This window comes from Nocardia flavorosea NBRC 108225, assembly GCF_001613385.1.
Lineage (GTDB): Bacteria > Actinomycetota > Actinomycetes > Mycobacteriales > Mycobacteriaceae > Nocardia > Nocardia flavorosea.
Genome location: NZ_BDCG01000016.1, coordinates 1 through 413910, shown reverse-complemented (window position 1 = coordinate 413910; position 413910 = coordinate 1). Strand labels below are relative to the sequence as shown.

The following is a 413910-nucleotide window of genomic DNA, read 5'->3' as shown; positions in this document are numbered from 1 at the left end:
GGCCAGCGCTCCCGGGTTCGCGGCGGTGCTCTCGGCGAAGACCGACAGCATCGACGGGACGAACGAGGTCGCCGTGACACGCTCTCCGGCGATGACGGAGGCGAGGTAGATCGGGTCGCGGTGCCCGTCGGGTTCGGCGACGACCATCCGGCCGCCGACGGTCAACGGCGCCAACAGCTCCCACAGCGACACATCGAAGGTCGCGGGGGTCTTGAACAGCACCACATCATCGCGGCCGATACCGTATTCGCCCACTATCCAGGCGATCTGGTTGGCGATTGCCGCATGCGATACCGCCACGCCCTTCGGCCGGCCGGTCGAACCGGACGTAAAGATCACGTATGCCGCATTCTCCGGCCGCAGCGGCGCCGACCGATCGGAATCGGTCACGGCCGAGGCGTCGTAACCACTGGTATCGAGCGCGTCCAGGATCAGTACCGGTGCGCCCGCGACCGCCTCCGCCCCGACCGCGTCGAGATCCGCGACGGTCGTCAGCACGCATTCCGGGTCCGCGGTGTCGAGGATGTGCCGAATCCGCTCACCCGGATGGGTCGGGTCCAGCGGCACATACGCGCCGCCCGCGGCGATGACGGCATACATCCCGACCACGAAATCGAGCGACCGGGAGACCAACAGCCCGACCAGCGATTCCGGGCCCACGCCCTGCGCGATCAGGCGGCGGGCCAACCGGTTGACCCGCGCATCCAGCTCGGCATACGTGATCTCGGCACCATCGGAGGTCACCGCCACGCGGTCCGGGAACCGGGCAACCGCCCGCGCGAACCCGTCGAGTGCCAGCGTTTCCGGCACCGGGTACTCGGTGGCGTTCCACTCCGTCAGCACCCGGGTCCGCTCGGCCGGCGCCAGGATCTCCAGCTCGCCGACCGGGATCGAGGGATCCGCGAGGATCTCGGCCAGCAGACGGGTGAACCGGTCGACAAAGCCCTGTGCGGTCGCGTGATCGAACAGATCGGTGGCGTAGGTCAGGAAACCGGTCACCCCCGCGGGATCGCCCGCGGCGTCGTAGCTGTCGCCGACCAGCACATGCAGATCGAACTGTGAAACCTCGGTATCGACCTCGACACCGGAAATCACCAGACCCGGCAGCTCCAGCCGCGATTGCCCCATGTTCTGGAAGGTGAAGCCCACCTGGAACAGCGGATGCCGCGCCTGCGACCGCGCCGGGTTGAGCACCTCCACCAGACGTTCGAACGGCACATCCGCGTGCGCGAACGCCTGCAGATCGACTTCACGCTGGCGGGCCAGCAGATCGGTGAACGCCTCGCCGCGTTCCACCTGTGTCCGGAACACCAGCGTGTTCACGAACATACCGATCAGATCGTCGAGGGCCCGCTCACCACGACCCGCCACCGGGGTACCGATGGTGATGTCATCCGTACCCGACAACCGCGACAGCAGTACCGCGAACGCCGTATGCACCACCATGAACAGGGTCGCGCCACGCTGCTGCGCCAACTGCTGCAAAGCGGCATGGGTTTCGGCGTCGATCGATACCTCGATGCGGCCACCCCGATAGGACTGCACCGCCGGACGTGGACGGTCCGCCGGTAGGTCGAGCTGGTCCGGAATTCCGGCCAGCGCCGACTGCCAGTACCCGAGCTGTTCGGCCGCGACCGATTCGGGATCGTTCTCGTCGCCGAGGAGTTCACGCTGCCAGAGCGCGTAATCGGCGTACTGCACCGGAAGCGGGGCCCAGCCCGGCGTCTCCCCCGCGGTCCGCGCGGAATACGCGATCATCACATCGCGGGTCAACGGCCCCACCGAGGAACCGTCACCGGCGATATGGTGCACCACCATGGCCAGGACGAATTCGTCCGCGGCATCGTCGATCTCGAACAGCGCCACCCGCAGCGGCACCTCGGCCGTCACGTCGAAACCGGCCGACGCCAGCTCGGCCACCGCCGTGACGATCTCCGAACCGGCGACCGGCCGCACCTCGAGCTGCGGTATCGCCTGCCCCACCGGCAGCACCACCTGCACCGGACCGGTTTCGGTCTCCGGATACACGGTCCGCAGCACCTCGTGCCGCAGCACGAGATCGGCAAGCGCTTCCCGCAGGGCATCCACATCGAGCGCACCCGAGAGACGGATGGCGAACGGCAGGTTGTACGCGGCGGAGGCCCGGTCGAAGCGGTTGAGGAACCACATCCGCTGCTGCGCCGACGACAGCGGCACCCGCGCCGGCCGCGGCCCCGCCACGAGCGCCTTACGGGTCCCCGCGCCGGCCTGTTCCTGAATCCGCGCGGCCACCGCGGCCACCGTGGAAGCCTCGAACAACACCCGCACCGGCACCTGCGCGTCCAGCGCCTGCCCGACCCGGGCAGCCACCTGGGTCGCGATCAGCGAGTTACCACCCAACGCGAAGAAATCATCATCCGCGCCGACCCGCTGCACTCCGAGGACATCGGCGAACACACCGGCGACGATCTCCTCGATCGGAGTCGCCGGGGCACGGAACTCACGCGTCTCGAACGTCGGCTCCGGCAGTGCCTTACGATCCAGCTTGCCGGACGTGTTCAGCGGGAATGCCTCGAGTTCGACGACGGCCGCCGGGACCATATAGGTCGGCAGGACATCACGAAGCGTATCCAGCAGGACCCCGGAGACGATTCGTTCTCCCGGCGCCGGCACCACATAGGCGACCAGCTGCTCACCCAGCTGCGAGGCGGCGACCGTGACGACCGCCTGACTGACCTGAGGCTGCGCCAGGAACGCCGACTCGATCTCCCCCAGCTCGATCCGCTGACCACGGAACTTCACCTGGAAATCGGTACGCCCCAAATACTCGAGGACCGGCTCACCATCGACACGCTGCCAGCGCACCAGATCGCCCGTGCGATACATCCGCGCACCCGGATCGAACGGGCTCGCCACGAACCGGTCAGAACTGAGATCCGGACGCGTCACATAGCCGCGAGCCAACTGGTCACCGGCCAAATACAACTCACCCGTGACCCCCTCCGGCACCGGGCGCAATCGCGAATCCAGCACATACACACGGCTGTTCCACTGCGGCACACCGATCGGCACACTGCCGGTCTCGTCACCCGTGGCCTGCCAGTAGGTGATCGACACAGCGGCCTCGGTCGGACCGTACAAGTTGTGCACCGCAGCATCAGAAACCGCATGCATCGCCGTCACCGTCTCCGGCGGCAACGCCTCACCGATCACGAACACATGCTCGAGACTCGGAACCGACCCCGCCGCCGTATGCGCGGCGAAAACAGTCAGCATCGACGGCACGAAATCGGTGACTGTGACCCGCTGTTCGGCAATCACCCGGGCCAGATACTCGGGGTCGCGATGACCATCCGGAGTAGCGACCACCAAGTGCGCACCCGCAGCCAACGGCAGGAAATAACCCCACAGTGAGACGTCGAACGTGGTCGCGGTCTTCTGCAGATAGACGTCACCCGCATCCATCGGGTATTCCGTCAGCATCCACGCGACCTGATTCGCAATCGCCGAATGCGGCACCGCCACACCCTTCGGACGACCCGTCGAACCCGACGTGAAGATCACATACGCGGTATTCGACGGCCGCACCGGCGCAAGCCGATCCACGTCCGTCAACGACGCAGCATCGAAACCACCGGTATCGAGCGTATCCAGCGCCAGCACCGGCACACCCGCGATCTCCACCGGCGTGCCACCATCGGCCACACCGCCATCGGAGCCCGCCGTCACCGCCCGCACGTCGGCAGTGGTGGACAGCAGACACACCGGGTTCGCCGTATCGAGGATGTAACCGATCCGCTCCCCCGGATGCGACGGATCCAACGGCACATACGCACCACCAGCCGCCACCACCGCATACATACCGACCACGAGATCCACCGACCGGGAAACCAGCAACCCGACCAACGACTCCGGACCCACACCCTGCGCGACCAGGTACCGGGCCAAACGATTCACCCGAGCCGAGAACTCGCCATACGACAGACTCGTCCCCTCGAACGACACCGCCACCCGATCCGGGTGCGCCGCCGCCATCCGCTCGAACCCGTCCAGCAGCAGCTGCTCGGGCAGCGCATGCTCGGTCGAGTTCCAGTCGGCCAGCACCTCCATACGTTCGACCGGCGCCAGGATCTCCAGATCGCCCACCGGGACACCCGGGGTCGTCACCACCGCATCCAGCAACCGCATGAACCGATCGGCGAACGATGCGGCGGTCTCGGGGTCGAACAGGTCGCGGGAGAACGACAGTTCACCCTGCATCGGCGAGTTCGTATCCTCGCCCATGCCACGGAAATTGAGCGAAAGGTCGAACTTCTCCAGCCCGATCTCGAAATCGACCGGGGCGACCCGCAGTTCCGGCAGTTCGAAGGTGCGGTCCGGCAGGTTCTCGAACGACAACGCCACCTGGAAGAACGGATGCCGGGCCTGGGAGCGGGTGGGATTGAGCACCTCCACCAGCCGTTCGAACGGCACATCGGCGTGCGCGAACGCCTGCAGGTCCGCATTACGGACCGCAGCGAGCAGTTCGGCGAAACTCATCCCGCCCTGGACCTGAGTCCGCAGGACCAGCGTGTTGACGAACATGCCGACCAGGTTCTCCAGCGCGGCCTCGCCACGGCCGGCGACGGGAGTGCCGACGGCGATATCGGATTCGCCGGTCAGCCGGGCCAGCAGCGCGGCCAGCACACTGTGCACCACCATGAACGGTGAAGCGTTGTGCCGGCGGCCGAGGTCGGCGATCCGGCGCCGCATCTCCGGCTCGATCACGAAGGAATGGGTACCGCCCGCATACGACGACACCGCGGGCCGCGGGCGGTCGGCGGGCAGGGCCAGTTCGTCCGGCAGTCCGGCCAGCTCCTGTTTCCAGTACCGGATCTGATCGGAGATCAGCGATTGCGGATCGTCCTCCGACCCCAGCACTTCCCGCTGCCACAGCGCGTAATCCGCGTACTGCACCGGAAGATTCACCCAGGCCGGCGATTCCCAGCTGATGCGGGCCGCGTAGGCGACCATCACATCCCGCGCCAGCGGGCCCATCGACCAGCCGTCGGCGGAGATATGGTGCACCACCATACCGAGCACGTATTCGGTATCGCTGATTTCGAAAAGCCGCGCATGCAACGGCACTTCGCCGGTGACGTCGAACGCCATCGTCGCCAGATCGATCAGGTGATCAATCAGCTTGTCCTCGCGGATCCGGAACGGGGTCAGGTCCGGAACCACCTGCGCCGCGTCCAGGATCACCTGAACGGGCGTCTGCCCGGTTTCCGGGAACACGGTGCGCAGAGATTCGTGCCGGTCGATCACATCGATGATCGCGACCTGCAGCGCCGCCACATCGAGTTCACCGGACATCCGGATGGCGACCGGGATGTTGTTGACCGCCGATTCGGTGTCGTAGCGGTTGAGGAACCACATCCGCTGCTGGGCCAGTGACAGCGGGATATCGCCGTCGCGGCTGCGGGCGACCAGCGCCTGCCGCGCACCTTCGCCGACATGGGATTCGATCCGCGCCGCGAGCGCCATCACGGTGGACGCTTCGAACAGGGTGCGCACCGGCACCCGGGTGTCCAGGGCGGCGCCGAGCCGCGCCGCGACCTGGGTCGCGATCAGCGAGTTACCACCGAGTTCGAAGAAATCGTCGTCGAGACCGACCCGGTCGACGCCGAGGACCTCGGCGAAAACGTCCGCGACGATCTCCTCGATGGGCGTGACGGGCGCGCGGAACGCCTGGGTCTGGAACTGCGGCACCGGAAGCGCCTTGCGATCCAGCTTCCCGGCCGGAGTAAGCGGGATCTCGTCCAGCACCATGATCGAGGACGGCACCATGTATGCGGGCAAACGATCCTGGATATGCGCCGTCACCGCGGGCACATCGACCGGATCGCCCGGCGCGGCAACGATATACGACACCAGCGTCATCGCGCCGGAGACGTTCTCGTGGCCGATGGTGACAGCGAAATCGACGGCAGGGTACGAGGTCAACGCGGCATCGATCTCGCCGAGTTCGATGCGGAACCCGCGGACCTTCACCTGGAAGTCGTTGCGGCCCACGTATTCGACGGTCAGCGCGCCGGAGCCGTCGCGCCGCCAGCGTACGACGTCACCGGTCCGGTACAGGCGCTCCCCGTCACTACCGAACGGGTCCGCGACGAACCGGCCGGCGGTCAGCGCGGGCCGGGCGTGATACCCGCGGGCCAGCTGGATACCACCGAGATACAGTTCGCCGATAACCCCCTCCGGCACCGGGTCCAGCCCGGTGTCCAGCACCAGCGCCCGCATACCCCGCACCGGGCCACCGATGGTGACCGGTTCGCCGGGCTGCAGCGGACCGCTGATATTGGTGGCGATGGTGGCCTCGGTCGGACCGTAGGCGTTGAACAGCCGGCGCCCCGTGGTGGCCGCCCAGCGGCCCGCGAGATCCGCCGGAATCGCTTCACCGCCGGTGATGACGACGCGCACATCGTCCATCGCGTCGAGATCCAGGGACGCCAGCACCGACGGGGTGAGGAATGCGTGTGTCACCCCGGTCGTCTCGATGAGATCGGCCAGTTCTGCGCCGCCGAACATCATCTGCGGCACGATGACCATGGTGCCGGCCGCGCCGACGGCCAGCAGCAGTTCCAGCACCGAAGCGTCGAACGACGGGGAGGCGAAGGCCAGCGCGCGGGTGGAGGTATCCAGGCCGAACCGCTGCACCTGCTCGGCCGCGAAGTTACGCAGACCGACGTGGGTGACCACGACCCCCTTCGGCAGACCGGTCGAACCGGAGGTGTAGATCATGTACGCCGTGTTCGCGGTGCGCAGCGGCGCCCGCCGATCGGCATCGGTGATCGCATCGGCCGAACTCGCCATGACCTCCGCGGCGAGTTCGGGATCGTCGAGGCTGATCCAGCCGCCGGACAGCTCCGGCAGTTCGGGTAGTTCGTAATCCTCGGTGAGCCCGAAGGCGGCGCCCGAATCGGTGACCATGTGGATGATGCGGTCGGCCGGATAGGCCGGATCCACCGGGACCAGCACCGCACCGGATTTGACGATCGCCCACAGCGCCAGCTGATACCGCCACGAACGACCCAGCGCCAGCGCGACCGAGACCTCCGGCCCGGCCCCGCGCTCGATGAGTACCCGCGCCAGCTGGTTCGACGCGGAATCCAGCTCGGCATAGGTATAGGACTCGTCGTCGGCGACGACCGCGATACCGTCGGGATTGGTGACCGCCGCGGCGGCCAGCAGGCCCGCCAGCGTATCCGGCTGTTCGGCCGGTCCGCCGGCGCAGGCGGTGAGTTCGGCACGCTCGGCCGGATGCAACAGTTCGATGGCGCCGACCCGGGTGTGCGGATCGGCGACGATCACGTCGAGCAACCGCTGCCAGCGGGTAACGAACGAGCGGACCGTGGACTCGTCGAACAAATCGGTGGCATAGGAGAGAACCAGGTCCATACCTGCCGGTTCACCACGGCTGCCACGCTTTTCGGTGACGGTCCAGACGAGGTCGAATTTGGCGATCGCCAGTTCGATCTCCGCGGCGCTGATCGACAGCCCGGGGATCTCCAGATCGGCGTGCGAGATCTCCTGGAACGACAGCATCACCTGCACCAGCGGCTGCCGGGCCTGCGAGCGGGCCGGGTTCAGAACCTCGACCAGCCGCTCGAACGGGACATCGGCGTGCGCGAAGGCGGCGAGGTCGGCTTCGCGGGTGCTGTCGAGGAACTCGGTGAACGGACGGGTGCCGTCCACGTCCGAACGCAACACCAGGGTGTTGACGAACATACCGATCAGATCGTCGAGAGCCTGTTCGCCACGGCCGGCCACCGGCGTGCCGACAGCGATATCACCGGTTCCGGAGAGCCGCGACAGCAACACCGCCAGCGCGGCGTGCAACACCATGAACAACGTCGAACCGTTGCCCCGTGCCAGATCCGAGAGGCGTTCGTGCAATTCGGCATCGATGGCGAAATGGTGTTGCGCACCCCGGAAACCCTGCACCGCAGGCCGCGGCCGATCGATCGGCAGGTCCAGCTGATCGGGGAGTCCCGCCAGTGTTTCCCGCCAGAAGGCGATCTGCCGGGCCGCCATGGAATCCGGATCGTCCTCGCGTCCCAGCAGTTCCCGCTGCCAGACGCTGTAATCCCGATACTGCACCGGCAGCGGCGCCCAGGACGGCTCCACACCCGTCGCGCGCGCCACGTAGGCCGCGGCGACATCGCGGGACAGCGGGCCGAAGGAGAAACCATCGGCCGAAATATGGTGCACCACAATGGCGACCGCATGTTCGGGGGTGCCGTTGGACCGGCCGCCGGCCACCTCGTAGACCCGCACCCGGATGGGCAGTTCCCGGGTCACGTCGAAACCGATGGCGGCGAATTCGGCCAGCGCATCCGGCAGCCGGTCGGCATCGATCCGCTCCACCCGGATACCCAGGTCGACGTCGTCCATCGGCAGGACCAGCTGATAACCGCCGTCCCCGGATTCCGGGAAAATGGTCCGCAGCGACTGCTGCCGTTCGATCACATCGTCGAGGGCCGCGGTGAGCGCCGCGACATCGGCATGACCGCGCAGCCGGATCACGAACGGCAGGTTGTAGGTGGGCGCGGCGGGGTCGAACTGGTTGATGAACCACATCCGCTGCTGCGCCGGCGACAGCGGCACCCGGTCGGGCAGCGACCGGGCCACCAGCGGCGGCCGGGATTCGCGGGACTCACCCGAAGCGGCGATGTCGATACGGGCCGCCAGACCGGCCACGGTGGGAGTTTCGAACAGCGCCCGGACCCCGATGCGGACCCCGAACACGGCGCTGATCCGCGCAACGACCTGGGTCGCGACGAGCGAGTTACCGCCGAGATCGAAGAAGCTGTCGTCGACACCGACCACCTGCTGGCCCAGGATATCGGCGAAAATTCCCGCCACGACGTGTTCGGCCTGCGTACGCGGGGCGCGGAAACCGGCCACGTCGGCGCTGAACACCGGTTCGGGTAGCGCCTTGCGGTCCAGTTTTCCGCTGGTGTTGAGCGGAAGCGCGTCCAGCACCAGGATCGCGGCCGGGACCATATAGGACGGCAGCTTCTCGCCGAGGAAGCGGGTGAGTTCGACCGGTTCGACGGTATGCCCGGGTACGGGTACGACATAGGCGGCCAGCTGCTGACCGGCGGCGGTATCGACCACCAGCACCACGGCCTGGCTCACCGCCGAATGCGCGAGCAGATCGGTTTCGATCTCGCCCAGTTCGATGCGCTGACCGCGGAACTTCACCTGGAAGTCGGTCCGGCCGAGGTATTCGAGCACCCCGTCGGCGCGCCAGCGCACCAGGTCGCCGGTGCGGTACATCCGGTCCCCCGGCGCACCCAGTGGGTCGGCGACGAAACGGTCGGCGCTCAGGTCCGGACGGCCGAGATAGCCGCGGGCCAGCTGCCGGCCCGACAGATACAGCTCACCCGGTGCGCCGACCGCCGCAGGCCGCAGGCGGGCGTCGAGCACCTGGACACCGACATTCCACTCCGGCACACCGATCGGCACCGAGACGGTATCGGCGGCAGTGGCCTCCCAGTACGTCACCGACACCGCGGCCTCGGTGGGGCCGTACAGGTTGTGCAGGCCGGCGCCGGAGATCGCCTTCATCGCCGCGACCGTTTCCGGTGGCAGCGCCTCGCCGATCACGAACACCGCGCGTAGCGATGCGATCTGTCCGGGGTCGGCGTAGGCGGCGAATACCGTCAGCATGGACGGGACGAAATCGGTGACGGTCACCCCGTGCCGGGCAATGGTTTCGGCGACATAGGCCGGATCGCGGTGGCCGTCCGGAGTCGCGACGATCAACGCGGCGCCCGACATCAGCGGCAGGAAATAACCCCACAGCGAGACGTCGAAGGTGGTGGCGGTCTTCTGCAGGTAGACGTCGTCGGCGGTGAAACCGTAGCTGTCCAGCATCCACAGCTGCTGGTTGACGATGGCGTGATGGCTCACCGCGACACCCTTGGGGCGGCCGGTCGAACCCGAGGTATAGATGACGTATGCGGTGTTGTCCGGGCGCAGCGGGGCGAGCCGGTCGGCATCGGTGACCGGCTCGTCGGAGAACCCGGCGGTATCCAGGGTGTCGACCGTCAGCGACCGCACCGATTCGGGCAGGTCCGGCTGATCCGCGGTAACCGTCAGCACACAGACCGGCGTCGCGCTCTCCAGGATGTAGGCGGTGCGCTCCGCCGGATGGTCCGGGTCGATCGGAACGTAGGCGCCGCCCGCGCGCAGTACGGCGTGCATCGCCACGACCAGTTCGACCGAACGGCGCATCCCGAGAGCGACCAGCGATTCCGGGCCCACACCGTCGGCGATCAGATACCGGGCCAGCCGGTTGACCCGCGCACCGAATTCGGCATAGGTCAGACCTGTCCCCTCGAACTCGACCGCGAGGTTGCCCGGGGTACGCGCGATCTGGGCGTCCAGCAACGCGGGCAGCGTGGTATCCGGCACCTCGCGCGCGGCATCGTTCCAGGTCTCCACGGTCGCGACGCGTTCGGCGGCGGTGGTGATCGCGAGCTGCCACACCGGCGCGTCGGCCGCGGCGGCCAGGAACCGTTCGAAGAATTCGAGGAACCGGGTGTGGTGACGGCCGGCCTCTTCCGCGGTGTAGAGGTTGGGGTTGGTTTCGAAGTCGATATGGCTGCGGGTGCCGCCGATCGACTGATAGAAGTTGACGCCCAGATCCTCGATACTGCCGGTGGACAGCACATGCAGGCTGCCGACGCTGTCACCGAGGCGTAGCTCGTCCTGGAACAACATGATGTTGACCCACGGCCCGAAGAATTCCGTGGTCACCACGCCACCGCCGGCGGAATCGCGGCGGATGTCCTCGTGCCGGTAACGCTGATGACGCAACGCCCCGGACACTTCGAGCTGCACCTGGCGGCGCAGATCGGCGATCGTGGTCTCGGCGCCGACGTGCAGCCGCAGCGGGACGATATTCGACGAGACGCCGCCGGAGCGGCGCATGAGCGCGGTGGTGCGCGCGGTGACCGGCAGGCTGAGGATGACATCCTCGGCGCTGTTCCATTGCGCGAGGTAGGCCGCGAACGCGGCGATCAGCTCCTGAGCAGGCGAGGATTCGTAGCGGCGCACCGCTTCGCCGAGCGCGGCGTTCTGGTCGTCGGTGAGCGGCCCCTGGACCACACCGTTGCGGGCGGCCGGGGCGGCCGAACGCCCGGCCAGGCTGGTGCCCTCCTCGAGTCCCGCGACCCGTTCGGCCCAGTACTCCTTATCGGTGCGGAAGCGGTTGCTCTCGCGGTAGGCGATCTCCTGGTCGTACAGGGTGCGCAGCTGCGCGGCCTTGGACGGCGCGGGTTCGGTACCCGCACGGTAGGCCGTGTACAGCTCGGCCATCCGGTTCATCATGTTCATGGCGCCGTAGCCGTCGATCACGATGTGGTGCGCGCGCACATACCAGTACCAGTGGTTTTCGCCCAGGTGCAGGGCCGCGGCACGTATGAGGCGGTCGGTGGTCAGATCCAGTGGGCGGCCGTACTCGTCGCGCATCCATTCCCGGGCGGCGGCGACCGGATCGTCGGCGGTACGCAGGTCCACGTAGCGGACCTCGTCCTCGAGGCTGTGGTCGACGAACTGCAACGGTTCCCCGTCGCGTTCGACGATGCGCAGCAGGCCCGAGCCCAGTTCGTGGGAGGCGTCCAAACTGGCCCGGGTCAGGGTGTCGACATCGAGCTCACCGTGCAGTTCGACGTACTGGGCGATATTGACCGGCACCTGTGGGTCGACATGCTGCGCGTACCAGATACCCAGCTGTGCAGGCGACAGGGGGAACAGATCCCCGTCGGCGGTTGCCGAACCACTGTTCGTACCGTTCCCGCCGTTGTCCAGCCGGTCCAACCGTAACCTCGCTTCCGGAACGCACGCGTGCGCTTCCCGTCACCACCTGGTCGCGACGCGCACCGCCCGTAGCGCGATGTCCGCTGTTCCAGGTCCACTTCTTGTTCGATCAGGCAGAAATGTCCATCGGAAGTATCCGTTTATCGGGCCGAGGACGTTACATCGGACGCCCGGTACCACTGGGCACCCCCAGTGCCGTGGGACACCGTGTACCCGCACCCACGCGCCGACTCCTGACCACCGATCCAATCTACCGTCGTACCGGCGCCACACCAACCGCGTTACGCAGGTGCAGGCCGGGGACCGCGCGATGGGCGCCGGGGTATCCGGGCAGGTCCCGTAGTAGGCACTCGCCACGGACTCGTCCGGGCCTATCCGGTGAGGTGGGCACGGTCACGTGCCGGGTCGTAAAGGTGGGATTGCACACAGGGCGCGCCCGGGTCCAGCGCCCGGCCGACCAGGATCACCGCGGCCTGCCGTAGCCCGGCCGCCTCGACCTGATCGGCGATATCGGCCAGGGTGCCGCGCAACACCATCTGCTCCGGCTGACTGGCCCGGTACACCACCGCGACCGGACAGCCGGGCCCGTAGTACTCGGCCAGCTCCGCCGCCAGCTCCCGGGTGCGGGTGACGGCCAGATGCAGGGCCAGCGTGGCACCGGTCCGGGCGAACCCGGACAGTGCCTCGGAATCGGGCATCGCCGTCGAACGGGCCTGCATCCGGGTCAGCACCACCGACTGCACGACCTCGGGAACCGTCAGCTCCGTGCCCAGCAACGCGGCCGCGGCCGCATAGGCGGGGACTCCCGGGGTGATATCCCACGGCACACCCGCGGCGTCGAGCCGACGCGTCTGCTCGGTGAGGGCGGAATAAAGAGAGGTATCCCCGGAGCACAGGCGGGCCACATCCCGCCCGGCCGCGGTCGCCCGCACCAGATGCCCGGTGATCTCGTCGAGGTCCAGCCGCTGGGTATCGATCAGCTCGGTCCCGGGCGCACAGTGTGCGATCACCTCGGGATCCAGGTAGGTCCCCGGGTACAGGCATACCGGGCACCGCCGCAGCAGCTCCACCGCACGCACGGTCAGTAGATCGGCGGCGCCGGGCCCCGCCCCGATGAAGTGCACGGTCATGGGACGAGCATAGGACCGGCGCCCTCTTCCCCCGAGCCCCCCCGCCCACGCACGCCCGACTTCCGGCGCCACCCGGTCAGGACTCTTTCGACGCCGCGTCCGGTCCGGCGCCGGATCCGGCCGCCCGCAGGACGGTCGGTCCACGGCCACTGCGGTCCGATCCGGTGCGGGCACCGACCGTGCCCGCGCCGGGAGGATCGTCGGTCACCGCGGCGAACAGCAACGCACCCCGGCCGCGTCTCCCCGGTACCGGTTTCGGCAGCAATGATGATTCCGTTGCCACCGGCCCCTGCACCGGGCTCATCACCCGCCGCCACGTACTGAGTGTCGTCGGCGCCATAGCGCGCGCTGCCTGATCGAACACCCCGACGCCACAGAGTCGACCGCGTCGGCGGCCGCGGCGAGCGAGATCCCGAAGAGACGAACGGCGCCCTATCCGACAGACTGCACGGACGGAGAACGTGTGATGGCCGGGGGTACCGCCGAAACGGTTCGCCGCATCCGCGCGGCGAAGGTCCGGGTATTCCGGCGCACCGCCGCGATCAAGGGCTATTCCGTGATCACCGGCGACTGCCTCGGGCGGACGACGCCCGGCTCAGCCGACGGCGTCGAAGAAGGCGATGACCTTTGCCGGCTGTACCCGCACCAGAAGTTCACCGGGTACACCGTTGCGGCGGCCGAACTCGTCGGCTCGGGCCGTACCCATATAACGGCCGCCGATCGCGGTCGCCGTCCGCAGCAGTTCGGCCGGGTCCTCGGACAAGGTGGCCGTGCCCTGGATCTGCACCGCGGCATAGGGCGGCTCCTCGAGGTCCACCACCAGCGCGACCCGGGGGTCACGCTGCAACGCCTTTCCTTTCGCGGTGTTCTTGCCGGTGTTGAACACGATTTCGTCCCCGTCGAGCAGGAACCAGACCGGGGTCACCACCGGACGCCCGTCACCGGCGGTGAACGCCACCTTGGCGGTACGGGTTCCGTAGTTGAGGAATTCGCGCACCTTGGGATCGGAAAGCGAGGCCATGCGGATCAGCCTAGGGCGCCACCTTCGTCCCACGGGCATGTCTCGCGGCGCGGCGAGCCGCTGCCGGCACCGCGATGTCACACCCGGGTTGCCCGCGTCGTCGACCAGGTACCCGCCGGGATACACCGGCCGGAGAGAGATGGTGTGAGATGAACGTCGCTTATTACCTCGTCGGTACGCTGACCGCCCTTTGGGTCGGGTTCTCGGGCTACTCGCTGTTCTCGAAACAGCAGTTCGTCGTCGAACCGCTCGAGCAGTACGGTGTGCCGCGGTCGTGGTGGAACTGGCTGGCCGCGGCCAAGACTGCCGGGGCACTCGGGCTGGTAGCCGGTTTCGCACTGCCCGCGCTCGGCATCGCTGCCGCCGTCGGCCTGATCCTCTACTTCCTCGGCGCCACCGCGACGGCCTTACGCGCACGCTCGTACAAGACTTCGGTCTTCCCGCTGCTGTACCTGCTTCCGGTCGCCGCGACGCTTGCCCTGCAACTCGCTCGGTAACCCTGGCGCGGATGACGAAATCCGGATCGGCCATGTTCCGGACAGGCGCCGATCGTCGCCCGGCGGCATCCGCGTCCGGCTGTACCGGTAAGGCCGGGCCGGCCCCGAATATGGAGGTGGCCGAACCGCGGTGGGTCATCATCCTCCGCGCCGGAGCCGGCGCCGGGTGTGTCCGAGGGCGACGACCGCCGCACTTGTCCGCAGGGGACGAGTGCGGCCGGGAGCCCCGCAGGCTGACCGGTGGCCGTCGCGGACAACCGCTCCCGCTGACCGGACTCCGTACGAACAAACCGCGCCGAATTGCCGATGCGGCGCCCTCATCCGGGCCATACTCCGAATGGCCCTCCGGGTCGGGGCCGCAGCGCGTGAGGAGTGGGCGATGAGCGTGGTCGACGGTGCGGAACAGGCCGACGGGAACTCACCACCGGAGCGGAGCGGGTTGCGGCGGGTGGTCGCCGCGTCCATGGCCGGCACCGTGGTGGAGTGGTACGAGTTCTTCCTCTACGGCACCGCGGCGACGCTGGTGTTCAGCAAGGTCTTCTTCCCGGAATCCGACAGCGAACTCGATGCGATCCTGAAAGCGTTCCTCACCTATGCGGTCGGGTTCGCGGCCCGCCCGCTCGGCGGCATCGTCTTCGGGCATTTCGGCGATAAATACGGCCGCAAGCGCCTTCTGCAGTTCAGCCTGATCCTGGTGGGTGCGGCCACCTTCTTGATGGGCTGCCTGCCCACCTACGGCCAGATCGGCTATCTGGCGCCGACCCTGCTGGTCGTCCTGCGTTTCCTACAGGGTTTCGCGGTCGGCGGGGAATGGGGCGGCGCCGTCCTGCTGGTGGCCGAGCACAGCCCGGACAAGAGTCGCGGTTTCTGGGCGAGCTGGCCACAATCCGGTGTCCCCGGCGGCAATCTGCTGGCGACCGTCGTTCTGCTGGTACTCACCACCGTCCTGTCCGAGGACGATTTCCTGTCCTGGGGCTGGCGGATCGCATTCTGGTTGTCCGCGGTGGTGGTGCTGATCGGCTATTACATCCGCACCAAGGTGACCGATGCACCGATCTTCACCGCGGCGCAGAAGGAAGCCGAACAGGTGAGGACCTCGTCCTTCAGTGCGATCGAGGTTCTGAAGCGGTATCCCCGCGGCGTGCTCACCGCGATGGGCCTGCGTTTCGGCGAGAACATCATGTACTACCTGGTCGTCACCTTCACCATCACTTATCTGAAGGTCCAGCACGATATGGCGACCGACGACATCCTGTGGTGGCTGCTGGCCGCCCACGCCGTGCATTTCGCGGTGATCCCGCTGATCGGCGCACTGACCGACCGGATCGGCCGGCGTCCGGTCTACCTGGCGGGCACGATCGCGGCGGGCCTGTGGGGCTTCATCGCTTTCCCGATGATGGACACCGGCAACGGCTGGATCATCACCGCGGCAATCATCCTCGGCCTCATCGCCCACGGCTTCATGTACGCACCCCAACCGGCGATCATGGCGGAAATGTTCCCGACCCGGATGCGCTATTCCGGCGTATCCCTCGGCTACCAGGTCACCTCGATCGTCGCGGGCTCGCTGGCCCCGGTGATCGCGGTCAAACTCCTGGACACGTTCGACTCCCCGGTCCCGATCGCCATCTACCTGGCTGCGGCCGCCGCGGTGACCGCAGTCGCGGTGCTGGTCGCCCGGGAAACCAAGGGCTTCGACCTGGCCGATGTCGACCGGGCGGACGCGGCCCGCGATACGGCGGCGACGGTCCGGCACTGATCACACCCAGGACTGAAGCCCGGCATATCCGGCCGTGCTTGCGGCCGGATGCCGTGGATTGCGATGCGGTGCCCCACTTCCCATATTTGCCGGTTGCCGCCCAAGGGCATCGACTCGAGAATACCGGACGGTCTTTTCTTGCCGGGGCCGATGAGCAAGTATGTGCCCGTGGATCTTGATCGAATCAGCACCCGAGCTGCTGAACTAGCCGCAGCCTTCGGTGTGCGGGCGCCACTCATCGTGGCAGGGGACGTACCGGCATGGAGCACGCTGGGACTGCGGTATTCCGCCTGGAACTTGCGGCCGGCACTGAAAGCCGGCCCCGGATTCGATCGTCTCCCAGCGGCAGAGCAGGACGGCGCACTCGCGATGATGGTCCTGGCAATAGATTTCCAGCGAACCGGGGCGAACAAGACTGCCCTCATCTACGCGTTGTCCTACATGGCGATCGCCTTGCCACTGATCTATGTTGCCGCCTATCACGAAGTTCCCCGCTCGGTGACCCTGTCGATATTCGGCGGCCTCTACATCCTCGGCTACCTACTGACCTTCGGACTACGGTTCTTCCGCATGATCCATCGCGTCGACCACCGAGTGGCCGAGGTTATGGGGCGACCGGTCGTGGATTTGATGATGGATCACGAAATCCGCAACGCACACTTGATCCCCCGTTCCCGGCGGCTCCTCTTCGCCCTGTACTGCCCAACGAGAGCCCAACGCCTGCGACGCCTCGATGCCGCTTTCGGGCCGCGCCGAATCACCGCCTAGCCGACCGGCTCGAATGTGCTCCGCGGCAGCATCGATCGTCGGATTTCGTGCATGATGCCATCACTTCGACCATCACAACACGCCGCAGGGGCTCGGGAAAGTCCGCCGAAGCTTTCATTGCCGGTCGTTCGTTCGGCCCTTGGCTGAACCCGCGATATTGGTGTTGTGCACCGAACAGACCCACCAGGACCGGTCACGCCGGAGCAGCACCCAGGTACCCCGGTTGGCCAGAGAGAACTTTGCGGTGTGCAGAGTTTGCTCGACGTTGACGATTGCGTGGTCGGGCGTCAGAAGACGTAGGGCAAGCAGCTCGAAATGGGCTTGCGCATCGGGACTGTCATCGAGACGGGCGCTATGGTAATCGTGCAGTTCGTCCCACCCCCGGAAGATTGCCCCCGCCGGCGTGATGAAGACGACGTCTTCGGTGAACACCCGGTCGAACGCCGCCGCATCCTTGGCCTCCAACGCGGATTCCAGTTCCCGGAACAGGCTTTCGATCTCAACGGTCATCGCCGCATCGACACCGGATATTCCGGCCGTCGGCCGAATGCCGACCGAAGCATGCTCGACAGAACTCACTCGGCGCACGTTACCCCCGAAGCTCCGGCCTCCAGATTTCCGGCAACGGCACTGTTGCCGGGGACATACGTCGCAACCTGCATGGAACGGACGTTGCCCCGGCCGAGCCGATAGCGTCCCGGCTCGGCCGCCACGGCCAACGCGATCGAACACAGCAGGTCACGACCACTCTCGACAGTCTGTCCCGCGCGATATGGAGCACCTTCGAAGAATCCGCCCGAGTGGGTAGTATCCTTCTATGTAGACATCTTCTACATAGATCCTTTCTACATTGGAGGCCGGGTGGTTGGTTTCGTCGGACGACAACGCGAACTGGACATGCTCGGCAGTCGACTGCGCCGTGTCACCGAGTCTGCGTCGGGAGTCGCAGTGGCGGTCCGCGGGCGAAGGCAGGTGGGCAAGTCGAGGCTGGTTCAGGAGCTCTGCGACCGGTCCGGGGTGCCGTATCTGTATTTCACCGCAACCAAAGGCGCCGCGCCCACGGAAACCCTCGCGGAGTTGTTGCGCGAACTCCGCGAATCCCCGCTGATCACCGACCCGGAACTGGTGCCCGAACACCTCGGTTCGTGGGCGGACGGATTCCGGGCCATAGCGGGAGCGCTCCCGGAAGGCCCGTCGGTAGTGGTGATCGACGAAGTTCCCTGGCTGGCCGAGCAAGACCAGAGTTTCGACGGTGTCCTACAAACCGCCTGGGACAGGATGTTGTCGCGGCTTCCGGTGCTGTTACTGCTCCTGGGCAGCGACCTGCACATGATGGAACGACTCACGGCCTACGATCGGCCTTTCTACGGCAGAGCAGACAACTTCGTTCTCGGCCCCCTCGACCCGGTGGAGACCGCGGACGCCACCGGACTGGACGCAGCCGACGCGATCGATGCACACCTGATCACCGGCGGCCTACCGGGAATTCTGCGAACTTGGCCGCGCGGCCGGACCCCACTCGAGTTCCTGGAGGGTGAATGCGCAGATCCGGCGGCGCCGCTGTTCAGCGTGTCGGAATCGGCACTGCTGGCCGAGTTCCCGGCGCCGGATCAAACACGCCGCGTGCTGGAATCGGTTGGCGGCGGCGACCGGACTCACGCCAATATCGCGGCAGCGGCCGGTGGCAGCGCCGGGCCCATTGCTTCCGGCAGCCTGTCGCCGATCCTGAGGCGGCTGACCACTGACAAACGAGTGCTCGCTATCGACGAGCCGTTGTCGACCCGGCCCGGTAAGCCGGCCCTGTACCGGGTCGCCGACAGCAATCTCCGGCTGTACCTCGCGGTATTGCGTGCCGCTCAGGATCTTTCCCGCCGGGGACGGTCTGCAGGTGCGTTCCGGCTGATCGAACGACGCTGGTCCACCTGGCGCGGGCGAGCTGTCGAACCGCTGATTCGCGAATCGCTGGAACTGGCCGCGCTCAGCGGCCGCTTGCCGTGGGAGTCCGTTGAAACCGTTGGCGGCTGGTGGAATCGGCGCTTCGATCCCGAGGTAGACCTGGTAGGCGCCGATCGCGGCCCGGTAGCTAATCGGATCGAATTCGTCGGCTCGGTGAAATGGCTGGGTACGCCATTCGATCGGCGCGATCTCGTGACATTGCGAAAATCCGCCGGCGAGGTTCCCGGATACGAGCCGGGCGTAACCGGGCTCGTCGTCGCCAGCAGGTCCGGGATCGCCGCGGATGTAGGAAACGCGGGGGCCGACCTGATTTGGGGCCCGGAGGAGGTCCTTTCCGCCTGGAGGTAGCCCTGGCCGCCCGGCGATGCTCCAGACACGGGACTACGCTCGGGAGGCGCTGCCGATGCATCGGGACTACCGTGACTGCCTGCAAGGCTGGTCAGGACCCAGCCGCTGCTCTGCGACGATTATTGCCTCGCAGGTGGCAGCAATCTCGGCAGCCGACAAATCGATCGGTAAGACCCAGCCGCGATCGCTGGGCCGAGCAATCGTTACAGCACGCACCGACAAATCGAGACATTCCTACGTAGACGGCATTTGGAGTGTGCGGTTCCCGATTTCAGAACCTGCATCCGAGCACACCGGTTGCAGTCACCAGGTCCGCGACCACGTCACCGCCTGCCATGCGCGGTTCTCCTGGAATTCCTGATCGGTCAGATGAGGAATCATCACCACCTCGGCAGCGTGGTCGAGTACGTGCTGTACGGCGACTCGCGCGGCCAGTTCCGGCCGGGCATCCGTGTAAACCGTGTACACCACACGGAGGTCGTGGACGTGCGACAGGCGATCGACATCCCGGCTGTCGCTACCGGGCCGACAAAGCACGACCGTCCGCCTCTGGGCGATCACGGTCGCGCCGCCGAGGCGTACGCTGCCACCGCCTCGTAACGAGGGCAACAGCGATGGGCGGCATGGACATCCATCACCTGAAGTGCATGCGCGTACCCGCGAATCGGGTCCTGAGCACGGCAAGATGCTGTCGAGTTGTGTGCGGGCAAAGCCCGGAGACCAGCAGCCAGGCGACGCAGGATCACCGGGTCGTCGGTAACCCACTTGATACCCGACTGCCACAGCCTGACCGTGGCGGCCATAGCGAGATTGTGCGGAGCCCTGACTGGCAGGGCCGGGCGCCCGGCAGGTACCGGCAGCGGACGATTCGTCGTTGTCATACTTCACCCTCCGATTGACTCGGCGCCGGTTCGTGGCGCTCGTATCGAGCACAACGCCATAGTGAGCAGGCAAGAAAGGTGGCAAGTAGCCAGAACAGGACTTGCCGGACCCGCGTAGTGGGCAAGAATGGATGCATGTCCACCGGCGCCGGCGAAATATCGACCACCGAACGCGAAGTGCCGCCCACCGTTGCCGATCAGTTGGCACGTGAAGACAAGCGGCTCAGGATCAACGCGGGCTCGAGTCAGCGCGAGCTGGCCGCCATGATCTGCTATTCGCGGCAGTATGTCTCGATGACGGAATGGGAGGACGCGGTTCTTCCTTCACAACCACTTATCGCCGCGATCGATGATGCACTCGGCGCCCAAGGCAGATTGATCGCTCTACGTGCCTGGGCTCAGACCGGACGGAGAACCGGGTATGCGCTGGAAGCGGCGAAGGGCTGGCACCCCGAGGAGAATTGGGAGATTCCCGATTCGATCGTCCTCGAAAAGCATCGGCAGGCTGTGAGCGATAGGTCCGACGAATCGAGTGAAGATTTGGTCGACGTCCTGGGCCGGATCCACAAGTTGAGCCGGACCACCGACCCAGAGATCGTCCGGCAGTTGCGGTCCAGAACACGCACGGTAATCGAGGAATACGAAACACTGGACCACACCGAACTCGCACCCGGATTGATCCGGCAGCGCGTCCTTGTCGACAAACTGATCGACGAGTGCAACCATCCACAGCAACGTCGTGAACTGTTTGAAACTGCCGGGCATACTGCTGGCTTGCTGGGGTACATCGCAGTGGGACAAGGAAACTTTTCACTGGCGCGGGCGTATTGCCTCGAGTCATTTCAACTCGGCGAACACGCGGTAGACTGCAATCTCCAGGCGTGGGCATGCGGACTACAGAGCTTCTGCGAGTACTACGCCGGCAACTACGAATCGGGGCTACAGTACGCGCGCAAAGGAATAACCCTTGACCGGTCCGGACCTCAGCGCGCCCGGTTGCTTGTCAATGGTGCCGCCAGAGCTATGGGAAAACTCGGGGAAATTGATGGAGTTCGGCGGGCTGTGGACGACGCCTACGACTTGATGTCCCGCAACAATGTGCCGATCGGAGTTCCGTCCAGCGTAACCCTGGGCAGTTACAGCGCCGCACAAGTTTCCGGAAACGCGGCCACAGCGTACCTGTCTCTGCCGATAACGGACGAGGTAGAAAGGCACGTGAAACTCGCAGCTCCAGAAATGAACACTACTAGTTCACCTTGGGGCAGTACCTTCGTTCGAACTCACAATCGACCGGCTGAGTGGCGTCCCCAGCGCCGAGGCGCTCAATGTCGCACCAGTCCGCGAAGTCCAGAACCTTCGCGAAACCTTGCGCTCGGCAACAGCGTCCGCGTGCCCTGAACTGGAACTCGGCAACCCCAAACCCCACCCTCCGCACATCAGCATCGCTTACGCGAACGCCGACGGCATTCCCGCGAGGGATGCAATGCAGGCCGTCGACCGCGCAAACGAGACTGTCCGCAGAAGTGCAGTGGCGGTTACCGAAGCCCTGCTCGTCCTCCTCCAGCGACGGCAACGCTCGTACAGTTGGCAAGTTATTTCGCGTGTCCCCCTGACACCGGTTCCTCCGGACTTGTGAACCCACTGTTCCCGGCCAGGAGGCCTGGAATAACGATCTCGACGACTGACGAGCCTAGTAATGGTGGCGGCAAGACAGGATGTGGATTACATCGTCCTCGACCCGGTACACCAAACGGTGTTCCTGGGTGATCCGACGCGACCACCAGCCGGCCAGATTGTGAATCAGCGGCTCCGGCTTGCCGATGCCTTCCGCCTGGCCGTTGGCCACGATGTCATCGAACAGCCGGTTGATCTTGCGTGCTGCGGACCGGTCGTTGGCGACCGTCCACACGTAGTCGTTCCAGGCCTCACTAGCGAACTGGAGTTTCACGCCACTCCCGCCGAATCATCGTCATCGGGCACGTCCAAGCATTCGCCGGGGATGAATCCGCCTGCGGCGAACTCTTCCAATCCGCGTTGTAGATGCCGGGCGTTGGCGGGGGTCCCGAGCAGGTGCGCCGTTTCCTTCAGCGCCTCGTATTCACGGAGAGAAACCACGACCGCAGGCTCATGACCGGCGCGAGTCACGACGACCTCTTCGAGATCGTCGGTAGCAGTATCGAGCACCTTTGCCAGGGTTGCGCGAGCTTCGGTGTAAGAAATCTGCCTCATACGTCGACTGTACAGGGTTCATGTACATATCTGCCAGGGTCAGCCAACCCGGCGAGCGCCCCTGAAGCAGTCACTACGCCTGCGTTCCGGCTGCCGCATAGACGGCATCTACGTAGACAGCATCTACATAGATACCTCCTACTTGGAGGAGTGCTGGTCATTGCGATCGGCCCGGGGTCGCTGCGTCGGCACGAGACGGCTGCGAACCGGTTCCGCGACTGGAGGAGGTTCTCGAGCCCGGAAGTGGTCCGCCGCCGACGCAACCTCAGTCCGGCAGCGGGCCAGTGAGCGCGGCCAAGGCCATCGCGCGCAGGAGGGTCCGGCTGCGTCCACGGGCCGCACCGGCGCTGTGTGGCGTGGAGTTGAGCAGGCCGAATACCGCATGCGCCTGGACACGGGCCGTGTCCTCATCCAGCCCTGGGGTCAGACCACACAGCACCCGGACCCAGATCTCCACGTACTGGCGCTGGGTGCGCCGGACCTCCCGGCGCTCCGGCGGCGGGACGTTGTCGAGGTCGCGGTCCTGGATGCGGATGAGTTCGGGTTCGCCGAGTGCGAAGTCGAGGTGGAAATCCACCAGACCTGCCAGGGCTTCGGACGGGTCGGGGGCGGCGGCCGCGACCGCCGTGCCGCCGTCGAGCAGGCGGCGGCTGATGCCGACCAGGAGTTCGACGAGCAGGGCTTCCTTGTTCGGGAAATGCCGGTATACCGCGGGACCGCTGATACCGACCGCCGCGCCGAGATCGTCGAGGCGCATGCCGAGGTAGCCGCGTTCGGCGATCAGCCGGGCGCCGGCGGCCAGCAATTGGTCGCGGCGCTGCTGTTTCAGCTGTTCGCGACGGGTCGGGGTGGCAGAATCGGCGCTGGTCACCCGTACTCCTTCGGCATTCTCTGGACAACTCGGTTAGTCAAGATTAACCTGAAATCCAGTTATCAGCGATTAACTCAGATGGGCAGGATCATGCGATGACCCGCACCGCGAGCCCCGCGACCGCCAACCGGCCGGCAACCGATAACCGGGCCGCCAATCAGGCCCTGGTCGACGAGTTGCACCGCCGCCTCACCGAGACAGCCCTCGGTGGCCCGGAGAAGGCCCGGCAGCGCCATATCGACCGCGGCAAACTCCTGCCACGCGACCGAGTGGATCAACTGCTCGACCCGGGCAGTCCGTTCCTGGAGCTCTCCCCGCTGGCCGCCAACGGGATGTACGGCGACCAATCGCCGGGCGCCGGAATCATCACCGGTATCGGACGGGTGGCGGGCCGCGAATGCGTGATCGTCGCCAACGACGCCACCGTGAAGGGCGGCACCTACTACCCGATCACAGTGAAGAAGCATCTGCGCGCCCAGGAAGTGGCGCTGCACAACAAGCTGCCGTGCGTGTATCTTGTCGACTCCGGCGGCGCCTACCTGCCCGAACAGGACGAGGTGTTCCCGGACCGCGAGCATTTCGGCCGGATCTTCTACAACCAGGCCACCATGAGCGCACAGGAGATCCCGCAGATCGCGGCGGTGATGGGGTCGTGCACCGCGGGCGGCGCCTACGTGCCGGCCATGAGCGACGAAGCGGTGATCGTGCGGGATCAGGGTACGATCTTCCTCGGCGGGCCACCGCTGGTGAAGGCTGCCACGGGTGAGGTGGTGACGGCCGAGGAGCTCGGCGGAGGTGCGTTGCATTCGCGGACCTCGGGGGTCACCGATCACCTGGCCGACGACGACCGGGACGCGTTGCGGATCGTGCGCCGCATCGTCGGCACGCTCGGACCCCGCCCGGAACCGGCGTGGTCGGTGCAGCAGGCCCGCGAACCCGCCGTCCCCGCCGACGACCTGTACGACGTGGTTCCGGTGGATCTGCGTACTCCCTACGATGTCCGCGAGGTCATCCACCGGCTTGTCGACGCGGATACCACCGGCGAATCCGGATTCCACGAATTCAAAGCGGAGTACGGCACCACCCTCGTCACCGGATTCGCCCATATCCATGGGCATCCGGTCGGGATCGTGGCCAACAACGGTGTGCTGTTCGGCGAATCCGCCATGAAGGGCGCGCATTTCATCGAACTCTGCGACAAACGCAAGATCCCGCTGCTGTTCCTGCAGAACATCACCGGTTTCATGGTCGGACGTGATTACGAGGCCTCCGGGATCGCCAAACACGGCGCCAAGATGGTCACCGCGGTGGCGTGTGCGCGGGTGCCGAAGCTGACCGTGGTGATCGGCGGCTCGTACGGCGCCGGGAACTATTCGATGTGCGGGCGGGCCTATTCGCCGCGGTTCCTGTGGATGTGGCCGAATGCCCGGATCTCGGTGATGGGCGGTGAGCAGGCGGCGTCGGTGCTGGCCACCGTGCGCGGCGATCAGCTCGACGGCAACGGTCAACCCTGGAGCGAAGCCGATCAGGGGGCGTTCAAGGAGCCGATCCGGCGCCAGTACGAGGCGCAGGGCAATCCCTACTATTCGACCGCCCGGCTCTGGGACGACGGGGTCATCGACCCCGCCGATACCCGAACCGTGCTCGGACTGGCCCTCTCGGTGTGCGCGCAGGCGCCGCTGGAACCGGTCTCCTACGGCGTTTTCAGGATGTGATGACCGTGCTGAACACCAACCAGCCCCTGCCGTTCGACACCGTACTGGTGGCCAATCGCGGTGAGATCGCCGTCCGCGTCATCCGCACCCTGCGCGCCATGGGATTGCGGTCGGTGGCTGTGTACAGCGACGCCGACGCGCACGCCGCGCATGTTCAGGCCGCGGATACCGCGGTCCGGCTGGGACCGGCCGCGGCCCGCGACAGCTATCTGAACATCGACCGCGTCGTGGATGCCGCCCGCCGCACCGGCGCCGGAGCCGTGCACCCGGGATACGGCTTCCTTTCCGAGAACGCCACTTTCGCGGCCGCACTGGAGGCCGCCGGTATCGTTTTCCTCGGCCCGCCCGCGAAGGCGATCGAGGTCATGGGCGACAAGATCACCGCCAAGACCACGGTGTCCGCCTCGGGTGTGCCGGTGGTCCCGGGCATCGCCGAACCGGGTCTGACGGACGACCAGCTCATCGCCGCCGCCACCGATATCGGCTATCCCGTACTGGTCAAACCGTCCGCGGGCGGCGGCGGCAAGGGGATGCGGCGCGTCGACGACCCCGCCGACCTGCCCGCCGCCCTGGTCAGCGCTCGCCGGGAGGCCGCTTCCGCGTTCGGTGACGAGACCCTGTTCCTGGAGCGGTTCGTCACCCGTCCGCGGCATATCGAAGTGCAGGTCCTGGCCGATACCCACGGCACCGTGCTGCATCTGGGTGAACGGGAGTGCAGTCTGCAGCGCCGGCATCAGAAGGTGATCGAGGAAGCACCTTCACCGTTGCTGGATGCCGAGACCCGCGCCCGGATCGGCGCCGCCGCCTGCGCCACCGCGCGCAGCGTGGACTATGTGGGCGCGGGCACGGTGGAGTTCATCGTCTCCGCCGACCGCCCGGACGAGTTCTTCTTCATGGAGATGAACACCCGCCTGCAGGTGGAACATCCGGTGACCGAACTGGTCACCGGGTTCGATCTGGTGGAATGCCAGGTCCGGATCGCCGCCGGACAGCGGATCCGGCTGGAACAGGACGATATCCGGCTGCACGGCCATGCAATCGAGGCGCGGGTATACGCAGAGGATCCGGGACGCGGTTTCCTGCCGACGGGTGGCACGGTCCTCGATCTGCGGGAACCGGCCGGTTCGGGTGTCCGGATGGATTCCGGGCTCGCGGTGGGCACCGTGGTGGGCAGCGATTACGATCCGATGCTCGCGAAGGTCATCGCCCACGGCCCCGACCGCGCGGCCGCGCTGGCCGCGCTGGATCGGGCGCTCGCCGAGACCGCGGTACTCGGGGTGCGCACCAACACCGATTTCCTGCGTTTCCTGCTGGCCGACCCCGCTGTGGTCGCGGGTCGCCTGGATACCGCGCTCCTGGACCGGCGAGCCGGCGATTTCGCGCCGGATCCGGTCGCCGACGATGTCTTCGCGGCCGCCGCCGTATACCGCTGGCTGCGGCAATGGCCGTCGGAACCGGCCGACCCGTGGTCCTACCCGACCGGGTGGCGGGTAGGGACGGCCGCACCGATCCGGGTCCGGCTGGCCGGCGGCGATCGCACGGTGCACGTCCACCTCACGGGGATCCCGGATTCGGCCGGCCTGCGCGTGGAGGACGCCGAACCGGTATCGGTGACAGCAGAACTGGTTCGGTCGGAGCAGGATTCCGGCGATTCCGTCCGTACCGTCACCCTCACGTTCGACGGCCTGCGGCGCAGCTACCGGGTCGCGGAATCGGACGGCACCCTCTGGGTGGGCGGGCCGGGCGGAGTAGCGGCGGTGCGGGAACTGGCCGAGGATGCGGTCCGGGCCGACGCCGCCGCGGTGCACGATGCCGAGATCCGCAGTCCGATGCCCGGAACCGTGCTCGCGGTCGCCGCAGACAGCGGCGCGACCGTGGCGGCCGGCGACCCGGTCCTGGTCGTCGAGGCGATGAAAATGGAGCATTCGCTCATCGCGCCACTCGCCGGAACCGTCGAGATCCTGGTCGCAGCCGGCGCTTCGGTGCGGCTCGACGAGGTACTCGCCCGGGTCCATGTCGAGCCCGCCGGAGGCGAATCCGCGGGCGCGGTCCCGGGCGCCGGCGACGACCGATCAGCAGGGTCGGCGGCCGCGCCCGATGCCATCGGCTCCACCGGGCCGGGCGGCACAGATACCGCGTCCGCCACGGAGCCCGCATCGAACGCCGGAACAACTGATCCCGCGCATTCCGCCGAATACATCGGTGCCGATCCCGAATGATCCCCCGGGATCGACGACCACAGGGTCGACGCCGGATGGCTCGGCGACCCGGTACCACTCCGAGAACGAAATGAGGCAAAGGTGAGCGATTTCCTGTCCACCGGCACCCTGCCCGACCACTACCGCGACCTCGCGCTGACCGTACGGGATTTCGCGAACCAGGTTGTCGCGCCCGTGGCGGCCAAACACGATGCCGAGCACAGTTTCCCGTACGAGGTCGTCGCGGGGATGGCGAAGATGGGTCTGTTCGGGTTGCCGTTCCCCGAGGAGTACGGCGGGATGGGCGGCGATTATTTCGCGCTGTGCCTGGCCCTCGAAGAACTCGGCAAAATCGACCAGAGCGTCGCCATCACCCTGGAGGCCGGGGTTTCGCTGGGCGCCATGCCGATCTATCGGTTCGGTGACGAGAAGCAGAAGCAGGAATGGCTGCCCCGGCTGGCCAGTGGCGAGAATCTGGGTGCGTTCGGGCTCACCGAACCGGGCGCGGGCAGCGATGCCGGCGGTACCCGCACCACCGCCGTCGAGGACGGTGACAGCTGGATCATCAACGGTAACAAGCAGTTCATCACCAACTCCGGCACCGATATCACCGCCCTGGTGACCGTGACCGCGGTGACCGGGCAGACCGGCGGCAAGAAGGAGATCTCCACCATCCTGGTGCCCGCCGATACCCCCGGTTTCACCGCCGAACCCGCCTACAACAAGGTCGGCTGGAACGCCTCGGACACCCATCCGCTGACGTTCACCGATGTCCGGGTGCCCAAGGAGAACCTGCTCGGCGAACGCGGCCGCGGCTACGCCAACTTCCTGCGCATCCTGGACGAGGGCCGCATTGCCATCGCCGCGCTGTCGGTGGGCGCGGCCCAGGGCTGTGTGGACGAATGCGTACGCTACGCCGGCGAACGCGAGGCGTTCGGCCGGACGATCGGCAGCAACCAGGCGATCGCCTTCACAATCGCCCGGATGGAGGCCCGCGCGCATACCGCCCGCACCGCCTACTACGACGCGGCGGCGCTCATGCTGGCCGGGAAACCTTTCAAGAAGCAAGCTTCCATTGCGAAGCTGGTGGCCAGCGAGGCCGCGATGGACAATGCCCGGGATGCCACCCAGATCTTCGGCGGCTACGGGTTCATGAACGAATACCCGGTGGCCCGCCACTACCGCGACAGCAAGATCCTGGAAATCGGCGAGGGCACCACGGAAGTACAACTGATGCTGATCGGACGGGAGCTCGGGCTGTGAGCAGCGAGGACAAGATCACCAAAAATGTCGAGCACGACACCACCGGCCTGAAAAGGGTCGTACAGTCCGGTCTGTGGTTCGAGGAATTGGAAACCGGTGTGCTCTACGAGCACCGGCCCGGCCGGACCATGACCGAAACCGACAATGTGCTGTTCAGCACCCTGACCATGAACAACCAGGGCCTGCACATCGACAAGGCCTACAGCGACGCCCAGGAACCGTTCCACGAGCGGCTGGTGAACTCGCTGTTCACCCTCGGCACGATGGTCGGGTTGGCGGTCGCGCACCTCACGCAGGGCACCACGGTCGCCAATCTCGGTTTCGAGGAGGTGAAGTTCCCGGCGCCGCTGTTCCACGGCGACACCATCTACGTCGAAACCGTGGTTCTGAAGAAACGCGAATCGAAGAGCCGGCCCGGCCAGGGAGTGGTCACGTTCCGGCATGTGGCGCGCAACCAGCACGGCGCCATCGTGGGTATCGCCGTACGGCACGCCATGATCCGGATGCGCCCGGCGGAGCAGGCGTGAACCCGCGCACCGCCGCGGCCGGTACGCGGAGGAGGAAGGTCCGATGACCGGACCCACCGGCTGGGAGCCCGCCGGCCCGGCATGGCTGTTCTGCCCGGCCGATCGTCCGGAGCGTTACCGCAAGGCCGCCGACGCCGCGGACGTGGTGATCCTCGACCTCGAGGACGGTGTCGCACCGGCCGATAAACCCGCCGCCCGCACGGCACTCACCGAAACCCCGCTCGACCCAGCCACCACCGTGGTGCGGGTCAACCCCGCCGGCACCGCCGACCACGACCTGGACCTGCAGGCCCTGCGCAGCACCGAGTACCGGCTGATCATGCTGCCGAAAGCCGAATCCGCCGAACAGGTGTCCGGTCTCACCGGGTACGAGGTTTTCGCGCTCATCGAATCCCCGGCAGGTGCGCTGGCCATCGAGTCGATAGCCGCCGCACCGAACACCTTGGGCGTGATGTGCGGGGTCGAGGACCTCGTCGCCGCCCTGGGCGGTACCGGCACCCGGCGCCCGGACGGCAGCTACCGGGATGTGGCATTGCATCTGCGCAGCACCGGCCTCCTCGCCGCGAAGGCATACCGGCGGCTCGCCCTGGACATGGTGTACCTGAATATCCGGGACCTCGATGGGTTGCGCACCGAAGCCGAAGACGCGGTGGCCGTGGGTTTCGATATCAAGGTCGCCATCCATCCCTCCCAGATCCCGGTGATCCGCGCGGCCTACGCTCCCTCGGCCGAAGAGATCACCTGGGCCGAGGGCGTACTCGCCGCTGCCCCGAACCACCGCGGCGTCTTCACCTACGAGGGCCGAATGGTGGATTCTCCGCTACTCCGCCACGCCGAGCAGATACTGCAGCGAGCCGTCCACCGGCCTGCCGGAAATCTCGGCTGACCAGCCAACTATGCCCCGCCACGCACAGGACCTCCGGCTCCCCGGCTCGATGAATCATCGGACCGGGCCCGGGGCTTTTCACCGGACTGCCCCGGTCCGTCTCGGTACGGAAGCCGGCAACGACCGGCGTCTGTCACCGATACTCGACCTGCGGCGCCCGGCTGGGCAAGGATTACCGATGAACACAGGAGGTTTCTGCGGTGGAACCACAGTGGATCCCCAGCGCACGTGATATCGCCGGCGCCCGGGTCACGGATTTCGCGCGCTTCGTCGAAACACGGACGGGCACCGAGTTACCGGATTATCACGCCCTGTGGCGTTGGTCGGTGGAAAATATCGCCGATTTCTGGGCGGCGCTCTGGGAGTACTTCGCACTCGGGCCCGTCGCGGGCGAAGTACTGTCCCGGCCCGATATGCCGGGGGCACAATGGTTCCCGGGGACCACCCTGAACTATGTCGACCGGGTGATCGCGCAGGCCCGCACCGACCGGCCGGCGATAGTGCAGGTCACGGAGGGTACCGAGGACCTCACCGAAACCTCCTGGGCCGAACTGCTCGCCGGAGTGGCCGCGTTCGCGCGGACACTGCGTGAACTGGGTGTCCGGCCCGGCGACCGGGTGATCGGCTATCTGCCGAATATCACCGAGACCGTGATCGCCTTCCTGGGCACCGCGGCGGTCGGCGCGGTATGGAGCGCCTGTGGTCAGGACTATTCGGCCAAAGCCGCGCTGGACCGGCTCGGTCAGCTGGAGCCCACGGTTCTGGTCACCGCCGACGGTTACCGCTACGGCGGAAAAGCACACGACAAGAGCGCCGATATCGCCGCGCTGCGCGCCGGGCTGGACACCCTGCGCGCCACCGTCGTGGTCTCCCGGCTGGGGAACGAGATCCCCGACAGCACACCGTGGTCGGCGGCCGCCGATCCGGCCGGGCACACCCTCCCGGAAACCGAAACGGTCGATTTCGCGCACCCCCTGTGGATCGTCTTCTCCTCGGGCACCACCGGGCTCCCCAAGGGAATCGTGCACGGCCACGGCGGGGTAGTGCTGGAGCATCTCAAAGCCGTTGCCCTGCAATCCGATATCGGGCCCGACGACATCTTCCTCTGGTACACCAGCCCGAGCTGGATGATGTGGAATTTCCAGATCGCCGGACTGCTCACCGGCGCCACCATCGTCTGCTACGACGGCAGCCCCGCCCATCCGCGACCCGATACCCTGTGGGAGATCGCGGCCCGCACCGGCACCACGGTGCTCGGCACCAGCCCGGGATACGTTCTGGGCTGTATCAAGGCGGATTCGATCCCCGCGACCGATCACGACCTCTCCGCGCTGCGACTCATCGGAATCACCGGTTCCTCGCTCCCACCGGCCTCCTCGCTGTGGTTGCACGAGAACGCCGGCGGAGTTCCCGTCGCCTCGATCAGCGGCGGCACCGATGTGGTGTCGGCGTTCGCCGGTGGGGTGCGCACGGTCCCGGTATGGCCGGGAGAGCTTTCGGCGCCGTATCTGGGAGTCGCGCTGGATGCCTACGACGAGGCCGGGCAGCCGGTACGCGACGAGGTCGGCGAACTGGTCGTCACGGCGCCCATGCCGTCCATGCCGATCCGGTTCTGGCGCGACCACGACGGCACCCGGTACCACGACGCCTACTTCGACACCTATCCCGGCGTATGGCGCCACGGCGACTGGATCACCCGCACCGGCCACGGCAGCGTGGTGGTGCACGGCCGCTCCGATTCCACCCTCAACCGCCACGGCATCCGCATGGGCAGCGCCGATATCTACCAGGCGGTGGAACGGCTACCCGAGATCAGCGAAGCCCTGGTCATCGGCGCGGAACAGCCCGACGGCGGCTACTGGATGCCACTGTTCGTCGTGCTGGCCCCCGGCGCCGAACTCACCGACGACCTGCGCGACCGGATCAAGGAGGTGATCCGCACCGAGGTCTCCCCGCGCCACGTCCCCGACGAGATCCTGGCCGCTCCCGCCGTCCCGCATACCCGCACCGGTAAGAAACTCGAGGTGCCGATCAAACGCCTGTTCCAGGGCGCCGACCCGGCGCGGGTAGTGGAACGCAGCGCAGTCGACGACCCCGCGCTGCTCGACTGGTACAGCGGTATCCGCCCGCCCGCCGGCCGCTGACCTCACACCCGGCGTGCGGCCTGCGCCGGGCGCGCAGGCCGCACAGATCACGCGCCTGCGCGACAGGACTGCCCGGCGCCGGGACGTCCACGCCGGCCACAGCCCCGAACCGACTCGGTCGCCACCGCCTATGTGCAGAACGCCGGCGCGGCGGCCGCATGGGCGCACCGTCGGCCGAGGGCCCCGGCCGCACGATGTACCTACATCCGATCCCTGTGTGCGCGTCGTACGGCCGGCTCCGAGCGGGTGCAGGGCACCGCGTCGCAAGTCGGTCACGCGCACAAGCGCATGCGCAGATCGGGCCCCGCCTCGGGGCCGCCCGCCCGATCGCGGGCATTGGAGCGCTGCGGGGATCCCGTAACGGCAAAATGCGCCGCCCGGGCCGGTGTGCGAACTAGCCTGATCTGAGCTGGTCCACCACGCAACGCCCGCTCCACCTGTACGTACACAGTCGTTCGGCTCAGGGAGAGGACAGGCACGCTATGAAGGCTCTGCAGCATGTGGCCGTCGGTGCGGAACCGGAGGTCCGCGAAATTCCTACCCCCGAACCCGGCCCCGGCGAAGTATTGCTCCGGGTGACCGCGGCCGGTGTATGCCATTCCGACGATTTCGTCATGAACAACCCGCCGGAGAACTTCGGTATCGAGCTCCCGCTCACCCTCGGGCACGAGGGCGCCGGTGAGGTCGTGGCTGTCGGCGCGGGGGTCCAGGGGATCGACACAGGAACGAATGTCGTGGTCTACGGACCGTGGGGTTGCGGTAACTGCTGGTTCTGCGCGCAGGGCCTGGAGAACTACTGTTCCCGTGCGGCCGAGCTGCGCATTCTCCCGCCCGGCCTGGGCGCGCCGGGGGCCATCGCCGAATATCTGATCGTCGATTCGCCGCGCCACCTGGTGCCGATCGGCGATCTCGACCCGGTGGCCACCGTGCCGCTCACCGACGCCGGTCTCACCCCGTACCACGCGATCAAACGCTCGCTGGGCAAACTGCGGCCGGGCTCGTGGACCGTGGTGATCGGCAGCGGTGGCCTCGGCCATGTCGCCATCCAGCTGCTGCGGCATCTGACTTCCACGCGGGTGATCGCGTTGGATGTCAACGACGAGAAGCTCGAGTTCGCACGGTCGGTGGGCGCCCATGAGGCCGTGCTGTCGGACGCGAACGCCGCCGGGAATGTCCGCAAGATCACCGGCCCGGCCGGTGCGAGCCTGGTACTCGACTTCGTCGGCTTCCAGCCGACCATCGATACGGCGATGGCGGTGGCGGGCGTGGATTCCGATGTGACCATCGTCGGTATCGGTGACGGCAAATCGGGCGCGCGGATCGGCTTCGGCGTCAGCCCGTACGAGGCGACCGCGACCGCGCCGTACTGGGGCGCCCGCGCGGAACTGATCGAGCTCATCGATCTGGCGCACGACGGCGTCCTCGATATCGCGGTAGAACGGTTTTCGCTGGACGAAGCGCCGGAGGCCTACCGCCGGCTCGCCGCCGGAACCCTGCGTGGGCGGGCGGTGATCGTGCCGTAACCACCACCGAGCTGCAACGACCATCGCGTTGGCGACAGGTCACCGCCTGCCGCGAACGCGCCCACCGGCGGTGCGCGGGGCCCGGGCAGGGCGGAATACCTCCCTGACCGGGGGTGCGGGACATGGATGCCGGTCGGCCGACGATAGGATTACGGGATGAGCGTCGACAACAGCCGGGCCCGGCCGTCCACGCCCGCGGTGCGCGTGCGCGGCCGCGACGACCCGGCCGGAGACGGCGCCGACGCCCGCAAAGCCACCGGTGATCTCCCTGCGCGCCCGGTGCGGCGCCGGCCGAAGAACCGGCGAGCGCAGATCGCCGCCGCGGCGGCCAACGCCTTCGGTTCCCTCGGCTACCACGGCGTGAGCATGGAGGATATCGCCGGTGGCCTGGGGATCAGTTCGGCCGCACTGTACCGGCATTACCCGAGCAAGTACGCGCTGTTCCGGGAGGAATCGCTGCGGGTCGGCCGGGCAATGGCCGAATCCGTCCGGTTACCGGCCGACGCCGCGGACCTGCCACCGCACCAGGCGCTGCAACAGGTCCTCGAGGCATTGAGCGCGGTCACCGTCGCCAACCGGGCCAGTGTCGCGCTGGTGCGCTGGGAGGGCCGCTATCTGGAGCCGGCGGACCGGGAGATCCGCGCCGAGCAGCAGAAAGTGGTGCTGGACGCGCTGGAGAGCCGGCTCGCCGCCTATTCCCCGGGCCTGAGCAACGGCGACCGCAAGGTCCTGGCGATATCGCTACTGTCGGCCATTACGAGCATTGCCGATCACCATGCGGCGCTCCCCAGCAAACCTCTTGTCGCCCTGCTGGTTTCGATCTGCACCGGTCTCGCGGATGTCACGCTGCCGCCACCGGTGGATATCGCGCCCACACCGCCGGTGGAAATACCGGAATCGTTCAAACACGAACTGCTGCTGCGCAAAGGCGTGGAACTGTTCCATGCCCGCGGCTATCCCAATGTGAGCGTGGAGGATATCGCCACCGCCGCGGGGCTTTCCGCCGCCTCGGCGGTGTATCGCTTCTATCGCGGCAAGAGCGATCTGCTCACTGCCGCGTTCCGGCGCGCAGCCGAACGGGTATCGAGCGCCATCGGCCCGGCCGTGGCCTCCGCCGCCGGCCCTCGGGAGGCGCTGGATTCGCTGATCGACCAGTACGTCGCGGGTTCGTTCGCCGAACGGGAACTCACCTTCGTGTACTACACCGAGTTCCAGCACGTCCCCGCCGAGGAACGCGCCGCGCTGCGCACGGTCCAGCGGCTCAGCGTGGACGAATGGGCCCGGTTGGTACGCCAGGTCCGGCCCGACCTGTCCGGTCCGCAGGCGCGGTTCCTGGTACATGCCGCCTTCGCCCTGGTCGTCGATCTCGGACGATCCTTCGGCACCGTCCCCATCGCCTCCCAGGAGCGGGTCACGCTACTCCTGCAGACCGTCCTGTACGGCCGGCCGGGCGCACGCTGAACCCGGCCCGCCCGGGCGCGTTCACTGCACCGGTTCGGCCAGCGGTGAGGTCATCTGATCGACCAGCCAGCGGCCGTCGGTTTTCTGCATCCGCATCACCATGGCCAGCTGCCCCGGCGCGGGTTGTCCCTGGGTGCCCAGACTGGTGACGGTCTGCCCGATCACCACCACGACCTCCGCCGAGCCGGCGTCCGCGGTTTTCACCGCGCACTGGATATCTCCGGCGGTCGATACGACTTCGCCCGCCACCAGCGCCTCGCGCAACTCGGTGGTGGTGGTTTCGAATTCCTTTTTCCAGTCGCCGGTGGCGCCGTCCAGGACAGCGGTGAAATACGGTTCCAGGTTCTTCGCGTCGTAGTTGGCCAGCACCGGTGCGTACCGGCACGCCGCCTGCCGGACCTCGTCGTATGCGGCCAGCACCTCGGCCTTGTCCCGCTCTTCGACGTACAGATACCCCGCGACCCCCACCGCGCCGATCAACAGCAGAACCGCCGCAGCCAGCGCCCCCAGCAATACGCGCGACCGCGATCCCGGGGCGGCCCGATCCGGCGCACCGCCGGATCCGCTCGTACGCCGCCCGCCCAGCAGCTTCTTCATCGCTACGGCCTTACCGTGCTCCGGAGCCGATCCGGCCACCACCGAACTGTCTTCCGGGGCCCGGGTGGCGGATTCGGCCGGAGCCGCGCTCGCCACCGCATCGTCGGTGGGTGGCACCGGTTTCGCTTCGTCGTCCGGCTTTCCGGCGGCGGGCTCGGCGGGCTTATCGGTCATTCTCGTCTTCTCCTAACGACCCGGGATGGGGCGGGACAGTTCGTTACCGGTAACTCCCGGCGGCGGACCGGCGGTGTTGTCGGGAACATCCGGCCGCGGTGCATTGGCCGAACCGCGCACCTGCAGGGCCGGGTCGTTGGTGACGCAGTAGTTGTACAGGCGGACCCGGGTATCGGCCACCGGTTCGGTGGGGGCCAGTGGAATGGTGTTGTACTCGCAGGTGGGTCGTGGCCAGATATCGACCAGGGTGTGGAACATTCCGTCGTGTACCGGCACATTCAGCGCCGAGGTCCCCGCCCGCAGCGCCGGGAACAGGGCCGCGATCGCGGGTTGACGCAGTTTCGCGGCCCGGGTGATGGCCACGAAGTTGGTGACCAGATTGGTGATCGGGTCCTGGGTTTCGTCGATGAAACCGCCGAGCGTGGCGAGTTGCCCGGGCGCCAGATCCAGGAGTTGCCGCACCTCCTGGTCGGCGGCGGTCAGCTGCTGGAACAGCGCGCTCGCCGAACCCGTCAGGGTGCCGAGATCGGGTTGCGCGTATTGCGTGGTTTCGGCGATCACCGACAGGTTCTCGATGAGCTGCCGGGTCTGCGGCAGCAGATTCTCCAGTCCCGCCATCGCCCGGCTGATCCCGGAGATCATATTGCGCAACCGGTCCGGCCCACCGGCCAGTGCTTTGTCCAGTTCGTCGACGATCACGGTGAGCCGGTCGGGATTGAGACCGCTGATCATGGCGCTCATATTCGACAGCAGCGAATGCACCGTCACCGGGATATGAGTGCGCTCTACCTCCACCCGGTCACCGTCACGCAGGTAGGGACCGGTATCGGAGTCCGGCCGGAAGTCCAGGTACTGCTCACCTACCGCGGACAGGCGCCCGACCACCACCGTGCCGCCGACCGGAATCCGCACCCCCGAGTCGATTTCGGCGACCGCTTCGATCCCGGTATCGGAAACCCGGACATCGGCCACCCGCCCTACCCGGGTGCCCCGAAAGTTCACATCGTGGTCGGCCAGCAGGCCGCCCGACCCGGCGAGCGCCACGGTCACCCGGTAGGTGCTGTTGGGGAGCAGGTTGATCCGCAGCACTTCCGCGCCGAGGTATCCGCAACCGGCGATCAGCACCACCACCAGACCGATATTCGCGACCCTGATCCGATGCCGGACCAACCAGTTCCACAACGGAATATTCATCGCGGCCCCTCCTGCGGTGCCGGTGCGGGTTGCGGAGGACTGGTCAACCGGCCCTGGATCTTCTGCAATACCTGGGCGAGGCTGCCGATGAAGGCCGGCACATCGGTCCCGTCGGGCAACCGGCTCTTGGTGGGATCGGTGAGCGCGCCGACACTCAAATAGGAGACGCGCGCCGCAACAGCGAGCGTCGGTCCTTCGAAGGACTGTTCCAGCGAGGGATACAAGGCATGTAGCCCGTCCAGCGTCTGTCGCAGGTTGTCGCCCATAGCCGTGAATCCACCCATGAGCCGGCGGATACTGTCGAACAGGCCGATGAATTCGGGGCTGGTGGTATCGGTGAAATCGCCCAGCGCCGACATGGTCACCGAGATCTTCTGGATCAGGGCGGTGATATCGCGGTTGTTCTCCGCGACCAGCCCCAGCAGATCGGGGAAGGCGTCCGCGGCCTGTCCCAATTCCTGTTTCCGCGCGGCCAGTTCACCGGTGAGCAGGTTCACCCCGTGCAGCACACTGTCGATATCGGCGGTCCGCGCGTTCAGAGCGCCCAGCACCTGGGTCATCTCGGTGATCAGATGCGCCAGTTGTGGCGCGCGCCCGGCGAACATCGAATCCATTTCCGCGGTGATCCGGGCGGCCTGATTCAACCCACCGCCGTTGAGCAGCATCGATACCGACACCATGAGCTCTTCCACCGAGGCACCGGCACCGGTGTGGTCGGTATCGATGACATCGCCTTCACCGAGCAGAGCCGCGTTCGGGTCCTCCCGCGGGAGCGTCATGGCGATGAAGACATCGCCGAGCGGGGTGGCCTGCCGCAGTTCGGCGGTGGTCCCGCGCGGCAGCCGAATATCCTCGCGGATCAGCAAGTTCACATCCGCCACGAAATCGGTGGTGGAGATATCGGTGACCACGCCGATATCGGTGCCGCCGATCTTCACATGCGCCCGGTCCGGCAGGTTCAGCGCGTCCTCGAAACGGGCCCGCACGGTGTATCCAGGACCACCGATACCCGGTTCGGGCATCGGTATTTCCTGCACCGTCACCGCACCACACCCCGAAACCACCAGCACCCCCGCCAGCATCAGAGCAATGAGCCCACCCCGTATCGACCTCATTGCGTCATCCCCAGCAGCGCGGCGGTGATCCCGAAGTCGGGACCGAAATCCTGGACCCGGCCGGTACGGCACCCGTCGGCGCGCAGCTGGATCCGTTCACAGAAGGTGGACAGCACCTCGTTGTCCAGCAGCGATTTGTCCAGCAGCGCGTGCACCCGGAACGCCTGGTGTTCGTGGCTCACACCGTTGGCAAGGTTTTCGAAGAACAGCGGGCCTACATCCACCAGTTCGGTGAGTCCGCGGGCGTTGGCGCGCATCTGGGCGGTGATGGTGACGAACCGTTCCAGCGCACCCGCGAGCTGGTCGCGGTTCTGGCCGACCAGGGTCGAGGTGTTGGTGACGAAATCGTTCAACTGCACGAGTACCGCGTGCAGACCCGGCGATTGCTCGCCCATCAACTGCACCAGTTCGGTGAGCCGGGCGCTGAAATCGCGGACGGTCTGGTCGTTCTGGGCGACGACCTGGGTGATCTCGTTCAGTTTGATGATGGTGTTGGCGATCTGGTCCTTGTTGGCGAAGGTGACCTCGAATGCGGCGGACAGATCGTCGAGCGTTTCGCGTAACCGGTCGCCGTTACCTTCGAGCAGCGGGAACAGCACCCGGCTGGCCAATGGCCCGGCCTCGTTGTCGCCTTTGAGCGCGGCGCCGAGCTGGTCGAAGTTCTCCAGGATCCGGTCGAGTTCCACCGGCACCCGGGTGCGTTCCAGTGGGATATGTGCGCCGTCGGTGAGCGTGGGTCCGTCACCGCTGTAGGCCGGAGCGAGTTCGACGTGCCGGTTGGTGATCAGCTGCGGGGAGATCAGCGCGGCCATCGCATCGGCAGGTACCTCGACCTCCTTGTCGAGGGCCATGGTGACCTCGACATAGGTACCGCGCGGGGTCACGGTTTCCACCCGGCCCACCGGAACGCCGAGTACGGCGACCTCGTTACCGGCGTACAGTCCGGCCACGTTCTCGAAATCGGCGCTGACCCGGATATGTTCGCCCAGATATTGTTCCGGTAGCCCGGCGATACTGTCGGGCAGTACCGCACAGCCGGCCGCGCAGAGTCCGGCGATTCCGGCCGCGACCACACGCGCGATCCTCCGCAGCCTCATGTGCCACACCCCTCGACGACCTGCGCGAAGCACAGCCAGTTGTCCGGTAGGAACCAGGGCGCCCACACATCGGCGTAGGGCCCGTTGCCGACCACATTGTTGAACTGGCGCAGGGTGACCGGCATGATCTCGTACAGCCTGTCCAGGTTGTCCTTGTTCTTTTCCAGGCCCTGCGTCATGGTGTCGAGATTCTGGATCAGCGGGCCGAGCTGACCGTTGTTCTCCAGCCCCATATCCCGCAGCAGCCCCGACAGCGCGGCGACGTTGTCCAGCAGCCGTCGCAGCATGTCCTGGCGTACGGCCACCGCGTTGCCGATCGCCTCACCGCGGGTGAGCAGCATGAGCACACTGTTCTGGTTGTCGGCCACCAGCTGCGAGACCTGGTCCATGCTCTTGAGGAGCAGGTCGACCTCGTCACGCCGGGCGTTGATCACCTCGGCCAGCGAGCCGATCGAATCCAGGGCGGTCACGGCGAGTTCCGGTGAATCACCCATCTGCTGGGAGAACACATCCAGGGCTTGCCGCAGTTTGCCGGGGTCGATCCGCTCGATCCGCTCGAACGACGATTTGTAGGCCGGGTCCTGGATCACTTTGGCCAGGTTGTACGGAACGGCCGTATTAGCCAGCCGAATCCGGTTGTCCGGCGATTCCGCGCCCACACCGGGGATCAGTTCGATATGCAACCGGCCGAGAATGGTGGACATCTTGATCGCCGCGCGGGCGTCGACGGCCACCCGGATGTCTCGGCTGATCTTCATCTCGACCTCGACCTTGTCACCGGCCAGCCGCACCGCCCGCACCTCGCCGACCTCGATCCCCGAAACGTCCACCGTGGCACCCGCCCGCATACCCGCGGCCTGCGCGAATTCCGCGACCACGGTCTTGTCGGTGAACCGCAGCTGCGAGACCACACTGGATCCGATGAGCAGCAGTGCCACCGCGGCCGCGGCGATCAACCCCTGCCACAGGAAGCGGTTCTTCGCGAAAGGTATTCGTAACCTCGCCATCAGCGGCACACCTCCGATTGCGAATTGCCGCCGATCTGCGCGAACAGTCCGGGTGGGAACAGCACACCCCACAGCGAGACGTCGAGGTTGCAGATATAGGCGTTGCCGTAGGCGCCGTAACCGGTGAACCGGGCAAGGCCGTTGAGTACGGTCGGCAGTTCGATCGCCGCCTGGTCCAGCGCGGCGCCGTTGAGCAGCAGCAGTTCCACCGCGGTGGTCGCCTCGTCCTGCGCCAGCGCGATATCCGGTTTGACCGTGCTGATCAGGCCGGTCAGCGAATCGGTGGAACGGGCCACCGTATTCACCGAGGCCTTCAGGGTCTCGCCCTCGGCGTAGAGCGCGTCCATCAGGCCTCTGGTCTGGGTTATCAGTGTTTCCAACTCCTGGCTGCGGTTGGCCAGCCCGGCAACGACACTGCTCAGGTTGGTGATCACCGCGCCCAGGATTTCGTCCCGTTCACCGAAGGTGGTGGCCAGTTCCGCGGCCTGGGTGATGAGCGCACTCAGTGAAACCCCGTCGCCCTGCAACGCCTGGACCAGCGTGTCGGACAATGAATTGATCTGATCCGGTTGCAGCACACTGAACAGCGGCTCGAACCCGGACAGCAGCGCCGATACATCGAAGGACGGTTCCGTGCGCTCCACCGGGATATGCGAACCCGGCGCGACCTCCGTACCTTTCTCCTCGCCCGGCAACAGCGCGATATACCGCTGCCCGATCAGGTTCTGGTACCGCACGAGCGCCTTGGTGGTGTCGGTGAGCCGCTGCCGTTCCTCGATCCGCAGCACCAGCCGGGCCTTGTAGTCCGGTTCGAATTCGATCGCATCGACGCGGCCCACCCGCACACCGGCCATTCGCACATCGTCGCCGATACGTACGCCCATCACATCGGTGAAGGTGGCCGAATAGGTTTCGGTCTCCCCCGGCACCGAACGCTGCAGCGTGGACCAGATGGTGTAGGTCAGCACGATCGCGATCACCGCGAAAATACTGAAACCGGCAATTGTCCGCGCCAGGCGCATCAGGCAGCCCCCTCGGAATAGACGTCGATCGTGCCGCCCGCCAGCACCGGTGTGAGCAGCAGCAATTCGGATGTGGTGGGTTGGCGGCCGAGCAGCGCGGCGACGGCGGCGTGCCCACGCAGCTGGGCGATCGGCTGACCGGCCGGCGCCGCCGCGGGCACCGGCTGCCCCGGCGGACCGGGCTCTGCGGGCAGGACCGGTTGGCCGGGCGGACCGGGCTGCCCGGGCAGAGCCGGTGGTACCGGCGGGGCCGGTTGTCCCGCGGGCGCCGGGAGCAGGGGCACCGTGATTCCCGGTATCGCGGGCAAACCGGGCAGTGCCGGCAACCCCGGAATCTGCGGTGGCGCGGGCATCTGTACCGGCGCGGGCGCCGCGGGTAGCTGCGGTTTCGGGCCCGCGCCCGGCAGCCATCCGGGCAGTAGATTCGGCGGGTACTGCTGTACCGGCGCAACCTGCGGCACCGACGAACCACCGCAGCGCGGACCGGCCACCTCCCCGTAGCGGGGGCAGTCCTTCGCGGTGTACTGCTGGAACGGCGTGAACGAGACATCCAGGCTCCAGCGCATCTGCCGTTGCGCGCCCCAGCCGAACGCGCCCGACAGCTTCCCGAGTGCGGCGTTGAGGTTGGCCACCGACGCCGGGATCGCCTCCGGATCCTGTGCCAGCGACCCGAACAGGCTGTCGAGTCCGGGCACCAATTCCTTGGCTGCCTCCGGGTTCCGGGCGAACAGGCTGTTCACCGAGTCCACGGCACCACTGGCGTTGGCGAGCATGGCGATGAGGTTCTCCCGGCGTTCGGTGACGGTGCGCGCGGTGGTCACCGATTCGGAGAGCACGCCCACCAGCTCCGGCGCCGATTCGCTCAGTGCGCTGGTGGCGCGGCCCAGATCGCCCAGTAATTCCCCGACGCCGTCGATAGTGCGCACCTCGGTGACCCAGGTGTCGAGCCGTTCGATCGTCGAGCCCGGGGCGCGTGCCCCCGGGTCGAGCGCTTCGGAGAAGGTCGCCAGTACCCGGCCCAGCTTTTCCGGTTGCATCTTGTCCAGCACGTCGCGCAGCACGGTGAGCGTGGTCTGCAACTGGACCGTGCCCTCGCTGGTGTCCTCGGCGATCTCGGCACCGGTGGCCAGGCGGCCCGGTGTGACTCCATTGTCCACGAGTTCGATACCGGTGACCCCGAACAGGTTGTTCGGAACGACCCGCGCGGTGACATTGTCCGGAATGGTCGGTGCGATCCGGGAGTCCAGATCGATCGCGACGCGCTGCCGTTTCCCGGCGGCCACCACATCCACGGCCGATACCGCCCCGACGACCATGCCGCGGAATTTCACATCCGCGCGCTCCGGTAGTCCGTCCCCGGTACTGGTGAGCACCGCCCGCACCTGGACAGCGTCCTCGAAACGACCCGTGTATCGCAGTCCGAGCAGGCCCAGCAGCACCGCCAGAACGGTCAGCATCACCAGACCCGCCACGGTCATATGCCACGGCCGCGGCCCCCGGCCGCTGTGATCGACGATCATCGCCACCTCACCCCGAAATCCGGAAACCGGGGTCGATACCCCAGATCGCCAGTGTCAAGAACAGATTCGCGAACACCATCACGACGATCACCATCTTGATGGCCTGCCCGGCCGCCACCCCGACGCCTTCGGGACCGCCGGCCGCGAAGAAGCCGTAGTAGCACTGGATGAATGTGGCCAGCAGAACGAACACCACGACCTTGAGCAGCGAGAAGAACAGGTCCGGGCCGAGGAGGAACTGGTAGAAGTAGTGGTCGTAGGTCCCCGCGGAGGTACCGCCCAGCAGCAGCACCGACAGTTTCGTGGCCAGGTACGCCACCGCCAGGCCCACGCTGTAGAGCGGGATGATGGTCAGGGTCGCCGCGATCATCCGGGTGGTCATCAGATACGGCAGCGGGCGGATGGCGATGGATTCCAGCGCGTCGATCTCCTCGGCGATCCGCATGGAACCCAGCTGCGCGGTGAATCGGCAGCCTGCTTGGATCGCGAAGGCGAGGGTGGCAAGAATCGGCGCTAACTCACGGGTGGTCGCGAACCCGGATATGGCACCCGTGAGCGGCCCCATGGTCAGCAGGTTGAGCGCGCTGAACGCCTCCATTCCGACGGTGATTCCGCCGAAGCCGCACAGAATGATCACCACGCCGACGGTGCCGCCGCCCACGACCAGCGATCCGTTGCCCCACCCGACGTCGGCCGTCAGCCGCAGCACTTCCTTGCGATAGTGCTTCAGTACGAACGGTATCGCGATCAGCGCCTGGACAAAGGTGATGCCCTGGTGGCCCAGCCGCCGGTTCGCGTCCACCGGGACCGCCGCCGCGGAGGCCACCATCCGGACCGGTTTGAGCGCCGGCGGCGTATAGGGAGTGCCCACGTCAGATCACCTTCGTCGGGAAGACGGTGTTGTACACCTGCGTGATGATGATGTTGGTGGCGAACAGCATCAGCGCCGACGACACCACCGCCGAGTTCACCGCGTTCGCCACCCCACCGGGCCCGCCTTTGGCGTGCAGGCCGATATCGCAGGCGATGATCGCGGTCAGCACCCCGAAGATCGCCGATTTGACCAGCGCCACCGCCATATCGTTGGCGACCGCGAAGGAGGCGAACGAGCCGATGAACGAACCCGGCGTACCCGATTGGGCGTAGACATTGAACATGTAGGCAGTCGCGAATCCGACGAAGACGATGAACCCGCACAGCAGCATGCTCACCACCACGGCCGCCACCAGCCGTGGCGCCACGAGTCTCCGGACGGGGTTGACCCCCATCACCATCATCGCGTCGATTTCTTCCCGGATGGTGCGCGAGCCGAGGTCGGCGCAGATGGCGGAACCGACCGCGCCCGCGATCATCAGCGAGGTCACCAGCGGGGCGCCCTGGCGGATGATGCCCAGGCCCGCGACCGCGCCGATGAACGTGGTGGCGCCGACCTGGTTGACGAGCGCGCCGATCTGGATGGATACCACGACCGCGATCGGCATGGCGACGAAAATGGTGGGCGCGGCCGACACATTGGCCATGAACCCGCACTGTTTCGCGAATTCGGCGAAGGGGAATCGGCGGGCGGCGAGGGATTTCAGTGTCTCCACGACGGCCTCGCGGCCCAGCGTGACCTGACGCCCGAGGGTTTCCAGGGAGCGCTGGGGGTGGCGTTGCCAGAGGCCCTTCAGATCGTCGAGGGCCTGTTCGAGGTCGGTGCGCTGCTCCGGCGCGTTCTTTCCGGTGGTCACCATGGCAGTTCCGGTCCGGTGGTATCGAGATCACCGCTGAGGTATCGCTGCAGCAGCACGAACCCGGCGCCCAACACGGCGAGACCGGCGGCGAGCACACAGAGCAGGGCGAGCCACAACCCGAGGCGCAGTACCGGATTCACTTTCGTCCGCCCACCGAGGATCTTGACGACGATCACCACGATGTCGATGAGCCATACCAGCGCCATCATCAGGTCATCGTCACGTTCGAGAAGGTGAGCACCGGCCAGCACACGATGGATCCCAGGAAGGAAATGATCACGTCCAGACCGTGCATCTCGCGAAGATGCGAGGTGTGGGTGAGCGTCCAGACGATTCCGATGATTCCGTAGGGGATTCCGAGGATGATGAGGGTGCCGAGGAACTCCGACACCTTCATCTCATAGCTGAATATGCGATCCAGCCGTTTGAGCATGCTGGGCTCCTTCCTTGTCCGGCCGCTACGCGCCCTCCCCACCGGGGAACGTCTGAGACGGTCGGGTCGGAGCGGTATGTTACGCACGATTCACGTGTTCGCGGAAGGTTTTCGCAAAGATTCCTGGTCGCCGACAAGGGCTTGATACCTGTTCTAGGTATGTTTACCAACACGTTCGAGCATGCATAAGTTAGCGACAGTTCCTTCATATCAAGTGACTGTTTGAAGAATATGAAGTAACTTAGGCCACACCGGATCCCTGGGGAAGGACACTCATGACCGCCGCAGCACATCCTCGGCAACCCGACAGCCTGCACGGCCCGCAGCCGGGAGATCAGTTGCCGCTGACCACCGAGCAGACCCGGATCCGGATCAGCGGCACCCATCGCGCCTTCACCGCACGCCCCCTCCAACTCACCGACGCCCTCGACTTCTGGCAGTTCGCCGGCGCCGCCGCGAACGTGATCATGCAGATGGCCAACCCCGGCGTCGGCTACGGCGTCGCCGAAAGCAAGGTGGAATCGGGTTCACTGATGAAACGCCCATGGAAGCGTGCCCGCACCACCACCCAATACCTGGCCGTCGCCATCCTCGGCGACAACGAGGAGAAACAGGCCTTCCGCGAGGCGGTGAACGTGGCCCACCGGCAGGTGCGTTCCGAACCCGGCGCCCCGGTGAAATACAACGCCTTCGATCGCAAGCTACAACTCTGGGTCGCGGCGTGCCTCTACATCGGTTTCGAGGACACCTACCAGTTGCTGGCCGGAAAGATGAACCCCGAACAGAACGAGGCCTTCTACCGCTCCTCGTCCTCCCTGGGCACCACCCTGCAGGTCACCGAGGATATGTGGCCGGCCACCCGCGCCGAGTTCGACGAGTATTGGAACAGGGCCTGCACCGACGCCGTCCTCGACGACTACGTCCGCGCCTATCTCGACGATCTGCTGAACCTCCGGATGATCCACTGGTACCTGCGCATCCCGTTCCGTGGCTTGCTGCGCTTCCTCACCATCGGCTTCCTCGCGCCCTACTTCCGCGAACAGATGCAGGTCGAATGGACCGCCGCCGACCAGCGCCGCTTCGAAAACCTCTTCCTCTTCGTCGGTTTCGTCAACCGCTTCATCCCCCGCTTTCTCCGCCACGGCGGCAGCCACGCCCTCATGGCCGATGTCCGCCGCCGCATCCAGAAACAGAAGAGCCTGATCTGAACTACCCGGCGGCCCACGACCTCGATCGCTTTGCCGTGTGGTCGAGCAGCCAGGCGGTGGTCACGGGATATCCCTCGGCCCCGTACACGCGACGCGACCGGCCGGCCCGTAGGAGGTCGCCCGACTCCGAGACCCGCCAGGTCGCCCGCCCCGTGAGGACCGCCCCTACCACCGGCCTCCCCGCCGAGGTCCGGCCCCGACCGCACACGACGTCACCGTGAACTCCGGGCCCCTCCGGCAGCCACCCTGGTGGTTCGTGGCCGTCTCCGCCTGGACCGAGAGCCCAGGAGCGGATGCAGGAAGGGCTCGGGGCCGAGCGGCCGGCGACGGCCGCGTGATCGCACCGCCGCAGGACCGGGGGGCGCAAGACTCGCCGAGGCGCGGCCGAGGTGAGGACCGGGTGAGTCGTTCGGGCCGATTCACGGTTCGGCGTTGGACAATCTGCGGGTACCGGCACACCCCGGACAAGGGGGTCGGCACGAGATCCACGGTTCCCGATCCGGACGATTCTGCGCAAGCGGGCGCGGCGCAGGAACGAGGTGACGCGGCGTGCAGGAACATGGACCGGCAGTGGGCCGGCGCGAGTTCTTGCGTATATCCGGCGTGTTCGGTGCCGCGCTGGCGGTTCCGGCCCTCACCGGATGTTCCGGCGATGACGATGCGCTGACATTCTTCTTCCAGGCCAACCCCGACGAAGCCGACGGCCGGCAGCGGGTGATCGACGAGTTCGCCCGCCGGTATCCGGAGATCCGGGTGCGAACCCTGCTGTCCGGCCCCGACCCGATGCAGCAGATGCTCACCTTTTGCGCGGGCGGAAAATGCCCGGACGTGCTGATGGCATGGGAGCAGACCTATGCCGGGCTCGCCGATCGCGGTGTCCTGCTGGATCTGAACACCATGCTCGCGCGCGATCCGGTATTCGCCGCCGAACTGGAAGCCGACAGTGTCACGGCGCTATACGACACCTTCGGTTTCAAAGGCGGGCAGTACGCACTGCCGGAGCAGTGGTCGGGGAACTTCCTGTTCTACAACCGGAAACTGTTCGACGACGCCGGCCTCCGCGCGCCCGGACGCTGGGAGGATGCCTGGAATTTCGCCGAATTCCTGGATATCTGCCGGACACTCACCGAACGTGAGCGGTCGGGGCGGGTCGGGCAGTGGGGTTTCGCCGATACCTGGGTGCCCTACTATTCGGCCGGTTTGTTCGCTATCAACAACGGTGCCGAATGGACCAGCCCACGGACTGTACCGGACCGCACAGCCTTCGCCGACGATGCCTTCATCGAGGGCGTCCAGTTCTACGCCGACCTGGCCACCGGGCACAATGTGGCGCCGACTCCGGCGGACCAACAGTCGATCTCGACCATGGATCTGTTCACACAGGGCAAGGCGGCGCTCGCATTGGGCGGGCACTGGCGCTACCAGACCTTTTCGTCCGCCGAGGAGCTCGATTTCGATATCACCGCATTACCGGTGGGCCCGAATGGTCACGGGGCGAGATCGAATATCGGCACCACGGGTTTGGCCATATCCGCCGACAGCCCGCGGAAAGAACAGGCCTGGGAGTTCCTGAAGTTCGCGGCCGGACCGGCCGGGCAGGCCGTGGTGGCCGATTCCGGACTGTTCGTACCGGCCGGGAAATCCGCGGTGCGATCACGCGGGTTCGCCGAAGCACATCGGGATATCGAGAATCTCGGCATTCTCGTCGAGGGACCGGCACGCTCGGCACCGCTTCCGGTCACCGCGGCGTGGGCGCGGATCGATGCCCTGATGGATCGCTATCTGGGGCCGGTGCTCCGCGGCACCAGCCCCGCGGTATCGCTGAAGAACCGACTCGCCCCCGAAGCCGATGAGGTGCTGCGCAACCAATGACCGCCACCGACCAGACCTTCCGTGCGAAACCACCCACGACCGAACCCGCTCCGGCGCGCCGGACTCCGGAACTGGCCGTGCGCCGGGCCCGGGCGGCGCGGTTGTTCATCGCCCCGAACCTACTGGCCGTGCTGGTTTTCCTGCTGTTCCCCTTGGGTTTCTCGCTCTACCTGAGCTTTCAGGAGTGGGACCTGTTCGGCCCGATCCGGTTCACCGGGCTCGCGAACTTCCGCCGGCTGCTCACCGCCGACCCGCTGTTCGCCATCGCCCTGCGCAACACGATCGTCTTCACCCTCGGTACCTTGCTGCCGACCGTGGCGATAAGCCTCGTCGTCGCCGCGGCGCTGAACCGGCGGATCAAGGGGATCACCTTCTTCCGGGCCGTCATGTTCCTGCCGCTGGCGGTGTCGAGTGTGGTGATGGCGGTGATCTGGCGGTTCGTCTTCGATACCAACAACGGGTTGCTCAATACGATGCTCGGCTGGGCCGGGATCGGGCCGGTGCCCTGGCTGGTGGACCCGTGGTGGGCGATGGTCTCGGTCTGCCTGGTCACCACATGGAAGAGCGTGCCGTTCGCGACGGTCGTCCTGCTTGCCGCGATGCAGGGGGTTCCGGACGATCTGTACGAGGCGGCGGAGATCGACGGCGCGGGAGCGGCCCGGCGGTTCGTATCGATCACCGTACCGCTGATCCGGGGGGCGCTGTCGTTCGTCGTGGTGGTCTCGGTCATCAACGCGGTGCAGGCATTCGACCAGATCTACGTGCTCACCGGCGGCCACGGCGGACCGGAAACCGGGACCTACGTTTTCGGCATCATGATCTTCCAGAACGCGTTCGCATTCGGTGACGCCGGCTATGCGTCCGCCATCGCGTGGCTGATCTTCGTGGTGTTGCTGGCCCTCACCGCCGCGCACGTATGGTTCTCCCGCAAGAACGCGACGGAGTCGTGAGGGGGCCGCAGCGGCGGCCCACCCGCGCTTTCGGCCGGGCGGTGGCGCTCTATCTGGTCCTCATCGCGATGGCCTGGTGTGCCCTGCTGCCGATCCTGTGGGCGCTGTCGGGTTCGCTGAAGAAACAGTCCGAGGTCACCACCCCGGCGTTGTTTCCGCGAGATCCGCAGTGGTCGAACTACGGAGCGGTCTTCGAACTCATGCCGTTCGGCCGGATGTTTCTCAACACGATCGTCTACGCGGGATGTGTCACCGCCGGACAGGTCTTCTTCTGTTCGCTGGCCGGGTACGCATTCGCCCGGCTGCACTTCCGCGGCCGGGAGGCTCTGTTCGTGGCCTATCTCGCGACGCTCATGGTCCCGCTCACGGTGACCGTTGTTCCGCAGTTCCTGCTCATCCGCACCTTGGGCTGGGCGGATACGCCCTGGTCGCTGATCGTGCCGGGCCTGTTCGGCAATGCCTTCGGTACCTATCTCATGCGGCAGTTCTTCCGGACGCTGCCCGCCGAACTCGAAGAAGCAGCGGTCCTCGACGGGTGTTCACCGTGGCAGACCTATTGGCGCGTACTGCTGCCCAATGCCAAACCGGCGGTGATGGTGCTGGCGGTACTCACCTGGGTGAACGTCTGGAACGATTTCCTGTGGCCGCTGGTGATGATCCAGCGCGAGGACATCTCCACTGTCACCCTCGGATTGGTATGGATGCAGGGCCAGTACGTGTCGAACTGGCCGGTGCTGATGGCCGCGTCGATACTCATCCTGTTTCCGCTGCTGCTGGTCTACCTGGTTGCGCAGAAGGCGTTCGTCCGCGGTATCACCCTGTCCGGCCTCGGCGGTCGATAGACCGGATCGTCGCAGCACAAGGGGGGTCGCGGAAAGTTCGCTGGGACCTTCCGCACCGGCGCCGTACCTTCCCCGGTGTTCGGCGCCGGGTGCGGATTCCCGGGGGGCCGGATCGCGTTGCCGCACCGAGCCTCCCGGGGGACCAGAGTACTTGCTCGGAGGTGGATAACCGGGGAGATCGGGCCGGGGTGTCGAAAATGGAGACGCAATATTGCGCGGCGCCACTTGATATTTCGCCCCGCCCACCCGGTGAGCTGTATCCCCGACCGATACAGCTCACCTACCAGACCGGTTGCCCCGGCGCAGGCTGTCGAGGTGCGGCGAAAGCCGGTGGCCGCACCTGCGGGCGGGCGGTCCGTAGCCGGGATTCGTGGCCGCGGCGAAATAGGCGATCCGGGCGGCGAGGCACCCGACCGGCGTACCGCACCGGAGGAAAGTACCGTAGCGGAACCGGTCGCGCCACCCGGCGGAGCTGCGTCGTCGCCCGCTGCCCACGGTCCGGCCGGACGGCCGTTAGCGCGACAGTAGCCGGTACGTGTATCGAATGGCGCAGCGTTCGTTCCCGAGACATCCAGTGCGCCCTCGCTTCCGAGACCGGCTCAGCGCAGATGCGCCGTGGCCCGTTCGGCGAGCAGAACCACCGTGGCATGCGGCCCCCGGCTCAGGGGTACCGGCACCACCGAGAGATCGACCACCGACAGCCCCTCCACACCGTGCACCCGGCAGCGCTCGTCGACCACCGCCCGGGGATCGTCGTGTCGGCCCATCCGGCAGGTGCCCGACAGATGCTGAGAGGTTCCGAGGCGTTCGTGCAGCCAGTGATCGGAGATCGCGCCCTCGTCCGCCCCACCGGACCAGTGCGCCGACATCACGTCCAGGATTTTGCCGGCCAGTCCCACCGCAGACCGCAGGCGCGAGCGGTCGGCGGCCGTCGCGAGATACCCCTGTTCGATCAACGGTGGTGTGAACGGATCGGCGCTGGTCAACCTGAGCCGCCCTGAACTGGTCGGCCGCATCAGAGCGACTCCCATCCGGTGCACCCCGGGGGCGAAGGCAACCGTATAAGGGCGGATCTCGATATCGTCGAACCCCAGCACATATTCCAGCGGAACCGCACCGCCCGCAGGCGCCGGATGGCGGTATTCGATACCGATCTCGGGGTGGTCGACCGTCCACCGGCCGACCGGCGCCGGGACGACCACCGGAATCCCCAGCTCGGCGAGCTGGTCGGCGGGACCGATACCGGAACGCAGGAGCAGCGCGGCGGATTCGATCGCGCCGGCGCACAACACCACCCGGTCCGCGTGGATCGTCTCAGGCTTCCCCTCGACCAGGCAATCCGCCCCGACGACCCGGTTCCTCGCGAACCGCAGGCGGATCGCCGGGGTATCGCCCCGCACGATCAGGTTCGGGCGCGACAGCGCGGGCAGGAGATAGGAATGCGCCGGGCCGATACGCCGATGCCGGCCCGACGAATCCGGCGGGCCGATCGTGCACGGCACCGGACCGACGCCCGTATCCGGTCCGCCGGGTATCGAATTCCAGTCGGGTACCTCGCCGAAACCCAGGTCCAGGCAGGTAGCGGCGAATTCCTGGGCCAGCCGGGCGGGCCGGGCGATCCGGCGGACCGGCACCGGTCCCGTTCGGCTGTGCCCGGCGTGGTCGCCGTAGTCCTCGTCGTTCTCGAGCGACCGGAAGAACGGCAGCACTTCCTCGAAATCCCAGGCGAGCGTGCCCGCCTCCCGGCTCCAGGCCGCGAAATCACGTGCCGCGGCCCGGATGAAATAGCAGCCGTTCACCGCGCCCGAACCGCCGATCCCGCGACCCCGCACGATCCGGCCCGCCACTTCCGGAGTGAACGCCACGGGGTAACGCCACAGCCACGGCGCGTCGTCCCCCAGCGGTAGCGCGGCACTGTCGGCGAGTTCGGGCGGGAAATCCGCCACCGACCGGCGTGAGCTACCGGCTTCCACGAGCCGTACGATATGCGCCGGATCCTCGCTGAGCCGCGCGGCCAGCACCGAACCGGCGCTTCCCCCACCGATGATCAGCGTGTCCACCATGGTGCGCGGCCCCCGCTACCGGGGAGGAGCAGTGGGTCTCAGAGCGGCCGGGCTGCCGGCCCGCCACGCACCCAGCCATAGCCCGGTGCCGTACCCGATATCGTCGATCCGCCGGAACGCGATATAACGCAGCGGGTCCAGACCGCCCGGCTCGCGGTGGGTGTACCAGTCGACCGCCCCCTCCGCGAGCGCCAGGGTCAGCGCGGTCTGACGGACCCGGCGGGAGAACAACATCGCCGCAAGGGTTATCGGCCAATAGTGACGGAACATGGCCGAGGACAGCCGCCACAGCCCGGCGAAGAAACCGCGCGCCACATAGATCGCCGCGACCCCCGTCGGGTTGTCCACGCCCGCGAACGCGATCCGCAGCCGGCGCAGCGGCACCAGCAGGGTCAGTACCGCGGCCAGGAGCCCCCAGCGGCTCCGGGTCGCCAGGAAGATCGCCGACAGCGCGGTCCACTTGGGTATCTGCAGCGGCGAAACCTTTCCGGCGTGCCGGCGGCTCAGTGGCGCGGCGCCGGTGCCGTAGAACAGTTTGCGGCGAAACCATTCGCGGAACGAGACCCGGTGGTCGTGCGCCACGTGCGCGGCGGGTTCGTAGCGCAGCCGCCAGCCCGCGCGTTCCAGCCGCCAGCACAGATCGACATCCTCGGCCACCTGCATACTTTCGTCGAATCCGCCCTCGGCCTCGAGAACCGTACGCCGCACGAGCAGCGCCGCACTGGGCACATAGGAGACGACACCGCCGGACTGCACCGCCGATTCCCGCCGGCCCAGGTCCAGCGACGAGCGAGTGTGCTCGTAGCGGGCCAGCGTGGTGGATTCCGGATCCAACGCGACGATCCGCGGGGCGACCAGCGCCACCTGCGGATCGCTGAAATGGCCCAGCATCACCTCGAGCCAGCCGCTACGCGGCACCACATCGGAATCCAGGAAGGCCACGAATTGGGTGGACGCGGCGCGCAGGCCGGTATTGCGCGCAGCCGCCGGACCGCGCCGTTGTTCGTGGCGCAGCACCTTCACCTGGCATCGGCGGCCGTGTTCGTCGGGCACCTGGACCGGCTTGTCGGAACCGTCGTCGACCACGATGACGGTGCGGCCGCTCAAGGTCCCCAGGAGCCGCCGCAGGCCGTCGGGGTTGTTGTGCAGCGGAACGATGACGGTCACGTCCTCGGGTTTCGGCAGCAGCCGCGGCCGGGGATTGGCGACACCGGAATCCAGTAGCCGTCTGGCAACCACCGCCGATTGCGGGCCGGTCACTTCCAGGTAGCCGTCACCGATCATTTCCGCGGCCTCGGGAGCGAGGCGCAGCAAACGAGCGGGTGAGCCACCGATAAGGATGCGTCCCCCCGAGTATGCGCGTACCCGTGGGTCGATCCGCACCCCGAATCCGTCGGGCAGGCGATCATGGCGCATTCCACGGATGGTAACTGCCGATTCGTTACGAGACATCAGCAGTCCGGGAAAAAGTGTTTCGTTCGGGAGAAATTCGCCGAACAACGGTGGACACAGTCATGAGATAGGTCACCGGAGCGATAGCACGAACATAAGAAACCGCCCCGGGCAACGATCCGGCTATCGTCGCCCGGGGCGGGTGTCATCCAATAATTCTCACACGAGCGGGCTCTCGTCACAGGCCCGAGCCGGACGTTTCGCCGGGGGCAGCAACGTCAGCGGAACGGGCCCACCCGAACGCTGCCGGCGCGGAGCGCTCTTGCGCGAATGGTCGACGGCCGGACGCGGGATGATCCGTCCGGTGTCGGCCAGCGCCGCTTCCCCGTAACCCTGAACGCATTCCGGGTCCGGTCCGTCGGCGGGGAGCCCGGTGAAGAACTTCGCCGCCATACAGCCGCCGCGGCAGGAGTCGTAATGCGCGCATTTGGTGCACGCACCTCCACCGCTGGGTTCTCGCAGCTCGTTGAACAGTTCCGAGTCCCGCCACACCGTGGCGAAACCGCCGTCGGTGACGACGTTTCCGGCATGGAACCGTTCGTGGATCGCGAACGGGCAGGCGTAGACGTCGCCGAGCGGATCCACCAGGCACACCACCCGGCCGGCCCCGCACATGTTCAGCCCCGGCAGGGCCTCACCGTATGCGGAGAGGTGGAAGAACGAATCGCCGGTGAGCACACCTTCGCCGTTACGCACCAGCCAGTCGTAGAGAGTCCGCTGCTGTTCCGGCAGCGGATGCAGTTCGTCCCAGACGTCCGCACCGCGACCCGACGGCCGGAGCCGGGTGAGTCGCAGGGTGGCGCCGTAACGATCGGCGATCTCCTTGAACTGATCGAGCTGGTCGATATTGTGCCGCGTGGCGACCACGGACAGTTTCGCGTCCTTGAATCCGGCGTTCGCCAGATTCTCGAGCGCCCGGATCGCCGTATCGTAGGACCCCGGCCCGCGGACCGCGTCGTTCACCTCGGCATCGGCACCGTCCAGCGAGATCTGGACGTCCACATAGTCGCTCGCGGCCAGCCGCTGCGCGACCTCCGGGGTGATTCGCACGCCGTTCGTGGAGAACTTCACGCCCACATCGTGGGAGGTCGCGTAGTCCACCAGTTCCCAGAAATCCGGGCGCACGGTCGGCTCACCACCGCCGATGTTCACGTAGAACACCTGCATCCGCTGGAACTCGTCGATCAGCGCCTTGCACTGCTCGGTGCTGAGTTCGTTCGGATCCCGCCGGCCCGAGGAGGACAGGCAGTGCACGCACGAAAGATTGCATGCGTAGGTGAGTTCCCAGGTGAGACAGATCGGCGCTGCCAGCCCGGATTCGAACCGATCCACCAGCCGGACCGCGGGGTCGGCGGGACCGACACCGGAGAACGGCGCGGACTCGGCGAGCGCGGCCGTTTCCGGTGCCTGCTGGATCATGTCCGATTCGGCCAGGTTTGCCAGTGCCTGCACATACGGATCGGCGGCGGAGTCCCCGATACCGGCGGCGCGGATGGCCGCGCGGGCCGAGGTGTGCCCGGGCAGGGAGCGCACGATCTCGACGATCCGCGGATTTTTCAGGAACGACAGTTTACGGGTCCCGAAGTGGTACAGCAGCGCACCGAAAGGTTCCGGCCGCAACGCCACGCGGGGATGTAACTGCCAGCGGGTTTCCAGATCGAGCATCTCCGGCCCGATCAGTAGACGCCGCACATACCGTCGATGGACACCTCTTCGATCAGGGTCTCCTCGACGATGGGAGCATCCTCGCTCGCCTGGTTCTCGACTGTGCCGATCGGTCCGCGGTGATCGGTTTCTGCCGGTCCGAAGGAACGGTTGTCCGCCATGGCTACCTCCACTGATTGGCGCCTGCGCCGGCCAGGGGCTGCCACGACGCTGCCCCGCGGTACCGCATCAGATACCGCCGGTGAGCGGTGGCACAGTGCCGGCGCTGCGGTCGCCGGATGCGACCGCAGTCACACCATAACGTCATACACTGACAAAAAGAAAGGGTTTTCGAGTAATGTGGACGCTCACGCCGGAACGCGACCTCTAGACTGCGGGGGCAAAAGCAGCTGAACAGAACGTGACGGGCGCGTGCCGCCCAGCATGTAGAGGTGGCAATGGGAGTCGTGCGAATGCAGACGAGTGGGGGCGGGGGCGGTAACGGAAGTACCCTCTCGGAGACGGAGATCGTCGAGGCGGCGCTCCGGGTCGTGCGCGCCGATGGGGTGGAGAAACTATCGATGCGGCGGCTCTCACGCGAGCTCGGCGTCTCCCCCATGGCGCCCTACTACTACGTGGCCGATAAGCGCGAACTACTCGACCTGGTCGCCACGGCCGCGCTCGCCGGGGTCCGCAAACCTCCGCCCGAATCAGGGACCTGGCAGGATCGGTTGATCGATCTCCTCGCCCAGATCGACGAACGCCTGCGCCGCCACCCCGGGCTGGGCGACATTCTCATCGAGCAGATGCTCGGTAAACAGCTCGACCTGATCGCGGCGATCATGGAGATCCTCTACGAGGCCGGCTTCGCGGACCGCAATGTCCTGGCCGGCTACGCAACCATCCACACCTACCTGTTCGGCCGCCGGCGGGTGAACCCCCGCAACCTCGACACCCCGCCCGATGTGGTGATGCCGGAGCGAGTTGCCCGCGCAATGGAATACCTGCCCGATCTGCGCGGCAAATACTCCTACGATTTCGGGGTCGGCGTGCTGGTCGCCGGACTCGAGGGCCAGCTCACTCGACAACAGGCAGCCGACGTAGGCTAAAATTGAAACACGTTCTAGTTTTGCCGTAGGCTGGATGCCGTCGGCTACCAGGTGTCGAGAGGACGAGATGACCACCGTCGAAGTGCCCCATGGCTCACGATCCGTCATACTCCGGGTCGCCCAGGTCATCGCGGAAACCACCGACGCGAGCTCGCTGGTCTTCGAGGTACCGGAGCAGGCCCGGGAAAAGTTCGCCTACCAGCCCGGCCAGTTCCTCACCCTGCGCATCCCCAGCGACCGCACCGGGTCGGTGGCGCGATGCTATTCACTGGCCAGCTCTCCCTTCACCGACGACCTGCCGAAGGTCACCGTGAAGCGGACCGAGGACGGATACGGTTCCAACTGGCTCTGCGACAACATCAAGCCGGGCGACGAACTGGAAGTACTGCCGCCATCGGGCGTATTCACCCCCAAGGACCTCGACGACGACCTGCTGCTCTGCGCCGCCGGCAGCGGTATCACCCCGGTGATGTCGATCCTCAAATCCGCACTCGACCGCGGGACCGGCCGGATCGTGCTCTTCTACGCCAACCGGGATCCCGAATCGGTCATCTTCGCCACCGAACTACGCGAGCTGGCGGAGAAGAACCCGCAGCGGCTGGTCGTCCTGCACTGGCTGGAAACCGTCCAGGGACTGCCCACCGTCGCGGCGCTCGCCGAACTGTTCCGGCCCTACACCGCCTATGCGGCATTCATGTGCGGACCCAAACCGTTCATGGACGGCGTCCACGACGCCCTCGGCCAACTCGGCGTCCCGCGTAACCGCACCCACGCCGAAATCTTCAATTCGCTCGCCGGCGACCCCTTCGCCGACAGCGCCCCCATCGAGATCTCCGAAGAGGAAGCCGCCGACGCGGCCACCGTCGAAGTCGAACTGGACGGCGAGGTACACAACCTCAGCTGGCCGCGGAAACAAACCCTGGTCGACATCATGCTCGACAAGGGTCTCGATGTGCCGTACTCCTGCCAGGAAGGCGAATGCGGCTCCTGCGCCTGCACGGTGCTGGAGGGCAAGGTCGAAATGGAGAACGCCGAGATTCTCGACCCCGAGGACATCGAAAGCGGGTACATCCTGGGCTGCCAGGCACGGCCGGTCACCGACCATTTGCGGATTCAGTTCTGAAATATCGGACGCGGTTCTGCCTTGTGCCGGGGGCACCCCTGGTCTTGGCGTCGGTGGTCGCAGGCTGAGGCCTCGGCAGCACGGAGTTCGACCGAGGCGACCCCGGTGTCGAGGTGGGTCATCCGTGAAGGGGCGGGCTGTGATTTTGGAGCAGCTCCGCTGCTCGAGGGTGAGGCCCTTACGGGCCCGGTTCTTCACTCCTGCGCTGCTCCGCACGGGCCGTGCCGGGCTCGGTGTGCCGGCCCTGAGTCCGAGCCGGTAACCCGCCGCGGCGCGGATCCGGCCCTGAATCTACTTGTACTCACCGGTCACCTGACCGCGGTTCGGGCCCCGGTATCCTGGCCCGCCGATGGTGCTGCTAACCAGCGCCGAGGAGGCGACCGGGTTCGTAGGCGATGGCGCCGGGGGGTAGTTCACCCGGGCGGTCGCTGAGGTAGACGCTTACGGTGCCGTTTCCGCTGCCCGGGCCGCCCAGCTCGTCCATCCGGCGGACGGTTTGCGCGGCGACGGCCTGCGCGCTGTCGAACAGCCGGACGCCCTCGGGAAGTGCGGCGACGATCGTATCCACCACCAGCGGGTAGTGGGTGCAGCCGAGTACGACGCCCTCGACGCCGGCGGGGGTGCGGGCGGCGGCATCGGCGACCGAGGCGCGGATCGCGGCCATATCGCCGCGGTCCACGGCCTCCGCCAAACCGTGGCAGGCCACACCCGTAACCGTCGCGTCGCCACCGAAGCGGGTAATCAGATCGGCCTGGTACGGGCTTGCGGTGGTCGCCGCGGTCGCCCAGACCGCGACCGAGCGGCATACCGCGGCCGCCGGTTTGATCGCCGGTACGGTACCCACCACCGGAACGTTCGGGCCCAGATCCGCGCGGACGTGCTCGAGCGCGGTCACGCTGGCGGTGTTGCACGGCAGCACGACCACTTCCGCCCCCAGCTCCCGCGCGTTACGCGCGGCCGAAACCACCCGGTCGACAACCCACTCCTGTGGTTTCGGGCCCCACGGCGCGCCGTCCGGGTCCAACTGGAGCAGGAGATCCACATCGGGGCGCAGCTTGCGCAGCCACGCCGCGGTGGGCAGCAGCCCGAAACCCGAATCGATGAGCGCGACGATCACATCGAACAGGTTATTGAGTGGCGCCGAGCAGTTCCTCCACCGGGGCGGCCGCGGCGATCGCGGCCCGCATCTTCATCACCCGGCCGGTCATACCGGCGCCCACCACACCGGCCAGCCGGCCGGCGCGGATGTAAAAGGCGAGGAATTTGCGGCCGTCGTCGGCGAGGATGCGGATCTCGTCGGAGGCGCGCGGGGTGCCCAGCGCCTGGATCTTGAGGTCGTACTGGTCGCTCCAGAAGTACGGCACCTGCGGTGCGCTCGGTGGTTCGACCCCCAGCAGCGCGCAGGTCAGCAGTTTGGCCTGCTCACCCGCGTTGGTCCAGTGTTCGATCCGGCGATGCTCGCCGGTCGGAGTGCGCCAGGCCGCGACATCGCCCACCGCCCAGACTCCGGGCACGCTGGTGCGTCCGGCCTCGTCGGCGAACACGCCGCCACCGGCCGTGGGGTCGGCCAGTTCGATCCCGGAATCGGCCAGCCAGTCGGTGACCGGCCGGGATCCGATCCCGGCGACCACCAGTTGCGCCGGTACTTCCGAGCCGTCGGCGAGCCGGGCGCCACGGACTTGCCCGTCCGGATCGGCCAGCAGGGTATCGACACCGATACCGCAGCGCAGATCGACCCCTTCGGCCCTATGCAGCCGGGCCACCAATTCGCCGACTTCCGCGCCGAGCACACCGGCCAGCGGGGCGGACTGCGGTTCCACCAGCACCACCGACAGCCCCTCCGCACGCAGGCTGGCGGCGAGTTCGCAGCCGATGAATCCGGCACCGATGATCAGTGCGTGTTCGGCGGCGCGGGCGCCCGCGCGGATGGCCACGGCATCGTCGTGGCTGCGCAGCACGTGGACGCCGGTGACATCTTCGGTGCCGGGTAGCCGGCGCGGGGTGAGCCCGGTGGCGATCACGAGATGCTCGTACCCCACGACCGAACCGTCGGCCAGCCGCACCTTCTTGGCGGCGGTGTCCACACCGACGGCGGCAGTTTTCAGGCGGAGATCGATATCCTTCTCGCCGTAGAACTCCTCGGGGCGCAACGGGGTCGCGTCGATTTCACCGCGTACGAACTGTTTGGACAGCGGGGGGCGGTCGTAGGGCGCATACGCCTCGTCTCCGATCACCACCAGGTCCCCGGCGTACCCGGCGCGGCGCAGTTCCTCGGCGGTGCGCAGCCCGGCCAGGCCGGCACCGGCTATCACGATCGGCGCGGACATACCGAACTCCCTCCCGCGGCCCGCTCGCGCCGCGCCTGAAACAGGTTCCAGAAAATTGTGTAGCCCACCCTAACTTGGACGGCCCGGTGGAGGCCAGCGACGTCTTGCGCATCGTTTTGCCGCGCAATCGTGTCCATTGCGATATCGACCGGCCACGCTGAGGCAGCTATACCGAGGTCAGGCCCTGTCAACGGACCTGTATCCACTTTCAGGAGGCCATTATGTTCACCGAAAGCCGGACCCAGGATTTCCTGGCCGTCGTACTCGGAGCCTTCACCGCCCTGTCGCCGATCTGGGTCGCCACCAATGATCGGGCCGTCTGGACGATGATCGTGCTCGGAGTGCTCATCGCGCTGACCGGGCTCGCCCAGATGTACCGGCCGTCGATGGCGGCCACGGATTACGCCATGGGCCTGTTCGGCGCGCTGCTGTTCCTCGCGCCCTGGGTCATGGACTACACCGCATACAACGGCGCCGCGTGGACGTCGTGGATCGTGGGGCTCGTCACCGTGGTACTCGCGGTCGCGGCTCTGCCGGCCGTGGCGGGACGAATGCACCGAGCAGCTCCACACCACTGATCCCGCGCCGTAATCGTCTACCCGCCGCAGTGCCGGCGGTGGACGATTACGGTTCCGCCCCCGCTCGCCCAGCCGGAGGATCGCCGTCGTACTCACCCTCGATCCGCCGATTCCGCTGAAGGATTCGCGCAGCCGGCGCACACCACACAGGCAATCCGGCGCAACGCACCAGTCGTTTCACGAATTCACGGAACTCCCCGATTCGACACCACGCATCGTGTCCAGGGGCACCGACTAGGCGCATTTGCGCCATCGACATCCGAGGGAAGTCCCTGCGGGCACGGCGATTCACGTCCGACTCGCTTCGTCACCGAGCCGGTCCGCACCGGTACCGGAACTTCCCGTCGTCGGAGCACGTCAACACGGCATGTCCGGAAAACCGGCGGACCGCAACGGCGGCGGCCACGCGCACGACACCGATGTAATCCTCGTCACCCCGGGCGCTCAGCGGACAGATGAGGGGCTTCGCGCACTAGAACGAAGCCCGCCCCGGTGGGTAAGAATGAGCGCATGGATGCCGAAAATGCCAGCCTCGGAGACGAACGCCGCGCCCGCCCGGAGGAGTACGGGCGCGGGCAGCGCAACTCCGAGTCGAGGGGCTTCGCCGGCTTCGGATCCAACGGATTCGATTCGGCGGAGGGGTCGAACGGCGCCACGAACCGGCCCGAGTCCGTTCCGGACCGCGGTTACACGTGGACCCCCGCACCACTGTCCACCCCGCAGCAGAACCCGCAGAACACCGGCGGTTCAGCGGCTCTCGACCCGTTCGCCGCCTGGAACACCTCGGGTGTTATCGGCGACTCGCCGGGAGTCCAGACGATGAGCCCGTCGGAGCCCGAGCCGAATTCCCGTTTCACCACACCACCGGCCGACGGTCCCCCATATGTACCGGACGACACCCCCGAAACCACGGCCCTGCCCACCCGCTCCACGGCGACGGGCGGGTCACATCAGGCCCCCGGTCAGGCCGATTCCGCGGCGATGCCGCGTATTTCCCAGCCCGGTGAGACAGCGCCCGCACTGGCATCGTCACCGCGCATACCGATGCCCGCGCCGTACCCACCGGATAGGCAGCGCCCCGACGAACCGACCGTGCCGTCCGGCGGCCCGGCCCCGTTGTCGGGTGCGGCAACTGCGCAATTGCCCAGCGCCGAACAGAACGAGGAAGGTATTTCGGGAATGCCGATGCCGCCACCCGGCGACCCCGGGTCCTATCGCCCGGCGCCGACCGAATCCGATTCCTACAGCGGTTCGTCCGCCGATACCGGTTCCCTGCCCAGCTGGCTCAGCTCGATCGGTGACGAGCCGGTACCGCAGGCCCTCGAAAGCGGCGGCCGGCGCCGCAAATCGGCGCTGACCGAACCCGCCGAATCCGACGCCGAACAGTTCAATCCGTTCGAAGACCAGTACCGCCCCGAAGAATCCGGTGCCCGTCCCGGCGACCCCTACGAGCTGCCCGCCGCGACAGCCGATTCCGCCGAGGGGTCCGCACCGGCTCTGTCCGCCCTGCCCACGCGTTCATCGCGCGGCCAGGCCCCCGCACCGGCGAACACCACGGAGGACTCGGGCCCGCCCGCGCTGCCCGCCCGCCGTCTGCCCCGATCCGCGGCCCGGCACGCACCCGCCGAAATCGAGGACGCGCCCGCTCTCCGCAACGGCGAGGCATCCGCCATGGATACCGCCGCGGCGGAATCGTCACGACCGGCTCCGGCGCCGGAGTCGCCGGAAACCGGCACGGCCGGTGAACTTCCGGCCCCACGCCGGATGCCACGGTCCGCGTCCCGTTACAAACCGGACAGCGATCGGCCGGCGGAACCGGAAGCGGATTCCACCGGCTTCCGCACCACGGAGCCGGCAGGCGATATCGATTCCGGTGATCAGGGCAGCGATTCCCCACCGGTAACCGAAGCGCCTCCGCGGCTCGCGCCACCGTCGGGCAGCACTCCCATACTCGATCGTCTGCTCGATCCCGAACCGGTGCACAGCACCGAGTCCGAAGACGATTCCGCGGCCCCGGTCTCCGAGATCCTCTCCCGGATCCTGGAATCAGAACAGGACGCCTCCGGCTCCCGCCATGCCGAACCGAGTGCCCAACCCGAACCCGATACCGGCGAAGTGGCGGCCGATCCGCCGCCCTCTCCACACCGCGGCAGTTCCGCACCGCTGACTCTGGTGCCCGACGAACCCCGCAGCACGCCGGAAGCACTGACCGGCGGCGACGAATCGCGCCCACCGCTGGAAACACGCCGCTCCCGGCGCGCCCGCGAAGCCGCGGAAGCCACACCGCTGCCACCGGCCGACCGACCCGAGCCGATCGCGGCCGAACTCACCACCCCGGCGGTCGCCGAACCGGAGCGCGTTCCCGTACCGGCCGACACATCCCGGCACAGCCGCAGCGAGGAAGGCGCGGATATCGATATCCACCTCATCATGCGTTTGCTCACAGCAAGCGATGATCTCGAAGTACTCGCCGGACAGGCCGAAGCCGGCGAGGTTACGGCGGACGAGGTCGCCCGCGCTGCCCGGGAAGCCCGCTCGGCTGTGCTCTCGGCGGTCACCGCCTGGTACGGCGGGCCCGCCCAGATGGTGAAGTTCGCCAACGCGCTTTTGCAGGCCGCCCGCGAATCCTGAATCGGCGCTGTAAGAACCGATGACGCGGACCGGACCTCGGGTTCGCAGAAGCTCAGCAGGCCTGGTCGATGACCCCCACAGCGGTGAGTACGCGCGATATCCCGTGCAAGATTCTTCAGAGAATCCGGCGGCCGGGCCGGCGGGTCGCGGCGGCCCGGCCGCACCGCGGCCGATCGATATCGGCAACCCGATCGCGGCTACGGCCGTACCTCTGCCGTCGGCCGGCCGGCCGGGCCCGCGGCAGTCCGGAATCTTCGTGCGAGCCGCCGGCATGCGGCTACCAGTTCCGGAGGCCGGACATCGGTGAGATCGGTATCGAAGGTGGCGAGTAGTCCGGCGATCCCGGCCCATGACCACGCACCGACGGTGAGGCGGCAATGGCCGGAATCGAGGTGCTCGACAACCGATCCGCCGGGCGCCCAGCGCGCGACCGTCTCGGCCGGCAGATCGAGCCGGGCACTTCCGGTGCACTCCCAGGCAGCGGGCGTATCGCCGCGGTCGTAACTGGTCATGACCAGGTGGGCGACATCGCCGCCGGGGAGTTCGCGCGGGGTGAACCGGATTCCCGTGGGCGCGTGCAGATGGAGACTGTCGAGGCGGTGCACGCGCCAGGTCTCGTCGGCGTGATCGAACCCGACCAGATACCACCGGCCCGCCCAGACCACCAGGTGATGAGGTTCGATACGCCGGGCCGGCGTGAACCCGGCCGTACCGGGATCCGGGCGGGCGCCGCCGGGACCCAGGGGTTCGGCGAGAAGCACTTCGTGCCGGCGCACGGCACTGCCCGCGACCTGTAACGCCGCTGCCTCGATAGGTGGTGCCGGGAACTCCCAGTAGTTCTGCAATCTGGTGAGCCGCATCGCTTCCACGGCGGCGCGCAGCCGTGCGGGCATGACCTGTTCGAGCGCGTCCAGGGCCCGTGCGGCATCCTCCCCGAGACCCGACACAGTGTGCGGCGCGGTTTGCAGGGCCACCGCGACGGCCGGCGCCTGATCGTTGTCGAACAGCAGGGGTGGCAGTGTATGCCCCGCTCCGAGCCGGTAGCCCCCGGCCGGTCCGCGCAGCGACAGCACCGGGTAGCCGAGCCGGCGCAGGGTGTCGATATCGCGCCGGACGGTCCGCTCACTCACCTCCAGCCGGGCGGCGAGCTCATTCAGCGACCAGCTGCCGCGGGCGGCGAGCAGTGACAGCAGGCGCAGTGCGCGCCGGGAAGTTTCGGCCACACGGGCCAAAGTAGTGGACATTCGGTGTCCACTACCGATGGCACTGTCGGTGCCCAGAAGTAATTCACCACGAGTCCGGGAGACCGATAGTGCGCATCATCATCGTCGGAGGCGGAATCGGCGGCCTGGCATTGGCCGCCGGACTGCGCCGGCACGAATTCGAGGTCTCTGTTTTCGACCGCGATCTCGATATCACGCAGACCGGGGGGTACCACATCACGCTCGACGGCCGGGCACAGGCGGCACTGCAGGAGCTGGTCGCGCCGGAGATTTTCGAACGGCTGCTGGGGTCGTCCTCGGCGTTGCGGTTACGGACCCGCGATGCCTTCTGGGACCGGTACGGCCGGCTGCTGGGTCACGGACCGCGGCTCGACGACAACCCGGGTGTCGATATCGACCGCATCACTCTGCGAACGATTCTGGCCGATGCGGTCGGCGCCGATCTGTACCTGGGGAGGCCGGTCACCGATATCACCCGCACGGCGGGCGCGCCGCAGGCAGTGTTCGCCGATGGATCCACGGCGCCGGGTGATCTGCTGGTGGGCGCGGACGGCGCCCACTCGCTGGTCGCACAGCGCTTGGCCGGCCGTCCGACCAACCATCCGACCGGAATCATCGGCTTTTCCGGCCGCACTGCCGCCGGCGATCTCGGCGCCACCGAGCGGCAGCGGCTCGGGCCGCGCTCGAGCATGGTGCTCGGGCCACGCACCACGGCCCTGTACATAGGTTTCCTCGACCCGGTAGGCAATGCCGTCCTGGACACGCCCCGCCCCCGGGAGGCGATCACGACCGGCCCCACCTACATCTGGGGCGCCATGTTCGCAGAATCCGCCGCAACCGATGCGCTTCGCGCGCTGCACGGTACCGAGTTGCGGTCCGCGCTGCTCACCGCGTTCGATCGCGAAGGCTGGCGGCACGCCGCACTCGAGGTCGTCGAACTCGCAGACCCCGGAAGTATCGGGGCATTCCGCTTCAATGCCGCCTCGACCCGGGCCCGGGATCTCGCCCCGTGGCCCGCCGGCACGGTCACCGCGCTCGGCGATGCGGTCCATGCGACCCCGCCTACCGCAGGTATGGGCGCCGGGGCAGCCATCCGTGATGCCGCGAGCCTGGTCACCGGTCTGCGTGCGGTCGCGGCCGGCACGGTCACCCTGCCTGTCGCGGTGAGCCGGTTCGAGTCGGATATGCGGGTGCGCGGCAGCGAAGTACTACTCGCGGCCATGCGCACCGTGCGTTTGATGCGGGCCACCGGTTCACCGCTCGGCGCAGGCGCCACCACCGCTACGGCCTCGGTTCTGGCGAGGACCCAACTGCTCGGGCGCAGGCGCTTCACTTCCCGATGAGGACAACCGACCGGCGTGGGTGTCCGGAGCTACCGTTCAGGAGTGGCGCCAGAAGCGGTGTCGGCAGCACCATTCGAGGCCGCGCGGTGGCGGATCCCCCGCACCGACCGCTGCACGAGCGTTCGGGAATTTCCCCGAGCCGCCGCGGGTAGTGGCCCGACCGACCGGAAAGTCCGAGTCCGGTTCGTGTCCCCCGGCAACCGGATCACGAGCCGGCGAAGGTCTTCCGGTAGGCGGACGGCGACATCCCCAGCCCACGCCGCATATGGTGGCGCAGATTGTCCGGCGTGCCCAGCCCCGACAGTTCGGCCACGGCCTCGATCGGAAGGTCCGCGGATTCGAGCAGTTCGCGCGCCCGGTCGATCCGGCGATCACGCAGCCAGGCGCCGGGCGAGAGCCCCGTCTCCGCCCGGAACCGGCGGCTGAAGGTGCGCGAACTCATACGCGCGTGTGCGGCCAGCACCGTCACACTGAGCGCCTCGCCCAGGTGGTCCAGGGCCCAGGCGCGGGTGGCGGCGGTGCTGCGCTCGTCGTGGTCGGGCACATGGTGTTCGATGAACTGGGCCTGCCCGCCTTCCCGCCAGGGCGGCACCACACAGTGCCGTGCGACACGATTGGCGACGACCGCGCCGTGATCGCGCCGGATGAGATAGAGGCAGAGGTCGATACCGGCGGCCAGTCCCGCCGAGCTGAGCAGGTCGCCCTCGTCCACGAACAGCACGGTCTCGTCGAGTTCGACCGCCGGGAACAGCCGCCGGAAGTCGTCCGCGTATCGCCAGTGGGTGGTTGCGCGGTACCCGTCGAACAGGCCGGCCGCGGCGAGCACAAAGGCTCCCGTGCAGATGGACACTGTCCGCGCACCGGTGGGCACGGTTTCCAGCGCGGCGGCCACCTCGGCAGTGGATTCTCCGCGGAGCCGCGCCGCCGGATATTTCGTGCCCGGCACGATGACCGTATCGGCGGCGGCGAGCGCATCGGCTCCGGACTCGGCGATGATCGAATAGCCCGAGGTGGTCCGGACGGGACCCGGCCGTAGTGCGCAGGTCACCACCTCGTAGAGCGGGTTACCCACCTCATCGGCGGCCTGGCCGAAGACCAGCGGCGGGATGGTCGCGTCGAATCCGACCACCGGTTCCAGGAGCAGTACCGCCACCACATGCCGGTCCGGCGCGGCGACCCCGGCGCCATTGGCATGATTTTCACGCATATTGTCGATTCTGCCACTGGCTCCGGAATCGCCGGCCACGAATGCTTGATCATCGTGAGGACACCGAGCATTACCGTCGCGATCCGCACCTCGCGGCTGCACTACGCCTGGATCGTCGCCGGCGTGAGTTTCGTGGCCATCCTGGGGGCCGCGGGATTCCGTGCGGTCCCCAGCGTTTTCATGCACCCGCTGCACACCGAATTCGGCTGGTCGCATGCGACCGTCGGCGCCGCCATGTCGATCAACATGGTGCTGTTCGGGGTCACCGCGCCGTTCGCCGCCGCCCTCATGGACAGGTTCGGGGTTCGCCCGATTCTCGCCGGGGCCCTCGTACTGATCGCGACCGGAACCGGCCTGGGTCTTTTCATGACCGCCTCCTGGCAGCTCATCCTGCTGTGGGGCGTACTCGTCGGCCTCGGGACCGGCTCCATCTCCATGGGTTTCGTCGCCACCGTTTCGACCCGCTGGTTCGTTGCCCGCCGTGGCCTGGTCACCGGCGTGCTCACCGCGGCGAGCGCAACCGGTCAGCTGGTTTTCCTGCCCGTGGTCGCCGGTGTCACCGACCGTGTCGGCTGGCGCTGGGCGTCGCTGATCGTCACCTGCGCTGCCCTCGCGGTGATCCCGTTGGTACTGCTGTTCATCCGCGACCGCCCGAGCGATATCGGCACCACCGCCTACGGCGGTTCCGCGGACGCGGATGAAACGCTACCCAACGGCACCTTCGGCGCGGCCGCGAGCGGACTGGTCCAGGGGATGCGCGTGCGGGCTTTCCGGCTGCTCGCCGGAAGTTTCGCGATCTGCGGTATGACGACGAACGGCCTGATCGGCACCCATTTCATTCCCGCGGCGCACGACCACGGTATGCCGACAACCGTCGCCGCCTCCCTGCTGGCGACGGTCGGGATCTTCGACGTGCTCGGAACAGTGTTCTCCGGCTGGCTCACCGACCGGGTGGACGCCCGCATCCTGCTGGTGATCTACTATCTCGGCCGCGGGGTTTCCCTGCTCGCCCTCCCCGCGCTGCTCTCCCCCCACGCCGAACCCAGTATGTGGGTGTTCATCATCTTCTACGGCCTCGACTGGGTCGCCACGGTCCCGCCGACGATCGCCCTCTGCCGCCGCTGGTTCGGCGCAGCCGCACCGATCGTGTTCGGCTGGGTCTTCGCCGCCCACCAACTCGGCGCCGCGGTCGCCGCATTCGGTGCGGGCTACGTCCGCGACGCCGACGGCTCCTACGACCTCGCCTTCCATGTGGCCGCTGGACTGTGCGCCGCGGCCGCGCTCATGTGCGCCGCCATCCGACTGCCGGATCGGTACCTCCCGGCGACGAAGGTGCCGGGATGCGGCGAGGCGCGCGTTCGGGAAGGTGGGGCCGCCTCAGGTGGCGGCCCCACCGCACGTTCAGGTCGGCCGGTACCGCACCGAGATGGTCGCCGGGTGGACTGATTTCGGCGCGCAGCACCGGCACGGGCACGGCTTGCGTCGGCTGAAAACCTCGATACCTCAGCCTGCTCCCGGACTTGGAGATCAACTGATCCAGGCCGTCAGGACACCACAAACTTTCCACTCGCCGTCTTCTTCGACGAGGTCGTAGTAGACGGTCTTGACGGGCACCGAACTGCCTTTTGCCCCGAATTCGAGGGTGAAGGTCCCACGATCGCCGCCCGCCGGTACGTCGACTTCCGTGATCTCCAGTACGGAGAATTCGGTCTCCGGTAGCTCGAGCGGCGGAGATCCCCTTTTTTCGGCCAATTCGAGCTTCCTGACATCCGCTTCGCAGATCAGGGTTTTGTCGACACCGCGGCTGTCCACGAACTGCTGTGCGACAGCACGTGGGTCGCCGTCGGCGCTGTTGCTCTCGGAATCACTGCTGCCGGGTGCCCCCGGGTCGGTGCCCTCGGGCTTGCCGGTGTCACTGTTCCCGGGCTCCGACGGATCCAGAATGCCGCAGACCTTCCAGTCGCCGTCCTCTTCGACGAGGTCGTACTCCACGGTCTGGCTGTGACTCTGCGTACCGACAGTCACGTCCGTCTTGACGGTGAAGGTCCCCTTATCGCTCCCCTCGGGCACATCGACACTGACCAGCTCACTCGTCGCGGCCGCTCCGTCCGGCACCGTGACGGGCTCGGTAGGCCGGGGCGCCGACGCGCCGGCTTCCTCGATCTTCGCGAGATCCGACGCGCAGATAAGCTCCTTGTTCGCACCGTCACCGTCCACGAACTGCTGGGCCACGGCGCGTGGATTCCCGGCCCCGCCGCCACCGGCCAGCAGGAAGTACCCACCGACTCCGAGTCCGGCGACCAGCACGACCACGACGAGCGTCACCAGCACCACGGTCCCGCGGTTCTTGCCCGGCTGTGGTGGGTACGGCCCGCCGGTCTGCGGTGCGTATGGTCCCCCGGGTTGCGGTGGGTACGGCGGCGCCCCATACATGGGCGGCATGCCCTGCGGGGAATACTGTTGAGGGCCTGGCGCATACGGCTGCTGCCCTGGCCCGTACCTCCCCGGCTGTGGCTGCCCACCGAGCGGCTGCGCTGATCCCCCGGGCGGCTGCGGCGGAAATCCACCGAATTGATCGCCGGCGCCCGGATATTGCGGGTTCGTCATCTAACTCGTCCTGCCTTCTTCGGACCCATACCGCCGCCGCTGGAACCGACTGGGCCCTGCCCGGTTTCGCCGCCGCCGCGATGCGGCGTATCCCACTGCCCGGCGCATCACCGACCGGATCTGATCGCCGGTCCCGGTTCGGGATACGCATCGGGGGTGCCAGGACGAATCGGACATTAGCCGCTCACAACCGATTCTGTCGATCCGGCCAACTGCCGGCAGGGGCCACACGTGAACTAGGCAGGACGGCAACTCTCCCCAGACGGGTCGATCTCGCCGAGGTCGGACATGATGTCGAACCCGAGATCGACATCGCATGCTGCCTGCCCGCCACTGATTGGACGGCCTCGATGATCCCCCCCCCCTCTGCGGCACGGTCATACCTTCTGCGAACTTCGAGCAGGGCCGTAGCCCTGCAGGCGTCACGAGGACGCGGTGCGCGGATCCGGGCGGGCGCAGACGACTCGTGTGGCAGCCCGAACGGCACACACCCTCCCCGGCATCATGGCGTTATCGCAGTGACGCCCTCGAGATCACCGAACCTCGCCTTTGTATCCAGCGAAACGACAACGCGACCTGTTTCCGCGGCATGCGCGGCGATGATCAGGTCGTGCGCGCCGCGAGGTCGACCCGATCGGCGTACTTGTGCCAGGAGCTGGGCATGGCGAGTGGCTGTGGCTTCCGCGTACTCGAGGATTTCGAGGTCGGCGAGCAGCAGCGCGAGCCGACGGGAGCGTTGGGCCGCCCGTTCGGCGGTGTCGGCCAGTTCGATCCCGACCCGGAACTCCGCCACCGTCACTGCCGCTATTGCCAGATCATCCTCGTCATAGACCGTACGGTCGATCGTTCCGCGCTCGTAGGCGATCAGCACCCCTGTGTCGAGTATCAGGCGCCGGCCCACGGGTCCTCCATTTCGTCGGACACCATAGCGAGCCCGGCGGCGATATCAGACGCGAAGTCGTCGTCGAACGGTGCTATGTCGGATTCTTCCAGAGCGAGCCGTAACGAACGGCCGGTACTCGTCGCAGGTGGCGTCACGGTGGCCACGGTTCGCCCGTGCCGGACGATACGAATCGTCTCACCGTGCTCAGCACGGCTGAGTACGGCGGAGAAGTTGCGGGAGGCCTCGGCGGCGGACATTGTGGCCATGAATTCAGATTATCTGAATTTCATGGGTCGGGCCAGGTCCGGTCGATCCCCGAACTCGCCGGATATCAGCCGGTCACCTCCTGCGGAATCGGATCGATCGGCCCGGGCGGGAACTGCGGGAAGAGCTGGTATCGCACGTCGGCCCGGCCGGTGGGATTCGCGGTGGGGTCGCCGGGGTTCAGCCACCGGAATGTGATGGTGATCTGCCCCGGAGCGTCGCTGCCGGCAACGCTGATGAATGCCTCGGGATCCTCGGTAGCTGTGCTCCCGTATTTGAAGTGGTCGAAGAGCAGGATATGGCTGGGCGAGCTTCCGGTCGCTCCCTCCGGGTCGACCTGTACCCAGTTCAGTGCGCAGTCGATGGACGAACCGCTTCCCGTCACGTGCCAGGGCACGTCCGGGAACGCTTGCGGTAGCCGGCTGACGGCGTCGTCCACCCGGTCGGCAGGAACGGCGGGACAGGATTCGGGTGTAGCGGGGTTTTCCGGCGCGGCTCCGACGGCGCCGGCACCGGCCGCCGTGGCGGCGAAGGCGAGTGACAGGGCGGCGGCAGCTTTACAGATCACACCGAGCTCCTTCGTTCGACATCGGACACCCATAACATCGGCCGAGAAGTTCGAGCGTTATCGGGGCGCGGCGAGTACCTGTTCCCGGTGAACGGTCGTACCTGCATCATTCCGTGAAACGAAAAACGGCGCCGCTCCCTTCGGAGCGACGCCGTTTCCAGCGATTCAGCGAATCACTTGATGATCTTCGTGACCCGACCGGCGCCGACGGTGCGGCCACCTTCACGGATCGCGAAACGCAGACCCTCGTCCATGGCGACCGGCTGGATCAGCACGACCGACATCTCGGTGTTGTCGCCGGGCATAACCATTTCGGTGCCCTCGGGCAGGGTCACAACGCCCGTCACGTCCGTGGTACGGAAGTAGAACTGCGGACGGTAGTTGTTGAAGAACGGGGTGTGGCGGCCGCCCTCGTCCTTGGACAGGATGTAGGCCTGACCCTCGAACTCGGTGTGCGGGGTGGTGGTGCCCGGCTTGATGACGACCTGGCCGCGCTCCACATCCTCGCGCTTGATGCCACGGATCAGCAGACCCGCGTTGTCACCGGCCTGCGCGGTGTCCAGCATCTTGCGGAACATTTCGATACCGGTGATGGTGGTCTTGGTCTTCTCCGGCTTGATGCCGACGATCTCGACCTCTTCGTTCAGGTTCACCACACCGCGCTCCACACGACCGGTGACGACGGTGCCACGACCGGTGATGGTGAAGACGTCCTCGATCGGCATCAGGAACGGCTTGTCGGTCTCACGCACCGGGTCCGGGATGGACTCGTCGACAGCGCTCATCAGCTCGACGATGGACTCGGCCCACTTCTCGTCGCCCTCCAGCGCCTTCAGGCCGGAAACACGCACGACGGGGGCGTCCTCGTCGAACTCCTGGGAGGCCAGCAGTTCGCGGACCTCCATCTCGACGAGCTCGAGGATTTCCTCGTCGTCGACCATGTCCGACTTGTTCAGCGCGACCAGGATGTAGGGCACGCCGACCTGACGGGCGAGCAGCACGTGCTCACGGGTCTGCGGCATCGGGCCGTCGGTGGCGGCGACCACGAGGATGGCGCCGTCCATCTGGGCCGCACCGGTGATCATGTTCTTGATGTAGTCGGCGTGACCGGGGGCGTCGACGTGCGCGTAGTGACGCTTCTCGGTCTGGTACTCGACATGCGAGATGTTGATCGTGATACCGCGGGCCTTCTCCTCAGGCGCCTTGTCGATCATGTCGAACGCAAAGCTCTCGTTGAGGTCCGGGTACTTGTCCGCCAGCACCTTGGTGATCGCTGCGGTCAGCGTGGTCTTGCCGTGGTCGACGTGACCGATGGTGCCGATGTTGACGTGCGGCTTTGTCCGCTCGAACTTCGCCTTCGCCACTGTGTGGTCCTCCTGGACTTGTTGGTGCTTGCAGTTGCAGCAGTGCGGGGGTCATCCCCACGTACGCGGGGAACTAACGGTTGTACAAACTCCCGGGAGATCCGGGGCGGGCGAGCTACCCGCCCCGGAGGGGTACTTACTCGCCGGTCGCCTTGGCGATGATCTCCTTCGACACGTTGGCCGGAACCTCCGCGTACGAATCGAACACCATGGAGTAGTTCGCCCGGCCCTGGGTCTTCGACCGCAGGTCACCGATGTAGCCGAACATCTCCGAGAGCGGAACCAGCGCCTTGACGACACGGGCACCACTGCGTTCCTCCATGGCCTGGATCTGGCCACGGCGGGAGTTCAGGTCGCCGATCACATCGCCCATGTAGTCCTCGGGCGTGGTGACCTCGACCGCCATCAGCGGTTCGAGGATTACCGGACCGGCCTTGCGGGCCGCTTCCTTGAGGGCCTGCGAGCCGGCGATCTTGAACGCCATCTCCGAGGAGTCGACGTCGTGGTATGCACCGTCGAGCAGGGTCACCTTCAGGTTGACCAGCGGGTAACCGGCGAGCACACCGTACTGCATGGCGTCCTGCGCACCCGCGTCGACCGAAGGGATGTATTCCCTCGGCACGCGGCCGCCGGTGACCTTGTTCTCGAATTCGTAGTGCGCACCGTCCTCGCCGACGAACGGCTCCAGGGCGATGATCACCTTCGCGAACTGACCCGAACCACCCGTCTGCTTCTTATGGGTGAATTCGAGCTTCTCGACCTTCTTGGTGATGGTCTCGCGGTAGGCGACCTGCGGCTTGCCGACGTTCGCCTCGACCTTGAATTCGCGCTTCATCCGATCGACCAGGATGTCGAGGTGCAGCTCGCCCATACCGCCGATAACGGTCTGGCCGGTCTCGTCGTCCAGTTTCACCGTGAAGGTGGGATCCTCTTCGGCGAGCTTCTGGATCGCGGTGCCCAGCTTCTCCTGGTCGGACTTGGTCTTGGGCTCGATGGAGACCTCGATGACCGGGTCCGGGAAGGTCATGGACTCCAGGACGATCTGGTTGTTCGGATCGCACAGGGTGTCACCGGTGGTGGTGTCCTTCAGGCCGATGACCGCGTAGATATGGCCGGTGCTGACCGAGGGAACCGGGTTCTCCTTGTTGGAATGCATCTGGAACAGCTTGCCCAGACGTTCCTTCTTGCCCTTGGTCGCGTTGATGACCTGGGCGCCGGAGTCGACCTTGCCCGAGTAGACGCGGATGTAGGTCAGCTTGCCGAAGAACGGGTGCACGGCGATCTTGAACGCCAGCGCGGCGAACGGCTCGTCGGCACTCGGCTTACGGGTGAGGACCTCGTCCTCGTTGTTGGGGGCATGCCCCTGCACCGACTCGACGTCCAGCGGCGAGGGCAGGTAGTCGATCACGGCGTCGAGCATGGGCTGCACGCCCTTGTTCTTGAACGCCGAACCGCACAGCACCGGGTAGAGCTCGGAGTTGACGGTCATCTTGCGGATGGCGCCCTTGATCTCGTCGATCGTGAGCTCTTCACCGCCGAAGAACTTGTCCAGCAGCGCCTCGTCGGACTCGGCAACGGTCTCCAGCAGTTCCTGCCGGTACTGCTCGGCCTTCTCGACCAGATCGGCCGGGATGTCCTGGAGCTCGTACTTCTCGCCCAGTTTGGTTTCGCCGGTCCAGACCTTGGCCTTCATCTCGACCAGGTCGACGACACCTTCGAAGCTGTCCTCCGCACCGATCGGCAGCTGGATGACCAGCGGCTTGGCACCGAGGCGGTCCTTGATGGTCTGCACGGTGAAGTAGAAATCCGCACCGAGCTTGTCCATCTTGTTGACGAAACAGATCCGCGGCACGTCGTACTTGTCGGCCTGACGCCACACCTGCTCGGACTGCGGTTCCACGCCCTCTTTGCCGTCGAAGACGGCGACGGCGCCATCGAGCACGCGCAGGCTGCGCTCCACCTCGACGGTGAAGTCGACGTGGCCGGGGGTGTCGATGATGTTGATCTGGTTCTGGTTCCAGAAGCAGGTCACCGCCGCGGAGGTGATGGTGATACCACGCTCCTGCTCCTGCTCCATCCAGTCGGTGGTCGACGCACCGTCATGGGTTTCACCGAGCTTGTAGTTCACACCGGTGTAGAAGAGGATGCGTTCGGTCGTAGTGGTTTTACCCGCATCGATGTGGGCCATGATGCCGATGTTGCGGACCTTGTTCAGGTCGGTCAGCACGTCCTGTGCCACGGAATTCTTCCCCGCTCGTAGCTAGTTGGGATTCTCGCCGACGACCTTCCGGTCGCCATATCTGTCAAAGCGGAAGCGGTGCTTCCGTAAGCCTCCCGACCCGAGCGATGGGCCGGACAGACATCACCAGCGGTAGTGCGCGAAGGCCCGGTTGGACTCGGCCATCTTGTGGGTGTCCTCACGGCGCTTCACCGAGGCACCCAGACCGTTGCTGGCATCGAGCAGTTCGTTGGCCAGCCGCTCGACCATGGTCTTCTCACGGCGAGCCCGGGAGAAGTTCACCAGCCAGCGCAGGGCCAGGGTGTTGGCGCGGCCGGGGCGAACCTCGACCGGCACCTGGTAAGTGGCGCCACCGACGCGACGGGGCTTGACCTCGAGCGACGGCTTGACGTTGTCGAGCGCGCGCTTCAGGGTGACAACCGGATCGGTGCCCGTCTTCTCGCGCGCCTGTTCCATCGCGCCGTAGACGATGCGCTCGGCGGTGGACTTCTTCCCGTCGAGCAGGATCTTGTTGACCAGCTGCGTGACCAGCGGCGACCCGTAGACCGGATCGTTGATCAGCGGACGCTTGGGAGCGGGGCCCTTGCGCGGCATATCAGCTCTTCTCCTTCTTGGCGCCGTAACGGCTGCGGGCCTGCTTACGGTTCTTCACACCCTGGGTGTCCAGCGAACCGCGAATGATCTTGTAGCGCACACCGGGAAGGTCCTTCACACGACCACCGCGAACGAGCACCATCGAGTGCTCCTGCAGGTTGTGGCCTTCGCCGGGGATGTAGGCCGTGACCTCGACCGCGCTGGTCAGGCGAACACGCGCGACCTTACGGAGCGCGGAGTTCGGCTTCTTCGGGGTGGTGGTGTACACGCGGGTGCACACGCCACGACGCTGCGGGCTCCCCTTGAGGGCCGCGGTCTTGGTCTTGGCGACCTTGTCGCGGCGACCCTTGCGGACCAGCTGGTTGATGGTTGGCATAGACCGGCTTTCCTTTAATCGGTTCTGGCGGTGTCAGGTCTGTTCATCGAGCTTTCACCCGCACGTCCAACCACGTTTCTCGCGTCCCGAGGTCGGGCGTGTCGCGCGCAGTTCAGGGCCCGAATTACAGGCACGCTGGAATCGTCAGCCGCTCTCGCTGGCCTACGTCTGCGCTCGAACTTGCCCGTATCCTTCCGGGCACAGCCGTCCACTGTACTCGGACGCAGATGACACGGTCAAAACAGGGTGGGAACTCTACCCCTCATCGGGCGATGTTGAGGGTGAGTTCGAGGAGCTTCTTCGCGGCGGCGCAGGGGTCGGCAGTAGCTCCCGGCGACGAATTCACCCACCAGCCGATAACTCCCGAGTCGGCCGCGCTCGCCGTCATCCCGCAGGCGCCGGGATCGTCCGGGCGCCGGATCTCCAGGGCGATCGTGCCCTGCACCGTGGTCTTCGTACTGGTGTAGCCGAGTTTGTCGTTGGTCTCCTGCTCGTTGCGCAGCGACCCGTTCTCGTACCAGTTCAGCGTGAGCATCCCGGAGCCGCCACCGATATCCCACATGCACACCGCGCCGAAGAACGAATCCATGATGTAGGTGTTGCCGCCGAGCGCGTCGATGATCTGCTGGTCGGTGACCACATCGCATTCGCGGAGCAGTTTGTCGATCTGCGCGGTATCGACGGTTTCCCCACCGCCGACCGGCAGGGCCGTACCGTCCACCGTGCTACCGCAGCCGGCGCCGAAGACGGCTGCCACCAGAATCGCCGCCGACGCGGCCAGCGTGCGGATCCGGCCGCGGCCGGGTCGTTCGCGCAACGTCATCGTCTCACTCCAGCCGCTCGATGGTCAGTTCGGCGAGCGCGCGGCTGCGATCACACGGATTACCACCGATATCGGAATAGCTGCCCAGCGCGGTCGACCATTCGAAGAAATCGTCGTCGAGCTGCACCGCCAGATCGCAGATACGGCTGTCCGGGTCCAGCGCCGCGAAACCGGGGCGCCCGCCCACGGTGATAGGTTCCGGTGGCCGGCCGTGCGTGGTGACCCAGGCCTTCTCCCGCTCCAGCGGACTGCCTCGGTAGGAGGCGAACGTTATCGACGCACCACTCAGCCCACCGGACTGCCAGTTACAGCCGACCGCGTTCTTGTACGACTGGGTGATCTGGCCGAGCCCCCCGATATCACGCACCTCGTCGTCGGTGACATGTCCGCATTCCCCCACGAACGGACCCAGCGCGGCTACTTTCGGAGCGGGCCCCCGCGGACCGTCGGCTTCTTCGGAGCCGGTGTCGGAACCGCACCCCGTCAGAGCAAACGCCGCGGTCAACCCGAGGACTATCGCCGACCTGATCCGCATGCTGTGCACAATACCGACGAAACCGCGGGCCCGGCGGCGGCGCAGGTCGCGCATGGATCCTGCGCCGACGCCTACCGGCTCAGCGCAGTGTGACGACGACCTTACCGGTGGCAGCACGGTTTTCCAGCGAGGCGACCGCCTGTGCGGCCTGCTCCAGCGGGAACAGCACAGGCTGCGGGGGCGCGATCTTGCCCGCCTCGAACAGCGGTCCGACCTCGGCCCACTGCTCGGCGAGGTAGCCGGGGTGCGACAGCATCCATTCGCCCCAGCCGGCGCCGACGACCTCGACGTTCTTGAGCAGCAGGCGATTCACCTTGACCGTGGGGATATCACCGCCGGTGAAGCCCACCACCAGCAACCGGCCGCCGCGCGCCAGCGAGCGGATGCTGTCGGTGAAACGGTCGCCACCCACCGGGTCGAGGACGATATCGACACCGCGGTCGCCGGTGAGTTCTTTGACGCTGCCGAGCCAGCCGTCGGTGAGCACCACATCGGTGGCGCCCTGGGCGCGCGCGATTTCGGCTTTCGCCTCGGTGCTGACCACCGCGATCACCCGGCCGGCGCCCAGAGCGGCCGCCATCCGCAGTGTCGAGGTGCCGATACCGCCGGCCGCGCCGTGCACGAGCACGGTTTCACCTTCGGCCAGCCGGCCGCGGTTACGCAGGCAGAAGTGCACGGTCATATCGTTGAAGAGGATTCCGGCGCCCTCTTGAAAGGAGATGTTGTCCGGGAGCTTGAAAACCATTTCGGCAGCGGTGCTGGTCACCTCGGCCATGGCGTTTCCGAGCATGGTCAGGGCGCAGACCCGGTCGCCCGGTTTCACGTGGGCGCCCTCCGGGGCTTCCCGGACCACACCCGCGACCTCACCGCCGACGACGAACGGCATCTCCGGCTTCATCTGATACAGCCCGCGGGTCATCAGCACGTCCGGGAACGCGACCCCGGCCGCGTGCACATCGATGACGACGCCGCCGGGCAGTGGTTCCGGTTCCGGGATGTCGACGATCTCGATCGCTTCGGGCCCGTCGAGTTTGCTGACCTGAGCTGCGCGCATATGCCGACCTCTTTCGTTCGTTCACCCGGCGCCATGAGACGCACATGATGATATGTACCAATTCACCGATCAACCCCAAACTATCGGTCTCGGCAGCGGGAAGTCCATAGCGGTAGTTCAGAGCCCCTCAGGGCCCCGAACCTGCGACGCCGGGGGCGGCACCATGTACTCGGCACCGTAAAGTCTTGACTCAGGAACCAGCAGAAGTACCGCGGCGCGGCCCGCCGCGCGAGGAGCGCAAGTGTCACTCGATCAGCCACTCGCCCCGCTTCCCCAGGAGGGTATGGGGTTCGTTTCGTCGTGGCCGGTGCGAGCCGGTGACGTGGACCCCTACAACCGTGTACGTCTCGACGGTATCGCCCGCTACCTCCAGGACATCGCCTGGGAACACCTCCAGCAATCCATTCTCGAGCAGACCGACCCCAATTGGATAATCCGGCGCACCGTGATCGATGTGATCCGGCCCGTCCGGTGGCCCGACACCGTGCATCTACTGCGCTGGTGTTCGAGTATGTCCACCCGCTGGTCGAATATGCGAGTGCGGATAACCAGCGACCGCGGCGGCCTGATCGAGACCGAGGGGTTCTGGATCAAGATCAATGAGGCCAACAATATGCCGGCCCGGATCAGTGATGCGGGCCTGGCCTACCTGGCGCAGACCACCAATGAACAGCGGCTGCGCTGGCGGCCCTGGCTCACCGATCCCGCTCCCCCGGAATCCGATACCGATCTGCCGTTCCCGCTGCGCGCCACCGATATCGACCAGTACAACCACGTGAACAACGCCTGCTATTGGCAGGCGGTGGAGCAGTATCTGGTGGACTACCCCAAACTGGCCAGCGGCCCGCACCGGGCCGTGATCGAATATGTCGCCCCGGTACTGGCGCGCCAGCACATCGGTGTCCGTAGCCGATATGAACCCGGCGACCGACACGCCCGTCCCACCTTGCGACTGTGGTTCGTGGTCGACGGGGTCACCACCACCATCGTCCGCATAGCGCCGCGGTGATTTCGGCGCCGACTCCGTCGGCGCGGGATTTCGGCCCCCGGTCCGCACAGGGCCTCGCTGAACTCGGCACCGCCGCTGGTTACGTCAGGGGTGGCGAGGTGGATCTTCGATCGTGGCCCAGCACGGACGGTGGCCGCACCGGGACAAGTTTCCACTGCCGCGATGTGGGGCTGCCGAGCCCAGCCGAAGCTCACCGAACCCGATGATCGGCCACATACCCGTGTAGCCGCGGAGCCGCATTCGGCCGGGCATCCCTAGGGACGAAGAACAGGTCGTGCCGCGAACCCCGGTACGGCGAGTACCGGAATCCGCGGCACGGCATTCGGGATTCACTCGATCCGCCGGCGCCGGGCAGACCGGGTCACTCGCCACCTTTGGCGGCCTGGAGCAGGTCGGTGTGAGTGGTGAACTTGACCCGCGGGCGGCCCGCTTCCTTCCCGGCGCCGCGTTCGGCCTGATCGATGGCCTTCCAACCGGCACGGTCCACCAGATCCGGCTGACGTTGCTGTACCAGGGCACGCAGAGCGTCCCGGTCGCCGGTGGGCGCGGCCAGTTTGCCGGACATGAAGTCCGCGATGAGCGCTTCGACGGTTTCCTCGGAGTCGATGCGGTTCGAGCCGATGACACCGCGGGGACCGCGCTTGATCCAGCCGCTGACGTACACGCCGGTGAGCGGGGTGCCGTCGGGACCGGTCACCCGGCCGTGCTCGTTGGGCACCACGGCACGCTTTTCGTCGAACGGCAGATCCGGTACCGGTTCACCGCGGTAGCCGATCGAGCGCAGCACCAGGGAGGCGTCATAGCTGCCGGTGCGGTCGGTGGCGCGGGCATTGAGCACACCGTCCACGTCGACCAGCTCGTTGTGCGCGTACTCGAGCCCTTCCACCTTGCCGCTTCCGCGCACCTCGGTGGGCGAGGCCAGGTATTTGAACACGATCCGCTTGTTACCCTCGGTGGGCTGTTTCGCGGCGTATTCCTCGGCCAGCGTGTACTTCAGCCGCAGCGACGGCTCGACCTCGGGATCGTCGAGCACCGCCTGCGAGGCCGGGTCGAGTTTCAGATCGGCCGGATCGATGACCACGTCGACGCCGGACAGATGCGTGAGCGCCAGGAACTCCGGTGAGGTGTAGGCGGCCTGCAACGGTCCGCGCCGGCCCAGCACGACCACTTCGCGGATATTGCTGTTGCGCAGCGCGGCGAGGGCGTGGTCGGCGATATCGGTCTTGGCGAGCTCGTCCGGGTGCACGGTGAGCACGCGCGCCACATCGAGCGCGACATTGCCGTTTCCGACGATGATCGCCCGCTCCCCGGACAGGTCGAAGGTGCGGTCGGCATAGTCGGGGTGGCCGTTGTACCAGGCCACGAATTCGGTGGCCGAATGGCTGCCGGGCAGCTCCTCGCCCGGGACGCCCATCCGCCGATCGGACGAGGCACCGACCGCGTAGAGAACCGCGTGATGGTGCGCCAGCAATTCCTCGTGACTGATGTGCTCGCCGACCTCGACGTTCAGGTAGTACTGCAGGGTGTCGCGGCGGAACGCCGATTCGAACATGCCGGCCACCGTTTTGGTACCGGGATGATCCGGAGCCACTCCGGCGCGGACCAGGCCCCACGGCGTGGGCAAACGGTCGAACATCTCCACCTGGACATCGCAGCGGCGGAGCAGTTCGTCGGCGGCATAGGCGGCCGCAGGCCCGGCACCGACGATCGCGACCCGCAGCGTCCCGAGTTCTTTGGGCGGACGCACGGGCGTGGCGATCGGATCCAGATTGGATTCCAGGGGGTGCCGCTCGAACCAGGCGGCATTGATATCCCGGTAGCGGGCCAGCGACGCGGTGAGATCGTCTTCGGAGAAGATGGCCTCCACCGGGCACGCGTCGACACAGGCGCCGCAGTCGATGCAGGTGTCGGGGTCGATGTAGAGCATTTCGGTCGTGGCGAATTCCGGCTGGTCCGGAGTCGGGCGGATGCAGTCGACCGGGCACTCGGAAACGCAGCTGGCATCGTTACAACAACGCTGCGTGATTACGTAGGCCATATTTGTGCAGATCCTCGAGACTTATGTGCGGGCTGGTGCCTTCCGGGTCACGGTGGGCAGGGCGAGACAATCGGTGTGGACCGGGGTCACCGGCCCACCTCCATTGTGACGCCGCTTTCAGTTTGCCTCGAGTGTGTTGTCCATCTCCGCACGGAGGGTGCTTACGGTGATCACATGACCCGGACTCTGATCTTGATGCGGCACGGGAAGTCGGCCTACCCGCCCGGAATCGACGACCACGAACGCCCACTGGCGCCGCGTGGCCGGCGCGAAGCCGCGCTGGCCGGCGACTGGCTGCGCGCCACCCAGCCTCCCATTTCGGCGGTCCGCTGCTCCACCGCGACGCGCACCCGGGAGACCCTCGCCGCGACCGCGGTCACCGCACCGGTGGAATTCGATGCCGGAATCTACGAGGCAGCGGCCGATCGGCTGATCGAGATCGTCCAGCTGACCGATCCGGCCGTGTCGACCTTGCTGCTGATCGGGCACTCACCGGGTATGCCGTGGACCGCATGGGACCTGGCGGCCGATCACGATACCGACGACGCCGTGAGCATCGGCCGCAAGTTTCCCACCTCGGCCATGGCGGTACTGCATTTCGATCTCCCGTGGGATCGGATCGGCCCCGGCACGGGCGATCTGGCCACCTTCCACATCCCTCGCTGAGCGAACGCGGCCGATCAGCGCAGGAGTTTGCCGCCGAAGACCGCGCCGACGCCCAGCAGCACCAGCAGCAGGAACGCAGCCCACCCGCCGAGCAGCCACCAGACCAGCCCGAACACCACCACGACCGGTGCCACCGCGATGGCGGTGATCACCGGACTCTCCTTGACCGTGGCCCAGGCCGAACGCGCCCGGATCCGGTCGATTTCCTTAGCCATAAGCCCAGGTTACGTGCCCGGAACCGGACGCGCTGGCGAGCGCGGAATCCGGTTCCGTCCGGCTCGTGCCACGGCCCCGCAGGCTGGGTACGCTGGCCCTCGGGGTCCGGTGGCCGGCCACGCCGCCGGGAGGCGGTAGTCGCAACCGAGAGGAAGTGCGGAGATGACCGGAACAACCGAGGAGAGCACTGTCGTCCGGAACGCGGACAAAGACCGCTACGAGGTGTTCTACGGCGCTGATCTCGCCGGTTTCGCCGAGTACACCGAACGCGGCACGGAAACCGTTTTCACCCACACCGAGGTCGATTCGGCATACGAGGGCAAGGGGCTCGGCAGCAAGCTCGCCGCGTTCGCGATCCGCGACACCGTCGACCGCGGGCACCGGATCCGTCCCGAATGTCCGTTCATCCGAAGCTATCTGGAGCGCCATCCCGAATACGCCGCGCATGTGGTCGGCGTCGACGGTGAGTGATCTCGACCCGCATCCCACCGAAACGCTGTGCGTACCGGTGGCCGGGCCGGGGCCGGTGACCGAACTCTATCCGGCCCGGGAAGTGCCACTGGGCGGGGTGCGCGGCACGTATGTCGAGCGTACTCTCCCGCAGCGGGATCTGCCGACCGTCGGGGCGTGGTGTTTTCTCGACTACTTCGGCGCGCCGACGGTGACCACCACGGATCTGCCGCCCGATATCGACCCGCATCCGCATATCGGCCTGCAGACGGTCACCTGGCCGCTGGAGGGCAGGATCCGGCATCGCGATTCGGTGCATTCGGATGTGCTGATCGAACCGGGCCAGCTGAACCTGATGACCTCCGGCCGCGGAATAGCCCATTCGGAGTACACCGTGCCGGATGCCCCGGCCGGACGCGGACTACAACTGTGGATCGCACTGCCCGATGCACAACGCGATATCGCACCGCATTTCGAACAGCACCGCGATCTGCCCGTGCACCACATTCCGGGCCTACGCGCGACCGTCCTGCTGGGGACACTGGCCGGGGTCACCTCCCCGGCGATGATCTACACGCCGCTGGTCGGCGCGGATATCGAGATCGATCCCGCCACCACGACCACGCTGCGGACGAATCCGGCCTACGAATACGCGGTCCTGGTGGTCGCGGGCGAAGCGACGGTGGCCGGTGTCGAGATGACCGCCGGCCCGCTGCTGTACCTGGGCACCGGGCGCGCCGACTTGGAGTTGTCCAGCGCCGGCGGCGGCCGGTTCGCATTGGTCGGCGGCGAACCGCTGGCCGAGGAACTGGTGATGTGGTGGAATTTCGTCGCCCGCGAACATGCGGAGATCGCCGCGGCCCGCACCGACTGGGAACAGCGCAATACCGCCCGTTTCGGTGCTATCGCCGGTCATCCGCCCGACCAGCGAATCCCCGCACCGCCGCTACCCGGCGGGCAGTTGAAACCCCGCCGCCGGCCGCGCGGCTGAAAAACTCTTCACGCCGCTTGCCTGGAGCCCACTCCAGGTGGCTAGCGTTGGCGTCGTTCGACGAGAGGACGCGGCTCGGCCCCACAGAAAGGGCTCTGGCGCATTATTTTTCCGGACAGAGGGGATTTCAGTGAGTCTTTCCGCACCGACCGGCGACGAGCCCGGCCGGGATATCCCCCGGCATACGATCGGCGCCGCCGCCCGGCACTGCGGGCTGAGCCAGGACACCCTGCGCTGGTACGAGCGCATCGGCCTGCTCTCCCATATCGGCCGCGATCACACCGGTAGACGCCGGTTCAGCGACCGTGATCTGGAATGGCTCACGCTGATCACGCGGCTGCGTACCACCGGGATGTCGGTCGCGGACATGATCCGCTACGCGCAGCTCGTCCGGGCCGGGGAGAGCACCGTCCCGGAACGACTCGCCATGTTCCGTGCCACCCGCGCCGAGGCCCTCGACCGTATCGCCGAACTCCAGCAGACCGTGGCGACCCTGGATTACAAGATCGCGCTCTACGAGGAACACACCGCATCCGCCGCCCGGTCTCCCGACAACGCCGCATCGTGAAGGGATTTCCGCGATTAACCCTTCCCCACGGCTGAAGCCGGGGGATTTCCAGCTCGGACCGCACCACTGACCGCCCCGGAGGGAGGCCCGCAATGTCTTACGTCGTCAGCACCGGCACGGTCGAGTTCTACCGTGGCCGCCAGAATGACAGCGGCAGCGTTCCGGTCGCGGTCTGCGGTGTGCCCACAGTCTTCGCAACTGAAGATCCTTACCTGCAATGCAAGCCGCTGCTTGGCTCTCGCTCCACAGCTTGCACAGGTCATGGTCGTGTACGCGGGCGCAACCTTCACCACCTTCCGCCCCGCCCGCGTGGCACGTTCGATCAGCTCTCGTTTCGCGGCACCGATCGCAGCATCGGCTGCTTTGCGTGCCATCGTGGACCGGGCGAGGAACTTCGGCTTGAAGTCCTCAACCGCGATCACCTGATGATCAGCGACGACGCGGCGAGCCCACACCCGAGCGGCGTGGGTGTTCTGCCGCGCTGCTTTCTTGTGGAGGCGGGCCGCTTCACGCCGAGCCTGCTGGTAGCCGTTGCTCTGCACCTGCCCCTTGGGGCGACGACGGCGAGACATCTTCCGCTGCGCTCGCGCAAGTTCAGCGGCGCATCGACGGCGATGCCCGGCGTAGGGCAGGTCATGAGCGGGGCTGGTGGTGGTCGCCGTAGCGCAGACACCCCAGTCGATACCGATAGCCCCAAACGCTGCGGGCGCCGGCTTGACCTCGCGACGCACGACAAACGAGGCGTACCAGTGACCGAGCGAATCCCGGTAGACGCGAACCGACGACGGCGGAGACGGCAGCACGCGCGACCACACGACCGGGATGCTGACACCTTTCGGCAAGGTCAGCTTGCCGTGAGCGATACCGAACCCGCGCGTCGTGTACTCCAGCGACGGCAGGCAAGTCCTGCGCCGCTTAACGGTCGGCCGGCCTCGCCCTTTCACCTTGAACGAGTGGTCGAGCGCCTGGGCGTAGGTCCACAGTGTTTGCTGCTGGGCAACCTGCGAACCATCACGCAACCACGGAGTGCGGGCGCGCGCCTCGGTGAGCATCTTCGACAGATGCGAGAAGGTGGACGCTTGCCCCGTTCGCTGCTGGTGGACAGCTTCGTTCCACAGGAATCGGCAGCGGTGCCATTCGGTTTCGAGCGCGCGCACCGCTTGTGCGCCGGGGCGCAAGCGGTAGGTGTAGCGCACGACCTCTTCCACACCGAAGATTATATAGCACCGCGCCATATACTTTTGGCATGGACGCGATCCGATCGAACAACAACGTCGTCTACCGCTGCACCTACCACGTCGTCTGGTGTCCGAAATACCGGCGGAGCGTCATCGACGGACGCATCGAAGAACGCCTCCAACAACTCATTCGAGAAGTCTGCGCAGAGCGAGACGCGCACATCGCCGAGCTGGAAACCATGCCCGACCAGGTACACGTGCTCGTCTCATGCGACCCGCAGTTCGGGATCCACCGCCTGGTCAAACAGATCAAGGGCCGCTCTTCCCGCGTCCTGCGAGCCGAGTTCCCCGCTCTCAAGTCCCGCTTACCCACCCTGTGGACCAACTCGTACTTCGTCGCCACCCTCGGCGGCGCAACCCAGGAGGCAGTGAAACACTATGTCGAGAACCAGAAGAACGCTTAGCCCCGACTCCTCCCCCACGGCTGAAGCCGGGGGTTTCCTCGGAGCCCCTTCGATGACCACCCCCGCAACACTGCCGAGCACCCCCATGGGCCCAGAAGGGATCCGGGTCGGTATCCAGGGCCTGGGCTGTATGGGTATGAGCGAGTTCTACGGCCCCACCGACCGCGCCGAAGCCCGCGCGACCCTGGACCGGGCGCTCGAACTCGGCATCACCCTGTTCGATACCGCCGATATCTACGGTTCCGGCGACAACGAAGAGTTCATCGGCGATTTCGTCCGCGCCAATCGGGAACAGGTCGTCCTGGCCACCAAGTTCGCCATCACCCGTAAACCGGACGACCCGCACTACCGCGGCATCGACAACTCACCGGAATACATCCGCGCCGCCGTGGACGCCAGCCTGCGCCGGCTGGGGATCGACACCATCGACCTGTACTACATGCACCGGCGCGATCCCGAAGTACCCATCGAGGAGACCGTCGGCGTGATGGCCGAACTCGTCCGGCAGGGCAAAGTACGCGCGCTCGGGCTTTCCGAAGTCACCGGGGAAGAACTACGCGCCGGTCACGCGGTCCACCCGATCACCGCGGTGCAATCGGAATGGTCGCTGTTCTCCCGGGATGTCGAACGCACCGCGGTACCCGCGGCAGCCGAGCTCGGCGTCACCTTCGTTCCCTACTCGCCGCTCGGCCGGGGTTTCCTCACCGGATCCTTCGCACAGGCCGGCGAACTGAACGACACCGACTTCCGGCGGCATATGCCGCGTTTCACCGGTACCAACGCGACGCACAACGCGGGCCTGCTGGCACCCGTATACGAGATCGCCGAAGAACGGGAACTCACACCCGCACAGGTCGCCCTGGCCTGGGTGCATTCTCGGGCCCAAGAGCACGGGCTACCGATCGTGCCGATTCCGGGCACCCGCCGCCGCACCCGGCTGGCAGAGAACGCCGCGGCGGCCACGGTCGCGCTGACGGCCGCCGAACTGGCCCGGCTGGAACCGATCGCCGAACAGGTCGCCGGACCGCGCTATGCGGATATGTCCTTCACCTCGGCGGGCCGCGAGTAGGGCACTGTCGCGGGACGTTCAGGAGATACCGTCTCCGAGCCATCCAGGCGCTGGGTACCGATAACGCGCAGGAGTTCCAGCTTCTCCGCGGCGTCGGTACCCGGCCGCGGCCGGTAGATCAGCAGTCGCTGGGTGGCGCTGGTGGTGAGCAGGGTTTCACAGTCGAAGGCGATTTCCCCGAGTTCCGGGTGCACGATGCTTTTCACATCGGAAAGCCGCACGCTCACCAGATGCTCGTTCCAGAGCTCTTCGAATTCGGCGCTGGCCGCACGCAGCGCGCCCACGTAATCCAGCACATCGGGGTCTTTCGCGCGGCGCGCCGCGGTGGCGCGCAGATCGGCCACCTGCCGGCGGGATATCCGGTCCACGTCGTCAGGCGGGCAGAATTCGCGGGCCGCCGGATCGGTGAACCACCGCCAGGCGAAGAAACGGTGCCGGCCGGGCAAGGTGGTCTGGTCACCGATCAGCAGGGTGTGCATCCGGTTCTGCACCAGGGTTTCGCCGAGATCGGTGATCACGGCTGCCGGTGTATCGTCCAGTTTCGCCAGGACGTGCATCATGCCCGGTCCCACGTGTTTGTCCGGGCCGCTGCCGCCCGGCGGGGAGTGATCGCACAGGAAGTAGACGTGGTCGCGTTCGTCGCTGGTGTAGCGCAGGGCCCGGGTGAGCGCGGCCAGGACCTGCGTGGACGGCCGCGGACCGCGTGCCTGCTCCAGCCGGGTGTAATAGTCGGTGGAGATTCCGGCGAGCAACGCCACCTCGTCGCGCCGCAACCCCGGCGTCCGCCGGCGCGAACCGGGCGGTAGCCCGACCTCTGCGGGCGTCAGCTGTTCGCGGCGCCGGCGAAGGAAGTCGGCGAGTTCGCTGCGTTCCATACCTCCACTGTCGCGCACCGCGGCGCCCGCAGCCAGGGATCGCCGCTCCCCCGATAAAGCGTCTCTGCCGAGAGCACAAACGCGACACCACAGTGGAACCCATGACGAATACACAGATGCAGATTTCACGGCTGGGTCGTACCGGCCCCACGGTCGGCCGGATCGGATTCGGCGCCATGGGCCTGTCGGGCGTGTACGGGCCCGCCGACGAATCCGAATCGGTGGCGGCCATCCATGCCGCGCTGGATTCCGGGGCCGGGCTCATCGATACCGGCGATTTCTACGGGAGCGGTCACAACGAGATGCTGGTCGGTCGGGCGATCGCCGACCGGCCGCGCGAAGAGGTCACCCTCAGCGTGAAATTCGGTGCACTGATGGGCCCGGGATTCAGCTGGCAGGGGATGGACACACGGCCCGCGGCGGTGAAGAACTTCCTGAGCTACAGCCTGCGCCGGCTAGGCATGGACCATATCGATATCTACCGCCCGGCACGGCTGGATCCCGCGGTGCCGATCGAGGACACCATCGGTGCCATCGCCGAGATGATCGACGCCGGTTACGTCCGGCATATCGGACTGTCCGAGGTGGGCGCCGAAACCTTGCGCCGGGCCGCCGCCGTCCACCCGATCGCCGACCTGCAGATCGAGTATTCGCTGTTCTCCCGCGGTATCGAGGCCGAAATCCTGCCCACCTGCCGCGAACTCGGGATCGGGATCACGGCCTACGGTGTGCTCAGCCGCGGCCTGCTCAGCGATGCGCTGCGCGGCAGAGACACTGCCCTGACCGATTCCCGGGCCGGCAGTCCTCGATTCCAGGGCGAGAACCTCGACGCCAACCTGAAACTCGTCGACACCCTGGCGGGCCTTGCCCAGGAGCGAGGTGTCACCACCGCACAACTCGCCATCGCCTGGGTACTCGGCCGCGGCGACGATATCGTCCCCCTGATCGGCACGCGCAGCGCGCGGCGCTGGGCCGAGTCGATCGGTGCCGCGGCGATATCGCTCACCCCTGCCGAACAGGCCGCGATCGCCGAGGCCGTGCCGGCCGCCGCGGTGGTCGGCAGCCGCTACCCGGAGCCGCTGATGGGGACGCTGGACAGCGAGCGATGAGCCGCTGACATCCGGCCCGGACGGTGAACCAGTGGCCGGCGCGCCACGCGTCCTCGGCTCCGGCGCCGAGGACGCAGCCGCCCATCGGTTACTGCGCCAGGAGGGCGTCGAGGGCCCGGTAGCTGGCGTTGAGCCCTTCGGCCATACCCGATTGCAGCATCCCGTCCCGCTCCTGCGGGGTGTGGAACTGGCTGACGGTGACCACTCGCGTACGCCCGTCGCCGAGATCCTCGAACGTCGCCGCGTCGATGGTGATATGCGCGGGCATACCGTCCCATTCGAAGGACTGCACGATCCGCTCCTGGCGCACGATCTCCCGGAACCGGCCCTCGAATCCGTGGGACTCGCCGTCGGCGCGTTCGACGAAACGCCAGTGTCCACCCACCCGGAACTCCCACCGCTCGATATCGAGCTGATTACCGCGGCCCCACCACTGGGCCAGCTGTTCGATCCGGCTGTAGGCGGCCCAGACGCGTTCGCGCGAGGCGTTGAAAACCCGTTCGATGCGGATCTCGCGGTCCGCGGGAGTGGTGACGACGGCTTCTTCGGTGGCAGTGCTCATTGTTCGTGCTCCGTTCGTTGCAGGAATTCACCGAGACGGTCCATCCGCGCTTCCAGCATCTGCCGGTAGCCCTGCATCCAGGCCACCTCCCGTTCGAATACATCGGGACCGATCCGGCAATACCGGACCCGCCCCTTTTTCTCGGTGACCACCATCCCCGCGCCTTCGAGCAACTGGATGTGCTTCTTGATACCGGTGAGGGTCATCGAGAAGTCCTCGGCCAGTTCACTGACGGTGGCGGGGCCGCGGCCGAGCCGCTCGAGGATGCCCCGCCTGGTGGGGTCCGCGAGCGCCCCGAAGGAGGCGTCCAAAAATTCATACTGAACCATCTAGTTCAGTATTAGCGCCCGGCTCCACGGTGTCAACAAGACACCGCAGAAAAGTTCCACAACCGGCACACCCCGAGGCGTTCACGCAAGGCCACCGGGCTCGACCGGGCCCGGATCAGACCGGACGGCCGGTGGACACCCGGCTGACCCTTCGCTACGTCGGTACCGCAGCGTGAGCGGACGCCCGAACTGCCACCCGCGGCCCCACACCTCACCAGCGGTAGTCGAGGAACTTCCCGTCGAAAGTAATGACCACCCGATCACCGTCCGGGTCCGGCCGACGTGCGAAGTCGACCTTGAAGTTGATCGCGCTCATGATCCCGTCGCCGAACTCCTCGTGGATCAACTCCTTGAGCGCTGGACCGTATACAGAGATCGCTTCCACAAAACGGTAGATCGTCGGGTCGCTCATCAGGGCCGGATCCGCGCCGCGGGCGGGTTGCCGGCTCAGGCTCTCCGCCACCGCGTCGTCCAAGCCCAGCAGATCACAGACCTGACGCGCCTGCTCCGCCGTCATCGGATGCTGCCCGAGCAACGCGGCCGTAGTCCAGACCAGCGGTGCGCCGAGTGCCTCGGCAATAGCAGCCCAGGTCAGCCCGCGCCGGATACGGGCCGCGACAACGAGATCCGCGGCAACGCTCTTGTTCATGATCGGTTCCATAAAGGCCTCCTGATATCGGAATCACCGGAAATATCGAAAGCCTGCCACCGCCGGGCATATCCGCCTGCACCGGTTTCGCATTGTTTACCTCACCGATACATTCCCCCGCCGAAAACGTCGAAGACACAGCTATGCGAAGGGAACCGGCTCCGGTGAGCACCCGGTTACACGGGTGCGCCCGGTTCGATACGACCCGGAAATCCGGGCACCGCACACTTCGCCCACGAGCACTACAAGCGAAGGACCTGACATGTCGTACCTCAAACCGGCGGAATTCGTCGGCGCAATGATCGACGCCGGCGAATCGAAAGCATTCATGTCCACGCGCGATACGGTGATCCGCGCCTTTATGGCGGGCGCGATTCTGGCCCTCGCCGCCGCGTTCGCGGTCACCATCACGGTGCAGACGGGCAACGCGCTCCTCGGCGCAGTCCTGTTCCCGGTCGGCTTCTGCCTGCTGTACCTGCTGGGTTTCGATCTGCTGACCGGTGTATTCACACTGGTCCCGCTGGCCTGGCTGGACAAACGGCCCGGAGTGAACTGGCGTGCGGTACTGCGCAACTGGTCCCTCGTCTTCGTCGGCAATTTCGCCGGCGCGTTCACCGTCGCCGTCATGATGGCCATCATCGTTACCATGGGTTTCTCGATGGACCCGAACGAGGTCGGTCAGCGTCTCGGTGATATCGGCGAATCCCGCACCGTCGGTTACGCCGACCACGGCGCGTCCGGCATGCTCACCCTTTTCATCCGTGGCGTGCTGTGCAATTGGATGGTTTCCACCGGGGTCGTCGCGGCAATGATGTCGACCTCGGTGTCCGGCAAAGTAATCGCCATGTGGATGCCGATCATGCTCTTCTTCTATATGGGTTTCGAGCATTCGATCGTCAATATGTTCCTGTTCCCCTCCGGCCTTCTGCTTGGTGGCGATTTCTCCATCGGCGACTATCTGATCTGGAACGAAATCCCCACGGTGATCGGCAATCTGGTGGGCGGACTGGCCTTCGTCGGCCTCACGCTCTACGCGACCCATGCCCGCACCGCGAACCCCCGGCCCCGCCCGGCTACCGAATCGGTCGCGGAAAACGGTGAAGTACCGGCCGAGAGCACTGCCCGGACTTGACGCAGACTCCGGTCCGCTCCGGAGTTCGAAGCGGGCCGAATCGCCCGTCCCGGACTGGTCAGCTGACGAGTGACCGACCAGCGCAATGCTGTCGAAATCGTCGGCAACGTCCATGCGATGCAGACGGCGATCGATCTCGACGGCCGTCTCGACGAAGAGTTGATCCTGGCCATACATGCCGCACTGATGGCCGGCCCACGATCCCGGTTCCGCCGGGCAATGGCGAACTCAACAGGTATGGATCGGCGGCGATAGTTATGGACCTCACGGGCCCCCTCCGCACCACCGGCACGTTCCGGCTCCGAATCCCGGTATTCGACGCGCCGACCGTCGCCGCGGAACTCGGCACCACACCGTCGAACGCAACGCGGGCCATCGCTCCCCTCGCCGAAGTCGGGATCCTGTCCGAATTCACCGGTAGGCGCTGCAACCGGATGTGGCAGGCCCGGGAGATCCTGGACGTGCTCGACGCATTCGCTGCCCGAGCCGGACGGCGGGGCTTGGGCTGACACTTCGGGACAACCCGGCGGCATAGCCGCTCGTGGTTCCGCTCGGCAAAATCAATGCAATCGGCCCCGCACCGAAACGGTGCGGGGCCGATATGGCTGTTACCGAACGAGCGATTACCGGTAGTCGCTGAACCCGTAGTCGTCCAGCGGAACCGCGGCACCGGTGGTGGCGCCGAAGCCCTCGGGGCTGTAGTAGGTGTCGTCGTAGGACGGCACCGCGTACGCCGCGGCACGGGCCTCTTCGGTCGGCTGGACCTGGATGTTGCGGTACCGGTTGATACCGGTACCGGCCGGGATCAGCTTACCGATGATCACATTCTCCTTGAGGCCGATGAGCCTGTCGGAGCGGCAGTTGATCGCCGCATCCGTGAGGACTCGGGTGGTCTCCTGGAAGGACGCCGCCGACAGCCACGAATCGGTGGCCAGCGACGCCTTGGTGATACCCATCAGCACCGGACGGCCGGCCGCGGGCTCGCCACCCTCGGCGACGACCCGGCGGTTGGACGCCTCGAACTCGGCACGCTCGGTGAGCGAACCGGGCAGGAACTCGGTGGCACCCGAATCGATGATCGTCACCCGGCGCAGCATCTGGCGGACGATGACCTCGATGTGCTTGTCGTGGATCGACACACCCTGCGAGCGGTAGACCTCCTGGACCTCGTGGACCAGGTGGATCTGCACCTGCCGGGGGCCCATCACGCGCAGCACCTCGTGCGGATCCGCCGCGCCTTCCAGCAGCTGCTGGCCGACCTCGACGTGATCGCCGTCGGACAGCAGACGCTCGGAACCGTCGTCGTGCTTGAAGACACGCAGACGCTGACGCTTGGACAGCTTGTCGTATACCACTTCGTCGCCACCGTCATCGGGGATGATGGTGATCTTGTAGAAGCGGTCGTCGTCCTCCAGCCGGATCCGGCCCGAGACCTCGGCGATCGGCGCCTTGCCCTTGGGCACGCGCGCCTCGAACAGCTCCTGCACACGCGGCAGACCACCGGTGATGTCGTCACCCGCGACACCACCCTGGTGGAAGGTACGCATGGTCAGCTGGGTACCGGGCTCACCGATGGACTGGGCGGCGACGATACCGACGGCCTCGCCGATATCGACCAGCTTGCCGGTCGCCATCGAACGGCCGTAGCAGACCGCGCAGACACCGGTACCGGTGCCGCAGGTCAGCACGGAGCGGACCCGGACCTCGGTGATACCGGCTTCCAACAGCGCCTCGATGGCCGGGTCGCCGAGATCGGCGCCCTTGCCCACCACCACGTTGCCGGCGGCATCCACCGCGTCGGACGCAAGCGTCCGGGCGTAGGCGGAGGTCTCCACGTGCGGATCGCGGATCATGGTGCCGTCCGGCTGCTTCTCCGCGATATGCACCACGATGCCGCGCTCGGTGGCGCAGTCGGTTTCGCGCACGATCACGTCCTGCGAGACGTCCACCAGACGACGGGTCAGATAGCCCGAGTCGGCGGTACGCAGCGCGGTATCGGCCAGACCCTTACGAGCACCGTGGGTGTTGATGAAGTACTCGAGAACGGTCAGGCCCTCACGGAACGAGGACTTGATCGGCCGCGGGATGAACTCACCCTTCGGGTTCGTCACCAGGCCCTTCATACCCGCGAGGGTACGGGTCTGGGTGAAGTTACCCGTGGCGCCCGAATCGACGATCGTGATGATCGGGTTATCGGCCGGGTAGTGCGCGCGCAGCGCCTTACCGACCTCTTCGGTCGCTTCCTGCCAGATCTTGACCAGGGCGTTGTTGCGCTCCTGGTGATCGAGCGCACCACGCTGGTACTTCTTCTCGATCTGATCGGACTGCGCCTCGTAGCGCTCCATGATCTCGGCCTTCTCCGGCGGAACGAGCACGTCCGACATGGAGACGGTGACACCCGAACGCGTGGCCCAGTGGAAGCCGGCGTCCTTGAGCTTGTCGACGGTCTGCGCGACCACGATCATCGGGTACCGCTCGGCGAGATCGTTGATGATCGTCGCCTGCCGCTTCTTGGGCATCGGTTCGTTGATGAACGCGTAGTCCCCGGGCAGCAGTTCGTTGAACAGCACCCGGCCCAGCGTGGTCTGGATGGTCCAGGCTTCGCCGCGCCGCCAGCCGTCCGGGAACAGCTCCGCTTCGATCTCCTTGGGCGGACGCTGATCGGTCAGCCGGACCTTGATGTTCGACCGCACGGTCAGCTCACCACGGTCGACTGCCATCTGCGCTTCGGCCGGCGAGGAGTACACGCCCGTCTCCGGACCATCGGCGGTGGCGGGCTGATACTCGCCCTTGGCGCCTTCGTCGAACCGGGTCAGGTAGTACAGGCCGGTCACCATGTCCAGACGGGGCATGGCCAGCGGCCGGCCGGACGCCGGGGACAGGATGTTGTTCGAGGACAGCATCAGAATGCGGGCCTCGGCCTGCGCCTCCGCCGACAGCGGCAGGTGCACGGCCATCTGGTCACCGTCGAAGTCGGCGTTGAACGCCTCACAGACCAGCGGGTGCAGCTGGATGGCCTTACCTTCCACCAGCTGCGGTTCGAAGGCCTGGATACCGAGGCGGTGCAGGGTCGGCGCACGGTTCAGCAGCACGGGATGCTCGGCGATGACCTCTTCGAGCACATCCCACACCTGCGGCCGCTGCCGCTCCACCATCCGCTTCGCGGATTTGATGTTCTGCGCGTGGTTCAGGTCGACCAGCCGCTTCATCACGAACGGCTTGAACAGCTCCAGCGCCATCAGCTTCGGCAGACCACACTGGTGCAGTTTCAGCTGCGGACCGACGACGATGACCGAACGGCCGGAGTAGTCGACGCGCTTACCGAGCAGGTTCTGGCGGAACCGGCCCTGCTTACCCTTGAGCAGATCGCTCAGGGACTTCAGCGGACGGTTGCCCGGGCCGGTGACCGGCCGGCCGCGCCGGCCGTTGTCGAACAGCGCGTCCACGGACTCCTGCAGCATCCGCTTCTCGTTGTTGACGATGATCTCGGGAGCGCCGAGATCGATCAGTCGCTTGAGGCGGTTGTTGCGGTTGATCACGCGGCGGTAGAGGTCGTTCAGGTCGGAGGTGGCGAACCGGCCACCGTCGAGCTGAACCATCGGCCGCAGTTCCGGCGGGATCACCGGAACGGCGTCGAGGACCATGCCCATGGGCGAGTTGCCGTTGGTCTGGAAGGCAGCCACGACCTTGAGCCGCTTGAGCGCACGCAGCTTCTTCTGGCCCTTACCGCTGCGAATGGTTTCGCGCAGGTTCTCGGCCTCGGCCTGGATATCGAAGTTCTCCATCAGCTTCTGGATGGATTCCGCACCCATCGCGCCGGTGAAGTACTCGCCGTAGCGGTCCTGCAGCTCGCGGTAGAGCACCTCGTCCACGATCAGCTGTTTGGGCGCCAGCTTGGTGAAGGTGTTCCAGATCTCCTCGAGCCGGTCCAGCTCACGCTGGGCGCGGTCGCGGAGCTGCTTCATCTCGCGCTCGCCACCGTCCTTCACCTTGCGGCGAACGTCGGACTTGGCGCCCTCGGCCTCCAGTTCGGCCAGGTCGGCCTCGAGCTTCTGGGCCCGGGCCTCGAGGTCGGCGTCGCGCTGATCGGTGACGGTCTTCTTCTCGACCTCCATCTCGGCTTCGAGGGTCGACAGCTCGTTGTGCCGCATCTCGTCGTCGACAGCCGTGATGACATAGGCGGCGAAGTAGATGATCTTTTCCAGATCCTTCGGCGCCAGGTCGAGCAGGTAGCCGAGCCGGCTCGGCACACCCTTGAAGTACCAGATGTGGGTGACCGGCGCGGCCAGCTCGATATGGCCCATCCGCTCACGGCGCACCTTGGCGCGGGTCACCTCGACGCCGCAGCGCTCACAGATGATGCCCTTGAAGCGGACGCGCTTGTACTTACCGCAGTAGCACTCCCAGTCCCGGGTGGGACCGAAGATCTTCTCGCAGAACAAGCCATCCTTCTCCGGCTTGAGCGTGCGGTAGTTGATGGTCTCCGGTTTCTTAACCTCGCCGTAGGACCAGTTACGGATGTCCTCGGCGGTGGCCAAGCCGATCCGGAGTTCATCGAAGAAGTTGACGTCTAGCACGTAACTTCCTTTCCCCTGTGCGGGTCGAATACGAGCAAAAGTTCTCTAGTGGAATTCGAACGCACCGGCCGGGTGCCGAGTCGTGACTACGGCACCCGGCCGACGCCCTAGTTCGCCAGATCGTCGACGGTGGCCGCTTCGTTCCGGGACAGGTTGATGCCCAGGTTGGCCGCCGCCCGCTCCAGGTCCTCGTCGTCGCCGTCACGCATCTCGATCGCGGCGCCGTCGGAGGACAGCACCTCGACATTGAGGCACAGCGACTGGAGTTCCTTGAGCAGAACCTTGAACGATTCCGGAATGCCCGGCTCCGGAATGTTCTCGCCCTTGACGATCGCCTCGTAGACCTTCACCCGGCCCACCACGTCGTCGGACTTGATGGTCAGCAGTTCCTGCAGGGTGTAGGCGGCGCCGTAGGCCTGCATGGCCCAGCATTCCATTTCACCGAATCGCTGACCACCGAACTGCGCCTTACCACCCAGCGGCTGCTGCGTGATCATCGAGTACGGACCGGTCGAACGGGCGTGGATCTTGTCGTCGACCAGGTGGTGCAGCTTCAGGATGTACATGTAGCCGACAGCCACCGGATACGGGAACGGTTCGCCGGACCGGCCGTCGAACAGCATCGCCTTACCGTCGTCGTCGACCATGCGCTCACCGTCACGGTTGGGCAGGGTCGAGGCGAGCAGACCGGTCAGCTCCTCTTCCCGCGCACCGTCGAAGACCGGGGTGGCGATATTGGAGTCGGCCGGGGCACCCAGCATCTGCTCGGGCAGTGCCTGCGCCCACTCCGGGCGGGTGCCGTCGGCGGCGATATCGACCTTCCAGCCCGCCTTGCCGATCCAGCCGAGGTGGGTTTCCAGGATCTGGCCGATATTCATACGGCGCGGCACACCGTGGGTGTTCAGGATGATGTCGACCGGGGTGCCGTCCGGCAGGAACGGCATATCCTCGGTCGGCAGGATCTTGCCGATAACACCCTTGTTGCCGTGGCGGCCGGCCAGCTTGTCGCCGTCCTGGATCTTGCGCTTCTGCGCGACGTACACCCGGACCAGCTCGTTCACGCCCGGAGGCAGATCGTCGTCGTCCTCGCGGGAGAACACCCGGATACCGATGACCTTGCCGGATTCGCCGTGCGGCACCTTCAGCGAGGTATCGCGCACCTCGCGCGCCTTCTCACCGAAGATCGCGCGCAGCAGCCGCTCCTCGGGAGTCAGCTCGGTTTCACCCTTCGGGGTGACCTTGCCGACCAGGATATCGCCGTCACGGACCTCGGCACCGATACGCACGATGCCCCGCTCGTCCAGATCGGCCAGCACCTCGTCGGAGACGTTCGGGATGTCCCGGGTGATCTCCTCGGCGCCCAGCTTGGTATCGCGGGCGTCGATCTCGTGCTCTTCGATATGGATCGAGGTGAGGACGTCGTCCTCCACGAGGCGCTGCGACAGGATGATCGCGTCCTCGTAGTTGTGGCCTTCCCACGGCATGATCGCGACGAGCAGGTTCTTGCCCAGCGCCATCTCACCGTTCTCGGTGCACGGCCCGTCGGCCAGGACCTGGCCGAACTCGACCCGCTGGCCCTCGTCCACGATCGGCCGCTGGTTGGCGCAGGTGCCCTGGTTGGAGCGGGCGAACTTACGCATCCGGTAGCTGCGGCGGGTGCCATCGTCGTGCATGACGGTGATGTAGTCGGCGGAGACCTCCTCCACCACACCGGGCTTCTCGTTCACGACCACATCGCCGGCGTCGACCGCGGCGCGCAGTTCCATACCGGTACCCACCACGGGCGCCTCGGAACGGATCAGCGGCACGGCCTGACGCTGCATGTTCGCGCCCATGAGGGCACGGTTGGCGTCGTCGTGTTCGAGGAACGGGATCATGGCGGTCGCCACCGACACCATCTGGCGCGGCGAGACATCCATGTAGTCGACCTCGGCCGGGGAGACGTATTCCATCTCCTCGTTGCCCTTACGGGCCAGGATGCGATCCTCGACGAAACGCCCGTCGGCACCGACCACCGAATTGGCCTGGGCACGGGTGTGCCGGTCCTCCTCGTCGGCGGTCAGGTACACGACCTCGTCGGTGACCAGGCCGTCGATGACCTTCCGGTACGGCGTCTCGATGAAGCCGAACGGGTTGACCCGCGCGTATACCGCGAGCGAGCCGATCAGGCCGATGTTCGGGCCTTCCGGGGTCTCGATCGGGCACATGCGGCCGTAGTGCGACGGGTGGACGTCGCGGACCTCGAGGCCGGCGCGTTCACGCGACAGACCGCCTGGGCCCAGCGCGTTGAGGCGGCGCTTGTGGGTCAGGCCGGACAGCGGGTTGTTCTGGTCCATGAACTGCGACAGCTGCGAGGTGCCGAAGAACTCCTTGATCGCCGCCACGACGGGACGGATGTTGATCAAGGTCTGCGGCGTGATGGCCTCGACGTCCTGGGTGGTCATGCGCTCACGCACGACGCGTTCCATCCGGGACAGGCCCACGCGGATCTGGTTCTGGATCAGTTCGCCGACGGTACGGATACGACGATTGCCGAAGTGATCGATATCGTCGACCTCGACCGGGACCTCGACGCCGCCGGGGACGGTCATCGTGCGATCGCCCTGGTGCAGACGAACCAGGTATTCGATGATGGCGACGATATCGTCCTTGGTCAGCACCGAACCGGTCACCGGAACGCCGGCGTTCACGCCCAGCTTCTTGTTGACCTTGTATCGGCCGACGCGGGCCAGGTCGTAGCGCTTCTCCTTGAAGAACAGATTCTCGAGGAGGGTCTGCGCGGATTCCTTGGTCGGCGGCTCGCCCGGACGCAGTTTCCGGTAGATGTCGAGCAGCGCCTCGTCCTGGCCGGCGGTGTTGTCCTTCTCCAGGGTGGACATCATGATCTCGGAGAAACCGAAACGCTCGGCGATCTCCTCGTTGGTCCAGCCGAGGGCCTTGAGCAGAACGGTGACCGGCTGGCGGCGCTTACGGTCGATGCGCACACCGACGGTATCGCGCTTGTCGACGTCGAACTCCAGCCAGGCGCCGCGGCTCGGGATGACCCGGACGCTGTGCAGATCCTTTTCGGTGCTCTTGTCGACCGACTGGTCGAAGTAGACGCCCGGCGAACGGACCAGCTGGGACACCACGACGCGCTCGGTGCCGTTGATGACGAAGGTGCCCTTATCGGTCATCATCGGGAAATCCCCCATGAAAACCGTCTGGCTCTTGATCTCGCCGGTGTTGTTGTTGATGAACTCCGCGGTGACGAACAACGGCGCCGCGTAGGTCATGTCCTTGTCTTTGCACTCGTCGAGAGAGGCCTTGACCTCTTCGAAGCGTGGATCGGAGAAGGACAGGGACATCGAGCCCGAGAAATCCTCGATCGGAGAAAGCTCCTCGAGGACTTCTTCGAGCCCGCCGACCAGCCCGCCGTCGCCGCGAGCGGCTGCGCGCTCACGCCATTCCGGCGTGCCGACCAGCCAGGCGAAAGATTCCGTTTGTAGATCGAGAAGTCCGGGCACCTCCAGCGGCTCCCGGAGCTTCGCGAAAGACACCCGCAACGGAGCTCCGGGGATACCTCCGGAAACTCCCAGCTTCGTATTGGCGCTTGTCTGGGTGGAGACTGCCAAGATGCGTCCTTCCAGCACCTCACGCGCGTCGCGTGGTGGTCCGCGACCGTCGCTTGTCTGCTACATTTTGGGATTCTCGCTGGTCACGACCCGAACGAGACTCGAACAGCAAACAACGGAAGCAACACCGGAAGGGTGGAACTTTCGTAGTGCGATCAAGGTATGGACAGGAGGCAGCCAGCGCAACGTCCAAACCTACACCTACCTATACGGAGGTGTCAAAGTACCACCCCCACGAACCGCTGCGCGGCTGACGCGCCGGGCCGGTTTCGCTGGCTGCGTTCCGGGCCACGGCCGGGCCGCCGAGGTGGGCGATTCGGCGTGGGTGGTCGTGCACTACCGAGGCAACTGATGCTGCCTCCATAGCGTGACTGGTCCGGCGAAACTCGTCAAGTGCCCGTGCCGACCTGGCGGTCTGCCGGATCGCCTGGCGCACTACAAGATCAGCGGCAACGGCTCGCGGCACGCGCCGGCGGTGCCGCGGATGCACCGTGGAGGCGGCAAAAGAAAGCGCGCCGGGTGCGAAACCCGACGCGCTGTTTCTCGCCAGCGAGCTGATCAGACCTTCGGGTACTGCATGGTGTCGAAGTCCGAGCCCGGGAAATCGTTACCTTGATCACCCGCGCCGACCTGCTGCCCTGAGTTGTAGGACATGACCATCGTCTCGTCGGCCTCGTCGAGCGATTCGCGAATGGCGGACTGCGCGGCATGCGGCAGGGTGTGCATGATCTCGCGCACCCGGTTCTTCCGCCGTTGGACGGCCTGCCGCACCGGCATACCGGGCTCCGCCTTCATCTGCGGGATGATGCCCTCGACCTCTTCGGCCCCACCGTGATGGTGTCCGGCGTCCACGAGCGCCTGCTCGCGCGCCATCTGGGCTTCGTCCTTCTCCTCGGACATACCGATGGGCCCGATCATGCGACCGTTGAGGAACTGCTTCACCACCGGCTCATCGCTGGTCAGCAGCACCTCACGGGGACCGAACATCACCAGCTGGCGGCGGAAGAGCATGCCGATGTTGTCGGGCACCGTCCGCGCGAGGTTGATGTTGTGCGTCACGATCAGGATCGTGGCGTCGATCTGGGCGTTGATATTGATCAGCAATTGGCTGAGATACGAGGTTCGCACCGGGTCCAGGCCCGAGTCGGGCTCGTCGACCAGGATGATCTGCGGATCGAGCACCAGCGCGCGGGCCAGACCGGCACGTTTACGCATACCGCCGGAGATCTCGCCGGGCAGCTTGCCCTCGGCGCCGAGGAGGCCGGTCATTTCCAGCTTCTCCATGACGATCTTGCGGACTTCGGATTCCGATTTCTTGGTGTGCTCGCGCAGCGGGAAAGCCACGTTGTCGAAGAGATTCATCGAACCGAACAACGCACCGTCCTGGAACAGCACGCCGAACAGTTTGCGGATCTCGTAGAGTTCCTTGTTCGAACAGGTGGTGATATCGGTATCACCGATGAAAATGGATCCGCGCTCCGGCCGCAGCAGGCCGATGAGCGATTTCAGGAATACGGACTTACCGGTACCCGACGGGCCCAGCAGCGCGCTGACCTCACCGGCAGGCAGGGTAAGAGAAACGTCCTGCCAAATCCGCTGTGAACCGAACGACTTGGTTGCACCCTCGGTCCTGACCTCGACGCCCACGCCAACCTCCACATTTCTCAGCGAGCTACCCACTTTGCACCGCTGACCCGGTAGCGGTGCGTCACGTCACAGTGGGTCCGGCCACTGTAACCCATGGGACCGCGGTAACACACCCGACCTGACTGAAGAGTAACCATCACGGAAGGTCCCGACACCGCAGAATCGCGGTTAACCAGCAAACAACAAAATGGGCGGCTCCCGCAGGAACCGCCCATTTCTGATGCTGCAGCGTGGGTGAGTCAGGACCCGAGGCGACAGTGAAGTATCACCACACCGGACCCTCGCCTACGCTCAATAGCCACAGCTCGGAATTACTTGACCGAAACCTTGGCGCCGGCAGCTTCCAGCTTCTCCTTGGCAGCGTCGGCGGCATCCTTGGCGACCTTCTCCAGGATCGGCTTCGGGGCGCCCTCGACGAGGTCCTTGGCTTCCTTCAGGCCCAGGCCGGAGACGATCTCGCGGACCACCTTGATGACCTGGATCTTCTTATCGCCGGCACCCTCGAGGACGACGTCGAACTCGTCCTGCTCCTCGGCGGCCTCGGCGGCGGCCGGGGCGGCACCCGCGGCCGCGACGGCGACCGGAGCAGCGGCGGTGACCTCGAACTTCTCCTCGAACTTCTTCACGAAGTCCGACAGCTCGAGCAGGGTCATGTTGCCGAAGGTTTCGAGCAGCTCGTCAACGTTGGCCATTGTTGTTTCCTTTCGATAGTGAATGTCTGTGCGGGCGAGCCGGGATCGACCGTTCCGCGGGAATTGCGGACCTCAGCGGAGTCTCCGGCTGTTTACTCTGCGGCGGCTTCGCCGCCGGTGGCCTGCTTCTTGTCCTGCAGCGCGGCGGCCAGGCGGGCCACCTGCGAGGCGGGAGCATTGAACAGGCCGGCGGCCTTGGCCAGGTTGCCCTTCATGGCACCGGCCAGCTTGGCCAGCAGAACCTCGCGGGACTCCAGATCGGCGATCCGCTCGACCTCGGACACGGACAGCGGCGCACCGTCCATGTAGCCGCCCTTGATGACCAGCGCCTTGTGATCCTTGGCGAAGGTCTTGAGCGCCTTGGCCGCCTCGACGGGTTCACCGGAGATGAACGCGATCGCGGTGGGCCCGACGAACAGATCGTCCAGACCCTCCACACCGGCCTCGGCCGCTGCGCGCTTCACCAGGGTGTTCTTGGCGACGGAGTACGTGGTGTCGGCACCGAGCGCACGACGCAGTTCGGTGAGGGCACCGACGGACAGGCCACGGTATTCCGTGATAACTGCTGCCGTCGAGCCCTTGAACTGCTCAGTGATCTCCGCGACCGCGGTAACCTTCTCGGGTTTCGCCATACTTCGCCTCCTCTCTGATGTCGGTTCGGGATTGCCCTACCGCATCAGGGGCCGGCGAAAGAACAAGCGCCCCGAACGCAGAGCGTTCCGGGGCGCGAAAGAGTATCCGGCACAGCGACGAATCCTGTGCTCACTACCGGCCTCGGCTCTCCCTGCGTGGGCCGCCGGCACTCTCGCCGGACCTTCGGCCGATTCCATCCGGGATCGGCAGACCTACGGTCTTCGGTAGAACAGATTGGGTGGTGTCGAACTGGTCGACAACCTCGGAAAGGTTACCTGATAGGACACTGTCCTGGCAAAACGGGTTGGCTGCCGGCCGGATTCCACCCGCTGGGTCCCGCCGCCTGGTCGATACCCCGAGACCGCCGCCCGTCCCGTACGCGCGGTGAGCGCGACCGGGGTAGGCGATCACACAGCCAGGAAACGAGAACGGCCGGCCCGGAAGTATTCCGGGCCGGCCGTCGGTCGTTGGCGCCTTGGCTGCCTTACGCTGTCGCGTCCTCCTCGAGGAGGTTGCGGGTGCGGTTCGGGTCCACCGGGATGCCCGGTCCGGTGTTCGTCGAAACCGTCACCTTCTTGACGTAACGCCCCTTGGCCGTCGACGGCTTGGCACGCAGGATCTCGTCCAGCGCGGCACCGTAGTTCTCCACCAGCTTGCTGTCGTCGAAGGACGCCTTGCCGATGACGAAGTGCAGGTTTGCCTGCTTGTCGACGCGGAAGTTGATCTTGCCGCCCTTGATGTCGTTGACCGCCTTGGTCACATCGGTGGTGACGGTACCGGTCTTCGGGTTCGGCATCAGGCCGCGCGGGCCGAGGACGCGCGCGATCCGGCCGACCTTGGCCATCTGGTCGGGGGTGGCGATCGCGGCGTCGAAGTCCAGCCACCCGCCCTGGATCCGTTCGATCAGATCCTCGGCGCCGACGGCGTCCGCACCGGCAGCCTCGGCCTCGGCGGCCTTCTCGCCGGCCGCGAACACGATGACGCGGGCGGTTTTACCGGTGCCGTGCGGCAGGTTCACCGTGCCGCGGACCATCTGATCGGCCTTACGGGGATCCACACCGAGCCGCACGGCGACCTCGACGGTCGCATCGGTCTTGGTGGTGGCGGTCTCCTTGGCCAGCCGCGCGGCGGCCAGCGGAGAGTACAGCTTGTCGCGATCGACCTTCTCGGCCGCGGCGAGATACGCCTTGCTTCGTTTTGCCATGTTTCTCTGTCCGTTCCTATCGGCGGCCTTCTGGGGGCGCCCCGTGGTTACGCAGGCTTTCCGCCGTCGCTCAGGCCGCAGGTTCGTGGTTCAGCCGTGGTTACCGGGCCTGGCCGGCCCTCCCACCGAATGCTGCGCTACCGCTTCCGGTGCTCAGCCTTCGACAGTGATACCCATCGAGCGCGCGGTTCCGGCGATGATCTTGGCCGCCTGATCGATATCGTTGGCGTTCAGATCTTCCTGCTTGGTCTTGGCGATCTCGCGCACCTGGTCCATGGTCACCGTGGCGACCTTGTTGCGGTGCGGCTCGGGCGAACCCTTCTGCACACCGGCAGCCTTCAGCAGCAACTTGGCGGCGGGCGGGGTCTTCAGCTTGAAGTCGAAGGACCGATCCTCGTACACCGAGATCTCGACCGGCACCACATTGCCGCGCTGCGATTCGGTCGCGGCGTTGTAGGCCTTGCAGAACTCCATGATGTTGACGCCGTGCTGACCGAGCGCCGGGCCCACCGGCGGAGCCGGGTTCGCCGCGCCGGCCTGGATCTGAAGCTTGATGATCCCGGCGAGCTTCTTCTTCTTGGGGGGCATCTTTCTTTCCTAGTTGTGTGGTGTTCCTTGCGCTCTGCAAGGTCCGGCCCGGGACACAACCGCCCCGGGAGGCACAGGCGCCGCCGCTAGATCTTGGCGACCTTGGTGAATTCCAGCTCGACCGGCGTCTCGCGACCGAAGATCGAGACCAGCACCTTGAGCTTCTGCTGTTCGGCGTTGACCTCGGAAATGGTAGCGGGCAGCGTCGCGAACGGGCCGTCCATCACCGTGACCGATTCGCCGACCTCGAAATCGACCTCGATAGCCGGTTTGGCCGGGGTCTCGCCGGCGGTCTCCGGCGAGGTCGCGGCAGCAGCGGGCGCGGGCGCCTTCTTCTGCTGGGAGACCGGAACCAGGAATTTCACGACTTCGTTGATGGTCAGCGGCGACGGGCGCGAGGTGGCACCGACGAACCCGGTGACACCGGGTGTGTTACGCACCGCACCCCAGGATTCGTCGTTCAGATCCATCCGGACCAGGATGTAGCCCGGCAGTACCTTGCGATTGACGCTCTTGCGCTGACCGTTCTTGATCTCGGTGACCTCTTCGGTGGGCACCTCGACCTGGAAGATGTAGTCCTCCAGATCCAGGTTCTGCACACGGGTCTCGAGGTTGGTCTTCACCTTGTTCTCGTAGCCGGCGTAGGAGTGGATGACATACCAGTCGCCGGGAGCACGCCGCAGCACGGCCTTCATCTGCTCGACCGGATCCGGCTCGTCTTCCTCGGCGGATGCGGGTGCGGCCTCGTCGGCAGCCTCGGGCGCGGCATCGGACGCCGGCTCCTCGACGTGGACAGCGGCCTCCTCGGCCGTCTGATCGTCGACCGGGAACTCGTCGGTGGTGTCGTTCTCCGGGGTGCTCACTGGGCACTCGCTTCCTGTGTCGTCACGTGCATCCTCTGCGTGCCGGGTTCGGGCGCGGCGGTTTTGTCTGGCGTCCGGCCCGCGGGCGCGGATCGGGGCACCGGCGCCGATATCGCCTGGCTAGCCGAACAACCAGTCGACACCCTTGATGAACGCCAGATCCAACCCGCTGATGAACGCGACCATGAAGACCACGAACACCAGAACAACGGTCGTATAGGTGATCATCTGCTTCCGGTTGGGCCAGATAACCTTCCGCAGTTCCGCGATCACCTCACGCAGGAACTTGAACAAACGCTTGAACGGATTCCGGGACTGCTCCCGATCGGCTCGGCCGGACTTCTTCTCGTCCTTACGCGCGGGCCGATCTATGGTCGCGATCGAACCGGTATCGGACGCGCCCGACGTGGCGGACCGACCCCGCCGAGCGGAGCGCTTTCCGCTCGGCCGCTGCGCGGCGGCGGTGTCATCCCGCTCGTCGGTCACGTCGATCCTCTCTCATCGCCGGGCATCCAGGGCAGGGGCGACAGGACTTGAACCTGCAACCTGCGGTTTTGGAGACCGCTGCTCTGCCATTTGAGCTACGCCCCTTCGGCCGAACCGGACACTTGCGTGCGAGCCGGCCACACTGCGGTATTCAATTATCGGTGCTGTGGTCACACAACACGCGCGCCGCTCCGGCAGATGCCGGCCCCGTCGGCGGGACCGGTTCGACCGGCTCGACCCGAGCCTACTCAGCCGGTGCGGCCGATGCTCGAGAACCCCGCCTGGAACCAGCCTTGCAGAGCAGCGCGCATCGGCTGGTGACCCCAGAATCCCGAGTGTACGGCACGGCTGGCCGCGGAAGCCAATCCGGGGCGCTCGACCAGGTCAGGACAACTGGACGGTGGCCGTGGCCCGGCCGAAAATCTTGCGTCCACCGGATTTGGCCACGATGGCGATCACCGCGGTCCGGGTTTCCGGATCGACGGATTTGATCTTGCCGGTGAACTCGACCTCGGCCGGTTCGGTGGCACTCACGAACACCGGACTGGTGAACCGGACGTTGTACTCCTTCACCGCGCCCGGATTGCCCAGCCAGGAAGTGACGAATCCACCACCCAGGCCCATGGAGAGCATGCCGTGACCGACGCAGGTCTCCAGATCCACCAGCTTCACGACCTCGTCGCTCCAGTGGATGGGGTTGGCGTCGCCGGAGACACCGGCGTAGTTCACCAGATCGCCGCGGGTGAGCCGCACGATCCGGGCGGGCAGTTCGTCGCCGACGGAGACGTCGTCGAACGAACGCGCGAACCGGGTGGCCACGGACTTCTCCGCCGCGGGGGCCGGCGGGGCCGGGTGCGAGCGGGGCGTGTGGTCGGGCATCGAGGCTTCCATCCCGTGCATCAGGACCTTGCGCACGGCCTCGTTGAGGTTGGGATCGATATCACCGCCGCTGCGGCCGACCAGAGTGGTGTAGGTGGTGAGCACCACCTCGTCGTGCTGATCGGTGACGATGTTCTTGGTGACGATGATGTCGCCGCCGAAGGCCTGGCGGAAGGAATGCAGATAGACGTCGCAGGTCAACCGGTCGCCCACCACGATCGGGCGGTGGAACTCCAGGATCTGGTCGGTCTGCATGATCTGACTCAGGTCGTAGCCGGTGACGACCGTCTCGAAGAGTTTGCGCTGCGCCAGGATACCGACGAGAGAGATGAAGGTCACCGGGGCGACCAGACCGTCGTAGCCGTACTCCAGCGCGATATCTTCGTCCCAGTGCACCGGGTGGCTGTCCTGTACGGCACGGGCGTACTCGCGGACTTTCTCGCGGCCGACCTCGTAGTAGTCGTCCACGCGGTAGTGGTGACCGACCATCGCGGCCGCATGGGCGGCGGGATCGAACTCCGCTTCCATCGCGGCCACTTCGTCTGTTCCGGTGTTCGTTGTCACGGGAGGACTGTACCTATCTGACCCCGCAGCACGGAGTCTGCTTGGCGGCTGGACGTCAGTCCAGTAGGTGGTAACCGGCGTAGCCGAGAGGGAGACCGCACAGCCGCCCGACCAATACCGCGGCCCGTTTGGGACCACGAACGGGCGGAGGACACACCCGAGAAGGAATCATAACTGTAGCGAGTCGAACAGGCGCGTCACGGCGCGGCGATCACGACGATGCGAAACCGCATATCGTCTCGATCGGCGTCACCCGGTCCGCCCCGGCAGTCGAGGCGCCACTGCCGGAGCGGTGACGCCTCATACCAGGGTCAGCGGGATTCGCGATGGGCGCGGTGCGTACCGCAGTTCGGGCAGAACTTCTTCAGCTCCAGCCGATCCGGGTCGTTGCGCCGGTTCTTCTTGGTGATGTAGTTGCGATGCTTGCACTGCTCGCAGGCCAAGGTGATCTTTGGCCGGACATCGGTGGACTTCGCGGCCACGATATGCCTTCTTTCCGGTCAACCAGAGGGTCAATCAGTATGGGTAGCGATGGCCGGACTCGAACCGGCGACACAACGATTATGAGTCGTTTGCTCTACCGCCTGAGCTACACCGCCTTATACGCCATCTGCGACGGCGACGTCGCGGCTTGGAGTGCCGAGTCGGACACCACCGGCAATCCGGCGAGCCCCCTAACGGAATCGAACCGTTGACCTTTTCCTTACCATGGAAACGCTCTGCCGACTGAGCTAAGGGGGCGCGACTTCTCCGCAGCGGAACCGGATGATCTCCTGCCCGTTGCCTCGAAGACTTGAACGAGAGTACACACTTACCGCCGACAGCACCAAACCGGGTGGTCAGAGCATATTTTTCGGTTGTCACAAACGATGTGCGGCGCGGCCGGAAACGACGGAGCCCCCACCGGATTTCACCGGCGGGGGCTCGTGGTGGCAGGTGTAGGATTCGAACCTACGTAGGCTTTCACCGACAGATTTACAGTCTGCTCCCATTGGCCGCTCGGGCAACCTGCCTGGAACCGCACCCGGCGATCTCGCGATCACTTTTCGAGTGCGGTGAGCAGAATACAACGTACCCACACCCGGAACGCAAACCGGCTGGCCAGATCGCCCGATCGACCGAAATCGACACGATCGCCCGGCCGGCGCGTGTGGACAGGGGCACAGTACCGACCGAGCCTGTGCAGGGTCCTCTGCGTGATGACGCCGCGCTGCCTGCTCCGTGGTCCGACCCGCTCATGCTGTGCCACTTCGCGAACGGGGTAGCTTGCGTAAGCATTCAGGGTGTCCAACAGCGAACAGGAGCGCAGTGTGGCCGATTCATCATTCGATATCGTCAGCAAGGTCGAACGGCAGGAGGTCGACAACGCGCTGCATCAGGCCGAAAAGGAGCTGAACACGCGCTACGATTTCCGGGGAACAGGCGCGGGCATCGAATGGTCGGGCGAGGACAAAGTGGTGCTCACCGCCGAATCCGAGGAGCGCGTCAAAGCCGCGCTCGAGGTGTTCAAGGAGAAACTGATCCGCCGGGATATCTCTCTCAAAGCCTTCGATGCCGGCGAACCGGTTGCCTCGGGCAAAACCTATAAGGTCACCGGCTCGCTCGTACAGGGCATCGACGCCGAACATGCGAAGAAGATCTCCAAGAAGATCCGCGACGAAGGCCCGAAGGGGGTCAAGGCGCAGATCCAGGGCGACGAACTCCGCGTGACCAGTAAGAAACGCGATGATCTGCAGGCCGTGATCTCGCTGCTCAAAGGCGAGGATTTCGGAATCGCGTTGCAGTTCGTGAACTACCGCTAGAGCGTTCAGCGCCGCCCGGCCATCTGTTCCAGCCGTGCGATCCGGTCCGACATCGGCGGATGAGTGGAGAACAACCGGGCCATCCGATCACCGGCCCGGAACGGGTTGGCGATCATGAGATGCGATTGCGCGGTGAGCCGGGGTTCGGGCGGCAGCGGCGCCGCCTGTACCCCGCGCTCCAATTTGCGTAGCGCCGAAGCCAGAGCCAGCGGATCACCGGTCAGTTCCGCACCCGATTCGTCGGCCTGATACTCGCGGGAACGCGAAACCGCCATCTTGATCAGCCCCGCCGCAATGGGCCCCAGCAGCGATACCAGCAGCACGCCGATGAAATTCGGACCGGAACCGCCCCGGTTGCCGCCGAACGCGGCCGCGAAATAGGCGAAATTCGCCAGACCGGATATCACCGCCGCCATCGCACCGGCGACCGAGGAGATCAGAATATCCCGGTTGTAGACGTGGGAGAGCTCGTGCCCGAGTACCGCGCGCAATTCGCGTTCGTCGAGAATCTGCAGAATTCCGCTGGTACAGCACACCGCCGCGTGACGCGGGTTACGCCCGGTCGCGAACGCATTCGGCGCATTCGTCGGACTTATGTACAGGCGCGGCACGGGTTGCCGCGCGGTGGTCGCCAGCTCCCGCACTATGCGATAGATCACCGGCGCCTCGAGTTCGCTGACCGGCTGCGCCCGCATCGCTTTCAACGCGAGTTTATCGCTGTTGAAATACGCGTAACCGTTCACCGCCACGGCCAGTAGCACCGCGATCACCAGAATGGTCGTGTTCCGGAACGCTGCGCCCGCCAGCACGATGAGCGCGGAAAGACCGACCATGAGCCCGAACGTTTTGAAACCATTCGCAAACCCGTGCCCGTGCATAGCACTCCTGTATAGGTAACGCGCTCAGATGCGCGAATTTCGGCCAGAACCGCTACACGGGCTCAACGATCGAGTCTGCGCCGGAGTTCCGGCGTCCACACTCCGCGTCCGGCCGAACCGGTTCCGGCCGGACAATGCGGGCGGCACCGAACAGGCCCTGCCCGGCGGGGCCTGGAGTTCAGGGATACACGTAACGGGATCCGGCCACTCGATACCCGAGGCAACCGATGGGGGCGCCGCGTCGAGCGAGACGCCCGAAGGGGTACCTCCGCCATGACCCGCGCGAGCCGGCGCAACCAAAATCGGGCTCAGCCGACCCGCTCGGTCGTGTACTGAACCAGCCGCACCAGGGCATCGTTCGCCGGGCCCGCGGGCAGTGCCTTCAGTTCCGCGTGAGCGATATCGCTGTACTCCCGCAGTTTCTCCCCGGCCTGTGCCATCCCCGGGGAACGACCGAGCAGTTCCAGGGCTTCGGCCACCTCCTCGTCCGATTCGAGGGGATGGTCCAGCAGGGTGCGCAAGCGGTCACCCTCGGGGCCGGGATCCCGGAGGGCGTACAGGACCGGGAGCGTATGCACACCTTCCCGCAGGTCGGTGCCCGGGGTTTTACCCGACTGCGCGGAGACCGACGAGATATCGATGATGTCGTCGGAGATCTGGAAGGCGGTGCCTACCGCGTCACCGAGGCGGGCGAGACGTTCCACATGATCGAGATCGGCGCCGGAGAACGTACCGCCGAAACGGCCGGAGGCCGCGATCAGCGAACCCGTCTTCTCCCAGACCACCTTCAGGTAGTGCGCGACCGGGTCGGCGGCTTCGCGGGCGCCCATGGTTTCACGCATCTGGCCGGTGACCAGTTCGGCGAACGTCTCCGCGATGATGCGCACCGCGTCCGGGCCGAGAGTGGAGGTGAGACGGGAGGCGTGGGCGAACAGATAGTCACCGGCCAGGATCGCCATGCTGTTACCCCAGCGCGCGTTCACACTCGGCGCGCCGCGCCGCATGGTGGCCTCGTCCATCACATCGTCGTGGTACAGCGTGGCCAGATGCACCAGTTCGACGACCGTGCCGGCGGTGATGAGCTCCGGATCGTCGGGGCGCGGGCCGAGCTGGCCGGTCAATATGGTGAACAGCGGGCGGAACCGCTTACCCCCCGCCCTGGCCAGATGCAGCGCGGCTTCCTGCAGGAACGACGCCCCGTCCGACAATTCCTCGACCAGTAACTCCTCCACCCGGTCGAGACCCTCGCGCACTGTCGCGGCGAGGGCGGCGTCGCCGAGGTCCACCCCCGCCACCACCGTGCCGGCTTCGCTCACAGCAGATGTGCTCATACCTTCTCCCAAGGACGCGTCCGACCCCACGGTGATGAACCTAGCGTGTCCATGCCGCAGCGCCCATGAACACCGTCACTGTATTGACCGTACCGCCATCGACATCGCAGACCGCGGCCTGTAACTATTGTCCGCATGGGTGCACCCGAAGCCACACCAGCCGATAGCGACCGGGGGCCGCTGCCCGCACACGTGCAGGTGCTGGTAGTGGGTGCCGGACCCGCCGGTTCCGCGTCCGCGGCCTGGGCGGCCCGGGCGGGTCGCGATGTGCTGCTGCTCGATTCCGCGGTATTCCCGCGCGACAAGACCTGCGGGGACGGGCTGACCCCGCGCGCCACCGCGGAGCTCGAACATCTGGGCCTTGGTGAATGGGTGCGCGCGCATACCGTCAACCACGGTTTGCGGATGACCGGATTCGGGCGCGAGGCCCTGCTCCCATGGCCGGCCGGTTCCTTCCCGACCTACGGCAGCGCCATACCGCGTACCGAGTTGGACGACAAATTGCGCGAAACGGCCGTGAAATCCGGAGCCCGGATGTTCGACGGCACCAAAGTCGCCAGCGTGCTCCGCGACGGTGACCGCGTCACCGGGGTGGCGGTACGCACCGGCGAGCGGACCGTCGAGATCCGCTGCGAAACTTTGATCGTGGCCGACGGTGTCCGCTCTCCGGTCGGTAAACAACTCGGCCGGACCTGGCACCGCAAATACGCGTACGGGGTGGCCGCGCGCGCCTATATCGCGTCCGGGCGCAGTGACGACCAATGGATCACCTCGCATATGGAGCTGCGTAATGCGCAAGGTGAACTCGTCCCCGGCTACGGCTGGGTGTTCCCGCTCGCCAACGGTGAGGTGAATATCGGGGTCGGTTCGCTGGCGACCGAGCAGCGGCCCTCGCATATCGCGTTGAAACCACTGCTGGAGCACTACACCGCGCAGCGCCGCGAAGAATGGGAGCTCACCGGTTCGTTGCGGGCGGTGTCCTCGGCGCTGCTGCCGATGGGCGGGGCGGTCTCCGGTATCGCGGGCCCCAACTGGGTGCTGGTGGGTGATGCTGCCGGTTGTGTGAACCCGCTGAACGGTGAAGGTATCGACTACGGGCTGGAGGGCGGCCATATGCTCGCCGGCCTGCTGGACGAACCCGACCTGACCCGGCTGTGGCCGGATGTGCTGCGCCGCAAATACGGGCGCACGTATTCGGTGGCCCGCCGGATCGCCGGACTGGCGACGCACCCGCGCATGGTGCCGGTCGGCGGCCCGCCGGTGATGCGCTCGAAACTGCTGCAGCGCACCGCGGTCCGGGTGATGGGCAATCTGGTCACCGACGAGGACCTGGACCTGACCGCGCGGGCGTGGCGTACGGCGGGGCGCGCATCGATGCGTTTCGACGAACTCGTGCCGTTCGGGTAGGCGACGATGGCAGCGCGGCCGGTCCCCGAGGATCTGCTCCCGCATCTGCGCCGGGCGCGAGATTTCATCGACCGCGAATACGCACAGCCGCTGGACCTGGACGGGATGGCCGCGGCGGCGGGGGTCTCGAAGTATCACTTCCTGCGCTGTTTCGCCGCGACCTACGGCCGCACGCCGGCGCTGTATCTGGCCGAGCGGCGGATCGAGCGGGCACAGGACCTGTTCCGCGCCACCAATACGACGGTCACCGAGGTATGCCTGCTCGTCGGCTACACCAGCCTGGGGTCGTTCTCGCGGAAGTTCACCGAACTGGTGGGGGTTCCCCCGTCGGAGTACCAGGCGAAATTCGCCGACGGCGCGCCGCGGATCCCCGGCTGTTACGTGTTCATGCACGGTCTGTCCGATCGCCGGCCGGACACCGCAATTTCGGAGAAGCCGCGGCGTTCGGAGCGCGCCTAGGCTCCTCTCATGACCCCGATCATCACCAACATTTCGCTGGTCACGGTGTACGTGACCGACCAGACCGAGGCGAAGAACTGGTACATCGACACCCTCGGATTCGTAGAGACCGCCGACATACAGATGGGCGACAACGGTTTCCGCTGGGTGACCGTGGCCCATCCGGACCATCCGGAACTCGAGGTGACGCTGATGGTGCCCGGCCCGCCGCTGGACGACAACCTCGCCGAGGCGGTCCGGCGCTCGCTGGCCAACGGCACCCACGGTTCGCTGGGGCTCACCACGAAGGACTGCCAGCAGGCATACAAGGAGTTGACGGCCAAGGGCGTGGATTTCGTGCAACCGCCGTCGGAACGGCCCTATGGTGTGGAGGCCGTCTTCCGGGACAACTCGGGAAACTGGCTCGTGATGGTCGAGCCGAAAGAGTTCGACCCGTCCGCCGCGATGGAAGCACCCTGCGAAGAACTCTGAAGTAAAGGCGCCCCGGTCACAGCGTTGGTCGTCGGCGATCCGCAGAGTCGGAACCGGACCGGCTCGCCGCGGCGCCGCACCCTGGGCGCACTCGACGCACATGGGTTGCGGCGCCCTCGGCACCGCTTTCCGCCCGCGATGATCACGGGCGGAAAGCAGGGATAGACCGAAGGCATCGGTAGACGGGTGTCAGGCGTTCGCGCGCTCGGCGAACCATTTCAGGATGAATTTTCGTTCACTTTCCACCACTCGCCGCTGCAGCTGTTCGGCCAGGGGCTCGATGGCGCCGCCGACCAGCGGGACCTTGACCTTCACCGAACCGGAAACCTCCAGTTCCGACCCGTCACCGGCGGGCCGGAGCCGGTAGGTTCCGGTCATCTCCGAGGAGATCGCCGACGAGGTCCCTTCGAAAGTTCCCTCGGCAGTGTCACCGGTCAGCGGCTGCCAGTTGTCCACGCGGGTGACGACCAGATCGCTCTTGAGGACCTTGCGGACGATGCCGGGGATTTTCTCCGGGCGGATCTTCTCGCTCATCGCGAGCCGGATGGTGCCCGGCCCGCCCGGATGGGTCAGGTCGAGCGTGGCTGTCTGCGCGCCGGCGAAGCGGTCGCGCCACAGTTCCTCCCCGGTGAGCGCGGCGTGGAGTTCGGCGACCGGGATCGGATAGGTCAGCGTGAAGCCGAATTTACGGGCCATGAGCGCCCACAGTAGCCGACCTGCCGCACTCACCTGCCTTCCGTTCCTGCGCCGGGCACAGCCGGCGCCACCGCGCCTTCGGCCCCCCGGCGACACGTACACGGCACCCCGCGGCACCGCCCTCGTGCCCGACGACGCCGAACTCACCTACCGGTAACTCGACGCGCGAACCAACACGCATCGGGCCCACCCGGACCCGGACGCCGCGCGCCGGCACGCCCGTTAGGCTGTTGCGGTGCCGCGACCCGAGCGCCGTCTCGGCGGACCGGGGTCTGACCGGCTTTGCCGGCGCGGCAACCGCCGGACGTTCGCCGGCCTCGCCCGGTCGCGAACGCCGACAGGGATCGAATCCGAAAGGAGACAGCGTGCCCGACCAGGCAGATGTGGCCGAGCCGCCCGATCCCGTGCACGAGCTGGAGAAACCGATAGAGCCGGAACCCGCGGATACCGCCCCGGCAGGGACTGTGCCCGCAGAATCCGCACCACCCGATTCTTCGGCGCGGGCCGAGCGGCTGCGGCGGACACGGGTCGGGGTGCTGATCGCCGCCGTTTCGGTAAGCGTGCTGGTGGTGCTGCTCGTACTCGCGGCCTGGCGCAACGATTACCTGATCGAATCCGACAAGGGCGAAACAACCGGTGAGGTGCTGTCCGCGGGACGATTGCGGTCTGCGGTGATGTACGTCACCCCGGACGGTGTGACCCACAATCCCAAAGTGGGCGTGCTGTACCCGACCCACCTGACCGCGGGCGAACGAATCAACGTCGAATACAACCGTGCCGACCCCGACCTGGTGCGGGTGGCCGGCCGCGATGTGCGGGTCGCGATACCGCCGGCGCTGTCGGTACTCGCCACCGTCTGGGCACTGGCGTTGCCCACGCTGTGGCTGCTGTTGCGTGCGGAAACCGGTTCGATGAGTGTTCGCCGGATCTTCGATCCGGTGTCATATCGACGACGCGTCCCGGGATCCCGCGATCCCGCAGACTGACCCGTGTGCGCGTAGCAATCGTTGCCGAGTCCTTCCTCCCGAATATGAACGGCGTCGTGAACTCGGTCCTGCGGGTGCTGGATCATCTGGACCGGCACGGGCACGAGGCGCTCGTCATCGCCCCCGATACGCTGCGCGGACGTCCCCCCGCGCCGCGGCACCACGGCCGATTCCCGGTGCACCGGGTGCCAGCGGTGATGGTGCCGAAGATCAGCTCGTTGCCCGTGGGCCTGCCGCAGCCGGGGATGGTCGGGATCCTGGACGCTTTCGGCGCCGATGTGGTGCATCTGGCATCCCCGTTCCTGCTGGGCGCCGGCGGTCTGGCCGCCGCGCTGCGACTGGACCTGCCCACGATCGCGGTGTACCAGACCGATGTGGCGGGTTTCGCCAAGAGCTACGGGCTGGGGCTGGCCGAGCGCGCGGCCTGGGGCTGGACCCGGCGGATCCATGAGGGCGCGACCCGCACCCTGGCGCCATCCAGCGCCGCGGCGGAGAGCCTGGCCCGGCACGGGATTCCGCGGGTGCACCGGTGGGCGCGCGGGGTCGATGCGGCGCGGTTCACCCCGGCAGCCCGCAACCCGCGATTACGCAACGAGTGGATCGGCGGAAGCGATCGGCTGGTGGTGGGGTTCGTGGGCCGGCTGGCGCCGGAGAAACATGTGGACCGGCTCGCGGTCCTGGCCCGCGATCCGGACGTTCAACTGGTGATCGTCGGCGACGGACCGCAGCGGCCGAAACTGGCCGGGATACTGCCCGGCGCGATCTTCACCGGCGAACTCGGCGGCGACGAATTGGCACAGGCCTACGCCAGTTTGGATGTCATGGTGCACCCCGGCGAACACGAAACCTTCTGCCAGGGTGTCCAGGAAGCATTGGCCGGCGGGGTCCCGGTGATCGGTCCCGACGCCGGCGGACCGCGCGACCTCATCGCCCCGTGCCGCAACGGTTACCTGCTGCCGGTCGCGGAGTTCACCGAACTGCTACCGGGCGCCGTCGCTGCACTGCGCGATCCCCAGCTGCGCGCCAGGTTCGGTGCGGCCGCCCGGAAATCGGTGCTGCATCGCACCTGGCCCGCCCTGTGCACCGAACTCATGGGCCACTATGCCGATGTGCTCGGCACCGACTGCCAACTGTCACGTTCTGCCTGATCACCCGGCCCACAGCAGCACCCGGCCCACAGCAGCACCCGGCCCACAGCAGCACCCGGCCCACAGCAGCACCCGGCCCACAGCAGCACCCGGCCCACAGCAGCACCCGGCCCACAGCAGCACCCGGCCCACAGCAGCACCCGGCTCGCCGATTCCCGAAGAATCGGCGAGCCGGGTATACGGAACGCCCCTCGGCGGCACGCGACCGGCCGGATGGACTCATTCGATATGCCGCGTAGCACGATTCCGATCAGCCCGCGATGTGACAGCAATCAGCTCGACGAGATGACAGTGGCGCCGAGTAGGGTCGGGCTGTGGCGAAAACGCAATCGGTTCGGGCCTCGCTGGACAAGCAACCGCACGAGGTCGCTTCGATGTTCGACGGTGTGGCGCGACGATACGATCTGACCAATACCGTGATTTCGGCCGGGCAGGACCGCTATTGGCGGTGGATGACCCGCAGGGCCATCGCCCCGCGTCCCGGTGAGCAGATCCTCGATCTGGCGGCCGGGACCGGCGTCTCCACCGTGGAACTGGGCAAATCGGGCGCCTGGTGCGTGGCCGCCGATTTCTCCCGGGGCATGCTCGCCGCCGGGCGGTTCCGCGCGGTCCCGATGGTCGCCGGGGACGCCATGGCACTGCCGTTCGCCGACAACTCCTTCGATGCCGTGACGATCTCGTTCGGCCTGCGCAATGTCGCCGATATCGATCTGGCGATGCGGGAGATGCTGCGTGTCACCAAACCCGGGGGCCGGCTGGTGATCTGTGAGTTCTCCACCCCGGTGATACCGGTGTTCAAGACGGTCTACATGGAGTATCTGATGAAGGCGCTCCCGCGGGTCGCGCGGGCGGTCAGCAGTAATCCGGATGCCTACGTCTACCTTGCCGAATCGATCCGGGCCTGGCCGAATCAGCGGCAGTTGGGCCGGCGGGCGGCGGACGCGGGCTGGGCCGGGGTGAAATGGCGCAACCTCACCGGCGGGGTGGTTGCTTTGCACCGGGGCTACAAGCTCGGTAGCTGACGTGCGGGTTCATTTTCCTCACAGCTGTGATTTTCGCCGGTGAAGTGGAATGTGATGCGGCGATAACATCGGGCAAACCCCAGGAAACGGCTCACGGGCACCATCGGAGACATGTCCGAGGGATACGGCACGAGCGAGTCAGGCCCGGAGGCGGCAGCGCAGCGTAACCACGCAGGACCCTCGCTCGTGCCCGAGGGATCCGGCACGAGCGAATCAGATCCGGTGCGTGACCAGGCCGGGGCCGTTCCCGATGACCACAGCGGCCGGTTACCCGGCACAACCAGGACGGTGTGCTCGTACTGTGGGGTCGGCTGTGGAATCGAGGTCACCACGACCTCGGATACCACCGGCGCTCCGGTGATCGCCCGGGTCACCGGCGATAAACTGCATCCGGCAAATGCCGGGCGGTTGTGCACGAAGGGCGCTACCCACCTCGAATTGATGCGGGCGCCGGGCCGGATGACCGCCGCGTACCGGCGCCCCGGCCGCGGAACCGAACCGGAGCCGGTGGGGGTGGACGAGGCGGTGGCCGAGGCCGCGGCGCGGTTACGGGCGATCCTGGACGAGCACGGATCCGACGCGATCGCGTTGTACGTTTCGGGGCAGATGTCGCTGGAGGCACAGTACCTGGCCACGAAACTCGCCAAGGGGTATCTGCGGACCGTGCATATGGAGGCCAACTCCCGGCTGTGCATGGCGAGTGCCGGCACCGGCTACAAGCAGTCACTGGGCGCCGACGGCCCACCCGGTTCTTACGACGATTTCGACCACGCCGACCTGTTCTTCGTCATCGGCGCGAATATGGCCGATTGTCATCCCATCCTCTTCCTGCGCATATCGGAGCGGATCAAATCCGGTGCGAAGCTGATCGTGGTGGACCCGCGGCGTACCGATACGGCCGCCCGCGCGGACCTGTTCCTGCAGATCCGTCCCGGAACCGACCTGGCACTGCTCAACGGCCTGCTGTATCTGCTGGTCGAGGCCGGTGATATCGACGAGCAGTTCATCGCCGAGCACACCGAGGGGTGGGCGGCGATGCCGGATTTCCTCGCTGCCTACACTCCGGATCGGGTCGCCGGGATCACCGGCCTGGCCGAGGCGGATATCCGCACCGCCGCGGGCTGGATCGGCGCGGCGGGCGAATGGATGAGCCTGTGGACGATGGGCCTGAATCAGTCCACCCACGGCACCTGGAACACCAACGCACTGTGCAATCTGCATCTGGCCACCGGTGCCATCTGCCGCCCGGGCAGCGGGCCGTTCTCGCTGACGGGACAGCCGAATGCCATGGGCGGCCGGGAAATGGGGTACATGGGACCCGGGCTGCCCGGGCAGCGCAGCGTGCTCTCCCCCGCCGACCGGACATTCGTGGAAACGGCGTGGGGCCTACCACCGGGAACCATCCGCGCCGAGGCCGGACCGGGCACCGTGGAAATGTTCCGGCAGCTCGCGGCCGGGACGATCAAAGCAGCCTGGATCATCTGCACCAATCCGGTTGCCACGGTGGCCAATCGCAAAACGGTGATCGCGGGCCTGGAGGCCGCCGAACTGGTGATCACCCAGGATTCCTACACCGACACCGCCACCAATTCCTATGCCGACCTGCTGTTACCCGCCACTCTGTGGGCCGAGGCGGATGCTGCGATGGTCAATTCCGAACGCACCGTGACCCTGCAGCGGCAGTCCGTCGAACCGGCCGGCGCGGCCCGCCCGGACTGGCAGCTCATCGCCCAGGTGGCGACCGCCATGGGCTTTCCCGGATTCGACTACGTTTCCGCCGCCGAGGTGTTCGACGAGATCCGCGGCTTCGCCAATCCGGCCACCGGCTACGACTTGCGCGGGATGAGCCACGACGAGCTGCGTGCGGGCCCGATGCAGTGGCCGTGCCCGGACTCGGCGCAGCGCCGCAACCCGATCCGCTACCGCAACGACGGAATCCACCCGGCGCCGTTCGTCGACGACACCGGGCACCGGCCACGCCTGGCCTTCCCCACTCCCAGTCGGCGAGCGGTCTTCTGGCCGCGCCCGCATATGCCGCCGGCGGAAATGCCGGATGACGACTACCCGTTCCTGCTCAACACCGGACGCCTGCAACATCAGTGGCATTCGATGACCAAGACCGGCCGGATCGACAAGCTCGGCAAACTGAACCGGGAACCGTTCGCCGAGGTCCATCCCGACGACGCCCGGGAACTGGGGCTGGTCGCGGGCGATCAGGTGGAGATCACTTCCCGGCGCGGCCGCGCCGTACTTCCCGTGCAGATCAGCGACCGGGTCCTTCCCGGCGGATGTTTCGCACCGTTCCACTGGAACGACGAACAAGGTGAATATCTGACCGTCAACGCCGTCACCAACGACGCGGTGGACGCGGATTCGCTGCAACCGGAGTTCAAGGCCTGCGCCGTCGCGCTGCGCCGGGTTGCGCCGGTGGTACCCGTCGAATTGCCCGTGGCCCCCGGCAACCCCGGAGAAACCACGGCGAGTGCCGGGGCCCATCCCCTCGCGGCAGTGCTCGGCCTGGACGCGGCAGTCTCGCCCACCCTCAGCGAAACCGAGCGGATCTATCTCGGCGGATATCTCGCGGCATTACAGTCCCTGCCGGTGTCGGGGCAGCCGATACTTCCGGAGACCGCGCCGCTGTCGCGGCCGAGCCGGTTGTGGGTGGACGGACTGCTGGCCGGTATGTATTCGCGCGCCCGCCCTACGAATTCGCCGGCGGCACCGGAACCATCGAGCCCGGCCGTGACGGTGCTCTGGGCCTCGCAGACCGGGAATGCGGAAGAATTCGCGGCCACCGCGGCGCAGCGGCTCACGGAGTTCGGTTACCGGCCGCGGCTGATCGATATGGATTCCTGCGATCTCGCCGCGCTGGCGGGTGATGTCCTGGTGATCAGCAGTACGTTCGGCGACGGCGGGCCCCCGGACAACGGCGCCGATTTCTGGACCCGGCTCGATGAGAGCGCGAACAGGCTCACGGGTATACGTTTCGCGGTATTCGCCATGGGTGACTCGTCCTACGACGATTTCTGCGGCCACGGCCGGCGGCTCGATACGGCGTTCGCCGAACGTGGCGCAACCCGGCTGCTACCGCGTGTGGACTGCGAACCCGATTTCTCCGGGCCTGGTTCGGACTGGCTGGAAGCGGTGATCGCGGCACTCGGCGGCGCCCCGGAGGGCGACAGCGCCGCGGGCCCCGGCCCCGGCGGCCGTGGGACCGTCGTACGGCCGGGGCGCGCGTTCGCCGGCGCGAATCCGGGTGGGCGAACCGGGTCCGCGTTCGGTGTGGGCACAGCGACGGGTCTGCTGGAGCGTGGCGCACCCGCCCGTCCCCGGCGTCCGGCGCCGACTCCGTTCACCAGGGCACTACCGGTTCCGGCTCCGCTGGTCCGCAACGAGGTGCTGACAGCTCCCGACTCGACCAAGGAGGTCCGGCGGATAGCCTTGGACCTCGGTGATTCGGACGCGCGATACGAGGTGGGTGATTCCCTCGGGGTGTGGCCGAGCAACTGCCCGTCGCTGGTCGGTGAGTTCCTCGACGCGGCAGGTTTGGCGGCGGGGCGGATCGTCACCGCGGGTGATACCGAGATGCCGCTGGAACAAGCGCTGCGGACCCGTTTCGATATCGCCCGGGTCTCCCGGGACCTGCTGGAATTCGTGGCCGACCGCAATCCCAGCAACCGGCTGGCCAAGCTGCTGCGCCGCGATAACCGCCACGAGCTGGCCGGATACCTGTGGGACCGCCAACTGGTGGACGTCTTGCACGATTTCCCGGTCCGCGCCGACCTCGTGGAGTGGCTCGATGTTTTGAAAAAGCTGCAGCCACGCCAGTATTCGATCTCGTCCAGCCCGCTGGTCAACCCGCGAGAAGTGGAGCTGACCGTCGGGATCGTCCGTTACGGCGATCCGCGGGCCGCGGGTTCGGCGGCCCGCCGTGGCGGCGTATGTTCCACCTTCCTGGCCGATCGCGCCGCCGCGGCCGTACCGATCTTCCTGCAGCGCGCCCCGCATTTCCGGCCGCCCCTGGATCCGGGCGTGCCGATGATCATGGTGGGCCCGGGCACCGGTATCGCGCCGTTCCGGGGCTTCCTGCACGAACGGCGCGCGCTCGGCGCCACCGGGAAGAACTGGTTGTTCTTCGGCGACCAGCACGCCGCCCAGAATTTCTACTACCGCACCGAACTCGAGGATATGTTCCGGTCCGGTCATCTCGCGCGCTTGGATCTGGCTTTCTCCCGGGACCAGCGGGAACGGATCTACGTGCAGCACCGGATGATCGAACACGGTGCGGAACTGTGGTCGTGGCTGCGCGAGGGCGCCCACTTCTATGTCTGCGGAGACGCCGCCCGGATGGCCGCGGATGTCGATGATGCCCTGCTGCGGATCGCCCGCGTCCACGGCAATCTCGACGAGGACGGCGCCGTGGCGTTCAAGAAGCAGCTGGTGGCCGAGAAGCGTTACGTGCGCGATGTCTACTGAACTGCTCCCACCGGCACGGCGGGCGGATTCAGCCGGGTGAAATCGGGCAGACGGTAGTACGGGTAGTAGGGGTAGGGCGGGGTGAGTGCGCTGGCCGCGTCCAGCCGCGCGATCTGATCGGTGCCGAGCTGCCAGCCGACGGCGCCGAGATTCTGCCGTAGCTGCTCCTCGTTGCGGGCGCCGACGATCACGGTGCCGACAGTCGGGCGGGAGAGCAGCCAGTTCAGCGCTATCTGCGGCACGGTCCGGCCGGTTTCGGCGGCGATCTCGTCCAGGGCATCGACGACGTTGTAGAGATGTTCCTGGTCCACCGGCGGGCCGGCCTCCGCCGTGCGGTGCAACCGGCTGCCCGCGGGCAGTGGTTGGCCGCGGCGGATCTTTCCGGTCAACCGGCCCCACCCGAGCGGACTCCAGACCACTGCGCCCACACCTTCGGCGACCCCCAAAGGCATCAGCTCCCACTCGTAGTCGCGTCCGGCCAGCGAGTAGTACACCTGGTGGGCGATATAGCGGGTGAGCCCGTGCCGATCGGCAGCGGCCAGGGATTTCATCAGCTGCCAACCGGCGAAATTGGAGGCGCCCAGATATCGGATCTTGCCCGCGCGAACCAGATCGTCGAGAGCGTGCAGGACCTCCTCGACCGGAGTCCGGGCGTCGAACGCGTGCAACTGGAACAGGTCGATATGTTCGGTGCCGAGCCTGCGCAGCGCGGCTTCCACGGCGCCGATCAGCCGGGCGCGGCCCGAACCCGCATCGGACGGGCCGGGTCCGGTCGGCAGGCTTGCCTTGGTGGACAGCAGCAGGCGGTCGCGCCGGCCGCGGATGGCGGCACCGAGCACCTCCTCGGAGGCGCCGCCGGAATACACGTCGGCGGTATCGAACATCGTGACCCCGGCGTCCAGGCTGATGTCCACCAGGCGCCGGGCCTGTTCGACGTCGGTATCCCCCCAGGCGCCGAACAATTCCCCACGGCCCCCGAAGGTTCCGGCGCCGAAGCTCAGTGCGGGGACGACCAGGCCGGAAGCTCCCAGGCGGCGGTATTCCATCTCGACTCCTAATGGGCCTAGAGTGTCATTAACAATCCGGACGATACACCGATCCGCGACTAAATGAAACTGGAGTTCCTTTATGACGCTTGACGAGGCCGGCCCCGGATCCGTCCGCCCCGGCGGGCGCACCGCCCGCGTCCGCGCCGCAGTACTCGAAGCAGCCGGCGATCTGCTGGCCGAACACGGTTTCGCGCGACTCGACCTGGCCGAGGTCGCCGCCCGTGCCGAAGTCGGGAAGACAACGGTCTACCGGCGCTGGCGCACACCGGCCGGCCTGACCGCCGACCTGCTCGTCGATATGGCCGAACAATCGCTATCGCGCGCGGATACGGGCTCGTTGCGCGGCGACCTCGAGGCAAACGCCCGCCTGGTCGCGAAAACCCTTACCGATCCCCGGCAGAGCCGCCTCTTCCGTGCGGTGATCGCCGCCGCGAGCTTCGACGAAGCGGCCGCGGACGCACTGCACCGTTTCTACGATGCGCGGCTCACCGAATGGTCACCGTGCGTCACCGACGCCATCGACCGCGGCGAAGCACCGCCCGGCACCGACGCCCGCGCGGTGCTCACTGCCATTTCCGGACCGCTGTACTACCGCCTGCTGGCCAGCGGCGACCAGATCGATGACCAGGCTGTACGGGGCGCGGTGGAGGCCGCGGTGAACGCGGCCGCGGCCGGGATTTTCGTCCGCACCGGAACCTGATCACCTGCGCGCGGCCGGTCTGCGCGTCTCACCAGAGATGCTCGTAATCGAGGGCCGCAGCCCCGATCAGGCCCAGCCCCAGCAGGACGAAGACGATACGCACCGACAACGGACCATAACTGGTGACCACCCGCAGGATGGATCGGTACACACGCTGGGCCCGCCGGGTGCGCCGGGTCGCCAGCGCGAGCACCACCAGGGGCGGCAGCAGTGCGAGGGCGCAATAAGCGATGACGATCAGCGGCCACACCGACGGCAGCGGGTCCGGGGCCGAGATCAACGCCAACCCGGCCAGATAGGGAATCGCGGTCGGCGCCTGCGCCAGCCCGATGACCATCCCGGCCATACCGAGCAGCCAGGGCCGCCGCCGGATGGTCACTGTCCACGCCGGAGGTTCGGCCTGCGCACCGGCGGGCACGGCGGCGATCACGAGCAGTACGAGACCGAAACCCAAAGCCCCCCAGGTACGGATCGTCGGGGTGAGCTCGAAATCCACCAGATCGGTGAGGAAATCGATCCCCAGCACTGCCAGCAACCCGAAAGTCGTGGTGACCGCGAAAACCCCGGCGATGAAACTCGCCCCACCGGGCACCGGCGATTTCCGGGCGAGCCTGCTGTCCACGACGATCGCCGCGGTAACCCCCACCAGCAGGAGATCGAGCGAATCTATGAACGCGAACCCGGCGAGGGCGAGCAGTAGAGCGATCATGGCGCCGCCAGCCTACGCGGTCACGCACCGGTATCGCGCGCCGCCGGTAACCCCCCTCCATCGTGCGCCGCCGGTAACCCGCCACGGGCACCCGGCGCCGAGAAACCGCAGATGCCTACCTGCGGCCGGCAGAGAAACGCCGCAGCCTCACCGTGCTCCCGCGGGCGCAGCGCGCGGATACGGGTCCGCTTTCGCGGGCCATCGCGGTTGCCTACGGCACGCCACAAGCCCTCGCCGGGGTCTCCCACTCCACCGACCTCCGCGCGGTGCCGTGCGGGAGGCTCCTGATCCGGCGCGGCCGAGCAGCGGCAGTGTCCGGGGTCGATCGACAACAGGATCCCGAGGATTCCCACCGGCGGTGCCCACTCGGGAGGCTTCGGTACGGCAGCCCGGCTCGGCGCACGTCACTACAGTCCCAAGCTCGGCGCACGTCACTACAGTCCCAAGCTCGGCGCACGTCACTACATCGGCAGCAGGCGACGGCCCGCCCCGCAGGAGCGCCGGCCCCACCCCGCGAGCTCCAGAGGGCTCGGGACGCAGACGATCCGCGCCCGCGGATTCCCGAGCACCAAACCCCGGCACGTTGTGCCATCTCGGCCACACGTGCTGCCGAAATCCCCGGCCGCGCCACGTTCCCGGCCGCAGTGATCGACGGGGCTGTGACAGGTGACGGAGCTCGGGTGGTCACACGCCCGACTTACTCCGATATGCCGACTCGCCATGCCGAGGGAGCCAGAAGGGGTCTCGCCCGGTGAACCCCAGCACCCGGTGCAATACCGGCGCCGCGGACCCGATCGGCACGGTCGGGCCGAAGAGGCCGGGGGTGCCCTCGGCGGGCGTGTCCTGCAGGAAGTCCAGGAGAACGGCGAGATCGGAGTCGTCCACCTTCAGTTCCTGGCCGGTGGCGCGCGCCAGATCCCAGGCGTGGACGACGATCTCGTCCAGCGCGACCCGTGCGGTGACGGGCGCCGGCATCGTGACCCCGCCCGCTTCGGTATCCCCGTCCCACGCCGCGGGCTCGCGCCAGGCCTGTGCCAGTGCCCGCAGCCGAGCGGGGACGACAGTGCGCCATTCGGCGGACAGCGCGGCACCGGAACCGAATTCGGGTGCCGCGGACGCGCCGAGTGAATCCTTGGCGGCAGCAGCACGGAACGCTTCCGCCAAACCTTCCACGTGTTCGATCAATGCGCGAACCGGGATATCGGCGGGTGTGGGCGCGTCGAGCTGGGGGTCGTCGATCGCGGTGACGATATCGGCCAGCGCGTCCGCCGCGGGCGACAGGTCGAATTCCGGGTGCATACGGTCTCCTCGATCCAGGGCTGCTGTAGTCCAGACGAGACCGCGGGAACAAACTCATCGGCCGCGCGCCCGGCGACGTTCGGTAATCGGCCCGACCGCCAGCAGCGCCGTTTCAGGGAGCCGGTTCGCGTCGAACCGGCCGCGAGACTTGCCCACTACCCGCGCATCGATCCTGCGCGCCGACTCGGCTGCGCGTCCACGAAAGCCCCGGACGAGACCGACCGGGCCCTGCCCGGTCCCGTCCCCGGGTGGAGTTCAGGAATCGATCCTGGCGCGGACAGCGGCGTGCAGCTCACGCAGACCGGAGCGATCGGTGAGGACTTCGAGCACCCGGAAACCGGAAGCGGAACCCGCCAGTTCGGCGGCCAGCTCTTCCGGACCCACCTGCCGATGCGGGATCCGGTACGCCGCGCAGAGCGCGGAGAGGTCCATGCCGTGCGGAGTACCGAAAACCCGCTCGAATACACCGGCATACTGGGGATCGCCCTGTTCGAGGAGTTCGAAGATACCGCCGCCGTCGTCATTGGCGACCACGATGGTGAGGTCGTCGGGGCGGGGTTCACCGCGGCCGATCAACAGACCGGACGCATCGTGCAGGAAGGTGAGATCACCGATCAGGGCGATGGTCCGGCCGCGGTGGTGCAATGCGGCGCCGACCGCGGACGACACCGTGCCGTCGATACCGGCGACACCGCGGTTGGACAGCACTCGCACGCCCGGTTTAGGCGCCGCGACGAGCGCGGCGTCGCGGACCGGATTCGAGGCGCCCAGCAGCAGCTGATCGCCTTCCCGCAACGCATCGGTGATCACCGCGGCCACATGCAGTCCGGTGGGCTTGGGGTGGCGGTCCAGTTCGTCACGCACCACGGCGCGGGCCCGCCGGTCCAGTTCCCGGCAGCGCTCCAGCCACTGCGCGGTCGGTGCACCGCTGGTCACCGCCCGGGTACCGGTTCCGACCACATTGCCCGAGACATCGGGCCAGCGCGGACCGGTGGTCAGTGCGTACACCGTCACGTCGGGGTCGGCCAGGACCTTCGACACCTGACGGTGCAGGGTCGGGCGGCCGGTGATGATCGCCTGCCGCGGTTTCAGCAGCGGCAGCGCCAGCGGATGCAGCGCCGGGCCGTGCACGGGGGCGGTGGGTTCGGCCACGGTGGGCAGATCGGCGAGTTCGGCGCGCAGGCCGGCGCCGTGGCCGGAGATGACGACGGTATCCGGGGTGAGGTCGATATCGAGCGGGACGTCGAGGGTCGCGTACTGGGTCGCCGTCCACGGCTGGTCCACACCGCGCCCGGCGGGGGTGAATTCTGCACTGCCCGGCTCCGGGACCAGCGGTTCCCGCAGTGGGATATCGAAATGCACGGGACCCGCGTTACCCGAACGGGTGCCCCGCGCGGCGGCCAATACCCGGCACACCGCGGACCGCCACACGCTGTTCTGCCGTGGATACTCGGGGCCGGATTCGGCTTCGGCGAGGCCGAGGCTGATGGTCGCCCGGACCTGGCTGCCGAACAGGCCGAGTTGTTCGACCGTCTGATTCGCGCCGGTACCGAGCATTTCGTAGGGACGGTTGGCGCTGAGCACGATCAGCGGGACCCGGGCGTAATTGGCCTCCAGGACCGCCGGGCCGAGATTGGCGACCGCGGTGCCCGAGGTCATCACCACCGGTACCGGGGCTCCCGAGGCGACGGCCAGGCCGACCGCGAGGAATCCGGCGGTGCGTTCGTCGATGCGCATATGCAGCCGCAGCTGCCCTGCCGCGTCGGCCGCCTGCAGCGCGAAGGCCAGCGGGGCGTTACGCGAACCGGGGCACAGCACCACTTCCCGCACCCCACCGCGGGCGAGTTCGTCGACGACCACCCGGGCTTGCGCAGTTGACGGATTCACGACTCCAGACTGTCAGACCCCGGCGGCCGCGTCTGCGTCACCCTGCTCACATCGGCAAGGCCGCGCGCGGCGGCCCCCCGACTCCCGCTGCCCCCTGGAACTCCCCCGTTGGGGACCTCGTCGTCGAGGCCCCCACGGACCGCGCTGTGCGCGGCCGAATACGCTACGCGCGCAGCGCTATCCGGCGTGCTTCTGCACCAGGTCGCCCACGCGGGGCAGCGCCTCGATGACATTCTTCTTGGCCGAGGAACGCATCGAGTTGTACACCTTCTGCAGGGCGGGGCGGCTGGAGGCCGCGGCACGCGCATCGGTGACGGTCAGCAGGGCCTCGGCGACCTCGTCGCCCTTGGCGGCGAGCAGTTCGCCGAAGCTCCCGGCCGCACCGGTCTTGTACTCGTTCCAGTACGGCTCGAGCTGCTCCAGCAGTTTGGGGGCCAGTGACTCCAGGGCGTCGGGAACGATGGACGGGCTGATCTTCTTGACCGCCGCGTACCCACCCTTCACGGCCAGACCCGAGGCACCACCCTTATCGGAGACCTCGGCCTCCAGGACCTGGACGGCGTCGGCGAGGAAGGCCGGGCGCGTAGCCTCGTCAAGCAGTGATTCAGACAGTGCTGCAACCAATTTAAGGATCCTCCGGATCAGTACTCGTATGGACGGGCAACGCAACTATACGCATCGCCCGGACGAACGCATTTCCGCCCGTAACTGTCCACGGAGCAAGGAGGAATACTGGACGATCGACCGAACCAGGCACAGCGGTAAGCGATCCGAGACCGCCGGGGCCGACCGGACCCGCCCCGACCGGGCGACTCAGGGCTGCCAGGGCAGGAGCTGCACCATGAGGCCTTCGCTGTCGGCCAGCACGGTCCCCTCCTCATCCACCAGTTCGGCGCTGATGAAGGTTTTACGGCCCTCGATCCGCTCGACCCGGCCGCGCACTGTCAGTGGGGTGTCGAGCGGGGTCACCTTGCGGTAGTTCACGTGCAGGAAGGCAGTCCGGCTGATCGGCCGCCCGGCGTAGTGGACGGTCATTCCGAAGAGGTCGTCGAACAGCAACGGCAGGACACCGCCGTGCGCCGCCGAGTTACCGCCGAGATGGAACCGGCGGAACACGCCCTCCATCACGATGCCGTCGGGTCCGGCCGAAACCGTTTTCCAGGGCAGCAGGAGCAGGCTGCCGCGACCCGGCAGTTCGACGGCCCGGCCGGCGGGCCCCTGCTGTTCCGGCGCCCGATACGGTTCGAGCAGTTCGATCAGTGCATTCACCCGGTCACGGGCTTCGCGATAGACCTCGTCCGGGGCGTCGACCGATACCGTCAGGTCCTGCAGGGTACGCATACCCGCCACGAATTCCCCGTATTCCGGGCCGACCTCGGCCGGGGTGATCTTCGGAAATCCCCCGTGCCTCTCGTACCGATCCTCGTCGACAGCGGTTTCGTCGATCCTCGGTCGGGTCTGCTCGGTCATATAAGCACCGTAACCCGGGGTTTTACGGCGTCCAAACAATTCGGGCCAACTGTGGTGAAGTCAACGCGACACCGGCGGCCCCACCGCGCCTGATGTAATCACCCCCATGACGTTCAATCCGACGCTGTGGCGCGACGTGGCCGGGTTCGAGGGCCTGACCGATATCACCTACCACCGGCATATCGAACAGGGCACCGTCCGGATCGCGTTCGACCGTCCCGAAGTGCGCAACGCCTTCCGGCCGCATACGGTCGACGAACTCTACGCGGTACTCGACCACGCCCGCACCACCTCCGATGTCGGCGCGGTTTTGCTCACCGGTAACGGACCGAGCCCCAAGGACGGCGGCTGGGCCTTCTGCTCCGGCGGCGACCAGCGGATCCGCGGCCGCAGCGGGTATCAGTACGCCAGCGGCGACACCGCCGAAACGGTCGACAAGGCCCGCGCCGGGCGCCTGCACATCCTCGAGGTGCAGCGCCTCATCAGATTCATGCCCAAAGTGGTGATCGCCCTGGTCAACGGTTGGGCCGCCGGCGGTGGGCACAGCCTGCATGTGGTCTGCGACCTCACCCTGGCCAGCCGCGAACACGCCCGGTTCAAACAGACCGACGCCGACGTCGGCAGCTTCGACGGGGGCTATGGCAGCGCCTATCTGGCCAAACTGGTGGGCCAGAAATTCGCCCGCGAGATCTTCTTCCTCGGCCGCGCCTACACGGCCGAGGAAATGCACGCCATGGGCGCGGTGAACGCCGTCGTCGACCACGGCGAACTCGAGGACGTGGCCCTCGAATGGTCCGCGGCGATCAACGGGAAATCGCCCCAGGCGCAGCGCATGCTCAAATACGCGTTCAATCTTGCCGACGACGGACTGGTCGGCCAGCAACTTTTCGCCGGTGAGGCCACCCGGATGGCATATATGACCGACGAAGCCGTCGAAGGCCGCGACTCCTTCCTGGAGAAACGCGCCCCGGACTGGAGCCCCTACCCCTGGTATTTCTGACTCCGCGGCGCGCAAGGGTTTCGGGTCGGCCGGTGGCCCACTCGGGTACGCCGAGGTCCGGCGGCAATGGCCGGCCTACCCCTAGACTTGCCGGTGATGGACATCCTCAGCAGCCGGATAATCCTGCGCCCCCGCGACTACGCCACGACCCTGGCGTTCTATCGCGACTCACTGGGATTGGCGACCTTCCGGGAGTACCCGGGGGGCACGGTGTTCTTCGCCGGGCAGTCGCTGATCGAGGTCGCGGGCCACGGCGCGGCGGAAACCGACCCGCGGGGGTTCGCGGGGGCGATCTGGTTGCAGGTCCGTGACCTCGGGGCCGTCGCGGTCGAGTTGACGTTGCGTGGAGTCGCGATCGAGCGGGCCCCGGTGACCGAGCCCTGGGGGCTGATCGAAATGTGGTTGAAGGATCCGGACAGCGTGCCGATCGTGCTGGTCGAGATCCCGGAGGAGCATCCGCTACGGCGGGACAACCGCTGAGCGGGACCCGGCTCCGGTTTTCTACCGGGTTGCCAACCCATGGCCCACCACGCGACGATACGATCGGATGGCCGCCCGATCACCGACGCCCGGTGCGACCGCTTTCGTACCGTCCGACGAGTGAATCGCAGTTCCATGCCTGGCCCAGCCCCATACCGATATCCGGCTCCGGCGCCCTGCACCGGCAGCACCGGCCCCTGCTGTCCGCGGCCCTGCCGCCGTGACACCATCGCAGCCGTGAGCGAGTACACCATCGTTGTCCGGTTCACCGGGGACAAGGCGTGGCCGTGACGAAAACCTTGCGTACGCTGCCCATACCCACCGGCGGCGGAGTCAGCGATGTGCTCCCGCATCTGCGGCAGGTACTCGACGACAGCGGTTCGGCCGCCTGGCTGCCGGTACCCGCCAGTGATCGGCGCGAAGCCCGCCGGCTGGGTGATGCGCTCGCGCCCGGCGAACCGATCGACGACGATATCGCGCTGGTCGTCACCACCTCCGGGACGACGGGGGTGCCGAAGGGCGCCATGCTCACCGCGTCCGCGTTACGCGCCAGCGGCGACGCCACCCACGAGCGGCTCGGGGGCCCGGGCAGCTGGCTGCTGGCGCTGCCCACCCATCACATCGCCGGACTGCAGGTATTGCTGCGGTCGCTGCTGGCGGGCACGGAACCGACCGTGGTGGACGTCTCCGGCGGCTTCCTGCCCGAGGCCCTCACCGGAGCCATCACGAGTATGCGCGGGGAACGCCGCTACACCTCGCTGGTGCCGACCCAGCTGGTCAAGGTGCTCGACGCCCCCGACGCGACCGCGGCGCTGGCCGGACTGGACGCAGTACTGATCGGCGGCGCCGCGACCCCGCTGCCGCTCTACGAGAAGGCCCGCGCCGCCGGAATCAATATCGTCCGCACGTACGGGATGAGCGAGACCTGCGGCGGATGCGTATACGACGGTGTCCCGCTCCGCGGTGCCCGGGTACGCATCGAGGGCGGCCGTATCCTGCTCGGCGGCGATATGCTCGCCGCCGGCTACCGCAATATGCCCGATCACCCCGCCTTCGCCGAACCCGGCTGGTTCCGCACCGACGACGCGGGCGTTTTCACCGACGGTGTCCTGCAGGTTCAGGGCCGGTTGGACGAAGCGATCTCCACCGGCGGTCTGCTGGTCATACCGCAGGTCGTGGAGGCGGTCCTGGCAACCCATCCCGCGGTCTCCGAATGCGTGGTTCTCGGTTTACCGGACGAGCGCCTGGGGCAGCGGGTCGTGGTCGCGGTGGTTCCTGCACCGGGTGCCGCGCCCACGCTGGACGAACTCCGCGACCACGTGCTGACAGAACTGGATACCGCCGCCGCGCCCCGCGAACTCACCCTCGTCGACGATATCCCGTTGCTGGGTCCGGGGAAGCCGGATCGCGCCGAGCTCCGCAAATACCTGCTCGCGGGATCGGCGTCCTGAGCGGACCGGTTCCCGCACCGCGTACCGAGCCGAAACGCGACGGCCGGCACAGCCGGCCTTCCGCCGATCGCCGGCGGTTCACGGGCCGCCCACACGCGAACGGACCGTCGGCGACCTGGGCAGTACTTCGGCCGCCGGATCGACACCATCCGGAAGACGTGACTCCGCGCGGTCCCGGCGCCACGGGCTGTCCTGTTCCGGCGCCGGCTGGGCGTTGAGCAGACGCATGGTGGGTTCGCCGGGATGCGGGGCGCCGAGGCCGGACGGATGGGTCGTAGCCCCGTCCGGGCGTTGCCGTGCGTGCCCGCCGAGCCCGGGTGGGCGCCGCCAGGGGTCGCCGTTCTCCTGCCGTGGCGACTCCCGCCCAGCGGCTCGGGAGGAACGCAGCTCAGCGTTTCCGGCGTTTCAGGACTCCTCGTCGGCGTAGGCACCGTCGTAGTCGTCGCCCATCGGCACCGGGATGGACTGTTCGGCGATATCGGCGGGGTCGGCGTGCCAGACATCACGGGTGGCCCCCGGGGTTCTCACCGCCTCCTCCGGCACCGGGATATCGTCGGGGACCGAACGTGGGTCGATATCGGTGTACGGGGCGTCGTCGGGGTAGGCCGGTACGTCCTGTTCGGCACGGTCGGCCTCCGGTACCGCCTCGAACGCGCCGGGTTCGGCCGTCCGCGAAACCTTGCGCTCCGCCATAGTGGCTCCTCTCCTCCGTTATGGCCTCGCCGGGCGACTACCCGCCGAGTGGAAGATCAGTCCAACGCTCTCGACAATGCCCCCGTACAGCCGATCCGGCAAGTACCGTTCCGGCGGCATACCGGATCGCACCCGGCGCATCGGCTGCGTGACCGGCGGCCCGGTGGTCTGTGGATGCGCCCGGCCCGCCGGAGCGGATTAGGCTTCGGGAATGGCTACCGCAGCACAATGGATCGAGGGCGCCCGGCCCCGGACTCTGCCGAACGCGATCGCCCCCGTTCTCGCCGGAACCGGCGCCGCGGCCGCCATCGACGGTGCGGTCTGGTGGAAAGCACTGCTGGCGCTGGGGGTTTCGATGGCACTGATCATCGGGGTGAATTTCGCCAACGACTATTCCGACGGGATTCGCGGCACCGACGACGAACGCGTCGGCCCGCTGCGCCTGGTGGGTTCCGGCGTGGCCACCCCCGCCGCGGTACGCGGCGCGGCGGTCGCCAGTCTGGCCCTGGGCGCGGTATTGGGCCTGGTCCTGGCCGTGCTCTCGGCCTGGTGGCTGATTCTGATCGGTGCGGTCTGCCTGGCGGGCGCCTGGTTCTATACCGGCGGCAGCACACCGTACGGCTACCGCGGTTTCGGGGAAATCGCCGTTTTCGTGTTCTTCGGGCTCGTGGCGGTCCTCGGCACCCAGTTCGTCCAAGCCGAGCGGATCGACTGGGCTGGGGTTGCGCTCGCGGTGGGAGTCGGGGCTTTCTCCAGCGCGGTGCTGGTGGCGAACAACCTGCGCGATATCCCGACCGATACCGAAACCGGAAAAACCACCCTGGCCGTGAAGCTCGGCGATACCCGCACCCGCACGCTACATCTGGCGCTGCTGGCGGCGCCGTTCGTGATGACCCTGGTATTGGTGGCCCGCACCCCCTGGGCGCTGGCGGGACTGCTGGCGATCCCCCTGGCCATCCGCGCCAATGCCCCCGTCCGGACGGGCAAGGGCGGACTGGAACTGATCCCCGCGCTCCGCGATTCGGGTCTGGCCATGCTGGCCTGGTCGGTACTGAGCGCCCTCGCCCTGGGGTTCGGCGCCTGAGACTCAGTCGTCCGGCAGGATGATGCCGATCGCCCAGTTCACGATGGTGATGATGATCGCGCCCAGCAGCGCGGCCCAGAAACCGTCGATGCGCAGACCGTAATCGGTGGCCTCGGTGATCCACGCGGTGAGCCACAGCATCAGCGCGTTGATCACCAGCAGGAACAAGCCGAGGGTCACGATCACCAACGGCAACGACAACAGTTTCACGATCGGCTTCACGAAGGCGTTCACCAGTGTGAACACCACCGCTACCGCGAGCAGTACAACGATTTTCGCGCCGTTGCCCTGATCCGGGGGCGAAGCGATCTCGATTTTGCCGACCCACAACGCGGCCAGCCAGATGGCGAAAGCGGTCCCGATCAACCGGAGCACAAGCTGCATTCCCCATGCTAATCACAGGTGGGCTTGTTTTGCTGTGTTTATTTGCGGCGCCTTCGCCGCCGCGGGTTGCTGTGTCTTCGGCGGCGCCTGCGGCGCCGCGGGTTCAGGCCCCCTAGGTCCCTGCTGTCCGCACTCGACACTCGCGGCTTCGCCGCATCGCATCGAGCACGGACAGCAGGGACGGGCCGAAACGTCTCAGGGCCTCGCTGAACCCGGCGCCGCCGTTGGTTGCGTGGACATGCTCTTGACCAGACAACTCGCAACGGTTCGGGGCCCCTCGAGCCGCCACTCGTACGGAGTGTGGCGGCCGGCGACGTCCCCGCCAGACGTACGGGCCGGGCGGTTCAGGCTGCTCGGTCGAGGTGGGTGCAGACCTGCTCGCGTAGCCCGGTGAGTGCATCGGTACCGCCGAGGAGTTCGGTGGTGGCCGGGTTGGGGGCGCGCAGGATGGCGAGCAGGATATGCCCCGACTCGATGGTTTTGTCCTTGCGTGCCACAGCCTCCCGCAACGAGAGTTCCAGTGCTTTCTTGGCGTCACGACTGAATGGGATATGCCCGAACAGCTTGGGGTTGCGGGATTCCCGCGGCGGAATCGCGCGGTCGAGGGCGTCGGCGCCGAAGTTCGCGTCGAGGCTTTCGCGTACTGCATCGAGATCGATTCCGATGGAACGCAAGGCCTCGGCGTCTTCCGCGCCGAGCGGCTCGGCGCGGGCCGCGGTGGTGAGTTCGGTCAGTGCGGCGTCGTGGGCGATCCCGTTGCGTTCCAGCAGTGTGCGCAGGGCCGGTTCGGCCTCGTCCAGCAGACCGAGCAGCAGATGCTCGACGCGGATATCGGGCGAATGCAGGTCCCGGGCGTGTTCCTGGGCCGCGACGACCGTCGATCGGGCGCTTTCGGTGAATCTCTCGAACACTATCGGCTCCTGCCTTTCCGGTTGTACTTCTGATGGACCGCCTGTTTGCTGACCTCGAGTGCGTCGGCGATGGCCTGCCAGGACCAGCCCTGGTCCCGGGCGTTGCCGACCTGGATGGACTCGAGCCGGTCCAGCAGTCTGCGCAGCGCCAGCACCGCCCGTAACCCCACCGCGGGATCCGGGCTGCCCGCCGCCGCGGCCAGTGTGGTTGCTTCCGTCATGCGTCAATTTTGCTTGACGACCCACCCTGTGTCAACAAAAATTGACGACAGGCCGGTGCAATCGCCACGCAAGGGCCGTGCAAGACACACACGCAACCGTGGTGACCATGACGAATCACGAACCAGCGGCGCCGCTCGCCATCGAGGCGACGGGCCTGCTCAAGGAGTTCGGCACCCAGCGTGCCGTCCACGGAGTGAGCCTCGCGGCACCGCAGGGCTCCGTGTACGGGGTCCTGGTCAGCCGGACCAGTGGCCGGTCGCGACGAACTCCTCCAGCGCCGCCGTAGGGCCCGCCAGATCCCAGCCCTGAGCCGCGACCCATTCGTCGTCGTAGTACGTCCCCGCGTACCGTTCGCCGCCATCGCACAGCAGCGTCACCACGCTCCCGCCACGTCCGGCCGCCCGCATCTCCGCGATCAACGCGCAGGCACCCCAGAAGTTGGTGCCGGTCGAACCGCCGACCTTCCGGCCCAGGCCCGCACTCGCGAACCGGGCCGCGGCGATCGATGCGGGGTCGGGTACGTGGATCATCCGGTCCACCACCTCCGGGACGAACGAGGGCTCCATCCGGGGCCGCCCGATTCCTTCGATTCTGGAGGGTAGACCGGTCGTGTAGTCGCGGGCTCCTGTTTCGTAAGCGCCGTAGAACGCGGAGTTGTCCGGGTCGACAACGGCCAGCCGGGTCGTATGCCGGCGATAGCGCAGGTAGCGGCCGATGGTCGCACTGGTGCCGCCGGTACCGGCGCCGACGACTATCCATTCCGGGACGGGATCGGTCTCCAACCGCAACTGGTCGAAGATCGATTCGGCGATGTTGTTGTTGCCCCGCCAGTCGGTGGCGCGTTCGGCGTTGGTGAATTGATCGAGGTAGTGACCGCCGCATTCGGCTGCGAGCCGCGCAGCCTCGGTGTACATATCCGGGGGGCGTTCCACATAGTGACACCGTCCGCCCTGCGCTTCGATGAGGGCGATCTTCTGCGGTGAGGTGCGCGCCGGGACCACCGCCACGAAATCCAGCCCGAGCAGTTTGGCGAAGTACGCCTCACTCACCGCCGTCGACCCCGAGGAGGCCTCCACGATGGTGGTGCCCTCGGTGATCCAGCCGTTGCACAGGCCGTACAGGAACAGCGATCGCGCCAGCCGATGCTTCAGACTGCCGGTGATATGGGTCGATTCGTCCTTGAGGTACAGGCGGATATTCCAGTCCGGCGGCAGCGGATAGCGCAGCAGATGGGTATCGGCGCTGCGCTGCGCGTCGGCGTCGATCAGCCGCACGGCGTCATCGGCCCAGTCCCGCGGGTTACCGCGAGTGCAGGTTTTCACGCCGCACCGCCGGTACCGCCGGATTCCTCTCCCTCGGCCGCACCCTTCGGCGGCTTACCGGATTTGCCGCGGCCGGATTCTCCCGGTTCGGTACCGGCCGATCCGGCCGGCTCCGCTTCACCGCGCAGGCGGGCCCGCAGTTGCGCCTTGTCCCGGCGGCGGCGTTCGTCGACCGCGGCGATATCGGAGTTCACCTGCCCACGCAGTCCCTTGAACAGGGTGAGCGAAAGTGGCATGGCGATCACGATGGCGAACAGGATCGCCACGATCATCGGTACCTGCACCGATACCGCCCATGCACCGGCCATGATCACCGCGGTGAGTATCACGACCAGTACCAGCCGGGCCAGCGTGTAGAGCGCCAGGTTGCGGGCGAGTCGCCGACCGGGCGACGTACCGGGCTGCGGGGCGGTCGATTCCTCGGAAGGGTTCGCGTCACTCACCTGACCAGCGTAAGCGACCGGTTTACACCCGCCGCACGGGCACATCCGATTTGTCCATTACCTCCCCTTTACCAACAGTAGGTGGTTCGAACACCCGGGGGTCGCGGTGCCACTATGTCGGAATCCGATGAGAAAACGTGACGAAACAGAAAGGTTTGCCATGACCGCGATTGCCGTCGGGGCCCAGGAGAACCTGCTGACCCCCGGCCAGGTTGCCGCCCTGTTCCACGTAGACCCCAAGACCGTCACCCGCTGGGCACACGCGGGGCGGCTCGGCTCCCTGCGCACTCCGGGTGGCCATCGCCGGTTCCGCGAATCGGAGGTGATGCGATTGCTCGAATCGCTCACCACCGAGGCAACCGTGCAGGGCGCCTGATCCGGATTGCACCGCAACCGGAACGAGGTGGCTCGGCCGGCCGGCAGCGGCGCGGCCGAGTGCGACCCGTGGCAGTTCGTCCGGTGTGAGCCGCCCGCTGTGGGCGGCGGACTCACCCTCCGGCAGTTCCGGAGTTAACCTCGATAGAGGAGGTGAGCCACGTGATCTACGTGTTGGCACTCATCGCGATCGTGGTGATCGCGGTGCTGTGCTGGAAAGCATTCGGCCCCGCGGGCCCCGGATCGGCCCCGGGACCTACCCGTAAACGGGTGGTCGGCCCGGATGACGATCCCGAATTCCTCTGGCGTATCTCGCGCCCGCAGAAACATACGGACGGCGATTCGGATTCCACCGAGCATTGATTCCGTTCCGGGAAAAGATTCCCGGAACCATCCGTCCGGAGAGCCGATGACGCACGCCTAATCGGCGGTACTGTCCAATTGCGGTAAACCTTCGACTGCCCGCAATTTATCGGCGACTCCGGCCAAGCGGTCCAGCGCCTCGGCCGGTAGCCCGACAGCGGTCTGTACCAATCTCACGAGGGAATCCGGTTCGAGACCGCAGATGATCGCGGAGTTCGCAGTCTCGGATGTACAACAATCCACGTCGACGCCGGTATCCGAACTGATATTTTCCGAATCCACTGCCGCTCTCCTCACTGTTCGACGCGGCTGTAACCGCGTGGTGGAGGGGAAATGACCGTACACACCCCGATTTTCGCGAGATCCTCCGGGTTGTATGCAATTCAGCTGTTACCGACGAAACCATAGCAACTCGGCATTGCAGTGGAGTAACGATCATCGACACGGAAAAGCCGTGTCGAATGAAACGGTTCGAATCGTTACGGAAGTACCGGGGCGAATCAGGTCAGGCCGGAGTAGCTGTGCAACCCCGATACGACCAGATTGATGATGAACAGGTTGAACAGCATCGCCACGAAACCGGCCACATTGATCCACGCGGCTTTTGTATCCCGCCAGCCCGACGTGGCCCGGGCATGCAGATACGCGGCATACAAAACCCAGGCAATGAACGAGCAGGTTTCCTTCGGATCCCAGCCCCAGAACCGCCCCCAGGCCGCTTCTGCCCAGATCGCACCCAGGATGACGCCGGCGCCGAAGAGCGGGAAGCCGATGATCGTCGTCCGGTAGGCCAGCCGGTCGAGGGTGCGGGCATCGGGCAACCGGCGCGCCACGGCACCGAGCACACTGCCCGATTCCGCGCCCTCGGGCTGCCGTAGCCGGTACAGGAACAGCAGGCTGGCGATACCGGAAACCAGGAACACCCCGCTGCCGATACTGACGATCGTGACGTGCAACGGCAGCCAGAACGACCGCAGCGCCGGCACCACGGGCGCGGCGTCGGAATACAGCACGGTTCCCGCGAGGAACATCAGGATCAGCACCGGCACCAGCAGGAACGCCCACATACCGCGGTAGCGCGGATCACGCATGAACACGAGCCCCACGACCACGGCGGCCGCAGTCGCCATGGATACGAACTCGTACATATTGCCCAGCGGGAACCGGCCGGTGGCGAAACCACGCAGCACGATCGAGACGATCTGCAGCCCGGCCGCCACGAAGAGCACCGCGAAGGCAATATTGCCGAGGCGCTCGGACAGCGGCGTACGAGGCTCCTCGCTGATCTTGCCCGGGGTATCGCTGCCCGCGGCGACTCCACCGGCCGGCACCAGGTCCCGTTCGCTCACCTGGCGAGCCCGAGCGGAGGCGTACTGCACGATCAGCAGCAACAGCACCAGCGCGTACACAACGGTCGCCGTTTCATAAGCGAGGTCGCTGTAGCGTGCGAGAGTGTCGTCGATCGACATCATTGTTCTCCCGTGTTCGTACCGCGGTGCCTTGCGGGCACCGACGCCTGAGCTGCGTGGCGCGCCGACGTCCGCCGGGCCCGCGTTCACGTGTCGGACGTGTCCAGCAGGCGATGCCGCAGGCGATCGAATTCCCCGCCCCAGCCGGCCTGGTCGGTGCGGGCGAGCCCACCCATCTCTACTACGACGCGTCGTTGGTCCACGGTACCCTCCGGGATCACCCGCAACCAGACCCGCCTCCGGGTAATCAGCAGCGAGACCAGTAGACCGGCCATCATCACCACCGCGCTCACCAGTACCCACTGCTGAGCCGGATCGTGCGAGACCTGGATATTCGCGAACTCCTCGGCCCCGTCGAACCGGACCTCGGTGCCGCCCGGCAGGGTGGTCGATTCGCCGGGCCGCAGGTTCACCCGGGCCTCTTTGTCGAGCCGGCCCTGCCGCACCATTTCCTGATCGAGCGCGAAGATCGACTGAGGCCGGCCGGTATCCAGACCCGTATCACCGCGATAGATGTCCACCGCGACCGCCGGATCCGTCATCGCCGGATACGACGAGGTCAGCAGCTTCCCGTGAAAACTAGCGGTCGGCGCGAACAGGCCCTCGATCGCGATCTGGTTCTGCCGCCGCTCCGTATCGCTGGCATACATCCCGCCGGGCGGATCGATGCGCAGCACACCGCTGGACAGGAAGGTAGTGGCGTCGTTGGGCGCCCACTGCACCGTTTCGGTACGGGTCTCGCCGTTCGGGAACGTCACGGTGAAGGTGGGGGCGTACCCGTGTCCCTGCAAGTAGACGCGGTCGCCGCCGACCCGTAGCGGATGGTTGACCTTGATGGTCGTATCCCGCCAGGTATTCGCCGCCAGATCGTCGCCCGCCTGATACGCGATATCGGAGGTGAACATCTCGGCCTGACCGTTGTCGAGATAGTCGGCGCGGAAGTTCTTCACCTTGATACACATCGGGGTCATACCGGTGCCATCGTTGACATTGCCGGTGCGGAACGAATCGAAAACTGCCGGCGAGGTGGTGCAGAAACCCGGCCCGCCGTTGGCGATCACGATCACATTGCCCTCGTAGCCGAACAGTTTGCCCACCGCGATGGCCACCAGCAGCGCCACCAGCGCGAGATGGAAGACCAGATTGCCCAGTTCGCGCGTATAGCCCTTCTCCGCCGACAGCGTCACCTCGCCCTCGCGCTCCCCGGAACGGACCTCGGTGCGCCAGCCACGTAATCCGGCGCGTGCCCGGTCGGTGATCTCCTCCACGGTGCCGTCGACGACTACGCGATCGTGGTGCGGTAGCCGGGCCAGATTGCGCGGCACCCGCACCGGCGGGGTACGCAGGGCGCGGTAGTGGTCCACGGTGCGCGGCAGGATGCAGCCCACCAGCGAGATGAACAGCAGCACGTACACCGCGGTGAACCAGAAACTGGAGAACACATCGAACAGCTCGAACCGGTCCATCCATTTCCCGAGGACCGGACGGTCGGCGATGTACTCGTCGACCTTCTGTTCGTTCAGGCTCCGCTGCGGCAGCAGCGCACCGGGTATCGCGGCCAGGGCCAGCAGGAACAGCAGTACCAGCGCGGTACGCATACTGGTGAGCCCGCGCCAGGTGTTGCGCACGAATGCCCAGGCACGGCCCACCGGGGACTGCCGGGGCGGACGAGGGGTCGCCTCGGGTAGGTCGGTCACGGTCATATCGGCAACGTCACCTCTGCGACGAAACCGTCGCGCACCCAGCCGACGAACAGATCCCACGCCCCGGTCACGAGTGCCACCCCGACCGCGACGAGCAGCAGCCCGCCGACCACCTGAATGGTGCGGGTGTTGCGCCGCAACCAGCCCACCCCGCGCAGCGCACTCGCCGACCCGAACGCCAGCACCACGAACGGCAACCCGAGCCCGGCACAGTACGCGACGATCAGTGCGACCCCGCGCGCGGCGGTGGTGCCCTCGGTACCCGCGGCCACCGCCATCACACCGGACAGGGTCGGCCCCAGACACGGCGTCCAGCCGAGTGCGAACACCGCGCCGAGCAGCGGAGCACCGGCGACCCCGGCGAGCCGGCGGGGCGCCATCCGCGTATCGCGCTGCAATGCCGGGATGAGCCCGAGAAAGGCCAGGCCCATCACGATGGTGACCACACCGCCCAGCCGCTGCAGCAGCTCACGATTCACATTCAGCGTTTGGATGAGCCCGAAAACAGTGGCCGTGGCCAAGACGAACACCACGGTGAAACCGGCGACGAACAGCCCCGCCGCACCGGCCACCCGCAAACGCCCGGTATCCGGTGCGGGACCGGTTTTCTTGTGCCCCACGGTTTCGGTCAGTACCGCTGTGGAACCCGAACCGGTGGCAGCGGCGCGGTCACGACGGGCCTGCTCAACCGTGGCCGGCGGGGCCTGTGCGCCCACCAGACCGGCCAGATACGACAGATACCCAGGCACCAACGGGACTACGCACGGCGAGGCGAACGACACCAGGCCGGCCAGCAGACAGGCGCCGAGGGCCAACAGCAACGGCCCCGTGGCCGCCGTCTGCTGAAATGACTCCCCCACTCCTGCCAGCACAATCAACTCGAACTACGCTCCGGTTCCGCTTCGGGGTTGTTCGCCCGCCGATCACCCGCCCGGCCGGCCGGGGCGGTGGAACCACGCGCACCCGACGGCCGCGAATTCGCCACCTTCCGATCGCTACCGGTGGTTTCGGCCGGCTGTAGCTCCCAAGAGCCCAGCGACGATTTCACCAGCACCTCGGCGCGGACGCCGCGCGGCGGGCGGGTCGCCCCGTACCGGCGTACGCCTCGAGACCGCAAACTCCTCATGATGCTCCCTCCGCGGCGATGCGCTGCACCACCGGCATAAGATCCTCGGCAAGTAGGGCGCGCAAGAACACCGCCGCTACCCGGTGGTCCCGATCCAGCACCACCGTGGTGGGAACGACGCTGGTCGGGATGCCACCGAGCGCCAGCAATGTGCGCATCGGCGGGTCGTAGATCGACGGGTAACCGATGTTGTTGTCGGTGACGAAATCGCGAGCCTTGTCCCGATGGTTGTCGCGGACATTGATCCCGAGGAAAGCGACCCCGAGATCCTTGGTCTGCTCGTAGACCTGTTCGAGCGCGGGAGCCTCGGCACGGCACGGGCCGCACCACTGCCCCCAGATATTGAGCACGACCACCTGTCCGGGAAAATCGTCCACCGAAATCGTCTCGTCCTCGTCGGACATCAGATCCGGCCCGGAAAGGTCGCCGATGGTGCCGCGGGCAGACGGCGGATCGTAGAAAATTTCGGTCTGCCCACCGGGTGAAACGAATTCGAACGTGCCGCCGCCCGTGGCGACCGCGTCGGTCCCGGTCGAACAGGCCGGGACAAGTGCGAGACACATCAGCGCGGCGAGGGCCGGCAGCAGCCGGCCCCGGAGCGCCGAGGCGACCGTGTTCATGCGCCGTGCACCGTCGGATCCGAGCCACCGGCGGGCTCGGAGTAGACGATATCGACCAGGGTGTCGCCCCGGTAGACCAGCGATGTCAGCGACGCCAGACCGCACTGCCGACTGCGCGGATCATGCCACAGCCGCTGCCCCTGCAGGAACCGGCGCAGCGTCCACACCGGGAGCTGATGCGAAACCAGCACCGCTTCGTGCCCGGTCGACACCACCCGCGCCTTGTTCACCGCGGCGAGCATCCGGTGCGCGATCTGCAGATACGGTTCGCCCCATGACGGGGTGAACGGATCGCGCAGCTTCCACCAGTGCCGGGGTTTACGCAGGGCGCCGTCACCCACCGAGACCCGTAATCCCTCGAAGGTGTTGCCGGCTTCGATGAGGTTCTCGTCGGTACGCACGGTGAGCCCGTGCCGGCCCGCGATGGGTTCCGCGGTCTCCTGCGCGCGCTGCAACGGGGATGCGATGACCAGGGCGATATCGTGATCGGCCAGGGACCGCGCCACCGCGCCGGCCTGGGCACGTCCGGCCACCGACAGCCCGAATCCCGGCAGTCGCCCGTACAGGATGCCTCGGGGGTTGTGCACTTCGCCGTGGCGTAGCACGTGCACGATGGTTTCCACCGATTCGGCGTCGTCGGCGCCGGAGGTGGGTGGTTCGGCGGCGATCCCGCTGCCGGCCTCGGTAGCGGGCGACGCGGAGTCGATACGGTCGGGCCGGGCCGCCGCTTCGGCGGGGCCGGCGGAGACGCGCTCGGAATCGGATCGGCTCACGCTGATGTTCCTTGTCCATCGTGCATAAGCGAGGGCCCTGCGTGGTTACGCTGCGCTACCGCCTCCGGGCCCGACTCGCTCATGCGGCCGGATGTGGCAGCGGCGGCCGCTGCCGCGGCGGCGGGTAGCGCGGCGGCTATCCGATCGAAGGCGTCGTCGTCGAGGGCCGCGGAGACGAACCAGGCCTCGAAATTGCTGGGTGGGGCGTACACCCCGCCGTCCAGCAATCCGTGGAAGAAGGCCGGATACCGCCAGGTCTGGCTCGCCTTGGCGGCGGCATAGTCGAGGACCGGAGTTTCGGCGAAGAACACGCTCACCATATTGCCTGCGAACTGCACCTGGTGCGCGACCCCCGCGCCGGTGAGGGCCTCGGTGAGCAGAATGCCGAGCCGTTCGCTGTTGCGGTCCAGGGCCGCGTACACCTGTTCGTCGGCGGCACGCAGCGTTGCCAGCCCGGCGGCCACCGCCACCGGATTCCCGGACAGGGTGCCGGCCTGGTACACCGGGCCGAGTGGGGCGAGCCGGTCCATCACCTCGGCCCGGCCGCCGAAGGCGGCGGCGGGGAGTCCGCCGCTCATCACCTTTCCGTAGGTGTAGAGATCGGCCGCCACGGATTCGATCCCGTACCAGCCGGCACTGCTCACCCGGAAGCCGGTCATCACCTCGTCCATGATGAGCAGCGCGCCGTTGTCGGCGGTGATCCGGCGCAGTCCGGCATTGAAATCGGGTAGCGGCGCCACTGCGCCCATGTTCCCGGCGGCGGCCTCGGTGATCACGGCGGCGATCTCACCGGGATGCTGTTCGAAGGCCGTGCGCACGGCGTCCAGATCGTTGTAGGGCAGCACGATGGTATCCGCGGCCTGGGCACCGGTGACGCCGGGCGAAGTCGGCAGCCCGAACGTCGCGACCCCGGACCCCGCGTCCGCGAGCAGCGCATCGACATGGCCGTGATAGCAGCCGGCGAACTTGATGATCTTCGACCGGCCGGTGTAGCCGCGGGCCAGGCGCACCGCGCTCATGGTCGCCTCGGTTCCGGAGTTCACCAGGCGCACCTTCTGCACCGGAGCGACCCGTTCCACGATGAGTTCGGCGAGTTCCACCTCGCCGGCCGTGGGCGCGCCGAACGACAACCCGTCGCCGGCAACCGTGCGCACCGCCTCGACCACCGCGGGATGCGCATGCCCGAGGATCATCGGTCCCCAGGAGCACACCAGGTCGACATACTCGTTACCGTCCGCGTCGACCAGTAGGCAACCGCGGGCCGACGAGATGAACCTCGGCGTACCGCCCACCGAGCCGAAGGCCCGCACCGGGGAATTGACACCACCGGGGACAACCGCTTCGGCTCGCTGGAAAAGCTGACTGGAGGCCGGCACCGCCGTACCGGCCACGCGCAGAGAACTCACGGCCTCCAGTTTGGCAGCCCACCCCCGCGGCGTCGACGACAGGGTGCACGATGGGTGACCCACACCGCGCCCCGACACTTGCCACACCAAATACACCGGGGGTTCGCCCCGAGTGCGTACTGTTCTGTTCCGTCGTAACAACTCCGTGAATCACCGGCCGGGGAGGTCGTTTTGCGAATTGCCATCAGAGGTTCGGCGCTGGCCGCGGTCTCGGTCGCATGTGGTGTCCTGGCGACCGGATTCGGCGCGGGAACGGCCGCGGCGGCCGAACCGGTCGTGGATGCCGACAACGCGCGCGCCGGCCTACGGCTCAACCAGGCCGAAACCGCGGCACTGGCCGGTGGCCCGGTCCCGGCGCTGGTCGACCAGATCGTGCCGGCTTCCCGGATCGGCGCCGGCCTGCACAGCGGAACCCGCCTGTACCGCGACGAAAACGGCGGCGTACACGCTTCGCTGCGGCAGGTGATGCTGGAATCGGTCGACAACGGCGGTTCGGTGATCGTGTTCGTCCACGCCCCGGGCGCCCCGCACGGCCGCGTTTTCGATATCTACCAGCAGTGGGACTGACCCGGTCTACCGGCCGGCGGGACCGACCCGGCCTGCGCGAGCCCGCCCAAGGCGCAGGGTTCGAGCGGCGGCGTCGACAACGGCCAGTCCGGCGCCGGTCACCAGCACCCCCGCGAGGAAAAGCCACGGCGCGACGTAACGGGTCGCGGTGTAGGCCGGGTAGTCCGCCGTGGCGGGGAGGTCAGTGGTCTGCAGGCCCTGCGCCCAGCACAGAGCCGCCAACCCGATCGCGAGGACCGCTACCGCGAGATCGACGACCGGTACGACATGCGGACGGTTCACGGGTCTCCTCATCCAGTGCGACTTCTCGGTCCCGACAACGCCCCGCTACCGGCGAGCGCTGATCGGCAGGCGACCGCCGTTTCGCGATATCGCCCGGCCGCAACAACCGATGCTGCCCGTGCGCGGTTCGATAATCAATCGCCGCGAGTTGTGTCGCCGGCCGAACCGGTGCCGCCCCGGGCGATCGCCTCGGTCAGCGCGGTACGCAATGCCCGGTGATCCTTCGCCCAGGTGCGGACCAATTCGCCGTCGGTGCGCCGCAGGCCCACGGCGGTGCGTCGGCGCGGCACACCGGTCAGTTCCCCCAGTGCTCGGCCGTCCTCCCAGGGATCGTCCGAATCGGCCGGAAGAACCGCGGCGATGGACCGTATGGGCGTCGTCTCCGCGCCGTTGCGCAGGAAACCGTCGGTTACCTCCACGCTCACGTGCGTGCGGGCCGCGTAGATCTGCAGTACCGCGAACGCGGTGATCAGCGCGGCGCAGAACAGTAATGCGAACCAGTGGGGAGTGACACCTGCGGCGAGTTCGGCGGCCAGCAGAAGCGCACAGATCAGCGGGCCGTAGGCCACCGCACGCCACCGGGCGCCCGGTTCGCTGAAGAGCACCTCTCCGGTATCGGCCGCGGTGCCGGATCGTTCAGACATACCGGCGCGAACGGGGAGCCGGGAACACGCGAATCAGCCGACGATGCTGGGAATCAGCAGCACCGCGACGGTGAGAACACCGAACAGGATCAGAAGAGTCAGGACGAGCATATCCCGCCGAATACTCTGCGGCTGCTGGATCACCACTCGCATCGTTGCCTCCGATCCCCGGAAAACCGACCCCGGAATTCCATCCTGCTGGACGGGTACCCGTGACCACCGGTTCGCATGTCGTCTGTGACAGTCCTCACTGTACATGCCGGAATACCGGGAACAAACTCGACGTTCGTTATATGGATGCGCCGCCTACCCGAAGACGGTATCGAACTGCTGGTCAGGAAGCCGGTCGGGAGATCTCACAACTTTCCGGGCGTCCCCGGACCGGGCGGCATGAACCACTTCACGGCCTCGGGCCGCTGACACAGATAGATCGCTCCGCCCGCCAGCACGGCCTGCAGGATGGACACTGCCCCGGACAGCACCTGGCCGGCACTTTCCACCGCACCGATGGAGAACAGCGCGGCAACGCCCATGATCACCAGCCAGATCCCGACGAAGGTCAGCAGCGTCCGCGCCCACATCTTGCCCTTGCCGAGCTGATGGACGACCACGATCCCCAATGCGGCGATCAGCGCCCCGAAAACCACGCCGAGCACGGCACCCATCGTGACGAACAGATCGATGGTCGCCGGGGCGAACTGCTGATCCGCCGTCTGCATCCGCTCCTGGAACTCTGCAGTGAACCGCTCGCGGTTCAGCAACGTATCGGCCAGCGAAACGAAAAGCTGCACCAGCCCCAAACCGATGACGCCCCACCACAATTGCCGCGCGGTAACAATATCCGCGGGCGGATTCACGGCCGCCACAGCCACCGCGCCGCCTCGGTCGCCCAATAGGTGAGCACGATATCGGCACCCGCGCGGCGGATACCGGTGAGCGATTCCAGTATTGCGGCGCGCCGGTCGATCCAGCCGCGTTCGGCGGCCGCCGTGATCATCGAATACTCCCCGGAGATCTGATAGGCCGCGACGGGCACGGGCGAACGGTCCGCCACGTCCCGCAGGATATCCAGATAGGCCATGGCCGGTTTCACCATGACGATATCCGCGCCCTGTTCCAGATCCAGCTCCAGCTCGTGGATGGATTCGCGCCGGTTCGCGGCATCCTGCTGGTAGGTGCGCCGGTCGCCCTGCAGCGACGAGGCCACCGCCTCCCGGAACGGGCCGTAGAACGCCGAAGAGTATTTCGCCGCATACGCCAGAATCGCGGTATCGGTGCGCCCGGCCTCGTCCAGTGCCTCCCGGATGGCACCGACCTGTCCGTCCATCATCCCGCTCGTCCCGAGCAGATCGGCCCCGGCATCGGCCTGCGCGAGCGCCATCTCCACATAGCGCAGCAGGGTGGCGTCATTGTCGACCGCACCCGCAGCGTCGAGCACGCCGCAATGCCCGTGATCGGTGAATTCGTCCAGACAGGTATCGGCCATCACCACGGTCGCGTCGCCCACCTCGGCGGCCAGCGCCCGCAACCCGCGGTTGAGAATGCCCGCCGGAGCCGACGCCTGGCTACCCTCCGGATCCTTGTCCTCAGGCTTGGGTACCCCGAACAACATCAACCCGCCGACACCGGCTTCCACCGCTTCCACCGCGGCCTTGCGCAGCGAATCCAGGGAATGCTGGAAAACACCCGGCATCGAACCGATCTCCCGCGGTTCGGACAACCCGTCCGCGACGAACATCGGCAACACGAGATGCCGCGGCTCCAGACTTGTCTCGGCCACCAGCCGCCGCAGCGCGGGGGTGCGCCGCAACCGCCGCGGACGCTCGATTCCGCTCATGAGCCGAGTCTATTGGCGCGCCTCCGGCGCGCAGGCTCGGCCCCCTGGGCCCCTGCTTCCGCACTGGGCATTCGCGGTTGCGCCGCACCGCATCGAGCGCGAAAAGCCGGGACGGGCCGACGCTTTTCAGAACCTCGCTGCACTCGGGCACCGCGGTCGTGCACCTTCACTGAAGGTGGGACCGACGCGCACGTCATTGCGGAATCGGTCGGCCTCGGCCGGCAGGCTCCGTCGGCCGGCCTCGGCGGGGATGGCACCGGGCGCCGCGGCGCCTTCCGGGAAACGGAACCGCGTGCACCCAGCGCATCACCTGCTGCGACGGCTTTTCTTCCGGGGCGGGAGAGCAGTCCCTCGGCCTGGAGGCGGGCGGCATGTTCGGCGAGCGCTTTTACCACCGGCGGACCTGCCTGCGGCGACCTTGGGCTGCACGTCGACACGAAGCCCGAATCCGACTACAGTTTCCGCAATTTCGGGCCGATCCGGGCCACGATCGTACGGATGTGCGGTTTACCGGCGATACCCACCAGGTTCCGGACCGTGGAGCTCGAGGTGCACAGAACCGGACGGCATGGATCGTTGCGCGTGCAACGGACCCACGCGCACCCGGCAGATCACCTGCTGCGGCGGCTCTTCTTGCGCGGGGGCGGCAACAGTCCCTCGGCCCGGAGGCGGGCGGCATGTTCGGCGAGGGCTTCCACCAGTGGGCCCACCTGGGCGACCTCGGGTTGCACGTCGACACGCAGGCCGAATTCGACCGCTGTCTCCGCAGTTTTCGGGCCGATGCAGGCCACGATCGTACGGGCATGCGGTTTACCGGCGATACCCACCAGGTTCCGGACCGTGGAGCTCGAGGTGAACAGAACCGCGTCGAAACCGCCGGTCTTGATCATCTCGCGGGTCTCCGCGGGCGGCGGAGAGGCGCGCACGGTGCGGTAGGCCGTCACATCGTCGATCTCCCAGCCGCGTTCACGCAGACCCTCCGCAAGGGTTTCGGTCGCGATATCGGCACGCGGCAGCAGTACGCGATTCACCGGATCGAACACATCGTCGTAGGGCGGGAAATCGGCGAGCAGGCCGAGCGAGGACTGCTCACCACTGGGCAGCATTTCCGGGTTGATGCCGAAGGAACGCACCTTGTCGGCGGTGGCCTCACCCACGCAGGCGATCTTCACACCGGAGAACGCGCGGGCGTCCAGACCGAACTCGGCGAACTTCTCCCAGACCGCGCGCACCGCATTGGTGGAGGTGAACACCACCCACTGGTACCGGCCGTCCACCAAGCCCTTGACCGCGCGTTCCATCTGCGCGGGGCTGCGCGGCGGTTCCACCGCGATGGTGGGCACTTCCTTCGGGATGGCGCCGTGGGTGACCAGCCGTTCGCTCATCTCCCCGGCCTGATCTTTGGTGCGCGGCACCAGGACCGTCCAGCCGTAGAGCGCCCGCGATTCCCACCACGACATCTTCGACCGCTGCGCCACCGCCTTGCCGATGGTGACGACCAGCGGACCGACCAGTTCGGAGGCGGTGCTGTTCAGCGTGGCCAGGGTCGCCTCGATAGTGCGCTGCTGGCGGGTGGTGCCGCGTACCGTCACCGCGACCGGGGTCTGCGGTGCCATACCGTGCTCCACCAACGCGCTCGCGGTCTCGGCCAGATGGCCGGAGGTCGCGTGCAGCACCAGCGGGCCGGGGGCAGCGGCCAGGGCAGGCCAGTCCACCTCACCGCGCACATCGGCCTCGGTATGCCCGGAGCCGAGCGCGATACCCGCATAACTGGGCACCGCCGAACCGGACGGCAGACCGGGTAGGACCTCGAAAACGATATGCGATCTGGTGACCGCAGTGACCTCGGCGATCACCGCGTCGGTGGTCAGCGGATCACCGGAGACCACGCGCACCACATCGTGGCCGGCCTTCGCCTCGGCGATCAAGGTCTTGGCGACCTCGGCGGGGTCGCCGAGGGCGGGCCGCACGTCCACGGCGGGCTGCCCCTCGGCGTCGGCTTCCACCTCGGTGCCGATCAGGGCGAGTACTCCGGCGTCCACATCGGGATCGGTGAACGCAAGGGTGGCCCGGCACAGCACTTCGCGGGATCGGGTGGTCAGCAATGCCGGGTCCCCCGGGCCCGACCCTACGAACAGGATCCGCCCCGGATGCTTCTTGCTGGCTCGACTCATCGGTTGTTCTCCATTGGACTGGGTTCGGTGAAGTCCGTGGCGGTGCTCGTTCCCGCTGCGGCGGTGCCGCCTGGTGGCACTGCGGCGATGCCGCCTGGTGGCACTGCGGCGATGCCGCCTGGTGGCGCTGCGGCGATGCCGCCCGATTCCGGGGCGGCAGCGCTCGAATCCGCTGCGGCGGTGCTCGTTCCCACCGGGGTGGTGTTGTTCCCGGTCGACGCGGCGGGTGGTTCCGCGATGCCGGGTTCGGCGGCGAGTAGCTCGCGTGCGCCCAGCTCCAGCAGTTCGCGGGCCAGTGCGCGGCCGAGTTCCGCGGCCTGCGCCGGTGCTCCCACCGTCGAGGCCCTTATCACATCGGAACCGTCGACCGCGGCGGCGCAGCCGCGCAGTGACAGTTCCTCGACGATGCGTCCGTCGTCATCCAACGATTCGACGAGTTCGGCAATCGCTCCGACGGGCGCCGTACAGCCCGCCTCGAGTTCGGCGAGCAGGGCGCGTTCGGCGACGACGGCGGTCCTGCTGCCGTGATCGTCGAGCGCGGCCAGCAGCTCGATCAGTTCGGTATCCGCGGCCCGGCATTCGACGGCCAGCGCACCCTGCGCGGGCGCGGGCAGCATCTGCACGGGTTCCAGCGCTTCGGTGGCGGCGTCGAGCCTGCCGATCCGGGCGAGTCCGGCACGGGCCACAACGATCGCGTCCAGCTCACCTGCGGCGACCTTGCCCAGCCGGGTGTCCAGGTTGCCGCGCAACGGCTGGATGTCCAAACCCAGGCCGAGGGCGCGCAGTTGCGCGATCCGGCGCGGCGCAGAGGTTCCGACCACCGCGCCCGGCGGAAGTTCACCGAGCACCATGCCGTCCCGGGCGACCAACGCGTCGCGCGGGTCCTGACGGGGCGGCACCGCGGCGAGTACGAAACGTTCATCGGCGGCGGTGGGCAGATCCTTGTACGAGTGGACCGCGATATCGATATTTCCGGCGGCCAGTTCAGCGCGCAAGGCGCTGGTGAAAACCCCGACGCCGATCTCTTCGACCGGGCCGGTGGACAGATCACCCGGCGTTTCGATCAGCACGAGTTCGGCCGGCTGCCCGGCCGCGACGAGTGCATCGCGCACATCACCGGCCTGGGTGCGGGCGAGCAGGCTGGCGCGGGTACCGATCCGCCACGCCGGCCGGCCACCGGCGCCGGGGCCCGCAGCCGGGGCGCCTTCGCCGTGCAGGACTGTCATGTCGACCGCTCCTGTTCGTCGTCGTGGCTGCCCGGGGTGAAATCGTCGGCCAGGGCGACGTCGCCGTCCAGGCTCATCCAGCCGGCGCCGTTGTGTTCGGCACGGCTGATCTCCATAGGCGCCGCCACTGCCTGGGCCGCACCCGGTTTCAGTTCGAACAACTCGCGCAACGCCTCGGCATAGCTGTCGCCACCCGGTGTCGTGGCCAGCTGCTTGACCCGCACCGTCGGCGCGTGCAGCAATTTGTCCACCACCCGGCGCACCGTGCGGGCCACCTCGTCGCGGGCCGGATCGGCGAGCCCGGGCAGGCGGGAATCCAGCCGCAGCAGTTCGGCCTCCACCACCTCCGCGGCCCGCTGCCGCAGCGCGGCGACGGTCGGGGTGACCTCGGCCATCCGCTGTCCGGCCAGGTATTTGGCGAGTTCGTCGGCGACGATGGCCCGGGCCGCGGCCGTATCGTCGGCCGCGGCGCCCGCGGCCGGGTCGCGCTGGAGGGTTTCGATATCGATCACCGTGACACCGGGCAACCCGGCCACGGCGTGATCGACATCGCGGGGTAGTCCGAGATCGCAGAAGACCAGCGGCCGGCCGGTACGGCGTTCGGAGTGCGAGAGCGCATTGTGCGCGTCGGCCAGGGTCACCACCGAACCCACCGCACCCGTGCAGGTGATCACCACATCGGCGGCCACCAGCGCCTCGGCCAGCCGGGACAGTTCGTAGGCGCGGGCCGTCACACCGTGCGATTCGGCGGTCGCAGCGAGGCGTTCGGCTCGCTCGATGGTGCGGTTGACCACCAGGATCTCGTCGATTCCGGCGCGAGACAGATGCGCCACCGACAGCCCGCCCATCGCGCCGGCGCCGATCACCGCCGCCGTCCGGCCGGCCAGCGGTCCGAGCACGGTGGAGGCGCGGTCCAGCGCCACCGAGACCACCGAGGCACCGGCGCGGTCGATCCCGGTTTCCGAATGCACCCGTTTACCGACCCGCAGCGCCTGCTGCGACAGTTCGTGCAGAGTGCGTCCGATGGCCTGCTGGGCGTCCGCGGTGGTGTAGGCGCTGCGGATCTGGCTGAGCACCTGCTGCTCGCCGACCACCATGGAATCCAGTCCGCTGGCCACGGCGAACAGGTGTTCGGCGGCGGCCTCGCTGTAGCGGACATAGGCGTGGCGGGTGAGTTCGGGCATCGGCAGCCCGGAATGCGCCGTCAGCAGTTCACCGACGTCGGCGAGACCACCGTGGAATGCGTCGACGACAGCGTAGATCTCCACCCGGTTACAGGTCGACACGATCATCGCTTCGGAGATATGGCTCGAGGCCAGCATGCGGTCGATCAGTTTGGGCCGGTCGGCATCGGTGATGGCCACCTTCTCCAGCATCGCAACAGGTGCGCTGCGATGGGAGATCCCGACGAGAAGAACACTCATGGTGTGACCACCGATCCCTTGCTGGTTGGCTCCGTTGCCGTATGCGAGGTCGTCTGGGCGGCCTGCGCCGCGCAATGGGACAGTCCGTGCCTATTGGGCACGAGCGTGGGCCCTGGGTCACGCTCCGTTACCGACTCCGGGCCTGACACGCTCATGCCGGTGGGCCCCGGCATCGGGTGCGCGGGCACCCGGCGGGCGATCCGACCCGAACCGGTCAGCGGACGAGCGGCCGGTACGGCACTGTTCGGTACAACGCCGGCGGCACCGGATTCATTCGCCTGCCCGGTGGCGGTCTCCGCCACATTCGCGGTGGTCGAGCCCTCGACGGGCTCGTCGGGGTCGGCATTGCGAACCCGTTCGAACGAGAGCATCTGCATCTCCACGGCGAGATCCACCCGCCGCAATTCGACCCCTGCCGGTGCGGTCAGCTGGCACAACGCGAAGCTCAGGATCGACTGCATTCCGGCCGCCACGAGCTCGTCGCATACCTGCTGGGCACTGTCGTCGGGCACCGCGATCACCGCGATGGTCGGGCGCAGCAGTGCGATCTCGCCGGCCAGGTCGGCGGCGTCACGTACCCGCAGCCCCTCGACTTCCAGGCCGATCACCTCGGCATCGTTGTCGAAAATGCCGACGACGGAAAACCCGCGTCGCCGGAAACCTCGGTAACCGACCAGTGCACGGCCCAGATTGCCGGCACCGACCAGCACCACCCGATGACCGTCGGACAGGCCCAGAACATCTTCGATCCGGGCCCGCAACCTGGCCACGTCGTAGCCCACACCGCGCACCCCGTTGGGACCCAGGAACGACAGATCCTTACGGAGTTTCGCCGAATTGACACCCGCCGCGACAGCCAGCTCCTCACTGGATACGATGGCGACACCGTCATCGGTCAACAGGGCGAGCACCCGGAGATAGGTGGCCAGCCGGGCCACCGTAGCCTGGGGGATGTCCTTCTGCGGTGTTCGAGTGGTGACGTTGGGAGCATCGCCGGAGACGCCGCGCGTCTCATGGTGCTCACTCACGTCCTCGGCTCCTCGTCCGGACCGTTGAGACGGCCCGGGATGCTCGGCGACCTCGGCCATGATGGATGTGCCTGGGGTCGGATATCGGGTTGATTCACCTGCTACCGGCGGCCGGATACTCGCCCCGGCCTGCGGTTCGCGTGCCACCACCGTAACTGCTTGTGAACCCATGCACAAAGTCGGTGAAATTCGCCTCATTTTGTGTCGCGGCCGAGCCTTGTACGATCTGCGCCCACAATTCGCGGAAGGTCAACGACCGAGGTCGCTGCGTAAACGTGTCTCGTCCACATCGAAATAGCTGTGTTCCCGGCCGTCGAGCAGCACGACGGGGAGCCGGTCACCGTATTCCGCGCGCAGCGCCGGATCGGTACCGGCGGCGGCATCCACATCGACTACACCGGGGGTGAGACCGAATTCCGCGCATATCGTCCGCAACTGCTCCAGCGCCCGGTCGCACAGCGCGCAGCCGGCGCGGGTCAACAGGGTCACCTCATGAGTCCTCGGGTTGGTCATAACCGCCATTCAACCCGCCCGGCGGTACCGTTCGCGCCACTGCGGTGGGTCCATGAGAGCGCGTCCGGTTAGTGTGGACGTGATTCGCGCGAACAGGCGGAGGTACTGGTGCCGGAACGATCGAAGGTGGGGAAAACCGGGTTCATCGCGGGCCGGTTCGGGGAACTTCCGGTGCGCTGGAATCTGGGACCGCTCGGACAAGGCCTCTCCGAGCAGCTCGCGCGTATCTCGCGCAGTCCGTTCGGACCCAGCGAGGAAGAGGTCCGCGCCAACGTCGCCGGTGAGGCCAGTGCCGACGCCGCGCTGGCGCTCCAGGACGCCGAACGGGCCGGCGCCGGCGATACCGATATCCCCGAGGTCCCGCGTGACCTCACCGCCGCCGCATTCTTCGACGTCGACAACACGATGGTGCAGGGCGCCTCGATCGTGCATTTCGCCCGCGGCCTGGCGGCTCGCAAATATTTCCGCAGCGCCGATCTGGCAGATATCGCGTGGAAGCAGGTGAAGTTCCGGATCACCGGCAAAGAGAACAGCACCGATATGGCCACCGGTAAAGAGAAAGCGCTGGAATTCATCGCCGGCCGCTCCACCGCCGAACTCGCGGCACTGGGCGAAGAAATCTACGACGAGATCATCGCCGACAAGATCTGGCCCGGTACCCGCGCCCTGGCACAGATGCATCTGGACGCGGGCCAGCAGGTCTGGCTGGTCACCGCGACCCCGGTCGAACTCGCCCAGGTGATCGCCAAACGACTCGGCTTGACCGGCGCCCTCGGCACAGTCGCCGAAAGTGTCGACGGGAAATTCACCGGCCGCCTGGTCGGCGATATCCTGCACGGTCTCGGTAAGGCACATGCGGTGCGCGCACTGGCCATCCGCGAAGGCCTCAACCTCAAACGGTGTACGGCCTATTCGGACAGCCACAACGATGTGCCGATGCTCTCGCTCACCGGCACGGCGGTCGCCATCAACCCCGATTCCGACCTGCGTGAGGTCGCGAAGGCCCGCGGCTGGGAGATCCGTGATTTCCGCACGGGGCGTAAAGCCGCGAAAATCGGCGTCCCCACAGCTCTCGCCCTCGGCGCCGCGGGAGGTGCCGTTGCCGCAGCCGTAACCCGCCGGCGCCGGTAGTAGCCCGCGGCGCGCGACCGGGGCGGACGTGATCGTGTCTCGACCCTCCTCGACCGAAGGCGTCGAGCAGTGGGCCGACCGCATCGAACCTCCGAAAAGCGGCCGAAGCGGGCTCACTACTCACCAAACGAACCCCACTACCCAGCCGGCAAGCCGGCACCGGACCCACTACCCAACCTGACGCAACCAACGGCGGTACCGAGTTCAGCGAGGCCTGAAAGGTTTCGGCCCGTCCCTGCCTTTCCGTGCTCTGGGCGATGCGGCGCAGCCGCGAGTGTCGAGTGCGGAAAGCAGGGACCTCGGGGGCCGGAACCCACGCCGACGGAGTCGGCGCAAAATATTCAGCCTATGAAGGTGTTGCGGCGTTTGATGAGCAGCTTGTAGAGGGTTTGCTGGATGGTTTCGCGGACCTGGTCGGTGACCTCGAACATGAGCATCGGATCGTCGGCGTCTTCGGTTTCGTATTCGGTGGTGCTGATCGGGGTGCCGAATTCGATGTACCACTTGGAGGGCAGTGGGACGGCGCCCAACGGACCGAGATGCGGGAAGGTCGGGGTCACCGGGAAGTACGGCAGCCCCAGCAACCGGGCGAGCGGTTTGATATCGGCGAGTTTCGGATAGATCTCTTCCGACCCGACGATGGAGCACGGGATGATCGGCATCCCGGTGCGCACCGCGGCCGCCACGAAGCCGCCGCGGCCGAAGCGCTGGAGCTTGTAGCGGTCGGCGTACTGCTTACCGACACCTTTGAACCCTTCCGGGAAGACCCCGGTGATCTCGCCGGAGCGCAGCAGCCGTTCGGCGTCCGGCCGGCAGGCCAGGGTGTGCCCCGCTTTGCGGGCGAGCGAGCCCACCATCGGCATCTCGAAGACCAGATCGGCCGCCAGCAGGCGCAGGGCCCGCTGTTTGGGGTGGTGATCGTGCACCGCCAGCTGGAGCATGAGCCCGTCGAGCGGGACGGTACCGGCGTGGTTGGCCACGATCAGGGCGCCACCGGCCTCCGGGATGTTCTCCATACCGTTCACCTGGACCCGGAACCAGTTCTCGGCGAGCGGTCGCATGGCGGGCAGAAGCACCGATTCGAGCAGATGCTCGTCGAAGCCGAACTCGTCGACCTGGTAGTCACCGGTGAGCCGGCGACGGGCGAACTCGGCGGTGCGTCCGATCTGTTTGCCGACGGCGTCGCGCAGCAGATCTCCGAACGACCGTGGCGGCGGCGGGTTGGGCGGGGTCAGCCGGTCGGTCAGCGACGTTACCGATCGGTCGGCGGAATCGGCCCATTCCCGCGCGGGCGGCCGGGGCCGCGGCACGGTGGAAAGATCTTGTAACCGAATAACTTTGGCGACGTCGTTCATGTATGTGCTCCCGTACCGGCCTTCAGCAGGCCGAGCAGTTTGTTTTCTGCGGCGTCGATCCACATCGGATCGACTACGGGCCGCAACGCTGCGCCCCCGGTGAAGTCGTCGAACGCCTGTACCGTCGTCCAGCGCGGCTCGAACCCGAGTTCGGCGCGCATACGCGTCGTGTCCAGACCACAACCGAAAAGGAAATAATCGAGCTGTTCGGAACTGAAATCACGCATCACCGGGCCCATCAGGGTCCGGCCGACGGTGCGGAACACCGACCACGGTACCGGCATCGCGACCCGGCCCGCACGGCGTACCGCCTGAGAAAGTGCCAAGGCTCCGTCGCCGGCGATATTGAAGGTACCACCCGGCCCCGCCGCAGTGGCGTGGACCAGTGCCGCTACGGCGTCTTCCTCGTGCAGGAACTGCATGCGCGCATCCCGGCCGAGCACGGTCGGCGTGATCGGCGAACGCAGCAGTTGCGCGGCCCGCCGGCCCAGGCCGGGGCCGATGATCGGCGCGAGGCGCAAGGTGGTGGTGGTGATATCCGGCCGACGCCGGGCCAGGCCGCGGGCGAAGCCCTCGACCTCGATCATGTCCCGGGCGAACCAGCCGCCCGGTGGTGTGCGCGCGCTCATTTCCTCGGTGAATTTCGCGGGATCCTTCGCACTCCCGCCGTATACCCCGGAACTCGAGCGCAACACCACCCGGCGCACAGTCGGTGATTTCTGGCAGACCGCGAACAACTGCATCGCGCCGAGCACGTTCATATCTTTCATCGCTGCCCGGCCGCCACCACCCGACGGAGGTTGCGACAAAATCGCGGTATGTACCACGGTATCGACCCGATAACGTTCGATAACCTTACGAATCAATGGGTTCCGAATATCGGCGCGGACGAATTCGGCGCGGCCCATCCGGCGGCGTAGCGGCGGACCGGGGGTGAGTACATCGACCGCGACAACGCGTTCGATATCGGGGTCGGCGGCCAGTCGGCAGACGACATTTCCGCCGAAATAACGGCTGGCGCCGGTCACCAGCACCACCATGGGCCTGTCGTTGCCGTTCACGTCAGCATCCACCTGCACCGGACCGTCCCACCTCGAGCATCGGATCCCCCGCTCAATGTTGCACGTACCAGACTAGCGGCCGTGACCGCGAACCCCGCCGCCCTTAACGAGGATCTAACCCCGACTTCAGCCCACCGAAACGCAATGAAAAACCCGCCACCGAATGGTAGCGGGTTTTTCCGGATACGAGGCGCGCTCGCGCTTACTTGCCGAGTTTGCGCCGCTGCACGCGGGTACGACGAAGCAGTTTGCGATGCTTCTTCTTCGACATGCGCTTGCGGCGCTTCTTGATCACAGAACCCATAGGGTGTCCTCGCGTTCTCTCCTCGGCGCGTCACGCGCTCGCTTACGTCAACTATCCGGCCGTACGCCCGGTTGCTCGCGGCTGAACACTCAGCCCTGGAGGCGGCGGCCGGCCACGACCGCCCGAAGGCAGGCCGACAGCAGCCACCGATCCAACACAGCGAGGGTTGATGTTACCGGCCCACCGGACGGGGCCGGTAACCGCCTTCACCCGGCATCGAAGTAGGACGTCTCCAGATATTCGTGCACCGCCTTCGCATGCACCCGGAACGATCTACCGACACGTACCGCCGGTAGCTCGCCCGAATGCACCAGCCGGTACACCGTCATCTTCGATACTCGCATCAGATCTGCCACCTCGGCGACGGTGAGAAATTGCGTCCCACCACCGAGTATTGATTGTCCTGGCGACGAACCACCGCCGCCACCAGCGGACATCTTGTTAGAAGACATCATCGCACCACTGACCTCCGGCACGTCCGCGCCGCCGGCTTCCCCACCGGCGGAACAGACACGCACGTGCTCCTTGAAGCTTAGCGGGACCAGTGGGATTACTGCGACGGGAGTGAGAAAACAGGTTCATACGCTGGGGGTCAACCGGTCATTCGGAGGTCCCTCCCTGTTCCGATGAGCGCCGCTTTGCCGCATGCAGGGCCTCCAGGAAGGCCGACCGCAGCCCCGACCGTTCCAGTTCACGCAGGGCCGCCGCGGTCGTTCCCGACGGGGAGGTGACCGCCGCCCGCAGATCCACGGCGCTCTGTCCCGACTCCGCCAGCATGGCCGCCGAACCGAGCATGGTCTGGGTGACCAGCTGGGTGGAGATATCCCGGGTGAGCCCCAACCCGACGCCCGCCTCGACCATCGCCTCCACAACGAGGAAGAAATAGGCCGGCCCGGAACCCGAGACCGCGGTCACCGCATCCATCTGCGATTCGGGCACCACACAGACCTGCCCGACGGTGCTCAGCAGCTCGGTCACCAGTTCCAGCTGTTCGTGTTTGGCATAGCGGCCGGCGGCGAGCACACTCATTCCCTCACCGACCAGCATCGGAGTGTTCGGCATGACCCGGACCACGGGGAAGCCTGCCGGTAGTTTGTTCTCCAGCCGGACCGTCGGCACCCCTGCCGCCAGCGACACCAGGATCTGATCCTGTTCCCCGCCGAGATCTGCTTTTCCGAGTTCGGTGAGTACCGCGTCCACATCCATCGGTTTCACCGCGACAACCAGCAGGTCGGCACCGACCGCCGCATCGGCGACCGCATCGGTCACCCGCACCCCGAATCGTCCCGCCAGCAGTTCCGCCCGGTCGGCATGGGTTTCGACGACCACCAGGTCTTTGACGGCTCGCCCGGCCTCCAGCAAGCCGGCAATCAAGGCCTCACCGATCCGGCCACCGCCGATCACCGCAATACGTGTCATGAGAACAGTGTCCAATGCCGGGCCTCCGCGAGCACGAACGGGCCCCGAACCGCGAGAGTCGTCCAGCGCAACGGCCGGATGGCCCTGCAGTCGGGAAGGTGCGCGCCGGAGGTACTCCCCCGAGTCCGGCTAGCGCTTCGGGGAGGGCAGCAGCGCCAGCTGGCGGCTCTGCGCTACCAGTGCCCCGGTGGAATCGACGACTATCTGATCCGAATCGAACATCCCCCCGCTCACCTCGTGGGTGGTGGCGATGATGCGCAACCAGCCCGGCGCCGGGCGCCGCCGCAGATACGTTGTCATCTGTACGGTAGGCGACCAGCCGAAATAGCCCAGATTGGTAGGTACCGGCGGGCACATATCGGCGGCCATCATGGCGATATAGGACGCGGTCTCCGGATCGGCCTGATCCTGCGGCCGCGGCCGCAACCACATCCGCAACCGGGGCTCGCCCTGTTCGTTGTCGATGAACCGTGCCCAGTCGCGATCGAGGAACGCGTCCATACCGCGGGCGACGTGCACGATCCGGCCCATCGAGGAGCCCGGTTCGTAACCGATTGCGTCCGCGGCCGGTTCGACCGGCAGATCCGTATGGGTGGGGGTGTACAGGGGAGCCCGCTCCGGGCCGTCGAGATGGCCGAACGTGAACGCCGTACGCACCAGTGGTCGCCCCCGCTGGTACAGCGTCACATCCACCAGGCAGATCTGCCGGCCTACTTTACGGATGGACACCTCGTAGAGGACCTCCCCGGGCTCGGGCGCCCCCAGGAAATCGGTACTGCCCGACAGCGGCGCCATAGCCGCCCGATCCGGTTCCACGGTCCGCAACCAGCGGGTCGCGGCCGCCGCCGAACCCGCGACCATCGTGCCGCCGTGCACCTTCGGCCCGATCGTCCAGATCTCGTCGACGACGCCGCGATAGCGGCCGGCGCCCGGTTCGTCGGCGGCGAGTTCGGTCAGAGCACAGACCCGGCTGAACGGCGCCTCCGCTTGCACCAGGTCGATATCGGTGCCGGGCTCCGTTTCCGTCGTCATCAATACTCCTGTGTTCATTTTGCGGCGCCTGCGACGCCGCGGGGTCGAAGCCCTCTGGCGTCGCGCTGTCACCCTTCGCGGGCATCGCTGGACTCGGCGCCGCGGTGGTGCCGTTCCCGAAGGAACAGCCTACGGGTGATTTCCACGGGAGCAATGAGAGGTGCAGGCCTTCCGGTCCGGTGGCCCGCCCGTTGTATGACGTGTCTCACGGTGACCGAGCTCCGCGGGAGGCCGCCGGGTTTTCGGAGCGCGGATCAACACAGCTGTTCGCGAGCGAAGTCCAGGGTGCGGGTCAGCATGGCCGCACGGGCCGCGGTCGTACGCGCTTCCTGGGTGTTGATCTCGGCAACCACATGCCCGGTGAAACCATTGCCGACCAGTGCGGCGCACACCTCTGCACAGGGCTGCGTCCCCTCGCCGGGGATCAGGTGTTCGTCGTGGGCCGCCCCGCGGCCGTCGGCCAGGTGCAGGTGAACCAGGCCTGCGCCCATGCGTTCGACCAGGACCAGCGGGTCGGTGCCCGCGGTCGCGGTATGCGACAGATCCAGGGTGTAGTGCTGGAAACCGATCTCGGTGGGGTCGTAACCGGGGCTGAACGCAGTCAGCGCCAAACCGGGGCCGCCGCGGCGTTCGAGGCGCCGGATATCGCCGGACCGGCGGCCGAACAATTTATCGGCCCGCATCGGAAACATATTCTCCACGGCGACGGCCACCGAGCTCTGCCGCTCCAGGTCGGCCACCTGTTCGGCGAAACCCTCGGCATAGCGACGCTGCCACCGGAACGGTGGATGCACGACCACGGTATCGGCGCCGAGAACTTCGGCGGTACGCACGCTGCGAGCGAGTTTGGCCGCCGGGTCGGCGCCCCACACCCGCTGCGAGATGAGCAGGCACGGCGCGTGCACCGCGAGGACGGGCACCGCGTATTTACGCGAGTACCCGCGCACGATGTCGATGCTCTGGCTGGCCGGTTCGGCCCACACCATCAGTTCGATGCCGTCGTAACCCAATTCGGCCGCATAACGAAAGGCGGCCTCGGTGTTCTGCGGATAGACCGAGGCAGTCGACAGACCGACCTTGATCCCCCCGTCCCGCGGCCGGGCCGCGGGAGTGTTGCCTGCCATCGTTGCCCTCGCTCAGCCGGTACTGAGTAGAAATGCCAACGGCCCCAATGTCACGAACACACCGACGACCACGGCGATCACGGTACTGAAGATATCGTCGGTGCGGCGCAGGATCCGGACCAGGGCCACGAGACCGAGGATCACCACGACGGCCAGTGCGAGCGCCATCAGCGGCTGCATCTCCCACAGCATTTCGAAACCCTTGAACATCAGCATCCCGGCCAGAGCCGCGCCGAGGCTCTGCGCCCCCAGTACGGCCCATTGCTTCCGGGGATCCGCCGCGTCTGCGCTGTCGCGTTCCCGGCCGCCGGTGGCCAACCGCGAGCGAGCGGCGGCGAGTTTGCCGCTCGCCCCACCGAATTTCGTGCTCACCGCGCCCGGCTTGCCGGAACGGGAGAACCGGTTGCGCCCCTTGGGCTCGTCGTCGATCTCGTCCTCGGGGACGGCGTAGAAATCGGAATCCGGCTCGAAATCGCCGGTGTCGGTACCGTGCTCACGCGGCATGGGCCCCGGTGCCGGCGGCATGGGTCCGTGCACATCCGTGGCATACATATCGGTATTGCGGAAACCGTCGCCGGCCGCGAGATCCGGATGCGGCGGGCCGGACTCGGCGAACCCCGGTGCCGGAGGGGTGTCGGGGTGACCGTTGCGTTTCCCACGGCGCCGGCCCCGGTCCGTCTTCTCGAGCGGCGGGGCGCCGAGAACCGGTGGACCCGCCGGCGCCCCTTGGTTCGGTTCGGCCAGCGACCACACCGCGGTCGCCTGATCCGCGTTCGCCGGCTCGCCGGGTGGCCCAGGCGGAGGTTCGGGCCAGGGGGCGGGATCGGGCAGCGGGCGCGCACCGCGGCGGCGGCGTTCGAGCTTGGGTCGCGCATCGCCGGCGGGTGCGGGTGCCGGCCATGCCTCAGTGGCGGGTGCGGGCGCGGGCCATGCCTCGGTGGCGGGTGCGGGCGCGGGCCATGCCTCGGTGGCGAGTGCCGGCGGGCCAAGCCGCGGGGGGCCGCCGTTCTCCGGCGCCGGCGAGGGCGGTCCCATATCGGGATGGCCGAACTCCGGCGGCGCGGCCGGTGCGGGCGCGGGGAAGGCACCGAAACCACCGGCGGCCGGCGGAAGGTCGTATCCCGCCGGGGTCTCCGCCGCAGGAACCGGCGAATCCTCCACCACCGACGCGGCCTCGGCGGCTTCCGCGGCCCGTCTGCGCGCCGCCCGGCCGCCGCTGGGCAGCGGTGGGCCGGTCTCCCAGGGGGGATTCGGATCGGCGCCCGGGTACGCGGCGGCCGACGGTTCGTCGTCGTCCGGTTCGGGCCGCCTGCGTCGGCCGCCACGCGGCGGTGCGGCATCGCCGGCCGGGTACGGGCTCGGCTCTCCCAGGCGGGCCGGCGGGGCATCGTCCGGGTGCGGGGCCAGCGGGTTGTACACCGTGATCGGCCCGGACATCGGCGACTGGCTCGGCTCCCCGCCCGAAACCTGTTCACCCGCATAGTCGTGCGGCGCGTATCCGTTGCCGGCGGGCGAGTAGCCCGTGGGCGAACCGGCCGGATCCTCGTCCTCGTCGGCGGCCGCGTGCGTGGTGCCGCCGTCGACGACCGGAAGATCGCCGGTCAGCTCGGAGACCGAAACACCGCGGCCCCCGCGCCGTCTGCGTCCGCCGCCGCCGGAGGTCGGCTGCTGGCCGTTGCGGGCCAGGAGTTCGGCGACCGACAACTGATTGGAGTTCCTGCTCATGAAGGCACCGTTTCGACCGGGCCCGCCGACGTACCGCCACCGGGCGCCCAACCGTTACCGGCCGCCGCGTTCGGAGCGTTCGTTGTCAGTGGTCCACCATCCATATCGGTATCCAGTTTGCGCAGGATCAGCCCTTCGCGCAGCGCCCATGGACAAATTTCCAGCGTATCGAGGGAAAGTGCGCACATGGCGGCCTCGGCGACGAGGGCCCCGGCCACCAATTGCTGCGAACGATCGGCGCTGACCCCTTCCAATTCCGCGCGATCGGCCGCGGTCATCCGGGAGATGAACGCGATCAGTTGCCGCAGTCCCGAACTGGTCAGCGTCCGCCGTACCCGCGGCCCCGCGCCGGAAGGGGCAGCACCGGTGAGCCGGGCCAGCGACCTGAAGGTTTTGGAGCTGCCCACCGCCAGATCGGGTTTACCTGGCACCAGCAGCTGTTTGGCGGGATCGACCAGTTCGGCGGCGAGCCAGTCCCGCAGGATGGCGATCCGGCGTTTACTCGGTGGGTCCTCGGGCAGCCATTTGCGGGTCAGCCTCCCGGCCCCCAGTTGCAACGACAGCGCCACATCCGGTTCCTCGTCGACACCGCTGCTCACCTCGAGCGAACCGCCGCCGATATCGAGATTGAGAATCCGGCCGGCGCTCCAGCCGTACCAACGGCGAACGGCCAGGAATGTCAACCGCGCCTCGTCCACTCCGGCCAGCACCCGCAGATCCACGCCGGTCTCCGTACGGATCCGCGCGAGTACCTCGTCGGAATTGGTCGCCTCGCGTACCGCCGAGGTGGCGAACGCCATCAGTTCCGCGCAGCCGGAGGTGATCGCCAGATTGGCGAGATCGGCCACCGTATCGACGAGTCTCTGCGCCCCCTCGGCCGTGATCCGCCCGGCGTCGTCCATGCTCTCCGAGAGCCGCAGCGACTCCTTCGTCGAGCTCATCGGCATGGGATGACCACCCCTGTGCGCGTCCACCACCAGTAGGTGAACGGTGTTGCTGCCGACATCGAGGACACCTAGACGCACACGGACACGGTACTTGGTCTACCTGAACAGCAATCGACCTGGTCGTGGTGTTAGCGTTAGGGGTTGTGACGTCTGGCGCAGCCACGAACGACTCGATGCCCGCTCCCGCTGGGCCTACCCCGACCGATCTTCCGATGCCGAAGATGCGGCCGAGCCGGGAAGTGCCACTCGACTTCGCGCGAGAGTGGCTGGAGTTCGTGGATCCGGCCGACGAACAACATCTGATCGCCGCCGACCTGACCTGGCTGCTCTCCCATTGGACCTGCGTTTTCGGCACCCCTGCCTGCCAGGGGATCCTCGCCGAACAACCCGACGCCGGCTGCTGCACACACGGCGCGTTCCTCTCCGACGACGACGATCGCAAACGGCTGCGCAAAGCGGTGAAGATGCTGACCGCCGACGACTGGCAGCTGATGGAGGAGGCCCGCAACGACAAGGGCAAGATCAGCCGCAAGTCCTACCTGGAAATCGACGAACTCGACGGCGAGTCCGCCGAACGGACCCGCCGCCACAACGACGCCTGTATCTTTCTGAACCGACCGGATTTCCCGGGTGGCGGGGGATGCGCCCTGCACATCATGGCCGTACGCCGGGGCCTGGAACCGCATACCGTCAAACCCGACGTCTGCTGGCAGCTGCCGATCCGCCGCACCCAGGAATGGGTGACCCGGCCGGACGGTGTGGAGATCCTGCGGACCGTTCTGACCGAATACGATCGGCGCGGCTGGGGACCGGGGGGAATCGATCTCGACTGGTACTGTTCCGGCTCCCCCGACGCGCATATCGGCGAGCGTCCGGTGTGGCAGGCCTATCGCGCCGAACTCATCGAATTGCTGGGCGAGCCCGCCTATCGGGAGCTCGAGCGGCAGCTGCGCCGACGCGAGGGCACCCCGATCATCGCGGAACACCCCGCGACCACCGAGGCCCGCCGCAAGGCCCGGGGCGCGTCGCCACGGTTTACCGCCGGTGCCCGATAAAATCCGGGGACTCGAGCTGCGATAACCCCCACCTACCGGAGGCCGCGCCATGAAAGCCGGGCGATTCGCTGCGCTCCACACCATGTCCGTTCGCCCCGCCGGAAAATGCCCGGCCTACCCCGGCGGACACCAGCCGGATACCGCCGCTGGTGGCGTCATGGAATATCTCCTGGCTCCGGGAGACCGCCGGCCGGTAAAACAGAGGCATACGGCGCCGCGACCGGCCCGGCTCGCTGCGGCGCTACGTTCGCCCGCCCGCAGCACACACATCGTGCGGGCTGCCGCCGTGACCCGCGCCTTGTTCACCGTCGTCCTCATCTGGGCCGCTACGACCGCGGTTGCGGCCGGCGCGTCCGCGCAACCTGCCGCTGACCCGCATCAGTTCTCCGACCGGACCGCCGAATTCATTCCGTTGGGCGCCCCGAATGCACTGGCCGCCCGTGATTCGGGCAAACAGCTGGTACTCAGCCCGCACGGAACCCGGCGCAGCATCGTCTGCCGCGGTGACGGCAGCACCGTGCCCCTCTACGACTGCAGCCAGGAGGACGGTCTGGGCTGGGCGCCGCTGCACCGGAACGACACGCCCGTCGGCGAGGTCTGGATCTACTTCCCCTGACTCGCTCGGGCTGTATCCATGGGCCCGGCCGAGGGCCCTGCGTGGTCACGCTCCGCTGCCGCCTCCGGGCCCGGGTCGCTCAGGCCTCGAGCTTGTATCCCAGGCCGCGTACGGTCACCAGGTGTTCGGGCCGGGCCGGATCGGCTTCGATCTTCGACCGCAGCCGTTTGACGTGCACGTCGAGGGTTTTGGTATCGCCGACATAGTCCGCGCCCCACACCCGGTCGATCAGCTGCCCGCGGGTGAGGACCCGGCCGGAGTTGCGGAGCAGGTATTCGAGCAGGTCGAATTCCTTCAGCGGCAGGGTCACCGGGTTGCCGTTCACCAGCACCGTGTGCCGGTCCACATCCATCCGCACCGGGCCGGCCTCCAGCACGCCGTTCTCGCTACCGGCATCCAGTTCGTCACCGGCACCGCGGCGCAGCACCGCCCGGATGCGGGCGATCAGTTCCCGTGCCGAATACGGTTTGGTGACGTAGTCGTCGGCACCGAGTTCCAGCCCGACCACCTTGTCGATCTCGCTGTCGCGCGCGGTGACCATGATCACCGGAACACCGCTGCGGGTGCGCAGCTGTTTACAGACATCGGTACCGCTCATGCCGGGCAACATCAGATCCAGCAGGACGATATCGGCGCCGGAACGGTCGAACTCGGCGAGCGCCGAGGGGCCGTCGCCGACGACCGTGACCTCGAAACCTTCCTTGCGCAGCAAGAAGGCGAGCGGATCGGCCAGCGATTCCTCATCCTCGACGATCAACACACTCGTCATCTGCGTGCCTCCACACCATTCGATCGGCCCGGGCCGGACTGCCGCGGGCTGGGTTCTCTCTTCGTCAACGCGGGCAGACCGGCGGCGCCGTCACCATCGGCCTCCTGGTGCGCGGGTATGCGCAGGGTGAATGTCGAGCCCGTGCCGAGCTTGCTCCACAGCGTGATCTCACCGTTGTGGTTGGCGGCCACGTGCTTCACGATAGCCAGACCCAGGCCGGTTCCCCCGGTCGCGCGGGAGCGCGCTTTATCGGACCGGAAGAAGCGTTCGAAGACGCGTTCCTGGTCGTCCTTGGCGATACCGATCCCCCGGTCGGTGACGGCCATCGCGACATAGTTGCCGCGGATCGAGCGGCTGACCGAAACATGCGAGCCGCGCGGCGAGTAGGCGATGGCGTTCTCCACCAGGTTCGACAAGGCGGTGATGAGCAGAGTTTCGTCGCCGCGGACCTCGAGCCCACTGGGCCGGTCGGTGCTGACCGTGATCCCGGCGGCTTCGGCGGCCGTGCGCGAACGGTCCACGGCCTGGCTGACCACCGTATCGACATCCACGACCTCGAGTTCGGGCAATTTCTCCGCCCCCTGCAGGCGCGACAGCGCGATCAGCTCGGTAACCATTTTCCCGAGCCGGTTGGATTCCCCGAGGACGCGTTCCCCGAAATGCCGGACCGCCTCGGGATCGTCGGCCGATTCCAGCAGCGCTTCGGCCAGGAGGCTCATAGCACCGACCGGTGTCTTCAGCTCGTGGCTCACATTGGCGACGAAATCGCGGCGGGTGGCTTCCATCCGGGCCTGTTCGGAATCGTCGTCGGCGAACAGGACGGTGAAACTGGTTTCTTCCGGGGACAGCGGACGGGCCAGGCCACGCACCGCGATCCGGCCCCGGCCGGGTGTGGGTTTCTCCGCGGTGAGATCGAATTCCGCCGATTCGGCGGTGGACAGCACCTTCTCCACCGCTTCCCACGCGCGTTCGTCGAGCAGCCGGTTACGCACCAGGCCGAGTTCCTCGGCACGCGGGTTGACGAGCACGACGTCGCGGTACTCGTCCACGACCGCGATGCCGCTCTCCGAGGCGAGCACGATCAGGTCGAGAACCTGGGACATGGTGAGACCGGAATCGGCCTGGCGGCGCTGCGCCGTCCGGGCGTTCACGTACGGGATCACCAATCCACCGACGGCCAGTCCGACGACAGCCGCCAGGACTGCCAGTAGTACGGCCTGGGGAACGCTCACACCAAGAATCGTACGGTCGACGACGCGTAAACAAACCCGGGGTCGGTGAAGTTTCACGCAGGTCACGGGCGATTACGGCGGTGTTCGCCGGGCGTTTACGCATTGTTGGGCATGGACCTGGTTTGGAATCGGTCCGGGCGTGTTCCACCCCTCGGCAACGACGAACCCCGTTGCGTCTGGGACACAACGGGGTTCGTATCGGTCAGTGCCGGCGGGCGTTCACCAACCGGGGTTTCCGCGCACCGGCACGTTCACGAAACTCGGCCGGTGCGGATCGAGCTGCAGATGCTGCGGTTTGAACCCGGTGTCGAGGAGCATCGGCAGCGGCGGCACTCCCTTCGGGGGATTGCCGGCATAGACGTCCACCCGCAGCCGATGCCCGGGCTCCAGCCGCGCCTCGATCGCGGGTACCGCGATATCCAGCGTGGTGACCTCACCGGGAACGGTGAGCCGCCGGTTTTCGATCGTGACGAACGGCCGCGGATCGGTGTAGTCACCGTTGGCCGACCGGCTGCTGCGGGATTCGTCGATCTCCCGCAGGGAAGCCATCAGCTGCCCCGACGACAACACCCGTGACTGCCCGTCCGGCGCCACATCGTTGACCGTCACCGACCAGTAGCCGTCGGCCGCGTCGTGCACGGTCTCCAGATGCACCGCGATGGGCCCGGAAATATCGACGGCTTCGGCAACCGGGGCACTGGTGAAGGTCAACCCGTTCGATTCCTGGATCCGCGAATCCGCACCACAGGCATTGACGATCGCGATAACGCCCGCGGTGGCCTGGCCGGCGTCGTTGGAACACAAACCGGTGAGCCCCGGCGCGACGGTCAGCCGCGCGGCACTGTCGGCGACGGCGGTCAGCGATCCGTCGTGGACGCTGTGGCCGCCGGTCCCGCTGGGCGCCGCGGACAGATACATCCGGCGGTGTTCGGCCTGCTGATCGGCCGGGGCGCTCTCACCGAAACCGTCCCTGGTGACCCAGCCCCCGCCCTGCTGCCGCAGAGTCACGGGCCCGTACCGATCGATCCCGTTGTCGATACCTTTCAACCACCTGTCGAACCAGGCCCGCTGCAGCACGTCCAGCCGCGGCGGCAATCCGGGCTTCCCCGATTCGCTACCCGAATTGATGTGATACGTATCGCCCATGAGCAGTTGCTTCTGCCCGGGTGCGAGCGGCATCTGGTTGTAGATCTGCGATTCGGAGTAGGTGAACAGATCGTGCCAGCCACCGGTGACGAAGGTCGGCACGTCGACTTTCGAAGGATCCCCCAGCCAGGCCTGCCGGTCCGGGCTGTCGCCGCGGATCATCTCCTGCAACCGCGGATCCAGATCCTCTACCCGCGGGGTGGTATAGGCGTTGAGAAAAACGTCCAGGTAGGTGAACGGCGAAGACAACCGATCGTGCAGCCATCGCGGATCGAAGGTGCCGTTGACCATGGATTCCACATTCGGCATCCATTTGGTCGTGTTGATCAGCGTCATCCACAGCGGGATGAAATTGAAGCCGAACCCGCCGCCGGGCATGAGTACGTCCTGCGCCAGGTCACTACCCGGCACCACGGGGAACAGCGCCTTCAGCGCGGGCGGATGCTTCTCGGCGGCCTGGAGCTGGTTGATTCCCGAATACGACATACCGGTCATCCCGACCTGACCGTCGGACCAGGCCTGCCGGGAGGCCCAATCGATCACCTCGACGGTATCGGCTTGTTCTCGCTGCCGCAGCATGTCCCATACGCCCTGGGAGAACCCGGTCCCGCGGACATCGACCACGACCTGCACGTAGCCGCTCTTCACCAGCTGCCGGTCCACGGCGAAGTTCCGCATCGCGCCTCCACCGAGCGCCTTGGTGAGATCGGTGAGCCCGGACAGTGGAGTCCCGGTCATATCGATATCGCGGGCCAGCTGGTTCACGGCGTCGGACAGACCCGGCACCGACCCCATGTGGTCGATCAGGTTCGTCGCCAGCTTGGTGTACGGCGTCATATTCACCAGCACGGGTGTGCGGGTGTCGATCGGCCGCGAAGCGGTATCGGCGGGCCGGTACACATTCGCCTTCAGCACCGTGCCGTCACTCATCGTGATCGGCACATCCCAGGTGATGTGGATATTCGGGTACTGCTGCGGGCCGTCGTGGGTGGCCGCCCACTGCGCCCCGGCCGCTCCCCCATCCGGTCCCGTCACCACCGGCGCTGCCGCGGCGCCGCCACCCAGCAGCGGCACCAGCAGCGCGACGGCGGCCATTGCCACAGTGGCGCGTAGCACGAACTTCATAGGTCGTGATCCATCTCTCGAGCTGGTCGAATGATCGAGAGCATACACAGCGTTACCGGCGAGTAACGAGGGTTTCTGGGACAGATTCCACCCCAAATCCCTTTCGCGTAATGCAATCCGGTATCCGACCACAAAAAGAACTGCACCCCACCGGGAGATTTCACGAATCCCCCGGACCACGGGTGTGGGGCCTGCCCCAACTATGCCGCGGCCAAGTACGGCTCGATCGATCCCGGATCACGGGTGTGGGGCCTGCCCGGTTCCGGCGACGAAGCGGAGGAGAAGAACCGAGCCCATAATGGCCCACCCTCGAGACGCGGCGCGTCTCCGAAATTACAGCTCGCCCCTTCACGAAGGCCCTACACCGACGGCAGTTCCCACTCCCGGCAACAGGATCAACCCGACAGCCACCCCCTCTCCGAGAACAGGGTCTACCCGACAGCGGCCACCCACGAACAAGAACCAACCGACAACACACATCCCGGACGAGGCCCTGGACTTGCCGACCTCTGCCGTTGCCGGTGCCGGTGCGGGCGGCCGGCGGTATCCCGAATGGGTAGTTCGTGAGGAGCACATTGTTGCGGGACAACGGTGTGAACAGTGTCGATCTCCCGACATCGGCGAGACCACGATTCACAGCCCCAACGCCCCACCATCCGACGCGGCCCGAAAACCGAAAGCGCCGCAACCCATCACAGGCTGCGGCGCTTTACGTGAACTCTCAGCGACCCCCCTGGCTCGCCACCGCAGCGGCCCCGGCGGCAGCGGCCTCCGGATCCAGGTACTCCCGCGGACGCACCGGTCGCATATCTTCGTCGAGTTCATACCGCAACGGAATCCCGGTCGGGATATTCAACCCCGCGATATCGTCGTCGGAAATCCGGTCCAGATGCTTCACCAGCGCACGCAGTGAATTACCGTGCGCCGCCACCAGCACCGTCTTACCGGTCTTCAGTTCCTGCGAGATCGTCGACTCCCAGTACGGAACCATCCGGTTCACCACATCGAGCAGGCATTCCGTGCGCGGAACCTCGATATCGGCATACCGCGGATCACCCGACTGGCTGTATTCGTCGTCGAGGTCGATCGGCGGCGGCGGCGTGTCGTAACTACGCCGCCACAGCATGAACTGATCCTCGCCGTATTCGTCGCGGATCTGGGCCTTGTTCTTACCCTGCAGCGCGCCGTAGTGCCGCTCGTTCAGCCGCCAGTCCCGGACCACCGGAATCCAGTGCCGATCGGCGGCATCGAGCGCGAAATTCGCGGTCGAGATCGCCCGGCGCAGCAGCGAGGTATAGGCGATATCGGGCAGGATTCCGTGTTCGGCGAGCAGTTCACCGGCGCGTTTCCCCTCGGCGATGCCCTTATCGGTGAGGTGCACGTCCACCCAGCCGGTGAACAGGTTCAGGGCATTCCATTCGCTCTCGCCGTGGCGCAGCAAAACGAGGGTGTAGGTCATGCGGGTAATCCTGCCATGTTGTGTATGGGGCACCGGCGCGGGCCGGGGCCCATGAACGTCGACCGTTCGTCTCCCGACACCTGGTCACGTGCTGGATACGGTCGCTCCCCGGGGGCAAGGCGATGCGAGCCCGTCTTCAGCCCACTGAGCGGGAGGCACTGCTACCGATATTCGAGGATTCGGTGTCGAACGGGCGCGTGGCCGAATGGGCGAGGACACCGGCGCCGACGAGTGTGGCGCCTGCGTCGAGCCGGGACAGTTCGACCCGCAGCCCGCGCACGAAGTTCAGCCGGGCGTGCCGCTCGACCGCCGCGCGTAGCGGTCGCCAGAGTGGTTCGCCGGAGTGCGCGAAGCCGCCACCGACGACCACCGTATCGATATCCAGCAGTCCGGCCGCGGAGCTGATCGCCTGACCGAGTGCGGTCCCGGCCCGCTCCAGCGCGGCCAGGGCGATCGGGTCCCCCGTCCGGGCGGCCTGCGCCAGCTCGGCACCGGTCTCGCCGCTCCAGCCGCGTTCCCGCGCCCAGCGCGCCGAAGACATCCCGCTTGCCACGGCTTCCACACAACCCACGCCGCCGCAGGCACAGGGAACCTCCCAGCCGGGCACGACGATATGCCCGATATGCCCCGCATTTCCGGTACGGCCCAGCGAAACCCGCCCGTCGACGAGGATCCCGCCGCCGATCCCGGACGATACGGTCATCGCCAATGCGTTGCGGACCCCGCGCAGCGCGCCCGAATCCCGTTCCGCCAGAGCCAGGCACGCGCCGTCGATCGCGAATCGCACGGCCGCTCCTGGGAAGAGCGCTTCGACCGCGGCGACGATACCGAATCCGGAACGCCACTCCGGGATATTGAGCGGGCCGGTGATCCCGGCCGGAACATCCACCGGCCCCGCCGATCCGATCCCGACCGCTGTCACCGTGTCGGCGCCGGCCACCGCCAGCAGCAGGTCGCGGCAGGCCTCCCATACTCCGGCGGCCGGCACCGGCGCCCGCCGGACCGCGTACACACGCCCCGTGTCGTCGACCTGCCCCGCGGCGAATTTCGTTGCCCCGATATCGAGCGCCAGAACCGCCACCCTGCCTCCAAACCAGCCTGTGCGCGCCGACGGCCGATTCCGCGCCGTCGACGGCTCGCCAATATCCGATCCGCCGATTGTCGCCCATCCCCGCCCGGCAGTCGACGGTATGACCGGCCTGCGTCAGGAGTTTCCGTCGACCAGATGCTCGAACGCGCGCAAGTTCTTCAGCGATTCGCCGCGCGATACCCGCCACTTCCATTCGCGTCGGATGGATTCGGCGAAACCGAGTTCGAGCAGTGTGTTGAAGTCACCGTCCACCGCTTCGAGGATCTGACCGAAGATGCGGTCCAGTTCCTCGGCCGTCACCGCATGGGTGGCGGCGCGGCCGACGAGGTAGATATCGCCCACCTTGTCCAGTGTGTAGGCCACACCGTAGAGCCGCCGGTTGCGGCGCAACAGGAACTTGTAGACGCCTTCGAAGTTCTCGTCGGGTTTACGGCAGACGAACGATTCGAACCGCACTCCGTGCCCGCCCACGGTGAGCATCACGTTGGTTTTCAGTTTCCGCTCGCCGGGCAGCACCGCGACGAACACATCGTCGGCCGGGTGGGTGTATTCGATCTCCCGGTCGCGCAATGTCTCCTCGACGATCCGCGCGGTCTCCGGCACCTCGCTCATCGGAGCACTCCCGTCCGGCGCCGCCACAGCGCCCGCGATCTGGCCTGGTTCTCGCCGAGGATAGCGGGGGCCCGGCCCGAGCCGGACAATGCGGCGGTATAGCTGGCGAGCAGTTTTTCCGCGGTATGCGCCCAGGAGAAATCCGCGGCATGTGCCACCGCGCGCTCCCCCATCAGTCTCAGCCGGGCCGGATCGTCCAGCAGGTATTCCAGGGCACCGGCCCAATCGGGTATGCGATGCCCGGCCACGAGCAGCCCACTGTGTTCGTGCCGGACGGCGGTGCCCAGGCCCCCGACCGCGGCCGCGAGCACCGGGGTTCCGGCGGCCTGCGCTTCCAGCGCGACCAGACCGAACGATTCGTTGTAACTCGGCACCGCGACGAGATTCGCGGCCCGGTACACCAGCACCAGCCGGTCGGCGGGCTGCGGCGGCAGGAAGGTCACCTGGTCGCTGATACCGAGCCGGTCCGCTAGTTCGATGAGCGAGTCCGGGCGTTCCAGTCCCGTGCCCGACGGCCCGCCGACGATCAGTGCCCGCAATTTACGGCCCGGCCGCCGCCGGATCGCTTCGGCAACCGCCCGGACCAGCACATCCGGCGCCTTCAACGGCTGGATACGGCCCACGAACGCAACGATCTCCTCATCGGCGGAAAGGCCGAGTTCGGCGCGCGCTGCCGCGCGGTCGCCGGGGCGATAGCGGGTCAGGTCCGCACCGGGCGGCACGATATCGATACGGTCGGGCAGCGCACCGTACAGATCGACCAGTTGCCGGGCCTCCCGGGCAGTGTTGGCGGTGAGCCGATCGGCCTCGGCGATCACCTGCTTCTCGCCGATCTCCCGGGTCACCGGTTCGGGTGAATCCCCGTCGGCCAAGGCGGCGTTCTTCACTGCGGCCAGGGTGTGCGCGGTATGGACCAGCGGCACCCGCCAGCGATCCCGCGCCAGCCAGCCGACCTGCCCGGACAGCCAGTAATGCGAATGCACAAGGTCGTAATATCCGGGTACCCGCCGGGCCTCCTGCCGCAGCACCTCCGCGGTGAACGGACACAACTGGGTCGGCAGGTCGTGTTTGTCCAGGCCCTCGAACGGCCCCGCGACCACATTGCGCACCAGCACACCGGGCGCGGCTTCCTGCACCGGCGGTAGGTCCGAGGAGGTCGCCCGAGTGAAAATCTCCACCTCTGTTCCCCGCTGGGCCAGCTGCTCGGCGGTCTGCAGCACATAGACGTTCATACCGCCGGCGTCACCGGTACCGGGCTGGGCCAGTGGTGAGGTGTGCACCGTCAGTACGGCGATACGGTTCGGCCGTCGGTCCGGGCGTTCACTCACGATGTCCATATTGCACGGTGCAACACAGCGACCCGGCGGCTCCTTCCCGCTGGGTGAAAGTGATCACAGATACCGGATTTCGTGCCATACATGCGCGCCCCATGTGTATCGGGGCCGCCTGCCGGGCGCCTGTACAGCACCCACCCGCGGATCCACGGCACGCGTCGTTGGCGACCGAGGCCGCGCGAACCCGAGGCGCCGCGATCAAGCACTGCACTCCTGGACGAAATCGCGAACCTCGGCGACGAACCGGTCCGGATCCTCGATGAACAGCCCGTGCTGAGCGCCCTCCCATATCGAGGCGCGGCCTCGCGGCGCGGTTTCCGCGATATACCGGCCGTCGGCCACCGGCACTACCGGATCGGCTGAACCGTGCAGGACCAGCACCGGGATTTCCAGCTCACGCAGGGTCTCGGTGTTGTCCACCGAGCGATAGAACAGCGCCTTCCGCACGAACGGCGGAGTCGCCAGACTCGCCCCGTACAAGCGTTGCGCATCGGCGCCTTTGTCCGCACCGGGCCCGGTATTGGCATTGCCGAATGCGGAGAACCCGCGCATCGCCCGCCCGGGGCTCTCCTCGAATACGCCCGGGATGGCCCGCTGCATCGCCTCGCCGACATCGGCGCCGGGCACACCCCGACCGATACTGGCCATGGCCCCGGTGTAGACCACGCCCGCGACCGCATCGCTGCCGTACTCGGCGAGGTAGTCGCTGACCACGATCCCGCCGTAGGACCACCCCAGTAGCACCGCACCCGAGCCGATCGATTCCGCCGCCAGTACCGCCGCGATATCACCGGCCCAGTTCTTCGGCTCGTCGTAACCCGAATCCGGCGCCCCCGAATATCCGTGCCCGCGCAGATCCACCGCGATCACCCGAAACGTTACGGCGAACTCGTCGAACACGCGCCCCCAGCAGCGCAGATCCGCCGACCAGCCGTGCACCAGCACCAGCGGCGGCGCCTCCACGGGCCCGCCGATCCGATAAACGATGCCGGTCCCGTCGATACTGCGCGCTTCCTTGATCACGGCAATATTCTGCGCCGCCTTCGGCGTCGCGTGGTTCGGGGCCCCTCGGTCTCGTTCTCCGCTCCTCCGCTCCAGAACGAGGCGGCCTCGCCCCTGGAGGTAGGCCGCTGCCGTCCCCGGCCGGAGAGCGGTAATTAGGATCGGGGCATGGGTATACGCACCGCTGTTGTTACCGGGGCCAGCTCGGGAATCGGGGAAGCCACCGCCCGGGAGCTCGCGAAACAGGGTTACCACGTGTATGTGGGCGCCCGCCGGGTCGACCGGCTGCAGCAGCTGGCCACCGAGATCGGTGGGACCGCGCTCGAGCTCGATGTCACGTCCGACGAATCGGTCGCGGCATTCACCGAAGCGGTCGACAGCGCGAATATCCTGGTCAACAATGCGGGCGGCGCGAAAGGGCTGGCCACGGTCGCGGAGGCCGATCTCGACGACTGGCGCTGGATGTGGGAAACCAATGTGCTGGGCACCCTCCGGATGACCAAGGCCTTGCTACCGAAACTCATCGCCTCCGGCGACGGCCTGATCGTCACCATCACCTCGGTCGCCGCGTTCCACGCCTACGACAACGGCTCCGGTTACACCTCCGCGAAACACGCCCAGGCCGTGCTGCATCGCACCCTGCGCGGTGAACTGCTCGGGCAACCGGTCCGCCTCACCGAGATCGCACCCGGCGCGGTGGAAACCGAATTCTCCGTGGTCCGTTTCGACGGTGACACCGAACGCGCCGCGAAGGTCTACGAAGGTATCGACCCGCTCGTCGCCCAGGACATCGCCGAAATCGTCGCCTTCGCCGCGAGCCGGCCACCGCACGTGAATCTCGACCAGATCATCGTCAAACCCCGCGACCAGGCCGACCCCGGCCGCTTCGCCCGGCGTAGCTGACCGATCGGCAGGCCCAGCTCGCGATATCGGCGGTCCGGCGCAAAGGCACGGCACTGTCGGCGGCGGCCGCCGGTGCGTCCGGCAGAAGATCTGAGAACGCACGGTCACCGGCCCCTACGATCGGCAGTTTTCCGGATGATGCCGGCGGCGAAGAGGCCGGACACCCGTGCGGGCCGGACGGTGTGGTCAGATCTCGATACCGACTGTCACGGGTTCAGGGGTGAGCGTGATGCCGAACCGGTCGGCCACACCATCGCGCACCGTGCGAGCGAGCGCGACGATCTCGGCGGCGGTGGCTGCGCCGCGGTTGGTGAGGGCCAAAGTGTGCTTGGTCGACAGCCGGGCGGCGGCATCAGGACCGGGGAAACCCTTGGCGAAACCGGCGCGTTCGATCAACCAGCCGGCGGAGAACTTGACACCGCCCACCGCCGGAAACTCGGGCACCTGCACCTCGCCGAGCTGCTCGCGGATCGCGGCCCGGACGCCGTCCACCCGGTCGTGGGCGACCACAGGGTTGGTGAAGAAGGACCCTGCGCTCCAAGTGTCGTGGTCGGCGGGATCGAGCACCATCCCTTTCCCGGCGCGCAGGCCGAGAACCGTTTCGCGGACGGCCGCCGCCGGCCGGCTCTCCCCCTCCGCGGCGCCCAGCCGTTGCGCGAGCTCCCGATAGCGCAACGGAGCGCTGGCCCCGGAGGGATCGAGGGCGAACTCCACCGCGAGCACCACCGCGTCGGAGCGGTGTTTGAGCCGGCTCGTCCGATATCCGAACCCGAGGTCACCGGGTTCGACCCAGTGGATTTCCCCGCTCGCCCGGTCCAGTAGCTGCACCCGGCGCAGCAGGTCGGCGACCTCCACGCCGTACGCACCCACGTTCTGCACGGGCGTGGCCCCGGCCGATCCCGGGATCCCCGACAGGCATTCCAGCCCCCCGAACCCGGCGCGCACGGTCTTCGCGACCACCGCGTCCCAGTTCGCCCCCGCGTCCGCGGTCACCGAATCGGGCCCCAGTTCGACCCCCTCGGTCGCGATCCGGACCACCACCCCGGGCACCTCGTCGTCGGAGATGAGCAGATTGGATCCGCCGGCGAGTAGCAGTACCGGAATCCCGGCCGCGTCCAGCGCGCGGACGGCCGCCACCAAGGCATCGGTACCGGCGCATTCGGCGATCGTCGCGCCGCCTCCGACCCGCAGTGTCGTCAGCTGCGCCAGCGGCACCGCGGAACGCACCAGCGCACCCGTTCCGGCCAGCAGCTGCCGGAGTTCGTCCGCGGGGACAACCCGAGAAGTTCGCACGACCAGACGGTAGCGTGTTCGGTCATGGCTACAGCGCTGGCGTATACGGCTCGCTACTCTCACCCGGTTGCCGCGGTGCGCGAAGCGTTCCGCAACGAGAAGTACTGGCAGGACCGTATCGCGGCGGTGGGCGGGCCGGGTGCCCGGTTCGTTTCCCTGGAACTGGAAGGCGAACAGGTTCGTATCGAGGTCGTGCAGTCCATTCCGGCCGATCTGCTGCCGCCCGCCATCACCGCTGTGCACCCCGGCGATCTGATGATTCCGCGCACTGAACTGTGGTCGGGGACTACCGGTAGTTTCGAGGCCCGGGTCGAGGGCGCGCCCGCGGAGGTTCGTGGCACCATCACCGCCACCGACGAACCCACCGGCGCCGTCGCCGAGATCTCCGGCTCGATCGAGGTGAAGGTCCCGCTGTTCGGCCGCAAGATCGAGGAAGCCATCGGGGAACGTCTCACCGAGCTGCTGGCCGAGGAGACCGAGTTCACCAACGGCTGGATCGCCGAACAGGCGTAGTGCCGGCTGCCCGGCCTCCGGCCCGCCCCGGCGCAACCGGACGGTAACCTACCGCGCATGGCTCGCCGACTGGACTATTCCGCCCGCTACCCGCTGCACACCACCAAAGAGGTATACGCGGCGCTGACGAACCGGGATTACTGGGAAGCCCGGATGGTCGAAATGCGGAAGTACTCGCCCAACGAGGTGGTCTCGATCGATGCGAGCGAGGACGGGATCGACGTGGTGCTGCACCATATCCTGCCCCGCGAAATGCTGCCCGAGGTCGCGCAGACCGTGATGCGCAAAGATATGGTCATCACCCGTAAAGAGAGCTACGGCCCGTTCGGGCCGGAGGTCGAGGGCAAGTACTCCGCTTCCATCCCGGCCGGCCCCGGCAGCCTCACCGGGACCATGCGCCTGTTCCCCACCGATACCGGTTGCACCATGCGCATCTCCTCGGATGCGAAGGTTTTCATCCCGATGATGGGGCCACGGCTGGAACAGCTCATGCTGGTGAACCTGGTCGATCTGTTCCGCGCCGAGGCCGAAGTGACCCAGCAGTGGCTGGACGACCGAAAACTCTGAACACCCCCCTCGGCACGGTCACCCGGGGCACCACCGGAACGAATCGGCTCCGCCGCAGTGATCGCCGGCTCGTCCACGATCCACAGATCACCGGTGTACTGCACCGTGCCGCCGACCCGCTGGTGGTGGACCTCGGTTACGGCGCGCAACCGTGGACCACGCTGGAACTGGCCGCGCGCCTGCGCACGGTCCGCCCCGATGTCCGGGTGGTGGGCCTGGAGATCGACCCGGCCCGGGTGGTACCTGCCCGCGACGGTGTGCGGTTCGCCCGCGGCGGCTTCGAATTGGCGGGCCTGCGACCACACCTCGTGCGCGCGTTCAACGTGCTGCGCCAATATCCGGAATCGGCGGTCGCCGGGGCCTGGGCGACGATCCTGTCGGGCCTGGCGCCGGGCGGGCTGCTGATCGAGGGAACCTGCGACGAACTCGGCCGGCGGAGCACCTGGGTTCTCCTCGACGGGTCCGGACCGCTCAGCCTCACACTGGCGTGGGATCCGCTGACCGTCGAACGCCCGTCCGACCTCGCCGAACGGCTCCCCAAAGCGCTCATCCACCGCAATATCCCCGGCGAACGTATCCATGCACTGCTGTCGGCGGCCGACCTGGCCTGGGCACATACCGCACCGCTGGCCGTATTCGGTCCGCGCATCCGCTGGCGCGCCGCCGCCGAGCTGCTGCGCGAACAGGGGTGGCCGGTGCACGATCGGCGCCGCCGGATGCGCGATAACGTCCTCACCGTCCCCTGGACCACCGTCGCGCCTTCCTGACATGCGGGCGGGGCCGCGTGTTCCATCTCACAAACTCGGCCATCCGACCGCCGCTGACGTCGCCACGTTCACCATCTGCCCACACCCGGGCCTCAGAGCCGGCACAGAATAATGCGGAACAATCGCGTGCATGCCCACCAAGAGCCTGTCGGTACCGAAGGTCAGTCGCCGGACCGCGGTCATCGCCGTGATCACCGCCGCCGTACTGGTGGCGGCCGCGCTCATCGGCGGTGAAGCCTATGCGCGGCACCGGATCGCAAGCTGTATCAGCAGCCAGTTCGAGAAGGAGATGGGCTCGCAGATCAATGTCGGCTTCGGCGCCAAACCACTACTCGTCACCATGGTGGACGGGAAGGTTTCGCGGATGGACGTCGACAGCGAAGGAGCCGAATTCGGCCCCGCCGTCGATATGCAGGTACACGCGCAGTTCCACGATATCCAGATGCCGGAGGGCAGTAACAGCGGTAGCACGATCGGCAGCTCGAACGCCGACGTCAGCTGGAGCAACGAGGGAATGACCCAGACGCTGAAGGGCCTCGTCAGCGAGGTCCGGTCGGATCCGGACTCCGGGAAACTCACCATGGCGGTACTGGGCGGGCTGGGCCGGCTCCAGATCACGCCGCAGATCGTCGACGGGAAGGTGCAACTGGAGGTCGGGCAGGCGCAGTTCCTGGGTATCGGGGTGCCGGAGGATCTGGCCGAGGGGGTGGTGAACCTGCTGACCGAGAGTATGCAGGTCTACCCGCTGGGCCTGGAGCCGACGGCGCTGAAGGTCACCGATAACGGTGTCGAAATCGATCTGAAGGGTGGGCAGGCGGAGTTGCCGCCGCCGCCGGAGGGCAGTACTTCCTGCTGAGGGCAGATTCCGGAGGTACGGAGTTGGAGCTCGGATCCGGTGGACGTGCTCTCGGTGTGGGCAGTCCGTTAAGGGGCGGGCTGTAATTTTGGAGACGCTCCGCGTCTCGAGGGGTGGGGCCCTATCGGGCCCGGTTCTTCACTCCGCCGCTCCTCCGCTTCGCTCCCCCGCTCTGTCGCTCCAGAACCGGGCGGGCCCCACCCCGGGGTCTGTGAACCTATTCGGGGAAGCCGTCCAGGACTGTTCGGGTGCGGGAGAGGCCTAGGCGGGTGGCGCCTGCGGTGATCAGGTCGGCGGCTGCTTCGGCCGTTCGGATGCCGCCGCTCGCCTTGATTCCGAGGCGGTTGCCGACGGTTTGGGCCATCAACTGGACTGCATGGGGGGTGGCGCCGCCGGCGGGGTGGAAGCCGGTGGAGGTTTTCACGAAATCGGCGCCGGCCTGTTCGGCGGCCCGGCACACCTCGACGATCGCTTCGTCGGTGAGCGCGGCCGATTCGATGATCACCTTGAGCACCGCTCGCTGGTCGATCGCCTCGCGGACCACGATGATATCGGCGAGCACGGCGGCGTAATCGCCGGCGACCGCCGCACCGATATCGATGACCATATCGACCTCCGCCGCCCCCTGATCCACCGCGAGCCGGGCCTCGGCCCCCTTGATCAGCGAATGGTGTTTCCCGGAAGGGAACCCCGCGACGGTGGCCACCACCACCCCCGGTGCCCGCACCGGCAGCATGGCCGGCGAAACGCATACCGCGTACACGCCGAGCTCCCGGGCCTCGGCGACCAGGGCGGTAACATCCGCGCTGGTCGCTTCCGGGGCGAGCAGCGTGTGGTCGATCATTGCGGCCACCTCGGACCGGGTCAGCGATACGGAATCGGCCATGGCACGAGAGTCTGGCACACCCGGACCGAATTCCGTTGCGGGCCTCCGGTCCGTCGGGAACACTTCGTATCGCAATCGGCCCCATAGGAGAGGACGACGTTGCTGATCCGTCGCGAACGTGGCGTCGACACCGCCGCCGTGGCCGCCGTACACCGCAGCGCGTTCGCTGCCCAGTACGTCACAGCCGGTGGAGACGGCGCGCAGGATCCTCCCGAAGTGGCGCTCATGGAGGAGTTGCGCAGCGACCCCGGCTGGATTCCGACCCTGTCCATGGTCGCGATGGCCGGCGATACGGTGGTCGGCCACGTCTGTGTCACCCGGGCCACGGTGGGCCCGTTCCCGGTGCTCGCACTGGGCCCGATCGGGGTGCTCGCCGACCGGCACCGTCGCGGGATCGGTTCCGCGCTCATACACGCCGTGGCCGGTGCCGCCGACGCGCTCGACGAACCATTGATCGGCCTGCTCGGCAGTCTCGACTACTACCCGCGATTCGGCTTCCAACCGGGCGAACGCCTCGGCATCACCCCCGACCGGCCCGAGTGGGCGAGCCATTTCCAGGTGCGCCCGCTGACCGCCTACGACTCCCAGATCCTCGGCGAATTCCGTTATGCCCGCCCTTTCTACGCCCTCTGAACGCGGCCGGCTCGTATCGGGTCGAATCCGCTGATCGAGCGATAGGGCCGAATCCCGGCAGCTGCGCCGGGCACATCGAACCGGTGCGCCGCCGCTGCGAGCCCAGCGGCCGTGCCGTGTTCAGTGAAACCCTGCACAGTTGCGGCCCGCGCGCAGCGGCAGCGTCGAACGACTTGGCTAGGCTCACTTCATGGTTTCCGCCGTGTCCGACGATCGCCGATATGTGCTGACCCTGGGTTGCCTCGACCGCCCGGGCATCATCGCCGCCATCACCTCGTTCATCGCCGAGTTCGGCGGCTCCATCCTGGAGGCCGGTTATCACTCCGATCTGGAGACGGGATGGTTCTTCACCCGGCAGTCCATCAAGGCCTCGACGGTGCCGTTCGGGGTCGAGGAACTGCGGGAACGGTTCCGGCAGATCGCCGATGAGCTCGGCCCGGACACCGAATGGCAGGTGCACGATTCGGGACTCCGCCGACGGGCAGTGGTCTTGGTCAGCAAGGAAGGTCACTGTCTGCACGATCTGCTCGGACGCGCAACCGCGGGTGAACTGCCCGCCACCATCGAGGCGGTGATCGGCAACCATCTGGATCTGGCCGCCATGACCGAGGCGCACGGTATCCCGTTCCATCACGTGCCCTTCCCGAAGGATCCGGCCGAACGCGGACCGGCTTTCGAGCAGGTCCGCGAACTGGTGGACAAACACGACCCCGACGCGGTAGTGCTCGCCCGGTTCATGCAGGTGCTACCGGAACGACTGTGCGAGCACTGGGCCGGGCGGGCTATCAATATCCACCACAGTTTCCTGCCGTCCTTCGTCGGCGCCCGCCCCTACCATCAAGCCTTCGTCCGCGGCGTCAAACTGATCGGCGCCACCTGCCACTATGTGACGGCGGAACTGGACGCGGGCCCGATCATCGAACAGGACGTGATCCGTGTCGATCATGCCGACGGAGTGAGCGATATGGTCCGCCAGGGACGCGATATCGAACGGGTGGTGCTGGCCCGCGGTCTGCGCTGGCACCTGGAGAGCCGGGTGCTGGTGCACGGTAAGCGCACCGTCGTGTTCTCCTGAACCGGTCTACCGCCGGTGGGACGGTCAGCCCACGGCTTCGGCGGGCGCGCGCACCGAGGCGAGCACCTCACCCAGGATCTCGTTGAAGCGATCGATCGCTTCCACAGTGCCCAGATGCCCGGTGGGCAAGAGGACGAACCGGGCGAGATTGCCTGTTTCCCGCAGCCACTCCGCGATCTGCTCGGCGTGTACGGCGGGCGTCATATCGTCGGCAGTACCGGCGACGACGGTGGTCGGCACCATCAGTTGCCGGGCCGCATCGCCGAGATCCATCTCGGCCAGCAACCGGCCGAATTCCGACCGCACCCAGGAGCGGCAGGACCGCGCGATATTCAACCCGAAGTCGATGGTTTCGGGGTCGGCGTCCAGGCTCATGATCTGTCGCGCGAACACCCACCGCACCGGCGCCACCGGCGGGAAGACGATCCGGGCACTCAGCCCGCCCCGTCCGAGCCACATCGGCAGCGGCACCTTCCGGTTCAGCAGCGGTAGTGGCCGGTTGAAGAACGGCACCACAGTGGTCTCGTCCACCAGCGCATACGGCCCGGTATTGGCCAGCACCACCGCCGCGGCCTGATCGAGTACCCGCTGCGGATTCTTACCCGCCCACGCCTGCACTGTCATCGCGCCGAGGCTGTGCCCGACCACGACCGCCCGCTGCCCCGGTCGCAGTACAGCGCCGAGGACCGCGCAGAGATCATCGGCGAGCAGGTGACAGTCCAGCTGATCGGGATGACCGAATTCGCTCTCCCCGTGGCCGCGCAGATCGAAGGCGATCACGCGGTACTCGCCGGCGAAGGCGTTGATCTGCGGGTTCCAGTATTCGAGACAGCAGGTCCAGCCATGGATCAACACCATGGGTTGTGCGTCGTGCGGGCCGTAGGCGTGCACGCGCAGCCGGGCTCCGTCGGCCGCCCGCACATCGATGACCTGAGGTTCCGCGCTCGGCGGGTTGAGCGCGGGGTTGCGGTATCCGCCGCGGCTGCGCAGTCCGGCCCGGTGCACCTCGAAGATTCCATCGATCTGATGAGCGAGGGCGCTCCAGAGCTCCGACATCATCGCACGCATCGACACTCCTTTGTGTTACTAACTGACACAGTAACGCGCAGGAGCACACCTCGCCAGCCGGACACGGCGACTCCGGAAGACGGGTCACAGGCACGCCGGATACCGGCCGGGCCGGCGCCGGACACCACCTGTGACAGATCGAGACACCCCGCCACCGACGGGGCGGGAATATCGCGCTACCAGCGCGGACCGCGCTGGACCTCGTCCACCTTCGGCCGCACATCGGCGAGGTAGATACCGGTCGCGATGATGGCGACGAAACTCAGCAGCCCCAGCCGGAGCGGAGGCAGCATCAACAGCAGCACGGCCACGCCGAGGATGCCCAGCCAAATGGGTTTCGTCAGTTTGTCGACCGCGGTGAACGCGTCGGAACGCTGGCGCACGGCATGCACCAGCGCGAACACAGTCGCGCTGATTGCCAGTAGCCACAGCGCGGCCATGATCCAAGCGGTCAAGCCATACACCTGCTGCACCCCACCATGATAGGAGCAGCGCCCCCGCACACCACAGGTGCACGGGGGCGCGAGCCCAGATCGGCAGGTCAGACCGACTTCGGGGCGGCTTTCTTGGCCGGCGTCTTCTTCGCGGCGGTCTTCTTGGCCGCAGGCGCCTTCTTCACCGGTTCCGGAGCCGGAGCGGGTTCGGGCACGGGGGCCGGTTCCACCACTTCGGCGTCGACGACCTCGGGTGCGGAATGAGCCTCGGCCTCGACCACCGGCGCGGCCGCTACCGGCGCCTTGCCGGACCGGGCGATCAGGCCGGATACCCGGTCGATCACTTCCTCGGCCCGGCCACTGGCATCCTTGTAAAGGTTCTCGACCCGGCCCACCTGCTCTTCCACCAGATGGTTCGCGCGCAGCCGTTCCACGGTTTCCTCACCGCGGACGGCCAGGTCGGAGTAGATGTCGAGTGCCTGGCGGTAGTACTGCTCGGCCAGTTTGCGCAGTTCCTCGGAGGTGAACTTCTCGCGCAGCTCGGCCAGATCCTCCGGCAGTTCCGAGGGCAGCTCGGAAAGCCGCGCGCGGATCTGCTCGAACTGGGTCTGCACATCGGCGGGCAGACCGGCGAACCGCTCGCGGGCCTCATCGACACGGCCGTTGACGTCGGTGGCGCGTTCCCGCACCTGGGTCACCGCATCCAGAACAGCGGTGTAGACGGCGTCCGTGGCACCGACGGTGGCGAACAGCGGTTTCACAGTGGTGTTCTTCTCGGTCATTTATCGTTCTCCTGGCGTGGCGGAGCGTCGGTGTTCGGTGGTGGAACAACACTGTCCCGGGCGATCGTTTCCTCCGGCCCGTTCTCCCGGCGGAACGATTCGTAGATGTCCAGGAGCACCTGCTTCTGCCGCTCACTGATCGCGGAATCGGCCAGCAGCGCATCCCGGACGGGACTGTGCGCCCGCTGCTCTAGGTAGCCGGCGCGCACGTACAACACTTCCGAAGAGACCCGCAGCGCCTTGGCGATCTGCGTGAGCACTTCGGCGGAGGGGTTTCGCAAACCGCGCTCGATCTGGCTGAGATACGGGTTGCTCACCCCTGCCAGCTGGGCGAGCTGACGCAACGAGACCTGCGCGGCCTCGCGTTGTGCCCGGATGAACCCGCCGATGTCCTGCGCCGCGTTCACCACGCGGGCTGCCTTGTCGCCGCCGCCGGCGGTGGCCGCCGGATCGTCGGTGTACTGAGCGGAAACGTGGGGCTCTTCGGCCATCACTCACCTTCTGGCTTGTACGTACGCAACGATAGAACAGGGTGCTAGCAATTGCAAGCACTTGTGCTAGCAGGTTTTCCGGTACTCCCGCGCCGGCGTCATCCGCCGAACATCAGATGCGAGACCGTATAGATCAACAGGCCCGCGAGGCTGCCCACCACGGTGCCGTTGATTCGAATGAACTGCAGATCCCGACCCACCTGGACCTCGATCTTCTTACTGGCCTCCTCCGCATCCCAGCGGGCGACGGTATCGCTGACGATGGTGGCGATCTCGTCGGCGTAGTTGGCCGCCAGATAACGGGCCCCGCGTTCGATCCACCCGTCCACCTTGGCGCGGGCATCGGTATCGTCACGCAACCGCTCGCCCAGCTGCTGCACGTTCTCCGCGACCTTCCGGCGCAGGGTGCTGTCCGGATCGTCGGCGGATTCCAGGATCAGCCGTTTGGCCGCCCGCCAGGTCGCCTCGGCCAGGCCCGTGATCTCCTCCCGCCCCATGATCTGGGTTTTGATCCGCTCCGCCTTGGCAATCATCGCCTCGTCGTACTGCAGATCATGAGCGAATTCCTCGAGGAACCGGTTCGCGGCCAGCCGGACCTCGTGATCCGGGGTCGAACGCACTTTCCAAGTGAATTCGACCAGCTCGCGGTACACCTTCTCCGAGAGGAGCACATTCACGAACTTCGGCGCCCACTGCGGGGCCTCCCCCATGACGATCCGGTCGACCGTCTCCTGACTACCCAGCGCCCACTGGTGGGCGCGCTCGGCCAGGAGGTCGACCAGGGGCAGCTGCCGGTTGTCGGCCAGCAGTTCGGCCAGCACCCGGCCGATCGGCGGGCCCCACTGCGGTTCGGCGATCCGTTTCACGATCGTGTTATCGATCACCTGCTCGACGTCTTCGTCCCGGAGCACTCCGACCACCGCGCGCAGAATCGTCGAACTCTCGTCAGCCACCCGCGCGGCATTGGCCGGATTCGCCATCCAGCGCCCCACCCGCCACGGAATCTGGGCGGAGTTCACCTTCGCGGTGACCACCTCCGGCGAAAGGAAGTTGGTGCCGACGAAATTTCCCAGACTGGCACCGAGCTGGTCTTTCTTACGCCGGATGATCGCGGTATGCGGAATCGGCAGGCCCAGCGGATGCTTGAACAACGCCGTCACCGCGAACCAGTCGGCCAGCGCACCCACCATGCCCGCTTCCGACGCGGCCCGCACATACCCCACCCAGTCACCGGCGCCACCGCGGGACTCCAGCCAGCGGCACACCAGGTAGATGGCGGTCGCCACCGCCAGCAGTCCGGTGGCCACCACCTTCATCCGCCGCAGGTCACGCCGTTTGGCCGCGTCATCGGTGAGTGTCGAGAAGACGCCCGGTGGTTCCCCCGAACCGCCGGGGCCGGGAGTCGCGGGAGCGGAATCGAGCACCGCACTGCTGCCGGTCGCTTTCTGCATACCCCCCATTCTGCTGTGCCGACCGGCAGTGGCTCCGGCGACGCGGTGTGGTTCCGGCCGCACGGGCACCAAACGAAACACGCGGACCGGTGGTGGGCATAGAGTGGAAAGGACGCGAACCGTACGGACCGAGGAGCCCCACGCTGTCCACCGATGACCTGCTCGATATCGGGAATCCCGCCGATCGATCGGCGCCGGTGCGTGCCCCGCGGACCGACGGCCGGAAACGCCGCTGGCGCCAGCACAAGATCAATCGGCGGGAGGAACTCGTCGACGGCACGCTGGCGGCGGTGCGAACCCGCGGCGGTAATGCCGGAATGGATGAGATCGCCGCCGAGATCGGCGTCTCCAAAACCGTCCTGTACCGCTATTTCGCCGATAAGAACGATCTGGTCAATGCCGCTATGCAGCGGTTCATCGAGATCACGCTGATGCCCCGGGTGTACGGGGCGATCAGTTTGGACGCCGACGAATACCAGCTGGTGCGTTCCGCACTGGCCGAATACGTGGGCGCGGTCGACGAAGACCCCGAGGTCTATCGGTTCATCATGGGCACCGGCTCCGGCGACCCGTCCTCGCTGGCCGATTTCGAGCGGCTGTTCGCCGAGGTGGTGGCGGCAGCCATCACCGAACGCGGGAGCGCGCTCGGTATCGAGACCGAGGGGGTGATGCTGTGGTCGTATGTGATCGTCGGCGGTATCCAGCTCGCCACCCACTGGTGGACCACCAACAAGTCGATGGATCGCGACGAAGTGATCGACTACCTCACCATGATGGTGTGGAGCGCCATCGAAGGGATGGCCCGCGCCGGCGGTTCACGCGACAAGTTCGGCGCACAGGAGCATGTGCTGCCGCCGATCCCCTCCGGCGACCAGGCCGTCTGAGCCACCCGGCTCGCCGGGCTCGACAACCCCGCCGGTTTGGCTAGTCTGATTGCCGTGCGGCGGCGGAGAACCGGGTGAGTTCTCCCGCCACCGTAGGCGCGCGTCGGCACCAACGGAGGTACCTCGATGGCGAAACAAGTGCCGACTTCCCGGCTGGCCCGCGGCACCAAACTGGGTGCGGTGGCGGCGGGGTCGATGGTGCGCACCCAGCGCGCCCGGCTCTCGATGCGCGGCCGTTCGGAGGCGGTGCGGGCGCGGATGGCCGAGGAATCGATTCTGCGCAGTACCGAACAGCTGGTCACGGTGCTGGGCACCATGAAGGGCGTGGCCATGAAGCTGGGCCAGATGATGTCGGTACTCGATCTCGACCTGGTCCCGCCGGATCACCGCGAACGATTCCAGAAACGGCTGGCGGTACTGCGTAATGCCGCGCCCTCGGTGTCGTTCGAATCGATGCGCGCGGTGATCGAGGAAGACTACGGCCGGCCGCTGGACGCGGTGTTCGCCGAATTCGAGCCGGAGGCCATCGCCGCCGCGTCGATCGGGCAGGTGTATCTGGCCCGGTTGCACGACGGCCGGCAGGTTGCGGTGAAGGTGCAGTACCCGGGGATAGATGCCGCCGTACGCGCCGACCTGAAGAATCTGACCATGTTCCGGCGGGTCCTGCAGTCGGCCATGCCCTGGGTGACCCCCGCGGTGCTCGACGAACTGCGCCTGAACATGGAATCCGAACTCGACTATCACGTCGAGGCCGAAACCCAGCGCGATATCGCGGCGCTCTACGCCGGCCACCCGTTCATCGTGGTCCCGCGGCCGGTGCTCGAGCACAGTACGCAGCGGGTGCTGGTCACCGAATACTTGGCCGGGACGGCCTTCGAAGATGTTCGCGCCATGCCGCGGGCCGAACGCGACCGCGTCGGCGAGATCATCTACCGCTTCTATGTCGGTTCGCTTTTCACTTTCAACGAATTCTGTGGCGACCCGCATCCCGGTAATGTCCTGCTCGCCGAGGACGGCCGGGTCGGTTTCCTGGATTTCGGGCTGTTCAACCGGATGGATCCGGAGCATGTGCGGTTCGAGGCGATCTGCCTGTGCGCGGCGGCCGAGGATCGTGGTGCGGATCTGCGGGATCTGATGGTCCAGCGCGGGGTCATCGATTCGACCGACGAGATCGGGGTCGAGGAATGCCTGGAATATGTGCTCTCGGCGTCCGAATGGTGTCTGGTGGACCAGGAACTCACCATCACCCCGGAATTGGCCAGCGGCGCGTTCCTCCTTGCCGTGGACCCGCGCTCGAGCGAATTCACCGGCATGAAACAACAGAACCTGCCGCCGGAGCATCTGTTCTCCCGGCGTGCCGATTTCCTGACCTTCGGGATGCTGGGACAGTTGGAGGCCACGGCGAACTGGCATCGGATCGCCCGGGAGTGGTTGTACGGCGACGAGCCGGTCACCGAACTCGGCCGGATCCACCGGGAATGGCTGGACCGGCGCCGGCCGCGTAAACGCGGTAGGCGCCGTACCGGCTGACCGCGTCCACGACAGCACATCCACAAGGGGTTCATTCATGACCGATACACGCGAATTCGACCTGATCGTGTTCGGCGCCACCGGCTTCGTCGGCAAACTCACCGCCCGGTACCTGCTGGGCGCTGCCCCCGCGGCGGCGCGCATCGCGCTGGCGGGACGCTCCGAACACAAGCTCGCGGCCGTTCGGGACGAGATCGGCGCGTATGAGTGGGGTTTGGTGGTGGCCGACAGCACCGACCAGAATTCACTGGACTCGCTCGCCGCCCGGACGACCGCGGTGATCACCACGGTGGGTCCGTATCTGCGGTACGGAATGCCGCTGGTCGCCGCGTGCGCGAAGGCCGGCACGCATTACGCGGATCTGACCGGTGAACCGCTGTTCATCCGGGAAGCGATCGACTCGTATCACGAGGAGGCCGCCCGGACCGGCGCCAAGATCGTGAATTCCTGCGGCTACGATTCGGTGCCTTCAGATCTGAGTGTTTACCAGCTCTACCGGCGTACGGTCGCGGACAACACCGGCGAACTGGGCGATACGACGCTCATCGCCACCCTGCGCGGCGGGGTGAGCGGCGGCACGATCGATTCGGGGCGCGCGATGATGGAAGCCGTCGCCGCGGACAAATCCAAGGGCGCGGTCCTGAGCCATCCTTATTCCCTGAGCCCCGATAAATCCATGGATCCCGATGTCGGCCGGCAGTCCGATCTCGTTCTGGAACGGGCTCGCGAAATCGACCCGAGTCTGGACGGCTGGGTGGGCACGTTCGTCATGGCCGCCCACAACACGAAGATCGTGCGCCGCAGCAACGGCCTGCTCGGCTGGGTGTACGGCAAGAACTTCCGCTACCGCGAAACCATGGGGGCGGGCAATTCGCCGCTGGCACCCCTGGTCGCGGCCGGTATCTCCGGCGGCGTGGTGGCGGGTATGGCGGCCGGTGGCCTGCTGTCCCGGTTCCGCGCCGGCCGCGCCCTGCTGGACCGCATCCTGCCCGCGCCCGGCACCGGTCCCGGCGAGCGGACCCGGGAGAACGGCTGGTTCCGGATGCGGACATACACCCGCACCACCTCGGGCGCACGCTATCTCGCGACCTTCGCCGGCCAGGGCGATCCAGGGTACAAGGCGACAGCGGTACTGCTCGGCGAGAGCGGGCTGGCACTGGCGTTCGATCCGAAACCGGAGATCGCGGGCATCCTCACCCCGGCCGCCGCCATAGGCGATGTCCTGACCGAACGCCTGCGGGCCGCGGGAATGACCATCGACGTGGAGCCGCTGCCGTGAACCTCGCCCGGCGCACGATGAACGCCCCGGCGCTGGCGGCGGTGTACGAGCGGGCGTGGCGGCCCACGCTGTTCTATCTCGCCTCGGGTCGTAGCACCGGCGCCGATCGCCGCTTCGCGGTGGACTCGCTGCGGCTGGGTACGGCCGGACGGGTACTGGATATCGCCTGCGGTCCGGGTAATTTCACGCGCTACCTCAGCGAACACGTTCCCGCGGACGGATACGTAACCGGTATCGACTACTCACCGCCGATGCTTGCCCGCGCACTGGCCGACAATGCAGGGCCCCGGGCGGGGTACGTGCGTGGCGACGCCCGGTATCTACCGTTCGCGGACGGAACATTCGATGCTGTCTGCTGTTTCGGCGCGCTGTACCTGATCCCCGACCCGCTGGTCGCGGCCCGGGAGATGATCCGCGTGCTGGCTCCGGGCGGACGGCTGGCAGTCACCACGAGTTATCGGCCGGATAACGCGTTCGGCGAAGTGACCCGACGCACCGCGGCAGTCGGTGGATTGCGGATGTTCGGCGCACAGACTTTTCCCGAGCTGTTCGCCGCGGCCGGGCTGGTCGATATCGATCAGCAGGTGCACCGGTTCCTGCAATACCTCACCGCGGTGAAACCCGCGTCCGATACAGCGCGGCACAACGGGCGGTCCACCACCTCGAACAGCGGGGTCTGAGAAGCGACGACTGCGTCCGCACGCACGATTACGCAAAACCACTGTTCCGTGCGCCATTTCACACAGCGATTCCCCGCTCCGGCAGGTTTCTGTCGGCACCGCGGGCTACTCGTCGGTAGAGTCACGGGTTGTACCAACGGTCCGGAAGGGGGATTCCAGGTGTCGCTCCCGGAACTGGGCCAGGGTGTGGCCCGCCAGTTGTACGCCGCGGCGACCGCTCAGGGCACGAATTCGTTCACCCTCCCGGAGGATGCCGCCTTGCGCCTCGCGGCCGCCTGCGATGCGCTGGTCGCGGATCTGGAAGCAGCCCGGGCCGGCGGCCGGCAGCTCGCCGCGACATCGGGTACCGCCGGTTTCCCCGATCTGCCCACCGGGCACGCCCTCGCCGCAGGTTTTGCCGGTAAGGCCGTCGAATACCTGGACACGCTGACCGCACTGCAGGAAACCGCCCTGCGCTTCAAAGCGGCCTATCTGGCCGCCGCGGGGCGGCTCACCGAGGCAGATCTCGCGAACCGGGCCGCGCTCACCGTCGCCGCGCAGGCCGCAGGAGGCGGGAATGGCTGAATTCGCCGAACTCGACCCGCCTTTCGCTCCGGAACGTGAGTGCTTCGGCAGCTTCACCCATCAGGAGATCTGGGATCGGGTCCACGAGGTACTCGATCCCGCCGCACTCGGCGCGTCGGCGGCGGCCTGGAAATCGAACGCCGACGCCGTAGCCGCTGCGTTCGCGACCTTCGCCGATACCGCACGCCGGGAATTCGGCGGCTGGTCCGGACACACCGCGAACGCCGCCTGGCAGGCCACTCAGGATTTCATCCGCACCGGCGAGTCGACCCACGACGTCTGCCGGGCGCTGCAGCGGATCATGACGGGCAATTCCGACGCGGCGCAAACACTGCGTGCCGCGCTGGTCGCCCCGCGGCCGTATCGCCCGCTCGACGACCCGGCGGCCGAGGCCGTCCACGGCGGCCGACGCCGGATGGACCACGATATCGCCTCGGCTGCCGCGACCGCCGACGCGCAGGACGCGATGACCACCATCTACCTCCCCACACTCCCGGCTTCCGGGGATCGGGTGCCCAGGTTCCCCGATACGTCCGCCGGCGCCGACCGTGGGAGCCCACACCGGTGAAATGGATATTCACTCCCGACGAATTCAGTTACGTCTGGGCCGCTGAGACGAGCCTGGACCGCCGGCCCTACCCGGTGAACCTGGCACCGGCCAGTGCGGTCCGTACCGAATCGGAACTGGCCGCCCTGCGATTACCCCAGCGGTTCGCCAGACAGGCCGACCCCGATCTGGCAGCCGCGCTCATGCTCTGCGCCCGCCCGGACGCCACCGCCGTCACCATCTCCGGAGAACGCTCGGTGCTCCCCCGTAACGGTGAATCGCCGGGAACCGAGCAGATTCTCGGCTTCGCCGCCGTGATAGGGCATCACGCCGCCGTCCTCCATGCCACCAGCACCAGGGTCACCGTGCAGATGTGCCATGCGCACGATCTCGGAGACCGGCTGGTCGCCCTGATCGGTTCGGCCCGTCGCGGTACCCATGGACCACTGTGCGAACCACAGGAGGCAGTACTCACCGATGCACCGATTCCCGGTTGCCGCGCAGCCGGTGACGCGGCACTGTTCCGGAAGACACTGCGCGAACCGGTGGATTCCCGCGGTTTCCTCACCGTCACCGTCGCCCCGGACGATCCGATGTCGCCGCCCACCCGGCATCGCAGCTGGCTGGATATCCGCGGGGACGGACGCTATCTGCTGACCACCGCCGACGTGCTCGTCCTGGACCCGGTGGGCGATATCGAATTCGCCGGCAAACTACTCGGTCTGGCCGGGGTCCGCACCAGATCACCCCGCCTGTGATACTGCTCCGATGGCCGAGTACTGGAACGAGCCCGCGAGCCGCGCACTGCGCGCCGACGGCCTGCGGATCGCCGACCTCGACACCTCCGCCCGTCCCGGTTTCCGAGGCGACAAACCGATGGGTAAACGGCTGCTCACCGAACGCGGCCGCGTACTGGCCGGCGAACAGGAAAAGCTCTACGCCAACGGGCGCTCCGGTGATCGGCGCAGCGTGTTGCTGGTTCTGCAGGGTATGGATACCGCTGGAAAAGGCGGCATCGTCCGCCACGTGATCGGTTCGGTGGACCCGCAGGGCGTGGACCACGCCGCCTTCGGTGTGCCCACCGAGGAGGAGAAACAGCACCACTTCCTGTGGCGGATCCGGCGCGCCCTGCCCCGCGGTGGGCAGCTCGGGGTGTTCGACCGGTCGCACTACGAAGACGTGCTGGTCGCCCGGGTGCACGGACTGGTCCCCGAGGAGGTCTGGCAGGGACGCTACGCGGAGATCAACCGGTTCGAACAGGAACTGGCCGACAACGGTACGACGCTGGTGAAGGTCGCGCTGTTCGTCTCCCTGGACGAACAGAAGGCCAGACTGCGGCAACGCCTGCAACGACCGGACAAATACTGGAAGTTCAGCCCCGGCGATATCGACGAACGTGGCTACTGGCCCGCCTATCAGGAGGCCTACCAGGCGATACTGGACCGCACCGGCACCGACTACGCGCCGTGGTACGTGGTACCGGCCGATGCGAAATGGTACGCCCGGCTGGCCGTCACCGAACTGCTGATCGAAGCCCTGCGCGGACTCGAGCTGAACTGGCCGGCGCCCACGTTCGACCCGGCGGCCGAATTACGGCGCCTCGAGCGAGCGTGACCGGCCCGTACGCGGCGGGTTGTGGAAACTCTCAGCAAGCCGGGCAATGATGGGGCGGTGCGCCGGATATCCCGGCCGCCCCCGCCGGGCCTACCACCGGGTGGGGCATCCAGGTAGCGAAAGGCGTGGTGAACGCACGGTGAGCAAGAGACCCGGGCGGCCGAATCCGCTGGCGGCGGCCCAGCGCGCGGAACGCAATCGCAAGATCGCGATACAGGTGGGCGTCACCGCGGTCCTGGTGGCGCTGGTTGCCGCGATCGGGATCGGGTTGGCCGTGCGCAACTCCGGTTCCGACTACGACGGGCCGGTACCGGCAGCGGCCACCGAAAACGGCGCCATCCGAATCGGACAGCCCGAGGCGCCCGCGACAGTGCGTATCGTCGCCGATATGCAGTGCCCGGTCTGTAAACAGTTCGAAGCCGACCACAGCGAGCTGCTGAACCAGGCGGTCGCCGACGGCACCACGCAGATCGAATACAACATCGTCGGGTACTTGGACAAGATGTCCAGCACCAACTACTCCACCCGATCGGCCAACGCGTCGTACTGTGTCGCGGACAAAGGCACCGAGAAATACCCGGACTGGCTGGAGCTGATGTTCCGGAATCAGCCGCCCGAGGGCGGGGCCGGACTGGCGGACCAACAGCTCATCGATATCGCGCACGAGGCCGGTTACACCGACCCCGCGGTCGACAAGTGCATCAACGACGGCACCTACAACGACTACGTCGCCGAGATGTCGGACAAATCATTGTCCGAGGGTATCGATGGGACGCCGACGGTGTTCGTCAACGGTGAGCAGGTGAACCTCACCCTCAACCAGGACAAGACCGGTTTCGACACCGCTCCCTTGGCCGACGCGATCCAGGCGGCTGCGGGCCGGTGAGCACGACCTCGCCGCGGGCCGCCTGGATCATGCTCCTGACCGGCCTGGCCGGCTGGGTGGCGTCGCTGGTCCTGCTGGTCGAAGATTTCAAACTGCTCAGCGAACCCGGGTACGTCCCGTCGTGCAGCCTCAACCCGGTGCTGTCCTGCGGGTCGGTGATGGTCACCGATCAGGCACAGGTTCTGGGATTCCCGAACCCGATCATCGGCGTGGTCGGGTTTTCGGTGGTCGTCACGCTGGCGGTGCTGTCGGTGGCGGGAGTCGGCCTGCCCCGCTGGGTCTGGGCGGGCCTGTGGCTGGGTACAGCCGCGGGAACCCTGTTCATCTGCTGGCTGATCTTCCAGAGCCTGTACCGGATCAACGCGTTGTGCCCGTACTGCATGGTTGTCTGGGCGATCATCACCCCGCTGCTCGCGGTGCTCACCGGACAGCTGTGGGGTAACGATCGCGGGGCCCTGCGGGTGGTCGCGGAATGGCGCTGGACCTTCGTGGCGGTGTTCTACGCGCTCGTGCTGGTGCTGGTGTTCCTGCGCTTCCAGGACTACTGGCTTTCGCTGTTCTGATCGCCGGCGGCCAGGGGTGGACGGACGGGCCCTATCCAGGTGCCAACCGCACCGAGACGACCCGCGTGTCACCGTCGGGTTCCAGCACTCCCAGCCGCACCACTTCGGCCGGCCGCCGGGTGTCGATGGCCGTACGCAGGGCACGGGCGCTGGTGACCGCCCGGCCGTCGATCGAGGTCACGATCTCGCCGCTGGCCAGCCCCGCGCTCTGGCCGGGTAGTCCCGGAATGGCCATATCGATGCGCGCACCGCGGGGGCCGGCATCGGAGATCACCACACCGAGTGTCGCGGCAGGGCCGATATGCACCGATTCGGTGGGCGTTCCCGACCGGATCTGGCGGACGACCCGCATCGCCGCATCGATCGGGACGGCGTACCCGTTCGGCGGATCGGCGGTATCTCCCGGCGGCGGGTCCTGCTCCCCGGATGCCGCGGCGATCACGCCGACCACCGCACCGGTGTGATCGGCCAGCGCACCCCCCGACTGCCCGGAACTGACGGGTGCCTCGATCTCCAGCATCCCGGTGAGCGCCTGGCGCGAAAAATCCTGTTCGTTCACCGCCATGATCGTGCTGTCCAGATCGCTGACCCGGCCCGGGACGGCGGTCGCGGCGCCGCTGCCACCGGCATTGCCGATCGCCACGACCTCGTCCCGGACCCGCAGATCGGACGAGCTGCCGATCCGGGCGGCTGCCAGGCCGGCGGCGCCGGTGAGCGATAGCAACGCGATATCGGCGCGGGCGTCGTATCCGAGGACCCGGGCGTTGTACACCGCCCCGTCGGTGACCCGGCTGACCTGGACCGCTTTCGCACCCTTCACAACATGGTGGCTCGTCAGCACCTGGCCGTCGCCGGTGAGGACGATCCCCGATCCGGCCGCTGCCGCCCCGAACGCCCGGGTGGTGGCGGTGATGTTCACCAGAACAGGTGAGACGTCCCGGGTGACATCCTCGGCATCCAACGGCGGCCGCGGCATCGGCCGCGCCGGAGCCACCGCCACGTCCGGCCCCGGCCGGGCGACCCCGGGCAGCTCGCCCTGATACCCCAGAAGAGCCCCGAGTGCCAGCACGGCGGCGAACACGGTGACGAGTACACGCCCGCCGCCACCCGGCCGCCCGGGCCCGGTGCCCTGCCACTGGTCGTCCAACGAGCCTCCTGTGTTTATTTGCGCCGCTTTCGGCGGCGCGGGTTTCGGCCCCCCTCGGTCCCTGCTGTCAGCAGGGCGGGCCGAAACCTCTCGAGGCCTCGCCGAACTCGGCGGCGCCGCTGGGCGCTGTGGGTACGGGCGAAGCCATACCGTCAAGTGTCTCCCAAGTCAGCGGGCGCGGGGAGGATTTATTCCGTCGAGCCGCGCGGCTACCTGCGGGAGGAGAAGTTATCCACAGGCTTCCCCAGTTATCCACAGGGTGCGGTGGCACCTGGGCACAACCTGCCGCCTGACCTGTGGATTCGTTACCCCGGAGCCGATGACGGTCACGCCCGCGTCACAGCGTTGAGTGGCAGGTTGCCGCGACGGCAGCGAAAACAGCCCGCTGACAGGTCGTTTCCGTTGAGAAAAGCCAGAAAAGGCCGGGGCGGAAATCGCACCCCGGCCGTTATCCATCGTTCACCGAATCAATAGATTCGCGGTATCGATCATCGAATGTCCCCGGAAATCCATCCACAACTGCGCCCACCCATCCACAAGCCCGTCGGGGTTTTCCACAGGCTTCTCCACATGTGGAGAAAGTCGTCGGCGAAGGGGGCACGGATTCTTCGACAGTGGTCGATCCAGGCGGCCCGGGCCGGTTCGAATTCACTCCGGGCAGGGCATCATATGGTCGCGGTATCGATCACGAATCGGTACCGCACATCACTGGCCACAACCCGCTCATAGGCACCGTCGATCTCATCCGCGGAAATAACCTCGATTTCCGCACCGATTCCGTGAGCAGCGCAGAAATCCAGCATTTCCTGTGTTTGGGCGATACCGCCGATCATCGATCCCGACAACGACCGGCGCCGCCCGGCCAGCACCTTGGGCTGCACTGCCAGCGGCTGCTCCGGCAGCCCCAGCACGACGAGCGTGCCGTCCAAGCGCAGCAGTTTCATATAGTCGTCGATCGGCAGATCGGCGGAAACGGTGTTGATGATCAGGTCGAAGTGGCTGCGCAGTTCCCGGAAGATCTGTTTATCGCTGGTGGCGTAGTAGTGCTGGGCGCCGAATCGTTTCCCGTCTTCCTGTTTGCTCAGGGAATGGCTGAGAACCGTCACCTCGGCACCGAGCGCCGCGGCAATCTTCACGGCCATATGGCCGAGGCCGCCCATTCCGATAACCGCGACCCGCTTGCCCGGCCGGGCACCCCAATGCCGGAGCGGCGAATACACGGTGATCCCGGCGCACAGCAACGGCGCGGCCACCGACAGGTCGATACCCTCCGGAATTCCGAGCACGAAGTTCTCGGTCACCACGATCTGGGTGGCGTAGCCGCCCAGGGTGTGCCCGCCGGGCTGCACCTCTTCGGCGACTCGGCTGTTGTAGGTCATCACGGCACCGCGCAGGCAGTACTGTTCCTCCTCCTGCAGGCACGGTTCGCACACCCCGCAGGAATCGACCATACAACCGACACCTACCCGGTCACCGACCTGATGGCGGCGTACCGCCGACCCGACCGCCGCCACCGTACCGGCGATCTCATGCCCCGGAACGCACGGATACCCGGCTCCGCCCCATTCATTGCGCGCGGTATGGATATCGGAATGGCAGATCCCGGCGTAGGCGATATCGATCAGCACATCGTGCGGACCGAGTGCCCGGCGCTCGATGGTGACCTTCTCGAACCCGGCATCGGGACCGGCCATGGCATACGCGGCAACACTACTCATGAGTTAATGCCTACCGTATTTTCGGCGCGCTGACGCGCGCGGGGCTTCGACCCCCTTGGGCCCCTGATCTCGGCGCCACCGTGGTCGCGTCGCCGAGCCGAGCGTGGCCGAGCTCGGTGACGGCCTATGGTGCGGCGCAACGGCCGAATGCCCGTCAGCTTTGCGTCAACCGGCGCCGGATCCGCCGGGCAGCGGCGACCATATTGCGCAGGGCGGGGTCCAGCTGCCAGTGGTGGCGGGTTTTCAGGCCACCGTCCGGGTTCGCCCAGAGACGCTCGGGGCCGACGGCAGCTGCCGCAGCGGTGAGTAGTTCGTCGAGTTCGTCGATATCGGGAATCCGGGCCGAACGGCTCTCGTACACACCCGGCCCGACGCCGTGACTCAGACCGTGCCCGGAGGCGTAGTCCTCCTCGAGTGCCTTGAGCACCCATTCGATGGACCGGGTGGCGACGATCGCGGTGACATCGGCGTCCAGCTGCTCGATGGCCTCCACGATCTCCGTGCGCCCCGAGTAGGGAATATGTGTGTGGATCTGGGTGTCCGGTCGCACCCCGGAGGTCGCCAGCCGGAACGCGCCGATCGCCCAGCGCAGATATTCGGCGCGGCCCTCGGGCCGGGCCGGCCACAGCTCACGCAGCGCAGGCTCGTCGACCTGGATGATGCCGATACCGGCGCGCTCCAGATCCACCACCTCGTCGCGGATGGCGAGCGCCACCTGGTCGGCGGTTTCGTAGAGCGGCTGGTCCTGCCGGACGAAGGAACGCGCCACCATGGTGACAGGGCCGGTGACCATACCTTTGACCGGTTTATCGGTGAGCGACTGCGCGTAGGTGACCCACTCCACCGACATCGGGGCCGGCCGGGACACATCGCCGTAGATGATCGGCGGCCGCACGCAGCGCGAACCGTACACCTGCACCCAGCCGAAATGCGTGGTCGCGAAACCGTCCAGCAGTTCGGCGAAGTACTGGATCATATCGTTGCGTTCGTGCTCGCCGTGGACGAGCACATCGAGGCCGATATCTTCTTGCAGCGCGATGGTCGCGGCGATCTCCGATTCGATCTTCTTGCGGTATTCCTCGTAGGAGATCCGGCCCTCACCCAGCTGGTGGCGAGCCTGTCGGGCTTCGGCGCTCTGCGGGTACGAACCCAGGGTGGTGGCGGGTACCGGCGGTAATTGCAGCTTCTCCTGCTGCGCGGCCCGGCGCACCGGATACGGTTCGCGTTCGCGCATCTGCGGAGTGATCGCATATACCCGCTGACGCACCGCATGCTTCTGTTTGAAATGCACTTCGCCGGGACGTTTACGCCATTTGTCGGACGGCCCCTCGGTAAGCGCTTTCGCCAGCGAAACGACCTCGCCGACCTTCTGCTTCGCGAAAGCGAGCCGGTCGGCCACATTCCCGGCGATATCGTATTCGGCGAGGACGTCGTAGGGCACGTGCAGCAGCGTGGTCCCGGTGGACACCACCAGGTCCGGGCACACCTTCGCGAGCTCGTTCAGGTATTCCAGGGTGACGTAGCGGTCGGCCCGCCACACATTCGTCCCGCTGATAACGCCCGCGTACAGCCGTTTCCGCCGGATCCCCGGGATGGCGGCGAGCACCTCGGGGCGGATCCGGTAGGAGGCCAGATCGAGGCCGATCGCCTCGACTCCGGAGGCGGCGAGAATGGTCAGCGCCGCACCGAAATCACCGTACTGTCCGGTGACCAGGATCCGCGGTCGCAAAGGGGCCTTCGACAACCGGTCGTAGGCGCGTTCGAACGCGGCCAGTTCGGCCGCCGAACGCTCGGCGGTGAAACACGGTTCGTCGAGCTGAATGCAGGTGGAACCACGCTGCGCCAGGATCGCGAAGAGTTCCTCGTACACAGGCAGCAATTTGTCCAGTAGTTCGATGGTGTCGAACCCTGCGGATTCGCCGGGCACACTGCCGGCCTTGGACAGCAACAGCAGCGATACCGGCCCCAGCACCACCGGGCGCAGCTCGATATCGGCCGCCATCGCCCGATCCCATTCGTCGAGCAACGCCTCGGGATGCAGCGAGAATTCGGTATCGGCGTCGAGTTCGGGCTGGCGGTAGTGGTAATTCGTACCGAAGAAACGCACCAGTTCCAGCGGCGGCAGATCCGGGCGGCCCCGCGCCATCAGGAAATAGAAATCCAACGGGTCCATACCGTCGCGGTATTCGGCGAACCGAGACGGTACCGCGCCGAACAGCAGCGCGTTGTCGAGCACATGATCGTAGAAGGAGAAGGTGTTACCGGGAACCTGGGTGAGCCCGGTGGCCGCCAGTTCGTGGAACTGCTGCTCTTGGATATCGCGCGCGACCGCACGCAACTCCTGCTGGGTGATCGCCTTCCGCCAGTACGCCTCGAGCGCCCGTTTGAGCTCCCGATGCGGACCGATCCGCGGATAGCCGAGCACACTCGACCCGAACCCCTCGCTGACATTCACCATTGCCGACCTCCGTGTCATTTGGGGCCATCACCGCCGACGGTACGGACCCTGTTCTACCCGCGAATCAGAGCTGCCGCTGCCGGCACCATGACCTGCCTACCCGCGAACCGCCCACATCACCCCGACCGCCACGCATCCGTCGAGTTCACGCCCGGACGTATCCCACGTCCGCCACCGATGCTGCGAGGCACTCGACCACTCCGCAGAACCAACCGTTCAGCGAGCCCCTCACCCCGACCGAACCCAACGGGCCCCGACGAGACCCTGCAAGCCGAAACCGACCGCCGGTGGTGCCGGTTCCACGAGGCTCTGAAAGCCAACCCTCGACTCCGACGCAACCGACGGTGGCGCCGACCCCGGCGAGGCCCTGCAACCAACCCCCGAACCCCAACGCAACCAACGATGGCGCCGAGTCCAGCGAGGCCCCGCAAGGTTTCGGCCCACCTCTGCTGTCAGCGCTCGATGCGGTGCGGCGAAGCCGCGAGTGTCGAGGCTGACAACAGACACCAAGGGGGCCAAAATCCCCGCGGCACCGAAGACTCAGTACTGGTAGAAGCCGGCGCCTGTCTTCTTGCCGAGCAGCCCGGCCTCCACCATGCGCATCAGCAGCGGCGGTGCCGAGTAGAGCGGCTCCTTGAATTCGCCGTACATCGAATCGGCGATGGATTTGACCGTATCGAGGCCGACGAGGTCGGTCAGCGCCAGCGGACCCATCGGGTGTGCGCAACCGAGGACCATCGCCTTGTCGACGTCTTCCTTGGTGGCGAACCCGGATTCGACCATTCGGATGGCGGACAGCAGATAGGGCACCAGCAGGGCGTTGACCACGAAACCGGAGCGGTCGGAGGAACGCACGACCTCTTTGCCGAGGACCTCGGAGGCGAATTTCTCGGCACGTTCGGAGACGGCGGCGCTGGTTTTCAGCGTGGTCACCAACTCGACCAGCGGCAGCACGGGCACCGGGTTGAAGAAGTGCATACCCACGACCCGCTCGGGCGTGTTGGTCGCGACGGCAATCTTCATGATCGGAATGGAGGAGGTGTTGGAGGCGAGCACCGCATTCGGGTCGGTGACCACCTTGTCCAGTTCGGCGAAGATCGAGGTCTTGACCTTCTCGTCTTCCAGAACGGCCTCCACCACCAACTGGCGGTCGGCGAAATCACCCAGATCGGAGGTGAACCGCAGCCGCCAGGCGGTCTGCTCACGCTCGCGTTCGGTGATCTTACCGCTGCTCACGCCGCGGTCGAGCGACCGCAGGATGCGCGAACGGCCGGCGGCGGCGAGTTCACGGGTCTGCTCGTACACCAGTACATCGACATGTGCGCGGGCGCACACCTCCGCGATGCCGGCGCCCATCTGTCCGGCGCCGATGACACCGACGCGCTGAATCTTCTCGCTCACAATCCCGCTCCTGTATCTATGGCGCCGCCTTCGGCGGCGCGGGGTTCGGGGCCCTTGCCTATGTGCGCCGCCTCCGGCGTCGCGGGTCCGGGGCCTCCTCGGTCTCGTTCTTCACTCCTCCGCTCCTCCGCTTCGCTGTCCCGCTCCGTCGCTCCAGAACGAGACGGGCCCCGAACCGTCGAGGTCGGTCGTACGGATTGGAGAGCGGAGTGCGTCGGTGACAAGAGGGTGTGCCGGGTTTGTCGGGGGTGAGTCCTGTGTTGTATTTCCGGATCCACCGTAGAGGCACCGAAGCCCCCTCGCCGGGCTGTTGCGAGGGGGCGGCGGGTACACCCCTACCGAGGTAGTGGTTGCCGGTATCCGTCACGGATACCACGTCCGGCCCGGGCGAACCCGGAACCGGGCCGGTGGGGTTGCGGCCGTCGCGAGCGAAAGCCGCAACCCCGCGGCCGGTGGCTCAGTGGAACTGGCCTTCTTCGGTCGAGCCCTTCAGCGCCGCGGTCGAGGTGTTGGGATCGACGGTGGTGGCGATGGTGTCGAAGTAGCCGGCACCGACCTCACGCTGGTGCTTGATGGCGGTGAAGCCACGCTCGGCGGCGGCCTTGAACTCGCGCTCCTGCAGGTCGACGAAGGCGGTCATACCCTCGCGGGCGTAGCCGTAGGCCAGGTCGAACATGCCGTAGTTGAGCGAGTGGAAGCCTGCCAGGGTGATGAACTGGAACTTGAAGCCCATGGCACCCAGTTCCCGTTGGAACTTCGCGATGGTGGAATCGTCCAGATGCGCCTTCCAGTTGAAGGACGGCGAGCAGTTGTAGGCCAGCAGCTGGTCCGGGAACTCGCTGCGGACGGACTCGGCGAACTTCCGCGCGACCTCGAGGTCCGGCACGCCGGTTTCCATCCAGATGAGGTCGGCGTAGGGGGCGTAGGCCTTGGCCCGGGCGATGCAGGGCTCGATACCGTTCTTCACACCGAAGAAGCCTTCGGCGGTGCGGGTGCCGTCGAGGAACTCGCGGTCGCGCTCATCGACATCCGAGGTGATCAGGGTGGCGGCTTCGGCGTCGGTGCGGGCGATGATCACCGAGGGCACCTGGGCGACGTCGGCGGCCAGCCGCGCGGAGGTCAGGGTGCGGATGTGCTGCTGGGTGGGGATCAGCACCTTGCCACCGAGGTGGCCGCACTTCTTCTCCGAGGCCAGCTGGTCTTCCCAGTGCACACCGGCGGCGCCGGCGGCGATCATGGCCTTCTGCAGTTCGTAGGCGTTGAGCGCGCCACCGAAGCCGGCTTCGGCGTCGGCGACGATCGGGGCCAGCCAGTTCTCGACCGAGGTGTCGCCTTCGACCGTGGCGATCTCGTCGGCGCGCAGCAGCGCGTTGTTGATGCGGCGGACCACGTTCGGCACGGAGTTGGCCGGGTAGAGGCTCTGGTCCGGGTAGGTGTGCCCGGAGAGGTTCGCGTCACCGGCGACCTGCCAGCCCGACAGGTAGATGGCCTTGAGACCGGCGCGGACCTGCTGCACCGCCTGGTTACCGGTGAGGGCGCCCAGGGAGTTGATGTAGTCCTCGTTGTTCACCAGGTCCCAGAGGATTTCGGAGCCACGCCGCGCGAGGGTGTGCTCTTCGACGACGGTGCCCTGCAACTTCGACACCTGCTCGGCGGTGTAGTTGCGGGTGACGCCCTTCCAGCGCGGGTTGGTGTCCCAATCCTTCTGGATTTCCTCAGGGGTCTTCGGGGTGCCGGTGGTCGACATCTTCGACTCCACTTCCTTGGTCGGTCGGTCCGTCGGGCCGCGTCGACGGTGCGTTTCCGCACCGCACTGCTGGATCGACGATTTGCAGGCTTGCAATGCCCAGCGGGGGTACTTGCACACCATGGCACACGATCAAAACGTCGTCTACCTGTTGCTTCTGTGAATCTGAGCTAGGATCGACCACAAGATTGTTAAGTCTGCAAAAGTAGCCAGCATATTGCCCTCGGGAAATCTACTGACCAGTAGCGCTGACATGGGGTTTCAGCGTAACGCCCGTACTGTTAAACGAAGCGCCGATCCGCCCCGGCCCGCCCGGCCAGGCCGCCCATTGTGAGGACCTTCATAACTGAAGTCAGTCGACTTCAGATGCGACACCCATCCGAACGTGACCCAGGAAGACAGCAACGGAGGCATTCCGGCAGCCGAAAGCATTCGCCGGCGAACGGGGCCGGTCCGAGGCCGGCTACGGCGGCAATATTGTCACTGCCGCTTGCCATCTGCCCCCATCCGGTTGCAGATCGGCGAGGTCGAAATCCAGCCCCTGCCCGAGCAAGAGCTCTTTCTCTTCGGATGCCGTTGCCGGTGTTGCAGGTGTGTCTTTCGATCACCGCACCTGCAGCGCTGGGAACTAGCGCATCCGGGATACTTCTGGTGGTAGCGGGAGGTGGTCCCTTCCCGCCGCCGGGGAGAACACCTTCGCTGGTGAACCAGCAAGATTTCACAACATGCCCAGAAAGGGACCGTGCCGGCACACAACGCTTGGCCAACCATTCATATTCTCGCCCGACGAGATTTTCGTAGCCGTGCCAATTTCTCACCGAACAACGCTAGGGTGTCCGTCACGTGCGCGGTCATCGGTGACAGGTGCCGATGGTGAGCGCCTGCCCTCCGCAGCACGGTGGGATCGGAGCTGTTGATGCGCGACATCGTCGACGACCTGCTGCAGGTGTGGCGTTCGGGCCGGACCGGCGGGCTGGCCACCATCGTGCGCACGGGTGGGTACGTGGATATTCCGGTGGGGACGGCGATGCTGGTGGACCCGGACGGCATGATCTACGGATCCATGGCCTCCACCGGTATCGAGGACACCGTGTACGAGGCCACGGTGCAATCGGCCAGAACCGGTCAGCGCGCTTTACACCGGCTCACCGTGCCCGGCGCCGAATCGGCGGGCGACGGCGGGATCATCGATGTGTTCACCGAACCGTTCTCGCGCGGCCATTTCCCGGAATTCCCTACCGTGGCCACCGAAATAGCCGAACATCGGCGCGTCACGGTTTTCACCGTGGTCTGGAATCCGGAGCCCGGAATGATCGGGCAGCATCTGATCACCGATAAACGACACGCGACCGAGCTGGTATCGCTACCGCAGTCCGATATATTCGTCGCGTCGTTCGCCCCGCCGCCGCTACTGGTGATCTTCGGCGCCAATACGACCACCGCGGCCCTCGCCGCGCAGGCCCAGCTACTCGGCTACCGGGTGGCCATCTGCGATCCCCGTCCAGCATTCGCCGTACCGGAGTCCTTCCCGGGCGCGGAGGTGGTCTGCGATTGGCCGCACCGGTATCTGAACGTTCTCGTCGCGGAGGGGGAAGTGGACGCCTCAACCGGGATAGTTCTGGCCACCCACGACCCGCAATTCGAGATCCCGCTGCTCACCGTGGCCCTGCGTCTCCCGGAGATCGGCTATATCGGGGTTACGGGGTCGGCGCTCACCTGCGCTCGCCGCCTCGACGAGCTACGTGCCAGCGGCTTCGACGAAACGATGCTGGCCCGGCTCCACACGCCGGCCGGTATGGATATCGGCGCCGCCACCGCCACCGAGACCGCACTCGCGGTGGCCGCGGAGATGGTGGCGGCCCGCAACGGCCGGCTGGGCCGCATCACCGTCGCATTCCCCGCGGAGGCGGCGATCTGATTCGGCACTCTCCGTACCGGAGCCGCCCCGGCACCCGGCAACCGACCTCCTCCGCGCCCGCCGTCCGCCCGGATTTGCGGCGCGCCGACTCTCGTGGACAGTGGTTCTCGTGATCCTCACCGTGACAATGAATCCCGCATACGATGTGACCTATCGGGTCGAGAATTTCACGTGCGGCCGGACGCATCGGGTCCGGTCGGTGGAGCAGCGTCTCGGCGGCAAGGGCATCAACGTGACGCGAGTGCTCAACCAGCTGGGCCGCTACGCCCGCGCCACCGGTTTCGCGGATCATGCGTTCGCCGCCGCGGCAGAAGCCGAGATGCCGGTGGATTTCGTGCACGCGCTGCCGTGGGTGCGGCGCACCGTCGTGATCAGCGAATCCGACACCGGCACCGCGACCGCGCTGCGCGAACCCGGCGCCCGGGTCGCCAACCCGCATGCTTCCGAACAGCTCGAGGTGCGGGTTTCGGGCATGCTGCCGCATATCTCGGGACTGGTGATCGCCGGATCGCTACCCGAAGGTATCGATCCGGGCCTGCCCGCCCGGATCGCCCAGGCGGCGCTGGAGGCCCGGGTGCCCACGGTATGCGATCTGGACGGGCCCGCGTTGCGGATGGCAGCGCGGGTGCCCGGGGTGGTGTTGCTACCGGGACTCACGGAGTTCGAGGAACTGACGAAATCCGGCGCCGAGACACCGGCCGCACTGGTCGCCGCGGCCCGGTCGCTGGTGGATCGCGGCGCCGGGGCGGTGATCATCACGCGCGGTCCGTTGGGCATGGTCGCGGTGACCGCCGATGGCGCGTGGGATGCTCACCTTCCCGAACCGCTCACCGGAAATCCCACGGGCGCAGGCGATACCGTAGCGGCAGCGGTGATCGGCGCCTTGGCGAATGCGAACCCGCCCGATTGGCCGGAGATCCTGGTGGACGCGGTCGCCACCTCGGCGGCCTCCGTGGTCATTCCGGTGGCCGGCGAGATCGACCGCCGCCTACGCGGCCACCTCGCCCCCACTGTCGTCGTTTCCGAAGTGGAAACACCGGGCGTCGAACCCACTCAGCCCTGAACCGGAGCGGCGCCACTCATTTGAGTACATAGGGCGATACCGAACTGCGGTGTTCGCTGATATCGAGAGTTTTACCGAGCGGGGGGAAGGCGCGTTGCGGGCAGTTGGCGCGGTCGCATACCCGGCAGCCGGCACCGATCGGGGTGGCATTGACTTCGCGTGTATCGATTCCGTCCGCGTAAACCACTCGCGCGGCGTGGCGGATTTCGCAGCCCAGTCCGATGGCAAAGGTTTTGCTCGGCTGTCCGTAGCGGGTGGCGCGGCGTTCGACGGTGCGGGCCACCCACAGGTACTTGCGGCCGTCGGGCATCTGGGCGATCTGTGTCATGATCTTGCCAGGGAAGGTGAAGGCCTCGTACACATTCCACAGGGGGCAGGTGCCGCCGCTCGAAGAGAAGTGGAATCCGGTGGCGGACTGCCGTTTCGACATATTGCCGGCGCGGTCCACCCGGACGAACGAGAACGGCACACCGCGTAGTTCCGGTCGCTGCAGGGTGGACAGCCGGTGACAGATCGTCTCGTAGCTCTGGGTGAAGAACGCCGAGAGCCGTTCGATGTCGTAGCGGAAGTCCTCGGCCACCTCGTGGAAGTAGGTGTAGGGCAGTACGGTCGCGGCCGCGAAGTAGTTCGCCAGGCCCAGTAGTGCCAACCGGCGGGCGTCGGGTCCGGAGAAATTCCCTTCGTCCACGAGTTTTTCCAGCAGCGGGCCGCATTCGAAGTAGGACAGTTCGGCGGCGAGTTTGAACAGGCGCTGCCCGCCCGAGAGATGCGGCGCGATTTCGAGCACCTGGTTTTCCGTATCGTATCGGTGCAGGACACCCTCTCCGAGGTCGATCCGTTCCATGATCCGCACGCCGTGGCTGCGCAGCACCTTGGGGATCTCGCTGTGGGCGTCACCGCCGTGGAAGCGGATCCGGTTGGCCAGCTCCTCGGCGGCGGTATCGAGCTCATGAATATAGTTCTGCCGCTGATAGAAGTAGTCGCGTACTTCCTCGTGCGGTTTGCTGATCGTGGCGCTGCCCGAACCGTCGGCGAACCGGTCCTCGGTGGCAGCGGCGAGCTGGGCGCTGGTGTTGCGGTAGCGGTTGTGCATATTGACCAGGGCGCGGGCCATGCTCGGATGGGCGGAGACCATTTCCGCGATTTCCCGGGCGTCGGCCTCGATTCCCAGCTCCTGGTCCATCACTACTTCCTGCAGTTCGGCGATGAGCCGGGTGTCGTCCTGCGGGGAGAAGAAGGTTGCCTCGACACCGAACACCTCGCTGATACGCAGCAGCACCGGCACGGTGAGCGGGCGGACATCGTGCTCGATCTGGTTCAGATAGCTTGCCGATATCTCCAGCTGCTGGGCCAGCGCCACCTGGCTCAGTCCGCGTTCGGTACGCAGTTGCCGGAGCCGGGCGCCGACATAGGTCTTGGCCATACGTCCAGCCTAGAAGATGTTCGCAAGCTGCGATAGCAGGGTTAGCAACTTCGCGAGCTCGGCCGGCCGGGGTTCATTCCGGCCAGCCGGGTGGATCGAGGCGGGACAGGACACGCTGCACATCGGTATCGGACGGCATCTCGTCGGTGACCTCGGTGATCATCACACGGATATCGATACGGTCCAGCCGGTGCGCGGGAGAATTCAGCACCTCGGCCGCGATCTGCTCGACCTCCTCGTCGGTGAGCCGCCGGCGCAGCAGCGCGACCAGCGGAATGTAATCCGCCTCCGGCACCCCGTCGGGATACCCGCGCCGCAACCAGTCGATCACGGCGTGCAGCATCCGGGGCATCATCGCCGCTGATCCTCCGATGCCGGTGCGGCCAGCGGCCACCCGCCGGCGGCCAGATGCGAAGCCACCCGCGCGATATCCTCCTGACCGGCCTGTTCCTTGGCTACCCGTTGTACGGCCGCCTCGATATCTGCGTGCGTGATCTCCTGCCGTTCCACCCGGTCGCGCAGTACCTCCTCGGCCACGAGAAGCACCTCGTATTCGGTGAGATCGCGATGCAGTACCGCGAACAGCGCGACGTAGTCGGTCTGCGGCACGCCCTGCGGGTACCCGGCGCGTAACCATCCCACGATCCGCGACAGCAGGCCCGGCCGCGGCGGCGGCACCTCGCCGGTGGCCATCAGGACTCCCCGAACAGGTGGATACCGAGCCGGTCGGAGAGGAACTCCTTGGCGACGAGAAGCACCCCGGCGACCACCACAGTCAGCACGATCAGCAGGCAGAGACATGCACCCGCCGACGCGACCGGGCTACGCCGGACGGTCCCGTCGGGGCCGGTCACCTCGGCACCCGACCACCAGCGCACGCCCAGGGCGAACAGCATGGGCACGGCGGCACCCAGAACGAGCGCTGCCACTGTGACGTCGAGCAGTGCCCGCATGTGGGTCAGCAGATCGGACATATCATGCCTCCTCACCGGCGGGGGTCCGGACCTCGGCGGCCCGCGCTTCGGGCGTCGCCGATACCGCGCCGGGCTGGTGTGTCGCGAGCGGCGCCGGATCGTTCACATTGTGGCTGGAAACCCGGTCCCGTAGCGAACGCCGGTACATCAGGCCCGCCAGGCCCGCCAGTAGCGCGAATACGACCAGGACCCCGGCGAGCCCACCGAGGTGATGTGCCAGCGCCCAGCACACGGCGCCCACGGCCCCGGCGGCCGGCAGGGTCAGCAGCCAGGCCACCGCCATCCGGCCCATCACGCCCCAGCGCACCTCGGCACCGCGCCCCAGCCCGGTGCCCAGGATCGCGCCGGTGGTGGTCTGGGTGGTGGACAACGGGAGCCCGAAATTCGCGGAGGTCAGGATGATCGCCGCCGATGCCGATTCGGCCGAGAATCCCTGCGGGGATTCGATCTCCACCAGACCTTTGCCCAGGGTGCGGATGATGCGCCAGCCGCCGAGGTAGGTGCCGGCGGCGATGGCGAACGCGCAGGCGGCTATCACCCAGATCGGGATCTCGGTATCGGCGGTGACCGTACCGTGCGCGACCAGGGCCAGGAAGATCACGCCCATGGTTTTCTGCGCGTCGTTGGTGCCGTGGGCCAGCGATACCAGGGATGCCGAGCCGATCTGTCCCCAGCGGAAACCGGTGGTCACCTTGCCGGGGTCGGCGCCGCGGGTGATCCGGTACACCGACCAGGTGCCGAGGGTCGACACCATGCCCGCGATGACCGGTGACAGCAGGGCGGGCAGGATGATCTTGTAGAGCACACCGCCGCTGTCGCCGGCCCACACCACCCCACTCCAGCCCAGTGAGGCCAGGGTGGCGCCGATCAAACCGCCGAACAACGCGTGCGACGAGCTGGACGGCAGGCCGAACAGCCAGGTGAGCAGGTTCCACAGGATTCCGCCCACCAAACCGGCGTACACGATGATGAGCAGCTCGTGCCCGGACACCGCGTCGAGCCGGACGATCCCCTCGGCCACCGTCGCCGCCACCGCCACCGAAAGGAAGGCACCCACCAGGTTGAGGACCGCGGACAGGGCTACGGCGATCTTGGGGCGCAGCGCCCCGGTGGCAATGGATGTCGCCATCGCATTGGCGGTGTCGTGGAATCCGTTGGTGAAGTCGAAAGCCAGCGCGGTGACAATGACGACAAGCAGGATCAGCATCTCTACTGTCACATCAGGCATTGTGCACGCCGGTTGGCAGTGCGCCGGAAACCGGTACGGTGCCGTTGCCGAAGTGTTCGGATATCGGCTGCTACATCGGGCGCCGTGGCCATCCGTGCGGGCATCCCACCGGCGGGGAGCGCACGCATGAGATCAGGCGTCGGCGAGGTGACGTTCGGGCTCGGGAACCGGGCCGGCGGTACGCGCCACCAGCCGGGCGAGCACACCCAGTACTACGGCGACCACGATCGACACCGCCATCGGAATTCCGGTGCTCGGGCCACCGAGTCCGACCAGGGGCGATACCAATGCGCCGAGACCGAACTGTAGCGCGCCCATCAGTGCCGAGGCACTGCCGGCCACATGCCGGGCGCGGCCGATCGCCAGCGCACTGGCGGTACCCATGACCATCGGGGCCGAGATCACGGTCAGGAACAGGACCGGCAAGACCGCCGCGGCGGGTGCCCCGGCGGCCAGTAGTGCCAGCAACACGAGTCCACCGGCCAGGGTCACGGCCTGTCCGGTTCGCAGAATGGGCTCCGGCCCGAACCTGCCGAGCAGCCGGGAGCTCGCCGTCCCGACGATGACCATTCCGGCCGCGTTCATCGCGAAGATGAGGGTGTACGCCCGGTTCGACATACCGAGTACGTTCTCGACCACGAACGGTGAAGCCGAAATATAGGACATCAGCGCGGCGAATCCGAAGCCGAACGCGAAGATATAGCCGAGGTAGCCGCGGTCGGCCGTCAGGCGGCCCAGCGTCCGCAGCGTCCCGGTGAATCCGCCGGTCTGCCGATTCTCCGGTGGCAGCGATTCCGGGACCACCAGCACCGCGCCCAGGAACATCAACGCGAAGATCACGCTCAGGGCCCAGAACTCGGCCTGCCAGCCGAGCGGCACCAGCGCACCGCCGAGCAGTGGCGCCAGTACGGGCGCTATACCGCCGATCGCCGAGAACAGGGTGAACAGTTTGGCGGTGGCCGCACCCGCTGTCCGGTCGGCGCCGACCGCACGGCCGATGACCAGGCCCGCGGAGGCCGATACCCCTTGGACGAACCGCATTGCGATCAACAGCCAGATGGTCGGCGCCAGCGCGCAGATCACCGTCACGACGACGGTGATCGCTGTCGCCAGGATCAGCGGCTTGCGCCGGCCGTATCGGTCCGACAGTGGCCCGATGAACAACTGCCCGACGGCCAGCCCGATCAGGAACGTGGTCAGGGTCAGCTGCACGCTGGTGGCGGCGGTGCCCAGATCGTCGGCCAGATCGGTGAAGGCCGGCAGGTACATGTCGACGGCGAAAGGCGCCGCAGCCGACAACAACGCCAGTACTACCAGCAGCAGACCGGATACTCCGGGGCGTGTCGTGATCGGCATATCGGCGCACCTCCTCCCAGAAACTTACTTATGCAAACATAAGTTACCTGTCGGGCCGATGCGCCGGCCGAGACGTCCCGAAGGTCAGAAGGCGTCCTCCGGCAGGGTCATGATGTCGGTATCGAGGTTCTCGATCACTGTTCTGGTCGAGGTCAGCGTGGGCAGCACATTCTTCGCGAAGAAACTCGCCACCCCGACCTTGCCCGTATAGAACGGCCGATCGCGATCCTCGGCGGTACCGGCCAGCGCACCGGCGGCCACCTCCGCCTGCCACAGCAGCAACCAGCCGATCAGCAGATCGCCCACCGCCAGCAGGAAGCGCACCGAGCCCAGACCCACTTTGTACAGCTGCGCCGGGTCGGTCTGGGCCGCCATCGCATACCCGCTCAGCGCCGCGGCCATACCCTGCACATCGCCCAGCGCGGTGCGCAACAGATCACGCTCGGCGGTCAGCCGCCCGCCGGGCGCGTCCAGGAATTCGTTGATCCGGGTGAAGATATGCCCCGCCGCGACCCCGTTGTCCCGGATGATCTTGCGGAAGAAGAAATCCTGCGCCTGGATGGCGGTGGTGCCCTCGTACAGCGAGTCGATCTTGGCGTCGCGGATGTACTGCTCGATCGGGTAGTCCTGCAGATACCCGGAACCGCCCAAGGTCTGCAGCGATTCGGTGAGGTATTGGTAGGCCCGCTCGGAACCCACACCTTTCACGATCGGCAGCAAGAAATCGTCCACCCGGTGCGCGGTATCGGCGTCGACACCCGAAACCAATTCCGCGACATCGGCATTCTGATGGACGGCGGTGTAGAGATACACCGCGCGCAGACCTTCCGCGTACGCCTTCTGGGTGGCCAGGCTGCGTCGCACATCCGGATGGTGGGTGATGGCGACCCGCGGCGCGGCCTTATCCGACATCTGGGTGAGATCCGCGCCCTGGATACGCTGTTTGGCGTACTCCAGCGCGTTCAGATATCCGGTCGAGAGGGTGCCACTGGATTTGACGCCCACCATCATGCGCGCGTTCTCGATCACCTTGAACATCTGGGCGATCCCGTTGTGGGTATCGCCGACCAGCCAGCCGACGGCCGGCTTTTCACCGCCGAAGGTGAGCTCACAGGTCGGCGACGATTTCAGGCCCATCTTGTGTTCGACATTGGTGACGTACACACCGTTGCGCTCGCCCAGCTCCAAGGTCTGCGGATCGAACAGGTACTTCGGCACGTAGAACAGCGACAGGCCCTTGGTACCGGGTCCGGCGCCCTCGGGCCGGGCCAGGACCAGATGGAAGACGTTCTCCGCGGTATCGCCCACATCGGCGCCGGAGATGAACCGTTTCACACCCTCGATATGCCAAGTACCGTCGGGCTGTTCGATCGCCTTGGCCCGGCCTGCGCCGACATCGGAGCCCGCGTCGGGCTCCGTGAGCACCATCGTGCCCTGCCAATGCCGTTCGAAACCGGCGGCCGCCCAATGCTTCTGCTGTTCGTTGCCGATTCCGTACAGCACCTGGGCCATGGCGGCGCCCATATCGAAGAAGATCGCGGCGGGGTTGGCACAGGTGATCATCTCGCTGACCGCCCAGATCAACGCGGCGGGCGCGGGCATACCACCCATTTCCTCGGGTTTGCCCAACCGGTTCCAGCCGGCCTCGCGGATCGCCAGGATCGTCTTGGTCAGCGGTTCACCGACGTCGATGGAATGGGTTTCCGGCCGGAATTCCACCGGCTCCCGATCGGCGGCGGCGAACGATTCCGCGACCGGCCCCTCGGCCAGCCGTTTCACTTCGGCCAGTATCTCGCGAGCGGTATCGGTGTCGAGATCGCCGTACGCACCGGCGTCGAGAAGTTTGCCGAGTTCGAACACTTCGAACAGATTGAATTCGATATCGCGCAGATTTGCCTGGTAGTGGCCCACCGGTCGTCCTCCTGGTCGATTCCCTGGCGGTCGGACGGACCGCTTGGTTACAGGCGTTTGGACATCGTACAAACCGGAGCCTGCCGGACCCCACAACGGCTACGCAACCGTAGCCTCGCCCTCGGCAGCCCCCGGCCGGACACTTCCGGCCGGCTCAGCAGTCCGCCTGCAGCGGCCAGCACTCCGCCGGACCGGTCGGCGGTGGCACAGTCGGGTCGGCACTACTCGGTTCGGCACCGCTACCGGGCGCCGCGGGTTCGGCGGCGGGACCACCGGCGATCAGGGATCCAGCGATCGCGGCCAGCACGATGAGCATGCCGAATACCGCGACCGCCAGAACCGCCCACCCGATCAGATCGTGGGCCCGGCGCGAATCCGGACGGCGCAGCTGCCAGGTGCGCGGCCGCTTCGGCGGATCCGGCAATTTGTCCTCGAACCCGGCGGCGATCAGTTCGCCGCGGTCGGGCGCCCAGCCGGTGAGCGCCCGGGTCGCCGCGCAGACCCGTCCGAGCGTCCAGCGCGGCGGACCGGGAGAGAAATTCTCCAGGAAGATCCGCAGCTCGGTGAACTCGGCAGTATTGCCCACCACCACATCGAGTCCCGGCCGCAGCGTCTCGCGTGCCGGGCGTAACACCGCACCCCGGTGCGGGATCAGTGCCACCGCACCACACAAGTGGCCGGGGTCGTAGGAGGCACGTTCGAACGTGAACTGCACCTCTCGTAGCGCGCTTTCCGCGAGGCGCACCGGATCGGCCCCGAGTTCCAGATCCAGATCGGCTGCGGTGTCACCGACCTGCCAGGGACGTTCGGTGGATACGGTCAGCATTCCGCTCTGCTTGCTACGGAAACCGATCACCTCCACCACGAGGATCCCCTGCGGTGTCCAGACCACCGCACCGATCTTCCGGGTGCCGCGCCGGGTCCCCACTCTCAGGTCGACGATCGCCAGCCCAGTCGACGGCAGCTGCCGCAGGCATTCCACGAATTCCCGCTCGGCGGCGGAAAGTTCCGCCCGATCGTCGACCTTCACCAGCATCGTGTTCCACCTCTGCTGCGTGCCGTTGCTCCCGGTGCCACCACTGACCCCCGCTGTCGATCTTCACCCGACAGCCCCTTTCGTACCACTCATCTGGGCGGCAGCTCGGGCGAATGAACAATCAATGACCGATGTCGCGGGTCATCCGGCCGGCCGGGGATCAGTCGACCCACTGCACCAGCTGGTAGACGATTCCGTTCGGATCCGTTGTCTGGAAGTAGCGCTCCCCCCACTCCTCGGTCTCGATCGGCGTCACGATCGGGGCGCCCGCAGCCTGTAGACGCGCATATTCGGTATCGATATCGGCCACCACGAACACCACGAGCAGTCCATCGCCCGCAGGCCCGGCGATGCGGGCGGGTTTGAACGTGGACAGTCCCGTGCGCAGGTAGATGAGGTTGATACCGGCATCGGGGTGGGTCAGCGAGACGAACCCGTCGGCCGACATCTGCTCGGTGAATCCGAAATGCGCCGAGACGAAACCTGCCGAGGCGGCCGGATCGGCGACATTGAGTGAAACGGCGGTTCCGGTTGTGCGCATGGGGCCTCCACGAGTGCGTCCGTATAACTTCGTACATCGTACGTAGTTATTTATAGCCGACGGCCCCGCCCTGCCACACCATGATCTGCTTCACATCACCGGCGGCCGGGCATGCCGCATTCCCGCGAGCCGCCGAACCGAGCGTGCGGCGCGACTCTTGGCTAACCTGCTGCCATGCCCGACGCCGTATCGCACCGAGAAACCACCATCGCCCTGGTACTGGGAGGCGGTGGTCCCGTCGGAATAACCTGGCTGGCCGGCCTGACCCATGGATTACGGGCGGCCGGAATAGATTTGGCGCGTGCCGATCGCATCATCGGCACCTCGGCCGGCGCGGTGGTGGGCTCGGCCATCGCCGCCGGCACCGACCTCTCCACCCTGCTCACCCCACGCCCCGACTCGGCCGAACCACCCGCCGCGGCACCCGCGCACGATTACGGCGTACTGCTCGAGATCACCACCCTGCTGCGCGCCGTCGACCAGGACCGCGACCTCGTCCTGCAGCGCGTGGGCGAACTGGCACTGGGCGCGGATACCGGCGACCCCGCCCACCATCTGAAGCGGATCGGCGCACTGGTGGATTTCGCCGAATGGCCCGACCACGATCTGCTGGTCACCTCCATCGATATCGGGTCGGGCTCACTCACCGTCTGGACCCGCAACGGTGCCGCCACCCTCGTCCAGGCACTGGCGGCCAGCACCGCCGTACCGGGGGTCTTTCCGCCGATCGAGATCGACGGACACCACTACATCGACGGCGGGGTGCGCTCCACCGTCAACGCCGATCTGGCCGCGGGCTACGACGCGGTGGTCATCCTCGAACCGCTCGCGCACCTGTATCCCAGAACCCGCGCCGATCGTGACCTCGGCGCCGCCCGCGAGGTCACGATCGCGCCGGACGAGATCGCGATAGCCGCCTTCGGACCCGACCTGTTCGGCGCGGCCGCATTGGTCCCGTCCTACGAATCCGGGCTGCGCCAAGCTGCCGCCGCCGCGACGGAGCTGCGGGACTTCTGGCCCGAGGCCTGAGCCCGGTACGGCATACGAGTCGCGCCGGACCCGGTGATCCGGCCATGCCGCCACCCCGGCGTCCGGCCGATCCACCCGGAACCCGGTCGCCGCCGGCGGCCGTGCAGATCGGAGTTGCCGGATGCGCCCTCATGGAGTTCGCGGGCCGCGAGCTGCCCGCATGGTCGTGCGAGCGGTTCCCTTGCGGCCTTCCGGCGGCTGCACACGCGGCGCGTCCACACCGATACGCCGCGCGAACTCGGCGAGCCCGGGGGTGCCCGGGTCCATGCTGAGCAGGTCCACTGTCGTCGACCGCACCGACCTCTGCCGGGCAAGGTATTCCGGGGCGAGCGCCTCCGCGTCGAGGAGCAGGGCCAGCGCCTGGTCCGGCCGGCGCCGCTGCGCCCAAGCCCGGGCCGTATCGGCCAGCAACCGGGCGCGCTGGAAATCCGGGAGGCGATCGGTATCGATCCGGGCGGCCAGCCGGATCGCGACGCCCGCGTCACCGAGTTCCACCGCGGCGGCGACCTCGTGCAGGGCGACGGCGGTCGGGCCGAATTCGACCCGGTATTCCTCCCGGTCCGCCCCGACGGCACTCGCCGTCTTGCGGGCACTGTCCAGCAGCTCGCGAACCAGCTCGGCATCGTCCACCCGGGCAGCGATGATCGCGGACTGCAGGGTCAGCGCACCGTAGACGACCGGTGCCCGCGATGCCGGTAGTTCCAGCAGTACCTCCAGGGCGGCCCGCGCACTGTCGGCTGTCTGCCGGGCGAGGTCGAGGCGCTGCCCGCGCTGGAAAACAATGACGCGCCGGTAGGCGCAGGCCGCCATGAGCACCGGATCCGCGCGACGCTGCGCTACCCGCATCGCGCGTTCGGCGGCGGCCCAGGCGGCATCGAACTGCTGCAGTTCGGCCAATGCGACCGCCCACACCTGACAGGTTGCGGCCAGCAGTTCGTCCGCCCGGCCGGAATCCGTAGTCGCGGAGGCAGTTTCGAGGTGCGGTAGCAGGGCCTCGAGCAGCGTATGCAGTTCGGCGTAACGCGCCTGGTGTGCGCAGGTCCAGATATCGTCGACCTGTTCGGCAAGCCGGTCGAGATCGGGCCGTGCCACCGGCTCGGCCACCGCCGCGGCGAGGGCATGGTCGGTGACCAGCAGCAGACGCAGCGCCCGGACGTGGGCCGGGATCGGTTCGGCCCGGGCCGTGGGCGCGCTCGGCGCCAGTTCGGCCACCGGCATTTCCAGCACGTCGGCGATGCGCTGCAGCACATCTAGCGCCTTGACCGTCCGCACCCCGCGTTCCACCTGTGACACCCAGGCCTCGGACCGTTTGATCAGCGGCGCGAAATCACGTTGGGACAATCCTTTCCGAGCACGATAGTAAGCAATCCTGCGCCCGATCCCGGATTCGTGATCACTCATCAGTGGGATGTGCCTTTCGCTGCAACCGGATGCATTCTCCGGCTCTGGGCCGATAGTAGGGCCATCACTACAGCCGGGCAGCGGTCGGCGATACCGGTTTTCCGCATCGGATCGGCCGGAATGCGGTTTTTCCGGGCCGATCGGACAGGAATGCGTTTTTTCCGTACAGCCGGCCGGTATTACGGAGATATTCGGGCATACGAAGGGGCAGTCGGCATGCCCGCCCCTATCGGACCGGACCTCGTATCGCACGCGCCCCGGCCCCGGCGCAGCGCCTCGGCTCGCTTCGAAACGAGGTGCCGGTAGCGCGCTCGAATCCATGGGTTTAATATAAGTCTTAACTTATCAAAGGAGGACAGCATGGCTTTACTCACCGATCCCGTTACCGTCGCCGGACTGGTGACCCGGGAAGTCCGCACGGGTGAACGCCGAGGAGTGCCGACCAGGATTGCCGTCGCCCGGCGCACCTATGGCACCGGCCCGGACGATCTCTGGAATGCGCTCACCGATATCGACCGGATACCGCGCTGGTTCCTGCCCATCAGCGGGGATCTGTCCGTAGGCGGCAGGTATCAGCTCGAAGGGAATGCCGGCGGTGTCGTCGAAGAATGTGAGCCGCCGAAACGATTCGCCGTCACCTGGGAAATGGGCCCGGCTGTCTCCTGGCTCGAAATCCGGCTCGAACCGGCAGCAGAGGGCACCACCTTGGAATTGCTGCACGAAGCCCCGGTCGATCCGGATATGTGGACACAATTCGGCCCCGGAGCGGTCGGAGTGGGCTGGGACCTGGGCCTCATGGGCCTGGGCCTGCATCTGGACACCGGCGCGGGCGTAGACCAGGAAGCCGCCCTGGAGTTCCCGGCCACTCCGGAGGGCAAGAATTTCGTGCGCACCGCGGCCACGGCCTGGGCCGAAGCGGCCATCGCCGACGGCGACGATCCCGCCCTCGCACAACAGGCCGCCGACGCCACATCGGCGTTCTACACCACCGTCCCGGAGGAAGACCAGCAGTCCTGATGTCGAGTCCTGTTCCCGCAGCCGTATTCGAGGCACTCGCCGACCCGGTCCGGCGCACCATCCTGGCCCTGGTGGCCGCCGGTGAACAGCCGGCAGGTGCGCTCGTGGCCGGGGTCCGGGCGCATACCCCGATTTCCCAGCCCGCCGTCTCGCAGCATCTCAAAGTTCTCCGCGAGGCCGGTCTGCTGCGGGTACGACCGGCGGGAACCCAGCGGATCTATGCCCTGGACCCGGACGGGATCGCCGCGGCCCGGGATTGGCTGGCCGCCCTGCTCGATCCGATGGCGCTGTTCGCGCAGCCGCTCGACGCGCTCGCCACCGAGGTCGCGCGCGGTAAACGCGAGCGCGGCCGGCAGCAGCCCGGCACCGGCGCAACAGAACGCGATACCCGGTCCGCTCGAGCCACCGTTCCGGCGCCACTCGGTGACGCCGGTCGGTAATCGAACACGCCGAATGGATTCCTTCTTCACCCGCCACAGCAGCCGGCGGGCCTTGCCCGGAGTGCGTTCGGGGTGTAGGTCCGACCGGTCCGGCGGCACGGCCACCCGGGATGCCCGGCTTTCCGGGTGATCCGCCCGTAATTTCCTGGTATATAGCTTTGATGCGGCGGTGGATGATCTGGGCAGCACTCGGTCTGGCAGCGGTCCTGGTGGTACCAGGGGGCGGATACTTCCTGATGAATTCCCGCACCTACCAGCTGGCAGGCCGGTTGGTGGACCGGGTGGAAGCGGAGGACAAAGTCGTCGCACTGACCCTGGACGACGGCCCCAGCGAGCACGCCGGTGAAGTACTCGACCTGCTCGCCGCCGCCGATATACCCGCGACCTTCTACCTCAACGGCCGCGATCTGGCCGCCCGCCCCGAACTGGGCCGGGCGATCGCCGAAGCCGGCCACGAGATCGGCAACCACACCTACAACCACCGCCGCATGGTGCTGGTCTCGTCCGCAACGGTCGCCGACGAGGTGCAACGCACCGATACCGAAATCCGTAAGACCGGCTATCAGGGCAACATCACGTTCCGTCCGCCGTACGGCAAGAAACTGTGGACGCTGCCGAAGTACCTGTCCGGCCACGACCGCACCACGGTCACCTGGGATGTGGAACCGGAAGCCGGGAACAGCTCGGCCGATGCAATCGTGGCCGCGACCGTCGATCAGGTCCGGCCCGGATCGATAATCCTGCTGCACACCATGTTCGGCAGCGGGGCGGCCTCCCGGGCGGCGATCGGCCCGATCGCCGAGAAGCTGCGGGCCGACGGCTACCGGTTCGTCACTGTCTCGGAGCTGATCGACGGCGCCGGTTCCGGCAAGCCATAACCCTCCGGGACAGGTAGGTTCGCAGGCAACCCGCAGACCGCCGGAATCCGGCGGCAGATGAACGACTCCCACCCGAGAGGGGCAGATTGATGGTTTCGGCGCCGCAACCCCGGATCGCCCCCGGCCGCCTGCGCGACCTGGGACCGATCAACTGGGCCGCCTGGCAGGTGCTTTCCCGCGCCTCGGGCACCTCGGACGCGCAACTGTTCAGTACCCTCGGCCGCACCGGCCGCCTGTTCCGCGGCTGGCTGCATTTCTCCGGAATGCTGATGCCGGCCGGACGCTTACGCCGCCACGACAGCGAACTGGTGATCCTGCGCGTCGCCCACCTACGTGACTGCGCCTACGAAACCGATCACCACATCCGCCTCGGCCGCCGCGCCGGAATCACCCCGGAAATCCTGGACCGGATCCGCCAGGGCGCGGGCGCCGACGGCTGGACCGATAAACACCGAGCCCTCCTGACCGCCGTAGACCAACTGGTGCAGACTCGCGATATCGACGACTCCACCTGGAACCACCTGGCGACCTACTACGACGACAAACGCCTGATCGAAATCGTCCTGCTGGTCAACCAGTACGAGGGCCTCGCTGCCACCATTCACACCCTGCGCATCCGCCGCGACGACTTCTGAACCGGTCGCTCACCGCCGGAAAGCACGACCGGCCCGGCCGGTCGGACCCGCCGCCGCGCATACGCCACCTGTCTGTGCCGGGCCACCATCCGGGCGCCCGCACCGATCAGGTCCGCGGGGTGCGTCGTGCACGAACTCCGCTCCTCCGCCGGATTCCGCCGGCTGAGCTCCGCCCGGCCCGGCGAGACACACTCGTCGCTCGCGTCTCACCACCGCGTGCCGCCTGGACCTGCGGGCACGAGACCCTCGTGTCCAGGGTCGAACCCGGAAGCCGACCGCGTCGTCATCGACTGGCATGACGATCTGTTCAGAGCCACCCTCTACTCGAACACAAAAGGCCCGGCGCGGTGGATACCGTTCCGGGCCTTCTGGCCGAATCGACCGGAAACGATCAGAAGTTGATCATGTGGCCGGCCAGGCCGTGGATCGCCTCCTGCAACGCCTCGCTCAGCGTCGGATGCGTATGCACGTTGCGGGCCAGCTCGTTCACCGTCAGGTCCCACTTCTGCGCCAGGGTGAGTTCCGGCAGCAGCTCGGAAACGTCCGGGCCGATCAGATGTCCGCCGATCAGCTCACCGTATTTGTTGTCCGAGATCAACTTGACGAAACCGGTCGCATCGCCGAGGCCGTGCGCCTTGCCGTTGGCGGTGAACGGGAAGGTCGCGACCTTCACGTCGTAGCCCTCGTCGCGCGCCTGCTGTTCGGTGAGCCCGAAGCTGGCGACCTGCGGCTGACAGAAGGTGGCGCGCGGCATCATCCGGTAATCGCCCAGGGTGAGGGTTTCCGCACCGCCGATGGTCTCGGCCGCGACCACACCTTGGGCTTCCGCGACATGCGCGAGCTGCAGTTTGGCGGTGACGTCGCCGATGGCGTAGATATGCCCCACAGTGGTGCGCATATTGTCGTCGATGGCGATGGCACCGCGCTCGGTCAGCGCGACCCCGGTGTTCTCCAGCCCGTAGCCCTCGACGCGGGGCGCGAAGCCGACGGCCTGCAGCACCTTGTCCACCGTCACCGTCTCCACCTGGCCGGACTTGTTGTCCTTGATCGCCACGGTGACCTTGGACCCGTCGTCGTCGATGGACTGCACGGCCGCGCCGGTGCTGATGGTGATCCCCAGCTTCTTGTACGCCTTGGTGATCTCCTTGGACACATCGGCGTCCTCGTTGGGCAGCGCGCGGTCCAGGAACTCCACGATCCGCACGTCCACGCCGTAGTTGCGCAGCACGTAGCCGAACTCCATCCCGATGGCGCCGGCGCCGACGATCAGGATCGAACCCGGCAGATCGCGGGTGAGGATCTGCTCCTCGTAGGTGACGACATTGCGGCTCAGCGAGGTACCCGGCAGCAGTTTGGTCTCGGTGCCGGTGGCGATGATGGCGTTGTCGAAGGTGATCGACTCCGTGCCACCCTTGCCGAGTTCCACCGCGATGGTGTTGGGATCGGTGAACGAACCCTTACCGTCGTATTCGGTGATCTTGTTCTTTTTCATCAGGAAGTGGACGCCCTTGACCCGGCCGTCCGCGACCTTACGGCTCCGGTCGAACGCCGCCCCGAAATCGAACGACGCCTCCCCGGTGATACCGAAGGTTTTGGCTTCCTTGGTGAAGATATGAGCCAGCTCCGCATTGCGCAGCAGCGCCTTGGACGGGATGCAGCCCACGTTCAGGCATACGCCACCCCAGTATTTCTGCTCGACGATCGCTGTTCGCAGGCCGAGTTGAGCGGCGCGGATCGCGGCGACGTAACCGCCGGGACCAGCACCGAGAACGACGACATCGTAGTGGGAAGTCACGGTGTCGAGCCTAACTCTCTCCCCACGACCGGGCCCACCCCACCCGTCCCGCCGGTGAACCGGATCGTCGTACCGTGACGATGCCCGCCCGCCGCTCCGGGCGGCTGCGTTGATATCCGTGGTGACCGTCGACCTCCCGCGCCCGGCTCGTCCGGGACGCACTTTCCGGGCCGGCCACAGCGGGCCGCGGCCATCGCTACCACGCCGGCGCCCACAGCGCTGGATCCCCTCGCGGGAACCGCCTCGACCCAGCTGGTCCGGCTCGTCCGCGATACCGGTTTGCGGGCGGGTGCCGCACGCGACCGGATCAGCGCAATCCACGGGCCACGCCGATCGATCCGGCGCTCGCCGCGCCACATTGTGGATACCGCGCGTCCGTGCCGATGAGCCGGATCGCCGGTAGTCCGCCGAGTGGCCACCGGCCGGTTCCACCCGGTCGGCGTCCATTCGCACCGGACTTTCAGCCCAGCAGGAAAGCGACCAGAAAACCCGCCGCGGTCGCTATACCGACCCACCAGCCGCCCTCGCGGTAGGCCTCCGGCATGAGGGAATCGGCGAGGACGGCGACCGTGGCACCACCGGCGAAGGCCTGGATGGCACTGATGGGGGTCGCACCGAGATGTTCGGCGAGCATATGTCCGGCCACGGTGACCACGACCAGCACCACTCCGGTCGAAACCCACAGGCCGAACGCCTTCCGGGTGGAAACGTCGCGGTCCCGGCGCAGCAGCGCGGAACCGCCGATCGCCTCGGGCACATTGCCGACCGCGATGGCCACCAGCAGCGCCAGGCCGCCACCGGACCCGAGCGTGACCCCCAGCGCCGTGTTCTCCGGAACGCCGTCGAGGACGGTACCGAGCATGAGTGCCCAGCCGACGGCTGCACCGCCGCCCTGCCGTTCGAGAAATCGGTTGGCCACCACGTAGACCGCGGCGCCCAGGAAAAGTGCGGCGCCGGCGGTGACGGCACCGGCCTGGAGGAAGGCGGGCTCGAACAACTCATTGGAGACCGCGGCGATCATCGTGCCCGCCCCGAAGGCCATGAGCGAGGCGAGCAATGGTTTGGGCAATGTGGTGCGCAGCCCGATCGCCGCACCGATCACCAATGGAATTGCCGTACCGAATCCATACAGGAGTGCGGTTCCCATAGCGTCGACACTATGTGTTTCCCGGTTATTACCCGGACTCCACACGGCTACCGAGAATTATTCTATTATTTCCCTCTAAAATCCGGCATGCGGGCCGGAACCGAGTACTGTCCGGTTTGGCGGCTTTTCCGGTGACCACGCCTGCTACCAGCCAACTTTCGGCAAACCCGCAGACACCGGCCGGCGCGCTGCGAAAGGCCCGATCGATGACGAGGGGATCGGGCTTTTCGGTATTGTTCTGCGCGATGTCACAGGAAGCGAATTCGGGACGAAGGTATGCCGGCCAGCCCGTAGAAGATCGGCAACGCGAGCGACGCGCACGTTTTCTCGAATCCGGCCTGACGGTTTTTGCCCGCGACGGGTATGCCAATAGTTCGGTCGGTGCGATTTGCAAAGACGCGGGACTGTCCTCGCGTCAGTTCTACGAGGAGTTCACCGGCCGCGAATCCTTACTTCTCGAACTCTTCGCCCTCATCGACCGAGAATCCCGGTCGTCGGTGCTGGCATCGCTGGACCACAGCACCGAGCAGAGCTCGATCCAGCGGATCGACGCAGCCGTCCGCGCGTACGTGCAGTCCATCGGATCGGATATGCGGCGTGCCAGAGTGGTCCTGGTCGAGGTGGTCGGTGCGGGCGCCAAGGTGGAGAAGATGCGCACCGAATCGCGCCGCGCCTGGAGCGCCGTCCTCGCGCACGCCGCCGAGGACGCGGCTCTTCACGGGGAGATCCCGACCGGCGACTACGACCTGCGCATGCTCGCCATCATGGGCGCCGTCAACTACGTGATCGAGGAGTGGAGCGGAAACGAACCCCAGCGCCCCCTCGACGAGGTCATCCACGTGTTGAGCCGCATCATCATCGGCGCCATCCGGGCCTGAGACACCGTCCACGGCGGCGCACGTCGATTAGCGTTGACGCCGTGGAAACCGTTGCCATCCAGATGCCGGACGGTAGCACCGTCCCGGTGCGGCTCATCCCCGCCACCGGACCGCGCCGGCATCCGATCACCCTCGATCGCCCGCGCCCCGTGCTCGTGTTGATCCCCGGGCTCGGCGTGCCCGGGGAGTACTACCTGTACTTCGCCCGGGAACTCGCCCGCCGGGGGGTAGATGTGGCGATCGGCGAACTACGCGGTAACGGTGCCAGCACACCGAAACCGAGCGCGGCCAGTTCCTACGGATACCACGAACTGGCCGCCGTCGATTTCCCGGCGATTTTCGAAGCTGTCCGCAACCGGTTCCCGGACAGCACCCCGTACCTGCTCGGTCACAGCATGGGCGGGCATCTCTCGGTGCTGTACGCGGCGCGGATCCGAGGGCGGCTCGGCGGGCTGATCCTCGTCGCCTCCGGCACCCCGTACTATCGCGGATTTCGCGGCATCCTGGGGCCGGGCCTACTGCTGGGCACCGCCGCCGTCTCGCTCACCGCGAACCTCGCCGGTGTCTGGCCCGGCGATAAACTCGGCCCCAACGGGTTCGGCCGCCAATCCAAGGTGCTGATCTCGGATTGGGCGCGGCTGGCCCGCACCGGCCGGTTCACCCCGGCCGGTGCCGATATCGACTACGAGGAACGGATCGCCCGGCTGAAGCTCCCGGTCCTGTCGATCACTCTCGCCGGTGACGAACTGACCCCGCCGGCCTCGGCCCGGCATCTGCTGGAAAAACTGCCCGCCGCCGACAAGACCAGCCGGCACGAACCCCGGCAACTGGGCCACAACGGCTGGATCTCCGATCCCGCACCGGTGGTCGACCACATCGAGAAATGGCTGCGCGACCGGTGACGGCTACTTCGAAGTACGGCCCTCGACCAGCATCTGGGTGAAGAATTCGTAGATCAGGGCCGCCTGGAACGCCGACTGTTTGTTGTCCGCGGCACCGCCGTGCCCGCCTTCGATATTCTCGTGATACCAGACGCGGTGCCCCTGCTCCTCGAGCAGCGCCGCCATTTTCCGGGCATGCCCGGGATGCACCCGGTCGTCGCGGGTGGAGGTGGTGAGCAGAATCGGCGGATAGGTCGCGCCCGCACCGTTTTCCATCGCCTTCTGATAAGGCGAATAGCGGCTGATGTACTCCCATTCCTCGGGTATATCCGGGTCACCGTATTCCGCGACCCACGATGCCCCGGCCAGCAACAGGTGATACCTGCGCATATCGAGTAGCGGAACCTGGCAGACGATGGCACCGAATAATTCCGGATACCGGGTGAGCATCACGCCCATCAGCAAACCACCGTTACTGCCGCCCACCGCGCCCAATTGCGGTGCCGTGGTGATCCCACGCTCCACCAGGTCCCGCGCGATCGACGAGAAATCCTCGTAGACCTTGTACCGGTTCGCTTTCTGCACCGAGGTATGCCATTCGGGCCCGTATTCCCCGCCACCGCGGATATTCGTCATCACCCAGGTGCCGCCCTGCTCCAGCCAGCCCATACCGGATGCTCCGCTGTATCCGGGCGTGCGGGAGACCTCGAACCCGCCGTAGCCGGACATCACCGTCGGCGCGGGCCGGCCGCGGTTATCGCGATGCCGGATCACGAAGTACGGGATCATCGTGCCGTCGTCGGAGCGGGCGAAGAACTGTTCGGTTTCGATCCCGGTCGCGTCGAAGAACGCGGGCGCTTGCTTCAACTCGCTTGCCGGAGCACCGACCACACCCGACAGCAACGTTGTCGGTGTGGTGAAGCCGCTGGTCATCAGCATGAAATCGTCGCCACCCTCGAGTGGGTCGAGATTCATGACGCTCGTGGTGGCCATGGCCGGGGTATCGGCGAGAGGCTCCCTGCGCCACCCGCCGTCGCCCGGGGTGAGGACATACAGTTTGGTCTGCACATCTTCCAGAGTCACCAGCAGCAGATGATTCTCGGTCCATCCGTAACCGTGCAGCGCGGTATGCGCATCGGGTTCGAACAGCACCTCGAAATCGCGTTCGCCGGAAAGGAAACGGTCGAAATGCGTCACGATCAATGATCCGGCGGAGTACGTACGCCCACCGGTCTCCCACGGAGATTTCAACCGCACCAGCAGCCAATCCTTGTACCAGGATTCGTCGGCGTCGGACGGGGTTTCGAGCCGGATCCGGGAACCGTCGTCCTGCAGCAGGTACACGTCCTCGTTGTAGAAATCGGTGGCCTGCCCGACATAGTGGCGTTCGTAACCGGGCGTGCGATCGTAACCGGCGCTGATCGCCACGTCCGTGGTCGCGCCCTCGAACACCGTTTCCGCGGTTTCGAGAGCGGTACCGCGGCGCCAGCGTTTCGCGATCCGTGGATAGCCGGAATCGGTGAGTGAGCCGGGCCCGAAATCCGTGCCCACATACACCGTGTCGATATCTATCCAGCTCAGCCGGGATTTCGCCTCGGGCAGGAAGAATCCGCCCGCTTCGGGGGCGATGAATTCCCGCGTGCCGAGATCGAATTCGCGCACGACCTTGGCATCGGCCCCGCCCCGGGAAAGGCTTATCAGGGCGCGGGATTGCTCCGGCCGCAACACCCCGGCCCCGCCCCACACCCAGTTCTCGTCCTCGGCCGCGGCGACCGCATCGAGATCGATGAGGACATCCCATTCCGGTTCCGGCTTGCGGTACTCGGCGAAGGTGGTCCGCCGCCACAGACCCCGCGGATGTTGCGCATCACGCCAGAAGTTGTACAACCATTCCCCGCGCCGGCCCGGAAACGCGATCTTGGCATCGGTATCGAGCATGTCCAGGATTCGCCGCTGCAACAGGTCGAAACGATCATCCGCGGCGAACCGCTGCATAACCACTTCGTTGTGGGCCCGGGCGAAATCCAGCGACCGCTCGCCGGTGACCTCTTCGAGCCACAGATAGGGGTCGACTGCGCTGTCCCGTGCATCGCTCATCCGACCATTCTCACCCAGCAGGACAGAAGTGTGCGCTGCCGGTCGCCGCCCACCCCCGGTACAGAACCGGGCAGACGTCCAGTGCACTCGATCTGTATGCCGGGCGGCCGGTGGACCCCGATGTCGTCAGTGGTAGCCCTGCCGCCGAGGTCCGAACGCCCAGTTCAGGTTTGAAAGCGGGCGGGTATTTCTGCGCGGGCAGTGTCGAACAGGTCCGCGCAGCGGCTGAGCAGCCGGAACAACGTTTCTCGTTCGGAATCGGTGAACCCGTCGCCGACGGACCGTTCCACGGCGATCGCGCGTGCATCGGCATCGTGCATCACCGATTCGCCTTTCTCGGTGAGCCGGGTTTCCAGCACGTTCCGGTGCCAGGGGTGCGGGGTGCGTTCGATCAGCCCGCGATCGACGAGGTTGGTGAGCACGGTGTTCATGGTGGGCGGTGTCACCCCGCACAGCCGGGCCAGTGCCGCGGCGGAAATCCCCGGGTTCTCGGTGAGGAACAGCAGCGCCGCGTATTGCGCCTCGGTGACCCCTGCCGGCTTCAGCACGGCGAGTTTGGCCGCGGTGCGTGCTTGTTCCGCGCGTTTCACGTACGAACCGATGCGCTCGCCGGCGGGCATGGAGGTCATGCAGGCATGGTATCCAGCCGTCCACAATTAGAGTCTTGACGACTATTAGAACTCTAATCACCATTCGTGCACACACTTTGGCTCGCACGCTATCGACTGCTTCCGAAGGGTCGGCAAAACAATGCTCGATCCACAGAAAGTCCGCTGGTCAACCGCACTCCTGGCGGCTGCCGCAAGCTTCACGCTCGCCGGTTGCGGCGAGAGCGCCCCGGCCGCATCGCTACCCCGGGTCGAGACGGCGTTCACACTTCCGGGTGACCGGGTCTACCCGGAAGGCATCGCCCTGGACGAACGGACCGGCGATATCTACGTCGGCTCCTTCGCCGACGGCACCGTCTACCGCGCCACCCCTGGCGCCCCGAGCGCCGAGGTCTTCCTGCCCGCGGGCGCCGACGGCCGCCGAACGGCCAACGGATTACGCGTAGACCCCCACGGCAGGCTCTGGGTGATCGACTCCACCACCGGCGTCACCGTCTACGACCTCGCCTCACGCACCCTGCTGGCCCGCTTCGACGCCACCGGCCCGGCAGACCGGTTCCTCAACGACATCGCCCTCACTCCCGAAGGCACGGCCTATCTCACCGACAGCCGGCGTGCGATCGTCTACCGGATCACCGCCGACGCCCTCACAGAGGCCATGAGCACCGGCGGCCACGGCGAACTCACCGAAACCTTCGACCTGAACCCATCCCTGAAACCCCACGATCCAGGCTCGTACACCCTGAACGGCATAGTCGCCGATCCCACCGGGTCCTATCTGCTCACAGTCGACTCCACCGGTGGCGACCTCTATCGAATCGACCTCACCACCACCACAATCAGCAAAGTAGCCCTCGAGGGTGGCGATCTCGCTCTCGGTGACGGACTCGACCTCGATGCCGGTACCCTCCGGGTCGCCCACAACACGGAAAACACCCTCAGCCGCTGGGTGCTGTCGCCCGACGGCACCACCGCAACTCGCACCGGCCGCCACCACGACGACACCCTCGCCACCCCGACCACCCTGGTCCACGGACCGGAGACGACCCTGGTTGTCGCCTCACAGTTCGACAACGGCGGCCCGCTGGGGCCGGGCGTCCCCACCAGCCCGTTCCGGGTATCGGCGGTATCCGGATTCTGACCCCCGGAGGCGACCCGCCGGGCCGTCGATCATGTGGGGACGTGCACCCGCTCGGCGTCGATCCGGGCGATACGGTCGGCACCCCAGCGGCCGAGCGGTTCCAATGCCGCGTTGAGCGCCGTCCCGTCGGCGGTCAACGAGTACTCGACCCGCGGCGGCACCTCCCGGTACACCTCGCGGTGCACAATCCCGTCCTCGGCCAGCTCCCGCAATTGCTGGATCAGCATCTTCTCGGAGATCCCGGGCAGTCCGCGTTTGAGTTCACCGAACCGTCGGACACCTTTCTCGTGCAACTCCCACAGAATCAGCGATTTCCATTTGCCCCCGACTACATCCATCGCGGCGTCGATACCGCAGAAGTACGGACCACATCGCTTATCGCTCATCGCTCAACCTCACTACCTGCATACAAACTATTTGGTAAGTACCCAACAAAAAAGTAGGTACTTGCCGTCACAACAGTACCGGGGGACGCTCGGTGCAGGCACGGACGACGTGCCGCACCAGCGCGAAAAGGAGTCACTCCCAATGGGACAACCCGTACCGACCCGAGTCACCGTGCTGGGGCTCGGCGCGATGGGCAGCGCCCTCGCGGCCGCTTTCGTGAAGGCCGGCCACCCCACCACCGTCTGGAACCGAACCCCCGGCAAGGACGCCGAACTGATAGCGGCCGGCGCACTCGGTGCCGAGTCGGCCGAAACAGCGGTCGCCGGCGCAGACCTGATCATCGCCTGCCTGTTCGACCACGCATCGGTCCACGAAACCCTCGACCCGGTGACCGGCATACTTACCGGCCGCGACCTGGTGAATCTCACCAGCACCGAACCTGCGGGCGCCCACGAACTCGCCGATTGGGCTGCCCAGCACGGTATCCCGTTCCTGGACGGTGGCATCATGGCCACCCCGCCCATGATCGGTCAGCCTGGTTCCGCCTTGCTGTACAGCGGCTCAGAAGAAGTTTTCGACCGGCACCGGCAGACTCTCGAACTACTCGGCTCCGCAGAGTATTTCGGCGCCGAACCGAGCAAAGCCTCACTCGTCGATTTCGCACTGCTGTCCGGGATGTACGTGATGTTCTCCGGCTTCTACCACGGCGCCGCAATGGTGCGCTCCGCCGGTATGTCCGCAGCCGAATTCGGCCGGCGCGCCGAAGGATGGCTGGGTGCAGTCCTCTCGACCCTGCCCGCCACGGGCGAACGGATCGACAGCGGTGACTACTCCGTGCCTTTCCAAACCCTGGATTTCACCAAGGCCGCCGTCGACGCCATCGTTTCCGCCAGCCGCGACGCCGGAGTGGACCTCGACATCGTCGGCCCGGTGAAGAACCTCGTCGACCGACAGGTCGCCGCCGGCTACGGCCACGAAAGTTCTGAGCGAATGTTCGAGAGCCTGCACCCACCGGTCCGGCCGGCAAGGTAACCCCCACCCCGTCCCGCCGATCCGGTCGGCCGACCGAGCCAGTCGGCGGTGGTGTAGGAAGCCGGCAGCGAACGGTCCACGCCCCCATTACAACCGCCGGTTCGAACACGACGCTCTCGATGGACGCATCACGACCGAGGGCCGGCCCACCTGACGGTGGACCGGCCCTCGGTTCGAAACTGCTTGCCGGGAGGCTGGACTCAGAAGTCCATGCCGCCCATACCGCCGGTCGGGTCGGCCGGGGCGGCCGAGGCCTTCTCCGGCTTATCGGCGACAACGGCCTCGGTGGTCAGGAACAGGGCCGCGATGGAGGCCGCGTTCTGCAGGGCCGAGCGAGTGACCTTGACCGGGTCGGCGACACCGGCGCCGAGCAGGTCTTCGTAGTCACCGGTCTGGGCGTTGAGGCCCTGGCCGGCCGGAAGGTTGGAAACCTTCTCCGCCACCACGCCGGGCTCGAGGCCGGCGTTGAAGGCGATCTGCTTCAGCGGAGCCGACAGCGCCACGCGGACGATGTTCGCACCGGTCGCCTCGTCGCCTTCGAGCTTCAGGTCGTCGAGAGCCGGAGCCGACTGCAGCAGGGCCACGCCGCCACCGGCGACGATGCCCTCTTCGACGGCAGCCTTGGCGTTGCGCACGGCATCTTCGATGCGGTGCTTGCGCTCCTTGAGCTCGACCTCGGTCGCGGCACCGGCCTTGATGACCGCAACACCGCCGGCCAGCTTGGCCAGGCGCTCCTGCAGCTTCTCGCGGTCGTAGTCCGAATCCGAGTTCTCGATCTCGGTGCGGATCTGCGCGACGCGGCCCTGGATGGCGTCGGCATCGCCGGAGCCCTCCACGATGGTGGTCTCGTCCTTGGTGACGACGACCTTGCGGGCCTGGCCGAGCAGCTCGATGCCGGCGGTCTCCAGGTTGAGGCCGACCTCTTCGCTGATGACCTCGCCCCCGGTGAGGATGGCGATATCGGCGAGCTGGGCCTTGCGGCGGTCACCGAAGCCCGGGGCCTTGACGGCGACAGACTTGAAGGTGCCGCGGATCTTGTTCACGACCAGGGTCGACAGGGCTTCGCCCTCGACGTCCTCGGCGATGATCAGCAGCGGCTTACCGGCCTGGATGACCTTCTCCAGCAGCGGCAGCAGGTCCTTGACGGTGGAGACCTTCGAGCCGACCAGCAGGATGTAGGGGTCCTCGAGGACCGCTTCCTGACGCTCGGGGTCGGTGACGAAGTAGCCCGAGATGTAGCCCTTGTCGAAGCGCATACCCTCGGTGAGCTCCAGCGACAGACCGAAGGTCTGCGCCTCTTCGACGGTGATGACGCCTTCTTTGCCGACCTTGTCCATGGCCTCGGCGATCAGTTCACCGATGGACGGATCGCCCGCGGAGATACCGGCGGTGGCGGCGATCTGCTCCTTGGTCTCGACCTCCTTGGCGGAGTCGAGCAGCTTGGCGGTGACGGCCTCGACGGCCTTCTCGATCCCGCGCTTCAGGCCCAGCGGGTTCGCGCCGGCCGCGACGTTACGCAGACCTTCGCGCACCAGCGCCTGAGCGAGCACGGTGGCGGTGGTGGTGCCGTCGCCCGCGACGTCGTCGGTCTTCTTGGCGACTTCCTTGACCAGCTCGGCGCCGATCTTCTCGTACGGGTCCTCGAGCTCGATCTCCTTGGCGATGGACACACCATCGTTGGTGATCGTGGGGGCGCCCCACTTCTTCTCGAGCACGACGTTGCGGCCCTTCGGCCCCAGCGTCACCTTGACCGCGTCGGCGAGGCTGTTCAGGCCCCGCTCGAGGCCGCGACGGGCCTCTTCGTCGTACGCAATTGTCTTGGCCATTGCGGTGAGATCCTCCAAATGATGAGGCTGACACACAGGATGACCGCCTTGTCGGGTCACCCTTAGCTACGCTGTGGCCAGGCTCGGTGCCCGCGACGGACGACCAGGGGTGTCGTGTACCCGATCTCACCGTCCCGACCTAGCACTCTCCGTTCGAGAGTGCCAAAGCCATTTTTAGCACTCGCCGATGGCGAGTGCAAGGTAGGTGCTCACGAAGACCGCGAGAACCCCGCCGCCCGACCTACCGGAAATACCTCACAGGCTGTCCGTCACCCGGAGAGCGAGAGCCAGGAAGGCGTCCGCGCGCCGCTCTTCCGGACTCCGCGGTTCCCCCTCGTCGATGGTGACGAATTCGGCGTCGTGCAGGAGAAGTTCCGCTTCTACCCGCATGATCGCGCGGATGAACGGCGGCGCGACCTCGGGTGGCAGATCACCGTTGACCACGTAACTGCCGTCGGACAGGGATTCGGTGGAGACATAGGTGAGTGCGCGCAGCAGATCGTCCCGGTGTTCCCCGGCGACCAGATCGGGGTCCGTTTCATCCGCCATTGCTATAGGTTACCGGGACTACCGCCCCCGCCGGGAGCGCCGACGCGAACGGCGGCGATGCGCCCCGGCGTCCCCGACCGCGAAAGCGACCCACACCACGGACCGATTTCTGCCGCTCAGAGCGGTTATCGGGCGAATCCCGGCACGGCGGACTACTGCTTGCCGGCAACGATCTGCTGCAGGATTTCGATCAACCGCGCCTCGAGCGCATCTTTGCGCAGGCCCGCCTCGGACAAGACGCCCGTCCCGTTCTCCTGCTCCAGAATCGCGAGCAGGACGTGTTCGGTGCCGATGTAGTTGTGTCCCAGGCGTAGCGCTTCGCGGAACGTCAGTTCCAGCGCCTTCTTGGTTTCGGCGTCGAAGGGCACGAGTCCGCCCATCTTGCCGCTGGAGGTGGCCGCCTTCAATTCTTCGGGCGAGATCGGGGCGCCCGGCTCCGCACCCGATACCGCGATGGCGGCGGCCGCGAGGTCGGCCGGCGAAACGTCCTGGTCGGCGATGAGCCGGACCGCCAGACTGTCGGCCTCACTCAGCAGGCCGAGGATGAGATGAGGAAGGTGGATCTCGGCACTACCGGCGCCGCCGGCCGCTTCCTGGGCGGCGACGACCATCGTCCGGGCCCGTTCGGTGAATTTGGCGAAACCCGCGTTGGGGTCCATTTCGACGGACGGATCTCCCGGCGCCTTGGGAACGAAACGTTTCTGCGCGGCCTGTTTACTGACGCCCATACTCGCGCCGATATCGGTCCAGGAGGCACCCGAGCGGCGGGCCTGATCGACGAAATGGCCGATCAGATGGTCGGCCACATCGCCGAGATGTCCGGCGGCGACCACCGCATCGGACAACTGTTCCAGGGCACTGTCGGGACGAGCTTTTTTGATGACCTCGATGAGGTCGTCCAATCGCACGGGGGAGTTCATGCGTCAACTATAAGTTGACGCAAAATTCATCGTCAACCAGTAGTTGACGACCTCAGTTCCGGCCGCCCGGTCGCCGCAAGCGCAGGCGGGAATCGCCACGCAGCACCGGCCGCCGGATCTCCGGCCGGCGCAGCACCGGCAACCTGCGATCGGCCCGGCGCTGAGCCCGCCGTTCGGACGGTTTGTACTGCCAGGTCTCGGGCCGGGCCGCAACCCACCGCTGCGAGTACCAGGCGAACGGGATATGCCCGATATACAGCACGATGAGCACCAGCAGCAGCACGATCGGATAGGTGATCAATGCCGCACCGGCCACCGCGACCAGCACCAGCAGCCCCGCGGCGGCCTGCGGCGCCACCGAAACCGATTTCATGGCCAGTGTCGGGATCGTGCTCACACACAGCGCCGCGGTGAATACCGTCCACGCCGCCACGATCGGAAAACTGGTCCACCATCCGTCGCCGAACTGGACGAACAACGCGATCGGCGCCATCGCGATGAGCGCACCCGCGGGTGCGGGCACGCCGACGAAGTACTCCCGCGCCCAATCGGGCCGGGTGTCGTCGTCCATCAGCGTATTGAACCGGGCCAGCCGCAACACGATGCTCACCGCGTACAGCAGGGCAATGATCCAGCCCGCGCTACTGCTCTCACCGTCGAACAGCACGACATAGATCACCAGCGCCGGCGCCACCCCGAAAGAGATGGCGTCGGAGAGTGAATCCAGCTCCGCACCGATCTTGGTGGTGGCCGACAGCAACCGGGCCAGCCGGCCGTCCAGGGTGTCGAGCACCGCGGCGGCACCGATCATGGCCAGCGCGATTTTCAGTTCACCTTCGAGGCCGAACTTCACCGCGGAAAGCCCCGAGCACAGCGCCAGGATCGTGACGATACTGGGCAGCAACCTGATGGACCGGCGCCGCCTGCCTTCGATGACCTGCTCCATCACGACCCCGCTGACGGCAGAACCGCCAGCACCGTCTCCCCTCCGATCGTCCGCTGCCCGATATCGACGAGCAGTTCGGTACCGGCCGGGAAATACGTATCGACGCGGGAACCGAATCGGATCAAGCCGTAGGTGTCGCCGATCGTGATCCGGTCCCCCGGGGCCGCATCGCAGACGATCCGCCGGGCCAGCAACCCGGCGATCTGAACGACCACCACCTGTTCCCCGGTCGGGGTGTCGATCACCATACTGTTGCGCTCGTTGACCGCGCTGGCCTCGGGAAGGTCGGCGGATTTGAAGCTGCCGCGCTGATATTGCACCTGGCGGACCACGCCGGAAACCGGTGTCCGCTGCACATGCACGTCCAGAACGGACAGGAAGATGCTCACCCGCGGCAGCGGCCGATCCCCGAGACCGAGTTCGGCGGGCGGGATGGCGGTATCGACGAGTGCCACCTCACCGTCGGCCGCCGCCACCACGACACCCGGCCGGTTCGGCGGAACCCGATGCGGATGCCGGAAGAATGTGGCACTCGCGGCGGCGGCGGCCAGTCCGGCCCGCCGTAGCCAGGGGCGACGCCGTCCCGCCAGCGCCACGACCAGCGGTGCGGCCACGAACGGCAATCCGGCCGGATGCATCGGCGGGACCGCTTTACGCACCAGATCGGCCAGATGGCCCGGCCCGGTACGTTCCGGGGTGCCGGGCGGAGTGGGACGGCGTGCCACAGATTCCTCTTTCATACTCGATTCGATCCACTCGGACCGACGGTACGGTCGGACACCCGTGGCGTCCCGGCCGATCCTGTCGGCGCAAGCGTTCACACCTTACGCCGAGCAGGGGTATTCGTGCCGGGTGTCGCCGCAGGCTTACCTTCTGACGACCAACTTCACCAGGAACAACAGGATGACCGCGCCGGCCAGGCAGGTGAAGAAGCTGAACCACCAGCCGCCACCCGCGACGTCGACCCCGAAGGCCGCGAGCAGGAAGCCGCCGAGCAGACCACCGACTACACCGACCACGATATTGAGCAGGATCCCCTGTTGTGCATCGGTTTTCATGATCTTACTGGCTATCCAGCCGGCGATACCGCCGATGATGATCCAGCCGATGATGCCGAGACCGAGCATGAGTGTTCCTCGCTATCTGTCCGGTTGTGCGCTCACGGTGGCGAACGCCTATGCGGGCGATACCCGGGCTCGGTCCGGATAACCCCTGGAAGAAAATCGGATATGAGCTGCCATCGCGCGAACACCGAGCTAATATGAGGGTGCCTCATGTCTTCGGATTGCCCGGCAGACGTCAGCCGACGCCGGGCGAGGAATCCACATCGAATCGGGTCAACCCTCGCGGCGATGCCGCCGCAGGTACATAGGAGAAGCACCATGGCTACTCAGATCGCCCAGACGACCGGGGCGCAGTTCACCGCGATCCTGGGACTGGGCGTCTATCGCCCGGCGCGCGTCGTGACCAACGACGAAGTGGCCGGGCCGATCGATTCCAGCGATGAGTGGATCCGCACCCGCTCGGGCATCCGCACCCGCCGATTCGCCGACGATTCCGAAACCATCCACTCGATGAGTGTGGCGGCCGCGCGCGGCGCCCTCGAATCCGCCAAGGTCGCCGCCGACCAGGTCGACTGCGTGATCGTCGCGACGTCGACCCATCTGTTGCTCACCCCCGCCGCGGCGCCCCGGATCGCCACGGAACTGGGTGCGGGCGGCGCCGCGGCCTTCGATATCTCCGCCGGCTGCGCCGGTTTCTGCCACGGCCTGGCAATGGCCTCGGACCTCGTGCGCGCCGGTACGTCGTCGCGGGTGCTGGTCATCGGCGTGGAGAAACTGACCGACACGATCAATCCGGCCGACCGGGGCACCGCATTCCTGTTCGCCGACGGCGCGGGTGCGGTGGTGGTCGGCCCGGCCGACGAGCCGGGTATCGGCCCGACCGTCTGGGGGTCCGACGGCACGCAGCACCAGGCGATCCGGCAGGACAAGGACTGGATCGAGTTCTTCACCGAAATCGAGGAGAAGGGCCTCGACGCCGTGCGGCCCTACCTCGCAATGGAGGGCACGGCAGTGTTCCGGTGGGCGGCGCATTCGCTGGAGAAGGTATGCCGGGACGCGGTCGACCGGGCCGGGCTGGCCATGGACGACCTGGACGCCATGATCCCGCATCAAGCCAACGGCAGGATCATCGAGATCATGGCGCGGGTGCTGAAACTCCCGGAGAACTGCGCGCTGGCCAACGATATCGAGGAGGCCGGCAACACTTCGGCAGCCTCGATTCCGCTCGCCATGGAGACTCTGTTGCGAACCGGCGAGTCGAAACCGGGCGATACCGCACTGCTGATCGCCTTCGGCGCCGGACTCTCCTACGCCGCGCAGGTCGTGAAGCTGCCGGAGTTCAGCTCGCCTCTACCGCTTTCTTGATCCGGGCCAGCGATTCGTTCATCCCACGGACCAGGCTTTCCTCGAAGGGCTCCTCGCCACCGAGCATCGCGTTCACCAGGGTGCGCGAAATCCACGTGGTGCCGTTGGGAACGTCGCGGCGTTCGATCACCCGGGTGCCGTCCGCGGTCGGTTCGAGCGTGTAGGTCCAGATAGTGCGGTTCTGGCTGACCCGGAACGCCAGTGCGCTGTTCTTCTCGTAGCGCAGGATGCGGGACGTGGTCGGCCAGAACTTCCAGCCGTCGCGGTTGAGGTTGACGGTGATCACGCCGGCTTTCGGTTTGCCGATCGGGATCATGCGCACGCATTGCGGGCTGAACTCCGGCATCCGGCGCGGATCGGCGAGCACCGCCCAGACCCGGTCGGGCGCCGCGGCGATTTCGATACTGGCTTCCAAGTTCTTCGGCACCATTGCCTCCAGATAGCTGACACTCCAAGTCTCAGAAAGAGTAGCGATCGGCTTCGTCTCGGTCACATTTTCCCGGCCGGCATATCGATAGCGTGGATCCGGAAGCAGAATCGAGGTGTAAGACCCGCCGGTTCAGTCAACGCCAACGCAAGGACGACACGACGCCAGCAAACACTCAGCTACGGTAAGGTGATGGGCCGTGAACCTTCGCTCGCTATTACGCCGCCAGAACTCTGAGGGGCTACCCAAGTTGCCCGCGCTCGAACCGGACGACGCCCTCGGCGACGACCGCGTCGACGAGCGGCTGGAACGTCTACTCACCCCCACCGAACTCGATATGGTGCGCAGACACCGCGTCTGATTTCCCCGGCGGTTCCAGTACGCTGCTGGTCGCGCCGGAGGCTCCGGCGTGGCTGATCTCGGGGAATGCGTTATGAAGCGAATTTCAACTGTTGTCCTGGCCGCTACCGCCACCGCGGCACTGATGCTGACCGGTTGCTCGTCGGAAGAACCCGCCGAAGCCTCCGGGCTCCGGAAGAATACCGCTACCGGCCAGACATCTCCGCAGACCGAATCCGAGACCGGCGCCCCGGACGAAACCCCCGCACCGGAAGAGAGCGCCGAAGCCTCCGAGGCGCCCGCGCAGACCTCCGCCGCCGAGGAGGAAAACCTCGCATCCGGACGAGCGTCCGACACCACGTGCGCCCAGTTCGCCCGACTCGACGAACCGGAGCAGCAGCAACTGGTGCAAACGATCCTCGCCGAGAACCCCGACTCCACCTTCGCCGGCAACCCCAATGCAGCCCTCGGCACCGCGAAACTGGTCTGCAATTCCAGCAAACTGGCCGATCAGAAGGTCGCTGTAGTCGCCGGGATCGTCCTCAACGGGTGAGGCACCTTTCCCCGCGCGCAGAATAGACACTGTGGCTGAACTGGCTCTGACCGTCCGAATGAATTCGTCCGCCGCGGATGCCCGGCGGGGGGTGATCCGCCTGCACCCGGAAGTGCTGACTGCGCTGGGGCTACGCGAATGGGATGGGATCACGCTGGTCGGTGCCCGCCGGACCGCCGCCGTTGCCGGGCGCGCCCCGGCCGATACCCCGGCCGGTACCGCACTGCTCGACGATGTGACCCTTTCCAACGCCGGGTTACGGGAGAATGCCACCGTGGTGGTATCGCCCGCGGCGGTGCAGGGCGCCCGGCATATTTCGGTGAGCGGGTCCCGCCACGCCACACAGTCGATACCGGCCACCACTCTGCGGCAGGCTCTGCTCGGCAAGGTCGTGACTGTCGGCGATACGGTCTCGCTACTGCCCCGCGATCTCGGCCCGGACATTCCGTCGTCGGCGGCCAGTCAGGCGTTGTCCAAGGCATTCGGCATCGCCTGGACTTCCGAACTGCTCACGGTGGTCGCCACCGAGCCATCCGGCCCGGTGAGCGTGCAGCCGAATTCGGCGGTCGAATGGACCGCGGGCGCGGGCGCGGGGAATCAGCCGGCGGTGGTGCGGGTGAACGGGCGGGGCGGGCCGGACCAACCACTGGTACCGAGCCATCTCGACACCGTCTGCGAGACCGATCTGCCGGGAGCCGTCACGGTGACCGGTACACCGGCCGGAGTCCGCGTGGAAGAACTCGCCGGTGCCCGTCAGCAGGCCGCCAAACTCGAGGAATGGCTGAGTCTGGCGCTCGACGAACCCGAGTTGCTCAAAGCCCTGGGCGCCGCACCCCACCTGGGCGTTCTGATCACCGGACCGGCCGGGGTCGGCAAGGCCACGCTGGCGCGGGCGGTGGCCGCACCGCGCCGGGTGGTGGAGTTGGACGGCCCCTCGGTGGGGGCCGCCGAGAGCGGCGCCCGGCTACGGGAGGTGGCGGCGGCTGTCGCCGCGACCTCGGGTAAGGGCGGCGTACTGCTCATCACCGATATCGACGCCCTGCTACCGGAACCGGCCGAACCGGTGGCGACTCTGATCTTGGATCAGCTACGTGCGGCGGTGGCCGAACCGTGCGTGGCGTTGCTGGCGACCACCGCGCATCCCGCGGCGGTCGATTCCCGGCTGCGCGCACCGGATCTGTGTGATCGCGAACTCGCGCTGGCCCTGCCCACCGCAGCCGTTCGTAAAGCCCTGCTCGAGCAGCTGCTGGCGAAGGTGCCCACCGGCGAACTCCGGCTCGAGGAGGTCACCGCTTCCTCGCCCGGTTTCGTGGTCGCCGACCTCGCGGCGCTGTGCCGGGAGGCGGCGTTGCGGGCGGCGGCCCGGGCCAGCCGGGACGACAGCACCGATCCCCGGCTGGAGCACGAGGATCTCATGGGCGCACTGAAGGTGATCCGGCCGCTGTCCCGATCGGGAACCGAGGAACTGGCGATCGGCAGTCTCGGCCTCGACGATGTCGGCGATATGGCCGAGACCAAACAGGCACTCACCGAGGCGGTGCTGTGGCCGCTACGGCACCCCGATTCGTTCGCCCGGCTGGGGATCGACCCCCCGCGCGGAGTTCTGCTGTACGGGCCGCCGGGATGCGGGAAAACTTTCCTGGTGCGCGCGCTGGCCGGGAGTGGGCAGCTGAGTGTGCACACCGTCAAGGGGGCCGAGCTGATGGACAAATGGGTCGGCTCATCGGAGCGTGCAGTGCGGGAACTGTTCCAGCGCGCCCGTGATTCGGCACCGTCGTTGATCTTTCTGGACGAAGTGGACGCGCTGGCCCCGCGGCGCGGGCAGAGTTCCGATTCCGGGGTCGGTGATCGCGTGGTCGCGGCCCTGCTGACCGAACTGGACGGGGTGGAACCGCTCCGCGACGTGGTGGTCCTGGGCGCCACGAACCGTCCGGAACTCATCGATCCCGCACTGCTGCGGCCGGGTCGCCTCGAACGGCTGGTTTTCGTTCCGCCCCCCGACGCGCAGGCCCGCGAGGCGATCCTGCGGACGGCGGGGCGGTCGGTTCCACTGACCGAATCCGTGGATCTGGCCCGGCTGGCCGCCGACCTGGACGGTTTCTCCGCCGCCGACTGCGCCGCACTCCTGCGCGAGGCCGCGCTCGCCGCGATGCGCCGCGACGTACTGGCCGCCGATGTCACCGCCGAGGATATCGCCGCCGCCCGTCAGGCGGTCCGGCCTTCCCTCGACCCCGCTCAGGTCGAGGCGCTACGCCGCTACTCCGAACGGTGAGCACTGCTCGCGGCGCGACGGCTCCGGCGCCGCGTACCCCCGCTGCTTACCGTCCATGACCATTACGTGCCCCGACGGACGGGCACGGAATAGGTGCGCCGACACCCGCCCCTGGTCCGGCACTCGACAGTCCTCGGCATCGAACCGGCGCGGACACGCACTCGGGCCGGACTGAACTCGACGGAACCGATCGGGGCCGTACTGGGCGACGCCGACCAAGCCGGGCTCGACTGCACATGGCCGGGCCGGATCCGTGCCGTGCCGTACTGGGCTGGGCTGGGCTGGGCTGGGAAGCCTCGGTGATCTGGCCCGACCAGCGACACTCGGCGCTGTACGCGTGGGGCATCGGTCCGCTGAGCGGATGAGGGATCAGGGAGGCCGACGGCGACCGGTGTCGACGCCGCTACGGTCCGGCTGCCGCGGCCACCCTGCCCGTTATGTCTGACCTGCACAAATCGTTGCCGAAGGGTAGCCGAATACGGACCGAGGTCCGCATACGTGTACGATTGTGCCAGTTCGTGCTCGCATATGATGAGCGCGCAATACCCCGCCGCCCCTGATTCCGACGGAGGTAACGCTTGCTCGCCATCCTGCTTGCACACGCCCTGGCCGCGCTTGTCGCGCCCGCAGCCGTGCGAGCAGTAGGGCGTAACGCGTTCTACCCGCTGGCACTGGTACCGCTGGTCTCCCTGGGATGGGTGATCGCCGGATGGAACGACGTCCAACAGGTCAGCTACGCCTGGGCACCCACCATCGAGCTCTCGCTGGAGCTGCGGTTCGACTCGCTCGCCACCGTGATGAGCGCCCTGGTACTGGGTATCGGCGCGCTCGTGCTCGCCTACTGCGCCCGCTACTTCGACGACGACGAGCCGAAACTCGGATCCTTCGCCGCCTGGCTGGTCGCCTTCGCCGGCGCCATGTTCGGGCTGGTCACCAGCGACAACATGCTGCTGCTCTTCGTCTTCTGGGAGATCACCACGGTGCTCTCCTTCCTGCTGGTCGGGCACAACTCCGACAGTGCAGCCGGGCGCCGGTCCGCGCTCCAGGCGCTGCTGGTCACCGGCGCGGGCGGGCTGGCCATGCTCGGCGGCATCGTCGTACTCGGGCAGGCCTACGACAGTTACCTGCTCTCCGACCTGCTCGCCCGGGAATCACCGGGTGGGATCGCCGTACAGGTCGGTCTGGTGCTGGTATTGATCGGCGCGCTCAGCAAATCGGCCATCGTCCCACTGCATTTCTGGCTGCCCGGTGCGATGGCCGCACCGACCCCTGTCAGCGCGTATCTGCACGCCGCAGCCATGGTGAAGGCCGGTGTCTACCTGATCGCCCGCCTCGCGCCCGCATTCGCCGACGAACCGGTCTGGCGGCCGTTGATCCTCACCCTCGGCCTTGCCTCGATGTTGCTGGCCGGCCTACGCGCCATGCAGGTCACCGACCTGAAATTGGTCCTCGCCTTCGGCACCGTCAGCCAGCTCGGCTTCCTGGTGATCATGGTCGGCCTCGGCACCCCTGATGCGGCGCTGGCCGGTGTCGGACTTCTCCTCGCCCATGCCCTGTTCAAGGCCTGCCTGTTCCTGGTGGTCGGCATCATCGACCACGGGGCAGGGACCCGCGATCTCCGCGAACTGTCCGGTCTGGGGCGCCGTGCGCCCGTCCTCCTGGGCACCGCGGCTTTGGCGGCGCTCAGTATGGCCGGAATTCCGCCCCTCTGGGGTTTCGTGGCCAAGGAATCGGCATTGGCCGCCGAAATCGCCGCGGACCCGCCTCTGAGCAGTGCCGGAAAATGGCTGCTTCTCGCCGGTGTGGTGCTCGGATCGATGCTCACCGTCGCCTACAGTGCACGTTTCGTCTGGGGCGCCTTCGCCGATAAACCCGGGATCCGCGTTCCGGACTGGCACGCTCCCGGACCGGCGTTCATCGCCGCCCCCGCGCTGCTGGCGCTCGGCTCGCTGGGCGCCGGACTCGCCGCTCCCTGGGTGGACGGTCTGCTCGCGCCGTACGCGCAGACGCTGCCCGGAGAGCTGACCGGGCATCTGCAACTATGGCACGGTCTGACCTGGCCACTGTTGCTCACCGTGGTGATCATCGCCGTGGGGGCGCTGTTCTTCTTCCGGCGGGCCTGGTTCGGTGAGTCGACGACCCTGCTCGGCAACGCCGACCGCGGTTACGACGCCGCCCTGCGCGCCATGGACCGCGCGTCACTGCGGATGACCGGTTCGGTACAACGCGGTTCCCTTCCGCTGAACCAGGCCATCATCCTGGGCACCCTGGTGATCCTCCCGGCAACCGTTCTGGCCCTGGGGACCCGCACCGGAGTCGAGCTACGACTCTGGGACCGCCCGCTGCAACTGGTGATCGGCGCGATCATGATCGCCATGGCGCTGAGCGCCACCGTACTGCGTAACCGCCTGGCAAGCGTGCTGGTGGTCGGGCTCACCGGCTACGGCTGCGGCGTGATCTTCGCTCTGCACGGCGCGCCCGATCTGGCGCTGACCCAGTTCCTGGTCGAAACCCTGACACTGGTGGCCTTCGTCCTGGTCCTGCGCGCCTTCCCGGCCGAGATCGGACCGGAACAGCAGGCCGGTTTCCAGATCGGCCGGGCCGCGATCGCCGTCGCCGCCGGTATCACGGTGCCCGTGCTGGCGGCCTTCGCCACGGCCGCGCGTAGCACCGAGCCGATCTGGGAACGGATCCCCGCGGCCGCCTACGAATTCGGCGGCGGCAAGAACGCGGTCAACGTACTGCTGGTCGATATACGCGCCTGGGACACCCTCGGTGAGATATCGGTGCTGCTGGTGGCCGCCACCGGCGTGGCGTCGCTGGTTTTCCGCAGCCGCCGGTTCGGCCTGCCGCCGCGGGCGGCCGATGCACCGAACTACAGTCCGGGGAAAGTGGGCTGGTTGCCGGCCGGCCGGCTGGTGGACCGCCGGGACCGGTCGATGGTCCTGCAGATCACCACTCGCCTGGTGTTCCCGACGATGATGGTGCTGTCGGTCTACTTCTTCTTCTCCGGCCACAACGCTCCCGGCGGCGGTTTCGCCGGCGGACTCATCGCCGGCCTGGCGCTGGTCCTGCGCTATCTGGCCGGCGGACAGTACGAACTGGGCGAGGCGTTACCCGTCGACGCCGGTCATCTGCTGGGTGCCGGCCTGATCCTGGCCGCCGGAACGGCCACTGTCCCGTTGCTGTTCGGCGCGCCTCCGCTGCACTCGGTGATCCTGGAGGCCACCCTGCCCGTGCTCGGCCACGTCAAGTTGGTGACCTCGCTGTTCTTCGACCTCGGGGTCTATCTGATAGTGCTCGGGCTGGTCCTGGACGTACTGCGCAGCCTCGGCGCGCGACTCGACGACGAGCTGGTGCAATCATGAGCGCGAACCTCACCCTGCTGACCGTCGTCGGAGTCCTGGTCGCCTGCGGCGTCTACCTGCTGCTCGAACGTACAGTGACGAAGATGCTGCTCGGCATCCTGCTGGTCAGCAATGCCGTCAATCTGCTCATCCTCACCATGGGCGGGCCGGACGGCGCGCCGCCGGTCCAGGGCGCGACCGATACCGTGCGCGACACCATGGCCGATCCGCTCGCGCAGGCGCTGATCCTGACCGCCATCGTCATCACCATGGGTGTCGCGGCGTTCGTGCTGGCCCTTGCGTATCGCTCCTACATCCTGACCACCAGCGAAAAAGTCGAGAACGACCCGGAGGATGTCGGGATCACCGAGCGCGAGCGGGAGGAACCCGAAGAATGACCCTGCCGCAGACATTGCTTCCCGTCCTGGCACCGCTGCCGGTGCTCATTCCGCTGCTCACCGCGGCCGCGACCTTGATAGTCGGCCGCAGGCCCCGCTTCCAGCGGGCCGTGGTCATGGTCGCACTCACCGCCGCCGTAGTCGTCTGTGCCTTCATGCTGTATCTGGCCGACCGCGACGGCATGGTTGCGGTCCAGGTCGGCGGCTGGGAGGCCCCGATCGGTATCACCATCGTCGTGGACCGGCTGTCGGCCGCGATGCTGCTGGTCTCGCAGATCGTGCTGCTCGCCGTCGCCGCCTACGGCGCCGGACAGAACATCGGCGACAGCAGGGTGCGCCAACCCACGTCCATCTTCTGGCCCACCTATCTGGTGCTCAACGCCGGTGTCTCGATGGCGTTCCTCTCCGGTGACCTGTTCAACCTGTTCGTCGGCTTCGAAATCCTGCTGGTGGCCTCGTTCGTCTTGCTGACCCTGGGCGCCACGGCCGAACGCATCCGGGCAGGGGTGTCGTATGTGATGGTGTCGATGGTGTCGTCGCTGATCTTCCTGATCGGTGTCGGCGTCGTCTACGGAGCCACCGGAACCTTGAATTTCGCGCAACTCGCGATGCGGATGGATACCGTTCCCGACGGTGTCCGCCAGGCGGTCTACGCCGTTCTACTCGTCGCGTTCGGCATCAAGGCGGCGGTGTTCCCGCTGTCCAACTGGCTGCCCGACTCCTATCCCACCGCGCCCGCACCGGTCACCGCGGTCTTTGCCGGCCTGCTCACGAAGGTCGGTGTCTACGCCATCCTGCGCACCCAGACCCTGCTGTTCCCCGACGGCGGATTCGACAATCTCCTGCTGATCGCGGGCCTGCTCACCATGCTGATCGGGATATTCGGCGCGATCGCCCAGAACGATATCCGCCGGTTGCTCTCGTTCACGCTGGTCAGCCATATCGGCTACATGATGTTCGGGATGGGGATCGCGAGCAAGATCGGCCTGGCCGGTGCCGTGTACTACATCGCGCACCACATTCTGGTGCAGACCGCGCTCTTCCTGGTGGCCGGCCTGATCGAACGACAAGCGGGGTCGACCTCCCTGCGCCGGGTCGGCGGAATGGCGGCGGCCAGCCCGATACTGGCCGCATTGTTCCTGATCCCCGCGCTCAACCTCGGTGGGATACCGCCCTTCTCCGGATTCATCGGGAAGGTCGCACTCCTGCAGGCGGGCGCCCAGGACGGCAGTGTGCTGGCCTGGATCCTCGTCGCCGGATCGATCGTGACCAGCCTGCTCACGCTGTATGTGATGGCCCGGGTGTGGAGCAAAGCGTTCTGGCGGCCGCGGGAACAGGCGCCGGAGGGACATCTGGTGTCCGCGACACTGCCCTCGCTGGTCGAGGACAACACCGACATGCTCTACGACGAACGCACCGACCCCGGCCGCTTGCCCGCCATGATGGTGCTGCCGACCGCCGCACTGGTCGCGGTGGGGGTCGCACTCACGGTCTGGGCCGGCCCGGTGCTCGGTATCGCCGACCGCTCCGCCGCCGAACTCCAGGACCGCGGCATCTATATCGACGCCGTTCTCGGCGGAGGCACGAAATGACCCGGCTGCGGCTTGCACTCAGCCGCGACAACGTCCATCGCCTCGGCGTACTCGCCTGGCTGACAGTCGTGTGGGTCGCGCTGTGGGGCCAGATCAGCCCGGCCAATGTGCTGGCGGGTCTGGCGGTCGGCACGGTGATCATGGTGGCGCTGCCGCTGCCCCGGATCCCGGTGCGCGGCCGGCTGCGCATCTGGCCGCTGCTGAAACTGCTGGGCGTGAGCATGTACTCCGCGATCGAATCGAGTCTCCAGCTCGCCTGGTTCGCGCTGCGTCCCGGATCGCCACCCGTATCGGGTGTCCTGGAGGTGGCGTTCGCGTTCCGCTCGGATTTCGTCATGGTGATCTGCACCAACCTGCTGAATCTGATTCCCGGCACCATGGTGCTCGAAATCGACCGGGAACGGTGCGTGGCCTTCGTCCACGTCATCGACGTCGGCAGTGATAAGGCCATCACCAGCTTCTACCGCACCATCCGGCAGATCGAAGCACTGCTGATCGCGGGCCTGGAGAACCGCGCAACCCCGCTGCCCACACAGGAGGTGAAGCCGTGATCGTCGTAGCCGTTGTGGCCGGCATCCTGCTCTCGGCGGCCGCATTGATCACCGGATACCGGATCCTCGCCGGTCCCGGCACCCTCGACCGTGTGGTCGGCATCGACTCGATCATCGCGATGGCGATCTGCGGTCTGGCGGTATGGGCCGCCTACAGCCGCGATACCTCCGTGGTGCCCGCCATCGTCGCGCTCTCCCTGGTCGGGTTCCTGGGGTCCGCGGCCGTCACCCGCTACCGGGTCCGGGACGACCGATGAGCACGGTACTGAACTGGCTGTCGGGCACCCTGATCATCATCGGTGCGCTGATGGCACTCACCGCGGCAATCGGGATCGTCCGCTTCCCCGACACCCTGCTGCGTATGCACGCCGCCACCAAACCGCAGGTGATCGGCCTCAACCTGGTTCTCGCCGGAACCTGTCTGCGGGTCTACGAGGACCCGAACGTCTGGATGTTGATACTCGTGGGCCTGTTCACCCTGCTCACCGCGCCGGTGATCGCCCACCTCATCGGCCGTACCGCCTACCGGGAGCGGAAGTACCGCGCCGACCTTCTCGTGGTCGACGAGCTGAGCGACAAACTGGACGAGTAACACTGAATTTTCGGTCCCCGGCGCGGGAGGGTTCGGTGAACTCGGCGCCGCCGTAGTTGCGTCGAGAGTCAACGTCCCCGGGCCCAACGGAAATCTGGGAAGGCTGCTGTGCTGTTCGGCGCGGACCCGGCCCGAACCGTCCGAGCGAATCGCCGCGGTGAGATCCGGCATTGCCGTCCGGTATGGCTCCGTCGTGCCTGGGTAAACGTTCGGCCTGGCCAACGGCTCGGCAGTAGCGAGACCACCTCTGCCCGGCCGCGTACACCTCCCCCGGCCGGCGTCAGCGTGATTCGACGGGTTCGCCCCGCAGCCCGGCCGTCGAATCCTCGGCAGCAGACACTGCGGCCGAGTACGGCAACACGTCGGCTGTCTCTCCCCGGGAGGCGGAGCCTTTCTTCCGCAGGTATACCGCTGCCGGGAGGCCGGCTCCGATATCGGCCGGGGCAGCCAGGAACTCATCCGTCCTCGCCGCGTCGGAACCGGCGGCCAAGGGCACACTCGCACGGCGGCGCGCGAACCAGGTCGCGTGGAAGCCGGCAGCCACCGCCGCCAGCAGGGCCAACACAATCGAACCTGCCACCACCGGATGGTCGGCCATCTGCACCGCGAGATATCGGTACCCGGACAGCAGTGTCAGCAGGACCAGCGCCCCGGCGCCTACCAGGCGCACCCGGAACCAGCCCCAGCCGCGTTCGGGTTCGCGCAGCGCCGACTCCACGGTCAAGCAGAGCACCGCTCCGGCGACCAGGTCGACGCCGTAGTGGTAGCCGAAGCCCAGGGTCGCGGCCAGCGTGCACAGCAACCAGAATGTGCCGCCCCAGCGCAGCCAGGTGGGGGCCAGGGTGCCGTCGGCCCGCCTGCGCGTGTGCAGGAACAGGGCAAGCGCCCAGGCGGTGTGCATCGAGGGCATGCAGTTGCGTGGGGCCTGATCGGAGAACAGCAAGGCCTCGGGACTGCGGTCCAGCGGCGGCACGACACCGGGCCAGAAGTTGCCCAGCTGGAAACCGTTACCGTCCACGCCGTAGACGAACATGGGACCGACCACCGGGAACAGGATGTACACCAGCGGACCCACCAGCCCCAGTACCAGGAAGGTGCGCACCAGATAGTGACCGGGCCACCGGCCGCCGGCGGCCACCGCGCGCAGTTGCCATACCGCCACCACGATCGCCGCCGCGGGCAGTTCGATGTACACCCAGTGCAGGACGGCTTCGGGAATCGGGCCCAGCACCTGCAGTACCCGGCCCATCACCCAGGCCGGATCACCGAGCGCATGGTCGGCGAGCATCACGTACTGGTCCAGCACGCGGGGCCGCAAATCGACGGTGATATGCAACCAGACATCGCCGACCTTGGTCGCCAGGATCAGCAGCGCGCCCAGCGCCGCCGCGCGCAATGCGGTGCGCCGCCGCCGGCCCGACCAGCGCCACCAGGCCAGCACCGCCAGCCCGGTGAGAACCAGCACCGGGCCGTTGCCGACAGTGAACGGTCCACCCAGCGCCAGTCGCACCCCCGCGTAGACGAGATCGATCCCCACGGCCGCCGCGAGCGCGATCACCCGGTACCTGTTTGCCACCCCCACCAGCGCGAGAACCAGTCCCGCCCAGGGCACGGTCATCGACTTGGGGATCCCGGCGTAGTCGCGGAACAAACTCTCCAGCGGACCCTCGTAACCCCGCCAGTGCGCAATTCCCTGCAACGCCACCAACAAAGCGGGCACCGCCAGCACGGCGAGCACCCGAACCCGGCGGCGCGCGAATACCCGAACCCCCCGGTGCGACGCAGGTCTTCGCGCCGCGGCTCCAGCTCCCATATTCGGGTTTTCGACCAGCACCCGCTCATCGTAAACGGCACATGAACGGAGCACCTACAGGCTATTGAACAGCAGCTGTGTATATGGCGCCACCTCCGGCATCGCGACGTTCGGGACCCTACGGGTCTCGTTCTTCACTCCGCCGCTGTATCCATGGCGCCGCCTCCGGCGGCGCGGGGTTCGGGGCCCCACGGGTCTCGTTCCACACTCCGCCGCTCCAGAACGAGACGGACCCCGAACCATTGGGGTGGACTACACCGAGCAGTTCAGGCAAATACGGCCTCGCCCATCGTGGACGGTCCACCCGCGGGGAGCTACAGCGGGCAGTTCGGGCACAGGCGAACACATACCGACCGGCGTCGGGATCAGTGCAGATCCGAGAAGGGGCCCGAACCGTTCAGCTCCTGTACAAGAGCATCTACTACGGCGACCAGATCTCCCTGTGCCGCGGCGGCGGTTTGACGCTGGCGTTGATAGTTCGCGCCCCGGCGAGGGATATTCGCCACAGCCCGGAGTTCATCGGCGCAATGCAGCCGCCGCGCGGTCGGTTCCAGCCGGTTCAGCAGATCGTCGAGATCGTCGGTGACCAGGCGTTCGGTGTTGTCCGAGCCGACGATCACAATAGCGTCCAAGCCGTATCGGGCTGCCCGCCATTTGTTCTCCTGCACGTGCCAGGGCGGCAGGGTCGGCAGGTCTTCGCCGCGTTCCACCCGTTCGTCGAGATGCACGATCAGGCAGTGGATCAGCGCCGCCAGCGCCGCGAGTTCACCACGGTTGGAGATCCCGTCGCAGATCCGCACCTCGATGGTTCCCCATTTCGGCGCGGGCCGGATATCCCAGTGCATACCGCCGAGTTGTTCGAATACACCGGTTTTCATCTCGTCGTGCACGTAATGCTCGAACTGGGTCCAGTTCTCGAACTGGAACGGCAGGCCCGCCGTCGGCAACTGCTGGAACATCAGCGCCCGGTTGCTTGCGTAACCGGTATCGGAGCCGGACCACATCGGCGAGGATGCCGACAGCGCCAGCAGATGCGGGTAGGACAGCAGCAGCGAGTTCAGGATCGGGAAAACCTTCTCCCGGTGCGATACTCCGACGTGCACGTGCACGCCCCAGATCAGCATCTGCCGGCCCCACCATTGGGTGCGTTCGATCAACTCGTCGTAGTGCACCGAGCGCGTGAGCTGCTGGGTCGACCATTGCGCGAACGGGTGGGTTCCGGCGCAGAACAGGTCCACGCCGAGTTCATCGGCGGCCCGGCGCACGGTGTCCATGGTGACGGACAGGTCCTGCACTGCCGCCCCGACGGTTTCGTGCACCCCGGTGACCAATTCCACGGTGTTGCGCAGCAGTTCCTTGGTCACCTGCGGGGTGCCGTCGTGGGCGCGGAGTTCACCGACGGCGTCGAAGACGGCGGCCGCGGTATTGGACAGGTCGCGGCTCGCCTTGTCGACGAGTGCTATCTCCCATTCGATCCCGATGGTCGGGCGGGGTGAGCCACGGAAAGGTACCGGGTCGATCCGTGCCCCACCCATACACGCCTCCGTCGCGGGTCGACAGCTACCCGATGACGCCGCAGCCGACGCGGCCACCCGCGTCACCGGTGCTCATCGTCTGCTCGTCCGGACCGGTGCCACCCTGACGGCTGTACCGGTCCGGGATATTGGCGAAGTTGTCCGAGCCGGCATGGATGATGATGGCCTTGCCCTTGATATCGGACATGGTGACCGAATCGGTGGTGGTCACCAGATAGCCGTGGCCGTCCTCGCGCACTTGCAGCGAGGTCAGATCACCGCTGGCCGGATGTCCGGTGGCCCCGCCGACCTGCAGATGCCCGCCTGCGGACAGGAAGTCACCGGGCGCGCCACCGGCGGGCGGCGCGGAATTGGCCTCACATTTGCCTTCCTGATGGAGATGCACTCCGTGGAAGCCCGGCGTCAGGCCGGTGGCGTCGACCGTGACGCGCAGATGGTTGCCCTCGTCGGTGAAGTTCGCGGTACCGATCGTCGCGCCGCTCGGCGACTTCAGTTCGACCTCCGTACCGGAACCGGCCGGGGTGTCCTGCTCTTCAGCGTGCTCACCGTGCGCGCTTTCACCGGCGGGGGCGGGCGAGGAGGTGAAGACCGGCGGAGTCGTTCCCGCAACGTCGCTGGATTCCTGGCTGTTCGTGCAGGCAACGAGGCCGAAAGCCGCGACAGCCAGCACCGGGGTCACGCTCCGCCAAGACGGGCGACGAGATGTGGACGGTGCCATCAGGGAACTCCTTTACGAGTACCGAGTTTACGGGTAGAGCGTTTCGACAACGATCATTCGACGCAGATGATGATGCCACGCCCGCGGTATCCGCCGGGGGCGCCCCCGACCTCCGGCCGTCCGGCTCACCGGCCGGTGACCACGACGACCACGCCCGAGCTTTCGCCCAGACCGGGCGGCATGGGGGCGGTGGTGGCACCGAGGTCGGCGGCGACCGCGGCGGCGGCGGCCTCGTCGGCCGGGGCGGGACCGTAGTAGACCGTGGTGGCCGCGAGGGTGTCGGCGGCGTAGTTACCGGTCGAGGTGTTGGTCCAGCCGCGGGCCGCGAGTTCGCCGGCCGTGGTGGCGGCCAGGCCGGCGACCAGACTGTTGTTGAGCACGCGGACCGGAGTGGCGCGGTCGACCGCGCCGGCGGGGGATGTGGTGGTGGCGCCCGGCGTCGTGGTCGCGTCGGCACTGGTGGTGGCGCCCGCGGAGGGTGCGCCGACAGCGGCGGTGGTCGGCGCTGCCGCGGTGGTCGTGGCACGCGGGGTGGTCGGCGCGGCGGATGCCGACGTGGTGCCGGCCCCCTCGGCGTTGTCACTGGTGTCGGAATCCGCACTCGACAGCGACATCGCGCCCAGACCGGCGAAAACGATCGCCAGGGCGATCAGAACCATTGCGGTCGCACGCAGCGGCGGACCACCGGAGCCAGGGTTCGAATTGCTCACCCGCCCGAGCCTAGCGGGAGGTGGCTACCGCGCGCCTCCGGCGCGCGGGTTCGGCCCTTGGTGAACAGCGCACCGGCGAGTGAGTGGGGTTTACACCTGGAAGCCGAGGCGGCGGGCGGCCCGGGATTTCTGGCGGCCGGCGCGTAGCCGGCGCAGGCGTTTCACCAGCATGGGGTCGGCGGCCAGGGCTTCGGGCCGGTCGATGAGGGTGTTGAGGACCTGGTAGTAGCGGGTGGGCGAAAGCGCGAAGAGTTCGCGGATCGCCTCTTCTTTGGCGCCCGCGTATTTCCACCACTGCCGCTCGAAGGCCAGGATCTCGTGTTCGCGACGGCTCAGGCCGCTCTCGGGATCATGGGCCGGTTCGGGGAACGTATTCGTATTGGCCGGAGGACTGCCCTGGGTTGCGGAAAGCTCCCGCGCTGCTGCGCCGTCCATCTTGCTCCTCGCCGAGTTACCACCGGATGCGATCGAATCGTGACCGAACGCGTCACCGTGTTACTGCCTTGCGATATTCAACCACGACACCCGGTCGGCCGCTGCCGAGTCCGCCCGGGCGTGTCCGGTACACCAGTACCAGAAATCGGGTGTCGACCGACCGGTCCGGCCGATGTCACGCCCGCGCCGCTCACGGACAGGCCCTTTTCCGGCCGCGGTACGCATCCCCATAAGCTCGTAACCATGTCAATCCTGCCCATCGTGATCGTCGGTGATCCCGTACTGCATCGCCCGACCGAGCCGGTCACCGAAACACCGGCCGAGCTGGCCGGGCTGATCGCCGATATGTACGAAACCCTGGACGCCGCCAACGGCGTGGGCCTGGCCGCCAACCAGGTCGGGGTGTCCAAGCGGCTCTTCGTCTACGACTGCCCCGACCCGGCGGCGGACGGCACGATGGCACGCCGCCGCGGGACCGTGATCAATCCCGTTCTGGAGACCTCGGCGATCCCGGAGACCATGCCGGACCCCGACGACGACGAGGAGGGCTGCCTCTCCGTACCCGGCGAACAGTTCCCCACCGGCCGTGCCGACTGGGCGAAGGTCACCGGCACCGACGAGCACGGCGAACCGGTCGAGATCGAGGGCACAGGATTCTTCGCCCGGATGCTGCAGCACGAGGTCGGCCATCTGGACGGCCACCTCTACATCGATGTGCTCATCGGCCGGCACGCGCGGGGGGCGAAGAAATCGGTGAAACGCAACGGCTGGGGCGTTCCCGGACTGACCTGGCTGCCCGGTACCGATCCGGACCCGTTCGGATATGACGACTGAACGGCCGGAACCCGGCCAGCACCCCGCCGAACCGGATATCCCGGTCGGTGAGCGGGTCGTCGTCCGTTACCGGCTACCGGACGGCAGCGAACCGCCACTGACCGATGTGATCGGCGAGGTCGTTTCGACCAACCCGCTCACCGTCATGGGCGCCGACGGCCATCCGGTGCTGATTCCGGCCGCCCGGATCGTCGCGTTGAAAACACTGGGCCCCAGGCCGATTCGCACCTCCGAGATCCGCACCCTGGAATCCGCGGCCGCCTACGGCTGGCCGGGCACCGAGTACGCCTGGATGGACGGCTGGCTCCTGCGCGCCGGACACGGTTACACCCGCCGCGCCAATTCCGCTGTACCCATCGGTGATTCGAGCGGACCGGCCCGAGTCGACGCAGAAACGCTGCACCGCATCGGCGCCTGGTACGCAGCCAAAGGACTACCGCTGCAACTCGCGCTACCGGACCGGCTCGCGACCGTACCGCCGGGCTGGAACAGCTGGGGCGAAACCCGGGTACTCGGCATAGATCTGGAGCGATTCGTCCTCCCACAGGGCCCGTCCATGGTCCGGATCGCCACCGAACCGGATATCGCCTGGCTCGAGATCCACCGCCACCGCGGCGACGAACCCAGCGGCCATACCGCCACCGTTCCTCTTCCGGAGGTGCTGTGCGCGGTGTACGAGGGGCAGCTGGGATTCGCGTCACTGGGCCTGCCCAGCCCCATCGCAATCGCCCGCGGCGCCCTCACCACCGCCTCGGACGGCCGCCGCTGGATCGGCCTGTCCTGTGTGGCCGTACTGGCCGCGCACCGCCGCCACGGACTGGCCGCACTGGTCTGCGGAGAACTGCTGCGCTGGGGGCACGACCGTGGCGCAACGCACGCGTACGTGCAGGTCGAGGCCGGTAACGTGGAGGCACTGGAACTTTTCGGCGAGCTGGGTTTCCTCGACCACCACAGCTACCGCTACGCCGTGCCCGGCGGTTCCGTATCGGCGCCGTAGCCTCGGCGCATCTCAACACAGACGGGAATTCAGTTGCGACTGGCCACCTGGAATGTCAATTCGATCCGCTCGCGGCAGGATCGCGTGCTCGCCTGGCTGGATCGCCAGGACATCGATGTCGTGGCATTACAGGAAACCAAATGCCGTGACGACCAGTTCCCGTTCGAACGGTTCACCGAGGCCGGTTACGAGGTCGCGCATGTAGGGCTCAACCAGTGGAACGGCGTGGCGATAGCGTCGCGGATCGGGCTGGACGATGTGGAGATCGGGTTCCCGGACCAGCCCGGCTTCGACCGGGATGCCGCAGACGCCCTGATCAGCACGCCCACGGTCGAAGCACGCGCACTCGGGGCCACCTGCGGTGGCGTCCGGGTGTGGAGTCTCTATGTACCCAACGGCCGCGCCCTGAACGATCCGCATTACGAGTACAAACTCGCCTGGCTCGCAGCCCTGCGCGACAATGCCGCCCGCTGGCTGGCCGAGAACCCGGAAACCAAGACCGCCCTCGTCGGCGACTGGAATATCGCGCCGACCGACGACGATGTGTGGTCCACCGAGTTCTTCACCGGCAAAACCCATACCTCCCCGCCGGAACGGGACGCGTTCACGGCTGTCACGGCGACCGGGTTCAGCGATGTGATGCGGCCCTTCGCCCCCGGGCCGGGTGTGTATACCTACTGGGATTACACGCAGCTGCGGTTTCCTCGCAAAGAAGGTATGCGTATCGATTTCGTCCTCGCCTCCCCGGCTCTGTCGGCGACCGTGGTGGATGCGGGGGTGGATCGGGAGGAACGCAAAGGTAAGGGTGCCAGTGATCACGCGCCGGTGATCGCGGAGTTCGATATTTGAGATCGCACCGCGTGCCCGGTGCGTGTGGCCGGGGGCCGAGAAGCTGCTCGGGGTAGACCTTCCGTGAACCCGGCGCACGGGATAAGCCCTCCGTGGAAGTATGTGCTGCGATCGGCAGACACTGCCGGTCCTGCTGTCGAGTCGACCATCCGCGAAGGGGCGGGCGGTAATTTCGGAGACGCTCCTCGTCTCGAGGGGCCCTGTCGGGCCAGGTTCTTCACTCCTGCGCTCCTCCGCTTCGCTCCCCGCTCCGTCGCTCCAGAACTGGGCGGGCCCCACCCGTGGATTACGGGGGTTTACTGTCGACGGGGGCCGGGCCGTTTATCAGGGGCCGGTCGGGGGTCAGGTCCAGTCGAGCAGGGCGTCGGTGGCGAGGATGACGTTGAGTGGTTCGGGGATTTCTATATCGGTGCCGAACGGGAGGATCACCCGAGAGGCGTAGCGTCCGTCGTCGGGTTCGCTGAGGATATTGATCTCCGCGGAACCACGGTCGATGAGCAGGTAGAGCGGGATACCGGTCGCGGCATAGAGGAACGGTTTGTCGAGGCGGTCCCGGAGTTCGGTGTGCTGCGCCCGGGAGGTGACCTCGATGGTCATCAGCACCGGCTGCGGATCCGACCATTCGCCGTCCCCGGCGAACGCCGAGGCGGGCGCAAGAATCGCGTCCGGGCGTACCCGGCTGCCCCCACCGCGGCCGGCCCGCAGGCCGCGGTCGGCGAAAAGCCACAGTTCCGACCTGCGCGGTACCAGGAAACGGGCCAGCCACTGGATGACCCGGCTGTGGTTCGTGTCCGGGCGGGCCTTCGCCGCGAGCAGGCCGTTGAGGTATTCCAGCCGCAGTCCCTCGGATATGCGCTGGGCCGCGGCGTCGAGTTCTTCGAACTCGTCCACGGTCATCAGCGATCCATGCGAGAGCGTCACCGTTCGACCCTATCGTCCGGATCCGCTGGAACCCGCACCGAACACCCGGGCGAAGGAGTTCGCCACCGCCGGTCGGGACCGCCCGGTTCTGGAGCGACCAGGGGGGGAGAGAGCGCGGCGACCGGCCGGCGAGAGTGCAGAACCGGGTGGATAGGGCCCCGATCCCGCGACGCCGGAGGCGACGCCGTGAATGCAGTAAGGTCGGCGGCGGAAAAATCCATACCCACGGGGGCTCGCACCAGCGGGCTGAGAGGACGGCTAGCCCATCCGGGCGTTCAGGGCCGTCGACCGTATGAACCTGACCGGATAATGCCGGCGTAGGGAGTAAAAATGACGGTTACACCTGTCGATTCCGTGACCACGGGCCCGATCGAGGGCAGCGTCAAGTACTACCGGGAAGTGGACGGTCTACGCATACCGGTGCGCCGGATCGCCCTGACCAACGGTGAGCATTTCGATGTCTACGACACTTCCGGACCGTATACCGATACTTCGGCGGCCATCGATCTGGAGGCCGGCCTGCCGAAGCTGCGCGATACCTGGGCGAAACCGGATGTTCCCGGCCCACATACCCAGTTGACGTGGGCACGGGCCGGGGTCGTCACCGACGAGATGCGTTTCATCGCTGCGCGTGAGGGCGTCGACGCGGAAATGGTGCGTGCGGAGGTCGCCGCCGGACGCGCGGTGATCCCGGCCAACCACCGGCACCCGGAGCTCGAACCGACCATTATCGGCAAGAAATTCCTCGTGAAGATCAATGCCAATATCGGCAATTCCGCGGTGTCGTCGTCGATCGCCGAAGAGGTCGAGAAAATGGTGTGGGCCACCCGGTGGGGCGCCGACACCATCATGGACCTTTCCACCGGCAAGAACATCCATGAAACCCGCGAATGGATTCTGCGGAACTCACCTGTCCCGGTGGGGACGGTGCCGATCTATCAGGCGCTGGAGAAATGCCACGGCGATCCGGCCGCGCTCACCTGGGAGCTCTACCGGGATACCGTGATCGAGCAGTGCGAGCAGGGCGTCGACTATATGACCGTGCACGCCGGCGTGCTGCTGCGGTATGTGCCGCTCACCGCGAGACGGGTCACGGGGATCGTTTCGCGTGGCGGGTCGATCATGGCCGCGTGGTGCCTGGCCCATCACCAGGAGTCGTTCCTGTACACCCATTTCGAGGAGTTGTGCGAGATCCTGGCACGTTACGACGTGACGTTCTCGCTCGGCGACGGTCTGCGCCCCGGTTCCATCGCCGACGCGAACGACGAGGCGCAGTTCGCCGAACTCCGCACACTGGGCGAGCTGACCGGGATCGCGAAATCGCACGGTGTGCAGGTGATGATCGAGGGTCCGGGCCATGTGCCGATGCACAAGATCGTGGAGAACGTGCGGCTGGAAGCGGAGCTGTGCGAGGAGGCTCCCTTCTACACGCTCGGCCCGCTGGCCACCGATATCGCACCGGCCTACGATCACATCACCTCGGCCATCGGCGCCGCGATGATCGCGCAGGCCGGGACGGCGATGCTGTGCTACGTCACACCCAAGGAACATCTCGGCCTGCCGAACCGCGATGATGTGAAAACAGGCGTCATCACCTACAAGATCGCCGCGCATTCCGCCGATCTCGCCAAGGGGCATCCGCACGCGCAGCGACGGGACGACGAATTGTCCAAGGCCCGTTTCGAATTCCGGTGGCGCGACCAGTTCGCGCTGTCGCTGGATCCGGATACCGCCCGCGAATACCACGACGAGACGTTGCCCGCGGAGCCGGCGAAAACCGCGCATTTCTGCTCGATGTGCGGTCCGAAGTTCTGTTCGATGCGTATTTCGGCGGATGTCCGCGAATACGCGGAGCGGAACAATTTGACCGATGCGGCGGCCATCGAGGCGGGGATGGCCGAGAAATCGGCCGAATTCGCCGATTCCGGGAATCGCGTGTACCTGCCGGTCACGAGCTGACGATGGGCCGGCGCCCGCACCTGAGCTGGTGCGGGCGCCGCCTGGCCTGGCGAGCGGGCGCTCCGCTTGCCGGGCCTGGTATCCCGGTGTTCTGGTGGACCGGTGATCGATCCACGGTTCGTCTTCCTCGGGGCCGCTCTCAGCATGGTGGGAACACTCAGTTACGCCCTGCTCACCGTGCGTGGCGAGGTGAAACCGAATCGCCTCTCGTGGTTTCTGTGGGCCGCAGCGTCGCTGACCGGGTTCGGCGCCCAGCTCGACGAAGGTGTCGGCTTGCCCGCGGTGCTCACTTTTTCGATGGGCGCCGGCCCGGCAGTGGTGTTCCTCGCGTCGTTCGCGAACAGGTCCAGCTATTGGCGGTTGTCGTTCGCCGATCTGCTCTGCGGGGCCGCTTCGGTGGCAGCGCTGGCGATCTGGCTCGCGTGGGACGATCCGCAGACGGCGGTGATCTTCGCCGTGCTCGGCGATCTGGCCGCGGCGATCCCGACCTTCCGTAAGGCCTGGTCGGCGCCCGGCACCGAGAACCCGCTCGTCTTCGGTCTGGTGGCAGTGAACGGGATCATCACCTTGCTCACGATCACCGTGTGGGAGCCCGCGGTATGGGCCTTCCCGGTTTACGCGACCACGTTGGGCGCCGGGCTCTGCCTGATCATCGCGGTCCGCCAGCGCCTGGTCCGGAGCCCGGGCAAAGCCACCTAAATGAAAATGGTTATCATTTGCTGGTGATCAGTTCTGTGCTTCCCCACCCGCTGCCGGTGACCGTGCTGTCCGGCTTCCTCGGCGCCGGAAAGACCACCCTGCTCAACCACATACTCGCCAACCGCGAAGGACGCCGGGTGGCGGTCATCGTGAACGATATGAGCGAGGTCAACATCGACGCCGCCCTCGTCGCGGGCCAAGGACATCTGGACCGGACGCGGGAAAAGCTGGTCGAACTCACCAACGGTTGTATCTGCTGCACCCTGCGTGAGGATCTGATCGAGGCGGTGGGAAAGCTCGCCCGCGAGGGGCGATTCGATCAGCTGGTGATCGAATCCACCGGTATCTCCGAACCGATGCCGGTGGCGGCGACCTTCGAATGGGAATTCGAGGACGGTTTCTCCCTCGGCGAACTCGCCCGCCTCGACACCATGGTGACCGTGGTGGACGCCTCCACATTCCTCACCGAGATCACCCGCGGCGAAACCCTGGCCGCCCGCAATCTCGAAGCCGGCGAAGGCGACGAGCGCGGTATCGCCGATCTACTCGCCGACCAGGTGGAATTCGCCGATGTCCTGCTGATCAACAAAACCGACCTGGTAAGCCCGCAGATCGTGGGTGCCGTGGAAGCGGCCGTTCGGCGGATGAACCCACAGGCCGAACTGATTCGCACCAGCAACGGCATCGTGGACCTGGGCAAGGTACTCGGCACCGGCCGCTACGATCCGGTGGCCGCGGCGAGCACCGAGGGCTGGGCGGAAGAGTTGGCAAGTGGGCATATACCGGAAACCGAGGAATACGGAATCAGCAGTATGACCTACCGCGCCGACCGGCCGTTCCACCCGCAGCGCCTGGCCGACGCACTGGCTCAGGTGCGCCGGATGTTGCGCAGCAAAGGCTTCTGCTGGATTGCGAGCCGGCCCGGACTCGCCGCCGTCTGGTCGCAGGCGGGCCCGAACCTCACCTTCGAACCCGCCGCCTGGTGGTCGTCGCTGGAAATCCCGGCAGGACAGGAAATCGTCTTCATCGGAGTCGGCCTCGATCGCACCGCCCTGCGGGAAATGCTGGACGGTGCGCTCCTCACCGATACCGAATACGCGGCGGGACCGGCAGTTTGGGCCGCCTACCCGGACCCGTTCCCCGCATGGGACGCCGTCCACGAACACTCCTGACCCTCGTTCACGAACCGGACAGCCGGCGGCACCGGGCAACCGCCGGACGCGACAGTGGTTGTGGTGCGCTACCGCCGAGTTCAATGGGACAGGCCCGGAGCCCGGTGCACATAGGTGCGGTCGGTGACCTGATCCAGCAAGAAGCCCGCGATATCGGCCCGCGCGATCTTCAGCTCGAGACCGGTTTCGTCCGGGCCGAATCCGTGCCGGTAGGTACCGGTACGGGGACCGTCGGTGAAAGCGCTGGGGCGCACGATCGTCCAATCCAGGTCACTGGCCCGGACATAGGCCTCTTGTTGCTGATGGTCGGCGTAGGCGGGGCGCAGCAGCAGGCCGAACATGATGTATTTCCACAGGAAATTCAGGTTTGCGCGACTGTCGCCGGCGCCGAGGGTGGACTGGCAGACGAGCCGTTTCACTCCGGTCCGGTTCATCGCCTCGATCACCGTCCGAGTGCCCTCGGCCCGCACCACTCCCTTGCGACCGTTACCGAGCGCCACCAGGACCGCGTCCTGGCCGGTAACGGCGCGTTCGACGGCGCCGGGGTCGAGCACATCGCCTTCCACGATGTGCAGTCGTTCGTGGATCCGGCTGATCCGGGCGGCGTCCCGCGTGAGCGCGGTGACCTCGTACCCCCGTTCGAGCGCCTGGTCGACAATGTGGCGGCCGACCGTGCCGGTGGCTCCGAAAATCGCGATTCGCATATCCGCTCCTGATCGAAAATCGTTGGCTGGTTACTGAATCCAGTACACCCGCCAGAAGCGAGACGGAACATCGCTCGAACGCTCTTCTACATAAGCGAGCGTCTACAGGTGGCGCTATTGCGCGCGGAAAGCCCGCACCGTCGCCTCATCCGCCGGATAGAAGGCCTCGATATGCAACTCGTCGATCGTCACATCGGTGGCCGACATCGCCGACGTGGCGACGCTGAAGAAGGAGAACTCCGTATCGCCGATGCTCAACCGCAGCGGCACCACCACGTCCGCCCGCGCCGCTGTCCCCGTATCCCGGCACGGATAGGCCGATACCTCCTCCAGCAATGACCGCAAGCGGTGATCCCCGGTGACTGCCAGCCGGGACCGAACCTGGCTCAGCAGATGCCCCCGCCACTGGCCCAGGTTGCGGATCCGTGGCGCCAGGCCGTCCGGGTGCAAGGAGATCCGGATCGCATTGACCGGCGGTTCCAGCAGTTCCGGGGCGCAGCCCTCCAGCAGCACATCGGTGGCGGGGTTGCGGTCGACCACGTCCCAGCAGCGGTCCAGTACCAGCGCCGGATGCGGAAGGTGTGCGTCGAGCAGGGTGCGGAAGGCGTCCATCACCGCGCGCAATTCCGGCGCGTCCGGGTCACGCTGACCGTAGCGCGGTGCATAACCGGCCGAGAGCAGCAGTTCGTTGCGTTCGCGCAGCGGTACGTCCAGCTGCGCCGCGAGCCGCTCGATCATCTCGCGGGTGGGTCGTGACCGGCCGGTCTCCACGAAACTCAGATGCCGCGTGGATACCTCCGCCTGCGCGGCCAGTTGCAACTGGCTCAGCCGCCGCCGCTCCCGCCAGGCCCGGATCAGGCCGCCTACCTGGGATTCGGTGTCCAATGTCGCCACATTTCACAGGCTAGCCGTTCCGGTAGCCGATCCCATTACCTCCGAGGTAATCGTCAGCACGCCGGTTCGTGGCGATGCTGTGAACACACAGTCACCCCGACCCGGAAGGATCACCCGATGAACGACATCGTCCACATCTACCTGCAGACCTGGAACAGCACCGACCCGCGGGCCCGCACCGCCCTGCTCACCGAACACTGGGCGCCGGCGGCCACCTACACCGATCCACTCGCCGACGCGGCGGGTCGCGATGCCATCGGCACCACCATCGGCGGCGTCCACGAACAGTTCCCCGGATTCGTATTCACCCAGGTCGGCGAACCGGACAACCACCACCGCCAGGTCCGTTTCCAGTGGGGTCTGGGACCGGCCGGCGCGGAACCGGTGATCATCGGATTCGACGTCCTGGTCACCGATGAGCAGGGTCGTATCGAGACCGTGCTCGGATTCTTGGACAAGGTGCCCGGCTGAGACACCAGCGCCTCCGGCCACACCGCTGCGGTGTGGGGTCGCGGAACGCGGGTCCACCGGTTCACGCGGCCGCGCCGGAGCCGGGTGCCCGGCCGCGTCGAGTACGCGATCCGACCGGATGCGGGCCGGCCGCACTCGCCCGGGCGGCCGCCCGCGCCTCGGCCGCACAGCGCGCCCGACTCCGGCTCGACGATGGTTCCGGGCCACCCACGACCTGCACCGGATCCGTGTCCACCAAGACCTGCTGACCGGTGAGCTCGCACTGGCAGCCAATGCCCGCGCACTCGGACTCGGCGACCTCTACATCGCCCACGCCCATCGACCCACGAAGTGCGCGGCGGTTCAGCCATCAGGTCAGCCGGAGGTTCGCAATATCGACAGCCCGTCCTCAGGGTGGCGGCGTATCGAGGGAGCGCAGGCGGGAATTGAGATACCGCTGCTCGGGCAGACTCGCGGTGAGAGCGGCGGCGCGGCGGTAGCTTTCCCGCGCCGCGTCCCGGTCCCCGGCCATCTCGAGGAGGTGGGCGCGGACGGCGAATGTCCGGTGGTGGCGGCGCATCGACGGGTCGTCGAGTAGCGGAAGGGTCAACCGCAGCCCTTCCGCCGGCCCGGCGACCATCGCGACCGCAACGGCCCGGTTGAGGGTCACCGCGGGGCTCGGCGCCACTCGGTCGAGCATTCCGTAGAGCACCACGATCTGCCGCCAGTCGGTGCTCTCCCAGGTGGGTGCCTCCGAATGAACAGCCGCGATCGCGGCCTCGAGCTGGTAACGGCCGATATATCCCCGGGGCAGCACCTGCTCGAGAATCGCGATGCCTTCCGCGATCGCCGCACCGTCCCACCGGCCACGATCCTGCTCCGCCAGCGGCACCAGTTCACCGCGCGCATCGGCCCGGGCGGCGGACCGTGCGTGGGTGAGCAGCATGAGTGACAGGGCGCCGGCGACCTCGTCGTGGTCGGGGACGGCCCGGTGCAGGATTCGGGTCAGCCGGATCGCTTCCCCCGCCAGGCCGGGATCGTGCACGGACGCCCCGGCATTGACGGTATGCCCGGCCGTGAACATCAAATGACAGGTGTCGAGCACCGCGGCCAGCCGGTCCGGCAGATCCGTCTGCGCAGGTAGTTCGAACCGGGCGCCGGACCGGCGCAATATCGCTCGCGCGCGGGTGAGCCGCTGCGTCATGGTGCGTTCCGGAACCAGATAGGCGGCCGCGATCCGATCGGCGGATACCCCGGCGACAGCGTGCAGTGTCAGGGCCACCTGAGACGACCGGGTGAGGCTCGGGTGACAGCACAGCAGAAAAAGCCGCAGCGTATCGTCGGCGGACCCGGATTCCGGGAGGTCGGCGCCGGGCGATAAGCCGGTATCACCCGGCTGCGCCGTGGCCACTGCCACCTCGCGCCCGGCCCGTGCCCGCTCCGCCCGGACCCGGTCGATGAGCCGCCGCGAGGCCACCCGGATCAGCCAACCCCGCGGATTGTCCGGCACCCCGTCCCGAGCCCAGCGAACCGTGGCCGCCTCAGCTGCCTCCTGCGCGGCATCCTCGCATTCACCGAGGTCGCCATGGCGGCGCAGCAGAGCGGTGAGGACATGCGGCGCCTCCCGGCGCCACACCTCGGCCACCGCATCGGCGCTCACCTGTCGTCGCCGCCCGGCCACATGGTGGGCCGCAGTTCGACCGTCTCACCTGGCCCCGCGAACACCGCCGCGATCTCTTCGGCCCGCGCGTGATCCTCCACGTCGATGAGAAAGAAACCGGCCAGATGTTCCTTGGCCTCGGAGTAGGGACCATCACCGGACACCGCCCGGCCCGCGTCCCACCGGTACAACCGCGCGGCGTCGGGCGACCCCAGCGCCTCACCGCCCAGCAACTCCCCCTTCTCCTGCATCTCGGTGAGCAAACGTTCGAAATCACCGCTGATACGGTCCCGCTCGGCCTGCGGCAGTGCCTGGAAATCGGCCAGATAGTCGCCGGTCGGGTGGCCCCACGGCTGCGGGTTCGAATGAATCAGGATTACGTATTTCACGATTACTCCTCGCTCGATGGTGGATGGACCACTCCGATCCATCCTCACCGGGAACGTCGGAGCCGTGGCCGCGTAGTCGACATCGATTCAGCCCCGATTTCCCGGCCTACTCCCCGGCCCGGTACTTGTCGAAGAACTCGGTGATCTCCTCGGCCATGAGCGCGGGCGCGGCATGGTGCAGATAGTGGCTGGGCACATCGTGGGTCCGCCAGGACACCACATTGTGGTCGCGTTCGGCGAAACGCCGGATACCGTGGAAATCCCCGGTCGAGCCGGACAACGCGAGCGGGACGGTGCTCGGTTCGGTGGGCTGGGCGGCCTTGTCCTTCTCGAAGTAATGCCGGATCGCCGAGCCGGCGGTTCCGGTGAACCAGTGGATCGCGATATTGGTGACGACGAACTCGTCGTCCAGATCGGGTCCGAGCAGCTGACTGTTCCAGCCGAGCAGGCCGGCCGGAGAATCCGTCAGGGCATGGGCGAGGGTCTGCGGCTGCTGTGATTGCAGGACATTGAAGCCCATCTTGTTCTTGACGAACCAATCCAGTGTCGCCATGGCCTGCTGCTCGTCGGCGCTGAGATCGGCCAGTTCGGCGGGATCCCCGGACGGGAACGAATACACCTGCGCGACATGTATCCCCACGACCTGTTCAGGAGCGTATCGGCCCAGTTCCGCCGATATGGCCGAACCGCCGTCGTTGCCCACCGCGCCGTAGCGACGGTAGCCGAGCCGGCGCATCAGCTCCGCCCAGGCACGGGCGATCCGGGCGTCGTTCCAGCCGGTTTCCGTTGTCGGGCCGGAAAAACCGTAGCCGGGCACCGAGGGGATGACCAGGTCGAAACCCGCCGCCGTGAGGGGCTCGACGAGAGCGAGGAATTCGACGAAGGTGCCGGGCCAGCCGTGGGTGAGGATCAGGGGGAATCCCTGGATCCCCGTGGACCGGATATGCACTAAGTGGATCAGCTGGCCGTCGATTTCGGTGCGGAACTGCGGGTAGGCGTTCAGTTTGCGCTCCCGAGCGCGCCAGTCGAGCGAGCGCCAGACATCGGCCAGGTGGCGTACGCGGTCGACGCTCACGCCGTACTCGTCACCGGAGCCGGGGATCTGATCCGCCCAGCGGGTGCGCTCCAGGCGGGCGCGCAGCTCGTCGAGATCGGCGGCGGGGATCTCGATACGGAAGGGTTGGAACGGAATACTTTGTTCTGCCGGAACAGTAACAGAACGGATCATTCCGTTTCAAGTGTTAGTCTCGGGGCATGCCCGGAACAGCCGAAACCCCCGCCAGCAAACCCCTCCCCGGCCGCAAAGCACAGGCCGCCCGCAACGACGGACTCATCCTCGACGCCGCGCGAGCAGTCTTCCTCGCCGACGCCACCGCGCCGATCTCGGCCGTTGCCGAACGAGCCGGAGTCGGTATCAGCGCCCTCTACCGCCGATACCCGAGTAAAGACATACTGCTGCGCATCCTCTGCCACGACGGGCTACGCCGCTACAACTCCGAAGCCGATACCGCACTGGAGGAACCCGACGGCTGGCAGGCCCTGGTGCGGTTCCTGGAGCGCGTGGTCGACGCCGATGTGCACTCGCTGACCGTCCACCTCGCCGGCACCTTCACCCCCGACGAGTCACTGCTGCCCGATGTCCGGCATTCCGAAAAGGTGAACGACGAACTCGTCCGGCGAGCGAAAGAGTCCGGACAGCTGCGCCGTGACGTGACCCCCCAAGACCTCGGCCTCGTACTGGAGGCGTGCGCGGCGGTATCGACCCCCGACGCCGAGCGCACCGGACAGTTACGCCGCCGGATCCTCGCCCTCCTACTCGCCGGCCTGCGCGCCGACGGCGAACTGCCCGGCCCGCCACCCCGCGCCGGGGAATTCGCCTGGCGCTGGAAACGCGACCCGGGCCCCAGCGCGCCGAAGCCCGGTCCCGGCGCCGATTAGGCACAACGCCGCAACTGTGCGACCCCAGACCCACTCAGCGCACCGCAACGAACGCCCGGCTCTTCGCACCGAGCGCGACGGTGCCGCATGACATCGGTCCACTCGACCGACGAAGCCCTCGGCCGGATCAGACCCGCCCGAGGGCGAGAGTGACGTTGTGCCCACCGAAGCCGAACGAGTTCGTCAGCGCGTACTCGCACGCTTGCGGACGCGGGGAGCCGTGCACGATATCGAGGTCGGCATCGGAGTTGTCGAGGTTGAGCGTGGGCGGCACGATCTGTTCACGCAGCGTCAGCGCGGTCAGGATCGTTTCCAGCGCACCGACCGCGCCGATGGAATGCCCCAGCGCCGATTTGGGCGCATAGACCGAAGCTTCCGGTGTCACCGCGCCGATCGCGGCGGCCTCGGACGCGTCGCCGATCGAGGTCGACGTGGCGTGGGCGTTCACATGCCGGATATCGGGAGGCCGCAATCCCGCTGTCGCAATTGCTTTACGCATGGCCCGGGCCGCGCCTGTACCGGCCGGGTCGGAGGCGACGATGTGGTAGGCGTCGGAGGTGATACCCGCACCGAGAATCCGGGCGTGCACGCGGGCGCCGCGGGCGCGAGCGTGCCGCTCCGATTCGAGGACCACCAGGGCGCCGGCCTCGCCGAATACGAAACCGTCGCGGTCCCGGTCGAACGGGCGGGAGGCCCGCCCTGGTTCGTGGTTACGGGTGCTCATCGCGCGCATCATGGCGAAGCTCGCGATCGGCACGGCGTGGATATGACCTTCCACGCCGCCCGCCACCACGACATCGGCCTCCCCGGTAACGATCAGCCGCCATGCATGAGCAATCGCCTCGGTTCCCGAAGAACACGCGGAGACGGGGGCGAAAACTCCCGCTTTCGCGCCGATTTCGAGGCTCACCGTCGCCGCCGGACCGTTCGGCATGACCATCGGTACCGACATCGGTGAAACCTTGCGATACCCGCCCGCCCGCATGGCGTCGACCGCGTCGATGAGCGCGTCGCCGCCGCCGAGGCCGGTGCCGATACAGACCGCGAGCCGCTCCCCCTCCACCTCGGGGCGACCCGCCACAGCCCAGACCCGCCGGCCCAGCACCAGGGCAAGCTGCTCGACATACGAGTGCCGCCGCTGTTCGACGCGGGTCAGCTCGGCGCCGGGATGCGATATCAGCTTGCCGCCGATGCGTACCGGCAGGTCGTACTCGGTGACGAAATCGTCGTCGAGGGTGGTGATACCGGTTTCGCCGCGCAGGAGTGCGGCCCAGGTGTCGTCCATATCGTCGGCCAGCGAGGTGGCTCCCGCGTAGGCGGTGACAACCACCTGGTCGGACGCCGTCCGAGTTCCTGAAGCGATCGGTACATTCACGGGGTTCATCAATACCTGTAGCGTTCGCTACAGTCAACCCATGGCCCGCCCGCTCGACCACGCCAAACGCGCCGAACTACTCGAGGCCGTCGTCGGCTATATCGCCGAACACGGCCTTGCGGACCTCTCCCTCCGCCCCCTGGCCGCCGCACTCGGCACCAGCTCCCGCATGCTGATCTACTACTTCGGCACCAAAGAAGAACTGCTGGTCCAGGCCCTGTCCACCCACCGCCCCGACCTCGACGCCGTATTCGCCGATATCCACGACGCCACCGCGCTCCGCGAACGCCTGTGGAACTTCTATCGCGCCAACGCCGCCGGCCCCGAAGCCGTCAGCAACACCGTCATGTTGCAAGTCCTCGGCGCGGCCTGCGCCCCCGCGGCCCCGTACGCCCGCTACGCCGGCGAGGCCATCGCCACCTTCACCTCCACCCTGACCACCCGGCTACGCGAACTGGTTTCACCGGACGATCCCGAAGTCGTCGCCACCCTGCTGATCTCCGGCCTCCGCGGCATCCTCCAGGACCGCCTCATCACCGGCGATACCGAACGCACCGACCGCGCGGCCCGCCGCCTCATCGACCAGACCATCCGCTGACGATCCGGGTCGCACAGGGGTGGGACCGTCGACACCGAACCCTGCCGCGACCGGGCCCGCGTAGGGTGACTGCGTGAATTTGTTGCCGTTGACCCCACCGGGACAGACCCCGGTGCGGGTGCTCACCATCGCCGGGACCGATTCGGGTGGCGGCGCCGGAATCCAGGCCGACACCCGGACCATGGCGCTGTGCGGAGTGCATGCGCTGGTGGCGGTTGCCGCGGTGACCGTGCAGAACTCGGTGGGGGTGAGCGGGTTCCACGAGGTTCCGCCGCAGGTGGTGGCCGATCAGGTGCGGTCGGTGGCCGGCGATATCGGGATCGGTGCCGCCAAGACTGGGATGCTTGCGTCCAGCGCCATCATCGAGGCCGTCGCCGCGGTCTGCCGGGAGGTCGGGATCGGGCGCGACGGTTCGGCGCCGCTGGTGGTGGACCCCGTCGCGGCATCCATGCACGGCGACCCGCTCCTGCACGCCGAGGCCCTGGATGCGGTGCGCTACACGCTGTTCCCGCTGGCCACGATCGTCACGCCGAACCTGGACGAGATCCGGCTGCTGACCGGGGTACAGGTCACCGATTCGGCCTCGGCACGCACGGCGGCCGAGGCTTTGCACGCGCTCGGCCCGCAATGGGTGGTGGTGAAGGGCGGGCATCTGCGCACCTCCGCCGACAGTACGGACCTGCTGTTCGACGGTGAACGTTTCCTGGAATTCCGGGCGCCCCGCATCGCCACCGGTAACGACCACGGCGGCGGCGACACCCTGGCCGCCGCCCTGGCCTGCGCACTGGCCAACGGCTACTCGGTTCCCGACGCGTTCGAATTCGCGAAGGAATGGACCCGCCGCTGCCTCGACGCCGCCTACGACCTCGGCACAGGGCACGGTCCGGTATCCCCGCTGTGGCGGCTGCACTGACCGAACCTGTCGGTGCCCGCGCGCATACTGAGTGCGTTACGGAACAACACCACAACGGCGTGGCGTGAACAACGAGGTTCCGGTTGGTCCGTGGCCGAACCGCCGATGCATCGGCACCTCCGACAACTGAAGCGTCGGCCGGGACGCTCGTCCTCGGCCTTCGCCGTGGGTACCCGGGAGGAGATCGCGAACACAGCGAACCCGGGTTTGCCGGAGCCCGGCCCCGGCCCGCCGCCGAATCAGCCGGCGAAAACCTCGGTGAGGTCGCCGTAGAGGCGCTGTTCGGTGATCTTGTTGTCCGCGTTCACCGTCGCGTACACCGCTCCCGGAATATCGACCTCTTTACCGCTCTTCAGCCAGTAGTGGATCCGGATCTCGAACATCACCTCGGTAACACCGTCGGTGGCCGGATGCGGTTCGATCCAATGCACCACCTTGTGTTCGATCTTCGTGGTCTGGTCGAGTACATACTGGATGGACGCGGTTGCCGCGTCCCGGCCGGTTACCGGTTCGGCGTTCGCGAAGGTCAGCTTCACGTCATCGGTCATCAACGCGGCGGCCTCGTCCAGCCGTCCGGAGTCGATGAGCCCGTAGTATTCCTCCGCCAGTTTCCGTACCGACATCAACCGCTCCTTGCCGAGTTACCCACATGGGTAACGCTTTTCCGTAACGGGTGCCCAGGGTAGTCCAATATCGCAGCCCGCGCGCCCGATGAGCGCAACTCGGAAATCACGATTCAGCGCACGGCGTAGCAGGTGATCGGATACCAGGGCAACCCGGCGCGGCGATTGCCCTCATCGAATGCCGACGCAGCCGCGAACCGGAAATAATCGCCAACCCGGCTATAACCATCGATGCGGCGACAGTAGTTCGGCGGCAGGAGTTCACTGTGTCGTTGCCCGACGGCCGAACTGCACTGTCAGAGTGGGGCGGTCCGGAACCACGAGTGCAGCGCCGCTGATCGCGGATACGCTCGATCGGATAGTCCCGCTGCCGGCCCGAGGCGATGTGGAGCTTGTTACCAGGTCAGCCGAACATCCTTCCCAGGAGTGACTCCGGGGCGAAAGACAGGCGTTCGTCGCGGCGGGTGACTTCGGGGGTGCCGGCGCCCAGGGCGATCGAGCAGTGCTCGGGCAGTGCGAGGTAACCGATGATCACCGGTCTGGTCACGGCGAGTTCGTAGAGGGTCGTGCTGCGAAGCGTCGCGTCCGTGTGCTGGCGTGCTTCGCCGCGGCAACCGACAAACCAGCCGGATCCGTGCTCGTCGTGCGGATAACGGTGCATCAGTGCGGTTTCGGTGTCGGTCGGCGCGTCGCAGGTCCAGGCCGGTTGGAGATAGTTGGGGAAGTCCAGCTCGGGGTTTCCAGGCGCAGGCTTTTGGCGACCTCGATCTGAAACCACACTTGTTCCAGCGCATTCGCCGCCCCGGGAACCACTGTCACGGGGTATTGCGCGAAGTCCGGCTCACACAGCCCCAGGGTGCCGTCTTCGCGGTCTGTCACATAGCAATCCATCCAGCCGATACCGACGGTTTCACCGACCGGATGGACTCCTCCGATCCGGTGATGAGCCAATCGATACCCCGTTCGGTGAGGGGATCGGCAACGTATTCGAGGGTGAATTCGGCGTGCCGGCGACCCCGGCCGCCGTCCGGCGTTGCTCCACAGTTCTTTCGACTCTCGCAGGATTCGGGTCCGGCCGGTTCCCGGCGCAGCTGACGCCCAGCCGGAGTGTCGATAACCATCATGCCGCACAATCGCGCGGACCGCGCCGCGGAGAACCGGCGCCGGGCAGCCGGAGCGGGTTCGGCGATTCACGGGTTGATCGAAGCGCGTAACACCCCCCGCGGCGGGGGCGCGAGAACCGTATCGATCGCATCCAACCCGACCGGAGCCGCGACCGCGCCGTGCCACGGCAGCGTGTCATAGGTCCTGCTCAGGAACTCGACTGCGTGCACGAGGTGGCGGGGTTCGTAATTGTGTACGCCGGTGATCGTGAGCCAGCCGCGGACCACCGCTTCGGGATCGAATGCAACGGTGGATCCCGGCGTGACCGAACCGGCCAGTACCAGCGTCCCACCGAGATCGATACGGGACAGCGCGGCGGCCACGGCCGTGGCGGAACCGGAGAAGTCCAAGGCGATATCGACCGGTCCGCCGGTGTCCGGGCGGGCGCCGAATCCGACGGCCAGATCGCATCGCTCCGGATGGGGATCGCTGATCAACACGTGCGCACCGCGTTCGGCACAGGCGCCGACCGCGGTGACACCGAGCATCCCGGCCCCACAGATCAGCACACGGCGACCGGCCAGGTCCCCGGCCGCCTCCAGTACGGCCATGACGGTCGCGGTCGCGCAACCGGCGGGGGCCGCGACAGCGTCGGGCACCGGTTGAGGGACCGTGACGGTGGTGACTCCGGCGGGTAGCAGGATGTGTTCGGCGTATCCGCCGGACAGCGGCCAGTCCCCCGTGAATGCCTCGTGCCCGACCTTGCGCACCTGTTCGCATTTGGCGGTGAAGCCGCGCTTGCAGCGGGCGCATCGACCGCAGGCGGCGGTGACCGACCAGACGATGCGGCCGCCGACCTCCTGATCGGCGCCGGGTCCCGCGGCGACCACCCGACCGACCGCTTCGTGTCCGAGGATCGACGGCGACGGCGCCGGGCGCCGCCCCGAGACGGTGTGCAGATCGCTACCGCAGACGGTGGCCAGGTCCACCCGGACCAGCAGTTCCCCGGGCCCGGGAGTCGGCAGCTCGACGTCGCAGACCCGGACCCCGTCGGCGGACCAGACGGCGGCGCGGGTCAGACGACGAGTGAGCGTATCCATCCGGACAGCCTTTCGATGGTGTAGACGATGACGAAGACGACCAGGACGATCGCGCCCGCGATATCGAAGTTCAGTGTCCGGATGGCTTCGAACAGCAGATACCCGATACCGCCCGCCCCGACGATGCCCAGCACTGTCGAGGTGCGGATATTGACGTCGAGCAGATAGAGGCTGGAACCGATCAGTGCCGGGGCAGCCTGCGGGATGACGGCGGCGAACAGGGTTTTCCACCAGCCGCCGCCGACCGCGCGTACCGCTTCGAGCGGCCCGGGATCGATCTCTTCGACCGCGTCGGCGACGAGTTTGCCGAGGAAACCGATGGAACCGATGGCCAGCGCGCAGGTTCCGGCGATCGGGCCGAGGCCGAGCGCCGCGACGAACACCACCGCGATGATCAGTTCCGGTACCGCCCGCACCACCAGGATCCAGGTTCGGGCCGGCCAGTACAGCGTCGGATGTGGTGCGACATCGGCAGCACCGAGAATTCCGAGCGGAATGGAGAGCACTACCCCGATCGCGGTCGCTACCAGGCCGATGGCGATGGTCTGGAGGGCGGCGTCGAACAGGTCGGCGCCGAGTGCGCCGAAGTCCGGCGGGATCATCCGGCCGAATACCTCGAACGACGGCCACGGCCAGGTGAACAGCGCGAACGGGTCGATATCGAGGACGACCAGCGAGGCCAGGCAGGTGAATGCGAGGAGCGCACCGAAGGCGAAGCGTGTCTGCCGGTCTCGGCGCGGACCCGCTTTCGACGGTGTCAGCAGGGTGCGGCGGATGACGATGGTGAGGACTTCCATGGCCGCGATGATCACCAGGATCACGGCGACGATGCCGAGGGCACGCGGATAGATCAGACCGCGCAGCGCGTCCTGGAGGGCGAAGCCGATACCTCCGGCGCCGACGAAACCGAGTACCACCGACATCCGCAGGTTGATATCGATGCGGTAGACGAAAGTACTGATCCAGGACGGTATGGCCTGCGGGACGACGGCGTTCAGCATCTCGCGGAAGTATCCGGCCCCGGTCGCGCGCACCGCTTCGCGCGGGCCCGGGTCGGTCTGCTCGATGGCATCGGCGAACAGTTTGCCGAGCATCCCGATCGAATGCAGCGCCAGCGCCAGAATGCCGGGCAGCACACCGATTCCGAGCGCGCGGACGAACAGTGCCGCGAACAGCAGGTCCGGCATGGCCCGGCAGAACGTGATGACGGCCCTCGCCGCACCGTAGACCACGGGATGAGGGGTGGTGTTACGGGCGGCGAGGAACGCCAGCGGCACCGAGACCAGCGCGGCCAGCACGGTGCCGAGTATCGCCATCAGCAGGGTTTCGACGGCGAGGGAGGAGATGCGGACGGGGTCGTCGAGCCGCGGCGGCAGCATCCGCTCGAGTAGCGCGGCGATATCGTCGAGACCGTCGATCAGGGCGGCCGGCGCGAACTCGATATACCAGGCGCCGGCCAGGGTGGCCAGTACCGCCGTCGCGGCGCAGGTCCGCAGCAGCACGGTGCGAATCGAGTTCGGTACCGGTGGTTTCGCGGCGGGCCGGGACGGGGCGAGCAGCGCACTCATCGTGGTTCGACCGCATTCGCCCCGGCCACCGCCGGTTCGACGCGCTGATAGATCTCCATGACTTCGTCCCGGGACAGACCCACCGCGGGGCGGTCCAGCACCTTCGCCCCGCCGCGCAACCCGATCAGCCGGTGCGCCCACCCCATCGCCAGATCCACCTGGTGCAGTGTGCACAGCACCGTCAGTTTCTCCTCGATGCACACCCGGAACAGCAGGTCCATCACCACACCCGCGTTCTCGGGGTCGAGGGAGGCGACGGGTTCGTCGGCGAGCAGCACCTTGGGTTGCTGCATGAGGGTACGCGCGATCGCGACCCGCTGCTGCTGGCCGCCGGAGAGCGTATCGGCGCGGCGTTCGGCGAGATCTGCGAGCCCGACCCGGTCGAGATGCTGGAGCGCCTCGGCCCGCATCCGTTTCGGGTAGGTGAGTGCCCCGTAGCGGGGCAGCGCGATCCGGCCGAGCCCGCCGATCAGCACGTTCTCCAGGCAGCTGAGCCGCCCGACCAGGTTGAACTGCTGGAAGACGAATCCCACCTCACGCCGTAGAGCGCGCAGGCCGGCTCCGGATGCGAGGTCGACGCGGGTTCCGTCGACCTCCACCCGGCCCGAGCTCACCGGGTGCAGGCCGTTCAAGCAACGCAGCAGGGTCGATTTTCCGGAGCCGGAAAGCCCCAGCAGAACGACCATTTCGCTGCGATGTACCTCGAACGACACATCGTCGAGCGCGGTGGTTTCGCCGAATTTCTTGGTGACCGACTGCGCGGAGATGACGGTGTCGTCGCCGGCGACGGTCGGACGGTGCGGCGCGGGAGGCATCGGATCAGCCCTTGCACTTCTCGGAGCCGGTGACTTCACACACGTGGCGCACGCCGTTGTAGTCGGCGTCGGTGGCGGGGACGACGCCCCACACCCGTTCGTCGGTGATCCGGCAATCGCCGGTGCACAGCCCTTCGCCGAGCATGTAGTCGGCGTTGACCTTCTCGGTGAAGAGGGTGCGCAGTTCATCGATGGTTTCGGTGCCGAGAGCGTTGTTCGCGGCGAACAGGGAGCCGGCGATGGTCTCCGATTTCCAGACCGTCTTCAGCTGATCCGGTTTCAGGTCACCCTTTTCGATCAGGGTTTTGTCGACCATGGTGTCGAAGGCGAACCCGGCATCGCAGTCACCGGCCGCGATGGCCAGCGCGGACGCGTCGTGGCCGCCCGCATAGATCGGCTGCACACCCGCGGAAAGGTCCGCCTCCGACCCGGACTCGATCACCTTGTTCTCGATCAGACCGGCTGTGGGATAGAGGAATCCGGAGGTCGACCCCGGGTCGACGAAGCAGACCTTCTTGCCTTTGAAGTCGCCGAGCTCGCTGACCTGGTCGTTGTCCGCGCGGGTGAGGCCGTAGGACTGGTAGCCGGGCGGTGTGCCTTTGTCCTGCACGACTGCACCCAGTGGGGTCATCTCCGCACCGTTCACCCCGGCCACGACGTAGGCGAACGGGCCGAAGAAGGCCAGGTCGACATTGCCGGCGATGAGCCCCTCGACCACCCCCGCGTAGTCGGAGGCCTGCACGAAGTCGACCTCCGAGCCGGTTTCGCGTTCCAGCAAGGCGATCACCGGTTCGTAGCTGGCTTTCAGATCGGTGGAGTTCTCGGCCGGGATGGCGGCGAGCGTCAGGGTTTCGGGATAGCCCTGTTCGTTCAGCGTCTCGGGATCGGAGCCGGAACAGGCGGATAACGTGAGTGCCAGGCCGGCGAGTACGGCGGCCGCGGTATGGCTTCGGCGGAAGAACATGCAACGTCCTCGGAGGAGTCGGGGTCGAACGGGGTCAGGCGGATAAGAGCAGGCCGGGGAGTTCGGCAACGGTGTCGAGGATGTGGGTGGCGCCGGCCTCGCGCAGCGTCTGCGCGGTGTGCGCGCCGGTGAGGGTGCCCGCCACGATGGCGGCGCCGGCGCGGCGGCCGGAGGTGATATCGCTGGCGGTGTCACCGACTACCGCCACCCGGCGGACATCGTCGACCTCGGCCCGTAGCAGTGCGGTGAGCACCAGGTCGGGGTAGGGGCGGCCACGACCGGCGTCGGCGGGGGCCAGCACCAGGTCGGCTACTTCGGTCCAGTCGAGGGCGGTGAGGATGCGGCGCTGGGTGGACCGGCTGAATCCGGTGGTCAGTGCGACCTGGATACCGCCCGCACGCAGTTTCGCGATGGCTTCCGCGGCACCCGGAATCGGCTCGATCGCGCCCTCGTCGACATACCGTTCGTAGGCGGATTCGAAGGCCGCGTTGGCTTCGGCCGCTTTGTGCTCGGAGCCGAAAAGTGCACGGAAGACCACGATTTTCGACTGGCCCATGGTGTCGAGCACGTAGCGGCGCGCATTGTCGCGCTCGGGGCCGGTCGCCGGCAGACCCACCGTGGTGGCGGCGTCGTCGAAGGCCGCGATCACGGCGCCGTCGTCGGCGACCGTGGTTCCGGCCATATCCAGTACTGCCAGGGCGATATCGCTGTTGTCTTGCACAGGACCGAGAATGCCATGCTGGTATAGACCAGGGGACTGCCGTTGAGCGAACCTTGGGTTAACAGCTGGTATAGACCACCTACGCGGTAGGGTTGGACCGTGACGTCGACCGTCGAACCCCGGGTTCTCAAACACCAGATCGTGCGCGCGAGCATCGAAGAACTGCTCGACGGGCTCCGAGTCGGCGACACCGTCCCCTCCGAACGCGATCTCGCGGTGCGCTTCGACGTGGCCCGGGAAACCGTGCGCCAAGCACTGCGCGAACTACTCGTCGCCGGCCGGATCGAGCGTCAGGGCAGGACCACCCTGGTCGCCGGCCCGAAACTCGTTCTCCCCTTGGCGCTCGGCTCCTACACCGAAGCCGCCCGTACCGAAGGCCACACCGCCACCCGCATTCTCGTCGGCTGGACCCGGCTCACCGCCGACGCGGACCTCGCCGGCCAACTCGCCATCAAGGAGGGCGATCCGGTGATCCAGCTGGAGCGCGTCCTCACCACGGACGGCGTACACCTCGGCCTCGAAACCACCCGGCTCCCAGCCCACCGCTACCCCGGACTGATCGACACCTTCGACTACACCCAATCGCTGTACGCCGAAATCGCCGGTCGCGGCATAACTTTCGCCAAGGCAGTGGACAGTATCGAAACAACTCTGCCCGACGCCCGCGAAGCCGCCCTGCTCACCGTCGACACCCGCACCCCGATGTTCCTGCTCAAACGTGTCTCCTACGACCCCGCCGGAATCCCCATCGAACACCGGCGCTCCCTCTACCGCGGCGACCGCATGACTTTCACCGCCATCCAAACGCCCTGACCACCCGAGGGAGACTTCCGGCCTACGGTTTCCGCGAAGCGAACGCCGAGGAGTTGATCGCCACCCGCGATTGGCGAATACCCGCACTTCGGCCGGGTACCGATCTGGCACCGCCCGCTCCCTGCCACCGAGCGGGCCGGACAACTGTCGCCGCCGTCCGACCCTCGTAACCCAGCGCCGATCGAACCTCCTCCCGCACCGCGTGCGCGGTGCAGGACGCCATACGCAGGTTTCCGGCCGTGCCGATACCGCATGTCACCAGGCCCGATACCACAAGGACACAGGCCGTTGGCAACCCGGCTTATCAGCCTACTTTCGTTTTCCTGTTGAATGTACCGTTATATAGCGGTACGGTAATGAGTGTATCGATAACCGCTCCCCAAGGGCGTCGCGCCCGAGGAACACGGGCGCGACGAGTGAGGACTCCACCGATGAACCGAAACCCCGAACAGCGCACCCGCCGCATCGCCGCCCGGATCGCCGCGATCGCGGTCATCGCCCTCGCCCCCCTGGCGGTTACCGGCACCGCAATCGCGGACCCGGCAGGCGCGGCACAGATCAGCGACCGCGATTCCCACGGTTCCAGCGGCCGCGACAACGACAGCGGCCACAACTTCGGCGACAACCGGCTCGGCGACAGCACACCCGGCGACTACGGCATCGGCGATAACGACTTCGGCTGGGACGACAACGGCCACTACGGATATCGCGACCACAACCGGCAGAACTACGACGGCTGGAACGACCGGTTCAACAGCGGTCACACCGACCGCGGGAACCGCGATTCGCACGCCGGTTACGGTGGCGGACACGACCACGACGGTCCCGCCGGCCACGGGCACAGCAACGGCGGCGACACCCAGAACCAGACCTGGAACATGCCCAACCCCTACATCCCGCCGCCCCCACCGGCACTGCTGCCGGCGATCCCCGCCCTACACTTGCCGGCACTGCCGCATCTGCCCCTGCCGATGGCCGGACTGCCGGGTATGCCCGGTACCGGCAGCGCGTTCTGAACCCGCCAGCTACCGCGCCGTTAACTAACGGTTCGTTTTCCGATGACTCTCTGGTCGCGCACGGCCGGGTTCGCTGATTCGGCCCGGTTCCTCTGCCCAGGTCTCAACCGGTGTTTCAACGATACGATTCACCTGCATGACCCAAGGTGCACGGAGGACCCCGCCCATATCGACCAAGGCCCGGGCCGTGTTGTATCCGGCCGTCACCGAGGCGGCCCGCCGGATGAGCGCGGACGCTGTCGGGTTGATCGATGTGGGCTGCGGTGCCGGTTTCGATTTGACGGTCGATCGCGTCGGCATCACCTATCGCAACGGATCCCCGCTGGGTGACCCGCATTCACCGGTCCAACTGTCGTCCGCAATCGTCGGCCGGCACCCGGTCCCACCGCAGTCCATGCCGCAGGTCCGCACCCGTATAGGTATCGACCGCGAACCGATCGACGTGACCGATCCGGCTGCGGCTCAGCGGCTACGAGATTCCGCCCCGCCGGACCGGCCCGGACATTCGGCTCGACTGGACGCCGATATCGCGCTGACCACCGCGGCCACGCCACTGCTCCTCCCCGGCGACCCCATCGACCTGCTGCCCGACGCCATCGCCCGAGTCCCCGCGGACGCCCTGCCCGTCGTCACCACGACCTGGGCGCTGTCCCGCTTCCCACGCGAACGCCGCCTGCGCTTCCTGCACAGACTGGATGAATCGGCCGCCGGTCGCGCCGTGGCCTGGGTCTCGGCCGAAGGCGTCGGTGTGGCTCCGGCCATCCCGACCTTCGGCGACCGGCACGCCTCCGGCCACAGCATCATCGGCCTGGCGATCTTCGACGGTTCCACCCTGCACACCGAGGCCATCGGCCGTTGCTGGTCCCGCGGCCGCATGCTGAGCTGGCTGACGGGCGACTGACTCAACCCGCCACTACGTGGCCGGGCCGGATGTGGAGGATCACCCGCTCGACCCCGCGCCGCTCCGCATACGGGTAGGTGTCCCGATCCAGGTACTTGCGCGCCAACCTGTCGAGGAATGCCTTGTGCGGGTCCGGCTCGACCTCGACTACCCGGCCGCGCACTTCCAGGTAGCGGTACGGATCGTCGGGGTCGAGGATCGAGACCGAGACCCGTGGGTCGCGCCGGATATTGCGGTATTTCTGCCGGTCCGTCCCGGTGGATATGAGCAGCTGTCCATCCACGGCGTCATACCACACCGGGTGCGCCTGCGGCGCTCCGTCCGGCCCGAGCGTAGAGAGGTGAGCGAAACTCACCTTGTCGAGCAGATCGATATGACTGTCGGGGATTTCGGCAGTACAGCCCCTTCCACTCCCGGTAAGCCTCTTGATGCTGTCGATGTCGTGATGGGCATCGCGAATGATCTCGGCCATCATCCACTCCTCACTGTCGTGGACCGGACGAGTTCCCGTCCGGCGGCGTGGACGGATTCTCCCCCGAGTCACCGACAGGTGGCCGATATCAGTTGTTCCAGTCGCTCCACACCGGCGCAGGGCCGATGAAGAACACGCCGTAGTCCTCCAGGACGTCGGTGTTCGCGTCGTCGTGGCGGGCGTCCGCCGAACCGACCCCGGTGAAGTAGCCCTCCAGCACGCCCGGAGTGTTGCCGATCAGCACCTCGGCGGTTTCGGTGATCGTCTGAAAAGTGTGCGGGACATTGCGCGGACCGAACACGAAGGCGCCGGGGTCGGCCTCCTGCACCGCGCAACTCTCCAAGGTCGATCCGCCGAGCCAGAACCGCACCCGCCCCGATACCACGGTCCAGAATTCGTCTTCCCGGGTGTGGAAATGCAGCGGCGGCGCGGATTCGGGGTTGAGGGTCATCCGCATCATGGTCAATTGCCCGGCGGTGTCCTGCTCGGTGAGCGACTGCTCGAATTGAGTGTTGTAGTAACCGTATGTCGGCTGCGTCCACGGATTGCGGACGCCACCACGACCGATCGCGGTCATGATCAGCCCTCTTTCATCTTGCGGCGCCGACGATTTCGCCAGCACTACCGACTGTAATCGGCTGTCGTCACCGCGGCAGGGAAACGCCGAAGGGACAGAGGTAACCGCTGGTCCCCGCGGCGCCGTTGCGGCGGAAGCCGGCCCGATACAGCGCGGAGGTGTAGGCATCGCCACGGGTCACCGTCATCGCCGAGTGCCGGCACCGATCAAGGTGGTGGCGTCCAGTTCCCGGATTCCGGCGGTGTCGAGGGAGGTCAGGTAGGCGTCGCGGACTGCGGCAATCTGCGACTCGCCGAGTTCGGTGAGAGCGCCCGCGAACCCCGAGCCGGTGACGAGCAGCCAGGCGATCTCAGGGGTCATCGAGAGCCGTAGTTCGTGTTCGGCGACGGTGACCTCGGTGAGCCCGCGTTCGCCGAGCCAGGCGCGGAACGGGTCCGGCTGATTGAGCTCGTCGACGAGATGCGGTGGCCGCGGCGGTGGCGGTGTCGCGCCGGTGACCGCGGTAACCGCCGCTGCGAGATGTTTACCAGCGGTTTCGACGGCACCACGCCGCCAGATCGTGAACCCGGCCCGGCCGCCCGGACGCACCCGGCTGATCAGGTGTTCGGTTCCGGCGGTCATATCCGGGAAGAAGAAGATCCCCAGCACCACCTGCACCAGGTCGTAGCCGTCGTGCGGCCAGGCGGTGACGTCACCGATATGCGAATGCAGCTGGGGGTAGCCGGACGCCCGCTCCCGCAAGACATCGATCAGCGCTCCCGACAGATCGACCGCATCCACCTCCCCGGCGGGCCCGACGCGCTCCGCGGTGGGCAGCGCCGACGCACCGGTGCCACAGCAGGCGTCGAGCACCCGCTCACCGGAGGCCGGGGCAGTTCGTTCCAACGTCGCCGCGGCGATCGGCCGCCACAGATACTCACCGAGGCGGTCGAAATCGGTGGCCGCGGTATCGAAGGCCCGGGTGGAGCGGTCGTTGACAGACATAGCCGTAACGGTAATGGTTTTCAACTATTCCGGCTACGCCCTCAGCAGCGGACCGCCCGCACATGGACGATCACACAGACACTCTGGCGTCCCACCTATGGATTCGGGTGCGCACATGCCGTTGACTTGCCGCTATGAGCGACGACTCCACCCACCTCACCGCCGCCGATCTCGATTTCCTCGCGCGCCCCCTGCACGGATTCCTCTCCGTCGCCGGGGCAACACAGCCGCCGCAGCCCCGGCCCGTATGGTTCGAGGCCACCGCCGAAGGAACCATCCAGCTCTTCACGGAACCGGACTCGCTGAAGGTGCGCCGGTTGCGCCGCGATCCCCGCGCCTCGATCGTCGTCGCGGCACCGGTGGGCGAGCTCGAACGCTGGGTGTCCATCTCAGGTCGGACCACCATCGAGTCCGACGGCGCGCACGACCTGTGTTCCCGACTCGCCCCGCGCTATTGGAACCTCGACGATCGGGCCCGTGCCGACACCCTCGCCCAGATACTCGCGGGCGATCTGCTCCGCGTCGTCATCCACCCGGATAAAGTGCACCGCTACGCCCTCTGACCACGAATGCACATATCCGGAGGAATCATGAACACTGCCGCTCGCTCGGCGACCCGCCTGCGGCCGCAGCGCTGGACGCCTCCGCCGGCACCCGCACGGGCGAAGCAGAAGGTCAGCACACCACCACTTCCACCGGTACGGCGGATCGAGCTTCCCGGCCCCGGACCGGAAGATGTGGTTCGCGGTGCGGACGGAGCTGTCTATACGGGCCTCGCCACCGGCGAGATCCTGCGCGTCGAGATCGACACCGCAGCGGTCACCGAGGTCGCCGATACCGGCGGCCGCCCGCTCGGACTGCACGCCCGGCAAGATGGTTCACTCCTCGTCTGCGATGCGGAACGTGGCCTGTTGCACTGGCCGGGGCCGGGCCGTCCGGTCGAGGTCCTGGTCGACGCTGTCGACGGCGACCAGCTCGCATTCGCGAGCAACGTCATCGAAGATCCCGCCGACGCAACCATCTACTTCACCGCCTCGTCGACCCGCTGGCCACTGTCGCAATGGCTCGGTGACATTTTCGAGCACACCGGCACGGGCAGATTGCTGCGCCGCACGCCCGCCGGCGCCGTGGACACGCTGCTCGACGACCTGCAATTCGCCAACGGCGTAGCCTTCGCTCCCGACGGGGCATCGCTGATCGTCGCCGAGACCGCTGCCTACCGCCTCAGCCGCTACTGGCTACACGGGCCGAAATCGGGGACGCGCGAGACACTGGTGGACAATCTTCCCGGATTTCCCGACAACATCGCGCTCGGTAGCGATGGGCTGATATGGGTGACACTCGTTTCGCCCCGGAACTCATTCCTCGACTCGCTGCTACCGCGACCGGGATTCCTGCGCACCGCGGCGTGGGCGCTGCCCGACCGATGGAAGCCGGCACCGGTGCGGACCGCGTGGGTGCTCGGCGTGGACGCGTACGGTTCGATCGTCCACGACCTCCAGCGCGACGGCACGGACTACGCCGTGGTCACCGGAGTCGTCGAACACGAGGGAACCTTGATCCTGGGCAGCCTGCACGAGTCGGCCATAGCGGTGACGCGGGTACCGGCCTGATCGACCGCCGATGAAAGAAAGCGGAAGTTCGCTCACCTCGCGTTTGCGGGGGATGGATATGGCCGGGCCCGCCGAGGATACGTGCTCCAACGGTCCGACGATCCCGCGCTTCCGGACGAGGACTGGGCATCGGCGGCGGCGCCACGCTGTATTCCGGCGAATCCGCGAGTTGATCTGATACCGCGCCGTGTTCGACGAGAACGGCCTGCGCGGCCCTTATTTATCCCTGGCCCCCTGGTCGGTGAGCGGCGCCGGATTCCACTGACGATTCTGCGGTTTCGGCAGCGGCACAGAACTCATCGCCGCGGCTCACCGGCACGCTCGAGCCCTGCCCGGGCCACTGTCACCTCGGCTTTTCCGCACCTCACCACCCCGACCGATATCGGTTCGACTCCTCCGGCTTGCCCTGGCCCGCAGAAGATTTCGACATCCGGTCATTGAAACTGTTCAATCGCGCGGTGAGCCGGTTCAATACCGGTTCCAGTGGTGTCAGCAGGCGGTTCGGAACCAGCAACAAGAGCAACAGCAGCCCCGGAACGCCGAACAGAAACACCGGGATGATCGAGGTCAGGCCGTTCAGAACTGATGCGTTCCCGTGGTACACGTACTTTTCGACTCCGCTATCGATCAGCCGTGGCCGCGCGGTCAGCATCTCCCCGGAGTCCGCGTCGTAGATGCCGACCCTGCGGTCCTCGCCGACCACCTCGGCCTCACCGGGGCCCGGAGAATCGCCGCCGGGTCCGAGGAAACTCGTCCCCGCAATGACCTCGACACGCATTTCCTTGCCGTAACCCAGGTAGTAGGCGGCGATATTGATCGGATCCGATCAGAAAGACTACCGCCATAGCGCTCAGCGCAAGGCCTACGACACCACCGACGATGCGCCAGAACCAAAACGGCATATTCCCCCTCCATCGGCCACAGCACCAACTCCGACGGATTCATCGAACCACAGGCCCCGATCGGCCCCCGACCTGAGCGGAGCCTCGAGCACGCAGCGCCGCGTGCCCCCGTGCAACACGTACCGAAGGTCCGGATCGCATCTGTCCAGCATCCGGCTCCGCAAGTAGTACGAACAGCGGTAATAGCTGTATGACACCGATGGCAACCGGTCATGGTGGAATCGATCGTCGAACACATGGCAATATCTGATGGCAGAATCTCGACTAGCAGCAAGGGGGGTCGGGGTTGGTCTACGAGTTCAAGGTCGAGCCCGACGATCTCGACGAGTCGGCACGCCACCTGTGGAGACTGGGACAAGAGAATTCCCAGACCGTCTCATACGCGGAGAAGTGACTGAACGTACAGGAAAGCGGTGGTCTGATATTGACACCGGTGCTCGATCGGCTACAAGAAGTTTGCGAAGAGTTGAAATCGAACTACGAACGCCTGGGATCCGTCACCGATTCTTCGGCGACAGAGTTGATAAATGCTGCGATCATGTACCGGAGTACCGATAACACGACTGCCGCTATTGCAGCAATTATGGCAACAAAAGTCGCAAAGGCGATCAACGATCTGAGCCAATGGGTCGGCGCGGCTCAGGCTTTGGTCGGCGCCATCTCCGCAGGGCTCCTCTCCGCGCTGGAAACAGGGACGATCCCCGACCTGCCCAGCGCATCCTATGACCACCCCGGAGTGCTATGACGAACCGCGAAGAGGAACCGATGCTCGATCTCGCCGGCGGCCATATCGGTATGTCACGTCACCTCAGAAGTGCTCTGAACATCCTCGCCGGCAGTGGACTGGCCCCGGATATGGAAAAGCAACTCCGAGAGATAGCGCAGGGCAACGGGAGTCTGCGCGATCTCCGGCACAGCGAATCATTTCTGCGGCTGAATGATTCGGTGCTTGCGCAGGCGCAGGAAGACCTGCGTGCTCAGACACCGGACGAAAAGAAACGGCTGATCGACGAGGGCAACGCGACCCTCGCAAGCTACCGGCAGCGCGACCCCGACGTCCCGGAGCCGCCACCTCCGGCCGCCCCCGTTCCGCCGCCGGAACCGAGTCCCGCGCCGGCCCCTCCCGGCGCCCTGCCCGGTTCCGCGGCCACAACCGGTCCCGCAGCACCGGGCAATCCCGCACCCGACCGCCGGCAATCATGGCGCGATGTGGTCGTCACCCCGGACGAACCCGACGAGGACGACCTCTACTTCCAGGAGCGACGGCAACGCGGCTGGTTGCAGTGAGCTGGAAGGAGCGGATCGAAGATGTCCGGTACCGCCCCAACGACTATCAGCGGACGTGGTTGCTTTCCGAGCATCCGGGTGGGGCCGTGCGCGAGACACAGTACGCACCGACCGATGTGACCGTATCGCTGCGGCGCCGGGCGGGAGCGCAGGAGTACAAGGACCCGCACTGGTACAAGAGGCGCTGTTCGCCGTTGAGCGTGGCACCGCTCGAGTTGGAGCTCGTACAACCACTGCCGGACGTGTGCACCGCACATGGCCGGCCCGCGGTGTCGCGGCTACTCGTGCGGTCCCTGTTCTACGAGACCACAGTTCACCCCCGGCATCCGCAGGCCGGCCGATCGACGATGAACGGCTCCTCCGGGTCGACGCGCATCCTGATTTCGCGGCCGCCTTTCACTGCCACACTCGAGCGACGGAGAAACCTCGGTGACGAAGAACGAAGCACGGATCGCGATCCGGCACGATGCCGGGGAGGGCGGCGCGCCGTACGCCTCGTTATCGGTGGCCGAACCGGTGCCGGATATCTGCGCCCAGCACGGAAAGCCCGTGTGTAAGCGCCAGGGCGTGCGGGTGAAGTTCGCAACCCGTGAGATCGGCCTCCGGCAGATCACTTATCTGCGGAGCATTCTCGACGGGAAGGGCGCCTTCCGGATTTTCAAGTACCCGAAGGCCGATGTGGAAGTCACCGGCCAGTGGCCGCGCTGCCCACTCTGCCTGGCACGGACGATCTTCTGCCGTGTGCTGGGATCGATCCTGGTGGTGGCCGCGGTGGTGCCGGTCGCCTTGTTCTTCGTCAGAGTCGCGAGCGCGGTGCTGTTCGACCAGATGCCGGATCTCGCGGACAACATCGTGAAAGCGGCGCCCTATGCATTGGTGTACGGGCTCGCATTCACCCGTGGCGCTTTCAGTTTTGCGCGCCCTGTTCTGCGCGCCCGGCTCAGCGATGAGCGCACCGCCCTGGTGGTGACCGCACATCCCGCGTTCATCGCGGCGCTGGACGATCTCGGAAGGCATCCGCGGCCGGTAGCGGCTCCCTCGATCTGGTAGCCACCGCCAAGGCAGGGTAGGCCGGAATCGACAGACACCTGTCCAAAACTAAGTTGCACGCAACTTAGTTGCACGAATCTCGATTGCGTGGCAGTATCATCGGCGTGGAAGAAGACCTGCTGCTGGACTCGCAAGTCTGCTTCGCGCTGTACTCGGCGGCGCGGGTAGCGTCCAACGCCTACCGGGACGGGCTCGGCGAACTCGGGCTCACCTACACCCAATACGTCACTTTGCTGGCGTTGTGGGAGGAGGACGGGATCACCGTCTCGGCGCTGGGCAAACGATTGCGGCTGGACAGCGGGACATTGTCACCGCTGCTACGGCGGCTGCAAACGCTCGGGATCGTCGAGAAACGGCGTGAGGATGCCGACGAGCGACTGGTCACCATCCATCTCACCGAGGCCGGCCGGCGCTTACAGCCGCGGGTCGCCGCGGTGCAGCGCCGAGTTCAGCTCAAGTTCCAGATGTCCCCCGAAGAAGCCGTTCTACTGCGTGATCTCGCCACCCGGTTCTGCGAATCGCAGAACCGGGAAGACAACCAGGAATGAGGAATTCGATGCCCGATATCGCCTACACCGCCGAAGCGATCTCCACCGGCGCCGGCCGCAACGGCCGCACCCGCACTCCGGACGGGCGGATCGATCTGCAACTGGCCATGCCCAAGGAAATGGGTGGCAGCGGTGACGGAGCCAACCCGGAGCAGTTGTTCGCCGCCGGTTACGCCGCCTGCTTCCACTCCGCGCTGCAACTCGTGGCCCGCACGAAGAAGGTCGAAATCGGCGACTCCAGCGTCGGCGCCCGGGTCGGTATCGGGCCCAACGGCAGCGGCGGGTTCGGGCTGGCCGTCACCCTCGAGGTCGTCATCCCCACCCTCGACCATGCCGCCGCCCAGGAACTCGCGGACGCCGCACACCAGGTGTGCCCGTACTCGAACGCGGTCCGCGGCAATATCGACGTCGATGTGGTCGTCACCGACGACTGAGCGAAGCTCGGGTCACCGCGGTCCGGAAACGACAAGATGACCGGCCTTCCGAGGCAGGGTCGCCGGCATCGGCGGGGCCCGATACGGTCGGGGCCATGAGTTCCACGCATTGGACCGCGGCCGAGATGCCCGCGCTCGACGGCCGCACCGTCATCGTCACCGGCGCGAACAGCGGCGTGGGGTTCGGTACCGCCGCCGCGTTCGCCCGCGCCGGGGCGCATACCGTGCTTGCCGTCCGTGACCTCGACCGTGGCACCGAGGCCGCGCGGCGGGTCGGTGGCAGTAACGAGGTGCGCCGGCTCGACCTCGCCGACCTCTCCTCCGTACGCGCGTTCGCCGATGCCTGGGACGGCCCGATCGCGATCCTGGTGAACAACGCCGGGGTCGCGATGGTGCCCGAATCGCGGACGGCGGACGGATTCGAAATGCAGTTCGGCACCAACCATCTCGGACATTTCGCGCTCACCAATCTACTGCTCCCGCATATCACCGACCGCGTGGTGACACTGTCCTCCGGCTTGCACCGCTCGGGCACCATCGACTTCGACGATCTCGATTTCGGGAAACGCGGATACAACCCGGTGAAGGCCTACGCCCGCGCCAAACTCGCGAACCTGCTGTTCACCCTCGAGCTCGAACGCCGGCTGCGAAGGACCGGTTCGGAGATCCGTTCGATGGCGGCGCACCCCGGTTACGCGGCCACCGAACTGGGCACCCGGGACCGTAACAAATACTTGGTCGGGATCGTGCATCTCGCCGGCCGGATCCTCGCCCAGACGCCGGAACAGGCCGCCCGCACCACCTTGTTCGCCGCCACCCAGGACCTTCCCGGAGCAAGCTATGTCGGGCCCGACGGCCGCGGCGAACTCCACGGTTACCCCGCATTGGTCGGCCGTTCGGCCGGAGCGAGTGATGTGCGAACCGCGGAACGGCTGTGGGATGTCTCCGAAGAACTCACCGGGGTCTCGTTCGGCCTCGGCTGAATCGGCCGCCGCATCCGGTGGCACGGTCCGCCTGCGCCGCGGACCGCATCACCGGCATCTGTGCCGCCGTACATCTGGGTAGTCGAAACCGGGCTGGGCCCGCGCCACCGCGGGCGCTCGCTTACGTACGGCGGCCGGACCGGTGGACATTCTCGGCACGTTTTTCGCCGACCCTCACAGATCGCCGGACATCCGCCCGTACACGATCAGCAGGATCACGTTCGACACCGCTATTCCGACGGAAGCCATCCACTGCCTGGGCCCGTCCCTGCGCAGCACGAGCACCGAAGCCGTGGCACCCACGGTGCCCGCCGCGCAATATCCGATCCGCCATCCCAGGTGCTCGGACGTCAGCCCCATCACCAAGGTGAACAACGAGAGCACGATGGACGCCACCAATAGCTCATGGCGTAACCAACCATCGGAAAGCCTGGCGCCCAGCGTCGTTATCGCGGCAACTGCCCGTTCGGTATGTCTAGAACGTCTCGTATCAGCCATGCACGCCCCTTCTCATGAGCGGAGCCGCAATTCACATGCCCCGCTGTGCAACGAACCCGAGCTACCGAAAGCACCGATCGCGAACGCCGATCGTGATCGAACAACGGCGTGATCCGGGCCGTCTCCACCTGCGGCCGAACCGCCTCACAAATTACCGACCACGCTCGCTACCTGGACCTTCTTCGAGATCTTTCGTTCGAGACCGCTCCGCGTTACCGATATCGATCCATCAGGCCCCGGCGGCGATCGCGGCAAACCTCCGGGCGGCCTCGGATAACGAAGAACCTGAACACCTGAAAACGCGCTCGGCGCGGCGCAGTCGAAGGTAACTCGGTCAGGGCATACACGCCTGGGCGATGGAGACGCTGTTCTCGTAGAGATGGTGGCGGGTGATGCGGCCGTTCTCGACGGTCAGCCGCAGGGCGAAAGGGCCTTCGAAGGTTCTTCCGGTGGCGCGGACCCGACCGGCGACATGACCGAACAGAACCGCGTCCGCTCCATCTACCAGGAAAGTGTCGATCTCGGCGCGGGCGTCCTCGGGAACGACATGCGCCATCAGGTCATCGAACTGGGCGGCGCATTCGGCCGCGGTGCGGCGGGGCTTGATCCAGGGCACATCGGGGTTCGCTGCCAGCTGCCAATCGACTTCGTCGGCGAACAGCGCGGTGAGTGCCGCGGTATCGCCCGCGGAGCGGGCCGCGAGAAAACTCTCGACCGTGGTACGGGTGGTCACTGCGGCAGTGGTATCGGTCATCGTGTTCTCCTGGCTTCGTTCCGTGTCACCCGATACTCGCAGCGCTCAGTGCACTGTGGCGATTACCTGAGAGGTAATGGATTCCGTGCAGGACCGGTAATCGCAGCCCCGATGGGACGCGGTCACACCGTGGATGTGTACCCGGTTACCGCCTGGCTTCGAGGGCCTCGTGCAGAGTGGCGGCCCATTGGTGAACGATCTGTTTGCGGCGGGCGGAATCGTCGGTGAGGACATCGGCCAGGCCCAGCCCGCGGGCGAGGTCGAGAGTGGCCTGGACCAGGTGGTGGGTCACCGGGTCGGAATCGTCGACGCCGAGAGCTTCGACGGCGCGGCGGTGGGCGCCGCGGCCGAAGCGGGCCTCCAGTGGAACGATTCGTTCGCGCAGCGCCGGGTCGGCGGCGGCGTGGGTCCACACCTGTAGTGCTGCTTTGAAGAGGGGGCTGGTGTAGGACTCGACCAGACCCGCGACGACGGCTTCGGTGCGGACCGGACCGGATTCACTGACCGCCGCCGTCACTGCCTGGTCCGTGCGGGTGTCGAACATGTAGGTGAGGGCGGCGGTGATCAGGTCTTCCCGGGTGGGGAAATGGTGTTGGGCGGCACCGCGGGAAACCCCGGCCCGTTCGGCGACCACCGAAACCGTTGCAGCGGCCCAGCCCTTCTCGGCCAGACAGTCGATGGTCGCCTCGAGGAGCCGCTGCCGGGTGGCCCGGCTGCGGTCCTGTTTGGGTTCGTGCGGTGTCGCCATAGCGGTCTATTCTGCCGAGCGCGATTCCGCTGCCCGCCCGGCGGAGCCCGCGGAGTCCGATGCGGGCGGTGTCTGTCGCGCGGTGGCGGGCTCGACCGGCGCCGCGTTCGGTTCGGCGGCCCACCGGGGCGGCCGGCGCTGGAGAAACGCCGTCATCCCTTCGATCACTTCCGGTGTACCGAAGAAACGTCCCGAGCGCTGGGCCAATTCCTCCGCGCTGTGGTCGAATTCCGCGAGCACGGGCGCGGTGGTGAGCCGTTTGCTCTCGGCGAGACCCTGGGGTGAGCCCTGCCGGAGTTCGGCCAGCAGACCGGTTGTCGCCGCCGCCGGATCATCGGCGGCGAGGGTGACGAGGCCGATACGTTCGGCGGTATCGGCGTCGAATTTCTCACCTGTCAGGAAGTAGCGGTCGGCGGCGCGGGCAATGAGCTTGGGCAACAGCGTCAGCGAGATGACGAAAGGCGCCAAACCGAGCCGGGCTTCGGTGAGAGCGAAACTGCTGCCGCGGCCCGCGACGGCGATATCGCAGGCCGCGAGCAAACCCATACCGCCGGCCCGGACATGGCCGTCCACCCGGGCGACCACCGGTTTCGGCACCTCCAGGACCGTACGCAGTAACCGGACCATCCACTGGGTGCGGATATCGGCCGCTGCGGCCGGGTCGGCATCCACCGCCTCCTTCAGATCGGCACCTGCACAGAAGGTGTTGCCGGTGTGGGTGAGCACCACACCGCGCACGGCCGCATCGACGGCCGCGCGTTCGAACCCTTCGAGAAGTTGGGTCACCAGTGCGGACGAGATGGCGTTGCGGTTGTGCGGGGAGTCGAGTGTGAGGGTCGCGAAGCCGTCTGCGACGGCATAGCGGACTACACGATCGACATCATCGGTTCCGGTCACGGGAGCCTGCCTTTACGTTCACGCGGTGGAAGATCGGTGGCGCCCCGGCGGTGATGTCGCGCCGGCAGCAGAATCCGCCCAGCCGGCCGACAGGCCGGCGCACCGGGACCCACCGACGATGCGGTCGCGGAGTCCGGCCACGTCATCAGCGGACCTGCCTTTCTTCGGGATCGGCTGGGCGGATATCGCTCAGTAGGACTTCGGCAGCCCGAGCGAATGCTGGGCGACGAAGTTGAGGATCATTTCACGGCTCACCGGGGCGATACGTGCGATCCGGGCCGCACCGAGCATGGCGGCCAGGCCGTATTCGTTGGTGAGTCCGGAACCGCCGTGGGTCTGGATGGCCTGGTCCAGTGCTTTGATACTGGCTTCCGCGGCCGCGTATTTCGCCATATTGGCGGCCTCGGCGGCCCCCATCTCGTCGCCGGCGTCGTAGAGGGTGGCGGCCTTGAGCATCATCAACCGGGCCAGTTCGACCTCGATCTTCACCTGGGCCAGCGGATGCGCGATTCCCTGGTGGGCACCGATCGGGGATTTCCAGACAGTGCGTTCCTTGGCGTATTCGACGGCCCGGTCGATCGCGTAACGGCCGATTCCGACGGCCATGGCCGCACCCATGATGCGTTCCGGGTTGAGGCCCGCGAACAGCTGCATGAGGGCCGCGTCCTCCTTGCCGACGAGGGCGGTGGCGGGCAGCCGGACATCGTCGAGGAACAGGGTGAACTGGTGGTCCGGTTCGATGATGTCCATTTCCTGCGGGGTCTTCTCGAACCCGGGAGCGTCGGTGGGGACGATGAACAGCGCGGGCTTGAGTTTGCCGGTCTTGTGGTCGGAGGTGCGGGCCACGATCAGCACGGCCTCGGCCTGATCGACTCCGGAGATGAAGATTTTGCGGCCGGTGAGCAGCCAGTCGTCACCGTCACGGCGGGCAGTGGTGGTGATCTGATGCGAATTGGAGCCGGCGTCGGGCTCGGTGATACCGAAAACCATTTTGGCCGAACCGTCGGCGAGTTTCGGCAGCCATTCGGACTTCTGCGCGTCGGTGCCGTACTTGGTGATGATGGTGCCGCAGATGGCGGGCGAGACGACCATGAGCAACAGACCGGCACCCTGCGCGGACAATTCCTCCATCACCAGCGCCAGCTCGTACATACCGGCGCCGCCACCACCGTATTCCTCCGGCAGGTTCACGCCGAGGAAACCGAGGCCGCCGGCCTCCTGCCAGAGTTCGTCGAGCGGCTCGTTGTTACGCGCCTTGGGCAGCACATAGTCGCGGTAGCTGTATTTCGCGGCCAGCGCGGCTACGGCGGCTCGCAGCTCTTTGCGTTCGTCGGTTTCGATGAAGCTCATTGTTACTCCTGGTTTCCGGGCTGTTCGTGGTTCTCGGCGGCGGGGTCCACCACGGCGAGTACGGCGCCGACATCCACCTGCTGACCGACCTCGACATCGACCGCGCTGAGCACGCCGTCGGCCGGGGCGGCAATGGTGTGCTCCATCTTCATGGCCTCCAGCCACAGAATGGGCTGACCGGCGCTGACAGTGCTCCCGACCTCGGCACCGAGCCGGATCACACTGCCCGGCATGGGAGCGAGCAGCGATCCGGTGGCGACCTGGTCGGCCGGGTCGGTGAACCGGGGCAGCCGCCGCACGGTGACCGGGCCGAGGGCGGAATCCACGCAGACCAGGTCGTCGTAGCGGGCGACGGCGAACTGGCGGCGCACCGGCCCGTCCGCACCCGGTACGGCGAGGATCACCTGATCGGGTGTGGCCGAGATCAGTTCGAGTCCGGCGAACCCGGCGACCGTCACACCGGTGCGGGTGAATCGGTAGTCGACCTCGTGGGGGCCGCTCGTCCGGCTCTCGTAGGACTTGCGCTGCGATTGCGAGGGCAGGTTTCGCCAGCCGCTGGGCACACCCGCGACCACGGTGGCACGTGCCCGGTTGGCGGCGGATTCGGCGAAAGCGGCAGCGACGATCGACAGTTTCTCGTCGTCCGGGCTCACCAAAGGTTCGGACAGGGTGCCCAGGCCATGGGTGGCGAAGAAGGCGGTATCGGTATCACCCGCCAGGAAGGCGGGATGGCGCAGCACGCGGACCAGCAGGTCACGGTTGGTTACCAGGCCGTGGATCCGGGCCCGTTGCAATGCCCCGGCGAGCAGCCGGGCGGCTTCGTCGCGGGTGCGGCCGTAGGAGATGACCTTCGCCAGCATCGGGTCGTAGTGGACGCTGACCACCGAACCGTCGGCGACACCGGAATCCAGGCGGAGGCCGGGACGTTCGAGCAGGTCGAATTCGGTCGCCACGGAAGGGATCTCGATGCGCTGCACGGTTCCGCTCTGCGGCTGCCAGTCCTGCGCAGGATCCTCGGCATAGAGCCGGACCTCGATCGAATGACCACGCATACGGGGTGCTTGCGCCGGGAGCTGTGCGCCCTGAGCGATTTCCAGCTGGAGCTGGACCAGATCCAGACCGGTGGTGCATTCGGTGACCGGATGCTCGACCTGAAGCCGGGTGTTCATCTCGAGAAAGAAGAACTCCCCGGACTCGTCGGCCAGGAATTCGACTGTTCCGGCACCGGTGTAGCCGATGGCGCCGGCCGCTTGCCGAGCAGCCGCGTACAGCCGGTCACGCATACCGCCGTCTGCCGGTGTACCTGCTACCGCCCGGTGTCCGTCCCCGCCGACTGCTGGTGCGCCGCCGTCGGCCCCCGAGTCCGCTTCGCCCGTGGGCGTCGACTCCGCCGGTCCGTACGGCACATGCCCTTGCGCCCCGGCTGCGGAACCTACGAGATGAGGTTGGTGCGAATCACCGGACCGCGCGGCATCGATACGCTCCACGAGCGGCGACGGCGCCTCCTCGACAACCTTCTGGTGCCGGCGCTGGATCGAACATTCACGCTCGCCCACCGCCCAGATCGTACCGTGGGAATCGGCCATCACCTGGACCTCGATATGGCGGCCGGTTTCGAGGTAACGCTCGCAGAACACCGTCGGGTCGCCGAATGCCGACTCGGCTTCCCGGCGCGCTCCGGCGAGCTGCTCGGGAAGTTCGGCCAGCGTGCGCACCACGCGCATCCCACGACCGCCGCCACCGGCCGAGGCCTTGATCAGGACCGGTAGTTGACCCTCGGTGACCTCGCCGGGGTCGAGTTCGGCCAGCACAGGTACCCCGGCGGCGTCCATCATCTTCTTGGCCGCGACCTTGGAACCCATCTCTTCGATGGCGGTGACGGGCGGGCCGATCCACACCAGTCCGGCGGCTTGTACCGCGCGTGCGAATTCCGCGTTCTCGGAGAGGAAACCGTAACCGGGATGGACCGCATCGGCGCCGGCGGCCTGCGCGGCGGCGAGGATCAGATCGGCGCGCAGATAGGTCTCGGCCGGGGTGTTCCCGGGCAGCCGGACCGCCGCATCCGCCTCTGCCACATGCGGTGATTCCGCGTCGGCGTCGGAGTACACGGCGACGGTGCCGAGTCCCATCCGGCGGCAGGTCGCGAAGACCCGGCGGGCGATCTCGCCCCGGTTGGCCACCAGAACACTGGTGATGAGCTGTGATTGCGTCACGACCGGCCTCACATTCGGAAGACGCCGAAGCCCTCGGCGCCCTGGACAGGTGCAGTGTGGATGGCCGACAGGGCCATACCGAGCACTGTGCGGGTATCGCGCGGGTCGATGACACCGTCGTCGTAGAGCCGCCCGGACATGAACATGGCCAGCGATTCGGCCTCGATCTGCGCTTCCACCATGGCGCGCATCCCGGCATCGGCTTCTTCGTCGAAGGCCTGCCCCCGGGCCTCGGCGGAGGCGCGGCCGACGATGGAGATCACGCCGGCCAGTTGCGCCCCGCCCATCACCGCGGATTTCGCGCTGGGCCAGGCGAATACGAAACGGGGGTCGTAGGCACGACCACACATACCGTAGTGCCCGGCGCCGTAGGAGGAGCCCATGAGCACCGAGATATGCGGGACTTTCGAATTGGAGACCGCGTTGATCATCTGGGCGCCGTGTTTGATGATGCCCTTCTGCTCGTATTCCTTACCGACCATGTAGCCGGTGGTGTTGTGCAGGAACAGCAGCGGGGTGTTCGTCTTGTTGGCCAGCTGGATGAACTGGGTGGCCTTCTGCGATTCCTCGGAGAAGAGCACACCGCGAGCATTGGCGAGAATACCGACCGGGTAGCCGTGCAATTCGGCCCAGCCGGTGACCAGGCTCGAACCGTAGAGCGGTTTGAATTCGTCGAAATCGGAGCCGTCGACGATACGGGCGATCACCTCGCGCGGATCGAACGGAATCTTGAGGTCGGGCGGGACGATACCGAGCAGATCCTCGGGATCGAAAAGCGGTTCCGGTGCCGAAGCCCGGGGCGGCGGGCCTTGTTTCTTCCAGTTCAGCCGTTTGACGATACGCCGCCCGATCCGGATGGCGTCCTGTTCGTCGAGCGCGTAGTAATCGGCGAGACCCGAAACTCGGGCGTGCATATCGGCGCCGCCCAGCGATTCGTCATCGGATTCCTCGCCGGTGGCCATCTTCACCAGCGGTGGACCGCCCAGGAACACCTTGGAGCGTTCCTTGATCATCACGACATGGTCGGACATACCGGGAATGTAGGCGCCGCCCGCGGTGGAGTTGCCGAAAACCAATGCGATGGTGGGTATTCCGGCGGCGGATGCCTGAGTGAGATCGCGGAACATCCGGCCACCCGGGACGAATACCTCTTTCTGCGTGGGCAGGTCGGCACCGCCGGATTCCACCAGCGAGATCACGGGAAGGCGATTCTCACGGATGATGTCATTGACGCGCAGGGTTTTCCGGAGCGTCCACGGATTCGAGGTGCCGCCGCGCACGGTGGGATCGGGCGCGACGATCATGCATTCGACGCCCTCCACCACGCCGATTCCGGTGACCGTACTCGCCCCGACCTGGAATTCGCTGCCCCACGCGGCGAGCGGGCACAGTTCGAGGAACGGCGAATCCTCGTCGATGAGCAGTTCGATCCGCTCGCGGGCGGTCAGCTTGCCGCGTTTGCGGTGCCGAGCCAGTTTCTCCGGACCGCCGCCCGCGACAACCTTCTCGAATTCTGCGGAGACCTCGGCGAGTTTGGCCGTCATCGCCTCGGCCGCCGCCGTGTACTCCGCGGAGGTGGTGTCGAGAGTGCTGCTCAGTATCGTCATGCCTGATACCCCAATCGTTTCGCGGCCAGACCGGTGAGAATTTCGGTGGTACCGCCGCCTATCCCGAGAATTCGCATATCGCGGTACTGGCGTTCCACCTCGGATTCGCGCATATAGCCCAGGCCGCCGAACAATTGCACGGCCTGGTTGGCGACCCACTCCCCGGCCTCGACAGCGGTGTTCTTGGCGAAACAGACCTCGGCGATCAGGTCGGTTTCGCCGGCAGCCGCGCGGGCGGCGACCTCACGGGTGTAGACGCGCGCGACGTCGACGCGGCGCGCCATCTCGGTGACGGTGTTCTGCACGGACTGCCGGCTGATGAGCGGGCGGCCGAAGGTCTCCCGCTGACGCACCCAATCCAAGGTGAGGTCCAGGCAGCGCTGCGCACTCGAATACGCCTGTACGGCCAAGCCCACCCGCTCACTGACGAAGGCCGCCGCGATCTGCAGAAATCCGGAATTCTCCGGACCCACCAGGTTCGCCACCGGCACTCGCACATCCTCGTACGACAGCTCGGCGGTATCGGAGGCGCGCCAGCCCATCTTGTCCAGCTTCCGGCCGACGGTGAAACCGGGTGTGCCCTTCTCCACCACCAGCAGCGATACCCCGGACGAGCCCGGGCCGCCGGTGCGTACGGCGGTCACCACGAAATCGGCCCGGCAACCGGAGGTGATGTAGGTTTTGGCGCCGTTGACGATGTAGTGGTCGCCGTCGCGGCGCGCGCTGGTGGTGAGGTGGCCGACATCGGAACCGCCCCCGGGTTCGGTGATCGCCAGGGAGCCGATCTTATCGCCGGCCAGGGTCGGTTTCACCCAGCGGTCGATCTGTTCGGGATCGCCCGCGGCGATGAGATGCGGGACGGCGATACCGCAGGTGAACAGCGAGGCGAAAAGTCCGCCGGAAACGCCCGCGTAGTGCAGTTCCTCGCAGACGATCGCCCCGTCGATCCCGTCTCCGCCGGCGCCACCCACGGCCTCCGGGAACTGGATACCGAGCAGACCCAGCGCCCCGGCCTTCTTGTGCAGGTCTCGCGGGATCTCGCCGTCACGCTCCCAATCGTCCAGATACGGCAGGATCTCGCGCTCGGCGAACGCGCGGACGGTAGCGCGCAATTCGCGGCGTTCGGGCGTGTTCCAGACAGTGCTCATGGCAGCAGCTCCGACGGTATATCGATATGGCGGGACCGCAGCCATTCGCCGAGGCCCTTGGCCTGCGGATCGAAACGGGCCTGATAGGCCACGCCTTCGCCGAGCAGACCGGTGATCAGAAAATTGAGCGCCCGCAGATTGGGCAGAACATGCCGGGCCACCTCGAGCCCGGCGGTTTCCGGCAACAGTTCACGCAGGCGGTCGACGGTGAGAGTATGCACCAGCCAGCGCCATTGTTCGTCGGTGCGGGCCCATACGCCGATATTGGCGTCACCGCCCTTGTCGCCGCTGCGGGCCATCGCGATACTGCCGAGCGGAACACGCTTCGTGGGCGCGGCCGGGAGCGGTTCGGGGAGTTCGGGTTCGGGCACCTCGGCGAGTTCCCGGGTTTCCGAGGGAGCACCCAGCAGGACCCGGCAGCCGGTGGGCCGCACCGCGGTATGCGCAACCTCGGCCGCATCGACGAAACCAGGGCGGTACACACCGTAGGGCGAACCGTTGCCGGGCGGGGTGGTGAAACTACAGCCCGGATAACTGGCCAGCGCGAGTTCCACGGCGACGCTGGAGAAAGCGCGGCCCACCTTGTTCGGATCGGGGTCGCGGACCACGCAGCGCAGCAGAGCGCTCGCCTGCTCCTCGGTCTCGGCATCGGGGCGGTCGAGCCGGGCCAGGGTCCAGTCGAGTTCGGCGGGACGCTGCGGTAGCCAGGATTCCAGCTGCCGCTGCGCCAGTTCGGCTTTCGCCTCGATATCGAGCCCGGTGAGGATGAATTCCATCTCGTTGCGGAAACCCCCCAGCGTGTTCAGCGAAACCTTGAGCTGCGGCGGTGGCGGCTCACCCCGGACTCCGCTGATCAGTACGCGATCCGGCCCGTCCGCCGACAGCTCGACGGTATCGAGCCGGGTGGTCACATCGGGTCCGGCATAGCGCGCACCCTGGATCTCGTACATGAGCTGCGCGGCGACCGTATCGACCGTGACCGCACCGCCGCTGCCCGCATGCTTGGTGATCACACTGCTGCCGTCCGCCCGGATCTCGGCAAGCGGGAAACCCGGCCGGCCCAGATCGGGCAGCTCGGTGAAGAATGCGAAGTTACCGCCGGTGGCCTGAGTGCCGCATTCGATCACATGACCGGCCACCACGGCACCGGCGAGCCGATCGTAATCGGTACGCTGCCAGCCGAAATGGGCGATCGCCGGGCCAACGACCACCGAGGCGTCGGTGACCCGGCCGGTGACCACCACATCCGCGCCTGCGGTGAGACAGTCGGCGATACCGCAGGCGCCGAGGTAGGCGTTGGCGGTCAGCGGAGAGCCCAGCCCGAGTTCCGCGGCGCGGTCGAGCAGGTCGTCGCCCTCGACGAAACCGACCTGCACGTCCAGCCCGAGCCGGGCGGCCAGTTCGCGCACCTTTTCCGCCAGCCCGGCGGGGTTCAGGCCACCCGCGTTCGTGACGATCTGCACCTTGCGTTCCAGCGCCAGGCCGAGACAATCCTCGAGCTGGCGAAGGAAGGTTTTGGCATACCCCAGCCCGGGATCCTTCATCCGGTCGCGCCCCAGGATCAGCATGGTCAGTTCGGCGAGATAGTCGCCGGTGAGCACGTCGAGCTGCCCACCCTCGAGCATTTCGCGCATGGCTGTCAGCCGGTCACCGTAGAACCCGGAACAGTTGCCGATCCGGATCACGTCCGGATTATCGGCCAGAGCACTCATCAGCGGTTACGCCTCCTACCGCTACGGGCGGGAAAGCGCGCCCGGGCTGTTGGTGTACGAGTTCAGCATCACAGGCGGCCGGAAAAAAATCAAGCACGCGTGCTTGTTAAATCCGCTGGCTCCTGCCCGGCCGCGTCCACCCGGGGCGACCAGGCACAATGGGTTGCCGTGTCCACCGATGTCGCCGTAGTGCTCCTGTTCACCCTCGCCGGATTCCTGATCGGCGGCGCCTACACCACCTGGAAGACCACCCGCCCCCTCTCGATCAGCCTTGGGATAGCCGCGGTGCTCGCGGCAGCGGGCGCGGTCCTCTGGTTACTGTGAGGACGCAGTTGCCCCCGGCGGGATGGTCGCCAAAGTAGTTCCGTTGCGGGTTCCCGCCGCCGGCTGCGGCACCGGCGCGGTGATCGGCGCCGTGCGGAGCGAACTGACCAGCGCCAGGCTCCCGGTCGCCGGGCGGCGCGCCCGCCCGAACCGCAACCGGCGAACCCGGTCGGGGGTTCATCGAGGACACCGGCGACGATTTCTACGCCGGACTCCGCGAAGTGCGCGGGGCAGCGCGACCTGTGCTCGGTCCATCGAACAAGTAATCGCTGCCGGGGAGGTTTCCGGCGGCGGCCGATGGGGCAGTCCTCGACAGGTGTCCAGGAACCGCCCCGCCGCTCTCGGCGACCGGCAGCCTCCTCGACCCTGCCGATACGCCGGTCCTGCCCATCTGCGCCGGGCGGGACCGGCGTACCGACACAATGGGCGGACAGCGCGACGCTGAGCGGTAGCGCTGACGGCTTGTCGCACCGGCAGCCACCCAGCTGAGCCCCGCGATCCTTCGGTCAGTCCGCCAGCAGTGCGGACTTCAACTCCCGGGCCGCCGCCTCCGGATCGTCGGCCGCGGTGATCGCCCGCACCACCACCACCCGCTCCGCGCCCGCGGCCCGGACCTCCGGCAGCGTCGAGCCGTCGATACCGCCGATGGCGAACCACGGTCGCGCCGGCGCGGCCTCGGCGGTTTCGCGCACCAGTGCCAAACCCGCCGGTTCACGACCCGGTTTCGTGGGCGTCGCCCACACCGGGCCCGTGCAGAAGTAGTCGAGATGTTCGTCGGCGGCGGCCAGGCGAGCCTGTTCACGGTCTCGCGTGGAGCGGCCGATCACCACATCCGGGCCCAGAATCCGGCGGGCGTACCACGGCGGGAGGTCCTGCTGCCCCAAGTGCAGCACGTCGGCCGCCGCGGCCAGGGCGATATCCGCGCGGTCGTTCACGGCCAGCAACGCGCCGTGGCGGCGGGTGGCGGCACGTAGTTCGGCGAGCGCCGCGAGTTCGCCCATGGCCTCCAGCGGCCCGAACTGCTGCTCCCCGGGCGACCCCTTGTCGCGTAGCTGGATGATATCGACACCACCGGCCAGCGCCGCATCCGCGAACGCGGCCAGATCGCCCTTCTCCCGGCGGGCGTCGGTGCACAGGTACAGCCGGGCGGTCGCGAGACGATCGCGCGGCGGAAGCTGTCGGCGAGCAGAGGACGGTTGCACAACTGCCACCGTAACCGCGCTAACGTGGAAATGTTGCAGGAGGTGGAACTAGTGCGAACATCCGCGACCGTCGCCGTGGTCGGTGGCGGTGTGATCGGGCTCGGCGTGGCGTGGCGGGCCGCGGAAGCGGGCTGGTCGGTGACCCTCTTCGACCCGGCGGTCGGCAGCGGCGCCTCATGGGTTGCCGGTGGGATGCTCGCACCCCTGTCCGAAGGCTGGCCGGGTGAGGACGATGTGCTCGCGTTCGGGGCGGCGGCGCTGGCCCACTGGCCGGATTTCGCGGCCCGGCTGGCGGCGGTCACGGGAGTCGATGTCTTCGTGGCCGGGGAAACGCTGACCATCGCCCAGGACGGCGCGGACGCCGCCGATCTGCACACCATCGCCGACTGGGTGAACGGGCACGGGCACGACCTGCGCCTCCTGGACCGCGCCGGGGTGCGGGCACTGGAACCCGCGCTGGCCCGCACCGTGCGGGCCGGGTTACTCGCCACCGCCGAACCCGCCATCGACAACCGGCGGCTGGTCACCGCGCTGCGCAAGGCCGCCGATGACGCCGGTGTCACCGTACGGCCGGAACGGGTTCGCGATCTCACCGAACTCGACCACAGCCGGATCGTGCTCGCCGCCGGGGCCGCATCGGCGGCGCTCTGGCCGGGGCTGCCGGTGCGGCCGGTGAAGGGCGAGATCCTGCGTCTGCGGCAGCGTCCGGGGACGCAACCGCCACCCACCCGTGTGGTCCGGGCCCGGATCCACGGGCGGCCCGTGTACTTCGTGCCGCGCGACGACGGCGTGGTGGTGGGTGCGACCCAATACGAGGCGGGTTTCGACACCGCCGTCACCGTCGCCGGGGTCCGCGATCTCATTGCCGACGCCGAAGCCGTGCTCCCCGGGATAGGCGAATACGAACTGACCGAGGCGAGCGCCGGATCCCGGCCGGGCACCCCGGACAATCTTCCACTGATCGGCCGGCTGTCCGACCACGTGATCGCCGCCACCGGGCACGGCCGCAATGGCATGCTGACCAGTGCGCTCACGGCTGATGCTGTTCTCGCCGAACTCGGCGGACAACCGCTGCCCGAAGTCGCGACGGCCGATCCGCACCGTTTCGGTGCGTCCACATCTTCAGGAGGTAATCGATGACAGTGTCATCAGCATCGGGGTCACCCGCGGCCGGGTCGCAGGTCCCGATCGGTGTCACGGTGAACGGCACCGATCACGAATTCACCGCCCCGCTCACCGTCCGGGAACTGCTGGAACGGCTGGAACTGCCGTGCCAGGGTGTGGCGCTCGCAGTGGACGGCGCGGTGTTCCCGAAATCACGCTGGAACGAACCGGTCGGGCGCGGCTGGGAGATCGACGTGCTGACGGCGGTCCAGGGTGGCTGACGAACCGTTGCGGATCGCCGGCCGCACCTTCGGCTCCCGGCTGATCATGGGCACCGGCGGGGCGGAGAACCTGACGGTGCTGGAGGAGGCGCTGCTCGCCTCCGGAACCGAACTGACCACCGTGGCCATGCGCCGCGTCGACTCCGCCGGCGGTACCGGCGTACTCGATCTGCTGAAACGCCTCGATATCGCCCCCCTGCCCAATACCGCGGGCTGCCGCACAGCCGCCGAAGCGGTGCTCACCGCGCAGCTGGCGGCCGAGGCGCTGGGTACGAACTGGGTCAAACTCGAGGTGATCGCCGACGAGCGCACCCTGCTGCCCGACCCCATCGAACTCCTCGACGCCGCCGAACAGCTGGTCGACGCCGGCTTCACGGTACTGCCGTACACCAACGACGACCCGGCCCTGGCCCGGCGGCTCGAGGATGCGGGGTGCGCGGCGGTGATGCCGCTGGGCGCGCCGATCGGTACCGGGCTGGGGATCGGGAATCCGCACAATATCGAGATGATCGTGAGCCGCGCACAGGTGCCGGTGATCCTGGACGCCGGTATCGGCACCGCCAGCGATGCCGCGCTCGCCATGGAACTCGGCTGCTCCGCCGTCCTGCTCGCGACCGCGGTGACCCGTGCCCGCAACCCGGCGCTGATGGCCGCCGCCATGGCGGATGCAGTACGGGCCGGGCACCGGGCGCGCGAGGCGGGCCGCATACCGAAACGGTTCTGGGCTCAGGCCTCGTCGCCCGGGCTGTAGAGCGGCGCGGCGCGGATGGTGAATTACACCTTGGACATTCAAGGGCCTCGACTGAACAGTCACAGTGACTGTTGACCGGTCAAACCTTGATATTCGCCCACTTCGCGAAGCGGGTCAGGGGATCGGTCCCCCGGCGGGAATGAGCCAGGGCACGCACGGTCTCGTGTACCTGAGGGTGGTTGCGGGTCAGTTCTGGGGCCGCGGCCCGCGCCTTCTCCAGGCTTGCCAGCGCTCGCTGTTTGTTCCCATACAGCAGCCACGCCCGAGACAGGTCGATGTAGTGGTGCCCGACCCGGGACGGCGCGACCGAGGACGGTAGTTGTATCCCCTCGGCGCGTGAAACCGCAGTCGTGTAGTTCGACAGTTCGACCGGGACGGCCACGGAATGTATGTCGACATTCGATGGACGGAAGCCGGTCCCGTAGTTGCGGTAGCTCCTCCCGGTGACGGCCGCCGCGATACTCCGGGCCTCGCTCAGATGTGATTCCGCAGTGTCGGAGTCGAGTGCACGGGCGGACAGAATCGCCCCCCGTAGGTGCAACGCGCCACGCACAGCCAGCAGATCCGGCGTTGTCTCCAGTTGCTCGCTGGCGGAGTAGGCACGTTCGATGATCCGTTGCCCGCCGGTGTAGGCGCCGGAGGACAACAGGATCAACGCCCGGTTGTACTCGGCCGCGATCGGCCACACCTGGTCTCCGCTGCGGTCGGCAGCCCGCACGCAGCGTTCGGCAGCCAGCCCGGCGAGGTCGAGGTAGCCGTACTGGTAGGCGAACAGCATCGCCTTGCTGTAGGCGTAGGCAAGGGCCGCGTGGATTTCCTCGAGCTGGCGTCCCGGGGCTTTGTCATCGGCAAGTAGGTGCAGGCCGCGGATCACGTCGGGGAGATCGGCCGTGAGGTCGCTGTATCGCGCACGGCGCATCCCCTCTCGCACGCGGTCCAACATGGTGGTGAGTTCACCGAAGGTGAGCGGTATCGCGGGTGGTTCGTCGTCGAATGCCACTATCGCGCGCCGTAGCTCGGGGATGGTGGCATGAGCACCCGCATCGTTCTGTTCGGGCCGGTACGGCTGGCCGGTCAAATCCGCGATTCCGACGCCCAGGACACGGGCGACGGCTGCGATGAACGCGGGTGAGGCCGGCCGAGAGCCTTGCTCGACCTTCCGCAACAGTGACAGCGACACGTTCGCTTTCATCGCAAGCTGCGGTTGTGTGAGTCGCGCGAGTTTGCGTGCCCTGGCGGTCCGCGCGCCGACGCTCACGTCGTCCATATACCAACGGTGCCACAGGTTGTGGCACTTCGCAGGCGCCCCGCGAGACAGGGTTGAACCAGCCCTGCCGGCCAGGTTGGCCCCGACGCCCCGGCGGGGATACCAATCGGCCGTTCGGGGACGCAAGGGGTGTGGAGTGGTCGGGGAATGGCTTACAGATTCGCGGACATTGCGTCGCGTAGCCGCGGGATTGCGGCGACTGGAGATCTATCCGGCGGCATGCCGGTGGACGGACCCGTTACGTGGCCGCTCCCATGCCCACCACGTCATGGCGATCCACGCCGGGCACCGCTGCCCTCGGTACTCCATGGCCGCCGAATACGTCGAGGCGGTGAACTGGTCATGACCCGGATGCAGCGAGCGGTCGCGATGATCCGCCGGGACCTACAAGGATATGGAGCCGACGTGCACGATGTCGCCGAGCAGCACGGATTCCGGGTGGTGCACACGCTCTACCTCGACACCGGGCCGTTGCTCTCGGCATTGATCGTGACCGGCGCGGTCGCGGAGCACGACGCGGCGGCCGTCGCAGTCCCGGCGCTCGAGCACACCGGCTCGGTGCGGCACGCGATCACCGAGCAGGCCGCGCTCGCTACGCCACTGTGCCTGTACCCGAAGGGGTACCGGTGGCCGGTGGTCGAACGGTGATCGCCGATCTCGTCCTGGTCGTCCTCGTAGTCGGATTGACCGGGCTCACCGTAGTGCTGTTCCGGAACCCATGATCCTCACCCGCCAGTAGTCAGGCCTTCGGTGCACCTCCGATTCCGAAACTCGCGCACGTGGTGGTGTGCGCTGCTGCGGTCCCGCCGCTGATCCAGCCTGCACCGGCAGAGACGGCAGCGTCCAACCCCGGTCAGCTGTCCAAGGTGTCAAGGTCTGGATGCGAGCGAAGGTACTGGAGTACGTGCAGGTTCCCTGAGAAGAATGTTCGGGTCAAGTTTGTATTCCTGCACGTCAGTACGTACGACTCCGGCGTTTCGAAGGTCGCTGCGACTGCTGCTGTCCTGGTTGGGTTCTGATGCGCCAATCCACGAGGAAGATATCCACGCGCCGAGCTCAGCTCAGCGCAGGACCACCGCCCGTCGAGTGCTGCCACTGCTCGCAGAGGCAGGCCTGCTCGTTCCAGCCCGCACCCGCGCAACCACAACATCGACGCCGCGATGCGCGGAGTCACCGGCACCACCGCCCACACACGACGAACGGCACTGCGCAGCATCTTCCGGGCCCCAACATCACCGTAAACCGCCAGGTGAAGGCACGGAAACGGGTCCTGGACTCCCCTGGATCGCCTCGAATTCGGGGGTGCTACTTCCGCCAGCATTGCAGAGATGTTCTGGCTGAAGGAGATTCGCTTTCGCGATCGCGGTCGAGGCGGCTACTGTCCCCCTGAAACGAAGTACCCCCACGGCCTAGCTGCCGCGGGGGGAACTCCATGTGTTCACGAGGGACCTCGTCCTCGTATCTGCAATCGATCATAGCGGAGGGCCTGGGAGATGCCAAAGCATGCGACTATCGTCGCGGTCAACAAACATCTGCACCCGGTAAGGCTCGCCACCTACACAGCACGCTGCGGAAACGACCCATTCCGAGCTCTCGAGCTATACAAGTGGAACCTTCAATTGTCGGCGTCGTTCCAGCAGGTGCTCGCGATCACGGAAGTCGCGCTACGAAACGCCATCGACGGGCAGCTGCGGACGTGGAATGCCTCGCAGGCCCATCACACCATGGCCGGCGCCGCTCACAGCCAGGATTGGCTCATCGATCCGGCACGGCCGCTCAACTCGCTGACACGGAGTTCTCGCCGGACGGCAGAAAAGCACGCCAACGAAGCCAAGGACATCCGGGATTCCGGGCATCCGAGGAAGAGCGCCGCAGTCACCCATGACGATCTGTTGGCGCAGATCACCTTCGGGGTCTGGACCAAACTGCTGCCGACCCAGGACACCAAGGACCCGAACTATCACGGTCGCCAGATCCTGTGGCGTCAAGCGCTACACCACGCCTTTCCTCACCGCCCGCCGACGATCCAGCCGGAATCGTCGTCGCTGATCGGGCCAGTCGGCTACATGGGCTCCGGAACCGGGTCTCGCATATGGAGCCCCTCCTCAATGTCCACATAACCGCACGTCACAACGACGCCCTCAGATCGCTCGGTGCGATCAGTCCCGAAGTTCGGGACTGATGCGCTGGCACGAGCACCGTTATCGAGGTCGGCCGCAGGTGCCCTGTCGAGCTCTAACTATCGGCAGGCCGACACAACCCTTCCCGTCCTCAGCGCGTCCCCTGGTCACCGCGACTGCGCGGAGATCGCGTCCATGTCCAGCCCATGAACCGACCCCGTACGGGGTTGTCCCCACCGAGACAGTCCCCCGTCATCCTCGAGGATGACCGCGAGTCGCGACCATCGGGCGACGCGCGCGCTCCGGGTATAGGGCATGCTGGTCGGCATGATCGAAGTCCGGGGCTTGACCAAGCATTACGGGCAGACCGTCGCGGTCCAGGACCTGACCTTCACCGTACGACCGGGGCAGGTCACCGGTTTCCTCGGACCGAACGGCGCCGGTAAATCCACCACCATGCGGATGATCCTGGGCCTGGACCGGCCCACCTCGGGTACCGCATTGATCCACGGCAAGCCGTATGCCGAACTGAAACATCCGTTACGCGAGGTCGGCGCGCTGCTCGACGCGAAATGGGTCCATCCCAACCGCTCCGCCCGCGCCCATCTGGAATGGATGGCCGCCTCCAACGATCTGCCGAAATCGCGGGTCGAGGAGGTGCTGCGGCTGGTCGGGCTCTCGGAGGTGGCCGGGAAATCGGCGGGCGGGTTCTCGCTCGGGATGTCGCAGCGGCTGGGTCTGGCGGGGGCGCTGCTCGGTGACCCGAAGGTGCTGCTGTTCGACGAGCCGGTCAACGGTCTCGATCCGGAGGGGATCCTGTGGATCCGCCGGTTCATGCAGCGGCTCGCGGCCGAGGGGCGCACGGTTCTGGTGTCGAGCCATCTGCTGTCGGAGATGGCGCAGACCGCCGATCACCTGGTGGTGATCGGGCGCGGCCGGCTCATCTCCGATTCCACGACCTCCGATTTCATCGAACGCGCGTCGGAGGCTTCGGTGCGGGTGCGCAGCCCGCAACTGGACGAACTTCGCAGCCTGCTCACCTCGCACGGGATGACGGTGAAGGAGAACGACGGCAACGCCGACGGCGCGGCGCTCATCGTGAACGGCGTTACCAGCGATGCCGTCGGAACGCTGGCCGCCGAACACCAGATCACCCTCTTCGAACTCGCCCCGCAGCGCGGCTCCCTGGAGGAGGCGTTCATGCGGATGACCGGCGGGGACGTCCAGTACCACGGCGAGATCGGATCACCGGCGGATGCCACCGTGGTCATGGACGAATCGGCGGATTCCGAACCGCTGTTCACGGGAGGTACGAAGTAATGGGCGTGATCGCCGCGGAACGCATCAAACTCACCTCCACTCGTTCGCCGTGGTGGTGTTCGGTGATCGTGGTGGCGCTGGCCGTCGGGTTCGCCGCGCTGTTCGGTCTGATCGGGCGGATCGCCGCCGACGACCCGCAAGCCTCCGGTGCCCCCGTCATCACGGTCGATACCGCATTTCTCGGTGTCACCGGTTTCGGCATCCTGGTGCTGTCCATCATGGCTACTCTGACCGTGACCAGCGAATACCGGTTCGGCATCATCCGGACCACCTTCCAGGCCATCCCGAACCGCACATCCGTGATCGGCGCGAAAGCGATCCTGGTGGGCCTGTATGCGGCGGTGCTGACCACGGTGCTGGCCTTCGCCGCCTATGCCGTCGCCAAGGCGGTTGCGGGCGATGCGGGATCGACACTGGTACTCGAGGACAACTGGCGGGCCCTGTACGCGGTGCCGATCCTGGCCTTCCTCAATGTGGTGGTGGCCATCGCGATCGGTGTCCTGGTCCGGCAATCCGCCGCGGCGATCTCCTTGATCGTCCTGTGGCAATTGATCATCGAACCCTTGGTCGGCGCACTGGGTAAAGTGGGACGTGAGATCAGCGCGTTCCTGCCGTTCCAGAACGCGAGCCGCTTCGCGACAATGGACGACTCGCTGTCCTCGGCGAACTGGCATTGGGGTGTGTGGGGCAGCCTCGCCTACTTCACTGCCTTCGTCGTGGTCGTCGCGGGCAGTGCGTTGCTCGTGGTCAACCGGCGCGACGCCTGACCCCGAACCGCCCGAGCCGCTTCCCTCGCCGCTCGGGTATCGGATGCGCGACCTTGTCGGAAGAATTCGCGCATCCCGCGCCTCGGCGGCCACTGCCCGGCCGCCGGGGTGCTCTACCACCGGTCCGGTGCGCCCACGCACCGGACCGGTGGTCGTTATCCGGACCGGAACGGTGGCCGTTATCACAGCCTGGACGTCCGACCTGATCATCGATGTGTGGCCGCCGGGAATGCCCACTATCGGTAACCGGGAGTTCACCTCCCGACCGGCGGTCCTGGCTACCATCGACGTCAGGACCACGAGGTCAGGCACCACACGTTTTCCATCGGCGGACCCAACGGCGTGCCGCACTCCTCCGATAGAGGTGACAGGTGACCATTCTCAGCACTCCCACCACGGCAGACCCTCTGAGATACCCTCGGGACGTGAACGAGAAACCCTCCGGCGGCAGCGCACCGGAGCCGGAGGTCGACCAGAACGCCGCGGCGCGCGTCGGCAACGAGGGCCCGGCCATCGATCCGAGCCCCGTCCGGAAAAATGGCGCTACGGCGACCACGCGGTCACGACGGGCGCAGCGCCGGCGACAAGGTGAAACGACGGGGTCGTACACGCCGCCCGAGTACGCGAGCAACGCCACCGCGGAGGACGCCAACGGCACCACGGACGGCGCCGCCCCCGGAGACACCGACGAACCCGTCCGTCCCCGGATCGGTCCGCTGTCCGCCTTCATGTACGCCGCGAACAACCGCCCGGATGTGATCGACGTCCTGCGTAAGGCCCGCAAACAACTCCCCGGCGATCCCGTCTTCGGCGATCCGCTCTCGGTCAGCGGCCCCGGCGGTGCCCGGGCCGTCGCCCGCGCCGCGGACCGGCTGGTCGGCGACAGCCCCAGCGCAGCCCGCGAGATCGGTTTCGGCGCCCTGCAGGTCTGGCAGGCCGCGCTCGAACGTCTCGGCCGCGGTAAGGGGGCCCAGGAAATGACGGTGATGTTCACCGACCTGGTTTCGTTCTCGTCGTGGTCGCTGACCGCCGGCGACGAGGCCACCCTGGCCCTGCTGCGCAAGGTCGCCCGCGCCATCGAACCGCCCATCGCCGAACGCGGCGGGCAGGTCGTGAAACGGATGGGCGACGGTGTGATGGCGGTGTTCCCGTCCGCCGACCGCGCGGTCGAAGCCGCGATCGCGGCCCGGCGCAACCTCGCCGATATCACCATGGGTACCTACCGGCCGCGGATGCGGATCGGCCTGCACACCGGTTCGCCGCGCGAGATCGGCGGCGACTGGCTGGGCGTGGACGTGACCATCGCGGCCCGGGTGATGGAAGCGGCGGGCAACGGCCGGATGATGATCTCGGAGTCCACCCTCGCCGCGCTGGAACCCGAGACGCTGGCGGACCTCGGGCATACCGCCCGCGCCTACCGGCGCAGTTTCTTCGCCGCCCCGCTCAGCGGGGTTCCGGAGGATCTGCGTATCTACCGGGTCAGCACGGGCTGACGACGGGCGGCCGGCGATACCGCCGCCGGCCAGTTCGTCGCACGGATTGTCGCTCCCAGGCGACCGTGTGTGCGCCCACAGTGCAGGATTCGACGGCGGCGCGACAGCCTGTGCGGCCGACTCCGCTGCGGCGGCACAGGCGGGCGGCGGGTCTGCGCTATACGACAGCGCCCGATTTGCTCGCGGGCGGTTTGACGACACCGACCAGGTCCGCGTTGCCCATCTGGTAGCTGTTGGATCGCAGCTGGTTGCTGGAATTGCCCTCGATGGTCGTAATGGTGCTTCCGTTGACCGATTCCACGATGCCGATGTGATCGGGTGTCCCGTCCCCCTGCCAATCGAAGATGATCAGGTCGCCGGGCTCGGCCTGGTTGGCGGTGGCGGTCTCGAGGTTGGCCTTCGCGTCGTTCCAGATCGCGGGCACGTAGTTCTTGTTCGTCCAGTCGACCTCGTAACCGGCCTTCTCCCAGACATAACTGGTGAACGAGGCGCACCAGGCGTCGCCGATGTTGTACGGGGTGTTCTTTCCGGTGTCGGTGTAGTACGCGGTATTGGAGCTGCCGCCCCGCTCTGCCACACCGCGCCCCAGTTCGTCGCGGGCGATACCGAGGATGCTGTCGCGGGTTGCGTCGCCTGTCACGGTGAAGGTCATGTTGCTGGTCGGCGAACGGTCACCCCAGATCACGTTCGGGTCACCGCTGTTGCCGGGGGTGAGACGTTCGATTCTTTCGGCCCCGGCGTTGTACTCGGCTTGTGCACCGTCGACGATATCGATTACCTCGGCGAGTGTGTTCAGGGCACGGCCGACGGCCGCGCACTCCGCGACGATCGGCATGTAGTCGTTGCCGTCGATATCGCCGTCGAGGTCGCTGTCGACGCGGCCCGGCAACCCGTCGAAGACCTCTTGGAGCGCCCGGACCTTCGAACTGATGTCCTGAAAGGATTGATTCGTGGTACTGAACGCCGCATAGGTCTCCGCGTCCACCGAATCGTTCTTGGCCTGCATATCCGCGGTCTGGTTTTCGATTTCGCCGCGGCGACCACCGTAATCCTCGATCATGACGGACTCGCCCTCCGGTGCGTCGAGCCCTTTCGGGCCGAGCATGCCCCGATTTTCCAGCCAGCTCACCATATCCGGGTCGTAGGTCGTATCGTTCGACGCCAGCAGCAGAACCTGCGACTGAATGTTCTCCTCGACACCCTCTATCACGGCACGGGCGCCTTCCCGAATCCCCTCGGGCGGAGTCAGTTCGATATTCAGCTTGCCGTGGTCTTTATCTGTCATCGGGGCGCCCGTCCCTGGCCGGGGCGAGCGCGATCGACCAACGAGTGTTCGACCCTCATCAGCACCTCACGACACACTCATACGAGCCGCCGAATACGCATCGGCAGTTCGACACCACAGACAACCTCGAGTATCGGACATTCCCGACATTGGCGATACCGGTGCCGACCGCGAAAGCGGGGACTGGGCACTGTTTCACGATATGAACAGCGCTCTGTCGCTGTCCGGTATCCAGCAACCTGCCGCGACGTCGCGGTTGTACCCGGTTCGGAAGTGTTCGGCCAAGGCCGGCAGTTCGGGGTGCTGATCTGTGGTGTCCCACAACAGGGCATGCGGATAGGCAGGTGTGGGATCGACCACGGAGATTCGCCGGATCTCGGGATGCCACGGGGTTTCGAAACCTTCTCCGGTGAAGGTCGCCAGCGAGTCCGACCTGGCGACGGCCTCGACGAGTCCCTCGATCGGCGCCGGCCCCCGGGTCCTATCCGAACCGGCGAAGAGTCCCGGCCGCGGTGACTGATCGATCACCACCCCGCTCGATTTCGCCAAGTCACGATAGAAATCGGCCCATTCCGACGGTATAGCCGCTCCGGGCACCCAAACCTGCTGACCCGCCAGCTCGGCAAGCGCCACTGTGGACCGACCGGCCAGCGGATGTCCTCGCCCGACCAGCAGATGCAGCGCATCGAGATACGCCGGCACGGCCGCAATCCGTCGGGGCAGTGGTCGCGGCCCGCCGTGGGCGCGCGCGAAGGCCGCATCGACCCGCCCGTTCAGCAGGGCGTCCCGCGAGGTCAGATACGAGGTGGACAGCACCAGCTCGATATCGGCATCCGGGTGACGCCCCAGATAGAACCGCATCGCCCGCATCTCGGCTTGCCGTTCGCCCAGCACGGCGACCCGCAGGGGACGCGCAAGTCCCGCAACAGCCGCGACCGCTTGGTCCGCGACCGCCAGCAGCGACTGTGCGTGCGGTAGGAATCGCAGGGCCGCGACGGTCGGTTCCGCCCCAGTCGGTACTCGGTCGAAAAGAGACACTCCCAGTAGTGCCTCCAACCGCGCGATCCGTTTGGATACCGCCTGCTGGCTGATCCGTAGAGCGCCCGCGGCGAGACCGAATTGGCGGTGCTCCATCAGAGCCGTGAAAGCCCGGACGGCCCGCAGATCGAGCTCACCCATCCCGACCTCCTGTCACATCCATCGGTTGTGTTGGTTCACGTGTCGATTGTTCGACCTACCGCATTTCACCTGGTCATATGTAGCCGAATCAACCTTATCGGCCGATCCGGCGAACAACCGGCCGGCCCGGACACCGCTCGACGGCACGGGGTTCACCGATGACGAACGCATCTTTCGTGCATCTGCACAACCACACCGAGTACTCGATGCTCGACGGGATGGCCAAGGTCGATCCGCTGTTCGCCGAGGCCGAGCGGCTCGGTATGCCGGCTGTCGGGATGACCGACCACGGGAACATGTACGGGGCGGCGGAATTCTTCCGGCGGTCCCGGCAGTCGGCGGCGAAACCGATTATCGGGATCGAGGCGTATATCGCTCCGGAGTCGCGGTTTTCCGGCGAACGCGTGCAGTGGGGCGACCCATCGCAGAAATCCGACGATGTTTCCGGCTCCGGCGCCTACCTGCACATGACGATCTTCGCCCGCAACGCTGTCGGCCTGCGCAACCTGTTCCGGCTGTCGTCGCGGGCGTCGTTCGAAGGGCAGTTGGGGAAATGGCCGCGGATGGATGCCGAACTGATCGCGGAATACGCCGAGGGATTGATCGCCACCACCGGCTGCCCGTCCGGGGAGGTCCAGACCCGTTTGCGGCTGGGACAATTCGATGCCGCCTACGCGGCGGCCGGCCGGTGGCGCGATATCTTCGGCCCCGAGAATTTCCTGCTCGAGGTGATGGATCACGGGCTCACGATCGAACGGCGGGTCCGCACGGATCTGCTGGCCGTCGGGGAGAAGGCCGGGCTGACCCCGCTGGCCACCAACGACTGCCACTATGTGCTGCGGCAGCAGTCGGCCGCGCACGAGGCCATGCTGTGCGTCCAGACCGGGAAAACGCTGTCCGATCCCACACGGTTCCGGTTCGGCGGCGACGGCTACTACCTGAAATCTCCGGCCGAGATGCGGGCTCTGTGGGACGACGAGGTACCGGGCGCCTGCGACGCCACCCTCGCCGTGGCCGAACGTATCGAGCCCTACGACGAGGTGTGGGATTTCCACGACCGGATGCCGGTGTTCCCGGTGCCCGACGGGCATACCGAGGACAGCTGGCTGCGGCGAGAGGTAACGGCCGGGTTGCACTGGCGCTTCCCGGGCGGAGTGCCGGACAGCTACCGCCACCGCGCGGATTTCGAGCTGGACATCATCCGCGACAAGGGTTTTCCGGCCTACTTCCTGGTGGTTGGCGACCTCATCGCGTATGCGCGCCGAGCCGGGATCCGGGTGGGGCCGGGACGCGGTTCGGCGGCCGGTTCGCTGGTGGCGTACGCGCTGGCCATCACCAATATCGATCCCATCGAGCACGGGTTGCTGTTCGAACGTTTCCTCAACCCGGAACGTCCGTCCGCGCCGGATATAGATATCGACTTCGACGACCGCCGCCGCGGCGAAATGATCCGGTACGCCACCGAGCGGTGGGGTGCGGACAAGGTCGCGCAGGTGATCACCTTCGGCACCATCAAGACCAAGGCCGCCCTCAAGGACGCGGCGCGGGTGCAGTTCGGACAGCCCGGGTTCGCCGTGGCCGACCGGATCACCAAAGCGCTACCGCCGGCGGTGGCAGCGAAGGATATCTCCGTCGCGGGTATCACCGACCCGGGCCACGAACGCTACGGCGAGGCCGCGGAGGTGCGGGCGCTCATCGATGCCGATCCCGAGATCCGCCGGATCTACGACACGGCGGTCGGTCTGGAAGGAATGGTCCGTGGCGCGGGGGTTCATGCCTGCGCGGTGATCCTGTCGAGTGAACCGCTGCTCGACGTGGTGCCGCTGTGGAAACGCCCACAGGACGGGGCCGTGATCACCGGATGGGACTATCCGTCGTGCGAGGCCATCGGCCTGCTCAAAATGGATTTCCTGGGGTTGCGGACGCTCACGGTGATCGGCGACTGTCTCGACAACATCCGCGCCAACCGGGGTACCGAGATCGATCTCGACACCCTGCAACTCGACGACGAGGCCACCTACGCGATGCTCGCCCGCGGCGACAACCTCGGTGTTTTCCAGATGGATTCGGCCGGGATGCGGGAACTACTGCTGCGGATGGCGCCGACGGAATTCAACGATCTGGTGGCCTCCAATGCCCTGTACCGGCCGGGGCCGATGGGAGTGGGCGCGCACTGGGCCTATGCCGACCGCAAGAACGGCCGGGAAGCGGTGACTCCGATCCACCGCGAACTCGACGAGCCGCTGCGCGAGGTCCTCGCCGAAACGTATGCGCTGATCGTCTATCAGGAACAGATCATGCAGATCGCACAGCAGGTCGCCGGATATTCACTGGGGCAGGCCGATCTGCTGCGCCGCGCAATGGGCAAGAAGAAGCCCGAGGTACTGGCGCTGGAATTCGAGAACTTCCGTAACGGTATGCGCGGCAACGGGTACAGCGACGATGCGGTGACCGCGCTGTGGGAGGCCGTGTTGCCGTTCGCCGGGTACGCCTACAACAAATCCCATGCCGCCGGATACAGCCTGGTGATGTACTGGACCGCCTATCTGAAGGCGAACTATCCGGCGGAATTCATGGCCGCGCTGCTCACCTCGGTCGGCGACGACAAGGACAAATCCGCGACCTATCTCGCCGACTGCCGCAAACGCGGTATCCGAGTACTCCCGCCGGACGTGAACCAGTCCGCCGCCACCTTCACCAGCGTCGGCGCCGATATCCGCTTCGGCCTGGGTGCTGTGCGCAATGTGGGCGAACCGGTGGTGCAGGCGGTGATTCGCGCGCGGCACCCGGGAGAGTTCACCAGCTTCTCCGACTACCTCACCAAGGTCGACACCACCGGCTGCACGAAGAAAGTGGTCGAATCACTGGTAAAGGCAGGCGCGTTCGATTCGCTGGGACATCCCCGCAAAGGGCTGTGGACCGTGCACGGTGAGGCCGTCGACGCGGTGATGCACACCAAGAAAGCCGCCGCACGCGGACAATTCGACCTGTTCGCCGGCGACGGCGCCGATCCGGGCCACGACACCGGCGTTTTCGATATCCCGGTACCCGATCAGGAATGGGCAACCCGGGAGCGGCTCGGTTACGAACGCGAAATGCTCGGGCTCTATGTGTCCGGCCATCCGCTGGACGAGATCGCGACCGCGCTCGCCACGGTCGGCGACACCCCGGTCAGCGCGCTCACCGAAGGCCGGGTTCCGCACGGACGGAAGGTCACGGTGGCCGGCATCATCGCTGCCGTCGACCGCCGCGTCACCAAGAAAGGGGAAACCTGGGCAATCGTGCGCCTCGAGGATCTGGAAGCCGGGATCGAGATCCTGTTCTTTCCGGCCGCCTACGCCGGTGCCGCCACGCTCCTGGTCGAGGACGCCGTCGTGGCCGTCGGCGCACAGGTCAGCATCCGCGAGGGCCGGCAGTCGCTGCTCGGCGACCAGGTGCGTGATCCGGAACTGACCGCCGACGGGTCCGGCCGGGCCATGACTCTCACCCTGGCCACCACCGCGTGTACACCGCGGTCGGTGCGCGCCCTGCGAGAAACGCTGCAGCGACATCCCGGCGCCACCGAGCTCCGCATCAACCTGATCGGCACCCGCGGTCCCCGGCTGCTCGCGCTGGATCCCCGATTCCGGATCACCACCTCACCCGCCCTGATGGGTGAACTGAAAGCGCTGTTCGGGCCCGCCTGCCTGCAGTGAACACCACCGGGCACGAAAACGCCGCCGGGTGGTGTTCCCGGCGGCGTCGTTCGAGGTCGACGTCCAACAAGCGCCTCTCGGCGAGTGGTCGCTCGTAGCGACAAATGGGGTGCGGCCCGGGGCTGTCCGAACGCCGACACGGGTATTCAACCCGGGCACCCGGCGAGCTATTTCCCGCCGCGTTGTGATGCGCGCTACCCGGCGCAGTTCACAGCTCGAGATGCCGGTTCATCGACATCGCGGCCTCGGCCAGCTCCGGGAGTTCCAGCACCCGCACCCCGTGCTCCCGCAACCTCTCCACACCCACACAGTTCACGACGAACGTCGCCGGTTCCCGCCAGGCGATCACCACGGCCGGGATACCCGCCGCGAGCACCCGGTCGGTACACGGCAGCCTGGTCTTGGTGGCCCGCTCCGAACACGGTTCCAGGGTGCTGTACAGGGTGGCGTGGCGTAGCCGCGGATCCGCCGGATCGAGTTTGGCCAGGGCGGCCTCCTCGGCATGATTCTTGGGGTCGGCCTCGCGGGAGAAGCCGGTGGCGAGCTCGACCCCGTCGGCGACGATCACCGCCCCCACCGAGAACGCACCCGGCACCGGTGGACTGCGCCGCGCCAGTTCGATCGCCCGGTTCATCCAGTGGTGGTGGTCGGGTTCGGGCATCGGGCCTCCTGCGGTCGATAACGCAACACTGCCATATCCCCGAGCTGCGCTACCCCAAGCAACGACATGCGGTGGGTGGAGCCACCCGGGAATGCGGCGGGGTACAGGAAACGCGGTGCCTCCGGGTCGCCGACCAGGGTGGGGCCGAGGGCGAGATGGATTTCGTCGGCCAGACCGCCGGCCAGGAACGCGGTGTGGATCCGGCCACCGCCCTCGACCATCAACCGCGAGATTCCGCGGGCAGCGAGGTCGTCGAGCAAGGCCCCGAAGTCGAGCTCAGCACCCAGCGCGACGATCTCCGCGGGCACAGTCAGACGTTGCTCCGCAGGCGGGATCAGTCGCTCCTGCGCGGGCGCGGTGAGTCTCTCAGCCAGCCGCCGGGCGCCGGATTCGGTGGTGTAGACGAGCGGTGGTTGTCCGGCCGTACCGTCATGCCAGAAGCGAGCGGCCGGGTCCAGGTCCCCGCGGGCGGTCACCGTGACCTTCCGGGGGAACTCGGGTTTCCCGGCGGCGACGCGGGCCCGGCGGCGCTCGTCGTCCTTCACCAACAGTCGCGGATTGTCGCGGCGCACGGTTTCGGCCCCCACCAGAATCGCGTCCGACCAGGCGCGCAGCTCGTCCACCCGGTCGAAATCGGCCTCGTTCGACAGCAGCAGCCGGTCGTCGGCGGTGTCGTCGATATATCCGTCGACACTCGCCGCCACCGAGAGCAACACAAAGGGCCGGGGCCCGCCGGGAGTGTCCACCGGCACGGCCGAGCCCGCGGTACCGCCCGGCCGGTTCTCGCCCGCGGCAACCATCACGCCTCCGGGCCGAGCACCCGGCTGCGCGGGATACCCAGCACCCTGGCCGCCGCCTGGACGGCCGCACCCGGTTCCGCGGCGGGGTCACCGGCCGCCGATACCGCTGCCGCTACCTCGCTGTCATCGGCCCGCTCGGCCGGGTACGGCGGGTTCAGCAGGACGGCCCGCTCCCCGGGGCCTTCGGGGTCGGCGTGCAACCACACAAACTCGGCCCCCAGATCGACAGTGCGGGGCAGGGTCGCGGCCAGATCGGCGATATCGGTCTGCGGGCATTCACCGGTATCCATTCGCGCCGGCGTCGCGCGCAGATCCGGCCATGCCGCGGCGAATGCCGCGTGCAGCGGCCGCTGGTCCACCTCGTGCTCCGGAACCCAGGCCAGTTCGACACTTTCCATATTGGGCTCGACGGGCAACGGCTTACCGGCGTCGGCGATCACGGTGGTGTAGGTCCAGCCACTGGGTGCTACGGCCGTGACCCGTTCGGCGCGCACCTGGATATCGGCGGCCTTGATCCCGGCCTCCTCGTCGGCTTCGCGCACCGCGGCGTGCACCGCGGTCTCGTCGCTGTCGCGGGCCCCACCGGGCAGTGCCCAGGTACCGCCCTGATGACTCCAAGGCGCCCGGTGCTGTAGCAATACCGCCACGCCACCTGCTCCGATCGGGGCGCGCAGCAGCAGCCCGGCCGCACCGAATTTCCCCCAGTGCCGTACCCCACCGGGGCTCACAGCCCACCCGTCTCCATCACCGCGCATCTCGCACCGTCCTCGTCGACCGTCCCCTTCCATCCTGCCGTACCCGGCTGCGGGGACGGTCGGTGTGGCCGTCGAGGCGCGAGCGGGCACAATACCGAATACGCTCAGGACAGCGGTGTGAGCGGGATCGCGCACATACCGCAGAGCGATACAGCGCACACGGCGCCCAGAGTTGGAGGGTGGACATGACGCGGTCGGCGGTGGATCGGGCGGTCTCCGAACCGGACCGGCCCGAACTGGACCGGCCGGAACCGGCGCCCACGACCGGGTGGTCCGGTCTTGTGCGACCGCGGGTCGAAACGGCGTGGAAATGGCTGGATCCCACGCGGTTACGCCAGTTCGCGCAATCCTCGCCGGGCCGGCTGATCGGGGTCGGGTTACTCCTGGTGGTGCTGTGCCTGGGCTCCGGGGCGATCACCGCGGCCACCGTGCACGACCGACAGCGCGATCTCGACATTCTGCTCGCCGGTACCGAACCCGACGCCAATGCCGCACACCGGCTCTACACCTCGCTCTCGGTGGCCGACGCCGCCGCGGCCACCGCCTTCATCTCCGCCGGCCTGGAACCCCGACAGGTGCGCGACCGCTACAGCCAGGCACTGGGCGAGGCGGGCGCCGAACTGGTGACGCTGTCCGGTGAGGGCATCGACGATGATCGGCAGCGGATCGGTATAGGTTCCGGATTGCCGGTCTATTCGGGTCTGGTGGAGACCGCGCGAGCGAACAACCGCGAAGGTCACCCGGTCGGCGCCGCATATCTCAGCGAGGCGTCACACCAGATGCAGAGCGAGTTGCTGCCGATGGCCGAACAACTCTATGTCCGCCGGGCGGACGCCGTGGACGAGGCGCAGGACCGGCATGTGCGGCCGCCGCTGGTCTCGATCGTCGCACTGCTGGCGGCGCTGACCGCATTGGTCTGGGCGCAGCGGCTGATGGCCCGGCGCTGGCACCGCACGTTCAACCCGGGCCTGCTGCTGGCCTCGGGTGCGGTGCTGATCTTGCTGCTGTGGACGGTGATCGCCGGGTCCGTCTCTGCGTCGGCGATGTCGGGCGGCCGCTCCGACGGCACGGTGCCGGCCGCGCGCCTCACCGAGAGCCGGATCCTGGCGCAGCAGGCCCGCTCCGCGGAAACCCTGAAACTGGTGCGGCGCGATACCACCGGCGATTACGACCACACCTTCGACGCGAACATCACTCGGCTCAACGAGCTACTCGCCGGGCACACCGACCGCGCGACCACCGAGGCCCGCGCCGCCCTGCTGCACTGGCTGGCGGCGCATCAGCGGATGAACGACGCGCTGAATCGCGGCGAATTCGCCCGTGCCGCTACGATCGCCACCGCACCCGGCGCCGAAAACGCCACGTTGCACGTCGAAGCCCTGGACAAGACCCTGGCCACGGGTATCACCGAAAACCGGGACACCCTGCGTAGCAATATTTTCCACAGCGCCCGGGTACTCGACTACCTGGCGCCCGGTGCGGTGATTCTCGGAATCGCCGCCGCGGCGTATATCGCCTTCGGAATCTGGCCGAGACTGCGGGAGTATCGATGAGATCTGCGCCCAGCCCGCCCCGCCCGGCGGTGCGGCCCCGGCCGCACCGAACCGGTCGCGCCCTGCCCCGTTCCGGGGTGCGGTCGTGGTTGCTGCGTAGTGCCATCGCCTGCACCGCACTGCTTCTGGCAGGCTGCGCCACCGGGCCCGGCCCGCACAGCGAAACGCCGCACGGTGACTACGCCGAACCACCGCTACCCGCCCAGGCGACCGCGATACCCAGCGACGTCCCGGTCCAGGTACCCGACGACCCGGACTGCGGCGACCCCACCGCAAGCCTGCGTCCCACCGGCCCCGTCGCCACCGGACCCACCCTGAACCGGATCCGTGCCCGCGGCCGCCTCGTGGTCGGACTCGATACCGGCAGCAACCTGTTCAGCTTCCGCGACCCCAACAGCGGTGTCATCGTCGGATTCGACGCCGATATCGCCCGCGAGGTGGCCCGCGATCTGTTCGGCGACCCCGACCGAATCGAATACCGCAGCCTCGGTTCGGAAGAACGCGAAGACGCACTCATCGACCGCCGCGTCGATATGGTGGTCAAAACGATGACCATCACCTGCGCACGGTTACAGCGGGTGGCGTTCTCCACGGTGTACCTGCAGGCACATCAGCGCGTGCTCGCAGTACAGGATTCCGGGATCGAGAGCCTGAAAGACCTGGCGGGTAAGCGGGTCTGCACGATCCGCAGCACCACCTCACTGGAACATATCCGGCGGATCCAGCCCAAGGCGTCCATCCTCACGGTCCCCACCTGGGCCGACTGCCTGGTGGTGCTGCAACAGCGGCAGGTGGACGCGGTGAGCACCGACGATTCGATCCTGGCCGGCCTCGCGGCACAAGACCCACATACCGAACTCGTGGGCCCGAGTATCAGCCAGGAACCGTACGGAATCGGAATCCCCAAGGGTGACGAGGATCTGGTGCGCTTCGTCAACGGAACCCTCGACCGCATCCGCGCCGACGGAACCTGGGGCCGGCTCTACAGCCAGTGGCTCTCCGCCCTCGGTCCCACCCCGGCGCCCCCGCCGGCGACCTATCGGGACTGATCGGCGGTGGCGACGGACGAGTCCGGCAACCGCCCCGGCTCCGGGGATATCCCGGAGCCGCCGGAAACCCGCGCCGTCGAACCCACCCGGTTTCGCGAGCGACCCCTTGGAAACGCAGCGCTGCCGAGTGAGGCCCCGGGCAGCGGGACAGGCTCTCCCCCCGACACCGACACCGACACCGACACCGACACCGACACCGACACCGACACCGACACCGACACCGACACCGACACCGACACCGACACCGACACCGACACCGAGGATTACCCGGCCGTATCCGGCGCCGGGGAGATGGCCGCCGCCACCGATTCCGAAGCGAAGGCGCCCGAGCCCGGCAACCCCGCTGTCACGGCGCTACCGGACACCACCACGTTTACTCACCACAGCGTGCCCCCCGGCACACAGGCAACCCCCGGCTCGGACGCGATCCGCGGTGCCGGCGAGGCCACCGCCACCGCCGGAGCGCCGCCGGCCCCCGGCACACCAGCGGTCTCGGAATCGAGAGGAACAGAAGATACAGCAGCAGCCGGCACGGCCGAGATTCCCGGCACTCCGGCGCCCGACACAACCGCGGTACCCGGCACAGCGGCAGCACCCGACACAACAGCAGCACCTGACACAGCAACAGTTCCCGGCACAGCAGCCGTGGGGTCCGGCGAACTGCGCGCCGGGACCAGTCTCGGGTCGGGCCGGGGCAGCGGCGGCCAGGTGCGGACGGGGCGCAGTACCCGGACCGTGCGTTCCCGGCCCACCGTGCGCACACTGGTCGCCGGGCTGGTCGAGGTCCCGCGTATCGAGCCCGCCGACCCGGCCGCGGCGGTCCTGGCCGATCCGGTGGTCGCGGAAGGGAAGCGGTTCTGCTGGCGGTGCGGGAAACCGGTGGGCCGGGCGAGCGCGAGCGGCCCGGCGACCACCCGCGGTACCTGCGCGAATTGCGGTGCCAATTTCGACTTTCGGCCGAGTTTGCGCCCCGGCGATATGGTCGCCGGCCAGTACGAAATCCAAGGTTGTCTCGCGCACGGCGGGCTCGGCTGGATCTATCTGGCGATCGACCGCAATGTCAGCGACCGGTGGGTGGTGCTCAAGGGTCTACTGCACGCCGACGATATCGAAGCACAAGCCGTGGCGGTGGCCGAACGCGAGTTCCTCGCCGAGGTCGCCCATCCGGGCATCGTGAAAATCCACAACTTCGTCGAGCATCGAACACCTGAAGGCGAGCCGATCGGGTTCATCGTCATGGAGTACGTGGGTGGTCGATCGCTGCGCAGTATGCTCGACGACCACCGTCGGCCCGAACGGATTCCGGTGGCGCAGGCGATCGCGTATGTACTCGAGGTGCTGCCCGCCCTCGACTACCTCCATGCCACCGGGCTCACCTACAACGATCTGAAACCCGACAACATCATGGTCACCGAGGATCAGGTCAAACTGCTCGACCTCGGTGCGGTGGCGCCGATCGACGCATACGGGAACCTGTACGGCACCCGGGGTTTTCAAGCCCCGGAGATCGCCCGCACCGGGCCGACCGTCGCCTCCGATATCTATACGGTCGGGCGGACGCTGGCCGTGCTGACCCTGAACGTCCCCACCGAGCACGGCGCCTACCGCGACGGCTTACCCACCCCCGACGACGAACCCGTCCTGGCCGAATACGAATCGTTCCATCGTTTGCTGCTGTGCGCCACCGACCCCGAACCGGACCGCAGGTTCGGATCGGCCGGTGCGATGGCCGACCAACTGGCCGGGGTGCTGCGCGAAATACTCGCCCTCGACACCGGGACCGAACATCCGCATCGGTCGGTGGTTTTCGGTAAGCAGCGCACTGCTTTCGGCACGGAGCAGCTGATCGGCCTGACCGACGCGTACGCTGACGGCGCCGACCACGACACCGCCCTCGCGGCCACGGATATCGCTGCTGCGCTACCGGTCCCGCTGCCCTCGCCGACAGACCCGGCCGCCCGCCGGCTGGTGGATATCCTGCAGGCCGAACCCGATCAGGCGCTGGCCGCCCTGCACGAAGCGCGTGAAGATCTGGCTCGCGATCCGGCGGCCGCCCCCGAAAACCTGGAACTGGAATTACGGCTGGCCGAAGCCCGTATCCTGCTCGATTCGGACCGGGTCGGCGAGGCGGGCGAACTGCTGGACGCGATTCCGGGGGCGGGCCGCCGCGATTGGCGGATCGACTGGTACACCGGGCTGGCCGGGTTGCGCGAGAACGACTACGAGAAGGCGTACTCTGCCTTCGATGCCGTACTGCGGGTACTGCCGGGCGAGCTGGCACCCAAGCTGGCGCTCGCCGGGACGGCCGAACTCGTCCTCCAGCATTGGCACCCGGACGAGACCAAGGCCTGGCGCGCCTACGCCGAGAACTTCTACGCCATCGCATGGCGCACGGATCACGGCTTGGTGAGCGCGGCGTTCGGCCTGGCCCGCCTCCTGTCGGCCACCGGCCGCTTTGCCGAGGCGGTCACCGCCCTGGACGAAGTGCCCGGATCCTCCCGCTACTTCACCACCGCCCGGATGACCGCGGTCCTGCTGCTGCTCACCAGCGCCCCCGTCGGCGATCTCCCGGAACACACGATCCGACGCTCGGCGCAGCGAGTGGAGGCGCTTCCGCCGGACGAACGCCGCGCGCTGCAACTGCGGGTCATCGTCCTGGGCAGCGCACTGGCCTGGTTGCAGGCCGGGAACACCCCCGCCGCACCGAACCCGCCGCTCATCGGCATCGCATTCACCGAGAACGCCCTACGCGACGCCGCCGAAAGAGGCCTGCGCACCCTGGCCCGGCGGGCCCCCGGCCGCCGCCACCGCTACGCCCTGGTGGACCTGGCCAACCACATCCGCCCCACCACCTGGTTCTGAACGCCCGTTCGCCGCCGTCCAGCTCGGGCCATCGGGTCAGTCGAACCGGTTGACCGGTCAGGCGGGCGATGGTGTCGAAATCGGTATCTGCGTGCAGAACATTGACGTCCTCCCGGCCACGAACGACCGGGATTCCTCCGTCGGCCGTCGGCCGGTCTCCCGGAGCGCAGCAGTCACCGCGTCCTTTTCGCTGCTGTACCCAGATACTGTGCCGTTTCGGCGAGCGCCGCGTCATCAATATCGATTCCCGTTCCGGACACACCACAACCCCCTTGATATACGTACTGGAAGCAGGCTATCGAGGCTGGGCAGTCGACACGCTCACCGCGAAGAGACGATGAGGGCCGGTTCGGTCAGCAACCCGAACCGGCCCTCCTGTTGTTCAGTCCGCCCAGACAGAATCCAGCGGCGTGGGCTCGGTGGGCGGCGGGGTCGGGACGCCGCTGGGGGTGCGGGAGAAGCGCGGCGCCGGGGCGTGCTGGGTGACGTTCTCCAGTTCGAGCAGCGAGCCGCGGGCGGCAATGTGCTCGTTCTCGGTGGCCTCTTCGAAAGTGAGGACCGGGGTGACGCAGGCGTCGGTGCCGACGAAGATCTCGGACCATTCGTCACGGGTCTTGCTGCGGAATTTGTCGGTGAAGAGTTTCTTCAGCTCGTCCTGGCCGGCCGGGTCCATCTGGAACGGCAGGCCGTCGGGGTCGATGTCCAGACCGGCCAGCAGCTGCGCGTAGAACTGCGGTTCGATCGCGCCGACCGCCATGTACTTGCCGTCGGAGGTTTCGTAGGTGTCGTAGAACGACATACCGGTGTCGAGCAGGTTGGTTCCACGTTCCGAACTCCACGCACCCATACCCCGGAAAGCCCAGATCATCTGCGACAACGCCAGCGTGCCGTCGATCATGGCGGCATCGATGACCTGCCCCTTACCGGAATTCTGGCGTTCCACCAGAGCGGCGAGAACACCGAACACCAAGAACATCGAACCGCCACCGAAATCGCCGACCATGTTCAGCGGTGGCACCGGGCGTTCACCCTTGCGGCCGATGGCGTGCAGGACACCGGTAAGGCTGATGTAGTTGATGTCGTGACCGGCACGATCGGCCAGCGGACCGAACTGGCCCCAGCCCGTCATCCGCCCGTAGACCAGGCGCGGGTTGCGTTCCAGGGCGGCATCGGGCCCCAGTCCCATCCGTTCGGTGACGCCCGGCCGGAACCCCTCGAGCAGTACATCGGCCTTCTCCACCAGGCCGAGTACCTTCTCGATATCCGCCGGGTCCTTCAGGTTCGCCTCCACGACGGTACGGCCGCGCAGCGTCGGGCGATCGGCGCCGCCCGGGAGCTGGCCGGCCCGCTGGATCCGCACCACATCGGCGCCGAGGTCGGCGAGCAGCAATGCGGCATGCGGCCCCGGCCCGATACCGGCGAGTTCGATCACGCGAATGCCCGCGAGCGGGCCCTGCTTGGTGGCGGTGGATGGTGTGCTCACGCCTTACCTCGGTTCGTCGTCGATCCAGTGTCTGTCCGCGGCCGCCCGCGGACATATTGACAGTATGACAACAGGTGCTTCCCGTCACGGTGTCGCCCGCGATCGATCCGGTTTCCGCAGGTGTCGGTGGACGCGGGCAGACTGAGGACATGCCCGGCACCGCATCCTTCGAAGCAACGGATTTCGATACCCCGATCGGCCGCTGTGCCGTCACCTGGCACGGTGACGCTGTGGTCCGGTTCCGGCTGCCCGGCCACGATCCCCTGACGGCCCGGCTCCCGGACGGCACCCACCGGGTCGCCACCCCGGAAACCGGAGCCCGCGCCGCGATGCTCGCCCGAATCCGCGCCCACCTCGACGGCGACCTGGACGATCTCCGCTGGATTCCGCTCGACCTCGCCGGCCTGCCGGAATTCCATCGCGCCGTGTACACCGTCACCCGCGCCATCGCCCCGGGCCGCACCCTCAGCTACGGCGAGGTCGCCGACCGCATCGGCGCTCCCGGCGCCGCCCAGGCCGTGGGCCAAGCCCTCGGCCGTAATCCGATCCCTTTGATAATCCCCTGCCACCGGGTCCTGGCCGCCGACCACGCCTTGCACGGTTTCTCCGCGCCCGGCGGAATCGACACCAAACAGCGCCTACTCGCCATCGAACGCACCTCGGGCTTCGGCGAACCGACCCTCTTCTGAACACCCGGCGGACACCCGGCGCGAACAGCCCACCCGCACCGCGGAAAGGAATCCGAATCGATCGAACGTTCCGCGCCGCGGACGGGATGCCATGGTCGCGGGGGCAATCGGGGTCGGCACCGGTCGACCTCCTCGCCGCGTGAAGACGGCACGCTACCGGACACGCATGCGATGCGGGCGGACGCGTGCGACCGGCCATCGGCGGACGGGGTCGATATCCATGTCGAGCGCCGTGATCGTCCGGCGATCCAGCGCAGAACAGGCCGGCTGGGCGTTTCCTCGGTGACCGATGCGGCTCCATTGCGCGCAACTACAGATGTGGCCCGGGGTAATCGAGACGTTAATGCGCTGGAGGGGTGCGGGCGCTTTTGCGAGAGTATGCGCATGCCGTTGTTCACCGACCTACCGCCCGCGAGCTTCCGATCGTTCGACGGGACCATCATCCGCTACCACCGGACCGGGGTCGGGGCGCCGGTGATCATGATCCACGGTTCCGGCGGCGGACTGCATTCCTGGCAGCCGGTGGCCGAGCACTTGGCGGACCGGTTCGATCTCTGGCTGCCGGCCCGGCGCGGCTACGCACCGAGCGGGCCCGGGCATGCCCCGAAACATTTCGCGGACGAGGTGCGTGATCTGGGAACGATCATCGATATGATCGGCCGGCCGACCCACCTCGTGGGCATGTCGTACGGTGCGACCGTGGCCCTGCACGCGGCGGCATCCGGGCTGGCGATCCGCTCGCTGGCCCTGTGGGAGCCCCCGCTGTATGCGGCGGGCGCGGAGCTGGCGCCCGTCCTGTCGCGGTTCGAGCTGCTCACGGCGAACGGGGACCGCAGCGAGGCCCAGCGGTTGCTGGCCGAGAAGGTGGCCCGGGTTCCCGCCGCGATGCTCGACCGGTCGGCCGCGACGGACGACGCGGACTCCCCCGACGACTCCGACGGCTGGTGCCGCGATCTGGAGTCGATGGTCGGTGACACCAGCTACCTGGACCGCTGGTCTTCGGTGACTACGCCGACCCTGCTCATGCACGGCTCCGACACCTGGCAACCGATGCCGGAAACCATCGAACGCCTCGCGGCGGTGATGCCGGGCGCCCACCTCGAAACCCTTCCGGGGCAGACGCATTTCGCACCCTCCACAGTGCCCGCTGACGTTGCCCGTATCCTCGCGGACTTCCTCTACTGACGCCCACGCCCGTGGCCGATGAATGGGTGCGACAGTTCATGAGGTTTGGGTCGCGGTCCATTCGTCGTAAATCACCTCGGCGAGCTGGTCGTCGACCGCCGGTCCCGGATCGGCGGCCGGCTGTGCTGCCGTGCGCTGACGGCAGACCGGCGAACACACGGCTATCACCGGACCACTCAGACCGCCACCCGGTCGTGTGCCGGTTGCGCACGCTGAGCCATCTCGACGCCGATCTCGAATCCCCGGGCGATCAGTTGTTCGTGCAGTGCCGGGTCCTTGGACTCGGTGTCGTACAGGAATTCGATCGATGCGTCGCCGACCTGGGAGTAGTCGGCGATACCGTGCATCGTCTGAGTGGTCAACGCCGCTTTGTATCCATGGCGGGCGAACGTAGCTTCCCCCAGACCGGCCAGTGCGACGAGATGGAGTTTCCGCACCGCGCTCGGGCTGCCGTGCGAAACATCGTCGTAGGCCCCGAAAACCCGGTCGAACCAGCCTTTGGCAAGTGCGGGCATGGACCACCAGTAGACGGGAAAGAGGACGACGGTCACCTCCGCCGACTCGAGTAGTTCCTGCTCACGCCCGACATCGGCGGGCAGTCCCGACAAGCCTCGGTGATGAGCCAGGTCCGCCTTTCCGTAGACCGGATCGAACCCGGACGCCACCAGGTCGTGGATTGTGGCGGTGACACTCCCCGCGGACCGGATGCCCTGTTCGATAGCCCGTGCCACAGCCCAGGTAGCCGAGTCGTGGTCCGGGTGCGCGACTACGAGTAGCACTTTCGGCCGACTGTTTTCGTTCGTCATACCGGCGAAACTAAGCTATGACACTAACGTCAATGTCAAGGAAAGGGCCGCCGGATGCGAATACGCGATTTGAGTCTTGCCACCGGGGCGAGCCCGCGCATGCTCCGGCACTACGAGGGTGCCGGGATCCTCTCGCCAGAACGCGATACGAACGGTTACCGGAACTACCACCCCGAGGACGTCCAGACCGTGGACCATATCCGCTGCCTGCTCGCGTCCGGCCTTTCGCTGTCCGAGGCCGCCGCGATACTGCAGGTCGCTTGTATCGACCCCGCGGGTGCCTCCGATGCCGAGCGGGCAGCCGCATTGGCCCAACTCGACGAACGGACGGCGCAATTGGATGCCGGAATCGCCCGCCTCCAGGCTCAGAAGGCGGAAATTCTCGGACTTCGCTCGAGCATCGGGACGCCGGCGAGTCCCGCATCGAACCGGTCGGCAGCAGACGCGACCGGCCGGGCCCATACGGCCGGCAGACAAGCAGCTCATGCGGTTTCGGTACCCGAACCGAGCCGCGGGAACGGTTCGGTGGAGAACACGACCTCCACCGCCACCTCGAAATAGGCCGCGATCCGCAACGCCAGGTGCAGGCTGGGACTGTATTCACCACGTTCCAGGTAGCCCACGGTCTGATAGTGGACGCCCAGCGCCTCGGCCAGTTGCCGCCGCGAGATACCGCGTTCGGCGCGCAACATCGCGATACGGTTGTAGATGACCTCAGAAGGCACGCTGCATCGCCTTCTCGCGGCGAGCGGCCATACTCGACCCTGATTCGTGACGCGCCATGCGTCGCAACACTACCGGCGCGACGAGCAGGCCCACGACGGCCCATGCCCCCAGTACCGCGGCGGTTTCGAGATGCCGCCAGGACCGGTCGATCTCGATGGCCACCGTTTCGGGCGCCAGCAGCGCCGACCGCATCCCCAGACCCGCCCAATACATCGGGAAGGCCTGGGCTACCGACTGCAACCAGCCGGGCAGCGCCGTGATCGGGTAGAAGATGCCGGATATCGCGATGAGCCCCATCAGCGGCATGGTCAGCAGAAAGGTCGCACGTGGCCCCTCGAGGACACCACCGAGGATCGCGCCGGCCGGCAGGATGGCGAGGAGGCCGAGCAGGACGACCCAGCCGAACGTGAGCCACGCCCCGGGGCCGTCCGGTGACAACCCACCGATGACCAGCATGCCGACCACGAGCACCACGAGCACTTGCACGAGCACCGATCCCGCCGCGGTGGTGATCTTGCCGACGAAATATCCGATCATGCCGTTCGGGACGGCCTTGGCCCGCAGGAGCGTGCCGTCCTCGCGGTCCAGCACCAGTACATTGGCGATCGCGAACAGGCCGTTGAAGGCGATGATGCTGCCGAGCAGGCCGGGTAGCGCGAGCTCGGCGATCGACAGTCCGCTGTCCGCGTACTCCCGGTTGCGCAATAGGTAGAGCGCACACAGCGACAGCGCCGGTGTCAGGAACTGACCGAGCAGTTCGGGTGCGTTGCGGTACATCTGCCGCAGTTCGATCCAGGCGCGGGCGAAACCGCCGCGTACGGCGGTGGCGGTGGGATTCATCGGGTGACCTCCGCGAGAGTGTGCACCACTGCCCCCGGCTCCCCGGATTCGTGGCGGCGGACCAGCCTCATATAGGTGTCTTCCAGCGACGCCCGGCGGACCTCCAGATCGCCGATCCGGTCGCCGTGCTGTTCGAACAGTTCGTGCACGTATTTCGTGGCTTCGGTGGTGGTGTGCACGAAGCGCCGATCGCCCACGGTCCAGCGCACCTCGGCTTCCCCGGCGATACTGCGCGACAGTTCCTCTGCCGAACCGTCGGCGATGATCCGTCCACCGGCCAGGATCAGGATCCGATCGGCGAGCTTTTCCGCTTCGTCGAGGTCGTGGGTGGTCAGCAGTACCGTGGTGTCCTCGAGATCGGCGAGGCGGTGCACCAGATCGTGGAAATCGCGCCGGGCCGCGGGGTCGAAACCGGCGGTGGGTTCGTCCATGAACAGCAGCTCCGGGCGGCCGACGATCCCGATCGCCACATCCAGCCGCCGCCGCTGCCCACCGGACAGGGTGGAGATCTTGGCTCCCGCATGCTCGGTCAGCCCTACCAATTCGATGAGTTCACCGGTATCCCACGGCTTCCGAGCTCGGCGATCCGAGTAGGGACGGTAGTAGGCCCCGAGATGCGCGAGTAATTCCCGCACCCGCCATTTGGCATGATCGCGCCAGGACTGCAACACCACACCCATTCGCGCCCGCCAGGCTTCGTCGCCATGAGCCGGATCGACCCCCAGGACACGCACCTCCCCCGCCGAACGAGTGCGGAACCCCTCCAGGATCTCGAGCGTGGTGGTCTTACCCGCCCCATTGGGTCCGAGCATCACGAGGACCTCCCCACGCCGCGCCTGGAATGACACATCCCGCAGCACCTCGGTGGTGTCGTAGTGCATTCGCAGCGCGCCGACATCGATCACTACGCCGTCCCCCGAAGCCATGAGACCTCCCAATTGCCCAACTTAGACAAATGGTAGCATACGTACTACATATCGGAGCGGCGATACTCCACCACTCGTTCAGTGCGAATAGAGCGTTTCGCAACCGGTCAGCTTTCATCCATTCCGGGATCGACACCGGGAAGCCAACTACGACCGGGTTCGGTCCACTGCCGCTGTTTGATCATGCGACGAGCCTCGCGACGGTTGCGGCCGAGCAGGCGGTCCAGGTAGAGCCGTCCGGCCAAGTGGTCGGTTTCGTGTTGCAGACAGCGGGCCAGATAGCCGGTACCTTCGACGGAAACCGGGTCGCCGTATCTATCGACACCGGCAACCTGGGCGCTGTGCGCCCGGCCGGTCGGAAACCACTCCCCCGGCACCGAGAGGCACCCCTCGAGATCGTCCGGATCGGGCATGGTTTCCGGGATCGCGGACGTTTCCAGCACGGGATTCACCACATGACCGCGGTGGCGGCCGTCGGCGTCCACGAGGTCGTAGACGAAAACCGCACGTGGGTCGCCGACCTGGTTCGCGGCCAGACCCGCACCGTTGGCGGCGGTGAGGGTGTCGAACAGGTCCTCCACGAACGCGGCCAATTCGTCGTCGAACACGGTTACCGGGGTTGCCGGTGTGACCAGGCGCGGATCACCGGCGATCAGAATGGGTCGGACAGTCATGCCATAAGAGAGTACTCAAATACGAGTAGTCGTGTCAGACTGATGCGGTGAACGAAACCCGATTGTTCGTCCTCGCCGCACTCTCCCGGCGGGGGCCGATGCACGGCCATCAGATCCGGCGAGACGCCCGCCTCGACCGCGCCGACCTGTGGTCGCAGGTCAAGCCCGGATCCCTGTACAGCGCCCTGCACCGCATGGCCGACGAGGGCCTCATCCGCCCCCTGCGCACCGAACAGCAGGGCGCGCTACCCGCCCGCACCGTCTACGAGATCACCGACGAGGGGCATCGCGAACTACGCGCACTCCGCGACGAAGCCTTCACCGAAGTGGATCTGCGCCCGGACCCGGTCGACCTGGCCCTCGCCGTCAGCACCGATCTCGACCGCGAACTGCTGCGTGGTTACCTCGAAGACCGGATAGCCGCCCTGCGCGCCCGCGGCTCCCACATCGAACACCAACTCGACCGCCGCTGGCCGGACCAGAACATCGCCGACGACCTGATCGTCGAACACGCCCGCCTGCGGATCCAGGGGGAAATCGACTGGCACGAACGCGTACTCGCCGACATAGACAAACTCACCGCACCACGCTGAACCTCGGACAGCCTCCGCCGACCCGGCACAATCCGTACGCGCTGTTCGGCTCCCACGCCCTGTCCGGGCGCGCACGGCTCGAGGTGACCGCTCGATGTCACACTGTTCGCCCACGCCTCGTCGACCAACCGACACACAAAACGCGACACCGAGTCGCACAGGCGCAGGGAGATCACCATGGCAACAACCACGCAGCAGTCCGCGTCGCCGGTTCTCGTCCGGTCCGGGAACGCGGCGACGCTCCAGGACGGCGCGCTGAGCCTCATCACCCTGCTGGCCGACGCCGGCGAAACCGGCGGTGCGCTCACCGCCAACAAAGCGAGTCTGTCGAAGGGGTCACCCGGTGCGCCCGCGCATTTCCACACCGCGGCCACCGAAATGTTCCTGGTACTCGACGGGTCCATGCGCTTCCTGCTCGGCGACGAAATCGTCCGGCTCGAACGCGGCGATTTCCTCACCGTTCCGCCCACGGTGCCGCACGCCTTCGCCCCGGCGCCCGGTTCGGAAGCCGAACTGCTCGTGGTTTTCACACCGGGCCTGCACCGGTTCGACTACTACCGGCTGCTGGAGCGGGTGTACCGCGGCGAGGCGACCGTCCAAGAGATCCGGGACAGCTCCCAGCAGTACGACAACCACTACGTCGACAGCCCGGTATGGCGTGAGGAAATCGCCCGGGCCTGAGCGAGCCGAGCTAGCCCAGTACCAGCGGATCTCCGGTTCTGATGGTGCCGCCCTGCAGCACTGTCAGATACACCCCGGCGCAGGGCAGAGCGCCCCGCCCCGGAATGGCGACCTCGACCCGGTTCTCGGCCATCGGCCGGCGGACTGCCTCGGGTGAACGAGGAAGGTCCCCGTGCTCCAACGTCGGCACCGCGCAACGGGGGGTGGCCGTAATCGCCGACAACCGCACTTCACCGATGGACAATTCCTTTCCGACCCAGTCGTTTTCGCCGTAGGGCGGGAACCCCGCGGGTGTTGTCACGATCAGGTTCGGCCGATAACGCTCGGCCTCGACATCGAGCCGGTCGAGGCTGGCAGTGGTGACCAAATGCAGCGGAGCGTAATCGACGAAGGAGGTTCCCGGAGTGGCGCGGGCCACCGGCCCGGTCACGTAGTTCGACGCCGCATCGATCCCTTTGGCGAGCACCTCTTCGGGGTCGGCTCTTTCCATTTCGGCGCCGTCGGGACACTGGTCGGCCAGGCGGACTTCGCGTTCCAGCAGTTCGCTCAAGTGCCGGGCGGCGTCATCCGTATCGATCTCGATGATCCGCCCATCCGGCAATGTGATGCGCACTCGGCCCGGGGCTCCGGCGGCGGAGCATTGCAGCAGCCGCCGCCACAATTTGGGCTGTTTGGCGGTGGCGACCCGGCCGGTGGCCGTATCGATCACGGCCAGCGCCCGGTCGCCGAGGGCACCGCCGTTGTCGACCACGAGTTCCGGCACATCCTCGCCGAGCATGGATTTCACCGGGTACCTGCGCAGAGTCGTGACCTGCACCAGCTGTCGACCTCCTCTGTTCGGTTACCCGCGGTCCGGGCTCCCTCGTCTGCCCGCGGTCGGGGCTCGATCGTCGCGCAGCCGTGATTGTATCGGCCCGGCCCGCACCGGTCCCGTCGTCGGCGGACAGGCTTTCCGCGGGTCCGGCACGTCCTCCGGACTCGGGCTACGTTGGTGATGTGAGCGTATGGGGCGAAATCATCGTCGGCCTGGTGATTCTGGTCGGCCTGGTCGGTATCGTGGTGCCGATTCTGCCGGGGGTGGTCCTGATCTTCGCGGCGGTCGCGGTGTGGGCGTTCCTCACCGGCGGGACCGTGGCGTGGGTGGTGCTCGGGATCAGCACGCTGCTGCTGGTGATCTCGGGGGTGGTGAAATACACCTGGCCCGGCCGGAATCTGAAGGAGGCCGGGATTCCGAACCGGACCCTGCTGCTGGGTGGGCTTGCCGGAATCGCCGGCTTCTTCGTGATCCCGGTGGTCGGACTGTTCGTGGGTTTCGTTGTGGGGGTGTATTTCTCGGAGATGGCCCGGATGCCCGACAACCGGCAGGCGTGGGCGTCGAGCAAGCATGCGATCAAGGGCGTGGGCCTGTCGATCCTGGTGGAATTGCTGGGCGCTCTGCTCGCGAGCGGGGTCTGGGTGATCGGGGCGATCGCCGCCTGACGCCACCGTGCGTCAGCGCGGGCCCGGGCCTCGTCCCGGCCGTCGCTCGACGATCGGGAGCGGCCGGGTGGTGCCGTCGGAGGCAGGGCGGCGGGCTGCCTCCCGAAGCGACGGGGCGAACAAGGGGAGCGTGGGGGTGGGGTCTTCGAGAGTGCGGTCGATGGGCGGTAGACCGTAGAACGCGCGGGCATTGTCCTCGAGAACCGCGTGCATATCGGTGCCGACCACGTCGGCGATCAGCTCCACATCGGCCTCCCGGAAGGGGCGGCCGGCGCGAGTGCCGGGCAGGTCGCTGCCGAACATGAGCGCTTCGGGGTTCACCGCGTGGATCCGGCGCAGGGCCGTCGCGACGTCCATATCGACCCGCCCGAAACCGGTCGCCTTCACCCGGGCGCCCCGATCGACGAGATCGAGCAGGTAGGACAGTCCCTCCTCGGACATCCCCAGGTGATCGACGGATACCTTCGGCAGTTTCAGGATCACCGGCTGCAAGGAGGCCAGCATCTGGCCGTCGACATAGATTTCCACATGCCAGCCCACGAGTTCGTGCGCACGCAGGGCTTGACGGGTCATGCCGGCGATATCGGTGGCGGCGCGTTTGAGGTTGAACCGCACCGCCCGCACCCCGGCCTCGTGCAGATCGAGAATTTCCGAATCCGAGGCATCCAGATCGAGCCGGGTGACCCCGACCCAGCCCGGTCCGAGTTCGGCCAGCGCGGCCCGCAGGTAGCTCTGGTCGTTGGCCTGGAAGGAGGCGCTGACCACCGCGCCGCCGGAGAGCTCGAACCGCGACATCCGGCGCCGGTAGTCGGCAATGGTGTACGGCTCCGGTAGGTAGCCCTCGTTCTCGATCAGCGGAAAACGCGGATCGATGATGTGCACATGGGCATCGAACACGGATACAGAATGCCTGATACGTCGTGGCGGTGCCCGCTCCGGCAAGTCCTGGCCGGAGCGGGCTCGGAGTTTACACCTTGTGGGGTTCGCTGGCGCGCAGCATATCTTCGCGTTCGACGACCTTGACCCGTTCCCGGCCCTCGGGCTCGCCCAGCGAACGCTCGTGCGCGTCCAGGCGGTACCAGCCCGCCCAGGTGGTGAACGGGATACCGCGGCTCTCCAGGAAGTCGGTCACCGCGTCGAGCTCCGGGCTCTCGGCGGCACCGAAGTTCTTGCTGTCGTCCAGCAGGCAGGCCACCGTCTCGTTCGCGTCCCCCTTGGTGTGACCGATCAGGCCGACCGGGCCGCGTTTGATCCAGCCGGTCACATAGGTGCCCGGCATATACCGAGCGGAACCGTCGGCATTCTCGTCGACCAGTACGCGCCCGGCCTCGTTCGGGATGACCCCGGCCTGATCGTCGAACGGCAGTTCCGAGATGTTCTGCGACAGGTATCCGACGGCCCGGTAGACCGCCTGGACATCCCAGTCACGGAAGTTCCCGGTGCCCTTCACGTTGCCGGTGCCGTCGAGCTGGGTGCGTTCGGTCCGCAGCCCCACGACCTTGCCGTCCTTGCCCACGATTTCGGAAGGCGATTCGAAGAAATGCAGGAACAGCTTGTGCGGGCGGTTGCCCTGGTCCCGGATCGCCCACTGCTCGAGGGTGTTGGCGACCATATCGACCTGCTTGGAATGCCGGCGAGCGGCTTCCGAACCCTCGTCGTAGTCGATGTCCTCGGGGTCGACGATGACCTCGATCGTCGGCGAATGATCCAGTTCCCGCAGCTCCAGCGGGGTGAACTTGGCCTGCGCGGGACCGCGCCGCCCGAAGACGTGCACCTCGACGGCCTTGTTCTCCTTCAGCCCGGCGTAGACGTTCGGCGGGATCTCGGTCGGCAGCAGTTCGTCACCGGTCTTGGCCAGTACTCGCGCCACATCCAGTGCCACATTGCCCACGCCGAGCACGGCGACCTTCTCCGCGTCCAACGGCCACACACGCGGTACGTCGGGGTGCCCGTCGTACCAGGACACGAAATCGGCCGCACCGTAGGAGCCGTCCAGGTCGATACCCGGGATCGGCAGCGCCCGGTCGGCGTTGGCTCCGGTGGAGAAGATCACCGCATCGTAGAAACGCCGCAGATCCGAGAGCGTGATGTCGGTGCCGTAGTCGATATTGCCGAGCAGGCGCACCTGCTCCTTGTCCAGCACCTTGTGCAGCGCGGTGACGATGCCTTTGATCCGCGGATGATCGGGCGCGACACCGTAGCGGATCAGCCCGAACGGGGCGGGCATCCGCTCGAACAGGTCGATCGAAACCTCGGCATCCGACTTCATCAACGCATCAGCGGCGTAGATACCCGCCGGACCAGCCCCCACGATCGCGATCCGAAGCGGGCGATTCGCTTCCTTCTGCTCGGTCATCTGTTTCGCGCACCCTTATCGGTCGAAAGAATCACTGGCGTTGCACTTAGCTTAGGCTAAGTTGACGCGTGGCTTGTCTGCGCCGTCATCGCGCCGTACCGGTCGGCCGGCACTACGTCTTCCCACGTCCCCGCGGCGACTGCTGTGCCGTCCACCCGCGGTCACTCGCGATTCTATCGGGGTGGGGGCGCAGCACCGATCCCGGGACCAGGGATGATCATCGGTATGAGCGATTCCGGACCCGGAGACGAACCGGCGCCCACCGACCCGGAGGACACCCCACCACAGCGCGCGATCACGCCGTTCGTCGTGGCCGCGGCGATCGCGGCCGTGATCCTGGGCGGCATCGTGCTCACCGGCTGGCTGGCACCGGTTGAGAAAAATGTCACAGATTCCGACCGGATCGCGGGGGCGGTCCGGGAGTTCGCCGATGTGAGCAGCCGCTACGGGCCGGAGCCACCGCGCGAGGCGGTATGTCCCGGTTTCGTCCCGGCGCGTTCGCCGATGGCCGGGCGGCTGCAACCCGGTGAGACCGGAAAAGATATCGAGATCACGAAATTCGGGCCGGTCCAGATCAACGGCGAGAACGCGACCATCGAGGTGACCAGCCGGGTCGAAGACCAGGAAGCGACCTCGACCTGGTGGTTGTTCCGGAGCGACGACGACTGGAAAGTGTGCAACCAGCCCGTCGAATGAACTCGGATCGGACGTCAACCGGGGTTTGACACGGCCGGGGCGGTCCGGGCAATCTCATTGATTAGGTCATGAGTACCAGCGTCAAGCCCCGGCTCGCTGGTCGGCAACCCTCCTCCGCGGTGGGGTGCTCCGGGTGACGACCTGGCGCGCATCGAACGGATGCGGCAAGTGCGGATTCGCAGGAGGTACCACGTTGAGTTACGCAGGTGATATCGGTCCACAGCAGGCATGGGAACTGCTGGCCGAGAACCCGGACGCCGTCCTGGTGGACGTGCGCACCGAAGCCGAATGGAAGTTCGTCGGTGTTCCCGACACCAGCTCCGTCGCCAAACCGACGCTGCTGGTGGAGTGGGTCGATTCCACCGGCGCCCGCAACACCGGGTTCCTGGACCAGTTGCGTACGGCCCTGGGCGATCGTCCGGCCGACGCCCCGGTGCTGTTCCTGTGCCGTTCCGGTCAGCGCTCGGCACATGCCGCCGACGTCGCGACCGCGGCCGGAATCGCCCCCTCCTACAACATCTCCGACGGCTTCGAAGGCCCGCTCGACGAATTCGGGCATCGCGGTGGCACGGGCTGGCGAGCCCTCGGCCTGCCCTGGCGGCAGTCGTGATCAGTGGCGGCGCGTTCGAACGCGTCCTGCCCGACGGTGTCGGACCGGCCACGCTCGGCGTACGCGGCGGCCTGAACCGGTCCGGTTTCGAGGAGACCTCCGAGGCCCTGTACCTGAATTCGGGGTTCGTCTACGCCAGCGCCGAGGCCGCCGAGGCGGCGTTCACCGGTGATTCCCCGCATTACGTGTACTCCCGGTACGGCAACCCGACCGTGGCCACTTTCCAGGAACGGATGCGCCTGCTCGACGGCGCCGAGGCGTGTTTCGCCACCGCCAGCGGTATGGCGGCGGTATTCGTCGCGCTCGGTGCGCTGCTGCGCGCCGGTGACCGGCTGGTGGCCGCGCGCAGCCTGTTCGGGTCGTGTTTCGTGGTGTGCAACGAGATCCTGCCGCGCTGGGGTATCGAAACGGTTTTCGTCGACGGTGAAGACCTGGACCAGTGGGAGGCGGCACTGTCCGAACCCACTGCCGCGGTGTTCTTCGAAACCCCGGCCAACCCGATGCAGACCCTGGTCGATGTGCGCAAAGTATGCGAGATCGCCCATGCGGCGGGCGCGAAGGTGGTGCTGGACAACGTTTTCGCCACCCCGCTGCTGCAACGCGGATTCGAACTCGGCGCCGATGTGATCGTGTATTCGGGCACCAAGCACATCGACGGCCAGGGGCGGGTGCTCGGCGGCGCGATCCTCGGGTCGCAGGAGTACATCGAAGGCCCGGTCAAAACGCTTATGCGGCACACCGGGCCGGCACTGAGCCCGTTCAACGCGTGGACCCTGCTCAAGGGCCTGGAAACCATGCCGCTGCGGGTCCGGCAGTCCACCGAATCGGCGCTACGGATCGCGCGCTACCTCGACGAGCATCCCGCCGTCAGCTGGGTGCGCTACCCATTCCTGGAAACGCATCCGCAGTACAAACTGGCCGTCGATCAGATGAGCGGCGGCGGCACAGTGGTGACCTTCGAACTGAAAGCCGCCGCGGACGCGGCCAAGAAACGCGCTTTCGAGGTGCTCAACGGGTTGCGGATCATCGATATCTCCAACAATCTCGGTGACGCGAAATCGCTGATCACCCATCCGGCGACCACGACCCATCGCGCCATGGGCCCGGAAGGGCGGGCGAGTATCGGACTGTCGGACGGGGTTGTGCGGGTTTCGGTGGGGCTCGAGGATATCGAGGACCTGCTGGGCGACCTGGATCACGCACTGGGCTGAAGGGAGCACTGCCGCTCCGCGCACGCGGCGCCGGGCCGGGCCGGGCCGGGCCGGGCCGGGCCGGGGGCATGCTCGGTGCGGTGCGGACCGCAAGTTTCCGGGCGCCCTCCCGGTTCAGGGACCGGCGCAGCGCCTTCGGTCGGCAACAGCAGTCAGATCTGCTTCGGCGGCGGATCGGCGAAGGGGGTTCGCACCCGGCCGACCAGTTCGGCGACCGAGTTGAGGACCATGGTGGGGCGGTACGGGTAGTGCTCGACCGACTGCCGGGTGGAGATACCGGAGGTGACCAGGACCGTGCGCATACCGGCCTCCATCCCGGAGATGACATCGGTGTCCATCCGGTCGCCGATCATCACGCTGCTGCGCGAATGCGCGTCGATCCGGCGTAGCGCCGACCGCATCATCAGCGGGTTCGGTTTGCCGATGTAGTACGGGTCGCGGCCGGTGGCGCGGGTGATCAATGCCGCCACCGAGCCGGTGGCGGGCAGTACGCCGTCACGCGAAGGCCCGGTGGCGTCGGGGTTGGTGGCGATGAAACGGGCACCGCGCTCGACCAGCCGGATGGCGGTGGTGATCGCCTCGAACGAGTAGGTGCGGGTCTCGCCGAGCACCACATAGTCCGGATCGACGTCGGTGAGCACGTAACCGATCTCGTGCAGCGCGGTGGTCAGGCCCGATTCACCCACCACGTAGGCGGTGCCACCGGGCCGCTGCTCGTTCAGGAAACTGGCGGTGGCCAGCGCGGAGGTCCAGATCGACTGCTCCGGGATATCCAGCCCGTTCTGGCGTAGACGCGCCTGGAGATCACGCGGGGTGCGGATCGAATTGTTGGTCAGCACCAGGAACGGGATCTGCTCGGCCTGTAATTCGGCGAGGAATTCGTCGGCGCCGGGCACCAGGTGCTCCTCCCGCACCAGCACCCCGTCCATATCGGTGAGGTAGGACAGAATCGGTTCATCGGTACTCACCCGTCAATTCTGCGCTTCGCGGCGCCGACGATGGGTACGCCGCGCCCGGAACCCGCGGTGGTGGCCCGGTGATCCGGCCCACCGGACGCAGCCGTCCGCCGCGCTGACTATGGTCGATTCCGGGCCGGAAACGGTGCGAACACAACGCGACAGGAGTGGCGCATATGGGTGAGCTGAAGCTCGGGTACAAGGCGTCGGCGGAACAATTCGGACCGCGGGAACTGGTGGAACTGGCGGTGCTGGCCGAGGAACACGGCCTCGACAGCGCCACGGTGAGCGACCATTTCCAGCCGTGGCGGCACAAGGGCGGGCACGCACCGTTCTCCCTGGCCTGGATGGCGGCCGCGGGTGAACGCACCGAGCGGATCATGCTCGGCACTTCGGTGCTCACCCCGACCTTCCGGTACAACCCCGCGGTGATCGCGCAGGCCTTCGCGACGATGGGCTGCCTGTATCCCGGACGGGTGATGCTGGGCGTGGGTACCGGCGAGGCGCTGAACGAGATCGCCACCGGGTACGCCGGAGAATGGCCGGAGTTCAAGGAGCGGTTCGCACGCCTGCGCGAATCGGTGGATCTGATGCGGGCGCTGTGGACGGGCGCGCGCACCGATTTCGACGGCACCTACTACCGTACGGTCGGCGCCTCGATCTACGACGTTCCCGAAGGCGGGATCCCGGTGTATATCGCGGCCGGCGGCCCGGTGGTGGCCCGGTACGCGGGCCGGGCCGGCGACGGATTCATCTGCACCTCCGGCAAGGGCATGGACCTCTACACCGAGAAACTGATGCCGGCGGTGTCCGAGGGCGCGGCGAAGGTGGACCGGGAGGTCAGCACGATCGACCGGATGATCGAAATCAAGATCTCCTACGACACCGACCCCGATCTCGCACTGGAGAACACCCGCTTCTGGGCGCCGCTGTCGCTGACCGCGGAACAGAAGCACAGCATCACCGACCCGATCGAAATGGAGGAGGCGGCCGACGCGCTGCCGATCGAGCAGATCGCCAAACGCTGGATCGTCGCCAGCGACCCGGACCAGGCCGTCGAACTGATCAAGCCGTACCTGGACGCGGGCCTGAACCACCTGGTCTTCCACGCCCCCGGGCACGATCAGCGGCGGTTCCTGGACCTGTTCCGGCGTGATCTCGCACCGCGCCTGCGCGACCTGGCGTAAGCGGGTACTCGGCCGGCGAACCCGCGGACAGAGGTGGCGAAGTGTCACCTGCACCGCCGGGCGCCGGCCGAGCACGGCATCGTGGCGACGACGTTATCGGTCACCGGCACCGGGCACCGTGGGGCAGCGTTTCCGCTCGCCGGCCGGCTCCTCCTGCCCGCTGCCCTGCGACGCGTACCGTACCTCGTGCGGCGTGCATCCGTACCGCGCCTTGAAGGCGGCGCCGAAGGCGCTGAGCGACCGGAAACCGCTGGCATAGGCGATATCGACGATGGTGCGGTCTGCGGGGCCACGGCGCAGCAGCCGGTGTGCCACGGCTAGTCGCTCGGTACGGATCAGTCGACCGGGCGTGGTACCGGTGCGATGCAGCGCCAGTTGTATCTGCCGCAACGACCAGCCCAGACCGTGCGCGATCGCCGCGGGCGTGAGATCGGGTTCCGTAGCATGCAGGCGGACGTAATCACGGACCGCGAGATCGACCGTCCCGAGGGTGGTGGAAGCGGTTGCGGGTCGCAGGCACAATCCGAGTAGTTCGATGATCATGTCGCACGCGGCCGCGAACCCACATCCGTCCAGTGTCGCGCGCTGTTCGACGAGGCCGCCGACCATACCCGTGACGATGGGCCCCAAGCCCTGTTCCAGGTCGACGACCGCCGGACCGGCGCCGGGGGCGAGAGGCAGGGCACCGGCCGGAATACTCAGTACACGGGCTCGCGTTCCCCGCGGCTGCCGGAAATCCGCCGGACGTGATTTCGTCACGACTGCGGCCTGTCCGGGACGAACCCACACCGCTCGATCGTCCTGCCGGAGACCGAGCACACCGGCGGTCGGTACGGCCAGCCGTAGGCCGGCGTCGTCGTCGTCGCGGATATCTTCTCGCGTCCGCGTGTACACGATGTCGTCGGAGCAGACATCGATCAGCAGATAGTCCGCATTTCCCTGAATCGACATACTGCCACGGAACGTCGGTGCGTCGGCGAAACGGAACCGCAGAGTGCCCTGGTTGCGGCACACGTGTTCGGCCCAGAAGTCGGCCGACGCGGCCGCGGGAACCGCGGAAGTATCGGCGCGGCCCACTGAATAGGTTTCGACCGGCGCCATGAGCAACCTCCACCCGCCGTGTGCCCCGGTGTCCACACGGCCAAGATCCGGCGTGGACGAGCATGAACAGTCGCCAGTGAACCTACCAGCGCGCTCACAACGGAACCGGAAACCGCGGGCCTGCCCCGCGAAGGGCACGCCTCGTAGCGCGAACAGCCCGGATACGACCGGCGTTCGATGATCCGCTCACCTGCCGGTGTGGGTATGCCGATCCAGGAAGGTACGGATCGCATCGTTGACACGATCCGGCACCTCCGCCGCTATCAGGTGGGCGGCATCATCGATAACGGCCAGTTGCGCCCCCGGAATGCTCTCCGCCATGGCTTCGACCTCGGGCAGCGGGAAGGTCCGGTCTTCTCTGCCGGCGATAACCAAGGTCGGACAGCTGATCGATGCGAGCGCGGCGCGCTGATCCGGACGCTCGATCACCACGGACCGGACGGCATGGATCAGTGAATCCGGATCGTTCTTCTGTGAAATGGTCAGCACCCGGCGGACGACGTCCGGGCGGTTTCGTAGCGAGGTCGGTCCGAGAAAAGCGCGGACGACAGACCGGGTCAGCGGTGGCCTGATACCGCCGAGCATGCGCGCCAGAACGAGTAGCGCTCGGTATTCCAGCCGCTGACGCCGGGAGGCCGGCGATGCCGTGCCGTTCATGAGGACGGTCGCGCGGACTCGCTCGGGAAATCCGGCACTGAATGTCGCGCCGACCATCGCCCCCCAGGAATTTCCTATGAAGTAGGTCCACGGGATTTCGAGGTGATCGAGTACGTCGACTACGCACTGAGCGCATTCACCGAACGTGAACTGCCGTTCGAGCGGACTGGACCTGCCGTGGCCAGGGGGGTCGACCCCGATAACGGTGTGACTCCGTGCGAAGTAATCGATCTGGGCATCCCAGAGGCTTGTGTCCATCAGGAGACTGGGCCACATGAGCATCGGATCGCCCTGGCCGGTGACGACAACGTGCAATTGCCCCAGCCGAGTGGGGACGAATACATCTCTGGTTTCCATAGGCTGCCTATTCTTGTGACCGCACCCCGGCCGTTCGACCGGATTAACGCAGAGGACAACCGGAAACGCGCAGGATTGTCACCGTTACCAGTTGTCGAGCGGTCACCGGGCCGTGCCAGGCCACGAGCACCGGTGCACCGGTGCACACCGTTAGGCTCTAGCTCATGGCCGAGGTTGCTGCGTCCAGTGTGTACATCGCATCGCCCGAGGGTGATACCGGGAAATCGACCGTGGCGCTCGGGGTGCTGCAGATGTTGTGCGCGACCACCGCGCGGGTGGGGGTGTTCCGGCCCATCATCCGGTCGGCGACCGAACCCGATTACATTCTCGAACTGCTGCTCGAGCACAGCACCGTCGATATCGAATACCACCAGGCAGCCGGAGTGAGCTACGAGCAGGTGCACGCCGACCCGGACGCCGCGATCTCCGAGATGGTCATGCGTTACCACGAGGTGGCAGCGGCCTGTGATGCCGTAGTGATCGTCGGCAGCGACTACACGGACGTGGCCAGCCCCAGTGAACTGCGATTCAATGCGCGGATCGCCGTGAACCTGGGGGCGCCGGTACTGCTGGTGGTGCGCGGAGCGCAGCGGTCGCCGGATGAGGTCGAACAGTTGGTGGAGCTGTGCACGGCGGAATTGGCGAGCGAGCACGCGCAACTGCTGGCGATCATCGCGAACCGGTGCGCACCGGACGATCTCGAACCGGTACGGGAGCGGCTCGCTGGTTTCGGGGTCCCGCGCTGGAGCCTGCCGGAAGTACCGTTGCTGATCGCCCCGACCATGGCCGAGCTACGGGATGCGCTGGGCGGCGAGATGTACAGCGGCGACCCCGAACTCCTGCACCGCGAGGCGCTGGGGGTGATGGTGGGCGGAATGACCGCCGAACATATTCTGGAACGACTTTTCGACGGCGCGGTCGTGATCGCACCGGGCGACCGATCCGATGTGCTGCTGAGTGTGGTGAACGCGCACGAGGCGGAGAGTTTCCCATCGCTGGCCGGGATCGTCATGAACGGGGGACTGCTCCCCCATCCCGCGATCGCCCGCCTGATCACCGGACTGAAACCCCGATTACCCATCCTGACCACCGCTTCGGGCACCTACGACACCGCCGGCGTCGCGCATCGCACCCGCGGCCGGATGTCCGCCGACAACCCGCGCAAAGTGGACACCGCACTGGCGCTGATGGAAACCCATGTGGACGCGGCACAGTTCCTGCGCCGGCTCGAGGTGCCGTTGACCAGCGTGGTCACTCCGCAGATGTTCGAATACCAGCTGATCGAACGTGCCCGCGCGGACCGCAAAACCATCGTGCTGCCCGAGGGCGACGACGATCGGGTACTGCGGGCGGCCGGGCGCGTACTGCAACGTAAGGTCGCCGACCTGATCATCCTGGGCGACGAGACAGCCGTCCGGGCCCGCGCCGCGGAGCTCGGGGTGGATATCAGCGGTGCTCAGGTGCTGGACCCGCGGGCTTCCGAACATCTCGAGGATTTCGCCCGCGAATACACCGAACTGCGCAAACACAAGGGCATGACGTTCGAGCGGGCCCGCGAAACAGTCGGCGATATCTCCTATTTCGGCACGATGATGGTGCATCGCGGTCTCGCCGACGGCATGGTGTCCGGTGCCGCGCACACCACCGCGCACACCATCCGCCCCTCCTTCGAGATCATCAAAACCGTTCCGGGGGTGTCGACGGTCTCGAGTGTTTTCCTGATGTGCCTGGCCGACCGGGTGCTCGCCTACGGTGACTGCGCCGTCGTCCCCGACCCGTCCTCCGAGCAGCTGGCCGATATCGCCATATCCTCGGCAGCCACCGCGACCCGTTTCGGTATCGATACGCGAGTGGCGATGCTGTCCTATTCCACCGGCGAATCCGGTAGCGGCGCGGATGTGGACAAGGTGCGGGTCGCCACGGCACTGGTCCGGGAGCGAGCGCCGGAACTGCTGGTGGAGGGGCCCATCCAGTACGACGCCGCGATCGAGCCCACGGTCGCCGACGCCAAACTCCCCGGTTCCGAAGTAGCCGGGCGAGCCACGGTTTTCATCTTCCCCGACCTGAACACCGGCAACAACACGTACAAGGCGGTGCAGCGCAGCGCGGGCGCAGTCGCGATCGGGCCGGTGCTGCAAGGGTTACGCAAACCGGTGAACGACCTGTCCCGGGGCGCGTTGGTCACCGATATCGTGAACACGGTGGCCATCACCGCCATTCAGGCGCAGCAGCAGTGACGCGGTCCGGCGAACAGGAGACGGCGGTGGAATCGATTCGCGTACTCGTGGTCAACTCGGGTTCGTCCTCGATCAAATACCAGCTGATGGAGCCGGATTCTGGCACGATCATCGCGTCCGGTCTCGTCGAGCGGATCGGTGAGGACGGCGGCGCGATCGAGCACACTGCCGGTGATCGGACACTCACCGAGCAACAGGAGATCCCCGACCACACTGCCGGTTTACGCCTGGCTTTCGCCAAATTCGCCGAAGGCGGCGACGATCTCACCACTGCCGGAATCACCGCCGTGGGCCATCGCGTTGTGCACGGCGGCGAGGTCTTCTACCGGCCCACCCTGATCGACGATGCGGTCCTGGACACGGTGCGCGAGCTGAGCACACTCGCCCCGCTGCACAATCCGGCCAATATTCGCGGGATCCTGGCCGTGCGCGAACTACTGCCCGATACACCGCAGGTGGCGGTATTCGATACCGCGTTCTTCCACGGTCTCCCGGCCGCCGCAAAAACCTATGCGATCGACAGCCAGGTCGCCGAAACGCACGGGATCCGCCGCTACGGCTTCCACGGCACCTCCCACGAATACGTCTCCGGCCGTGCCGCCGAATTCCTCGGCCGCCCACCGGAAACGCTGAACCAGATCGTTTTCCACCTCGGTAACGGCGCCTCGGTATCGGCCCTGCGCGGTGGCCGCCCGGTGGACACCAGTATGGGTCTGACCCCGCTGGAGGGGCTGGTCATGGGCACCCGGCCCGGCGATCTGGACCCCGGGATAATCCTGCACCTGATGCGGACCGCCCATCTGGACGTCGACGGTATCGACAGGTTACTCAACCGTGGATCGGGGCTACGCGGGATGGCCGGGGTCAACGACTTCCGGGAACTGCGGCGGCGGATCGATTCCGGCGATACCGCTGCCCGCGCGGCCTACGACGTCTACGTGCACCGCCTGCGTCACTATCTCGGCGCCTACTTGATCGACTTGGGCGGGGTCGACGCGGTCACCTTCACGGCGGGCGTAGGGGAGAACAACCCCGATGTACGCGCGGACGCGCTGGCCGGGTTGCACCGATTCGGGATCGTGGTGGATCCCGAACTCAATACCGCGAAATCCCGCGAACCCCGGCGGATCTCCCCACCGGAATGTCCGGTGCAAGTTCTGGTGATCCCGACGAACGAGGAACTGGCCATCGCCCGGGCGGCGGTGGCGGTCACCCGGCACTCCTGAACCGCGCTGCGCCCGGTAACAGCCGTGCTCAGCACGTGCCCGGAAACTCGGCTTGCCGACCGTCCCCGGGCAGCCGGACGATTCGCCTGGTCACGTGGTGGGCAGACCTGAGATGGCGCCGGTGGCGGTGCCGCAGTCACGAGGCAGAGCCGTGCCGACGCGGCCTGCGCTCGGTCGCGGCCGGGCCGAGCGCAGGCCGGATGAGCCGAACGTACGGGGAGGCGCTGACCGGCACCTTGTGGGTGCCGGTGCAACCGGTCCCGACGACGCGGGAACAGCAGTCCACACCCGATCGAGGGTGAACCGACGACATCCGAGGAGGGCTCTCCGATGAATCGCACCGAGTTATCAGGCACTGAGTCAGTAGCAGGTGAGCGGTTGCAACTGGTCGCCGGCCCGCGGCCCCAACCCGTCGTAGGCGGCCGCTATGGCCGTGACGGCTCGGCGGAGTTCGGGCTCGGGGTTCGTATAGGGCAGGCGTAGAAAGCGTTCGAAGGCACCCTGCACCCCGAACCGCGGCCCCGCCGCCAGCAGCACACCGTGATTGGGGGCAGTGGCGGCCAGCGCGGTCGAGACCGGGGCGGGCAGTTGCGCCCACACCGACATCCCGCCCACGCCCGGCAGCACATACCAGTCCGGCAGCTCCTCGGCCATTGCCGTCAGCAATGCCTCCCGTTGATCGCGCAGCAGTTTGCGGCGCCGCGCGAGAATGGGGTCGGCGTGTTCGAGCAGATGGACCGCCGCGAGCTGGTCCATCACCGGCGTGCCGAGGTCGACGGTCGCGCGGGTGGTGAGCAACCGGGTGATCAACGATTCCGAGGTCCGGATCCAGCCGACCCGCAACCCGCCCCAGAACGATTTGGACGCCGAACCGATGGTGATCACCTCGGCGCCCTTGGCGAACGCGGCGACCGGCGCGACCGGGGCCGTATCACCGAGCGACAGATTCGCCATGGATTCGTCGATGATCAACATCATCCGGGTCTCCCGGGCGATAGCGGCCAGTTCCGCGCGGGCCGGCTCGTCCATCAGGAATCCGGTCGGGTTGTTGTGGTCGGGCACCAGATAGGCCAGGCTCGCTGCCGTCTGCCGGGCGGCGCTGCGCAGACCGTCCAGGTCCCAGGCCGAATCCGGATCTTCGATACGTAACGGCACCGGCACCGGACGGGCGCCGACATCCCGGATCGCCTCGATCGCATTCGGGTAGGTGGGGTGGTCGATGAGCACCCGGGCCGAGGGCGGCGCGAGCACATTCAGCAGCAGTCGCAGACCGTGCTGGGCGCCGAGGGTCACCAGGATCTGGTCGGCGCCGGTCGGCAGTCCGCGTTCGGTGTAGCGACGGGCAATCGCTTCGCGCAACGGCAGGATCCCGACCGGATCCATGCCGTGGGTGCTCAGGTACGACGGTATGCCCTGCAACGCCACCGAATATGCGTCCTCCATCTCCGGTGGCGCAGTCATCGCGGCATACGTCAGGTCGACCGCGGGCTGGGCGCCGGTGGCCATGGTGGCCAGAATCCCGCGCCCGGCACGGCCGCCGTCGTGCGCGATCGCCGGCGGCAGCGCGACGGTGGACCGCGAGCCCTGCCGGGTGATGAGGTAACCGTGCTCGCGCAGCAGCGCATAGGTGGAGGTCACGGTGGTGCGGCTGACCCCGAGGGTGGCGGCGAGATCGCGTTCGCTGGGCAGGGCGATGCCCAGGGGGGCACGCCCGTCGTGGATGAGCAGCCGGATCCCCTCCGCCAAGGCGAGATAGGCGGGCCGGGCGGGACGTCGCGCACCCCCGTCGGCGGATGCCGGGTCCGGGCCGCGCCACTGCCCCAGATCACGGGCGAGACCCGCGGCGCCGAGCACTCTCGTCGACATAGGTCCAGTATCGACCGATTGGCTCTTTATCGGCAAGTCCACTCGGGTGATAGTGGGAGGATGACACTCTTTGTGGCGCTCGTGGGAGTGGGAACCTTCGTCTATTTCGCTCACCAGTACCTGGTCACCGAATCGCGACTACCGGAACTACTGGAGCGGTACCGGCCACTCGGTTCGGTCACCGAAGAATCGCTCACGCGGTACGACGCCGAGCGCGGACACCGGGATCTGAATGCCGCACGCTCGCACCGGGAAGCGTCGGCGCTACACACCCGGACAACCTGAACCCAACCCCCGGAAAACCCGAGGTTGTGCCCCCCCCTGATCCGGTAACCCCGGCCGAGCCCGGAACCCCCGAACCGTCCCCGGACAAGTCCGCCCGCCGGACCCATGAGGCGGACTGCGGCCGACGGCGAGGCGATCCGGCACACACTGTCGACAGCCCGCCGAACCCTGCCAGTCCAGTTTTTCAACTGGACTGGTTTCGGCTACTTCAGGGGATGCTGCCGGTAGAACTCGCACGCCTCACCCGACAGCAAACCGTCCTCACAGGCGAAATACGTCTGGATACAGGAATTGGTATCGCACCCCAGCCGCACCAGCTCATCCCGGATACGCACACTGCGCTCCTGCGGGGTCTCGGTCGTCACCTGCGCCGCCACCGGAGCCGCGGCCGTGGCGTGGCCACCGGCGTCCTGCGCACACCCGTAGAGCAGCGCAGTCGCAGCGCACAACGATACGGTCGCGGCGAATCGGACGGCGGATTTCCTGCCCATAAAATACGCACCTCCACATCCCCGGGGTGTTCGACGAGCGGTCAGCGTAACCGATCCGGCAAGGACCTGGAAACGCCTGTCGAACGGGGGACGCCCACTTTTGCCCCGGCCCGAGGCGCCTCACCGCACGGATCCGGTTCAGCTCCTCGACCGGGCCGGTGCCGTGGGATGCCGGTGGACTGTCCTCGCGCCGCCGAACGGTGCCCAGCGGATGGCGAATCGACGGCATGGGCGGCCTCCGTTCCCTCGCTCCTCCGGGGGCTCGCTCGCGGCGAACCGCCGGGCCGCCGGTTTCCGGGATCACCGCGAACACCGGGATTCTGTCCTCTCGGGGCCGGGGCTGGAATCGCACCCGCACCGGGGTGCTCGGCGCCAGTGGGATCTGCCCTTCGATCGAGGTGTAGACCCACGGTCCTTCGTCGAGTTCGACGATGCCGATGATCAACGGTGCGGCGATGCCAGGACTCTCGGAGCGCAATTGGATACATGGCTGCCTTCGCGGTCGATATCGACGGGGTGGCACCAGCCTGATCCGCGTGGCGCAGGCACGCGTCGGCCGAACGCCCGCGGCATACCTATTTCTGCTCGGTACCGTCCCCGGACACAACCTTGGACAACGTCTCGGCCGACCACCGGTGATGACCGAAACCGGACCGGACGGACGCGCCGACCGCCGTCGGCTACCTTCCCGCCGATCAGAGCCGGCCTGAAGGAGACGGCGGATTCGTTCGAATTCCACTACTTTCAGCACTATTCGGAGATCGATGCGGCGCGCCTCCCACACATACCGCTCGAACTCGGGTAGATGGTTGGGGTGAATGACATCGTCACGCCGAGCCCTTCGGCACTCATGTCCGCCGCCGCACGGGCCGCCCACGCGATCGTGGACTCTCCACCTCATCTGATCCTCGATGAGATCGCGGAACGCCTCTGCGCCACCGCGGGCGAGCCGTCACCTCTCGGGTTTCATCGCTCCCATCCCGGAGAAGCGGTACTCGCTGCGGCCCGACTGTCGGCCGCCGCCCGGAGCGCGTACGCAGAACGACTGCTCCACGCGTCGGGCATCGGACAGTACGTCGTGCTGGGTGCGGGCCTCGACACGTCGGCATGGCGGGTCTCGCGTTCGTGCAAGATTTGGCATGTCGACCTTCCGGGTGTGCTCGCGTGGCGCTCGTCCCTGTCGAATCAGGCCGGCATCCAGGAACGGGGTGTATCGGTGCCGGTGGATCTCTCGTCCGGTGATCCGGTTCCCGAACTCGTGCGCGCGGGACTCAGGCCGGACGTCCCGACCTTCGTGTCCTGGCTCGGGGTGTCGATGTACCTCGATGCCGAGGCGGTACGGCGGACCTTCGCGTCCCTGAGCGCACTTGCGGCGGGATCCGAGCTGGTTTTCGACCACATCGTTCCCGCCTCAGACCGTGACGACGCGGGTCACGACTACGCCCGGGCAGTCGCCGCGGCGGTCGGCGCGCGGGGCGAACCGTGGCACTGCACGCCCGCCGTCGGCCAAGTCGCGGAGTGGCTGGACACGGCAGGCTGGTCCCCCCTGGAGTCGATCGGAGAGTCCGACTCCGTTGCAGCCGGGTTCTGGGATCGCACGGACTGGCTACGACCGATGGAACTGGTCCGCTTCACTCATGCCCGGTTGCGGTCGTGACCGGCAGCCGGGGCACGCGTGTAGCGAACCCGTGTCATCGACCCGCCACCTCCCTCACCCGTTGACCAGCGGCTATACGGCTTCAGTGGGCAGATTTGCCGCATAGTAGTGCGGCGAGCGACTCCCGATCGGTGACATCGAGCTTGGTGCAAGCCCGATACAGGTGTCCTTCCACCGTCCGGACCGAAACGGTGAGCCGGTCGGCGATCTGCCGGTTGCTCAGGCCCGCCGCCACCAGATTCGCGATCTCCCGCTCCCGGGCGGTGAGCGGGAGCGGCTGGGCGGCGTCGCGTAGCGCCGGGGTCGACGCACCGTCGCATGCGGCGGCCAGGCGGTTGGCGTGAGCTGCCGATTCCAGCAGTCGTCGCCGATCGCCGGCGCGGTCGTGGGCGGTGGCGGCCTGCGCTGCGGCATCGGCGGCCGAAAGCCGCGCGCCCAGGCTTTCGAAATCGGCTGCTGCCGCGTCCAGCTCGGCGCCGTCGCGCCGCGACAGTGCTACCGCATGCCGCGCCTGTGCCCGGACCAGTGGCCCGTCCACCCGGTTCGCCAGATCGGCCAGCCGTGGCGCCACCGATCCCGCACCGAACCGGGCGGCGGTGTGCAGTGCCAGTGCCTCCACGGCGTGCTGGTCGGCGCGGGCGGCGGCGTCCGCGGCACGGAGCGCGCGCTCGACGGCGGTGCTGACCGTGCCCTCGGCCGCCGCCAGGCAGGCACGGGCGATCTCGAGCTGCGGTTCGTAGACGGCGCTGTGCCGGCCGCCGCGGGCATCGGCTTCGGCGATCGATTCGGCGGCCTCGGCCGGGCGGCCGAGCGCCGCGTAGGCCTCGGCGAGCCGGATCCGGGCGGGGAACATCCAGGCGGCGGCGCCCTCCGCGGTGAGCGCGGCCAGTGCCTGCTCCAGATTGTCGATACCGGCGGCGAACCGGCCGTGCGCCACATCGACGGTGCCCTGCAGGATCTTCGACATCCCCCACGCCAGGTATTGGCCGGGCGCGGAATACCCGAAGTATTCGGTGGCCCGGTGACCCGCGGCGGCCAGGTCGCCGGTGAGGACGAGCGCCAGCACCTCGGCATGTGTCGACATGAACCGGTTCAGGCCGTCGATATGCGACTCCACCGCGCGCCCCCGCTCCGCATAGTCCCGTGCCTCGGCCGCGCGCCCGAGCAGCGCCGCCGCGAGCCCACCACCGAACGCAGCCCACCACACCGCCCACGGCGGCGCGTCCGCGGCCCGCAGCACCTGTTCGGATTCGCGCAGCGCATCGCCGAGCCGGTTCTCGCTGACCGCGCAGGCGGCGGCGAGGCCGGTCGTGATCAGGGCGATCTTCGGGTGCGTGATACGCGACCGCACCAGCGTCAGCACCTCGTCGGCTTTATCGGCATCGCCCATCGCCCACAGCAGATTCGACACCCGGGTACTGCCCCAGCGGGCCAGCTGGACCTCGTCGAGATCGTCGGCGTCGAAACTGGCCAGCGTCCGCTCGGCCTCGATGCGGTGCCCCTGCCACAGCAATGCCCGGGCCAGCAGATCCGCGGATTCCACCCCGCCGCGGCGTTCCACCGCCGCCCGCGCGAACCGTTCGCCCAGCGGGAGATTCGCCAGCCCGATGGCGTCCTCGGCGGCGGATTCGAACAGTTCCAGATCGGCGGATTTATCGCTGTCCAAGGCGAGTTCGGCGAGCCGGATGCGATCGGCGGCGGAATTTATCCGGCGCTGTTTGAGCGCGGAGTACAGCTTGCCGCGTAACCGCCGGGAGGTCGCGATGCCCAGCCGGCGCCGGATCACCTCACCGAACAGCGGATGGTTGTACCGCACCACCAGATCGCGGCCGTCCTCCACCACCCGGATCACGCCGCCGTTTTCGGCCGCTTCCACCGCCTCCTCACCGGCGAGCTCCGCCATCACCTCGAGATCGGCGGGCTCGCAGAAGGTGAGCAATTCCAGTACCCGCAGCACGGATTCGGGCAGCTGCTCGACCCGATCCTCCAGCAGCGCGGCCAATTCGGAGGTGACCGCGGCCCGCCCCCGCAACTGCCACACCCCGTTCACCTGCCGCAACGAACCCGCCTCCAGCGCACCCTCCACCAGATGCCGCAGGAACAGGGCGTTACCGCCCGAGGACTCCCACATCAGGTTGGCGGTGAAACCCTCGAGTTGCCCACCCAGCATCGATTCCACCAGGTCCACGCTCTGCTGCTGCGTGAACGGGGGCAGGTGGATCCGCAGCAGATGGCCGTCCTTCCACAGCGTGGTCACCGCGTCCGGCACCGGAACACCATCGCGCACGGTGGCGACGATTCGCGCGGCCTTGTCGATCGCCAACTGCAGCAGCAGGGTCGCGGAGAGCTGGTCGAGCAGATGCGCGTCGTCAACCCCGATGGTGGTGAGCCCGTCGGCGAGCAACGCTTCCCGGGCCGCGGCCATGAAGGTCACCGGATCATGCGCGGTGTACACACCGACCATATGCGCGAACACACCGAGCGGAATACTGCGCGCCGATTCGGTTCCCGCGACCCAGCGGATATTTCCGCCACCTGCCTCGGCCGCTCGCCGCGCGAGGGTGGTCTTCCCGACACCGGGTTCCCCGATGAGTACAGCGCCGACATGATCGGAGCCGGTGAGCGTCGCGCGAATCGCTTCGAACTCGTTCGCCCGTTCGATCATCGGCCAGTTCCGCGCCATATACCTACTGTATAGGCCGTATTACCCGGGAGTCGCCGCGAAGTGTGCACTGCGACATCGCCATTACGGGACCGGCCCTGGACGGCCGGTCAGTACTCGCCTACTTCGCAGGCCAGGCCGTCGCCGTCCGCATCGAGCCGAAACGAATATCCGGGCTGCCCAGCGAACAGCGGGGTGTGGGATTCGCTGCGGGCATGAACGCAATTCATGTAGTAGGGATGGTCGTCGTCCTCCGCCTCGTCGTCCGCGCGGTCCGCGGGCAGCGGATGTGAATCCTCGACCCGATTCGATGAGATCTGAGGATCGGCGGCGGCCGGCGCCGCGGACAGGACGGCCAGCGCGCATCCTGCGACGACGAGAGGCGCGAGGGTTCTGAAGCTGTTCATCACGGAAGTCCTCGATACTGGGGTACTCCCATCGTCACGCGCGACCGGGAAAAGTGGAAGCCCCTTTCCCGGTCGCGCAGGGACCGTATCTACTGGGCGCCCGCCGGCGGATCGCACACCTTCCAACCGGCCTCGGTTTCCTGCAGATCGAACGTGCGGGTGGTTTCCTCCGGATCGGCATCGGTCTGCACCGTGACCTGCGCCAAGGCTGTCCGATCGGTGATCTTGACCGCGTCGACACCGGTGACTTCGGGAATGCTGCCCTCGCTCACCGCCTGGCGATGGACACCGGCGAACTGCTCCTCCGACAGACCCTGGTAGTAGTCGTGCAGCGCACCGCAGGTGGCATCACGCAGCGCCGGCAGGTCCCCGTTTTCCAGCGCACCGGTGTAATCGCCGATGGCCGCGCTGATCCGGGCCTGCGGGGAATCGTCCCCCGACCCGGCGCCCACCAGGATCGCGATCAACGCGACGACGAGCGCCACCGCGACCCCGCCGGCAATCAGCCATTTCTTGTTGCTGTCCCCCGGAGTCGCCGCGGGAGCCGGCGCCGGTTCCACCCGCTGGGGCTGGGCGCGCTGCGGCGGCGCCTGCGCGACCCGCTGTTCGGCGGCGGTGGGTTTCAGGTCGGCGGGTGAGGGCGCTGTCCCCGGCCGCGGCGGCGGAGGTTGCGGACGACCACCCTGGCGCGGCCCCGGCGGCGGACCACCCGGGCGTTGCGGCGCGGGCTGATCGGGCCGGCCCGGAGCCTGCGGCCCGGGGCGTTTCGGGCCCGACTGCGGCCGCGGAGTAGCGGGCGGTTTCGACAGCGCCGACGCCCCCGGCCCCACACGATCGGTCCGGGCGGGCCCCTGCGGGCCACCCGGCGGCTGCGCCGGCCGACCGGCCTTGCGCACCTGGCTCATATCGATCCGCGCGGTCGCATCGGGATCCGGCTTCTGCGCCGGCATCGCCACGGTGCGTGCCTCATCCGGCCGCTGCTGCCGCGGGATGACGACCGTCCGTGCCTCGCCGTTGTCGGGGCCGGGCCCGGAATCGCCGGACGAACCCGAGCGATCCCCCGCGTCCGAGCCATCCGCGCCGGCCTCGGCCGCCTCGGCCCGGTCGTCCCCGCCGCCCTGCGCGGGGGTGCCGGTTTCCGGCTCCCCGGCGTCCGCCTGCGCCGCGTCCTGTTCACCGTCGGCCTGGTCCGGTGAACTTCCGGCACTCCGGGCCTCGACCTCGGTATCCGTTTCCGATTTACCGGAGCTCTCCCCCTCGACCGGCCACGACGTATCCTCCGCGCCACCGGACAGTTCCGTAGGACTCCCCTCGCTACCGGATTCGACGTCGGCGCCTGTTTTCGAATCGCCGGCGCCGGCCGCTGCGGCTGTTTCCGGCTTCCCGGAGGCATCCCCGGTTTCCGGCTGCACCGCATCGGTGCCGGCCCCCTCCTTGCCCGCGGCACCTGCCGCCACCGCGGCGCCACCGGCGGCGACCGGGGCACCACTGCCCGCGGTAGCCACCTTCGTCAAGGCTTCGATTGGTGCTGCCGGGTCGGATTCGGCCGCGGCGTCCGCACCGTCCGCCGTGCCGGTAGCGGCTCCGTCCGGTCCACCGACCGCACCACCGGACGCACCGGCCGGCCCAGCCGATCCATCACTCGGATCACCGGGCTCACCGGCCACATCCTGCGGATCGTCCGCTTCTTTCTCTGCGGTCGATTCCGGATCGCCCCGACCTGGGCCCGGCGCACCATCGGCTTCGCCGGTGTCCTTACCTGTCGAATCACTTTCCCGAGTCTGCTTCGGCTCCGCGGCATCCGAGTCCGAGGCATCTTCCGGTGTATCGGCCGACGGGCCCGAGTCCGCTCGACCGTCGGCGTCCTTCACGGCAGCATCCGGCGGTCCGCCGGCCGCTTGTCCCTCTCGGGCTTGCTCGGTATCGCCGGCGGATTTGCCGGCAGAGTCCGGGGTGGCAGAGCCGGCAGAGTCCGCGGTACCGGACGCCGCCGGAGTCTTCCCGGCAGGCGTGCCCGCTGCGGCCGGAGCAGCGCTGTCGGTTTCTGCGGAAGGGTCCGTTCGGGACGATTCCCCGGAAGCGTCCGGACCTACGGAGCCGGCGGCTGCTCCGGTTCCCCTCTCTCCGGCCGGTCGATCGGCATTCTCCGGTTGACCTTCCGGCTGCTCAGTGAGCTTCGCGCCGATGGGCGCGGCTCCGACCTCGGACCGCTTATCCTGCTCGGTCGTGTCATCCGACCCGTCTGCCCCCGGCACCGGTTCATCGCCCTCCGCGGGCGCGGGAGATCCACTGTCGCCTCCGGCAGCGGAATTCGGCTGCTGCGCGGGGGCGGTCCGGATGGTCTCCGTCTCGGCATCACCCTCCGGTGCCGCCCCCGCGGCTTCGGTGTTATCCGAGCCGCCGGCCGACGCCCGCGGGAGCGCCTCGGTGGGCGCGTTGCTCTCCCCGGGGGCGGGTTCGTCGCCCGGACCGGAAACGCTTCCTCGACCGAACGCCCGGCGGATACGGGAGGTCACCGCATCGGCTGCCTGCGACAGCTGCGTTCCGGTGTCCGTGGCGTCCGGCGTCGTGGTGGGCGAGCCTGGGCCGGATTCGGAGCGCGTCGGTTTCTCGTCGTCGGTCGGGTGCGGCACCTGTACCCCTCGTTGCTGGCAGTCAGAAAATGTGACGTAGAAGGCCAGCCTATCGAGCATTCCCGATGGCCGTGCACAATGAACCGCATGACCTCGTTCGGTGATCTGCTCGGACCGCAACCTGTACTCCTTCCTGAACTGCACGAGGCGGAGGACGCGCTCGACGCGGGCGCCGATCCGGTGCAGGTGGCCGCGGAGAATCCGGCCGCTTCGATCGCTTGGGCGGCGCTGGCCGAAGCCGCTCTGGAGCGGGCCGCGGACGCAGCGGAACCGATCAATCACGATGTCGTCGCCGCCTACGCATTCGCCCGTACCGGCTACCACCGTGGTTTGGATCTGCTGCGCCGCAACGGCTGGAAGGGTTTCGGGCCGGTGCCGTGGGAGCACGAACCCAATCGCGGTTTCCTGCGCAGCGTGGGCGCCCTGGCGAAAGCGGCGCGGGCTGTCGGCGAAACGGACGAGTACGCCCGTTGCCTGGATCTGCTCGAGGACTGTGATCCGCGGGCGGCCGGGGAACTCGGTCTGGACTGAACGTATCCGCGCCCGTGAGCGACCCGACCTCCCGAATGTCTCGAGCCCGGGACCGGGGCACCGAGCGCCTACGGCGTTCGTGGACCCGGTTGCGGCTGTCGGCGCTGCCGATTCTGCAGTGCTCGCTGGCCGCGGCCCTGGCCTGGTTCCTGGCCAAGGATGTGGTCGGCCATCCGCTGCCGTTCTTCGCACCCACGGCCGCCATCGTCTCGATCGGTACCGCATTCGGAGCCCGGTTGCGCCGTTCGCTCGAGCTCGTGGTGGGGGTGGCACTCGGGATCGGGGTCGGGGATCTGTTCATCTCCCAGGTCGGTACCGGGGTGTGGCAGATCGCGCTGGTGGTGGCTGCGGCCATGGCGCTGGCGATCTTCCTGGACGGTGGGCCGATCATCGGTATCCAGGCGTCCGGTTCGGCGGTGCTGGTGGCGACGTTGATGCCGCCCGAGTCCGGGGCGGGTCTGTCCCGGATGGTCGATGCCCTGATCGGTGGTCTGGTGGGCGTGGTGGTGGTCGCCGCGTTACCGCTTCATCCGGTGCGCCGGGCACGGGAGCAGGCAGCGGCGATTCTCGGGGTCGTGGGCAAATCGCTCACCGACTGCGGACAGGGGCTGCTGGAGCAGGATCCGGGCAAGATCCGCGATGCGCTCAGCGCGGTCCGTGCCACCCAGCATCAATTGGATTCGCTGCGCAAATCGCTGGAGGGTGGACGTGAGGTCATCCGTATCTCCCCGCTCTATTGGAATTCCCGGGGCCGCCTCGAGCGATTACGCGAGGCGGCCGATCCACTCGACAACGCGGTCCGCAACACCCGGGTACTGCTGCGGCGTTCGCTGACCCTGGTGCGCGACGACGAAATCCTCAATCCGGGGCTGATCGACGAGGTGGAGCGGCTGGCGGAGGCGGTCGATGTGGTCCGGCGAATGATGCTGGCCGACCGTGGCGAACAGCCCGACCGGGCCGAAGCGGCGCGCGTCCTGCGGTCGGTGGCCAAACAGGCCCGGCCGGAGCTGGTTGCGGGTGCGGGATTGTCGTCGCATGTGGTTTTCGCGCAGATCCGATCCACCCTGGTGGATCTCATGCAGGTCTGCGGGGTACAGCGGATTTCGGCGATGGCCCTGCTGCCGCCGACGGTGCCCAACCCGTTTGTCATGCCACAGAATTGAGTGCGGCGCGGCGCCACTACGCGAACCGATCGCGCCGGAGCACCGGATTTCCGCGTAGTGGGCTACCCGTTACTGTGCGCGGGGTCGTGAACTAATCTGAAACGTGACCGAATCGGTTATGCCGGTACGGTCGGGATCCCACCCGCACGCCGCGTTGCCGACGGACGGCGCTGCCGCGCGCCGCACGTTTCGGATACCCGGACCGGCTCCGGGCGGGGTATCCGGGCCCGTCCGGCCGGAGCCGCGCCGGGCGGGCCCAGCTCATCCGGGTTATGCCCAGAACCGGGTCAGATACCCGCCGTACCGGGACCACTGTTCCGGCACCCCGGAAAAGTCGTACAGGGTGTAGACGGCGTCGAAGAACACCTGGTTGATCGCAGGGGTGAACAGCAGGGCGAAAAGGATGAGCATGCCGAACGGTTTGAACTGGTCCAGGCCGCGCCGGGTCTGGTAGCTCAGCGATGGTTCCACGATCCCGTATCCGTCGAGACCGGGGATCGGCAGCAGATTCAGCAAAGTCGCCGTCACCTGGAGGAACGCCAGAAAGCTCAGTCCGAACCAGAACGCCGGATTACTCTGCGCGCTGCCGAACAGCCCCACGATCAGCAGCAGCACCACCGCGCACAGTGCGTTCACCGCGGGACCCGCAGCGCTGATCAGCCGCTGGGTTCGCGGCGGCACCCGATGGGCGTGGATGTACACGGCGCCACCGGGCAGTCCGATACCACCGAGGGCGATGAACACCATCGGTAGCACGATCGACAGCAGCGGATGACTGTATTTGAGCGGGTTCAGCGTCAGGTACCCGCGCAGTTCGACCTCACGGTCACCGGCCCGCCAGGCGAGATAGGCGTGGGCGAATTCGTGCAAGCACAAGCTCACCACCCAGCCGAAGACGACCAGGACGAAAACACCGGCCTTCGCCCAGGCCGAATCCAGTTCCGCGTTCCAGGCGAGCGCACCACCGCCCACCGCCAGCAGCAGCACCAGCAGGAAAACGGGACTGGGCCGTATGGCACCGCGGCGCAGCGCCGTGACACCGCCGCTCACGGCTGTACCACAGTCGACGCCGGAACCGCTGCCGGTCTGCAGCGAAGAAAACGACCGGCTCGTGCCGCGATCGGCGCCGCGACCGGGAAGCCGGTATCCGGGCAATTCATCGGACCAGTAACCAGGGCTCGTGGTGGCGGTAGAAACTCGACCGCGGCACCGTCCGGTCGCTCTGCACACCGTCGCGATTGATCACGGCGGCGGGGGTGCCGAGCTGGGCGGCACGCCCAGCGACCCAGCGCCGGCGCCGGAAACGCCGGGGCACACCGGCCCGGACTCCGGGCAGCTCGAGGGTCGGGGTCACGAACATCGCCCGGACCTCGCCGGAGAACAGCCGCGTTTCGTCCACGTAGGCCTCACCGGTCAGCGGGGCTCCGTTCACACCGGTGATCTCGGCCCGGCCGACCAGCACCGTGCCGGTGTCGTCCCGGATCAGCGGCACCTCTGTTGCCCGTCCCTCCAGCGCGCGGCGCGCCGCGGCGCTTCCGGTGCCGAGTTGATAGGCCCGCGCCGCATACGTGTGGTCCGGTGGCACATAGCCCACCTCTACGTGCAGCCGCTCGGTCCGCATCAGATGGGTGAGGACCGCCGCCAGCGCGGCGTCGTCACCGAGCACGATCAACCGCGGCAAACTATCCGCCGCCAGCACCGGCAACAGCTCGTCGATCAGCACGGTATCGGGAACAGCCGCGGTTTGGCTGGTGGGCTGGGCGGCGAGCGCAATGGGCACCGGAGCATCGGCACAGCGGAGAACATGGGTACTCAAACGCCCAACACCCTCCTAGGACCGGTCACCCACGAGTGTAGAGGGTGCACCGTGCCGACTCGCACAACGGGCCTGGTACAACGGCCGTTCCCGGCTCCCTCCGATGCCTCGAGTAGACTGTGCTCCCGGCTTCCTCCCCGTTACGGCAGGTAGCTGCAGCACGAGGTGCGTGTTGCGCGTCGACCCGTAGGAGACACGACCATGCCGGCAATCGTCCTCATCGGCGCCCAGTGGGGCGACGAGGGCAAGGGCAAAGCCACCGATCTACTCGGCGGCCGCGTGCAGTGGGTAGTGCGGTACCAGGGCGGCAACAATGCCGGCCATACCGTGGTGCTGCCCAACGGGGACAACTTCGCGCTGCACCTCATCCCTTCCGGAATCCTCACCCCCGGGGTACGCAACGTCATCGGCAACGGTGTCGTGGTCGACCCCGGTGTGCTGCTGGACGAACTCGCGGGCCTGGAGGAGCGCGAGGTCGACACCTCCGGCCTGTTGCTCTCCGCCGATGCGCACCTGATCATGCCGTACCACGTGGCCATCGATAAGGTCACCGAGCGGTTCCTCGGCAACAACAAGATCGGCACCACCGGCCGCGGTATCGGTCCCTGCTACCAGGACAAAGTCGCGCGGGTCGGGGTCCGCGTGGCCGATGTGCTCGACGAGAAGATCCTCACCCAGAAAGTCGAGGCGGCACTCGAGTTCAAGAACCAGGTACTGGTGAAGATCTACAACCGCCGCGCGCTCGAACCGCAGCAGGTGGTGGACGAGGTGCTGACCCAGGCCGAGAAATTCGCGCACCGGATCAGCGATACCCGGCTGGAGCTCAACCTCGCACTCGAACGCGGCGAGACGGTGCTGCTGGAGGGTTCGCAGGGCACGCTGCTCGACGTCGACCACGGCACCTACCCCTACGTCACCTCCTCCAACCCGACCGCCGGCGGCGCCGCGGTGGGCGCGGGAATCGGGCCCAACCAGATCGGCACAGTGCTGGGCATCCTCAAGTGCTACACCACCCGGGTGGGTTCCGGCCCGTTCCCGACCGAACTGTTCGACGAATCGGGCGCCTACCTGGCGAAAACGGGCGGCGAAGTGGGCGTGACCACCGGCCGGGCCCGCCGCTGCGGCTGGTTCGACGCGGTGATCGCCCGCTACGCCACCCGGGTCAACGGCATCACCGACTACTTCCTCACCAAGCTCGACGTACTGTCCAGCCTGGAAACTGTTCCGATCTGTGTGGCCTACGAGGTGGACGGCGAGCGGGTCGAGCAGATGCCGACCACGCAGACCGGTTTCCACCACGCCAAACCGATCTACGAGGAAATGCCGGGGTGGTGGGAGGACATCTCCCAGGCGCGAACCTTCGACGAACTGCCCGCCAACGCACAGGCCTACGTGCACCGGCTCGAGGAACTCTCCGGCGCACGCATCTCCTGCATCGGCGTGGGGCCGGGTCGCGAGCAGACCATCGTCCGCCACGACATCCTGGGTTAGGGGTCGGCCAAGGGCATCCGGAGAGCCGGGATACGTGGCCGTACGACGACCGACGGCAGGCCGGGACCGGGTTGCCGAGGGGCGGTGGCGGAGCGTGGACCCGAACGGGGGCGGCGGGGCCTGGACGCCGGCGACGGCCGGTCACCGGGAGGCGCAGAGGTTCGTAGGTGTACGGCTGAGCGCTCTCGACTGTCGGCCGCGAGGAGAAGGCGCACCGGACAGGCCGCACCCGGTCGGGTCGAGCACTCGGCGGGGTGGGCCGGGCGTTCAGCGTGCGGCTTGGAACGCGAGGACGGTGGTTCCGATGCGGATCGCGTCGCCGTCGGCGAGCAGCGCGGAATCTATCGGTTCGTCGTTGACGTAGACCCCGTTCGCCGAATCCAGGTCTTCGATCAGCAGCCCGGCCCGGCCCAGTTTGATCTGGGCGTGATAGCGGCTGGCCTTGGGATCGTCGAGAATCAGATCGTTATCGGTCATCCGGCCGATCTTGAAACCGCCGTGTGCGACCAGCACCAGCCGACCGTCCGGTAACCGTAGCTGCCCGCTGCGTACCGAGCGCGGCACCTCGGTGACCGTATCGGTCATCGCCGCGGCCATCCGCTCGGCAGTTTTGAACTCCACGGTGCTCAACGGCTCCTGCCGCAACACCCGGCGCTCCAGTTCGACCAGCGCGGGTCCGGGATCGATCCCGAGCTCCTCGGCCAGAACCGAACGCACTCGCCGGCAGGCGTCGAGCGCGTCGGCATGCCGTTCGGAGAGGTAGAGCGCGGTGATGAGCTGCCCCCACAACGGTTCGCGCAGCGGATGCTCATTGGTCAGCGCGACCAGTTCACCGATCACCGCGGTCGCCCGGCCGCAGGCGATCTCCGCGTCGAAGCGCGCCGAAACCGCCAGCAGCCGTTCCTCTTCCATCGCGGTGGCGAAACTGTCCGCGAACGCCAGACCGGCCAGATCGGAGAGCGCGCGGCCGTTCCACTCCCGTAGCGCGGTGGTGAAAAAACGCGACGCCGATGCGTGATCGCCGGCGCCCGCGGCACGGTTACCCGCATCCCGGGCCGCCTCGAACCGGCCTAGATCGCAGGCGTCATCGGCGATCTCGAGCCGGTACCCGGCGGATTCCGTGCGCAATACCGCGGCCGAATCCACCCCCGAATTCCGCAATGCCTTGCGAATATTGGAGACGAATACCTGCAGGCTCGCGGCGTAGGAGTCCGGCGGCGCCTCGTTCCAGACCATATCGGCCAGGGTTGCCGAGGCCACGGCACGACGCCGGTTCACCGCGAGCGCGGCCAGCAGCGCTCGCGGTTTGGGCCCGCCGACCGCGACCGGCTCATCGCCGACCGACAGCTGTACGGGCCCCAGCACACGAAGATCCAGCATCATCTCGCAGTGGGCGCTACGGCGCGATCACGCACTGATCGAACGTCCCGCGGAGTGCAGATCCTCGCAGGCCTGCACCACTCGGGCCGCCATCGAGAGCTCGGCCTTCTTCAGGTAGCTGCGCGGGTCGTAGGTCTTCTTGTTGCCGACCTCGCCGTCGATCTTCAGCACACCGTCGTAGTTGCTGAACATATGGGCGGCGATGGGCCGGGTGAAGGCGTACTGGGTATCGGTGTCGACGTTCATCTTCACCACGCCGTAGCGCAGCGAATCGTCGATCTCCGACTTCAGCGAGCCGGAACCGCCGTGGAAGACGAAATCGAAGGGCTGCGCGTCGGTGCCCAGACCCAGTTTGGCGGCGGCGACCTTCTGCCCCTCGGCCAGCACCTCGGGCTTGAGTACCACATTGCCGGGTTTGTAGACGCCGTGCACATTGCCGAAGGTGGCAGCGAGCAGGTATTTGCCCTTGTCACCGGCACCGAGCGCGTCGATGGTCTTTTCGAAATCGGCCGGCGAGGTGTAGAGCTTCTCGTTGATCTCGGCCTCGACACCGTCTTCTTCACCACCGACGACGCCGATCTCGACCTCGAGGATGATCCGGGCAGCGGTCGCGGCGGACAGCAGCTCCTGGGCAATGGTCAGATTCTCGTCGATCGGCACCGCCGAACCGTCCCACATATGCGACTGGAACAGCGGATTCTTCCCCGAGTTCACGCGCTCCTGGGAGATGGCCAGCAGCGGGCGGACGAAGCCGTCCAGCTTGTCCTTGGGGCAGTGATCGGTGTGCAGCGCGATGGTGACGCCGTACTTCTCCGCCACCACATGCGCGAACTCGGCCAGCGCGACAGCACCGGTGACCATATCCTTCACACCCTGACCGGAACCGAATTCCGCGCCACCGGTGGAGAATTGGATGATCCCGTCACTGCCCGCCTCGGCGAAACCCTTGATCGCCGCGTTGATCGTCTCCGACGATGTGCAGTTGATGGCCGGGAAGGCAAACGAGTTCGCCTTGGCCTGACCGAGCATTTCGGCGTAGACCTCCGGAGTCGCGATCGGCACTGTGAAGACCTCCGTGTAGTGCGGCAGACGGGATTGTCTGTTTCTGCACATACCCTAAGCCAGACCGATTCCATCCGGTATAAGGGGATTGTTTGCGCTGCTGCACCCCGCGGGCGCGGCGCCAACCGGTACTGTGGGCCGGGTGATTGCGCTGGCAGCTACCGACGCGGTGACGAGCAATCTGGCTCTGACAGAACTGCTCGACCCGATGCACCTGTTGACCGAAACCTGGCTGAAGAACGCGGTGCTACCTGCGATCCTGGTAATCGTCTTCATCGAAACGGGGCTGCTGTTCCCGCTGCTGCCCGGCGATTCGCTGCTGTTCACCGGCGGCCTGCTGGCGGCGCAGGAGAACCCCCCGGTGTCGATCTGGGTGCTGCTTCCCGCGGTCACGTTCATCGCTTTCGCCGGCGACCAGTGCGGTTACTGGATCGGCCGGGCCATCGGTCCGGCACTGTTCAACAAAGAGGACACACGCTTCTTCAAGAAGAGCTACGTGACCGAAACGCACGAATTCTTCGAAAAACACGGCCCCAAAACGATCATCCTCGCCCGATTCGTCCCGATCGTCCGGACCTTCATGCCGGTACTCGCCGGTGTGTCCAAGATGAGCTATCGGCGTTATGTCGCCTTCGATATCGTCGGCGCCGTGGCCTGGGGCGGCGGAGTGACCGTGCTCGGGTATTTCCTGGGTAATGTGGCCTTCATCCGCGACCACGTCGAAGGTATCTTCCTGCTCATCGTCTTCGTCTCGATCCTGCCGGGTATCAGCGCGGTGGCCAAGAAGCTGCGCAACCGCAAGCCCGAGGTTGCGCCGGTCGGCGACCACGGCCTGATCTCCACCGCCGAGCTGCCGGCCGTGGAACCGACGGACCGGGTCACCAGGACCGTGCCCCTGCCGGTTGTGCCGAACCATGCGACGGCCGGCACGAACGAGATCCCCGTCCGGTAAGTGGTGTCCGTCTCGGCCGAGCCCTACGCGATGGGCAGTTTCGATCCTTTGATTTCCGCCGGTCCGGCGCTGGTCTGGACAGTGGTACTGACCTTCGTCTTCCTGGAATGCGCATTCATCCTCGGGCTCTTCCTGCCCGGTGATTCGATGCTGCTGACCGCCGGGATAGTGATGGCCTCGCATTCGAGCGGGGAAACCCAGGTGTGGCTGCTGTCGGTGGGGGCGATGGTCGCCGCGATCGCGGGTAACCAGGTCGGCTATGCCGTCGGGCGCAAGACCGGGCATAAACTCGTGGCCCGGAAGAACGGGCGCTATATCAACACCGAAAATCTGACCAGAGTGGCGGAACTGCTGCAAAGGCACGGTTTCTTCGCAGTGCTCATCGCCCGATGGATCCCGTGGGTGCGCACACTGTGCCCGATGGTGGCGGGCGCCGCCGAAATGGACCATCGCCGCTACACGATCGCGAGTACCATCGGCGCGATCATCTGGGCGCCGGTCCTGCTGTTGATGGGTTACTACGCCGGTAACTTCATCCTGCAGATCTCATGGTTGATGCCCCTGGTGGTCGGTTCGCTCGTGGTGTTCCTGGTAATCGGCACCGTAATCGGTATCCGGCAGTACCGTCACGAGATGGCACAGCCCACCGAGGATTTCGAAGTGGATTCCGCCACCGCCGACACCACCCCCCTCCCCGCGCTCGGTGGCGGGGAACACGAACCGATGCCACGCTCGTACGGCACCGGCGCCCAGCGATGGGAGCTACAGCCCCGCCGCGGTGACCATATGAGCAGCCTCCATGAGCATCCAACCCGAGAGCTGTACCGATAGATCACGCTCGGGGACCCGTGAGGAGGTCACCGCGCCGTTCGAGTTGACGCCGCCGGCGCCCGCGGTACCGCCCGGCAACTGGGCCGAACGGGTCCAGTCGCGCCCGAACAGCGGTTCGCCCTCCACATCGAGCCGGTTGGCCCAGGCCGCGGCCGCGGACTGCTCGACGATCCGGGCCGCGATTCGCCGATCGGCGAGCTGTTCGTGCTCGGAGCCGGGCAACATGAGCGCTACCAGGGCGAGATAGCGGACGAGAATGCCGTTGAACAACCCCCCGTCGCCGCCGGCACCGCCCCGGATCACCCCGTCGGTGGTCAGGTTGGCCTCGACGGCATCGAGGAGCCGGTGCACGCGGTCGAGGTGGACCGGATCGCCGGTGTGTACCGCGAGCTCGGTTTCCAGCCCGAGCACGACGCCCTGGCAGTAGGTGTAGATCGTCTTCTCGAGTGTGCCGGACGGAAGATGGATACCGTCGAAGATCAGGCCGGTCTCCGGATCGCGCAGCGTGCTGTCGATCCATTCGGCCATATCGGCGGCCCGCTCGTAACGGCCGAGCCGGGACAGCGCGATACCCGCGGGACCGTTGGCCGGAGCATTGTAGAAATCGTCTCCGGCCCGCCACGGGATACCGCCGCCCACCGCCGGGTCCCAGGCACCGGACAATTTCTGTTCCAGCGGGCCCAGGCCACCGCGCGCTTCGTCGTTGTCCTGCACGCGGGCCGCCCGTTCCAGGGCGATGGCGAGCCAGGCCATATCGTCGTAGTAGCGATTGGTCCAGCCGGTGATATTGCGCATTCGATGCGAGCGGACCAGGGCACCGATCCGTTTACGCCGCTCGATCGTCGGCGCCCGGTTGGCCGCGTCGACCGCGCAATCGATGAGATGGGCCTGCCACCAGTAGTGCCAGGTCAGGAAGAAACGCTCCCGCCGGGTAGCGGGCCAGCCCACCACACCGAGGGCAGTGCCGGGTAGCAGCCACACCGATTCGATATGCCGCGACACGACAGCGGCCTCGGCCATATCGGCCCGATCGGACCAGCGTGACGCGGGGTTGCCCTGCGGCCTGCGCTGTTGCCCGGACGCGCGCCGGGGAACGTCGAGATCGTCGCTGGGCGAGGTCATGCACCCATATTGCCAGGAAAAACGAAATTCTCGCCGCTCAATTGTTACCGAGTCGAGGCGGAACCGTTCGATTCACCGGCGTTTGCGTCGGTTCCGGGGTGAATTGCCGCCGGACAGAGCATGGAGCAATATCCGCCACCTGTGTCAACCCGCGTTAACATATAGGAGGTCTTCCGCGCGTGCCTTCGCGGACAACGCGATCCGGCAGAAAAACCGAATCGGCACAGGCAATTTCGACCGGACCAGGACGAACAGCGGACCGACCACCCCACCGAACTACGATCATGCCGTGACGAACGCAGCGCCATCGGCCGGCCCCGGCCCCGACCATCGCCCGACCGAGGCCACCGCGGCGGTCGCACCGGCACCGGATCCGGGCGCAGTACGCGACGACGATACGGCAGCCGAACTCCGCGGAAACGAGCCCGGCCCCACCGAGTGGGGCGAGCACCCGCACGGAGCCGGACCGTGGGCCGCCGAACACACCGGCCCGCCGCCGGACGACGACCGGCTCGACCCGGTATTACTCGCGGAGGGCGATCGTCGCAATGTGGTCGACGCGTATCGCTACTGGACCAGAGAGGCGATCGTCGCCGATATCGACCGTCGCCGCCACCCCTTCCATATCGCCATCGAGAATTTCGGGCACGACGCGAATATCGGCACCGTGGTGCGCACCGCCAATGCCTTCGCGGCAGGCGCGGTACATATCGTCGGCCGCCGCCGCTGGAACCGCCGCGGCGCCATGGTCACCGACCGCTACCAGCACATCGTCCACCACCCCGATATCGAGACGCTGCTCGAATTCACCAACTCCGAGGATCTGAGCGTGGTGGCGGTGGACAATGTGCCGGGCTCGGTGCCGCTGGAAACCGTGCGCCTGCCACGGCGGTGCATGCTGCTGTTCGGTCAAGAGGGCCCCGGAGTGAGCGAAGGCGCCCGCGATGCCGCGGTACTCACCGTATCCATTGCCCAGTTCGGGTCCACCCGCAGTATCAACGCGGGTGTCGCGGCGGGTATAGCTATGCACACGTGGATCCGGCAGCACGCAGATTTGACCACGGCCTGGTGAGTAGATGGACTGTGGGTCGCGGTAGATGTGAACCTCGAAGGCTCGGACCTCGACCGGCAGCACACCGCGGTCGGCCTGGACATGGACCGACCGGCGTCACGCCGAGCCGACGATTGCGACGAGAGCAATGACGTAGATTATGGCCACGATGGCGCCGATGATCAACAAGGCCGAGCCGATTATCCCGAGGATGTAGCCGACCATCACATTGCTGCGGCCACCGACCGTGCCACCCGATGCGTCGATCTCGTTGAGCGCCTTCTTACCTATCACCCATGCGAACGGTGCACAGAACTGGCAGAACACGAGTCCGATGATCCCGAGGATCAGCACAGTGGTGGTCTGCGGATGGTCCGGCGGCGGACCATATCCGGGATATCCGTACCCGGGCGGTGGCGTGGGGTAACTCATGCGTGGATAGTAACCGCACCGGCCGACACCGGCCGACCGGAAAACCGCAGGCGGAGGCGCGGTATCGCGGGCGCACCCGGGCTCGGCATCGCGGGCCCGCATCGAGCTCGGTACCACGGGCCCGCCACTAGCTCAGTACCGCGAGTGCGCCTGAGGCTCCGTGCGTATGCGCCTACGGATGAGTACCGCGCGTGCGCCTGCGCCCAACTTCGAGCTGTGCGCCTCCGCGCCATCAGCACGGGTGCGTCTGCGGCACAGCTCCAGACGTGCACTTCCGGATCAGGTCCACGAACGCGCCTGCGGCTCCGGCCGTATGCGCCTACGGATCAGTGCCACGGGTGCGCCCCCGGCTCAGCCCCGAGCGTGCACCTCCGGATCGGCCAGCAAGAACTGGGCGCAACCGTAGGTCGCCAGAATGATCGCCTCGATCACCCGGCGCGATCGCTGCCCGCGGGCGAACAGCCGCCGCACCACGATGAGACCGTCGGAAACCGTGAACAGCAGGGCGCCCATACCGAGCCGGCTACGCGGATCGCTATCGGGAATATTGAGTCCGGCAATATTTTTCGCCCCCGGCGCCAGCGCCGGATCGGAGGCCAGTACCGCCGCGCTCCCCAAGGTGAGACCGTAGGCGCTCAACGGCCCGGCGAGCACGGGAGCCCTGGTACGCAACATCACCGCGGCGCCGGCCCAGGCCAGAACCCGCGGAACGACGGTATTCGCCCGTGGACGCGCACCCCGGCGCCACCACAGCGTCGCGTATCCGCTCTGCATCACCGCGAAGGACGAGGCACCGGCGATCAGCCGGCGATCGTCGTCGGGTTCGATGAGCAGCACGTCGCCGACGGTCGCGGCGCCGAGCGCACCGAGCAGCAGTGCGCGCTCCCGCGGAGCGATATCCGCTGTGCTGGTAGCGATATCGGCCGCCAGCAACGGCATCATCAGTGGTTTCGCTGCCCACTGCAACGATTGCCGGCCGGTCAGCGCGCCCGCCACAGTAACAGCGGTCGCGACCAGATAACCCGCGCGGAGGGGCCGCATCGCTACAGGCTCGCCTCGGCGGGCGCGGGCGGCAGGGTCACGACCTGCCCCGCATAGCTGAGCCCCGCGCCGAAACCGAGCAGCAGCGCGAGCTGACCGCCCTTGGCTTTACCGGTCGCCAGCATCTCTTCCATGGCCAGCGGAATCGAGGCCGCGGACGTATTTCCGGTGTTCTCGATATCGCCCGCCATCGGAATATCGTCGGCCAGGCCGAGATTCTTCTTCATCAGCTCGTTGATCCGGGCATTGGCCTGATGCGGGATGAAGACCTCGATATCTTCCTTCGACACCCCGGCCATATCCAAAGCGGTGGACAGCGCACGCGGCAGAGTAACGGCCGCCCAGCGGAAAACGCGGGGCCCCTCCATTCGCAGCGCCATCCGGCCGACCGGCTCCACTTCGGGATCGGTGCCCTGCAGGTCCTGCGCCCGCTGCATGTAGTCGATGAAGTCGACGTCCTGTTTGATCGCGTCGGCGTTTTCACCGTCGCTACCCCAGACCGTCGGCGAGACCCCGTTCTCCTCGCTCGGGCCGATCACCACCGCGCCCGCACCGTCCCCGAAGATGAATGCTGTACCCCGGTCGGTCGGGTCGATCCCGATGGTCATCGTCTCGGCACCGATCAGCAGCACATATTCGGCGGAACCGGCGCGGATCATATCCGCGGCCACACCGAGCCCGTAGCCGAACCCACCGCAGCCGGAAGTGAGGTCGAAGGCGGGAATACCGTTCATCCCCAGATCACTGGCGACGATCGGGGCGCCGTGCGGGGTCAGCATCGGCCAGCTGGAGGTGGCCAGGATGAGCGCACCGATCCGCGAGGGATCCACTCCGCTGTTGCGCAACGCCCGCCCGCCGGCGGCCACCGAAATCGACCGCAGCGATTCGTCGCCGCTGATCCAGCGCCGGTTCCGGATACCGCTGCGCTCGAAGATCCATTCGTCCGAGGAGTCCAGTACCTGGCACACCTCGTCGTTGCTGACCACGCGCTGGGGCCGGTAGGCACCGATTCCGAGCATCGCGACGTTGTCGTGCCCCTTTTTGCCCGCAATGCTCACCACGACGCTCACGACCCTTCACTCACAGTTCTGACGGATTCCCAGGCTAACGGAGCCGGACACGACGTCGAACAGCCCGTCGGTTCAGCCCAGTGCCAGATCCTTCAGACCGAGTATGGAGCGATAGGGCAGCCCTTCGTCGGCGATCACGCGATCCGCGCCGGTTTCGCGGTCGACCACGGTGGCCACCCCGACCACCGTCGCGCCCACCTCGCGCAACGCGCGCACTGCGGTCAGCGGCGAATTTCCGGTGGTCGTGGTGTCCTCCACGACCAGCACCCGTTTGCCGACCACGTCGGGGCCCTCGACCTGCCGTTGCATCCCGTGGGTTTTCGCGGCCTTGCGCACCACGAAGGCGTCGATGGGCCGGCCGGGCGCGTGCATCACCGCCAGCGCGACCGGATCGGCACCCATGGTGAGCCCGCCGACCGCGTCGAATTCCCAGTCCGCGACCAGTTCCCGCAGCAGTTTGCCGATCAGCGGGCCGGCCCGGTGGTGCAAGGTCGCCCGCCGCAGGTCGACGTAGTAGTCGGCCTCTTTTCCGGAAGACAATGTCACCTTGCCGTGCACGACGGCTAAATCGCGCACCAGCCCGGCCAAGACATCCCGGTCGGTCGTTGCCTGGTCGATCATCGGTGTCCTTCCGCCCGTGGAGGCGAGTCGCGGCGAGTAACGGTCGCGGCGCACGCTCGGCGCCCTGCGAGCAGGATACGGGGGCGCCGCGGCAACGGTTACCGCAGGTCGCGCGTCATCACGGAGCTACTGCGGCACCGGGCCCTGGTAGGGGCGGAAACCGGGGTGGAACGGCCCGCCGGGCAACCGGGGGGCATGGTCCTCGTCGTCGGCGACGGAATCACGGCGGCCGGGGGCGGGCCGATCCGGTTCCTCTCCTCCGCCGGATCGCGCACCGGCCGGTCCGGGACGGGGAGGGCGGTTCTCGGGCCGGGCGTCGGGCACCACGGCCAGGCTGGGCCGGCGCGGCGGTGCCTCGTCACCGGGGATGCTCCGGTCGTCCTGATCGGCGGCGTCTTCCGGAATGTCGCGGCGGTAGCGGACGTTGGGCCCCGGGTGACCGTAGTCGTCGTCGCTGTCGTCGGGGTACTCGTCGTAGTCGTCGTCCGGGCCGTCCGGAGCGTCGTCGTCGTACTCCGCCGAACGGATCCGGGCCCGGGGATGTGCGGGGCGGGAATCCTGCTCGTCGTTGCGGTTTTCGTTGACCGGCGGCAGCACATGCAGCAAACCGGACAACCGCAGGACGGCGTCGATACCGGTCTCCCAGTCCTTCGCGGAGGTACCGACCGGGAGCATGCCGAGGGTCCAGTTGCCCTCGCTCCACAGCATCTGCACGGTATCGGACAGCGATTCGATGAACGCCACCATCCGCTGATCCACCGCGTGCCGGGCGATCTCCGGGTTGGTGGCGAACACCACCCGATCACCGATGGCACCGAGTAGTTCCAGATCGGCGTCCTTGGGCGGATTCATCGTCTTCACCCGCATATCGACGTCGATATCCGAGCCGATCTGCCGGCGCACCGCGACCAGGGTCGCGGAATCCTCCAGATCCAGCAGCACGAATTTCTCGCCCTTGCGGATACCGGTCACCACATCGACCGCCGTCAGGTACCCGAGTTTGGCCAGCGCACCGCGCCGCCAGGTCGAAGCGAGCGCCGGTTCCACCGACACATAGGTGTATCCCTGGGCTTTCGCCCACACCTGCCGCGCGTGACCGGTCCGCTGTCGCTGGCGCCGGTCGAAATAGAGCAGCACGATCGCACCCGCGAGGGTGATTGCCGCCAGCCCGAACCACATTGCCGTCATCGTCGCCTAGCCTATCCACCCGCCCGGCGTAATGCCGGGCACCCACACTGCGCGCCGCGGTTTTCTCATCGGCCGCCCCCGTCGAGGGCGGTGCTGATGATCACCTCGGCCTGAATGGATCCGTCCGGACTCTGCTGCCCCTGCACGATCACCAGATCCCCGGCGGGCAGCGCCTCGACCGTGGCGCCGGCCAGCGATATCACCTGCGTGGCCTCGGTCGTATGCACTGTGACCTCGGTGCCGGTGAGAGTACTGAGGGTCAGTGTGCCACCGCTGTTGGAGCTGATCGTCCCCATGGTGGTGCCGCCGGCGTTCGGATCCCCCGAATCGGGCATTCCCGGATCGCCCGGCAGGGGCGGTAGCTCGGGGAACGATTCCTCGGGCAGCGGCGGAGCCTGCCGGCCGAGCGTCCGGCTGGTGGTCGTATCGTCACCAGCGGTGGATTGTGAATCGCCACCGCTGAACAGCAATCCGGCGCCCACACCGGCCAGGCCGATCAGCACGATCGCGGCCAGCCCGACGCCGAGCCAGATACCGGTTTTGTTCGACGGCGGCCGCGGCGGTTCCTGCCCGGGTGGATGCCCGCCGGACTGCCCATAGGGATCCTGGAGGCCGGGCCCACCGGCACTCCATTGCGGGTTGCTGCCGTACGCGTAACTGTCGTAGGTCGGCATCTCCCGGGTCGGGTTGGGGCCCTGACCCCAACCGCCGTAGGGATCGGTACCCGGGTAGGCCGTGGTCGGCTCCACGAAGCCCGGGCCGTCGGCCGTGGGCATTTTCTCGGTCGCCGATTCTCCCGGCTGACCCAGGCGCTGGGTCGGATCGTCGTCCGGCCGCCTTGCCCAGGGATCGTTCGGGTTGGTCATGGCATCCAGACTAAGCGGTATCTCCGCGTCGGTTCGGGCCCTGCGCATAAACATGCCGACACCTCGACCCGCACCACGAGCCGCCGTGCCTCTCGGCGCACCCGCGCTCAGGCCGGTGTGCCGCGAAGCCGCATTGCGCAGATCACCGCGCCCTGGTGCAGCACCGGACCGCCGGCCGGCGCGTAGAACCGTGCTGATCCGCTGTCACCCGACCGGCCGGAGGCAACATACGCCGAAGCCGTCCCGGACGAGGCTGCGCCCGCACAGGACGGCTTCGGCGTGGATCAGGCCGACTTCTCGACCGGTCCGGTGCTGTGCCGGTCTGAGCACCTACCGCGCCGGGGTGACGCCCGCGGACGCCGCCCCCGGTTCGTACGCCCGGCGCCCCACCATCAGACCGTCCCCGTCCGGACTCACCCCGGCCTCGGCGGCGTCACCGCCGGCGACCTCCCCGGCCGGCAGTTCCGGTACGGACAGTCCCCGGCCGCGACGCCGGTGCGGACACTGCCCGGCCGGCGGTGCCGCGCCCACGTGGCCGGCGAACCTGCCCTGGTTGCGCCGCATCACCGCGTCCGCAGGCGGCGCAACCTCGCTGCCCGCGTCGGAGAGGTCGGTACGGTGAATATGCGCGGCCGACGCCACCGGCCGTTGTGCACTCGAGCCGGGGCCGGTGTGTCCCGACCGGCAGGGTGGTGTGCCCCGGCGCGTTCTCTCAAGGTGTCGCCGCGCCGCCCGCACTCGCTGCGGTCGGTTCGCGCAGCCGGCGCCCCACCATCAGACCGTCCCCGTCCGGGCTCACACCGACCTCGACGGTGTCACCGTCGGCGACCTCCCCGGCCAGCAGTTCCTTGGCGAGGGTGTCACCGATCGCCTGCTGGATCAGCCGGCGCAGCGGCCGGGCGCCGTACACCGGGTCGTAGCCGCGAACGGCGAGCCAGAACCGCGCCGAATCGCTGACCTCCAGGGTGAGCCGCCGCTGGGCGAGCCGCCGCTGCAACTGTTCGAGCTGGATATCGACGACATGGGCGAGCTGGTCCTCGTCCAGTGAGCTGAACATCACCACATCGTCGAGACGGTTGAGGAATTCCGGTTTGAACGCCGAACGTACCGCGTTCATCACGAAATCCTTGTCACCGCCGGCGCCGAGGTTCGAGGTGAGGATGAGGATGGTGTTGCGGAAATCCACGGTCCGGCCCTGGCCGTCGGTGAGCCGGCCCTCGTCGAGCACCGCGAGCAGGATATCGAAAACGTCCGGGTGCGCCTTCTCGATCTCGTCGAACAGCACCACCGTGTAGGGCCGCCGCCGCACCGCCTCGGTCAGCTGACCGCCCTGGTCGTAGCCGACATATCCGGGCGGCGCGCCGACCAGCCGGGCCACCGCGTGCTTCTCGCTGTACTCGCTCATATCGATGCGGACCATGGCGCGTTCGTCGTCGAACAGGAAGTCGGCGAGCGCCTTGGCCAGTTCGGTTTTACCGACGCCGGTAGGTCCGACGAACATGAACGACCCGGTGGGCCGGTTCGGGTCCGCGACTCCCGCGCGGGCCCGCCGTACCGCATCGGAAACCGCCTGCACGGCCTCGGTCTGGCCGACCACACGCCGCCCGAGTTCGGCCTCCATCCGGAGCAGTTTCTCGGTTTCGCCTTCGAGCAGCCGGCCGACCGGGATACCCGTCCAGGCGGAGATCACCTCGGCGATATCGTCGGGCCCGACCTCCTCCTTGAGCATCACCTCACCGTCGGCCGCCGCACCGGAGGCCCGCTCCGCTTCGGCGAGATCCTTTTCCAGCGCGGGGATCCGGCCGTACCGCAGTTCGGCCGCCTTGCCCAGATCGCCGTCGCGTTCGGCACGGTCCGATTCCCCGCGCAGGCCCTCGAGCTGCTCCTTCAGTGTCCGCACCTGGTCGATCGCGGTTTTCTCGTTCTGCCAGCGGGTGGTGAGCTGGTTGAGCTTCTCGCGGCCGTCGGCGAGTTCGCCGCGCAGCTTCTCCAGCCGCTGCTTGGAGGCCTCGTCGGTTTCCTTGGCCAGTGCGACCTCTTCGATTTCGAGGCGGCGTACGGCGCGTTCGACTTCGTCGATCTCCACCGGGCGCGAGTCGATCTCCATTCGCAGCCGGGACGCGGATTCGTCGACGAGGTCGATCGCCTTGTCCGGCAGGAACCGGGAAGTGATGTAGCGGTCGGAGAGAGTGGCGGCCGCCACGAGCGCGGAATCGGTGATTCGCACGCCGTGGTGCACTTCGTAGCGTTCCTTGATCCCGCGCAGGATACCCACGGTGTCCTCGACCGAGGGTTCGCCGACGAGCACCTGCTGGAAGCGGCGTTCCAGGGCCGCGTCCTTCTCGATGTGCTTGCGGTACTCCTCGAGCGTGGTCGCGCCGACGAGGCGCAGTTCACCGCGCGCCAGCATCGGTTTGATCATATTTCCGGCGTCCATGGCGGATTCACCGGTCGCACCGGCGCCGACGATGGTGTGCAGTTCGTCGATGAAGGTGATGATCTGGCCCGCGCTGGACTTGATCTCCTCCAGTACGGCCTTGAGCCGTTCCTCGAATTCGCCGCGGTACTTCGCGCCCGCGACCATCGCGCCGAGGTCGAGCGAGATCACGGTTTTGCCGCGCAGCGATTCGGGCACGTCACCCGCGATGATGCGCTGGGCCAGCCCCTCCACGATGGCGGTCTTGCCGACGCCGGGCTCGCCGATGAGTACGGGGTTGTTCTTGGTACGCCGCGACAGCACCTGCACCACGCGGCGGATCTCGGTATCGCGGCCGATCACCGGATCGAGCTTGCCGGAGCGCGCGGCATCGGTGAGGTCGGTGGAGTACTTCTCCAGCGCCTGGTAGCTGCCCTCCGGATCCGGGCTGCTGACCCGGGCGTTCCCCCGGACGGTGGTGAAGGCCTCGCGCAGCGCGGCTGCGGTGGCGCCGTACTTCTCGAGCAGCATCGTGATATCGGTATCGCCGGTGGCGAGTCCGACCATCACATGCTCGGTGGAGACGTATTCGTCGCCGAGTTCGGTGGCCAGATGCTGTGCCGCGGTGATCGCGGCCAGCGCTTCCCGGCCGAGCTGCGGGGTGGTGGTGGCGCCGCTGGCGCGGGGCAGCCGGTCGACGATGTCCTGGGCCTCGCGGCGCACGGTGGCGGGATCGGTGCCGACCGCTTTCAGCAGTGGCCCGGCGATCCCGTCGGTCTGGTCCAGCAGTGCCACCAGCAGATGGGCCGGACGGATCTCCGGGTTACCGGCCGCCGACGCTGCCTGGAGGGCGGCGGTCAGGGCGGCCTGGGTCTTGGTGGTGGGGTTGAACGAGTCCACGAAGCACCTTCCTGCTAGTCGAAATCTTCTCCGGCAACCGCGCCCGACTCCGGGGACTCGTGCCGTTCTGCTCGGTTCAACGTCCGAAAGGTTGAGTCTGTTCCGCTCAAGTCTGATATTTTTCCGGCGCCGACCCCGGCCGCAGGTTGCCGGAAAGATGCCGGCTCCCGGCTCAGGCCGCCGCGGCAGTACCCGCGGACAAGATCGGCCAAACCAGCTACTCGTATTTCACATCCACCATCATCACAATTTTCGGGGATACTGTTCGGATGGAGGACCGCCGGTAACGGCAACGTTCTTATCGGGCAGATATATCAGGGAAAGGAAGCTCCACGCCGTGGATGCGCGTTCGGCAGCGCTGGTCCGCGCCAATTTCCAGTCGGTGCTCGACGCACCGCATGGACCCGAGCGGTTGATCAGCGCTTTTTACGGTCACCTTTTCGCCGAGAATCCGCGGCTGCGGGAGTTGTTCCCGCCGACCATGGATATGCAGGCGAAACGGCTGACCACCGCGATCCAGTACACGCTGGATCATCTGGAGGACTGGGACCGTGCACAGAAGTTCCTGGAACAACTGGCACGCGATCACCGCAAATACGGGGTCGAGGCCGCGCACTACGATCAGGCCGGTCCCGCGCTGTATGCCGCCTTCGGAACCTACAACGGCCCGAACTGGACCAGAGAACTCGCCGAAGGATGGCGCGATGTCTGCCTGCTCATCTCCGCCGCCATGGCGATAGGCGCCAATTCCGACGATTCCCCGCCCTATTGGGAGGCCACCGTTGTCGGGCACCGCCACGTCCTCGACGACCTGGCCATCGTGCGTTTGCAGTCCGATGACCCGATCCCGTATCTGGCCGGTCAGTACGTCCCCGTCTCGGTCCCGCAGCGGCCCCGGATGTGGCGCTATCTTTCCCCCGCCATCCCCTCGAACCCGTACGGCGAGATCGAGTTCCATGTGCGCAAGGTCCGGGGCGGCTGGGTGAGCCCCTCCGTCGTCAACGAGACCAAGGTCGGCGACCGCTGGCTCATCGGCGGGCCGCTCGGCGGGCTCCAGGTGGACCAGGACAGCGGCCGCGATGTGCTGATGATCGGCTCCGGTACCGGTATCGCACCGCTGCGCGCCCAGCTGATCGAAATGGGCCGCCGCGGAATCAATCCGCGGGTGCACTTCTTCATCGGCGGGGCCTACCCGTGCGAGCTGTACGACGTGGAGAACATGTGGCAGCTCTCGCAGAGCAACCCGTGGCTCACCATCGTCCCGGTCTGCGAGCACAAGACCAACCCGTGGTGGTACCCGCACCCCACCGAGGACGCCCCCTACGGGATGCATCGCCGTCTGGTCGGAAACCTCGGCGCCGTAGTGGCCAGTTTCGGTGCGTGGGAGGATCGGCAGATCCAGATCGCCGGTTCGGCGAAGATGATCGCGGATACCCGGCGCGCGCTCCTCGCGGTCGGCACTCCGGAGGAGATCATCAGCACCGATCCGGTCTGAGCCGCTCCCCGGCCGGCAGCCCTTGCCGCGCCTGCCGGCCGGCAGGAGAATGGTGCGGTACTCCGCCCCGGCCGCGAACCACGTACGCCCGACCAGATGCATCGCCCCCACCTGCGCCGACCGCACGAATCCGCTCCGAAGGACTGCCCGTGACCAATGGCCCCCGCGTCGACCCGCACCGCCCCGACCAGCCGACCCAGTGGTTCGCGGATGTGGTCGAACATCACCGGCTGCGCCACGATCTCGCGGTGATCCGGTTGATCGGCGAATACGTCCCGTTCACCGCGGGACAATCGGTGGAGGTGGAGGTTCCACAGTTCCCGGGGATGCGCCGCCGTTTCTCCCCGGCGCTACCACCCTCGCTGGACGGCAAACTCGAATTCCATATCCGCACCGTGGCGGGCGGCTGGTGCAGTAGCGGGATCGTCGCCGACACCCGGCCCGGTGATCGCTGGAGGCTGGCCGCACCCGCGGGCATGTTCAGTGTGGACCCCGACGGCGACGAGGTCGTGATGATCGCCGGCGGCACCGGACTGGCACCGCTGCGGTCCCAGCTTCTCGAGCTCGCCAGGCACGAATATCCCCCGACCACCTACCTCTTCTTCGGTGGTTTCTCCCCGCGCGACCTGTACGCCGCCGATATGCTGGTCCTCCTCGCGGCGGACCTGCCGTGGCTCACCGTCGTGCCGGTCGTCGAACGTCTCGAGGACCCGTCCTGGCCGGACGAATGGCACGACCGGCACCGGGTGGATATCGGCTTCGAGGAGGACGACCTGATCCAGGGCACCCTCGCCGAAGTGGTCGGCTCCTACGGCAGTTTCAACCGGCACCAGGTCCTGGTGTGCGGATCGCCGGCAATGACCCGGTCCACGGTGGAGAAGTTGCTCGACGCCGGAACCCCGCCGGAGCGCATCCAATTCGAAGGCGCCTGACACCGCAAAGCTCCCGCACAGCCGCGAGCAAGAAGTGATCGGCCCACTCTGCCCCTGACGTGCCCAGCGGCGAAGTCGAGCGGAGCACACCCGACAGCTCCACCACAGGTTCCGACGTAACCAGCGGCGGAGCCGAGTCTTACGAGGCGCGAAAAGTTTCGGCCCGTCCCTGCTGTCGGTGCTCGATGCGATGCGGCGCAGCCGCGAGCATCGAGTGCGGACAGCAGGGACGGAGAGGGGGTCGAACCCCGCAGGCCGCGGGCGCCGCCAAAATTACCGCCGCCGGTTGCGCGGCTGCCAGACGACCAATGCGGTATTGCGCTGCGGCGGGATCAGTTCCGGCCGGTAATCCGGCCGGGCCCGCTCCCGTTCCAGCGCCGCGGCCAGTTCGACCACCCGCTCCTGCAGTTCGGATACCTGGTTGGTGAGTTCGATGATCCGTTTGATCCCGGCCAGATTGACGCCCTCGTCCTGGGACAGCCGCTGCACTTCGCGCAGCAGCTCCACATCCCGTTCCGAATAGCGCCGACCACCACCCGAAGTGCGCTGCGGTGTCACCAAGCCCAGCCGGTCGTAGGTGCGCAGTGTTTGCGCATGCATACCGGCCAGCTGAGCGGCCACCGAGATCACGAAGTATTCCGTGCTCGATTGGCGGCCCTCCCGAGGCCCTCCGTGGTTACGCTGCGCTGCCGCCTCCGGGCCCATCGCTCCGGCCGCCGGGCGCGCCGAACCACTTTCGGACGCCCGTTTCGGATCGTTGGACATCACGCACCTGCCCATCCAGCTCTCGGATCGAAGCCGCTGGCCTTCTCCGCCTCCTGCAGCGCACGCATGGCGGCCACGGCGTCGTCGTCCAGCTTCGGCGGCACGGCGACCTTCACGGTGACCAGTAGATCACCGGCTCCGCCACCACGTTTGGGAACTCCGCGGCCACGCACCCGCAGGGTGCGCCCGTCCGCCGTCCCCGGCGGCACCTTCACGCCGACCCGGCCCTCGAGAGTGGGCACCGATACGGTCGTGCCGAGCACCAATTCACTGTAGCTGACCGGCAGTGCCAGGGTGAGGTCGTCGCCGACCCGGCCGAACACCTTGTCCTGGCTCACCCGCACCGTGACATACAGATCGCCCGAAGGTGCGCCGCGTAGTCCGGCCTCACCCTGTCCGGCCAGCCGGATCCGCTGCCCGTCGGCGATACCCGGCGGGATGCGCACATTGATGGTGCGGGTGCGGTTCTGGATGCCGTTGCCGTGGCAGTCCACGCACGGATCGTCGATGATCGACCCGGTGCCCCGGCATTCGTCGCACGGTTCGCTGAAACCGAACGCACCCTGGTTCCGGCTTACCACACCGCTGCCGTTGCAGATCGGGCACACCCGCGGGCTCGTGCCCGGTTTCGCGCCGCTGCCGTAGCAGGTGGTGCACGGCGACGGACTGGTCAGGTGCAGCGGGACTGTCACACCGCGTGCGGCTTCGCGGAACCCGAGGGTCGTCTCGGCCTCCACATCCGCGCCCCGGCGCGGCCGGCTGGTGCGGGTACCACTGCGGTTGAACAGCCCGCCGAACAGATCGCCCAAGCCGCCGTCGGCGCCGCCGGCCTGCTGCCCGAAGATATCGCCCAGATCGAACCCCTGGGTGAACCCGCCACCGCCGCCCGGGGTGAAACCACCACCCCGGCCGTACCCGCCGCCCGTGAACAGGCGGCGGGTTTCGTCGTATTCGGCGCGTTTGGCCGGATCCGACAGCACGGTATGGGCCTCGCTGACGGCCTTGAACCGCTCCTCGGCCTTGGCGTCTCCCGGATTGGCATCCGGGTGCAGATCACGGGCGAGTTTGCGGTACGCCTTCTTGATCTCTTCGGTGGAGGCGTCGGAGGAGACGCCCAGTTCCTTGTAGAAGTCCTTTTCGATCCACTCCCGCTGGCTCACCGGGCATCTCCTCCTTTCCCCATCGCTGCGCGACCCCGCGCCGCGGGATCACTAATTCGACGAACCGGCATCCGCATCCGATGCCTCCGCTGCTGCGGCTTCGGCCGCGGGAGCGGCATCGGCGGTGGTGTCGGCCGTGGTATCACCCACGCCGTCGGTCACTCCGACCATCGCGTGCCGCAGCACCCGTTCGCCGAAGCGGTAACCCTTACGCATGACCACGCCGAGCACCGGATCGTGCCCGGCGCCTTCGTGCTGTACGGCCTCATGCAGATTCGGGTCGAAGGCATCGCCCTCGGTCCCGAATTCCTCGAGCCCCTGTTTACGCAGTGCCTCGATCAGCTTGTCGGCCACCGAACGCAACGGTCCGGATTCCAGGTCGCCGTGCGCTTTGGCGCGGTCCAGGTCGTCGAGCACACCCAGCAGCTCGGTGACCACGGCGGCCTTCGCGGTATCCATCGCGGTTTTGCGATCGCGTTCGACCCGGCGGCGGTAGTTGGTGTACTCCGCCGTGAGCCGCTGCAGATCGGCGGTGCGCTCGGCGAGTTCGGCCGCCGGATCGGCTGCCGTCGCGGCCTCTGCCGCCGCCTCGGCACCGTCACCGTCCAGACCCGACTGCGGCGCCTGCGGGGCGACCCGCTCCTCGGCGTCCGCGACGGCCTCGTCCCCGGCCGGGGCAGCCGCATCGGCAGCCCCGGCCGGATCCCGGACCTCACCGGTTTCCGGATCGATCTTGCGCTTGTCGACGAAGCTGATCGGTTCCTCGGAATTCTTACCCGCGTTCGTCACTTCTTCTCCGTGTCGACCGGTTCGTCCACGACCTCGGCGTCGACCACTTGGTCGTCACCGGCGGTACCGCTTGCCGCACCGTCACCGGACGCCGCGCCCTCGGCTGCCGAGGCCTCGTAGATCGCCTGACCCAGCGCCTGCGATTCGGTGGCCAGCTTCTCCACCGCGGCCTTCACCGCGGCGGTGTCGGTGCCCTTCAGGGCTTCCTTGGCCTCGCCGATCGCGGCTTCGACCTTGGACTTCACGTCGGCCGGGACCTTGTCCTCGTTATCGGCGATGAACTTCTCGGTCTGGTGGACCAGCGATTCGGCCTGGTTGCGGGTCTCCGCTTCCTCGCGCCGCTCCTTGTCCTCGGCGGCGTGCGCCTCGGCGTCCTTGACCATCCGGTCGATCTCTTCCTTGGACAGGCCGGAGCCGTCCTGGATCTTGATCGTGTTCTCTTTACCGGTGCCCTTGTCCTTCGCGGTCACGTGCACGATGCCGTTGGCGTCGATATCGAAGGTGACCTCGATCTGCGGCACACCACGCGGGGCCGGCGGGATACCGGTGAGCTCGAAGGAGCCGAGCAGTTTGTTGTGCGCGGCGATTTCGCGCTCGCCCTGGAACACCTGGATCTGCACCGACGGCTGGTTGTCGTTGGCCGTGGTGAAGGTTTCCGAACGTTTGGTCGGGATGGTGGTGTTGCGTTCGATGAGGTTGGTCATCACACCGCCCTTGGTCTCGATACCCAGCGACAGCGGGGTCACATCGAGCAGCAGGACGTCCTTGACCTCACCCTTGAGCACACCGGCCTGCAGGGCGGCGCCGACGGCGACGACCTCGTCCGGGTTCACGCCCTTGTTGGGTTCCTTGCCACCGGTGAGCTCGCGGACCAGATCGGTTACGGCGGGCATCCGGGTGGAGCCACCGACGAGCACGACGTGGTCGATATCGGCGACCTTGATCCCGGCGTCCTTGACCACGGACTGGAATGGCGCCCGGGTGCGGTCCAGCAGATCCGAGGTGATCTTCTGGAATTCGGCGCGGGTGAGCTGCTCGTCGAGGAACAGCGGGTTCTTCTCCGCGTCGACGGTGATGTAGGGCAGGTTGATCGAGGTGCTCTGCGAGGAGCTCAGCTCGATCTTGGCCTTCTCGGCGGCCTCACGCAGCCGCTGCATGGCCATCTTGTCCTTGGTCAGGTCGATACCGGAGCTGGACTTGAACTTGTCGACCAGCCATTTCACGACCCGCTCGTCCCAGTCGTCACCACCGAGGTGGTTGTCACCGGAGGTCGCACGGACCTCGACGACGCCCTCGCCGATTTCCAGCAGCGACACGTCGAAGGTGCCGCCACCGAGGTCGAAGACCAGGATGGTCTGCTCTTTGTCGCCCTTGTCCAGGCCGTAGGCCAGGGCCGCGGCGGTGGGCTCGTTGACGATGCGCAGCACGTTGAGGCCGGCGATCTGGCCGGCTTCCTTGGTGGCCTGGCGCTGGGCGTCCTCGAAGTAGGCGGGGACGGTGATCACCGCATCGGTGATCTCTTCACCCAGGTAGGACTCGGCGTCGCGCTTCAACTTCATCAGCGTGCGCGCGCTGATCTCCTGCGAGGTGTACTTCTTGTCGTCGATCTCGACGGTCCAGTCGGTGCCGATATGGCGTTTGACCGAGCGGATCGTACGGTCGACGTTGGTGACTGCCTGGTTCTTGGCGGGCTGGCCCACCAGAACCTCTCCGTTCTTCGCGAACGCGACAACCGAGGGCGTAGTGCGCGAACCCTCGGAGTTGGCGACGACGACCGGCTCACCACCTTCGAGAACGGCGACGACCGAGTTCGTGGTCCCGAGGTCGATTCCGACCGCACGAGCCATTTGTTGTTCCTCCTCGTTTTCGACTGCTTGTGTCTGTACGGGCTGTCCGCCCCAATACGCCGAGACCCAGCAGGGCCTGCGACGCTCGGACCAGCCCCAGGCACGGCATAGAGCACGGTCCCAGCAATACTGAGCGTGGTCGGCTCAATCCTGCCCGTCTCAGCGCGGACCGTCAAGCCAGACTTGAGTCGGACACACTCAACATTGTCGATCAGCTCAACCTCGGACATCGGCGATCTATTCCCACCCTGCGCCTCGCCGCCATTCTTCCCGTCACCACGTCGGAAAACCCGGCCGGTCCGACATCGTGACCCAGCTGTGCCGCGCCGGACCCACGCCACGCCGGGGACCTACCGGCGGTCCGGTACCCCGCGCCCGACTCCCCGCCGGACCCCGACCGCAGCTATTGTCAATGCTCCGCGCACGGTCGCCGCGCGCCGCGCCGGTCGAGACGGACACGAACCCGTAGCGTCGTTGCTGGATGAGGAAATCGAAGCGAGGATCCGAGGATGGCCACTGGGGTGGGCCTGCACATCGCCGAGCATGCGTGCACCGCGGCGGTCGTCAGCGATGACGGGGATCCGCACTTCATCATCCGCGAACCGATCCTGCACATGTCCGACGAAGGCGACGCCGAACTCGGTGGCACCACACCCCCACCCGGCTACACCCAGACCATCACCGGCTTCGTCTCCGCCGTAGGCGATCCGGCCGGCGTGGCCGTGGACGACGGCGAGGCCTACCGCGGCGAGGATCTGCTCGCCACCGCGATGTTCTGCCTGATCAACCTCACCGCCGACTACCTCAACGGCCCCGCCGAGTTCTATGCGACCCATCCCGGCGGCTGGCCCGCCGCGCAGGTCTTCGCGCTACGCGGCGCACTCGACTACCTGGGCCTCGGATCCGTCGCCCTCATCGGCGAGGACGAACTGCCCCCGCGCTCCGGCGGCCACAGCGCCGAAGAGATCGGCCGGTACTTCGCCGAGAGCGCCGGTCGCGCCGCCTTGGCCGTGGTGCTCGAGACTCCCGCCGGCGCCACCCCGCCCGACCCCGGCACCGCCGAGAACTCCTTCCTCGACACGGTCGTCATGCCGAAACTGGGGTCCGGCGACACACCGGCGAAAGCGTATTCCGCGGTGGACCCCGACCCGGCCTTTCCAGCGGTGGCCGCCGCCCCGTTCACGGAGGCCGATCCCGAGGCGGACCCGGAGGCCACCTACGGCGGGCCCAGTCTGGGTGTGCTCGCCGCCGGATTGGGAGTCACCTCGGCGGCCGCGGGCGCCCTACCGGCGGCCGATCCGGGCACCCCGCAACCGGGCACGCAGGCTTCCGGGTCCGCCACAACACCGCCGAAAGGCGCCGCCCGCACCCCGGCATCGGCCGAAACGAAGGGGTCCCGGCGTACGGCCGTCCTGATAGCCGTCGCCGCGTTCGCGGGCCTGGTGATCGGCGCGCTCGGAGTTACCGCGTTCCTGCGGCCGGGGGCGGCCGAGCCCGGCCCCGGGCCGGCGCCGAGCACCGTGACCGAAACCCCCGCGCCCCCGCCGCCCGCGCCGCCACCGCCGGTGGCTCCGCCGCCCGCCGAGCCGACCTATGTTCCCGAGCCGACCTACGAACCGGAACCGGTCGAAACCACCGAGCCCGTCATCACGACGCCACCGGTGACCACCACGACGCAATCTGCGCCACCGCCGACGACTTCGGTTCCCGGCACCACCGAACCGAGTGGCCCGACGCTCACCGATCCCACGACCAGCACTACCGAAACCACGACAACCCGGGCGCGGCCGGGTTACGAATTCTTCCCGTTCCCCATGCCTTTCCGCAGCGAGGATCCGGACCTTCCCGACACCGGTTCCCAGGAAGGCCGCCAACAAGAAGCCAGATAGCGGTTTGTGCCTTAGAGTGTTCGCCTGACCGGTGTTTTCCCGGCCACCCCCGGAAGCCTCGGTCAGCTCGACCACACCTGTGCGCCAACGGTTTCAATCCCGTGGCCATGGATAATCTGGCACACAGTGCCGACGAAGGGACTCCATGCGCAAGTCGGTGGCGCGTCGCGCCGCGGTCAAAGCTGCCATCATCAGCTCTGCCGTTCTCCTGACTCCCCTGTTCGGCGCGGTTCCGGCGACCGCGGAACCCGCCCCGGAACAGCTGAGAGCCGAGGACTTGCCGCCCGAATTCGTCCAAGCACTGTCCCGTGATCTGCAGATGACCCCGACCGAATACCTGGACCGGTCGGCCCGCGCCCAGCAACTCCAGGACTACGCGGCCGAATTCCGCGCCGAACGCCCCGATGTATTCGCCGGCGCGTGGATGACCCCGGAGGGTAAACCGATCGTCGCCGTGACCTCACCGGACGCCGCCAAGGTGGCCAGCGCCGACGGCTACCACACCCGCCTTGCCCCGGTGTCGGCGGCCGCGCTGGAAACCTCGCTGACACAACTGAATCAATGGGTTGCCGACCAGCCGCACGATATTTCGCAGGTGATCAATTCGATCGCCATCGACTTCCTCAACAGCCAGCTGGTCGTGAATGTCGCCAACACGCCGCTGGCGCATATGCTCAATCTGCCGACGCTCATCGCCAACGTCAAAGTGGTCCTCGGTCCCGGCAGCGGCGGCCCGGTCGAACGCCGGCCGATGGGCGGCGATACCTATATCAGCGCGCCCGGCCCCCTCGACGACGCCGAACTGCGTAGTGTCGATGTCTGCTCGTTCGGCTTCAACAGCGTCGATTCCGCCGGAAACGCACTGAATATCAGTGCCGGACACTGCAATCCGAACCTGGACAAGGGCGACGAGCGCGCGGCCGTGTACAGCCCGAACGTCCACAATATTCCGGCCAGCCCGCAGCTGGGCACCTTCGTGAAATCCGAATTGGGTGGTGCCGCCACCCTCGACTATTCGGTGATCCAGCTGAACGAACGCGCCGTGGGCGCCGGAATGGACCAGCCCTCGGTACGCGGCGCCAACGGCACCACCGTGAACATCACCGGCACCGCCGACCCGGTGGTCGGCGCGCCGGTATGCAAATCCGGACAGTCGTCCACCTTCACCTGCGGCTTCGTCGTCGCCGACCGAGTCGAAACCCAGCTGTTCACCACCGAGGGCGAGGCCAAAACCATCCGCGGCTTCGCCAGCACCGCCTGCACCCTGGGCGGCGACAGCGGCGGGGCCATCATCACCGGCACCCTGGCACTCGGGATCACCAGCGGTTCGAACGCCGCCGACGCTCCCGACTGCGGTGAAGCGAATATCGCCCTCGCCCAGTACGGCGGCACCGCCACGCTGGGCATTCCGATCCGCGCGGTACTCGCCGATATCGAAGCCACCTCCGGCGGCGGCCTCGGTAGCGGTATCAGCGTACGAACCAGGCAGAATGCCGGGTGATCCCGATATAGTCTCTGCATGCTCATGCCACGCATAGGTAAACGGCGAACGACGCCGTTCAGAACCCGCACCTTCCGGGCCGCGGCGGCCGCCTCGGCGGCAGTACTGCTGTTCGGCCCCACCGCGGTGTCTTCCGCCGCCCCAGACCCCGGTCCCGGCCTGCCCGCCGATCTCGTCGCGGCCCTCAGCCGCGATCTGCACATCTCCCCCGAGGAGTATCTGCAGCGCGCCGATACGGCCCAGCAGGTGGCCGCATTCGCCACCACCGCGCAGCGCCAGTTCCCGCAGGTGTTCGCGGGCGCCTGGCTCGACCAACACGGCAAGGGCGTGGTCGCCCTCGCACCCGGCCCCGGCGACGCGGAAGCGCGTAGCGCCGCGGAGTCGACCGGTTTCGTCGTCCGCAATGTCGCCAAGAGCGAACAAACCCTGCGTGGTGAGAAGAGCGCGTTCGAGCGCTGGCTCGACGGCCAGCCCGCCGCGGTCTCCGCACTGGTCCGCGGTGTGGTCATCGATACCGTCAACAACAGCATCGCCGTCCGCGTCGACCAGGCCGGCCTGCCGATGCCGAACTTCATCGACCCGGCCCGCGTCATCGTGATGGCCCCGCCGGTCGCGGCGGAAACGCTGCCGGCCGCCGATATCGCCGAAGCCGGTGCCGCGGCACCGCTCGGCGGCGGCGACGGATATGCCTCGGTGGCCGGAGACGGTTCGCTGCGCTGTTCCTTCGGGTTCAACGGGATCGGCCCGGGCGGTGACACCGTGAACATCACCGCCGGCCACTGCAACCCGGATCTCGACAACGTCGGCGCCGCCTCCGTACACGAATCCCTCGGCGGTAACCGCGTCGGCCCGAAGATCGCCACCTTCCAGAAGTCGGTCCTCGGCAATCAGGACTACTCGATCCTCGATATCGAGGACGGCGCCGTCGGCCGCTTCGAGAACAACCAGGTCAAGGTGCCGGGCGCCGGGCCGGTGCCGATCGAGGGCGTGGCCACCCCGGTGGTCGGCGCCCCGGTCTGCAAGTCCGGTTCGCGTACCGGCTTCAGCTGCGGTGTCGTGAACGCCGTCGATCAGACGGTGCAGGTCGGCGATCGCCAGCTCACCCAGAGCTTCTCCGCCAATATCTGCGCCCTCCCCGGCGACAGTGGCGGCGCGATCGTCACCGGCCGGCTGGCCCTGGGGATTTCCAGCGCCTCCTCGGTCGCCGACTACCCGATCTGCGAAATCCCCAACATCCTGGGCGTGCTCACCGGTAACGCCCCGCAGTTGTTCGCGCAGCCGGTGAGCGTGGTGCTCTCCGACAATCCGGGCCTGCGTATCCGCACGAGCTAGACGGAACGCCCACCCTTCCCCATCCCGATGGAAGGTGAGGGCAGCGGGTGTGACTCCCCCGGGCATAGAGCTGATGAAGGGCCGGCAGCGTAAGCTGCCGGCCCTTCACCTGTAGGTGGGCGGCTTGCGACAGCGCGGCAGGCAGGGCCGGCGGGGCACAGCACCTGGAAGCACCCCGTGGAACCCGGCCCGCGTGAACCATGCGGGCCGACCACACACTGCCATGAAGCGGGTCTACCGGACGCCAGCGCTGAGTGAACGGTCCGACACGCTGCGCAGCGATACGTCGGGCAGCGCAGCCGTGAGCCCGTCTCGTCCACATCCGGCCATGAACGCCACGGCGGCCCGTCGGCCTATTCGGGGCCTCGGCGGCCTGGGACCTGTAGCCGTGTTCACCGGAGACGCGAACGGCCGGCAGCGAGATCGCTGCCGGCCTTGTCATGTGGTTCGAATCCAGCACGCCGAGGTTGCTCCTGCGATATGTCGCTGGACCACCAAACGCAACTCGTCGTGCTGCTTCCGTGAAAATACAGGCCCGTATTCGAGAGTCTCGGCACACAAAGAAAGGGCCGACAGCACGCTTGCTGTCGGCCCTTCGCTGGCTCGGGAAGCTGCTACTTCTCCCCGACCGGCTTGCCTTCGTTGGCCCACTTGGTGGTGCCCGCGGGGGCCTGCAACGTGTTGATCAGCTCAACACCCGCGCCGATGAGGGTCGGTCCACCGACCGCGATCGTGCCGATGATGCCGCCGATGCCCGCGCCCGGGATGCACCCGATCGCGGGAATGACGACACAGCCGACCACGAACCCGATGGCGGTGCCCACGAAGCCACCGATGGCAGTCGCGAGCCCGAAGTAGCTCGAGAACTCGTTGATCGCCATCTGATTTTCGGACGGTGAGGCAATGGGCTGGGCCACAGGATGCAGCACCGTGTCACCGGGCTCGAGGTTTTCCGGCTTCTCCGGGACGATTTCGACGACAGAGCCGTCTTTCTTGACCTCGGATTTCACCGGGACATCGACTCCATTGGCAGTGAACTCCAACGGCATCGACGCGACCAGGTCGCCGGTCTTGTCTTTGATCTCCAGCACCTGGGTCTTGGTGCCTTCCGCGATCGGCTCCCCTTCCGATACGCCCGGGTCGGCCGGAGCAGGCTCAGGCTCGAGCTCCTTCTCGACGATCGAGAAGGTTCCGCCTGCGATAGTTGCGACAACGGTCTTCTCGACGAGTTGCACAACGTAGTTGACCGGTTCTTTCGGCGCCGGAGCAGCAGGCTCGGCGTGCGACGTGCCGAAGCTCAGGGTGAGCGAACCAATGACCATTGCCGCGAGGGCAGTGGGTCTCGCGAGTTTCATCCATTTCCAATCGGGGTATCCAGCGCGACATCCGCACGCGAGGGGATCGCGAGGGGGCCGCGACCCGAAATTCCTCCCCGAGCGTTATGAGATGTCACGTTGTCCTGACAGATCTCGCTGAGCGTAATCGAATGTGTTGGCGAAAGGCGAGATTCGTGTCCCAAACGTGAGAAACCGGCGGGTAAGCCTGGCCTTAGCGCGGCCGTTCACAGCGGGCCCTTTACGGTGTTCATCAGCACTGATAGTTATGGACCGCCAACTGAATAAGGTGACATTGATCACGGGCCCCCGAACATAGGAAAGCCCAGGCAGATGGGCTGACAGCGCAACGGCGATCGTACACTGGAGGGCAGTAGTTACCGGCGAGTAACTTACCGGCGGTTACGATACGAGCCGGACGAGGTTACTCATCGTTCCTCGCACCTCGTGTTGCCTCGAAAGAAAGGTCGCGACATGAATGCCCTGACAGTGACGCTGGGCACCTTGGGAGCGGCGCTCAGCCTGCTGTGTTGGGCGTCGTTCTTCGGCGGCGTCCGGGATATCGTCCGCGCCATCATGCTGGGCCAGCCCGCACCCGATCGCTGGCGTCCGTTCTTCCCGCGCCTCAAGCAGATGCTGGTGGAGTTCCTGGCGCATACCCGGATGAACAAGTTCCGGACGGTCGGCTGGGCCCACTGGCTGGTGATGATCGGCTTCATCGGCGGCGCGATCCTCTGGTTCGAGGCATACGGGCAGACCTTCGACCCGGCCTTCCACTGGCCGATCATCGGCGACACCGCGATCTACCACCTGTGGGACGAGATCCTCGGTATCGGCACGGTCGTCGGCATCCTGACGCTGATCATCATCCGACAGCTGAACCACCCGCGGGTACCGGAGCGGCTCTCCCGGTTCAGCGGTTCGGCCTTCGGCGCGGCCTATGTGATCGAGGCGATCGTGCTCCTCGAGGGCCTGGGCATGGTTTTCGTGAAGGCCGGCAAGATCGCAACCTACGGCCACGCCAACGGCGCGACCGATTTCTTCACCATGCGGGTGGCCGAACTGCTGCCCGCCAGCCCGACCATGGTGTCGATCTTCGCCTTCATCAAACTGATGTCCGGTATGGCTTTCCTGTACCTGGTCGGCCGCAACATCACCTGGGGTGTCGCCTGGCACCGGTTCTCTGCGTTCCCCAATATCTATTTCAAACGTGAGGACGACGGCGGCGTCGCTCTGGGCGCCGCAAAGCCGATGATGTCCAAGGGGCGTGCCCTGGACATGGAGAACGTCGATCCCGATACCGACACACTGGGCGCCGGCCGGGTCGAGGACTTCTCGTGGAAGGGCTGGCTGGACTTCACCACCTGCACCGAATGCGGCCGCTGCCAGTCGCAATGCCCGGCGTGGAACACCGGTAAGCCCCTCTCGCCCAAGCTGCTGATCATGTCGCTGCGTGACCACGGCCGCGCCAAGGCTCCGTATCTGCTGGCCGGCGGCAGCAAGGATCCGGCGGGCGACGAGATCGGCCTGGTCGACGCCGACGGTAAGCCCGATGAGGCAAAGCTGGCCAAGATCTCCGAGGCTGCCCGCGCCGAAGCCGAGCGTCCCCTGGTCGGCGCCGAGGATATCGGCGGCATCATCGATCCCGAGGTGCTGTGGAGCTGCACCACCTGTGGCGCCTGCGTCGAACAGTGCCCGGTCGATATCGAGCACGTCGACCACATCATCGATATGCGCCGCTATCAGGTGCTCATCGAATCGGAGTTCCCGTCCGAACTCGCGGGTCTGTTCAAGAACCTGGAGAACAAGGGCAATCCGTGGGGCCAGAACGCCAAGGACCGGCTCAACTGGATCAACGAGGTCGATTTCGATATCCCGGTGTTCGGTAAGGACGCCGACAGCTTCGACGGTTACGAATACCTGTTCTGGGTCGGCTGCGCCGGCGCCTACGAGGATCGCGCCAAGAAGACCACCAAGGCCGTCGCGGAACTGCTCGCGACCGCCGGGGTGAAATTCATGGTGCTGGGCCAGGAAGAGACCTGCACCGGCGATTCGGCGCGGCGTGCGGGTAACGAATTCCTGTTCCAGCAGCTGGCCATGCAGAACATCGAATTGCTGGATTCGGTGTTCGAAGGTGTGGAGCAGAAAAAGAAGAAGATCGTCGTCACCTGCGCGCACTGCTTCAACGCGCTCAACAACGAGTACCCGCAGGTCGGCGGCACCTATGAGGTGGTGCACCATACCCAGCTGCTGAATCGGCTGGTGCGCGGAAAACAGCTCGTCCCGGTCGCTCCGGTATCGCAGAACGTGACCTACCACGACCCCTGCTATCTGGGCCGCCACAACAAGGTCTACAACGCACCCCGTGAACTCATGGCGGCGTCGGGTTCGAACCTGGTGGAAATGCCCCGCCACGGCGAACGGTCCATGTGCTGCGGCGCCGGTGGCGCCCGGATGTGGATGGAAGAGCAGTTGGGCAAGCGCATCAATATCGACCGCGTGGACGAGGCGCTGACCACCTCTCCCGCCAAGATCGCCACGGGCTGCCCGTTCTGCCGGGTCATGCTCACCGACGGTGTCACCGCACGCCAGGAGTCCGGCCAGGGCGAGGGCGTGGAGGTCGTCGATGTCGCGCAGCTGATGCTCGAATCCATCGAACGGCAGCAGCCGGAACAGCTGACCGCCAACCTCACGGTCATCCAGGAGCCCAAGGCCGACCCCGAGCCCGAACCGGAACCCGAGCCCGAACCGGTCGCCGAAGCGACGGCCCCGGCGGCGGAGAAGGCGGCTCCGAAGGGCGGCGGGCTGGCCATGAAGGGACCGGCGAAGGCACCCGGCAAGGGTCTCGGCATGAAGGGCGCCGCCAAGGCACCGGGGGCCAAGGCACCCGCTACGGAAGCCGATGCCGGCGAAGCGGCTCCGGCCGCGCCTGCCAACGGGCTCGGGATGAAGGGCGCCGCCAAGGCACCCGGCGGCAAGGGTCTCGCCATGAAGGGGGCCGCCAAGGCACCCGGGGCCAAGGCACCCGCCACGGAACCGGCACCGGCCGAATCCACCACCGACGCGGATTCCACCGCGCGCTCGGCCCCGACCGAGTCCAAACCCACGGTCGCCGCCAAGGGCCTCGCGATGAAGTCCGGGTTCAAACGTCCCGGCCCGAAGGCCCCGGGAACCAAGCCCGCCGCTCCGGCAGCGGAATCCGCCCCCGCGGCCGATACCGGCCCGACGGAATCCGCGGCACCGGCCGAATCCCCGGAGCAGCCCACCACGGCGGCTCCGGCCGAGAGCAAGCCCTCGAAACCGGCCAAGGGCCTGGCGATGAAGTCCGGGTTCAAGCGCCCGGGGCCGAAGGCGCCCGGCGCCCAGGCCCCTGACGCCGAACCCGCGCCCGCCGAACCGGCAGCGGCAGTCGAGGCGGAGGAACCGGCATCGTCCGAACCCGCCGCCGAGACCTCGGGTTCGAAAGGCAACGGCACCGCGGGCAACGGGTCCGGTGCGACCCCACCGGCGGCCAAGCCGGGCGCCCTCGGCTTCAAATCCGGTGCGAAGGCGCCGGGCCGCAAGGGCTGACACACCAACCGGAGTCCGGCGATTTCGGCCCGATCCACAGGATCGGACCGAGCCGGATCGAAGTTCGATCGACGAGGGCCCGGGCCCGGCGCAGTGCCGGGCCCTCGCTCCGTCCCAGGGCTACGTGCCGGAACCTGCCACTCACATAGGGCATTTCCGCGGTCTTCGGCCGGATCGAATGATCTGCGCATACCGGTTACGGTTTGCGGTCGGGCTCTCGACGAGGGCCGGGGAGCCCTTTCCGCGGACACCGCGGGGCCATGCGGGCCGTGCGAACTATGGCAGCACCAGCGCCGCGGGTACGGCGTCAGCGCAAGACCGCGCCGTACACGTGCTCGACCGAAAGTTTCATGAGCACTCGGCGGTCGGAGACCATCACCGACCGGTACTCGTCCCAATCCGGATGCTCGCCGGCGGCGGCACGGTAGTAGTCGACGAGTGCCTCGACCTCAGGGCCGTGGGGGTCGGTACCCGGGCCGATGAGGGTAACCGTGCCCTCCGCGGTGGCCCAGGCCCAGCCGTCGGCGCGGGTTACCTCCAGTGCCGCGCGCGGGTCACGGCGCAGGTTCACGGTTTTCGCCCGGCCCTCGGTCATCGAGACGTAGATGACGTTTGCGTCCCGGTCGTAGTAGGGGGTAACCGGCGACAGTTGCGGTAGGCCGTCCGATTTGATCGTGGCCAGGATGCCCAAGCGGCCTTCGGCCAGCAGCGTGCGCGGATCGAACTGTGGGTTCGTCATATCCGGGTCCAAGTCGTGGGCGGCGGCCGCTATTCCAGCGTAGGGATCGGCGGCATGAATGGATTGCGCCGCGACCGGGTTCGACCGGAAAATCACTGGCGCAGCCGCCGAGGTAATGGTTCGAATAGGTGCATGCTCGACGACGAACAGGTGGCAGCGTTCATCGCCAACGGTTTCGTGCGCCTCCCGGGCGCCGCGAGCGCGAGCGTCCCTTGGTACTGGGAAGTGACCCTTGCGCAGGCCACCAGCACCATCGCAACGGTTCGCGCGTACGGTCTGGAAACCGAACCGGGGAAGCTGCCTGACGGTGTACGCCCACTGCGGCCGGCCAACTACCTGCTGACAGGCGAATGGACCCCAGCGGACGAAGACGGTATCCGGATCGATTTTCCGTTCCCGATCACCATTCCGTGGACCGAACTCGAGTACTGACGTACCGGGCCGGGCGGTGATCCCCCTCTGTCGAGCCACCGCACGGCCCGGCACGGGTTTCCGCACCCCACTCGGGCAGAGGTAGGTGAGTGGGGTGCGGGCCGATCAGTTCGTCAACGCTATGTAGCGGGCGAGATGATCGGAGCTGTTACCGAATTCGTATTCGATGGCGGTGAGCCGCTTGAAATAGTGGCCGATGGCCAATTCCTCGGTCATACCCATCGCGCCGTGCAACTGCACCGATTCCTGGCCGATGAGCCGGGTCGCGCGGCCGATGGTGACTTTGGCCGCGGAGATGGCGCGGGCCCGTTCGGCGGGTTCGGCCTGCAGTGCGTAGGCGGCCAGGTAGGCGGCGGCGATGCTCTGCTCGAGTTCGATCAGCATATCGACCATACGGTGTTGCAGCGCCTGGAAACTGCTGATCGGGACGCCGAACTGCCGGCGCTGTTCAGTGTATTCGACCGTGTCGCCGAGCACCTTGCGCATCAACCCGACGGCTTCGGAGGCGACCGCGGCGATGGCGTCGTCGACGGTTGCATCGATGATCGGCCAGGCCTGGCCTTCCGCACCGAGGAGCGCGTCGGCGGGGAGCCGGAAATCGGTGAAGGTGAGGTCGGCGGCGACCCGGTCGTCGATGGTGCGGTAGCGGTGCACTTCGACTCCGGCCGGTGGCGCTGCGGCGTCGAATTCCAGCAGGAACAGGGAGATCCCGTCCTGATCGCGGCGTTCACCGGCGGTGCGGGCGGAGATGATCAGGTGGGTGGCGATGGGCGCCCCGGTGACCACGATCTTGCTGCCGTCGAGGACCCAGCCGTCACCGTCGCGGCGGGCGGTGGCCGATACATCGTGGCGCACTTCGCCGGATCCCGGTTCGAGTGCGGCGAAGGCGATCCGCGCACTGCCTGCGGCGATCTGCCGCAATACTGCCCGGGCGGTTTCACCGTCGGAGCGGCGCAGCAGCCCGCCGCCGACCACCACGGTGTCCACATAGGGTTCCACGACCAGCGCGCGACCCAATTCCTCGGCAATGATCATGGATTCGACGGGGCCTCCGCCGGATCCGCCGGTTTCCTCCGGCAGGGTCAGTCCGAGTACATCCAGTTCGGCCAGGCCGCGCCAGATCTCGGGTTGCCAACCGGCCCCGGTTTTGACTGCGCTGCGGCTTTTTTCGAGGTCGTAGCGGGCGGCGAAAAACCCGGCGACGGCTTCGCGCAGCATTTGCTGTTCATCGGTGAAGGTGAAGTCCATCAGAGCCCCAATGCTGCCTTGGCGAGGATATTTCGCTGGATCTCGTTACTGCCCGCGTAGATCGAACCCGCACGGTCGTTGAAGTAGCGCAGTGGCGCGACGGCCTGCCAATCCTCGCCGCTGAGGTAGCCGTCGGGGGGCGGGGTGTATTCCGCGATCGGGCCGCCGGGCGCGGTGGCGTGTGGCTGGTAGACCCGGCCGCGTGGTCCGGCCGCGGTGAGCGCGAGCTCGGTGAGCTGCTGACTGAGTTCGGTGGACAGGATCTTCAGCATCGACGAGGAGCTGCCCAGGTCTTTACCGGTGGCCATGGCCGCCAGCGTCCGGAATTCCAGGACTTCGAGCACTTCGGTGCGGATTCGGGCGTCGGCGAGCTGGGCGGCGAAATGCGGGTCGGCGCTCAGCGGTTTGCCGTCGCGGCCCGGCTGGGTCGCCGCGGCGGTGGCGATGTTCTCGGCCATGGCCTGTAGCGCGGGTGCCATCGCGCCGCCGCCGCGCTCGTGGACCAGCAGGTATTTGGCGACGGTCCAACCGTCGTCGATCTGCCCGAGCACATTGCTCTTGGGGACCCGTACGTTGTCGAAGAAGATCTGGTTCTGCACCTGCTCACCGGAGCTCATGACCAGGGGCCTGATCTCGATTCCGGGGGCGGTCATATCCATCAGGATGAAGGTGATGCCCTGCTGTTTCCTACCCTCGCGGGAGGTGCGGACCAGGCCGAAGATCCAGTTCGCCTCGGTGGCGTGGGTGGTCCAGATCTTGCTGCCGGAGCAGAGGAAATCGTCGCCGTCGTCGACCGCGGCCATACTGAGCGCGGCCAGGTCCGAGCCTGCTTCGGGCTCCGAATACCCCTGGCAGAAGAAGACCTCGCCGGTGAGGATGCGGGGCAGGAAGTAGTTCTTCTGCTCGTCGGTGCCGAATGCGATCAGCGCGGGGGCGACCATCCGGATACCCATCGGCGAGAGCGCGGGCGCGCCGGCCAGGGTGAGTTCGCGGCTGAAGATGTAGTGCTGGGTGAGCGACCAGTCGCAACCGCCGTACTCGACCGGCCACTGCGGCGCCGCCCAGCCCCGCTCGTGCAGGATGCGCTGCCATTCCAGGCTGGCTTCGTGGTCGGAGTAGACACTTGTCATCAACCGGCCCGCGGTGCTGATCTCGGGGGTCAGCTTCTCGGCCAGGAACGCCCGTACCTCGTTTCGGAAGGCCTTGTCGGCCTCCGACCAGTCGTAATCCATACACGCTCCCGAAGGCTTCATGCGTCGTCGCAGCAGGTCCGGCGACTACCGGTGCTAGAGAGAATCTAGCGAGTTCTCTCTCATCGCGTCAAACTGAAGGCACATGCCATCACAGGGCGGGAAATGTTCCTTCTACCGTCCGCAGTCCTCGAAAACCGCCTTGACATAGCTCGCCGATTGATACAGGTAGTCGTAGGCCCACCGCGGAATCGAGAGATCCGGGCGCGTGTCCACGAACAGCAACTCCCCGCTCCAGCATTTGCCGAGCACATACCTGGCCCGTGAGATATGCGGCGTGAAGGTCACCACGATGACCCGGTCCCACCCGTGCACACTCGCCTGGTCCGCCAGATACCGGGCCTCACCCCGGGTGGTCCGGGGCGACGGATCGAAACACACCACCTCGAAGCTGTAACCACCGTGACAGATCCGGTTGATCAGCGGGCTGTCCTCGTACGGATTGGAAATCAGCACCCGCGGCGCGTAACCCTCCCGCGCCAGCCGCAACCCCAGCGCCTCCCGGCCGTCGTGCGCACCACCGAGCACGAGGATCGCATCGGCGGACGCGGGCTCCTCGCGTTGCGGACGGACGTAGACCGGCCACAGCGCGAACACGAACACCACGACGGCGACCGTCCCGGCGGCGAGGAGGGTCGTTCGGCGGCGCACCGCCGCGATCCTACGGGCCACCGGCCGGTACGGGCGAAGTACGCACGGTACGCGGCGAACGCATACGCACAACCGGCGGCGGACAGGTTTGCGCAGGTCGGCCGGTTGCGTCGTCGGGTGTACATCTGCTGTTGCCCGGCATCTCGCCTCGGTTTTCTGGTGTGGCCACCGACGCCGATTACCAATTGTCTATGCGATGCACAGTCTTCGGCACCGGGTACCTGGGGGCCACGCACGCAGCGTGTATGGCCGAACTCGGCCACGAGGTTCTCGGGGTCGATATCGACCCGGGCAAGGTCGCGAAACTCTCCGACGGCGTCACCCCCTTCTACGAACCGGGCCTGGAGGCGGTGCTACGCCGCAACCTGGACGCCGGCCGGCTCCGGTTCACCACCTCCTACGCCGAGGCCGCCGACCACGCCGATGTGCACTTCCTCGGCGTAGGCACACCGCAGAAGAAGGGGGAATACGCCGCGGACCTCAAATACGTGCACGCCGTGGTGGATACGCTGGCGCCACTGGTCACCCGTCCCTGTGTGGTCGTCGGCAAATCCACCGTGCCGGTGGGGACTGCCGCCGCGCTGGGTGAACGCGCGCGAGCGTTGAGCACGGTGGATATCGAGGTCGCCTGGAATCCCGAATTCCTGCGGGAAGGTTACGCGGTCCGCGACACCCTCCGCCCGGACCGGCTGGTACTCGGCGTCGACGGTTCACGCGAGCGGGCGCCGTGGATACGCGAACTGGTCGAAGAACTGTACGCCGATCTGCTTGCCGCCGAGATCCCGTTCCTGCTCACCGACCTCGCCACCGCCGAACTGGTCAAGGTGTCGGCGAATGCGTTCCTCGCCACGAAGATCTCGTTCATCAATGCGGTATCCGAGGTCTGCGAGGCCACCGGGGCGGATGTCACCGTGCTGGCGGACGCGCTCGGCTACGACGAACGGATCGGCCGCCGGTTCCTCAATGCCGGCGCCGGTTTCGGCGGCGGTTGCCTGCCCAAGGACATCCGGGCGTTCATGGCGCGCGCCGGCGAACTGGGCGCCGACCACGCCCTCGCCTTCCTCCGTGAAGTGGACAACATCAATATGCGCCGCCGCACCAAGATCGTGGATATGGCGGCCCGTGCCTGCGGCGGTTCACTACTGGGCGCCAATGTCGCAGTGCTCGGCGCGGCGTTCAAACCCGAATCCGACGATGTGCGGGACTCGCCGGCGCTCAATGTGGCCGGAATGATCCAGCTCCACGGCGCCGTGGTCACCGTCTACGACCCGAAAGCCCTGGAAAACTCACGTCGCGTCTTTCCCACCCTGAGTTACGCGACCTCGGTACGGGAGGCGTGTGAACGCGCCGATGTGGTCCTCGTGCTCACCGAATGGCAGGAATTCACCGCACTGCGGCCGCAAGATCTGGACTCGGTGGTCCGTACCCGTTCGATCATCGACGGCCGCAATTGTCTCGATAAGGCCGCTTGGCGGGCTGCCGGATGGGTGTACGCAGGGCTGGGCACACCGTAGAGTCTGGTGAGCGAGCCGGACGTACGGTTCCGGCCTCGGCAAAACGACGGGACCGGGCGGTACTGTCGGCCGAGCCGCCTGGTTCGGGGGACGAGCCGTCATCGCCGACAGGCCGGCGCTCGCATATCGTCAAGCGGGAAGTACGGATGGGCTGTCGATGAGTTCAGTACTGGGAGTGTCGGTGGGGGCCGGCGCGATCCGCCTGGCGCGCCCTCCTGCGGGCGAGCCCGGCTCAGTACCCGATTCCGGCGTACCCGATTCCTTCGAACTACGCACCTTCGTGGTGCCACCCGAAACCCCCAGCGCCGAACGCGCCGCGCTGTCGGTCGCGGCGGCCCTGAACTCGAACCGCACCATCACTTCCACCGTGCTGGCCTGCCGCGACGAGCAGCAGGCCCGCGCCTTGCATACGGCGATGGCCGAGCACGCCCTCGGCAATTACGAGATCGTCCCGGATATCGACGCCGTCGTGGAATTCGCCGCCGCCTCCGGCGCCCTCAAGGATGTGTCCTCGCTCGCAGTTTTCGATCTCGGCGCCTCCGGCCTCTCCGTGACGGTGGTGGATATTTCCACCCGGCAGGTCCGGCACACCGAACGCACCGGCGATATCAGCGGCGAATACTTCGATTCGCTGATCCGGGAACAGCAGATCAACTCCGGCCGGATCGCCCATCCGCCGGACCCGGCCGGGCTCGCCGAACTCGACGCACTGTGCCGATCGGCCAAGGAGCGGCTCTCGGCGGGTAACGCGGTCGCCCTGCCCAGCAGTTACGGACCGGTACTGCTCACCCAAGAGAATTTCACCGCGCTGATCTCCCGCGCCGTGGAAACCGCCGCCCGCGCCACCCGGGAGGTCGTCGAACGATCGGGCCGGCCGGTGCAGGCGGTGCTGGCGGTCGGCGGCGGTATGCGTATCCCGCTGGTGAGCCGGGCGCTGCGCGACGCCGTGGATATGCCGGTCCTGGTACCGCCGGAACCGGAGACGGCGACCGCCCGCGGCGCGGCGCTGCTGGCCGGCAGGACACATATCGCGAAGTCCGTCGAGCCGGCGCACTCGAGTGATACCGCCCAGGGTGCCGAATCCCGTACCCCCGCTGCCGAAGGCACCGCGCGGACCGGCGCCGCTCCCGGGCACGCCGAAGACGGCGGCCGCCACCCGCTGCAGTCCACCCCGGGTGACACGATCCCCGGCACTTCCACCCCGATCCCCGGCGTGAGCGGACGTATGGACGGCACCGGTGCGTCGGCCTCCATCCACGGCGACGGCGCGATATCGGCCCATCCCGCTGCCGCGGCGGCCCTCGCCGGTGGATCACCCACCCATCCCGACACCGACGACCAACCGCCCGGCACCACAGCGGCGCAACCGGAAGACCAGGCGGCACCCCCCACGCCGACCGGCGCCACCACAACGCTATCCGGCACCCACAGCGGACTTCCCCAGCCCACCACCACACTCTTCGGGCCGGCAGTTTCCGGCTACGACACCGCGGCGCCCGGCGCCACCACGGCACAGTCCGGTTCCACCGATACATCGCCCCGGTCCATCACGGCACTGCCCGGCCTCGCCCCGGCCGCAGCCGACTCCGCACCGGGCCCCGGCCCCGGCTCCACCACCGCACCGCCCGACTCCGGCACCGCGAATCGGCTGTCCGCGCCGGGCTCGGATCATTCCCGCCCCGATCTCCCGATACCGCAGGAGGGTATTTTCGGACCACCGACCGGTGCCCCGAGCACACTTGCGGGCACCGGATCCACGAGTCCGCGGCCGAGCGAGGAACCGAAAGGCGACCAGCCCGCACCGGCCGCCGCGCTACCGCGCCCGACCGGCACCCCGGTGCCGCGGCTGTCGCCGGAGGAGGATCCCCCCACCGTTGCGTTGCGACTTCCGGCGAAACTGTTGCCGCGCCGTTCGTTCGACGAGCCGCCACAACGTCCTACCCGGGAGATCAGCGCGGCGATGGTGGCGGTGAGTGCACTGGTGGTGGTCGCATCGATCGGTATCGGCCTCGGGTACGGGCAGCATATGTTCAGCCAGGATTCGGCCAACGTACAAGAGTCTTCACCGCCGCCGACCACCTCGGCGAGCACACCGCCCGCCACCACCGCACCACCGAGCGCTACCACGACGCGGGCCGAGCACGCACCCCTGGCCGAGCCGCCGCCGGTCTACCAGCCGGAGACCGAAACCCCGACGACCACCGCCGGCCCGAACACCTTCCAGGTCCCGGGCCTGCCGCCGATCGTCGTACCGACCATCCCGCCGGAGGCGCTTCCCTTTCCGCGCCCCACCCCTGCTGAACGCTGACTACCGTCAGTCCCGGCCGTAGCCCTGTTCCGGTCGCCGGCCCGGAGGCAGAGGCCCGCCGCCGAGCCGCTGCTGCGGATTCCACGGCTGCCGCGGCCCCGGTTGCGGGGATCCCTGTTGTTGCCGGCCGGGAGTCTGCGGGCCGGTGCGCGGTGATCTCGGTCCACCGGGTTGCCGAGGGTCGGTGGCGGAACGTGGACCCGAGCGGGGGTCGGTGGGCCCCGGACGCCGGACACGGGGCTGGTCACCGGTGGTCGGCCACGGTTGATAGTCGCGTTCGGCCCGGCGCCGCGGTCCGGTTTCGGGCTCTGTTTCCGGCCGGGGAACCGTGCGGTGGCTGCCGGTATCGGTGTGGCGGCCCGCCTTGGCCTTACGCGCAGGTGCCGGCGGTTTCGAGGTACCGAACGGGCGGGCGAGCAGCACCGCGATCCCCGTAGTCAGCGGCACCGAGAGCGCCAGGCAGATACCGCCGACGGCGGACCTCGCGATCTCGATCGCGACGGCATCGCCCACCAGCACATCCCGGATGGGCCGGCCGGCCACACTGAACAGCAGCAGCAGCGGCAGTGCACCACCCGCATAGGCGAGTACCAGGGTGTACACGGTGCTGGCGATATGGTCGCGTCCGACTCGCATCGCCGCCGCGAATATCTCTCCCCGCGTGGCACTCTTGTCGAGTTCGGCGAGTTCGAAGGCCGCCGAGGCCTGCGTGATGGTGACATCGTTGAGCACACCGAGCGAGCCGATGATGAAACCGGCCAGCAGCAACCCGGTGATGCTCACGTGCTCGATGTAGGTGGCGACATTCGTGTTCTGTTCTTCGGACAGACCGGTGAGCGTGGTCGCCTCGATGACGATCCAGGACAGCACCGCGGCGATGACCATCGACGTCAATGTCCCCAGCAGTGCCGAACTGGTGCGCAGATTCACTCCGTGTGCGAGGTACAGCACCGCGTACAAGATCAGTGAACCGGCCACCAGCGCAACCGGTATCGCGGGTTTGCCGTCGAGCAGGGCCGGTAGCAGGAACATCACCAGGACGGCGAAGGCGAACCCCAGTCCGAGGATTGCCCGGACACCGCGCCAGCGCGCGATCACGACGATCACCACCACGAACGCGAGGAAAATGATGCTGAGCGGGAACCCGCGGGCGTAGTCGTCGAACGAATACAGTGGCGTCCCGTCCGGCGCGTCCTGCCGCACGATACGAAGTTCGTCGCCGGCCGCCAGATCGGGCTGGCCCGGTCCCGGCGCGATTTCCAGCAGCGTGTGCTTACCGGCATGCGGACCGGACTCGATGGCGATCAGGCTGCGCTGGCAGTCGTAGACCTGCATGGGCGGCGGTGCCGGTTCATCGTCGAAAACCCGGCCGATGGAAGGACTACCGCAGGCGCCGAGGTCTTGGCGGATCACAGTTCCGGCTTCGGTGACCACCGCCGAACCGTCGGCGTTCTGCATGGGCAGCGGGATATCGACCTGTTGCCGGTCGGGCCACAGCGCGATGGTGGCGACGACCACGACGGCGCCGATCGCGATCAGCAATCCGACCACCACGCGGGCGGCGGTAGCACCGATGGCGATCGGCCGGGAGTGATCGTGATGGTGATGGTGGTCGCTCACGCGGCTCAGCCTAGAGGATTCGCGGAGTGCCACTCGGCCTACGGATGTGGCCTACGCTGGGGATTCGGCAACCTGCGGGGGAACTCGGGAAGGGGCGGCGGAGAGCAGGGGGATGTCTCCGCCGCCCGGGGGCAGGCGCCCAGGGGGGTAGGCGGCCTAACCCGAGGACCAGGTTGCCCAGGGGGGGTAGACAACCTGGCCGGGCACTCGAAGTGCCGAGGCCCACTGTACACATACGATCCGGTTTTGTGCCAGTAGGTTCAGAAAATTGGCCATAATCCGGACGAGAGGTCTGTTTTCGCCCAGGATCGGCCACCCCGCTACTGGCGGTAACTCGCCAGGAAGTTGCCGAAACGCTCGATGGCAACCGCCAGATCGCGAGCCCAGGGCAGGGTCACGATGCGCAGATGATCGTGGTCGGGCCAGTTGAAACCGGTGCCCTGCACCATCAGGATCTTCTCCTGGAGCAACAGGTCCTGAACCAGCTTCTCGTCGTCGTGGATCTCGTGAACTTCGGGATCCAGCCTAGGGAATGCATACAGCGCGCCTTTGGGTTTGACGCACGACACGCCGGGAATGGCGTTCAATCGTTCCCAGGCCATATCCCGCTGCTCGAGCAAGCGCCCACCCGGCAGGATCAAATCCTCGATGCTCTGGTAGCCGCCCAAGGCGACCTGGATCGCGTGCTGCGCCGGTACATTCGGGCACAACCGCGAGGAGGCGAGCAGATCGATTCCCTCGAGAAAGCCGGCCGCATGGTCCTTCGGACCCGTGATCGCCAGCCAACCCGACCGGTAACCCGCCACCCGGTAGGCCTTGGACAGGCCGTTGAAGGTCAGGCACAGCAGGTCCGGCGCGAGTGTCGCCAGCGAAATATGCTTGGCGTCGTCATAGAGGATCTTGTCGTAGATCTCGTCCGCGAGCAGCAGCAGCCGATGCTTACGGGCCAGGTCCACCAGTTGTTGCAGGACCTCCGCGGAGTACACCGCCCCGGTCGGGTTGTTCGGGTTGATCACCAGCAGGGCCTTGGTCCGGTCGGTGATCTTGGCTTCGAGATCGGCGATATCGGGCTGCCAGCCGTTGCTCTCATCGCACAGGTAGTGCACCGGCGTACCGCCGGCCAGGCTGGTCATGGCCGTCCAGAGTGGATAGTCGGGGGCCGGGATCAGTACCTCGTCACCGTTGTCCAGCAGTGCCTGCATCGTGATGGTGATCAACTCGGAAACGCCGTTGCCCAGGTACACACTGTCGACATCCAGCTCCGGGAAGCCCGGTACCAGCTCGTATCGGGTGACGATCGCCCGCCGCGCGGACAGTATCCCCTTGGACTCCGAATAGCCCTGCGCGTTCGGCAGGGCGGCGATCATATCCCGCACGATCACATCGGGCGCCTCGAAGCCGAACGGCGCCGGATTGCCGATATTGAGCTTCAGGATCCGATGCCCCTCGGCCTCCAGCCGTGCCGCATGTGCGTGTACCGGTCCACGAATCTCGTAGACGACGTTCTGCAGCTTCTTCGACTGCTCCAGAATCCGGGGGGCGGGATGCGAATGGCCAGTACTCACCCGATCCATGGTGCCACCAGGGGCAAGGGGTTATCGGGCCCGGCCCCGGCCCGTGGCCGTACGGTTACCGCAGGAAGCGGGCGCGCGGCGGCCTCACCCGGCCCCCGGAGGCAGACTGCGGGTGGGCGTCGAACCGCAGAATTCCTCGATCTGCTCGTCCAAGGACCGGGCCTGCGCGACTCCACGGTAGGTGGGAGCGCAGATCCGCCGGCGGACGCCGGTGAGCCGTTCCTCGAGTTGTGCGATGCGCTTGTCCTCGGCCAGTTCGAGCACCGGCGACAGCGCCTCGGCCGCGCCGTCGAGGCTGCCGTTGATCAGGTGCGCGGCCGCCGAATCGACCCGGGCCAGCGCTTCGGCGCCGTAGGAACGCTGCCGCGCCGGACCGCTGCGATACAGCTCGATCGTCCGTTCCGTGGCGGCCAGCGCGGGTTCGGCGAGACCGAGATGGATATAGGTGGCGCCCGCGTAGTAGCTGGCCTTCGCCTCGGCGAAGCCGAACACCCCGCCTACCTCGTCGTGCAGGCTGTCGGTGGCCGGGCCCTCGCTCGCCGCGGCGGCGGCCCGGATACAGCGTTCGGTATCGGCGGCACTACCGATCTTCGACCAGATCCGCGCCTCGATATTGTGCAACCGCACCGCGGCGGTGGCCGAATCCGCGTACTGCTGTCCGCTCTGTGCCAGCGCAAGCGCCCGATGTGGCCGTTCGGACCAGTACTCGATCAGCGCGTGCATCCCCCGCGCCCACGCTCGCAGCCCGTTGTGACCGCAGATCTCCCCGTACGCCCAGGCCGCCCGGATCTGTTCACCGGCCGCGTCCAGGTATCCCAGATCGGTGCTCGCGTTGGCGAGCAAACCCGACAGCGAACCCGCCAGCAGATATAGATGACTGGTATCGGATGGGCGCTGATGCCCCTCCAGCAGCCGGTACACCCGGCGGCGCACCCGCAGCATCTCCACCATCATCGGCATCGGCGGCGTGTGCACGTAGTCGTTGGCGATCCGGGTGACATCCGCGTCGAGCTGCTCCAAGGTGCTGGCGCCGATATTCGTCGCCTCGGCCCGGCCCGCGTGATCACTCGCTTCGTGTGCTGCCGCCATGATCAGATCCCTCTCCGAAATCGCCGCCGACCCCTCCCCGCGCACCGCACCGCTGTCGATGAGGGCCAGGAGTTCGGCGTCATTGGAATAACTTCCACGCACCGCGGTATGCCCGCCGGGGCCGGAAACAGGGGCGTCGGCTGTCAATGCGGCGAACCGGCCCCGCTCGACATCATCGGACCTGGCCAGGCAGGTATCGAGAGCAGCCTGGTTGACGGGACGCGGATGCACCCGGTCGCCTCCGGCCTCCCATTTGGACACCAGTCGTTCGTGCACACCCAGATGTGCCGCGAACTCCCGGATGCTCATCCGTTTGGCCTCGCGAAGCGCCCGGGCCTCCTTTCCAGACCATTGGCCGACCACGTTGTCACCCTTTCCGAACGATTTCCTCCCAAGAGTACGAGCCGAATGTGACTGCAACCACAAGGAATTTCGCTACCGCGGCGAATGGCAGCGCAAGGGCAGTGGAACGAGAGCGCGGAGGCGGTTCCGGCACGCCGGTTCTCGCGGGATCCTGGAAGGGCAGAAGCGAAACCGCCACCGGCCGTGGCTCGGCACGCCAGGGAGGCCCGGCACGCCAGGGAGGCAAGGGGATTCACCGTGAATGTGGAAAAGCTCAGAACGGTCGACGACTGGGCCGCCTACTACCGTCACGAATTCGGTTTACCGGCCACCGAACGCGGCGGCTTCGTGATGCTGCCGATCACCAGCCGGGCCTGTGTCATCCACCTACCCACCGAACGCGCCCGCGCCGTCCGCGAACTGCTGAACTCCCGGGATATCCGGGTTCCGGTGCTGGCCCGGCAGATTCGCTGGAGCTTCGTGGCCTATCCGGATCGCCGGCCCGATCCCGAAGTGGTGGAGATGCTGCACCGCATCGATATCGATATTCCCGGGGTGGGCAGCGCGGTCATGCTGCCCACGGGGATGGGCCGCTGGAACCGGGAAGGCTGCAACTGGGTGGTACCGCCCGAACGTGACGGCCTGCTACCACCACTGTCCTCGGTGATCAATGCCGCACTCCTGGCGGGCGGCAACCGGGAATGACCGGGGATGGGGCTACGTCCGGCAGCTCACAAGGCATGCCGGTCGTAGCCCGCCCGCGGCGCCGACGGGTGACCGCGGGACCGGCTGTCCAGTACAGCCACCGGGATACCGGGCCGGCCTGCCCCGCCGGCCCGGTATCACAAACGTGTTCGCAGCACCCGTTGCGCATCGGCCAGCAGCCCCGGCGCGAGGCGGCGATGGGCGCGGGCCGCGCGGGTCCAGATCCATTTACCGATCGGTCGTTCATAGCGGATGAAGGTGACCAGCGAAACGCTCTCGGCGCCGACCTCGAACACCAGGTTTCCGGTGAGCATCCACGACGGGGCCGCGAGGGTTATCCAGGTATCGCCGCGTTCGACGATCGGCCATCCGGCCACCTGCTCCGGCGCGGATCGCCGCGCGAGCCGCAATCCCAGCAGCCCGCGCCAGATCAACTGGCCGCCACGGCCGGCGACCTCGCCGAGCGCCACGTGCGCCCATTCTTCCGGAGTTCCGGTTGCGTCCGCTTTCGTGGGCAGCACGAACTGATCGGCGTAGTGGTAGTCGGCCATCGTGCTGTGCGCTCTGGCCGATTCGGTGATGTCGTGCTGCTGGAACGCGACCGGATCGGCATGGTCTTCGGCTCTGCGAATCGGGGAACTGTCAGTCATCTCCGCGTCTCCCTCTGATTGATATACGGTGGCGTATATCAACGCTAGCGGAAATATACGGCGCCGTATAGACCGCTGCGTGACGAAGGGAGAAACGACCATGGGCACGGCACGCACACCCAGTGCCGACTGGATCGACGAAGGACTGCGCGCGCTGGCCCGCGGCGGCCCCGACGCCGTCCGCGTCGAAACGCTCGCCAAAGCACTCGGCGTCACCAAGGGCGGCTTCTACGGTCACTTCGCCGACCGCAACGCCCTGCTCGAAGCCATGCTCGACACCTGGGAGCGCCGCAGTATCGACGAGGTACTCGACCGCATCACCCGCGACGGTGGCGACGCGCGAACCAAGATCCAGCGGGCCGGCGCACTCACCCTCTCCGCCGAACTGCTCCCCCTCGACCTCGCCGTACGCGACTGGGCCCGCCGCGACGAGAACGTCGCCGACCGGCTGCGCCGGGTCGACAATCAGCGAATGGACCTGTTGCGCGAGATGATCGGCACCTACTTCACCGACCCGGTCGAGGTCGAAGCCCGCAGCCTGCTCGCGTTCTCCACCCGCATCGGAATGCATTTCCTCGTCGCCGACCGCCTCGACGGCCTCGACCACAACGCGGTCCTGGCACACATCGCCGATATCGTCCTCGGCACGGCCGAGGCCTGATTCGCTGACCAGACCCGGAAGCGCGCTAGCTCGGCAAGGAAAAGTTCAGATAAGCCCGCGACGGGGTCGGCCCTCGCTGCCCTTGATACTTCGACCCCGTACCGGCGCTACCGTAGGGATTCTCCGCCGGGCTGGTCAGCCGGAACAGGCACAACTGCCCGATCTTCATCCCCGGCCACAACGTGATGGGCAGGTTCGCCACATTCGACAGCTCCAGGGTGATGTGCCCACTGAACCCGGGATCGATGAACCCGGCCGTCGAATGGGTGAGCAACCCCAACCGGCCCAGACTCGACTTACCCTCCAACCGGCCCGCCAGATCGTCGGGCAGGCTGCACACCTCCAGCGTGGACCCGAGCACGAACTCCCCCGGATGCAGCACGAACGGTTCACCCGCCGCGGGCTCCACCAGGCTCGTCAGCTCGTCCTGGCGCTGCGCCGGGTCGATATGGGTGTAGCGGGTGTTGTTGAACACCCGGAACATCCGGTCCAGCCGCACGTCGATACTGGACGGCTGGATCAGGTTGTCCTCGAACGGTTCGAGCCCGAGCCGCCCGGCGGCGAACTCCGCCCGGATATCACGATCGGAAAGCAGCACGCCACGAGCGTAGCGACCGCGATCCGGGCAGGTAGATCCCGGTCCGGCAGCGCTGTTTCCTGTCACACCCCGCGGGCATACTCCACCCATGTCAGAGACCAGTGCGCACACCCACCACGGCATCGACTACATCGAACTCACCGTCACCGATATGGACGCCGCCCGCAGCTTCTACCGGTCGGCGTTCGGCTGGGAATTCAACGACTACGGCCCCGAGTACACCGGTATCCGCCGTTTCGACGGCAGCGAAGGCGAAGCGGGCGGCCTGGCCGCAGGCTCCGAAGTCCACACCGGCGGGCCCCTGGTCCTGCTGTATTCGAACGACCTCGACACCAGCCTGCGTGCCGTCGGCGCCGCCGGCGGCACGGTCACCGAAGGCCCCTTCGACTTCCCCGGCGGCCGCCGCTTCCACTTCACCGACCCCAGCGGCAACCAGCTCGGCGTCTGGTCCGAGGCCTGAGCCCACGTTCACCGGGGCCGGAATCCACGAAAGATTTCGGTCCCGGGTCGGCCCTCTGCTAAGCTCGCCTTCGCGCCGACAGGCGTACCGCCGGTGTAGTTCAATGGCAGAACTTCTGCTTCCCAAGCAGACGGCGCGGGTTCGATTCCCGTCACCGGCTCCACCATCACATACCCGATATCCGCGCTGGTCACCCGCGCCATTTGCTCCACCTTCTCAGTGCTGGGTTTCCGGTCCGGTCACATCCCACGATGCCGCTGTGCCACACACGTGCCACTACGCCCCGGTTTGACCCTCTCGGTACTGCTGTGCCCATCCGCGACAGATCGTCAGCGATTCGACGTTGCGCGTCATCGGTAGCCCGCTGGTAGATCAGTGCCGCCCGCATATCGTCGTGCCCCATCCGCGCCATGAGATCCCTGGTCGACATCCCGGACTTGGACGCCCACAGATTCCCGGCATGGCGGAGATCGTGGAAGTGGACGCCGGCCAACCCAAGCCGCGCCATAGTCTTGTTCCACTGAACGTTCTGATCGAAGTTCGACCGGCGCAGCGGGTTACCGCGGAGACCGGTGAACACGTACGAAACCGGAGAGCCCGGGACGTAGGCATCGAAGTGCTCCAGGACATCGCGCCGAATCGCCTCCGGAACGGTCAGGGTCCGTATGCCGGCGCGCGACTTCGGGCCAGCCACGATCAGCCCCTTACCCGAGACCTCCACCAGCGCTTTGGTGATCCGGACCGATGACGCATCGTCGGAGAAGTCACCACGAAGCAGCGCCGACGCCTCACCCCAGCGCAGGGAGCAGAACGCCGAGAGCAACACAAGGACCCGGTACCGCTCGGGAACCGCGCCCGCAATCCTGAACACCTGACTGACCGTCAGCACCGGCCGCTCGGGGCTGTTCTCCTTGTCGGCACCGCGCACCCGGCACGGATTGCGAGGAATAATCTTGTCCTCATCTACCGCCGTGTTCAGCGCCGCCCGCAGGAGCCGATACGCCTTCGCCGTCGCGATCTCGGAAACGCCCGCCTCAATCCGGCCTGCCCGCCATTGCCGAACCATAGGCGTGGTCAGCTTGCCGAGTGCCGTACCACCGAGTTCGGTCGGTGCGATATGCGCCCGCAACAACCACTCGTAGAGCTGGGTGGTCTTCGGCCGCAGTCCGGGACGCTGAGCGATCCAGCGTTCCATGTACGTCTTGACCGGAATCTTGCCCCGCTCCGGGGCGATCCAATCGCCTTGCAAAATCTGCACTTCGGTCGTGGACAACCACTGTTCGGCCGACTTCTTCGTCTCGAACGTCCGGGGCGCCGGGCGCATCTGCCCATCCGGGCCACGGTAGCGAGCCTGCCACCGGCCAGACGGCAGCTTTCGCACACTGCCGAACCCACGTTTACCGGCCATCAGGACGCCACCTGATACGCCGGAGCAGCATCGACGCGACCCGCCTGGGCGTATGCCTCCAGGTCCGAGACCTTGAACCGGACGTGACCGCCGACCTTGTAGAACACCACTCGACGCTCAGCCACCAGCCGCCGAATGAACCGGACACCGGTACCCAAATAGACGGCAGCCTCAGCCACACTCAAGTATTCCGAACGAACTTCCATCTCAAACCCCTCCCCTACGCCGCTGAGTCCGACGAGTCATGATCTGAAGCAATTGATTCGGCCGGCATATCCGGTGGATCGGCAAGCATGGCGCGGTTGTATTCCGCGCGTTGACTGAGCTTTTGCGCCACCAACTGCATGATCAGGTGCTCGCGGGGTGGCACGTTCGGGTCGCCGGGCTCTACCGGGGTGATGACCATCCGTTTCACCTGATCCATCGGCATTCCGGCCTCAGCGAGACGCTGCCGAACGAACTCCGCGCGATCGGCCTTGTGGTCGGCCAGTTCTTTGCCGGTCCACTTCTGCGACACCAGCACCCGACGACCCCGCAACCCAAGCGTTTCCCGACGATGCGCCTTGCCCTTGCACACGCCCGGCTGAGTCTTCGCGGTAGCACCCTTCGGTACGACGCCGTAGCGGAACCAGATCCCACACGACGGAGAGCACGGTGTCTTGCACAGTTCGGCGTGGAGCCGGTCGTAGTGGTCGGTCGCCCGCTGCGACTGCGGTTCGATCACGTCCCCGATGGACTTGGTGAGGTACTTGGTCAGGTACCCGATATGCCGGTTCGCTTGCTCGGTGCCGCCGAGGATGCCCTTGACGTCGACCTGTTGCCCGAAGCGGACCACGTGCGCGGGTTCCAGCTCATCCACCGAATCCATGAGGTCGAGGACCTGGTTCCAGGTGGGGACCGGTTCGCGGGTGTCGGGGTCCACGAACGCCTGTATCTGGTAGTCCCACTGGGGGAGCCGGTCGGGGTAGGTCATCTCGTTGAAGTGCGGCCACCACACCTGGTGATACGTCGCGGCCGCCAACTGGCGGATGAGGTCTTTCGGGTCGGTGCCCCGGATCCCGATGTGGATATGCGGAGCTCCCCGGCGCTGGGGTTCGACGGTGGCGAAGTACTGGATATCTCTACCGGAAGCACGACCGTAGTTCTGGATGAACCGATCGAACAGGGCCGCGAAGTGGATGGTGTCGCGGGCGGCTTGGCGGTAGTCGTAGGTGTCCATGTTGATCGGAGCACCGTCCGGGCCGACCCGGCCATACGAGGGCAGGGTGAGCGTCAGGAACAGTGACGGCCGGTACTTGCCCGCATACACCCGTCCGATAGTGGTCTTACCGACCTTCTTACGCGGCAGGTCCGGCACCGGCTGCTGACGACGAGTAGTCCGTTTGCGGACCGCTTTCGGTTTCGGATCCAGGCTCGGAGCTTGCCCCGGATACCGGTCTCCCGGAGCTCCGCGTCGAGGTCTTCCACCACCTCACGGATACCGGCCATCATCTCTTCGTCGCCGTCGTCGCGGGCCTGCTGGTAGGACTCGGCCATCACCGCCCGAGCCTTGAGCAGTTCGGCCTGCTGCTCGGTCGGTTCCTTCTTCTCCACTACCGGTTCCTCCTTGATGTGCCAGCCCTCATGGGCCTGCTGGATACGCAAGAGACGAGCGCGGGCGGCACGCGCAGGGCACACGCACTCAAGAGTCGATTTGCACGGCGTCCCGATGTACTTGGTGCCGTCGCCTTCAGTGGTCGCCAGCATCGGCAGCGGACGGCGGCAGACACCTTGCTTCTCGGCCATCGCCTGAGCCAGTTCGACAAGATTGAGTTCTGCTCGCCGCTCCGCTGCCGTCTTCCGATCCGCCGCCGACGCGAGATCCGTCACCGTCGCCGTCATCAGGCCATCCACCGCTTCGGAGCGCCACCTCCAGCGGGCCAGGACTCATACATCACCGGACCCACCGAGCCGTAGGCCAGCCGCGAAGTCTTCACCGGCTCGGACGCGCGCACCCGGTCCAGTTCCACGACCTCCGCGACCGATGCGGGAAACTCGGCCTCCGTCAGGCCCTGGATGCAGTCGCAGCGTGTCGAGGCCGTTTCCGGGTCCACGTGACCGTTCAGGTACTCGGTGCCGCCGCAGCGGGTGCAGGTCTCCCACACCGACTCCGCGAACTGGGATACACACCGCGCGTTCTGGCAGTGCCGGCCAAGGCAGTAGATGCAGCATCCCGCCGCATTCAACCGCGATGGACGAAGAACATTCGCGTTCTGGATTGCCCTGACCTGCATGACGCCCTCCGGGTGACTTCGGACACTGAATTAGAACTAGCTCTATTAGGGCGGTAAACAGCGGTCAACCGTCAATAGAACCAGCTCTAATTGGCCGAAAGTATGGATTGCTACATTTAGAGCCACCCTTAATGGATCGCACGCACACAGGAAGAGGCAGGCCCGATGGGAACCACTGGATACCGCGAACTAGCGGCCAGCCTGCGCGCAGCCATCCAAGCGGGCGAGTATCTACCTGGTTCGACGCTGCCCAAGCAGGACGAGATCGCGGCTCACTATGACGTGAACATCAAGACGGTCCGGCAGGCCATCGGACTGCTTGACGCCGAAGGTCTGGTCACGCCGATCCGTCGACGCGGGACAGTCGTTCGGGACCGCCCTCCAATGCGTCGGCTCGGGATCGAGCGCTACGCGAAGAGCAAGTGGAAGTTCGGGAACACCGTTGCGTTCGCGGCCGACCGGGAGGCATCCGGCAGGACATGGAAGCCGACCGACCAGACGAACACCGTGCAGTTGGTCGAAGCCGACGCCGAGACGGCCGAAGCATTCGGGCTGACCGCAGGTGCCCAGGTCTATGAACGCAGACGACTCGTCCGTGATGCAGGCAAGCCGACACACTCCCTCACCAGCTACTACCGTCCGGAACATGTCGAGGGAACCCCGCTGGTCGACCCGACAGCAGGTCCGGCCGGCAAAGGTGGCGGATTCGCCGTCCTCACCTTGCAGGGATACGAGCCCGACCACATGTCCGAGACGATCTGCGCCAGGATGCCGACACCCGATGAGGCAGCAGCCCTCGAGTTGCCCTCCGGAGAGCCGGTAATGATCCTCGTTCGCAAGACCTACACCGCTGGAAACGAGCTGATCGAGTTTGCCCGCGGGGTGCACGCGGCCTCCCGATTCGCCTGGACATACGACTTCAAACTTCCGGACTGAGAGGACATCTCCGATGCCGACCGCAACCCTGCCCGCCGAACTTCGAGCCGACGTCGAAACCCTCTGGAACTTCAACCACATGGACCACGAGGCCCGGCCGGTCGACCTCGGCATCGGGCTGGGTAGCCACGACCTCGGAGTAGCAACCCACACCGCGAACCTGTACAACGCGGGAATCTTCCCCCGCATCGTGTTCACCGGTGCCAACGCCCCGACGACCGTCGAGCGGTTCCCCCGGGGAGAAGCAGTGCACTATCGCGAACACGCTCTTGAGCTCGGCGTTCCGGATGAGGCAATCCTCGTGGAACCCAAGGCCACGAACACCGGCGACAACATCGACTTCACCCGCGCTCTTCTCGATCAGCACGGTCTACTCGATCAGGTCCAGTCGATCATGCTGATTTCACGTCCCTACCAGCAGCGGCGTAGCTACGCCATGGCCCGGAAGCGTTGGCCCGAAGTCGACGTGGTTTGCTCGTCGCTCCCGCTGCCGCTGAGTGAGTACGTCGAGAGCATCGGCGACGCGGACCGCGTTATCAACATGCTCGTTGGGGATACGCAGCGAATCTGGGTGTACGCCCAGAAGGATTGGGCCGTTGAGCAGGACGTGCCGACACCAGTCCACGACGCCTACTCACGGCTCGTCGACGCCGGATTCACTACTCGGGTAATCCCGGAGTAACCACGGCCGACCACCGCAGCACGCGGGCTGAGACTCTTCCGATCAGACGGAGGGTCTCAGCCGTTTTTGTTTGCTTCTCCGGTTCCCAACGCGGTCGGCTGCCGAATTTAGCTATATAGGA

At 67.1% G+C, this 413910-nt stretch carries 385 protein-coding genes, 5 tRNA genes, 4 pseudogenes and 2 riboswitches; of the genes and pseudogenes, 161 read left to right on the top strand and 233 right to left on the bottom strand.

Annotated features, from left to right (window positions below; genetic code table 11):
• From NFL01S_RS22220 to NFL01S_RS22205, 4 genes are all read right to left on the bottom strand, one after another.
• Positions 1 to 11850, bottom strand: an 11850-nt coding sequence (locus tag NFL01S_RS22220) for a non-ribosomal peptide synthetase (protein ID WP_157116795.1), incomplete at its 3' end; no start/stop codon positions are given.
• Positions 11851 to 12221: 371 nt separating this feature from the next.
• Positions 12222 to 12980 carry a precorrin-4 C(11)-methyltransferase gene (gene cobM, locus NFL01S_RS22215; RefSeq protein ID WP_062978161.1) on the bottom strand — a complete coding sequence of 253 codons (759 nt, stop codon included), beginning with the start codon at positions 12978 to 12980 and terminating at the stop codon, positions 12222 to 12224.
• A gap of 76 nt (positions 12981 to 13056) precedes the next feature.
• Positions 13057 to 13320 carry a hypothetical protein gene (locus NFL01S_RS22210; protein WP_062978160.1) on the bottom strand — a complete coding sequence of 88 codons (264 nt, stop codon included), beginning with the start codon at positions 13318 to 13320 and terminating at the stop codon, positions 13057 to 13059.
• Positions 13321 to 13575: 255 nt separating this feature from the next.
• Complete coding sequence (locus NFL01S_RS22205) at positions 13576 to 14001, bottom strand: PPOX class F420-dependent oxidoreductase (RefSeq protein ID WP_062978159.1); 426 nt, start codon at positions 13999 to 14001, stop codon at positions 13576 to 13578.
• A 149-nt stretch (positions 14002 to 14150) separates the two neighbouring features.
• Here NFL01S_RS22205 and NFL01S_RS22200 point away from each other — a divergent pair, with 149 nt between their 5' ends.
• The 3 genes from NFL01S_RS22200 to NFL01S_RS22190 all read left to right on the top strand — a co-directional run bounded on the left by NFL01S_RS22200 (position 14151) and on the right by NFL01S_RS22190 (position 17025).
• Positions 14151 to 14498, top strand: coding sequence for a DoxX family protein (locus NFL01S_RS22200; protein ID WP_062978158.1), 348 nt, complete (start codon positions 14151 to 14153; stop codon positions 14496 to 14498).
• Positions 14499 to 14877: 379 nt separating this feature from the next.
• Positions 14878 to 16257 carry an MFS transporter gene (locus NFL01S_RS22195; protein ID WP_062978225.1) on the top strand — a complete coding sequence of 460 codons (1380 nt, stop codon included), beginning with the start codon at positions 14878 to 14880 and terminating at the stop codon, positions 16255 to 16257.
• 168 nt (positions 16258 to 16425) lie between these two features.
• Positions 16426 to 17025: a hypothetical protein gene (locus tag NFL01S_RS22190; RefSeq protein WP_157116791.1), complete on the top strand. Its 600-nt coding sequence runs from the start codon at positions 16426 to 16428 to the stop codon at positions 17023 to 17025.
• 114 nt (positions 17026 to 17139) lie between these two features.
• On the opposite strand, the gene NFL01S_RS22185 is transcribed toward NFL01S_RS22190, so the two are convergent.
• Positions 17140 to 17604: a YybH family protein gene (locus NFL01S_RS22185; protein WP_062978156.1), complete on the bottom strand. Its 465-nt coding sequence runs from the start codon at positions 17602 to 17604 to the stop codon at positions 17140 to 17142.
• A gap of 282 nt (positions 17605 to 17886) precedes the next feature.
• Here NFL01S_RS22185 and NFL01S_RS22180 point away from each other — a divergent pair, with 282 nt between their 5' ends.
• Positions 17887 to 19329 (top strand): AAA family ATPase, encoded by a 1443-nt coding sequence (locus tag NFL01S_RS22180; RefSeq protein WP_157116789.1) that lies wholly within the window; start codon positions 17887 to 17889, stop codon positions 19327 to 19329.
• Between the two features lie 303 nt (positions 19330 to 19632).
• Here NFL01S_RS22180 and NFL01S_RS35660 read toward each other — a convergent pair whose 3' ends face one another.
• Positions 19633 to 19800: a hypothetical protein gene (locus NFL01S_RS35660; protein WP_157116787.1), complete on the bottom strand. Its 168-nt coding sequence runs from the start codon at positions 19798 to 19800 to the stop codon at positions 19633 to 19635.
• 545 nt (positions 19801 to 20345) lie between these two features.
• Here NFL01S_RS35660 and NFL01S_RS35655 point away from each other — a divergent pair.
• Together NFL01S_RS35655 and NFL01S_RS37675 are read left to right on the top strand one after the other, a co-directional pair.
• A complete protein-coding gene (locus tag NFL01S_RS35655) occupies positions 20346 to 21608 on the top strand; it encodes a helix-turn-helix domain-containing protein (protein ID WP_157116785.1) in 1263 nt (420 codons plus the stop codon).
• The gene (locus NFL01S_RS37675; protein WP_371851840.1) at positions 21496 to 21846 is read left to right on the top strand and encodes a 2'-5' RNA ligase family protein; all 351 of its coding nucleotides are present in this window, start codon (positions 21496 to 21498) and stop codon (positions 21844 to 21846) included. Before NFL01S_RS35655 ends, NFL01S_RS37675 begins: the two co-directional genes overlap by 113 nt.
• A 54-nt stretch (positions 21847 to 21900) precedes the next feature.
• Here the strand turns inward: NFL01S_RS37675 and NFL01S_RS22165 are convergent, their stop codons facing one another.
• From NFL01S_RS22165 to NFL01S_RS22155, 3 genes are all read right to left on the bottom strand, one after another.
• Positions 21901 to 22158: a Txe/YoeB family addiction module toxin gene (locus NFL01S_RS22165; protein ID WP_062978152.1), complete on the bottom strand. Its 258-nt coding sequence runs from the start codon at positions 22156 to 22158 to the stop codon at positions 21901 to 21903.
• Positions 22155 to 22439 (bottom strand): type II toxin-antitoxin system Phd/YefM family antitoxin, encoded by a 285-nt coding sequence (locus NFL01S_RS22160; protein ID WP_062978151.1) that lies wholly within the window; start codon positions 22437 to 22439, stop codon positions 22155 to 22157. The genes NFL01S_RS22165 and NFL01S_RS22160 overlap by 4 nt, the downstream gene beginning before the upstream one ends.
• 265 nt (positions 22440 to 22704) lie before the next feature.
• Positions 22705 to 23310, bottom strand: coding sequence for an SACE_7040 family transcriptional regulator (locus NFL01S_RS22155; protein ID WP_062978150.1), 606 nt, complete (start codon positions 23308 to 23310; stop codon positions 22705 to 22707).
• A gap of 95 nt (positions 23311 to 23405) precedes the next feature.
• Here NFL01S_RS22155 and NFL01S_RS22150 point away from each other — a divergent pair, with 95 nt between their 5' ends.
• The 8 genes from NFL01S_RS22150 (at position 23406) to NFL01S_RS22115 (ending at position 35027) form a co-directional block, all read left to right on the top strand.
• Positions 23406 to 25025 (top strand): carboxyl transferase domain-containing protein, encoded by a 1620-nt coding sequence (locus NFL01S_RS22150; RefSeq protein ID WP_062978149.1) that lies wholly within the window; start codon positions 23406 to 23408, stop codon positions 25023 to 25025.
• Positions 25025 to 27244 (top strand): ATP-binding protein, encoded by a 2220-nt coding sequence (locus NFL01S_RS22145; protein WP_084493080.1) that lies wholly within the window; start codon positions 25025 to 25027, stop codon positions 27242 to 27244. The genes NFL01S_RS22150 and NFL01S_RS22145 overlap by 1 nt, the downstream gene beginning before the upstream one ends.
• A gap of 81 nt (positions 27245 to 27325) precedes the next feature.
• Complete coding sequence (locus NFL01S_RS22140; RefSeq protein ID WP_062978148.1) at positions 27326 to 28486, top strand: acyl-CoA dehydrogenase family protein; 1161 nt, start codon at positions 27326 to 27328, stop codon at positions 28484 to 28486.
• Between the two features lie 47 nt (positions 28487 to 28533).
• Entirely contained in the window at positions 28534 to 29013 is a 480-nt protein-coding gene (locus NFL01S_RS22135) for a MaoC family dehydratase (protein WP_033247024.1), read from the top strand.
• Between the two features lie 43 nt (positions 29014 to 29056).
• On the top strand, positions 29057 to 29899 hold the full coding sequence (locus tag NFL01S_RS22130; RefSeq protein ID WP_062978147.1) for an HpcH/HpaI aldolase/citrate lyase family protein: 843 nt from the start codon (positions 29057 to 29059) through the stop codon (positions 29897 to 29899).
• A 200-nt stretch (positions 29900 to 30099) separates the two neighbouring features.
• Positions 30100 to 32043 carry an acetoacetate--CoA ligase gene (locus NFL01S_RS22125; RefSeq protein WP_062978146.1) on the top strand — a complete coding sequence of 648 codons (1944 nt, stop codon included), beginning with the start codon at positions 30100 to 30102 and terminating at the stop codon, positions 32041 to 32043.
• 482 nt (positions 32044 to 32525) lie between these two features.
• The gene (locus tag NFL01S_RS22120) at positions 32526 to 33566 is read left to right on the top strand and encodes an NAD(P)-dependent alcohol dehydrogenase (RefSeq protein ID WP_062978145.1); all 1041 of its coding nucleotides are present in this window, start codon (positions 32526 to 32528) and stop codon (positions 33564 to 33566) included.
• A gap of 156 nt (positions 33567 to 33722) precedes the next feature.
• Entirely contained in the window at positions 33723 to 35027 is a 1305-nt protein-coding gene (locus NFL01S_RS22115) for a TetR/AcrR family transcriptional regulator (protein WP_084493077.1), read from the top strand.
• A gap of 21 nt (positions 35028 to 35048) precedes the next feature.
• On the opposite strand, the gene NFL01S_RS22110 is transcribed toward NFL01S_RS22115, so the two are convergent.
• From NFL01S_RS22110 to NFL01S_RS22060, 11 genes are read right to left on the bottom strand one after another with little or no spacing between them, the layout of a single operon-like run.
• Positions 35049 to 35798: a hypothetical protein gene (locus NFL01S_RS22110; protein WP_062978144.1), complete on the bottom strand. Its 750-nt coding sequence runs from the start codon at positions 35796 to 35798 to the stop codon at positions 35049 to 35051.
• A gap of 12 nt (positions 35799 to 35810) precedes the next feature.
• Positions 35811 to 36992 (bottom strand): MCE family protein, encoded by a 1182-nt coding sequence (locus tag NFL01S_RS22105; RefSeq protein ID WP_062978143.1) that lies wholly within the window; start codon positions 36990 to 36992, stop codon positions 35811 to 35813.
• Positions 36989 to 38107 carry an MCE family protein gene (locus NFL01S_RS22100; RefSeq protein ID WP_062978142.1) on the bottom strand — a complete coding sequence of 373 codons (1119 nt, stop codon included), beginning with the start codon at positions 38105 to 38107 and terminating at the stop codon, positions 36989 to 36991. Before NFL01S_RS22100 ends, NFL01S_RS22105 begins: the two co-directional genes overlap by 4 nt.
• On the bottom strand, positions 38104 to 39204 hold the full coding sequence (locus NFL01S_RS22095) for an MCE family protein (protein ID WP_062978221.1): 1101 nt from the start codon (positions 39202 to 39204) through the stop codon (positions 38104 to 38106). Before NFL01S_RS22095 ends, NFL01S_RS22100 begins: the two co-directional genes overlap by 4 nt.
• A complete protein-coding gene (locus NFL01S_RS22090; protein ID WP_062978223.1) occupies positions 39201 to 40211 on the bottom strand; it encodes an MCE family protein in 1011 nt (336 codons plus the stop codon). Before NFL01S_RS22090 ends, NFL01S_RS22095 begins: the two co-directional genes overlap by 4 nt.
• Positions 40211 to 41233, bottom strand: coding sequence for an MCE family protein (locus tag NFL01S_RS22085; protein ID WP_062978141.1), 1023 nt, complete (start codon positions 41231 to 41233; stop codon positions 40211 to 40213). The genes NFL01S_RS22090 and NFL01S_RS22085 overlap by 1 nt, the downstream gene beginning before the upstream one ends.
• A complete protein-coding gene (locus tag NFL01S_RS22080; protein ID WP_062978222.1) occupies positions 41233 to 42753 on the bottom strand; it encodes an MCE family protein in 1521 nt (506 codons plus the stop codon). The genes NFL01S_RS22085 and NFL01S_RS22080 overlap by 1 nt, the downstream gene beginning before the upstream one ends.
• Before the next feature lie 7 nt (positions 42754 to 42760).
• Complete coding sequence (locus tag NFL01S_RS22075; RefSeq protein ID WP_033246925.1) at positions 42761 to 43624, bottom strand: ABC transporter permease; 864 nt, start codon at positions 43622 to 43624, stop codon at positions 42761 to 42763.
• A gap of 1 nt (position 43625) precedes the next feature.
• Entirely contained in the window at positions 43626 to 44486 is an 861-nt protein-coding gene (locus NFL01S_RS22070) for an MlaE family ABC transporter permease (RefSeq protein WP_062978140.1), read from the bottom strand.
• The gene (locus tag NFL01S_RS22065; RefSeq protein WP_062978139.1) at positions 44480 to 44695 is read right to left on the bottom strand and encodes a hypothetical protein; all 216 of its coding nucleotides are present in this window, start codon (positions 44693 to 44695) and stop codon (positions 44480 to 44482) included. The genes NFL01S_RS22070 and NFL01S_RS22065 overlap by 7 nt, the downstream gene beginning before the upstream one ends.
• Positions 44695 to 44919, bottom strand: a complete 225-nt coding sequence (locus NFL01S_RS22060; RefSeq protein WP_062978138.1) for a hypothetical protein — start codon at positions 44917 to 44919, stop codon at positions 44695 to 44697. The genes NFL01S_RS22065 and NFL01S_RS22060 overlap by 1 nt, the downstream gene beginning before the upstream one ends.
• A gap of 275 nt (positions 44920 to 45194) precedes the next feature.
• Between NFL01S_RS22060 and NFL01S_RS22055 the strand changes: the two genes are divergently transcribed.
• The 4 genes from NFL01S_RS22055 (at position 45195) to NFL01S_RS22040 (ending at position 49791) form a co-directional block, all read left to right on the top strand.
• On the top strand, positions 45195 to 46127 hold the full coding sequence (locus tag NFL01S_RS22055) for an oxygenase MpaB family protein (protein WP_062978137.1): 933 nt from the start codon (positions 45195 to 45197) through the stop codon (positions 46125 to 46127).
• A gap of 549 nt (positions 46128 to 46676) precedes the next feature.
• The gene (locus NFL01S_RS22050; RefSeq protein ID WP_062978136.1) at positions 46677 to 47999 is read left to right on the top strand and encodes an ABC transporter substrate-binding protein; all 1323 of its coding nucleotides are present in this window, start codon (positions 46677 to 46679) and stop codon (positions 47997 to 47999) included.
• Complete coding sequence (locus tag NFL01S_RS22045; RefSeq protein ID WP_084493074.1) at positions 47996 to 48949, top strand: carbohydrate ABC transporter permease; 954 nt, start codon at positions 47996 to 47998, stop codon at positions 48947 to 48949. Before NFL01S_RS22050 ends, NFL01S_RS22045 begins: the two co-directional genes overlap by 4 nt.
• Before the next feature lie 41 nt (positions 48950 to 48990).
• On the top strand, positions 48991 to 49791 hold the full coding sequence (locus NFL01S_RS22040) for a carbohydrate ABC transporter permease (RefSeq protein WP_371851839.1): 801 nt from the start codon (positions 48991 to 48993) through the stop codon (positions 49789 to 49791).
• Between the two features lie 599 nt (positions 49792 to 50390).
• On the opposite strand, the gene mftG is transcribed toward NFL01S_RS22040, so the two are convergent.
• From mftG to mftA, 4 genes are all read right to left on the bottom strand, one after another.
• Positions 50391 to 51854: a mycofactocin dehydrogenase MftG gene (gene mftG / locus NFL01S_RS22035; RefSeq protein ID WP_062978134.1), complete on the bottom strand. Its 1464-nt coding sequence runs from the start codon at positions 51852 to 51854 to the stop codon at positions 50391 to 50393.
• 15 nt (positions 51855 to 51869) lie between these two features.
• Positions 51870 to 53270 carry a mycofactocin biosynthesis glycosyltransferase MftF gene (mftF, locus tag NFL01S_RS22030; protein WP_062978133.1) on the bottom strand — a complete coding sequence of 467 codons (1401 nt, stop codon included), beginning with the start codon at positions 53268 to 53270 and terminating at the stop codon, positions 51870 to 51872.
• Between the two features lie 195 nt (positions 53271 to 53465).
• Positions 53466 to 54971: a mycofactocin radical SAM maturase gene (mftC, locus tag NFL01S_RS22025; RefSeq protein WP_084493130.1), complete on the bottom strand. Its 1506-nt coding sequence runs from the start codon at positions 54969 to 54971 to the stop codon at positions 53466 to 53468.
• Between the two features lie 11 nt (positions 54972 to 54982).
• Positions 54983 to 55132, bottom strand: coding sequence for a mycofactocin precursor MftA (mftA, locus tag NFL01S_RS33970; protein ID WP_063916007.1), 150 nt, complete (start codon positions 55130 to 55132; stop codon positions 54983 to 54985).
• Between the two features lie 276 nt (positions 55133 to 55408).
• Here mftA and mftR2 point away from each other — a divergent pair, with 276 nt between their 5' ends.
• Entirely contained in the window at positions 55409 to 56059 is a 651-nt protein-coding gene (mftR2, locus tag NFL01S_RS22020) for a mycofactocin system transcriptional regulator MftR2 (protein ID WP_245670828.1), read from the top strand.
• Positions 56060 to 56126: 67 nt separating this feature from the next.
• Positions 56127 to 57182: a ferredoxin--NADP reductase gene (locus NFL01S_RS22015; RefSeq protein WP_062978129.1), complete on the top strand. Its 1056-nt coding sequence runs from the start codon at positions 56127 to 56129 to the stop codon at positions 57180 to 57182.
• Positions 57183 to 57540: 358 nt separating this feature from the next.
• Here NFL01S_RS22015 and NFL01S_RS22010 read toward each other — a convergent pair whose 3' ends face one another.
• Positions 57541 to 58299, bottom strand: coding sequence for a glutamate racemase (locus NFL01S_RS22010; protein ID WP_062978127.1), 759 nt, complete (start codon positions 58297 to 58299; stop codon positions 57541 to 57543).
• 10 nt (positions 58300 to 58309) lie between these two features.
• Entirely contained in the window at positions 58310 to 59509 is a 1200-nt protein-coding gene (locus tag NFL01S_RS22005; RefSeq protein WP_062978125.1) for an NAD(P)/FAD-dependent oxidoreductase, read from the bottom strand.
• Positions 59510 to 59730: 221 nt separating this feature from the next.
• On the opposite strand from NFL01S_RS22005, the gene NFL01S_RS22000 reads away from it, so the two are divergent.
• Entirely contained in the window at positions 59731 to 60087 is a 357-nt protein-coding gene (locus NFL01S_RS22000) for an SPW repeat protein (protein WP_062978123.1), read from the top strand.
• 510 nt (positions 60088 to 60597) lie between these two features.
• Positions 60598 to 62718 (top strand): hypothetical protein, encoded by a 2121-nt coding sequence (locus NFL01S_RS21995; RefSeq protein ID WP_062978121.1) that lies wholly within the window; start codon positions 60598 to 60600, stop codon positions 62716 to 62718.
• Between the two features lie 197 nt (positions 62719 to 62915).
• On the opposite strand, the gene NFL01S_RS21990 is transcribed toward NFL01S_RS21995, so the two are convergent.
• Positions 62916 to 63941: a helix-turn-helix transcriptional regulator gene (locus tag NFL01S_RS21990; protein ID WP_062978119.1), complete on the bottom strand. Its 1026-nt coding sequence runs from the start codon at positions 63939 to 63941 to the stop codon at positions 62916 to 62918.
• An 89-nt stretch (positions 63942 to 64030) separates the two neighbouring features.
• On the opposite strand from NFL01S_RS21990, the gene NFL01S_RS21985 reads away from it, so the two are divergent.
• Positions 64031 to 65284 carry an FAD-dependent oxidoreductase gene (locus NFL01S_RS21985; protein ID WP_062978117.1) on the top strand — a complete coding sequence of 418 codons (1254 nt, stop codon included), beginning with the start codon at positions 64031 to 64033 and terminating at the stop codon, positions 65282 to 65284.
• Positions 65285 to 65489: 205 nt separating this feature from the next.
• Here the strand turns inward: NFL01S_RS21985 and NFL01S_RS21980 are convergent, their stop codons facing one another.
• The gene (locus tag NFL01S_RS21980) at positions 65490 to 66491 is read right to left on the bottom strand and encodes a GlxA family transcriptional regulator (RefSeq protein WP_062978115.1); all 1002 of its coding nucleotides are present in this window, start codon (positions 66489 to 66491) and stop codon (positions 65490 to 65492) included.
• A 54-nt stretch (positions 66492 to 66545) separates the two neighbouring features.
• Between NFL01S_RS21980 and NFL01S_RS21975 the strand changes: the two genes are divergently transcribed.
• On the top strand, positions 66546 to 67937 hold the full coding sequence (locus NFL01S_RS21975) for an MFS transporter (protein ID WP_245670822.1): 1392 nt from the start codon (positions 66546 to 66548) through the stop codon (positions 67935 to 67937).
• Between the two features lie 81 nt (positions 67938 to 68018).
• Here NFL01S_RS21975 and NFL01S_RS21970 read toward each other — a convergent pair whose 3' ends face one another.
• The 11 genes from NFL01S_RS21970 to NFL01S_RS21920 form a co-directional block, all read right to left on the bottom strand.
• A complete protein-coding gene (locus NFL01S_RS21970) occupies positions 68019 to 68816 on the bottom strand; it encodes an Rv0361 family membrane protein (RefSeq protein ID WP_157116783.1) in 798 nt (265 codons plus the stop codon).
• A 784-nt stretch (positions 68817 to 69600) separates the two neighbouring features.
• Positions 69601 to 69999, bottom strand: a complete 399-nt coding sequence (locus NFL01S_RS21965; protein ID WP_062978111.1) for a PIN domain-containing protein — start codon at positions 69997 to 69999, stop codon at positions 69601 to 69603.
• Positions 69984 to 70247 (bottom strand): type II toxin-antitoxin system Phd/YefM family antitoxin, encoded by a 264-nt coding sequence (locus NFL01S_RS21960; protein WP_062978109.1) that lies wholly within the window; start codon positions 70245 to 70247, stop codon positions 69984 to 69986. The genes NFL01S_RS21965 and NFL01S_RS21960 overlap by 16 nt, the downstream gene beginning before the upstream one ends.
• 65 nt (positions 70248 to 70312) lie before the next feature.
• Entirely contained in the window at positions 70313 to 70813 is a 501-nt protein-coding gene (locus NFL01S_RS21955; protein WP_157116781.1) for an LppP/LprE family lipoprotein, read from the bottom strand.
• A 173-nt stretch (positions 70814 to 70986) separates the two neighbouring features.
• Complete coding sequence (tuf, locus tag NFL01S_RS21950) at positions 70987 to 72177, bottom strand: elongation factor Tu (RefSeq protein WP_062978105.1); 1191 nt, start codon at positions 72175 to 72177, stop codon at positions 70987 to 70989.
• Between the two features lie 136 nt (positions 72178 to 72313).
• Positions 72314 to 74416, bottom strand: coding sequence for an elongation factor G (fusA, locus tag NFL01S_RS21945; protein WP_062978103.1), 2103 nt, complete (start codon positions 74414 to 74416; stop codon positions 72314 to 72316).
• Between the two features lie 123 nt (positions 74417 to 74539).
• Positions 74540 to 75010: a 30S ribosomal protein S7 gene (gene rpsG / locus NFL01S_RS21940; RefSeq protein ID WP_062978101.1), complete on the bottom strand. Its 471-nt coding sequence runs from the start codon at positions 75008 to 75010 to the stop codon at positions 74540 to 74542.
• Between the two features lies 1 nt (position 75011).
• Positions 75012 to 75386, bottom strand: coding sequence for a 30S ribosomal protein S12 (rpsL, locus tag NFL01S_RS21935; protein WP_014353064.1), 375 nt, complete (start codon positions 75384 to 75386; stop codon positions 75012 to 75014).
• Positions 75387 to 75648: 262 nt separating this feature from the next.
• Complete coding sequence (locus NFL01S_RS21930) at positions 75649 to 76209, bottom strand: DUF3558 domain-containing protein (protein ID WP_062978099.1); 561 nt, start codon at positions 76207 to 76209, stop codon at positions 75649 to 75651.
• 4 nt (positions 76210 to 76213) lie between these two features.
• The gene (locus tag NFL01S_RS21925) at positions 76214 to 76744 is read right to left on the bottom strand and encodes a DUF3558 domain-containing protein (RefSeq protein WP_062978218.1); all 531 of its coding nucleotides are present in this window, start codon (positions 76742 to 76744) and stop codon (positions 76214 to 76216) included.
• A 79-nt stretch (positions 76745 to 76823) separates the two neighbouring features.
• Positions 76824 to 77798, bottom strand: coding sequence for an NADPH:quinone oxidoreductase family protein (locus NFL01S_RS21920; RefSeq protein ID WP_062978097.1), 975 nt, complete (start codon positions 77796 to 77798; stop codon positions 76824 to 76826).
• 241 nt (positions 77799 to 78039) lie between these two features.
• Here NFL01S_RS21920 and NFL01S_RS21915 point away from each other — a divergent pair, with 241 nt between their 5' ends.
• On the top strand, positions 78040 to 78807 hold the full coding sequence (locus tag NFL01S_RS21915) for an acyl-[acyl-carrier-protein] thioesterase (protein ID WP_062978095.1): 768 nt from the start codon (positions 78040 to 78042) through the stop codon (positions 78805 to 78807).
• Between the two features lie 361 nt (positions 78808 to 79168).
• Here NFL01S_RS21915 and NFL01S_RS21910 read toward each other — a convergent pair whose 3' ends face one another.
• On the bottom strand, positions 79169 to 80845 hold the full coding sequence (locus NFL01S_RS21910) for a 4Fe-4S binding protein (RefSeq protein WP_062978093.1): 1677 nt from the start codon (positions 80843 to 80845) through the stop codon (positions 79169 to 79171).
• 174 nt (positions 80846 to 81019) lie between these two features.
• Between NFL01S_RS21910 and NFL01S_RS21905 the strand changes: the two genes are divergently transcribed.
• Positions 81020 to 81511, top strand: coding sequence for a SixA phosphatase family protein (locus NFL01S_RS21905; RefSeq protein ID WP_062978091.1), 492 nt, complete (start codon positions 81020 to 81022; stop codon positions 81509 to 81511).
• A gap of 14 nt (positions 81512 to 81525) precedes the next feature.
• Here NFL01S_RS21905 and NFL01S_RS21900 read toward each other — a convergent pair whose 3' ends face one another.
• Positions 81526 to 81726 (bottom strand): hypothetical protein, encoded by a 201-nt coding sequence (locus tag NFL01S_RS21900; RefSeq protein WP_062978089.1) that lies wholly within the window; start codon positions 81724 to 81726, stop codon positions 81526 to 81528.
• A 163-nt stretch (positions 81727 to 81889) separates the two neighbouring features.
• Between NFL01S_RS21900 and NFL01S_RS21895 the strand changes: the two genes are divergently transcribed.
• The 3 genes from NFL01S_RS21895 to NFL01S_RS21885 all read left to right on the top strand — a co-directional run bounded on the left by NFL01S_RS21895 (position 81890) and on the right by NFL01S_RS21885 (position 83736).
• Complete coding sequence (locus tag NFL01S_RS21895) at positions 81890 to 82198, top strand: GNAT family N-acetyltransferase (protein WP_062978087.1); 309 nt, start codon at positions 81890 to 81892, stop codon at positions 82196 to 82198.
• A complete protein-coding gene (locus NFL01S_RS21890; protein WP_062978217.1) occupies positions 82191 to 83168 on the top strand; it encodes a pirin family protein in 978 nt (325 codons plus the stop codon). Before NFL01S_RS21895 ends, NFL01S_RS21890 begins: the two co-directional genes overlap by 8 nt.
• Positions 83169 to 83298: 130 nt before the next feature.
• Positions 83299 to 83736 carry a MerR family transcriptional regulator gene (locus NFL01S_RS21885; protein WP_062978085.1) on the top strand — a complete coding sequence of 146 codons (438 nt, stop codon included), beginning with the start codon at positions 83299 to 83301 and terminating at the stop codon, positions 83734 to 83736.
• 14 nt (positions 83737 to 83750) lie between these two features.
• Here the strand turns inward: NFL01S_RS21885 and NFL01S_RS21880 are convergent, their stop codons facing one another.
• Positions 83751 to 84971, bottom strand: a complete 1221-nt coding sequence (locus tag NFL01S_RS21880; RefSeq protein WP_062978083.1) for an RNA-guided endonuclease InsQ/TnpB family protein — start codon at positions 84969 to 84971, stop codon at positions 83751 to 83753.
• Positions 84972 to 84982: 11 nt separating this feature from the next.
• On the opposite strand from NFL01S_RS21880, the gene tnpA reads away from it, so the two are divergent.
• Positions 84983 to 85378, top strand: a complete 396-nt coding sequence (gene tnpA / locus NFL01S_RS21875) for an IS200/IS605 family transposase (protein ID WP_062978081.1) — start codon at positions 84983 to 84985, stop codon at positions 85376 to 85378.
• A gap of 52 nt (positions 85379 to 85430) precedes the next feature.
• Positions 85431 to 86447, top strand: coding sequence for an aldo/keto reductase (locus tag NFL01S_RS21870; RefSeq protein ID WP_062978079.1), 1017 nt, complete (start codon positions 85431 to 85433; stop codon positions 86445 to 86447).
• Here NFL01S_RS21870 and NFL01S_RS21865 read toward each other — a convergent pair.
• Complete coding sequence (locus NFL01S_RS21865; protein WP_062978216.1) at positions 86408 to 87322, bottom strand: helix-turn-helix transcriptional regulator; 915 nt, start codon at positions 87320 to 87322, stop codon at positions 86408 to 86410. The two genes, NFL01S_RS21870 and NFL01S_RS21865, sit on opposite strands and share 40 nt — an antisense overlap.
• A 101-nt stretch (positions 87323 to 87423) precedes the next feature.
• Here NFL01S_RS21865 and NFL01S_RS21860 point away from each other — a divergent pair, with 101 nt between their 5' ends.
• Positions 87424 to 88431, top strand: coding sequence for an aldo/keto reductase (locus NFL01S_RS21860; RefSeq protein WP_245670821.1), 1008 nt, complete (start codon positions 87424 to 87426; stop codon positions 88429 to 88431).
• A gap of 88 nt (positions 88432 to 88519) precedes the next feature.
• On the opposite strand, the gene NFL01S_RS21855 is transcribed toward NFL01S_RS21860, so the two are convergent.
• The 3 genes from NFL01S_RS21855 to cynS all read right to left on the bottom strand — a co-directional run bounded on the left by NFL01S_RS21855 (position 88520) and on the right by cynS (position 89983).
• Positions 88520 to 88993 carry an SRPBCC family protein gene (locus NFL01S_RS21855; protein ID WP_062978077.1) on the bottom strand — a complete coding sequence of 158 codons (474 nt, stop codon included), beginning with the start codon at positions 88991 to 88993 and terminating at the stop codon, positions 88520 to 88522.
• On the bottom strand, positions 88990 to 89322 hold the full coding sequence (locus tag NFL01S_RS21850; RefSeq protein ID WP_062978075.1) for an ArsR/SmtB family transcription factor: 333 nt from the start codon (positions 89320 to 89322) through the stop codon (positions 88990 to 88992). The genes NFL01S_RS21855 and NFL01S_RS21850 overlap by 4 nt, the downstream gene beginning before the upstream one ends.
• Before the next feature lie 211 nt (positions 89323 to 89533).
• Positions 89534 to 89983: a cyanase gene (cynS, locus tag NFL01S_RS21845; RefSeq protein ID WP_062978074.1), complete on the bottom strand. Its 450-nt coding sequence runs from the start codon at positions 89981 to 89983 to the stop codon at positions 89534 to 89536.
• A gap of 250 nt (positions 89984 to 90233) precedes the next feature.
• Here cynS and NFL01S_RS21840 point away from each other — a divergent pair, with 250 nt between their 5' ends.
• The 3 genes from NFL01S_RS21840 to NFL01S_RS36300 all read left to right on the top strand — a co-directional run bounded on the left by NFL01S_RS21840 (position 90234) and on the right by NFL01S_RS36300 (position 91612).
• The gene (locus NFL01S_RS21840; protein ID WP_062978072.1) at positions 90234 to 91103 is read left to right on the top strand and encodes a formate/nitrite transporter family protein; all 870 of its coding nucleotides are present in this window, start codon (positions 90234 to 90236) and stop codon (positions 91101 to 91103) included.
• Positions 91104 to 91172: 69 nt separating this feature from the next.
• Complete coding sequence (locus tag NFL01S_RS36305; protein ID WP_062978070.1) at positions 91173 to 91358, top strand: hypothetical protein; 186 nt, start codon at positions 91173 to 91175, stop codon at positions 91356 to 91358.
• A gap of 2 nt (positions 91359 to 91360) precedes the next feature.
• Positions 91361 to 91612: a hypothetical protein gene (locus NFL01S_RS36300; protein ID WP_062978068.1), complete on the top strand. Its 252-nt coding sequence runs from the start codon at positions 91361 to 91363 to the stop codon at positions 91610 to 91612.
• A gap of 114 nt (positions 91613 to 91726) precedes the next feature.
• On the opposite strand, the gene NFL01S_RS21825 is transcribed toward NFL01S_RS36300, so the two are convergent.
• The 15 genes from NFL01S_RS21825 to NFL01S_RS21755 form a co-directional block, all read right to left on the bottom strand.
• A complete protein-coding gene (locus tag NFL01S_RS21825) occupies positions 91727 to 95680 on the bottom strand; it encodes a DNA-directed RNA polymerase subunit beta' (protein WP_062978066.1) in 3954 nt (1317 codons plus the stop codon).
• Between the two features lie 107 nt (positions 95681 to 95787).
• Positions 95788 to 99312 (bottom strand): DNA-directed RNA polymerase subunit beta, encoded by a 3525-nt coding sequence (rpoB, locus tag NFL01S_RS21820; RefSeq protein ID WP_062978064.1) that lies wholly within the window; start codon positions 99310 to 99312, stop codon positions 95788 to 95790.
• 540 nt (positions 99313 to 99852) lie between these two features.
• Positions 99853 to 100941 (bottom strand): ABC transporter ATP-binding protein, encoded by a 1089-nt coding sequence (locus NFL01S_RS21815; protein ID WP_174555712.1) that lies wholly within the window; start codon positions 100939 to 100941, stop codon positions 99853 to 99855.
• Between the two features lie 311 nt (positions 100942 to 101252).
• Positions 101253 to 101633 (bottom strand): 50S ribosomal protein L7/L12, encoded by a 381-nt coding sequence (gene rplL / locus NFL01S_RS21810; protein ID WP_033246961.1) that lies wholly within the window; start codon positions 101631 to 101633, stop codon positions 101253 to 101255.
• A 92-nt stretch (positions 101634 to 101725) separates the two neighbouring features.
• A complete protein-coding gene (gene rplJ, locus NFL01S_RS21805; protein WP_062978060.1) occupies positions 101726 to 102265 on the bottom strand; it encodes a 50S ribosomal protein L10 in 540 nt (179 codons plus the stop codon).
• A gap of 485 nt (positions 102266 to 102750) precedes the next feature.
• Positions 102751 to 103470 (bottom strand): 50S ribosomal protein L1, encoded by a 720-nt coding sequence (gene rplA, locus NFL01S_RS21800; RefSeq protein ID WP_062978058.1) that lies wholly within the window; start codon positions 103468 to 103470, stop codon positions 102751 to 102753.
• Between the two features lie 153 nt (positions 103471 to 103623).
• Positions 103624 to 104058: a 50S ribosomal protein L11 gene (gene rplK, locus NFL01S_RS21795; RefSeq protein ID WP_033246964.1), complete on the bottom strand. Its 435-nt coding sequence runs from the start codon at positions 104056 to 104058 to the stop codon at positions 103624 to 103626.
• A gap of 86 nt (positions 104059 to 104144) precedes the next feature.
• On the bottom strand, positions 104145 to 104921 hold the full coding sequence (gene nusG / locus NFL01S_RS21790) for a transcription termination/antitermination protein NusG (protein WP_062978056.1): 777 nt from the start codon (positions 104919 to 104921) through the stop codon (positions 104145 to 104147).
• A gap of 120 nt (positions 104922 to 105041) precedes the next feature.
• Complete coding sequence (secE, locus tag NFL01S_RS21785; protein WP_033246966.1) at positions 105042 to 105413, bottom strand: preprotein translocase subunit SecE; 372 nt, start codon at positions 105411 to 105413, stop codon at positions 105042 to 105044.
• A 26-nt stretch (positions 105414 to 105439) separates the two neighbouring features.
• A tRNA-Trp gene (locus tag NFL01S_RS21780) sits at positions 105440 to 105512 on the bottom strand.
• Positions 105513 to 105791: 279 nt separating this feature from the next.
• The gene (locus NFL01S_RS21775) at positions 105792 to 106814 is read right to left on the bottom strand and encodes a fused (3R)-hydroxyacyl-ACP dehydratase subunits HadA/HadB (protein ID WP_062978214.1); all 1023 of its coding nucleotides are present in this window, start codon (positions 106812 to 106814) and stop codon (positions 105792 to 105794) included.
• A 347-nt stretch (positions 106815 to 107161) separates the two neighbouring features.
• On the bottom strand, positions 107162 to 107332 hold the full coding sequence (gene rpmG, locus NFL01S_RS21770; protein WP_011211653.1) for a 50S ribosomal protein L33: 171 nt from the start codon (positions 107330 to 107332) through the stop codon (positions 107162 to 107164).
• Positions 107333 to 107376: 44 nt separating this feature from the next.
• A tRNA-Met gene (locus NFL01S_RS21765) sits at positions 107377 to 107449 on the bottom strand.
• 69 nt (positions 107450 to 107518) lie between these two features.
• A tRNA-Thr gene (locus tag NFL01S_RS21760) sits at positions 107519 to 107591 on the bottom strand.
• A 186-nt stretch (positions 107592 to 107777) separates the two neighbouring features.
• A tRNA-Tyr gene (locus NFL01S_RS21755) sits at positions 107778 to 107863 on the bottom strand.
• Between the two features lie 297 nt (positions 107864 to 108160).
• Here NFL01S_RS21755 and NFL01S_RS21750 point away from each other — a divergent pair.
• On the top strand, positions 108161 to 108652 hold the full coding sequence (locus tag NFL01S_RS21750) for a YajQ family cyclic di-GMP-binding protein (RefSeq protein ID WP_033246969.1): 492 nt from the start codon (positions 108161 to 108163) through the stop codon (positions 108650 to 108652).
• A 5-nt stretch (positions 108653 to 108657) separates the two neighbouring features.
• Here the strand turns inward: NFL01S_RS21750 and htpX are convergent, their stop codons facing one another.
• Positions 108658 to 109530 carry a zinc metalloprotease HtpX gene (gene htpX, locus NFL01S_RS21745; protein ID WP_062978054.1) on the bottom strand — a complete coding sequence of 291 codons (873 nt, stop codon included), beginning with the start codon at positions 109528 to 109530 and terminating at the stop codon, positions 108658 to 108660.
• Between the two features lie 308 nt (positions 109531 to 109838).
• Positions 109839 to 110861, bottom strand: a complete 1023-nt coding sequence (locus tag NFL01S_RS21740) for a polyprenyl synthetase family protein (protein ID WP_062978052.1) — start codon at positions 110859 to 110861, stop codon at positions 109839 to 109841.
• 135 nt (positions 110862 to 110996) lie between these two features.
• Between NFL01S_RS21740 and NFL01S_RS21735 the strand changes: the two genes are divergently transcribed.
• The 3 genes from NFL01S_RS21735 to NFL01S_RS21725 are packed head-to-tail and all read left to right on the top strand — an operon-like array spanning position 110997 to position 113198.
• The gene (locus tag NFL01S_RS21735) at positions 110997 to 112268 is read left to right on the top strand and encodes a geranylgeranyl reductase family protein (protein WP_062978050.1); all 1272 of its coding nucleotides are present in this window, start codon (positions 110997 to 110999) and stop codon (positions 112266 to 112268) included.
• A 6-nt stretch (positions 112269 to 112274) separates the two neighbouring features.
• On the top strand, positions 112275 to 112727 hold the full coding sequence (locus NFL01S_RS21730; RefSeq protein ID WP_062978048.1) for a helix-turn-helix transcriptional regulator: 453 nt from the start codon (positions 112275 to 112277) through the stop codon (positions 112725 to 112727).
• An 18-nt stretch (positions 112728 to 112745) separates the two neighbouring features.
• Positions 112746 to 113198, top strand: a complete 453-nt coding sequence (locus tag NFL01S_RS21725; protein WP_062978213.1) for a VOC family protein — start codon at positions 112746 to 112748, stop codon at positions 113196 to 113198.
• A gap of 189 nt (positions 113199 to 113387) precedes the next feature.
• On the opposite strand, the gene NFL01S_RS21720 is transcribed toward NFL01S_RS21725, so the two are convergent.
• A complete protein-coding gene (locus NFL01S_RS21720) occupies positions 113388 to 113927 on the bottom strand; it encodes a DUF2505 domain-containing protein (protein ID WP_245670820.1) in 540 nt (179 codons plus the stop codon).
• Positions 113928 to 114358: 431 nt separating this feature from the next.
• Here NFL01S_RS21720 and NFL01S_RS21715 point away from each other — a divergent pair, with 431 nt between their 5' ends.
• The 4 genes from NFL01S_RS21715 to NFL01S_RS21700 all read left to right on the top strand — a co-directional run bounded on the left by NFL01S_RS21715 (position 114359) and on the right by NFL01S_RS21700 (position 121526).
• Complete coding sequence (locus tag NFL01S_RS21715; RefSeq protein ID WP_063916015.1) at positions 114359 to 114880, top strand: DUF3592 domain-containing protein; 522 nt, start codon at positions 114359 to 114361, stop codon at positions 114878 to 114880.
• A gap of 5 nt (positions 114881 to 114885) precedes the next feature.
• Positions 114886 to 116028 (top strand): glycosyltransferase family 4 protein, encoded by a 1143-nt coding sequence (locus NFL01S_RS21710; RefSeq protein ID WP_084493062.1) that lies wholly within the window; start codon positions 114886 to 114888, stop codon positions 116026 to 116028.
• A gap of 314 nt (positions 116029 to 116342) precedes the next feature.
• Positions 116343 to 117050, top strand: coding sequence for a demethylmenaquinone methyltransferase (locus NFL01S_RS21705; protein WP_062978037.1), 708 nt, complete (start codon positions 116343 to 116345; stop codon positions 117048 to 117050).
• 222 nt (positions 117051 to 117272) lie between these two features.
• Complete coding sequence (locus NFL01S_RS21700; protein ID WP_062978211.1) at positions 117273 to 121526, top strand: bifunctional nitrate reductase/sulfite reductase flavoprotein subunit alpha; 4254 nt, start codon at positions 117273 to 117275, stop codon at positions 121524 to 121526.
• On the opposite strand, the gene NFL01S_RS21695 is transcribed toward NFL01S_RS21700, so the two are convergent.
• Positions 121520 to 122572, bottom strand: coding sequence for an aldo/keto reductase (locus NFL01S_RS21695; RefSeq protein WP_062978035.1), 1053 nt, complete (start codon positions 122570 to 122572; stop codon positions 121520 to 121522). The two genes, NFL01S_RS21700 and NFL01S_RS21695, sit on opposite strands and share 7 nt — an antisense overlap.
• Positions 122573 to 122654: 82 nt before the next feature.
• Here NFL01S_RS21695 and NFL01S_RS21690 point away from each other — a divergent pair, with 82 nt between their 5' ends.
• A complete protein-coding gene (locus tag NFL01S_RS21690) occupies positions 122655 to 123275 on the top strand; it encodes a TetR/AcrR family transcriptional regulator (protein ID WP_062978033.1) in 621 nt (206 codons plus the stop codon).
• Between the two features lie 28 nt (positions 123276 to 123303).
• Here NFL01S_RS21690 and NFL01S_RS21685 read toward each other — a convergent pair whose 3' ends face one another.
• The 5 genes from NFL01S_RS21685 to NFL01S_RS21660 all read right to left on the bottom strand — a co-directional run bounded on the left by NFL01S_RS21685 (position 123304) and on the right by NFL01S_RS21660 (position 128640).
• On the bottom strand, positions 123304 to 123984 hold the full coding sequence (locus NFL01S_RS21685) for a GAP family protein (RefSeq protein WP_062978031.1): 681 nt from the start codon (positions 123982 to 123984) through the stop codon (positions 123304 to 123306).
• A gap of 684 nt (positions 123985 to 124668) precedes the next feature.
• Positions 124669 to 125283: a TIGR03086 family metal-binding protein gene (locus tag NFL01S_RS21675; protein WP_062978027.1), complete on the bottom strand. Its 615-nt coding sequence runs from the start codon at positions 125281 to 125283 to the stop codon at positions 124669 to 124671.
• 255 nt (positions 125284 to 125538) lie between these two features.
• Positions 125539 to 127170, bottom strand: coding sequence for a 2-succinyl-5-enolpyruvyl-6-hydroxy-3-cyclohexene-1-carboxylic-acid synthase (gene menD / locus NFL01S_RS21670; protein WP_062978024.1), 1632 nt, complete (start codon positions 127168 to 127170; stop codon positions 125539 to 125541).
• A gap of 177 nt (positions 127171 to 127347) precedes the next feature.
• Complete coding sequence (locus NFL01S_RS21665) at positions 127348 to 127794, bottom strand: DUF6918 family protein (protein ID WP_062978022.1); 447 nt, start codon at positions 127792 to 127794, stop codon at positions 127348 to 127350.
• A gap of 189 nt (positions 127795 to 127983) precedes the next feature.
• Entirely contained in the window at positions 127984 to 128640 is a 657-nt protein-coding gene (locus NFL01S_RS21660) for a PaaI family thioesterase (protein WP_062978020.1), read from the bottom strand.
• A 106-nt stretch (positions 128641 to 128746) separates the two neighbouring features.
• Here NFL01S_RS21660 and NFL01S_RS21655 point away from each other — a divergent pair, with 106 nt between their 5' ends.
• The 3 genes from NFL01S_RS21655 (at position 128747) to menE (ending at position 131571) form a co-directional block, all read left to right on the top strand.
• Entirely contained in the window at positions 128747 to 129640 is an 894-nt protein-coding gene (locus NFL01S_RS21655; RefSeq protein ID WP_062978018.1) for a 1,4-dihydroxy-2-naphthoyl-CoA synthase, read from the top strand.
• A 96-nt stretch (positions 129641 to 129736) separates the two neighbouring features.
• The gene (locus NFL01S_RS21650) at positions 129737 to 130120 is read left to right on the top strand and encodes a VOC family protein (RefSeq protein WP_062978016.1); all 384 of its coding nucleotides are present in this window, start codon (positions 129737 to 129739) and stop codon (positions 130118 to 130120) included.
• 287 nt (positions 130121 to 130407) lie between these two features.
• Entirely contained in the window at positions 130408 to 131571 is a 1164-nt protein-coding gene (gene menE, locus NFL01S_RS21645) for an o-succinylbenzoate--CoA ligase (protein ID WP_062978210.1), read from the top strand.
• 405 nt (positions 131572 to 131976) lie between these two features.
• Here the strand turns inward: menE and NFL01S_RS21640 are convergent, their stop codons facing one another.
• Complete coding sequence (locus NFL01S_RS21640; RefSeq protein ID WP_062978014.1) at positions 131977 to 132264, bottom strand: Rv3202a family protein; 288 nt, start codon at positions 132262 to 132264, stop codon at positions 131977 to 131979.
• Positions 132265 to 132475: 211 nt separating this feature from the next.
• Here NFL01S_RS21640 and NFL01S_RS21635 point away from each other — a divergent pair, with 211 nt between their 5' ends.
• Positions 132476 to 133348, top strand: a complete 873-nt coding sequence (locus NFL01S_RS21635) for a 1,4-dihydroxy-2-naphthoate polyprenyltransferase (RefSeq protein ID WP_062978012.1) — start codon at positions 132476 to 132478, stop codon at positions 133346 to 133348.
• Between the two features lie 3 nt (positions 133349 to 133351).
• Here the strand turns inward: NFL01S_RS21635 and NFL01S_RS21630 are convergent, their stop codons facing one another.
• The 5 genes from NFL01S_RS21630 to NFL01S_RS21610 form a co-directional block, all read right to left on the bottom strand.
• Positions 133352 to 133732 carry a phage holin family protein gene (locus tag NFL01S_RS21630; RefSeq protein ID WP_062978010.1) on the bottom strand — a complete coding sequence of 127 codons (381 nt, stop codon included), beginning with the start codon at positions 133730 to 133732 and terminating at the stop codon, positions 133352 to 133354.
• Positions 133733 to 134076: 344 nt separating this feature from the next.
• On the bottom strand, positions 134077 to 134643 hold the full coding sequence (locus tag NFL01S_RS21625) for a Clp protease N-terminal domain-containing protein (protein WP_062978008.1): 567 nt from the start codon (positions 134641 to 134643) through the stop codon (positions 134077 to 134079).
• Complete coding sequence (locus NFL01S_RS21620) at positions 134643 to 134864, bottom strand: hypothetical protein (RefSeq protein WP_033246989.1); 222 nt, start codon at positions 134862 to 134864, stop codon at positions 134643 to 134645. Before NFL01S_RS21620 ends, NFL01S_RS21625 begins: the two co-directional genes overlap by 1 nt.
• 237 nt (positions 134865 to 135101) lie before the next feature.
• Positions 135102 to 136187 carry an L-cysteine desulfhydrase Cds1 gene (gene cds1, locus NFL01S_RS21615; RefSeq protein ID WP_062978006.1) on the bottom strand — a complete coding sequence of 362 codons (1086 nt, stop codon included), beginning with the start codon at positions 136185 to 136187 and terminating at the stop codon, positions 135102 to 135104.
• Positions 136184 to 136630, bottom strand: coding sequence for a DUF4229 domain-containing protein (locus tag NFL01S_RS21610; RefSeq protein ID WP_063916006.1), 447 nt, complete (start codon positions 136628 to 136630; stop codon positions 136184 to 136186). Before NFL01S_RS21610 ends, cds1 begins: the two co-directional genes overlap by 4 nt.
• Before the next feature lie 160 nt (positions 136631 to 136790).
• On the opposite strand from NFL01S_RS21610, the gene NFL01S_RS21605 reads away from it, so the two are divergent.
• On the top strand, positions 136791 to 137006 hold the full coding sequence (locus NFL01S_RS21605; RefSeq protein WP_062978004.1) for a BldC family transcriptional regulator: 216 nt from the start codon (positions 136791 to 136793) through the stop codon (positions 137004 to 137006).
• 161 nt (positions 137007 to 137167) lie between these two features.
• Entirely contained in the window at positions 137168 to 137368 is a 201-nt protein-coding gene (locus NFL01S_RS21600) for a hypothetical protein (RefSeq protein WP_062978002.1), read from the top strand.
• Positions 137369 to 137425: 57 nt separating this feature from the next.
• Here the strand turns inward: NFL01S_RS21600 and NFL01S_RS21595 are convergent, their stop codons facing one another.
• The 8 genes from NFL01S_RS21595 to hemL all read right to left on the bottom strand — a co-directional run bounded on the left by NFL01S_RS21595 (position 137426) and on the right by hemL (position 144465).
• Positions 137426 to 137650 carry a hypothetical protein gene (locus NFL01S_RS21595; protein WP_033246995.1) on the bottom strand — a complete coding sequence of 75 codons (225 nt, stop codon included), beginning with the start codon at positions 137648 to 137650 and terminating at the stop codon, positions 137426 to 137428.
• Between the two features lie 218 nt (positions 137651 to 137868).
• Positions 137869 to 138837 (bottom strand): c-type cytochrome biogenesis protein CcsB, encoded by a 969-nt coding sequence (gene ccsB, locus NFL01S_RS21590; RefSeq protein WP_062978209.1) that lies wholly within the window; start codon positions 138835 to 138837, stop codon positions 137869 to 137871.
• 86 nt (positions 138838 to 138923) lie between these two features.
• Positions 138924 to 140540 carry a cytochrome c biogenesis protein ResB gene (gene resB / locus NFL01S_RS21585; protein WP_062978000.1) on the bottom strand — a complete coding sequence of 539 codons (1617 nt, stop codon included), beginning with the start codon at positions 140538 to 140540 and terminating at the stop codon, positions 138924 to 138926.
• Complete coding sequence (locus NFL01S_RS21580) at positions 140537 to 141418, bottom strand: cytochrome c biogenesis CcdA family protein (protein WP_062977998.1); 882 nt, start codon at positions 141416 to 141418, stop codon at positions 140537 to 140539. The genes resB and NFL01S_RS21580 overlap by 4 nt, the downstream gene beginning before the upstream one ends.
• Complete coding sequence (locus NFL01S_RS21575) at positions 141415 to 141666, bottom strand: hypothetical protein (protein ID WP_157116777.1); 252 nt, start codon at positions 141664 to 141666, stop codon at positions 141415 to 141417. The genes NFL01S_RS21580 and NFL01S_RS21575 overlap by 4 nt, the downstream gene beginning before the upstream one ends.
• Positions 141663 to 142286 carry a TlpA disulfide reductase family protein gene (locus NFL01S_RS21570; protein ID WP_062977994.1) on the bottom strand — a complete coding sequence of 208 codons (624 nt, stop codon included), beginning with the start codon at positions 142284 to 142286 and terminating at the stop codon, positions 141663 to 141665. Before NFL01S_RS21570 ends, NFL01S_RS21575 begins: the two co-directional genes overlap by 4 nt.
• Positions 142283 to 142954, bottom strand: coding sequence for a histidine phosphatase family protein (locus NFL01S_RS21565; RefSeq protein WP_062978208.1), 672 nt, complete (start codon positions 142952 to 142954; stop codon positions 142283 to 142285). Before NFL01S_RS21565 ends, NFL01S_RS21570 begins: the two co-directional genes overlap by 4 nt.
• 101 nt (positions 142955 to 143055) lie before the next feature.
• Positions 143056 to 144465 carry a glutamate-1-semialdehyde 2,1-aminomutase gene (gene hemL / locus NFL01S_RS21560; RefSeq protein WP_371851838.1) on the bottom strand — a complete coding sequence of 470 codons (1410 nt, stop codon included), beginning with the start codon at positions 144463 to 144465 and terminating at the stop codon, positions 143056 to 143058.
• Between the two features lie 171 nt (positions 144466 to 144636).
• On the opposite strand from hemL, the gene NFL01S_RS21555 reads away from it, so the two are divergent.
• Positions 144637 to 145032 (top strand): hypothetical protein, encoded by a 396-nt coding sequence (locus tag NFL01S_RS21555; RefSeq protein ID WP_084493052.1) that lies wholly within the window; start codon positions 144637 to 144639, stop codon positions 145030 to 145032.
• Positions 145033 to 145038: 6 nt separating this feature from the next.
• On the opposite strand, the gene NFL01S_RS21550 is transcribed toward NFL01S_RS21555, so the two are convergent.
• From NFL01S_RS21550 to NFL01S_RS21510, 10 genes and pseudogenes are all read right to left on the bottom strand, one after another.
• The gene (locus tag NFL01S_RS21550) at positions 145039 to 145314 is read right to left on the bottom strand and encodes a hypothetical protein (RefSeq protein ID WP_062977992.1); all 276 of its coding nucleotides are present in this window, start codon (positions 145312 to 145314) and stop codon (positions 145039 to 145041) included.
• Between the two features lie 134 nt (positions 145315 to 145448).
• Positions 145449 to 145958: a transport-regulating membrane protein Mce1N gene (gene mce1N, locus NFL01S_RS21545; RefSeq protein WP_062977990.1), complete on the bottom strand. Its 510-nt coding sequence runs from the start codon at positions 145956 to 145958 to the stop codon at positions 145449 to 145451.
• 356 nt (positions 145959 to 146314) lie between these two features.
• Positions 146315 to 146830, bottom strand: coding sequence for a hypothetical protein (locus NFL01S_RS21540; protein WP_157116775.1), 516 nt, complete (start codon positions 146828 to 146830; stop codon positions 146315 to 146317).
• The gene (hemB, locus tag NFL01S_RS21535) at positions 146812 to 147795 is read right to left on the bottom strand and encodes a porphobilinogen synthase (RefSeq protein ID WP_062977986.1); all 984 of its coding nucleotides are present in this window, start codon (positions 147793 to 147795) and stop codon (positions 146812 to 146814) included. Before hemB ends, NFL01S_RS21540 begins: the two co-directional genes overlap by 19 nt.
• 306 nt (positions 147796 to 148101) lie before the next feature.
• Positions 148102 to 148355 (bottom strand): annotated as a pseudogene (locus NFL01S_RS36565) (bifunctional uroporphyrinogen-III C-methyltransferase/uroporphyrinogen-III synthase); the annotation flags it as partial.
• A gap of 51 nt (positions 148356 to 148406) precedes the next feature.
• A complete protein-coding gene (locus tag NFL01S_RS21530) occupies positions 148407 to 149969 on the bottom strand; it encodes a bifunctional uroporphyrinogen-III C-methyltransferase/uroporphyrinogen-III synthase (protein WP_062977984.1) in 1563 nt (520 codons plus the stop codon).
• Between the two features lie 248 nt (positions 149970 to 150217).
• Positions 150218 to 151195: pseudogene (gene hemC / locus NFL01S_RS21525) on the bottom strand (hydroxymethylbilane synthase); the annotation flags it as partial.
• Entirely contained in the window at positions 151192 to 152619 is a 1428-nt protein-coding gene (locus tag NFL01S_RS21520; protein WP_062977982.1) for a glutamyl-tRNA reductase, read from the bottom strand. The gene NFL01S_RS21520 and the pseudogene hemC, both read right to left, overlap by 4 nt.
• Positions 152616 to 153647 carry a redox-sensing transcriptional repressor Rex gene (locus tag NFL01S_RS34650; protein WP_062978206.1) on the bottom strand — a complete coding sequence of 344 codons (1032 nt, stop codon included), beginning with the start codon at positions 153645 to 153647 and terminating at the stop codon, positions 152616 to 152618. The genes NFL01S_RS21520 and NFL01S_RS34650 overlap by 4 nt, the downstream gene beginning before the upstream one ends.
• Before the next feature lie 249 nt (positions 153648 to 153896).
• The gene (locus tag NFL01S_RS21510; RefSeq protein WP_157116773.1) at positions 153897 to 154160 is read right to left on the bottom strand and encodes a glutaredoxin family protein; all 264 of its coding nucleotides are present in this window, start codon (positions 154158 to 154160) and stop codon (positions 153897 to 153899) included.
• A gap of 183 nt (positions 154161 to 154343) precedes the next feature.
• Here NFL01S_RS21510 and NFL01S_RS21505 point away from each other — a divergent pair, with 183 nt between their 5' ends.
• Positions 154344 to 155291, top strand: a complete 948-nt coding sequence (locus NFL01S_RS21505; protein ID WP_245670825.1) for an HAD family hydrolase — start codon at positions 154344 to 154346, stop codon at positions 155289 to 155291.
• A gap of 341 nt (positions 155292 to 155632) precedes the next feature.
• Here the strand turns inward: NFL01S_RS21505 and NFL01S_RS21500 are convergent, their stop codons facing one another.
• From NFL01S_RS21500 to NFL01S_RS21465, 9 genes are all read right to left on the bottom strand, one after another.
• Positions 155633 to 156646: a lysophospholipid acyltransferase family protein gene (locus tag NFL01S_RS21500; protein ID WP_062977978.1), complete on the bottom strand. Its 1014-nt coding sequence runs from the start codon at positions 156644 to 156646 to the stop codon at positions 155633 to 155635.
• Positions 156643 to 157686 carry an NAD-dependent epimerase/dehydratase family protein gene (locus NFL01S_RS21495; RefSeq protein WP_062978204.1) on the bottom strand — a complete coding sequence of 348 codons (1044 nt, stop codon included), beginning with the start codon at positions 157684 to 157686 and terminating at the stop codon, positions 156643 to 156645. The genes NFL01S_RS21500 and NFL01S_RS21495 overlap by 4 nt, the downstream gene beginning before the upstream one ends.
• 223 nt (positions 157687 to 157909) lie before the next feature.
• Entirely contained in the window at positions 157910 to 158011 is a 102-nt protein-coding gene (locus NFL01S_RS34645) for a 30S ribosomal protein bS22 (RefSeq protein ID WP_003402602.1), read from the bottom strand.
• 206 nt (positions 158012 to 158217) lie between these two features.
• Complete coding sequence (locus NFL01S_RS21490; protein WP_086007797.1) at positions 158218 to 158448, bottom strand: helix-turn-helix domain-containing protein; 231 nt, start codon at positions 158446 to 158448, stop codon at positions 158218 to 158220.
• A 163-nt stretch (positions 158449 to 158611) separates the two neighbouring features.
• Positions 158612 to 159430 (bottom strand): pyrroline-5-carboxylate reductase, encoded by an 819-nt coding sequence (proC, locus tag NFL01S_RS21485; RefSeq protein ID WP_062977976.1) that lies wholly within the window; start codon positions 159428 to 159430, stop codon positions 158612 to 158614.
• A 129-nt stretch (positions 159431 to 159559) separates the two neighbouring features.
• The gene (locus NFL01S_RS21480) at positions 159560 to 160462 is read right to left on the bottom strand and encodes a thioesterase family protein (protein WP_062978203.1); all 903 of its coding nucleotides are present in this window, start codon (positions 160460 to 160462) and stop codon (positions 159560 to 159562) included.
• Positions 160463 to 160716: 254 nt separating this feature from the next.
• Positions 160717 to 161586: a sugar phosphate isomerase/epimerase family protein gene (locus NFL01S_RS21475; RefSeq protein WP_062977974.1), complete on the bottom strand. Its 870-nt coding sequence runs from the start codon at positions 161584 to 161586 to the stop codon at positions 160717 to 160719.
• Positions 161587 to 161598: 12 nt separating this feature from the next.
• Positions 161599 to 163311, bottom strand: coding sequence for an Rv0497 family membrane protein (locus NFL01S_RS21470; protein WP_062977972.1), 1713 nt, complete (start codon positions 163309 to 163311; stop codon positions 161599 to 161601).
• Positions 163308 to 164336 (bottom strand): Ppx/GppA family phosphatase, encoded by a 1029-nt coding sequence (locus tag NFL01S_RS21465; RefSeq protein ID WP_062977970.1) that lies wholly within the window; start codon positions 164334 to 164336, stop codon positions 163308 to 163310. Before NFL01S_RS21465 ends, NFL01S_RS21470 begins: the two co-directional genes overlap by 4 nt.
• Positions 164337 to 164470: 134 nt before the next feature.
• On the opposite strand from NFL01S_RS21465, the gene NFL01S_RS21460 reads away from it, so the two are divergent.
• Positions 164471 to 165313: a DUF3109 family protein gene (locus tag NFL01S_RS21460; RefSeq protein ID WP_062977967.1), complete on the top strand. Its 843-nt coding sequence runs from the start codon at positions 164471 to 164473 to the stop codon at positions 165311 to 165313.
• Between the two features lie 82 nt (positions 165314 to 165395).
• Positions 165396 to 165929: a hypothetical protein gene (locus tag NFL01S_RS34640; RefSeq protein ID WP_157116771.1), complete on the top strand. Its 534-nt coding sequence runs from the start codon at positions 165396 to 165398 to the stop codon at positions 165927 to 165929.
• A gap of 79 nt (positions 165930 to 166008) precedes the next feature.
• Here the strand turns inward: NFL01S_RS34640 and NFL01S_RS21450 are convergent, their stop codons facing one another.
• From NFL01S_RS21450 to NFL01S_RS21415, 8 genes are all read right to left on the bottom strand, one after another.
• A complete protein-coding gene (locus NFL01S_RS21450) occupies positions 166009 to 166698 on the bottom strand; it encodes a response regulator (RefSeq protein ID WP_033247009.1) in 690 nt (229 codons plus the stop codon).
• The gene (locus NFL01S_RS21445; RefSeq protein WP_062977964.1) at positions 166695 to 167930 is read right to left on the bottom strand and encodes a sensor histidine kinase; all 1236 of its coding nucleotides are present in this window, start codon (positions 167928 to 167930) and stop codon (positions 166695 to 166697) included. The genes NFL01S_RS21450 and NFL01S_RS21445 overlap by 4 nt, the downstream gene beginning before the upstream one ends.
• Positions 167931 to 168149: 219 nt before the next feature.
• Entirely contained in the window at positions 168150 to 170201 is a 2052-nt protein-coding gene (locus NFL01S_RS21440) for a CocE/NonD family hydrolase (protein ID WP_062977961.1), read from the bottom strand.
• Between the two features lie 721 nt (positions 170202 to 170922).
• On the bottom strand, positions 170923 to 171660 hold the full coding sequence (locus tag NFL01S_RS21435; protein WP_062977960.1) for a phosphoglyceromutase: 738 nt from the start codon (positions 171658 to 171660) through the stop codon (positions 170923 to 170925).
• A gap of 136 nt (positions 171661 to 171796) precedes the next feature.
• On the bottom strand, positions 171797 to 172741 hold the full coding sequence (locus NFL01S_RS21430) for an ROK family protein (protein WP_084493045.1): 945 nt from the start codon (positions 172739 to 172741) through the stop codon (positions 171797 to 171799).
• A 123-nt stretch (positions 172742 to 172864) separates the two neighbouring features.
• The gene (locus tag NFL01S_RS21425) at positions 172865 to 173362 is read right to left on the bottom strand and encodes a type III secretion system chaperone family protein (RefSeq protein ID WP_062977958.1); all 498 of its coding nucleotides are present in this window, start codon (positions 173360 to 173362) and stop codon (positions 172865 to 172867) included.
• A complete protein-coding gene (mshA, locus tag NFL01S_RS21420) occupies positions 173359 to 174699 on the bottom strand; it encodes a D-inositol-3-phosphate glycosyltransferase (RefSeq protein ID WP_062977957.1) in 1341 nt (446 codons plus the stop codon). The genes NFL01S_RS21425 and mshA overlap by 4 nt, the downstream gene beginning before the upstream one ends.
• A 195-nt stretch (positions 174700 to 174894) precedes the next feature.
• Positions 174895 to 175719, bottom strand: a complete 825-nt coding sequence (locus NFL01S_RS21415) for an alpha/beta fold hydrolase (RefSeq protein WP_245670819.1) — start codon at positions 175717 to 175719, stop codon at positions 174895 to 174897.
• Between the two features lie 147 nt (positions 175720 to 175866).
• On the opposite strand from NFL01S_RS21415, the gene NFL01S_RS21410 reads away from it, so the two are divergent.
• Positions 175867 to 176601 carry an SDR family NAD(P)-dependent oxidoreductase gene (locus NFL01S_RS21410; RefSeq protein ID WP_062977955.1) on the top strand — a complete coding sequence of 245 codons (735 nt, stop codon included), beginning with the start codon at positions 175867 to 175869 and terminating at the stop codon, positions 176599 to 176601.
• 186 nt (positions 176602 to 176787) lie between these two features.
• Here NFL01S_RS21410 and NFL01S_RS21405 read toward each other — a convergent pair whose 3' ends face one another.
• Complete coding sequence (locus NFL01S_RS21405) at positions 176788 to 177828, bottom strand: UDP-N-acetylmuramate dehydrogenase (protein ID WP_157116798.1); 1041 nt, start codon at positions 177826 to 177828, stop codon at positions 176788 to 176790.
• 90 nt (positions 177829 to 177918) lie between these two features.
• On the opposite strand from NFL01S_RS21405, the gene NFL01S_RS21400 reads away from it, so the two are divergent.
• From NFL01S_RS21400 to NFL01S_RS21385, 4 genes are all read left to right on the top strand, one after another.
• Complete coding sequence (locus tag NFL01S_RS21400) at positions 177919 to 178407, top strand: DUF2505 domain-containing protein (RefSeq protein WP_062977954.1); 489 nt, start codon at positions 177919 to 177921, stop codon at positions 178405 to 178407.
• Positions 178408 to 178464: 57 nt separating this feature from the next.
• Positions 178465 to 178974, top strand: coding sequence for a DUF2505 domain-containing protein (locus NFL01S_RS21395; protein WP_062977952.1), 510 nt, complete (start codon positions 178465 to 178467; stop codon positions 178972 to 178974).
• Positions 178950 to 179741 (top strand): class I SAM-dependent methyltransferase, encoded by a 792-nt coding sequence (locus NFL01S_RS21390; RefSeq protein ID WP_062977950.1) that lies wholly within the window; start codon positions 178950 to 178952, stop codon positions 179739 to 179741. Before NFL01S_RS21395 ends, NFL01S_RS21390 begins: the two co-directional genes overlap by 25 nt.
• Positions 179742 to 179871: 130 nt before the next feature.
• Positions 179872 to 180597 (top strand): LmeA family phospholipid-binding protein, encoded by a 726-nt coding sequence (locus tag NFL01S_RS21385; protein WP_062977948.1) that lies wholly within the window; start codon positions 179872 to 179874, stop codon positions 180595 to 180597.
• A gap of 217 nt (positions 180598 to 180814) precedes the next feature.
• Here NFL01S_RS21385 and deoC read toward each other — a convergent pair whose 3' ends face one another.
• The gene (gene deoC, locus NFL01S_RS21380) at positions 180815 to 181483 is read right to left on the bottom strand and encodes a deoxyribose-phosphate aldolase (protein WP_062977946.1); all 669 of its coding nucleotides are present in this window, start codon (positions 181481 to 181483) and stop codon (positions 180815 to 180817) included.
• A 99-nt stretch (positions 181484 to 181582) separates the two neighbouring features.
• On the opposite strand from deoC, the gene NFL01S_RS21375 reads away from it, so the two are divergent.
• Both NFL01S_RS21375 and purU read left to right on the top strand, forming a co-directional pair.
• Positions 181583 to 182116: a GNAT family N-acetyltransferase gene (locus NFL01S_RS21375; protein ID WP_062977944.1), complete on the top strand. Its 534-nt coding sequence runs from the start codon at positions 181583 to 181585 to the stop codon at positions 182114 to 182116.
• Positions 182117 to 182306: 190 nt separating this feature from the next.
• Complete coding sequence (purU, locus tag NFL01S_RS21370; protein WP_062977942.1) at positions 182307 to 183191, top strand: formyltetrahydrofolate deformylase; 885 nt, start codon at positions 182307 to 182309, stop codon at positions 183189 to 183191.
• 24 nt (positions 183192 to 183215) lie between these two features.
• On the opposite strand, the gene NFL01S_RS21365 is transcribed toward purU, so the two are convergent.
• The 5 genes from NFL01S_RS21365 to NFL01S_RS21345 form a co-directional block, all read right to left on the bottom strand.
• Positions 183216 to 184259, bottom strand: coding sequence for an alpha/beta fold hydrolase (locus tag NFL01S_RS21365; RefSeq protein ID WP_062978200.1), 1044 nt, complete (start codon positions 184257 to 184259; stop codon positions 183216 to 183218).
• A 176-nt stretch (positions 184260 to 184435) separates the two neighbouring features.
• Positions 184436 to 184732 (bottom strand): DUF2516 family protein, encoded by a 297-nt coding sequence (locus NFL01S_RS21360; RefSeq protein WP_033246322.1) that lies wholly within the window; start codon positions 184730 to 184732, stop codon positions 184436 to 184438.
• Positions 184733 to 184800: 68 nt separating this feature from the next.
• The gene (locus NFL01S_RS21355) at positions 184801 to 185475 is read right to left on the bottom strand and encodes a hypothetical protein (protein WP_062977940.1); all 675 of its coding nucleotides are present in this window, start codon (positions 185473 to 185475) and stop codon (positions 184801 to 184803) included.
• The gene (locus tag NFL01S_RS21350; protein ID WP_062977938.1) at positions 185472 to 185966 is read right to left on the bottom strand and encodes a helix-turn-helix domain-containing protein; all 495 of its coding nucleotides are present in this window, start codon (positions 185964 to 185966) and stop codon (positions 185472 to 185474) included. The genes NFL01S_RS21355 and NFL01S_RS21350 overlap by 4 nt, the downstream gene beginning before the upstream one ends.
• Positions 185967 to 186064: 98 nt before the next feature.
• The gene (locus NFL01S_RS21345) at positions 186065 to 187426 is read right to left on the bottom strand and encodes a DUF445 domain-containing protein (protein ID WP_371851837.1); all 1362 of its coding nucleotides are present in this window, start codon (positions 187424 to 187426) and stop codon (positions 186065 to 186067) included.
• 188 nt (positions 187427 to 187614) lie between these two features.
• Here NFL01S_RS21345 and NFL01S_RS21340 point away from each other — a divergent pair, with 188 nt between their 5' ends.
• From NFL01S_RS21340 to NFL01S_RS21295, 10 genes are all read left to right on the top strand, one after another.
• Positions 187615 to 188301 carry a TetR/AcrR family transcriptional regulator gene (locus tag NFL01S_RS21340; protein ID WP_084493120.1) on the top strand — a complete coding sequence of 229 codons (687 nt, stop codon included), beginning with the start codon at positions 187615 to 187617 and terminating at the stop codon, positions 188299 to 188301.
• A 126-nt stretch (positions 188302 to 188427) separates the two neighbouring features.
• Positions 188428 to 189831 carry an ABC1 kinase family protein gene (locus NFL01S_RS21335; RefSeq protein ID WP_062977936.1) on the top strand — a complete coding sequence of 468 codons (1404 nt, stop codon included), beginning with the start codon at positions 188428 to 188430 and terminating at the stop codon, positions 189829 to 189831.
• Between the two features lie 37 nt (positions 189832 to 189868).
• Positions 189869 to 191110, top strand: a complete 1242-nt coding sequence (locus NFL01S_RS21330; RefSeq protein WP_062977934.1) for a saccharopine dehydrogenase family protein — start codon at positions 189869 to 189871, stop codon at positions 191108 to 191110.
• Positions 191107 to 191790, top strand: a complete 684-nt coding sequence (locus NFL01S_RS21325) for a class I SAM-dependent methyltransferase (protein ID WP_062977932.1) — start codon at positions 191107 to 191109, stop codon at positions 191788 to 191790. The genes NFL01S_RS21330 and NFL01S_RS21325 overlap by 4 nt, the downstream gene beginning before the upstream one ends.
• Before the next feature lie 159 nt (positions 191791 to 191949).
• The gene (locus NFL01S_RS21320) at positions 191950 to 192354 is read left to right on the top strand and encodes a hypothetical protein (RefSeq protein WP_062977930.1); all 405 of its coding nucleotides are present in this window, start codon (positions 191950 to 191952) and stop codon (positions 192352 to 192354) included.
• Entirely contained in the window at positions 192347 to 192922 is a 576-nt protein-coding gene (locus NFL01S_RS21315; protein ID WP_062977928.1) for a hypothetical protein, read from the top strand. Before NFL01S_RS21320 ends, NFL01S_RS21315 begins: the two co-directional genes overlap by 8 nt.
• On the top strand, positions 192919 to 193659 hold the full coding sequence (locus tag NFL01S_RS21310) for an ESX secretion-associated protein EspG (protein ID WP_062977926.1): 741 nt from the start codon (positions 192919 to 192921) through the stop codon (positions 193657 to 193659). Before NFL01S_RS21315 ends, NFL01S_RS21310 begins: the two co-directional genes overlap by 4 nt.
• Before the next feature lie 10 nt (positions 193660 to 193669).
• Positions 193670 to 194515 carry a polyphosphate kinase 2 family protein gene (locus tag NFL01S_RS21305; RefSeq protein ID WP_062977924.1) on the top strand — a complete coding sequence of 282 codons (846 nt, stop codon included), beginning with the start codon at positions 193670 to 193672 and terminating at the stop codon, positions 194513 to 194515.
• Between the two features lie 139 nt (positions 194516 to 194654).
• The gene (locus NFL01S_RS21300; RefSeq protein WP_063916005.1) at positions 194655 to 195401 is read left to right on the top strand and encodes a DsbA family protein; all 747 of its coding nucleotides are present in this window, start codon (positions 194655 to 194657) and stop codon (positions 195399 to 195401) included.
• A gap of 29 nt (positions 195402 to 195430) precedes the next feature.
• On the top strand, positions 195431 to 195964 hold the full coding sequence (locus NFL01S_RS21295) for a vitamin K epoxide reductase family protein (RefSeq protein WP_062978197.1): 534 nt from the start codon (positions 195431 to 195433) through the stop codon (positions 195962 to 195964).
• Positions 195965 to 195995: 31 nt separating this feature from the next.
• Here the strand turns inward: NFL01S_RS21295 and NFL01S_RS21290 are convergent, their stop codons facing one another.
• The 5 genes from NFL01S_RS21290 to aceA all read right to left on the bottom strand — a co-directional run bounded on the left by NFL01S_RS21290 (position 195996) and on the right by aceA (position 204435).
• Positions 195996 to 197111 carry a S1C family serine protease gene (locus NFL01S_RS21290; RefSeq protein WP_062977922.1) on the bottom strand — a complete coding sequence of 372 codons (1116 nt, stop codon included), beginning with the start codon at positions 197109 to 197111 and terminating at the stop codon, positions 195996 to 195998.
• A 665-nt stretch (positions 197112 to 197776) separates the two neighbouring features.
• Entirely contained in the window at positions 197777 to 198829 is a 1053-nt protein-coding gene (locus NFL01S_RS21285; RefSeq protein WP_062977920.1) for an NAD(P)-dependent alcohol dehydrogenase, read from the bottom strand.
• Positions 198830 to 198983: 154 nt separating this feature from the next.
• On the bottom strand, positions 198984 to 201287 hold the full coding sequence (metE, locus tag NFL01S_RS21280; RefSeq protein ID WP_062977918.1) for a 5-methyltetrahydropteroyltriglutamate--homocysteine S-methyltransferase: 2304 nt from the start codon (positions 201285 to 201287) through the stop codon (positions 198984 to 198986).
• Between the two features lie 540 nt (positions 201288 to 201827).
• On the bottom strand, positions 201828 to 202691 hold the full coding sequence (locus tag NFL01S_RS21275; RefSeq protein WP_062977916.1) for a 3-hydroxybutyryl-CoA dehydrogenase: 864 nt from the start codon (positions 202689 to 202691) through the stop codon (positions 201828 to 201830).
• Between the two features lie 454 nt (positions 202692 to 203145).
• Positions 203146 to 204435, bottom strand: a complete 1290-nt coding sequence (gene aceA, locus NFL01S_RS21270; protein WP_062978196.1) for an isocitrate lyase — start codon at positions 204433 to 204435, stop codon at positions 203146 to 203148.
• A 916-nt stretch (positions 204436 to 205351) separates the two neighbouring features.
• On the opposite strand from aceA, the gene NFL01S_RS21265 reads away from it, so the two are divergent.
• Positions 205352 to 206353, top strand: coding sequence for an XdhC family protein (locus NFL01S_RS21265; RefSeq protein ID WP_062978195.1), 1002 nt, complete (start codon positions 205352 to 205354; stop codon positions 206351 to 206353).
• A 109-nt stretch (positions 206354 to 206462) separates the two neighbouring features.
• Positions 206463 to 207416, top strand: coding sequence for a hexose kinase (locus tag NFL01S_RS21260; protein WP_063916012.1), 954 nt, complete (start codon positions 206463 to 206465; stop codon positions 207414 to 207416).
• Between the two features lie 16 nt (positions 207417 to 207432).
• On the opposite strand, the gene ramB is transcribed toward NFL01S_RS21260, so the two are convergent.
• The 9 genes from ramB to NFL01S_RS21215 all read right to left on the bottom strand — a co-directional run bounded on the left by ramB (position 207433) and on the right by NFL01S_RS21215 (position 215885).
• Positions 207433 to 208839, bottom strand: coding sequence for an acetate metabolism transcriptional regulator RamB (ramB, locus tag NFL01S_RS21255; RefSeq protein WP_062977914.1), 1407 nt, complete (start codon positions 208837 to 208839; stop codon positions 207433 to 207435).
• 73 nt (positions 208840 to 208912) lie between these two features.
• A complete protein-coding gene (locus NFL01S_RS21250; RefSeq protein WP_307615648.1) occupies positions 208913 to 209194 on the bottom strand; it encodes a DUF3349 domain-containing protein in 282 nt (93 codons plus the stop codon).
• Positions 209191 to 209532 carry a DUF3349 domain-containing protein gene (locus NFL01S_RS21245; RefSeq protein WP_062977911.1) on the bottom strand — a complete coding sequence of 114 codons (342 nt, stop codon included), beginning with the start codon at positions 209530 to 209532 and terminating at the stop codon, positions 209191 to 209193. The genes NFL01S_RS21250 and NFL01S_RS21245 overlap by 4 nt, the downstream gene beginning before the upstream one ends.
• Positions 209532 to 209813 (bottom strand): hypothetical protein, encoded by a 282-nt coding sequence (locus tag NFL01S_RS21240; RefSeq protein WP_062977909.1) that lies wholly within the window; start codon positions 209811 to 209813, stop codon positions 209532 to 209534. The genes NFL01S_RS21245 and NFL01S_RS21240 overlap by 1 nt, the downstream gene beginning before the upstream one ends.
• Before the next feature lies 1 nt (position 209814).
• Complete coding sequence (locus tag NFL01S_RS21235) at positions 209815 to 211032, bottom strand: inorganic phosphate transporter (RefSeq protein ID WP_084493039.1); 1218 nt, start codon at positions 211030 to 211032, stop codon at positions 209815 to 209817.
• Between the two features lie 141 nt (positions 211033 to 211173).
• Positions 211174 to 212397, bottom strand: coding sequence for a multidrug effflux MFS transporter (locus tag NFL01S_RS21230; protein ID WP_245670817.1), 1224 nt, complete (start codon positions 212395 to 212397; stop codon positions 211174 to 211176).
• 84 nt (positions 212398 to 212481) lie between these two features.
• Positions 212482 to 214308 (bottom strand): acyl-CoA dehydrogenase, encoded by a 1827-nt coding sequence (locus tag NFL01S_RS21225; protein ID WP_062977907.1) that lies wholly within the window; start codon positions 214306 to 214308, stop codon positions 212482 to 212484.
• Positions 214309 to 214462: 154 nt separating this feature from the next.
• Complete coding sequence (locus NFL01S_RS21220; RefSeq protein ID WP_062977905.1) at positions 214463 to 215344, bottom strand: nuclease-related domain-containing protein; 882 nt, start codon at positions 215342 to 215344, stop codon at positions 214463 to 214465.
• 160 nt (positions 215345 to 215504) lie between these two features.
• Positions 215505 to 215885: a VOC family protein gene (locus NFL01S_RS21215; protein WP_062977903.1), complete on the bottom strand. Its 381-nt coding sequence runs from the start codon at positions 215883 to 215885 to the stop codon at positions 215505 to 215507.
• 174 nt (positions 215886 to 216059) lie between these two features.
• Here NFL01S_RS21215 and NFL01S_RS21210 point away from each other — a divergent pair, with 174 nt between their 5' ends.
• Positions 216060 to 216914: a patatin-like phospholipase family protein gene (locus NFL01S_RS21210; protein WP_062977901.1), complete on the top strand. Its 855-nt coding sequence runs from the start codon at positions 216060 to 216062 to the stop codon at positions 216912 to 216914.
• 129 nt (positions 216915 to 217043) lie between these two features.
• Here NFL01S_RS21210 and NFL01S_RS21205 read toward each other — a convergent pair whose 3' ends face one another.
• On the bottom strand, positions 217044 to 218315 hold the full coding sequence (locus tag NFL01S_RS21205) for a helix-turn-helix domain-containing protein (protein ID WP_062977899.1): 1272 nt from the start codon (positions 218313 to 218315) through the stop codon (positions 217044 to 217046).
• A 360-nt stretch (positions 218316 to 218675) separates the two neighbouring features.
• Between NFL01S_RS21205 and NFL01S_RS21200 the strand changes: the two genes are divergently transcribed.
• The 4 genes from NFL01S_RS21200 (at position 218676) to NFL01S_RS21185 (ending at position 221285) form a co-directional block, all read left to right on the top strand.
• Complete coding sequence (locus NFL01S_RS21200) at positions 218676 to 219332, top strand: SRPBCC family protein (RefSeq protein ID WP_062977897.1); 657 nt, start codon at positions 218676 to 218678, stop codon at positions 219330 to 219332.
• Entirely contained in the window at positions 219332 to 219772 is a 441-nt protein-coding gene (locus NFL01S_RS21195) for an ArsR/SmtB family transcription factor (RefSeq protein ID WP_062977895.1), read from the top strand. The genes NFL01S_RS21200 and NFL01S_RS21195 overlap by 1 nt, the downstream gene beginning before the upstream one ends.
• A gap of 161 nt (positions 219773 to 219933) precedes the next feature.
• Positions 219934 to 220650 (top strand): polysaccharide deacetylase family protein, encoded by a 717-nt coding sequence (locus NFL01S_RS21190; RefSeq protein ID WP_062977893.1) that lies wholly within the window; start codon positions 219934 to 219936, stop codon positions 220648 to 220650.
• A gap of 89 nt (positions 220651 to 220739) precedes the next feature.
• The gene (locus NFL01S_RS21185) at positions 220740 to 221285 is read left to right on the top strand and encodes a carboxymuconolactone decarboxylase family protein (protein WP_062977891.1); all 546 of its coding nucleotides are present in this window, start codon (positions 220740 to 220742) and stop codon (positions 221283 to 221285) included.
• A gap of 391 nt (positions 221286 to 221676) precedes the next feature.
• Here the strand turns inward: NFL01S_RS21185 and lpdA are convergent, their stop codons facing one another.
• Positions 221677 to 223080, bottom strand: a complete 1404-nt coding sequence (gene lpdA / locus NFL01S_RS21180; RefSeq protein WP_062977889.1) for a dihydrolipoyl dehydrogenase — start codon at positions 223078 to 223080, stop codon at positions 221677 to 221679.
• Between the two features lie 460 nt (positions 223081 to 223540).
• On the bottom strand, positions 223541 to 224227 hold the full coding sequence (locus NFL01S_RS21175; protein WP_062977887.1) for a ZIP family metal transporter: 687 nt from the start codon (positions 224225 to 224227) through the stop codon (positions 223541 to 223543).
• 245 nt (positions 224228 to 224472) lie between these two features.
• Here NFL01S_RS21175 and NFL01S_RS21170 point away from each other — a divergent pair, with 245 nt between their 5' ends.
• Positions 224473 to 225105: a TetR/AcrR family transcriptional regulator gene (locus tag NFL01S_RS21170; protein ID WP_062977885.1), complete on the top strand. Its 633-nt coding sequence runs from the start codon at positions 224473 to 224475 to the stop codon at positions 225103 to 225105.
• 41 nt (positions 225106 to 225146) lie between these two features.
• A complete protein-coding gene (locus NFL01S_RS21165) occupies positions 225147 to 226007 on the top strand; it encodes an alpha/beta hydrolase family protein (protein WP_062977883.1) in 861 nt (286 codons plus the stop codon).
• Between the two features lie 3 nt (positions 226008 to 226010).
• Here NFL01S_RS21165 and NFL01S_RS21160 read toward each other — a convergent pair whose 3' ends face one another.
• Both NFL01S_RS21160 and NFL01S_RS21155 read right to left on the bottom strand, forming a co-directional pair.
• Positions 226011 to 228083, bottom strand: coding sequence for a prolyl oligopeptidase family serine peptidase (locus tag NFL01S_RS21160; RefSeq protein ID WP_062977881.1), 2073 nt, complete (start codon positions 228081 to 228083; stop codon positions 226011 to 226013).
• Positions 228084 to 228247: 164 nt separating this feature from the next.
• Complete coding sequence (locus NFL01S_RS21155; protein WP_245670815.1) at positions 228248 to 228712, bottom strand: MarR family winged helix-turn-helix transcriptional regulator; 465 nt, start codon at positions 228710 to 228712, stop codon at positions 228248 to 228250.
• Positions 228713 to 228833: 121 nt separating this feature from the next.
• Between NFL01S_RS21155 and NFL01S_RS21150 the strand changes: the two genes are divergently transcribed.
• Positions 228834 to 229832, top strand: coding sequence for an SMP-30/gluconolactonase/LRE family protein (locus NFL01S_RS21150; protein ID WP_062977879.1), 999 nt, complete (start codon positions 228834 to 228836; stop codon positions 229830 to 229832).
• A gap of 29 nt (positions 229833 to 229861) precedes the next feature.
• Here NFL01S_RS21150 and NFL01S_RS21145 read toward each other — a convergent pair whose 3' ends face one another.
• Positions 229862 to 230218 carry a winged helix-turn-helix transcriptional regulator gene (locus NFL01S_RS21145; protein WP_062977877.1) on the bottom strand — a complete coding sequence of 119 codons (357 nt, stop codon included), beginning with the start codon at positions 230216 to 230218 and terminating at the stop codon, positions 229862 to 229864.
• Between the two features lie 142 nt (positions 230219 to 230360).
• Between NFL01S_RS21145 and NFL01S_RS21140 the strand changes: the two genes are divergently transcribed.
• Complete coding sequence (locus NFL01S_RS21140) at positions 230361 to 231251, top strand: NAD(P)-dependent oxidoreductase (protein ID WP_062977875.1); 891 nt, start codon at positions 230361 to 230363, stop codon at positions 231249 to 231251.
• 200 nt (positions 231252 to 231451) lie between these two features.
• Here NFL01S_RS21140 and groL read toward each other — a convergent pair whose 3' ends face one another.
• The 6 genes from groL to NFL01S_RS21110 all read right to left on the bottom strand — a co-directional run bounded on the left by groL (position 231452) and on the right by NFL01S_RS21110 (position 236619).
• Entirely contained in the window at positions 231452 to 233077 is a 1626-nt protein-coding gene (groL, locus tag NFL01S_RS21135; protein WP_062978191.1) for a chaperonin GroEL, read from the bottom strand.
• Positions 233078 to 233332: 255 nt separating this feature from the next.
• Positions 233333 to 233626: a DUF222 domain-containing protein gene (locus NFL01S_RS21130; RefSeq protein ID WP_033246356.1), complete on the bottom strand. Its 294-nt coding sequence runs from the start codon at positions 233624 to 233626 to the stop codon at positions 233333 to 233335.
• Between the two features lie 152 nt (positions 233627 to 233778).
• A complete protein-coding gene (locus NFL01S_RS21125; protein WP_062977873.1) occupies positions 233779 to 234546 on the bottom strand; it encodes a Clp protease N-terminal domain-containing protein in 768 nt (255 codons plus the stop codon).
• A gap of 52 nt (positions 234547 to 234598) precedes the next feature.
• Positions 234599 to 235492, bottom strand: coding sequence for a CDP-alcohol phosphatidyltransferase family protein (locus NFL01S_RS21120; protein WP_062977871.1), 894 nt, complete (start codon positions 235490 to 235492; stop codon positions 234599 to 234601).
• The gene (locus NFL01S_RS21115; RefSeq protein ID WP_062978190.1) at positions 235492 to 236217 is read right to left on the bottom strand and encodes a phosphatidylserine decarboxylase; all 726 of its coding nucleotides are present in this window, start codon (positions 236215 to 236217) and stop codon (positions 235492 to 235494) included. Before NFL01S_RS21115 ends, NFL01S_RS21120 begins: the two co-directional genes overlap by 1 nt.
• A gap of 141 nt (positions 236218 to 236358) precedes the next feature.
• Positions 236359 to 236619: a GlsB/YeaQ/YmgE family stress response membrane protein gene (locus NFL01S_RS21110; RefSeq protein ID WP_062977869.1), complete on the bottom strand. Its 261-nt coding sequence runs from the start codon at positions 236617 to 236619 to the stop codon at positions 236359 to 236361.
• Between the two features lie 255 nt (positions 236620 to 236874).
• Here NFL01S_RS21110 and NFL01S_RS21105 point away from each other — a divergent pair, with 255 nt between their 5' ends.
• Entirely contained in the window at positions 236875 to 237921 is a 1047-nt protein-coding gene (locus NFL01S_RS21105) for a beta-ketoacyl-ACP synthase III (RefSeq protein WP_062977866.1), read from the top strand.
• Here NFL01S_RS21105 and NFL01S_RS21100 read toward each other — a convergent pair.
• Positions 237896 to 238348 carry an SRPBCC family protein gene (locus NFL01S_RS21100; RefSeq protein ID WP_157116796.1) on the bottom strand — a complete coding sequence of 151 codons (453 nt, stop codon included), beginning with the start codon at positions 238346 to 238348 and terminating at the stop codon, positions 237896 to 237898. The genes NFL01S_RS21105 and NFL01S_RS21100 overlap by 26 nt on opposite strands.
• A gap of 199 nt (positions 238349 to 238547) precedes the next feature.
• Here NFL01S_RS21100 and NFL01S_RS35645 point away from each other — a divergent pair, with 199 nt between their 5' ends.
• From NFL01S_RS35645 to mnhG, 9 genes are all read left to right on the top strand, one after another.
• Entirely contained in the window at positions 238548 to 238709 is a 162-nt protein-coding gene (locus NFL01S_RS35645) for a hypothetical protein (protein ID WP_157116769.1), read from the top strand.
• A 72-nt stretch (positions 238710 to 238781) separates the two neighbouring features.
• On the top strand, positions 238782 to 239240 hold the full coding sequence (locus tag NFL01S_RS21095; RefSeq protein WP_062977864.1) for a hypothetical protein: 459 nt from the start codon (positions 238782 to 238784) through the stop codon (positions 239238 to 239240).
• A gap of 58 nt (positions 239241 to 239298) precedes the next feature.
• Positions 239299 to 241512, top strand: a complete 2214-nt coding sequence (locus NFL01S_RS21090) for an AAA family ATPase (RefSeq protein WP_062978188.1) — start codon at positions 239299 to 239301, stop codon at positions 241510 to 241512.
• A gap of 578 nt (positions 241513 to 242090) precedes the next feature.
• A complete protein-coding gene (locus NFL01S_RS21085) occupies positions 242091 to 244880 on the top strand; it encodes a Na+/H+ antiporter subunit A (RefSeq protein WP_062977862.1) in 2790 nt (929 codons plus the stop codon).
• Positions 244877 to 245257 (top strand): Na(+)/H(+) antiporter subunit C, encoded by a 381-nt coding sequence (locus tag NFL01S_RS21080; RefSeq protein WP_062977860.1) that lies wholly within the window; start codon positions 244877 to 244879, stop codon positions 245255 to 245257. Before NFL01S_RS21085 ends, NFL01S_RS21080 begins: the two co-directional genes overlap by 4 nt.
• The gene (locus NFL01S_RS21075) at positions 245254 to 246849 is read left to right on the top strand and encodes a Na+/H+ antiporter subunit D (protein ID WP_062977858.1); all 1596 of its coding nucleotides are present in this window, start codon (positions 245254 to 245256) and stop codon (positions 246847 to 246849) included. The genes NFL01S_RS21080 and NFL01S_RS21075 overlap by 4 nt, the downstream gene beginning before the upstream one ends.
• Positions 246846 to 247400, top strand: a complete 555-nt coding sequence (locus NFL01S_RS21070; protein WP_062977856.1) for a Na+/H+ antiporter subunit E — start codon at positions 246846 to 246848, stop codon at positions 247398 to 247400. Before NFL01S_RS21075 ends, NFL01S_RS21070 begins: the two co-directional genes overlap by 4 nt.
• Positions 247397 to 247657 carry a monovalent cation/H+ antiporter complex subunit F gene (locus NFL01S_RS21065; protein WP_062977854.1) on the top strand — a complete coding sequence of 87 codons (261 nt, stop codon included), beginning with the start codon at positions 247397 to 247399 and terminating at the stop codon, positions 247655 to 247657. The genes NFL01S_RS21070 and NFL01S_RS21065 overlap by 4 nt, the downstream gene beginning before the upstream one ends.
• Positions 247654 to 247992 carry a monovalent cation/H(+) antiporter subunit G gene (mnhG, locus tag NFL01S_RS21060; protein WP_062977853.1) on the top strand — a complete coding sequence of 113 codons (339 nt, stop codon included), beginning with the start codon at positions 247654 to 247656 and terminating at the stop codon, positions 247990 to 247992. Before NFL01S_RS21065 ends, mnhG begins: the two co-directional genes overlap by 4 nt.
• Before the next feature lie 280 nt (positions 247993 to 248272).
• Here the strand turns inward: mnhG and NFL01S_RS21055 are convergent, their stop codons facing one another.
• From NFL01S_RS21055 to napA, 5 genes are all read right to left on the bottom strand, one after another.
• Positions 248273 to 249805, bottom strand: a complete 1533-nt coding sequence (locus NFL01S_RS21055) for a phosphatase PAP2 family protein (RefSeq protein WP_084493118.1) — start codon at positions 249803 to 249805, stop codon at positions 248273 to 248275.
• A gap of 365 nt (positions 249806 to 250170) precedes the next feature.
• Complete coding sequence (locus NFL01S_RS21050; protein WP_062977851.1) at positions 250171 to 251340, bottom strand: glutamate--cysteine ligase; 1170 nt, start codon at positions 251338 to 251340, stop codon at positions 250171 to 250173.
• A 25-nt stretch (positions 251341 to 251365) separates the two neighbouring features.
• Positions 251366 to 252058: a superoxide dismutase[Cu-Zn] gene (gene sodC, locus NFL01S_RS21045; RefSeq protein ID WP_062977849.1), complete on the bottom strand. Its 693-nt coding sequence runs from the start codon at positions 252056 to 252058 to the stop codon at positions 251366 to 251368.
• A gap of 125 nt (positions 252059 to 252183) precedes the next feature.
• Entirely contained in the window at positions 252184 to 252768 is a 585-nt protein-coding gene (locus tag NFL01S_RS21040; protein ID WP_062977847.1) for a LytR C-terminal domain-containing protein, read from the bottom strand.
• A gap of 90 nt (positions 252769 to 252858) precedes the next feature.
• A complete protein-coding gene (gene napA, locus NFL01S_RS21035) occupies positions 252859 to 253203 on the bottom strand; it encodes a nucleoid-associated protein NapA (RefSeq protein WP_033246371.1) in 345 nt (114 codons plus the stop codon).
• 243 nt (positions 253204 to 253446) lie between these two features.
• Between napA and NFL01S_RS21030 the strand changes: the two genes are divergently transcribed.
• Genes NFL01S_RS21030 through NFL01S_RS21020 form a run of 3 tightly spaced genes read left to right on the top strand, consistent with a single transcriptional unit; the run spans position 253447 to position 255883 of the window.
• Entirely contained in the window at positions 253447 to 254037 is a 591-nt protein-coding gene (locus NFL01S_RS21030; protein ID WP_062977845.1) for a peptide deformylase, read from the top strand.
• Entirely contained in the window at positions 254027 to 255034 is a 1008-nt protein-coding gene (locus NFL01S_RS21025; protein WP_062977843.1) for an N-acetylglutamate synthase, CG3035 family, read from the top strand. The genes NFL01S_RS21030 and NFL01S_RS21025 overlap by 11 nt, the downstream gene beginning before the upstream one ends.
• A 33-nt stretch (positions 255035 to 255067) precedes the next feature.
• A complete protein-coding gene (locus NFL01S_RS21020; RefSeq protein WP_062977841.1) occupies positions 255068 to 255883 on the top strand; it encodes an exodeoxyribonuclease III in 816 nt (271 codons plus the stop codon).
• 342 nt (positions 255884 to 256225) lie between these two features.
• On the opposite strand, the gene NFL01S_RS21015 is transcribed toward NFL01S_RS21020, so the two are convergent.
• Positions 256226 to 256804, bottom strand: a complete 579-nt coding sequence (locus NFL01S_RS21015; RefSeq protein WP_245670814.1) for a Uma2 family endonuclease — start codon at positions 256802 to 256804, stop codon at positions 256226 to 256228.
• A gap of 215 nt (positions 256805 to 257019) precedes the next feature.
• Positions 257020 to 257143: riboswitch (TPP riboswitch) on the top strand.
• On the opposite strand from NFL01S_RS21015, the gene thiC reads away from it, so the two are divergent.
• The 3 genes from thiC to NFL01S_RS21000 all read left to right on the top strand — a co-directional run bounded on the left by thiC (position 257135) and on the right by NFL01S_RS21000 (position 260634).
• Complete coding sequence (gene thiC / locus NFL01S_RS21010; RefSeq protein WP_062977838.1) at positions 257135 to 258763, top strand: phosphomethylpyrimidine synthase ThiC; 1629 nt, start codon at positions 257135 to 257137, stop codon at positions 258761 to 258763. It overlaps the preceding riboswitch by 9 nt.
• Positions 258764 to 258865: 102 nt before the next feature.
• Positions 258866 to 259462, top strand: coding sequence for a hypothetical protein (locus NFL01S_RS21005; RefSeq protein ID WP_062977835.1), 597 nt, complete (start codon positions 258866 to 258868; stop codon positions 259460 to 259462).
• A gap of 23 nt (positions 259463 to 259485) precedes the next feature.
• On the top strand, positions 259486 to 260634 hold the full coding sequence (locus NFL01S_RS21000; RefSeq protein ID WP_280507572.1) for a GTP-binding protein: 1149 nt from the start codon (positions 259486 to 259488) through the stop codon (positions 260632 to 260634).
• A gap of 80 nt (positions 260635 to 260714) precedes the next feature.
• On the opposite strand, the gene NFL01S_RS20995 is transcribed toward NFL01S_RS21000, so the two are convergent.
• Both NFL01S_RS20995 and NFL01S_RS20990 read right to left on the bottom strand, forming a co-directional pair.
• Entirely contained in the window at positions 260715 to 261338 is a 624-nt protein-coding gene (locus tag NFL01S_RS20995; protein WP_062977833.1) for an NAD(P)-dependent oxidoreductase, read from the bottom strand.
• A gap of 114 nt (positions 261339 to 261452) precedes the next feature.
• Complete coding sequence (locus NFL01S_RS20990) at positions 261453 to 262232, bottom strand: helix-turn-helix domain-containing protein (RefSeq protein WP_062977830.1); 780 nt, start codon at positions 262230 to 262232, stop codon at positions 261453 to 261455.
• A gap of 117 nt (positions 262233 to 262349) precedes the next feature.
• Between NFL01S_RS20990 and NFL01S_RS20985 the strand changes: the two genes are divergently transcribed.
• On the top strand, positions 262350 to 262703 hold the full coding sequence (locus NFL01S_RS20985) for a nuclear transport factor 2 family protein (RefSeq protein WP_062977829.1): 354 nt from the start codon (positions 262350 to 262352) through the stop codon (positions 262701 to 262703).
• Positions 262704 to 263091: 388 nt separating this feature from the next.
• Here NFL01S_RS20985 and NFL01S_RS20975 read toward each other — a convergent pair whose 3' ends face one another.
• The 3 genes from NFL01S_RS20975 to NFL01S_RS20965 all read right to left on the bottom strand — a co-directional run bounded on the left by NFL01S_RS20975 (position 263092) and on the right by NFL01S_RS20965 (position 265959).
• Entirely contained in the window at positions 263092 to 264342 is a 1251-nt protein-coding gene (locus tag NFL01S_RS20975; protein WP_062978186.1) for an RNA polymerase sigma factor, read from the bottom strand.
• Positions 264339 to 264731: a YciI family protein gene (locus NFL01S_RS20970; protein WP_062977825.1), complete on the bottom strand. Its 393-nt coding sequence runs from the start codon at positions 264729 to 264731 to the stop codon at positions 264339 to 264341. The genes NFL01S_RS20975 and NFL01S_RS20970 overlap by 4 nt, the downstream gene beginning before the upstream one ends.
• A gap of 106 nt (positions 264732 to 264837) precedes the next feature.
• Complete coding sequence (locus tag NFL01S_RS20965) at positions 264838 to 265959, bottom strand: epoxide hydrolase family protein (RefSeq protein WP_062977823.1); 1122 nt, start codon at positions 265957 to 265959, stop codon at positions 264838 to 264840.
• 26 nt (positions 265960 to 265985) lie between these two features.
• Between NFL01S_RS20965 and NFL01S_RS20960 the strand changes: the two genes are divergently transcribed.
• Complete coding sequence (locus NFL01S_RS20960; RefSeq protein ID WP_062977821.1) at positions 265986 to 266669, top strand: TetR/AcrR family transcriptional regulator; 684 nt, start codon at positions 265986 to 265988, stop codon at positions 266667 to 266669.
• Between the two features lie 127 nt (positions 266670 to 266796).
• Here NFL01S_RS20960 and NFL01S_RS20955 read toward each other — a convergent pair whose 3' ends face one another.
• The gene (locus tag NFL01S_RS20955; RefSeq protein WP_062977819.1) at positions 266797 to 268053 is read right to left on the bottom strand and encodes a KasA/KasB family beta-ketoacyl-ACP synthase; all 1257 of its coding nucleotides are present in this window, start codon (positions 268051 to 268053) and stop codon (positions 266797 to 266799) included.
• A gap of 31 nt (positions 268054 to 268084) precedes the next feature.
• Between NFL01S_RS20955 and NFL01S_RS20950 the strand changes: the two genes are divergently transcribed.
• Together NFL01S_RS20950 and thiD are read left to right on the top strand one after the other, a co-directional pair.
• Complete coding sequence (locus tag NFL01S_RS20950; RefSeq protein ID WP_062977817.1) at positions 268085 to 268642, top strand: TetR/AcrR family transcriptional regulator; 558 nt, start codon at positions 268085 to 268087, stop codon at positions 268640 to 268642.
• Positions 268643 to 268715: 73 nt separating this feature from the next.
• A complete protein-coding gene (gene thiD, locus NFL01S_RS20945; RefSeq protein WP_062977815.1) occupies positions 268716 to 269555 on the top strand; it encodes a bifunctional hydroxymethylpyrimidine kinase/phosphomethylpyrimidine kinase in 840 nt (279 codons plus the stop codon).
• Positions 269556 to 269794: 239 nt separating this feature from the next.
• On the opposite strand, the gene NFL01S_RS20940 is transcribed toward thiD, so the two are convergent.
• The 7 genes from NFL01S_RS20940 to NFL01S_RS20905 all read right to left on the bottom strand — a co-directional run bounded on the left by NFL01S_RS20940 (position 269795) and on the right by NFL01S_RS20905 (position 276450).
• The gene (locus tag NFL01S_RS20940) at positions 269795 to 270178 is read right to left on the bottom strand and encodes a nuclear transport factor 2 family protein (RefSeq protein ID WP_062977813.1); all 384 of its coding nucleotides are present in this window, start codon (positions 270176 to 270178) and stop codon (positions 269795 to 269797) included.
• A gap of 403 nt (positions 270179 to 270581) precedes the next feature.
• The gene (locus NFL01S_RS20935) at positions 270582 to 270956 is read right to left on the bottom strand and encodes an immunity protein Imm33 domain-containing protein (RefSeq protein WP_157116767.1); all 375 of its coding nucleotides are present in this window, start codon (positions 270954 to 270956) and stop codon (positions 270582 to 270584) included.
• Positions 270957 to 271368: 412 nt separating this feature from the next.
• A complete protein-coding gene (locus tag NFL01S_RS20925) occupies positions 271369 to 272382 on the bottom strand; it encodes a zinc-binding dehydrogenase (protein ID WP_062977807.1) in 1014 nt (337 codons plus the stop codon).
• A complete protein-coding gene (phnE, locus tag NFL01S_RS20920; RefSeq protein WP_062977804.1) occupies positions 272358 to 273950 on the bottom strand; it encodes a phosphonate ABC transporter, permease protein PhnE in 1593 nt (530 codons plus the stop codon). Before phnE ends, NFL01S_RS20925 begins: the two co-directional genes overlap by 25 nt.
• A complete protein-coding gene (gene phnC, locus NFL01S_RS20915; protein WP_062977802.1) occupies positions 273947 to 274765 on the bottom strand; it encodes a phosphonate ABC transporter ATP-binding protein in 819 nt (272 codons plus the stop codon). Before phnC ends, phnE begins: the two co-directional genes overlap by 4 nt.
• A gap of 4 nt (positions 274766 to 274769) precedes the next feature.
• Positions 274770 to 275729, bottom strand: a complete 960-nt coding sequence (locus tag NFL01S_RS20910) for a phosphate/phosphite/phosphonate ABC transporter substrate-binding protein (RefSeq protein ID WP_062977800.1) — start codon at positions 275727 to 275729, stop codon at positions 274770 to 274772.
• A gap of 34 nt (positions 275730 to 275763) precedes the next feature.
• A complete protein-coding gene (locus NFL01S_RS20905; protein WP_084493033.1) occupies positions 275764 to 276450 on the bottom strand; it encodes a phosphonatase-like hydrolase in 687 nt (228 codons plus the stop codon).
• A gap of 99 nt (positions 276451 to 276549) precedes the next feature.
• On the opposite strand from NFL01S_RS20905, the gene NFL01S_RS20900 reads away from it, so the two are divergent.
• From NFL01S_RS20900 to NFL01S_RS20885, 3 genes are all read left to right on the top strand, one after another.
• Entirely contained in the window at positions 276550 to 277263 is a 714-nt protein-coding gene (locus NFL01S_RS20900; RefSeq protein ID WP_062977798.1) for a GntR family transcriptional regulator, read from the top strand.
• Positions 277264 to 277694: 431 nt separating this feature from the next.
• The gene (locus tag NFL01S_RS20890) at positions 277695 to 278279 is read left to right on the top strand and encodes a hypothetical protein (protein WP_062977794.1); all 585 of its coding nucleotides are present in this window, start codon (positions 277695 to 277697) and stop codon (positions 278277 to 278279) included.
• A 136-nt stretch (positions 278280 to 278415) separates the two neighbouring features.
• Positions 278416 to 279180 carry a DUF2332 domain-containing protein gene (locus NFL01S_RS20885; RefSeq protein WP_062977792.1) on the top strand — a complete coding sequence of 255 codons (765 nt, stop codon included), beginning with the start codon at positions 278416 to 278418 and terminating at the stop codon, positions 279178 to 279180.
• Between the two features lies 1 nt (position 279181).
• Here NFL01S_RS20885 and NFL01S_RS20880 read toward each other — a convergent pair whose 3' ends face one another.
• The 3 genes from NFL01S_RS20880 to NFL01S_RS20870 all read right to left on the bottom strand — a co-directional run bounded on the left by NFL01S_RS20880 (position 279182) and on the right by NFL01S_RS20870 (position 281213).
• Positions 279182 to 279652: a PPOX class F420-dependent oxidoreductase gene (locus tag NFL01S_RS20880; protein WP_084493115.1), complete on the bottom strand. Its 471-nt coding sequence runs from the start codon at positions 279650 to 279652 to the stop codon at positions 279182 to 279184.
• Positions 279653 to 279740: 88 nt separating this feature from the next.
• A complete protein-coding gene (locus NFL01S_RS20875; protein WP_062978183.1) occupies positions 279741 to 280229 on the bottom strand; it encodes a cupin domain-containing protein in 489 nt (162 codons plus the stop codon).
• Between the two features lie 183 nt (positions 280230 to 280412).
• Positions 280413 to 281213 (bottom strand): class I SAM-dependent methyltransferase, encoded by an 801-nt coding sequence (locus NFL01S_RS20870; RefSeq protein WP_062977790.1) that lies wholly within the window; start codon positions 281211 to 281213, stop codon positions 280413 to 280415.
• Between the two features lie 134 nt (positions 281214 to 281347).
• On the opposite strand from NFL01S_RS20870, the gene NFL01S_RS20865 reads away from it, so the two are divergent.
• Complete coding sequence (locus NFL01S_RS20865; RefSeq protein WP_062977786.1) at positions 281348 to 281776, top strand: pyridoxamine 5'-phosphate oxidase family protein; 429 nt, start codon at positions 281348 to 281350, stop codon at positions 281774 to 281776.
• Positions 281777 to 281803: 27 nt separating this feature from the next.
• Positions 281804 to 282826: an SMP-30/gluconolactonase/LRE family protein gene (locus NFL01S_RS20860; protein ID WP_084493031.1), complete on the top strand. Its 1023-nt coding sequence runs from the start codon at positions 281804 to 281806 to the stop codon at positions 282824 to 282826.
• 364 nt (positions 282827 to 283190) lie between these two features.
• On the opposite strand, the gene NFL01S_RS20855 is transcribed toward NFL01S_RS20860, so the two are convergent.
• Positions 283191 to 283604, bottom strand: a complete 414-nt coding sequence (locus tag NFL01S_RS20855; RefSeq protein ID WP_062977784.1) for a hypothetical protein — start codon at positions 283602 to 283604, stop codon at positions 283191 to 283193.
• A gap of 557 nt (positions 283605 to 284161) precedes the next feature.
• Here NFL01S_RS20855 and NFL01S_RS20850 point away from each other — a divergent pair.
• The 6 genes from NFL01S_RS20850 (at position 284162) to NFL01S_RS20820 (ending at position 288030) form a co-directional block, all read left to right on the top strand.
• On the top strand, positions 284162 to 284473 hold the full coding sequence (locus NFL01S_RS20850; protein WP_157116765.1) for a hypothetical protein: 312 nt from the start codon (positions 284162 to 284164) through the stop codon (positions 284471 to 284473).
• Positions 284470 to 285015, top strand: coding sequence for a hypothetical protein (locus NFL01S_RS20845; RefSeq protein WP_062977780.1), 546 nt, complete (start codon positions 284470 to 284472; stop codon positions 285013 to 285015). Before NFL01S_RS20850 ends, NFL01S_RS20845 begins: the two co-directional genes overlap by 4 nt.
• Before the next feature lie 429 nt (positions 285016 to 285444).
• A complete protein-coding gene (locus NFL01S_RS20835) occupies positions 285445 to 286065 on the top strand; it encodes a hypothetical protein (protein ID WP_157116763.1) in 621 nt (206 codons plus the stop codon).
• Between the two features lie 83 nt (positions 286066 to 286148).
• A complete protein-coding gene (locus NFL01S_RS20830) occupies positions 286149 to 286613 on the top strand; it encodes a MarR family winged helix-turn-helix transcriptional regulator (protein WP_245670813.1) in 465 nt (154 codons plus the stop codon).
• A gap of 8 nt (positions 286614 to 286621) precedes the next feature.
• Positions 286622 to 287047: an organic hydroperoxide resistance protein gene (locus tag NFL01S_RS20825; protein ID WP_033246407.1), complete on the top strand. Its 426-nt coding sequence runs from the start codon at positions 286622 to 286624 to the stop codon at positions 287045 to 287047.
• 95 nt (positions 287048 to 287142) lie between these two features.
• The gene (locus tag NFL01S_RS20820) at positions 287143 to 288030 is read left to right on the top strand and encodes an oxidoreductase (RefSeq protein ID WP_062977772.1); all 888 of its coding nucleotides are present in this window, start codon (positions 287143 to 287145) and stop codon (positions 288028 to 288030) included.
• A gap of 174 nt (positions 288031 to 288204) precedes the next feature.
• On the opposite strand, the gene NFL01S_RS20815 is transcribed toward NFL01S_RS20820, so the two are convergent.
• From NFL01S_RS20815 to NFL01S_RS20775, 9 genes are all read right to left on the bottom strand, one after another.
• Complete coding sequence (locus NFL01S_RS20815) at positions 288205 to 288528, bottom strand: hypothetical protein (RefSeq protein WP_157116761.1); 324 nt, start codon at positions 288526 to 288528, stop codon at positions 288205 to 288207.
• Positions 288529 to 288862: 334 nt separating this feature from the next.
• Positions 288863 to 289282: a nuclear transport factor 2 family protein gene (locus NFL01S_RS20810; RefSeq protein ID WP_062977768.1), complete on the bottom strand. Its 420-nt coding sequence runs from the start codon at positions 289280 to 289282 to the stop codon at positions 288863 to 288865.
• Positions 289283 to 289427: 145 nt separating this feature from the next.
• Entirely contained in the window at positions 289428 to 290030 is a 603-nt protein-coding gene (locus tag NFL01S_RS20805) for a TetR/AcrR family transcriptional regulator (protein ID WP_062977766.1), read from the bottom strand.
• A 6-nt stretch (positions 290031 to 290036) separates the two neighbouring features.
• A complete protein-coding gene (locus NFL01S_RS20800) occupies positions 290037 to 290927 on the bottom strand; it encodes an enoyl-CoA hydratase family protein (RefSeq protein ID WP_084493029.1) in 891 nt (296 codons plus the stop codon).
• A gap of 189 nt (positions 290928 to 291116) precedes the next feature.
• Positions 291117 to 292277, bottom strand: coding sequence for an acyl-CoA dehydrogenase family protein (locus NFL01S_RS20795; protein WP_062977764.1), 1161 nt, complete (start codon positions 292275 to 292277; stop codon positions 291117 to 291119).
• Between the two features lie 2 nt (positions 292278 to 292279).
• Positions 292280 to 294490 (bottom strand): acetyl/propionyl/methylcrotonyl-CoA carboxylase subunit alpha, encoded by a 2211-nt coding sequence (locus NFL01S_RS20790; protein WP_062977762.1) that lies wholly within the window; start codon positions 294488 to 294490, stop codon positions 292280 to 292282.
• Positions 294491 to 294498: 8 nt separating this feature from the next.
• Positions 294499 to 296097, bottom strand: a complete 1599-nt coding sequence (locus NFL01S_RS20785; protein WP_062977760.1) for an acyl-CoA carboxylase subunit beta — start codon at positions 296095 to 296097, stop codon at positions 294499 to 294501.
• Entirely contained in the window at positions 296094 to 297245 is a 1152-nt protein-coding gene (locus NFL01S_RS20780; RefSeq protein WP_062977758.1) for an acyl-CoA dehydrogenase family protein, read from the bottom strand. The genes NFL01S_RS20785 and NFL01S_RS20780 overlap by 4 nt, the downstream gene beginning before the upstream one ends.
• Positions 297242 to 298957 (bottom strand): acyclic terpene utilization AtuA family protein, encoded by a 1716-nt coding sequence (locus NFL01S_RS20775; RefSeq protein ID WP_062977756.1) that lies wholly within the window; start codon positions 298955 to 298957, stop codon positions 297242 to 297244. Before NFL01S_RS20775 ends, NFL01S_RS20780 begins: the two co-directional genes overlap by 4 nt.
• Before the next feature lie 168 nt (positions 298958 to 299125).
• On the opposite strand from NFL01S_RS20775, the gene NFL01S_RS36140 reads away from it, so the two are divergent.
• Positions 299126 to 299281 (top strand): CG2302 family histidine operon protein, encoded by a 156-nt coding sequence (locus tag NFL01S_RS36140; RefSeq protein ID WP_168433890.1) that lies wholly within the window; start codon positions 299126 to 299128, stop codon positions 299279 to 299281.
• Between the two features lie 506 nt (positions 299282 to 299787).
• On the opposite strand, the gene thiE is transcribed toward NFL01S_RS36140, so the two are convergent.
• Positions 299788 to 300483: a thiamine phosphate synthase gene (thiE, locus tag NFL01S_RS20770; RefSeq protein ID WP_062977754.1), complete on the bottom strand. Its 696-nt coding sequence runs from the start codon at positions 300481 to 300483 to the stop codon at positions 299788 to 299790.
• A 51-nt stretch (positions 300484 to 300534) separates the two neighbouring features.
• Here thiE and thiO point away from each other — a divergent pair, with 51 nt between their 5' ends.
• Genes thiO through NFL01S_RS20755 form a run of 3 tightly spaced genes read left to right on the top strand, consistent with a single transcriptional unit; the run spans position 300535 to position 302619 of the window.
• Positions 300535 to 301623 carry a glycine oxidase ThiO gene (gene thiO, locus NFL01S_RS20765; RefSeq protein ID WP_245670812.1) on the top strand — a complete coding sequence of 363 codons (1089 nt, stop codon included), beginning with the start codon at positions 300535 to 300537 and terminating at the stop codon, positions 301621 to 301623.
• Positions 301620 to 301868 (top strand): sulfur carrier protein ThiS, encoded by a 249-nt coding sequence (thiS, locus tag NFL01S_RS20760; protein ID WP_062977752.1) that lies wholly within the window; start codon positions 301620 to 301622, stop codon positions 301866 to 301868. The genes thiO and thiS overlap by 4 nt, the downstream gene beginning before the upstream one ends.
• Positions 301861 to 302619, top strand: coding sequence for a thiazole synthase (locus tag NFL01S_RS20755; RefSeq protein WP_062977750.1), 759 nt, complete (start codon positions 301861 to 301863; stop codon positions 302617 to 302619). Before thiS ends, NFL01S_RS20755 begins: the two co-directional genes overlap by 8 nt.
• Positions 302620 to 302698: 79 nt before the next feature.
• On the opposite strand, the gene NFL01S_RS20750 is transcribed toward NFL01S_RS20755, so the two are convergent.
• Positions 302699 to 303886, bottom strand: a complete 1188-nt coding sequence (locus NFL01S_RS20750) for a helix-turn-helix domain-containing protein (RefSeq protein WP_062977748.1) — start codon at positions 303884 to 303886, stop codon at positions 302699 to 302701.
• Positions 303887 to 304228: 342 nt separating this feature from the next.
• Between NFL01S_RS20750 and NFL01S_RS20745 the strand changes: the two genes are divergently transcribed.
• The 5 genes from NFL01S_RS20745 to NFL01S_RS20725 all read left to right on the top strand — a co-directional run bounded on the left by NFL01S_RS20745 (position 304229) and on the right by NFL01S_RS20725 (position 309586).
• Positions 304229 to 304534 (top strand): hypothetical protein, encoded by a 306-nt coding sequence (locus NFL01S_RS20745; RefSeq protein ID WP_062977746.1) that lies wholly within the window; start codon positions 304229 to 304231, stop codon positions 304532 to 304534.
• 845 nt (positions 304535 to 305379) lie between these two features.
• A complete protein-coding gene (locus NFL01S_RS20740) occupies positions 305380 to 306006 on the top strand; it encodes a hypothetical protein (RefSeq protein ID WP_245670811.1) in 627 nt (208 codons plus the stop codon).
• Between the two features lie 327 nt (positions 306007 to 306333).
• Complete coding sequence (locus tag NFL01S_RS20735) at positions 306334 to 307326, top strand: ABC transporter ATP-binding protein (RefSeq protein ID WP_062978180.1); 993 nt, start codon at positions 306334 to 306336, stop codon at positions 307324 to 307326.
• Positions 307326 to 308093, top strand: a complete 768-nt coding sequence (locus NFL01S_RS20730) for an ABC transporter permease (protein WP_062977744.1) — start codon at positions 307326 to 307328, stop codon at positions 308091 to 308093. Before NFL01S_RS20735 ends, NFL01S_RS20730 begins: the two co-directional genes overlap by 1 nt.
• Before the next feature lie 728 nt (positions 308094 to 308821).
• Positions 308822 to 309586 (top strand): adenylate/guanylate cyclase domain-containing protein, encoded by a 765-nt coding sequence (locus tag NFL01S_RS20725; RefSeq protein ID WP_062978179.1) that lies wholly within the window; start codon positions 308822 to 308824, stop codon positions 309584 to 309586.
• Between the two features lie 157 nt (positions 309587 to 309743).
• Here NFL01S_RS20725 and NFL01S_RS20720 read toward each other — a convergent pair whose 3' ends face one another.
• A complete protein-coding gene (locus tag NFL01S_RS20720; protein WP_062977742.1) occupies positions 309744 to 310871 on the bottom strand; it encodes a CHAP domain-containing protein in 1128 nt (375 codons plus the stop codon).
• Positions 310872 to 311066: 195 nt separating this feature from the next.
• Positions 311067 to 312050 carry a LysR family transcriptional regulator gene (locus NFL01S_RS20715; protein ID WP_063916004.1) on the bottom strand — a complete coding sequence of 328 codons (984 nt, stop codon included), beginning with the start codon at positions 312048 to 312050 and terminating at the stop codon, positions 311067 to 311069.
• A gap of 158 nt (positions 312051 to 312208) precedes the next feature.
• Here NFL01S_RS20715 and dnaE point away from each other — a divergent pair, with 158 nt between their 5' ends.
• Entirely contained in the window at positions 312209 to 315745 is a 3537-nt protein-coding gene (gene dnaE, locus NFL01S_RS20710; protein ID WP_062977740.1) for a DNA polymerase III subunit alpha, read from the top strand.
• Between the two features lie 208 nt (positions 315746 to 315953).
• Here dnaE and NFL01S_RS20705 read toward each other — a convergent pair whose 3' ends face one another.
• Genes NFL01S_RS20705 through NFL01S_RS20695 form a run of 3 tightly spaced genes read right to left on the bottom strand, consistent with a single transcriptional unit; the run spans position 315954 to position 317934 of the window.
• Positions 315954 to 316406: a deaminase gene (locus NFL01S_RS20705; protein WP_062977738.1), complete on the bottom strand. Its 453-nt coding sequence runs from the start codon at positions 316404 to 316406 to the stop codon at positions 315954 to 315956.
• Entirely contained in the window at positions 316376 to 317206 is an 831-nt protein-coding gene (locus tag NFL01S_RS20700; protein WP_084493021.1) for a RibD family protein, read from the bottom strand. Before NFL01S_RS20700 ends, NFL01S_RS20705 begins: the two co-directional genes overlap by 31 nt.
• Complete coding sequence (locus NFL01S_RS20695) at positions 317206 to 317934, bottom strand: NUDIX domain-containing protein (protein WP_371851836.1); 729 nt, start codon at positions 317932 to 317934, stop codon at positions 317206 to 317208. The genes NFL01S_RS20700 and NFL01S_RS20695 overlap by 1 nt, the downstream gene beginning before the upstream one ends.
• A 212-nt stretch (positions 317935 to 318146) precedes the next feature.
• Between NFL01S_RS20695 and NFL01S_RS20690 the strand changes: the two genes are divergently transcribed.
• From NFL01S_RS20690 to NFL01S_RS20680, 3 genes are all read left to right on the top strand, one after another.
• Positions 318147 to 319514: a GlnX family signal transduction membrane protein gene (locus NFL01S_RS20690; RefSeq protein WP_062978177.1), complete on the top strand. Its 1368-nt coding sequence runs from the start codon at positions 318147 to 318149 to the stop codon at positions 319512 to 319514.
• Between the two features lie 77 nt (positions 319515 to 319591).
• Positions 319592 to 320563 carry a transporter substrate-binding domain-containing protein gene (locus NFL01S_RS20685; protein WP_062978176.1) on the top strand — a complete coding sequence of 324 codons (972 nt, stop codon included), beginning with the start codon at positions 319592 to 319594 and terminating at the stop codon, positions 320561 to 320563.
• Positions 320564 to 320569: 6 nt separating this feature from the next.
• On the top strand, positions 320570 to 323425 hold the full coding sequence (locus NFL01S_RS20680; RefSeq protein ID WP_062977734.1) for a serine/threonine-protein kinase: 2856 nt from the start codon (positions 320570 to 320572) through the stop codon (positions 323423 to 323425).
• 382 nt (positions 323426 to 323807) lie between these two features.
• On the opposite strand, the gene NFL01S_RS20675 is transcribed toward NFL01S_RS20680, so the two are convergent.
• Complete coding sequence (locus NFL01S_RS20675; protein ID WP_062977732.1) at positions 323808 to 324908, bottom strand: CaiB/BaiF CoA transferase family protein; 1101 nt, start codon at positions 324906 to 324908, stop codon at positions 323808 to 323810.
• 149 nt (positions 324909 to 325057) lie between these two features.
• On the opposite strand from NFL01S_RS20675, the gene NFL01S_RS20670 reads away from it, so the two are divergent.
• A complete protein-coding gene (locus tag NFL01S_RS20670; protein WP_062978175.1) occupies positions 325058 to 325597 on the top strand; it encodes a methylated-DNA--[protein]-cysteine S-methyltransferase in 540 nt (179 codons plus the stop codon).
• A gap of 384 nt (positions 325598 to 325981) precedes the next feature.
• On the top strand, positions 325982 to 326782 hold the full coding sequence (locus NFL01S_RS20665) for an alpha/beta fold hydrolase (protein ID WP_062977730.1): 801 nt from the start codon (positions 325982 to 325984) through the stop codon (positions 326780 to 326782).
• 176 nt (positions 326783 to 326958) lie between these two features.
• Here NFL01S_RS20665 and NFL01S_RS20660 read toward each other — a convergent pair whose 3' ends face one another.
• Positions 326959 to 327588 carry an NAD(P)H-dependent oxidoreductase gene (locus NFL01S_RS20660; protein ID WP_062977729.1) on the bottom strand — a complete coding sequence of 210 codons (630 nt, stop codon included), beginning with the start codon at positions 327586 to 327588 and terminating at the stop codon, positions 326959 to 326961.
• Between the two features lie 54 nt (positions 327589 to 327642).
• Here NFL01S_RS20660 and NFL01S_RS37670 point away from each other — a divergent pair, with 54 nt between their 5' ends.
• Positions 327643 to 328149 (top strand): MerR family transcriptional regulator, encoded by a 507-nt coding sequence (locus tag NFL01S_RS37670; RefSeq protein WP_084493012.1) that lies wholly within the window; start codon positions 327643 to 327645, stop codon positions 328147 to 328149.
• Here NFL01S_RS37670 and NFL01S_RS20655 read toward each other — a convergent pair.
• From NFL01S_RS20655 to NFL01S_RS20640, 4 genes are all read right to left on the bottom strand, one after another.
• Positions 328071 to 328313, bottom strand: coding sequence for a helix-turn-helix transcriptional regulator (locus NFL01S_RS20655; protein WP_084493010.1), 243 nt, complete (start codon positions 328311 to 328313; stop codon positions 328071 to 328073). The two genes, NFL01S_RS37670 and NFL01S_RS20655, sit on opposite strands and share 79 nt — an antisense overlap.
• A complete protein-coding gene (locus tag NFL01S_RS20650; RefSeq protein ID WP_062977727.1) occupies positions 328303 to 329154 on the bottom strand; it encodes an ABC transporter permease in 852 nt (283 codons plus the stop codon). The genes NFL01S_RS20655 and NFL01S_RS20650 overlap by 11 nt, the downstream gene beginning before the upstream one ends.
• Positions 329151 to 330080, bottom strand: a complete 930-nt coding sequence (locus tag NFL01S_RS20645; protein WP_062977724.1) for an ABC transporter ATP-binding protein — start codon at positions 330078 to 330080, stop codon at positions 329151 to 329153. Before NFL01S_RS20645 ends, NFL01S_RS20650 begins: the two co-directional genes overlap by 4 nt.
• Before the next feature lie 107 nt (positions 330081 to 330187).
• Positions 330188 to 330754: a peptide deformylase gene (locus NFL01S_RS20640; protein ID WP_062977722.1), complete on the bottom strand. Its 567-nt coding sequence runs from the start codon at positions 330752 to 330754 to the stop codon at positions 330188 to 330190.
• Positions 330755 to 330801: 47 nt separating this feature from the next.
• On the opposite strand from NFL01S_RS20640, the gene NFL01S_RS20635 reads away from it, so the two are divergent.
• Both NFL01S_RS20635 and NFL01S_RS20630 read left to right on the top strand, forming a co-directional pair.
• Positions 330802 to 331347: a PadR family transcriptional regulator gene (locus tag NFL01S_RS20635; protein ID WP_062977719.1), complete on the top strand. Its 546-nt coding sequence runs from the start codon at positions 330802 to 330804 to the stop codon at positions 331345 to 331347.
• Between the two features lie 177 nt (positions 331348 to 331524).
• Positions 331525 to 332028: a cupin domain-containing protein gene (locus NFL01S_RS20630; protein ID WP_062977717.1), complete on the top strand. Its 504-nt coding sequence runs from the start codon at positions 331525 to 331527 to the stop codon at positions 332026 to 332028.
• Between the two features lie 10 nt (positions 332029 to 332038).
• Here NFL01S_RS20630 and NFL01S_RS20625 read toward each other — a convergent pair whose 3' ends face one another.
• On the bottom strand, positions 332039 to 332845 hold the full coding sequence (locus tag NFL01S_RS20625; protein ID WP_062977715.1) for an MOSC domain-containing protein: 807 nt from the start codon (positions 332843 to 332845) through the stop codon (positions 332039 to 332041).
• A 179-nt stretch (positions 332846 to 333024) separates the two neighbouring features.
• On the opposite strand from NFL01S_RS20625, the gene NFL01S_RS20620 reads away from it, so the two are divergent.
• Positions 333025 to 333507, top strand: coding sequence for a DUF456 domain-containing protein (locus tag NFL01S_RS20620; RefSeq protein ID WP_062977713.1), 483 nt, complete (start codon positions 333025 to 333027; stop codon positions 333505 to 333507).
• 12 nt (positions 333508 to 333519) lie between these two features.
• On the opposite strand, the gene NFL01S_RS20615 is transcribed toward NFL01S_RS20620, so the two are convergent.
• Both NFL01S_RS20615 and NFL01S_RS20610 read right to left on the bottom strand, forming a co-directional pair.
• On the bottom strand, positions 333520 to 334404 hold the full coding sequence (locus NFL01S_RS20615) for an amidohydrolase family protein (RefSeq protein ID WP_062977711.1): 885 nt from the start codon (positions 334402 to 334404) through the stop codon (positions 333520 to 333522).
• A 70-nt stretch (positions 334405 to 334474) separates the two neighbouring features.
• Complete coding sequence (locus tag NFL01S_RS20610; protein WP_062977709.1) at positions 334475 to 335863, bottom strand: FAD-dependent oxidoreductase; 1389 nt, start codon at positions 335861 to 335863, stop codon at positions 334475 to 334477.
• 225 nt (positions 335864 to 336088) lie between these two features.
• Between NFL01S_RS20610 and NFL01S_RS20605 the strand changes: the two genes are divergently transcribed.
• From NFL01S_RS20605 to NFL01S_RS20595, 3 genes are all read left to right on the top strand, one after another.
• Entirely contained in the window at positions 336089 to 336559 is a 471-nt protein-coding gene (locus NFL01S_RS20605) for an Rv0361 family membrane protein (protein WP_157116759.1), read from the top strand.
• 64 nt (positions 336560 to 336623) lie between these two features.
• Positions 336624 to 336736, top strand: a riboswitch (SAM riboswitch).
• Positions 336737 to 336752: 16 nt separating this feature from the next.
• Positions 336753 to 337169, top strand: a complete 417-nt coding sequence (locus NFL01S_RS20600; RefSeq protein WP_033246675.1) for a rhodanese-like domain-containing protein — start codon at positions 336753 to 336755, stop codon at positions 337167 to 337169.
• Entirely contained in the window at positions 337166 to 338380 is a 1215-nt protein-coding gene (locus NFL01S_RS20595; RefSeq protein ID WP_062977704.1) for an O-succinylhomoserine sulfhydrylase, read from the top strand. Before NFL01S_RS20600 ends, NFL01S_RS20595 begins: the two co-directional genes overlap by 4 nt.
• 152 nt (positions 338381 to 338532) lie before the next feature.
• Here the strand turns inward: NFL01S_RS20595 and NFL01S_RS20590 are convergent, their stop codons facing one another.
• Positions 338533 to 339309 (bottom strand): HAD-IIA family hydrolase, encoded by a 777-nt coding sequence (locus NFL01S_RS20590; RefSeq protein WP_062978173.1) that lies wholly within the window; start codon positions 339307 to 339309, stop codon positions 338533 to 338535.
• Between the two features lie 203 nt (positions 339310 to 339512).
• On the opposite strand from NFL01S_RS20590, the gene fgd reads away from it, so the two are divergent.
• Entirely contained in the window at positions 339513 to 340523 is a 1011-nt protein-coding gene (fgd, locus tag NFL01S_RS20585; protein ID WP_174555710.1) for a glucose-6-phosphate dehydrogenase (coenzyme-F420), read from the top strand.
• A gap of 93 nt (positions 340524 to 340616) precedes the next feature.
• Here the strand turns inward: fgd and NFL01S_RS20580 are convergent, their stop codons facing one another.
• On the bottom strand, positions 340617 to 341624 hold the full coding sequence (locus NFL01S_RS20580; RefSeq protein WP_062977699.1) for a helix-turn-helix transcriptional regulator: 1008 nt from the start codon (positions 341622 to 341624) through the stop codon (positions 340617 to 340619).
• 186 nt (positions 341625 to 341810) lie between these two features.
• Positions 341811 to 342638, bottom strand: a complete 828-nt coding sequence (locus NFL01S_RS20575) for an alpha/beta fold hydrolase (RefSeq protein ID WP_084493006.1) — start codon at positions 342636 to 342638, stop codon at positions 341811 to 341813.
• A gap of 164 nt (positions 342639 to 342802) precedes the next feature.
• On the opposite strand from NFL01S_RS20575, the gene pta reads away from it, so the two are divergent.
• Together pta and NFL01S_RS20565 are read left to right on the top strand one after the other, a co-directional pair.
• Positions 342803 to 344875: a phosphate acetyltransferase gene (gene pta / locus NFL01S_RS20570; protein WP_062977697.1), complete on the top strand. Its 2073-nt coding sequence runs from the start codon at positions 342803 to 342805 to the stop codon at positions 344873 to 344875.
• Between the two features lie 26 nt (positions 344876 to 344901).
• Complete coding sequence (locus tag NFL01S_RS20565; protein ID WP_062978171.1) at positions 344902 to 346101, top strand: acetate kinase; 1200 nt, start codon at positions 344902 to 344904, stop codon at positions 346099 to 346101.
• A 360-nt stretch (positions 346102 to 346461) separates the two neighbouring features.
• On the opposite strand, the gene yczR is transcribed toward NFL01S_RS20565, so the two are convergent.
• Positions 346462 to 347967 (bottom strand): MocR-like transcription factor YczR, encoded by a 1506-nt coding sequence (yczR, locus tag NFL01S_RS20560; RefSeq protein WP_062977695.1) that lies wholly within the window; start codon positions 347965 to 347967, stop codon positions 346462 to 346464.
• A 60-nt stretch (positions 347968 to 348027) separates the two neighbouring features.
• Here yczR and NFL01S_RS20555 point away from each other — a divergent pair, with 60 nt between their 5' ends.
• The gene (locus NFL01S_RS20555) at positions 348028 to 348252 is read left to right on the top strand and encodes a hypothetical protein (RefSeq protein WP_062977693.1); all 225 of its coding nucleotides are present in this window, start codon (positions 348028 to 348030) and stop codon (positions 348250 to 348252) included.
• A 203-nt stretch (positions 348253 to 348455) separates the two neighbouring features.
• On the opposite strand, the gene NFL01S_RS20550 is transcribed toward NFL01S_RS20555, so the two are convergent.
• Entirely contained in the window at positions 348456 to 348743 is a 288-nt protein-coding gene (locus tag NFL01S_RS20550; protein ID WP_062977691.1) for a hypothetical protein, read from the bottom strand.
• An 814-nt stretch (positions 348744 to 349557) separates the two neighbouring features.
• Between NFL01S_RS20550 and NFL01S_RS20540 the strand changes: the two genes are divergently transcribed.
• Positions 349558 to 350400 (top strand): class I SAM-dependent methyltransferase, encoded by an 843-nt coding sequence (locus tag NFL01S_RS20540; protein ID WP_245670810.1) that lies wholly within the window; start codon positions 349558 to 349560, stop codon positions 350398 to 350400.
• A gap of 82 nt (positions 350401 to 350482) precedes the next feature.
• On the opposite strand, the gene NFL01S_RS20535 is transcribed toward NFL01S_RS20540, so the two are convergent.
• The 3 genes from NFL01S_RS20535 to NFL01S_RS36365 all read right to left on the bottom strand — a co-directional run bounded on the left by NFL01S_RS20535 (position 350483) and on the right by NFL01S_RS36365 (position 354974).
• Positions 350483 to 353083 (bottom strand): LuxR C-terminal-related transcriptional regulator, encoded by a 2601-nt coding sequence (locus NFL01S_RS20535; RefSeq protein WP_062977685.1) that lies wholly within the window; start codon positions 353081 to 353083, stop codon positions 350483 to 350485.
• Between the two features lie 89 nt (positions 353084 to 353172).
• Complete coding sequence (locus NFL01S_RS20530; protein ID WP_062977683.1) at positions 353173 to 353469, bottom strand: excalibur calcium-binding domain-containing protein; 297 nt, start codon at positions 353467 to 353469, stop codon at positions 353173 to 353175.
• A gap of 89 nt (positions 353470 to 353558) precedes the next feature.
• Positions 353559 to 354974 carry an Rv0361 family membrane protein gene (locus NFL01S_RS36365; RefSeq protein WP_443093705.1) on the bottom strand — a complete coding sequence of 472 codons (1416 nt, stop codon included), beginning with the start codon at positions 354972 to 354974 and terminating at the stop codon, positions 353559 to 353561.
• Between the two features lie 1215 nt (positions 354975 to 356189).
• On the opposite strand from NFL01S_RS36365, the gene NFL01S_RS20520 reads away from it, so the two are divergent.
• Both NFL01S_RS20520 and NFL01S_RS20515 read left to right on the top strand, forming a co-directional pair.
• Positions 356190 to 356633, top strand: coding sequence for a DUF3151 domain-containing protein (locus NFL01S_RS20520; RefSeq protein ID WP_062978170.1), 444 nt, complete (start codon positions 356190 to 356192; stop codon positions 356631 to 356633).
• 35 nt (positions 356634 to 356668) lie between these two features.
• Positions 356669 to 357796, top strand: a complete 1128-nt coding sequence (locus NFL01S_RS20515; protein WP_062977680.1) for an FUSC family protein — start codon at positions 356669 to 356671, stop codon at positions 357794 to 357796.
• A gap of 270 nt (positions 357797 to 358066) precedes the next feature.
• Here NFL01S_RS20515 and NFL01S_RS20510 read toward each other — a convergent pair whose 3' ends face one another.
• Positions 358067 to 358846, bottom strand: a complete 780-nt coding sequence (locus NFL01S_RS20510; protein WP_062978169.1) for a site-2 protease family protein — start codon at positions 358844 to 358846, stop codon at positions 358067 to 358069.
• Positions 358847 to 358952: 106 nt separating this feature from the next.
• A complete protein-coding gene (locus NFL01S_RS20505) occupies positions 358953 to 359612 on the bottom strand; it encodes a hypothetical protein (RefSeq protein ID WP_062977678.1) in 660 nt (219 codons plus the stop codon).
• Positions 359613 to 359813: 201 nt separating this feature from the next.
• On the opposite strand from NFL01S_RS20505, the gene NFL01S_RS20500 reads away from it, so the two are divergent.
• The gene (locus NFL01S_RS20500; RefSeq protein ID WP_062977675.1) at positions 359814 to 361103 is read left to right on the top strand and encodes an adenylosuccinate synthase; all 1290 of its coding nucleotides are present in this window, start codon (positions 359814 to 359816) and stop codon (positions 361101 to 361103) included.
• Positions 361104 to 361370: 267 nt separating this feature from the next.
• On the opposite strand, the gene NFL01S_RS20495 is transcribed toward NFL01S_RS20500, so the two are convergent.
• Positions 361371 to 362486, bottom strand: coding sequence for a BTAD domain-containing putative transcriptional regulator (locus NFL01S_RS20495; protein WP_062977673.1), 1116 nt, complete (start codon positions 362484 to 362486; stop codon positions 361371 to 361373).
• Between the two features lie 24 nt (positions 362487 to 362510).
• Positions 362511 to 363545 carry a class II fructose-bisphosphate aldolase gene (gene fbaA / locus NFL01S_RS20490; protein WP_062978168.1) on the bottom strand — a complete coding sequence of 345 codons (1035 nt, stop codon included), beginning with the start codon at positions 363543 to 363545 and terminating at the stop codon, positions 362511 to 362513.
• Between the two features lie 208 nt (positions 363546 to 363753).
• Between fbaA and NFL01S_RS20485 the strand changes: the two genes are divergently transcribed.
• Positions 363754 to 364497 (top strand): DedA family protein, encoded by a 744-nt coding sequence (locus NFL01S_RS20485; protein ID WP_280507232.1) that lies wholly within the window; start codon positions 363754 to 363756, stop codon positions 364495 to 364497.
• 30 nt (positions 364498 to 364527) lie between these two features.
• Positions 364528 to 365163, top strand: a pseudogene (locus tag NFL01S_RS20480) (DedA family protein); the annotation flags it as partial.
• Positions 365164 to 365259: 96 nt separating this feature from the next.
• On the opposite strand, the gene NFL01S_RS20475 reads toward NFL01S_RS20480, so the two are convergent.
• A complete protein-coding gene (locus tag NFL01S_RS20475) occupies positions 365260 to 366348 on the bottom strand; it encodes a glycoside hydrolase family 76 protein (protein WP_062978167.1) in 1089 nt (362 codons plus the stop codon).
• Between the two features lie 391 nt (positions 366349 to 366739).
• Here NFL01S_RS20475 and NFL01S_RS20470 point away from each other — a divergent pair, with 391 nt between their 5' ends.
• Complete coding sequence (locus NFL01S_RS20470; protein ID WP_084493004.1) at positions 366740 to 367522, top strand: TrmH family RNA methyltransferase; 783 nt, start codon at positions 366740 to 366742, stop codon at positions 367520 to 367522.
• 96 nt (positions 367523 to 367618) lie between these two features.
• Here the strand turns inward: NFL01S_RS20470 and NFL01S_RS20465 are convergent, their stop codons facing one another.
• The 8 genes from NFL01S_RS20465 to clpB all read right to left on the bottom strand — a co-directional run bounded on the left by NFL01S_RS20465 (position 367619) and on the right by clpB (position 376035).
• Complete coding sequence (locus tag NFL01S_RS20465; RefSeq protein WP_062978166.1) at positions 367619 to 367933, bottom strand: hypothetical protein; 315 nt, start codon at positions 367931 to 367933, stop codon at positions 367619 to 367621.
• 351 nt (positions 367934 to 368284) lie between these two features.
• Positions 368285 to 368974, bottom strand: coding sequence for a lysoplasmalogenase (locus tag NFL01S_RS20460; RefSeq protein ID WP_062977671.1), 690 nt, complete (start codon positions 368972 to 368974; stop codon positions 368285 to 368287).
• 2 nt (positions 368975 to 368976) lie between these two features.
• Complete coding sequence (locus tag NFL01S_RS20455; RefSeq protein WP_062978165.1) at positions 368977 to 370035, bottom strand: beta-ketoacyl-ACP synthase 3; 1059 nt, start codon at positions 370033 to 370035, stop codon at positions 368977 to 368979.
• An 81-nt stretch (positions 370036 to 370116) separates the two neighbouring features.
• Positions 370117 to 370665 carry an orotate phosphoribosyltransferase gene (pyrE, locus tag NFL01S_RS20450; RefSeq protein ID WP_033246456.1) on the bottom strand — a complete coding sequence of 183 codons (549 nt, stop codon included), beginning with the start codon at positions 370663 to 370665 and terminating at the stop codon, positions 370117 to 370119.
• A gap of 126 nt (positions 370666 to 370791) precedes the next feature.
• Positions 370792 to 371853 (bottom strand): TtfA family protein, encoded by a 1062-nt coding sequence (locus NFL01S_RS20445; protein ID WP_245670809.1) that lies wholly within the window; start codon positions 371851 to 371853, stop codon positions 370792 to 370794.
• A 65-nt stretch (positions 371854 to 371918) separates the two neighbouring features.
• Complete coding sequence (locus NFL01S_RS20440) at positions 371919 to 372719, bottom strand: DUF5666 domain-containing protein (protein ID WP_062977669.1); 801 nt, start codon at positions 372717 to 372719, stop codon at positions 371919 to 371921.
• A gap of 330 nt (positions 372720 to 373049) precedes the next feature.
• The gene (locus NFL01S_RS20435; RefSeq protein ID WP_062977667.1) at positions 373050 to 373361 is read right to left on the bottom strand and encodes a hypothetical protein; all 312 of its coding nucleotides are present in this window, start codon (positions 373359 to 373361) and stop codon (positions 373050 to 373052) included.
• A 70-nt stretch (positions 373362 to 373431) separates the two neighbouring features.
• A complete protein-coding gene (gene clpB, locus NFL01S_RS20430; RefSeq protein WP_062977665.1) occupies positions 373432 to 376035 on the bottom strand; it encodes an ATP-dependent chaperone ClpB in 2604 nt (867 codons plus the stop codon).
• Between the two features lie 337 nt (positions 376036 to 376372).
• Here clpB and NFL01S_RS20425 point away from each other — a divergent pair, with 337 nt between their 5' ends.
• Together NFL01S_RS20425 and NFL01S_RS20420 are read left to right on the top strand one after the other, a co-directional pair.
• Positions 376373 to 377530 carry a globin domain-containing protein gene (locus tag NFL01S_RS20425; protein WP_062977663.1) on the top strand — a complete coding sequence of 386 codons (1158 nt, stop codon included), beginning with the start codon at positions 376373 to 376375 and terminating at the stop codon, positions 377528 to 377530.
• Between the two features lie 149 nt (positions 377531 to 377679).
• Positions 377680 to 378462: an FAD-binding oxidoreductase gene (locus NFL01S_RS20420; protein ID WP_062977661.1), complete on the top strand. Its 783-nt coding sequence runs from the start codon at positions 377680 to 377682 to the stop codon at positions 378460 to 378462.
• A gap of 273 nt (positions 378463 to 378735) precedes the next feature.
• On the opposite strand, the gene NFL01S_RS20415 is transcribed toward NFL01S_RS20420, so the two are convergent.
• Genes NFL01S_RS20415 through dnaK form a run of 4 tightly spaced genes read right to left on the bottom strand, consistent with a single transcriptional unit; the run spans position 378736 to position 383023 of the window.
• Positions 378736 to 379167, bottom strand: a complete 432-nt coding sequence (locus NFL01S_RS20415) for a heat shock protein transcriptional repressor HspR (RefSeq protein ID WP_062978164.1) — start codon at positions 379165 to 379167, stop codon at positions 378736 to 378738.
• Positions 379168 to 379226: 59 nt separating this feature from the next.
• A complete protein-coding gene (dnaJ, locus tag NFL01S_RS20410; RefSeq protein ID WP_062977659.1) occupies positions 379227 to 380387 on the bottom strand; it encodes a molecular chaperone DnaJ in 1161 nt (386 codons plus the stop codon).
• Between the two features lie 51 nt (positions 380388 to 380438).
• Positions 380439 to 381176 carry a nucleotide exchange factor GrpE gene (gene grpE / locus NFL01S_RS20405; RefSeq protein ID WP_062977657.1) on the bottom strand — a complete coding sequence of 246 codons (738 nt, stop codon included), beginning with the start codon at positions 381174 to 381176 and terminating at the stop codon, positions 380439 to 380441.
• Positions 381173 to 383023 (bottom strand): molecular chaperone DnaK, encoded by a 1851-nt coding sequence (dnaK, locus tag NFL01S_RS20400; RefSeq protein ID WP_062977655.1) that lies wholly within the window; start codon positions 383021 to 383023, stop codon positions 381173 to 381175. The genes grpE and dnaK overlap by 4 nt, the downstream gene beginning before the upstream one ends.
• 509 nt (positions 383024 to 383532) lie before the next feature.
• Here dnaK and NFL01S_RS20395 point away from each other — a divergent pair.
• The 3 genes from NFL01S_RS20395 to NFL01S_RS20385 all read left to right on the top strand — a co-directional run bounded on the left by NFL01S_RS20395 (position 383533) and on the right by NFL01S_RS20385 (position 387745).
• Positions 383533 to 384912, top strand: coding sequence for a hypothetical protein (locus NFL01S_RS20395; protein ID WP_062977653.1), 1380 nt, complete (start codon positions 383533 to 383535; stop codon positions 384910 to 384912).
• Positions 384913 to 385057: 145 nt separating this feature from the next.
• Positions 385058 to 386413 (top strand): S1 family peptidase, encoded by a 1356-nt coding sequence (locus NFL01S_RS20390; protein ID WP_062977651.1) that lies wholly within the window; start codon positions 385058 to 385060, stop codon positions 386411 to 386413.
• Between the two features lie 18 nt (positions 386414 to 386431).
• The gene (locus NFL01S_RS20385) at positions 386432 to 387745 is read left to right on the top strand and encodes a S1 family peptidase (protein WP_062977649.1); all 1314 of its coding nucleotides are present in this window, start codon (positions 386432 to 386434) and stop codon (positions 387743 to 387745) included.
• 614 nt (positions 387746 to 388359) lie between these two features.
• Here NFL01S_RS20385 and NFL01S_RS20380 read toward each other — a convergent pair.
• Positions 388360 to 389067 (bottom strand): DUF8020 domain-containing protein, encoded by a 708-nt coding sequence (locus NFL01S_RS20380; RefSeq protein ID WP_245670808.1) that lies wholly within the window; start codon positions 389065 to 389067, stop codon positions 388360 to 388362.
• 486 nt (positions 389068 to 389553) lie between these two features.
• Here NFL01S_RS20380 and NFL01S_RS20375 point away from each other — a divergent pair, with 486 nt between their 5' ends.
• Positions 389554 to 392649 (top strand): (Fe-S)-binding protein, encoded by a 3096-nt coding sequence (locus NFL01S_RS20375; protein WP_062977645.1) that lies wholly within the window; start codon positions 389554 to 389556, stop codon positions 392647 to 392649.
• Positions 392650 to 392956: 307 nt separating this feature from the next.
• Here NFL01S_RS20375 and NFL01S_RS20370 read toward each other — a convergent pair whose 3' ends face one another.
• Positions 392957 to 393388, bottom strand: a complete 432-nt coding sequence (locus tag NFL01S_RS20370; protein ID WP_062978163.1) for a PPOX class F420-dependent oxidoreductase — start codon at positions 393386 to 393388, stop codon at positions 392957 to 392959.
• Positions 393389 to 393520: 132 nt separating this feature from the next.
• Here NFL01S_RS20370 and NFL01S_RS20365 point away from each other — a divergent pair, with 132 nt between their 5' ends.
• Positions 393521 to 393820, top strand: coding sequence for a hypothetical protein (locus NFL01S_RS20365; RefSeq protein ID WP_307615604.1), 300 nt, complete (start codon positions 393521 to 393523; stop codon positions 393818 to 393820).
• A 105-nt stretch (positions 393821 to 393925) separates the two neighbouring features.
• Here the strand turns inward: NFL01S_RS20365 and NFL01S_RS20360 are convergent, their stop codons facing one another.
• The 3 genes from NFL01S_RS20360 to NFL01S_RS20350 all read right to left on the bottom strand — a co-directional run bounded on the left by NFL01S_RS20360 (position 393926) and on the right by NFL01S_RS20350 (position 396969).
• Positions 393926 to 395068 (bottom strand): acyl-CoA dehydrogenase family protein, encoded by a 1143-nt coding sequence (locus tag NFL01S_RS20360; protein WP_062977643.1) that lies wholly within the window; start codon positions 395066 to 395068, stop codon positions 393926 to 393928.
• Entirely contained in the window at positions 395068 to 396300 is a 1233-nt protein-coding gene (locus tag NFL01S_RS20355) for an acyl-CoA dehydrogenase family protein (protein ID WP_062977642.1), read from the bottom strand. Before NFL01S_RS20355 ends, NFL01S_RS20360 begins: the two co-directional genes overlap by 1 nt.
• 132 nt (positions 396301 to 396432) lie before the next feature.
• Positions 396433 to 396969 carry a YdcF family protein gene (locus NFL01S_RS20350; protein WP_062977640.1) on the bottom strand — a complete coding sequence of 179 codons (537 nt, stop codon included), beginning with the start codon at positions 396967 to 396969 and terminating at the stop codon, positions 396433 to 396435.
• A gap of 191 nt (positions 396970 to 397160) precedes the next feature.
• Here NFL01S_RS20350 and NFL01S_RS20345 point away from each other — a divergent pair, with 191 nt between their 5' ends.
• A complete protein-coding gene (locus NFL01S_RS20345) occupies positions 397161 to 398483 on the top strand; it encodes a UDP-glucose dehydrogenase family protein (protein WP_062977638.1) in 1323 nt (440 codons plus the stop codon).
• 157 nt (positions 398484 to 398640) lie between these two features.
• Positions 398641 to 400791, top strand: a complete 2151-nt coding sequence (locus NFL01S_RS37045) for a DUF7159 family protein (protein WP_245670807.1) — start codon at positions 398641 to 398643, stop codon at positions 400789 to 400791.
• A 348-nt stretch (positions 400792 to 401139) separates the two neighbouring features.
• On the opposite strand, the pseudogene NFL01S_RS20335 reads toward NFL01S_RS37045, so the two are convergent.
• The 3 genes and pseudogenes from NFL01S_RS20335 to NFL01S_RS20325 form a co-directional block, all read right to left on the bottom strand.
• Positions 401140 to 402411: pseudogene (locus NFL01S_RS20335) on the bottom strand (YibE/F family protein); the annotation flags it as partial.
• A 320-nt stretch (positions 402412 to 402731) separates the two neighbouring features.
• Positions 402732 to 403985 carry a pyridoxal phosphate-dependent aminotransferase gene (locus tag NFL01S_RS20330; RefSeq protein WP_062977634.1) on the bottom strand — a complete coding sequence of 418 codons (1254 nt, stop codon included), beginning with the start codon at positions 403983 to 403985 and terminating at the stop codon, positions 402732 to 402734.
• Between the two features lie 84 nt (positions 403986 to 404069).
• Entirely contained in the window at positions 404070 to 405437 is a 1368-nt protein-coding gene (locus tag NFL01S_RS20325) for an NsdA family TPR-like regulatory protein (RefSeq protein ID WP_062977632.1), read from the bottom strand.
• A gap of 243 nt (positions 405438 to 405680) precedes the next feature.
• Here NFL01S_RS20325 and NFL01S_RS20320 point away from each other — a divergent pair, with 243 nt between their 5' ends.
• A complete protein-coding gene (locus NFL01S_RS20320) occupies positions 405681 to 406121 on the top strand; it encodes a hypothetical protein (protein ID WP_245670805.1) in 441 nt (146 codons plus the stop codon).
• 137 nt (positions 406122 to 406258) lie between these two features.
• Here the strand turns inward: NFL01S_RS20320 and NFL01S_RS20315 are convergent, their stop codons facing one another.
• On the bottom strand, positions 406259 to 406771 hold the full coding sequence (locus tag NFL01S_RS20315; RefSeq protein WP_063916003.1) for a hypothetical protein: 513 nt from the start codon (positions 406769 to 406771) through the stop codon (positions 406259 to 406261).
• A 100-nt stretch (positions 406772 to 406871) separates the two neighbouring features.
• On the opposite strand from NFL01S_RS20315, the gene NFL01S_RS20310 reads away from it, so the two are divergent.
• Positions 406872 to 407432, top strand: a complete 561-nt coding sequence (locus NFL01S_RS20310) for a TetR/AcrR family transcriptional regulator (RefSeq protein WP_062977628.1) — start codon at positions 406872 to 406874, stop codon at positions 407430 to 407432.
• Positions 407433 to 407457: 25 nt separating this feature from the next.
• Here the strand turns inward: NFL01S_RS20310 and dcd are convergent, their stop codons facing one another.
• Positions 407458 to 408030, bottom strand: a complete 573-nt coding sequence (dcd, locus tag NFL01S_RS20305) for a dCTP deaminase (protein WP_062977626.1) — start codon at positions 408028 to 408030, stop codon at positions 407458 to 407460.
• 88 nt (positions 408031 to 408118) lie between these two features.
• On the opposite strand from dcd, the gene NFL01S_RS20300 reads away from it, so the two are divergent.
• Entirely contained in the window at positions 408119 to 408490 is a 372-nt protein-coding gene (locus NFL01S_RS20300; RefSeq protein ID WP_062977625.1) for a VOC family protein, read from the top strand.
• Positions 408491 to 408579: 89 nt separating this feature from the next.
• Positions 408580 to 408653 (top strand) — tRNA-Gly (locus NFL01S_RS20295).
• A 27-nt stretch (positions 408654 to 408680) separates the two neighbouring features.
• On the opposite strand, the gene NFL01S_RS20290 is transcribed toward NFL01S_RS20295, so the two are convergent.
• The 5 genes from NFL01S_RS20290 to NFL01S_RS20275 are packed head-to-tail and all read right to left on the bottom strand — an operon-like array spanning position 408681 to position 412042.
• A complete protein-coding gene (locus NFL01S_RS20290) occupies positions 408681 to 409898 on the bottom strand; it encodes a tyrosine-type recombinase/integrase (protein ID WP_084493002.1) in 1218 nt (405 codons plus the stop codon).
• The gene (locus NFL01S_RS20285) at positions 409898 to 410104 is read right to left on the bottom strand and encodes a helix-turn-helix domain-containing protein (RefSeq protein ID WP_062977623.1); all 207 of its coding nucleotides are present in this window, start codon (positions 410102 to 410104) and stop codon (positions 409898 to 409900) included. Before NFL01S_RS20285 ends, NFL01S_RS20290 begins: the two co-directional genes overlap by 1 nt.
• Positions 410105 to 410118: 14 nt before the next feature.
• Positions 410119 to 411255: a replication initiator gene (locus NFL01S_RS20280; protein ID WP_307615597.1), complete on the bottom strand. Its 1137-nt coding sequence runs from the start codon at positions 411253 to 411255 to the stop codon at positions 410119 to 410121.
• Entirely contained in the window at positions 411171 to 411779 is a 609-nt protein-coding gene (locus tag NFL01S_RS37040; protein ID WP_245670802.1) for a replication initiator, read from the bottom strand. The genes NFL01S_RS20280 and NFL01S_RS37040 overlap by 85 nt, the downstream gene beginning before the upstream one ends.
• Complete coding sequence (locus tag NFL01S_RS20275) at positions 411779 to 412042, bottom strand: hypothetical protein (RefSeq protein WP_157116757.1); 264 nt, start codon at positions 412040 to 412042, stop codon at positions 411779 to 411781. The genes NFL01S_RS37040 and NFL01S_RS20275 overlap by 1 nt, the downstream gene beginning before the upstream one ends.
• 294 nt (positions 412043 to 412336) lie before the next feature.
• Here NFL01S_RS20275 and NFL01S_RS20270 point away from each other — a divergent pair, with 294 nt between their 5' ends.
• Positions 412337 to 413107, top strand: coding sequence for a GntR family transcriptional regulator (locus NFL01S_RS20270; protein ID WP_062977618.1), 771 nt, complete (start codon positions 412337 to 412339; stop codon positions 413105 to 413107).
• A gap of 13 nt (positions 413108 to 413120) precedes the next feature.
• Positions 413121 to 413789: a YdcF family protein gene (locus NFL01S_RS20265; protein ID WP_062977616.1), complete on the top strand. Its 669-nt coding sequence runs from the start codon at positions 413121 to 413123 to the stop codon at positions 413787 to 413789.
• Positions 413790 to 413910: the final 121 nt, after the last annotated feature.

Excerpts from the sequence above, each read along its gene's own strand:
- NFL01S_RS20630 (WP_062977717.1), top strand. The coding sequence starts at position 331,525 with ATGGCAACAACCACGCAGCAGTCCGCGTCGCCGGTTCTCGTCCGGTCC.
- NFL01S_RS21490 (WP_086007797.1), bottom strand. The coding sequence starts at position 158,448 with ATGTCCGCTGGTGGCGGCGGTGGTTCGTCGCCAGGACAATCAATACTC.
- napA (WP_033246371.1), bottom strand. The coding sequence starts at position 253,203 with ATGGACGGCGCAGCAGCGCGGGAGCTTTCCGCAACCCAGGGCAGTCCT.
- NFL01S_RS22005 (WP_062978125.1), bottom strand. The coding sequence starts at position 59,509 with ATGTCCGCGCCGATCGTGATAGCCGGTGCCGGCCTGGCCGGGCTGCGC.
- NFL01S_RS20330 (WP_062977634.1), bottom strand. The coding sequence starts at position 403,985 with ATGGATCGGGTGAGTACTGGCCATTCGCATCCCGCCCCCCGGATTCTG.
- NFL01S_RS20515 (WP_062977680.1), top strand. The coding sequence starts at position 356,669 with ATGTCTCGAGCCCGGGACCGGGGCACCGAGCGCCTACGGCGTTCGTGG.
- NFL01S_RS20465 (WP_062978166.1), bottom strand. The coding sequence starts at position 367,933 with ATGAGTTACCCCACGCCACCGCCCGGGTACGGATATCCCGGATATGGT.
- NFL01S_RS20550 (WP_062977691.1), bottom strand. The coding sequence starts at position 348,743 with ATGGGCAGGAAATCCGCCGTCCGATTCGCCGCGACCGTATCGTTGTGC.
- NFL01S_RS21500 (WP_062977978.1), bottom strand. The coding sequence starts at position 156,646 with ATGAACGACGTCGCCAAAGTTATTCGGTTACAAGATCTTTCCACCGTG.
- NFL01S_RS22120 (WP_062978145.1), top strand. The coding sequence starts at position 32,526 with ATGAAGGCTCTGCAGCATGTGGCCGTCGGTGCGGAACCGGAGGTCCGC.
- NFL01S_RS21880 (WP_062978083.1), bottom strand. The coding sequence starts at position 84,971 with ATGGCGCGGTGCTATATAATCTTCGGTGTGGAAGAGGTCGTGCGCTAC.
- thiC (WP_062977838.1), top strand. The coding sequence starts at position 257,135 with ATGACGGTTACACCTGTCGATTCCGTGACCACGGGCCCGATCGAGGGC.
- mftG (WP_062978134.1), bottom strand. The coding sequence starts at position 51,854 with ATGGTGGACACGCTGATCATCGGTGGGGGAAGCGCCGGTTCGGTGCTG.
- NFL01S_RS21130 (WP_033246356.1), bottom strand. The coding sequence starts at position 233,626 with ATGGCGGATGAAACGGACCCCGATCTGGTCGCCGGGGAACACCGGGAC.
- NFL01S_RS22090 (WP_062978223.1), bottom strand. The coding sequence starts at position 40,211 with ATGGCGAGGTTACGAATACCTTTCGCGAAGAACCGCTTCCTGTGGCAG.
- NFL01S_RS21125 (WP_062977873.1), bottom strand. The coding sequence starts at position 234,546 with ATGAACTCCCCCGTGCGATTGGACGACCTCATCGAGGTCATCAAAAAA.
- NFL01S_RS20640 (WP_062977722.1), bottom strand. The coding sequence starts at position 330,754 with ATGACTGTCCGACCCATTCTGATCGCCGGTGATCCGCGCCTGGTCACA.
- NFL01S_RS20860 (WP_084493031.1), top strand. The coding sequence starts at position 281,804 with ATGAACACTGCCGCTCGCTCGGCGACCCGCCTGCGGCCGCAGCGCTGG.
- NFL01S_RS21205 (WP_062977899.1), bottom strand. The coding sequence starts at position 218,315 with ATGAGTGATCACGAATCCGGGATCGGGCGCAGGATTGCTTACTATCGT.
- NFL01S_RS21620 (WP_033246989.1), bottom strand. The coding sequence starts at position 134,864 with ATGACGGAAGCAACCACACTGGCCGCGGCGGCGGGCAGCCCGGATCCC.
- NFL01S_RS22205 (WP_062978159.1), bottom strand. The coding sequence starts at position 14,001 with ATGGCCTCGCTTTCCGATCCCAAGGTGCGCGAATTCCTCAACTACGGA.
- NFL01S_RS21150 (WP_062977879.1), top strand. The coding sequence starts at position 228,834 with ATGCTCGATCCACAGAAAGTCCGCTGGTCAACCGCACTCCTGGCGGCT.
- NFL01S_RS20440 (WP_062977669.1), bottom strand. The coding sequence starts at position 372,719 with ATGACCAACCCGAACGATCCCTGGGCAAGGCGGCCGGACGACGATCCG.
- NFL01S_RS21685 (WP_062978031.1), bottom strand. The coding sequence starts at position 123,984 with ATGATCGCTCTACTGCTCGCCCTCGCCGGGTTCGCGTTCATAGATTCG.
- NFL01S_RS20495 (WP_062977673.1), bottom strand. The coding sequence starts at position 362,486 with ATGATGCTGGATCTTCGTGTGCTGGGGCCCGTACAGCTGTCGGTCGGC.
- NFL01S_RS20795 (WP_062977764.1), bottom strand. The coding sequence starts at position 292,277 with ATGAGCTTCATCGAAACCGACGAACGCAAAGAGCTGCGAGCCGCCGTA.
- NFL01S_RS21905 (WP_062978091.1), top strand. The coding sequence starts at position 81,020 with ATGACCCGGACTCTGATCTTGATGCGGCACGGGAAGTCGGCCTACCCG.
- NFL01S_RS20670 (WP_062978175.1), top strand. The coding sequence starts at position 325,058 with ATGCCCGGCACCGCATCCTTCGAAGCAACGGATTTCGATACCCCGATC.
- NFL01S_RS22115 (WP_084493077.1), top strand. The coding sequence starts at position 33,723 with ATGAGCGTCGACAACAGCCGGGCCCGGCCGTCCACGCCCGCGGTGCGC.
- NFL01S_RS21170 (WP_062977885.1), top strand. The coding sequence starts at position 224,473 with ATGTCACAGGAAGCGAATTCGGGACGAAGGTATGCCGGCCAGCCCGTA.
- NFL01S_RS21470 (WP_062977972.1), bottom strand. The coding sequence starts at position 163,311 with ATGAGCAGGAACTCCAATCAGTTGTCGGTCGCCGAACTCCTGGCCCGC.
- NFL01S_RS20925 (WP_062977807.1), bottom strand. The coding sequence starts at position 272,382 with ATGGATACGCTCACTCGTCGTCTGACCCGCGCCGCCGTCTGGTCCGCC.
- NFL01S_RS37045 (WP_245670807.1), top strand. The coding sequence starts at position 398,641 with ATGAGTTCAGTACTGGGAGTGTCGGTGGGGGCCGGCGCGATCCGCCTG.
- fgd (WP_174555710.1), top strand. The coding sequence starts at position 339,513 with ATGGGTGAGCTGAAGCTCGGGTACAAGGCGTCGGCGGAACAATTCGGA.
- pyrE (WP_033246456.1), bottom strand. The coding sequence starts at position 370,665 with ATGATCGACCAGGCAACGACCGACCGGGATGTCTTGGCCGGGCTGGTG.
- NFL01S_RS20910 (WP_062977800.1), bottom strand. The coding sequence starts at position 275,729 with ATGTTCTTCCGCCGAAGCCATACCGCGGCCGCCGTACTCGCCGGCCTG.
- NFL01S_RS21245 (WP_062977911.1), bottom strand. The coding sequence starts at position 209,532 with ATGGCCACCGGCGAGGTGCCGCCGCCGCGGCCGGGCCTGCTGTCGCGG.
- NFL01S_RS22195 (WP_062978225.1), top strand. The coding sequence starts at position 14,878 with ATGAGCGTGGTCGACGGTGCGGAACAGGCCGACGGGAACTCACCACCG.
- NFL01S_RS21855 (WP_062978077.1), bottom strand. The coding sequence starts at position 88,993 with ATGAGCACTGCCACCGAAGAAGCCGTCGTCACCACTCCCGCGGACCGC.
- NFL01S_RS20345 (WP_062977638.1), top strand. The coding sequence starts at position 397,161 with ATGCGATGCACAGTCTTCGGCACCGGGTACCTGGGGGCCACGCACGCA.
- NFL01S_RS21850 (WP_062978075.1), bottom strand. The coding sequence starts at position 89,322 with ATGGTTCAGTATGAATTTTTGGACGCCTCCTTCGGGGCGCTCGCGGAC.
- NFL01S_RS20310 (WP_062977628.1), top strand. The coding sequence starts at position 406,872 with ATGGGCACGGCACGCACACCCAGTGCCGACTGGATCGACGAAGGACTG.
- mftR2 (WP_245670828.1), top strand. The coding sequence starts at position 55,409 with ATGGGAGTCGTGCGAATGCAGACGAGTGGGGGCGGGGGCGGTAACGGA.
- NFL01S_RS21160 (WP_062977881.1), bottom strand. The coding sequence starts at position 228,083 with ATGAGCGATGCACGGGACAGCGCAGTCGACCCCTATCTGTGGCTCGAA.
- NFL01S_RS21570 (WP_062977994.1), bottom strand. The coding sequence starts at position 142,286 with ATGAACACGGTCGCCTCGGCGCTCCGGGGCCGGCTGCTGCCGGCCCTC.
- NFL01S_RS21980 (WP_062978115.1), bottom strand. The coding sequence starts at position 66,491 with ATGCGTGAAAATCATGCCAATGGCGCCGGGGTCGCCGCGCCGGACCGG.
- NFL01S_RS20315 (WP_063916003.1), bottom strand. The coding sequence starts at position 406,771 with ATGACTGACAGTTCCCCGATTCGCAGAGCCGAAGACCATGCCGATCCG.
- NFL01S_RS22080 (WP_062978222.1), bottom strand. The coding sequence starts at position 42,753 with ATGATCGTCGATCACAGCGGCCGGGGGCCGCGGCCGTGGCATATGACC.
- NFL01S_RS20485 (WP_280507232.1), top strand. The coding sequence starts at position 363,754 with ATGCACCTGTTGACCGAAACCTGGCTGAAGAACGCGGTGCTACCTGCG.
- NFL01S_RS21520 (WP_062977982.1), bottom strand. The coding sequence starts at position 152,619 with ATGAGTGTTCTTCTCGTCGGGATCTCCCATCGCAGCGCACCTGTTGCG.
- NFL01S_RS22200 (WP_062978158.1), top strand. The coding sequence starts at position 14,151 with ATGAACGTCGCTTATTACCTCGTCGGTACGCTGACCGCCCTTTGGGTC.
- NFL01S_RS20705 (WP_062977738.1), bottom strand. The coding sequence starts at position 316,406 with ATGCCCGAACCCGACCACCACCACTGGATGAACCGGGCGATCGAACTG.
- NFL01S_RS21450 (WP_033247009.1), bottom strand. The coding sequence starts at position 166,698 with ATGACGAGTGTGTTGATCGTCGAGGATGAGGAATCGCTGGCCGATCCG.
- groL (WP_062978191.1), bottom strand. The coding sequence starts at position 233,077 with ATGGCCAAGACAATTGCGTACGACGAAGAGGCCCGTCGCGGCCTCGAG.
- NFL01S_RS20745 (WP_062977746.1), top strand. The coding sequence starts at position 304,229 with ATGACCCGGATGCAGCGAGCGGTCGCGATGATCCGCCGGGACCTACAA.
- NFL01S_RS21345 (WP_371851837.1), bottom strand. The coding sequence starts at position 187,426 with ATGGGGGGTATGCAGAAAGCGACCGGCAGCAGTGCGGTGCTCGATTCC.
- NFL01S_RS20845 (WP_062977780.1), top strand. The coding sequence starts at position 284,470 with ATGACGAACCGCGAAGAGGAACCGATGCTCGATCTCGCCGGCGGCCAT.
- NFL01S_RS20270 (WP_062977618.1), top strand. The coding sequence starts at position 412,337 with ATGGGAACCACTGGATACCGCGAACTAGCGGCCAGCCTGCGCGCAGCC.
- tnpA (WP_062978081.1), top strand. The coding sequence starts at position 84,983 with ATGGACGCGATCCGATCGAACAACAACGTCGTCTACCGCTGCACCTAC.
- NFL01S_RS21240 (WP_062977909.1), bottom strand. The coding sequence starts at position 209,813 with ATGTCCGATCTGCTGACCCACATGCGGGCACTGCTCGACGTCACAGTG.
- NFL01S_RS21145 (WP_062977877.1), bottom strand. The coding sequence starts at position 230,218 with ATGAGCGATAAGCGATGTGGTCCGTACTTCTGCGGTATCGACGCCGCG.
- NFL01S_RS21070 (WP_062977856.1), top strand. The coding sequence starts at position 246,846 with ATGACCCGGCTGCGGCTTGCACTCAGCCGCGACAACGTCCATCGCCTC.
- rplJ (WP_062978060.1), bottom strand. The coding sequence starts at position 102,265 with ATGGCGAAACCCGAGAAGGTTACCGCGGTCGCGGAGATCACTGAGCAG.
- NFL01S_RS21120 (WP_062977871.1), bottom strand. The coding sequence starts at position 235,492 with ATGGAGCAGGTCATCGAAGGCAGGCGGCGCCGGTCCATCAGGTTGCTG.
- NFL01S_RS20265 (WP_062977616.1), top strand. The coding sequence starts at position 413,121 with ATGCCGACCGCAACCCTGCCCGCCGAACTTCGAGCCGACGTCGAAACC.
- NFL01S_RS20865 (WP_062977786.1), top strand. The coding sequence starts at position 281,348 with ATGAGCGACGACTCCACCCACCTCACCGCCGCCGATCTCGATTTCCTC.
- NFL01S_RS22070 (WP_062978140.1), bottom strand. The coding sequence starts at position 44,486 with ATGGTGACCACCGGAAAGAACGCGCCGGAGCAGCGCACCGACCTCGAA.
- NFL01S_RS21925 (WP_062978218.1), bottom strand. The coding sequence starts at position 76,744 with ATGCGGATCAGGTCGGCGATAGTCCTCGGGTTGACCGCGGCGTTTGCT.
- NFL01S_RS22055 (WP_062978137.1), top strand. The coding sequence starts at position 45,195 with ATGACCGCCGCAGCACATCCTCGGCAACCCGACAGCCTGCACGGCCCG.
- NFL01S_RS22100 (WP_062978142.1), bottom strand. The coding sequence starts at position 38,107 with ATGAGGTCGATACGGGGTGGGCTCATTGCTCTGATGCTGGCGGGGGTG.
- mftA (WP_063916007.1), bottom strand. The coding sequence starts at position 55,132 with ATGGCGGACAACCGTTCCTTCGGACCGGCAGAAACCGATCACCGCGGA.
- NFL01S_RS21910 (WP_062978093.1), bottom strand. The coding sequence starts at position 80,845 with ATGGCCTACGTAATCACGCAGCGTTGTTGTAACGATGCCAGCTGCGTT.
- NFL01S_RS21305 (WP_062977924.1), top strand. The coding sequence starts at position 193,670 with ATGGCCGAGTACTGGAACGAGCCCGCGAGCCGCGCACTGCGCGCCGAC.
- NFL01S_RS21960 (WP_062978109.1), bottom strand. The coding sequence starts at position 70,247 with ATGGCCACAATGTCCGCCGCCGAGGCCTCCCGCAACTTCTCCGCCGTA.
- mce1N (WP_062977990.1), bottom strand. The coding sequence starts at position 145,958 with ATGTCTGAACGATCCGGCACCGCGGCCGATACCGGAGAGGTGCTCTTC.
- NFL01S_RS21920 (WP_062978097.1), bottom strand. The coding sequence starts at position 77,798 with ATGCGCGCAGCTCAGGTCAGCAAACTCGACGGGCCCGAAGCGATCGAG.
- phnC (WP_062977802.1), bottom strand. The coding sequence starts at position 274,765 with ATGCCTCCCGCGCCGCACCGTCCGACCGTCGCCGGCGACGACACCGTC.
- NFL01S_RS21365 (WP_062978200.1), bottom strand. The coding sequence starts at position 184,259 with ATGCGTGCGATGATGTCGGAGCTCTGGAGCGCCCTCGCTCATCAGATC.
- pta (WP_062977697.1), top strand. The coding sequence starts at position 342,803 with ATGGCCGAGGTTGCTGCGTCCAGTGTGTACATCGCATCGCCCGAGGGT.
- htpX (WP_062978054.1), bottom strand. The coding sequence starts at position 109,530 with ATGCACGGGCACGGGTTTGCGAATGGTTTCAAAACGTTCGGGCTCATG.
- mnhG (WP_062977853.1), top strand. The coding sequence starts at position 247,654 with ATGAGCACGGTACTGAACTGGCTGTCGGGCACCCTGATCATCATCGGT.
- cobM (WP_062978161.1), bottom strand. The coding sequence starts at position 12,980 with ATGACCGTGCACTTCATCGGGGCGGGGCCCGGCGCCGCCGATCTACTG.
- NFL01S_RS21250 (WP_307615648.1), bottom strand. The coding sequence starts at position 209,194 with ATGATGCCCCGGATGCTGCACGCCGTGATCGACTGGTTGCGGCGCGGG.
- NFL01S_RS21210 (WP_062977901.1), top strand. The coding sequence starts at position 216,060 with ATGCCCGACGCCGTATCGCACCGAGAAACCACCATCGCCCTGGTACTG.
- NFL01S_RS20960 (WP_062977821.1), top strand. The coding sequence starts at position 265,986 with ATGCCCGGAACAGCCGAAACCCCCGCCAGCAAACCCCTCCCCGGCCGC.
- NFL01S_RS22105 (WP_062978143.1), bottom strand. The coding sequence starts at position 36,992 with ATGAATATTCCGTTGTGGAACTGGTTGGTCCGGCATCGGATCAGGGTC.
- NFL01S_RS20395 (WP_062977653.1), top strand. The coding sequence starts at position 383,533 with ATGGCCACTGGGGTGGGCCTGCACATCGCCGAGCATGCGTGCACCGCG.
- NFL01S_RS20660 (WP_062977729.1), bottom strand. The coding sequence starts at position 327,588 with ATGACGAACGAAAACAGTCGGCCGAAAGTGCTACTCGTAGTCGCGCAC.
- NFL01S_RS20950 (WP_062977817.1), top strand. The coding sequence starts at position 268,085 with ATGGCCCGCCCGCTCGACCACGCCAAACGCGCCGAACTACTCGAGGCC.
- NFL01S_RS20715 (WP_063916004.1), bottom strand. The coding sequence starts at position 312,050 with ATGGGTGAGCTCGATCTGCGGGCCGTCCGGGCTTTCACGGCTCTGATG.
- NFL01S_RS20605 (WP_157116759.1), top strand. The coding sequence starts at position 336,089 with ATGAGCGATTCCGGACCCGGAGACGAACCGGCGCCCACCGACCCGGAG.
- NFL01S_RS22000 (WP_062978123.1), top strand. The coding sequence starts at position 59,731 with ATGTTCACCGAAAGCCGGACCCAGGATTTCCTGGCCGTCGTACTCGGA.
- NFL01S_RS21675 (WP_062978027.1), bottom strand. The coding sequence starts at position 125,283 with ATGCACCCGGAATTCGACCTGTCGCCCGCGGCGGACGCGCTGGCCGAT.
- NFL01S_RS20805 (WP_062977766.1), bottom strand. The coding sequence starts at position 290,030 with ATGGCGACACCGCACGAACCCAAACAGGACCGCAGCCGGGCCACCCGG.
- NFL01S_RS21640 (WP_062978014.1), bottom strand. The coding sequence starts at position 132,264 with ATGGCGGAGCGCAAGGTTTCGCGGACGGCCGAACCCGGCGCGTTCGAG.
- NFL01S_RS21530 (WP_062977984.1), bottom strand. The coding sequence starts at position 149,969 with ATGAGTCGAGCCAGCAAGAAGCATCCGGGGCGGATCCTGTTCGTAGGG.
- NFL01S_RS21655 (WP_062978018.1), top strand. The coding sequence starts at position 128,747 with ATGACGTTCAATCCGACGCTGTGGCGCGACGTGGCCGGGTTCGAGGGC.
- ramB (WP_062977914.1), bottom strand. The coding sequence starts at position 208,839 with ATGGCCAAGACCTATGTCGGCGCCCGGCTCCGGCAACTGCGTACCGAA.
- NFL01S_RS20520 (WP_062978170.1), top strand. The coding sequence starts at position 356,190 with ATGACCTCGTTCGGTGATCTGCTCGGACCGCAACCTGTACTCCTTCCT.
- NFL01S_RS20650 (WP_062977727.1), bottom strand. The coding sequence starts at position 329,154 with ATGAATCCCACCGCCACCGCCGTACGCGGCGGTTTCGCCCGCGCCTGG.
- NFL01S_RS21995 (WP_062978121.1), top strand. The coding sequence starts at position 60,598 with ATGGATGCCGAAAATGCCAGCCTCGGAGACGAACGCCGCGCCCGCCCG.
- NFL01S_RS21860 (WP_245670821.1), top strand. The coding sequence starts at position 87,424 with ATGACGAATACACAGATGCAGATTTCACGGCTGGGTCGTACCGGCCCC.
- NFL01S_RS21840 (WP_062978072.1), top strand. The coding sequence starts at position 90,234 with ATGTCGTACCTCAAACCGGCGGAATTCGTCGGCGCAATGATCGACGCC.
- NFL01S_RS20475 (WP_062978167.1), bottom strand. The coding sequence starts at position 366,348 with ATGGCCGAGGCCGCTGTCGTGTCGCGGCATATCGAATCGGTGTGGCTG.
- NFL01S_RS20580 (WP_062977699.1), bottom strand. The coding sequence starts at position 341,624 with ATGGCGCCGGTCGAAACCTATTCAGTGGGCCGCGCCGATACTTCCGCG.
- NFL01S_RS22095 (WP_062978221.1), bottom strand. The coding sequence starts at position 39,204 with ATGAGGCTGCGGAGGATCGCGCGTGTGGTCGCGGCCGGAATCGCCGGA.
- NFL01S_RS21575 (WP_157116777.1), bottom strand. The coding sequence starts at position 141,666 with ATGAGGAGTTTGCGGTCTCGAGGCGTACGCCGGTACGGGGCGACCCGC.
- NFL01S_RS21740 (WP_062978052.1), bottom strand. The coding sequence starts at position 110,861 with ATGAGCACATCTGCTGTGAGCGAAGCCGGCACGGTGGTGGCGGGGGTG.
- ccsB (WP_062978209.1), bottom strand. The coding sequence starts at position 138,837 with ATGTCGATCGACGACACTCTCGCACGCTACAGCGACCTCGCTTATGAA.
- NFL01S_RS20725 (WP_062978179.1), top strand. The coding sequence starts at position 308,822 with ATGTACGCCGCGAACAACCGCCCGGATGTGATCGACGTCCTGCGTAAG.
- NFL01S_RS21315 (WP_062977928.1), top strand. The coding sequence starts at position 192,347 with ATGGCTGAATTCGCCGAACTCGACCCGCCTTTCGCTCCGGAACGTGAG.
- NFL01S_RS21630 (WP_062978010.1), bottom strand. The coding sequence starts at position 133,732 with ATGCAGCTTGTGCTCCGGTTGATCGGGACCGCTTTCGCCATCTGGCTG.
- NFL01S_RS21410 (WP_062977955.1), top strand. The coding sequence starts at position 175,867 with ATGGGTATACGCACCGCTGTTGTTACCGGGGCCAGCTCGGGAATCGGG.
- NFL01S_RS21650 (WP_062978016.1), top strand. The coding sequence starts at position 129,737 with ATGGACATCCTCAGCAGCCGGATAATCCTGCGCCCCCGCGACTACGCC.
- dnaE (WP_062977740.1), top strand. The coding sequence starts at position 312,209 with ATGACGAACGCATCTTTCGTGCATCTGCACAACCACACCGAGTACTCG.
- rpsG (WP_062978101.1), bottom strand. The coding sequence starts at position 75,010 with ATGCCGCGCAAGGGCCCCGCTCCCAAGCGTCCGCTGATCAACGATCCG.
- NFL01S_RS21295 (WP_062978197.1), top strand. The coding sequence starts at position 195,431 with ATGCTCCTGACCGGCCTGGCCGGCTGGGTGGCGTCGCTGGTCCTGCTG.
- NFL01S_RS21660 (WP_062978020.1), bottom strand. The coding sequence starts at position 128,640 with ATGACCGAGCAGACCCGACCGAGGATCGACGAAACCGCTGTCGACGAG.
- NFL01S_RS21090 (WP_062978188.1), top strand. The coding sequence starts at position 239,299 with ATGAATTCGTCCGCCGCGGATGCCCGGCGGGGGGTGATCCGCCTGCAC.
- NFL01S_RS21425 (WP_062977958.1), bottom strand. The coding sequence starts at position 173,362 with ATGAGCGAGGTGCCGGAGACCGCGCGGATCGTCGAGGAGACATTGCGC.
- NFL01S_RS20360 (WP_062977643.1), bottom strand. The coding sequence starts at position 395,068 with ATGGACTTCACCTTCACCGATGAACAGCAAATGCTGCGCGAAGCCGTC.
- NFL01S_RS21075 (WP_062977858.1), top strand. The coding sequence starts at position 245,254 with ATGACCCTGCCGCAGACATTGCTTCCCGTCCTGGCACCGCTGCCGGTG.
- NFL01S_RS21095 (WP_062977864.1), top strand. The coding sequence starts at position 238,782 with ATGAAGCGAATTTCAACTGTTGTCCTGGCCGCTACCGCCACCGCGGCA.
- NFL01S_RS21175 (WP_062977887.1), bottom strand. The coding sequence starts at position 224,227 with ATGGGAACCGCACTCCTGTATGGATTCGGTACGGCAATTCCATTGGTG.
- mftF (WP_062978133.1), bottom strand. The coding sequence starts at position 53,270 with ATGCGCCATGATCGCCTGCCCGACGGATTCGGGGTGCGGATCGACCCA.
- NFL01S_RS21350 (WP_062977938.1), bottom strand. The coding sequence starts at position 185,966 with ATGGCCGAAGAGCCCCACGTTTCCGCTCAGTACACCGACGATCCGGCG.
- cynS (WP_062978074.1), bottom strand. The coding sequence starts at position 89,983 with ATGGAACCGATCATGAACAAGAGCGTTGCCGCGGATCTCGTTGTCGCG.
- NFL01S_RS20965 (WP_062977823.1), bottom strand. The coding sequence starts at position 265,959 with ATGATCCGTTCTGTTACTGTTCCGGCAGAACAAAGTATTCCGTTCCAA.
- NFL01S_RS20390 (WP_062977651.1), top strand. The coding sequence starts at position 385,058 with ATGCGCAAGTCGGTGGCGCGTCGCGCCGCGGTCAAAGCTGCCATCATC.
- NFL01S_RS21870 (WP_062978079.1), top strand. The coding sequence starts at position 85,431 with ATGACCACCCCCGCAACACTGCCGAGCACCCCCATGGGCCCAGAAGGG.
- NFL01S_RS20875 (WP_062978183.1), bottom strand. The coding sequence starts at position 280,229 with ATGACCGCGATCGGTCGTGGTGGCGTCCGCAATCCGTGGACGCAGCCG.
- NFL01S_RS20885 (WP_062977792.1), top strand. The coding sequence starts at position 278,416 with ATGACCCAAGGTGCACGGAGGACCCCGCCCATATCGACCAAGGCCCGG.
- NFL01S_RS20880 (WP_084493115.1), bottom strand. The coding sequence starts at position 279,652 with ATGGCCGAGATCATTCGCGATGCCCATCACGACATCGACAGCATCAAG.
- NFL01S_RS21025 (WP_062977843.1), top strand. The coding sequence starts at position 254,027 with ATGACGACTGAACGGCCGGAACCCGGCCAGCACCCCGCCGAACCGGAT.
- NFL01S_RS20735 (WP_062978180.1), top strand. The coding sequence starts at position 306,334 with ATGATCGAAGTCCGGGGCTTGACCAAGCATTACGGGCAGACCGTCGCG.
- NFL01S_RS21195 (WP_062977895.1), top strand. The coding sequence starts at position 219,332 with ATGTCGAGTCCTGTTCCCGCAGCCGTATTCGAGGCACTCGCCGACCCG.
- NFL01S_RS20575 (WP_084493006.1), bottom strand. The coding sequence starts at position 342,638 with ATGGAAACCAGAGATGTATTCGTCCCCACTCGGCTGGGGCAATTGCAC.
- sodC (WP_062977849.1), bottom strand. The coding sequence starts at position 252,058 with ATGGCACCGTCCACATCTCGTCGCCCGTCTTGGCGGAGCGTGACCCCG.
- NFL01S_RS21110 (WP_062977869.1), bottom strand. The coding sequence starts at position 236,619 with ATGCTCGGTCTCGGCATCATCGGCTGGATCATCATCGGCGGTATCGCC.
- rpsL (WP_014353064.1), bottom strand. The coding sequence starts at position 75,386 with ATGCCAACCATCAACCAGCTGGTCCGCAAGGGTCGCCGCGACAAGGTC.
- NFL01S_RS37040 (WP_245670802.1), bottom strand. The coding sequence starts at position 411,779 with ATGACGGCGACGGTGACGGATCTCGCGTCGGCGGCGGATCGGAAGACG.
- NFL01S_RS21690 (WP_062978033.1), top strand. The coding sequence starts at position 122,655 with ATGACGCTTGACGAGGCCGGCCCCGGATCCGTCCGCCCCGGCGGGCGC.
- proC (WP_062977976.1), bottom strand. The coding sequence starts at position 159,430 with ATGACACGTATTGCGGTGATCGGCGGTGGCCGGATCGGTGAGGCCTTG.
- NFL01S_RS22145 (WP_084493080.1), top strand. The coding sequence starts at position 25,025 with ATGACCGTGCTGAACACCAACCAGCCCCTGCCGTTCGACACCGTACTG.
- yczR (WP_062977695.1), bottom strand. The coding sequence starts at position 347,967 with ATGTCGACGAGAGTGCTCGGCGCCGCGGGTCTCGCCCGTGATCTGGGG.
- NFL01S_RS20555 (WP_062977693.1), top strand. The coding sequence starts at position 348,028 with ATGACACTCTTTGTGGCGCTCGTGGGAGTGGGAACCTTCGTCTATTTC.
- NFL01S_RS37670 (WP_084493012.1), top strand. The coding sequence starts at position 327,643 with ATGCGAATACGCGATTTGAGTCTTGCCACCGGGGCGAGCCCGCGCATG.
- rplA (WP_062978058.1), bottom strand. The coding sequence starts at position 103,470 with ATGGCAAAACGAAGCAAGGCGTATCTCGCCGCGGCCGAGAAGGTCGAT.
- NFL01S_RS34645 (WP_003402602.1), bottom strand. The coding sequence starts at position 158,011 with ATGGGTTCTGTGATCAAGAAGCGCCGCAAGCGCATGTCGAAGAAGAAG.
- NFL01S_RS21440 (WP_062977961.1), bottom strand. The coding sequence starts at position 170,201 with ATGAAGTTCGTGCTACGCGCCACTGTGGCAATGGCCGCCGTCGCGCTG.
- NFL01S_RS20750 (WP_062977748.1), bottom strand. The coding sequence starts at position 303,886 with ATGGACGACGTGAGCGTCGGCGCGCGGACCGCCAGGGCACGCAAACTC.
- NFL01S_RS20820 (WP_062977772.1), top strand. The coding sequence starts at position 287,143 with ATGAGTTCCACGCATTGGACCGCGGCCGAGATGCCCGCGCTCGACGGC.
- NFL01S_RS21335 (WP_062977936.1), top strand. The coding sequence starts at position 188,428 with ATGGCGAAACAAGTGCCGACTTCCCGGCTGGCCCGCGGCACCAAACTG.
- NFL01S_RS21080 (WP_062977860.1), top strand. The coding sequence starts at position 244,877 with ATGAGCGCGAACCTCACCCTGCTGACCGTCGTCGGAGTCCTGGTCGCC.
- NFL01S_RS21185 (WP_062977891.1), top strand. The coding sequence starts at position 220,740 with ATGGTTTCGGCGCCGCAACCCCGGATCGCCCCCGGCCGCCTGCGCGAC.
- NFL01S_RS20785 (WP_062977760.1), bottom strand. The coding sequence starts at position 296,097 with ATGACGATACTGAGCAGCACTCTCGACACCACCTCCGCGGAGTACACG.
- NFL01S_RS21775 (WP_062978214.1), bottom strand. The coding sequence starts at position 106,814 with ATGGAAGCGGAGTTCGATCCCGCCGCCCATGCGGCCGCGATGGTCGGT.
- NFL01S_RS21265 (WP_062978195.1), top strand. The coding sequence starts at position 205,352 with ATGCGCGACATCGTCGACGACCTGCTGCAGGTGTGGCGTTCGGGCCGG.
- NFL01S_RS22065 (WP_062978139.1), bottom strand. The coding sequence starts at position 44,695 with ATGATGGCGCTGGTATGGCTCATCGACATCGTGGTGATCGTCGTCAAG.
- NFL01S_RS21105 (WP_062977866.1), top strand. The coding sequence starts at position 236,875 with ATGGCTACTCAGATCGCCCAGACGACCGGGGCGCAGTTCACCGCGATC.
- NFL01S_RS21735 (WP_062978050.1), top strand. The coding sequence starts at position 110,997 with ATGGGTGCACCCGAAGCCACACCAGCCGATAGCGACCGGGGGCCGCTG.
- NFL01S_RS22045 (WP_084493074.1), top strand. The coding sequence starts at position 47,996 with ATGACCGCCACCGACCAGACCTTCCGTGCGAAACCACCCACGACCGAA.
- NFL01S_RS22110 (WP_062978144.1), bottom strand. The coding sequence starts at position 35,798 with ATGACCGATAAGCCCGCCGAGCCCGCCGCCGGAAAGCCGGACGACGAA.
- NFL01S_RS21900 (WP_062978089.1), bottom strand. The coding sequence starts at position 81,726 with ATGGCTAAGGAAATCGACCGGATCCGGGCGCGTTCGGCCTGGGCCACG.
- metE (WP_062977918.1), bottom strand. The coding sequence starts at position 201,287 with ATGGTGAATGTCAGCGAGGGGTTCGGGTCGAGTGTGCTCGGCTATCCG.
- NFL01S_RS21385 (WP_062977948.1), top strand. The coding sequence starts at position 179,872 with ATGCCCACCAAGAGCCTGTCGGTACCGAAGGTCAGTCGCCGGACCGCG.
- NFL01S_RS20780 (WP_062977758.1), bottom strand. The coding sequence starts at position 297,245 with ATGAGCACTGTCTGGAACACGCCCGAACGCCGCGAATTGCGCGCTACC.
- NFL01S_RS21895 (WP_062978087.1), top strand. The coding sequence starts at position 81,890 with ATGACCGGAACAACCGAGGAGAGCACTGTCGTCCGGAACGCGGACAAA.
- NFL01S_RS22085 (WP_062978141.1), bottom strand. The coding sequence starts at position 41,233 with ATGCGCCTGGCGCGGACAATTGCCGGTTTCAGTATTTTCGCGGTGATC.
- NFL01S_RS20355 (WP_062977642.1), bottom strand. The coding sequence starts at position 396,300 with ATGGATTACGACTGGTCGGAGGCCGACAAGGCCTTCCGAAACGAGGTA.
- NFL01S_RS20380 (WP_245670808.1), bottom strand. The coding sequence starts at position 389,067 with ATGGTCATTGGTTCGCTCACCCTGAGCTTCGGCACGTCGCACGCCGAG.
- NFL01S_RS20415 (WP_062978164.1), bottom strand. The coding sequence starts at position 379,167 with ATGGGCCCGGAGGCGGCAGCGCAGCGTAACCACGGAGGGCCTCGGGAG.
- NFL01S_RS21400 (WP_062977954.1), top strand. The coding sequence starts at position 177,919 with ATGGCTACAGCGCTGGCGTATACGGCTCGCTACTCTCACCCGGTTGCC.
- NFL01S_RS20995 (WP_062977833.1), bottom strand. The coding sequence starts at position 261,338 with ATGCGAATCGCGATTTTCGGAGCCACCGGCACGGTCGGCCGCCACATT.
- rplL (WP_033246961.1), bottom strand. The coding sequence starts at position 101,633 with ATGGCCAACGTTGACGAGCTGCTCGAAACCTTCGGCAACATGACCCTG.
- NFL01S_RS21730 (WP_062978048.1), top strand. The coding sequence starts at position 112,275 with ATGGCAGCGCGGCCGGTCCCCGAGGATCTGCTCCCGCATCTGCGCCGG.
- NFL01S_RS20940 (WP_062977813.1), bottom strand. The coding sequence starts at position 270,178 with ATGTCGGTACGGAAACTGGCGGAGGAATACTACGGGCTCATCGACTCC.
- dnaK (WP_062977655.1), bottom strand. The coding sequence starts at position 383,023 with ATGGCTCGTGCGGTCGGAATCGACCTCGGGACCACGAACTCGGTCGTC.
- NFL01S_RS21220 (WP_062977905.1), bottom strand. The coding sequence starts at position 215,344 with ATGCTGGTGAAGGTCGACGATCGGGCGGAACTTTCCGCCGCCGAGCGG.
- NFL01S_RS20720 (WP_062977742.1), bottom strand. The coding sequence starts at position 310,871 with ATGACAGATAAAGACCACGGCAAGCTGAATATCGAACTGACTCCGCCC.
- NFL01S_RS21215 (WP_062977903.1), bottom strand. The coding sequence starts at position 215,885 with ATGCGCACAACCGGAACCGCCGTTTCACTCAATGTCGCCGATCCGGCC.
- resB (WP_062978000.1), bottom strand. The coding sequence starts at position 140,540 with ATGACCGTGACCGACCTACCCGAGGCGACCCCTCGTCCGCCCCGGCAG.
- NFL01S_RS22130 (WP_062978147.1), top strand. The coding sequence starts at position 29,057 with ATGACCGGACCCACCGGCTGGGAGCCCGCCGGCCCGGCATGGCTGTTC.
- NFL01S_RS20730 (WP_062977744.1), top strand. The coding sequence starts at position 307,326 with ATGGGCGTGATCGCCGCGGAACGCATCAAACTCACCTCCACTCGTTCG.
- NFL01S_RS21930 (WP_062978099.1), bottom strand. The coding sequence starts at position 76,209 with ATGACGTTGCGCGAACGACCCGGCCGCGGCCGGATCCGCACGCTGGCC.
- NFL01S_RS20985 (WP_062977829.1), top strand. The coding sequence starts at position 262,350 with ATGAACGACATCGTCCACATCTACCTGCAGACCTGGAACAGCACCGAC.
- NFL01S_RS21155 (WP_245670815.1), bottom strand. The coding sequence starts at position 228,712 with ATGACCTCCATGCCCGCCGGCGAGCGCATCGGTTCGTACGTGAAACGC.
- NFL01S_RS20460 (WP_062977671.1), bottom strand. The coding sequence starts at position 368,974 with ATGCGGCCCCTCCGCGCGGGTTATCTGGTCGCGACCGCTGTTACTGTG.
- NFL01S_RS20645 (WP_062977724.1), bottom strand. The coding sequence starts at position 330,080 with ATGGCTTCGGGGGACGGCGTAGTGATCGATGTCGGCGCGCTGCGAATG.
- NFL01S_RS21140 (WP_062977875.1), top strand. The coding sequence starts at position 230,361 with ATGGGACAACCCGTACCGACCCGAGTCACCGTGCTGGGGCTCGGCGCG.
- NFL01S_RS22060 (WP_062978138.1), bottom strand. The coding sequence starts at position 44,919 with ATGCTCAAACGGCTGGATCGCATATTCAGCTATGAGATGAAGGTGTCG.
- NFL01S_RS21480 (WP_062978203.1), bottom strand. The coding sequence starts at position 160,462 with ATGACGACGGAAACGGAGCCCGGCACCGATATCGACCTGGTGCAAGCG.
- NFL01S_RS20810 (WP_062977768.1), bottom strand. The coding sequence starts at position 289,282 with ATGACCGATACCACTGCCGCAGTGACCACCCGTACCACGGTCGAGAGT.
- rplK (WP_033246964.1), bottom strand. The coding sequence starts at position 104,058 with ATGCCCCCCAAGAAGAAGAAGCTCGCCGGGATCATCAAGCTTCAGATC.
- NFL01S_RS21695 (WP_062978035.1), bottom strand. The coding sequence starts at position 122,572 with ATGGAATACCGCCGCCTGGGAGCTTCCGGCCTGGTCGTCCCCGCACTG.
- NFL01S_RS36300 (WP_062978068.1), top strand. The coding sequence starts at position 91,361 with ATGGACCTCACGGGCCCCCTCCGCACCACCGGCACGTTCCGGCTCCGA.
- NFL01S_RS21460 (WP_062977967.1), top strand. The coding sequence starts at position 164,471 with ATGCCGAAGATGCGGCCGAGCCGGGAAGTGCCACTCGACTTCGCGCGA.
- NFL01S_RS21435 (WP_062977960.1), bottom strand. The coding sequence starts at position 171,660 with ATGACCTACACCCTCGTTTTGCTGCGCCACGGCGAGAGCGAATGGAAT.
- NFL01S_RS20775 (WP_062977756.1), bottom strand. The coding sequence starts at position 298,957 with ATGAGTGCTCTGGCCGATAATCCGGACGTGATCCGGATCGGCAACTGT.
- NFL01S_RS21865 (WP_062978216.1), bottom strand. The coding sequence starts at position 87,322 with ATGGAACGCAGCGAACTCGCCGACTTCCTTCGCCGGCGCCGCGAACAG.
- NFL01S_RS21635 (WP_062978012.1), top strand. The coding sequence starts at position 132,476 with ATGGCTACCGCAGCACAATGGATCGAGGGCGCCCGGCCCCGGACTCTG.
- aceA (WP_062978196.1), bottom strand. The coding sequence starts at position 204,435 with ATGTCGACCACCGGCACCCCGAAGACCCCTGAGGAAATCCAGAAGGAT.
- NFL01S_RS20690 (WP_062978177.1), top strand. The coding sequence starts at position 318,147 with ATGACGCGGTCGGCGGTGGATCGGGCGGTCTCCGAACCGGACCGGCCC.
- purU (WP_062977942.1), top strand. The coding sequence starts at position 182,307 with ATGGTTTCCGCCGTGTCCGACGATCGCCGATATGTGCTGACCCTGGGT.
- NFL01S_RS21230 (WP_245670817.1), bottom strand. The coding sequence starts at position 212,397 with ATGCCGATCACGACACGCCCCGGAGTATCCGGTCTGCTGCTGGTAGTA.
- NFL01S_RS21285 (WP_062977920.1), bottom strand. The coding sequence starts at position 198,829 with ATGAGTAGTGTTGCCGCGTATGCCATGGCCGGTCCCGATGCCGGGTTC.
- NFL01S_RS20870 (WP_062977790.1), bottom strand. The coding sequence starts at position 281,213 with ATGTCTGTCAACGACCGCTCCACCCGGGCCTTCGATACCGCGGCCACC.
- NFL01S_RS20370 (WP_062978163.1), bottom strand. The coding sequence starts at position 393,388 with ATGACGAACCCACAGTTCGATCCGCGCACGCTGCTGGCCGAAGGCCGC.
- NFL01S_RS20855 (WP_062977784.1), bottom strand. The coding sequence starts at position 283,604 with ATGCGTGTCGAGGTCATTGCGGGGACGAGTTTCCTCGGACCCGGCGGC.
- NFL01S_RS20700 (WP_084493021.1), bottom strand. The coding sequence starts at position 317,206 with ATGGTTGCCGCGGGCGAGAACCGGCCGGGCGGTACCGCGGGCTCGGCC.
- NFL01S_RS21510 (WP_157116773.1), bottom strand. The coding sequence starts at position 154,160 with ATGACCAACCCGAGGACTCATGAGGTGACCCTGTTGACCCGCGCCGGC.
- NFL01S_RS20740 (WP_245670811.1), top strand. The coding sequence starts at position 305,380 with ATGCCAAAGCATGCGACTATCGTCGCGGTCAACAAACATCTGCACCCG.
- NFL01S_RS20445 (WP_245670809.1), bottom strand. The coding sequence starts at position 371,853 with ATGACGGCAATGTGGTTCGGGCTGGCGGCAATCACCCTCGCGGGTGCG.
- NFL01S_RS20290 (WP_084493002.1), bottom strand. The coding sequence starts at position 409,898 with ATGGCCGGTAAACGTGGGTTCGGCAGTGTGCGAAAGCTGCCGTCTGGC.
- NFL01S_RS20500 (WP_062977675.1), top strand. The coding sequence starts at position 359,814 with ATGCCGGCAATCGTCCTCATCGGCGCCCAGTGGGGCGACGAGGGCAAG.
- NFL01S_RS20590 (WP_062978173.1), bottom strand. The coding sequence starts at position 339,309 with ATGGACGGGGTGCTGGTGCGGGAGGAGCACCTGGTGCCCGGCGCCGAC.
- NFL01S_RS21055 (WP_084493118.1), bottom strand. The coding sequence starts at position 249,805 with ATGGGAGCTGGAGCCGCGGCGCGAAGACCTGCGTCGCACCGGGGGGTT.
- phnE (WP_062977804.1), bottom strand. The coding sequence starts at position 273,950 with ATGAGTGCGCTGCTCGCCCCGTCCCGGCCCGCCGCGAAACCACCGGTA.
- NFL01S_RS20815 (WP_157116761.1), bottom strand. The coding sequence starts at position 288,528 with ATGGCTGATACGAGACGTTCTAGACATACCGAACGGGCAGTTGCCGCG.
- mshA (WP_062977957.1), bottom strand. The coding sequence starts at position 174,699 with ATGGACATCGTGAGTGAACGCCCGGACCGACGGCCGAACCGTATCGCC.
- deoC (WP_062977946.1), bottom strand. The coding sequence starts at position 181,483 with ATGGCCGATTCCGTATCGCTGACCCGGTCCGAGGTGGCCGCAATGATC.
- NFL01S_RS21050 (WP_062977851.1), bottom strand. The coding sequence starts at position 251,340 with ATGGGTGGGGCACGGATCGACCCGGTACCTTTCCGTGGCTCACCCCGC.
- NFL01S_RS21475 (WP_062977974.1), bottom strand. The coding sequence starts at position 161,586 with ATGGCAGGCAACACTCCCGCGGCCCGGCCGCGGGACGGGGGGATCAAG.
- NFL01S_RS21605 (WP_062978004.1), top strand. The coding sequence starts at position 136,791 with ATGACCGCGATTGCCGTCGGGGCCCAGGAGAACCTGCTGACCCCCGGC.
- NFL01S_RS22160 (WP_062978151.1), bottom strand. The coding sequence starts at position 22,439 with ATGAGGCAGATTTCTTACACCGAAGCTCGCGCAACCCTGGCAAAGGTG.
- NFL01S_RS21190 (WP_062977893.1), top strand. The coding sequence starts at position 219,934 with ATGCGGCGGTGGATGATCTGGGCAGCACTCGGTCTGGCAGCGGTCCTG.
- NFL01S_RS20385 (WP_062977649.1), top strand. The coding sequence starts at position 386,432 with ATGCTCATGCCACGCATAGGTAAACGGCGAACGACGCCGTTCAGAACC.
- NFL01S_RS20300 (WP_062977625.1), top strand. The coding sequence starts at position 408,119 with ATGTCAGAGACCAGTGCGCACACCCACCACGGCATCGACTACATCGAA.
- NFL01S_RS22150 (WP_062978149.1), top strand. The coding sequence starts at position 23,406 with ATGACCCGCACCGCGAGCCCCGCGACCGCCAACCGGCCGGCAACCGAT.
- hemB (WP_062977986.1), bottom strand. The coding sequence starts at position 147,795 with ATGAGCGGAATCGAGCGTCCGCGGCGGTTGCGGCGCACCCCCGCGCTG.
- NFL01S_RS20665 (WP_062977730.1), top strand. The coding sequence starts at position 325,982 with ATGCCGTTGTTCACCGACCTACCGCCCGCGAGCTTCCGATCGTTCGAC.
- NFL01S_RS34640 (WP_157116771.1), top strand. The coding sequence starts at position 165,396 with ATGTCCGTTCGCCCCGCCGGAAAATGCCCGGCCTACCCCGGCGGACAC.
- NFL01S_RS20530 (WP_062977683.1), bottom strand. The coding sequence starts at position 353,469 with ATGAACAGCTTCAGAACCCTCGCGCCTCTCGTCGTCGCAGGATGCGCG.
- mftC (WP_084493130.1), bottom strand. The coding sequence starts at position 54,971 with ATGCTCGATCTGGAAACCCGCTGGCAGTTACATCCCCGCGTGGCGTTG.
- NFL01S_RS20365 (WP_307615604.1), top strand. The coding sequence starts at position 393,521 with ATGCTCGACGACGAACAGGTGGCAGCGTTCATCGCCAACGGTTTCGTG.
- NFL01S_RS22210 (WP_062978160.1), bottom strand. The coding sequence starts at position 13,320 with ATGGCGCCGACGACACTCAGTACGTGGCGGCGGGTGATGAGCCCGGTG.
- NFL01S_RS20610 (WP_062977709.1), bottom strand. The coding sequence starts at position 335,863 with ATGACCGAGCAGAAGGAAGCGAATCGCCCGCTTCGGATCGCGATCGTG.
- NFL01S_RS20890 (WP_062977794.1), top strand. The coding sequence starts at position 277,695 with ATGAACCGAAACCCCGAACAGCGCACCCGCCGCATCGCCGCCCGGATC.
- NFL01S_RS20285 (WP_062977623.1), bottom strand. The coding sequence starts at position 410,104 with ATGGAAGTTCGTTCGGAATACTTGAGTGTGGCTGAGGCTGCCGTCTAT.
- NFL01S_RS20375 (WP_062977645.1), top strand. The coding sequence starts at position 389,554 with ATGAATGCCCTGACAGTGACGCTGGGCACCTTGGGAGCGGCGCTCAGC.
- NFL01S_RS22015 (WP_062978129.1), top strand. The coding sequence starts at position 56,127 with ATGACCACCGTCGAAGTGCCCCATGGCTCACGATCCGTCATACTCCGG.
- NFL01S_RS21200 (WP_062977897.1), top strand. The coding sequence starts at position 218,676 with ATGGCTTTACTCACCGATCCCGTTACCGTCGCCGGACTGGTGACCCGG.
- NFL01S_RS20955 (WP_062977819.1), bottom strand. The coding sequence starts at position 268,053 with ATGAACCCCGTGAATGTACCGATCGCTTCAGGAACTCGGACGGCGTCC.
- NFL01S_RS21355 (WP_062977940.1), bottom strand. The coding sequence starts at position 185,475 with ATGACCGAGAAGAACACCACTGTGAAACCGCTGTTCGCCACCGTCGGT.
- NFL01S_RS20535 (WP_062977685.1), bottom strand. The coding sequence starts at position 353,083 with ATGGCGCGGAACTGGCCGATGATCGAACGGGCGAACGAGTTCGAAGCG.
- NFL01S_RS20825 (WP_033246407.1), top strand. The coding sequence starts at position 286,622 with ATGCCCGATATCGCCTACACCGCCGAAGCGATCTCCACCGGCGCCGGC.
- NFL01S_RS21495 (WP_062978204.1), bottom strand. The coding sequence starts at position 157,686 with ATGGTGGTGCTGGTGACCGGCGCCAGCCGTTATTTCGGCGGAAATGTC.
- NFL01S_RS21395 (WP_062977952.1), top strand. The coding sequence starts at position 178,465 with ATGGCTCGCCGACTGGACTATTCCGCCCGCTACCCGCTGCACACCACC.
- NFL01S_RS21330 (WP_062977934.1), top strand. The coding sequence starts at position 189,869 with ATGACCGATACACGCGAATTCGACCTGATCGTGTTCGGCGCCACCGGC.
- NFL01S_RS35655 (WP_157116785.1), top strand. The coding sequence starts at position 20,346 with ATGTCCACCGGCGCCGGCGAAATATCGACCACCGAACGCGAAGTGCCG.
- NFL01S_RS21030 (WP_062977845.1), top strand. The coding sequence starts at position 253,447 with ATGTCAATCCTGCCCATCGTGATCGTCGGTGATCCCGTACTGCATCGC.
- thiS (WP_062977752.1), top strand. The coding sequence starts at position 301,620 with ATGACAGTGTCATCAGCATCGGGGTCACCCGCGGCCGGGTCGCAGGTC.